Genomic DNA, 455,540 nt, shown 5'->3' with positions numbered 1-455,540 from the left:
CAACGCCGTGCTCTACACGCGCGCTGGACCCGAGATCGCGGTGGCCTCCACCAAGGCGTTCCTGGCTCAGATCACGGCGGCCTACCTGCTCGGTATTTACCTCGCGGAGCTGCGAGGAAATAAGTTCCCCGACGAGATCGCCACCTTGCTGGCGCAACTCGACGAGATCCCTGCGAAGATCCAGCGGGTGCTCGACACCTCTGCTCCCATTCGCGAGCTGGGCGCTGCGCTCGCGAACGAGCGCACCGTGCTCTTCCTGGGCCGCCACGTGGGATTCCCCGTCGCACTGGAGGGCGCGCTCAAGCTCAAGGAGCTCGCGTACATTCACGCCGAGGGATTCGCCGCTGGCGAGCTCAAGCACGGCCCCATCGCGCTCGTGGAGGAGGGTCAGCCGGTGTTCATCGTCCTGCCCAGCCCCCGCGGCCGCGAGTCGCTGCACTCCAAGGTCGTCTCCAACATCCAGGAGGTGCGCGCGCGCGGCGCCCGTACCTTCGTGATCGCGGAGGAAGGCGACACCGACGCCGAGAACTACGCGGAGCAGGTTTTCTACGTGCCCGCGGCGCCGGTGCTGATGTCGCCGTTGCTGACCGTGGTGCCCCTACAGATGTTCGCGCTGGAGTTGGCCAAGGCCAAGGGGCTCGATGTCGACCAGCCGCGCAACCTCGCCAAGTCGGTCACGGTCGAATAGCCGGCCATGGCCATCGTTGGGCTGGGGATCGACGTCGTCGAGATTGACCGCTTCGAGGCGGCTTTGGCGCGCTCCCCGGGACTCCTTGAGCGAGTGTTCACTCCGGCAGAACGCGGCCTGGGCACTCACTCGCTGGCGGCCAGGTGGGCAGCCAAGGAGGCGCTCGCCAAGGCGCTCGGCGCCCCACGGGGCCTCAGTTGGCAGGACGCGGAGGTGATCCGCGAGGAGAGCGGCCAGCCGCGGCTAGCCATCACGGGGTCCGTTGCAGCGCGGGCCGCGGAACTCGGGATCACGTCCTTTCACCTCTCGCTGTCGCACGATGCCGGGGTCGCCTCCGCCGTGGTGATAGGGGAGGCGCTGTGAGCGCCACTGGCACCCTCGACACTCATGCCGCCCTGGCGCGAAAGGATCACCCGTGAGCGCACTTAGTGTTGCCGTTGACTACGACGCCATCACCAACAACGTCGCGGCGCTGGCGGCGCTCGCGCCCACAGCCAAGGTCATGGCCGTTGTCAAGGCGGACGCGTACGGGCATGGGCTGATACCGGCGGCGCGTGCGGCACGGCGCGGCGGGGCCCACTTCCTGGGCGTCGCGCAACCGTCCGAGGCGATCGCGCTGCGCGACGCCGGTGACGAGGGAAACATCTTTACCTGGCTCTACGGCCCGGAGGTGCCCATCGATGACCTGGTCACGCGGGGCATCGACCTGTCCGTTAGTTCCCCCGATGTGCTCGGCGAGATGATTTGCGCCGCGCGCGAGGGCCGCGGCATCCCGCGCGTGCACATCTGCGTCGACACCGGGTTGGGACGCGAGGGAGTGCCGATGGCGAGCCTCGAAGCGCTACTCAGCCTGGCATCGGCCGCGCAGGACGAGGGGCTCATCCGCATCGTCGGAATGTGGTCCCATCTTGCATGGGCGGACAAGCCTGGCCACCCCACCGTCGACTCCCAGGCGACGAATTTCCGTGAGGCGCTGCTGATGGCATCGGGCATGGACGTCGACATAGAGCTCGCGCACCTGGCGAATTCCGCGTGCACGCTGACCCGCCCCGACCTCCACTTCGACATGGTTCGGCCCGGCATCGCCATCTACGGTTTGCCCCCGGTCGAGGACCCGCAGGGTCAGAACTTCGGCCTCGTCGCCGCGATGTCCGTGACGAGTTCGCTCGCCCTGGTCAAGGAACTTCCCGGCGGACACGGCGTCAGTTATGGGCACGAGTACATCACGCCGTACCCGACGTCCGTAGGCCTAGTGACGGCGGGGTACGCCGATGGCGTGTTCCGTGCAGCAGGCGGGGTCGCCGAGGTCGCGGTGCGCGGTCGCCGCTATCCGATCGCGGGCCGCGTGTGCATGGACCAGTTCGTGATCGACCTGGGCCCGGCGACCGAGGCGACGGCGGGGGACCTCGTGACTCTCATCGGCCCGGGCGGGCCAAGCGCTCGTGACTGGGCGACGGCAGCAGGCACCATCGATTACGAGATTGTGTGCCGCTTTGGTGGGCTGCGGCCCAAGACGGGGCGCTAACCGTGGCCACCGAGTTGAGACTCAGCGCGGACAGCGCCGAGCAGATGCGCTCCATCGCCACCGATGTGATCGCGCCGCACCTGCGCGCCGGAGACCTGCTGATCCTGTCCGGCGACCTGGGGGCGGGCAAGACCACGTTCACCCAGGGGCTGGGGGACGCTCTAGGCGTGCGCGGACCGGTCGCGAGCCCCACCTTCATCATCGCCAGGACGCACCCGAGCGAGGTGGGTGGGCCCGCGCTCATCCACGTGGACGCCTACCGGCTGACCTCGCTCGCCGAACTCGATGACCTGGATCTCGACACCACTCTGGACGACAGCGTGACCGTGGTCGAGTGGGGAGAGGGCATGGCGGAGGCGCTCGCGGGGGACCGGCTTCACGTGCGGATCGATCGTGAGCGCGGAGGCGAGCTAGACATGGCCAACCCCGAGGGGGGACGACGCGAGGTCACGGTGCGCGCCCACGGCGCTCGCTGGGCCGACGTGGTGCTGGCCCCGGCTACGCAGCGTGGACCGGCGACGCCGGGCGCGTCCGGTGTCGCGGGCGACCTAGGCTAGTGCCGTGATACTCGCCATCGACACGTCCTCAGCCATCTCCGTCGCAGTAGTCGATGGGGATCACACGCTGGCCGAGCGCTCTCAGTTCGCCCCTCGCGGTCACGCCGAACTGCTGTCAGGGATGATCGAAGAGGTGTTGCTCGAGGCGGGCATTCGCGAGCGCGGGCCGGACTCGATAGTGGTCGGCACCGGGCCCGCTCCATTCACCGGACTGCGGGTGGGGCTCGTCACGGCACGAACCCTCGCAATGGTCTGGGGCGTGAGCGTTCGTGGGGTGTGCTCGCTCGACGCGATGGGCGCTCAGGCGGCCGATGCGGGGCATAGCGCCGTCACCGTCGTGGGGGACGCGCGTCGCAAGGAGGTCTATTGGGCCACCTACACCGACGGCATGGCGGACGGGGAGCCACGGGTGAGCGCTCCCGGTGACGTGTCGCCCGTAGGCGCGGTCGTTGGCCGCGGAGCTCAGCTGTACCCGGACGCCTTCCCCAGCGCGACGTCAGCTGATCCCGACCCGGCGTGGCTTGCGCGGGTAGTCTCCCGCAGGCTTGCGAACGGCGAGGAATCGTTTCCAACGGAGCCGATGTACATGCGTAGGCCCGACGTGCACGGAATCCCGGGGGCGTGAGCGCACCAGCCGCGGCGGACGGCCCACCTCCAGCGCGGATCCTGCGCGACATGAGCGACGGCGACCTCGCCTGGATGGCGGAGCGGGAGCGCGAGATTTTTGGCGCGGCCGCATGGTCGCTGGACCTGATACAGGACGACTTTCGCTACGGTGGCCGGCGCTACCGGGTGCTCGAGGTCGACGACTCGCCGGCGGCCTACGCGGTCTACGGCTACGACGGTGACGCGTTCTTCCTGATGAACATCGCCGTGATGCCGAGCGCGCGCGGCACCGGGCTCGGCCGGGTCCTCATGGAGGACTTCCTGTCGGAGGCGCGCGCCGAGCGCGCACACCAGGCCTGGCTCGAGGTGGCGGTGACGAACATCCCCGCGCTGGCGCTTTACCGGTCCTACGGCTTCGAGGATGTGCGCGTGCGGCCCCGGTACTACCAGCCGGAGGACGTGGACGCGATAGTGATGCGAGTCAGCGTCCCGCGCGTCGACGTGCGGGCTGTGGGCACGACGCCCGTCGGGGTCTAACCCGTACCTCGCGCTGCGACTAGAACGAGACGACGCCGACGTTCGCGGAGACGCGGCCACGGCGTAGACCGGCGCCCGAGTCGCTTGGGGGCGGGTAGCCCACGCCGAGCAGCATGATCGAGGACCAGCTGGAGTCCGCGAACAGCGCCTCGTCTAGGCCCTCCGCGTCGAAGCCGCCGTAGGGTCGCACGGCCAACCCGGCAGCCCGGAGGCCGACGATCAGGTAGCCACCCTGCAGCCACGATCCCGTGGTGGCCAATGCAGCGCGCCGTTCGGGAGCGGCCTCGAGTCGCGCGGCCGTGGCCTCGGAGCCGGGGGAGGTGACGGAGAAGTGGTCGTGGAATCGGTTGTCCCGCGCCACGACCAGCAGCACGGGGGACTTGGCGAGCTTGGCGCGGTTGGACTGTGCGGCGTTACTTATCACGGCCGCGCGGGCATCCTCCGACCGCGCGATGGCGACGCGCATCGGGGTGGTGTTGTTGCTGGTGGGGCCCCATTTGACGAGGTCGAAGACGCTGCGAATCAATGTGTCGGGAACGTCGCGCTCGGAAAACTCTGTGTTCGACCTCGCGTCAAGGAAGAGTCGCCGTTGGGTGGTGTCGTCGATGGCCAAACCGTCGATTGGCGTTGCAAGGTGGGCGGTTTCGGCTGCGATAGTCACGTCAGGTACGACGCTTGAACGCGCCCACGTATTCCCCCGCATAGGCTTATCCCCGTGGACCCACTAGTACTAGGAATCGAAAGCACGTGCGACGAGACCGGCGTGGCGCTCGTGCGCGGCACCGAGCTGCTCGCGGACGTGGTCGCGTCGTCCATGGACGAGCACGCCAGGTTCGGCGGAATCGTCCCCGAGGTGGCCTCGCGCGCGCACCTCGAGGCGATGATCCCCACCATCGAAGAGGCGCTCAGCCGGGCCGGGCATACGCTCGCCGACGTTGACGCGGTCGCCGTCGCATCGGGGCCGGGGCTGGTGGGATCGCTCACCGTAGGAGTCTCGGCCGCCAAGGCACTCGCACTCGGACTAGGCAAGCCGCTGTACGGCGTGAATCACGTGATCGGCCACATCGCCGTCGACGAGCTGGTCCATGGCGAATTCCCCGAGCGGATCATGGCGCTGGTGGTCTCCGGCGGGCACACGTCCTTGCTGCTGGTGGAGGACATCGCCACGGACGTCACCGAGTTGGGCCACACGCTCGACGACGCGGCGGGAGAGGCCTTCGACAAGGTGGGCCGGCTGCTGGGCCTGCCGTACCCGGGCGGCCCGCACGTCGACAGGCTGGCCCGCGAGGGAAACCCCACCGCGATTGCCTTTCCCCGCGCGCTCACCAAGCCAAAGGACATGGCTAAGCACGCGTACGACTTCTCGTTCTCCGGTCTCAAGACCGCCGTCGCGCGGTGGGTGGAGGCGTGCCAGGCGCGCGGCGAGGAGGTCCCCACGGCCGATGTCGCGGCGAGTTTCGCGGCCGCCGTCGCCGATGTCCTGATCTCCAAGACGATTCAGGCCTGCCGCGAGAACGGGGTGAGCACACTGGTGATCGGCGGCGGCTTCAGCGCGAACAGCCAGCTGCGCGACGCCGCGGCCGCGAGGTGCGCGGAGGCGGGCATCGAACTACGCATCCCGCCGATTCGCTTCTGCACGGACAACGGCGCCATGATCGCGGCTCTTGGCAGCGCCGTAGCTAGGCGCGGACTGGCCCCCAGCCGGCTGAGCATCGGCGTCGATTCTTCGATGCCGCTCACCACGGTGTTGGTCTAACAGCAGGCTTCGTCTCATAACGGCCCGTTTTCCCGCCAGCGGGGGTACGGCTGTCCGCCCGGGTGACTACGGTATTGCTATGAGGAGTGGAAACTGATGGCGAGATCGTGGGGCATGAGCGTCGCCGTCGGAGCCGTCGCCGTGGCCGCGATCGGTGCGGTGATCTGGGCATCGTCCGGGCCCGGCGGAGACGCCGATACCCCCGTGCCCGGCCCGTCGGCGTCCGCGTCTCCCACCGAACTCGCCCCGTCGCCCAGCCAGTCCGCCTCTGCCAGCGCGCAGCCAACCCTCGCGCCACTCGCCTGGGGTCCCACCCAGGCAGACTGGGACGCGGCGCTCGCGACCGCCCGGTCGCTGACGTTGAAAGAAGCGGCGGGTCAGGTGGTCGTCGCCGCTTACGCGGGAACGTCGCCCGCAGACCTCACCGCCTTAATCGAGAAGTACGGGCTCGGCGGCGTGATGCTGCAGGGCGACGCGACGTCCGATCAGGACGTCGTCACGGCCCTGACTGCCGCCGCGGCGGCCACCGGAGCGGATGCCGACTGGCCGGTGATGATCGCCGTCGACCAGGAGGGCGGCGTGGTCGCACGGTTGCGCGGGATGATGCCGGACCTGCCCGGGTTCATGGCCGCGGGGGCGGCGACCGACAAATCGATGGTCCGCCAGACCTACGCGACTCAGGGCGCGTACGTCGCGGCCCTCGGATTCAACACCAATTTTGCGCCCGACGCGGACGTCACCGACGGGCTGAGCGACCCGGTGATTCGGACGCGGTCGGCGGGCTCTGACCCGCAGAATGTGGCGGCCACTGTGGACGCGGCCGTCGCCGGGTACACGGACGCCGGGCTCGTCACGACGATCAAGCACTTTCCCGGCCACGGCTCCGTCGACACCGACTCGCACGAGGGTCTACCGGTGCAGTCCGCGCCCGTAGCCGACCTGGAGAAGAGGGACCTAGTGCCGTTCGCCAGCGCGATCGACGCCGGTGCACCCGCGGTGATGATGGGCCATATCGCGCTGGCGGAGTGGGGCGGGGACGCCGCGACGCTGTCGCCAGGCGCCTACGCGTACTTACGGGATGACCTTGGCTTCACGGGGGTCGCGATGACCGACGCCATGAACATGGGTGCGATCATCGACAACCACAAGGCAGGCGCGGCTACGGTGCTCGCCCTGAAGGCCGGCGCGGACATGGTGCTCATGCCGGCCGACACCGCCGCCGCCGTCTCCGCTATTATCGCAGCGGTCGAATCGGGAGACCTGCCGCGCGAGCGCCTGGATCAGGCGGCCGGCCGCTCCATTCTGCTCATGCAGTGGCAGGCGGGCCTCGACGCGATGCCCATCCCCGCGGGCTCCGAGGATTTCGCGAGCAAGTTTGCCGCCGTTGCCGCCACAGTGGTGACTCCCACGTGCGGTGTGCCGCTGGTGGGCGACACGGTGACCGTCATCGGCGGATGGGACTACGAGCGCGCGGCGCTGGCCGGGGCGCTGGCCGACCGCGGCATCGGCGCCGGTACTGCGGGGGAGCCGGGCAGTATCGTGCAGCTCGCCAGCGACTCGAGCGAGCAACTGCGTGCCGACGTCGTCGTCGCCGTCGCGGGGCCCTGGGTTCTGGAGCGGGCGACGGCCACCACCTACATCGCGCTCTATGGCAGGTCCGCCGATGCCCTCGAGGGGCTCGCGGAGGTGCTGGTGGGGAACGCGCATTCGGGATCCTCCTGGCCGGTCAAGCTCGAGAACGTGCATGCGGCCCCCTGCTAGCGTCAGTGACCCAGTGACCCAGTGATGAGGACCTGAGGACCAACGAGCTCAGTGGCGGTCGAGGGGCTCCACGATGAGCGCCTGGTGGCGACCCGCGATGCGCGTCAGGATGACCATGGCATGGGCGTCGCCGCGCAGCTTCAGCTGTGGCCGCAGCCGCTCGGGAGTGATGTCGATCCCGCGCTTCTTGATATCGACGATGCCAACCTCGCGTGCGTGCAGCGCGGACGCCAGGCGCTTGACCGAATACGGCAGCGAGTCGAGCACCCGATAACCGCGGGCGAACGGCGTCGCCATCTCCGAGTCGCACGTGAGGTAGGCGATCGAGGGGTCGACCAGGTGCGCGCCGATCGTGGCGGCGACCTCGCCCACCAGGCCCGAGCGGATCACGGCACCGTCGGGCTCGTAGATGTACTCCGCAAGGGCGCCTTCCGGCGCGCGATCGGTCGTGCCCTCGAGGTGGTGCGCCTGGCCATCGGAAATCACCAGCGCGGTGTGCCCAATGAAGCGAGCGAGCTTGCCGCTCCACAGCGAGGCCTCGACCACGGAGCCGTCGACGCTCACCCACTGCGCCTCGACGTCCGTGGGAATCGCGTCGTGATCGATGGCGGGGCCGACCTTGACGCCGAGCTCCGGCACCATCTCGCGCAGCGCGAGGACCGCGTCGAGGGCCGGGGAGTAGTCCTTGGGATCATGGCGTCTGCCGCGCGCATTGCGCCGCGCCGGGTCCGCGAAGATGCCGTCGATGCCGAGCGCCGCGACAGCGCCCGGGGCGTTCAGCGTCTTGATCGAATCCGCATGCACCACCTGGGTTTCGGGCCAGTGCCTCAGGTTGTGGTCGGCGATGAGCGCGGTGGCCTCGTCCAACTCGAACGCGACCACGGGCAGGCCCAGAGCTGAGGCGGCCATCGCATCGGCGCCGATGCCCGCGGTCAGGTCGGCGATACGCGTGCAGCCCGCCTCCCGGAAGCGCGTGGCGTGGAGCGCGGCGACGGACAGACGCGTCGCCTGCTCGAGGCCGTCTTGCGTGAAGAGCATCCCGTCGGCGAACTCGCCGAACTTCGAGCGCGCCGCAGCCCTGAGGCGCGACTGAGTCATCGCCGCCGCGACGCTCTGGCCGTCCGCCCCTGCCTTGCGTAGCCCGGCGCCGAGCGAGAGGGCGTCAGGCTCCGAGTACGGAGGGAGCGAGTCGATCAGCGACAGTCCGTCGGCGCTAGTAACCAGCCGCGCGGTTGAGGGGTCCATGTGGTCATCGTTTCACGCTCAGCGAAGACCGTGCGAACAGTTAGCACTCGACGTATGAGAGTGCTAAATTTGGAACGTCTCGCAAGGGACGCGCGAAATGTGCCGATGGCCTGACCCCCGCGACGGCGGGTCATGGGCAGTTCGTGCTTCATACGTTCTGATTACAACTCGATGGAAGGTGAGGTCCGCTATGTCGGTCTCTATCAAGCCTCTTGAGGACAAGGTTGTGGTGAAGTCGGCAGCTGCCGAGAAGACCACCGCTTCTGGACTCGTCATCCCGGACACTGCCAAGGAGAAGCCCCAGGAGGGCGAAGTCGTGGCAGTGGGACCGGGTCGCATTGACGACAATGGCAACCGCGTTCCCGTGGATGTCACCGTTGGCGACAAGGTGATTTACAGCAAGTACGGCGGAACCGAGATCAAGTACGCCGGCGAGGACTACCTAATCCTCTCCGCGCGCGACCTGCTCGCAGTCGTTAACTAGTAACCGCACGCGGTGGGGCAGGGCCTAGGCCCTACTTCTCCGCGAGGCGACACGAAGGCCCCGGAGCATACGCTCCGGGGCCTTCGTGTTTGTCAGACAGTGCGCGGCTACGACCGCGGAAACTCTGCGGCCGGGCCGTGTCGGCTAGCTTGCTTTCTTGAGGCGCCCGGACAGAATTGCGTGACGCTCGTCCTCGCTCAGTCCGCCCCAGACCCCGAAGGGCTCGCGTGCGTCCAGCGAGCGCTCGCGGCACAGGTCCAGAACCGGGCACCTCTCGCAGTAGCGCTTCGCGGCTTCGGCGCGACGCCGACGCGCTGCGCCTCGCTCGCCTTCCGGGTGGAAAAACAGGTCCGTGTCCGCTTCCCGGCAAGCACCGTTGTACTGCCATTCCCACTGGTCCTGCGTAGGTGCCGGTAACTTTGCGACCGTATCCATCTGTGCCCCCTATGGCGTCTCTTCGGGCCGGCCCCTGGTCACCCTTGACCTGAGCACCGCGTTCGTAAACTCAACGTACTCGTACATTCAACCTAATTCGGACAAACCGACCAGTCAACCCCCTGGCCGTCAGGCGCGTGCTACCTCTCTTTCTACTCCTACCTGCTTGCCTTGGCTAGCCCCCATATTGGGGGGCACCCAGGCGCGATGTGCCGCGCTCGAGTGGATAGTGGGACGACGTGTTGGAGGGCCCGTGCCGACCCGTAGACTTGACCAATGTCGACCGAATTGCATGACCCCTTTGGCCAAACTGGACTCACCTACGACGACGTGCTCCTGCTCCCGGGGCAGAGCGATGTGATCCCCTCCCAAGTCGACACGACGACTCGGCTGACGCGAGGTATCTCGCTCCGGGTTCCGCTGCTTAGCGCGGCGATGGACACTGTGACTGAGTCGAGGATGGCAATAGCTATGGCGCGACTTGGCGGCATCGGGGTGCTGCACCGCAACCTGTCCATCGAGGACCAGGCCCACCAGGTGCAGATCGTTAAGCGGTCAGAGTCGGGCATGATTACCGACCCCGTGACCGTGGGCCCGGACGCCACTCTGCTGGAGTTGGATGAGCTGTGCAGCAAGTACCGCGTGTCGGGACTGCCCGTGGTCGACGACGCGAACACGCTCCTGGGTATCATCACCAACCGCGACCTGCGGTTCGTCAACTCGGGAGATTTCGCCTCGCTGCGTGTGCGCGAAATCATGACGCCCATGCCGTTGGTCACCGGCCCGGAGGGCATCGGCAACGATCAGGCGGCGGAGATTCTCGCCAAGCACAAGGTCGAGAAGCTGCCGCTCGTCAACGGTGAGGGACGCCTGACTGGCCTCATCACTGTCAAAGACTTCGTGAAGACCGAGAAGTACCCCAAGGCCACCAAGGATGCGGAGGGCCGACTTCGGGTCGCCGCCGCGGTCGGATTCTTCGGCGACGCGTGGGAGCGCGCCACCGCGCTCGTCGACGCCGGCGTAGACGCGCTCGTGGTGGACACCGCGCACGGCCACGCGCAGGCAATGATTGACATGATTCAGCGACTCAAGTCCGACCCGGCCACGAGCCATGTGCAGGTGATTGGTGGCAACGTCGCCACCCGCGAGGGCGCCCAGGCGCTCGTCGATGCCGGAGTTGACGCCGTCAAGGTCGGCGTTGGACCGGGCTCCATCTGCACCACGCGCGTGGTCGCCGGGGTCGGAGTCCCGCAGGTGACGGCCGTCTACGAGGCATTCAAGGCCGCTGGCCCCGCGGGAGTGCCGGTGATCGCCGATGGCGGACTCCAGTTCTCCGGCGACATCGCCAAGGCGCTCGTCGCGGGCGCGGAGTCGGTGATGCTGGGCTCGCTGTTCGCCGGCTGCGCCGAGGCGCCCGGCGACCTGGTGCTCGTCAATGGCAAGCAGTTCAAGAGTTACCGCGGGATGGGTTCGATGGGGGCGATGGCCTCGCGTGGCCGTGTCAGCTACTCAAAGGACCGCTACTTCCAGTCCGATGCTCCCAGCGACGATGACATCATCCCCGAGGGCATCGAGGGTCGCGTGCCGTTCAAGGGCTCGGTCGAGAATGTTGGCCGTCAGCTGGTCGGTGGGTTGGGCCAGTCGATGTTCTACGTCGGTGCGCGCACCATTCCCGAGCTGCGCGAGCGGGGCAAGTTTGTGCGCATCACCCCCGCCGGGCTCAAGGAGAGCCACCCCCACGACGTCCAGATCACGGTCGAGGCGCCCAACTACTCCGGCAAGTAGAAGCGACTTGCCATCATGATGAGGGAGCCGACGGGCGTATTTGAGCGGGACGACGAGACGGTCGTCGCTCTGCAGCAGTTCGGGGAGGTCTTTCCGAGCTTCATGCTGAACTATCGTTTTGCGATAAATGAGATCGAGACCAAACTCAATATCCTCAAGCAAGAGTTTGAGTATCTTCACGACTACAGCCCCATTGAGCATCTGAAGTCGCGCCTCAAGTCCGTCGATAGCATTGTCGCGAAGGCCCGGCTCAGAGGCATCGAGTACACGCCGGAGGCTATCGGGGCCTCGATGCGAGACATCGCTGGCGTCCGCGTAGTATGCAGCTTCGTTTCGGACGCGTATGCGGTGGCGGACATGTTGGCGGCACAGGCCGACATTACGGTGGTCGAGGTCAAGGATTATATTGCGCACCCGAAGCCGAACGGTTACAAGAGTCTGCACCTCGTCGTGACGGTTCCGATCTTCCTGTCCGGCTCGGTCGAGGACATGTATGTCGAGCTGCAAATTCGCACCGTCGCGATGGATTTTTGGGCGAGCCTTGAGCACAAGATTTACTACAAGTACGGGCGCGAGATTCCCGCGCACCTGCTTAAAGAACTGACGGAGGCGGCTGCGACGGCAAGCCGGCTCGACGAAAAGATGGCGCGCATCCATTCGGAAGTCCGCGCGCTAGCGCCGCCGGCGGACGATGAGTAGTGCCCGTCTGGGTGCCTCGGAGCGGCATTGGCACCGGGCATCAACTCCCGTCCGAGGCTCCTACGCGCGACCTGACGCTGCCCAGGCGCGCACCAGGTCCTGTGCCATCGCGCTCGCGACGTGGACGGGCTCTGCGTTGCGGGTCTGCTTCGCGCCCGTCACGCCGCCGTCGTAGAGCACCATCAACTGGGCCACAATCGGGTCCGTCGGATCTGACCCAATGAGGCCGCCCACGTGCTCCGCCATGGTGCGTCGGTAGTCACTAACGATCTCGCCGATCGCCGTGTCCTGGGGTCGCTCGACCATCGCGTTCGTGAACGGGCACCCGTGGAACGATCCCGCCGCGATCGCGCTCGACGGAATGGTGAACATCAGCGTGACCCGCGCGGTCGCGCTCAAGGTGGGCTCGTCGACTAACTTCGCCGCGACGTGCCAGGACTCGGACTCTCCGCGTAGGTACGCCGCGACCAGGCCGTCCTTGTTGTGAAAGTGGTGGTACATGCTGCCCTTGGTGGCGCCCGATTCGGCGATCACGGTATCGATACCGGTCGCGTTGATGCCGTTTGCGTAGAACAACTCGGTCGCCGTCGCGAGCAGCCGATCCGCGGATTTGAGGGGCGCATTCGTGTTTGCAGCGTTCATATTGACATCCTAGACGAATCTGTCTAATCTGACTAGACGGTTCCGTCTAATCCAGAGGGCGGACAGAGAAGGAGTAGTTATGTCGCAGTTCAAGGTTGCAGTTGTCATCTACGAACCCATCACCGGTGATAGCGCCCGCGTGTACCGCGCTCTCAAGACCGCGCTCGAGTTCAAGACCGCGGGTGACGACGTGGTCGTCCAGTTCGACGGCTCCGGCGCCGAGACCCTCGCCGCGATTTCCAACCCCGAGAACCCGATGAACGCCCTTGCCGTCGCCCTCGCCGACAACATCACCGGGGCTTGCGGCTTCTGCGCGAAGTCGCACAAGGTCGAGTCCGAAATCGCCGACGCAGGCTTCACGCTCCTCGCCGACGACAACGGTGAGGCCAGCACCCGCAAGCTGATGCTTGAGGGCTACCAGATCCTGACCTACTAAAACGGTCCACGCCCGCCCTGCCCTCGCATTCTCGCGGCGGGCACGGCGGGCGTTTCGCTGTCTCCGAGCCGAGTGTCCCCGGTGTGGCTGGCGGGCTGGCAGAGTAGGGCGCGTGGAACTCACCTGGCAGGCTCTGGCGGTATTGGCGCTCGTCGCGCTCGCGGCGGGGTTCCTAGACACGTTGGCCGGCGGTGGCGGGCTGCTCACGGTCCCGGCGCTGCTGCTCGCGGGCATTCCGCCGCTGCAGACGCTCGGCACCAATAAACTGCAGGGCGCCTTCGGCACCGGCATGGCCACCTATCAGGTGATACGTAAGAAGCGCGTGCATTGGCGTGACGTGCGGTGGCCGATGCTGTGGGCGTTCCTCGGGTCGGCAGCAGGTGCGATCGCGGTACAGTTCATCGACGCCGACTCGCTCCTGGTGATCATCCCCATCGTGCTCGCCCTTGTTGCCGCGTACTTCCTCTTTGTGCCGAAGTCGCACCTGCCGCCGCCCAAGCCGCGCATGTCGGACCCGGCCTACGAGGCCTCGGTGGTTCCGGCCATCGGCGCTTACGACGGAGCCTTTGGTCCGGGGACCGGATCGCTCTTCGCGCTCAGCGGCGTCGCTCTTCGCGCCAAGCCGCTCGTGCAGTCCACCGCGATCGCCAAGACGCTGAACTTCGCTACCAACGTGGCGGCGCTGCTGATCTTCGCGTTTGCTGGCCAGATGCTGTGGATCGTGGGAGGGGTCATGATCGTCGGCCAACTCATTGGCGCCTACATCGGCTCGCACGTACTGTTCAGGGTCAACCCACTGGTGCTGCGCGTGCTGATCGTCGTGGTCTCGATCGGCATGCTGATTCGCGTGCTCACGGCCTAGCGGGCACCCGGGGTCAGGGGTAGAGGCCGCGAAGTTCGTGTGCCTCGACTACTCGTTGCACCGAGAGCGCCGTGGCCGCCTGCCGGTAGGTCAGCCCGTGGGCGCCCGCGTACGCGATGACCGAGTGCCAAGCCCGCGACATTCGCTCCTCGAGGCGCTCGTTCACCTCGGACTCGCGCCACTGGTAGGCCTGGTTGGCCTGCACCCACTCGAAGTAGGACACCACCACGCCTCCCGCGTTCGCAAGGATGTCGGGAACCACGAGTATTCCGCGGTCATTGAGGATCTGGTCGGCCTCGTTCGTCGTGGGCCCGTTCGCGCCCTCGACCACGATCGCCGCCCTGATGTCGTCCGCATTGTCGGCGGTGATGACGCCCTCCAGCGCCGCGGGGATGACCAGGTCGACGTCGGCAGTCAGCACATCCTTCGGATCGAGCTCCTCAGCGCCCGCGAAGCCGCTGACACTGCCGGTCGCGTCGACGTGAGCGGAGAGTGCGGTGATGTTGATGCCGTCGGCGTTGAAGATGGCGCCGTCCACGTCGCTGATGGCCCTGACCGCGACTCCCGCCTCGGACATGAAGCGGGCCGCGTCGCGGCCGACCTTGCCGAAGCCCTGGACCGCGGCCGATGCGGCGCTGGGGTCGAGGCCGCGGCTGGCCAAAGCCAGGAGCGCGATGTGTGAGACGCCGCGCGAGGTAGCGCTGGCGCGCCCGAGCGAGCCCCCGAGGCTGATCGGCTTGCCGGTGACCACACCCGGCACGGTGTGGCCCTTGGCGGACGAGTAGGTATCCATGATCCAGGCCATGGTCTGTTCGTTGGTCCCCATGTCGGGCGCGGGGATGTCCGTCTCCGGCCCAATGATGGGCAGTATCTCGGAGGTATACCGACGTGTGACGCGCTCTAGTTCCGCCTGGCTGTGCGTGCGGGGGTCGATCGCGATGCCGCCCTTGGCGCCGCCGTAGGGCACATCCACGAGCGCGCACTTCCAGGTCATCCACATGGCGAGCGCGCGGACCTCGTCAATGTCGACCGCCGGGCTGTAGCGCAGGCCGCCCTTGGCTGGGCCGCGCGAGAAGTTGTGTTGCACGCGGTAGCCGGAATACACCGCTACGGACCCGTCGTCGCGACGCAGCGGCACGCTCACCATCAACTCCCGGCGCGGCTGCGCGAGCATCGCGTGAACTCCGCTGCTCAGGCCCAGGTGTTCGACGGTGCTCGCCAACTGCGCGAGCGCATCGGTTAGCGGGCTGGTGTATTCAAGTGGCAGTTCTTGCGCGTTCATCAGCACCTCATCGTGTTGCGTTCGGCAGGTATCCCCGTACCCCTCGACACTAACCCCTTTGTCATGCGTTGGGTGAGGTATTAGCCAGGTCTTTAGGCTGCGGTAACGGTCTCAGATTTGACGAGTCAGACCGGCCATGACGGAGAGGGAAGATCGTCGACGGTGCCCTTGGAGGTGAGCCACGCTGAGAACTCGGTGGCCCACTTACGGTGAGCCTCGACCTGCTGGTCGTGGAGATCGGTGAGGGCGACCTCGCCGAGCTTGGGGTAGCGCACGGCGATCGCCTGAATCACGTCGAGCGTCGCGAGCACGTCGGCGTCGGCCGCGTGGAGGTCGTCGGCGACCACCGGAACTCCGTAGGTCTCGCACATGTTGACGAGCTTGCGCTTGCCCCTGCGCCAACGGTCGAGGTGGCGGTCCAGGACGAGCGGGTCGACGACGGGCCGGATGTCGTCTGTCGCGAGCCGCGAGGCCAGTGACGGTAGTCCGTGGCGTGCGAGTTCCGCTTCCAGAATGGAGACGTCGAACTGGGCGTTGAACGCCACGACCGGGAAGCCGGCACTCAGGGCGCCGGCGAGGATCGACGCGATCTCCTCGAGGGCATCGGCCGGGGACTGTCCCTCCGCCTGGACCATGGCATCGGTGATGCCGTGGACGGCCGTCGCCCCGACGGGGATCGGCACTCCGGGGTTGATGAGCCAGGTGCGTGCGTCAACGGACGCGCTCGCCCCGGACCCCGTGCGGGTGATCACCGCGGCGGTCACGATGCGGTCGTTGGAGGTGGATACGCCGGTGGTTTCGGTATCGAACCCCACCATGGTCTGCTCAAGCCAAGTCATGCCTCCACTCTGCCACCCGATACTGACACCCGGCGCGAGGCGCGACGCTGGCATCGGCCGCGCATCGGCGGCCAGCGACCGGCACACGAACGAACGGCCCCGCACGACTGTCTGCCGGTGCCGGTAGGCTGTGCGGGTGAGCAACGAAATCGAAATTGGCCAAGGCAAGCGCGGGCGACGCGCGTACTCGTTCGACGACATCGCGGTGGTGCCGTCGCGACGGACCCGCGACCCCAAGGACGTGACTCTTAACTGGCAGATCGACGCGTTCCAATTCACCATTCCGGTGATTGCGGCGCCCATGGACTCGGTGATGTCTCCCGCGTCCGCGATCGCGCTGGGCAACAACGGCGGGCTCGGCGTCCTGGACCTTGAGGGTCTGTGGACGCGGTACGAGGACCCGACGTCGCTCCTGGCAGAGATCGCCCAGTTGGACGACGCCAACGTCACCGCGCGCATGCAGGAGATTTACTCGGAGCCCATTAAGGACGAGCTGATTACCGCTCGACTGCAGGAGATCCGTGCGGCCGGCGTCACCGTGGCTGGCTCGCTCAGCCCGCAGCGCACCCAGGAGCACTACGAGACCGTGCTCAAGGCGGGCGTCGACCTGTTCTTCATTCGGGGCACCACCGTGAGCGCGGAGCACGTCTCGTCGGACGCCGAGCCCCTGAACCTCAAGAAGTTTATTTACGACCTCGACGTGCCGGTGATTGTGGGCGGGGCGGCCACTTACCAGGCCGCGCTCCACCTCATGCGTACCGGCGCCGCCGGCGTACTGGTCGGCTTCGGCGGAGGAGCCGCGCACACCACGCGCACCTCGCTGGGAATTCACGCGCCGCTGGCAACCGCGGTTGCAGACGTCGCCGCCGCTCGACGGGACTACTTGGACGAGTCCGGTGGGCGCTACGTTCACGTCATCGCGGATGGCGGACTAGGACACTCGGGCGACATGGTCAAGGCGTTCGCCTGCGGGGCAGACGCCATCATGGTCGGCGCCGCCTTGGCTCGCGCCTCAGAGGCACCTGGTGGCGGCTACCACTGGGGCCCGGAGGCCCACCACTCGGAGCTGCCCCGTGGCGAGCGCGTGCACGTCGGCACCGTGGGCACCCTGCACGAGCTGCTGTTCGGCCCCGGAACGCGCGCGGACGGCACCACCAACATGATGGGCGCGCTGCGCCGGTCGATGGCCACCACCGGCTACTCGGATCTCAAGGAATTCCAGCGCGTCGACGTGGTCATCAGCCCGTATCAGGCTCAGTAGGCACGAGGGCGCTGCGGTTGGGTCTAACTGCGCGGCTATCCGCGGACTACTGATCCCTGGATCAGCGGCGACGGAGTAGCCGGGAACCCGAAACGTATCCGTCATCGCGGTGACCCTAGACTCAGCGCATGAAATGTGTAGCGCTGCGCCACGTCGAGTTCGAGGACCTTGGCCACTGGGAGGCGGAGATCCGCGCCCACGGGTACTCCGTCACGTACGTCGACGCGGGCGAGGATGACCTGTCGCCCGTGCGCGACGCCGACCTCGTCGTGGTGCTCGGCGGGCCCATCGGCGTGGGTGACGCGGACCTCTTCCCGACCATCGAGGAGGAGACGCGGCTGATCCGCGACCGCCTCGACGCGGGACTGCCGGTGCTTGGCGTGTGCCTTGGGGCACAGCTCATCGCGCATGCGCTGGGGTGGACGGTCAAGCCCGGCGAACTCGAACTCGGGTGGGGGATCATCGACGTGAACCCGGCCGGGATGTCGACGCCCCTGCGCCACATCGAGGGCGTCCCCGTCCTGCAGTGGCACGGCGACACCATCACCGCTCCTCCGGGTCAGGAGCTGCTCGCCTCGACCGACGTGACGGCGTGCCAGGCCTTCGTGGTCGGCAGTGGCTTCGGCATCCAATTCCACCCGGAGGTGGACCCCGAGCGGTTCGAACGCTGGCTGCTGGGAAACTTCGTCGAGCTGCGCGGGCTTGGCCGAGACATCAACGAGTTCCGTGCGCAGACCGCGGCTGCCGCAGACGCGGCGACGATCGCGGGAATCCTCTTCATCCGCGAATACCTGCGCTCGCTCTAGCCGCTACGTCCGCACCGTAAAACGGCCGTACCCGCGCCCGCTCACGCACGAGCGCGCGAGCGCAAGTGCGATTTACGGTGCGGACGTAGGGGTGAGCGAGCCTTGGCCTAGGTCAGCAACTCGGACAGCGCCAGCCAAGATTCCTCAAGCTTGCTCGTCTCCGCCTCGTACTCGCGGAGCTTCTTGGTCAGCGAGGTGAGTCCGTCGTAGTCCGACTGGTCGTGGGTTGCCATGTCCGTGTGGATGGTCTGCATGAGTCCGGCGAGCTTGGCCATGCGCCGCTCGACGCTGGCCAGTTCCTTGGTCGCGACGCGGTGCTCGGAGCCGCTCAACGCGGACGCGGCGGGCTTCGCCGGTACGAATGCTGCCCTGGAATGAGCCGAGTCGGCCGAGGGTGCGGGCGCGTTCGCCGAGGCGGCGTCGCCCGACCGGGTGCGCTTGCGCTCGCGATCGTCGCTCGCACTTGCGCCCGATGCCGCCGCCAGCTTCGCGTCGGCGCCGGCCAACACGTCGGGCAGGTGGGTGGTGCCCGCCTGGCCGCCGAACGAACCGACTCCGCCGGTCTTGGTGCGGCGCTCGCGCGACAGGCGCACGTACTCGTCGATCCCGCCGGGAAGGTGCTGCAGGCCGCCGTCGACTACCGCGTACTGCTGGTCAGTCACGCGCTCCATCAAGTACCGGTCGTGACTGACCACGATCAGGGTGCCGGGCCAGGCGTCGAGGAGGTCCTCCATCGCCGCGAGCATGTCAGTGTCGAGGTCGTTGGTGGGCTCGTCGAGCACCAGCACGTTGGGCGCGTCGAGCAGAATCATCAGCAGCTGCAGGCGGCGGCGCTGGCCACCCGAGAGCTTGCGCACCTGCGTCTTGAGCTGCACAGCCGTGAAGCCGAGGCGCTCGAGTAGCTGCTTGGGTGACATCTCGGTGCCGTCGGAGAGCTCAACCGCTGAGTAGCGCTTGACGACCGCGCTGACTCGTTCGTTCTCGAATTCGTCGAGCTCGGACAGCTGCTGCGAGAGTGCCTGAACCCGCACGGTGATGCCGGTCTTGACGCGGCCTCCCGTGGGCTCCATCTCGCCGGTGATGAGCTTGAGCAGCGTGGACTTGCCCGCACCGTTCTCGCCCAGGATCCCGGTGCGCTCGCCGGGACCGATGTTCCAGCTCACGTCGCGCAGGACGTCCTTGGCGCTCTCGCCCTCGCCATAGGTCACGGAGCAGCGGATCAGGTTGACGACGTCCTTGCCGAGGCGCGAAGCCGCCATGCGCGCCAGCTGTACCTTGTCGCGAATCGGGGGGACGTCGGCGATGAGCTCGTTCGCCGCGTCGATGCGGAACTTGGGCTTGGCGGTACGGGCCGGCGCCCCGCGGCGCAGCCACGCGAGCTCCTTGCGCATCAGGTTCTGACGCTTGGACTCGGTCGCATTGGAGATCCGGTCGCGCTCGACGCGCTGCAGCACGTACGCGGCGTAGCCGCCCTCGTACTGCTCCACCTCGCCGTCGTGGACCTCCCACGTGTCGGTGCAGATCTCGTCCAGGAACCAGCGGTCGTGAGTCACCACCATGAGCGCGCCCTTGGTGGAGGCCCAGCGGCGCTTGAGGTGCTCGGCGAGCCACACCACGCCCTCGACGTCCAGGTGGTTAGTGGGCTCGTCGAGGAAGATGACGTCGTGTTCGCCTACCAGCACGTGTGCCAGCGCGACGCGGCGCTGCTGGCCGCCGGACAGGTTTCCTACGATCGAGTCGCCGGGTAGGTCCGGCACCAGGCCGGCCATGATGTCTCGGATGCGCGGGTCTGAGGCCCACTCGTAGGTCTCGGCCCCGTCGCCCACGATCGCCTCGAGGACGGACAGCGAGGTGTCGACGTGGTCGGACTGGTCGAGGACGCCCACGCGCGCACCGCGCGAGATGGTGACGCGGCCGCCGTGTGGCTCGAGGCGGCCTGCAAGCAGCTTCATGAGCGAGGACTTGCCTGCGCCGTTGCTTCCCACGACGCCGATCCGGTTGCCGTCGTCGAGTCCGAGGGACACGGAGTCGAGCACGGTGCCCATGCCAAAATCAAGGTGAAGCGCTTCCGCGCCTAAGAGGTGAGCCATGGCTTAAGGGTAGTTGCGTTGGGTGGGGGTCAGAACTGCGTGCCCGGTCTAAGGATTTACATGGCCGTAACGCGACCTGCGTGAATCCGTAACAACGATCCGTGAGAATCCTTCACATGATCCACATGATCCACTTGACCCGAGAGCATGTTGATAAGGCGGCGCGCCGCGTCGGCATGCCGTTGCTCGCGGTGGCCGTCGCCCTGCTAGTCGGCGCGGTCGCGATCGCCTCACTCGGGGAGTCCCCGCTCGAAGCTGCCCGCATCGTGATCGATGCTGGTTTTAGCTGCGGACCCGAGTACTGCAACCTGGGCTCGACCCTCAGCCTGGCCTCCCCGATCATCTTCTGCGCCCTGGGCGCAGTGGTGGTGCTGCGCGCCGGGCTGTTCTCTATTGGCCAGGAGGGCCAATACGCGCTGGGCGGGCTCGCCGCGGCGGTTGTGGGCGTGTGGCTCGATGTGCCAGGCGGAATCCACCCCATCCTGGCCCTCGCCGCATCGGCGCTTGCCGGGGCGCTGTGGGGCCTTATCCCCGCTGTACTGCGCGTGTTCCTCGGCGTCAACGAGCTCATCGTGTCCATCGTGCTCAACGCCATGGCGGGCCTACTGCTGAACTTCTTGGTCAACTACCCGCTACGTGCCGAGGCCTCCTCGGTGGGCTACACCCCATCCATATCGGAGAGCGCCAGGCTGCCTGTTTGGGACACGTCAACAAAGTTTGGGCTCGGATTCGGGCTCGCGATCATTGCCTGTGCCGCAGTCTGGTTCCACCTCAACCGCACCACCGCTGGTTTTGAGCAGCGGATGAGCGGCGGGGCGAACCTCTTCGCCCGCTACTCGGGCATGGCGCCCAAGAAGGCTGTCATCCGTGCGGGACTGATTGGTGGGGCGCTCGCGGGATTGGGCGGCGGGGTCCAAGTACTCGGTGTGAACTACCGCGTGATCGAAGGGTTCAGCGACGGGACGGGCTTCATCGGCCTGACGGCCGCCATCCTCGGTGGCGTCAGCGCCATTGGTGCGGGGATCGCCGGCACCCTCTACGCAGGCATCACGGTGGGCGCCGTCAACGGACTGCAGATCCAGATGGGCGTGCCGCGGGAGATCGGCTCGACGGTGCTCGCGCTCATGATCGTTTTCGTCGCGGCGCAGCAGCCCGTCCTCACTCGCATCGAACGATGGCGGGACCGACGGCGGGCGAATCAGCTGATCGACGAGGGCCGAGCCGACGCGCTCGTGACCTGGGCGCCGCCGGATCCCAACGCTCCGCCGGACTCCACTGATCCAAACCACACCCGAACGGAGGCCCGTCGATGATGTGGTGGGCAGATTTCATGAACTCCGGGCTGCGGCTGACCGCGCCGATCCTCTTCGCGGCAGTGGCTTCGATGCTCTCCGCCCGTGTTGGCATCCTGAATCTGGCGATTGAAGCCAAGGTGCTAGGCGGGGCGTTCGTCGCCATCCTGGTGACCGCGGCGACAGGCAACATCGTCGTCGGAATCCTCGCCGCGGCGGCCTTCGGCGCAGGCATCGGCTGGGTCATGGCGATGGCGGACCGGCTGGGCGTTGACCTGGTGGTGCTGGCCATCGGCCTCAACATGCTGATGCTGCAGGCGACCGTGTTCTTCATGCGGGCCTTCCTGGACGGCGTGGGAACGTACAACCCCGATATCGAGACGCTGAGCGCGATCGAGATCCCGGTGCTGTCGAGCCTGCCGTTCATAGGCCGGGTCCTCAACGGCATGAACATTCTCGTGTACGGCGCCTTCTTCGCCTCCTTTGCGGTGGCCATGTTCCTGCGCACCCGGATGGGTCGGCACCTGATTGCGGTGGGGGATGCTCCCGCCGCGGCCGCTAGCGCGGGAATCAGCGTCAAGCGGACGCAGCTGCGGACGCTGGTGGTGGCTGGCGCGATCGCGGGCCTGGGCGGTGCCTACCTTTCCGTGGGAGACCTGGGCCTGTTCACGCGCAACATGAGCTCCGACCGAGGTTGGATCGGCATCACCGCGGCTTTGCTCGCGGTCAATGTTGCGGCGTACATCGCCCCCGCCGCGATGGTCTTCGGATTCGCGGCCTCCGCGTCGATCCGGCTCCAGGAGTTCGGCGTCCCCGGCAGCGTGACCCAGTTCATCCCGCAGGGAGCCGCGCTAGTGGCGCTAATCCTGGTCGGGGTGCGCAGCAGCTCTCGACAGTCGCTGCTCCAACTATGGCGGCGTTCCAGTCGAATCCGCTGGCGCTCCAAATCGCCTCCAGCCAAGAGCGGAGTGACCCCCTAGCAAGTCCCCGGCATTAACCCGACAAGGAGAACCATCATGAAAACATCACCAAAACTATTCGGTGCCCTCGCGGGCGCAGCGACGCTCGCCCTGGTCGCCGGCTGTTCCAGCGCTTCCGACTCCACTGAGTCGAGCCCCTCTTCAGAATCCGCATCCGTGGACTTCACCTACGCGCTGGTCACGCCCGGCGCGGCCGGCGATGGCTCGTTCATCGACTCCGCCATCACGGGTGCCACGCTGGCGGAGGCCGAACTCGGCGTCTCCGGCGCCGTCGTTGAGGCGGAATCGGTGTCGCAGCAGGAGAGCGTGCTGCGTTCGACCGTAGCCACGCAGCCCGACATCATCATCGCGCCGGGGCTCGACCCGGAGTCGCTGCTGGCGGTGGCCGCGGAGAACCCCGACCAGCTGTTCGGCGTTCCGAGCGACATCTACGTAGGCGAACTTCCTGACAACGTCCAGGCCTACTCGATCAACATGCAGGACGCGAGTTACCTGGGTGGCTACGCCGCCGGAAGCCTGACCGAGACCGGTCAGGTAGGCGCCGTGCTGGGCATCGACAACCCGGGTCTGAACCAGTTCTACTACGGCTACAAGCAGGGCGTGCTCGACGCGTGCCCCGAATGTGAGGTCACCCCGACCTACCTGAACGGCGAGTTCGGGGACCCCGCAGTGGGACAGGAGGCCGCACTCGGTCTGTTCCAGGGAGGCGCGGACATCGTCTTCGCCGTCGCGGGACTGTCCGGCCAGGGCGTGTTCAAGGCCGCGGAGGACACCGGAAACTACGCCATCGGCGTCGACCTGAACCAGGACGGGGACGCACCCGGAACGGTCATCGCCTCGGTGATGAAGCGCGTCGACGTCACGACCTACGCGCTGATCGAGTCGGCGCTCAACGACCAGTTCACGTCCGGATTCGTCCAGGCGGGCATCGACGACGGATTCTCGGGCCTGAGCTGGCTCGCGGGCTCGACGACATTCGCCGACAACGGACCCGAGGCGTTGGCCTCGCAGGTCCCCGCGCTGACCGATGAGATCACGGCACTTCAGGAGCAGATCGTCAGCGGCGAGATCCTGGTGTGCGACGCCCTGAACGATGCGTCGAGCGAGTCCTGCGTCGAGCTCGGACTGGCCGGCTAGGCAACAGGTCAGGAACGAGAGACACATCATGACAACCACCTCAGGCGAGGCGCCGCGACTCGAGTTCCGCGGCATGCGGAAGTACTTCGCGGCATCGGGAGTGCTCGCGGTCGCGGACGTCTCGCTTGAGGTGGCGCCCGGTGAAGTCGTTGCGCTGATTGGCGAGAACGGCACCGGGAAATCGACGCTCATGCACCTGCTCTTCGGCGTACACGAGCCGGATGCCGGGGAGATCTTTGTTGACGGTCAGCCCGTCAAGATACGCAGCCAACAGGACGCGATCGACGCGGGCCTGGGCATGGTTCAGCAGCACTTCGCGCTGGTCCCGGGCTTTACGGTGGCCCAAAACGTGCTGCTGGGACGGGAGCCTTCCCGCCGCGGCTTCTACGACGACGCGACCGCCGTGAAGATGGTGCAACAGCTCATCGAGGATTCGGGCATGAGGCTGGACGCTCGATCTCCGGTGAAGGATCTTCCCGTGGGCGCGCGACAGCGCGTCGAGATATTGAAGGCGCTGGCGGCCGACGCGCAGCTGCTGATCCTTGACGAACCCACGGCGGTACTTACGCCGGCGGAGGCTGAGGAACTCATCGAGATGGTGCACACGATTGCCGCCCAGGGCAGGTCCGTCGTGTTCATCTCCCACAAGCTCCCTGAGGTGCAGGCCATCGCGGACCGGATCGTAGTGATGCGGCGCGGCCGGATAGTGGGGCAGGTGCGTGCCGGAGAGGCGTCCAACGCTGAACTCGCCCGCCTGATGGTGGGTCGCGAAGTGCTCTTGGAGACCAAGCTAGCTGACAAGCCCGCAGGAGAAGTCGTGCTCGCGGTCGAGGCCGTTTCCCAGCCCGCGACCGCGCAAGGAGGATCTGGTCTAGCCGACATCGGCTTCGAGTTGCACGCCGGAGAAGTGATCGGCATCGCCGGTGTCGACGGCAACGGCCAGGACGAGCTAGTCGACGCGATAGCGGGCCTGTCCCGACCGGAGTCGGGGCGCATCAAGGTCTGCGGACGCGACACGACGGGGCGTAATCCCGGCGAGGTGCGCGCCGCGGGACTGGCGCATATCGCCTCCGACCGCATGCACGTGGGCCTCAATCTTGACGCCACCCTCGAGGAGAACGCGGTCTCTACTCACTTCAAGGACCCCGAGTACAGCCGCCGCGGCGTGATCCGGCGCGCCAACCGTCGGCGTTTCGCCAAGCGCACCATCGACGATTACGAGGTCAGAGGTGGTTCGCCAACCAACGCCGTCCGGTCACTGTCGGGAGGCAACCTCCAGAAGGTTGTCATCGGGCGGGAGTTGAGCGGGTCCCCACGCGTGGTGATCGCGAATCAACCCACCCGTGGGCTCGACGTGGGTTCCATCGAGTTTGTGCACTCGGTGCTGTCTGACGCCCGACGGGACGGCAGCGGAATCCTGCTGGTCTCCGCGGAGCTCGATGAGGTGCTCGCCCTGAGCGACCGCATCGCCGTCATGTACGACGGCCGATTGGTAGGACCCTTCGCCCGCGATGAAGTCACGAGAGAGACGATCGGCCAGATCATGGCCGGAGGAGAGGAAGCCGCATGAGCTCCATAGGACGTAACACTCAGACCCGGACCATTGTGGCCGACCATATTTGGGTGAACGACGGCGAGGGCACGGTGCTGTCCGCCGGCGCGATCGACATCCTCGACGGACGCATCGAGCAGGTCCGCGCGATCACCGGTGCGCGTCCGTCGGGCCCCGGCGTGGTGGACCTCGGCGCGGTCGTGGTGATGCCGGGGTTGGTAAACGCCCACGCCCACACCCCCATGTCGCTGATGCGCGGGGTCGCCGAGGGCACCTCGTTGCTCACGATGGCGGGATTCCTGAAGGTGCTGAGGACTCGCGAGGCGCACCTCACCCCGGAACTCGTGCCCGCATCGGTAGCCGTGTCGTGCGCGGATTACATTCGTCACGGGATCACGTCCTTCGCGGACCAATACTTTTACGCCGACGAGATCGCCCCCGTGGTGCTGGAGTCCGGGATGCGGGCGCGGTTGGCTTGGGGCATCGTGGAGCTCGGCGACGACGAGGCGCGCTCGCGAGAGCTTGCGGCGGCGGAGAAGTTCGCCGAGTCCATGGTGGGCGCGTCCGATGTGGTGCGGGGCTGGCTCGGCCCTCACGCCTTCTTCGTGGACAACCAACCCGAGGCGATGCTGACCGAGTTGGCCGTCGCGAAGAGGCTTGGCGCAGGACTGCACGCCCACTTTTCCACCACGTCCGAGGAGGACGACTGGTGTGCGGCCAACGGCGGTGGCACCGCCGTCGACCGGTTGGTCGAGATGGGGATGCTCGACGTTCCCACAATCCTTGCTCACTGCACCTCGTTGCCCGTCGAGCAACTTCCGGCGCTCGCGGGTACTCGCGCGGCGATGGCCGTCGTGCCGTCGGTGGCCATGCAGTCAGGTGTGTCCGCGGCGCCGGTCCGCGAGGCGCTCGACCACGGGGTCACGGTGGCGCTCGGCACGGACAACGTGTGCAACAACACCAATGTCGACATGTTCGAGGAGATGCGCACCCTGGGCAAGCTCGCCGCGTTCACCTCCAAGATCCCCAACCAAGTTTCGCCTCGCGAGATCCTCGAGATCGCGACCGTTGGAGGCCAGCGAGCTATCGCTGGCGACGACTCAGACGGGCGGCTGGTGGCAGGAGCGGTGGCTGACCTCATTGCGATTCCCGTGAGCGAGATTGCGCGGGGCCCGGTGGGCGCTCAGACGCTGGAGTCTGCATTGGTTTACGGCACCAGCGGATCATCCGTGAGTCATAGCATGGTGGCCGGACGTTGGCTCATGGCCGCGCGCGAGGTCCTCACCCTGGACGTCGCCAGCGCGCTGTCACGCCAGCAAGCCGACTATGACATCCTCCTTGCGCGAATCGCCGAGGAGGCGGGCGCAAGCAACGGAGCAAGGGGCCAATGATGGACGTCGACGAGCGAAGGACCCGCATCGGGCAGATCGTATCCGAGCACGGCGAGGCGGCCTTTGCCTCGCTCGCCGCCGACTTCGGAGTGTCCGAGATGACGATCCGGCGCGATGTGGAGGCCCTCGAGAAGGCGGGCCTGGTCCGGCGGATCTTCGGTGGAGTAATCGCCGGGAGTGGCATGGGCCTCGAGCCGCCGTACGGCCAGCGAGCAGGGCGCGAGGTGGGCTCCAAGGACCGCATCGGCGCCGCCATCGCGGACGCGCTCCGTCCCGGTGAGACGGTGTTCCTCGACTCCGGTTCTACGGTCGCCGCAGTAGCGCACGCGCTGCAGGGACGTGACCTGGGGCTTACCGTCCTCACCCCCTCTATCCAGGTGGCGGTAGCCCTCGCGGACGAGCCCGGCACGCGCGTGATCCTTCTTGGCGGTGAGGTCCGCGCTGGCGAGTTGAGCATCATCGGGCACGATGCCGAGCAGATGCTCGCGCGCTACAACTGTGACACCTTCGTCGCCGGCGTCGCCGGCGTCGATCCCGTGAAGGGCCTCACTGAGTACCACCCGCAAGAGGCGAGCATCAAGCGCGCCGCGGTCGCGCGCTCGGCGCGAGTGATCGTGGGTGCCGACTCGACCAAGCTCGGGCAAGTCTTCCTCGTGACGGTCGCTGCGCTGGACCAGGTCGCGATGCTCGTCACAGATTCCTCAGACCATCCCACCCTTGCCGCCGCCCGTGAGGCCGGCGCATCTGTCATCACCGTCTCCGACGGCAACCCTCCCTACTTGAATGGAAATGAACAATGACCGCCTCCAAATTCTCTGCGATCTTCCCCAACGCCGCCAAGCCGCTGATAGCCATGGCGCACGTGCCCGCGCTGCCAGGCACCCCCCTCTACGACGCTGACGGGGGAGTGCAGAAGCTCGTCGACCACGTCCAACGTGACGTCGAGCTGCTCGTCGAGGCTGGCTTCGATGCGGTGATGTTCTGCAACGAGAATGACCGCCCCTATGAGCTTAAGGCGGGGCCCGAGGCATCGGCGGTGATGGCCAGGGTCGTCACCGAGTGCCGGCCCCAGACCATTCCCTTCGGCGTGGACTTTCTCTGGGACCCGAGGATCGCGCTGGCGGCGGCAGTCGCGACGGGGGCATCGTTCATCCGCGAGGTCGTCACTGGCGTTTGGGAGTCAGACATGGGTCTATGGCAGACCGACGCGGCAGCGGTTCTGCGCGAACGCCGACGCCTCGACGCGAGCGATATCGCAATCTTCATGAATGTCACCCCCGAATTCGCCTCACCCATCGGCAAACGGACTCCCGCAGACACCGCGCGTTCGACAGTGGTCTCGTCGCTCTCGGACGCAATCCTGGTCTCCGGTCCCATGGCGGGCGAGGGGCCCGACGCCTCCACGTTGCAGTCGGTCGTTGACGCTGTAGCGGGAGCCGCCCCGGTGCTGCTCAACACCGGCGCGCGCGCTGACAGTATCGCCAAGATGCTCACGATCGCGGACGGGTGCATTGTCGGATCGTCGCTCAAGGTGGATGGTTACACCTGGAACGAGGTCGACCGCGACCGCGCCTTCCGATTCGTTGAGGCTGCCCGCGCGTGACCCCGCGACACCTAGAGGCGCGGCTATGTTGACGGGAAACTGCACCCTCGGTGTTGACGTGGGCACCACCGGGGTCAAGGTGGTGGTGTTCGACCCGAGCGAGGGAATCATTGCTCAGGGCTCGGCGCCCAATGTTCTGAGCAGCGAGAACCCCGGATGGGCTGAGGCCGATCCCCTCCAGTGGCGGGAGAATGCGCTGACACTGATGGCGGCGCTCGCCCAGGAGGTTGGCGCGAGTCGCATCGGCGCCGTGGCCGCCAGCGGGATGGTGCCCGCGGTGGTCCTGACCGATGCCGACGGCACCCCGTTGCGACGTGCAATCTTGCAGAACGATGCGCGGGCCGGGCGCGAGGTGCGGGAGATTCACGGCGAGCTCGATCCGGAGGCGACGCTGGTGACGACGGGCTCGCCTGTCACCCAGCAGTCGGTGGCCCCCACCCTGCGTTGGCTCAGTCGCCACGAGCCGGAGGCTTGGTCGCGTACTCGGCACGTCGTCGGGTCGTACGACTGGTTGCTGATGTCTCTGGGCGCGCGGCCGCACGTCGAGCTGAATTGGGCGGTGGAGTCGGGCCTCTTCACCTTGGACGGCGAGGCCTACGGGCCGGCCATCGAGGCCGCAAAGGCTGCCGGGGCGCTCGCCCCCGTGCGCCGAGCGGGAGAAGTGGTTGGGACGCTGTCGCCTGAGGCCGCCAGCCGTACCGGGCTGTCAACCGCCGTGAAACTGGTGGTGGGCGGCGCTGACCACGTCCTGTCCGCCGTGGGCGCGGGGCTGGCCAGCCCGGGAGATTGGCTGGTGAAACTCGGCGGAGCCGGGGACATTCTCGCGGTTACTAGCGAGCCCATCACCGATGCGCGGTTCTACTTGGACACGCACGCGGCCCCCGGGTTGTGGCTGCCCAACGGCTGTATGGCCGCCAGCGGTTCGCTGGTGCGGTGGGTGCAGTCCGTCGTCGGTAGCGACGACCTCGCGGCGATGGACGACGAGGCGGCCACCCGGCAGGCGGCCGAGGTCTTCGTCCTGCCTTACTTCCTGGGGGAGAAGTCCCCCGTGAACGACCCCGACCTGCGAGGCGTGGTGGCCGGCCTTCACCTTGGCCATGACCGCGTCGACATCTTCCGCGGCGCGCTAGAGGGAGTCGCGTTCGGGTTTCGCCACAACGCCGAAGTCTTCGCGGACCGCGGGATCGCCATGGAGCGAGCCTCGGTCACTAATGGCGGCGCCACCTCGCTGCTCTGGAAGCAGATCCTGGCCTCGGTTCTGGGTCAGCCGTTGCGGACCTTGCAGGGGCACCCCGGTGCGGCCTTCGGTGCCGCGTACGCTGCCGCGCTGCCGGGCGGTGGCGTCGACGGCTGGCAACGAATCGGCGACTACGTCACCGAAGGGGAGCCGGTCGACCCTGATCCGCGACTGACCGCGCGCTATGACGAGGCGTACGGGTTGTGGCGTGAACTCGGCGAGGTGAATGCCGCCGTGATGCGCGCGATGGCCCGCCGCTAGTCGACGGCGAGGACGACCTTGCCGAAGTGTTCCCCTGACGCCACGCGCGCCACGGCTTCGCGAGCCTGGGCGAGCGGCAACACGCTGTCGATCGTCGGTCGCAGGCCGGTGCGTGCCATGAAAGACAGCAGCGCCGCGAGGTCCTCGCGGGCACCCATGGTGACTCCCTGGATGCGGATCTCCTGGAAGAACACGCGGGTGAGGTTGGCGGGCTCGGGGTCACCGGTGGTGAGCCCCGCCACTGCGATGGTGCCACCGGCCTTCACGGAGGAGACCGAGTGGGCCCAGGTGGCCTTGCCTACCGACTCGATGACCGCATCGACACGCGCTGGCAGTCGCTCGCCGGGCTCAAACACGGCCGCGGCGCCCAGTGCCATTGCCCGCTCGCGCTTGTCCGCGGAGCGAGAGGTGGCGTACACCTCGAGGCCAGCGGCGGCGCCGAGCGCGATCGCGGCCGACGAGAGCCCGCCGCCCGCGCCCTGAATCAGCACGCTGTTTCCCGGGCGCAGGTCCGCGGCAACAAAAAGCATTCGGTAGGCGGTGAGCCAGGCGGTGGGGAGGCACGAGGCCTCCTCGAAGGACAGCTCGGCCGGTTTGGCCAGGAGATTCGCTGTCGGCACGCTGACGCGCTGAGCGAAGGTTCCTTGGTAGCGCTCCGAGAGCATGGAGCGCGTCTCGCGAGGCCCCACACCATGGCCGTCCGCGCCAATCACGGAGTGGATGACCACCTCGGTGCCGTCGGGGGCGACCCCAGCGGCGTCGGTGCCCAGGATTATCGGCAGGCTCTTGGCGGCAAGGCCTACGCCCTGCAGCGACCACACGTCGTGGTGATTCACGCTCGCGGCGCGAACCTCAACCGTGGTCCAGTTCTCGCGAGCCTCGGGCTCGGGGCGCTCGCCAACGTCTAGTGCGGAGGCGGGAGTTTCGGCGCTGAAGCGCGCGGCGTAGGCGGCAAGCATAATCTCAGCATACGACCGGCGAGAGGCGCCATAGGGACGCTCCTCGCCGGCCGGTTTTGCTGGGGGGTCTATTCGTTGTCGCCGCCGGTGGCGACGCTGCCGGCGAACTCGGCGTGGTCGCTTCCCTTGGCATCGGGCCATACCCAGTCGGCCACGACGGGGATGTCGCTGCCGTGCTGAAGGGCGTGGCGACGTGCCGCGAGGCGGCGGTCGAAGAGGTCCTGACGGAGGGCCGCTGCGCGGGTGCCGAGGCTTGGAACCCGGTCGATGACGTCCATGACTAGGTGGTACCGGTCGATGTCGTTCATCATCGCCATGTCGAACGGCGTGGTCGTAGTGCCCTCCTCCTTGTAGCCGCGTACGTGCAGGTTCGCGTGCCCGTTACGACGGTAGGTGAGGCGGTGGATCAGCCACGGGTAGCCGTGATAGTTGAAGATGATCGGCTTGGTGGTGGTGAAGAGCTGGTCGAACGCCCGGTCAGACATGCCGTGCGGGTGCTCCTTCTCTGGCTGCAGGCGCATCAGGTCGACGACGTTGACCATGCGCACCTTGATCTCCGGCAGCTCCTGACGGATGATGTCGATCGCGGCCAGGATCTCGATGGTGGGGACGTCGCCAGCGGCGGCCATCACCACGTCGGGCTCCTCGCCATCGGGCACGTTGGACGCGAAGTCCCAAATGCCCAGTCCACGCGTGCAGTGGTCGATCGCCTGGTCCATGGTCAACCACTGGGCCTGCGGCTGCTTGCCCGCGATCACGACGTTTACGTAGTCGCGCGAACGCAGGCAGTGGTCGTAGGTGCTGAGCAACGTGTTGGCGTCGGCGGGCAGGTAGACCCGCACCACCTCGGCGCTCTTGTTGATCACGTGGTCGATGAAGCCGGGGTCCTGGTGAGAGAACCCGTTGTGGTCCTGGCGCCAGACGTGGCTGGACAGCAAGTAGTTGAGCGAAGGCACGGGCTGGCGCCACGGAATCTCCCGCGAGACCTTGAGCCACTTGGCGTGCTGGTTGAACATCGAGTCGATGATGTGGATGAACGCCTCGTACGAGGTGAACAGGCCGTGGCGGCCGGTGAGGGTGTAGCCCTCGAGCCAGCCCTGGCACTGGTGCTCGGACAGCATCTCGATGACGCGGCCGTGGCTCGCGGTGAAGGTGTCGTCGTCAATCCGCTTGCCTTCCCAGACCTTATCGGTGACCTCCAGCACAGATTGCAGCCGGTTCGAGGCGAGCTCGTCCGGGGCAAAGATGCGGAAGTTGGTCGGGTTCTCCTCGATGACCGCCTTGAGGAACATGCCGAGCTGCTTGGTGCCCTCGTGGGGGCCGCTACCAGGTACGGGCACGTCCACCGCGAAGTCGCGGAAGTCGGGCATGCGTAGGTCCTTCGAGACCAGCCCGCCGTTGGCCTCGGGGCGGGCCGACATGCGCAGCTCGCCCTTGGGGCCGATGGCCGTGGTCGAGGGCAGCAGCGCGCCGGCCTCGTCGAACAGCTCCTCCGGCTTGTAGGACTTCAGCCAGCCCTCAAGGGTCTGCAGGTGAGCGTCGGTGTCGCGGGCGTTGGACAGCGGCACCTGGTGCGAGCGCCACGAACCCTCTGTCTTCTTGCCGTCGATCTCCGGCGGGCAGGTCCAGCCCTTGGGGGTGCGGAACACGATCATGGGCCACATCGGGCGTTCCATGTCGATGTTATCCGCGGCCTCGGCCTTGATCGCCGCGATCTCGTCCATGACATCGTCCAGCAGCACGGACATGCGACGGTGGATGTCAGCGTGTGACTCGTCGTCGAAGCCGGCCTCGAACACGAAGGGCTTGTGACCGTAACCGCGCATCAACGCGTCAAGCTCGTCGTCTCCGATGCGGGCCAGGACGGTGGGGTTGGCGATCTTGTACCCGTTGAGGTGCAGGATCGGTAGCACGACGCCGTCGGTCTTGGGGTTGATGAACTTGTTGGAGTGCCACGAGGTGGCCAGCGGGCCGGTCTCGGCCTCGCCGTCGCCCACGATCGCGGCGACCAGCAGGTCGGGGTTGTCGAACGCGGCTCCGTAGGCGTGGGACAGCGAGTAGCCGAGCTCCCCGCCCTCGTGAATCGATCCGGGGGTCTCGGGGGCGACATGGGAGGGAATGCCGCCCGGGAAGGAGAACTGCTTGAACAGGCGTTGCACGCCGCGCTCGTCCAGGCCGATGTCGGGGTAGGTCGCCGAATAGGTGCCGTCGAGGTAACTCGAGGCGACGAGGCCGGGTCCGCCGTGACCGGGGCCGATGATGTACATGGTGGGCTGCTGGCGCTCGCTGATGATGCGGTTGAGGTGCGCGTAAAGGAAGTTCAGCCCGGGGGTCGTGCCCCAGTGGCCCACGAGGCGTGGCTTGACGTGGTTCCGGGTGAGGGGCTCGCGGAGAAGCGGATTGCCGAGCAGGTAGATCTGTCCCACCGATAGGTAGTTGGTCGCCCTCCACCATCGATCGATGGCGTCGATCTGATCGTCACTCGCTGCGTCGTGTTGGCGCGCAGCCCATGGTCCGATGTTCATCGTTTCCTCCTGTGATGTGTTGACTAGTTCCATTCAACGGGGTGAGGTCGATGTGGTCCTGGGACCCAGGTCCTGGCGGCGCCATTCCACAACGCTCGTTAACTCACCGCCGCTTCCGACTGTAGGACGATCCGGGTCTCCCTGCCGGTCAGCACCACATATTCATCTAGGCCGGTCAAATTCAGAGTTTCTGAGTGGGGGGTACGTAAACTCGCAGGAAATGGCCCTCACCGTCGCGATTGCCCCAGACTCCTTCAAGGGGTCCCTGGACGCCCTCGCGGTCGCCCTCGCGATCGCCGAGGGGTGGGCGTCGGTCCGCGGCGAGGACGATTTGCGAATACTGCCGCAGGCCGATGGCGGGGAGGGCACGCTCGTAGCGCTCGCGCACTACTTCCCGGCCGCCAGGTTGGTCGACGCCGGCTGGGTCACTGGACCCGATGGGCGCCCGGTACGCGGGCGCTGGCTGCGCCTACCCGACGGCGGCGCGGTGGTCGAACTCGCCGAGGTCAGCGGGCTGTCCCTCATGCGGCGGCACGATGCGACGGGAGCCACGACGCGCGGATTGGGCGAGGTGATCGCGCACGCGGTCGAAGCGGGCGCTCCAATCTTGACAATCGCGCTAGGCGGATCGGCGTGCACTGACGCAGGTCTGGGCGCGCTGCGGGCGCTCGGCCTGGAGCTCTACGGAGCCGACGGAAGCACCATCGTGGACGGCGGCGGCGCGCTCGCGGACGTGCGCACAGTAGACACCTCCCGTCTCAAGCGGCGACCCGCTGGCGGAGTGGCGACGCTGACCGACGTCACCGCACCGCTGCTGGGACCTCGCGGTGCCGCTGCGGTGTTCGCGCCTCAGAAGGGCGCGACCCCGAAGCAGGTCGCCGAACTTGAAAATGCACTGCGTCACGTCTCGACGATGCTCGGAGGCGCGCCAGAGGCTCCGGGAGCGGGGGCCGCTGGGGGCACGGCATACGGATTCCAGGCGCTGTGGGGCGCGCGGCTGGAGTCGGGCGCACTCTACGTGCGGCGGGCGAGCGGGCTGGACGCCATGCTCCCGGAGCTCGACGTCATCGTGACCGGCGAGGGCCAGTTCGATCACCAGTCGACGCGCGGCAAGGTGGTCGGCGAGCTGCTCTCGCTGGCGGCTGCCGCGGGGGTGCGAACAGGCGTGATTGCGGGACAGATCACGATGCGTCCGCAGGGCTGGTCGGCCGCGCTGGTAGACGTCGCGGGGTCGGTCAAGGAAGCTCGGCGGGACCCTACCCGCTGGCTACGAATAGCGGGCGCTCAGGCGGCTAGCGCGCTCGCGGGCTAGGAGACTGCTGCGATGGACTGCAGTGCGATTTCGCGTTCCTCGTTGGTCGGGACGACCCATACTTGCACGGCGGATGTGTCAGTGCTGATGAGTGTGGCCTCCTTAGAGCGACGCACATTGCGATCGAGGTCGATCTCGATGCCAAGACCTGAGAGTCCCGCGAGGGAGTTCGAACGGACCCAATAGTCGTTCTCGCCGACCCCGGCCGTGAACGCGATCGCGTCTAGCGAGCCCATTTGAGCGAAGTACTGGCCAATGTAGCCCCGGATGCGCCGCGCGTAGATTTCGAGGCCCAGAATCGCGTCATGGTTGCCCTGATTCGCGGATTTGTGTGCATCCCTCATGTCTGAATATCCAGTGAGGCCGAGCATCCCAGATTGGCGGTTGAGAAGGGTATCAATCTCGTCGATTGTCATACCGGCCGTCCGGGCCAGGTGCAGCGCCACCGCTGGGTCGATGTCGCCCGAGCGCGTGCCCATCACTAACCCCTCGAGCGGGGTCAGGCCCATCGAGGTGTCGATGGAACGGCCACCCCGGACTGCGCAGGCAGACGCGCCGTTTCCTAGGTGCAACACAATGGTGTTGATGTCGCGCACGTCGCGCCCCATCAGCCGGGCCGTCTCCCGAGAAACGTACGCGTGCGACGTGCCGTGGAACCCGTAGCGGCGCACTCCGTGTTCGCGTGCGACGTGCCTATCGATGGCGTAGGTGTACGCAGCTTCAGGCAAGGTGGAGTGGAATGCGGTGTCAAAGACTGCGACGTGCGGCAGGTGGGGAAAGGCGGCGCGCGCGGCGGTGATGCCGGCAAGGTTCGCAGGATTATGTAGTGGCGCGAGCGTGGAGAGGAGCGCGATCTTGTGCTCGACCTCATCGGTCACAATAGTTGGCGCGGAGAACTCCTCCCCTCCCTGGACCACGCGGTGGCCCACTACTGTGATCGCCCCAACGTCCACTCCGGCACTCGGGTCCCCGAGCTCGCTAATGATTATCTTGATAGCGGCGGCGTGATCGGTCACCCGTTCGAGCAGGCCCGCGAAAATCGGCTCGTCGAGTGTGGTGTCCACGACCTGGTATTTGACGGAACTCGAACCGCAATTGAGGACCAGTGCAAGCCCCAGGTAGTTGACGCTCACGCTTGAATCTCCTCGGTGGGGCTCGATGCGCCGACGGCGGGTGCATCGAGTTGCTGTGCCTGGATGGCCGTGATTGCGACGGTGTTGACGATATCCTGCACCAGCGCCCCACGCGACAGGTCGTTGACGGGCTTGCGCAGGCCCTGAAGCACGGGGCCGATGGCGACGGCGCCCGCCGAGCGTTGCACCGCCTTGTACGTGTTGTTGCCGGTGTTGAGGTCCGGGAAGACCAGCACCGTAGCGCGTCCCGCCACTGCGGAATCGGGGGCCTTGGAGGCCGCGACGCTGGGCTCGACGGCCGCGTCGTACTGCATCGGGCCGTCGACCAGGAGGTCGGGGCGGCGTTCGCGGACAATCGCGGTGGCGCGCCTGACCTTGTCCACGTCGTCGCCGGAACCCGATGCGCCGGTCGAGTACGACAGCATCGCAATCCGCGGCTCGATGGTGAACTGGCGCGCTGTCTCGGCGGAGGAGATCGCAATCTCCGCGAGCTGCTCGGCGGTCGGGTCCGGATTGACCGCGCAGTCCCCGTAAACCAGTACTCGGTCCTCGAGGCACATGAAGAACACGGAGGACACGATGGACACGCCGGGCGGGGTCTTGATGACCTGGAACGCGGGGCTGATGGTGTGGGCGGTGGTGTGGGCCGCGCCGGACACCATGCCGTCCGCGAGCCCCTCGCGCACCATCATGGTGCCGAAGTAGCTCACGTCTTGGACCATGTCCCGAGCCTGCTCTAGCGTCGTCCCCTTGGCGGCGCGCAGTTCGGCGATCCTCGCGGCGAACGGTTCCACGTACTCGGGGTCGTCTGTGGAGATGATCCGGGCGCCCTCGATGTCGAGCCCCAACTCGCCGGCACGTGAGCGAATCGCGGACTCGTTGCCGAGGATAGTAAGGTCCACCACCTCGCGGGTCAGCAGCGTTGAGGCGGCACGCAGGATGCGGTCGTCGGTGCCCTCCGGGAGCACAATGTGTCGCTTGTCGGAGCGCGCGCGGTCCAGCAGGTCGTACTCGAACATGAGCGGCGTCACCACGTCGATGCGCGTGACGTCTAGCAGGCGCAGCAGGGCCTCGGTGTCGACCACTCGGTCGAACATTGACAGCGCCATGTCGACCTTGATCGCGCTGTCGCGCGAGAGTCGACCGCGCGTGGCGGAGCACCTGGTGGCGGCCTCGAACGTGCCGAGCGCGGTGCGGATGATTGGCAACGACGAGCCCAGGCCCTCAATAAGCCGCTTAATCGAGGGGGGCGTCGCAAAGCCGCCGTTAAGAATGACTCCGGACAGGGTGGGGAAGCCTTCCGCGCCGTGCGCGCTGATGACCGCCAGCAGGGTGTCGGCGCGGTCGCCCGGGACGATGATCACGCCGCCTTCCTTGAGGCGGTCCAGGAGGTGCTCGGTGTTCATGGCGCCGACAGTCAGCGCGCGTACCTCGCGCGACAGGAGTTCGGGGTCGCCGGACACCACGTGACCCTCCACCGCGTCAACGAGGGCGCTCAGCAGGGGTGCGACCAGGATGGGATCGTCGGGAAGCGCACCTACCGCGATTCCCGCTGGCAACGCGGCCATCACCTCATCGAGCTGCTCCGGGTCGCAGCGATTCGCGAAGACGGCGGATACGTGGGCGTGCGACTCCGACATCTCTAGACTGGCCTGCTCGACGACCTGGGCGATCTCGGCTGGAGTGCGGTCGATGCCGTGGACAACCAGCGCGACCGGCGCGCCGAGGTTGGCGGCGATGCGTGCGTTGAACTCGAACTCGGCGGGGCCGGAGACGTCGGTGTAATCGGTGCCAACGATCACGACGGCGTCGCACCCGCTGGCCACTTGGTGGTAGCGGGCGACGATGGTGGCGAGCGCGGCATCGGGGTCCGCGTGCACCTCGTCGTAGGTCACGCCAACGGAATCCTCGTAGGTCTGCGAGACGCCTTCGTGACCCAGCAGTAGGTCGAGGACATAGTCCGTGCCGTCGGCGACGCGGGCCACGGGCCGGAAGATGCCTACCTTGCCCACGGATCGCGTGAGGAGGTCGGTGATTCCGAGCGCGATAGTTGACTTGCCCGAGTTTCCCTCGGCGGACGCGATGTAGATGCTTCTGGCCACGGCAACAGCATTCCACGTTATGCCCATGGTTGTCACTGGACATTGGTCCCGGGTATAGAGCGAAGGCTGTGCAATTAGGAGGCGGCCGAGCCCGCGCTTTTGAGTCGCTTCCCATACACTTGCCAGGTACCTCTTGTGGAATGGCGCCCAGTACAGGTGATTCGCAAGAGGTCGATGGCGTCACGGCGCCACACAGGGAGGCCATGCCGCATGACGAGACTCGCGACGCTCGGCGCACTGCACCGAGCCTGGTCGTCTCTCAGCACGCGGGGGCTCGACGCCGCGAGCCGCACCGAGGCCCGCGCCGTGATGGGCGCCAACAACTTCTACGTGCTGACGTCGCTCGCGAACCTCCCCTGGGTGTTCGTGCTGCTGTCACACAACGGGTGGAGCTTCCTCCTGCCGGGCCTGACGCAGATCGCGATGATCGCCGTGTGGGCGGTCGGCTGGGTCGTCAGTAAGCGCGGCTACTCACCGTGGATGTCTGGTCTCGGCATCCTGGCGGCGATCGCCCAATACACCTTCCTCGCCGAGGTCTTCTCGCGGTCGGCCGGTTTCCAGTTCGCCCTGTTCGGGATGCCCGCCCTCGCGTTCGCCCTGTTCATACCGACGCACCGACTGGCGCGCACCGCCGTGATCGGTGTCGCGGTGGCAGCCGGTGTGTGGGTGTACGCCGACCCCGCCTTCGCAGACCCATGGGTCGCGGTGAGCGACGTCTGGCTGACGTGGTGCGCGGTGTTGATGCTGGTCTCGACCATGACGCTACTCATCGCGCAGTCCGCCTTCGCCGACTTCTACTTCAACCGCGAGCGTCGGCACAACGGCACCCTGCTCGAGGAGGCGCGCATCGCCTCCCATACCGATGCGCTGACCCACCTGCTCAACCGTCGCGGCGTCGCGCCGTTCCTGACGTCGGCGGCTCAAGACGGCGACTACTGCGTGGCGCTCGGCGACCTCGACCGCTTCAAGCGCGTCAACGACGCGCTCGGTCACGGTGCTGGCGACGAGGTGCTGGCGGACGCGGCCTCGACGCTGGAGGAGTCCGTCGGCGAAGCGGGCTACGTCGCGAGGTGGGGTGGAGAGGAATTCCTCATCGTGATGCCAGGCCTGACCCTGGCTGAGGCCGAGGGCCTGATGGAGGGCGCGCGCCGCGACCTCGAGGAGCACTTCCGCGGCAACGGCGCCGCGGTGACCATCTCAATAGGCGTCGTGTATGCGCGCCGATTCGCCGCGCGTGATGCGGTCCTGAGATTGACCGACTCCAACCTCTACGAGGCCAAAGCCTCGGGACGCAACGTAGTCGTATCGGCCAGCCTGGAGTCTTGAGGCGACGGTGGCACCAGTGCCACCGCGGGTCGTGGGAAACTAGGGTGTCGCCAGAGCGAGCCGTGCCTCGAACGTGCACCGGTATCGCCAGGCCAGTAGGGAGTGAGTTGCCGTGACGACCGCCGTGCCGCGCCGAAAGGTGCGCGTTCTCGCCATCGCGACCGCGACCCTCATCATTCTCGCCGCGGTGACAACGACTGCGGCGCTCGGCTGGTGGCAGTGGACTCGTTCCCACGAGCAGGCTGTCGCGGTGGTCCCCGAGCCCACGGTGCCGATCGCCGACGTCCTCGCGCCGGCATCGTCAGCCGGGATGGCCATCGGCCGTCAGGTGTCCGTCGCAGGCACGTGGGCCGATGCCGACGCCGTCATCATTCCCGGTCGCGAGGTCGAGGGAGTGGCCGCCGAACTCCTGGTGCGGCCACTGATAGTGGACGCCCATCTCACCGGCACCGGAGCCCCCGCCACGCTCGCGGTGGTCGTGGGCTGGAGGCCCGAGGGCGACGAGGTGGGCCCCGATGCGCAGCCCGGCACTGTCGCTTTAGACGGTTTCATGCGCTCCGCCGAACAATCAACGGCGAACATCGGGCTGCCGGACACGGAAATCCCGGGCGCGACGTGGAGCACGTCGATGTCGGTGGCGGAGTTCGCGCAGGTGTGGCCTAGCCCGCTGTACTCGGCAGTGCTCACCTCGTACGAGGGGTCGCCGTCGTGGGACCCGCTGCCCCCGCCGCCCGCCGTGAGCAAGCTGAACCTGCAGTACCTCGCGTACTCCGTCGAATGGTGGATCTTCGGCGCCTTCGCGTTGTTTATTGGCGTGCGGTGGATACGCGACAATGGTTTTACCTCCACTGACGATGCCGAACTCGACAGCGAGGCTGTCATCGATAACACGGCTGACTTAGCTAACACCGTGGCGGTCGGCAATGCCGACACCCGAAAGGACGATGCGTGAGCGCAACGACACAGGCACGAGCGGACAAGATCCGGGGAGCGCTGACTCGCTACCGCGTGATGGCGATCATCACGGGAACCTTCCTGATCGTGCTGACGGTAGTGACTCTCGTGAAGTACATCGGGCAGTGGGTGTTCCAGTGGGAGCACGAGGGATTCCTCGCGATCGCCCTCGGCATAGGGATCGTGCACGGGTGGATTTACGTGGTCTACCTGCTGACCTGCCTCGACCTGTGGACCAAGATGAAGTGGAAGTTTGGGCGCCTGGTCTACATGGCGCTCGGCGGCGTCGTCCCGGTGATCGGGTTGTTCCTCGAGGCCAAACTCGCCCGAGAAGTCAAGAATGGACTGAACTCATGACCGAAACCCTGCAGCAGCGACCCGTCCTGGTAGTGGACTGCGGCGCGCAGTACGCCCAGCTAATCGCGCGCCGCGTGCGCGAGGCGCGTGTGTACTCCGAGGTGGTGCCGCACTCGATGAGCGCCGCGGACATGCTCGCGAAGAACCCCGCCGCCGTGATTCTCTCCGGCGGCCCCTCGTCCGTCTACGCCGACGGCGCACCACAGATTGACCCCGCGCTCTTCGAAGCCGGCGTGCCAGTCATGGGCATCTGTTACGGCTTCCAGGCGATGGCCGCGGCGCTTGGCGGCACGGTCGCGAAGACCGGCCTGCGCGAGTACGGCCGCACCACCGCACGCGTCGCCGATGCTGGCACGGCCCTTGCGGGCAGCCCGGCGGAGCAGGAAGTCTGGATGAGCCACGGCGACTCCGTGCAGACCGCTCCGGAGGGCTTCACCGTGCTCGCGACGACCGACGGCGCGCCGGTGGCCGCCTTCGAAAACCTCGAGCGCCAGATGTGCGGCGTGCAGTGGCACCCCGAGGTCAAGCACTCGCCGCTGGGCCAGGCCGCGATCGAGAACTTCCTCTACAACGTCGCGGGCATCGCCGGTGACTGGACGGCTACGAACGTGATCGACGAGCAGGTCGCGCTGATCCGCGAGCAGGTCGGCAACGCGCGAGTCATCTGCGGGCTGTCCGGCGGAGTCGACTCCGCGGTGGCCGCCGCGATCGTCCAGAAGGCAGTCGGCGATCAGCTCACCTGTGTATTTGTCGATCACGGGCTACTGCGTCAGGGCGAGGCAGAGCAGGTCGAGCGCGACTTCGTCGAGGTCACGGGCGTCAAGCTCGTGGTGGCGGACGAGAAGCAGCGTTTCCTGGACGCGCTCGCTGACGTGACGGACCCCGAGACCAAGCGCAAGATCATCGGCCGCGAGTTCATCCGCGCCTTCGAGGCCGCCGAGCGCGATATCGTCGCCGCGGCGCCCGACGGCGAACCCGTGAAGTTCCTGGTGCAGGGCACGTTGTACCCAGACGTGGTCGAGTCCGGGGGCGGCGAGGGGGCCGCGAACATCAAGAGCCACCACAACGTCGGCGGGCTGCCGGAGGACCTCGAATTCGGACTGGTCGAGCCGCTGCGCGCGCTGTTCAAGGACGAGGTTCGCGCCGTAGGTGCCGAGCTGGGTCTGCCCGACTACATGGTGTGGCGTCAGCCGTTCCCGGGCCCCGGACTGGGCATCAGGATCATCGGCGCAGTCAACCAGGAGCGCATCGACATCCTGCAGGCGGCCGACGCGATCGCCCGCGAGGAGCTCACCAAGGCAGGCCTCGACCGCGACATCTGGCAGTGCCCCGTGGTGCTGCTCGCGGACGTCCGCTCGGTCGGCGTCCAGGGTGACGGACGCACGTACGGCCACCCCGTGGTGCTGCGCCCAGTCTCCTCCGAGGACGCGATGACGGCGGACTGGACGCGGGTGCCCTACGAGGTGCTCGCGCTGATCTCCAATCGCATCACCAATGAGGTCGAGGAGATCAACCGCGTGGTCCTCGACGTGACGTCCAAGCCGCCGGGAACCATCGAGTGGGAGTAATCTCGGCGCTCCGGTAGTTAGGTCGCTTACTTTATTTCGGACTCCTGCAGCACGGCGCGCAAAATGCCGGTCTGGCCGTCCCCGTCTTGCACGTCGTCCCAGTACTCATCGACGTCCACGTTGGTGGGGCGGGCGAGGATCCAAATGTCTCCGTGCCGCGCGAGCAGATCGTCGGCCTCGACGCCCTCATCGTTCTCGTACTCAACGCGGATGAGAGGAATGTCCCCGCCCGTGAGGGTTTCACCCTCGCCGCCCGTCGCCTCCGCGATCTGATCGGCAAAGGCGTCGGCGCTCTCCGGCACGGCGTCGCCGTACGGGGATTCTTCGCCGACCCTGTACGTCTCGACCTGCACCCAGACGGAGTCCGCGTAGGCCTGTGAGCCTGGCTCCGACAGATCGAACGGCTCTGCTGCGTCCACCAGCACGGCGTAGGGGAGAGCCCCGTCCCCGTAGGTTCCCTCGTACTGCCACTCGCCGGGCAAGGTGATCTTCACCGTGGCGACGGCGGTTCCCAGGGATGCGACGCCCTCGGCGTCCTGCGCGTCGGCACTGGGATCTGCCCCCGATTCAACATCGATGGAGGCGTCAGTCTGCGACGTGGGAGACGCGGTCGGTTGGGCGCCTGAGTCTGACTGCGTGGCGGTCACGGTGGGGGTGGGATCGCTGTCCTGCCCCGAGCAGCCAGCCACCACAAGCGTGAGGGCAAGGGGAACCGCCCAGAACGTCGTGGTGAGATTCTTGTTGCGCGCGTTGGTCATTTCGTCTCCATCCGTCAGGCGTCGTTGTCGCCCTGGTCAACGCAGCGCGGGTGGCGAATCTTCCCCAGATGCCGCTGGTACGTCCTCCGCAGCAGAGTCCTCTCGCGTGCCATCTGCCGGGACGTTGGCTTCGTCGCCAGCCGCTTCATCATCAGCTGGACTGTCGGGATGGTCGGCGGAAGTGGGCGTCCCGGGATCGCGTTGGGTGGTCCGCGACCTGGCGCCGCTCGCGAAGAGTGCGGTGAGCAGCAGCCACAGGCCAAGCCCGCACAGGGCGAGGATCACGACCAGCTGGACGTCCACAACGAAGCCGTTGAATGACGCGATCATGAGTCCGCCGCAGGCCGCGACCAGGATGCCCCAGAGCGCTCCGGAGAATCGTCCCGCGCTCGTGCGTCGTAGTTCGGTCATGGCTGGTTCTCCTCGTCAGTGACGGTCGGGTCGGGTAACGCGGTGGCAGGCGCCGCGGCTGGCGATGCGACCGCCGGGGTTTCGTGAATCTCAATGGTGTTCGCATACGCGTCGTCGTGCACCGCGAGAGTGAGCGTGGGCGAGCCGGGGTTCACGAGGGAAAGGTATGTCGCGGCGCTGGTCGTGCCCTGGTTGAGTATTCCGTCTCCCCAGAATTCGCAATAGAGTCCGCGTGATCTCCAGTCGAGCCAGGCCTGCGAGTTGTAGTCGGCCTCGATCACCAGGTTGGTGCCCTGGGGGATGGTGAGGACGGTGTGTTCCGCCGTGATGTCGACGGTCGTGTCCTCGGTGACGGCGGCGTAGGTTAAGCGCGCGTTTGACTGGTAGGTAATGCCTTCGTCGTAGACAGTGCCGTCGGCTTCCGTCCACCTGCCGGGGTGATTGAGGTCCCAGTCGTAGCAGCTGGGGGCGAACTGCACCTGCTGGAACTCGTCCGCGAAGATCGCGGTGGGGTCCTCGATCAGGGGGTCGATGTAGTCACTCTCGTCGACCGGGTTGCCGTCAGCGTCGTAGTGGGTGCCGTCCTTCCAGTAGCCGTCCGGGCCGGCCTCGTGGATTTCCAGGCTGACGGAGTCGAAGGCCTCCGCGATTTCGCCGCTGTTGACCGCCGCGAGCAGCCCCGCCATTAGCAGCGGGACGGACAGGAAGCCAAGGAAGCCGAGTTTGCGACCCGCCACGGCAATCGCTGCCAGGATGAGGCCAAAGCCCACGGTAAAGAGCGCGAGCCAGGCCAGCCCGGGGGCAACGGCGAGGCCGTCGACGCGCTGCGTGATGGCCACGATCGCGATCGAGATGAGGATCCACGCCAGGGTGATCAAGTAGAAGCGCCTGCCTGGCCCCGGGACGCGGCGCTTGGGCGGACGCGGCGGTGCGGGCGGCACGGGTGAGTAGCCCGCTCCGTCCCAGGCGGCCGATGCCGTGGCCGTCCTGGGGGCGGATGCTGCGGCAGTGCCGGCCGGTGCCGCGCTCGGCAAGACTGCGGCCTCCCACGGTTGCGGTTCGGCGGGATTGTGGGCGGCCGGGGGGACAGGCGGACGTTCCGGGACTGCCACTGGCTCGCCTGCGGCCGCTGCTGTTCCCTCAGGGGCCGCGTCGGGGTCGATGGGGTTGGTCGGGTTGGCCGCGGCGGGTCCGGCCTGCCCGGTGCGCTTGTTCCGTCGCACCAGGTAGATGATCCCGGCGATGATTCCGCCCAGGATCAGCAGGGATGCTCCCAGGGCGAACAGGCCAAAGATCCACGTGAGCGCGCCGTCGAACCGGCCGAAGCCGGACACGTCAGCTGAGTCGGCACCAATGTTGAGGCCATTTCCAACCCAGCCGGAGTCAAGGTTGAAGAAGCCGATGAGCGCGAAGATTCCGATCCCGATCAGTGCCCCAACGTTCGTGATGCCGCGCCCGAAGTTCTGGATGACGATGTTGCCGTCGCGGTCCGGAAGCAGCGCCCACGCGGCGGCGTAGGCCAAGAACACGATGCCGGTGAGCAGCAGCCCCGCGACCGCCACGATGATCCGCGCGGGGACCCGGGCGAGCCCGATCCGCTCACCCACGCCGCTGACCACGCCGCCAAAGACGCCGTCGCTACTGCGCGTGACCCCCCAGCGCCGAATAGCGGTGAAGAACTCGGCCTCGCGTTGATGCGGCGGAGGGGGGATGTCGGACACGGTGTCTCCTTGCGGGGGTGTGACTGCGGCCGTGGCCCGTCACGCTGAAAGGTGGAATGAACTCAGTCTCGCCCCAGCGTCGCCGAGACCGCTATGAGGTGACCCCCTGATCTTGACCCTGATATTCGCGCATATAGCCGTCCCGTGCCCACGCGCTGTGTGACGATTGAGCCGTGACGGAGACCAGCCGGCGGCGCATGGCGCGCCCCCTTGAGCGCAAGCGCGCAGCGAGCCAGTGGTGGCGCGCGTTGATAGGGGCTGCCCTGCTGGCCATCGCCGGGGTGCTGATTGCCAACCGCTCGGGCGCTAACGGCATCGAGGTATGGATCATCCCGTCGATTATTTTCGCGGTGGGACTCGCGCTGGTGTGGAGTCCGCTCGACCGCGCGGCCGAGGACGATGCTCGTCGGCCAAAGCTGGCGGGGCTCTTTGGCCGTGACGCCTGGCTGCGCCTGGTGCTGGGACTGGCCATGACCATCGGCGGCCTGTGGTGGTTTGCCACGTGGGAATTCACCAAGGACCCGGTTCAGCGAGCGATCGTGGTGCCGCTGGTGGTGCTGGGGGCGCTCGCCCTGGTGCTGGCGCCGTGGTGGCTGCGGCTCATTCGGCAGGTCAGCGTGGAGCGCCAGGAGCGCGTGCGGGAGTTTGAGCGAGCGGAGATCGCGGCGCACCTGCACGACTCGGTGCTGCAGACGCTCACCCTGATCCGAGCCAAGGCAAACGACCCCGACGCCGTCACGCGGCTCGCCCGCGCCCAGGAGCGCGACCTGCGCGCCTATCTTTACCAGGACCGACGCACCGAGGACGAGTCGGTCGCGACGGCGCTGGCGCTCGCGGTCAATGCGGTCGAGGACGCGCAGGGAATCGTCGTCGACGTGGTCTCGGTAGGAGACGCCCCCACCGACGTACGGCTGTGGGCGGCGGTGAAGGCGGCGCGCGAGGCGACCTCGAATGCGGCCCGCCACGGCATCGGCCCCGTGTGGGTTTACGCCGAGCTCACCACGGACACTTACCAAATATTCGTGCGCGACTCGGGCCCGGGTTTCGACCCGGGTGCGGTGCCCGCGGACCGGCTCGGCATCAAGCAGTCAATCGTCGGCCGCGTGGAGCGCCAGGGCGGGGCGGCCTCCGTGCAGTCTGCGCCGGGCGAGCGCACCGAGGTCAGCATCTCAGTTCCAAGAGAGGTCCAATAATGAGCGACAACGCGGCACCAGACACCGGCACGGCCCGAGTGACGGTGGTCATCGTCGACGACCACGATGTGATCCGGGTGGGCGTGCGGGAGTCGCTCGCGGACGACATCGAGGTGGTGGGCGAGGCCCGGGACGTGGAGAGCGCGATCGAGGCGGTGCGCGAGGCCAGGCCGCAGGTAGTGATCCTCGACGTGCACCTGCCCGGCGGGACCGGCGGAGGGGCGCTCGACGTCCTCGCGGAGATCCTGGGCGGCGCCGACGCTCCGCGCGTCCTCGCGCTGTCGGTCTCCGATGCCGCGGACGACGTCGTGGCCACGGTGAGGGCGGGTGCGCGCGGCTACGTGACAAAGTCGATCTCCGGGCCAGACCTGTCCGACGCGGTACGCAGGGTCGCGGGCGGCGACGCGGTGTTCTCCCCGCGGCTGGCGGGGTTCGTTTTGGACGCGTTCGGTGCGGCGGGTGGCGAGGTCGCCGCGAAGGACGAGGACCTCGATAAGCTCACCGCTCGCGAGCAAGAGGTGATGCGGCTGATCGCGCGCGGCTACACGTACCGCGAGGTGGCGGCCAAGCTGTTCATCTCTATCAAGACCGTGGAGACGCACGTGGGAAAGGTGCTCCACAAGCTGCAACTGTCCAACCGCAACGAGCTCGCTCACTGGGCCGCGCAGCGCCGCATCGTCTAGGGATGAGCGGCTCGCGTACCTGCCGCGCGCCGGGCGCATACCAGCAGCGGGAGTCGACCGCTAGAGACTTTCGGCACCGCACCTGCTAGAGTGGTGCCTTAGGTGAGTCGAAGTATGACTCCCTGCGTCGCAGATTGCTTCTCCTTCTCGCCCACTTTGAGTGACTCGGTCACCCGGTGAGGCTCGTAGAAATTCTCTTCGGCGAACGATTGCGGACACCTCCGCCTTCGCCACCATCGCCGGTGCCATAGAGCGTTGTCACCTGACTGCGCCGTGACCGCACATCTGTGCACGAGCATCGGCTCCTTGCCCCGAAAGGCAAAGCTTTGTCTAACACTACTTTTGGCTCGCTCGGCGTGCCCATGCCCATCACCGACGTCTTGGATCTAGAGGGTAAGACCAACGCCTTCCCGATCCAGGTCGACACCCTCCCCGACACGCTGTCGGGCCGCGACGTCCTCGGTCGCGGAAAGACCGGCTCGGGCAAGACCCTCGCCTTCTCCATCCCCATGGCCGTGCGCCTGGGATCCAAGGGCGGCAAGTCGCGTCCCGGACACCCCCGTGGACTAGTCCTGGCCCCTACCCGTGAGCTCGCCACGCAGATCGAGGCCGTCATCGCGCCGCTCGCTCGTGCCTACGGCCTCAAGACCACCACGATCTTCGGCGGCGTGAAGCAGCACCGTCAGGAGCAGGCCATGCGTGCCGGCGCCGACATTGTCGTGGCGTGCCCCGGCCGCCTCGAGGACCTGATGAAGCAGGGCCACGTGAAGCTCGACGCCGTCGAGATCACCGTGCTCGACGAGGCCGACCACATGGCGGACCTCGGCTTCCTGCCCGGCGTGACGCGCATCATGAACGCGACCCCGCAGCAGGGTCAGCGCATGCTGTTCAGCGCAACGCTCGACAACGGCGTTGACAAGCTCGTCAAGCGCTTCCTGTCCAACCAGATCATGCACTCCGTGGACGAGGCCAACAGCCCCGTCGCCGCGATGACGCACCACGTCTTCACGGTCACCGGCGCCGATGCCAAGCGCGACCTGGTTCAGACCCTCGCCTCCGGCACGGGTCGCCGCATCCTCTTTATGCGCACCAAGCACCAGGCCAAGAAGCTTGCCAAGCAGCTCACCGCCGCGGGCATCCCCGCAGTTGACCTGCACGGAAACCTGTCGCAGAACAAGCGCGACCAGAACCTGGCGCTCTTCTCCGGCGACAACTACCGCGTCCTCGTGGCAACCGATGTTGCCGCCCGTGGCGTCCACGTCGATGGCGTCGAGCTCGTCGTGCACGTCGACCCGCCCGCCGAGTCCAAGGCGTACCTGCACCGCTCCGGCCGCACGGCCCGCGCGGGTTCGGCTGGAGACGTCGTCACGGTGGTCCTGCCCGAGCAGCGTCGCGAGACCGAGCAGCTGCTTCGCCAGGCAAAGATCACCGTCCGCCCCGAGGCCGTCAACTCTCAGTCCGCTCAGGTCATCGAGCTTGTGGGCGAGGTCGCGGCCTATGTGAAGCCGGCTCCCATCCAGGAGCCGCAGCGCGGCAAGTCGCAGGGTGGCAAGTCGCAGGGCGCGAACGCCCAGCGCAAGCGCTCCAATCGCGACCAGCGCGGCCAGGGTGGACAGGGTGGCGCCAGCGCTAACTCCGACCGTCACCGTCGTCCCGAGGGTGAACACGGTCAGCACCGTCCCGCCGGCTCCGGTCGTTCCGGGGGCAGCTCCAACCGCGTCAAGGGCGAGAGCCGTGGCTACGGCACCGCCGGCTCCGGTGGATCGGGAAGCTCGAATGGCTCGAGCCAGTCGCGCTCCAACTCCAACGGCGGCCAGCGTCGCTCCGGCTCGAGCTCCAATGGTTCTGGCGGCGCCGCGGCGTTCTCCTCGAAGTCCAACGGCAGCCGCAACTCGCGCTAACGCTTTCGTCGACGCATCGTCGACCTGAAATCCGGTCAAGCCCGGCATCCCACAGCCCGCGAGGGCGCGTCGGGGTGCCGGGCTTTTTCGTGCCCAGGACGCGGTTGTCGTCGTGCCCGCGACACCACCCCCGGTCGGTGAGATGCTGACGGTTAGGACTGCAACGACGGGGAGTGTGAAGTGGGCGACCTCTACTACATCGCGAATATGTCCCTCGACGGTTACACCACCGACGCGAAAGGCAACTTCGACTTCACCGAGCCCGACGCGGAGGTTCACCAGTTCTTCAACGCCCTTGAGCGCGGCTTCGGCGTCAGCCTCCTGGGCCGCAGGATGTACGAGACGATGGTGTGTTGGGAGACGAATCCTGCGGACGCTTCGGAGTCCGCCATCGCTCAGGAGTTCGCTGAAATATGGAGATCGCAGCGCAAGATCGTGTACTCCACGACCCTCGATGCGGTCAGTTCCCAGCGCACGAGCATCGAGCGAGTCTTTGACCCGGCCGCGGTGCGCGCCATGGTGCGCGAATCGCCAACCGACGTGAGCATCGGCGGCCCGACCCTGGCCTCGGCCGCGTTGCGGGCGCGCATCGTGGACTACGTATACGTGCTGGTGGTGCCGGAACTGGTCGGCGGCGGACTCGCGGCGTTTCCGGAGGGAGTGTGCGCCTCGCTGCAGGCAATGGAGCGCCGCCAGTTCGCCAATGGAACGGTCGCAATGCTGTACGGAGTCGTCAGCAAGCGCCGCTTATCCACTGGCCCCTGACTCGTTGAGCCGGCCTGCTCCCGGTGCGCGCTGGGCGAATAGACCTTACGATGGGGTATCCCAGGCGCGGCCCGGTGGCCGCGTTAGAGGCACATCGACGGGCCTGGGGGCGGGGGGAAAATTGGCGAAGCCTGAGGGGGCCGGGACCGAGCGTTGGGACGCGCGTGATTTTGACGCACCCATTTCTACGGGCGAAATTCAGTTGACTCAAGTGCAGTCGAGCCCGCGCGTGATGTTTGCCTTCTCCTTCGCGGGCATGGCGTTCGCTTTTTTCTACGTCGGCTGGTTCATGTGGGCTTACGATCAGCCAAATTGGTTCATGGTGTTCGTGTCCATCTTCACCGCCGCGGTTTTTGCCGCCGGCATACCGATGGCCAATACGCGCTATTCGACGCACGCCGCCATCGCGATCATCACCGTGGCGAGCCTGATTCTGCTTGTCTATACGGCCGTGTTGTCCATCGCCTCCGACTCGCACCTGCTGTATCTGGCCGCCGGATTCGCGATGCTCGCGCTGGTTCCGGAGCGGCTTTGGAAAACACGGATCGGGTACGCCGCCGTTTTGGTGATGCTCGTCGTGGTGTGCGAGGCCCTCTTTCCCGCACCCGTGGGGCTGTCAGCGCAGGACGCGGCCCGGGATGCCCTGGCCGCGAGCGTGAACCGGATGTGGACGGTGATTGTGGTCGCGATGGCAATGGCGATCATGTTGTTTCGCAGTACCCGCCGCAATCGAGACTTAAGTGGTGCCGCGGAGCTGGGGGAGTACCGGGCCAATACGGATCCGATGACCGGCATCGCGAACCGGCGCCCCGTCCTCGCCCGGCTCCACCAGTACGACGACGACAGTACGGGCTACGCGATCGCGATCATCGACATCGACTCGTTCAAGCGCATCAATGACCAACTCGGCCACGAGGAGGGGGACGCGTTGATCTCCGCAATCGCCCGCCGGCTGCGTTCGCACTTCCGCCAGAGCGACCTGGTGAGCCGGTGGGGCGGCGACGAGTTCCTGGTATTGCTGCCCAACATCGAGCAGGCGGAGCTCTTCGGCGTGCTCGATCGACTACGCGCTTCGGTCGCGAGTTCGCCCTTCTCTCTTGGCGCCGACCCGATCGCCATTACGCTCTCGATAGGCGCCGCGATCACCGTGCCGGGATGCTCGTCGCGGCGCACCATTAACGCCGCCGACAGGGCGCTCTACACCGCAAAGCACACTGGGCGAAACCGCGTGGTGTTGGCCGGCAGCAACGTCGGCAAGCTCGCCTAGGGGCCGCTACCCGAGCAGGGAAACCGCGCGGGCGATGACCAGTGCCAGAAGTACGAAGCCGGCGAACGACTGCAAGCCCATGAGCCCCTTTGCGCGGTGCGACAGGGGCATGACGTCGGTCGGGCTAAACGCCATCGAGTTGGATCCCGACATGTAGAGGTAGTCGACGTAGGTAGGTCGCCAATTCGACTTGCTCGATGACCGGGCCGCGACTTCGTAAATTGCGTCATGATCCTCGTCCTGCGCGAAGCGGAAGTCCGCTCGGGGCAGGTCCGCGCGCGCGACCTTTGACCGGGTAACAGGGCCCCCGCGATCGATCTCCCAGTACAGAAGGGCGAAGACGATCACGTTGGTCGCCCACACCTGGAGTGCCGCCAAGAGCAGGCCGGGACCGGCGCCATCTGCGGGGGTCACGAGGGTGAAGATAAGCGCCACCAGGGCGGCCAGGTTGGCGACGCCTAGTAACGTCGTTTGGCCGATCGACAGCCGCCGCGACCACTCGGTCTGGCGCGTGAACCGGACCGGGTTCATGACGATCAGCGGGATGAAGAGCAGCAGCCCTATCCCGACCACGGCGTAGCGGATGCCGGGGAAGAACGAACTTGGCAGGCTCGCGTACAGCGCCAGCGCGATGACGAGCGCGGCCACGGCCGGCCACCGGTGCTCCGCCGTGGGCGCGGGGGCGTGGGGGTGCGTGTCCGTGGCGGGGTATGCCAGTTCGTTAACCGCGTCGCGGCCAGTGTTCATGTCTCTAACGATACGCGCGGGTGGGCAGGAAATGCGCCCCCGCGGCGGGCCGGGTGCTAGCCGACTGGGACGGAATAGATCTCGAGAAAGTCGTCATAGGTTTCCGGTTGCTGGTCCGGCGGGATCACAAAGATCGTGATTTCATTGATCGCACTCTGGGCCGCGCCGGTGAGGGTGTCCTCCGTCAACGCAGATATCGTGACGCCGGAGCTCACCCCGACACTGGTGCCGTCCACGTCGTACCGCGCTGCGCACGCGAGGGTGACCCCGTTCTCCCGGGGTGTCGTACACGCTGGCGCCAGGACGGTGTCCATGGGACCCATGTGCTCAGCGAATGAAGCCGTAGTCTCGGCGAAGCGCTCGGGAAGGTCATCGGCGACCTCCATCGTGAAGCACGCGGCGGGGGGCGATTCGGTGCCGTCTCCCCACGCTTCCAGCAGGTCGGCGCAGTCGACCGCGACCGCATCGGCCGGGGCTACCTGCCAAGCGGCTGCTCTCTCGGTGAGGGCCTCCACGTTGTCGTCGCCGCTCGAGGAACAACCGGCGAGGGACAGGCCTGCGACCATCGCCGCAGCCAGCGTCAGACCTGTTTTCATGCCCAGACCGTACCACCGGGGGCGCCGCCAGCGCCTAGACTCGTCGGGTCATGGATGCCCTTTTTGAGATCACCGAGCCCGCGCCCTCCGCACTGACGGAGGGCCTCAATCCACCACAGGCAGAGGCGGTGTTGCATCACGGCGGTGCGCTGCTGATCATCGCCGGAGCGGGATCCGGCAAGACCCGGGTGCTGACCCATCGCATTGCGTACCTGCTGGAGACGGGTCGCGCGCGCCCGCATGAGATCCTCGCGATCACGTTCACCAACAAGGCTGCGGGGGAGATGCGCGAGCGCGTCGCCGCGCTGGTGGGCCCGGACGCTAAGCGCATGTGGGTCAGCACCTTCCACTCGGCGTGCGTGCGCATCCTGCGCCGCGACTACGAGAAGGCCGGCCTCAAGTCCACGTTCTCGATCTACGACACGTCTGACTCGGTCAACCTCATGAAGCTCGTCATGAAGGAACTGGACCTGGACCCCAAGAAGTTCACCCCCAAGTCGATCCTGGGGCGCATCGGCACGTACAAGGACGAACTCATCGAGCCCGCGGACGCGCTGGCGGCGTCGGAGCTGGCGTCGCGCCACTCGATCGAGAACGCCGCGGGCAAGGCCTACGGCCTTTACCAGCGCCGGCTGGAGGCCGCCAACGCGGTCGACTTCGACGACATCATCGTGAAGTCGGTGCGCCTGCTGCAGAACCACCCGGAGGTGGCGCTCCAGTACCGCGAGCAGTTCCGCCACATCCTGGTGGACGAGTACCAGGACACCAACCACGCGCAGTACACGTTCATCCGCGAGTTGGTGGGCCCCGAGGACGACGCCGCGCTGCCGCCTGGCGAGCTCACCGTGGTGGGTGACGCGGACCAGTCGATCTACGCGTTCCGCGGCGCCACCATCCGCAACATCATGGAGTTCGAGAAGGACTACCCGAACGCGCACACGGTGCACCTCGAGCAGAACTATCGCTCCACTCAGAACATCCTGACGGCAGCCAACGCGGTCATCTCCAACAACACCGGTCGGCGCCCCAAGAACCTCTGGACCGATGCCGGTGCGGGCTCGCGGATCGTCGGCTACGCCGGGGACACCGAGCAGGAGGAGGCGCAGTTCATCGCGCGGGAGATCCGCCGCCTGATCAGCGAGGACGGCGTCCAGCCTTCCGATGTGGCGATCATGTACCGCGCTAACGCCCAGTCCCGCTCGATCGAGGGCCGGCTAGGCGCCGCGGACATCCCGTACAAGATTGTGGGCGGCACGCGGTTCTACGACCGCAAGGAAGTCAAGGACATGCTCGCGTACCTCGCGGCGGCCGTGAACGAGGACGACGACGTGGCTACCCGCCGCATCATCAACGTCCCCAAGCGCGGCATCGGCGACACAACTGTGGACGCCGTCGAGGGCGTGCGCCGGACGCTCAACGCGTCCGCGGGTGCGGGCGAGTCGATGAGCTTTGGCGACGCGCTGCGGCGACTGGACGACTCGGGGCTAGCGGCGCGGTCACGTGCCGCGATTGCGGGCTTCGTGCGCCTCATGGACGACATCCGCTCTCTCGCCGAGGACAACGGCCCCGCCGGAGTCCTCGACGCCATCGCGGACCGCTCCGGACTGCTGTCGACGCTGCGTAACTCCGACGATCCCCAGGACGCGAGCCGCATCGAGAACGTCATGGAGCTCGTGGCCGTGGGCCGCGAGTTCAGCGAGGAGAACCCGGACGGCTCGCTCGCGGACTTCCTCGAGAAGGTGGCGCTCGTCGCCGATGCGGACCAGATTCCGGACGCCGACGGCGGTGGCGGGGTGGTCACGCTGATGACGCTCCACACGGCCAAGGGCCTCGAGTTCCCCACCGTGTTCCTGACGGGCATGGAGGACGGCACGTTCCCGCACGTGCGGTCGATCGAGTCGGGCAGCACCAAGGACATGGAGGAGGAGCGCCGCCTCGCCTACGTGGGCCTGACCCGCGCCCGCGAGCGGCTCTATCTGACGCGCGCGGAGGTGCGAGCGAGTTGGGGCGCACCCCAGTACTTTGCGGTCTCGCGGTTCGCGGAGGAGATTCCCTCCGAGCTGGTGGAGTGGCAGCGCTCGCAGACGTCGATGGCGTCATTGCGTGCGCGGTCGGATCGCGGCACGTCTCGCGACAGCGCGTGGTCCTCGTCCTACGGCGGCTCGCAGGATCGCTCCGACGGCAACAGCTACTCGAACGCGGGCGGGGTGCCGATGCGCAACGTGCCGCCGAGCCCTCCCGGCGTTGGTGCCGGCGGCGACTTGGGCTTCGAGGTCGGCGACCGCGTGACCCACGACAAGTACGGCATGGGCAAGGTCATCGGGCTCGAGGGCTCCGGCAAGAACGCGGCCGCGAAGGTCGACTTTGGTGCCGATGGCGTGAAGCGCCTGGTGTTGCGCTTCGCTCCCATCGCCAAGCTCTAGGGGCAGCTCGACATAGAAAACGTGCCAGCTCGGCGCTGCATCCGTGGCGGGATTCCAGGGCTATGTTGCCGTGGGTCCCTACGTTGAATCGGGGCCTTTGCGCGACTGCCGGACGCACGCGTTCGCCCAGAGTGGCCCTGTCGCCGCAGTCATACTAGGTCGTGGCCGTTGTGAAGTTTGTACCTTTTGCGCACCTAAATACATTACGTTACTGTCCGGTAAGTAAGGGCTTGCCGCGATGGCGCCCTGCCTGGACTTTTCCGTCCCGGCTACCTCAATGGAGAGGAATAGCGCATGAACATACGCAGTCGGTACTCGAGTACTCGGGGGAGGGCGTTCGTGCTCTCGACCAGCGCGGCGCTCGTCGCTGCGCTCGCCCTGTCAACCCCAGCATCGGCAGGGGGAAGCCGCCATGACACCCCCGTCCCGGACTTCGGCCCGAATGTCACAATCTTCACTCCCGGCACACCACTTGAGCAGATACAGTCAACGGTGGATGCGCTGGCCGATCAGACCCGCGATGCGGAGATGTCGGATGACCGCCACGCGGTCTACTTCATGCCTGGCGACTACGGCACGGATGACACCCCGCTGCAATTCGAGGTGGGCTATTACACCGAGGTCGCCGGGCTTGGCGCGTCACCGGACGACGTCACGGTCAACGGCAAGATCGAGGTGTACAACCGCTGCCTTGAGAATGAAGGCACCTCCAATTGCATTGCACTGGTGAACTTCTGGCGGACACTTTCCAACCTTTCGCTGCAGGTCAACGGCGCTGGCCAGGATGGCTGCCGCGCGAGCGCCAACTTCTGGGCGGTCTCGCAGGCCGTGTCTCTGCGACGCGTAGACGTGTCCGGCGGTGGCTTTTCGCTCATGGACTACTGCACGGCGGGCCCACAGTATGCGTCTGGTGGGTTCATTGCGGACTCGCGCTTTTCCGGAGATGTGATCAATGGCTCCCAGCAGCAGTGGCTGACGCGCAACAGCGACGTTGGAAACTGGACCAATGGGGTGTGGAACCAGGTGTTCTCCGGAGTAGTGGGCGCTCCCGATGACGCGACCTTCCCCGACCCGACGTACACGACGGTCGACAAGACTCCGGTGAGCCGCGAGAAGCCGTACCTCTTTGTGGACGACCGCGGTGAGTTCAACGTGCGCGTACCAGCCGCCAAGACAAACACGCGCGGAGTGTCGTGGGACGACGGGACAACCGCTGGCCGCACGGTGCCGATTGACGAGTTCTACATCGCGAGGCCGGGTGACTCTGTCAAGCAGATCAACAAGGAGCTGGCGCGCGGCAAGAACCTGCTGCTCACGCCCGGTGTGTACGACATCGGCTCGAGTATTGATGTCAAACGCAAGGACACGGTAGTGCTCGGGATGGGCCACGCCACGCTCACCGCCGTCAACGGCGCTACGCCTATCAAGGTGTCCGACGTATCCGGAGTCATCATCGCCGGGGTGTCAATCGATGCCGGTTCACGGGAGTCGTCCGTGCTCCTGCAGGTGGGCAAAGAGGACAAGAGCAACGGCCATGGCAAGGAAAATGGTCAGACCAAGAAGGCCGATACCAGGAACCCCATTACTCTCAGTGACGTCTACTTCAGGGTGGGTGGACCCCACGTCGGCAAGGCGGATGTGGCGCTGGAAGTCAACGCAGACAATGTGCTCATTGACCACACTTGGGTGTGGCGTGCTGACCATGGAGTCGAAGGATTCAGCGGCGACACGGAACGTTGGAACACCAACATCGGCCGGAACGGTGTGGTGATCAACGGCGACAACGTGACGGCCACCGGACTCTTCGTAGAGCACTTCCAGGAGTACAACACCATCTGGAATGGCGAGAACGGCACGACGATTCTTTACCAGAACGAGCTGCCGTACGACCCGCCAACCCAGGCAGACTGGACCCAGCCGGACGGCACACTCGGGTGGCCGGGATACAAGGTCGCGGACGATGTTAAGAGGCACAAGTTGTACGGCGGAGGTGTCTACGTATTCAACCAGAACAACACCGACATCGTCACTGAAAACGGCTTCGAGGTGCCAGAGACCAAGGGCGTGCTCTTGCAGCACATCATGACGGTGAACCTGTCCGCGGGGACAATCGAGCACGTGGTCAATGGCGTGGGCGGCGCCGCCACGGTTGACAACACGGGCACACCGCAGTTCGTGGTGGACTACCCCTTGATTCCGTAACGGGCCACAACCTCAAAGGGGGTGTCGCCCTTGCAGGCGACACCCCCTTTGAGCGGTTTGAGACGTCTTAGACGTCGATGACCTTGCTGTCCTTGCCGAACGTGAAGGCACGGACCAGTGACACGATGCCGAGGATCACGAACATCGCACCGGTGAAGACCACCAGGAAGCCAACCGACAGCTGCGGTGCGGCGATGACGAAGATACCGGCGAGGATGCCGACGATGCCGCCGAAGTACGCGAAGCCCTTCGACTCCGCGCGCGAGGCCGTGGCCAGCGTAAGCACACCTTCGATGATCCAGCCGATGCCGATGAAGATCACGACGATGACCGCGAGCACCTCGGTCGAGGACTGCAGGTTCCTGATGACCACGATGCCGGCGATCAGGACGATCAGGCCGAGGATCAGGTTGAGTGCGCGTCCGCTGCCCGACAGTTCGCGCCCGAAGATGCCGAACGCGAGGCGGGTGATGCCGCCAATGACGAAGAAGATGGCGGTGACGCCGGCGAGCACCATCAGGGTCGCGCCGGGCCACACCATGAGGATTACTCCGAGGGCGACGCCGAAGATTCCCACGATGCCGAATGCGGTGCGGATTGCGCCCACTCCGCGGCTTGACAGCATCTCTGCGTCGATGATCAGTCCGTCGTAGACCTCGGACGGGTTGGTGGCCTTGCTCATGTTCAGATGCTCCTCAGATATGGAAAAAAGTGTGACATCGCCGTTGACGCCAGGTCTATGCTACTCAGAAGTTCCAGGCATTCAATCAGTTGCGGCTCAGGCCGCTGCGTGCAGTGGCCGCAGGCGACTACGGGTAGACCGCCGCTGGGTGGTAATCTTCTGCAGGTACGAATGTTTGATGGCAAGGGGCTATGGCGCAGTTGGTAGCGCGCCTCGTTCGCATCGAGGAGGTCAGGGGTTCGAATCCCCTTAGCTCCACTTGCTTTGAAAAGGGTCGTCCTGCGGGGCGGCCCTTTTCTATTTGGGGCTCTCCAGGGCGTTAGTACGCCTTACCTAGCCTCGGCCGGACCTGGACAACCCAAGGCGACCCCAGGCGGAGGTCGAGTGTTCCGCATCGGCTGCGTGAGCGGTGACGGTTCCTACCTGAGGGAACCGCGCCCTAACCTCGGTCTCGAAGCGGTTGGCCAGGGTGAAGGCGAAGGCTGGGCAGTGTTCGCACGCGCCGCCCATCCGCACCTCGACGTCGCCGTCCCTAATCCCGACGAGCTCCACGTTGCCACCGTGCGAGCGAATGTAGGCGCCCACGTCCCCAGCGATGACGGATTCGACAGCCATCCGGAGCACGTCGTCGCCCCCGCTGGGGCTCCGCGGCGCCCAGTCGTGGGGTTGGGACAACGCGGCGATCAGGCTCTCGCGTACCCGGGCGCCCTCGGCGCGCCACGTGCGCCCGTCTCCTAGGTAAGTAAGCACGGCCGTGGGCTCGATCTCCACTCGCGTGAGGGTGCCGTCGTCAAGCACCGCTTGCAGCACCGCGGGCATGCGCTCGACCGCGCCCACGAAGCCGAAGGTTCCCGCCGCGGTGACCCACCTGAGCGCGCTCGAATCGTCCGGGACGGCCTCGGAATGTATCGCTACGGGTTCCACGTCACACCAGCCCCCCGACGATGCGGTTGGCGGCGAACGCCGCTATCCAGGCGAGCACAAAGTAAGACGAGAAGGCGATGGCCGGCCACTTCCACGATCCCGATTCGCGTCTCAGCACGGCGATGGTCGACACGCATTGCAGCGCGAAGATGAAGAAGGCGAGCAGCGCGGCGACCACGGCGGGGGTGAACAGCGGTTGGCCCTCGCGGGGCCCGCTCATCACCGTCATCTCCTGCAAGGCGTCCGCAGGATTCTCCGGATCCTCGGCGGCCGCGACCTGCCCAAGCGTCGCGACGAAGACCTCGCGCGCCGCCAGGGAGGCAACCACCCCAATGTTGATCCGCCAGTCGAAGCCCAGCGGCTCGAAGACCGGCTCGACAAACTTGCCGACGTCGGCCGCGTAGCTGTTGTCGAGCACGTACTCCGAGGTGGCGGCCTCGTTCGTGATGTCGACCCCGGCGGCGGCAATGGTGGCGTCGCTCGGCGAGGGCAGGTTGAGCAGCAGCCAGAGCACCATGGTGGTGAGGAGGATGATCTTGCCGATTTTTTGCAGGAACGTCTTGCACGAGCCCCACACGGACGTGCCTACGCTGCGCACGGACGGCATCCGGTACGGGGGCATCTCCATGTAGAACGGCAACAGTGGTCCCGCGCGGCGGCCCACGCGGGACGCGATCCAGGCGGCCGTCATCGCGGCGACCGCTCCGGCCAGGTAGAGCCCGAACATGATGGTGCCCTGCATGCTGAAGGGTCCCCAGCCGGCCCCGGTAGGAACGAGAAGGCCGATGAGCAGGATGTAGACCGGGAGCCGCGCCGAACACGTCATGAGGGGCGCGGCCATCATGGTCGCCAGTCGGTCACGGGCGGACGGCAGGGTGCGCGTCGCCATGATGCCCGGGATCGCGCACGCGAGGGAGGACAGCAGCGCGACGAATGCTCGGCCCTCGAGCCCCGCGGTCGACATCACCCGATCCATCAGGAACGCCGCGCGCGACATGTAGCCGACGCCCTCGAGCAGCGAGATCAGCAGGAATAGCAGCGCGATCTGGGGCAGGAAGACGAGCACGCCTCCCACCCCGCCGATGATGGCGTCGCTGAGGAAACTGCTGACCCACGGGTTCGTCACGTAGGTGTCGACGAACGAGCCCAGGTAGGCGAAGAGACTCTCGATCCCGTCCTGCAGGGGCGCGGCCACCGTGAAGATGACCTGGAAGAACCCGAACATGGTCGCGAAGAAGATCAGTGAACCCCACACGGGGTGCAAGAGCACGGCGTCGACCTTGCGGGTGCGCTCGTCGACCTCGGGCACCTCGTAGCGCGAGGCTGCCAGTACCGAGCCCATCCACGCGCCGAGTTCGCGCGTCGCCGTGGGCGGGAGTACCGCCGGTACCGGCCATTCATGGGGGCTCTTGAGAAGCTCACGCAGCGCGGCGAGGTCGCTTTGCCTGCCGGCGATCACCGCGACCACTGGCACCCCGAGTGCGCGGCGCAGCGCCGCGATGTCGAGCGTGCCGTGCCGGCGCGCCAACTCGTCGGTAAAGGTAACGACCACACACGTCGGAATCTCGGCGTGGAGCACCTGCGCGAGGAGCCCGAGCGAGCGGCGCAGGACGGTCGCGTCCATCGTGACGACGAGACCGCTGGGCGGTGTGTTCGGGGCGGTCGGGGCACCCTCGTGGGTGCGGTCGGGGTCGAGGCGGTCCGCGACGATTTCCTCGTCGATGCTGATGGGGTCAAGGCTGTAGGTGCCTGGCAGGTCCTCGATGACTACCTTGGTTCCGCCGATGCGGGTGCTGCCCTCGTAGCGCGCGACCGTCACTCCGGGGTAGTTACCCGTCTTCGCGTGCATCCCCGTGAGCGCGTTGAACAGGGTCGTCTTGCCGGAGTTGGGGCTGCCGACGAGAGCGACTCGAACGGTAGCACCCAGGGTCGCGGCACCGCCGTCGGGGGTCGTCACAGCTAGACGCTGAGCGAAACTTGAATACACCTGGCCTGCGCGCGTCGCAGAGCGATCTCGTACCCGGAGACCCGGTAGACCACCGGGTCCGCCATCGGCGCCCGTCGAAGGACCTCGATAGGGCTGCCGGGAGCGAAGCCGAGGTCGAATAGGCGGCGCGCCGTGGCGGGGTCCGCCTCGTCACACACGTCGACGATCACCGCGCGCTGGCCCGGCGCGAGCGAGGACAGCGTCTTCCACCCGATGCACCCAGGATTGTCGTGGGAGTCGATAGTCCTGGTGCTGAGGTGCAACGACACTGCGGACATTCAAACTCCAAGTCGGGCGCTCGATGCGGAATATGGGAAGACTAGTGTTGTGTATTAATGGTAAGGGTACCCTTCGCGGAGGTGATCCCGAAACCCCCAGACCCGGAATCCGGGCCGGTTGCCGCGCCTAGCAGTGCGTCCGCCTGGCAATCCGCTGAGAGTCTTCGCGGTTTGGGAACCTTTCGGCGGTGCCGTAGGTTTACATGGTGCTAGCCGCGCCACGATCTGCGCTGCGGCACGCAATCCCCGCTGACTTAAAGGAGCACCTTCGCGTGAAGAAGTATTGGCTGACCGCAACCACCCTGGGCGCCGTCGCTGCGCTGAGCCTCACGGCTTGCAGCTCGAGCGACGACTCCACCGACAGTTCGCTGACGGCATCGCCGAGCGCGAGCGCGAGCGCGACCGCAACCGCAACCGGAGTGACGCAGTATGGCTCCGAGGACGACGTCGCGGTTCTGAAGACCATCACGTGGGGCGAGGCCGATGGCATCCCCAACCTTGAGTTTGAAGCGCCGCTTACGGTAACGGACTCAACGACATACGTGAGCGCGGCAGGCGACGGGGACGAGATCGCCGTTGGCGACAACGTGGAACTCGAGATCGTCGCAATCGCCGGCGTTGACGGCAGCAACCTGGGCTCGACGTACGAGACGGGCACTTCCGAGACGTACACCATGACCGACGGCGCGATCGATCCCGCACTCTACGCGGTGCTGGTGGGCAACAACGTGGGCCAGACGCTCATCTACGCCACGCCTGACACGAGCGCGACTGTCGCGGAAGGCGAAGACATTCCGGCCGTCTTCTACGCGGTGACCGTCACCGGATCGGCGACGATTCCCGACCGTGCGACCGGAGATGCCGTGGAGCCCGCAGAGGGCCTTCCCCAGGTAACGCTCGACGACGACGGTGCTCCCTCGGTGGACTTCACTGGCACCGAGATGCCTACCGAGCTCGTTTCGCAGACGCTGATCGAGGGCGACGGCGCCGAGGTGACGGCCGACCAGACCGTGACGGTGAACTACACCGGTTGGGTTTGGGACGGCGAACAGTTCGACTCCTCATGGGACGCGGGCACGCCGTTGACGATGCCGCTCACCCAGTTGGTAGAGGGCTGGCAGCAGGGTCTCGTGGGCCAGAAGGTCGGCAGCCAGGTGCTGCTGGTGATCCCGCCCGAGCTCGGCTATGGCGACCAGGAAGCTGGGTCCATCCCCGCTGGTTCGACCCTGGTGTTTGTGGTCGACATCCTGGCCGCTTCGTAAGCATCTAGCGTCGCCGCGAGGCGACGGCGCCTCAGGGGCGGGTCGGCTGAGTCAATCAGCGGGCCCGCCCCTTTTGCGTGCCAGGGGCGGCCATGGTGGCTAGTCCCCGGCTGGGACTGACGGAGTCGCCGTCTCCGGCTGCTGGGTCGACTTCTCCTTCTTGGACTTCCTCAGCCTCATGCGGCTCGGCTTGTCGGCGTCATCTTCGTCGTCCTCGGCAAGGGGTGGCGCTCCGTCGGTGACGTGGTGGGTGCCCTCCTCGGACTCCACCACGTCGTAGGTCTTGCCGGTGTTCTTGATGATCGCGGTGATCAGTGCGGCCATGGGCAGCGCCATGAACGCGCCCATCGCGCCAGCGATCGCGCCACCGGCCATGGCACCGCCGAACGCGATGGCGCCGTTGAGCTCCATGGTCTCCGACGAGAACTTGGGGCTGAGCCAGTAGTTCTCTGCCTGCTGATAGATGATGATGTACACGGTCATGATGAGCGCCGCTGCGGGGCCGATGACCGCGAGCAGGATCATGATCGGCAGCGCCGCGCCGATGTAGGTTCCGATGAACGGAATGAACTCGGACACGAAGCCCATGAAGAGCGCGAGTGGGAGAGAGTAGACCAGCGGCAGGCCGAGGACCATCATGACGAAGAAGCCGAGCCCGCCGTTGACGATCATGAGCAGCATGCGCGAGTAGAAGTAGCCGCCAGTCTGCTCGATCGACTGATCCGCGATCCACCAGAAGACGCGCTGGCGCTCGGGCGGCATGCGTCGCATGAAGGCGCGCACGATCTTGGGGAAGCCGGCCGCGATATAGAACGTGAACGCCGCGATCGTGAAGAGGTCAAAGACCAGTCCGATGCCGGAGCTGATGAGGCCCAGGACGTTGTCGCCCCACTGCGCGACGGAGTGCATCGCCGCATTGACGGCGTCCGACGAGTCCGCGGTGCTGTCGAAGGCGGGAGCGCCGAACGTATCCGCGGTCCACGTGTTGAAGTCAGTCATCCAGTCGCCGACGTTTGCGCCTACGGCGCCGGCAAAGTTGACGACGGCCGGGATTAGGATGCCGACGAGGATGCCTACCATCACCATGGCGATGAGATAGATGATGCCCACGGCGGCGCCGCGGCTAATCTGCCAGCGTCGCACGAGCGAGTTGATGCCGGGAATCATGGCGAGGGCGAAGAACGTGGAGACCACGACGAGGCCGAGCAGGTGTCGGGTCTGATAGAAAACGAACCACGCCACGCCTACCAATACCGCGGCGGCAACGACCTTCCAGATGATCGACCACACGAAGCGGTCCATCGCGGGATCCCGTCGCGCGACGCGTAACGCGCGCGCCTCCTGCTCCGCTTCGATCTCCTCCACGATGTCCTCGGGGATAGGCTCCCCGGGCTCGAATTGGGGACGCGGAAAATCGGAACTGCTGCCTGCTCGCTTAACCATGCCTGCCATCCTGCCAGGCGTGCCACTGAATCACACTATGCGCGGCGTCCCCGCGCTCGTCCGCCCGTCCGCGCGGCTCGGGTGGAGTCGCGCGGACGGGCGGACGGACTAGCGGCTGAGGCGCGCTTCCTGAGGCACTACCTGAGAGAAGAGGTCCTTGGGGTTGAGGGGATCCGCGACCAGGTCGATGTCGTCAGCGAAGCGCGTTCCCGCGGTGCTGTCTCGCACGTACCTGAGCGCTGAGAAGTCCTCGGTCGCGAAACCGACGGAGTCGAAGACGGTGATCTGCTGTTGACTCGTGCGACCGTCGCTCTGGCCGGCGAGGACAGACCACAGTTCGGTGACGGGGTGGTCAGCGGCGAGCTGCTGGATCTCGCCCTCGATGCGCGTCTGGGGCGGGTACTCGACAAAGATCTCCGAGCGGCGCAGGATGTCCGCGTCGAGCTCGGTCTTGCCGGGGCAGTCGCCGCCGATCGCGTTGAGGTGCATGCCAGGCTCGACCATGTCGTCGGTCAGGATGGTGGCGTAGGCCTTGTCGGCCGTGCAGGTGGTGACGATGTCCGAGCCAGCCGCAGCATCGGCCGCAGACGTGGCGCGCACAATGCTGAAGCCGAGCGGGGTTAGGTTCGCGACCAGCTTGTCGATCGCGGCTGGGTCCGTGTCCCACACTCGCAGGTCGGTGATGCCCAGGACGGCCTTGAAGCCGAGCGCCTGGAACTCCGACTGCGACCCGGCGCCGATGATCGCCATGACGGACGCATCGGGGCGGGCGAGGGCGCGCGCGGCGACCACGGAGGTTGCGGCGGTGCGTAGCGCGGTCAGCAGGGTCATCTCCGAGACGAGCACGGGGTAGCCGGTGGCGACGTCGGAGAGCACCCCGAACGCCGTGACCGTCTGGAAGCCGCTGGCAGGGTTGCTGGGGTGGCCGTTGACGTACTTGAAGCCGTAGAGCTCGCCGTCCGAGGTGGGCATGAGTTCGATCACGCCAACGGGTGAGTGCGACGCGATCCGCGCGGTCTTGTCGAAGCTCTGCCAGCGCAGGAAGTCCTGCTCGATGTATTGGGCGAGGTCCCGAATCCGGGCTTCTACTCCCTCGGCTGTGATCCAGTCGCGCATGTGGCGGACGTCGACAAACTGCACCATGATCGGCTCCTTACTTGTGGGGGACTTGAGTGGGCTGAGAGAAACGGAGCGCCATCGTGCAGCACTTGACTCCACCGCCGGCCTTGAGGAGTTCGCTGAGATTGACGACGGCGGGCAAGAACCCGTCTGCGCGGAGCTGCTCAGCAAAGTCGGCTGCCTGCACGGGCATGACCACGTTGAGGCCGTCAGAGACCACGTTGAGGCCGAGCACCCCCGCGTCCTGCTCCGACACGATGATCGCGTCCGGGAAGCGCTCGCGCAATACGGCGAGGCTCGCGTCGTCGAACGCGCTGGGTAGGTACGCAATTTGCTCGTGTCCACGGCGAGTATCGAGCACCGCCAAGGCTGTGTCGAGGTGGTAGTACTCCGGGCGGACCAGCGTCAGGGTGACGACCTCACGGCGGAGGACCTGCGCGGCCTCGCGGTGGCTCTCGGCGCTGCTGCGGAAGCCGGTTCCGGCCAGAATCACGTCGTCCAGAACGAGGAAGTCGCCCTCGCCCTCGTTCACGTAGTTCGACGCCACCACGCGCAGGCCGTGATCGTGAAGCCACGTCGCGTAGGCGTCGGCCTCCGGCTGGCGCTCCGGGTAGCGGAAGCTGGCGATGTAGGCGACGTCGTCGACGACGGTCGCGCCGTTCGCGGCGTAGACCATGTCGGGCAGGCCCTCGGCGGGTTCGATCTGGTGCACCACAAAGCCAAGGCTGCGGTAGGTGTCGCGAAGTTCCTGCCACTGCGCGAGCGCGAGCGCGGTGTCCGTTGGCACGGAGGGATCCATCCAGGGGTTGATCGCGTAGGTGACGTCGTAGTAGTCCGGGGGGCAGACCAGCACGGTCGTGGTGGCGGCGAATCGTGCCGGCGCGGGCGCCGTGCTCGTGGCGACCAGGGGGCTGTCAGCGGGGACTGTAGTCATGCGTACAGCATGTCTGCTTTTCGGTGCGTTTTACGCGCTTATCGCGCAAGAATCATGCAACTATGTCACGATCAATGGAAGAATCAGGCGCAACTCGACACGAATCCATCGACAAGGACGGCCGTGAAATGGCGATCGACGATCTGGACGGCAGCATCCTGGAGGCCCTCCGCGAGGACGGCCGGGCCAGCTACGCGGAGATGGGGACCCGCGTCGGGCTGTCGGCCTCCGCGGTGAAGCGTCGCGTTGACCGCATGGTCAGTAGCGGGATTATTAGGGGCTTTACGGTGCTGATTGACCCAGAACTCGACGGGCGCGGCACCGAGGCGTACGTCGAACTCTTCTGCCGAGGCAACGTCGCCCCGCTGGAACTGACGCGGATCATGTCCGCGCTGCCCGACGTCGTCGAGGCGTGGACAGTCACCGGCGCGGCCGATGCTGTGGTCAGGATTCGTGCGCGTGACACCGCGAGCCTGGAGGTTGCGCTCGAGAAGGTGCGGCTCGCGCCGCAGGTGGACTCCACGCGCAGTGCGATCGTGTTGTCCCGACTCATCGAGCGCCGGTAGCTAGAGCAGTCAGGTTGCGGTGCGACTCGCACTGCCCGGAGATGACGTGGTGGGCTACACCCAGCTCGGCAGCCACATGTGCGCCTGCCAATATGCGAACGGGATTGGCGTTCCGAGCCACAGGGGCGCGAAGAAGCCGGAGATCACCAGCACCGCCCCCACGAACGACAGCGCGACGATGGTGCCGCCGCGCGACCACCCGCCCCTAAGCCTGTCCGGCTGGGCGACGTTTTTGAGCGCCCAGATCAATGTCAGCACCAGGAACGGCGCCATCGCGATCGTGTAGAACGTGAAGATGGTGCGGTACGCGTACGGCAGCCAGGGAAGCCAAGCCGCGAAGGCGCCCAGAGAAACCGTGAGAGCGAGCATGTCGCGGTGGCGGATCATCCGGTAGATCGCGTAGCCGAGCGCGATGGACCCCGCCCACCAGATCAGCGGGTTGCCCAGCGCGTGAACCGCGCTGACGCATCGTTCCGCGCCGCAGGCCGCGTCGGGCGCGTTCTCAAAGAAGAACGCGGTGGGGCGCCACTGCAGCGGCCAGAACCAGGGGTTCGACATGTAGGTGTGCTCGGTGGTGAGGTTCTCGTGGAACTTCCACATTTGCAGGTGATAGTGCACGAGCGAGTTGAGTGAATCCGGGAGCCAGGTGGTCCCCTTGCCGGGGTTCGCCTGCGCCCAGTGGCGGCCGTAGGAGTCGTTCGACATGAACCACGGGAACCATGTCGCGGTGTACACCACGAGGGTCGAGGCTATTGCCAGCAGCCCGGCTGGGACCGCGCGCAGCAGGCCGCCCCACGCCCACCGCTGGACCCCGGCCGACCGTCGGTCAAGCAGGTCCCAAGCCACGGAGAGCAGAAGGAACGCCGCGGCGAAGTAGAACCCGGACCACTTGACGGATCCCGCCATGGCGAACATAAGAATCGCGACCCAGCGCCACCATCGAATTCCTAGGCCGGGACCCATGCCGGGAAGCTTCGCACCCGGCGCGAGATGCGCCGCCGCACGGGCATCGGCCGCGCGCTCTGCCAACTTTCTTCGAGTGACGTGCCTGTCGACCAGGAGCGCGCCAAACCCTGCCACGGCAAAGAAGGCGAGGTAGATGTCCAGAAGTCCGGTGCGCGCCAGCACGATTCCCTGACCGTCCACGGCCAGGAAGAGGCCGGCGATCATGCCCCACAGCGTGGAGCGCAAGAGGTGGCGAGCGATAAAGGCAAGCATCACGCACATGATCACGCCCAGCAGCGCCCCCATGACGCGCCAGCCGAAGGGGTTGTTGCCAAAGATTTGGATGCCGAGCGCTATGAACAGTTTTCCGACCATGGGGTGCACCACGAAGTCGCCCTCGGCCTCCAGGCCGGAGAGGTCGCCCTGGGCGAAGGCGTCATTCTCGCCCGTCCAGTTGCCCTCGTAGCCGAGCGTCGCGAGCGAGAATCCGCCGCGCACGTAGAAGACTTCGTCGAACACCAGCGCCTTGGGCCAGCCGAGCGCCGTGAACCGCAACATCGAGGCAATAATGCCGACCGAGCTCGCCATGAGGGCGACGCGCCAACGCCAAACAAAAGTCATCAGCGCGGTGTAGCGCGAGTCGGTCATCAGGGGCACAAACAGGAGCCTAGTTGGTGCGCGTCGCCAAGGACGCACTAAACGGTGTGCCACGCTTAGCCCATGACTGGACGCATCGTGCTGGCGGCGACGCCAATCGGCAACGTCGCGGACGCCTCCGCGCGACTGTGCGATTTGCTGGAGAGCGCAGACCTGATCGCCGCGGAGGACACGCGGCGCTTGCGCGATCTAGCCGCGCGCCTGGGGCTGAACATTACGGCGCAAGTGATCGCCGTGCACGACCACAACGAACGGGATAAGGCAGGGCTGTTGGTCGCGGAGGCGCTCGCGGGCAAGACGGTCCTTCTCGTGTCCGATGCCGGGATGCCGTCCGTCTCGGATCCGGGCTTTCGCGTCGTCGAGGCCGCGGCCGTGGCGGGAGTCGAGGTGACCGTCGCGCCTGGGCCGAGCGCCGTGCTGACTGCGCTTGCGCTGTCTGGGCTGCCCACTGATCGGTTTACCTTCGAGGGTTTCCCCTCCCGCAAGGCGGGCGAGCGGGCGAGTGCGCTGGCGGCACTCGCGAGCGAGGCGCGCACGATGGTGTTCTTCGAGGCCCCTCACAGACTCGACGCGACCCTCGCGGCCATGGCGGACGCCTTCGGGCCACAGCGCCGCGCCGCGGTTTCGCGGGAACTCACCAAGACGTACGAGGAGACCAAGCGCGGGGCGCTCGCCGAGCTGGCTCAGTGGGCGAGCGAGAACGATCCGCGCGGCGAGATTGTCATCACGGTGGCGGGCAGGCCGGCTGAGCAGCCGTCAATGCCCGACCTGGTCCGCGAGGTGCTGGCCAGGGTCGCGGCGGGGGAACGGGCCAAGGATGCGGTCGCCGACCTCGCCGGAGTCGCCGGCGTGCCACGACGTGAGTTGTACGCGGCGGTGCTCGAGGCCCGTAAGGAAAGCTAGTGCGCCGCGAGAAACATCGCGCTTACGGGCGGCGCGCGTGGACGACGGTCGCGGTCACCATCGCGCTCGGAGTCGCGCTGGGCCTCGCGGTCGGGAAAGCGGCCTCGGTGGTCATGGCAGGCGACGCGCAGCCGTCTCCGATCGCCGATGCCGCCGACGCCGCCGCGAGCGCTATCCCCGAAGTGAGCGCCCCGGTGGTCGCGCCCCGGGAGCCGGACGAACTGCCATCGAGCGGCTTCAACACTGAGCGGTACTCGCTGGACGACGCCGACTCCCCGTGGGTTGTCGTCAACAAGGCGCGCCCGCTCGAGCCCGAGTCTTACGTGCCCGACGACCTGGTCTCGGTCCCCGGCGTCGTCTTTACCGATGGCGGGACGATGCGCAGAGAGGCGGCCGATGCGCTGTCGGATATGTCGGACGCCGCGACGGCGCGGGGCTCGGGTTTCAGGGTGTCCAACGCGTACCGGGACTACGGTCGCCAGGGTGAGATCTACGACCACTACGCCAGCGAGAACGGCACTGAGCAGGCGGATCAGTTCTCCGCGCGGCCCGGCTTCTCGGAGCATCAGACGGGTTGGTCCGCGGACCTATACGACACCGAGGCGTGCAGACTGAAGGTGTGCTTTGGGTCCTCAGACGCCGGTAGTTGGGTCGCTGAGCACGGGGCGGATTACGGATTCATCGTTCGCTACCCGGAAGGATCCAGCGAGATCACCGGATACAAGTACGAGCCTTGGCACGTGCGCTACGTCGGCGTCGACCTCGCGACCGAGATGCGGGAGCAGGGTGTAGAGACGCTGGAGGAGTTCTTCGATCTGCCCCCAGCACCCAAGTACTAACCCCATTATTCTGCTAGGTGAGCGTTCACAGGCGCGGTAAAGTATGACTCGCGGCACGACGACGTTGCCGGGTACTTAAACGAGGAGGCACTGTGGCCGGGACGCGTAGAGGCCCGAGCATGCACGACGTCGCCGCGCTCGCTGGGGTGTCTCACCAGACAGTTTCACGGGTGATCAACGGCTCCACGAACCTGCGCCCCGAGACTCGTGACCGCGTCCTCGCGGCGATCGAGGAACTCGGCTATCACCGCAACATGGCCGCCCGAGCGCTCGTCACCGGCCGCACCCACTCCATCGGCGTACTGACGCCGGGGGAGCCTAACTTCGGAACGATGTCCTCAGTGCAGGCCGTCGAGCGGGCCACGCGCGAGTCGGGCTACTTCCCGCTGGTGACGAGTGCCTTGTCTGAATCGGAGTCGATCGCGGCGGCGCTCGAGTTCCTGCGGGATCGCTCGATCGAGGCGCTCGTCGTGGTCGCCCCGCACGACACGGTGCTCCAGCAGCTCGACTCGCTCAAATCCGACGTCCCGATCATTACGTTGCAGACCGGTGGCTACGACGGGGGCCACGCGGTGCCGATTAGCCAGGCCGACGGGGTGCGAGCGGCCATCGACTACCTCCGGTCAATGGGGCACCGCCGCATCCAGCACCTCTCCGGCCCGTCGAGTTACTTCGAGGCGCAACTGCGCCGGGTCGCCTTCGACGAGGCGGTTCAGGCTCACGGGCTCGCCGACTTCGAGACCCTCGAGGGTGACTGGGGAGCCGACTCCGGCTATGAATGCGGGTCGCGGGTGGATCCCGACGCCACGGCGGTGTTCTGCTCGAACGACCAGATGGCGTTGGGGCTGATCCACGCGCTCAGCGACGCGGGGCGACGGGTGCCCCAGGACATATCTGTGGTGGGCTTCGACGACATCCCCGAGTCTGCGCACAGCCTGCCGCCGCTCACTACGATTCACCAGGACTTCGAGGGCGTGGGACAGCGAGCCGTGGAGCTGATTCTGGCGCAGCTCAAGGGGGAAGAGGCGCCCGAGCGCGGCCCCTTCACCCCGTGGCTCGTGGTGCGCGAGTCCGTGGCCCGCGCTTAGTCTTTCGAGCCAGGTCGGCTGGAGTCGGATCCTCCACGACTCGGTATGTTAACGTTAATCTAGACTTTGGATACGACCGGCAAGGAGGCCGAGAATGACCGTTGAACATCACAAATATGTGATCGGTGTCGACTACGGAACCCTCTCGGGGCGAGCGCTAGTAGTGCGCGTCGCCGATGGGGCCGAACTCGCGAGCGCGGTGCACGAATACCCGCACGCCGTGATGGACACGACTCTGGCCGCGACCGGCGCCGCGCTGCCGCCCGAGTGGGCCCTGCAGGTGCCGCAGGACTACCGCGAGGTGCTCCAGGCGGCGGTGCCCGCGGCCGTCAAGGCGTCGGGGATCGACCCGGCGGACGTGATCGGCATCGCGACGGACTTCACCGCCTCCACTCCCATGCCGGTGATCGCTGACGGCACTCCACTCAACGAGCTGGCCGAGTACGCGGACCGCCCTCACGCTTATATCAAGTTGTGGAAGCACCACGCCGGACAGGGCCAGGCGAACCGCATCAATGAGCTCGCGGCCCAGCGCGGCGAGAAGTGGCTCGCGCGCTACGGGGGATTCATCTCCAGCGAGTGGGAGTTCGCCAAGGGCCTGCAGTTGCTCGAGGAGGACCCCGAGCTGTATCACCGCATGGATCACTGGGTGGAGGCCGCGGACTGGATCGTGTGGCAGCTGTGCGGCGAGTACGTTCGCAATGCCTGCACCGCCGGTTACAAGGGGATCCTGCAGGACGGCGAGATGCCCAGCCGCGAGTTCCTTGCGGCGCTCAACCCTGACTTCGCCGACTTTGCCACCGACAAGGTGGCACATACCATCGGCGCGCTCGGCGCATCGGCCGGCACGCTGACGGCCCAGGCCGCCGAGTGGACGGGGCTGCCCGAGGGCATTCACGTCGCGGTCGGAAACATCGACGCGCACGTGACCGCCCCCGCGGCGAAGGCCACGGAGCCGGGCCAGATGCTCGCGATCATGGGCACCAGCACGTGCCACGTCATGAACGGCGACCACCTCGCCGAGGTGCCGGGCATGTGCGGCGTCGTGGACGGCGGGATCGTCGACGGTCTGTTCGGCTACGAGGCCGGACAGTCCGGGGTGGGCGACATCTTCGCCTGGTACGTCAAGAACCAGGTGCCGCAGGCGTCGCACGATGCCGCGGCGCTGGCTGGCAAGTCAGTTCACCAGTACCTCACTGACCTTGCGTACGAGGAGCCTGTAGGCGCCCACGGGCTGGTCGCGCTCGACTGGCATAACGGCAACCGGTCGGTGCTCGTCAACACCGAGCTCAGCGGCACCATCGTGGGCCTGACGCTTGCCACCCGGCCCGAACAGGTCTACCGCGCGCTGCTGGAGGGCACCGCCTTTGGCGCCCGCACCATCGTCGAGACCTTCACCAAGGCCGGCGTGCCAGTGACCGAGTTCGTGGTCGCAGGGGGGCTGCTCAAGAACCCGCTGCTCATGCAGACGTATTGCGACGTGCTGCGCATGCCCATCTCGATCATCGACTCAGACCAGGGGCCCGCGCTGGGCTCAGCGATACACGCCGCGGTCGCCGCCGGCGCGTACCCGGACATCCGCTCGGCCGCAGAGGTGATGGGCAAGGTCATCAAGGGCGCGTACACGCCCAATGAGGCGGCCGCCGACGCCTACGACGAGCTCTACGCCGAATATAGCCAGTTACACGACTACTTTGGGCGCGGAGCGAACGACGTGATGCGCCGCCTCAAGAACCGCCGAAGGGAAGTGCTGTCATGACCAGCCCCAACGGAGTAGCACCCAACGGCGCGACGGAGGCCATCGTCTCCGTCCGCAGGCAGGTCGCGGACCTCCACAACGAGTTGGTGAAGAACGAGCTCATCACGTGGACCGGCGGCAACGTCAGCGGCCGCGTCCCCGGCTTCGACCTCTTCGTCATCAAGCCCAGCGGGGTCGTCTACGACGACCTCACGCCGGACAACATGGTCCTGTGCGACCTCGACGGCGCGGTAATAGAGGGCTCGGACGGCTCCGAGCGCCACCCGTCGAGCGACACGGCGGCGCACGCCTACGTCTACCGCCACATGGCGCACGTCGGCGGCGTGGTTCACACCCACTCCACGTACGCGACGGCCTGGGCCGCCCGCGGCGAGGCGATCCCGTGCGTGATTACGGGCATGGCCGACGAGTTCGGCGGGGATATCCCCGTGGGGCCCTTCGCGATCATCGGCGACGAGTCCATCGGCCGCGGCATCGTCGCGACCTTGGACGGGCATCGTTCGCGCGCGGTACTCATGCAGAACCACGGCGTCTTCACCATCGGCAAGGACGCGAAGGACGCCGTCAAGGCTGCCGTCATGTGCGAGGACGTCGCGCGCACCGTCCACATCGCCAAGCAGGGCGGCGACCTGATCCCCATCGAGCAGTCCGCGATCGATTCCCTCTTCGACCGCTATCAAAATGTGTACGGACAAGCACCACAAGGAGACATCAAGTGAGCACCAGCATCGTTCCCGACCTCGCCACCTACGAGGTGTGGCTCCTCACCGGCAGCCAGACGCTCTACGGCGAGGAGACCCTGCGTCAAGTGGCCGCGCAGTCACAAGACGTGGCCGCCAAGCTTCAGGCGTCCTCGGATGTGCCAGTGACGGTCGTGTGGAAGCCGGTCCTTACCGGGCGCGACGCGATCCTGGACGTCATGCTCGAGGCCAATGCGGCCAAGAACGTCATCGGCGTCATCACCTGGATGCACACGTTCAGCCCCGCGAAGATGTGGATCACCGGGCTCGACGCGCTCCAGAAGCCGCTGCTGCACTTCCACACGCAGGCCAACGTCGAGTTGCCGTGGGACACCATCGACTTCGACTTCATGAACCTCAACCAGGCGGCGCACGGCGACCGCGAGTTCGGGTACATCGAGGCCCGCATGGGGGTCGCCCGCACCACGGTGGTTGGCCACGTGTCCGACCCCGAGGTCACCAAGCGCATCGGAACGTGGACGCGTGCGGCCGCCGGTCGCGCGGCGTCGAAGAGCCTCAAACTGGCCCGATTCGGCGACAACATGCGTTATGTGGCCGTCACTGAGGGAGACAAGACCGAGGCCGAGATCGTCTTTGGCGCTGAGATCAACACGTGGGGAGTCAACGAACTCGCCGCGGCCGTCCATGCCGCATCGGACGCAGACATCGACGCCCTGGTCGCCGAGTACGTCGAGCTGTACGACGTCGCGGCGGAACTCCTCCCGGGCGCCGAGCGCCACGAGTCGTTGCGCTACGGCGCGGCTGTGGAGATGGGGCTGCGGTCGTTCCTCGAGGAGGGCGGCTTCCACGGCTTCACCACCAGCTTTGAGGACCTGGGTGATCTGCGCCAGCTCCCCGGGCTCGCGGTCCAGCGACTCATGGCCGACGGCTACGGCTTTGGCGCGGAGGGTGACTGGAAGACGGCCATTCTGGTGCGACTGTCCGCCGTGATGGGCGCGGGACTGCCCGGCGGTGCGAGCCTCATGGAGGACTACACCTACCACCTGGTGCCCGGTCAGGAACTGAGCCTGGGGGCACACATGCTCGAGGTCAGCCCGTCGCTCACCACCGCCAAGCCCAGCCTCGAGGTCCACCCGCTCGGCATCGGCGGCAAGGAGGACCCGGTACGCCTGGTCTTCACCGCGGATCCCGGTCCCGCGGTGGTCGTCGCGCTGAGCGACATGCGCGAACGCTTCCGCATGGTGGCCAACGTCGTCGAGAACGTGCCGCTGCCCGCGCCGATGCCGAACCTCCCGGTTGGGCACGCGGTGTGGAAGGCGTCGCCGGACTTCCGTACGGCCACATCCGCGTGGCTGGCAGCGGGAGCGGCGCATCACACCGTAATGTCGAACCAGCTCGACGTCGCGGTGTACCAAGACTTCGCCCAGATGACTGGGGTGGAGATGCTCACCATCGACGAGGGCACGACGCTCGTAGAATTTGAGCGTGAAATGAAGTGGAATGCTGCGTACTACCGCCTGAATCAAGGGTTCTAGTCGTACTTCTGCCGGTGAGGGCGCCCCCTGCGGGAGGCCGGGTGCCGTGGGACTGAGCCCCACGGCACCAACCCGGTAGTAGCAGGTCAGTAGAATGAGCCGCATGTCACACATCCTCTCTGCTGTTGCCTGGCCGTATGCCAACGGACCCCGACACATCGGCCACGTGGCCGGTTTCGGCGTTCCCTCGGACGTTTTCTCCCGCTACATGCGCATGGCAGGCAACGACGTGCTGATGGTTTCCGGCACCGACGAGCACGGCACGCCGATTCTGGTCCAGGCTGATCAGGAGGGCGTCAGCCCCATCGAGCTCGCCGACCGCTACAACCGCGTGATCGTCGAAGACCTCACGTCGCTCGGTCTGAGCTACGACCTCTTCACCCGCACCACCACCGGCAACCACTACGCCGTGGCCCAGGCGATGTTCAAGGCCGTGAACGCGAACGGCTATATGGTCGAGCAGACCACCCGCGGCGCCATCTCGCCCTCCACGGGACGCACGCTGCCGGACCGCTATATCGAGGGAACGTGCCCCATCTGCGGCGACGACGGCGCTCGCGGCGACCAGTGCGACAACTGCGGCAACCAGCTCGACGCGATCGACCTCAAGAACCCGCACAGCAAGATCAACGGCGAGACGCCCAAGTTCGTGGAGACGGAGCACTTCTTCCTCGACCTGCCCGCGCTGGCCGACTCGCTGTCCGAGTGGCTGGGAGCCCGCCAGGGCTGGCGCCCCAACGTCATGAACTTCTCGCGCAACCTGCTCGCCGACATGCGCCCGCGGGCCATGACGCGCGACATCGACTGGGGCATCCCCGTGCCCCTGGCTGGCTGGGAGGACAACCCCAGCAAGCGCCTGTACGTCTGGTTCGACGCCGTCATCGGCTACCTGTCCGCGTCCATCGAATGGGCGCGCCGCGAGGGCGACCCGGAGGCGTGGCGCAAGTGGTGGAACGACCCCAAGGCGGAGTCGTACTACTTCATGGGCAAGGACAACATCACCTTCCACTCGCAGATCTGGCCTGGCGAGCTGCTCGCGGCCAACGGTCGCGGCTCCAAGGGAGGCAAGCTCAGCGAGTTCGGCGACCTGCAGCTGCCCACCGAGGTGGTCTCGAGCGAGTTCCTCACCATGGAGTCAGCCAAGTTCTCCTCGTCGCGCGGTCACGTCATCTACGTGCGCGACATGCTCGCCAGGTACCAGCCCGATGCGCTGCGCTACTTCATCGCGACGGCGGGTCCCGAGACCTCCGACGCCGACTTCACGTGGTCGGAGTTCAAGCGCCGCACCAACGACGAGTTGGTCGCGGGCTGGGGCAACCTGGTCAACCGCACCGCGTCGCTACTGAACAAGAACGTGGGCGAGATTCCCGCGCTTGCTGACCTGCAGGATGTGGACCGTGCCGCCCTCGATGCGTCGCACGCGGCCTTCGAGTCCGTCGGATCGCTGGTCCGCACTCACCGCCAGCGCGCCGGCATCAACGAGGCCATGCGCGTCGTGGGCGACGCGAACCGCTACCTGGCCGAGACCGAGCCGTGGAAGCTCAAGAACGCGGACCCCGAGCGCATGAAGACCGTGCTCGGCGTGGCGGCTCAGCTGATCTCCGACGCCAACACGATGCTGTCGCCCTTCATGCCGCACAGCGCGCAGAAGGTTCACGAGGCGCTCGGCGGTACCGGAGTCTTCTCGCCGATGCCGAAGATTAACGAGGTGCAGGACCTCGACCTGCCCGACCGTCAGTACCCGGTCATCCAGGGCGACTACTCGGGTCAGGCCGGCCTGTGGTCGCGCAACCAGGTGGTGCCGGGAACCGCGGTGCCCGCGCCCAGCCCGATCTTCACCAAGCTGGACGACGACATCGTCGAGACCGAGCTTGAACGAATGAACTCGGACAGCTGAACCTGCGGATGAACGTGAGCAGTGTGAGGGAGCCGAGCCAGTGACCCGCAAGGGTGAGTGGCCACCGGCGCCCGAGGCGCTGCCCTCGCCGGTGGCGGACAACCACTGTCACCTCGAGTGGCCGGTGGGCGACGAGCCGCGCTCCGTCGAGCGCCAGCTGGCCGATGCGGCTCAGGTGGGCGTCGACCGGGTGGTGCAGATCGGGTGCGACATTGCGTCGGCGCGTTGGACGGCATCGGCCGTGGAAGAGTACCCGGCCATGCTTGGTGGGGTGGCGATCCACCCGAACGAGGCGCCCGCCCACTCCGCCGGCGAGCACGCGACCGGCCTGAGTTACGAGGACGCGTTCGCGGAGATCGCCGCGCTTGCCAGGGGCGAGCGCATCCGCGTCATCGGGGAGACGGGGCTTGACTACTTCCGCACCGGTCCCGAGGGTCACGAGGCGCAGGTGCGGTCCTTCCGCGACCACATCGCGCTGGCCAAGGAGCTAAACAAGCCGCTGCAGATCCACGATCGCGATGCGCACGGGGACGTCATCGACGTGCTCGAGCGCGATGGCGCTCCGGAGATGACCGTCTTCCACTGCTTCAGCGGCGACGCCGGGATGGCGCGACTATGCGCTGACCGCGGCTACTACCTGAGCTTCGCGGGGACGGTGACGTTCAAGAACTCCCACGGCCTGCGCGCGGCGCTCTCCGTGACCCCGCTGAGCCGGGTGCTGGTGGAGACGGACGCGCCGTTCCTCACGCCGCACCCGTACCGGGGCGCACCGAACTCGCCCTACCTGATCCCCGTCACGATGCAAACCATCGCGGATGTGACAGGTGTGACGCTGGAGACTGCGTGCGAAAGTGTGTCAGATACCTCCAATTCGCTTTATGGTCCCTGGTAATCTGCCGATAATCCGTGTGCGATTGGTCACCTCGAGGAATCTCGGCTGGCGCCGACCGTTATGAATATGAGATAAAAGATGCTGATGTGTGCGCGGAAATTGTGAGCGCACACCTGCCCTGTGTCCGTCAGGACACCACGAGAGGACTCGCTTGAGCTACCGACGCACGCACCCTGTTCCAGGGGGACGCCGTGAACGCCGCCAGCGCACCACGACGCGAAATCGCACCGTGCGCCAGATTGTTGGCACCACTGCGGTCGTCGCCTTCGCGGTTGGTTCGTTCGCGTCCGCGGGTGCCAGCACGCTCAACAGCTCCTACGATGCGTCGGCCGCTTCCCTGGATCTGGCCGCGGTGGTCAGCCCCGTAGCTGCGTCGGACTCCGAGATCGAGGTCACCACCGAGACCGTCGAGAACGAGATTGCGTATGACTCGGTCGAGAAGGACGACTCGTCAGAGATGAAGGGCACTGAGAAGGTAGTGACCGCCGGCGTCGACGGCAGCGAGGTTGTCAGCTACACCGTGAAGACGGTGGACGGCGTCGAGGTTGACCGAGACGAGTCTCTTCGTGTGCTCGTGGACGAGCCCACCGACGAGGTAGTGGCCGTAGGCACGCGCACCGCCCCCGTGATCCCCACGACCACCATGGCCGGCTCGACGCGCACGATCGGCAAGTCCCTTGCCGCAAGCATCCACGGCTGGTCGGGCGACCAGTGGGAGTGCCTCAACGCACTGTGGACCCGCGAATCCGGCTGGAGCGCTAGCGCACACAACTCATCCTCTGGCGCGCACGGCATTCCGCAGGCGCTGCCGGGCTCCAAGATGGCCACGTTCGGCGCCGACTGGGCGACCAACCCCGCGACGCAGATCAAGTGGGGACTCTCCTACGTCAAGGGGCGCTACGGCACCCCCTGCGGCGCATGGTCCGCTTTTCAGTCCAAGGGCTGGTACTAGCCAGTGGCCGACTTGCTCGGCCCCACAGATATACGAAACCTCGCCGAGTCGCTCGATACGGCTCCCACTAAGAAGTGGGGTCAGAACTTTGTGGTCGACGCCGGCACGGTGCGACGCATCGTCCGCATTGCGGGCGTGACCGCGGACGACCACGTCGTCGAGGTGGGGCCGGGGCTCGGCTCCCTGACGCTTGCGCTGCTCGAGACCGGGGCGCGCGTCACGGCGATCGAGATCGATCCCATCCTCGCGGGCGCGCTCGCGCAGACGGTCGCCGAGCGGGCGCCCGAATTCGCTGGCAATCTCACGGTGATTGGTGCGGACGCGATGAAGGTTCAGTCGCTGCCCGAGCCCCCCACCGCGCTGGTCGCGAACCTGCCGTACAACGTTTCAGTGCCCGTCATCCTGCACTTCCTCGAGACGTTCTCTTCGCTCGAGCGCATCCTGGTGATGGTGCAGTCCGAGGTGGCGGATCGCCTGGCGGCACCTCCCGGCTCGCGCACGTACGGCATCCCGTCGGCAAAGGCCGCGTGGTACTGCTCCGTGCGCCGCGCAGGCAACGTTGGGCGGGCGGTGTTCTGGCCCGTCCCGCGCGTGGACAGCGCGCTGGTGCTGATGCACAGGCGCGAGGTGCCCCAGACCGGCGTGAGCCGTGAACAGGTGTTCGCCGTGATCGACGCCGCCTTCGCGCATCGGCGCAAGGGGTTGCGCGGATCGCTGGCGGACCTCGCCGGATCCAACGCGACCGCAGAGGAAGTTCTGATTGCGCTCGGGATCGAGCCATTGACTCGCGGCGAGGCGCTCGGCATCGGGGACTTTGTCCGCATCGCCGAGGAGTTGAGCCGACGTGCGTCATCGGGATCTGCCACTCTTGAGTCATGACGCGAGAAGTGACGGTCCGCGCGCCGGGCAAACTTAACCTTCAACTTTCTGTTGGCCCCAGGCGGGACGATGGGTATCACCCGCTCGCGACCGTCTTCCAGGCGGTGGACCTCTACGAGACGGTGACGGCCACGCCGCGCGCGGATGACCGCTTCACGCTCGAGATGACGATGCTGCCAACTGTCAAGGCCGCGCCTGGCGCCGTGCCTCTCGACGAGACTAACCTCGCGATGAGGGCCGCGCGCGCGGTGGCAGCCAGGTACGGGATCACCGACGGCGTGGATTTGCGCGTGGTCAAGGGCGTGCCGGTGGCCGGCGGAATGGCCGGCGGGAGCGCGGATGCTGCGGCTACGTTGCTGGCATGCGCGGAGGCCTGGAATGTGGGCGCAACCCGCGACGAGCTCGACGAACTCGCGGCTGGACTGGGTTCCGACGTGCCCTTCGCCCTGCACGGTCACACCGCCGTGGGGCTTGGGCGAGGCGATGAACTCTCCCCCGCGATGACGCACGGCGAATTTCACTGGGTATTCGCGACTCAGGGACACGGGCTGAGTACGCCCGCGGTCTACGCGGAGTTTGACCGCCAGGTCGAGGCGGGGGAGCGCACCGCCAAGGACCCGCATCTGTCGAACGCGATCATGAGCGCCCTGATGGCGGGGGACGCGCACGCGCTCGGTGCCTCCCTGCAGAACGACCTGCAGGGTCCCGCGCTGGCGCTGGCGCCGCACCTGAAAAGGACGCTCGACCTCGCCCACGAGGCTGAGGCGCTGGGGGCCATGGTCTCCGGATCCGGTCCGACCGTGGCCGCGCTGGGCCGATCGCGCCAGCACGCGCTGGCCATAGCGGCGCATCTGTCAGCGGTAGGGGAGTCCGACGCTGTTTTCACCGTGAGCGGCCCGGCGCCAGGTGCAGTAGTCCTGAACTAGCCCGCTGGAGTGTTGTGCTCCGCAGCTCCGCAGCTCCGCAGCTCCGCTAGTTTCGCGCTATTGGTCCGATTTCGCACGTTTCTGGCACTCAGCGCGCCCAGCGGGTCTGATTCTGCACGCGGGCGATGCTGAGACGGAGATCTGCGGGATCTCACGTGCATCGCGGGTGCGTGCTGAATCGGACCAACTGGGCGCAGCGACCCTGAGAATCGTGCTGAATCGGACCCACTGGGCGCAGCGACCTTGAGAATCGTGCTGAATCGGACCCACAGGAGACCGGCGGTGTGTGGTGGGGTCCAGGGGTCCAGGGGTCCAGGGGTCCAGGAGGCCTCAGGCTGCGCCGGTGGGGCTAGCTCTGCTTTTTGAGGGAGTCGCGAATCTCGATGAGGATCTCGACCTCGGTGGGGCCGTCCTCAGCGACCGGCTCCTCCTTGGCCTTGCGGCGCGCGGCAATGGCGTTCATCGGAACGACGATGAGGAAGTAGATCGCGAACGCGATGATGAGGAAGTTGAGGATCGTGGTCAGGAAGGCGCCAAAGCTGAGGACCGCGTCATCCGCGACGTCCACTGTTCCCGCGTCGTTGAGCGTCCACACCAGCATGTTCGACATGTCGGGCTGGCCGAAGATCGCTGCGATGATCGGATTGATGACGTTGTCGACGAGCGACGTGATGACCGAGCTGAACGCCGCGCCAATGACGACCGCGACCGCGAGATCGACCACGTTTCCGCGCATGATGAATTCTTTGAAGCCCTTGATCACGGTGATGTCTCCTTGAGGTTTTAGGGACGCGCCATCGGCTTGGCTCGTCAACTCCCACGTGCGAGGTTAGCGAATGTTGGCGCGCAGGGCGAGGGGCTTCTGAAGCGGGGAGCCGGGTGGTGGGCGTGGCGAGAGCGACCGAGCACGGTCAGCACACGGCAGCGGGGTTGGGCTAGCCGTCGTGGCCAACGCGGGTGGGCTAGGCGCCGTCAGGGTCCGCGGGCGGCTTCGCCAAAGTGGGGGCCTGCTCGAAGTTAGATAGCCCGTTCCAGGCGAGGTTCACGATGTGAGCGGCGACCTCATGCTTGGAGGGCTGGCGCACCTCGGACCAGTGCTGGCCTGTGAGCGCCACCATCCCCACGAGCATCTGCGAATAAATGGGCGCGACTCCAGGGTCGAGGCCACGCTTCACGAACTGTCCGGCCAGAAGCCCCTCTACCTGGGTGGCGACGTCGCCAATCAGCGAGGAAAAGGTGCCGGTCGCCTGCGCAACTGGAGAGTCGCGAACCAGGATGCGGAAGCCGTCGGGGCTGTCCTCGATGTAGGTCAGCAGGGCGATGGTGGCGCTCTCGACGTGTTGTTTGGGGTGCTCGCGGTTCACGAGCGACCGGGTGAGCGCCCCGGTGAGCGCGGCCACCTCGCGGTCAACAATCACCGCGTAGATGCCCTCTTTGCCGCCAAAGTGCTCATAGACCACTGGCTTGGAGACGTCCGCGCGCAACGCGATCTCCTCGACGGACGTGCCGTCGAAGCCCTTTTCTGCGAACAACGACCGGGCCACAATCACCAATTGCTCACGGCGAGCGCTCGCCGTCATTCGGGCGCGGGGACTCTTCTTGGGTTCGGTGCTCACGTTCATAGTGTGCCGTGAATCCTGGCAGAATGTACGCAGCGAGGTCTCGAACACCCTCGGTCCGCCCTAGTGTAACGGCAGCATGCAGGCCTTTGGAGCCTTGCGGTACAGGTTCGAATCCTGTGGGCGGAACCCCCATTTATCGCCTTGGCGTGCCCCGATCAGCATTCGGTGCCTCGTCGCGGCAGGTACAGTGGAGTCAATCGAATCCGATGCCCCACGCGGGGTGGAGACAGGGGACCTGGTGAGCCACGCGAAACCCGCAGCCGTCATGATTTTGGCGGCAGGCGCCGGTACTCGCATGAAGTCCGCCACACCCAAGGTCTTGCATGAGATCTCGGGGCGCAGCCTTCTGCAACACGCGCTAGTCGCGGCCGCAGCACTTGAACCCGGACGCACGGTGGTGGTTGTTCGCCACGACCGTGAGCGGGTCGCTGCGCACGTCGCCCAGATCGCACCTCACGTTCTACTGGCCGACCAGGACGACGTTCCCGGAACCGGCCGCGCTGTCTTCTGCGGGATCAGTGCACTCGACGCCACGGCGATAGCCGCCCAGGTAGCCAACGGCGGAGCAGGCAACAACTCCGTTCTCGACACTCAGATCGATGGCGCGATCGTCGTCACCTCGGGCGACGTCCCGCTCGTGGACGGCGAGCTGCTGGGCAGTTTTGTGGACGCGCACAACACCGCGGGAAACGCGGTATCCGTCCTGACCGCCCGAGTGGGTGACCCCACGGGCTACGGGCGCATCGTCCGCGATGACTCGACCGGTGAAGTGCTTGCGATCGTGGAGCACAAGGACGCGAATCCGGCGGAACGCGGGATCGACGAAATTAACTCGGGCATCTATATTTTCGATGCGGCCGCGTTGCGAGCGTCGCTGGCGCGCGTCGGCACGGACAATTCGCAGGGCGAGATGTACCTCACCGACGTGATCGCGATTGCGCGCGAGGACGGCGGACGCGTGGGGGCGATGATCGCGCCCGATGCTTCAGCGGTGGAGGGCGTCAACGACCGAGTCCACCTCGCGGCCGCGGCCTCCGCTCTCAACCGGCGCATCGTCGAGGGCTGGATGCGCGAGGGCGTCACCATCCAGGATCCGGCCACCACCTGGATCGATTCCGACGTGGCGCTGTCGGCGGATGTCACCATTCTTCCGGGCACGCAACTCAAGGGCGCCACCACAGTCGCCACTGGAGCAGTCGTTGGGCCCGACACCACTTTGACCGACGTCGAGGTTGGCGCCGGCGCGACGGTTCTCCGCTCACACGGCTCGCTGGCGGTCATCGCCGCCGGAGCAGTCGTCGGCCCTTTCTCGTACCTGCGCCCGGGCACAGAGCTCGGTGTAGACGGAAAGATCGGCGCGTTCGTCGAGACCAAGAACGCGAAGATCGGCGCGGGTTCCAAGGTTCCCCACCTGAGCTACGTGGGCGACGCGACGGTGGGCGAGGGCACCAACATCGGCGCCGCGACAATCTTCGTGAACTACGACGGCGTCAACAAGCATCACGCACACGTGGGCAATCACGTGCGCATAGGCTCGGACAACACGCTTATCGCGCCCCTCACCATCGGTGACGGGGCTTACTCGGGCGCTGGCACCACAATTCGTCACGATGTCCCCGCGGGGGCACTGGCGATCAACAGTTCACCTCAGCAGAACATCGAGGGCTGGGTCCAGCGACGCAGGCCCGGATCATCATCGGCCGAAGCCGCCGCACGGGCAGCAGAGACAGATGGGCCTCTCGACGGGTTATCGTCGGGAGCACAGGAGGAGCGGGCCTCTGCGGCCGCCGACAATAAGGGAGAAGAATGACCGCTGCGATCTCGAACTCGAGGGAGCGACGTCTAGTCCTCGCCGGAGGCCGGGCACACCCCGACCTCGCCACGTCTGTCGCCGAGCACCTGGACATCGAACTTCTTCCCACCACCGCCTACACCTTCGCTAACGGCGAGCTGTACGTGCGCTTCGGCGAAAGCGTGCGCGGGGCAGACTGCTTCGTGCTGCAGTCGCACGCGGCGCCGATCAACGAGTCGATCATGGAGCAGCTCATCATGGTCGACGCCATGAAGCGTGCATCCGCCAAGGCGATCACCGTGATCATGCCGTGCTACGGCTACGCGCGTCAGGACAAGAAGCACAAGGGACGCGAGCCAATCTCTGCGCGCCTGATGGCCGACCTATTCAAGACCGCCGGCGCGGACCGCATTATGTCCGTCGACCTGCACACCTCTCAGATCCAGGGCTTCTTCGACGGCCCCGTCGACCACCTGTGGGCAATGCCGCTGCTCGCGCAGTACGTCCGCACGCGCGTCGCCTCCGATAATCTCACTATCGTGTCGCCCGATGCTGGCCGCGTCAGGCTCGCTGACCAGTGGTCGGACTACCTGGGTGCGCCGCTCGCGATCATTCACAAGCGTCGCGACCCCTCCGTCCCCAACCAGGTCAAGGTCCACGAACTCGTTGGTGAGGTCAAGGGCCGCACCTGCGTGTTGGTTGACGACATGATCGACACCGGCGGCACCATCGTTCAGGCCGCGGAGGCGCTGTTCGAGAACGGGGCCAAGGATGTCATCGTGGCGTCGACGCACGGGCTTCTTTCCGGACCGGCGGTGGCGCGACTGCGGGATTCCGGCATCTCCGAGGTAGTCGTCACGGACACGTTGCCGATCAGCGACGATAAGCAGTTCGACAAGCTCACCGTGCTGTCGATCGCTCCGCTCGTTGCGCGCGCCGTACGCGAAGTCTTCGACGACGGCTCGGTCACGAGCCTGTTCCAGGGGAACGTCTAGTCTTTAACTGAGAAGCCCCCGACCGCCTTACGGCAGTCGGGGGCTTCTCAGTCTCGTGGAGTAGTGGCGGCGGCCAATCTAGCGATCCGCGGCAACCTGAGGCTCGCTCGCGGGACGCTCGGGGGCGGTCGCGTTGCTCACCGGCTGCCGGCTCGGAAGCCAGTTCCAGGCGATGACTGCGCACGTCAAGCCAATGAGTAGACCTGCGATCACGTCCGTCGGGTGGTGCATTCCGCGATACACCCGGGATAGCGCGACCCCTAGGGCTACCAGGACGCACAGTACCTGGATGCTGACTCGCAGCCACGTGTTCTGAATCCGCGTCGCACACAGCGCCACCGCCAGGTACACGCTCGTGGTCGCGCCCGTGTGACCGCTGGGGAAGCTCGACGTTGGTGCGGCGTGGTCCAGCTGCTCAACGTCGGGGCGCTCCCGACCCACGATCAGCGACGTAGTGAGGAACACGCTCACCTGCACCGACAGCGCGATGGCGGGCACGATCGCGTACCACCACTGCCGTGATTGCCACCAGATGAAGAGGACAATCAGCGCGCACGTCGCCATCAGGACTTGGGTGTTGCCCATCGATGAGATGAACGAGGTAATCGAGTCCCATTGGTCGGTCCGCACGTCGACGAACGCCTGGCTCACCTGGTGTTCGTCGACCTGGAGGACGTCGACGAGTAGATAGCCGATACCGGCGACCGCCACCCACAGGACTACTGCTGGCACCAGCACCCGCTTGAGGAGTCCGTGACCTACGTCAGAGCGGGAGGGCGCGACTGTGCCTGGTCCTGAACCGAGCACGACCTACATCCTCGCGTATCGGGCGCGGGCGAAGGAGTACAGGCCGTACGCCGCGAAGCCGATGCCGACGAGCACGACTAGGACCGGGCCGCCGGGAGCCTTGAGGAGCGTCTCGACCGCACCGTCAAGCCCCTTGGCCTTGTCGGGGTCGGCCGTGATGGCCGCGTAGGTGAACAGCACTCCGACCACGCCGAGTGCCACGCCCTTGGCGACGTAACCTACTGTGCCCAACGTGCGCACGGCCTTCGACACCTCGCGGCCACCGGTGCTCTTGAGGTCCTCGAGGAACTTCTTGGTCACGCCCTTGTACACGTGGTAAACGGCGCCCGCCACGATCCCGATTCCCACCGCGCCCACCAGGAAGCGACCCGCGGGGGCGCCCATGAGCGTGCTCGCGAAACCCTCGGACTGGGAGTCCCCGTTGGAGTCACCCGAGCCCATCGCGATGGAGACGGTCGTGAAGGCGAGGGCCGCGTAGAGTACGGCCTTCCCCGCGGACTTCGCGCGGTCCTTGGCCTCGTTGCTGCTGTGCAGCGCATCGGCCAGTTGCCACGCGCCTAGCGCGACAAAGGCGACGGCCGCCACCCACAGGAGGATGTTCCCAAGAGGGGCGTCGCTAATACTGCTCAGTGCAGAACTTTGGTCGGCCTCGCCGCCCGAACCGAAACCGATCTTGGCGACGATGAAGCCAAGAATGATGTGCAGGACTCCGGAGACGAAGTAGCCCGCGCGGGCCGCCTTCTCCCAAGCGTCGCCGGTAGCGCCGCTGCGCGCTTGCGAACTGTGTGTTGATGTCATGTTTCCAGACATTACCCGCGCGGCACACTTCTTGCACGTATTGCCGAGGAAATAAATATGGGTAGACTTATCCAGTTCCTCGGCGAGGCTGGGCCCATGCGGTTTGGCGTTATCGACGCGGCAGATGCTTAAGTGGCCCCTGTCTCGCCCGGGCCACCATCTGACGCAACCAGGAGAATCAATATGTCTGACAAGCTAAAGCTTGCCGCGGAGTCCCGCACCCAGTTCGGCAAGGGCTTTGCCCGTCGCGCACGCGCAGCCGGCAAGATCCCCGCAGTCCTCTACGGCCACGGCGGAGCCCCCGCGCACGTGCTGCTGCCGGGTCACCAGACCATGATGGCGCTCAAGCACCAGAACGCACTCCTCACCATCACCGTTGAGGGCGAAGAGCCGGTTCTCGCGATCGCTAAGGACGTCCAGCGCGACCCCGTACAGCAGATCATCGAGCACATCGACCTGCTCCTGGTCCGCAAGGGCGAGAAGATCACGGTTGACGTTTCCGTGCACCTCGAGGGTGAGTCCTACCCCGGCACCATCCACGTGCTCGAGATCTCCTCGCTGTCGATTCTGGCCGAGGCCACGCACCTGCCCGACTCCGTCACGGTCTCGATCGAGGGCCTCGAGGATGGCGCCAAGATCACCGCAGGCGAGATCGCGCTTCCCAAGGGCAGCGAGCTCGCGGGCGACGCCGACCAGCTCATCGTCGCGATCACCGTTCCGCGCTCCGCCGCTGACGATGAGGCCGCCGATGCCGCAGTTGCCGCTGAGGCAGTTGCCGCATCCGCTGCCGAAGCAGCAGCAGCAGAGGCCGACGCGTAGTCACAATCCGTATATCGCAACGCCCGTCACCCTCGGTGGCGGGCGTTGCGCTTTCCCCCAGCGATAGTCGAGGATGAGTGACATGAGCGCGCTAGTGATCGGCCTGGGCAACCCCGGCCCCGAGTATGCCGAGACCCGCCACAACATCGGCCAGATGGTCGTCGCAGAGCTCGCGCGCCGCGCAGGCGGCTCGCTGTCTGCCAACCGTAAGGTGAACGCGCGTGTGGCTCAGGTTCGCATCGGCGGCGTCGGGCCCGCCGGGGTGTCCGCGACCGTCGCCACCCCCTCGTCCTACATGAACGTCTCCGGCGGCCCGGTGAGCGCGCTCGCGAAGTACCTGTCGATCGAGCCGACGGCCGTGGTCGTGGTGCACGACGAGCTGGACATCCCGTTCGGCACTATCAAGCTCAAGCGCGGCGGGGGATCCGGCGGCCACAACGGTCTCAAGGACATCACCAAAGCGCTGGGCACGCCGGACTACGTGCGCGTGCGCGTGGGAATCGGCCGCCCCCCGGGACGCATGGACGCGGCGGCCTACGTCCTCAAGCCCTTCGGCACGGCCGAGCGCAAGGAATTGCCGATGCTGATCAGCGACGGCGCCGATGCGGTCGAGGCCGCGGTCATCGAGGGCCTAGAGGCCGCGCAGTTGCGCTTCCACACTAAGTAGTTCGCCCCACGGCGGCGCCGGGCCGTGATCGTTAGGCGCAGCCCTCGATGTGCAGTAATTGGGGCAGGCGGCCCGAACTCACCGACGTGACCACGCCATTGGGATCCGTGTCGAACCGGATGCCATAGCCGTCTTGGTCTGTCCAGAGTCGCTCCGCGCCTGGGATGTAGACGTTGTCGTCTCGTTGAAGAGTGCCGCCGAAGACCGCCTCTACCTCAGCCTCGCTCGATCCCAGCCCCAGGCCCTCCGCGGTCCTGGGGAAGGCATCGTTGGGCGCATCGAAGGGAAAGATCGAGTACAAATCCACGACGCCAGCTGCGCCTTGGCTCGCTAGCAGAACGGAAATTGAGGTGAGTGGCTCGTTGGGTCCCAGATGCCACTGGCCACACGCATTACCGAAGTCGAGCGCCGAGTCGGCAATGTCGGCCGTGTAGTCCACGCCGGTGTACACGCTCACCTCCGCGGGGGTCATATCGATGGTGAGCGGCCCCATTCCGGTCGTGGTGATGATCCAGGTTGCGGGGTCGCTTTGGTCAACCGCGGGCTGGGTCGGCGTCGGCGTCGGCGTTGGAGTGGGAGTGGGGGTCGGCGGGGGCGTCGCGATCATCGATCGTGTCGGGGTGGCCGTGGGCGTGGTTGCCGGGGAGGGAGTCACAGTCGGGGTCGGCGTGTTCGTGCCGCACGCAGTCAGTCCGAAGATGACGAGCGCCGATGCTGCCAGGGTAGGCATCCGAGAAGTGATCACAGAGCCACGCTAGCAAAAGTGAGTCGTGTAGGCGCTCTTAGCGGTGCATGAGGCGCGCGAGGAACTCCTGCGTCTCCGGACGCTCGGGTGCGGTGAAGATCTTCTCCGGAGTGCCCGCCTCGAGGATGCGGCCGCCGTGCATGAAGACCACGCGGTCGGCCACGGTGCGCGCGAAGGACATCTCGTGCGTCGCGATGAGCATGGTCGACCCGCCCTGCTTGAGGTCGCGGACCAGGTCGAGCACCTCGCCCACGAGCATGGGGTCCAGCGCAGAGGTGATCTCGTCGAGCAGCAGGAGTTCTGGGTCGGTCATGATGGCGCGGACAATTGCCACGCGCTGCTGCTGACCGCCGGATAGCCGGTCGGAGTACTCGTCAACCTTCTCGCCCAGCCCGAACTTCTCGAGCAACGCCACGCCCTTCTCGCGGGCCTTGGCTGCGGGCCACTTGTGCACGCGCCGGGCCGCGAGGGTCACGTTGTCGATGACCGTCATGTGCGGGAACAGGTTGAATTGCTGGAACACCACGCCGATGCGCGCGCGGGCCTTGTCGACGTCGGTGCGGGGCGCCGTAATGTCGTCGCCGCTGAGGATCACCTGGCCGTCGTCGACCTGCTCGATGAGGTTGATGGTGCGCAGCAGCGTGGACTTGCCGGAGCCGGAGGCGCCGATCAGCACCACCACGTCGTGCTCCTCGAGCGTCAGGTCGACGCCCTTGAGCACCTCGACGGCGCCGAACCGCTTCCATACGTTGTGAAGCTCCAGGACGGTCATACGGTGCCTCCGGACTGTTCGCGGCTAGCCATGCGGGCGGAGATGTGGTCCGTGAGTCGGATGAAGGGGAACGACAGTGCGACAAACAGCAAGGCGGCCACCACATAGGGGGTGAAGTTGTAGGTGCTCGCAACCTCGATCTGGGCGGCGCGAATCGCGTCCACGGCGCCGAGCACCGAGATCAGGCCCACGTCCTTTTGCATGGACACGAAGTCGTTCATGAGGGCGGGGATGACCTTGCGCAGGCCCTGGGGGATTACCACGACGCGCAGCGTCTCCATGTGGCTGAGCCCGAGCGAGCGGGCCGCGATGCGCTGCGAGGGATGGACGGCCTCCATGCCGGCGCGCAGCACCTCGGCGATGTACGCGGAGTAGCACAGCGCGATCGCGACGGTCCCCCACACGGCGGCGGGCATGCGCGGGAAGATGTCCAGCGCGGGGACTCCAAAGCCCACCAGGAACAGCACAATGAGGACGGGAACCCCGCGGAAGAGGTCGGTGTAGATGGTGGCGAGGGCCCGCAGCGGGAAGAACACTGGGCCGCGCAGCGAGCGCACCATGGCCAGCAGGGTGCCGAACACGGCGACGCAGATGCTGGCGAAGAACAACACGCGGATGTTGAGCCACAGACCATCGAGGACCGCGGGGAAGCTGTCCTTGGCGATCTCGACGTTGAAAAACGTCTCCTTGACGCTCTCCCAGCCGGGGGTGTTGACGACGACCGTCGCCACCACCGCGGCGAACATCAGGGTGGAGAGCAGCGCGACGATGACGGAGCGCACCGAGGACTTGCGGCGGTGCTTCTGCCGCGCGAGCTCGAGTTCGCTGGGAGCCCAGGCCACCCGGGGCACTCCGTCAGTCACGTCTATCTCAATTCTTCTTTAGCCGGAGGCTCGTTAGTTAAGAACGGGAACGCTGATCGCGGAGCTGAGCCACTGGGCCTCGAGCGCGTCGAGCGTGCCATCCTCGCGCAGCGCGTCCACGGCTGCGGTGACGGCCGTGGTGTTGGCGGACTCGTTGGGCAGGACGAACGCGAACTCGTCGCCGCCCTCGCTCGACTCGAACTGGCCGACGATCGTGCCGTTGTCGAACTCAACCGCGGACAGGTACAGGGCCGTGGGAAGGTCGGTGACAAACGCGTCGATCTGGCCGGAGTTGAGCGCCAGGACGGTGTCCTCGGCGGAGTTGAACACGGCCAGGTTGTCAGCGCCGAGAGCCTCTGCGGCGACGGTGTAACTCGTGGTTCCGCTGGGCACGCCAACAGTGAGGTGCGAGAGGTCCTCGAGCGAGGTCACCGAGGCCGCGGGGGAGTCGGTGGTCGTGAGGATGGCCTGCGTGGTCGTGTAGTACGGGCTCGAGAAGTCGACGGCCGACTCGCGGTCCTCGGTGACCGAGAACTGCTGGACGTTGAGGTCCCAGTCCTTGGGGCCCGGCGCGATTGCGGATTCGAAAGTGCTGCGTACCCATACGACGTCGGCGGGCGCGTAGCCGAGCTCCGCGGCGACCGCGTAGGCAACGGCGGACTCGAAGCCCTCGGCGTTGGTCGGGTCGTCGTCAACCATCCACGGCTCGTACGCGGGCTCGCCGGTGGCGATGGTGAGCTTGCCGTCGGTGATGGTGGCGAGCGTGGCAGAGGCGGCGGCCGATGCGCTGGCCGTCGCGGAGGGTGCGTCCGAGGCGGACGGGGTGGCCGAGGCGTCATCAGAGGACGATGAGCAGCCGGCGAGGGTAAGTGCCGCGATTGCGGTGGTGGCCACGATGGCGCTGCGGAAGGTAGGCGTGACGGACATGAGTGCTCCTATGGAGTTGATTTGGTGATGGGAATGTCGCGGCGCCATTGCCTACGCGGGGACTAGTTTACCGGTGGCGACGCCAGCGCCCAATCCGCGAAGTCAAAGCCGGGCGAGACGACGCAACTGACCAGCGCCTCGGAGTCTCCCGAGAGCCGGGCCGCCTGCCACGTCCCCGCAGGTACGAGTACCTGCGCCAGTTGGCCGCCGGCGTGGTCGGGGCCTAGCACAAAGTCTTGGGGCTTCGACGGAGCCTCGCCGTCGCCGCCCAGGGAGATCACCAGCGGGCCCGGACCGTGCCACAGCCAGATCTCGTCGCTGGTCACCACGTGCCACGCGCTCGACTCGCCGGGAGTCAGCAGGTAGTGGATGCAGGTAGCGGCGGGACGGACCCCGGCGGGAGTCTCAACCGGGCGGTCGGAGGTCCACATGCGCTTGAACCAGCCGCCCTCCGGGTGCGGCAGCAGGTCGAATCGTTCGGCGCTGGCGGGACGGTCCGTCATAGCGCGACCACCCCGGTCTGGTTGGCGAACTCGGCAGTCGCCGCGCGCACCCGCCCCGCGATGATGGTGGCGGCGGCGCGGCCGGCGCCGGACTCGGCGAGGGTGGTCAGGGTGTCATTCACGCCGGACACGGGGGTGTCGAAGAACGCAAGGTTGGCGATCGCGCCAACCGCGAGGTAGCCGGACCGCTCGGGGCCGTCGTCCAACCCCATGGCGTGCGCGCCTCCCAGCGTCACGGCGGTGAGCAGGCGCTCCGCAAGGTCGACGTTGCCGTATCCCTGCTTGCGCGCGATCCGCATGAGCTCGGCGACGTCCGCCATCGGGTCGAGCGAGGGGGAGGAGGACAGCGAGTCGGTGCCGATCGCGATGGGGCTGCCCTCCCGCAGGTAAGCCGCCACCGGCGGGGCGTCCAGGCCGATCACCGCGTTGGAACGCGGGCACAGGGCAACGGTGGTGCCGCGCGCCCGCAGGATCGCGCGATCGCGCTCGGACATGTAGACCCCGTGCGCCACGTGGCAGTCGGGGCCGAGCACGCCGAGGTGGTCGACGTAGTCGGTGGCGGAGGTGCCGAAGCCCGCCTGGCGCAGCTCGCGCAGGCTGCTCAGCCCGGCGGTGTGCCAGGGCTCGGCGTGCTCGTGCGCGAACTCGCGCTCGATGCCGGACTCTCCCAGGTGGATGTGGATCCGGCTGCCGCGCTCGCGGACGATGTCGGGGATCTCCAGCAGCGGCACTATCTCGAGTGAGTAGGGGGCGTGAGGCGACAGGCCCGTGCCGGGGCGCGAGGGCAGGGAGTCGAGCGCGGCCTCTACGGCCACGCGCCCGCGCTTGAGCCACTCCTCGTTGGTCCAGTTCATCACCTCCCAGTACGCGATGCCGTGAAGTCCGGCGTCGTGTAGGGCGTGCGCCGCGGTGGGGTCGGTCACGACGTCGGCGGCCGCCGTGGTGCCCGCGGCGATCATCATGCGCGCGCCCGCCGCCGCGTCGGCCGCCCAGTCGCGGCCCAGGTCGTAGACCGGGTTGAAGCCCTTGGCCCAGTCGTCGAAGCCGCTGTACTGCCCGCGGCCCACCTCGGCCATGCCGGTGTACTGAAGGTGCGTGTGGGCGTTGACCAGGCCGGGCATCAGTACACCGGGCCAGTGCACGTGATGGACGTCGATGCCGCGCTCCGCGAGGGACCGCTCCACCCAGACGCGTTCGCCGACGTGCAGGATGCGCTCGCCGCGCACCGCGATCGCTCCGTCGAGAATGGGGGGCGCCGTGACCGGCAGCACCATGTCCGCCGAATACAGCGTGACGGGGAACGAGCTCATGAATTCTCCAGGTTGGGTGAAGGAGTGCGGCCGATGCTGAAGCGCAGCGAGCGCCAGTCGTCGGCTGGGGACGGGGTCCCCGACGGGTGAGGGGCGCCGGGGTCGCCGGCGCTCTGGACGGCGCCGGCCAGGACGTCCGTCTCGACCCCACGCACGCGGGCGGCGACTGCCCCGACGTGGGACACCGCGGCATCGGACAGTGGGTGGACGCCGATGCTCGGGCGGGTGGTGACGAGTTCAGCGATGGCGGCGATTTGAGTCGCGAAGGACAGGTCCATGATCTCGATGGGGTTGCCCTCAGCGGCGGTGACGTTGATGCAGCCGCCGCGGTCGAGTACCAGGGTGCCGGCGCTCGCCAGCCGCTCGACGTCGCGCGACACTGGCTCGAGCGAGTCCGCCCCGGAACCCTTCGCGTCCAGGACCTTGTCGAGTTCGATCTCGCCGGGGACGCCGCCCGCCACGGCGACAGCGGCGGCGGCTGCGATGAGTGACGCCGGGACGGTGCCCGCGACGCCGGTGGCCGACACGACGAGCGCGTCGATCCCCAGCTCAGAGGCGTGGCCCACTCGGTAGCCGTCGTGCTGGGCGAGTAGCGCACGGATCGGGTCGACCTCCGCGACGCAAACGTCGACGCCAAGCGCGGCCAGGTGCGCGGCGACTCCGTGGCCGACGGGCCCGTAGCCGATGACGAGGGCGGGCTGATCGCGCAGTCCAACGCCGGCGCCCTCCAGCAGGTCGGCAATTGCGAACACGCACGACTGGCCAGTGCCGTAGCGGTTGTCGAAGCCGGTCTTGGTCGCCGCGTCGTTCACCGCGATGACCGGGGTGGCCAGCACCCCTAGGGCGGCCATCTTCCGCAGGGGGGTGAGGCCGCTGGTGGTCTCCTCGGTCACGCCGATCCAGCGCGCGACCTCGCCGGGGGCCACGTCGTGAGCCAACCGGACCAGGTGCGAGCCGTCGTCCACGACCACGTCGTAGCCGCGGCAAAGGAACTCGCTGGCGGCCGCGACCTCGGCGTCCCCACTCAGCGTCGCGTCCGCGACGACGTGGATGCCGCGCTCGCGCAGCACCACAGCCACCTCGGCGTCGGTCTCGTCGGGGTGCGCGTAGACGGCGACCTGCGCGCCGGCCGTCGCCAGGTGCAGCGCGAGCTGCGCCGTCTTGGGCTCCAGGGTCAGGCAGATGCCGATGCGCAGGCCCGCGACGGTTCCGGCGCTCGCGAGCTCCGCCGCCAACGCGTGCGTCACGGGCATGTGGGCGTCCGCGAAGTCCAGGCGTCCGGCCGCGTCGCCGCGCGGCGGGATGGGCCGGCCGCCCAGGGAGAACTTGGCAGGGGAGGCGGTCGCGTCGATCTCGAGCAGGTCGGCGCTGTCAGCGGCGACCGGGGTCGCGACGGTCACGTCCCCGTGCTGCGCGCCGGGTCCGGACTGGGTCCCGTTAGCCGCCGCCGCACGCGCTGGAATCACGTGGGCGCCGAGCGCCCCGGCGACGGCGCGAACGGACTGGGCCAGCGCATCGGCGCCGAGGACGCGCACGGGGCGCCCGGCCACGAGCAGGTTGGTCTCCCGTGCGAAGCGTCGGATGATGCGCGAGGCCTCGTCCACCGGATCTGTCATGGCCCCAAGTCTACGGGCGCGCCACGGGTGTCCCAGCGGGGACCTACGATGGTGGGTGCCGGCATTCGCCGGTTTTTCGGCGTGCCCAGAATCACAGTTCTGCCCCTGGAGGACCCTCGTGACCACCACCCTGACTTCCCCCGTGCTTGAGCAGCTGCTCACGTCCCTGTCAGACGCCGGCGCGATGCCCGCGCTGGAGTCGGTTCCGGACGAGGCGCTGATTCAGGCCGCCACGTCTGCGGCCCCGGCGATCGTGGCGCTGGCGGTCCGGGACAAGGACCGCGTGGGCGACACCGCCCCGCTCGTGGTGGTCACCGCGACCAGCGGCGACGCGGAGACGTTCACCAACGCGCTCGGCGCGTACCTCGACCCCGCCACCGTCGCGATCTTCCCGTCGTGGGAGACACTTCCGCACGAGCGCCTCAGCCCCCGTGCCGACACCGTCGCGCGCCGCCTCGCGACGCTGCGCCGCGTGGTCCACCCCGTCGACGCCCAGCGGGAGACCGGCCTGGCGCCGCTGCGGGTGGTGGTCGCGCCCATCCGCGCGCTGCTGCAGCCGATGGTCGCCGGACTGGCGGACCTGATCCCGGTCCAGGCCAACAAGGGTGACGTCATCGACCTCACCGAGTTCATCGGCGCGCTGGGCGAGGCGGCCTACACCCGCGTGGACATGGTCGAGCGCCGCGGCGAGTTCGCGGTGCGCGGCGGCATCGTGGACGTCTTCGCCCCCACCGACCCCCACCCCGTGCGTATCGAGTTCTTCGGCGACGAGGTGGACTCGATCCGTTCGTTCTCCGTCGCCGACCAGCGCTCGCTGGTCGAGGTGGAGCGCCTGTGGGCGCCGCCGTGCCGCGAACTGCTGCTGACGGCCGCCGTCCGCAGCCGCGCCTCCGAGCTTCAGGACCGCATCCCGGCGGCGGCGGACATGCTCGGTCGCATCGCGTCCGGTGTCGCCGCCGAGGGGATGGAGAGTCTGATCCCCGCGCTCGTCGACCGCCTGGTGCCGCTGACCGAGGTGTTGCCCGTGGCCACCCGCATGGTGGTCATCGAGCCCGAGCGCATCGCGCGCCGCGCTGAGGACCTGCACCGCACCGCCGACGAGTTCCTGTCCGCGGCCTGGGTGGCGGCGACCGCCGGCGCCGACGCCCCCATCGAGGCCTCCGAGGGCTCGTTCCTGTCGCTCGACGAGGTGCGCGAGGGCGCCGTCGAGCGCGGCATCGGCTGGTGGGGAATTGGCCCGTTCGGCGCGGCCGATGCGGTGGTGACCGGGGTATCCGAGGTCGAGGATTACCGCGGGCGCCTCTCCGTTGTACTGGACGCGGTGCGCAGCCGCATCGCCGACGGCTGGAGCGTCGTGATCACGGCGGGCGGCTCCGGCAGCGCCCACCGGATCGTGGAGCAGTGCGGCGAGGCGGAGATCCCCGCGCGCTTCCAGGAGTCGCTCGAGGCCGTCGAGGGAGTGGTCTCGGTGGTGCCGCACATCACCGGCGCCGGCTTCCAGGTGGTGGAAGCGAAGCTGCTGGTACTGCACGAGTCCGACCTCACGGGGCGTCGCACGACGACCGCGGGGCCCAAGGTCCGCGTGCCCTCGCGCCGGCGCAATGCCGTCGACCCGCTGCAGTTGCGCACGGGAGACTTTGTGGTCCACGAGCAGCACGGTGTCGGCAAGTTCGTGGAGCTGACCAAGCGCACCGTGCGCGGCACCGAGCGTGAGTACCTGGTGATCGAGTACGCGCCCTCCAAGCGCGGACAGGCGGGCGACCGGTTGTCGGTGCCCACCGACCAACTCGACCAGATCACCAAGTACGTGGGCGGCGAGGCCCCGGCGGTGTCCAAGATGGGCGGCTCGGACTGGGCCAAGACCAAGGGCCGGGCGCGCAAGGCCGTCAAGGAGATCGCGGGGGAGTTGATCCGCCTCTACAGCGCCCGGATGGCCACCAAGGGGCGCGAGTTCGGGCCGGACACGCCCTGGCAACGCGAGCTCGAGGAGTCCTTCGCGTTCGTGGAGACGCCCGACCAGCTCAGCGTGACCGACGAGGTCAAGGAAGACATGGAGAAGGCGGTCCCGATGGACCGGCTGATCTGCGGCGACGTGGGCTTCGGCAAGACGGAGATCGCCGTGCGCGCCGCCTTCAAGGCCATCCAGAACGGCGCCCAGGTGGCGGTGCTGTGCCCCACCACGCTGCTGGTCAAGCAGCACGTGGACACGTTCACCGAACGGTTCGCGCAGTTCCCCGTCAAGGTCGCGTCCCTGTCGCGCTTCCAGACCGACAAGGAGGCCAAGGAGGTCATCGCCGGGCTCTCCGACGGCACCGTCGACCTGGTCATCGGCACGCACCGCCTGATCACCGGCTCGGTGCGGTTCAAGGACCTCGGGCTCATCATCATCGACGAGGAACAGCGATTCGGCGTGGAGCACAAGGAGACGCTGAAGGCGCTGCGCACCAACGTCGACGTCCTGGCGATGTCCGCGACCCCCATCCCCCGCACGCTCGAGATGGCCGTCACCGGCATCCGCGAGATGTCCACGCTGGCGACCCCTCCGGAGGAGCGCCACCCGATCCTCACGTACGTGGGACCGCAGGAGGACGCGCAGATCATTGCCGCGCTCAGGCGCGAGCTGCTGCGCGACGGCCAGGCGTTCTACATCCACAACTCGGTCAAGACCATCAACCGCGCCGCGGCCAAGATCTCCGAGTTGGTCCCCGAGGCGCGCGTCGCCGTGGCGCACGGCCAGATGGGGGAGAAGGCGCTCGAGCAGGTGATCGTGGACTACTACGAGAAACGCTACGACGTGCTCGTGTGCACCACCATCGTCGAGACCGGCCTGGACATCTCCAACGCGAACACGCTGATAGTGGAGCGTGCCGACACGTTCGGTCTCAGCCAGCTGCATCAGCTGCGCGGTCGCGTGGGACGCGCCCGCGAGAGGGCGTACGCGTACTTCCTCTACCCGCCGGACCGCACCCTGACGGAGACCGCGCACGACCGCCTGCAGACCATCGCCGCGCACACCGACCTGGGGGCCGGCATGGCCGTGGCCATGAAGGACCTCGAGATTCGCGGCGCCGGCAACATGCTGGGCGGCCAGCAGTCCGGCCACATCGAGGGAGTCGGCTTCGACCTCTACATCCGCATGGTCGGGGAGGCCGTTGCCGGCTTCCGCGGCGAGGGTGAGGAGGAGCGCGCGCCGATGACGGTCGACCTGCCGATCGACGCGCACCTGCCTACCACGTACATCGAGCACGAGCGGCTGCGCCTCGAGGCGTATCGCAAGATCGCGGACGCCGCGGACGAGGCCACGCTGGTGGCCGTCGAGGAGGAGCTCGACGACCGCTACGGCGCCATGCCGGAGCCGGTCGCCAACCTCTTCGCCATCGCGCGCCTGCGCCTTGACCTGCGGGACGCTGGAGTCACCGACGTCGTGGCGCAGGGCAAGATGGTGCGCTTCGCGCCGCTCGAGCTGCCGGACTCCGCCGCGATGCGGATCAACAGGCTGTACCCGGGCACCACCATCAAGCCGGCCGTGCGCCAGGTGCTCGTGCCGGCGCCGACGACCGCTCGAGTCGGCGGCAAACCGGTCGAGGGGCTGGCGGTCCTGGACTGGGTGCGCGAGGTCATCAAGAACACGTTGGGCCCGGCGCTAGGATGATGGCTATGAGTCACGTACGTTCACGTCTTGCTGTCGCGGCCGTTGCCGCCATCGCCCTTGCTGGTTGCGCCGTCCCTGGACAGGGAGCCTCGCCTGGCACAGCCTCCGAGTTTCAGGGAGTCACGGTCACCAACGAGCAGGTGGACGCCACCTTCGCCGCATGGGCCGTGGACACCGACGGCGCGCTGGTGGCCTCTCGCGACGAGATCATGACGATGGAGCTCCTCCACGACGACCTGCTGGCTGCCTGCGCCGAGCGCGGCACCCCGATCCACACCGCCGATGCCAAGCGTCTCGCGGAAAGCTGGTTCATGGCGATGGGAATCGCGGCTGAGCCGAGTGACGCCTTCGTGCACTCGTTCGAGTCGCAGTTCGCGATCGCGGTGCTCGCGATCGACGGCGGCGACGAGACGCTGCTGGCGATCATCGAGGACGCGGCAGCGAACGCCAACGTGAGCCCGCGCAGTGGCGAGATAGACGTCGACACCTTCCTCGCCTCCATCGAGGAGGCCAAGGCCACCGCCACCCAGCAGCAGCTCGGGGCGAACTCCTACATCCCGTTCCAGCACGTGAACGCGTTCAGCGACGCGGACTCGTCCTGGATTGCCCGTGGCTAGCGGAGTAGACCGCCTTACCCAAGTCATGGACCGCCTGCGGTCCCCCGGCGGGTGCCCATGGGACGCCGAGCAGACCCACGAGTCGCTGGTGCGTTTCGCGATCGAGGAGACCTACGAGTTCGCCGACGCGGTGGAGTCGGGTTCCCGCACCGAGATGCGCGAGGAGCTCGGCGACGTGCTCATGCAGGTGGTATTTCACTCCCGCATCGCTCAGGAGAGCGCGGACGAACCGTTCGACCTGGACGACGTCGCCAACACCTGCGCGGACAAGCTGATCGAGCGCCACCCGCACGTGTTCGGAGACACCACGGTCGCCGACGCCGCCGAGGTGCGTGAGCGGTGGGACCAGATCAAGGCCCGCACGCAGAGCCGCGAATCGACGATGGACGGCGTTCCCGTCGCGCTACCCGCGCTCGCGCGTGCGCAGAAGATGCTGAGCCGCGCCACGCGCGCCGGACTGGACGTGCGCGACCCGGCCGGCGTCGGCATCGGGCAACAGCTGTTCGCGCTCGTGGCCCGCGCGCAGGCGGAGGGCGTCGACGCCGAGACCGAATTGCGCGCGGCGACCCGCGCCTACGAGGAGGCCGCGCGCGCCGCGGAGATCCAAAGATTAGGCGAGGCGGCATCGGCCGATGCGTCCGTCACCCAAGGTTCACCCAGCTGACACGAGCCGGGACCTTGGTCGGTGCGCACGCGTCAGTTCGCGCCGATAGACTCACAAGAGAAACCAATCAGCACAATAAAAGGAGCATCATGGCCAGCATTGAGGCCGTTGGAGCCCGCGAGATTCTTGACTCGCGCGGAAACCCCACCGTTGAAGTAGAGGTCGCACTTGACGACGGCACGTTCGCACGTGCCGCAGTACCTTCAGGAGCGTCGACCGGAGCATTCGAGGCAGTAGAGCGTCGCGACGGTGGCTCGCGCTACCTGGGCAAGGGCGTCGAGCAGGCCGTCACCGCGGTCATCGACGAGATCGCCCCCGAGGTCATCGGCCTCGACGCGTCCGAGCAGCGCCTGATCGACAAGACCATGATCGACCTGGACGGCACCGACAACAAGGGCAAGCTCGGCGCTAACGCGATCCTGGGCGTCTCGCTCGCCGTCGCGAAGGCCGCAGCCGAGAGCTCCGACCTGCCGATGTTCCGCTACGTCGGCGGCCCGAACGCGCACGTGCTGCCCGTTCCCATGATGAACATCCTCAACGGAGGATCGCACGCCGACTCCAACGTCGACATCCAGGAGTTTATGATCGCTCCGGTTGGTGCTTCGACGTTCCGCGAGGCTCTGCGCATGGGCGCCGAGGTCTACCACGCACTCAAGTCCGTGCTCAAGGAGCGCGGCCTGGCCACCGGCCTTGGCGACGAGGGTGGCTTCGCGCCCAACCTCGAGTCCAACCGTGAGGCACTCGACCTGATCCTGGTCGCCATCGAGAAGGCCGGTTACAAGCCGGGCGAAGAGGTCGCACTCGCGCTCGACGTCGCTGCTTCCGAGTTCTACTCCGAGGGCCACTACAACTGGGAGGGCGGTCAGAAGACCCCCGCCGAGATGATCGAGTTCTACGAGGGCCTGGTCAACGACTACCCGCTCGTGTCCATCGAGGACCCGCTGGACGAGGACGACTGGGCCGGCTGGACCGACCTGACCGCCCGCGTTGGCCACAAGGTGCAGATCGTGGGAGACGACCTGTTCGTCACCAACCCCGTGCGCCTGGCTCGCGGCATCAAGGAGAAGGCCGCCAACTCGCTGCTGGTCAAGCTCAACCAGATCGGCACACTGTCGGAGACCTCAGACGCCGTCACCATGGCGCAGCGCGCTGGCTTCACCTGCATGGTGTCGCACCGTTCGGGCGAGACCGAGGACGTCACCATCGCGGACCTCGCGGTTGCTTACAACTCCGGTCAGATCAAGACGGGTGCCCCGGCACGCGGCGAGCGCATCGGCAAGTACAACCAGCTGCTGCGCATCGAGGAAGAACTGGATGACGCGGCGGTCTACGCCGGCAAGTCCGCCTTCCCGCGCACGTACGACGTCTAACCGAAGACGCCTGCACAACTAAATCACGCGACTCGCTGCCACGCAGCGGTCAACTGGCGCGGCGCGCCGGGACAATGGGTGCATGTCTGCCCCCAGCCGTCCCGGCGCGCCGCGTTCGTCTGCGCGGACCAGCGCGCGCCCGGGGACCACCGCGGGGCAGCGGCCGGCCGCGCGGCGTGCGACGACGCCCTCAACGGGCAGCGTCCGCACTAGCGGCGCTCGTAAGTCTCAGGCGCGCCCCGGCGGCCCGAGTGGCCCCGGACGCACTTCTGCGCAGGCAAAGCCCCGGCTCTTGCCGGCCAAGGCGCGCGGTTCATGGACCGCGATGCTGTCCTGGCGCACCGCCGTGATGGCGGGCGTGGTGATGCTCGCCTTCGCCCTCATCATGCCGTCGCTGCGCGTCTACTTTGAGCAGCAACAGCAGTTGCAGCAGCTGCGCACCGAGGCCGCCGACGCACGCGCCGAGGTGACTGACCTGAACGGGGAAGTGGCTCGTTGGCAGGACCCGGCGTTCCTCGTGGCCCAGGCGCGCGAGCGTCTCGCCTACGTCTTCCCCGGTGAGACCCCGTATCGCGTGGTGGACCCGGAGACGGTGGATACCGCGGAGGAGGAACCCGCCACGTCCGTCAGCGGCGACGGCGTAGCGGTGGGAAACACCTGGTACGGAACCCTATGGGGGTCGATTCTGGTTGCTGGAAACGGTTCCGAGGCGGACGCGGAAACGGAGCCGGACTACACCGATCCCACGCCTCATCCAAAGGTCACGCAGGACGGCAGCCCGGTCACCTCGGACACCTCAAAGGTCAACGTAGACTTCTCCGAGTGAACGACACTCCCGTCTCCGCAGCCGACATCGCGGTGCTGCGCGCGCAACTTGGCCGTGAACCCAGAGGAGTCGTGGCAGTAGCCGCGCGCTGCGCATGCGGCAATCCGACCGTGGTGCACACCGCGCCGCGGTTGCCCGACGGAACCCCGTTTCCGACGCAGTACTACTTGACTCACCCCGACGCTGTCAGCGCGGTGTCGACGCTCGAGGCCAATGGTGTGATGAAGACGATGCAGGCGCGCCTGGGCGAGGACGAGACGCTGGCGGCCGACTATCGTGCGGCGCACGAGCGCTACCTCGAGGAGCGCAACGCGCTCGGCGACGTGCCCGAGATCGACGGAATCTCCGCGGGCGGCATGCCCGACCGGGTGAAGTGCCTCCACGTGCTGGTGGGTCACGCCCTCGCCTCGGGGCCGGGAGTGAACCCCCTGGGGGATGAGGCTCTCGAGCTGATCGCGCACCAGTGGCGGCCGGACCGCTGCACCTGTGGCGTGATCCTGGACGACTCCGCTCAGACGCCGGAGGTCGACGCGTGACGCGCGTGGCCGCAGTCGACTGCGGGACCAACTCCATTCGCCTGCTGATCGCTGACGTGAGCGCCGACGGCTCGTCCTTGACCGACGTGTTGCGCACCATGACGGTGGTCCGCCTGGGCCAGGGAGTGGACAAGACCGGCGAGTTCGCGGCCGATGCGCTCGAGCGCACCTTCGCGGCCGTCGACGAGTACGAGCAAGAGTGCCGCGAACACGACGTGACCGCGATTCGTTTTGTCGCGACCTCGGCGACGCGCGACGCCCGCAATCGTGGCGACTTCATCGAGGGTGTCCAGAGCCGACTGGGCGTCACGCCCGAGGTGATCACGGGGGACGAGGAGGCCGAACTGAGCTTCCGCGGTGCGGTCAGCGTCATCGATCCCGCACGCCCCGCCCCCTACCTGGTGGTGGACCTCGGCGGCGGCTCGACCGAGATGGTGCTGGGCGAACGCTCGCCCGCCAGCGCGCACTCGATGAACGTGGGGTGCGTGCGGATGTCGGAGCGTCACCTCGTGAGCGACCCGCCCACCGACGCGGAGATCGCGGCGGCAAAGGTGGACGTCGACGTGGCGCTCGATCTTGCGATGCAGAGCGTGGACGTCTCTCAGGCCCGCTCGCTCGTGGGGCTCGCCGGCACCATCACCACCGTCACTGCCCACGCGCTGGGCCTGAGCGGCTACGACCGCGACGCGATCAACGGCGCCTCGGTGTCGATCGACGACGCGATCGAGTCCTGCGAAACGCTGCTGCACGCGACGCGCGCCGAGCGCGAAGCGATGCCGTTCATGCACCCGGGCCGGGTGGACGTGATCGGCGCTGGCGCGCTGGTGTGGAGCGCAGTGATGAAGCGCGTGAGGGAGCAGGTCGTCGCGGCGGGTGGCGAGCTCGACGCGACAGTGACGAGCGAACACGACATCCTCGACGGCATCGCGTTCTCGGCGGCCGCGCGCGGGTAAGCCCCTTGCGCCGGGGCGGCTCGGGGCCGTCGCTGGCGTGGAGTCGCGCTCCCCAGTAACCTTCACCGAGAACACTGTTGACAACGAGCCGGGCGATCCGTCGCATCGGCCTCACGCCCCCGTAGCCCAATTGGCAGAGGCAGCCGACTTAAAATCGGCACAGTGCGGGTTCAAGTCCCGCCGGGGGCACCATCACGGTACATTTCTCTAGACGAGGTGTCGCCTCGTCTAGAAGTTCCTGGTGCGGTGCTCTTAGGGGGAGATTGACATGGCTAAAAATACTCGGCGGTTCGCCGGCGCAGCGATCGCTGGCGTCGCGCTCATGTTGGCAGGTTGCGCGTCTTCATCTTCGGAGGCTCCCGACCCCGTAGGCACCTGGGGGGCGACCGCAGAGGGGATGCCGCAGCTGGTCCTCGCGAGCGACGGAACCGTCACCGGCACGGACGGTTGCAACGGGATCAACACCACGTGGGAGGAAGACGGCGGCACGATTACTTTTGGTCCCTTCGCCTCCACGATGATGGCTTGTGAGGGTGTGGACGTCTGGCTCAGCCTGGCCGCCACCGCCACGATCGACGCCGACGCAATGGACGTTCAGGATGTCTCCGGTGAGGCAATAGGCACACTGGACAAGCAGACCAGCTGACGCTGGGCAAATGCTTTATCCACGACGGCCGGGGCCACGACGCTCGACGAGAGGTCGTTGGCTCGTGGCCTCGGCTGTGGGAACGGTGCTCTAGATGACGACTTGCTCTAGTTCGGGCTCCACCGCCGCCGACCCGGTCGGGACCTGGGGAGAGACCGCCGAGGCGGCTCCTCAGTTGGTCCTCGCCGCTGACGGTACCCTCACGGGCACCGACGGGTGCAACCGGCTCATGGGGGAGTGGACGGCAGCCGGCGATGCGGTCAAGTTCGGCCCCCTCGCCTCCACTCGCATGTTCTGTGAGGGCGTCGACACGTGGCTCAGCGCCGCCGCCACCGCGACCATCGACGCAAATTCGATGGACGTCCTGGACGGTACCGGGTCCCCGATCGGCACCTTGGACAGGCAGTCCAACTAACCGCACGACCTGGTGGGAAGCCATCCCGCTCGGCGCTACACTTCTCGAAATTTTCAAAGATGTTGTCACACAAAGGAGAAGAACATGGTTAAGTCTGCTCGATGGATCGCAGCCGCGGCCGCGGGGATGGCGCTCATGCTGAGCGGCTGCTCCGAGTCAACTGAGGTTGAAGGCACCTGGGGCGCGACTGCCGAGGCGAGCCCTCAGCTGGTACTGGCCGGCGACGGCACGCTCACCGGAACCGACGGGTGCAACGTACTCAACGGCTCGTGGGAGCTCGAGGGCAACACGGTCGAGTTCGGGCCGATGCTGTCCACGCAGATGTTCTGCGACGGCGTCGACACCTGGCTCTCGTTGGCGAACACCGCGACTGTTGATGGATCCACCATGCGCGTGATGAACGTCGAGGGCACCGAGGTCGGAACGCTGGAGAAGCAGGACTCCTAGGCCCGCTCCTTCACCAGGTCACTCCAGTGAGTTGCGCCGGTTTGCGCGCAGCGCGAAAGGCTTTTGACGCGCCCGCGCGCGCCAGTATGATTGCCTGACGCTGCGCCTTACCGGTGCAACAGCCCTACAGGAGGAACTCGTGGCCAGTCCGATCTTCAAACGTGGCGCGGAGTTCCAGCCCGCCAGCGGTGCCGAGGCGCACAACGCAGCCCTCCAGGGCAATAGCGTCGCGACGCAGAACGCGAACCTCAACGCGCAGTTCAACTCGCCCTCGGCCTCCCCGGCGGACACCGGCCGCATGACCTACGAGGGCGTGATCGCCAAGACGTCGGGCATCGCGATCCTGGTGCTGCTGTTCGCGATCCCCGGCTACATGTTCCCCAACACGGTGGGAATGATCGCTGGCGCCATCGTTGGCCTGGTGCTTGGCCTGGTCATCGCGTTCCAGAAGCGGCCCAAGCCGTTCCTCATCGCGCTCTACGCGATGGCCGAGGGGTACTTCCTGGGCGCGATCACCGTGTGGGTACAGGACGTCTACGACGCGCCCGGCGCGGGGCTGCAGGCGCTGCTCGCGACCGGCATCACGTTCGGCGTATGCCTGGCGCTGTACAAGTCAGGCAAGGTTCGCTACACCCCCAAGATGCAGAAGTTCCTGATGATCGGCCTCATCTCGTACATGGCCTTCTCGCTCGTGAACGTGCTCGTCATGGTGTTTGGGCCGGAAACGGATAATAATGCTTTCGGTCTGCGTACCTCATACGAGATCTTCGGCATCCCGCTGGGAATCTTCATCGGCATCTTCGCCGTGTTCCTGGCGTGTATCTCGCTCATCGGCGACTTCGACTTCATCGAGAACGCCGTCAAGCGCGGCCTGCCCGACTGGGTCGAGTGGAAGGCCTCCTTCGGCCTGATCGTCACCCTCGTGTGGCTGTACATCGAATTCCTGCGGATCATCGCGATCATGTTCGGCCGGCGCTAGGAAAGCGCCGCAATGGCCTTTTACGACCTCCCGCTTGCCGAGCTAGAGACCTTCCGGCCTCAGGTGCGCGAACCCGCGGACTTCGACGCGTTCTGGGAACGCACCATCGCCGAGGCCCGCGCGGCCGGCGGCGACGTGGTGCTGGAGCCGATCGAGAACCCACTCGCGCACGTCGAGGTCTACGACATCACTTACCCCGGTTACGGCGGCCAGAGCGTCAAGGGATGGCTGGTGCTCCCCGCTGGCGCGGAGGGTCCATTGCCCGTGATCGCGCACTACGCGGGCTACGGCAGCGGACGCTCCCTCGCGATCGAGCACACCTTCTGGGCCTCGGCCGGGTTCGCGTACTTCGTAATGGACACCCGCGGGCAGGGCTCCGCGTGGGGCAACGGCGGCGTGACCCCGGATCCCGAGGGATCGGGGCCGTCGTACCCCGGCTTCATGACCCGCGGCATTCAGTCGCCCGACGAGTACTACTACCGTCGCGTCTTCACCGACGCGGTGCGGGCCGTCGACGCGCTGCGGACCCTGCCGATGATCGACTCGAGTCGAGTCGCCGTTCACGGAGCCTCTCAAGGTGGCGGCATCGCGCTGGCGGTGTCTGCGCTGGTCCCGGACGTCCAGGCCGCGTGCATCGACGTCGCGTTCCTCTGTCACTTCGAGCGCGCCATCTCGGTGACAGACGAGGACCCCTTCGCGGAGATACAGCACTACCTGCGCACGCACCGCGACTACGTCGAGGAGACCCTCACCACGCTGAGCTATTTTGACGGCGTGAACTTTGCCAAGCGGTCCTCCGTGCCCGCGCTGTGGTCGGTGGCCCTGATGGACACCATCGTGCCGCCGTCGACAACCTTCGCGGCCTTCAACTGGTACGGCGACGGCGCAGGCGCGGTGACGAAGTCCATGGAGGTCTACCCGTACAACGGGCACGAGGGCGGCGAGTGGCGCCAGGTGGACAAGCAGCGCACGTTCCTCGCCGAACGCCTGACCTAGCCGCGACGATGCGGGCCGGCGCGTGCCGCCAGCCGCGGGCCCGAGCTAAGGCCAGTACACGAACCTAGACCGAGTCGGTGGAGCGATACGAGCCTCGCCACGCCTGGGGGAGCACCCTCAGCGCGCTGAGGATGCCGCGCACCAGCAGCAGGACCGCGGTCGTGGCAAACATTGCCACGGCGATGTACGGGGCCCAGTACAGCCACTCCGGCCGCCCGTCGTCGAGCACCAGCGAGATCAGCGTGATGACGATGCTCAGGAGGGCCAGCCAGGCCATGTCCACGCGACGCGGCCCCATGCGATCCTCGAGGGGAAGCGGGATAGAAATGACCGCCGCGGCCAGGAGCAGCGCGGCCGCGATGACCAGGCCGGAGCTGAGGGTGGTGAACGCGGGGTAATCCGGGGCGGGGAAGAACAGCCCGTCCACGGCAGTGCCCTCGACCACGCCAACGAACATCGCGACGAGGACGGGCGCCAGCCCCAAGAGCATGACCCACAGCCTGGACCAGTAGTGCAGGGCGTAGGCCGTATCTAGACGGCCGTGCGGCCGTGTTCGCCGTTCCCACTTGGTCCGCACACTCGCCTCCTCAGGCTGATCGTCGCGCGCGAAGGTCAGCGCGGCTGGCGCCAGTCTAGTCGTGCGCCGTCCGCGCGCAGGGGCGCCCCTCGCTAGGCGCCCGCGCCGGCGTAGGCGACCTGGCAGAACCCGTGGTTGCAGTAGCCGCCGGGGTTCTTGAAGAGGTAGCCCTGGTGATAGTCCTCCGCGTAGTAGAACGTGCCGTCACCGGCATCGGCCGACGGAGCAATCTGGGTGGAAATCGGGCCGAAGCCCTTCTCCGCGAGCTGGGCCTGGTACTTGTCGCGCGAGACGAGCGCGGCGGCGAGTTGCTCGTCCGTGGTCGTGAAGATCGCGGAGCGGTACTGAGTGCCTACGTCGCCACCCTGACGGTTAGCCGTGGTGGGGTCGTGGTTCTCCCAGAACTCGCCGAACAGGGTGTCGAGGGAGACCTTCGCGGGGTCGTAAACCACCTTGACCGACTCGGTGTGACCGGTGCGCGACGTGCAGGTCTCGTCGTACGTCGGGTTGGGGGTCCAGCCGCCCGCGTAGCCGACGGCGGTCGTGTAGACGCCTTCCGTCTGCCAGAAGACCCGCTCGGAGCCCCAGAAGCAGCCCATCGCGAAGTAGATGACCTCGTGGCCGTCGGGCACAGGGCCCGAGATTGGCGTTCCCAAAACCGCGTGGGCGCCCGGCATCGTGATCGGGGACTCGCGTCCCGCCAGTGCCTCGTCCTTGGTCACCATGGTCGTGTTGTTCAGGCCAAACATTAGTGCTCCTTTGCTCGTAAAGTTGAAACGCGGGCGGACACGATTCTGTTCCGCTGTCTTGAGGCTGTACGGGCGTCTTGGCGGTTAGGCTCAGGGCATGCACGATGCACCCACGGACGACACGTCCGAAATTAGCCAAGTCCGTCGACCAAAAGACTCGGGCGACAACGCGACCATTCACGTCCCGATGCCACTGCGAATAACCGCCGCATGGTCCTGGAGAATCATCGTAATCGGCATTGTCGCGATGGCACTCTTCACCGCCTTCCTCAACCTGGCGTCGCTCATGGTGCCGCTCGTGATCGCGCTGCTGATAGCCGCGCCTCTCGAACGCCTGGTGACCCGGATGGCGCGTCACGGTATTCACCGGGGACTCGGCGCCGCGCTGACCATCCTGGCCGGCCTGATTGTGATCGGCGCGCTCGTCACGCTGGCGGGCACGTCCATCGTGTCCGGCTTCGACGATTTGCGCGTGGCCGCCATGAGCGGATTCGACACCTTCATCGACTGGCTGTCGTCGGGGCCGCTTCACATCAGCAGCGTCCAGATCGATGAGTCGGTGAAGTCCCTCACCGGCCTTCTCCAGGACAACGCCTTGGGTGTCGCCAACAGCGCGGTAGGTGTCACCAGCGCAATCGGCGGAGTCTTCGCCGGCATCATCATCGCGCTCCTCGCCCTGTTCTTCTTCCTGCGCGACGGGCGCACGCTGTGGGTGTGGGGCGTCAACCACCTGCCCGTCGAGGACAAGCTTCGAGTGGACCGCGCGGGCCTGAACGCCTGGCACACCCTCGCGAGGTACACCAAGACGTCCGCCTTCGTGGCCCTCGTGGACGCGGTCGGCATCGGCCTGGGTGCCTGGATCATCGGCGTGCCGTTGGCCCTGCCCATCGCCATCCTGGTCTTCCTGTTCTCGTTCATCCCCCTGTTCGGAGCGACCATTTCCGGGGCGGTTGCCGTCCTCGTCGCGCTGTTCGACGGCGGGTGGCAGACCGCGCTCATCATGCTGGCCATCGTCCTCTTGGTCCAGCAGATCGAGGGCAGCGTCCTCTACCCGTGGCTGTTCGGCAAGGCGGCCTCGATTCACCCGATGGTGATCCTGCTGACGGTCTCCGGCGGCGTTCTGGTCCTCGGGCTGGTCGGCGCAATCGTTGCCGTCCCGCTGCTGGCCTTCGCGACCGCGTTCGTGACGGGCTACCGCAAGGGATTCGACCCGGAGACCGAGGACCCGCCCATCAGCTCGACGATCCCGGTGATCGCGCACAAGTCCCGAGACGCCCTTCGCAGGGCGCGCGAATCCATCACTCACACCACCGAGATCCGCGTGCGCAGGCACAGCGACGGCAGCACGGAGTTGATCGACGACGACGCCAGCCCTGACGCGACCCAAGCCGCTGAGCCGGCCAAGGGTGCCGCAACTGAGCCGGGCGACGACGCGAAGTAGTCTCCCGCGGGGCCAGGCCCCAACGCGAAAGCGGCCCGGTGACGTCAATCGTCACCGGGCCGCTTTCGGCTATCTGCTTAAGGTTTAGCCGGTGAACGGCTCCGCGGCGATCACCTTGACGGTGATGTCGTTGCCGTTGGGCGCGGTGTACGAGGTCTCGTCGCCGATTTTCTTGCCCAGCAACGCGGCGCCGAGCGGCGACTGCGTGCTGAAGACGTCCAGGTCGGTGCCGTCCGCGGACTCGCGGGAACCCACAAGGAACTTCATCTCGCGACCCGCCACGTTGGCGACCACGAGCATTCCGGGTTCGACGATTCCGTCGTCGGCGGGGGCTTCGCCCACGGTCGCGTCGCGCAGAATCTGGCGCAGGCGGGCGATGCGCGCCTCTTGCTTTGCCTGTTCCTCGCGGGCGGCGTGATAGCCGCCGTTCTCTTTGAGGTCACCCTCCTGGCGACGCTCGTCGATCTCGGTGGCGATCGCCGCCCGGCCCTCGCCAGCTAGGAAGTCGTACTCCTGCTGCAGGCGGTCGTAAGCTTCCTGGGTAAGCCAGGTTCCGGTCGTGTCGGGCACGTGAGTCTCCTTCTGAGCGTGACCGGCAACCATATCAAGAGAAAGCGCGACCGTCACCTATTGAAGGTTTCCTACAGCGCGTCGCCGATGCATCGGCCGGCGTTACTCGGGCGTGGGCACGCAGTAATTGACCGTCGCGGTGGTCGCCTGCTCGGTGGTCACGATGGGTGTAGTGATGACCTGCTCGGCGCCGTCGGCGCGATCGACGTGCTGGATCGCGACGCCGACCTCGGCGAAGCTGCTGTTGAGCGCGCGCACCGTGCAATCAGCGGACGCGTCCGTGTAGAGGTAGACGTTATAGGTGGCGGACGCCTCCGTGGGAACCTCCGCGACGAAGCCGACGTCGGCCCATCGGACAGGGTCGCTGGCCATCGACAAGCCGAACCAGACCACGATGGCGATGAGCGCGGCGACGCCGATCCCGGACCAGATGAGGCCGTTGCGGCTCATGGTGGGGCGAGCGGTCCCGCCGCTGCGGCGGTCGGGTTGCTCAGTGGAGTCGGGCGTCTGCATCATGAGGCAGGATAGTACGTGAAAGAGGTGGCCAACATGATTGAATTTACCGGCGGACCAGGATTTGCGGCTTTCGTCGCGACGTTCTCCCTGGTGCTCGTGACGCTAGTGCTGATGCGGTCACTGAACAAGCAGTTGCGCAAGGTGCGTACCTCGCACCCTGACGACGCGGCCGTGATGACGCGGAACGACGACTTAGACACTGAAAAGCACGATCGTGATGGCGGCGAAGTGGCAGGCGAATCCAACGATAGTTAGCGCGTGGAAGATCTCGTGGAACCCAAAGTAGCGGGTTGAGCCGCGCGGCCACTTGGTGCCGTAGATGACGGCGCCCGCGATGTAGCACAGCCCGCCAACCGCGATCAGGGTGACGACGAGGGCGCCGGCCTCCTGGTAGAACGGGCCGAGGAACCCGACGACGACGAGTCCGAGGACGACGTACAGCGGCGTGTAGAGCCAGCGGGGCGCGTCGAGCCAGAACACGCGCAGGAGGATGCCCGCGATCGCGCCTCCCCACACCAGCGAGAGCACGAGGATCGCGGTGTCCTTGGGCAGGAGCAGCACGCACAGCGGCGTGTAGGTGCCCGCGATGATGAGATAGATGTTGGCGTGGTCCATGCGCCGCAGCACCGCTTTGGTCGTGGGCGACCAGTTTCCGCGGTGGTAGACGGCGGACGTTCCGAACATCATGACGGCCGTGATCGTGAAGATCGCGGCGGTGACGCGCCCGGACAGAGTGGGGGCGAAGGTGACGAGGGCCAGTCCTCCGAGGAAGACGAGCGGGGCCGCGCCTAGGTGGAGCCACCCGCGTAGGAGTGGCTTCTGAGGATCGGGAAGGTTCGCCGGGGCGATCTTGCGGCTCTCATTCATGAACCTACGATACCGTAGGTTACGTCGTGGCAGTACCGTGGGATTCGCGATGCAATGACCGAACGCCTGGCCGTAGAGTAGGAACGCGCGCCACCGTGCGCCGGCCACGAAAGGACGCCCATGGGCCTGCGTAACCTGTTGTACGGCACGTACGAGCGGCAGCTGGCGCGCACCCTCAAGTTGGACGGCAACACCCCGCGACACATCGGGGTCATCTTGGACGGCAACCGCCGCTGGGCCAAGCACGTGGGCGCGAGCGCGGCGGACGGACACCAGCGCGGCGCGGACAAGATCACCGAGGTGCTCGAGTGGTCGATGGACTCGCGCGTCGAGGTCGTCACCCTCTGGATGCTCTCAACCGACAACCTGGGCCGGGACGCCGCCGAACTCGATGCGCTGCTCGAGATCATCTGCACCTCCGTCGAGACCCTGGCCGAGGACGGCCGCTGGCGACTCCAGCACGTGGGCGACGCCTCCCTGCTGCCCGCCGCCGCATCGGCCCGTTTGCAGGCCGCGGCGGAGCGCACCTCCGGCGCGACCGGTCTGCACGTCAACGTCGCGGTCGGCTACGGCGGCCGCCACGAGATCGCCGAGGCGGTGCGCTCGTTCCTGCGCGCGGGCGTCGACGCGGGCCACTCGCTTGAGGACGTGGCGGATACCTTCTCCGTCGAGCACATCGCCGAGCACCTTTATACGAAGGGCCAGCCCGACCCCGACCTCGTGATCCGCACGTCGGGGGAGCAGCGTCTGAGTGGCTTCCTGATGTGGCAGAGCGCGCACACCGAGTTCTACTTCTGCGACGCGTACTGGCCCGCGTTCCGTCGCGTCGACTTCCTGCGCGCCCTGCGTGCCTTCGCGCAGCGCGAGCGCCGCCTCGGCAAGTAAGTCGCCGAACCCGGTCGTCGCCGGGCGGGCTTAGCCGACGCCGTGGCGAGGTCGCCGCGGTTTGGCCGCGCCACGCCCGAGCGCGTGTGACGAACAGATGAATCGCGGCGTGTCGGGCCCCGGGTCCCTTCCCGCGGCGTAGCGTCGGTTACGTGGTTAGCGCAAAACGTCGCACACCAAAGGTGTCGACCTAAATCAATCGCCGTAGGGCGCTTGACGCTCTGCGGCCTTAGACCGCCTGGAGCAACCGTGACCCTCTCCGCCAGCACCGCCACCGCCCACTCATCCATCGTCGACGGCGTCGTCGGCCTGCGCACCTTCGTGCTCGACACGTCCGTGCTGCTGTCGGATCCGCGTGCGATCAAACGGTTCGCCGAGCATGCGGTCGTGCTGCCGGTGGTGGTCATCACCGAACTCGAGGGCAAGCGCCATCACCCCGAGCTTGGCTACTTTGCCCGGTCAGCGCTGCGTGCGCTCGACGAGCTGCGCGTCAAGCACGGCAAGCTGGATGCGGCGGTGGCGGTCAACGAGGTTGGCGGCACGCTGCGAGTGGAGCTCAACCACACGGACCCGTCAGTGCTGCCGAGCGGCTTCCGCCTGGGGGACAACGACACCCGCATCCTGGCGGTCGCCGCCAGCCTGAGCGCCGAGGGGCACGCGGTCACCGTCGTCTCCAAGGACATGCCGATGCGTGTCAAGGCCGCGGCGCTCGGCATCGAGGCCGAGGAGTACCGCGCGGAACTGGCCGTCGACTCCGGCTGGACCGGCATGCGCGAGATTCAACTCACCGACGAGGAGATGGCGTCGCTGTGGGAGCACGAGTCGATCCCCGCACCCGGTCCGGACATGGCGGGCGAGGATTGCCGCACTCTCCCGATCCACACCGGCCTGGTCATTCATTCGGGTCGAGGCAGCGCGCTGGGACGAGTGGCGGCCGATGGCGCGGTCCGGCTGGTCCGCGGCGACCAGGAGGTATTCGGGGTCCACGGGCGCAGCGCGGAGCAACGGATTGCGATTGACCTGCTGATGGACGAGTCGATCGGCATCGTGTCGATGGGTGGACGGGCCGGGACGGGCAAGAGCGCGCTGGCACTGTGCGCGGGCCTCGAGGCGGTGTTGGAGCGCCACCAGCACAAGAAGATCATGGTGTTCCGCCCGCTCTACGCGGTGGGCGGCCAGGAGCTCGGCTACCTGCCCGGTAGTGAAGCCGAGAAGATGAACCCGTGGGCTCAGGCGGTGTTCGACACCCTGGGCGCGATGGTGAGCTCCGAGGTGGTCGAGGAGGTCATGGCCCGCGGGATGCTCGAGGTGCTTCCGCTTACGCACATTCGCGGCCGCTCGCTGCATGACGCGTTTGTGATCGTCGATGAGGCGCAGTCGCTGGAGCGCAACGTGCTGCTGACCATGCTCAGCCGCATCGGCCAGGACTCGCGGGTCATCCTCACCCACGACGTCGCCCAGCGCGACAACCTGCGCGTGGGACGCCACGACGGCATCGCCGCGGTGATCGAGGCACTCAAGGGCCACGACCTGTTCGCCCACGTCACGCTGGAGCGCTCTGAGCGTTCCGCGGTGGCGGCCCTGGTCACGGACATCCTGGAGCGCCTGGACCTCTAGCCGTCTTCCCAAGCAACCCCGGCTACGTCCGCACCGTAAATCACTGGTTGCCGGCCTCCCGCGTGCGGGAGACGCCAACAGGAACTGCGATTTACGGTGCGGACGTAGGGGGTGGGGGCGGCTATAGCCCGTGCGACACCAGGAACGGCTCGAGCTCTTCCCAGTTGGCCTCGTCCGAGCGTTCCTCGTCCCAGATGGCCTCGTACCGGTCGCGTACCTCGTCGCTCAGGGCGGCGTAAGTCGCCATCAGCTCCTCCTGATTCGACAGCCAGTAGCCCACGATGCGGTACGAGGTGTGGTGACGGCCCCAGTTGGCGCGCAGGAACTTGCGCGCGCGGCGCGTCTCCGACGTCTCGCCCGCGATCCAGACGTAGACGTCCTCGTCCGGGGTCGACGCGCGGCTCATGCACGCCTCGAGCGCGCTGGGAGAGCGCCCGTTGCCGCTCACCCGCCACACGGGGCGCACGGTCGCGGCGCTCGCGAACGTGACCTTGTCTGCCAGGTCGAGCAGCTCGATAATCACATCGAACTCCTCGTCCGCCGATGCTTCCTCGAGGATGCGCGCGACGGCGGGAAGTCCGGTGGCATCGGCGATGAGGAGGCGCTTGGTGGTGCCCTCCGGGGGGCCGTAGAAGCCCCGCGCGGTGCTGATGGCGACGTGGTCGCCCGGCTGACAGGTCTTGGCCCAGGTCGCGCCGCGCCCGTGCCCGTGGGTGACCACGTCGAGGTCGATTGTTACCGCCTCGGCGCCAGGCTCGCCGGCAATACTGTGCCGGCGGATCGTGTAGTGACGGGCGATGTCGTGGTCGTCCTCCCAGCCCTCGGCCGCATCGGCGTCGGGGATGTGGACGTGGACGTACTCATCGGGCTTGCCGGTGGCCTCCCAGCGGGCCAGGTCGCCGCCGCCCAGGTGCACGCGGCGCAGGTTGGGGGTGATCTGCGTGGTGCCGAGGACCTCGGCGAGATAAGAGTCCGTCATGGTGTCTCCAGAATTTCGGGGGCGGTGAGGCGGTGGTGGCGCGGCGCCGGTCGAGGGAGTCGACCGGCGCCGATGAAGCTAGGAGGCGTCCGAGTACGCGGGCACCTCGGTGGCGGGGTCGCCGTCGAGCGCGGCGGCCAGCTGGGGCACGAGCGCGTCGAGGCTGTACTGGATGGACGAGGGGCTGTTCGCGAAGAACGCGCCCTCGAGCACGGGCTCGGTGATCCAGACGTTGCCGCCGTTCTCGGTGACGCCGAGGCCCGGGTACAGCGGGAGCGACTCGATGGTGGCCTGTACCTCGGGCGTCGTGGCCGTCTGCCACAGCACGGTGTCGTAATCGCCCAGCAGGTCCAGCTGCTCGGCGCTCACGGTGATGTAGAACTGGTCGTTCACGTACTCGTCCAGGGAGTCCACCTCGAGGCCGAGGCTCGCGAGGAACTGATTGCGGTTATCAGTCGAGTGATACACGCCCGGGTTGCCGTCGTAGTAGAAGGCGACCACGCCGGTCTTGCCCTCGAAGTCGGGGTGCGCGGCGCGAGCATCGGCGAACTGCGCGTCGATGTCAGCCATGACCGCGTCGGCCTCGTCGGTCTTGCCGACCGCCTGGGCGATGAGGTGGAGTTCCTCGTCGAGCGGCATGCCGTACGCGGGGTAGTCCGCCGTCTGCGCGAGCGTGGGGGCGATCGCGGATAGCGCGGAGTACTGGTCCTCGGTGAGGCCCGCGTAGGTGCCCACGATCAGGTCGGGCTCGTACGAGGCGATGACCTCGTAGTTGAGCTCGCCGGTGGGGAACGTCTCCGGCTCGGCGCCGGCTGCGATGCGAGCCTCCTCGGCCCAGGGTCCGGTGCCGTTCGCGTAGCCCTGCCAGCTCTCGGGAACGGCCACCGGAGCGACGCCCAGCGAGTACAGCAGTTCGTGCTCACGCGAGCCGATGGTCACGACGCGCTGCGGCTCGGACTCGATGGTGACGTCGCCGTACATGTCGGTGACGGTCACGGGGAAGGCGGAGGCGCTCGCGTCCGCGGAGGCGGATGCGACGGGCGTGGCCGTCGCGGAGGTCGCGGCGGAGTCCTCGTCCGAGGACGAGCACGCGGCCAACGTGAGTGCGGCGACGGCCGCGGCCGCGACTGCGGCCGTGGCGAGAGTGCGGGAAGTGCGCATTGGTGGTGCCTTTCTATTGATCAAGCCGGTTGGGGGTGAGGACAGTTAGTCGTGGCGGTGGCCCATGTCGACGGGGCCGCCGCCGGGGCCCGCTGCGGGCACGATGATGGGGGTGTGGGTGACGGGGTCGTCGATGATGCGCGCGTCGAGCCGGAACACGTCTCGGAGCAGATCGGTGGTGAGGACGTCGCCGGGCTTGCCCTGAGCGGCGATGCGCCCGCGGGACATCGCGATCACGTGGTCGGCGTAGCGCGCGGCCTGGTCTAGGTCGTGCACCACCATCACGATGGTGCGCTGCTGGCGCTTGTGAAGGCGATACAGCAGATCGAGCACCTCGTACTGGTGCGCGATGTCTAGGTACGTGGTGGGCTCGTCGAGCAGCATTAGCGGGGTGTCCTGCGCGAGCGCCATCGCGATCCATGCGCGCTGCTTCTGGCCGCCGGACAGCTCGTCCACCACCGAGCCGCCGATGTCGTCCAGCGCGGTCGAGCACAGCGCGGAGAACACCACCGACTCGTCCTCGGGACTCCACGGGCGCAGCATCTTCTGGTGCGGGGTGCGTCCGCGCGCGACCAGCTCCTTGACGGTGATTCCGGCGGGTGCGATGGGGGCCTGAGGCAGCAGGCCGATGCGGGTGGCGACTTCGCGCGTGGGGATGTCGCGGATGGACTTGCCGTCCAACACCACGGTTCCCGATGCGGGGGCCATCAGCCGCGCGAGGGCCCGCAGCAGCGTGGACTTGCCGCAGCCGTTGGGGCCGATGATCGCGGTGATCTTGGCGTCGGGGATCTGCGCGCTGACCTGGTGGACTACCTCGTGGGAGCCGTAGGACAGCGTGACGTTGTGCGCTTCGAGTCTGGTCATGACTGTTCTCCTCGGGATGCGCGCCACACCAAGAACAGTAGGTAGGGAGCGCCGATCGCGGCCGTGTAGATGCCGATGGGAAGTTGCATTGCGCCGGTCGCGTGCTGCGCGGCGAAGTCTGCGGCCAGGGCCAGCGTCGCGCCCATGAGGGCCGACGGAATCAGGGTGGCGCCAGCCGAGCGGGTGAGGCGCCGGGCCAGCGCGGGGGCGACCAGCGCGATGAAGCCGACGGGCCCCACCACGGCGACCGCGCCGGCGGTGAGGAGCACGGCCACCAGCGCGATGATCAGGCGTGAGCGCTGGACGTTGACGCCCAGGGCACTTGCGGTGTCGTCGCCCATCTCGATGGTCCGCAGCGCCTTTGCCTGCAGCAGCGCGACGGGAGCTAGGACCGCGAGCACGACCAGGGCGACGGTCACATGCGTCCAGGTGCGTGCGTTGGTCGAGCCCACCAGCCACGTCAGCGCCTGGTCCGCGACGTTGATGTTGACGATGGTGAGGAAGTACTGGCTGACGGCGGTGGCCACGAAGCCGATGCCGATTCCGGTCAGGATCAACCGCAGGGGGACGATTCCCCTGCGCCAGGACAGGGCGGTGATGAGCGCGGCGGCGAACAGCGCGCCCGCGGCGGCCCCGCCCGCGAGGAAGAGGGTGGACGACGCGCCCACGAAGGCGATGACGGCGACGGCGCCAGCTCCCGCGCCCGCGCTGATGCCGATGAAGTCGGGGGAGGCGAGCGGATTGCGGCTGATGGACTGCAGCAGCGCACCTGCGAGCCCGAACATGGCCCCCATCAGCGCGGTGGTGTAGGTGCGCGGCGCGCGCAGTTGGCCCACGATGAAGTCGGCGGAGCCGCCCGTGCGGATGCCGACGGCGGCGCGCAGCGAGTCCAGGAAGCTCACGTCCGCGGGCCCGATGGTCAGGGCCATGACGGCGAGCACCACCGCGGCGGCGAGCAGCGCCCAGCCCACCATGAGAACGCGGGTGTGGGTGACAACCCCGTACGGCCCGAGCCGCACGACCCTCACAGCTCGACCACCTTCATGCGGCGCGACAGCAGCGCAAACACGAGGCCGCCGATGGCGGCGGTGGTGATGCCGACGGGGATCTCCGACGGCTGGGCGATTACGCGCCCGATCACGTCGCACGCCAGCAGCAGAATCGCGCCGCCCATCGCGCTGATGACCAGCAACCAGGGCAGCGAGGCGCCCACCAGGGCGCGCACCAGGTGGGGCACGGCGAGCCCGACGAAGACGATGGGCCCGGCGGCGGCGGTGGCGGCGCCCGCCAGCAGCGTGACGACGGCGATGACCACGACCCGCGTGAGGCCGATGCGAACCCCCAGTGCCGCGGCGGCATCGTCCCCGAGGGAGATGGCCTGGAGAGAGCGCGCGGCCAGGAAGCCGACGGCGAGCCCGACGGCAACCACCACGACCAGCACCGTGATGTCGTTGCCCTGGCGGCCGCTCAGCGAGCCGACCACCCAGAAGCGGAACTCGTTGAGCGTGGACTGCGAGACCGTCAGGATCCCGTAGGTGACGGAGCTGAGCAGCGCGGTGAGGGCGACGCCGGCCAGCGCCAGCCGCACGGGCGCCCCGGTTGAGTTGCCGCGTGCGCCGACGGCGTAGACCAGGACCGCGGCGACGGCGGCGCCGGCGAACGACAGCCAGATCTGCCCCGTGAAGCTGGAGGCTGTGCCGGTCGCGATGCCGATCACTACGGCGAGGGCGGCGCCGGCGTTGATGCCCAGCAGGCCGGGGTCGGCGAACGGGTTGCGGGTCAGCGCCTGCATGAGCGCGCCCGCGACGGCGAGCGCGGCGCCCGCGAGGATGCCGATCATGGTGCGAGACATGCGCAGCTCGCGCACTATGAGGTGGTCGGCGTTGGCGGTGTCGAATGACCACAGCGAGTCCCACACGGTTCCCGGGTCGATGGCGCGGGAGCCGACCGCGAGCGACAGCCCGATCATCACCACGAGGGCGACGGCCGCGACAATCGCAACGAGGGCGCGCTTGCGCATCGGACTCCTGAACGGGTGGGGGCGCGCTTCGCTGGCGCCTGGTGAGGTATGCCTAACCTAACCCATCCAGAAGGATTATTGCAACAAGGTCGTGTTGTTAATCAACTCGCCATTTTGTGCCTAGTTCCCGCGTGTTGCGACGGCGTGCGCTGGGCTTTGCGGTGCGCGAGTTGTGGTCGGCATAGCGCCCGTATAGCCCGACTGCCGCCATGATGAGCACGAGCGAGGTGTTCCACGGGGGTTGAGTCGTGAATATTAAGCTGAGCAGGTACTGAAAGGCCATTCCGACTGCGGCCATCACGAGCGCGGCGAGAGGCATTTGCCACAGGAGCTTGGGGTGCCACGTCATGCGTGCCGGGCCCCTACTGTGCTGCGGACGCATGGGAGGGCTGCCTGGTCCGTGGCCAGGACACATTGCGCCTTTTTGCAAGGTGCATTAGCCAGATCCCTACGCCTAGCGAGGCCCAGAAAACCCGAATGGGCCAACTCGATACGCTCTCGTCGCGCGATAGGAGAAATAGCACCAGAAGGGGCGGCATCCCGACCGCAACCCGAAAGATCGCCGCGCGCAGCCGGCTGACGGAGAGAGCGGCGTACTCCACCACCACTAAGCCCGAGATCCCGCCGACGACGACGAGCCACGCGATCGTGTTCACGCGTGCTGCCTTATCGCGCCGGCGCCGCGATGCGACGCATGACGGAGCGGGGCCCAGGGGTTCCCGTGTGAATGTCCATAGTGGCCCGGCTTTCGCTCTCCGACAAGCACGCAGTTGTGCTTCCACGAGAAACCTACGGGACGGCAGGGAGAGGCGCCACATTTAGCGCACGAAAAAATGTGGGACACCTACCATGGTGCCGGGCCTGCTGGTCTAACCGGGCCCGCTGGTCTAGAGGTGAGGCGACTCCGCGTCGATGCCCTCGGCGGGGCACGCGTCGTTGGGCACCGCCACGTCGATGCCGTAGAGCGCCTGGATCGCATCCACGTACGCCATCTCGGACCCGGCCTCGGCGTGCTGGCGGGCGCGCACGGTGGGGGTGTGCAGAAGGGTTCTGGCGAAGCGGCGTAGTGCGGCTTCGGTGGCATCGGCGTTGGCGATGGCCCCCGGATCCGCGCCCGCTCCGGGTCGGATCCGCGTGACCTCGCGCTCGAGCAGGCCGAAAACGTGCTCGCGCAGCGCGACCACCGCGGGGTCGAGGGCGCGGGCGTCCTCGCCGGCCTCGAAGCGCGCGACGGCGTGAGCCACGATGGAGCGCGCGGCCTCGACGGAGTTCAGGGACTCCTCGGGAGCGTGGGCGCCAACGGTGGTGAGGTCCACCACGTGGACGTCACGCAACTGCGCGACGCCGGGGGCGACGTCGTGGTGCAGGGCAAGGTCGATGATGGTCAGCGGCGCATTCGAGCTCGCGCGCGCCGCGGCGACCAGGGCCGGCGTCAACACGATTGACTCGCCGCCCGAGCAGGCCAGCACGATGTCCGCGGCACCCAGCGCCGCGGGCAGGTCCCTGAGCGCGACGGGTGCGACTCCGTGGGCGGCACCAAAGGTTTCGGCGCGGCCGGACGGGGAAAAGACTCCCGCGACCTCGGCGCCACGTCCGCGCAGGACGCCCACGCTGGACTCGGCGACGGCTCCGGTGCCGATGATCAGCGCGCGTGCGCCCGACCAGTTGACGGTGGCATCGGCCAGGTCGAAGGCGACGGAGACCACCGAGCGGCCGGAGGTGCCGAGGCCGGTGGAGGAGGCGACCACGCGCGAGGTGCGCAGCGCGGACTGAAAGAGGCGATCGAGGCGAGGAGTGAGGTGGCCGCCGGACTGCGCATCGGCGTGGGCGCGGCGCACTTGGCCGGAGATCTCCCGCTCCCCAACCACCATGGACTCGAGGCCGGTGGAGACGGAGAAGAGGTGCTGCACGGCGTCGTCGGAGACGAAGGAGACCAGCGCCGAGTCGACGGTTGCGGCGTCGAGCGCGGTGAGCTCGGAGAGTGTGCGCGTCACGGCGGCGCGCGCCACGACAGGATCATCTGCCTCGAGGTACACCTCGAAGCGATTGCACGTGGGGAGCACCACGGCGGCGTGCACGGAGGGCTCATTGGCCACAACCGTTGCCCCAAGCCTGTCGGAGCCGACACTCAATTGCTCCAGTACGGCGAGGTCGCGGTTGTGGTGACTGGCCACTAATGACATCAATACCACCCGACTATTCTCACACGGCTTCGGGACAAGGCAGAATTGGGGCATGACAGTTCTCGCCGGATCCCTGCCCGCCGCCCACCCCAAGGCCGCAGGACTCACTTCAGATTCCCCGCTCATCGCCGCCTATGAGGGGCGAACCCCCTCGCACAAGCCGGTGTGGTTCATGCGGCAGGCCGGGCGCTCGCTGCCCGAATACCTCGCCGCCCGCGAGGGAACCAAGATGCTCGACGCGTGCCTGACCCCCGAGCTGGCCTCGGAAATTACGCTCCAGCCGGTGCGCCGCTACGGGGTGGACGCCGCTATTTTCTTCTCCGACATCGTCGTCCCGATGAAGATTGCCGGGGTCGGGGTCCAGATCGCGCCCGGCGTAGGACCCGTTTTTGACCGACCTATCCGCACGATGGCGGACGTCGAGGCGTTGCCCGACCTGGGAGCGCCGGCCGACGGCGGCGAGTTCGACACCGGCCTCAACCTGATCCGCCAGGCCGTCGCGATGACGGTCGCGGAGCTCGGCACCACCCCGCTGATCGGATTTGCGGGCGCGCCGTTCACCCTGGCGGCCTACATGGTCGAGGGCAAGCCCAGCCGCGACCACCTCGCCGCGCGTGAGCTCATGTTCACCGCCCCAGACGTGTGGGACGCCTTGACCACCTGGACGGCGACCGCCGCCGGGCTGTTCCTGCGCGCGCAGGTGATGGCCGGGGCATCGGCCGTGCAACTGTTCGACTCGTGGGCGGGCTCGCTGTCCGTGGCGGACTACGTCGCCCACTGCGCGCCCGGCTCGGCGCTCGCGCTGAACCACGTGGCCGACCTGCCGGTGCCGCGCGTGCACTTCGCGGCGAGCGGCGGGCACCTGCTGACCGCGATGGCCGATGCCGGGGCCACGGTCCTTGGCGTCGACTACCGGACGCCGCTGGACGAGGCCAACACTGTACTGGGCGGGCGTTTCCCGCTGCAGGGCAACATCAACCCCGCGCTGCTGCCGGCGCCCGCGGACGTACTCGGGGCCCACGTGGCCGACGTGCTGCGGCGAGGCGCCGAGGCCCCAGGCCACGTGGTCAACCTTGGCCACGGAGTGCCGCCCCACACCAACCCCGACTCGCTGCAGCGCATCGTGGACCTCGTCCACGACAACGGCTGATGCCCGTCACCGGAGACAAAGAAGGTCCCGCGCCCGCTGCCGACGAGAGGCGTGGGTACTTCGGCCCGCTCCCTCGCAAGAAATGGGTGGTGGTCGGCGGAGGCATCGGCGGCCTGCTCGCGGCGCGCCACCTCGCGCTGTGCGGCGCGGAGGTCACTCTGCTGGAGGAGTCCGACTCGCTGGGCGGCCGGGTCTCGAGCCACGTAGTGGGCGGATTCGACCTGGACGCCGGGGCGGAGTCGTTCGCGACGCGCGCCGGGTCCGTCGCGACGCTGCTGGGCGAAATGGGCCTCGCCGATGCCGTGGTCTCGCCCGAGGTGGCTCCCGCCTGGGTGGTCTCGCCGCGCCGCTCGTACCCGTTGCCCAAGACCGGCTGGCTGGGAATTCCCCTACGGCCACTGAGCCGCGACGTGCGCGCGATCCTGGGATGGCGCGGGGCGATTCGCGCATCGTGCGACATCTACCGACCCATCGGCACGGTCGATCCCTACGTGACTGTGGGCAAGCTCGCCCGCGAGCGCTTGGGCGCCAAGGCCGTGAACCTGCTGATGCGGCCAGTGATCTCAGGGATTTACTCGCGCGCGTTGGAGGACCTGCCGCTCGCGGCGATCGCGCCCGGCCTGCCCGGCGACGTCGAGCGCCACGGCAGCCTGATCAAGGCCGCGCGCTCGCGCAGGGCTGTCAGCGCCGCCGGCAGCGCCGTCCAGGGAATCCACGGGGGAGTCGCGCGCCTGACCGCGGCGCTCTCCGCCGAGGTGCAGAGCCTCGGCGTGACCATCCGCGTCAACTCGCCGGCATCGGCCGTGGTGCCGTACGCCCGAGGATGGCGCGTGCACATCGATGCCAAGGGGCTGGGGGTGGCGCGGACGCTCAAGGCCGATGGCGTGACCATCGCGATCCCGGGGGCCGCCGCGCACGAACTTCAGCCGGACATGATCCGTCGCCCGGACACGGACGACAAGTTTGTCGCGCTCGTCACGCTCGTGGTCGACGCGCCCGCGCTGGACGATGCCCCGCGCGGAACCGGGGTGCTGGTAGCCGGCGGCGTGACGCGGGCCAAGGCGCTCACCCACGCGACGGCCAAGTGGGCCTGGCTGGCACGCGAGGTGCAGACGGCTGAGCACCCGCACCGACACGTGCTGCGGTTGTCCTACTCGGTCGAACAGGGCGAGAGCGTCGTCGGCCACGCGATCGAGGACGCCTCGAGGCTGCTCGGCGTAAATATCCTGGCAGACCAGGTGGTGGCCACCAGCCAGGTGGAATGGCACGATGCCGCACCCGCCAAGGTGGGTTCGCTCAACACCGCGCCTGGCCTGCACCTGGTGGCCTCGGCGGCCGGGCTCAGCGGCATCGCGGCCATCGTCGCGGCCGATGCGGTGGCCGACTACCGCTGATGGGAGCCATCGAGCCCATTGCGCTGGCGGTGAACGCGCCCGGTCGCGTTTCGCCCGGACACCGGGCAGGTGGATACTTGAGGCATGACTGATGAACCCCATGGCTTTGCACTGTTTTCCGTCCTCGACGGCCTGCTCGACGCCCCTGACGAGGCGCTCGCGGACGTGGTCGAGCACTTCGACGCGGCGGTTGCGGATCTCGCCGTGCACGACGTGACTCTGCGCGGGATCTACGACGTGTCCGGCATGCGTGCCGACGGCACCGTGATGCTGTGGCTGCACGGACCCGACCTGGCCGACCTGCAGCTCGCGCTGCGCGAACTGCGCGCCACCGAACTGCTCGCGGACACCGAGCTGACCTGGTCAGCGGCAGGCGTTCACCGCCCCGCGGAGTTCAACAAGGCGCACGTGCCAGGCTTCCTGCGCGGCGAGCACGCCCGCGACTGGTTGACGGTCTACCCGTTCGTGCGTTCGTACGACTGGTACCTGCTGCCCGAGGAGGACCGCTCGCGGATGCTGCGCGAGCACGGCATGAAGGGCGCCGCGTTCAAGGGCGTCGTCGCCAACACCATCAGCGCCTTCGCACTCGGAGACTACGAGTGGCTGCTGCCGATGGAGGCCGACAACGTGCTCGACCTGGTCGACATGATGCGTGAGCTTCGCTACACCGACGCCCGCATGCACGTGCGCGACGAACTCCCGTTCTACACCGGTCGCCGCATGGAGACCGCCGAGGCCGTGGAGGTCCTTGCGTCGTGAACCAGAACGAAGCCGCGTCGCTGAACGACGCCACCGCATCGGCCGCAAGTGAATCCTGCGCGCCGCTCGCCGCCGCTCAGCGCACCATGCCCGCGCGCGAGTACGACGCGATCCTGCTGACTGGCTTTGGCGGGCCCGAGGGCCAGGACGACGTAATTCCGTTCCTGCGCAACGTGACCGCCGGGCGCGGCATCCCCGACGAGCGGCTCGAGGAGGTGGCTCACCACTACCGCGCGTTCGGCGGCGTGAGCCCCATCAACCAGCAGAACCGCGACCTCAAGGCGGCGCTCGAGGCGGAGATCACCGCGCGCGGGCTCGGCCTGCCGGTGTACTGGGGCAACCGCAACTGGGACCCCTACCTCGCCGACGTGCTCAAGGACGCCCACGCGAACGGCCACACGCGGCTGCTCGCGCTGGTCACCGCATCGTTCAGCAGCTATTCGGGCTGCCGCCAGTACCGCGAGGACCTGGCCAAGGCCATCGCCGATGCCGGGCTCGAGGGCAAGATCGAGGTGGACAAGGTGCGTCAGTACTTTGACCACCCAGGATTTGTGAACCCCAACATCGACGCGGTGCTGGGCGGGCTGCGAGAGCTGGCCGCCGGGCGCGACGGTGCGGCTGACGGAGACGCCGCCCCGCACGTGATGTTTGCGACGCACTCGATCCCGTTGAGCGCGTCCGATGCCTCCGGTCCCCGCGAGGGACTGCCCGACGGCACTCCGGTCGCGACGGGTGAGGCAGGCGGCTGGTACGCCGAGCAGCAGCGGGCCGTGGCCCGACTGATCATGGCCGCCGTCGCGCAGGAATTTCCCGAGGCGCAGTGGTCACTGGTCTACCAGTCGCGCTCCGGTGCGCCGCACATGCCGTGGCTCGAACCCGACATCAACGACGCGATTGTGGCGCTGCCCGAGTCCGTGACCGGGCTGGTCATTTCGCCCATCGGCTTCGTGTCCGACCACATGGAAGTGAAGTGGGACCTGGACACCGAGGCGCTGGAGACCGCCGCCGAGCGCGGCCTGGCAGCGGTGCGCGTGCCGACCGTCGGCATCGACCCCGCGTTTGTCTCCGGGCTAATTGACCTGGTCGAGGAGCGTCACGCGACCGCTGATGCGCCAGACGGCGCCGAGCGCAAGTCGCTGAGCGACCTGGGCCCGTGGCAGGACGTGTGTCCGGCCGACTGCTGCCTGGGACGCGAGCTGCGCCCCGTGGTCGCGCAGGCGCAAGCGCTGGCGTAGGGACGGACAGCGGTGCGCTCATGTGCGGCCCCGACGGACTACCGGACTGGTTTCCGTCTGAGTGCACGTGGGTGCGCGCAGGCGGACAAGTCGCTAGCTTGTCCGTCCTGAATGCACCGCGAGCGTGAGTCGGGACTTGGCGGTCGCGGTCCCTCGGTCCGTCTAAACGGTCGCCAAGACGTTGCGCGACCGCATGCCGTCGCGCAACGTGAGGTAGCCGCCGTCAAGGTTGACCGCGTCGTGCCCTAGCGAGCGGAGCAGTCGCGCGGCCGTGTGGCCGCGCTGGCCCACCTGGCAGTGCACAATCACCTTCGCGCCGGCAGGAAGTTCGCTTGCTCGGTCCCGCAGCGAGTCGAGCGGGATGTTTACGGAGGCCAGGCCGCGTATCTCGACACTGCCGGCGGCGTACTCCGCGGCGGTGCGTACGTCGACCAGAATCGCGTCGCCGGGACTGTCGGTCATGGCAGCCTCAAGTTGGTGCCACTGCATTGATGGAGTGGCGCCCGTGCGGCGGTTGTCCGCGATGTAGCCGAGCATGTTGATGGGGTCCTTCGCTGACCCGTAGGCCGGTGCGTAGGCGAGCTCGAGGTCCATGAGCTCGGACGCGCGGATGCCGCCCATGATGGCGGTGGCGATGACGTCGATGCGCTTGTCCACGCCGTCCTCGCCCACGGCCTGGGCGCCCAGAATCAGGTCGGTGTCGGAGTCGACCAGCAGCTTCATGGCGAGCGGCGTCGCGCCGGGGTAGTAGCCGGCGTGCTGAGCCGGGTGGGCGTGAATTACCTCGAAGTTGCGTCCCTCGGCAATGAGGCGGCGCTCGTTGCGCCCGGTCGTCGCCGCGGTGAGGCCAAAGATCCCTACGACGGCGGTGCCGATCGACGCACGCATCGGCGCGGCATTGCCGGCGATGACGTCCGCGACGTGGCGGCCGTGGCGGTTCGCTAGGTTCGCAAGGGGGATGAGGGTGGTGGCGTCGCCGATGCCGAGGGCGTCCCGCTTCGATGCGGCGTCGCCGACCGCGTACACGCCGGGCGCGCTGGTCCGGAGGTGGTCGTCCACCAGGATGCCGCCCATGGGCGACAGCTCGAGGCCAGCGTCACGGGCCAGGCCGGTCTCGGGGCGCACGCCGATGGCCGCTACCAGCACGTCCGCGGGCACCTCGAAGTCGCCGTCGGTCGTGGTGACGGTGACCGATGCGGACGCGACCGCGGTGACCTGCGCGGAGGTGAACACTCGTATTCCGTGGTCAGTGAGTCGGTCCTGGACGCGGATGGCCATCTCCTGATCGAGAGGGGCGAGCACCTGCGGCGCAAGCTCCACGACCGTCACGTCGATGCCGCGGTGTGCGAGATTCTCGGCGACCTCCAGCCCCACGAACCCGGCGCCGATGATCACGGCGCTCTGGGCGTTGACCATAGAAGCGACGAGCGCGTCGACGTCGCTCACGTCGCGCAGGGTCAGCGCGCGGTCGATGCCGGGAACGGGCGGGACCACGGGGCTCGCTCCAGGGCTAAGAATGAGTGAGTCGAATGACTCGGTATAGGTGTCGCCGTTGGCGCCGGTGATGGTGACCTGCTTGGAGGTCGTGTCGATGGAGGTGACGCGCTGGTGGGTGCGGACATCCAGGCGGAATCGGGCGTGCAGGGACTCGGGGGTCTGCAGGAGCAGCGCGTCGCGATCCGCGATGATGCCGCCCGCGAAGTACGGGAGCCCGCAGTTCGCGTAACTGACGTGCGCGCCGGCCTCGACGACGATGATCTCCGCCTGCTCGTCCAGGCGACGAAGCCGCGTAGCTGCTGACATTCCGGCGGCGACGCCGCCCACGATGATGACCTTCATGTTCTTCCTCACATTGATTGGCTGTTGCGCTTGCCATCACTATACCCCCAGGGGTATATTTCGTCACGTCAGAACCAAAACAACTAAGGAGAAATTATGTGCAGTCCCATTGCGTGCGGCCGTTGCGGCAAGACCACCTGGACCGGATGCGGCCAACATGTCGATAGTGTGATGCGGAACGTCCCCGCGTCTCAGCGTTGCCAGGGCCACGAGGCAGAGAAGTCCGCTTCTTTTGTCTCGCGGATCTTTGGTCGATAATGTCCGGGGACGCCGTGACACGAGGGTGTGGCGGCGAGGCCGAGGGTAGGAGAAGCGGGTACATGGAACTCGACGCGGAAGCAACGCGCAAGATCAACAACCGACTGAAGCGCGCGCAGGGTCAGCTCGCTGGAGTCATCCGACGGGTTGACGAGGGTGGCGAGTGCGAGGACATCGTCATCCAGCTCGCCGCAGTGTCGAAGGCCCTCGACCGAGCTGCTTTTGCGGTGATGTCCGCGGGCATTCAGGAGTGCATGAGCGAGCCGGACGGCGAGGCTCGCACCGAGAACATGGCGCGACTCGAGAAGCTGTTCATGGCTCTCGCCTAGCCCAGGCCTCCCCGCTCGGGGGCAAGGCCCCCGAGCACGACTATCGGCCGCATCGGCTAGCTGTCCGCGGCCTCCTCGAAGGCGCGGCGCGGCTCGTGAAGGCGACCCATCGAGACCAGGTCACGGCGGAAGAAGACCGCCGTCGTCCAGTCCAGGACCACCCGCGCCTTCCTGTTAAAGGTGGGTATCTGCGACATGTGGTAGGTCCGGTGGGCGAACCAGGCGGGCCAGCCGCGCAGCTTCACGCCCATGATGTTGGCGACGCCCTCGTTGAGCCCGAGGGACGCGACCATGCCGAGGTTCTTGTGCTTGTACTCGCGTAGTGGCTTGCCGTCGATGCTGCGTGCGAGGTTGTCTCCCAGCAGCCGGGCCTGGCGCACCGCGTGCTGCGCGGTCGGCGCGCACCACGCCGGTTGCTCCTTGGTGAGGTCCGGGATCTGCGCGCAGTCGCCCGCGGCCCACACCCCGTCGAGCACCTTGCCGTCCTCGTCGGCGACCTGCAGCGTGGGCAAGGTGTTCACGTGTCCCTTGGGTCCCAGGGGCAGGTCGGAGCCGGCGAGCACCGGCGAGGGCTTCACCCCAGCGGTCCACACCAGGGTGTCCGCCTCGAACTTCTGACCGTCGGACAGCTCTATGCGACCGTCCACGCAACTCACCAGCTTGGTGCCCAGGTAGACCTCCATGCCGCGGCTGCGCAACTCTTCCAGTGCGTACTCGCCCATGCCCTCGCCCATCTCGGGCAGGATGCCGTCGAGCATCTCGACCATGACGAATCTCAGGTCAGCTGGGCTGAGGTCGGGGAAGTCGCGCAGGGCCGCCCGCGCCATGTCCTCGGTTTCGCCGAAGGCCTCGACGCCGGCGAAGCCGCCGCCCACGAACACAAAGGTGAGGAGGCGGCGGCGCAATTCAGCATCGTCCGTGGAGGCGGCGCGCGCGAGGCGTCCCAGGACGCGGTTGCGCAGGTTGATGGCCTCCTCGACGTACTTGAAGCCGATGCCGAATTCCTTCAGTCCCGGGATGGGAAGCGTGCGCGACACGGAGCCCAGCGCGAGCACTAGCTCGTCGTACTCGATCGACTTGTCGTCGCCCACGTCGGACGTCACGTGGACGCGCTTGTCGGCGCTGTTGATTTCCGTGATCTTGCCCTGAATCACCCGCACGCCCGCGAGCTCGCGCCGCAACGGCACCACGGCGTGACGAGGCTCGATCGAGCCGGCCGCGGTCTCGGGCAGGAACGGCTGATAGGTCATGTAGGCGCGGCGGTCCACCAGAATGATCCTGGTCTTGCGGTCCGCGCGTCGACGCAGCGCCAACGCCGTGTATAGGCCGACGTAACCGCCGCCGAGTATCAAAATCCTCTTGCGTGCCATGAAAATCGCCTCCGTTAGGGGCAACAGGGCGAGGGCCTGATTCCTTCCCGGCGCGAGGGGACGATGCGGTGACGAGGGGTGCGGCGAGAAGGGGTGCGTTCTCCCGGCCGCATCGGCGACCGGGACGACTGCAGTCGGCTAGCGGTTCTCGCCCACCATGGTGGTGACGTCGAGGAGCTGGTCGAGCTGCTCCTCGGAGATCTCGCCGCGCTCCACAAAGCCGAGCGCGATGGTGGCCTCGCGCACCGTCAGGCCCTCCTTGACCGCGTGCTTGGCGATCTTGGAGGCGCTCTCGTAGCCGATGACGCGGTTCAGTGGCGTGACGATGCTGGGCGATGCCTCTGCCAGGAAGCGAGCGCGCTCGACGTTTGCCGTGATGCCGTCCACCGTGCGCAGGGCGAGGACCTCGGAGGCGTTGCCGAGCAGGCGCATCGACTCGAGCACTCCCAGTGCCATCACGGGAATCTGGACGTTGAGCTCGAACGACCCGGAGGCGCCGGCCCAGGCCACGGTGGCGTCGTTGCCGATGACGCGCGCGCAGACCATCAGGACGGCCTCGGGCACCACGGGGTTGACCTTGCCGGGCATGATCGAGGACCCGGGCTGCAGGTCGGGCAGCGAGATCTCGCCCAGTCCCGTGTTGGGGCCGGAGCCCATCCAGCGCAGGTCGTTGCAAATTTTGGTCAGCGAGACCGCGATGGTCTTAAGCGCGCCGGAAAGCTCCACCAGGCCGTCGCGTGCGGACTGCGCCTCGAAGTGGTTGCGCGCCTCGGTGATGGGAAGCCCGGTGTCTTGGGCCAGCAGCTCGATCACACGCTGCGGGAAACCTGCGGGGGTGTTGATGCCGGTGCCGACCGCGGTGCCGCCCTGGGGGACCTCGGCGACGCGGGGCAGTGCCGCCTGCAGGCGCTCGATGCCGTAGCGAATCGCGGCAGCGTAGCCGCCGAACTCCTGGCCGAGCGTGACGGGGGTCGCGTCCATGAGGTGCGTGCGGCCGGACTTGTAGACCTCGGAAAACTCGACGGCCTTGGCCTCGAGCGAGGCCGCGAGGGTCTCTAGTTTGGGGGTGAGGTCGTTCACCAGCGCGGAGGTCGCCGCGACGTGCACCGAGGTGGGGAACACGTCGTTGCTCGACTGCGAGCAGTTGACGTGGTCGTTCGGGTGAACGTCCTTGCCCAGGTCTCGAGTCGCGAGCGTCGCAATGACCTCGTTGGTGTTCATATTTGACGACGTGCCCGACCCGGTTTGGAACACGTCGATCGGGAAGTGATCGTCGTAATCCCCGGCGGCCACGGCATCGGCCGCGTCGACGATCGCCGAGGCGATGTCGTGGTCAAGGACTCCCAGCTCGGCGTTGGCCCGGGCGGCGGCCTTCTTCACCCGGGCGAGGGCCTCGATGTGGCGTCGCTCAAGCGTGATCCCCGAGATCGGGAAGTTCTCCACTGCGCGCTGGGTCTGAGCGCGGTAGAGGGCGGTGGCGGGGACTTTGACCTCGCCCATGGTGTCGTGTTCGATGCGGTAGTCGTCCATGGCACCCATTGTGTCAGGCGCGGACGATGCGGGGGACGGCTAACACGCGCCCAGTTCTGGCTAGCCCTCGCCCAGTTCCCACGCGGTGGGTGGGTTGGCACCGGGACGCGAGACGGTGATTCCGGCGATGCGTGCGCAACGAGTCAGGATCTGCTCGATATCGCCGGTCTCGATCGCGGCAAGCTTGTCGCGGCGGGTGGCGCCGAGCAGCTGGAAGTACCAGAGGCCGTCGATCAGTCCCGCCATGAACGAGTCGCCTGCCCCTACCGTGTCGGCGACGGTGACCTTGGGCGCGGACACGTCGACCACGCGGCCATCGTGCGTGAAGGCGCTCGCGCCGTCTCCGCCGCGGGTGAGGACGACGAGGCTGGGGCCGCCGGAAGCAGCCCAGGCCCGGGCGCTGGAGGTCGCGTCGCGATCGGGGTAGAGCCACTCGAGGTCCTCGTCGGAGACCTTCACCACGTCGGCGAGCGCGACGGTGTCCTCGATCGCAGGACGCGCCTCGTCGGGGGTGCCCATCAGGGTGGGGCGGACGTTGGGGTCGTACGTAATTGTCGCAGCGTCGCGATTGGCTGAGATCAGGCGGCGGACGTCGGCCGCGCCGGGGGCGAGGACTGCGGCGATGGAGCCCGTGTGCACCACGAGGGGCTCCTCGCGCGGCAGCGCATCGGCGGCGATGGCCCACGTCAGATCGAAGTCGTAGGACGCGGCACCCGAGGCGTCCAGGGTCGCGGTCGCCACCGAGGTCCGCGGCGCGGACTGCGATCCCGCCACGAGGTGTGCTCCCGATGCCTCGACGTGGTCGCGGACCACCTCGCCGTTGGCGTCGGCGCCCATGAAGCACAGCAGCTCCGCGTCGCGGCCCAAGCGGCCCAGCCCGATTGCCACGTTGGCGGGCGAGCCGCCGGGGTGCGTGCTCGACGTGCCGTCCTGGCGCACCACCACGTCGACTAGGGCCTCCCCGATGATCAGCGCGTGAGTGGCGTGACGTGCGTGTGGGCTATCAGGCATGGTCTTCTTCCGTGTTGGAGGCGCTTTCCGCGCCGGCCGGCGAATCCGGGGAGACCACCGCGATGACGCCGGCATCCGCAGCATCGGCGTCGCCTCGGGCTTCGGTGATGCGGTCCCTCGCGCCGTCGAGCAGTTCCTGGCATCGGGCGGCGAGTGCCTCGCCGCGCTCCCAGAGGCCCAGCGACTCGTCCAGAGTCGCCGAGCCGGTCTCGAGCTTCGCGACGATCGTGATCAGCTCATCGCGGGCTGCTTCGTAGCTGAGCGCGGCGATGTCGTCTGTGGTGATTTTCACAGGTTCTACGCTACCGCGTCATAACTGGGCAGGTGCCCCCTCTCAATGAGCACAGGATTTTCTATTCACAACGAGGTGAAAGAACATGTTCAGCGATAACTACTCGATGCAGACAGCCAACGCCAGTTTCTCCAGCGCCGTGCCGGAGGCACTCTCCGAAGGCGAACTGGCTCAGCTTGCACGCTCTCCCGAGGCCAAGGTGCGCGCCGCCGTCGGCGCCCGCATCAACACCCCGCTCACGTCACTCCTACGGCTGCTGACGGACGAGTCCCCTGCGGTTCGCGCAGGCGTCGCCCGCAACGAGCGCCCCGACATGCCTCCGGAGATCTTCGAGGATCTGGCCGGTGACAAGGCGCACGAGGTTATTTCCGCACTCATCGCCAATCCCGCCGTCCCCGACCGCATCATCTCCAAGCTCGGGCGTCAGCGCACCAAGGACTACTCCGCATCCGCTCGCAAGCGACTGTCAGAAAGCAAGGGCAAGTCGGGCATCCTCGGCATGGTGGGCCTCGGGTCCAAGTAGCGCGACCTCCGTCGCCGGTTCAGAGCCGGCGCGCGTGTCACAACGGAGTGAGGCGCGCGTCTTCCTGGGGGAGGGCGCCTCATTTCGCCGTTCCTCGTGTGAAAGCGTCGCGTTCGTACTTCGTGCGCGTCGCGTGCGGCCAAGGAGGCGCGCCGTCGTGCCGTCGTGCCGTGGGAGGCGTCGTGCCGGGGGAGGCGTCGATCTAACTGGCTATTTAGACCCCGCGGGCGGCTTCTCGCTCGTGGCCCGCTTAGCCTTCGGTGAGGCAGCGGATGCGGCGGGCTTCTTCCGGACAGGGGACTTCTTGGCCGCCGGGCCGCCCTCCGGGCGAGCCCCTGGCAACCCGGGGGCGCTGATTGCAACGAACTCGCCCCGCGCCAGCCGCACGCTGAGCTGCTGTCCCGCTCCCACCTCGTCCGCGTCGCGGAGTACTGCGCCCTGCGCGTCGCGCACCACCGCGTAGCCACGGTCGAGGGTGGATTGCGGGCTCAGGGCTCGCATGCTGGCGGCAAGCTCTCGCGTGCGTGCCTCCGCACGGCCCAGGATGTTCACCAGTGCTCCGCCGGAGGCCTGACGTGCGCGGGCGAGGTGCTCGAGGTGTGGCGTGATCAGGGCGTGGGGGTTGCGCAGCACCGGGCGCGTCAGGAACGACTCCAGGCCGCTGGCCTCGCGGTCCAGCTTGGACTCGACGGCGGCTCGCATGAGCATGCGCGCACGGGAGATGGCGGCGAGCTCCTCCGCGGCATCGGGGACGATTCTCTTTCCCGCGTCCGTGGGCGTCGAGGCTCGGTAGTCGGCGACCAGGTCCAGTAGCGGGGAGTCCTTCTCGTGGCCGATGGCGCTGACCAGTGGGGTGCGGCACGCGGCGGCCGCGCGGATCAGTTTCTCGTCGCTAAAGGGCAGCAGGTCCTCGAGGGAACCGCCGCCGCGGGCCACCACAATCACGTCGACTCCGGGGTGAGCGTCGAGTTCGGCGATGGCGGCGCTGGTCTCGGGGACGCATCGGACGCCCTGGACGGTGACACGACGAATCTCGAACTGTACTGACGGCCAGCGGCGTTGCGCGTTCTCGATCACGTCGTGCTCGGCGTCACCCTGGTTGGCGCACACGAGCCCCACAAGGTTGGGGACGAAGGGGAGCGGAACCTTGCGGTCAGCGTCAAACAACCCTTCGCCAGCGAGCGACTCCTTGAGCATCTCGATGCGCGCGAGGAGGTCTCCCAGGCCGACGGTGCGGATCTGCTTGCCGGCCATCTGCAGGTCGCCGTTCTTGGTCCACCAGTCCGGCTTCGCGTGGATGACGACGCGGGCGCCGTCCGTGAGGTCGATGCCAAGCGCATCGACCTCCTTGGCGGGCAGGGTCGCCTTGAGGGACATGTTCTCCTGAGTGTCGCGCAGGGTGAGGAACACCATGTGCTTCCATCTCTTGACGTTGAGGACCTGGCCCTCGACCCACACGGGCGACATCTTGGCTATGTACGCCCCGATCTTGGGGCTCAGGTGGCGAACCGGCCAGGGGTTCTCGGCGCTGGTCTGCGCCGCTACCTCGGGCAATGTCGTCGCGCGCTGCGGCTCTCCAGGCGCTGCGCCCGCCGAGCCGGAGGTGGATGCGCTGCCGCCATAGGACGGGCCAACGTGGGCTCTCGATGCTTCGGTCACGCCTCCTAGCGTGCCACGTAGGATGGGTGTCATGTCCGACACCATTGAAAAGCGAGTCCTGCTAGCCGCTCCGCGCGGATACTGCGCCGGTGTTGACCGCGCGGTAATCGCGGTCGAGAAGGCCCTAGAGCTGCACGGCGCCCCCATCTACGTTCGCAAAGAGATTGTGCACAACAAGTATGTAGTCGAGACGTTGTCCGATCGCGGCGCGATCTTCGTCGAGGAGACGGACGAGGTTCCGGAAGGCGCCCGCGTCGTATTCTCCGCGCACGGTGTGTCCCCGGCGGTGCGCCAGGCGGCCGATGATCGCAACTTGCTTTCCATCGACGCCACCTGCCCGCTGGTCACCAAGGTGCACAAGGAGGCAGTGCGTTTTGCGCGCGAGGATCAGACCATCCTGCTCATCGGGCACGAGGGCCACGAAGAGGTTGAGGGCACCGCAGGCGAGGCTCCTGAGCACACCATCATCGTGAATTCGCCCGACGAGGCCGACACGGTCGAGGTTCCCGACCCGTCGAACGTGGTGTGGCTGTCGCAGACCACCCTGTCCGTTGACGAGACGATGGAGACGGTCAAGCGACTGCGCGCCCGCTTCCCCGAACTCAAGGATCCGCCCAGCGATGACATTTGCTACGCCACCCAGAACCGCCAGGTGGCCGTCAAGAAGCTTGCTCCCGATTGCGACCTGGTGATCGTGGTGGGCTCCGCCAACTCGTCCAACTCTGTGCGCCTGGTGGAGGTGGCGCTCGAATACGGCGCGCGCACCTCGTACCGCGTGGACCGAGCGACCGAGATCGAAGACGCCTGGTTCGACGGAGTGACGACCGTTGGAGTGACCTCTGGCGCCTCGGTGCCCGAGATTCTGGTGCGCGACGTGCTCGACCTGCTGGCGGGCCGAGGATACGAGACCGTCGAAGAGGTGCGGACCGCGACCGAGGACCTGATGTTCTCGCTGCCGCGCGAGATTCGTGCTGACCTGAAGGAGAAGGAAGCGGAAAACGCGATGCGGGCCTAGTCCCGCCTGTCGCAGATTCTGACTCCGCCTCTACCTCTACCTAAGTCCCGCTCCCAGCCTCACTCCCGCTCCCGACCCCCTATGGGTCCGTTTTGGCACGCTCTTTTAGCGGTTGATGCGTTGATGGTCAGATTTGACGCACTCTCCTAGTGGTCGGTGCGGTGTTGCTCCACTCTGGCGAGGCAAGAGTGGCGGCCGCACTCTATCGACCCACAGACTTCGCTACGCCTGGTCCCGAGTGCGCGACACCGGATCCATGGGGTGCGGGGAAGGCTGAGCGTGCCGAATCGGACCCATAGGGTGCGAGCGAGGCTGAGGGCGTGCCAAATCGGACCCATAGGGTGCGAGCGAGGCTGAGGGCGTACCAAATCAGACCCACAGGATGCTCGCGGGGCTGAGGGCGTGCCAAATCGGACCCACAGGGTGCGGGTGACGCTGAGAGTGTGCGAAATCAGACCCATAGGGGGATCGGCGCAGAGGTGATGCGGGTTGGTGGAACGGTGGATGTCAGCTGAACTCTGTCGGCAGCACTAGTTCCGGACGGCCCAGCCGCAACCCTGAACCCACAGGCTTGGTCGGGGCCGACTCTGACTTCTCCTGATTGTCGGGCGCCAACCCTGACTTCTCCTGGTTGGTCGGTGCCAACTCTGAATTCTCTGGCTCGCCGGTCGTCTGAGGTGCGTTGCCGTCGGCGCGTTCGGAGAACTCTGGCGCGGAGATCTGCCGCACGTCCACCTCCGCGGGCACGCTCGGAGGAATCTCCGCAGAGATCGCCTGCATCTCGCCAAACTTGCGCGCGCTGACCATGACGCGCGACTCCATCGAAGCGACGGTCGAGTTATAGGCCTTGCTCGCGCTATCGAGAGCCTTGCCCACCTTGGTGAGGTGACCGCCCATCACGGACAGCCGCTCATAGAGGTCCTTGCCGGTGGCGAGGACCTGCTGCGCGTTCTGCGCGAGGGTGTCCTCCCGCCAGGCGTGCGCGACTGTCCGTAGCATCGCCACCAGGGTCGTAGGAGTCGCGATCACCACGTTCTTGCCAAAGGCGTACTCCTGCAAAGCGGGGTCCTGTTCGAGGGCTGACTGGTAGAACGCCTCCGAGGGCAGGAACATCACGACGAACTCTGGCGCGGACGCAAACTGGTCCCAGTACTTCTTCCCGGACAAGTCGTCGACGTGCTTCTTGACGTGTCTCGCGTGAGCGAGGAGCCTGTCCGCGCGCACGGCCTCATCCTCGGTCTCGAAGGCCTCGAGTAACGCGGACAGAGCGACCTTGGAGTCGACCACGATGGTGCGCCCGCCTGCGAGCTTGACCGTCATGTCGGGACGGAGGTTCTTGCCCTCCGAGTCGCGTACGTTCTCCTGCTCCTCAAAGTCGACGTGCTGGACCATTCCTGCGAGCTCAACCACCCGACGCAGTTGCACCTCACCCCAGTTTCCGCGCACGTCAGACCTGCGCAGAGTGTTGATGAAGTCGGAGGTCCTCTTGTCGAGTTTGTCCGAGGCCGCGACCATCTGGCGGACCTGCTCGCTCAGCGTGCTCTGTCCCTCGGCCCTGGCCTTGTCCGCGTCGGTGGTCTGCCGGCGAACGTCCTCGAGAGCCTTCGCCATGGGTTCCACGAGTCGCTTGACGGACTCTTCACGCTTGGCGAGCTCGGCGTCGCTGACCTGCTGCGCCCGCTTCATGCGTTCGCTCGCGACCTCGAGGAACTGCTCGTTGTTGGACTTGAGAACGTCCCCTGCTAGCGACTTGAACTGTTCCCTAAGTACCTCCTGGTCCGCGCGGACCAGGGAGACGTACCGGGTGTGCTCGGCGCGAAGATCGGCCACGTAGCGCTCGTGCTCGGCACTCAACTGTTGTTCGCGACGATCCGCCACGGCGCGAGTCTCGGCAACGCGCTCCTCGAGGGTGTTGGCGCGTGCGCGTTCGACCGCGGCGGCCGTGCGCAATTCGGTGGCCTCTCCGCCCCCTCGCGCCGCTCGCAGCGACGCGACCAGAAACCCGACCACGACGCCGACGGACAGTGCCAGCACTCCTACTATTACTTCGCTCATGGCCATCACTCTGGCATGCGGCACCGACACGTAGCCCTATTCGGCCCGAACTCCGTCCGCTCAAGAGCGCCACCGAGTCCAAACGGACTCTTTGGGTGTGACGTTTGTCACAGTTTGGGCACGATTTGGGTGCTTGAGCGGGGTCGAAATACGTTTGTTACCTTAAGTTTCTTACCCTTGTACGTACAGCGGATAAATTTCCGTGAGAATCCCGGCCGGTCGTTCACCCCAAACCGACTGGCCAGTGACGGTCCATTCGTGGGTCAACAGGAGGAAAAATGAAGGTAAGGAAGGCAGTCCTAACGGGACTCGCTGCAACTGCAGCGGCAAGCCTTGTGCTCGCGGGTTGCTCGTCGTCAGACGACACCGACTCCAGCGCAAACCCCAGCTCATCGACGGACGCATCAGGCGACGCGATGGCGAGCGGCGGAGTAATCCGCACCAACGGCTCCGAGCCACAGAACCCGCTGATCCCCACGGCGACGAACGAGACCGGCGGCGGCAAGATCCTCGACGCCATGTTCGCTGGCCTGGTTTACTACGACGCGGAAGGCGCAGCGCACAACGACGTCGCTGAGTCGATCACGCAGATTGACCCCACCACGTACCAGATCAAGATCAAGCCCGACCTGACCTTCACCAACGGTGAGCCGGTCAACTCGGAAGCCTTCATCGGTGCATGGCAGTACGGAGCGCTGCTCAGCAACGCTCAGAACTCGAGCTACTTCTTCGAGGACATCGAGGGCTTCAGCTACGAAGAGGAGAGCCCGCTTACCGGTCTCACCGCTGTCGACGACCTGACCTTCGACGTCAAGTTGAACAAGGAGGCTTCGGACTTCCCGCAGCGCCTTGGTTACTCGGCGTTCTACCCGCTGCCTGCATCGGCCTTGGACGACATGGAGGCGTTCGGCGCCAACCCCGTCGGAAATGGCCCCTACATGCTCGCTGGCGCGGACGCATGGCAGCACAACGTTCAGATCGAACTCGTCACGAACCCTGACTACGACGGTGCGCGCAAGCCGGTCAACGATGGTCTGACCATCGTCTTCTATGGCGCGCAGGAAGCGGCTTACGCAGACCTGCTCCAGAACAACGTCGATGTGATCGACGGCATTCCGGACTCCTCGCTGCAGAGCTACCAGGCCGACCTTGGTGACCGCGCTGTGAACCAGCCCGCAGCCATCTTCCAGTCGTTCACCATCGCCCAGGACCTTCCTCACTTCGAAGGCGAAGAGGGTCAGCTACGCCGCGCGGCGCTGTCGATGGCCATCAACCGTGAGGAAATCACGAAGGTCATCTTCAACGACACCCGCACGCCGGCTAGCGACTTCACGTCGCCGGTCATCGATGGTTGGACCGACCAGCTCGACGGCGCGGAGGTTCTCGCGTACAACCCCGATGAGGCAGTCAAGCTCTGGGCCGAGGCAGACGCCATCAGCCCTTGGGATGGCACGTTCCAGATTGCCTACAACGCTGACGGAGGCCACCAGGCTTGGGTCGACGCGGTGAGCAACTCGATCAAGAACACGCTCGGCATCGAAGCGTCGGGCAACCCATACCCGACCTTCGGCGAGTTCCGTACCGACGTTCAGGACCGCACCATCCAGTCTGCCTTCCGTACCGGCTGGCAGGCGGACTACCCGGGTCTGTTCAACTTCCTGGGTCCGATCTACGCGACGGACGCTGGATCCAACGACGGCGACTACTCGAGTGCTGAGTTCGACGGGCTGCTGCAGGAGGGCAACACCTCCGCTGACGCCGCTACCGCGAACGACTTCTTCCAGCAGGCGCAGGAGGTTCTCCTGAAGGACCTTCCCGCGATTCCGCTGTGGTACTCGAACGTCAACGGTGGCTACGCCGAGGGCGTCGACAACGTGCAGTTCGGATGGAACTCCGTCCCGCTGTACTACGAGATCTCCAAGAGCTAGTTGACAAGATGGCCCGTCCCGCCCTACCGGCGGGACGGGCCGTTTTTGTTCCCCGGTAGCCTTGCCCAGCGTCAGGCACGCCCAGTGCGGGTGGCCCGGAACTTGGGACGTTTCGCGACAATTACTCCTAAACGCGGGGTAAAGTCTTTTTAGATTCACCGACCGTTAACCCGACTCAATGTAGAAACGAGGCGCGCACTTGCTGACGTACATCCTCCGTCGCGTGCTGCAGGCCATTCCAGTCTTTTTCGGCACGACCTTCCTGATCTTCTTCATGGTGTTCGCCATGCCGGCGGACCCCATTGCGGGGTTGTCGGGGGACAAGACGCTGAACCCGGCCGTGGCCGACCAACTGCGCGCGCAGTTCCACCTCGACCAGCCGTTCATCGTTCAGTACTTCCTTTACATGAAGGACTTCTTCTCGGGAAACCTGGGAGTCACCTTCTCAGGCCAATCAGTCAATGACGTCTTTGCGGCAGCTTTCCCGGTGACCTTGCAGCTGGTCGTCATGGCCGTGGTTCTCGAGTTCTTCCTCGCGGTTTTCTTCGGGCTCTTCTCGGGACTGCGCAAGGGCAAGCTCTTTGACAACATGAGCCTGGTGTTCGCGCTGGTCCTTAGCTCGATTCCGGTCTTCGTCGCGATGTTCCTCGCGCAGTTCTTCATCGCGTACAAGCTTGGCTGGGCTCCAGTGACGGTGGGGGCGAACGCGACACTGAGTTCGATGTTGTTGCCCGCCATCGTGATCGCGCTCACGGTGTACGTGACCGGAATGCGACTGATGCGAGGTTCCGTCATCGAGGCCCGTCAGGGTGACTACGTCCGGACCGCGTACGCGAAGGGACTGACCCACAAGCGGATCATTCCCGTGCACATCGCACGCAACTCGCTCATCCCGGTGATCACTAACTCGGCGGCGAGCTTTGGCGCACTCATCGCGGGAACCACCATCACCGAATCTATCTTCAACATTCCCGGCGTAGGCAACGTGCTCTTCAAAGCCATCCAGAACAGTGAAGTGCCCACCGTGGTGTCGTTCGTCACGATCCTGACGATCATCTATGTGGTCGTCAACATCCTCGTCGACCTCTTATATGCCGTCCTCGACCCAAGGATTCGCTATGTCTAACCGTGAACCCGAGCACTACGTCGCGCCAGTCGAAGACGTGACCGTCGACGTCGACGCGGTCAAGCTCAAGGAGCGCAAGAGCAACCTGTGGCTCGACGCCTGGCGCGACCTGCGTCGACGTCCACTGTTCTACGCTGCCGTGATCGTGGTGCTGATCGTCACTCTCATGGCGTTGTTCCCGAACCTATTCACCAGCGTGCCGCCGGACAAGGAATGCCTGCTTGCCAACAGCGACGGGTCGCCGACGGCCGGTCACCCGCTGGGCTTCACTCGACAGGGCTGCGACATCTACTCGCGGGTGGTGTGGGGAGCTAGGACATCCCTCTCCGTCGGAATCCTCGTGGTGCTCATCACGGCTGTGATCGGGATCCCGATGGGCGCGATTGCCGGCTTCTTTGGCGGCAAGCTCGACTCCTTCCTCTCGCGTGTGGGCGACATTTTCTTCTCGATTCCGTACTTCCTCGCGGCGATCGTCGTGATGTCGGTGCTTTCGGCTCACCGGAACGTGCTGACGATCTCACTGGCGATCGGTGGCTTTGCGTGGGCCTCGTTGTCGAGAATCCTGAGAGCGGAAATCCTGCAGGTAAAGAACAGCGACTATGTGATGGCGTCCGAATCCATTGGACGCGGCCGCATGCAGACTCTCCTCAATCACGTGTTGCCCAACTCGCTCACGCCCGTTATCGTGTCGCTGACCATCGCGCTTGGCGCGGCCATGGTGGCGGAGGCTTCGCTGAGCTTCCTCGGCATCGGCCTTCCTGCCGACGTCATGTCGTGGGGTAGAGACATCTCCGAGGCGGGTGTGTCCATTCGCACCGCACCCATGTCGCTCGTCTGGCCTTCGCTTGCATTGACCCTCACCGTGCTCGCCTTCATCGTGCTGGGCGAACTCATCCGAGACGCGCTCGACCCGAAGGCGAGGGCACGCCGATGACCGCTCAGAATCTGACCCAGGAGACCGACGTTATTTTGCAAGACGACCGCAACGTCGACCCCAACAAGCCCCTCGTCGAGATTCGCGACTTGGAAATTGGTTTCACCACCCAAGGTGGCGAGGTGAAGGCGCTCAAGGGCGTCTCGTTCGACATCTTCCCCGGCGAGACCGTAGCGATCGTGGGGGAGTCCGGTTCGGGTAAGTCCACGACCGCGCACGGCATCATCAACCTGCTTCCGGAGAACGGCAAGATCACAGGTGGCAGTGTGAAATTCGAGGGCAAGGACCTCACCACTGCCAAGAAGTCCGATTTGTACAAGGTGCGCGGCCGCGACATCGGCTTTGTGCCCCAGGACCCGATGTCCAACCTCAACCCGGTGTGGTCCGTGGGCTTCCAGGTGCGCGAGGCGATCAAGGCCAACGGCATCGCCTCCGGCAAGAAGGAAGTCAACGAACGCGCGATCCAGGTACTCAAGGAGGCCGGGCTCGGCGACGCAGAGCGGCGCATGGCCCAGTACCCGCACCAGTTCTCCGGGGGCATGCGCCAGCGCGTGCTGATCGGCATCGGCCTGGCCGCGAACCCCAAGTTGCTGATCGCCGACGAGCCCACGTCGGCTCTGGACGTGACCGTGCAGCGCGTGATCCTCGACCACCTCGAGGCTCTCACCAAGGAGCGCAACACTGCGTTGCTGCTCATCACCCACGACCTGGGTCTCGCGGCGGAACGCGCGACCAAGTTGATCGTGATGTACCAGGGCAAGATCGTTGAGGCGGGTCCGAGTCGCAAGATTCTGCAGGATCCGCAGCACCCGTACACCAAGCGCCTGATCGAGTCGGCTCCGTCGCTGGCCTCGCAGCGCATTTCCGGCGTCAAGGCCGCGCAGGAGGCAGCTTCCGATGACGCTGTCGATGTGGCCGCGATTGCCGCTAGGCACAGGGACGCTGCGGCCAGGCAGGATGCGGAGCCGGTGATCGAGGTGAAGGACCTGACGAAGGTCTACTCGATTCGCAAGGGAAACTTCAAGTCCGAGCCGCTCACGGCCGTGGACAGCATCTCGTTCAGCATCCCCAAGGGCACCACGTTGGCGCTCGTGGGCGAGTCGGGTTCGGGTAAGACCACCGCGGCCAAGATGGTGCTGGGCCTGGAGAAGCCCACCAGCGGCGAGATCATCTTGGACGGCACGAGCCTGACCAAGATCTCGTCGAAGGACCTCTTCAACATCCGCCGCAAGATGCAGCCGGTCTTCCAGGACCCCTACGGCTCACTGGACCCCCAGCGTTCCATTGGCGCGATCATCGGCGAGCCGCTCAAGGTTCACAAGGTGGGCGACAACGCCTCGCGCCGCGCCCGCATCATGGAGCTCCTCGACCAGGTTTCCATGCCGGCTGAGGTGGCGGACCGCTACCCCAACGAGTTGTCGGGCGGTCAGCGTCAGCGCGTGGCGATAGCCCGTGCTCTTGCGCTCAAGCCGGAGATCGTGGTGCTTGACGAGGCGGTATCCGCCCTGGACGTGCTCGTCCAGGCGCAGATTCTGCAGCTGCTCGCGGACCTTCAGTCGGAGCTTGGCCTGACCTACCTGTTCATCACTCACGACCTCGCCGTCGTGCGTGTGGTGGCCGACGAGATCGCGGTCATGGAGCAGGGCAAGATCGTGGAGTCAGGCACTGCGGATCAGATCTTCAGCAACGCTCAGACCCCGTACACCCAGCGACTACTCGAGGCCATTCCGGGCTCGGGCATCGATTGGGGCAACATTTAGCGGCACGCGCTAGAGGCTTAGCACCAGGAGTGCGAGCCCGGCGGTCAGCACCGCAATCGACAGCCAGTTGGGTCGGCGAGTAATCGCCTTCCCGCTGGCTGTCGCCGTTTGTGGCGCCTGGAGGTTGTCGTTCGCCGATGCCACGGCCGAGTGGTCCCCGCCGGCGGCCGATGCATCGGCCGGGGTCGCGTGGGTGGTCGTGGCTTTTTTCCACGCTTGGTAGGCGTCGTCGACGAGGTGCGCCGCCACGCCGGAGGACGTCGCGGTGGAGGTCCCTGGGCCGTCCGAGTAGATCAGCGTGGCGATCTCTGGGTCCCACTCGGCTTCGCTCTTCTTGACCGAGCGGGACTTCATGGCCCCGGGGGCGGGCGCCGCGAAAGCGGAAGACTTGGATGCATCGTCCGCGTGCAATTCGAGAGCCCAGCGGGTGCTGATCGACGCGAGGCGTGAGAAGGGCACGGTGGCGGTCGTCAGCACGTTGACGAGTTCGGCGCGGTCCTCGTAGACGTCGACGCTGGGCCGGAAGTACGCGGCGTAGGCGAGTGCCGCGAAGATGGCCATGATGCCGAAGACCGGGCGGGCCTGATACCAGCCGCCGCCAATCAGTACCACGAGCGAGATCAGGGCGCACATCCCCATGACGATGCTTGAGTAGACGATTGAAGAGCGCGCGCGAAACCGAGTCATGGGCTAATCGTGCCACGGGGCGCCGGCGTGCAACTAGACTTAACTCCCGTGGCTCTAACTATCGGAATCGTCGGACTGCCCAACGTTGGCAAGTCCACCATGTTCAATGCGCTGACCCGTGCGGGGGTGCTCGCTGCGAACTACCCCTTCGCGACTATCGAGCCCAACGTCGGAGTGGTCTCTCTTCCGGACTCGCGGCTGGCTAAACTCGCCGAAGTCTTCGGATCGCAGAAGCTGCTCCCGGCTACCGTGTCGTTCGTCGACATCGCCGGGATCGTGAAGGGCGCCTCCGTGGGCGAGGGGCTCGGTAACGCGTTCCTCGCGAACATCCGCGAGGCCGACGCGATCTGCCAGGTCACCCGCGCCTTCGCGGACCCGGACGTGGTGCACGTGGACGGCAAGGTGGACGCGGCCTCGGACATCGAGACCATCAACACCGAGCTGATCCTCGCGGACCTGCAGACCATCGAGAAGGTCATCCCGCGCATCGAGAAGGACGTCAAGATCAAGAAGGCGGAGCCCGGCTACCTCGCCGCGGTGCTCAAGGCCCAGGAGATCCTCAACGAGGGCAAGGCGCTCAGCGCCGGGGCCAAGGACGCGAAGCTCGACCTCGCGGAGATCAAGGACCTCTCCCTGCTCACCGCCAAGCCATTTATCTACGTGTTCAACACGGACGATGCGGGGCTACTGGACACCGAGATGAAGGCCGCGCTGTCGGCCCAGGTGGCGCCCGCCGAGGCGATCTTCCTCGACGCCCAGTTCGAGTCCGAGCTCGTCGACCTGACCGAGGACGAGGCAGCCGAGATGCTCGCCGACTCCGGTCAGGAAGAGGCTGGCCTGGACCAGCTCGCGCGCGTCGGATTCGACACGCTGGGCCTGCAGACGTACCTCACGGCCGGCCCCAAGGAGTCGCGCGCCTGGACCATCCACAAGGGTTGGACCGCGCCGCAGGCCGCGGGAGTCATCCACACCGACTTTGAGAAGGGCTTCATCAAGGCCGAGGTCGTGGCTTTCGATGACCTCATGGAGTTCGGCTCCATGGCCGATGCGAAGGCCGCGGGCAAGGTGCGCATCGAGGGCAAGGACTACGTGATGCACGACGGCGACGTGGTGGAGTTCCGCTTCAACGTTTAGTGCGGCTAGACCGCGAGGTTTGGCTACTGCCCTGGACGGTTAGGAATATCGGCATCCCACATCAGGTCTGCTCCCTCATTGAGGGGGAGAGCTTCGATACCAGGGTCCTGGACTAAAGCCGCTACCAGTTCGTGGCTGCCGGCGACCACTGTGGAGTCGAAGTCGATTTCGGTCACCATGACCCAGCTTCGGTCCGCCGGCCAAAGGATGCTCGGAGACTGCGGGAATTGCGGGGAACGGTGCCAAGGCACCTGATTCACCCAACTCTGCTGGCGGTAGAACTGTGGTGCAGAGTCGAAGAGGTAGTAGGTGCGACCCGGCAACTCGAGTGTTCCTCCGTTGACCATCTCAGCCGGAAGCAGGCCCGAACCAGGTTTGCTTTTTCGCCTGAAGAATCGGGAGGGGCGTTTCACTGATGTTCCGCCATCTGAAAGTGTGAGCTGGGCAAAACCATCGGAACTTGGCAATCCACCCCATCCTTCCCAGATGGCGGACACGCCCTCGTCTGGCGTGGAGGTGTGTTCACACAGCCTCGCGGCCACTGATGCCAAAATGTCTGGTGCGAGGTTGCCGGTGTCGGGTTCCGAGTATCGCCAGCCCGCGCTGTCCAATATTTCCTGCGTGTTCCGTTCCACTCCAACGAGCCGATGGAACTGGGCCAAGGGGTGCATCTCGGTACCGAATGAGCCCGCCACTTCAGACCACCCGACCGCCTGCTCGTCGAGGGGAAAGATGCCCATTCGAGGATGACCGTGCCATGTGCCGGTGTCCTGTGGGCGGTCCCGCAACACCGGATGGAAGATCCTGGCGTAGGCGGGGAAGCCCCTTGGTACGACGGAGTGCATGTCATGCCACACCGTGTCCAGCGAAGGCTTGAGCCACTCGCCGGCGGTGGCATCGGGCATCGCGTCCATGGCGACAGCCTAGCCTCTGGAGTAGGGATGAAACCTGTGTGTGCCAAACGGCGCATCTGCCGCATGGCGTCGGGCTATGTGCACCACAGCCGTGACAAGGGGGCCGCGCTGGGTGCGTGTTCCCGAGGGGAATTTGGCGTGCCGAGGTCGGCCAGCCCCGGCCGTCTCAGCGCCGACCTCATGGTTGAGGTCCTCGACGCGTTGTTGAGCATCTGACAACCAGCCAGTCCCGTCACGGTCGCTCACGCGAGCACCGCGACTAGGGATGTCGTCGGAGATGCGCGACTATGTAAAGCACTCTATCCTTTATCGCCTGTTAAGGATATGATAGTTGCCATAGGGGGTCGCAATGAGCGGTTATCGCATTGATCGCGAGATGCGTGAACTCGGAGATCACGTCAGGGGCTGGCGGATGGTGCTCAACCTGACGGCCCAGCAGGTGTGCGAACGAGCTGACATCTCGCGCCCGACGCTGCGCAAGATCGAATCTGGTGACGGGGGCGTGAGCTTCGGGTCCATGGCCCAGGTCCTCAGAGCACTGGGCCAGCTCGACGGCGTGGTAGCTGCGCTCGACCCGCTGAGCAGTGACATCGGTCGCCTCAGAGCTGAGAGTCTGACAAGGAAACGCGCCCGATGACCACGGTCGAGACGTTCGTCGACCTCGCCGGCCACACTCGCTTCGTCGGCCGTGCCGATTTCACCCGTAGCCGCGGCGCCGTGTCCACCACGTTCCGCTACGACGCTGGCTATCTCGCGGACCGCGAGACCATCAACATCGACCCTTCCCTACGCCTGGTTGAAGGTGCCCAGCACGTCACCGGATTGTTGGCAGCGTTCGCGGACACGGCACCTGATCGATGGGGCCGGAACCTCATCGACAGGGCTGAGCGTGCGGGTGCGCGCGCCGAGGGTCGCCGGCCGCGCTCTCACGACGATGTCGATTACCTTCTCGCGGTCTCGGACAACACACGTCAAGGCGCACTGCGCTTCCGCATGGCCGGTGATGCTGAGTTCGTGGGCGAACCTTCCCGTGTTCCCCAGCAAATCTCGCTGCCTCACCTATTGCATGCCAGCGACCGGCTCTCCGCTGACGCCGAAGCGACCGAGGCGGTCAAAGAACTGCTCAACACCGGCACCACGGGGCTCGGCGGTGCTCGCCCTAAGGCATCTGTGCTGCTCGAAGACGGCTCTCTCGGAATAGCGAAGTTCCCTCACGCCTCCGACGAGTGGGACGTGATCGCCTGGGAGGCCGCGGCGCTAGACCTTCTGGGTGACGCGGGGATCCGTGTCCCTCAGCATGAGCGTGTGCGGGTCGCGGACCGCAGCATCTTGCTGCTGCGACGCTTCGACCGCGACCATCACAGTGCACGCCGCGCGTATGTCTCGGCGATGACGGCCACCGGCTCTCGCGACGGCGATCGACGTGACTACGCGGACATCTTCGCCGCAATGCGCGACATGGCAGACGCCCCTCGTGACGAGTCGCGCGAGCTGTACGACCGAGTGATCGCCTCTGTGGCGCTGGGCAACACTGATGACCACTTGCGCAACCACGGCTTTGTCGCTGTGGGTCCTCGGTGGGCGCTCAGTCCCGCGTTTGACGTGAATCCCAACCCCGACCTCGCCAAGTCCCGGGCAACGTCCATCGCCGGTGCCACCGAGCACGACGACGAGATCGAAGGGCTGCTGTCCTTGGCTGACGACGCTGGTCTAACACTGGATCAGGCACGGCGGCGATTCGCCCACATGGCCGCCGTGATGAAGAACTGGCATGAGAGCGCTGCCCGCCATGGCATCCCCGCGCGTGAGGTGGCGATGATGGCCGACAGTATCGAACCCAGGCTAGAGGCGGTGGCGAAGGCTGGGTCCGCTGGGAGTTGAGGTGCCTCGCGTCTGCTCTAGCGTTGTTTGACTGGCGGCACCTATCGCTCCCGCGCAACCTCGGGATATTTGACCTAGCCGACCGCCCGCACTTGCCAAGAAGTTATTCGGTTACGGAGCGCGGTCGAGTTCCGCTTTAACGTATAGCGGTAATAACGCTCTTCGTTATGCAGTGAGCGCGATCAGATCGTTCGGCAGCAACGACACGGAACGACTGTGGCGGCGTGAGCGGGTGCCCTCTATCGATCCTCGGATCTATTCGGTGGCGTTACGCAAGCTCCGCCACGTGGGATCCGCCGGATCGCTCGATGACCTGCGAATCCCACCCGGACACCGGCTAGAAGCGCTGGAAGGCGATCGGATTGGGCAACAGAGCATCGGGATCGATGACCAGCGGCGGATCTGCTTCGTGTGGACCAGCGCGGGCGCGGCAAAAGTACTCGCCGGCCCGACGATCTTTCGCGTGCCGCGTTTGTCGCCGATGTCGTCGCCGTGATCGAGACACTCGCTCCTCGCCAGCGCGTGACGCTCGTCGGTTAGTCGATGGGTGCCGCACATCGATACCGGAGGTCCTCACCTATTCCGTCACGCCAGGCTGCTCACAAACTCCGTGAGAAGAACACCTAGCGCGCTGAGACCTTCAGTGTGTTGATGGTTCTGGTGATGCGCTCACCGTCTTTCTCGAGGAAGACGATCTCGCCGAACTCGAGATGCGACCAGTCGTCACCCTCGGTCAAGGGCTCGGAGGCGAATATGACACCGGTCGCGTCATCCTCGCCGCTCTCCTCAAAGTCATAGGTCGTTGCGTCGTGTTCGAAGTTGCGCCCCATCAGTAGGTACATCGGTTCGAGGAGCATCGAGAGCGCGAAGTCGTCGCTGTCGGGAGCTGACTTCCGCAGCTCCTTCCAGTCGCCGGCGGGGTTGGTCTCACCCTGGTGACCGAGGCCGACGTTGACACCGATGATGCGGCCGGCCGACACGAGGGCCATCTTCAGCTTGGTCAGCGCGCCGAGGTCGAGGTCCTTCATAGCCTGGGCGATCAGCTCGATGAGCTTCTCGATCGCTCGTTGGACGTCCTCGTTGCTGTCACCCTCGAGCAGCGAGAGGAGTAGCACGTAGATGAACTCGGTGTCCGTGTTCCCGCGCATCTGTTTTAGATACCGATCCTCGCAGTGCTGCAGCAGCTCGCGCTGCAGGAGCTGCCAGTTGGGCAGGTAGCCATTCTGGGCGACGATCCACGGGGTCTCCTCGAAGGAGAACGGGTGGCAGTTCTCGTCGGCCATCACGACCTTCGAGTTGTACGCCGCGGCTCGCACATGCGCCAGCATCGTGCTGGCCTGGAGGCTGGGGATGATCCGACTGGCATTGTCGTCGTAAAAGGCCGCCATAGGTCGGCGGTAGATGAAGGGTTCTTCGGGCTTCAGCAAGTGCTCGCCCCAGATCCCGAATCCCCATCCGGCCAACTGGAGCTCGGGGTGCCGTTCCGGGTCGAGTGCCTGGTTAATCAGGCTGTTCTCTGGCCTGAGTAGGAGGTTCTCCAGGGGTGTCTCAGGACCGAGGTAGGCGAGCACGCGGCACATACGTCTCCTTCGTTGGGCTCCTGCCATCCTATCCTCGTTGCAGGGAGCCGGTGCTGGTCGCGGTGGCGAATCCGCGCCGGTGGCGGTTGCGCCGAGATCGTCTGGGTGAGCGGTCGGCGAACGCCCCCGCCGACAACGGCAAGCACCGCGAGCCGTCAGTTCCGGACCTCCTCATTCCAGCGACGGTGGAGGGTTGACTGTGCTCGCTGTCGACAAGGACTTCGACTTGAACGCCGCGGCAGCCGGCCAGCCATTTGAGACATTGCAGGTCATCTCAACAGCACACTGAAGTTAGTCGGCTACGGAACGTGGTGGAGTTTAGATTTAACGTGTAGTTCTGGTCCCACTTCTGGCGACGAGAAGTTCTAGCCGGGGCGACCTCTCGCATCCACTGGCAGGGACGGCTAGGTGAGACGACGATTTTGGTGTTGTCGCTCGCGACCGTGAACTGTTAGCAGAGATGCGGAGTGTTCGTTTCGGGGGCTGTGAGAATCAGTAGCGGTAGCGGACTTGCAGGATCAGTAGGTCGTTGCCTTCGACTCTGTATACGAGGCGGTGCTCGCTGTCGATCCGCCGCGACCACGCTTCGATCTCGTAACGGAGCTTCTCAGGCTTGCCGATGCCTGTGTACGGGTCGTCGCGGCAGATATCGTCGACGAGTTTGTTGATTCGCTTGAGCATGGCGCGGTCGGCGTTCTGCCAGTGGCAGTAGTCGTCCCACGCCTGAGGGGCGAAGACGATGTTCAAGCGCGATCGAGCTCCTGCGTGACACCGCGACCGGCGCGTAGCGCGTTGTCGGCGTCGCGAAGGCGCTGTGCGTTGGTCGGAGAGCGCAGCAGGTACGCAGTCTCCTGCAGTGCCTCGTACTCGGTCAGCGACATCAAGACGGCCGAGCCACCCTTCGAGGTGATCTCCACGGGAGTCGCGTCGTCGTTGACTTGCTGAATAAGTGGGAAGAGGCTCTTGCGGGCCTCTGATGCGGTGATGGCCATCTCGGCCCCCCTCTGTTGACTGGTACCAGATATGGTACGTGCCGGGGCGGGTTAAGTCAATGGCCGTCTCGACATCTCTCTCGTTGAGGGTCCGGGCCACTCGGCGCGCCCCTGGCAGCCTCGCGGCGCATGGGGCTCGGCTACTTCCCTCAACGAGAAATTGCTTGGTAAGATCCGACTACCTAGGTGTGGAGCGCGGACCCAAAAGGGGGCGTCGAGGTGTCACGGAGAAATCGCCTTGCTGTTGCATTCGCTGTGGCACTCGTCGCATGTGGTGCCACAGCGGCAGGTCTCCACGCGGGGGCTCCGGAAACGCTGAAATGCCAGTTCGAGCAAACCGAGGTAAATGGGCCCGGGCTGGAGCGAGTGGTGTACGTAATGCCAAACTGCGGCTAATTGGTGTGCCTCGTGAACCTAGATCGTGACAGAGCAAACACACAGGCGGAAACTCTCACGCGCCAAGGCGTCGGAGCTGGGCTTCCCGTTGTTGAGAGTCATTCGGTCACGGAACGCGGTCGAGTTCCGCTTCAACGTGTAGGGAGTCCTTGGTTGAGCGTGTCAAATATCCGAGAGTTCGTAACTCGTTCCGTCGTCGACCGACTGGTGTTGATTGTGGTGCTCGCATTCGTCGCGGTGAGCGCGTTGACTGGATGCTCCCCACTTGATCCCGACGACCAACCTGGAGATACTTTTCCCATGAGCGAACTCGTTGTTGAGGTGCACGTGCCCCTTGTCCCCGGGGAGGGCGTGCCGGAGGACGAGTATCAGTACCCATGGATAGACACCGTGTACGACTTCGTCATGGAATTGGACGGCGAGCACGGCGAGATGTACGACGACGGCGAGGAACTCGGTGACGAGTATGTGTTCTTCGTATCTGGTGCCACCGAGGATGAGTTGGTCGGCCTCGCGAGGGAGATCGCAGCGCTGCCCGGCGTACCGGACGGTGTCTTTGCCGTTGTGACGGACAGTGACTCCGAAGAGATGGGCACTGGCCGCGTGGTGAAGCTGTGATCCGGACGTCGATCTAAGTGAGTGGTAGTGCCCAAGGCGGCCGCGGCCGGTGATTTCAGGCTGCGCGTTGGTGAGGTACTCGCCAATGGGCTATCCCCGGCGAAAGACTCTCTCCGGTGCGCGGGTAGTCTCGTTCGATGAGTGCTTCACCACAGTTCACAGTTGCCTTCCACGGTCGCTTCGCCCAGGAGCTTCCGGAATTGGGGACCCCCTGGGAGGCGCAAGCGGTTCGCGATCCGGAGCTGCTGGTTCTCAACGAGCCCCTGGCTGCAGTGATGGGCCTCGACCCATCGGCACTGCAAGGTACTGACGGGCTGCTCCTATTGACCGGCAACCTCCTCCCCGAGGGCGCCGCCCCGGTTGCGCAGGTCTACGCAGGACATCAGTTCGGCCATTACTCTCCTCGGCTAGGTGACGGGCGCGCGTTGCTGTTAGGTGAAATCACCGATGGCGACGGACGACTTCGGGACGTTCACCTGAAGGGATCTGGGCGAACCCCCTTCGCCCGGGGTGGCGATGGTCAAGCGGCAGTGGGGCCGATGCTGCGCGAGTACATTCTCAGCGAGGCCATGCACGCCTTGGGTGTCCCCACCACGCGGTCCCTCGCGGTGACGAGCACGGGGAGGCCCGTTTATCGTGAGACGGAACTCCCGGGAGCTGTGCTGACGCGGGTGGCTAGCAGCCATCTACGCGTTGGGACCTTCCAGTACGCGCGAGCCACAGGCGACACCGAGCTGCTGCGCAGACTCGCAGATCATGCCATCGACCGTCACTACCCAGCTGCGGCAAAGGCCGAGAATCCCTACCTCGAATTGCTCGAGGACGTCGTCACTGCTCAGGCGTCGCTGGTGTCTCAATGGATGCTGGCTGGCTTTGTCCACGGGGTGATGAACACCGACAACATGACCATCTCGGGAGAGACCATCGACTACGGGCCCTGTGCGTTCATGGACGCCTTTGATCCCTCTACGGTCTACAGCTCAATCGACCAGGCAGGGCGTTACGCCTACGGCAACCAGCCAGCCGCGGCCGAGTGGAACCTCGCCCGTCTCGCAGAGGCACTGCTGCCCCTCCTTCACGAGGATGAGCAGCAAGCGGTAGAGATTGCCACCGATGCACTCGAAGGCTTCGCGGCCGATTACGCGGCCGCTTGGTCGAGAGGCGCGAAGGCGAAGCTTGGGCTCGCTCACGACGTCGACAATGTAACCGCGTCCGTCCTCGCGCGGGAGCTGTTGGTATTGCTCGAGGAACACCACGTAGACCTCACGTTGCTCTTCCGCCACCTCGGCGCCGCCGCCTCCGGTTCAGCTGAGCAGGCACGGTCCCTTTTCGGGGACGCGGCAAGTTTCGATGACTGGATGCAGCGCTGGCTGATACTTGGGCCCGACGGCGAGTTGATGAGCCAGGTCAACCCCATCTATATCCCTCGTAACCACCTCGTCGAAGAGGCGCTCGCGTCGGCTACCGAGGGTGATCTCGCCCCCTTGCATCAGCTTCTGAACGCGGTCACCCGCCCCTACGAGGAGCGCCCGGGACTAGAGCGCTATGCCGCGCCGGCTCCCGCCGACTTTGGTGCCTACCGAACCTTCTGTGGAACCTGAAGCCCATCCTCGCAGGCATCTCCGGGGGAACTGAGCGTGGAGGTGAGGGGGCCGCATCGTCGTGGTGTCCACGCTGTGCGCTGCTCTCCGCTCCAGCGCGTGTGATCAGTGCTTAGATGACTAAAGGAAGCTCCACGCGCGGAGCCTCTGACGTTGGAGCCGTGACATGGCAGTCACGGTCAAATCGATAGGGGACACCCGCCGATGAGCATGGAGAGTTCAAACCCTCGCCGCTGGCCCTATTGGCTCGTGGGCGCAGTACTGACGCTCGTTGCGTTGGGGCTGTTCGCGAAGGGATGGTTCGCGATCTCACCGGACGACGTGGCCTATCTCGAGGCTGGAGGTTTGGGTAGCAATGTCCCCGACCCTTGGCCGTGGATCATCGCCGCAGCCGTGACCGCTTGCATGGGATTTGCCCTTCTCCTGAGGAATGAGCTCACGCGCTCCCCGGCGCGCTAGGGACTTCCAACGTGAAGCGGTGAGCGGTCGATCTCGTGGAGCCCAAATGCCGGTCGGATGTTGCAGTGGCATCGGGTGTGAATACTCCGGCACTACCAAGGAGGTAAGCATGGTTGATCGTGAGACTTTCAGTCGCAACTGGATGAAGCTGGTAGTCGGCCCCTTGCTGCTGGTGACCGGAATCGGGGTGATGATCGCATCGGGGTACCGGGCTGACAGTACTGGCGGTATTTCTGATGACGCCGCCGTCGGCGCTTGGGCGTGGTTTTTTGTTGGAGTGCTTGCCGCCGCATGGTCAGGAGTCTTGTGGTTCCAAGAGGCGCCTCGGCAACGTTCCCTGATAGTGGTAGCTGGGTACTTGGCCGCGGTACTGGGCGGGATCGGCTTGGCTCTTTTGTGGTGGGGGGTCGCTGGCTAGCGTCGCGGAGCAGGTGCGTTGACCACATGCGGTGATGAGCCGCAACGACTGGAGATGGGGGAGCGGAATTCGCGTGTCTGGAATATGTCAACTTCCCAGACGACGCGGCGCTTAGGGAAATGAGTCCGGAAACAGCCTTCGGGGTTCCTGACCGCCGAATCGGTTCTGATGGGCGGATACGTGAACTGCAGCTACGACGACAGGGGCGACGAGGCGCGGCCGTGGAACGCCGCGGCGATAGCTGAGCCCTTCGGCGACGGCGCGGCACGCTATTCGGGCTGGCAGCCGTTGCAAGCCAAACGTTGTTTCCTCGTGGCCTTGAGGCCATGTCTCGCGACTCCTGTTGCTCGATAATACGTTCTAACGTATCGTCGGTCTCATGGCTAACGATGAAGAACTACTTGACCTCAAGCGTGAGGTACATGCGCTCACGCTTAGGGTTGCCTCGTTGGAAAGCGGCGGGCCAAAGGGCAAACGGGAACCGCCTGCTTCTCCCGGGTCTGTGGCGCATCCGGGCGACGAACTTTGGGCTCTGGAAGGGCTGAGGGCGAGGTTGCCGGATCATCCTTCCACTGCGGGCGGAGCGGTGATGCTCTTGGGGGCGGTGACGCTGCCCACCGGTGCGCCCGTGGTTTGGCAGCAGTCGGCGGGCAGTGCAGGGATGTTCGAGACGGAATGGAATGATCGCGCATCGGCCCTGGCGGCGCTCGGCCACCCGGTGCGACTGGAGCTGCTTCGGCATGTCCTCTCTGGAATTGATTCCACTGCTGAACTCGCGGCACTAGAAGCGCTGGGCACCACCGGCCAGTTGCATCATCATCTGCGCCAACTGCTGTCATTGGGGTGGCTCAAGCAGGCTGGGCGCGGTAGCTACGAAGTGCCCGCCAGCCGGGTGGTGCCTCTGTTGTCTTGTCTCGTGGCGGTCGGTGGCTAATGGAACTCCTCCTTCGCTATTACCGCGTTCGCGGTGTTGTTTCCCTCGCCGCTATCGCGGCTTTGCTCATTGGCGCTGCGCGCCCACTAGTGCCTGCGGGGGCGCTGAGCGATGTTCTCGCTTTGCTTTCGTTGCTCGGGCTCGTGGTGGCGTTGTCGTTGCTTGCGACGATCCCAATAGCGGTCAGGCACCTTCCGGTACGGGATCAGATCTCAGTGACTTCCCCCGTGACCGGAAGGTGGTTGGCCCTGAATAGTCCGATCGACAAGGTGCCGAGTCACGGTGTCCGAGCCTATGGGCAGGCGTACGCAATCGACGTCGTCTACGACCCAGCAGATCAGCAACGGCCGATGTTCGGCACGGGTGGCGCGATGCGACGGCCAACGGAATACCCCGCGTTCGGTCGGCCCGTGCGGGCCATGATCGACGGCGAAGTGGTGACGGCTCTCGACGCATTGCGGGATCACCGAGCCAGGTCCACCTGGTTGGGCGTGATCTACATGATGGTCGAGGGGGCCTTTCGGGAACTTGGCGGGCCGCGATTCATCATCGGCAACCACATCACTATTCGCAGTGATGACGGCGCCTACGCTCTCGTGGCGCACCTCCAGAGAGGCTCCTCGTTGGTCTCCAAGGGGGAGAGAGTGAGGGCGGGGCAGACCATTGCCGCTTGTGGAAACTCCGGAAATACGAGCGAGCCACATGTGCACGCTCAGTTGATGGACCGCCGCTCGGCGTGGACCGGTCAAGGCGTTCCGATTGTCTTCGCCGGGGTGCAGATCGGAGAATCTAATGATCTCCAGGACGGATTGCCCAGCAACAGCGAATATCTAATCGTCGAGTAGGCACGCTCTGGCCCGCACTTCGGACTGAGCGGTGTCGAGCGGGTCCACGGGTGCGTTTCGCGGGCTCGGGCTCCCTTGGCCGGCACGTATTGACGTGGCGGAGTCCGCCGACGGATCCTGTAGGAATGAGAATTCTCGAGTTCGACGGCGTTTCATTGGCGGTAGACGAGTTCGGCGACGAAGGTTCCCCTCCGGTCTTGCTCATCGCCGGGGCCACTCAATCCATGGATTGGTGGACACCGGACTTTTGCGAACTCGTCGCGGCGGAAGGGCTCTACGTCATCCGTTACGACCAGCGGGATACTGGGCAGTCGACGTTAAGCACGCCAGGCAGTCCGGAATACACGGGCGCAGAATTGGCGAATGATCCTATTCGAATCCTTGATGCGCTCGGCGTCAACGCGGCGCACCTCGTGGGGCTGTCGATGGGTGGCGGTATCGCCCAGTACCTTGGCGCCCACTCGCCCTCACGTGTTCGAACGCTCACGCTCATCGAGTCGTCACCGATCGGAGGAGGTGCGGGTGTACTGCCACCGCCTGACTCGACCCTGGCCACAGCCGAGAGCGAGCTCCCCTCAGTCGTCGACTGGACCGACTGCGCAGCAGTCGTCGCCTACCGCGTCGAGGCGGAGCGTCCCTATAGCGGCTCGCTCGGCTTTGATGAAGACCGCGTGCGTGCCATCGCGGCTGTCGAGTTCGGTCGCACCAATAGCATGGAGTCTTCGATGCGGAATCATTTCGTTGTTGCGGACGACGTCAACGCGGAAATTTCTGCGATCACGATGCCGACCCTCGTCATCCACGGAGACTCGGACCCGCTCTTTGCTCTGCCGCACGGGGAGGCGCTCGCTCGCCTCATTCCTCGGGCTACGCTGCTGCGGGTCGGCGGAATGGGGCACGAGGCGCCGCCGCCGCAGGTGTGGGACAGCGTCGTTCCGGCGCTTGTCGACCACGTGCTGGGACATGGCTGAGGAATCTCATTGTGCACGACAGGCGACCATCTGTTAGCTGGGACGGTCGACTCGTTCCGCACTCCCTCGAGACGTGGCACTCGCAATAGGTCAGCGGGTACTGTATGGTCATCGCATGCTGACCATTAACTCTCGCATCGACGTCATGAACCGGATCGGTCGAGCCCTGGCCGATCCCTCGCGTGCACGGATTCTACTGTCACTCCTGGCCGGCCCTGGCTACACCTCTCAGTTGGCTCGGGACCTGGATCTCACGCGCAGTAACGTGTCGAACCACCTGTCCTGTTTACGGGGATGCGGAATAGTGGTCGCCGAGGCCGAGGGTAGACAGACTCGATACGAAATTGCGGATCCGCACATTGCCAAGGCACTGAATGCGCTCATCGACGTCACTCTGGCTGTTGACGAGGAGGCCTCCTGCGGCGATCCGAGTTGTTCGCTGGTGGGCTGCTGCGACACCACGGCAGCGCTGTGACGGTCACGACGGAGCACCCTGAGCGTCAGGCCGTTTTACGCCGACGCATCCGGATCGTGGTGGCAATTACGATCACCTGGAACGTCATCGAGGCCGTCATCGCCCTCGCCGCGGGCAAGGCCGCCTCGTCGGCGGCGCTGATCGGTTTCGGCCTGGACTCCATCGTGGAGGTGCTGTCGGCGGCTGCCGTGGCCTGGCAGTTCGCCGCCCCGGACCCGCAGAAGAGGGAGAAGGTCGCGCTGCGCGTCATCGCGGTGTCGTTCTTCGCGCTGGCGGCTTATGTAAGTGTGGACGCGGTCCTGTCGTTGACGGGATTGCGTGAGCCGGAGCATTCCTCGGTGGGCATCGTACTTGCCGCGCTGAGCCTGGCTGTGATGCCGTTTCTCAGTTGGTTCGAGCGACGTACTGGCCGCGAACTCGGGTCGGCCTCCGCGATTGCGGACTCGAAGCAGACACTGATCTGCGCCTATCTCAGCGCCGCGCTGCTGGTGGGGCTATTGCTGAACAGCCTGCTCGGCTGGGCATGGGCGGACTCGGTCGCGGCGCTCGTCATCGCGGTCTTCGCTGTTCGCGAGGGCCGCGAAGCCTGGCGAGGGAATGCTTGCTGCGCCACGCCTGTGGCGACGCTCACAGGTGAGGGCGTCAGCGAGCCCTGCGCGGACGACTGCTGCTCGGCCCACTGACAGCTACGGAGTCCGCCTGCGCTGCTTGGCGGGACTCCGTAGCTAGCGCGAAGCCGATGAGCCTCGACACGGTCCGGATCACGGCGTAGCGGTCGGCCACTGCAGCGCCGATGCGCTCCAGAAGTCCCGGGGGCTCTGGTCGATCGGGTCGGTAAAGCGCAGGCGACGGGCCACGAGTTGCAACGGCGCGCTGAAGTCGTCCGGCGCGACGTCCATGACGCAGGGGTAGAGCGAGTCGCCCAGAATTGGCAGCCCCAAGTTAGACATCTGCAGGCGCAGCTGATGGTTCTTGCCAGTGACGGGGGAGAGCCGGTACCGCGCGAACTGTCCGCGAACCTCCACAATTTCCACGAAAGTCTTTGCGTTGGGTTCTCCCGGCACGAGCTCGGCCTGAAGGCTGCCCCGCCGTTTCTCGATGCGACCGACGAGTGTGCGGGGGAACTCGAGCGACGGGTCGAAGGGGGCCAGAGCCTCGTAGGTCTTGAGCGCGCTGTGCGACTGGAAGACCCCGGCGTATGCGCCGCGGTACTCGCGCCGGGCGCTGAACAGGAGGACGCCGGCGGTGAGGCGGTCCAGCCGATGCGCGGGGGCCAACTCCGGCAAGTCCAACAAAAGGCGCGCCTTGACCAGCGCGGTTTCCTGCACGTGGATCCCGCGAGGGGTGGTGGCCATGAAGTGAGGCTTGTCGATCGCCACGAAGCGCTCGTTGACCTCAAGGATCTTGATGAGGAAAGGCACCGCCGTCTCCGGCTCCAGCGGCCGGTGGAACCACACGAACGTGTGGGGTCGGTACTCCTCGTCCCCCACCCAGGCGCGCCCCGCCTGGTCGACGAACTCGCCGGCGTCAAGCATCTGGGCGACGAGCGCCTTGGCGGGCAGGCGGGCCAGGAGGAAGTCACGCATCGTCGCCCACTGCGGCGCATCGTCCGCGTTAAAGTCTGGGGTGCGCAGCCACGCTGCGTCGAGTCCGTGGCGCTGGGGAAGCGGGGAGCGCGGCGGCATCAGACGGCCGCGCCGTCCAGGAAAGGGGTCACGATGAGCATCGTACGGCCGGTGCGGGCCCGGCCGACGCATCGGGCCTGCAGGCACACGGCTCGATGCGTCACGGCATTACGCCGCTACGCCGCTACGGCAGTGTCTCGCAGGCCTTGCCGTCGCCGTCGGCGTCGAGCCGCGCAAAGTCGCCGTATGCCGGGTAGTACTTGAGGAACCAGGCCTGGGCTTGGGCGTGCGTGGCGAAGTCCGCGCAGTCCCTGTCCGCAGGCAATGACGGGGTGGAGGGAGCGGAGGGCTTTGGCGGTGAGCAATTGGTCGACGTCAGCGGAGTCCCCTTGCCGGTGTCGTACCGGTAGACGAACGCGGCCATGGCTTCGCGAGTGATGGCGTCGGTCGGCTTGAACTCGCGGCATCCGTAACCCGCGTCGTATCCGGTGGTAATGCCCTCGTTCGCGAGCCAGTCGATCTCGTCGTAGAACTTCGCTGATCGCGACACGTCTGTGAACAGGACGCTATCGCCACGCCAGTTGGTGTCGCCGGCGGCACGGTTGAGGAACGCAGCCATGGCCTCGCGAGAAATGGCGATGTCCGGACGGAAAGTGCCGTCCGCCCAGCCAGTCGAGATGCCGGTCTTCGCGAGCCACACGATTTCCTTGTAGAACTTGTCGGAACTCTTGACGTCCTTGAAGGGTGACTTAGACGGGAGGCTCACCTTGGGGGATCCCTCGAGGCGGTACAGGAAAGCGGCGAAGGCCTCCCTGGTGACCGCCGACTTGGGCCGGAAGGTGCCGTCCGAGTACCCGGTCGTGATGCCCTGGGCCGAGAGCCATGAGATCTCGGTGCGGAACTGGTGTGACGACGGAACGTCGCTGAACTTCTTGCCTGCCGCGCTGGCGGGAGGCATCGCAATGAGGCTTGCCATGACGGCAAGCACGATGGCTACGAGAGCACCGCGCGCGAACTTAAGGTGTTGCGGGCGGGCGTGGGTGAGCGCAGGCATATTCATTCGATTCCCTCAGGCTGGTTGTTCTCCACCGCTCAGCTGCGGCAGCGGTGTGAGTCTAGCAGGGAGTATCGCAGGAATGCCTGGTATTCGGCCGATGCGGTGCCCGCCGCGGCGGTGCCGGGCAAGCAGCGCGTGCTGCTTGGGGGAAGCGCCGCCAAGAGGATTTGCCGGCGCAGCCGAGTCTCAGTGACTCACGCCGAAGGCGGCCCCGATGGTGGAGTCGTCGGACAGTGCTCCCAGGATGCACGCCGCCAGATCGCCCCGCGTGACGGCGCCTTGCAGTTTGCCCTCCTCGCCAACCCTCAGCGCGGTCCACGTTCCCGTGGATTCCTTGTCCGTGAGGCTGGTTGGCCGGAGAATCGTCCAGTCGAGCCGCGAGCTCATGACCGCTGACTCCTGCTCGTTGTGGTCGGCCAGGGCCTTAGCCAGCAGCAGCTTGACGACGGGGCGCGCGAGCGCAGACAGTTGAGAGTCAGAGTCTCCCGCTCCCAGCGACGATTGGATGACGAGCCTGCTGACGCCGGCCGCTTCCATGGCTTCAATGACCGTCTTGGTGACGGCCGTCCGCTGGTGCGCCGCTGCCTTTGCGCCGCCTACCGTGACGACCACGGCATCGGCTCCCGTGACGGCCTCGACGACGACGGCGGGGTGCGTGGCGTCGCCTGCGATTGCCCGCGCGCCGTCGGGGGCGCCGCCCGAACGCGAGAGCACGGTGACCTCGTGACCCGCCTCAAGGGCGAGAGTCGCGACGCGGGCTCCGGTTCCCTTTGAGCCGCCGATGATGGTGATCTTCACTGGGTCCTCCCGATGCTGCGTGGCGATGAATTGCACTGCTGGATTTCATCCTAGGCCAGCGCCTACGGGGAGATTACGGGGTGAGCGCGTGCGGGTAGACCGCCTCGCGGCCCTGGAAACTCAGGATGTCCGCATTCTTGATCACTCCGCCGTTGATCTCTATTGCGCGAGAGATGGTGGAGTCCTTCGCCCAGGCGGAGGGTCCCTCCAGGACCGTGCGTAGAAACGGAAGAATCGCCGCGCTGATCTCCCACGTGGCCGAGTTCCACAGGTACGACGGGGTGTGGTCGACGGCGTAGTAGTAGACGCCCTGGCCGACGGTGAACATCGGCTCGTCGAAGGTCGTTGGCTTGGCCCAGTCGAAGCCCATTGCCTCGTCGCACGATACGTCGACGATCAGGCTTCCCGGCGAGAACAGTTCCAGATCCTCGGTGCGCACGTAGGTGATGGGTGCGGTCACGTCCTGAAGCGTGCAGTTCACCACGATGTCGTGCGAGGCCAGGAACTCGGGGAGCAACACCTTGCCGTCCTCCGTGAGGACTTCGCTGAGGTACGCAGCGCCCCCGTCGGTGTTGAGCTGCGTGATGTTCGCAGAGTGCATCGGCGACCCGACGGCGGCGACTCCGCGTTGCGTGAGGACCTGGATGTCGTAGATCCCCTGCGCCTTGAGCGCGGTGACCGCGCCGCGAGCAGTCGCGCCAAACCCGATCACCGCAGCGCTCAGTCGTGGTCCGTAGATGCCGGTCAATCCGGTCAGACTCATGGCGTGCATCACGGAGCAGTAGCCGGCGAGCTCGTTGTTCTGGTGGAACACGTGCAGGTTAAAGTCGCCGCCGGAGGTCCAGTGATTCATCGCCTCGAAGGCGATCAGCGTGAGCCGATTGTCGATCGCCGTCTGCGTCACCGCGGGATCCTGCACGCAGTGCGGCCATCCCCAGAGGACGCGGCCGGCGGGAAGTTCGGCCACGTCGGCGGCTTGCGGCTTGGGCAGCAGCAGCACATCGGCGTCCGCGATCACCGCGGAGCGCTCCGCGACCCTACCCACGCGCGCCTCGACGTAGCCGGGCGCTAGTTGAAACTCGGCGCCGTACCCCCGCTCGACGATCATGCGCGCCCGCACATCCGCATCGATCCGGTCCAGGTGGTGGGGGTGAATGGGTAGCCGGTGCTCGTTCTCCATGGAGGAGTTCGCGAGCAGGCCCAGTGTGAGTAGGCCGCTTTCACCCGACGGAATGTCCGTCGGCGAGGTGGGAGTGGCAAAGGAAGAATGATTCGTGCCGGACATCCGGACTCCCGCTATTGGGGAACCAGAAGTAGCTCCTTCGCTGAGTGTACGCCGCGCTCACCCGGCCAGCATTTGGTCCGTATAGCGAGCGCCAGCGCGGCGCCGGCCGAGGGGGTTCCGGGAGCGAAACTACGACACATCGGCGGGGGAGATCTCTATGGTGGTGTCGGCGACAACGGAGGGCAAGGTCCCTGTGTAGTGGCCCGATTCGTCCAACCCCTTTCCCGAGACCTGGCTGAACCACACCTGGGCCACCACCATGCTCCCCAGGGTGATTGCGACGATCGCCATCGTCGCGCCAAAGAGCGCGTTCACGGCAGCGCGCTCGCGGTGGCGTCGCAGGTACGCGTAGACCAAGGCGGATATGGCGATGACCGCGACCGTGAGAAAGACCTGCGCGCTCGGGCCGAGCGTGAGGTTGACGCACATCGGCGCGGAGTCGGTAGGGGCGCCCGCGGCATCGATGTACTCGCCGCTGGCGTTGGCGCCTCCAAGGCACCAGCTTCTACTTGCCGTGGTGCCAGCCGCGTAGAACACCGTGCACATGACTGTTGCCCAGAACAGCCATCCCGCTCGTGAACGGACCAGCGGGGATGTCCGGGGTGCATTCTCGATTTCCGTGGTTCCATCTGTCATTGCGTGAATCTCCGTTCCACATGAACCGTCGCGGGTGAGGGTGACACTGCCGGGGTGGGGTTCGGTCAACTAGCGAGGCACCGCGACCGTGACGGTCTCGCCGCCGAAGCCGTTCGCCTGATCGCGACCCTCGACCACTACCTCGTCGATCTCAGCAGGAATGGTGAAGGCGCTGCTCGTGCGCGTGAAGGGCTGCTCGCTGGCGTGGTCGTGGCCCAGTTGGTGCTCGGCCAGCACCTCGCCGCTTGGCGACAGGACCCGCCACCCGTCCGCGTAGCGATCGGCGGTGTCGTACGGGGACGAGATGGTGACCGCGACGGTGAAGCCATCCCCGCTGGGGCTGAGCTCCGCCGCGAGGACATCGGGAAACTGTTGCTCGGCGGCGGTGGCGTTGTCGGGATCGGCCGTGGTGCTCGAGGAGGGTATGCCGCTGGGGGACGGCGCTGAGACCGTGCTCTGGGCCTCCGTCGAGGGCTGGGAACAGGCGGCTAATAGACCCAGGCTGAGCCCGATCACGGCCGCGGAAAACACTTGACGTCTCATGCTTCCTGACGCTACCAGCCTCCCTCGGTGACGGTCGCGGCGCATCGCTAAGCGAACCCGTGTGGGGTCGCCACCACAACTAGCGGCAGCCAACGGGCGCGATAAAACCGGGCAAGCCCAGGAGTAGATTGGTTGCTGCGCAGCCAGCGCCCCGACCTGAAAGTGACCCCATGCCTGACGCTTTGCCGCTCTGCCCCGCCTGCTCCAGTGACCTCGCCTACGAGATGGGTGCCCTGTTGGTGTGCCCGATGTGCGGGCACGAGTGGTCGCCGAGCGAGGCCGATGCTGCGGCCGCGGCCGAGCAGGAGGCGTCCGTCATCAAGGATGCGTTCGGCACGCCCCTCGCCGATGGCGACACCGTGAGCATCGTCAAGGACCTCAAGGTCAAGGGCAGCCCCACGTCGATCAAGGTCGGCACGAAGGTGCGCAACATCCGCCTCGTCGACGGCGTTGGCGACCACGACATCGACTGCAAGGTGGATGGCTTCGGTCAGATGCAGCTCAAGTCCAGCGTGGTCAAGAAGGTCTAGCCACCCGTTTTCCGACGGTGATCGTGTTGCCGATCACCGTCGGAAAGTACGGATAAACAAACAGCGGCGCGAGCACGCTACCTGCGCTGCGGTGTCCGCCGGGCCTTACGCGATCGGGCCCACCGGGATAGCGACGCTCGCTGCACCAGCGGCGTCCTTGTCCGTCAGCCCCGTAATGACGGGTTCCTTCGACTTGAACCAGTCGAGGAAGAAGAGGATCGCGCCGAACACTACGAGGTACGACAGCAGCACGATGAGCGGCTGCGTGGTGCCGTTGCCGCCAAAGTAGATGGTGTTCCTCAGCAGCAGGAAGTCGTTGCGGGGCGGCAGGTACGTACCAACCTGGTTCCAGAAGCCGGTCAGGTAGGCGGCGCCGTTTGATCCGCCCGACGAGGGGTTGCCGAACTGCAGAATGACAATCAAGGTAACGACCACCCCCAGGGGTCCCAAGACCCGTCTGAGCACCGCGGTGAAGGTCGCCACCACCAGGATGATGAGAGTCATGATCGCCCACGCGATAAGGAACGAGTTGGTGGGAATGCCCTGGAGCCAGAAGGTGACGGCCGAGGAGACCATGAGCGCGGTGACCACCGAGAATCCGATGAGCCACAGCCCGCGCCAGCGCCCGGAGGCGGAACCCACCGTGTTGGTAAGCATCGAAGCGGACATGTAGCCGGCAACGAGGAGCGCCGTCAACGTGGTGGCCAGCACCAGCGCGTACGGGTCCTTGGGGGCGAGCGCGGTCGGGGTGACCGCCTTCACGGTGATCGTTTCGCCGGACGCGGTTGCCGCGGCCTTGATCTGGTTGGCGAGGTCCAGCGGCGCGATGTCGCTCAGCGTCGGCACGACCATCAGTTCCGCGGGAGAGCTGGTGGAGATAAAAGCCCCGTAGATCTCGCCGCGGTCGATGGCGTCCGTGGCCGCCTGCTCGTCGGAATAGGTGATGACGTCGAGTGAGAGCAGTGGGCCCTGTGCGGCATCAATGATGTCGGATGAGCCGACAACTCCGAACGGCATGTTGAGGGCGATGGGCTCGTGACCCGAACTCGTGTAGTTGAGCGCGAAGAACCCGGTCAGGATGAACGCGAGCACGGCGGGAACGAGGACGACCTTGCGGTCGTAACCGCCAGACTTCGGCGCGGCCGCGGGGGCATCCGCAGCAGCGGGGGCCGAAGCGTCCGCGTCCACAGCCGTGGTGGTCACCGCGGAATCGTCGGCGTCCAAGGTCGCGCTAGCAGCAATCGCGGCAGCCGTGTCGCGGCGAGTCTTGACGAGGATGATGGCCAGGCCGAGCACCGCGTACAGGGACAGCACCGCGATGGGCAAGATGATGTTATTGCCGCCGAAGTACAGGATGTTGCGGTAGAGCTCGACCGCGTGGCGCGGCGGGAACAGGTTGCCGAGCGCCTGCCAGTAGGTGGGCAGCAGCGCGATGCCACCGCCGCCAGCCCCCGCTCCGCCGATGATGATGAAGAGCAGGGCCGCAAGAAGGGATCCGGCAGAGCCGAAGATTGCTTGCAGCGCCACCGCCGAGAAGCCGACCGCGAGGGCGACAAGGAAGAAGGCGGGAATCAGCGCAAGAGTGTCCGACACCGGAATCGCGTTGAGCACTGGGGCTGCGATCACCCAGGTCGTGACGGCGATCATCGCGGAGAAGCCAACAATGTAGGCGATACGGCGTTGGGTCGTTGCCGACTTGGTGGCCGAGTAAAGCAGCGATGCGATCAGGTAGCCAGCCATCAGGGTGGGCAGCAGAAGCAGACCGACCATGCCGCCGGTCCGGTCCGCCAGGGGTAGCGGGGCTATAGCGGTGGTGGTGAACTCCTGGCTCACGCTCTGGGCAGCCTTCTCGAACCCGGCCACCACCAGGATCTCGCCGAAGAAGCTCTTGGCGGGGACCGTGATCAAGGTGTCGGAGTCGGTACCAACGATGTAGCCGCCGTAGAGGTCGCCTCGCTCGGCGGCGGCCTTCAGATCGGACTCGCTGTCGTACGTGATGATGTCGAGGTCGTAGTCCTTCTGCACCGCTTCCACGACGGGAGAGGACTCCGTGATGCCGAAAGGCATGTCGCGCGGGAAGAGTAGTTGGACGGCGCTGACGAGGGCCACGGCGAAGATGGTGATCAGGACGGCGACGACGCCGAGCGCGATCATGGGCTTCTTAATCATTAGGTGGACCTCTCCAGTATTTTTCACGATTCTAGCGACACAGAGGGCGTTGGGGGGTGCCTCGACAATTGTCGTGGTCTCCGGGGCGGAGACTGGCCCGTACGCCCCGGCCAGGGGGTCGAGCTGCCGGTCGTTGGCGAGCGTGTGCTCGGCTTACTTGCGCCATTCGGCCGAACGGGTCGCTACGGTCAGAATGTAGACGTGTTGCGCTGCAACGAAGAACGGCGCCTTACCCCCCCCCGTCAGTGGAGGGCAAAGCGCCGTTCTCGTCTTCTTTTTACTGGTGCGTCGAGCGACGGCTCCTGATGAGCACAAAGCCGCCGGCCACCAGCGCGAACGCGATGACGGCCAGACCGCCAGTCGCGGCGCCGGTCTCGGCCAGTTCGGCGCTGCTACCGCTATCGGTCTCGGGGGTGGCCGGAGTGGGCGTCGGGGTCGGGGTCGGGGTCGGCGTCGGGGTCGGGTCGACCGCCACGGCGATGCCGAACGCCATGGTGTCGCACACGGAGTCGTCGTCTGACTCGTCCGACTCGTCGGACTCAAAGGGGAACGTGGCGCAGGCCTTGACGTTCCACGTGTCTCCATCGGCCGCGGTGGCCGCGACGTTGATGGGCGCAACCATGGTGACTTGGTCTCCCGCGGCTGCTGGAGTCCAGGTGCAGATATAGGAGGTGCCTGAGTTGTATAGCGAGCAATCGGTGAGCGTGGCGTCCACGCTAGTAGGCGCCGTCAGCGTGCCGTTGCCATCCGTGCCGTCGAGGTGGACGGTAACCCAGAACGGCCCCGTCGTCGTGGCCGTGAAGGTGGCCGTCGCCGTTGCGGTCGTGCCTGGTTCCGTGGTGGAGGGGTCAGTCTCGATTTGTGGAACGGCCCCACCGATGACGTAGAGGTATCCATCGATTTTATTGTCTTCTACCTCTGCGGAGGAAGAAGCGCGGATCCTATACTCGCCGAAGGAGTTATCCGCGGGAACGTGCAGGGTGGCAGTCATCGTCAGCATTTCGCCGGCGGCGGAGGGCGACCAGTCGCAGATTGCTGCGTCATCGCTAGGAGATGGGGCACATGCCGCAACACCAGCAGCGGCGTCCGATTGGACGTCCGTAAAGGTGATGCCGGTGGGATACGGCGTCCATCCTTCAATATAGATTTGCGTTCCGTCGGTGACATCGCCAGCGGACGCCGTAAACATCGTGGTGACCGTGATTGACTCGCCTGGAACGACAGTGCCCGAGCTGAAGGTGAGGTCGTCTGCCGTCGCGGCGGATGACGGCAGTGCGGCGAGCGGTACGAGCACAAGGCTGCCAGCGAGCGCGAGCGCCCCGATTCGTGTGATCTTCATGTTGTCCATTCTCCTTAGGGCGCGTGAAAACAGCTGCTTTGGCATCGCGGCTAGCACTACCCTAGGCGGTAACGGTCGCTTGAGTCCACTACGGGCCCGCCAGTTGGCCCGAGGCGGCACTCAGGTGCGGCCATTGTCGAACTGGTTGCCTAGCTCGCGGCTCTCTTCACGAGCGCGGTGATGGCCTTCGCCTCGGCGTCCCCGATCGCGATAATTGCGTAGCTGGTGGGCCACATCGATCCGTCGTCGATATTCGCGGCGTCCTCGAAGCCCAGCGTGCAGAAGCGCGACTTGAACTTCGCCGCGTCCTTGAAGAAGCACACCACCTTGCCGTCGGCATCGGTGTATGCGGGCATCCCGTACCAGGTCTTCGGCGACAGGTCGGGCGCGGTGGCGGTGACGATGGCGTGCACCTTTTGTGCGAGAACCCGGTCGGCGGGCTCCATGGACGCGATCTTGTCTAGGCAGGTCTGCAGGTCCGCGGCCTTCGACGCAGCGCCTTTTGCTTGCTTCGCCTCGCGACGGGCCTCGGCCGCGCGTTCCTTCATCGCGGCCTTCTCGTCGTCGGAGAAGCCGCCTTTCTTTGTGCCCGAAGTCTCCATATGGACAGTCAATCACTCGCGTAAGCGGCACGCACGATCTCCGCAGCATCGGCAGGCAGCACTGGTGGTCGCCCGATGCGGCGGCGGGTCACTCGGGCGCGCCTACGGGAGAGTCGTCGCCGGTGATGTGCCCGCGCTCATCCGAGTGGTCGATGGGCGGGTGGCGCACCAACAGGACGACAAGCGCGACGAGGACGAGCGACGTGATCGCGATGGGAATGGGTAGCACGGGGTCAAGGAGGACCAGGAGGGCGGCGGACGGCACGGCGATGTTCACCGTGCGGTCAGCGCTCTCGCGCAACGCGATCCACCAGATCGCGAGAATGAAGATGGCGATCGGCACCGCAATCACGAGCGAAGCGGCCACTTCGCTCATCGAGGTTTCGCCGGTGATGGCATCGATCTCGACCTCTACCCCGACGGACACCGTGGCTGCGGCCGCGAGCACTATGTAGTGTCCGTAGCCGTACCTGAGCGAGCGGGCCAAGGTGCCGATCTCGCGATGATGGGGTGGCCAGAAGTAGATCCACCACAGCGAGGCGGTAACGACGAGCGTCAGCACCGCGAGCGCTATCAGCTCGGTCAGAGCTTCGCCGGCATGGAGGGCTTCGATGATGGCGTTCGCGGACGCGAGCAGGCTCTCTCCCAGCACGATGATGGTGAAGAGGCCGTAGCGCTCCGTGATGTGATGCGGGTGCCAAGGTGTGGATGCCTGGCGCTCGGCCACGACTGGCACCGCGAGCTCCGCGGCAATCAACACGAGCACTACTGCAACTGACCAGGGAGACTGCGGCACAAGCAGCCAGAGCACCCACAACACCTGCGTCGCGCCGATTCCGATCGCGTAGATGAACGTGGTCTCGCGCAGTTCACCTGCGCGCCGCGACGCGCGTAGCCACAGCGCGACCATGCTGATGCGCATCACCACGTAACCCGAGACGAGCAAGGCGTAGTTCTGCTCGGAGAACGCGAGATCGATGCCGGCGGCGAGAACCAGCACCCCTCCCATTTGGATGAACGTGAGTACCCGGTAGAGCCAGTCGTCGTTCGCAAAAGAGGTGGCGAACCACGTGAAGTTCATCCATCCCCACCAGATCGCGAAGAACGCGAAGAGGTAGGTTTGCAGGCCCGAGACGCCGTGACCCTCGGCAATAGCGTGGTGCAGGTTCGACGCGGCGACGCTCACGGCGACCACAAACACCAGGTCGAAGAACAGCTCTAGTGGCGCCGCACCGCGGTTTTCCTCGTCCGCGTCGCGCGGCACCATGGCGGTGAGTCTAAAGCGCAGCGGTGGTCCATCGGCCATGCCCACATATTACGTTCCGGGTCGCCGTGGCGCTGGCCGAGAATCGTTGGTGTCGCTGCCTCAGACGGTGAAGAAGTGGGGCCGCGCGCTCGCTAGCTCACGCCTGAACTCCTGCGGCGAACGTTTGCCAGGCGATCCTGCATGAGGTGATGCTCGACGTGCAACGCTTCGGGCACGCGCGGCCCCATGCTGTCGATGTAGTTGGCGGTGTCGCGCGCCTCCGCGCGCAGTGAGTCGCCGTCCAGGGCGAAGAGTTCACCCCAGGCGCCGCGGTCGATGCCGGCGGCCTCGTAGTCGATCTGGCCGTCGCGCGGCACGGAACCGAACGGGCTCGCGTCCGCGGGCACCTCGCCGTGCGCGCGGGCGAGGATCCACTCGAGCACGCGCGAGTTCTCCGAGAATCCCGGCCACAGGAACGTTCCCTCGGCGCCCTTGCGGAACCAGTTGACCTGGAAGATCGGCGGGGGAGTGGCGGTCGCCGCGAGCGTCGCGCCCAGGTCCAGCCAGTGCTGCCAGTGGTCCGCCATGTTGAGCCCGGCGAAGGGCAGCATCGCGAAGGGATCTCGGCGGAGCTCCCCGAGGGTGCCCTCCGCGGCCGCGGTTCGCTCCGACGCCAGGGTGGCGCCGATGTAGACCCCGTGCTTCCAGTCGCGGGCCTGCGCCACGAGCGGGATGTTGGATGCGCGCCGGCCGCCAAAGATGATGGCGTCCACCACGACGCCCTCGGGCGCCTCCCAGTCGTCGGCGATCGTGGGGCACTGCGCTGCGGAGACGGCGAAGCGCGAGTTGGGGTGCGCGGCCGGCGTGGTGGACTCGGGGGTCCAGTCGGCGCCCCTCCAGTCGATCAGGTGCGCGGGCGTCTCCTGGGTGAGGCCCTCCCACCACACGTCGCCCTCGTCCGTCAGCGCCACGTTCGTGAAGATCGTGTCGTGAGTCAGGGTCTCGATCGCGATGGGGTTGGTGTCGACGCTGGTGCCGGGGGCCACTCCAAAGAACCCCGCCTCGGGGTTGATCGCGCGCAGCTGGCCCTGGGAATTGGGGGCGAGCCACGCGATGTCGTCGCCGATGGTCTCCACCTTCATACCGGCCACGCTGGGCGTCATCATCGCGAAGTTGGTTTTGCCGCACGCGCTGGGGAAGGCGGCGGCGACGTGGGAAACGGTGCCCTTGGCATCGGTCACCTTGAGGAGCAGCATGTGGGCGGCCATCCAGCCCTCGGAGCGCGACAGCGTGGACGCGATGCGCAGGGCGAACGCCTTCTTGGCGAGGATCGCATTGCCCCCGTACGAGGAGCCGTAGGACCATATTTCGCGCGTCTCGGGGAAGTGGACGATGTACTTGGTGGGGTTGCAGGGCCACGCCACGTCGGCCTCGTCGGTGGCGAGGGGTGCGCCAACCGAGTGCACGGCGGGCACCCAGGGGGTGTTCTCGGAGATGCGGGCGAGCGCGGCTGAACCCATGCGCGTCATGATGCCGGTGCTCGCCACTACATAGGGAGAGTCAGTGACCTGGACGCCGTAGCGTGCCAGGGGGCTGCCCACCGGCCCCATCGCGAACGGCACCACGTACATGGTGCGCCCGCGCATCGACCCGGCGAAGACGTCCCGCATTGTCTCGCGCATCTGCGCGGGCTCGACCCAGTTGTTGGTGGGTCCCGCGTCGGCCTCGTCTGCGGGGCAAACGAAGGTGCGTGACTCAACGCGCGCCACGTCGTCCGGGTTGGACCGCGCGAGGTAGGACCCGGGGCGCAGTTCGGGGTTCAGTTGGGTCAGCGTGCCGCTTGCGACCATGCCGTCGAGGAGTTGCTGTCGCTCCGACTGCGAGCCGTCGCACCAGTGAATGGCGTCCGGCTCGGTGAGCTCCGCGATGCGCTCGACCCAGGCCACAACGGAGGGGGTGGCGGTGCGTGGTGCGCGGTGCAACGTGAGGGCGGTGACGTCGGTGGCGGTCATGGGGACTCCTTGGCTCGCTGGGGAATTCGCTCTTATATGGAACGCTACGGCGAAATTTGCGTCGACCTATGGCAGTCTGTAACGAAAGAATGGTAATTCTTTAGATTGCGAGAAGATCATGCCCGATACGGTGATGCTAGGCCTACGGATCCGCCACTTCCGCACCCAGGCGGGCCTCACGCTCGACCAGGTGAGCGAGCGAATCGGACTGGCGCCCAGCCAGCTCTCGCTCATCGAGAACGGCAAGCGTGAGCCGCGACTGTCCGTGCTCAGCGCGCTCGCGGGCACCTTTGGGATTGCGGTGGCAGACCTTCTCGACGACAGCCCTCCCACTGAGCGTGCGGCGCTCGAGCTCGACCTGCATCGGGCGCAGACAAACTCGGCGTATCGCGAGCTGGGGCTCCCGGCCATCAAGGCGGCTAGGGGAATGAGCGACGAGACGCTGCGGGCAATAGTCGGCCTGCATCGGGAACTGGACCGCCGCGCCCGGCTCGCGATCGCGACTCCGGAGGAGGCCAGGCGGGCCAATACCAAGATGCGGTGGTGGCTGCGCGGGCAGAACAACTACCTGCCGGACATCGAGGCGCTCGCGGACGAGTCGACGGCCGCGGTCGGGCACAGCGCCGGGGCCCTCACCCACCGGACGGTGGCGGAGATGGCCGCGCGCGTTGGCCTGTCCATCATTCACGTGGACGACCTTCCCCACTCCGCGCGCTCGGTGCTGGACCTGGAGAACGGCCGCATCTACATTCCGCCGGCCTCGATTCCCGGCGGTCACGGGCTGCGTTCGCTCGCGCTCCAGGCGGTCGCGCACGTGGTGCTCGGGCACGAGGCGCCGGGCAGCTACCGCGACTTCCTGCGCCAGCGCCTTGAGGCCAGCTACTACGCCGCGGCCTGCCTGATGCCGCGCCGGGCGTCGGTTGATTTTCTGCAGCGGGCCAAGGACGAGCGCGCGATCGCGATCGAGGACTTCCGCGACGCCTTTGGGGTCACTCACGAGGCGGCCGCCCTGCGGTTCACCAACCTGGCGACCGAGCACCTCGGCATCCGCCTGCATTGCCTGCGGGTAAGCGGCGACGGCGCAGTGGTGCGGGCCTACGAGAACGACGGGCTGCCGCTGCCGCTAGACGCGACGGGTTCCACGGAGGGCGAGATCGTGTGCCGGTACTGGAGCGCGCGCCAGGCCCTGGGACGCACCACGCGCACCACCGAGCACTATCAATACACGGATACGCCGCAGGGCACATTCTTCGAGTCGACCCAGACGGGCAGGGCCACCAACGAGGAGTTCGCGATCACGCTCGGAGTGCCCTACCGGGAGTCCAAGTGGTTCCGGGGTCGCGAGTCGCCGCATCGGGTCTCGTCTCGCTGCCCGGATCTGAACTGCTGCCGTCGCCCCGACGACGACCTGTCTCAGCGATGGGCGGGTCAGGCCTGGGCCAGCGCCCGCGTCCACGCGCATATCTTTTCTCCGCTGCCGCACGGCACGTACCCAGGCGTCGACGATCGCGAGCTGTACGAGTTCCTCGAGGCTCACGCCGGTGACGACGGCGAGGTTTCGTAGCGGCCACATAGTTGCCGGCCGATGCGGGGGCCGGGCCGCAGCCGTGGCTCACTTGCCTAGGCATTTACCTGAGTGGGCGATACTGGGCTCTGGAGGCGAATATTCGTGAATGACCATGCACCGCTGCCTATCAGCGCGGTGGCCAGTCCGGACCGCGACGGCGACCTGTGCGTCGCCCGGGTTCCGTTGTTTCAGGCCCTCGATAGGCAGGCGCAATTGGAGGTCGCCCGCGTAGCTCGGCCCACGCCCATCGCCAAGGGCCAACTGCTCTATGCCGCGGGCTCAGACGCCTCGCAGATGATGGTGGTGCACACCGGGCAACTGAAACTCTCGCGCATCAACGAGGAGGGCCACGAGCAGATTGTGCGCGTGCTGGGGCCCGGGGACTTTGTGGGGGAGTCGGCTTTCTTACTTGGAGGCCAACCAGACCACTTCGCCACCGCGATCGCGGCTGGCAGCCTGTGCCTTTTTCGTCACGCGGACCTGGGCCGACTGGTGGAGCAACACCCGAGCATCGGGCTGCGGATGCTGCAAGAAGTGAGCCGGAGGCTAGGGCAAACCGAGAAGCGGTTGGCGGCCGCGATCTCTAGTGATGTGAGCTCGAGGCTGGCGCGCTACCTACTCTCGCTGCCCGGGGCGCGTCGGGAGGGGCGGCTTCACGTTGAACTCCCGCTGGCCAAGAAGGACATCGCCTCATTGCTCGACACCACCCCCGAGTCCCTGAGCAGACAACTACGCCGGCTGCAGGACTCGGGTGTTATCGATCAGGATGGCTCGGGAGACATCGTGCTGATCGATCCCGATGGCTTGATGAGGCTGGCGGGGCGGGACTGACCAGAGCCTTGTTGCTCGCGATTCTTGGCTAAGTTCGCGCCTCGGTCGCGCAACAGGCGCATCGCGTTGGCGATCACCACCAGCACGGAGAGTTCGTGGACGAGCATCCCGACCGCCATCGTGACGCCGCCGAAGAGTACGCCAGCCAGTAGCGTAACCACAGTCAGCAACGCCACGGCGATATTCTGGCGCATGTTGTTGACGGTGCGCCTTGCCAGCGCGATCGCTTGCGGGAGTTTGAGAAGATCGTCCCTCATCAGGGCGATGTCGGCTGTCTCAATCGCCACGCCGCTCCCGGCCGCTCCCATGGCCACGCCGATGTCGGCGGTGGCCAACGCTGGCGCGTCGTTGACTCCGTCGCCCACCATGGCGACGGTGTAGCCCTGACTCTGCAATTCTGCGACTGCCTCCAGCTTGCCCTCGGGGAGCAGGCCGGCCCTCACCTCGTCCACGCCCACCTGGTCGCCTACGGCGCGGGCGACGCGTTCGATGTCGCCGGTCAGCATCACTACTTTCTTGACGCCCGCTCCGTGCAGGCGCCGCACCATCTCAGCCGCATCGGCCCTGATCTCATCCGCGACCGCGACGATGCCGATGATCTGCCCGTCCCACGCGACCGCCATGGGGGTGCGGCCGGCACCCGAGAGCGCATCGACGCGCACGAGCGCCGCGTCGTAGTGAGCCCCGCTGTCGCTTTCGGAGGCCATGAGCGCCATGTTGCCCACGGCGACGCGGTGTCCGTCAACCGTTGCGACGATGCCCTTGCCCGGCATCGGCTCGGTGTGCTCGGGGAGTCCGATCGTTCCGAGCTCCGCTTGGGCGGCCGCGTCGAGGATGGGCCGCGCGAGGGGGTGTTCGGACCCCGCCTCTGCCTGAGCGGCAATGCGCAACACGTCGTCGCGATCCCACGCCGGGTCGAGCGAGAAGACGTCGGTGAGCCGCGGGTGGCCCTCGGTTAGTGTGCCGGTCTTGTCGACGCAGACGGCGTCGATCCGCGCAGAGGTTTCGAGGAACTCCCCGCCCTTGATCAGGATGCCGTCCTTGGCGCCACGGCCTATACCGGCCACGATGGACACCGGGATTGAGATGACCAGGGCGCCGGGGCAGCCGATCACGAGCAGGGTGAGGGCGAGCACTATGTCTCGGGTGGCGAGTCCCAGAATCACGGCGAGGGCGATGATGGCGGGCGTGTACCAAGCCGAGAAGCGGTCCATGAACGCTTGGGTCTTTGCCTTGGCATCCTGGGCCTCCTCGACGCGGTGGATTATTCGCGCGAGCGTGGTGTCCGCGCCTACCCCGGTCGCGCTGACCTGAAGGAATCCGCTGGTGCTGATAGTGCCCGCGAAGACGGTGTCGCCCAAGGTCTTATGGGCAGGCATGGATTCCCCGGTGATCGACGCCTCATCCAACGCGCCGGTGCCGCCGGTGACCACCCCATCCACGGGAACCTTGGCGCCGTTCTTGACCAGCACCGTCTCTCCGTTGGCGACGCTGCCCGCGGGCACCTCAACCTGTAGACCATGGCGCATCACGATGGCGATGTCAGGGGCAACCGCGACCAGTTCGGCCAGGGCCGAGCGAGTCTTGTTGAGGGTCGCGGACTCCAATGCGTGACCGACCGCGAACAGGAAGGTCACCGCAGCGGCTTCCCAATAGTTACCGATGGCGACCGCTCCGATGGCCGCGATCGAAACCAGTAGGTCGATGCCGACCACCCGTGCTGTGAGGGCGCGCGAGGCCTTCAGGATGACCGGGATCCCGGCGATGCTGGCGGCCGCAATCATGAGCGCGTCACTCCAGGGCAAGGCCACTACCGACCGCGACGTCACCAGGTGTGCCGCGGCGAACGATGCGAGGATCGCCGCCCCCGAGCCAATCGGCACGGCCCACGGGCCGCGCATCCAAGTCTTGATGTCGCTCATCTCGAGTGATTCCCCCTTCGCGCCACGGTGGTCTGCGAGCGGCTCAGAAGGCGGACGGGTGGGAGGTGAAGCCAGCCTTGGCTACGGCGGCCACGAGGTCCTCGACACTAGTTCGCGCCGCGTCATGGTCGACCTCGATGCGCGAGGAGGCGAAGTGGACCTTCACTGCTTGCACGGCGTCCAGGCGGGCCACCCGCTTCTCGATCTTGGCGGCGCAGGAAGGGCAAGAGAAGCCCTCGGCCCGCAGGATGGTCTTGGTGGTGGTCGGGGTGGTCATGATCGATCCTCTCGGTGTTGGCTAGCCCTGATGGGCCGGTAATTGCCAACCTACGTAGAGGTGATGAGCGACGCCTTGACGTGGATCAAGATCCCCAGAATCTGTTCCGGGTGGGCGTCTGGGGCCACGGCATCGGCTGCGCCGCCGACCGAATCGTCGTAGACGCGCCTGATCACAATGGCCGCGCGGTGCTATTCGTCGGCCTGGCGGGCGCGGTAGGCGGTGACCGCGGCGCGGTTGGTGCAGGTGGTGGAGCAGTACTTGCGCGAGCGGTTGCGCGACAGGTCCAGGACTATTCCGTCGCAGTCCTCCATCTCGCAGCGGTCAAAGCGGCTCATCTCGTCAGCGCGGATGACGTCCACCATGGCCATGGCCGACTCCACCAGGATCCGCTCCGCGAGCGGGCGGTCGTCGCTCGTGGCGTGGGTGTGCCAGTCCACCTCGCCGTGACGCACCAACTGAGGCAGCGCCGACTGGTCGGCGAGGACCTTGTTGACGAGGGGGACCGCCCCGTCGCGGGTCGCGGTGAATAGCGCGCGCAGCGTGGAGCGGATCGCGCGGACCTCCTCGAGGTCCGTTGCCGAGGGCCGCGAGCCCGTGTATTTGAAGCCGTCGAAGAACTCCACGAGCTCATCCATGGTGGTCAGGGTGTCGGGCTCGAGCTCGGAGTTTGAGAGCAGCACCCCGGACTCCAGCGCCTCGAGTGTGTCATTTGCAAAAGCCATGTTGACACATTACCACTCGAGCCATTACGGTAATGAGCCAAGAGCAGGTTTACTAATGACGCCACAAAGGAGGCGACCATGACTTCCCCCATCTCCACGAGTGTCGTCCGAACTCCTGGCGTCGCCCCCGCGACGGCCCCCGCGACCGGTGGCGTCGCCCCCGCGACGGCCCCCGCGACCGGTGGCGTCGCCACTCCGACGGCCCCCGCGCCCATCGGAGACGTCGCCGGCGCACTCTTCGTCGCGTCAGAGGGCGTCGCACGAGCGCGCCTCAAGTCGGGCCTACTGTTCGCGCTCGTCGCTTCGGCATCGTTCGGGCTGTCGGGCAGCCTCGCGCGCGGCCTGATGGACCTGGGCTGGACCGCAGGCGCCGCGACCATTGCGCGCGTCGCGATCGCGACCGTCGTGCTGATCGTGCCGGGCATCCTCGCTCTGCGCGGACGCTGGGGCCTGCTCAAGCGCAGCATCGGCACGGTTGTCGCGTACGGCGTCTTCGCCGTCGCCGGCGCTCAGCTCTGCTACTTCCTCGCGATCGGCTACCTCGACGTGAGCGTCGCGCTCCTCATTGAATACACCGCCCCCGTCGCGGTGGTGTTGTGGCTGTGGGTTCGCCAAGGCGCGCGTCCCTCCTCTATGACGGTGATGGGTGCGGGCGTCGCGGCGTTCGGCCTGGTGCTGCTGCTCGACGTCCTCGGCGGCGGCCGGATCTCCCTGGTCGGTGTGGGCTGGGCGCTCGGTGCGATGGTGGGCGCCGCGGTTTACTTTGTTATTTCTGGCGACGAGAGCAACGGGCTTCCGCCTATGACGCTCGCGGCAGGCGGACTGCTGGTGGCACTGGTGGTCCTCAGCGCGGCCGCGCTCATCGGCGTGCTGCCGATGGCCGTCGGCTTCGGCGACGTGCAGTTCGTCACGTTCGCCGCCCCGTGGTGGGCGGTGCTACTGGTGCTCGGAGTGATCACCGGTGCCTTGTCCTACGTGACCGGCATCGCGGCCACGCGCCGCCTGGGCTCGCGCCTGGGATCGTTCGTCGCGCTCACGGAGGTCATCGCAGCCGCCATGTTCGCGTGGTTGCTGCTCGGCCAGGCGCCCTTGCCGATGCAGATTGGTGGCGCAGCATTCGTGCTCGCCGGGGTGGTGCTGGTCAAGGTCGGCGAGAAGCCGCGCGGTAAGCGTAGGCGCGCCGTCACCGACCCGGTGGTCCCTGTCCCCGTCTAGCGGTAGGTGCGCCAGCGTAGCCAAGGAGTGGGGTGGCCCACACTCGCCGGAACCGTGGCTATCCCTTTACCCCGGATCTCATCAATCATGGATCCCATATAGCAGGGGCGCGGGCCCCTGTCCGGGCGTCTGAGAGGGATTGGACCGGGGGAACTCGAAGCGGGCTCCCCTAACTGGCACAATTCCGCTAGACTGGAGTGCTGGCCCATGAGGGTCCGGCCCCCCAATCTTTGAATCGAGTTTTCTATGCCCTTGCGCTCAGACCTGCGCAACGTTGCCATCGTGGCGCACGTTGACCACGGTAAGACGACCCTTGTTGACGCGATGCTCGTGCAGGGTGGCGCCTACGGCGACCACGCGCACGTTGAGGATCGCGCGATGGACTCCGGCGACCTCGAGCGCGAAAAGGGCATCACGATCCTCGCCAAGAACACGGCGATTCGCTACGTTGGCGCGCACTCCATCGAGGGTGGCGTCACCATCAACGTGATCGACACCCCGGGTCACGCTGACTTCGGTGGCGAGGTCGAGCGCGGCCTGTCGATGGTTGACGGCGTTGTGCTCCTCGTCGACGCATCCGAGGGTCCGCTGCCTCAGACTCGCTTTGTTCTTCGTAAGGCGCTCGCGGCCAAGCTGCCCGTCATCATCGTCGTCAACAAGGTCGACCGCCCCGACTCGCGCATCGCCGCGGTCGTCGAGGAGACCCACGACCTGCTGCTGGGTCTCGCGGGGGACCTCGAGGACGAGGTCCCCGACCTCGACATCGACACCCTGCTGGAAGTCCCCGTCGTCTACGCATCGGCCAAGGCCGGTCGCGCAAGCATCGATCAGCCCGGTGATGGCGAACTGCCCGTCGAGGAAAACCTCGAGCCGTTGTTCAAGGTCATCATGGACACCATCCCCGCGCCGTCGTACGAGGAGGGCGCGCCGCTTCAGGCCCACGTCACCAACCTCGACGCAAGCCCGTTCCTCGGTCGCCTCGCGCTGCTGCGTGTCTTCAACGGCACCATCACCAAGGGCCAGACCGTCGCCTGGGCACGTGCCGACGGCACCATGAAGAACGTCAAGATCACCGAGCTCCTCGAGACCAAGGGTCTGACCCGCGTCCCCGCGGAGTCCGCCGGCCCCGGTGACATCGTCGCCGTCGCAGGTATCGAGGGAATCACCATCGGCGAGACCCTGACCGATGTCGACGACCCCCGCCCGTTGCCGCTCATCACGGTCGACGACCCGGCCATCTCGATGACCATCGGTATCAACACGTCGCCGCTCGCCGGCCGTGTCAAGGGTGCCAAGGTCACGGCACGCCAGGTCAAGGACCGCCTCGACAAGGAGCTCGTCGGTAACGTCTCGCTCCGCGTGCTCGCGACCGAGCGCCCCGACGCCTGGGAAGTCCAGGGCCGTGGCGAGCTTGCGCTCGCGATCCTGGTCGAGCAGATGCGTCGCGAGGGCTTCGAGCTCACGGTCGGCAAGCCGCAGGTTGTCACCAAGGAGATCGACGGCAAGCGTCACGAGCCGATGGAGCACCTCACCATCGACGTACCCGAAGAGCACCTCGGCGCAGTCACTCAGCTCCTCGCAGCCCGCAAGGGTCGCATGGAAAACATGGCCAACCACGGCACCGGCTGGGTCCGCATGGAGTTCGTCGTGCCCGCCCGTGGCCTCATCGGCTTCCGCACCATCTTCCTCACCGACACGCGCGGAACCGGCATCGCATCGTCCATCGCGCACGGCTACGAGCCGTGGGCCGGCTTCATCGAGTTCCGTGTCAACGGCTCGCTGGTGGCGGACCGCTCGGGCGTCGTGACGCCGTTCGCGATGATCAACCTGCAGGAGCGTGGCTCGTTCTTCGTCGACCCCACCTCGGAGGTCTACGAGGGCATGATCGTCGGCGAGAACTCGCGCAACGAGGACATGGACGTCAACATCACGAAGGAGAAGAAGCTCACCAACATGCGTGCAGCCTCGTCTGACTCCTTCGAGAACCTGACGCCCCCGCGCCACCTGACGCTCGAGGAGTGCCTCGAGTTCGCCCGCGAGGACGAGTGCGTCGAGGTGACGCCGGAGAAGACCCGCATCCGCAAGGTCATCTTGGCGGCCAACGAGCGCGCTCGCACCGCTTCGAAGGCCAAGCGCGACAACTAGCACCTCATCACCGTCTGATAATGCGGCGGCGACTGTCACAAACGTGACAAGTCGTCGCCGCGTTGTCGTCGATAGCCACGGTTCACGCTTATCCTGGGACACATGATCCGCTCCGTCCTCGCCTACGTCGTTCTCGGGGTCGTGGGGTTGGTCGTCGCGCTCGTGGGCGCCACCGCCTACCGCTCGATTCCTCCTTTCGGCGTGGCCCTGTGCATCGTCCTGATGCTTTCCGCGACTGTTTTCGCGCGGGCGTGGAAGGACTGGAGCGGAATCGGCGTCTTCGCCGGGGTCTGGGCCGTGGCGACGTACGTGTTGTCGATGGAGGGCCCGGGTGGGTCCTTGCTCATTGCGACGGATAGCCTTGGCTACGCCTGGCTGATCGGCGGCACGACGGCGGTCATCGTCGTCTGCCTGATCCCGCGCCACGTTTTGTTTGGGAGAGTTGATGTCGCGACAGCGTGATGCGGAACGTGCCCTCGCCAAGAAGCAGGAGGAAGCGAAGCGCAAGAGTAGTGCGCATCGCTCGCTTCGCAAGCGTGCGGATAAGCGCGCCGCTACGGCCGATGCCGGGGCCGCCCAGGCGGAGGAGGTCCCTCAGATCCCGATCGATGGGGCCCCAGAGGTAGGCGACGAGTCTCCCGCGCAGACCGCTTCCGATGCGGATGCGGGTACCGATGCCGGTGCGGACGCCGACCAGGACGAATCGGCGCTTCCCGACGCCGATGCTGAGGGCGCTGAGGGCGAAGCCTCGACCGACACCGTCGTGTTCGCGCGCGTCCCGGAGTTCTTGCGAGAGACCAACGAACCAGAGGCCGACGATTCCGAGACCGCGGAGCCCGCACCCGTCGCGATCGCAGACGATTCCTCCACCGAGGAGGAGCTTGACAGCGACAGTAGGACCGCGCTTGCCGCGGCGGCCCTAGCAGGTACGCGGGACGTGGATGATGCGCCCTCGGACCAGGGCATCGGCGTAGATGGTGCCACGCCACCTGAGTCTCCTGAGGATGCGCCAGAGGCGGCACTGGAAGATTCGCCGGCTGACTCCGAGTTTGCCGAAGCAGAGTTCGCTGAGGCAGAGATCGTCGACGCGCACGCGCCCGGCGCGACGGCGGTCGACCACTCCTCCTCTGCGCAAGAGGCCACGATGGTCATGGACACTGTCCCAGACCTGGACCCGCAGCAGTACACCCCCAATGGCGAGACGTACCTTGAGGCGACCATCGTCGAGGACCTTGATGGCACAGGCAAGCGGACCAAGCGCCGCAGGTGGCCCTGGGTCGCGCTCCTGCTCGTAATCATCCTGGGCGGGGCGTACTACGCCTTCGCGGCTTACTCCAGTGGCCACGTGTCCTCCAATACAGAGGCGCTGGGCGTAGACATCGGCGGGATGGGCGTCGAAGAGGCGACCGACGCGTTGGACGACGCCGCTCTAGCCACGGTGGCCGCTCCGATCACGCTGACAACCGAGAACGGCACCACCACCCTGGTGCCGAGCGAGGCCGGTCTCAGCATTGATACCGCGGCGATGGTCGACTCGGCAGTCGGCTTCACCCTTAACCCTTCCGAGTTGTTCGCACACCTCTTTGGCACCAGCGAGCTCGCACCGGTCGTGGTGGTTGACGACGTCGCGATGGATACGGCAATTAACAGCGCTTCGGTGCAACTAGATACGGCGGACGCGAACGCGGCGGTCTCCATCGAGGGGACCACCGCGACAACCGTCGCTGGCGTGCCGTCGGTGACTGTCGACCACGACGACACCGCGGATCGCATCGTGGCGCAGTGGCCCGCGCAGTCTCAGATTGAAGCGGCCGTAGTTGTTGCCGACGCCACCGTCCCGGACCACGAGGCGGACCGGACGGTGCAGACCCTCAACCAGACGGTGCTGACCTCCGCGGTCACGCTCACGGGCCCCAACGGCGACGTGGTGCTTGAGCCGGCCGAGTTCGCGCAGTACCTATCGGTCATGCCGGATGGCTCTCGCCTCGAGATCGTGGCTGACGGTCCCGCCCTCGCGGCAACGATGATCGAGGCAGACCCGGAACTCGAAACAGATCCGGTGGACGCCACGGTCTCCTTCGATACGAACCACAAGCTCGTGACCTCGGAGGGCGAGCCGGGCGCGGCCCTGGACGGGGTGAATATGGGTCAGGCGCTCGTGGACGCGGCTATGGCCGCGGATCGTTCCGGCCCCATGGCCTACCGTGCCGTGCAGCCGGAGATTACGTCGGAGGGCCTAGGCCTGGCGGATCTGAAGGAAGTCGTGTCGTCGTTCTCGACGCCCCTCACCCCGGAGCCAGTCCGTACTAAGAACTTGGTGCGCGGAGCTGAGAAGGTCAGCGGCGTCGTGATCCTCCCCAATGACGAGTTTGACCTTACCGATGCGCTCACCCCCATCACTCTCGAAGACGGCTTTTTCCCAGCTCACGTGATCGTCGACGGGATACTCCAGGACGGCATCGGCGGGGGGCTGTCGCAGATGGCAACCACTACGTACAACGCCGGCTACTTCGCGGGCTACAAGGACATCACTCACCGCCCGCACTCGAAGTACTTCACGCGTTACCCGGCCGGTCGCGAGTCGACCATCTATACGGGCCAGATCAATATGGTCTTCGAGAACGACACTCCCTACGCCGCCGTGATGAGCAGCTACGTCAAGAACAACAGTCTCTACGTGGACATCTGGTCGACCCCGTATTACACGGTCACGACCTACGCGTCGCCACGGTCCAACGTGGTTCAGCCCACCACCGTTGAGCTCGACCGCGCGGACTGCCAGCCGAGTGGCGGCGGATCCGCGGGTTTCACCATTTCCAACACGCGCACGGTCTTCCTCAAGGGCGAACAGGTCGATAAGACCACCGACACCTGGACGTACCTGCCGGACAACAAGATCGAGTGCAAGTAGCAAGTTTCGCTGGATGATCGCCAGGCACCATGCGGCGCCAGTTCGCTTGTATGATGGCGAGTGTTCGTACTAAATCTGTAGGAGGAGCCAACGTGACCTACGTCATTGCCTTGCCCTGTGTCGACGTCAAGGACAAAGCATGCATCGACGAGTGTCCCGTGGACTGCATCTACGAGGGCGAACGTAGCCTTTACATCCACCCCGACGAGTGTGTCGACTGCGGCGCCTGCGAGCCAGTGTGCCCCGTGGAGGCCATCTACTACGAGGACGACACCCCCGACAAGTGGGCCGAGTACTACAAGGCAAACGTCGAGTTCTTCTCGGAGATCGGCTCGCCCGGTGGCGCGGCGAAGATGGGCCTGATCGAGCACGATCACGACATCATCAAGGCGCTTCCGCCCCAGAACGGCTAAGCAGCCGACTTCATGGGCTTGCACCCCGGCTCACTTCCCGACTTTCCATGGGACTCGCTGACTCCGTACATTGAGCGCGCCTCAGCGCACCCTGACGGCATCGTCAACCTGTCCGTCGGCACCCCTGTCGACCCCACGCCCGTGGTGGTTCGCGAGGCGCTGGCCGCGGCCAGCGACGCCCCGGGCTACCCGACGACGCACGGGACGCTGGCTCTTCGCGAGGCGATCGCGGCGTGGTTTGCGCGTCGGCGCTCAGTGCCAGGTATTGATCCGGCCGCGGTGTTGCCCACCATGGGTTCCAAGGAGCTGGTGGCGCTTCTGCCTGGGCTATTGGGCCTGGGGGAGGGCGACGTCGTCGTTCACCCCACCGCCGCCTACCCCACGTACGACGTCGGGGCACGTCTCGCGGGCGCTACGCCCCTCGCGGCCGATGCGGTGGCGGACTGGGCAAACAATCCGGCGGTCAAGCTCGTCTGGGTTAACTCGCCGTCAAACCCTACTGGTGCCGTGGCGAGTCGCGAGTATCTCGCCGACGTGGTGACGGCGGCGCGCGCCATCGGCGCCGTGGTGGCCTCCGACGAATGCTATGCGGAGCTGCCATGGGGCGAGGAGTACGTCCGGGACGGTGTCGCGTCGATCCTGGATCCGGCGGTGTGCGCGGGCTCGCACGACGGGCTGCTCGCCGTGTACTCGCTTTCCAAGCAATCGAACCTTGCCGGGTATCGCGCGGCGTTCACTGCCGGTGACCCGCGGGTCATCGCGGGGCTGCTGGAAACGCGCAAGCACGCAGGGATGATAGTGCCGGCGCCGGTGCAGGCGGCGATGGTCGCGGCGCTGGGTGACGACGCTCACGTCGAGGTGCAGCGAGCGATTTACGGCGCGCGACGCGAGGTCCTCCTGAAGGCGGTCTTGGCCGCAGGCTTCCGCGTGGAATCGTCCGACGCCGGGCTCTACCTATGGGCCACGCGTGACGAAAACTGCTGGCAAACACTAGATTTCCTGGCCGATCACGGAATAGTCGCGGCACCTGGCGAGTTCTACGGGGAAGCGGCCGCAAATTACGTGCGAATCGCGCTCACGGCGACCGATGAGCGGATCAACGCGGCGGCTCGTAGAATCGTCAAAGCCAGGTAAACTGGCGACAAAGCGAACGGACAATGGCGCCGGTGGCGCACGCGGAGGTTGTTAATGGCACAGGTTGTAGACGCTCGGCTGATTGTCGACGGAAATTCGCGCGAATTGGGTATTGAACGCTCGACGATTGGCAATGACGGGCTCGCAATCCCGACGCTTCTCAACGACACCGGGTTGGTCACGATGGACCCCGGCTTCATGAACACCGCTGCGTGTGAGAGTTCGATTACGTACATCGACGGCGACGCGGGGATTCTCAAGTACCGCGGCTACCCGATCGAGCAGATCGCTGGTGGCTCCAACTTCCTCGAGACCGCCTACCTGCTGATTCATGGCGAGCTCCCCACCGAGGATCAGCTCAATGCGCTGAGCAATCGTGTGGGCCGGCACATGCACGTGCACGAGGGCATCAAGTCTTTCCTCAACGCTTTCCCGCGCGACGCGCACCCCATGGCGGTCCTGTCCGGCGCGATTTCCGCGCTGTCGACGTTCTACCCCGAGTCCGTCGGTCGCTCCGAGGAACAACTCGAGCTCGCGACGGTCCTCCTCCTCGCGAAGTCCGCGACGGTCGTGGCCTACCTACAGCGCCGCGCGACGGGCGGTGAGCTCATTGAGCCTCGCCCCGGCGGCAAGTACGTCGACGAGTTCATGCGCCTGGCGTTCTCGCCGGCATCGGGCGAACTCGACATCGACCCCACCGTGCGCAAGGCGCTCGACCTCCTGCTGATGCTTCACGCGGACCACGAGCAGAACTGCTCGACGTCGACGGTGCGCATGGTCGGCTCCTCGCAGGCGAACATCTACGCCGCGGTATCCGCCGGCATCGGCGCCCTTTCCGGGCCGCTGCATGGCGGTGCGAATGAGGCCGCTCTCAAGATGTTCGACAACATCAAGGCGTCCGGCGGCTCAGTCGAGCAGTTCGTCTCCGATGTGAAGAACAAGGTTGAGGGCGCACGCCTCATGGGCTTCGGGCACCGCGTCTACAAGTCGTACGACCCCCGCGGGGCGGAGGTCAAGAAGGTGGCCGACACGGTTCTGGCTGACCTCGGTGGCAACAACGAGACCTTCGATATGGCTAAGCGCCTCGAGGAGATCGCGCTGAGCGACGAGTACTTCATCGAGCGCAAGCTGTACCCCAACGTCGACTTCTACACCGGCCTGCTTTACTCGGCGATGGGGTTCCCCACGCCGATGTTCACGCCGCTGTTCGCGCTGGGCCGCATGCCGGGCTGGATCGCTCACTACCGCGAGATGATGAACGACCCTCGCAACAAGATTGGCCGTCCCCGTCAGATTTACACGGGTGAGACCGACCGCACCTACGTTCCTATTGGAGAGCGCGGCTAGTCCGCAGACTCTCGACGCTCACGCGCCCGACGGCCCCATGGGGTTGGCGGGCGCGTTTTGCGTTGAAGGGGGCTGCGCGCGGCGACCCGCGAGCGTGGAGGCGAGGCGACGTGAGGCAGTTCGGGATGCGCAGCCATGTGGTGCGCAAGGATTTACACGACAACCGGGGGAGCGCCGTGCGCCCGAGGACTCAGCGCCCTCAGGTCAGTTGCTGGCGGTGCGGATGGTCACAACCGCGCCCTCGTACCCGGCGGCGGGGGAGCCCTCGGGGACCGTGACGGAGGTCAGGCCCTCGCCGCGCACCCAGCCCTCGCCATCGACCGAGCTCTCGATCACGGACTCGACCGACGCAACGGCGACCGCCCACTCGCGCATCGACTGTGCGGCCTGGCTGGCCGACACGGCGCCGTCGCCAGTGCCCCCGCGCAGTCCGAGCACCGTGGAGTCAGTGTTCACGTCCAGCACGTCTACCGTGTAGGCGCCCGGGCCGTAGTCGAGGTCCACCCGGTCGATGAAGTCGCGCGCGGTAGACGCAGCCGCGTCGCCCAGGTCGCAGTTCACGCGGCCGCCATTGCCGGTCAGCGCGGAGGCCCAGAGCCGAGCCTCGCCCTCGTGGTCGGCGTACGCGTTGGGGAAACCAGAGATCTGGACTGCCTGAGCCGCCTCGGTGACCGGCAGGTCCTGCCAACCGGACACCTTGACGAGCCCGTCGTAGAACTTGTTGGCCGAGTAGTACGGGTCGAGGATCTCCTCGACCTCGCCCCACCCCTGCGACGGACGCTGCTGGAACAGCCCGACGCTGTCGCGATCCCCGTAGTCGATGTTGCGCAGGCTCGACTCCTGAATGGCGGTGGCCACGCCGATAGTTGCGGCGCGAGCGGGAAGTCCCCGCTCCATGGAGACGGCCGTGATGAGGGCGGCGTTGTTGGTCTGCTCGGCGGTGAGCGTGGCGGTGTCGCCGCCAACGTCGACAGTGCACTTCGAGGAGAACACGCGGTCGCCGTATCGCTCCCAGAGGTCGGGGCCTACGAGCACGGCCGCGACGGTGACGACTCCGATGAGCCCGAGGGCTACGAGTCCGCCCCCTCGCCGACGCTTCGCCATGGTGCTCCGTCCGTGTCTTGCCGGGGCCTAGTTCGCGTGCAGGGCGGCGTTGAGTTCCACGCCTGTGCCCTGGCGCGCGACTGCCTCGATCGCGCCCGTGGTGGAGTTGCGGCGGAACAGGATGCCGTTGCGGTGCGCGAGGTCCTTGGCCTTGACCCACACGGCGTTGCCGTCGTCGTCGCTGGAGCCCACGACCAATACCTTTGAGCCAGCCGTGACGTACAGGCCCGACTCGACGATGCAGTCGTCGCCCAGCGGAATGCCCAGGCCCGAGTTGGCGCCCAGCAGGGACCGCTCGCCGATCGAGATGACTTCCTTGCCGCCGCCGGACAGGGTGCCCATGATCGATGCGCCGCCGCCAACGTCGGAGCCGTCGCCAACGACGACGCCGGCGGAGATGCGGCCCTCGACCATCGAGTGGCCGAGCGTGCCCGCATTGAAGTTCACGAAGCCCTCGTGCATGACCGTGGTGCCCTCTGCCAGGTGCGCGCCCAGGCGGACGCGGTCGGCATCGGCGATGCGCGTGCCGGACGGCACCACGTAGTCCACCATGCGCGGGAACTTGTCGACGCCAAAGACGGTGACGTGCTTGCCCGAGGCGCGCAGGCGCATGCGCGTCGCCTCGAAGCCGTCGATCGCGCACGGGCCCTCGGAGGTCCACACGACGTTCGTCAGTGCACCGAACACGCCATCGAGGTTGATCCCGTGCGGGCGGACGATGCGGTGGCTAAGCAGGTGTAGTCGCAGGTACGCGTCCGAGACGCCAGCGGGCGCGGCGTCGCAGTCGATCTGCGTGAAGACCACGGAGACGTTAACCGCTCGCAGCGCATCGAAGCGGGCGGCGCCGTCGAGCTCCGCGGGTGCGCGGTGGTCAAGCGGAGGCTCGCCCAACGTGGGCTGCGGGAACCAGGTGTCGAGCACCGTGCCGTTCGCGTCGGTGGTGGCAAGTCCGTATCCGTATGCAGTGCGAGTCATGGGCTTAAGGATACGGGTCATCTGTAGGGTGGCGGGATGACTTCTCTTGACCTGACCGCGCCGGTGGATGACCTCACTCGGCAGCTCATCGATATTCCGTCGGTCAGCGGCGGCGAGGCGGCGATCGCCGATGCCGTGGAGGCCGCGCTTTCCGAGTGCGGCCACCTGACTCTGACCAGGGACGGCGACGCGATTGTGGCGCGCACGACGCTGGGCCGCGCCGAGCGGGTCATCATCGCCGGGCACCTCGACACGGTTCCCATTAAGGGAAACGTGCCGTCCACGCCCACCGCCGACGGGCTGGGAATCGTGGGCCGCGGGTCGGTCGACATGAAGGGGGGCGTGGCGGTGATGCTGTCGCTCGCCGTCGAGTTAATCAACCCCACGCGCGACATCACCTGGGTGTTCTACGACCACGAGGAGGTCGAGGAGTCCAAGAATGGATTGGGTCGTCTCGCGCGTCGTCACCCGCAACTGCTGGCGGGGGACTTCGCCGTGCTGTGCGAGCCCACTCAGGCACAGATCGAGGGCGGCTGCAACGGCACCATCCGGGTGGACATCCAGCTTCCGGGCAAGGCCGCCCACTCCGCGCGGTCGTGGAAGGGCGTCAACGCCATCCATGCGGCGGCGCCGGTGCTGGCGGCGCTCGCGGGCTACGAGCCGCGCACCGTCGAGGTGGACGGACTCGAGTACCGCGAGGGCCTCAACGCCGTCGGGGTCACCGGCGGCATCGCGGGCAACGTGATCCCCGACCTGTGCACTGTCACCATCAACTACCGCTTCGCGCCGTCCCTGACCACGGACGATGCCGTGCAGCACGTTCGCGACGTGGTCGCCTCGTCAGGGGTGGGGGAGTTCTCCGCCGTAGTGACCGACCGCGCCGATGCGTGCCGCCCCGGTCTGGACGTCCCGCTGGCACAGAGCTTCGTTAACGCCGTGGCGAGCACCGGGGCGCCGGAGCCGCGCGCCAAGCTTGGATGGACGGACGTGGCACGCTTTGGCGCGCTCGGCATTCCCGCCGTCAATTACGGCCCCGGGGACCCGGAGCTGGCGCACGCCGACCAGGAATGGTGCGCGATTGACGAGATTCACCAGTGCCGAGCCGGACTTGCGGCCTGGCTTACCAGCTGACCCAACCCACGCATCGGGCGATGTCCTTGCCCCTAATCGCTCTCAAGGAGACTTAACCAGTGACTGACTACCGTAAGGGCCCCGTGCTGCTGCGCGGCAAGAACGTGCCGGACAGTTCCTCCTCGTCGCGCCTGCTGGACGAACATGGGGACACCGACTGGTTGCACAGCGACCCGTGGCGCGTGCTGCGGATCCAGTCCGAGTTCGTCGAGGGCTTCGGCGCGCTCGCGGAGATCGGCCCCGCGATCTCGGTGTTCGGGTCGGCGCGCACCAAGCCGGGCACCGACGACTACGCGACGGGCGAGACCATCGGCCGGCTGCTCGTCGAGGCGGGGTTCGCGGTCATCACCGGCGGCGGGCCAGGAGTCATGGAGGCCGCGAACAAGGGGGCGCATGAGGCCGGCGGCACCTCCGTCGGGCTTGGCATCGAACTGCCTCACGAGCAGGGCGTCAACCAGTACGCGAACCTCGGAATCAACTTCCGCTATTTCTTCGCCCGCAAGACCATGTTCGTCAAGTACGCGCAGGGATTCATCGTGCTGCCGGGAGGCTTCGGCACCTTCGACGAGCTATTCGAGTCGCTGACGCTGGTGCAGACCCGCACTGTCACGCGCTTCCCGATAGTCCTGGTAGGCCACCACTACTGGGACGGGCTCATCGACTGGCTGCGCGAAACCGTGCTTGCCGAGGGCACCATCTCGGAGCCCGACCTGGACCTGTTCGTCGTCACGGATGATCCTGCAGAGGCGGTCGCGATTGTGCAGGATCACGCCCAGCAGCGCGCTCAGGACCGCGCGGCCGCAGCGGCCGAGGCGGAGGGCCAGGGCATGTAGCCCGCTCCGGTGGGGCGGCGGGGGCCCCGCACTGAGAGTCCAATGCGTCACCCTGATTTTGGTAGGGTCTCGCGTCCGCGTAGAATAGTGGCCAGAGGCCGCGAATCACGCGGTCGCTCACTGCCCCAAGGAGACACACACGATGGCTGCAATGAAGCCCCGCACTGGTGACGGCCCCATGGAGGTCGTGAAAGAGGGTCGCAGCTATGTGATGCGCGTCCCGCTCGAAGGCGGCGGACGCCTGGTTGTGGAGATCACGGCCGACGAGGTCAAGGAACTCGGCGCCGCACTTAACGGTGCTATCGCCTAGCGGACCCGTCCCAACACTGTAAAAAGCCCGTGCGACTCAACGAGTTGCACGGGCTTTTGCGTATCCGCAGGTCGCCGGACTAGTCCTTGATAGCGACCAGCAGGCCGTCGCCCGAGGGCAGCAGCGTGGGGGTGAGGTTCTCGTTGTTGCGCACCGCCTTGAGCGTCTCCCGGATCGCGGTGGTGTCAGCGTCACGCTGCGCGGGGTCCGGGACCCGACCGTGCCATAGGGCGTTGTCGATGATGAGCATGCCCCCGCTGCGCAGTAGGCGCAGCGATTGCTGCAGGTAAGCGGGGTACTCGGACTTGCGGGCGTCGATGAACACCAGGTCGTAGCCGCCGTCGGTGAGGCGCGGCAGAACCTCGAGGGCCCGTCCCGTGATCATGCGAGCCCGAGTCTGGGCGAAGCCGCCCGCGGCCAGGGTCTGCTTGGCGGCCTTGTGGTGCTCGGCCTCGACATCAATGGTGGTGATCACGCCCTGCGGGTGCATGCCGCGCAGGATGTACGTGGTCGAGACGCCGGCGCCGGTGCCAATCTCGACGATCGACTTGGCGCTCATAGCGCGCGCGAGAATCTGCAGCGTGCGCCCGGTACCTGGTAGGACTGGAACGCAGCCGAGCTCGTCGGCGGCGTCACGCGCGCTCAGCAGAACGCGGTCCTCGTGGACAAAGTCCTCGGTATACGCCCAATTTGCGGCCTCGTGAGTCATGGCACACCTCCTTGGTGCATGATATCGGTCACACCCCACCAATCCCTCTTCCGCCGCGACGCGAATCATGGGAACATAGAGGTACCACCAACCGTTGAGCAGATTGTGAGGGAGGAAACCATGACTATTCAAGCCGTGCCAACAGACACCGCGTTAGCAGACACCGTGATTTCTTCCGTCACCGATGCCCCTGAGCTCCCCCCGGAGCTCACCTGGGAGCGCATCGTCGAGGAACACTCGGGTCGCGTTTACCGATTGGCGTACCACCTCACCGGCAACCAGCACGATGCTGAAGATCTCACGCAGGATGTTTTCATCCGCGTGTTCAACTCACTGTCGCAGTTCAAGCCGGGCACCTTTGAGGGTTGGCTCCACCGTATTACGACGAACCTCTTCCTCGACCGCATGCGACGCAAGAAGCGAATTCGCTTCGATTTCATGGCGGACGACGACGCGGCTGTGTCCACGTCGGACAGTTTCGACCGCCACGAGCGCTCGGGCCAGCCGGAAGACGCGTTTGAGATGTCCCACCTTGGTGACGACATTGTGGCCGCCCTCTCTGACCTGCCCCCCGAATACCGCGCGGCCATTGTGCTGAGCGACATCGAGGGCCTGTCTTACGAGGAAATTGCAGCCACGCTCGGTATCAAAATGGGTACCGTTCGTTCTCGACTGTCTCGCGCCCGCGCGAAGTTGCGCGAGTCTCTCGCGCACCGCGCTCCGGTGCGGGGTGGCGAGTGACGCAAAAGCACCTCGGAGAAAGTCTTCACGAACTGCTCGATGGCAGGATGTCTACTGCTGACGCCACCGCGGCCATGGCTCACCTCGATGAGTGCGCCGACTGCTCGGCGCGCTGGACGGAACTTCGAGACGCCCGTGAGGCCCTCAACTCATCCAGCGCGGGAATCGACATGCGCTTCGCTCAGCAGCTGCTGGACCGCGACCGTATGGCGCAGATCGCGCGCGGCGAGTCCAAGCATCGGGCAAAGGCCGCGCGCCCACGTTCGCACCGGTCTGCGAGCATCGCCTTCTCTATTCTCGTCCTCGCCGTAGCCGGTGTTGGCGCCGCGTACTACGCGGGTGGCCCAGACGAGGTCCCAGTTGAATTTGCCGCAGCGTCCGGTGACGCCGCGGATCAGAATGTCGCGTATATGGGCCCTCAGGACATGCGTTCCGGGGCCGACATGCGCGCGTGGGTCCATCCGGACTGGCAGGACAGTGGACTCGTCCCTATCGAAGCGAAGGTAGTGCGTGGCGAAAACGACGCGCGCATCCTCGTTGCCTCACTGCTCGCAGGCGTCGACCCCGTGGTCGTGACCGAGCAGCACGGCAATCTGGTACTCGAGCGCGTGGCTGAACTCCCGCGCGCCGACGTACACGGCATCGATGCCTACATCGTTCGTGTCGATCCTGCCCAGCTCGTGTGGCAAACAGGCGACATGGTGGTCTCCGTGACGTGTAATTGCGCCATGGTGACGCTAGAGACGGTGGCGGGCTACTTCCCCACTAATACCGAGCCCGGGGTCCTTGACCGGATCCAGGACGGGCTCGGCGAATTTGCCGGCACTCTCACCGGCAACTAGGCCTGAAAGGCAGTGCCCATGAATGACCCAACTTTCGCTTCCCCCACGCCCGTGGGCGGGGAGCCGGAGAAGCCAGAAACTTCCGAAGCGGCCACGCCCGACGGAGCAGTAGCGGGCGAAGCTGGGCCCGCGAGCGCCGTCGCGCCTGAGGCCCGACCGGCCCAGGCGGAAGTATTCGCGTCGGCCGAAGGTTCAAACGCGCCGCAGCCGTCGAACCAGAACGCAGGGACACAGGGGGCACCGTCTATCGACGGCGGTCACGCTGACGCCGCCGCGGTCGCGGTCGCGAGCGACGCCCCGACTGCCGAGATGACGGCCCCGCCGTTCACCTCGGACGGTCAGTGGCAGATGCCTCCTGAGGACGTTCCGCCCGCGGCTCCCAAGGCTCCGCTCGGTCGTATCCGCAAGCGCACGGTGGCGGCCATCAGCGTCGGCGCCCTTGCCCTGGGTATCCTCGGTGGCGCCGGTGGCGCCTGGGCGTACAACGAGTACGGTCCAGCCGCATCGTCAGTCGCGCTCCCGTCCGCCAACGGTATTTCCGTTGACCGGCCCGAGGGCTCGGTGCCCTCGATCGCCGCGGCCGTCATGCCGTCGGTGGTCTCGATCGAGTCCACCAGCACGGGCGAGCGCACCTCGACCGGAACCGGCTTCGTGATCCGCGAGGACGGGTACATCCTCACCAACAACCACGTGGTCGAGGGTGCAGCCGACGGCGGCGTGAAGGTTCTCAAGTCGGACGGTACTGTCCTCGACGCAGAAGTAATCGGCACGACTCCGGAATATGACCTCGCGGTGGTGAAGATCGACCAGACGGGCCTCACCCCGCTCGTGCTCGGCGACTCCGACCAGATGGTCGTCGGCGACGCCACCATCGCCGTGGGCTCGCCCCTCGGCCTCGACTCGACGGTGACGACCGGAATCATCTCCGCGCTCCACCGTCCCGTGACCGCCGGCGACGGCACGCAGGCTCCCGCGTACATCGACGCCATCCAGACGGATGCGGCGATTAACCCGGGCAACTCCGGTGGGCCCCTCATCAACTCGAGCGGCGAGGTAATCGGCATCAACTCCGCCATTGCGTCGCTCGGCGGGTCATCCACCGCGACCGCCGGCTCCGTGGGACTCGGCTTCGCGATCACGTCCAACCAGGCGCGTCGCACCGCGGAACAGCTCATCAACGACGGCGAGGCGACGTTCCCGGTCATCGGGGTGTTGCTTGACCAGACCTACACGGGCGAGGGCATCAAGGTGGTGGACGACGAGAGCGGCATCATCGCCGGCGGCCCGTCCGAGACTGCCGGCCTGCGGCCGGGAGACGTGATCACCGCGATCGACGGCCGCATCGTGACCCGGTCCGATGAGCTGGTCGTCGCCATCCGGGCACAGGCCCCGGGGGACGACGTTGAGCTTGCCGTACGACGTGGGGGCGACGACAGCATCGTCATCGTGACCCTTGGCTCAAGCGCCGATGTGGCGCTGGATAGCCAATCGGTTCCAAACCCGTCAGAATAGGTCCATGCTTTCCATCAACGGCGGGGAGATTATTGTTCTGCTCCTGATCGCAGTCATTGTGATCGGGCCGGAACGGCTCCCCGAGTACTCGCGGCAGTTGCGTTCCTGGATCGTCAAGGGACGCGACATGCTGAGTGACGGCCGGGCTACCCTCGAGCGCGAGGTTGGCGGCGACGTTGATTGGGAAAAGCTGGACCCTAGGCAGTACGACCCACGCACCATCGTGCGTGAGGCGCTGTACGAGCCGGCCTCAAAGCCCGCTCCGGCTGCGCGTCCCGCCGCGAGCACTCCGCTCGCGGCGGGCACGCCGGCCCCTTTCGATACCGAAGCCACCTAACCCGGCAGCTGAGTGTCGCGCCCGACGGTGTTGCGCCAGTGAGGAGCCGCTTGGAGGTAAGGCCCGTGTGGTGCGGAACCCGAGACCGTGACGCGTGGAGTTAAGGGCCGTTCCGCCCGGGGGTGAGGCACCCTGGACTTGGCTCGTTGCGGCGCTCCCGCGCCGGCGCGTGTAAGTGGTTTGAGAACCTGGAAGAATGGCCAGCATGACTAATCGCGTTTTCTCGGGCATGCAGCCCACCTCGGACTCACTTCAACTCGGCAACTACCTTGGTGCGCTGACGCAGTGGGTCAAGCTTCAAGACACCCACGAGGCGATCTACGCGGTAGTCGACCTGCACGCCCTCACCGTGGCGCCCGAACCCGAGGCGTTGCGCCGCCGGACGCGCGCCACCGCGGCTCAGTTCCTCGCGGCGGGCGTCGACCCCGAGAAGTCGATGGTCTTCCTGCAGTCCCACGTGCCGGAGCACGCCCAACTTGCCTGGTTGCTGAGCACCTTCACCGGGTTCGGCGAGGCCGGCCGCATGACTCAGTTCAAGGACAAGTCGGCCAAGCAAGGCGACGCCGGCACGAGCGTGGGCCTGTTCACCTATCCGGTCCTGATGGCCGCCGACATTCTGCTGTACGACACCAACGTGGTTCCCGTGGGTGAGGACCAGCGTCAGCACCTCGAGCTGTCGCGAGACCTGGCTCAGCGACTCAACTCTCGCTTTGGCGAGGGCACGGCGGTGGTGCCCGAGCCGCACATCGTCAAGGAAACCGCGAAGATCTTCGATCTCCAGGACCCCACCAAGAAGATGTCCAAGTCGTCGTCGTCCCCCAACGGGCTGATCGAGATCCTCGACGACCCCAAGGCCGTCGCAAAGCGCATCAAGTCCGCCGTCACCGACACGGACAGCGTCATCGCGTTCGACCGGGTGAACAAGCCCGGGGTGTCCAACCTCCTCACCATCTATTCGGCTCTGGACGGCCGTAGCGTCGACCAGCTGGTCGCGGACTACGAGGGCAAGATGTACGGCCACCTGAAGGTAGACCTCGCGGAGGTGGCGGTGAACTTCCTCACGCCAATTCGCGACGCGACCCTCGAGTGGATCGAGTCGCCGGACAAGCTCGACGCGGTCCTCGCGGACGGCGCGGCCAAGGCCTCGGCGATCGCCGCACCGATGCTGGCCCGTCTCTACGACCGGGTGGGGTTGCTAGCGCCCGCTCCGCACAGGTAGCCATGGCCAACAACCTGTACAGGATCGGGGCGAAGCCTGCTCACGACGATGACGCAGGAGTGATCGACAAGGGTAAGGAGGCCCTCGCCGACGCCAAGACCCTCAAGGGACGATTCGACGCGTCTCACGCGGGCCGAATGCTCGAGCGCATGAAGACCGCGAACGGCAACGTGCTAGCGGGAGGCATCGCGTACTACGCCCTTACTTCGCTGACGGCCGCCTTCGTGATCGCGATCACCATCTCCTCGTACCTCGTGCGATTCAACGAGAATTGGAATGACGCCTTCTTCTCGTATCTGGACGACACCATCCCGGGGATTGTGAAGACGGACTCGGACAGCACCGGCCTGGTAGATCCTTCCTCCATAGAGCCCGAGACGCTGACGGGCCTAGTCGGAGTGATTAGTCTCCTGGTGTTGATCAACACTGCGACGCGCTACCTGCGGGGCCTTCGCCTAGGCACGCGGGCGATGCTCGCCAACGGGTCTGCGTCGCCGGTCAAGGGCAAGCTGCGTGACTTTATCGCGTTGTTCTCCCTGGTGTTGCTGATGGTGCTGGGAATGGTGCTGCAGCTCATGGCCTCGCGTTTCGCGTCGGCTATCGGCACACTATTTGCGGATCAGCCGCTGTCCGGCTGGGCGATTCGCGGCCCCGCGTTTGCGGCTGGCGTGATCGTCGACATGGCCTTCGTCGCCCTCGTGGTCATGGTGCTGGGACACTACGTGGGCCCACGTAGGCCGTTGGTGTGGACCCTGCTCGTGACCGCGATCGCGATTGGCCTGCTGCGCCAGGGAGTGTCCTGGGTTGTGGGCAGCGCGGCAAGCAACCCCGTCCTGGGTTCGGCGACCGCGATCATCACGGTCATGATTTTCGTGTACTACGTCGCGCGAATCATCTTGTACGCCGGAGCCTGGCTGGGCACCCTGCCGCGGGACCCGCGGGCTCCCACCGACGTCGACGTGATGGAGATGGAGCCCAATCCGAGGCGAGCGCACGGTTCTGTCACTACCGCGCGGGCCACCACTCTCGACTACGGAGCGACCGCAGAGTCGCGACAGGGGAGTCTCTAGGTCTTCCTGCGCTGCCCTTGCGGGCTTGCCGCACACCCGCGGTCGTGACGCGCCCGGCGAGCTGGACTAGCTAGGCTCGAGGTGCGGCTGAACCGCTACGCGCGGGGCGCGTTGGAACGGTGCAGGAAGGCGTGGAAGTCCACCACGTCCATCGCTGAGCCGCGAAGTTCGGTCTGCTGATGGTCGGCGCGCATCCCGTCGAGGAAGATCCTCAGCTGGCGATGCATGAGGTCACGCTCGCGGTCCGTCGGAGCTCCCACCATGCCTCCCATCGAGAACATGATGAGCGCGAGGTCGCTGCCGATCACATCGGCCCGCAGGCTTCCCTCCTCCTGGGCGCGCTCCACCAAGTCCCGCAGGATGTCGGTAAGCGCGTCAGCGGGCCGGTACGTGGGATCGATGTCGTACATGCGGCGCATCACGGTGCGCATCCCTGGGAAATCTGCGAGTGCAAAAACCGCCGACTCGAGCATCGCTACCATCGAGTCCCAGGCCGTCGCCTCGGGATCCACTGGGGCGAGCGACTCGCTCAGCACCAGGACGCCGTGGTCGTAGAGGGCGCGGATCAGGTCGTCGTGAGTGGGGAAGTGTCGATACGCGGTCCCGATGCCCAGCCCCGTCTGCAGCGCGAGCTCGCGCACGGTCAGATCAGCGTCACGCTCGGCGAGAATCTCGAATCCCGCTTCGATCAGGCGGGCGCGATTCGCGACGGCGTCTTTACGTTTAACCATTCGCCGAGTCTAAGCGCGATTCGCCACGTCGGCAGAACTCCTAGATTACGCCGGTGTTGAGTGCCTTCTTTACCTCGGAGATTGCCTTGGTGACCTCGATGCCGCGGGGGCAGGCCTCGGTGCAATTGAACGCTGTGCGGCACTTCCAGACCCCGGCCTTGTCGTTCAGGATCTCGAGACGATCCCAGTCGCCGTCGTCGCGAGAGTCGAAAATGAACCGGTGCGCGCCCACGATTGCCTGGGGGCCAAAGTACTGCCCGTCAGTCCAAAACACGGGGCAGGACGTGGTGCACGCGGCGCACATGATGCACTTGGTGGTGTCGTCGAAGCGCGCACGCTCCTCGGGGCTCTGCAGACGCTCGCGCTCGGGGGTGGGGCCGGAGGCCATCAGGAACGGCATGATCTCGCGGTAGCTCGCGAAGAACGGCTCCATGTCCACGATGAGGTCCTTCTCCACCGGCAGGCCCTTGATGGGCTCGATGGTGATGGGGCGCTTGGGGTTGAGGTCCTTGAGCAGCGTCTTGCACGCGAGACGGTTCTTCGCGTTGATGCGCATGGCGTCCGAGCCGCACACCCCATGTGCGCAGGAGCGGCGGAACGCGAGCGAGCCATCCATGTCCCACTTGATCATGTGGAGCGCGTCGAGCACGCGGTCAGTGCCGTGCGCTGTGACGGTGAACTCTTCCCAGTACTCCTCGCCGGCCGGGTGGTCGGGTGTGCCGTCCGGGTCCACCCGCAGGATGCGCAGGGTGACATCGAACGACGGGATTTCGCTGGTCTTGATCGGAGCTTCGGCAGTTGCAGTCATCGGGTCCTCCGCTTAGTACTTACGTTCCATGGGCTGGTATCGCGTCACGACGACCGGCTTGGTGTCGAGGCGAATACCGTCCGCGGTCTGGTAAGCCATCGTGTGCTCCATGAAGTTCTCGTCGTCGCGAGTGGGGAAGTCCTCGCGATAGTGGCCACCGCGGCTCTCCTTGCGGCGCTCGGCGCCCAGGATCACCACCTCGGCCAGGTCCAGCAGGAAGCCCAGTTCGACAGCCTCGAGCAGGTCCGTGTTGAAACGAGCGCCACGGTCGTGGATGGCGACGTTCTTGAAGCGCTCCTTGAGCTCGATGACCAGGGCGTGTGCCTCGGCGAGCGACTCGGAGGTGCGGAACACCTGCACGTTGCGGTCCATCGTGGCCTGCAACTCGCGGCGAATATCCGCCACGCGCTCGTTGCCGTCTCCGCCTACCGTGGCGCGCAGGCGTGCCACCTGGTCCGTGACGGCGGCCGATGCATCGGCCGGGAGGTCGTGACCGGGAACCGTCAGTGCGTATTCGGCGGCGGCGATACCCGCGCGACGACCGAACACGTTGATGTCGAGCAGCGAGTTGGTGCCGAGGCGGTTGGCGCCGTGCACTGAGACGCAGGCACATTCGCCGGCCGCGTAGAGGCCCTTGATGGTGTCGTTGTTGTTGCGCAGTACCTCGGCGTTGGTCGTGGTGGGAATCCCACCCATCGCGTAGTGAGCGGTGGGAAAGACCGGTACGGGCTCGGTGTACGGCTCGACGCCCAGGTACGTGCGGGCGAACTCGGTGATGTCCGGGAGCTTCTCGTCGATGTGAGCGGGCTCGAGGTGAGTGAGGTCGAGGAGCACGTAGTCCTTATTGGGGCCACAGCCTCGTCCCTCGCGCACCTCGTTGGCCATCGCCCGCGCCACCATGTCGCGCGGTGCCAGGTCCTTGATGGTGGGCGCGTAGCGCTCCATGAAGCGCTCACCCTCCGAGTTGCGCAGGATCGCGCCCTCGCCGCGAGCCGCCTCGGACAACAGAATGCCCAGGCCCGCGAGGCCGGTTGGGTGGAACTGGAAGAACTCCATGTCCTCGAGCGGGATGCCGCGGCGTAGCGCGAGCGCCATGCCGTCCCCGGTGAGGGTGTGGGCGTTGGACGTGGTCTTGAAGACCTTGCCAGCGCCGCCGGTCGCGAAGATGACGGACTTGGCGCGGAACGTGTGGATCTGACCGGTCGACAGGTCGTACGCGACGACTCCGGACACGGCGACCTCGTCGCCCTCGGCCGACTGGGGGTCGTCGCTGAGGATCAGGTCGAGCACGTAGAACTCGTTGAAGAACTCGACCTCCTGCTTGATGCACTGCTGGTACAGGGTCTGCAGGATCATGTGACCGGTGCGGTCCGCGGCGTAGCAGGCGCGGCGCACGGCCGACTTGCCGTGGTCGCGGGTGTGGCCGCCAAAGCGACGCTGGTCGATGGTGCCGGCGGTGGTCCGGTTGAACGGCAGGCCCATGTTCTCGAGGTCGAGGACCGCTTGCACGGCCTCGTTGCAGAGGATCTCAGCGGCGTCCTGGTCGACCAGGTAGTCGCCGCCCTTGACGGTGTCGAAGATGTGCCACTCGACGGAGTCTTCCTCGACGTTGGCGAGAGCCGCAGCCATGCCGCCCTGGGCGGCGCCCGTGTGGGAGCGGGTCGGGTACAGCTTCGTGAGTACCGCGGTCTTGGCGCGCTGTGAGCTCTCGAGAGCCGCGCGCATGCCGGCGCCGCCGGCGCCGACGATCACTACGTCGTATTCGTGTTCGGTCATTACAGGTCCTCACAGAAGGTCGGGGTGCCGGGAAGGTACTGGCCCGAGGCGCCGGTGGGGCACGGGTCGAAGGTGAAAATCACGAGCGAGCCCAGCACAATGATCACGGTGACGGAGCTGGCGAGCAGCACCTTGAACGTCTTGCGCAGCCACGGGGTGCGGGCGTAGTCGTTGATGAGTAGTCGCATGCCGTTGCCGCCGTGAACCATGGCGAGCACGAGCATGACGAAGTCCCAGATCTTCCAGATCGGGGATGCCCACTTGCCCGCGACGAACGCGAAGTCGATCTGGTTGACACCGTCGCCGGTGAGCAGGTTGATGAACAGGTGCGTGAAGATCAGCACGATCAGCAGCACGCCGGAGCCGCGCATGAACAGCCACGACCACTGTTCCGCGTGGTTGCGGGAGCGGCCAGAGCGAATGGGGCGGAGGGGCTCGACCTGAGGGGTCGACGCTTCAGCGGCAGTCATCTAAGCACCTCCAAAGACGTGAGAAAGGTGTCTGGGCAGGAAGGCGAGCATCATGAGGGCGAAGATCCCCCACACGATCCACACCATGAGCCGCTGGTGCCTGAGCGCCCACGGCCAGGTGTCCACCAGGATGATCCGAATGCCGTTGAAGGCGTGCAGCACGATCGCGGCGACCAGGCCAGCTTCGACGAGGCCGTAGATGGGCGTCTTGTAGCTCTCGATCACCACGTTGTAGGCCTCGGGAGAGACACGCACGAGGGCGGTGTCGAGCACGTGCACCACTAGGAAGAAGAAGATCGCGACGCCCGTGACGCGGTGAACTACCCACATCCACATGCCTTCGCGGCCTCGATACAGCGTTGTAGCGGGTGACACAGAAACTCCTCGGTTTACTCGGAACACTATCTAGCATCCTAATGTGGTCTCCATGACTGGCTCGCACACGACTCCCAATGGCCCGGCAACTGACTCGGCGCAACCGACCTCGGCCGACGCCGACCCCGGTGTCGACGCCGAGGCCATCGCCGACTTCGTCGCGGTGATCCCCGCCGGGGGAGTGGGCTCGCGGCTGTGGCCCCTGTCGCAGCCTCACCGGCCCAAGTTTCTGCTCGACCTGATGGGCACCGGGACCACACTGATTCAGGACACGGTCGCTCGGCTTGCCCCCCTCGCGGCGCAAACGATCATCGTCACCGGGCGGCGCCACGCCGATGCGGTGGCGGCGCAGGTTCCGGGTGTCCCGGCCGCGAACATTGTGGCCGAGCCGAGCCCGCGGGACTCGATGGCCGCCATCGCCCTCGCGGCGGCGATCATCCAGCGCCGGCACGGCGACCGAATCATGGGCTCGTTCGCCGCAGATCACGTGATTGGCGAGCCCGAGGCGTTCCGAGCCGCGGTGCGCACGGCGGTGGACGCCGCCCGGACGGGCAAGGTCGTGACCATCGGGATTGCCCCAACCGAGGCATCGTCCGCATTTGGGTACATCGCGCAAGGCGACCCGCTCGCGCAGGCACCCGGCGCGTACGCGGTGCGCGAGTTCACGGAGAAGCCCGACCCGGAGACGGCGGCCTCGATGCTCGCGCGCGGCGGCTACGTGTGGAACGCGGGGATGTTCGTGGTGAGCACCTCGGTGCTGCTCAGCCACCTCGAGCGCCTCCAGCCCGGGATCTTCTCCGGGGTGACGGCGCTCGCGGCCGCCTGGGACGGCGAAAACGGGCAGGATCGCGCGGCTGCGCTCGAGCGAGTCTGGCCGTCGCTGACCAAGATCGCGATCGACCACGCCATCGCGGAACCGGTGGCAGCCGAGGGCGGCGTCGCGGTGGTTCCCGGCGCGTTCGACTGGCACGACGTGGGGGACTTCGACTCGCTCGCCGGACTGCTGACGCCTGACGAGGATGGCGTCACGCGCATCGGCCGCACGGCGCCCGTCGAGACCTTCGGCGGAACCGGCGTCGTCGTGGTGGGCGGGACGAAGGTCCTCGCGGTGGTCGGCCTCGATGACGTAGTAATAGTGGAGTCGGATGAAGCGGTCCTCATTTTGTCGCGCGCGCATGCCCAGCGCGTGAAGGAGGCGGCCGCGAAGTTCTAGCGGGAATTGTTGCGTTAGCGGGACATTTGTTGCTGATTCGTGTCCGTACCAAGGCCGGTATGGCGCTCGCGGGAAACATTTGCCGCGTAGCATTGGAATACACAAAAGCTTGGCGACCCCAGGCCCAAACAAGTGAGGAACACTCATGAAGAATGCAATTCGCATCGGCGCAGTAGTCGCAGCGTCGGCTCTCGCGCTGGCGGCATGTTCGTCGGCACCCGAGGACGACGCTTCGGCGACGCCCGCAGCAAGCGCTAGCTCGACCGAGTCCGCAATGGCCGCAGTCGACTACAAGGCCTGCATGGTCTCCGACGCTGGTGGATTCGACGACAAGTCGTTCAACCAGTCCGGCTACGAGGGCCTGACTCAGGCTGAGGGCGACCTCGGCATTGAGATCAACACCGCGGAGTCCGCTGACGAGAACGACTACAGCGGAAACATCAACGCGATGGTTTCCGACGGTTGCGACCTGATCATCACGGTTGGCTTCCTGCTCGCCGACGCGACCGCTGAGGCCGCCGCAGCAAACCCCGACGTGAACTTCGCGCTCATCGACTCGACCGTCGACCCCGCGCTCCCCAACGTTAAGCCGATCCTGTTCGAAACCGACCAGGCCGCATTCCTCGCTGGCTACGCTGCCGCGGGAACCTCCGAGTCCGGCACCATCGGAACCTTCGGTGGTCTGCCGATCCCCCCCGTCACCATCTTCATGGACGGCTACCTCGCTGGAGCTAACTACTTCAACACCGACACCGGCGCAGACGTCGCTGTCCTCGGTTGGGACGGCGAGAACGGTTCGTTCACCGACACGTTCGACGACGTGACCAAGGGTCAGACCGCAGCTCAGGGTCTCCTCGACCAGGGTGCAGACGTCATCATGCCCGTCGCAGGCCCCGTTGGCGCTGGCGCCGAGGTTGCCATCTCCGACAACGGCTCCGGCTGGTTCATCGGTGTCGACCAGGACTGGACGCTCACCACTCCCGAGTACGCGGACATCATCCTGACCTCGGTCATGAAGAACATCGGCGCAGCAGTTCACGACGTCATCCAGACCGCCGCAGTTGACGGCACGTTCGACAGCACGCCCTACGAGGGCACGCTCGAGAACGGTGGCGTTGGCCTGGCAGCACTGAACCCGGCAGTTCCTGCCGACGTCGTCAGCGCAATCGACACGATCAAGGCTGGCATCATCGACGGCTCGATCTCGGTCGCCGTTTCCTAATTCAGCATCACCCAGGCCTCTAGCCTGGGACGGAGGGTGCGCCGCCTTGGTGTGGCGCACCCTTCGTGCTTGACTGAGCAAGCAGGTGTGAAGGCAGTAGGTAAGACGCAAGAGGCAGTACGCAAGGGTAAGTAAGCAAGCATCAGGTAAGTAAGCAGTGGTAATGCGACCGGCGAAGGAGCAGGCGTGAGACTTGAGTTACGAGGGGTTACCAAGCGGTTCGGAGACTTCACCGCTAACGACAAGATTGACTTGGTTGTCGAACCCGGCACAGTCCACGCCCTGCTGGGCGAGAACGGCGCCGGCAAGTCGACACTAATGAACGTCCTGTTCGGGCTGTACGACGCGGACGAGGGCGAGATCCTGGTAGACGGCGAGCCCGCCGGATTCACAGGGCCCGGCGACGCGATGGCGGCCGGCATCGGCATGGTGCACCAGCACTTCATGCTGGTCCACCCGTTCACCGTTGCCGAGAACGTCATGCTTGGCCACGAGGAAGTCCGCGGACCCGCGAAGCTCCTCGACCTGGCTGGCGCACGCAAGCGCGTCAAGGAGATCTCCGACCAGTTCGGGTTCCACGTTGACCCCGATGCAGTGGTCGAGGACCTCTCGGTTGGCGCCCAGCAGCGCGTCGAGATTATCAAGGCGCTGTCACAGCGCGCCGAGATCCTCATCCTCGATGAGCCGACGGCAGTACTGACCCCGCAGGAGACCGATGAGCTGCTCACGATCGTGAAGCAGCTACGCGACTCCGGCACCGCGGTCGTACTCATCACTCACAAGCTTCGCGAGGTTCAGGCCGTCGCAGACACCATCACCGTGATTCGCCGCGGCAAGGTGGTCGGCACCGCCGAGCCCACCGCCACGCAGGCTGAACTCGCGTCCCTCATGGTGGGCCGCGACGTCAGCATGACGGTCGATAAGCCGGACGCTAAGCCCGGCGACGTGGTCCTCGAGGTCAAGAAGCTCACCGTACTCGACGAGGCGGGGCTAGCCCAGCTCGACGATGTGACCTTCGAGGTCCGCGCGGGAGAGATTCTCGCTGTCGCGGGAGTCCAGGGCAACGGCCAGACCGAGCTCACCGAGGCGATCCTGGGCATCGTGCCCACGGCTGCCGGAACCGTCACCCTCGACGGCGAGGTCCTGACGGGCAAGAAGATTAAGGACACTCTGCTGTCCGGGATCGGCTTTGTGCCTGAGGACCGCACCGAGGACGGGCTGGTCGCCGGCTTCAGCATCGCGAACAACCTGATCCTTGACGTCTACGACCAGGCACCGTACTCAAGAGGCGGAGCCTTGCGCCCCGGCGTGATTCGCAGCGAGGCCGAGAAGCACGTCGAGCAGTTCGACGTCCGCACCACTGGTGTCGACGCCACCGCAGGATCGCTCTCCGGCGGAAACCAGCAGAAGGTGGTCCTGGCGCGTGAACTCTCGCGTCCGCTCAAGCTGCTGATCGCTTCTCAGCCCACCCGTGGGCTCGACGTGGGCTCGATTGAGTTCGTCCACAAGCGCATCGTTCAAGAGCGCGACAACGGCGCAGCAGTCATCATCGTCAGCTCCGAGCTGGACGAGGTCATTGCGCTCGCCGACCGTATCGCCGTGATGTATCACGGCAAGATTGTGAGCATCGTTCCGCCTGACACAGACCGCGACACCCTTGGTCTGATGATGGCCGGAGCGCACGAGGAGGACTCAGCGTGAGCGACGACAAGAAGAAGCCGGCAAAGTCCGGCGCCGACGTAGACACGATCGCCGCGAGTGGCGACGGGGGCGACGATGTCACCACGGCCGTGACCGGCTCGGACGGCGAGGGACAGGAGTCTCGTTCAGACGAGGCTCGCTCGGTGATGCGCCAGATCGCGGAGAGCTCTACGCTCGTCGTGATCATGGCGATCGTCGCGTCGCTGATCCTGGGTGGACTGCTGATTGTGCTCGCCTCGGAAGAGGTCAGGTCCGCGGCTGGATACTTCTTCTCCAGGCCGGGCGACATGCTCTCCGCGGTGTGGACCTCGGTATCGAGCGCCTACTCCGCCATGTGGGAAGGCGCGTTCTTCAACGCCGGCGCGGACGACTTCTCGGGCAAGATTAGCCCGCTGATGCAGACGCTGACCATGGCCACCCCGCTGATTCTCGCGGGACTCGGCCTGGGCATCGGCTTCCGTGCTGGACTCTTCAACATCGGTGCGCAGGGACAGATCCTGATCGGCGCGACCTTGGGCGCCATGGTCGGGTTCATGTGGCACCTGCCCGTCGGCCTGCACCTCCTAGTCGCGGTGATCGGTACCGCTATCGGTGGCGCGATCTGGGGATTCATCCCCGGTATTTTGAAGGCCAGGACTGGAGCGCACGAGGTCATCACGACCATCATGCTGAATTACATCGCGCTCAACTTGGTCGCGTACCTGCTGTCGCTGGACGCTTTCCAGCGACCCGGTAGCGACAACCCGCAGAGCCCCATCGTCGACAGCTCCGCGCAGTACCCGGCGATCTTCGGCTCGCAGTTCCCGCTGCACCTGGGCTTCATCCTCGCCCTGGCCACGGCCTGGGGTGTGTGGTGGCTGATGGAACGCTCCACGCTCGGGTTCCAGTTCCGCGCCGTCGGAGCGAACCCGGCCGCATCGCGCACTGCAGGTATGAGTGTCGCCAAGTCGACCGTGCTCGTCATGGTCATCGCGGGTGGGCTCGCGGGACTCGCTGGTTCCGCGCAGATTCTAGGGACGCAGCCGTCGCTGTCGACCGGAATCGCCGCCTCGTTCGGATTCGACGCCATCACCGTCGCGCTGCTCGGCCGGTCGCGGCCGCTCGGCATCGTCTTTGCCGCCGTCCTCTTCGGAGGGCTCAAGGCGGCGGGACCTGCGCTCCAGGTGCAGGCGGGTCTTCCCATCGACATCGTGCTCGTTGTCCAGTCGCTGATCGTGCTGTTCATCGCCGCGCCGCCGCTGGTGAGGTTCCTGTTCCGATTGCCCAGTCCCAAGGTTGTTAAGGAGGTAGCGGTATGACCGCCATCGCTCCAGCGTCAACTGCGCCGCTTGAAAGCGCGCCGGTCACTGCAGCTAAGCAGTGGCGTAGCCCCATCATTCTCGGTGTGGTCGCACTTATCTCGCTCTTCATCTTCGGGTTCGGCTCGGCCTCCGGGGACACCACCTCGTTCTCCATCTCGCGCTCCACCGACTTCTTCACGGTCGACACCTTCGCGGTGCCGTCCCGCATCGCCGCGATTCTCGCGTCCCTGCTCGCGCTCGCCCTTGCCGGCTACAGCGCGTGGTGCGTGGCGCAGTCCCGCAAGCCCGGCTGGTGGCTGCCCGTAGTATTCGGCGTCGCCATCATGTTCGCCCTGCTCACTTGGGCGGGCGCGGGCCGCGGTGCGACGGACATCAAGATCACGGCGCTGCTGACCGGCGCCATCGTCCTCAGCGTGCCGCTCGTGTTCGGCGCACTTTCCGGCGTGGTGTGTGAGCGTTCCGGAATCATCAACATCGCGATCGAGGGGCAGCTGCTAGCAGGCGCCTTCCTCGCCGCGGTGGTCGCGTCTGCCACGGGTAACGCGTACATCGGACTGATCGCGGCGCCGCTTGCCGGCGCACTGGTCGGCCTGATGCTCGCCCTGTTCGCGGTCAAGTATTGGGTCAACCAGATCGTGGTTGGCGTGGTGCTGAACGTGCTGGTGATCGGTGTCACGAACTTCCTGTTCGGAACGCTGCTGCGCGACAACAAGGACCTGAACCAGAACATCGGCATGTCAGACCTGCCGATTCCGCTGCTGTCCAAGATCCCCGTCATCGGCCCCGTGCTGTTCGACCACAACCTGCTGGTGTACCTCATGTACGTCGCAGTCGCGGTGCTCAGCACGATGCTCTTCAAGTCCCGTTGGGGCCTGCGTGTGCGGGCCGTCGGCGAGCACCCGAAGGCAGCCGACACCGTGGGTATCAAGGTGAACCGCACCCGCGTGCGCAACACGATCCTCGGTGGCGCAATCGCCGGACTCGGCGGCGCGTTCTTCACCGTCGCCTCCGGACTCGCGTTCGGTAAGGAGATGACGGCGGGTAGCGGTTATATCGCCCTCGCCGCCATGATCCTGGGTCGCTGGCGTCCCAAGGGTGCGCTCGCCGCGGCAGTGCTATTTGGCTTCGCGATCGCGCTCAAGGACCAGCTGGGAATCATCGGCTCGCCCATCCCATCGCAGTTCCTTGCGATGCTCCCGTACCTCGCCACCATCTTTGCCGTGGCCGGACTCGTGGGACACGCGCGTCCCCCGGCGGCAGAGGGCATCCCCTACAAGAAGTGAGCGTCATGACGCACATCGACTGGGAGGCACTTCGCCACGCTGCGCGCGCGGTGACGGCCTCCGCCTATGTTCCCTACTCGCGGTACCCGGTTGGGGCCGCGGGGCTGACAGACGACGGCCGCGTCATTGCGGGCTGCAACGTCGAGAACGCCTCGTACGGTCTCACGCTGTGTGCGGAATGCGCCGTGGTATCCCAGTTACACTCGTCGGGCGGTGGACGCCTGGTGGCGCTGGCATGCGTGGACGGGAACGGCGAAGTGCTGACCCCGTGCGGCCGATGCCGTCAATTACTTTTCGAGCACGGCGGGCCGACCATGCTGGTCGACGCCGCGGACGGTCCAGTGACCGTCGACTTCTTACTACCCGGGGCTTTTGGCCCTGATCACCTGGAGGAATTTCATGGCTGAGCGTCACGACGCTGTTTCCGTCATCGTCACTAAGCGTGACGGTGGAACGCTGAGCGACGACCAGATCGACTGGGTGGTCGATGCCTACACTCGCGGCGTAGTGGCGGACGAGCAGATGAGCTCCCTCACCATGGCCATCCTGCAGCGCGGCATGACGCGTGCGGAGATCGCGCGATGGACCGCCGCGATGATCGCCTCCGGCGAGCGCCTGGACTTCACCGACCTGGGAATGCCTACCGCGGACAAGCACTCGACCGGCGGAGTGGGCGACAAGATCACGCTCCCGCTGGCGCCTTTGGTCGCGGTCTACGGCGTGGCTGTTCCGCAGCTGTCCGGCCGCGGACTGGGTCACACTGGCGGAACCCTCGACAAGCTGGAGTCCATCCCCGGCTGGCGCGCGGACATGTCCAATGCCCAGATGCGTCAGCAGCTGGTCGACGTCGGCGCGGTCATTTGCGCGGCGGGCACGGGTCTGGCACCCGCGGACAAGAAGCTGTATGCGCTGCGCGACGTGACGGGCACGGTCGAGTCGATCCCCATGATCTCCGCCTCCATCATGTCCAAGAAGATCGCCGAGGGAACCGGAGCACTGGTCCTCGACGTCAAGGTGGGTACGGGCGCCTTCATGAAGAACATCGAGGACGCGCGCGAGCTGGCGCGGACGATGGTCGACCTTGGCACCGACGCAGGCGTGGTGACCACCGCGCTACTGACTGACATGTCTACTCCGCTGGGCCGCGGCATCGGCAACGCGATGGAGGTGACCGAGTCGGTCGAGGTGCTCGCCGGTGGCGGGCCCGCCGACGTGGTCGAACTGACAGTGGAGTTGGCACGCGCGATGCTAGAGGGCGCCGGAATCACCGGTGTTGACCCGGCAGAGGCGCTTCGCGACGGCCGCGCCATGGACAAGTGGCGCCAGATGATTTCCGCTCAGGGCGGCGACCCCGACGCGCCTATGCCTACGGCACCGCACGTCGAGGAAGTACGCGCCGAGGCCGACGGCTACATCACCAAGTTGGACGCGATGGGCGCTGGCATGGCTGCCTGGCGCCTTGGCGCGGGCCGCGCGCGCAAGGACGAAGTGCTCGACCTGACCGCTGGCGTGTTCCTGCACAAGACGCTTGGCGACGAGGTGCGTAAGGGCGACGTCATCATGACGCTGCACGCCGCTGATGAGGGCCGGATGCCGCGTGGTTTGTCTGCGCTCGACGAGGCGTGCGGGGGCGCGGGCACGGTCGAGATTGGCTCCGCACCCGTGGAGCGCACGATCATTCTGGACCGCATCGGCGCAACGGGAGCACCAGGGACGGCTCGATAGCGTATGTCCTGGTCGCTAACCGCGTCGGGGGCCAAGATTGCTAAGTCCGTAGGACTGCGGGGGAGTTGGCGCTCACCCGCAACGGTGGCGCACGCCCAGAGCGTGGCGAGCCGCGACGTGCGGTCGGCAGGGGACACCGTCTACGCGCGGGTGTTTATCGCGCGGTCGGCGGCGTCCAGTCCCGCGGATCGCAAGGCTCTGGCGGCCTGCCGCGACCAGGTTGTCGTGGACGCCGACGTGATCGAGCGCGCGGCCGCAACGGGAGCTCCCTTGGCCGCGATAGCGGCGCTTGCCGAAGGTTGGGAGAGGCTGCCGGAAGCGGCGCGCGGGCACGTGCGCAACCCGTTGGGCAGGAGCACCCCGGGGCCGGTGGTGTGGGGCGAGACCCGTGCGGTACAGGTGGACCAGACCACGTGCGGCGCCGCGGTTATTGTCATGGGGCTGATGATGACGGATCCCTTCGTGGCGCTCTGGGTGAGCACGGGCAGGCTCCTCGCCGACTACGTCCCGTCCGAGGTCGCCGCGATCGAGGATCTGGGGAACTCTCACCGCTCGATCGAGTCTCGGTGGCAGGCGCTGCAGCGCTCCGTTCACCACGCGAGCACGCGCCGAGGCTTGCTTGGCATGCCCTGGCCACGTGCGCTTGGCACCCCACCCTGGCGCGTGGACAACGTCACCAAGGTGGCCGGGCTGAGGTTCGAGGTCGCGATGCTCGACGACTCGAGCGTCGACGACGTGAGCGCGATGATCGCCCACGCATCGGCCGCGTTGCGGGAGTCGATTCCGGTGGCGATGTATGTGGGGGGAGACGCCCGCATGGGGATTTCGGCGGTGGTGCCGCGCCATGTGGTGCTGCTGACCTCGGTGACCTCCCATGTTTTCCTGGTCTACGAGCCCTCCTCGGGGGAGCTCCGTGAGCTGCCTGCGGTGCTGTGGCTCGAGGACGGGTCGGTACGCCCTGCGCTCGGGTTCTGGAACCGCATTTGTTGCCTGGTGCTGCCGGTGCCGCGCAAGCGCGACTAGGACAGTTTCAGTGCTGCTCCAACGGCGCCGGCTCCTACACTTGAGGGATGACACTCACATCTGCGGAAATCCTCTCGCTGCCTAAGGTCCTGCTCCACGACCACCTTGATGGTGGGCTACGCCCCTCGACCCTCATTGAGCTTGCCGCCGAGGTTGGCCACGAGCTTCCGTCGACCGACCCCGACGAGCTCGCGGCGCTGTTCTCCAAGAACGCGGCATCGGGGGACTTGGTCCGCTACCTCGAGGCATTCGTCCACACCGCAGTGGTGATGCAGTCCGCTGTCAACATCCGCCGCATCGCGCGCGAGGCAGTCGTCGACCTCGCCGAGGATGGTGTCATTTACGCGGAGCTTCGTTACGCACCCGAGCAGCACCTCGAGGGTGGGCTGACGCTTCAGGAGGTCGTGGAGGCCGTCCAGGCGGGAATCGAGGAGGGCGTCGTGGAGGCCGCGGAGGCTCGCCACCCGATCCGGGTGACCGCGCTATTGGACGCGATGCGCCACCTCGACCGGTCGCTCGAGATCGCCGAGTTGGCGATCGCGAACCGTGACCGCTGCTGCGTTGGCTTCGACATCGCTGGGCCGGAGGCGGGCTTCCCGGTCTCCAACCACCGCGCGGCATTCGAGTTGCTGCGTGACAATCACATGCCCGTCACCATTCACGCGGGAGAGGCCGATGGGGCCGACAGCGTTGGCCAGGCCCTCGGACTGGGTGCGGCGCGACGAATCGGCCACGGGGTCAGGGTCCACGAGGACATCACTGGTATCGACACGGACGAGCCGACCTTTGGGGCGATCGCGCGTCACGCGCTCGACCAGCAGGTGCCGCTGGAGTGCTGCCCGACCTCCAACGTGCAGACGGGCGCGGCTCAGTCGATCGAGCACCACCCCATGCATGTGTTGCGCGACCTTGGCTTTGCGATCACGGTCAACACGGACAACCGGTTGGTGTCGGGCGTCTCGATGAGCGGGGAGTTCTCCGAGCTGGTTCGGGTCGGCTGGACCAAGGAGGACCTGCTCGAGGCGACCCTGATCGCCGCGTGGGCCGCGTTCCTGCCCTACGACGAGCGCGGGGAACTGGCCGAGTTGGTGCTCGAGGGGTTCGGCCTCGGCCTCGAGGACCTGTAGCCAGCACGGGTTTCGCCTTAACTTAGGGTTCGGTCGGCGGCCGGTGAACTCCGGTTCGCCGTCCGCCGACGGGGATTTACGCTTGCTGCGGTTCACCGTGCACCGTGCACCGTGCACCGTGCACCGTGCACCGTGCACCGTGCACCGTGCACCGTCCACCGTCCACCGTCCACCGTCCACCGTCCACCGTCCACCGTCCGCCGTCCGCCGTCAACCAGGCCGTGTCCGGGGCGTGTTGGAGTCCAACGCCGACCCACCACCGGGCGGGACGCGGGCAAGGCAGGGCTCACCTGCCATCGGAGCTACCCGGGCGAACCGCAGTGTGATGGCTGTCGGTTGGGCTGGCCCTGAGCGAAGCGCTGAGGTACGCCTGCACAGCTAATTAGTGCGCGAGCTTGAGGCCGATCACGCAGCCCACGAGCCCGAGGAGCAGCAGGAGCTTGAGCACGGAGAACGCTTCGGCGCCGCTCACCATCGCGTAGGTCGCGGTAAGTGATGCTCCGATGCCTACCCACACGGCGTATGCAGTTCCCACTGGTAGGTCGCGCATGGCGTAGGCGAGCCCCGCCATTGAGGCGGTGAGGGCGACGAGAAAGACAGTGATCGGAATGGGCTTGGTGAACCCCGCGGTCTTGCTGAGCGCGGTGGCCCAGACAGCCTCGAGGATTCCGGACAGGATGAGTACGAACCAGGACATGGGTGCCTCTCGGGCGTCGTCTTGTCGCTAGCCGGGTACGACACCACTCGTCCGGGAGCCGGTTGACGGCTCTGCCCACATTTTTGCATGGGAGCATGTGTTGGGCAAGAAATTGGGCCTCCGCCGTTGCCCCGCTGCCGCCGTCGCCCCGCTGCCACGGCGCAGTTCGGACGCTGGTCCCTTGTGAGAGGACTAGGGTCGCCATCCCCACGCGGGCGCCCAGGGGAAGCGATAGCGTCGCGGTGCTGTGGTGCTGTGGTGCGGTGGTGCGGTGGTGCGGTGGTGCGGTGGTGCGGTGGTGCGGTGGTGCGGTGGTGCGTGGTGCGTGGTGCGTGGCTGCGCGGCGGTGCTGCGCGGTGCGGATCGCGCCCGGTTCGGCGTAGGCTGAAGTGAGACGCATCGTTGGCTCCTGACTGGGGCTTGACAGGATGCCCCAACCTGGAGGAACACATGACTCTCACCCGCACTGAACTTGCTCGCTACGTCGACCACACACTGCTCAAGCCTGAGGCAACCGCCGAACAGGTAGCAGAATTGGTTGCCGAGGGTGCGGACCTCGGAGTGTTCTCGGTCTGCGTCTCTCCTTCGATGCTTCCACTCGATGTTCCTGAGGGAATGGCAATCGCGACCGTGTGTGGGTTCCCCTCGGGAAAGCACCACTCAGCCATTAAGGCGGCCGAGGCTGCTCGCTCCATTCTTGACGGAGCAGACGAGATTGACATGGTGATCGATATCGCCGCTGCGAACGCCGGAGAGTTCGCCGTCGTCGAGGCAGACATCGCGGCTGTGCGCGCTGCTGTTCCCGAGGGCAAGATTCTTAAGGTCATCATCGAGTCTGCGGCGCTAAGTGACGCGGCGATCACGGGGGCGTGCCTCGCCGCTGAGGCTGCGGGTGCGGATTTCGTCAAGACCTCGACGGGATTCCACCCCGCTGGTGGTGCTTCCAAGCACGCTATCGAGCTGATGGCGAAGGCCGTCGGCGGGCGCCTGGGCATCAAGGCCTCTGGCGGCGTGCGTACGGCCGATGACGCACTCGAGATGATCAACGCAGGCGCGACCCGACTCGGACTGTCCGGCACCCGCGCTGTCCTGGATGGACTTGACGGGACGGGCGGCGCTCACATCGTCAACCCCGGGGCTGCCGGGTACTAGACGCGCGCTTCTTCTAGTCGACCGCAAGATACTAGACGCGAGTTCTTCCTTAATGAGCGCCGGGCATTGGCCGCGTGCGTTTGCTAAAGGGGCGGGGCGCCCAATTGGGCGCTACCTTGTCTCCGCTGCGAGCTCGAGGTGCGCCCGGCCGCCGAACCTACGCTCGCGCGAGTCTGGCGTTGTGAACTGAACCTCGTCATCCACCACTTCGACTTTCCATCCGTCACGATGGACGCGATGGTGGCATCTCGTGCAAAGCAAGACCCCGTTTTTCAGATCCGTCGGACCTCCGTCGCGGCCCCACCACCGGATGTGGTGGGCTTCGCAGAACGACGGTGGTGCGTGACACCAACTACATCCCCCGTCCCTTTCTACAAGGGCGAGGCGCTGAGCTGGAGTAAAGAGACGCTTGAGTTGCCCTAGGTCGAGCGGAAGCGATTTGCCGCCCATCACCAAAGGGATGATGCCCGCGTCGACCGCCATAGACCTGAGGGTGCCCACCGAAATTGGGCCCGCGACTTGATCGCATTCGCCCAGGGCTAGGTCGTCCTCTAGGTCGCGCTCGTTGATCCGAATTATGACGGTTGTCTTGACTCCCGACTCGATTGAGGTGCAGCCCAAGCCGTGCAAAGCGAGCGACGTCATGGCATCGAGGCGGATCTGGCCGGCGTTTCGCTCGTCCTCGATTCCCACGCCACCGTCGCTGGTGTTGCGTCGCTGTTGGAACGCCCATCGAGTCTGGGCATCGACATAGGCACGAATGGGCGCGGCACTGGCAGGGTCCATCCGGGCGGTCATCATGACCATGCCCTCGGGGTCTTCGTGAAAGTACAAAGCACGGTTCTCGCGGTGGATCCGTTCCTTTGCCGCGAGGTCCTTGGGGAAGCGCCAGGCGCGTTCCCTGCCACATACTCGGCGCAGTTCCGATAGGCCGAGCGTGCGGGCCTTCTCGACGAGTCGACGCTCGAGTTCCTCGAGCTCGCGTGAATGCTCGGCTCCTGGAGTGGCGGGTACCTGTGGAGCGCCGGCTTCCAGTGCCTCGGCCGAATACGACTTAGTGATGGAGTCGAGGGTTCGGGTGAGCAGAGAAGCTGCGTCGGCCCCGATAGCGGCGCTCAGAAGGGCCGCGGCGACATGAGGGAAGCGAGGCACGCTCGTGGCCGCTTGCTCCCCGCGCGCACTTTCAACATCAGGGCCAGCCGAGGCCGCCGCGCCTGACGGTTCACGCGGAGCCAAGGCGCGACCTGCCTCGATGAGATTGCTCGCCTGTCCTGGGGTGATTCCCAGCGTCTTTCCTAGTGACTGCTGTGCGTTGGAGAAGCCGTCTTGTCGCGCAAGCCCGCCCACTCCAAGACTAGGGTTGCTCCGGCGTGCCAGTTCGTGGGCCATTGAGGCAGCGACGGCGTCGTACGCGCGCCGGACGCGCCCCATCCCATTGCGGTAGTCATCGAACTCCGCAGAGGTGAGCTCGGACTCAGTCCGCCCGTCGAGGGTTCGCAGGGCGGCGACCTCGGCGGCTAGTGAGTCCAGTGAAATGGTCATGATTCAATTCAATCACTGGCGTCTGACAAACGCGGCTTAACTCCACTAAACGTTATTAAATGTGGACAAGTCGCGGAATGCGCGGCCTGTGCACCACGGTAGGAGTGCCGTAGCGCTGCCGCAGCGTCCCCGCAACAACGGCACGGCGATGCCGCCATGCCTCCACGCTTCGACGCCGCAGCACGGCGATACAGCCATGCCGCCAAGCCGCCATGCCGCCAAGCCGCCATGCCGCCACGCTTCGACGCCGTGACACACCGCTACACAAGCACCGCTACACAAGCACCTCTACGGCGCTACAACCCCAGCGCGGCCCGCACATCGGACTCGAGTTCGTCCATCGCCGCCGAGGCCGCTGCCCGCGCGGAAAGCACGTCGCCGCCGTCCACGGACTGGATGACCTCGAGGTACGCCTTGACCTTGGGCTCCGTGCCGGAAGGCCGGATGATCACTCGCGCTCCCGATGCCGTGGCGAGGTGTAGCCCAGTAGTGCCGGGCAGCCCGTTCAGTCCCTTGGACATGTCGTCGGTCGCGGTCACGTCCGAGCCGCCCAGGGTCGCGGGAGGCGAGCTCAGCAGTCGGGTCATCGTCTCGCCAATCAGCGACACGTCAGCGAACCGAGCGGCCACCTGGCGCGTCAGATACACGCCGTAGGCCCGCGCGAGGTCATCGATGGCGTCGGACAGCGTGCGTCCGGCCGTCTTGAGCTCGGCGACGTAGTCGGCGATCAGCACAGCGGCTGAGATGCCGTCCTTGTCGCGCACCAGCGCGGGAGCGACACAGTAACCGAGCGCCTCCTCGTACCCGTAGACCAGTCCGTCTTCGCGGCCGATCCACTTGAAGCCGGTCAGTGTGCTGCGGTAGTCAAGCCCGTGCCGCGACGCGATCGCGGACAGCTGCTGCGAGGACACGATGGAGTTCGCGAGAACCCCTCCGACCTTCTGAGCGTCGCTGAGCCCGGAGGCGACACGCTCGCCCAGCAGCGACCCCACCACGTCTCCGTGCAGCATCGTCCACTTGCCGTCTATGACGGTGGCGACGGCGCAGCGGTCGGTGTCGGGGTCGTTCGCGATCACGACGTCGGCGTCGATCGAGGTAGCGAGCGCGAGGGAGAGGTCGATAGCGCCCTTCTCCTCGGGGTTGGGGAAGGCGACGGTGGGGAAGTCGGGGTCGGGCTCGGCCTGTTCCGGAACGGTATGCAGGTCGGTAAACCCAGCCTCGGACAGTGCCGACGTGACGGTCGCGCCGCCCACTCCGTGCAAAGGCGTGAGGACGATGCGAATCCCGGCGCGCTCGGGCGCGTTGCCCGACACAGGGCCCGCAAGGCCGGCCGCCAGGGAGATGTACTCCTCGACGACTGACTCCTCGATGATGGACCATCCCTCGGCTGCGCGCGCAACCGACGACACGGTCGGGACGGCGGCGATCCGCGACGCGATCTCAGCGTCGTAGGGGGGCACAATCTGGGCGCCTTGCCCGGAGTCGGTCACGACTCGTCCACCCAGGTAGACCTTATATCCGTTGTCCTGTGGCGGGTTGTGCGACGCGGTGACCATGACACCGGCATCGGCCTCGAGGGCTAGCGTCGAGTAGGCCAGAACGGGTGTGGGCAGCATGCGCGGCATGAGGAACGCCTCGTGGCCGGCGGCCACCATGACGGCGACGGTGTCGACCGCGAAGTCGTGCGAGCCGTGGCGGGCGTCGTACCCCACGACGATGCGTGCGGGGCCGTCGATGCCCAGGTCCGCCAGCGCGTCGGTCAGGTAAGTAGCCAGGCCCGATGCGGCGCGGATCACGACGGCGCGGTTCATCCGGTTGGGTCCGGCGCCGATGCGACCGCGAAGTCCGGCCGTGCCGAACTCGAGGGGGCCGCGGAACCGGTCCGCGAGGTCAACTCCAGCGGCGGAGTCTCCCGCAGTGTCCGCGTCCAAGACCGCGCGCAATTCCTCTCGCGTCGCGGCGTCGGGGTCGTCCGCGATCCAGGCCTCGGCGATTTCGTGCAGTGACCCGTTCATTACATGCCCTTCACAATCTCGGCGAGCAGCGCGGAAATGCGCGGCCCCGCGTCGCGACCTGCGTCCAGGACTTCCTGGTGGTTGAGCTCTTCGCCGCCCATGCCGGCGGCGAGGTTGGTGACCAAGGACAGGCCTAGGATCTCCATCCCGCGCTCGCGGGCTGCGATTGCCTCGAGCGCGGTGGACATTCCCACCAGGTTGGCTCCCAGCGTGACCGCCATGCGCACCTCGGCGCGAGTCTCGTACTGAGGGCCAGTGAACTGCGCGTAGATGCCGTCGGGCAGGGTGTCGTCGATCTGCCGCGCTAGTTCACGCAGGCGAGGGGAGTACACGTTCGTCATGTCGACGAAGGTCGCGCCGCGCAGCGGGGTGACTCCAGTGAGGTTGAGGTGATCCTCGAGCAGCACCACGGAGCCGGGGCCAACCTCGGGTCGGGTCGAGCCGCAACCGTTCGTCAGCACGAGCTGCTTACAGCCAGCGGCCGATGCCATGCGGACTGCGTGAGCCACGCGGACGGCGTCGAGCGTCTGGTAGTAGTGCTGGCGCGCACCGAGAACCAGCACGTGCTTGCCATTGGGAGACAGCAGCGAGCGGAAGACGGCGCTGTGGCCGAGGACGGCGTGCGTGTCGAAGCCCGAGATCTGGTCGGCGGGGACGGTCGCGACTTCCTCGCCAATGAGGTCCGCTGCCCCTCCCCAGCCGGAGCCCAATACCAGGGCGATATCGTGGCGATCGACCCCCGTAGCGGAGGCAAGTTGGGCGGCGGATTCGGAGGCGAGTTCAAAGGCAGTATCCATCTCTCGAGCGTAGCCCCTCGCGAGAGTCAACACGCCGACGGAAACACTCGGTCGCCATGTACGCAACAATGGACTCATGGCATCACGCATCGTCATTATTGGTGGAGGCCCAGGGGGCTACGAGGCGGCAATTGTCGCCAGGAAGCAAGGAGCCGAGGTCACGCTCATCGAGCGGCAGGGCCTCGGAGGCAACGCGGTCCTTACCGACGTTGTCCCGTCGAAGACCGTGATCGCGACGGCGGAGTGGCGAACAATCGCCGACCGCGCGCCGTCGCTGGGAATCCGGGCCATCGACGGCAGCGACACGGAAGAGTTTTCCGAGCATGAAGTCGACATGGCCGCCGTTAACCAGCGGATTTCAAAGCTGGTGCTCAAGCAGTCCCACGACATCGCTACCCGGATGGCTAAGAACGACGTTCAGGTGGTCGAGGGCAGCGCGCGGCTACTGAGCCCCACGCTGGTCGAGACCGAGAACGACAGGTTCGAGGCCGATGCCGTGTTGCTCGCGCTCGGTGCCCGCCCTCGCACGCTCTCGACCTGCGAGCCCGACGGCGAGCGCATCCTGACCTGGACGCAGTTGTACGACCTCAAGGAGCTTCCCGAGCACCTGATTGTGGTCGGGTCCGGTGTCACCGGAGCGGAGTTCGCGGGCGCTTACTGCATTCTCGGCAGCGAGGTCACCCTGATTTCCTCGGGTGACCGCGTGCTCGAGAATCAGGACCCTGAGGCCTCGGCGCTCATCACCGAGGTGTTCGCAGCGCGCGGCATGAACGTGATTGGCCGCTCTCGCGCCAGCGCGGCAGTCAACACCGGCAACGGCGTCGAGGTGACGCTCTCTGATGGCACCGTCATCGAGGGCTCGCACTGCCTGATGGCCGTGGGTTCCATTCCCAACACGGCCGATGCGGGGCTCGAGGAGGCCGGCGTCAACCTGAACAAGCAGGGATTCATCGAGGTGGACAGGGTCTCGCGCACCAGCGCTCGTGGGGTGTACGCGGCGGGGGACTGCACCGGCGTGTTCCCGCTGGCCTCGGTGGCCGCCACGCAGGGCCGCATCGCGATGGCCCACATCCTCGGCGACGCCGTCGCGCCGCTCGACCTCGGTAGCATCGCCGCGAACGTTTTCACCACCCCGGAGATTGCCTCCGTCGGCGCCACGGAGAAGCAGCTTCAGGAACGTGGCATCTTCTACCAGGTGTCACGACTTGACTTGGCTCGCAATCCGCGTGCCAAGATGCTCGGCATCGACCAGGGCTTCGTCAAGATCTTTGGGCACACGGTGACTGGCCAGGTGCTGGGCGCAGTGATTGTCGGCTCGCGAGCCGGCGAACACATCTTCCCGTTGTCGCTCGCGGTCTCGCAGCACCTCACCGTGGACAACATCGCCGATGCGTTCACGGTCTACCCGTCGCTGTCGGGCACCATCGCAGAGGCTGCCCGCCGCCTGCACAATATGACGGACCCTCAGCACGCTCCCACGACGTAGTAAGCCGCGGGTGTGGACTCGCCGGCGGCCCGGATCGACACGCCCCACTGGCGTTCTTCCGCGCGGCGAGTAGAGGGCGCCGCGAGCAATCAGGGCGCGCCGCCGTCGGTAGCGCCCGTGGCGCGGTGACTCCGAGGAGTCAACACGGCACTAGGCGAAGAGGCTCTGGCCCACGTAGGCCCCGTCGGTCCCACCGAGCGTAGAGCCCAGGGGAATGCCGGGCGGCACGGCGAAGAGCGCGGAGCCGGTGGTGCGCAGGTACTCCACCGTCATCAAGTCGTCGCGGGCCATCTTTTCCTGGATGGGCACGAACTGCGTGCGCGGGTCGCGGACGTAGGCCAGGAAGAACAACCCCGCGTCTAGCCGACCAAGGTCGTCGGCGCCGTCCGTGAAGTTGTAGCCGCGGCGCAGCATCGCCGCGCCGTCGTTGTGATCCGGGTGGGCGATGGCGACGTGGCTGTCGGCGGCGATGAGCGGCTTGCCGTCGTTGCCCTCGCGCTCAAAGTCGGGGTCGGTGAACTCCTGGCCGCCGGACAGTGGTGCGCCGGAGCCCTTGGTGCGACCTACGAGCGCCTCCTGTTCTCCCAGCGAGGTGCGGTCCCAGATCTCCGCGAGGATCCGGATGCGGCGCGCCACCAGGTACGAGCCGCCGGCCATCCAGGCCTGGCCGTCTTCGCTCTGCGACCACAGCCACTTATTGACCAGGTCGGACTCCTCGGCGCGCATGTTGTGCGTGCCGTCCTTGAAGCCCATGAAGTTGCGCGGCGTGACCTGGTCCGAGGTGGTGGACGAGGTGCGGCCAAAGCCCAGCTGGCTCCACTTGATAGCGGCCGCGCCAAAGGCGATGCGCGACAGGTTGCGGATCGCGTGGACGGCCACCGTCGGGTCGTCGGCGCACGCCTGGATGCAGATGTCGCCGCCCACGAAGGTCGGGTCGAGCGTGTCGCCCGCGAACTTAGGCAAGTCGATGAGCTGCTCGGGCCGCATGCTCGCGAGTCCAAAGCGATCCACGCCGTCCTTCTCGAAGAGCGTGGGGCCAAAGCCAAAGGTGATGGTGAGCTTGGAGGCGGGCAGGTCGAGCGCCTCCCCGGTGTCGTCCGGCGGGGCGGCATAGCTGCCTCCGGCGACGCCGTCTCCCAGTTCGGAGCCCGCCATCAGGGTCGCCGCTGCCTGCGACCAGCGGCGCAGCAGCGCGATCAGCTCGTCGCGCGACCCGGTGGTGACGTCGAAGGCAGCGAAGTGCATGCGGTCCTGCTGAGACGTGACGATTCCAGACTGGTGGTCGCCCAGGAATTCGTACGATGCGGTCGTGGTGGTAGGCGCGGTGGCGCGGCCGACCGCGAACCCTCCCGCACCGGCGACGGCCGCGGCGCCCGCGGCGATACCCGCGACGCCGAACACGCTGCGACGCGAGTAGCCAGAGCGTTCGCTCTCCGAATCCGCGGGGGAGTCCTCGGGTGGCGAAAGCTCTGGCTGCTCGGCATCGTTCATGTGGTTATTGTTCCAAACTGGCTGAGGCGGTGCGAACACACCGCCAGGGTGACTAGAGGACCGCTGCGGCGGTGAGCTGCGACAGGGGCTCGCCGAGCGCGTCCACGGCGCGGGCGAGTTCCTGAATCTGGGCCTCGGTGAGGTCGTCGTAGTAAGTGAAGCCGGTCTCGACGGAGCCCTGCTCGGCAAGTAGCGTCTGGACGGCGTCGAAGCGCGAGGTCAGCTCGGCTGCGAGGTCCGGGTCGGTCTGCTCGACCACTGGCTGTAGGACGCCGAACGCCACGTAGGCTCCGTCGAGGTTCGCCTGGAAGTCCCATAGGTCGGTGTGCGACCAGGCCTCCTCCTCGCCGGTGATCTTGCCCGCTGCCACCTCGTCCAGCAACTCCTTGGCGCCGTTGCCAATCTGGAAGGCGTCGATCTGGAAGTCCTCCGCGTTCACGCGGCTATTGAGCTCCGCCGTGTCCGCCACGAGCTGGTCTGCGAGGGCCTGACGCTCGTCCTGATTGAGCTCGTAGCCCTCCGCGGGCGGGAACAGGTCCTTCTCCATGTGGTGCCAGCCGGTCCACTCCTCGCCCTCTGCGAGGTCGGCCTCGCGCAGGTCCATGGACGGGTCGAGGTCACCGAACGCCTCGGCGACGGGCTCGATGCGCTCCCAGTGCACGCGGGTGTCCGCGTACATGTCCGCGGCAGCCTGGTCATCCCCCGCCAGGTAAGCGGCGACGAACGCATCGGTCTTCGTCACGAGCGACGCGACCTGGTCGCGGACGTAGAGCAGGTACTGGTCGGCGGCGGCGTCGAGCTGCTCGCCAATCTCCCCGGTGGGACCCACCTCGGCGCCGGAGTCGGTCACCGTAAAGGCGGCCTGAATGCCGTCGCCCACCATGCCCGGCTTGCACGCGGTGATGTATTCGCCCGCGGGAATCTGAGCGACGAGCTCGCGAGAGAGTCCGGGGCCGATGTTCTCAACCTCGGTGATGATGCGCAGCCCGTCGTCGGCCAGGAGGTAGAACTCGGTGACGTCGTCGCCGTTGTTGGTGACCTCAAACACGATCGAGCCGGAGGGCGCCGTAGCGGAGGCAACGTCGCAGCCGTCGGCGGTGGAAGACACCGCGATGGCGCTGTCGGCGGCGGTGTCGTTAGACACGCACCCGGACAGGGCGAGGGTTCCAACGGCGAGCATGGGCACAACAAAACGAGCGTTCATGGCTGATTCCTTGAGTGGGGGGACTAGACGGTGGTCGACGCGAGGGCTGCGTCGGTGGCCGGCGCCTCGGTCGGTGGCTGGACGGGGCGCTTGCGGGAGCCGCCGAAGGCCATGCGGACAAACAGCCACATGACGGGCACCACGTACGCGATCCAGGCGACTGCCTGCAGCACGGTGGTGGCGGCGGAGAAGTTGAAGATGCCCTTCAGCGTGGTGCCGTACCAGGAGCTGGGGGGCACCTGGGCGCTGACGTCGAAGGCAAGGTTGTTGAGGCCAGGCAGGATGCCGGCCTCCTGCAGGTCGTGGATTCCGTACGCGAGCACGCCGCCGGCGACGATCACGAGGAAGACACCAGTCCACTGGAAGAAGGCCCGCAGGTTGAGCTTCACGGCGCCGCGGTAGATCAGGTAGCCGAGCGCGATGGCGGTGGCCAGGCCGAGCACTGCGCCGGTGATGGGCCCGGAGGTGGATCCGGCGGCCTCGATTCCGGCCCAGAGGAACAGCGCGGTCTCCAGCCCCTCGCGGCCAACCGCGATGAGGGCCATTCCCACGATCGCGCCCTTGCCGACCGAGATGGCCTTCTCGAGCGCGGTCTCCAGGTTGGTCTTAAGGAACCGGGCGGTCTTGCCCATCCAGAAGATCATCCAGGTGATGAGGGCGACCGCGACGATGCTCAGGGTGCCGCCGATGGCCTCCTGCGCCTCGAAGCTGAGCCCCTGCGGGCCGAGCGTCAGGATGGCGCCGAAAGCGAACGAGACAACAATCGCGATGCCGATGCCGAGCCACACCTGCGGGAGCAGTTCGCGTCGATTGGTCTTGACCAGGTAGGCGATCAGAATTCCGATGACCAGCGCGGCCTCGAGGCCTTCGCGTAGGCCGATCAGGTAGTTCGCGAACACGGTGGTGCCTCTCGCATCGGAAGTCAAAAAGTAAGGTTCGCCTTACTTCTGACTTGAGCGTAGAGGATGGATCCGGCGGTGTCAAAGAAAAGAAACGCCGGCGTTACGTAATTGCGATGTGCGAGGGAAGAGGGGTGCCGCCTCGCACGGCGAAAGGCCCTAGGGGGGCTACGGGGCGTCCTGAATCTCGCAGATCGCCGTGCCGGCACTGACGGAAATTCCGACGGCGGCGGCAAGGCCGCTCACGACCCCGGCCTTGTGGGCCACGAGAGGCTGTTCCATCTTCATGGCCTCGAGCACAACGATCAGGTCCCCAGCGGCGACCGTCGCGCCGTCCTCGACGGACACCTTCACGATGGTTCCCTGCATGGGAGACGTCAGCGTGGTGCCCGATGCTGCGCGTCCGGCGCCTGCGGGCTTGCGGGCGCCGCGACGAGCGGGGCCGGTGCGGCGGCCGCCCGAGCGGCCCGCCTGGGCGAGTGCCGCGGGAAGGACGACCTCGAGTCGCTTGCCGCCCACCTCGACCACGACGCGCTCGGTGGCCTCGTCCTGGCTGTGGTCGTCGTCCGACGTGTTGGCCTTGCCGAGGCCGGCCACCACGTCGGCGAAGTCGGACTCGATCCAGGTGGTGAAGACGCCGAAGTTGCCGTCGGCGGCCGCGAACTCGGGTGCGTCGAGCACTGCGCGGTGGAAGGGGAGCACCGTGGGGATGCCCTCGACCACCATTTCTGACAGCGCGCGACGCGCGCGGGCAAGCGCGCGGTCGCGGGTCGCGCCGGTCACGATGACCTTGGCGATCATGGAGTCGAAGTTCCCGGAGACGGTGTCGCCCTGCACCACGCCGGCGTCGACGCGGACGCCGGGTCCCGAGGGGAAGTGAAGTCGCGAGATGCGGCCGGGGGCCGGCATGAAGCCGGCGCCCGGGTCCTCGCCGTTGATGCGGAACTCGATCGAGTGTCCCCGGGGCTGCGGGTTGAGGTTCGAGATCGGCTCGCCTGCCGCGATGCGGAACTGCTCGACTACAAGGTCGACGCCGGTGATCTCCTCGGTGACGGGGTGCTCGACCTGGAGGCGAGTGTTGACCTCAAGGAAGCTGATGGTGCCGTCGGTGCCCACAAGGAACTCGCAGGTGCCGGCACCCTGGTAGCCGGCCTCGCGCAGGATGTTCTTGCTGGCCGCGACGAGCTCCGCATTCTGAGCGTCGGTCAGGAACGGCGCGGGGGCCTCCTCCACGAGCTTCTGGTGGCGGCGCTGCAGCGAGCAGTCGCGGGTCGAGACCACGACCACGTTGCCGTGGGAGTCCGCCAGGCACTGGGTCTCGACGTGGCGGGGCTTGTCGAGGAAACGCTCGACGAAGCACTCGCCGCGGCCAAAGGCGCTGATGGCCTCGCGCGTGGCGGAGTCGAAAAGCTCGGGGATCTCCTCGCGGGTGCGGGCGACCTTGAGGCCGCGTCCACCCCCGCCGAAGGCCGCCTTGATGGCGACGGGAAGGCCGAACTCGTCGGCAAAGGCGACGATCTCATCGGCAGACTGGGCGGGATCCTTGGTGCCGGGCACCAGGGGGGCGCCGGCGCGCTGCGCGATGTGGCGCGCGCTGACCTTGTCGCCGAGGGATTCGATGGCGGCCGGGCTGGGGCCGATCCATACCAGGCCCGCGTCGATGACCGCCTGGGCGAAGCTGGCGTTCTCCGCGAGGAATCCGTACCCGGGGTGGATGGCCTCTGCGCCGGAGCGCCGCGCGACGGCGATGATCTTCTCGATGTCCAGGTACGTCTCGCGTGCGGTGACGCCGCCGAGCGAGAAGGCGTCGTCGGCTAGACGGACGTGAGGAGCCTCGCGGTCAGGCGTTGCGTAGACGGCGATGGACCTCAGTCCAACGTCGGCGCAGGCACGGATGATACGCACGGCGATCTCGCCACGATTGGCGATGAGGACTGAGGAGAAGGCATTCACCCAGCCACGGTAGCGCGCGTAAGTCTCGAAACGCACGCTGTGACGCCTGTTGTCTCCAACTTTGGACCCGGACGTGCGACGTCGCGTCATCGTTTGTGGGAATACGACAAGGAAAAATGGCGGAACGGCAGATATGGCCGATTCGGTTGTGTGCCGTCCACAAACTGGAGCGCCGTTAGGCGCGGTGGGCGGAGTTTTACAGGCTCTTCTTCATCTTGATCGAAACGGTTTGATAGCCCAGCGACTCGTAGAGACCGCGGGCGGGGGCGTTGAAGCCAAAGACGTTGAGCCCCAACGAGCTAGCTCCGTGATCGCGGGCGTACTGCTCGCCGAGCGTCATGGCGGCACGCCCGAACCCGCGGCCGCGTTGGTCCTCGCGCACGCCCACGTCCCAGACCCACCACGCGCCGGGGTCCTCCGAGGTGTCGGGGCCTATCCAGAGGTAGCCGACCTCCGCATCGTCGCCGTCGACCAGGTCGAACGCGGCGTGCCCGGCCTTGAGCTTGCCCCCGGGAAACATCTCGCTGGTGCTCTGGGCCGAGCGGCTGCGCGCGACCGCGGGGATCTCGCCGGCCGCTATCAGGTCCGCCACGTAGTCCGCGTGAGAGCTAGCGAGCCAGAGCGGGAGCCGCTCGGCGCTCATCGGAACGAGTCTGATGTTCACGGGGGAGACGCTACCGCTAGACGTTGCGCAGCTGGTGGATGGCTACGCCGAGCTCGCCGAGCAGGTCGCGCAGCAGCGGGAGGCTTACGCCGACCACTCCGTGATAGTCGCCCTCGATGGCCGTCACGTACGGCCCGCCGATGCCGTCCACCGTGAACGCGCCCGCTACCTGAAGCGGCTCGCCGGTCGCCACGTAGGCGGCGATCTCCGCGTCGGTCAGGTCCGCGAAGTGCACCACGGTTGAGGAGGTCGCGCCCAGCGTGCCGGACGAGCCGTCGTCGCGGTCGTCGATGAGCCAGTGGCCGCTGTGCAGCGTGCCGGATGAGCCGCGCATGGAGCGCCAGCGATCGCGAGCCACCTCGGGGGTCCGCGGCTTGCCCAGGATTTGTCCGCCAAACTCCAGCATCGAGTCGCAGCCCAGCACTATGGCGTCGGTGCCGTTCGCGTCGGAGACGTCCTGAGCCTTGGCGCGCGCCAAGGCGAGCACGGCATCGGCGGGGGAAATGTCTCCCAGGCCCGCGGCCTGATGTGCTGCCTGAGCGAGCGCGAGAACGGCATCCTCATCGACGTCGCTCACGATGACGCGGGGTTCGATGCCGGCGGAGCGTAGCGTGCTCAGGCGTGCGGGGGATTTGGAGGCGAGGACGAGGGGGACGGTCATGGTGGCGAGCCTATCTGCACCGGCGCATGACTCAGGAGTACTGCTGCACCTGCAACGCGTAGAGGTCCGCGTAGAGGCCGCCGAGCGCCACCAATTCGTCATGGGTGCCGGCCTCTGCGATCTTGCCGTCGCCCACCACCAGGATGGTGTCGGCCATGCGGACGGTAGAGAATCGGTGGGATACCAGGATGGTGACGGCGCCGGTGCGCTGCGCGACGCGCCTGGCCCCGAGCGCGTACTGCTCAAATAGGTTGTGTTCGGCCTGCGCGTCGAGCGCTGAGGTGGGCTCGTCCAAGAGCAGCAGGAGCGGGTTGTCTCGCATCATGGCGCGACCGAGAGCGAGTTTCTGCCACTGCCCGCCGCTGAGCTCGGTGCCGCCCTCGAGGGACTTGCCGACCGGTGTCTCGAGCCCGTCGGTAAGCCGCTTGAGTACGTCCTCCGCTCGCGCACGCGACAGCGCTGCGGTGACGGCCTCCGCATCGTCGATGTATTCCTGCGAGCCCAGTCCCACCACGTGCTGGGCGGTGAACTCGTACTTGGCAAAGTCCTGGAAGCCGGCCGAGATGCGGTCTCGCCATTCGTCGACGGGGATGCGCCTCAGGTCGGTTCCGTCGACCGTGATGCTGCCCGACGTGGGCTCGTAGAAGCGGCACAGCAGCTTCACCAGCGTGGACTTTCCCGCGCCGTTCTCGCCCACTATCGCCACGGTGGCGCCCGCCGGGATGGTGACGTTGACGTCAGCGAGCACCGGGTCGTCGGTGCCGGGGTACGCGAAATTCACGTCGGTGAAGGTAATGCCGGTGGACATCGTGTCGGGCACCGAGGCGTCCTGGGCGACGTCGGGAACCGGCGCCACCACCCCGCGAATCCAGCGGATCTCGGAGAACATCGAACTAGTGCGCTGCAGGCCAGTGAGCATGACGACTGCCATAGCGACCTGGGCGTTCACTTGCGCTGCCAGAGTGATCACCATCAGCACGTCGCCCACCGAGGCGTCGCCACGCACCGCGTCCTGCACGGTGAGGAGGGTGCCGGACACGTACGCGACGGCGAAGATCAGCTGCGCGACGGTACGCACGCCGGTGGCCTTCACCTCCGCGCGAATCTCCAACTTGGACGCGGCCGCCCAGGCTCGTGACTGGCGCTCGCGCACCTCCGTCTCCAGCCCGCATGTGCGGACCTCCTTGACGGGACCCGGATCAGCAAGCAGCCCGAACATGTGGTTAGCCTGGCGCGTGGCCGGCGCAGCGTCGGTGCGACCCTTGCGCGCAATATTCTCGCTGACCCGACCCAGCAGGAGCGGGGGAATCGCGGCGAGCGGCAGCAGTATGAGCCAGGGGCTCACGCCCGCGAGCAGGATGGCCGTAATGATGAGGGCGACGACGGTCGCCACGCTGCTGTACGCCGATTGGATGGTGCCCCATGCCGCACGGTCGGCCTCGCGGCGAATCAGCGCGATGCGGTCCGCGTACTCGGCCCTCTCGTGGTGTTCCAGCCCCACGGAGCCGTTGCTGAGCGCCGCGACGTCTCGTTCCACCATGGCGGCCATGTCTTCAGCGGTCTTGAAGAAGAAGATGTGCGCGAAGTGTTCGGCCGTGAGGGCGACGACGCCGAGTACCGCAACCAACACCGCGGCGGTGATCGCAGAGCGGGCCTCTCCGGCGAGGGAGTCGTCGATGATCGCACGCAAGCCAACGGCGGCTCCCGGTAGCGCGATCGGTTGGATCAGCAGCAGGCCGAATCCCATGAAGAAGTTGAGCTTTCCGGCTCGCCACGCGTACCGGAAGGTGTCGGCCAATCCGCGCATGAGTTCCATCAGCGGGCGCCCCCCATCGCATCCGCGTCAGCCTCGTCGTCGGCATCGAGGCCGTCGTGAAAGCGCCGGGCCTGCAGGTCGAACAGCCGCTTGTAATGCGTGTCCGCGGACAGGAGTTCCCCGTGGGTGCCGCGCTCGATCACGTGGCCGGCCTCGATCACCACGATCTGGTCCGCGCGGCGCACCGATGAGAACCGGTGTGAGATGAGAAGCGTCGTGACGCCCTCGGTGAGTTCCACGAATTGGTCGAAGAACTCCGCCTCCGCACGCACGTCGAGGGCCGCGGTCGGCTCGTCGAGGACCAGGACGCGCGCACCCTTGGAGAGGGCGTAGAGCGAGCGCGCGATCGCCACCCGCTGCCACTGGCCACCGCTGAGGTCGATGCCGTCTTTGTACGCGCGAGCCAGCGTGGTCTCGAGGCCGGCGGGTGCATCGGTGAGCGTGTCGAGCATGCCAGTAGCGGCAGCGGCCGCCTTCACCGCGTCGCGATCCTCCGGAGCGAACGCAGCGCCGAACGCAACGTTGTCGGCAGCGGAGACTTCGTAGTGAACGAAGTCCTGGAACACCACGGACAGGGTGCGCCGCCACTGCTCGAGGTCGAATTCGCGGATGTCCACGCCGTCTACGTAGATGCCGCCCGCGTCGGGCTCGTACAGCCGCGCCAGCAGTTTCATGAGGGTGGTCTTGCCTGCGCCATTGATGCCGACGATGGCCGTGGTCTTGCCGGATTCGATGGTCAGGTCGAGCCCGGAGAAGACCGGCTGGTTGGTTCCCGGGTACGCGAAGTGGAGGCCGCGAAACTCGATCGACGACTGGGGGGCGTGGCGGGGAACGTCCGTGGTCCCGCGGGGGGCGGTATCCGTGTCGCGCACCGTATCTTCGACCTCGCGGATCGCGGTGAGGGCATTCATTCCGAACTGGGTTGAGGTGTCCGACTCTGGGTAGTCGCGCGCGAGCATGAGCGACCCGATGAGCGCCTGTAGGCCGAGGGTCAGGGCAGTGAGCGACATCGCGCCGGTGGCCAGCTCACCAGGGGCGGCGCCGGTGCCGGCCGCGCGCGAGACCAGAGAGACGAGTGCCCACGTCACCGTGACGAGGGCGATCGCCGTGTACACGAGGTAGGGCTTGAAGTAAATGCGCCGGCGCTCGCGATCGACCGGGTCGGCGAACTCGTGGAACGCATCCTCGTGACGCTTGGTCATCCACGCCATCGACCCGAAGACGCGGAGTTCCTTGGCCGCCACGGATCCCATGGTGATGTCTCGCAGGTAGACGAGGCGACGCCGGAGGTGGCCGTTAGACCGCCACAGCGCCGAATAGACGCGCAGGCCGGCGCGATTGCCCACGCGCAAGGTCGCGATCGCGACGGTCATCGCGATCGCAGTGAGCGCACCGAAGATGATCCAGATGATCACCAGCAACGCGAAGAGTTGGACGTAGCGGGCGAAGAGGTACAGCATCCCCGCCACCGCGTGACCGGGGGTGTGGAAGTTATTCTCGAACCGCATCCGTGCCTCGGAGAACTTGCCGAGCACCTCGCCATCCTCCAGTGCGGAGATTCCCACGGATGAGGTGACCGATGCGACGGCCTGGTCGCGGATGCGGCCGTCCACGGTGCGCTGCACGGAGAGCCCGAGCAGCTGCTGTACCGGGGCCAGCACCTGTTGCAGGAGGAACGCGACCGCGGCTATCAGGAACAGCCGCACCAGTTCGTTCCACGCGGCGGATCCTTCGCCGCCGCCGACGGCGTCCGGAACATTGCCGATCATCGCGGAGGTGGCGAGCATGAACACGATGGGAAGCGCGCCCAGCACGAGGCCGATGACGATGAGCGCTGCCACGCGACCCCAGCCCGCGAGCGGCATGATCTGCCAGATACGCACTCGTGCGAGGAACGCGGCGTCCCAGTACTCGGCGGCGCGCTCCCTCATCGACCGGCGGGGAACGGAACGTTTCGACACAGCTCAGAACCCTTCGCGCAATGGGTGGGGCCCACAACGGGAGCGTCCTTGACCCCCTAGCAGCGCGGGCGTTCGGCGGGCGGGGTGGGTATGACCCACAAGGGGAGACGCCTTGGCCTCGACCGGTGGGTGGTGCCCCAGGGGCGGCACGAGCGTCCCGCGGGTGGCGCGAGATTGTCGTGCGCGGCGCACGAGTTAGGCTCTGGGTGGACTTATTCGACGCCGGAGGCAGGTTATGAAAAAGCGAGCGACCATCGAGCCGCGCAGCGTGCTCCGCCGCGCGGGAATCGCCGGCCTCGTCGCGGGACCCCTGCTGCTCGCGGTCGGGATTGCCGGCCTCTCGATGGCCCAGTGGACCACCACTGTTCCTGGGCAGTCGACGTCCTCGGCCTACGTGAGGGTGTTCTTTGTGGCAATCGCGGTATGCGGAGCCATCGAGTTCGCCGCCGGCGTGGTCGGGTGGCGCGCGTCATCGCGGCTCCCGGACGTCGCTCGCCTAGCCGGTGTCAACGACTTCCTGACGTTCGTCACGGCCATCGTCACGTTTATGGGCATGGTGTTCCTGACCGTGCTCGGCTACGCACCGGCGGCCCTGGTCGTGGCTATTCTCGGCGCGGGGGTGCTGTATTCCTCGGTGGTCTCCCGCAAGGCGATGGCGGCCGCCGGCCACACCGTCAACGCTCCCTAGGGTCGACTGCCCGCTGAGGCGGTCGCGACTTCGAGTTCCTTGTCGCTCCTTGTAACGGACGAGATGAGCGGGGCGGAGTCGTCCTCGGGGGCGCGGTCGCTCTCGACCGGGGCCAACCGCGGCGCGCGGCGCGGCAGGCCGATCGCCGCGACGATCGCTGCGATCAGGGCGATTCCCGCGCCCACCCACATGGCCGTCGAGTTGCCGAGCATGTAGGAGCTCTTCGCGGACTCCGCGAGGGCCGAGCCTTGCTCGCCCAGGCTGGCCGCGACCTGCAGCCCGCCCGCCAGCGATCCTGAGGCCGTCTGCGCGGCCTGGGCGGGCAGGGCAGTGCCAGCCACCACGTCCGTCATGCTGCTCTGGTATCCCGCGCTGATCATCGACCCGAGGATCGCGACGCCGAGTGCGCCGCCAACCTGACGAGTGGTGTTGCTCATCGCGGAGCCCATGCCGGAACGGTTCTTGGGCACCGACGACATCATCATCGCGGTGGCGGGGGTCATGGTCAGCGACATGCCCACGATCAGCAGCCCCATGCCCCCGAGCACCTCGAGGTAGGTGAGGTCGGTGGGCCACTGCGACATCCAGACAAAGCCCAGCGACACCAGCAGTAGCCCCGGCGCGACGGTCCAGCGGGCGCCGAGTCGCGCGGCGATGTTGGGCACGAAGGGCGTCAGGATGAGCATGGGAAGCATGATCGGGATGAAGGCGTACGCAGCGGTGAGCGGCGCGTACCCCAGCACGAGCTGGAAGATCTGGCTGTTGCCGAAGAACGCGGCCATCATGGCGAAGAAAGACAGCGTGACCGCCAAGGCGGAGACGGAGAACCGGGGGTTCTTGAACAGGTGCAGATCGAGCAGGGGGTGCGGCGCGCGCAGTTCCCACAGGATGAAGCCGAGCAGGGCGACGGCTCCTATCCCGAGCGCGGCGAGGACCTCGGCGGAGCCCAGCCCCTGCAGCGGCGTCTCCATGATCCCGAACACGATTCCAGTGAGCGCGACGGTCACGAGCAGCCCTCCCCACCAGTCGACGGGGTTGCGCGTCTCGTCGCGCGAATTGGGGACCACGACGGCGACCCCTACGAGAGATGCCGCGGCGATCACGGCGCTCATGACGAAAAGCGAGTGCCAGCTGAAGGACTCGAGGAGGAACCCGGACGCGACGGACCCGAGGATCATGCCCGCGGAGGAGATGGTGGACCAGATGGCGATGGCTTTGGCGCGTTCGGACCTGGGGAAGACCACGTTCACCGTGGAGAGGGTGTTGGGCATCACCAGGGCGGCGCCGAGCCCCATCGCAGCACGGGCGCCGATGACCTCGCCGGCCGAGCCGGCCAGCATCGCAGCGTAGGCGGCCGCCAGGGCGTAGACCGCGAGGCCGATGATCATCAGGCGGGCGCGTCCGTAACGGTCGGAGACGCCTGCCGCGACCATCAGTAAGGACGCGAAGACCAGGGTGAAGGCCTCGACGATCCAGGTGAGGTCTAGCTGGGTGGCGCCCAGGTCACGCGCCAGCGATGGCAGCGCAAGGTTGAGGCTGGAGTTGGCGAGCACGACGGTGAGTAGCGTGGCGCACAGCACGGCGAGGATCGTCCAACGGCGGCGAAAAACCTCCGGCGAAATACCCTCGGACAGGGCCTGCGCGACGGTGACGGCTTGACGGGGGGACTTGGACATGCGGCTGCTCCTGACGATGCTGGGGTGGCACGCGTCATTGCGGGGACAGTTTCAAGATACTTTGTGTTTAGTGAACTATCAACTTCGTAATGGTGAACTCGGGTCGCTATAGTTTCCTCCTAATGGTTTAGGGGGTCCCATGGAGCGCGAAGAATTACTCGACGATGTACTCGAGTCGATGGTGCAGTTTCTGCGAGCGTCCAACCCGTTGCAGGGCGACGCGGTCGCGCAGTCCAACCTCACGCCGCACCAGTTCCGGGCCTTGGTGTTCGCGCTCGTTCACGACAACGCCACCACCACGGATCTCGCGCAATACGTTGGGGTTCACCCCAGCGTCGCGACGGCGATTGTCCAGAAGCTCGTGGGGCGCGGCTACATCGCGCGTACCGAGGACACGCAGGACCGTCGTATTCGCAGGCTGTGCCTGACGGAGAGTGGCCGCGAATTCATCGAGGCCGTCGTGGGGACCGCGCGGGCCGAGCGCCGGCGCCAGCTCGACGCGCTGAGTGAGGACCAGATGCGTCAGCTCAGCGGAATCCTGGAGACGATGAGCGCCGCCCTGCCTCGCGATCCGGCCTAGCGGTAGGGAGCGGTTAGCTTCGCAGCGACCGCGACGCCCTCGATGAGCATGGCCTTCCAGGTCGCCGGCACCTCGCGAATGTAGCCCTTCAGCGTGTGTTCCCGCGGCTGGACTGGGGGGAACACCCCCGACGCAGTGAGGCCCTGCAACTGGCATAGCCACACGGCGCGCGGCAGGTGAAACTCCTGAGTGCACACGATCACGGATCTGAGTCCTAGCACCCGGCACGCGTTGACCGCCGACGCGCGCGTGTTGACGCCCACCCCGTCGCGGACGATGTCGCTCTCCGGCACCCCCAACTCAATCGCGGTGCGGACCATGGACTCGACCTCGTCGAGCCCCTCACGATTACTCTGCGCGCCGCTCATGACGATCTTGGGGACCAGCCCGCGCTCGTACAGCGTCACCCCTGCCTGAACTCGCTCGCGCAGGAACCGCGACGGGCGGCCGTCTTCCCAGACTCGTGCGCCCAGTACCAGCGCGGCATCGGCCGGCTGCAACGCGGCCGATGCGACGGGGTGCAGCCACCCCAGGGTCGCCGCGCGTGTCACGACCAGGGGCGCCATCGCGATGCTTGCGAATCCCGCGAGGCCGCGCAGGTCTGACCCGCGTGGCTTCACGAGCGTGTCCGCAGAGCGGTCGGTGCTTCTTCCGAGACGGAGCCCAGGGGAGCCTGGCCCCTAAAAATGGTGGTGGTCATCGCAGCGAGTGGCGCCACGCCGACGGCCCGCGACCCAGGGGGCCGCCGGCGTGGCGCCCGCGCATCGTGCGTACCCGATCCATCCACGCCGAGGTGGGGGAGCCGGGCTCGTCGTCGTCTGCCGCGGAGGTAAACGCCACCATGCCAGCCACGAGAGCCGCGAGCTCGGCGTCGTCGGGCGTGCCGCGGACCACCTTCATGCCCGCGGTTGAGGAGGACTTGTCGGTGGGCGTCACAGTGGGATGTTCCCGTGCTTCTTTGGGGGCATCGCCGCGCGCTTGGTGCGCAGGGCGCGCAGTGCGCGCACTACCTGCTCGCGGGTCTCGGAGGGTTCGATTACCGCGTCGACGTAGCCGCGGTCGGCGGCGTCGTACGGGTTGACGATCCGGTCCTCGTAGTCGTCGATCAGCGCCTGGCGCTCGCCCTCGACGTCGCCGCCCTGCTCCTGAACGGTGGCGAGGGTGCGTCGCTGCAGGATGTTCACTGCGCCCGCCGCGCCCATGACCGCGATCTGCGCGGTGGGCCACGCGACGTTGACGTCGGCACCGAGCTGCTTGGACGCCATGACGATGTATGCGCCGCCGTAGGCCTTGCGAGTGATCACCGTGACGAGCGGCACGGTGGCCTCCGCGTACGCGAAGATCAGCTTGGCGCCGCGACGGATGATGCCCTGGTGCTCCTGGTCCACGCCGGGCAGGAAGCCGGGGACGTCCACGAATGTGACCACGGGGATGTTGAACGCGTCGCACGTGCGCACGAATCGCGCGGCCTTCTCCGCCGCATCGATGTCGAGCGTGCCAGCCTTAGCCAGCGGCTGATTGGCGACGATGCCGACGGAGTGGCCCTCGACGTGACCGAAGCCGATCACGATGTTGGGGGCAAATAGCGGCTGAATCTCGAAGAAGTCGCCCTCGTCGAGAACTGCCTGGATCACGGTCTTCATGTCGTACGGCTGGTTGGGGCTGTCCGGGATGATCGTGTTGAGGGCCTCGTCGGCCTCCGTGAGGGTGAAGTCAGCCTCCGACTCCCATGTGGGGGCGTCGGACAGGTTGTTCTGCGGCAGGAACTGCAGCAGGTGCTGGACGTACTCGATCGCGTCCGCCTCGTCCTCGGCCAGGTAGTGCGCGACGCCCGACTTCTGGTTGTGGGTCTGGCCGCCGCCCAGCTCCTCGAAGGTGACGGACTCGCCGGTGACGGACTTGATCACGTCGGGGCCGGTGATGAACATCTGCGACGTGCCGTCGGCCATCACGATGAAGTCGGTCAGCGCGGGGGAGTACACGGCGCCTCCGGCCGACGGGCCGAGGATGATCGAGATCTGGGGGATGACGCCCGATGCGGCGACGTTGCGGCGGAAGATTTCCGCGAACTGGGTCAGCGCCGCCACACCCTCCTGGATGCGCGCGCCACCGCCGTCGGAGATGCCGATCAGCGGTACCCCGGTGCGCAGCGCGAAGTCCTGGGCCTTGGCGATCTTCTGGCCGTGCACCTCGCCGAGCGAGCCGCCAAAGACGGTGAAGTCCTGGCTATACACGCACACCTGGCGGCCGTCGATGGTCCCGTGGCCCGTGACGACTCCGTCGCCAAAGGGGCGGTTCTTGTCGAGTCCAAAGTTGCGAGAGCGGTGGCGGGTCAGCGCGTCGAGCTCGACGAACGATCCCTCGTCGAGCAGCATCTCGATGCGCTCGCGGGCGGTCTTCTTGCCGCGAGCGTGCTGCCGCTCTTGCGCGGCGGCCTCCGCCGTGGTCGATGCGGCGGCGGTCTTCTTGCGTAGCTCGGCGAGCGCACCGGCGGTGGTCTTGCTCGGGTTGTTAGTCGACACGTGTCCCCCTTGAATGAACTGCCAGTAGCCTAGCCGGGTGAGTACCCCTTCGCCTGCATCTGTCGCCCAGTCTCGCCGACCCCTGACCGCGGACGCCCTGACGGTGATCGTGGGGGAGAACCGGCCGCTGTCGCGGGTGAGCGTGGTGGCGACCTCGCCCTCTACTAATACTGCGGTGCTTGCCAAGGCTCAGGCCAAGCCGGAAGAGTGGCCGCACCTCAGCGCCCTGGTGGCAGATCACCAGACCGCTGGACGCGGGCGCGCCGGCCGCCAATGGCAGACCCCCGCATCGGCCGCCTGCACGCTTTCGGTAGTGCTGCGCCCCACCGGAATCTCCCGTGACGAGTATGGCTGGGCCCCGCTGGTGGTGGGCCTGGCGACGGTGCGCGCGCTGCGCACCCTGGGCGTGGGCGCCATGCTCAAGTGGCCCAACGACGTGGTGGTTGAGGCCGGCGTGCGCGACATTCCCGAGTGGGGCAAGTGGCGCAAGGTGGTCGGAATCCTGTGCGAGATGGTGCCCGGGCAGGACGCCATCGTCGCCGGAATCGGCATCAACGTGTCCCAAACATCGGTCGAGTTGCCGGTGCCGCACGCCGCCTCGCTCGCCACCCTGGAGGCCAGCAAGCTCGATCGCGTCGCGCTACTGCGCGTGCTGAGCGCGGAACTGAGCGACGCCGTGCGCACCTGGGAGGGTCACGACGGTCGCGGAGCAATTCGCGAGGCGGTGACCGCGGTGTGCGCGACCATCGGCTGGGAAGTGGCCGTCGACGTACCCGGCGGTACCCCCGTGACCGGGCGCGCAGTCGGGCTGAGCGCGGTGGGCGGCCTGATAGTCGAGACCGCATCGGGCGAACGCAGGGAAATCCTGGCGGGCGACGTGCGCGTACGCCGCGCCTAGCCCGCCCCTCACCCGGCCGCGTTAGGCCAGGGGAAAGGGCAAGGGCACGGGCACGGGCGGGAGAACGCGAGGCTACAGAATCGCGGCCAAGTCCGCGGAGACCTCGGCTCGCACGGCCTCCCGGGCATCGGAAGCAGTCCGTGCCGAGCGGGCCAGGTGCGCCAACCGTTGGCACTGCGCGAAGGTGTGTCGCGACAGCGCGAAGCGGACCAGGGGGACCCGGGCCGGAGCCATCGAGAGGCTACTGCAGCCAAGTCCCGCCAGCACCAGCGCCATGAGGGCGTCGCCCGCGGACTCTCCGCAGACGCCCATCGGCTTGCCGTTGATGGCGGCACCTCGGCAGGCCTCCGCGATCACGTCGAGCACGGCCGGCTGCCACGGGTCCAGCAGCTCCGCGAGCTCGCCCTGCATGCGGTCGGCGGCCATCGTGTACTGGGCCAGGTCGTTGGTGCCGAGCGAGCCGAAGTCGACCTCCGCCAGCACGTGCGTGGAACGCAGCGCAGCGGCTGGGATCTCGATCATCACGCCCACGTTGCGCAGGCCGTTCTCGCGAACCCTGCGCGCGAACCAGGCGGCCTCCTGGGCGTCGGCCACCATCGGCGCCATCACCCAGACGTCAGCGCCGGTATCCGTGGCGGCAATGGAGAGCGCCTCGAGCTGGGCGTCGAGCAGGTCCGGGCGCTCGGCGGAGAGTCGCAGTCCGCGGCGGCCCAGGGCGGGGTTCTCCTCCGCGCCAAGGTCGGCGAACGCCAGCGGCTTGTCCGCGCCGGCGTCGAGAGTGCGAACCACCACGCGTCGGCCGTCGAACGGCGCGAATACCTGGCGATACGTCTCCGTCTGCTCCTCAACGGTAGGCGCGGTCTGGGCCGACAGGAACACGAACTCCGTGCGGAAGAGGCCCACTCCCTCGACGTCGCACTTACCAGCCGCGACCGCGTCCTCGACTCCGCCAATGTTCGCGAGGAGCTTGACCTGCTTGCCGTCCAAGGTCGAGCCGGGCCCGGATAGGTGAGAGAGGGCGTCGGCACGCCGGGCGTTTCGAGCACGCCGCGCGTCGACGGTCGCCTGCTCGGGGCGCAGGTGAACCGAGCCGATGTCGCCGTCGATCATGACCAGGTCACCGTCGACAAACTCGGCCGCCTCGGCAACCTTCACCACTGCGGGAATGCCCATCTGGGCCGCCAGGATGGCGGTGTGGCTGGTGCGACCACCGGCCTCGGTGATGATGCCAAGCACCTTGGTGCGGTCCAGGGTCGCGGTCTCCGCTGGCGCGAGGTCGTACGCGACCAGCACGCACTCCTCGGCGAGAGGGGGCACGCCCGGCGCGGGCGCTCCTAAGACCGCCGCAATAGCGCGGTCGCCCACGTCCCTGAGGTCGGTCGCGCGCTCCGCGAAGTAGCCTCCGAGGGCGATGAACTGCTCCATGAACTCACGCGTGGCACCGTCGATCGCTGTCGCGGGGCCGGAGCCGGCTGCGGCGCGCGCGATGGCGCCGTCGATCAGGCTGGGGTCGCGCGCGAGCATCGCCGTGGCGCTGAGGATTGCCGCGGCCGTGTCGTCGACTGAGCCGAGGCGCGAGTCGAGGTCGAGAGCGACGCTCTCGAACGCCTCGCGAATCCTCGCCTCCGCATCGGGGGAGGTGGGCTCCGACTCGGGAGGTCGAACCCCGCGTCCCACTCGGACCACCGGGCCGAAGGCGATCCCCTCGGATACTCCTAGCCCCTGGAGGACGGTCATGACGATGGTTCCGCGTCGAGGTCCTTCGCCAGCAGCTCTGCGAGCGGCTCGAGCGCGGCGTCTGCGCCGTCTCCCTCGGCGCTGAGCTCGACGGTGTCGCCGAACTTCGCGCCCAGAGCCATGATCGCGATCATGCTGTTCGCGGGGACGGGCGCGCCGCCCTCCTTGGCGATCTTGATGGGCATCGGTGCCTCGTTCGCGGCTTTGACGAAGATCGCTGCGGGGCGCGCGTGAAGGCCAACGGTTGAGCCGATCGTGACGGTACGTGTGGACATGTCATCTCCTTTGATGTGTGCTGGCGCTCCGCGTCAGTCGCTGGTCATGCTGAGTGAGGGTAAAGGTGCGGTGGAGGTATCCACGGTGACGTGCGCGATGTCGCGCGGACCGGGTACCGAACTTCCGGGGAGTTCGACGGCAGCTGAGCCCCATCGAACGGCTTGCGCGATCGCGGCTCGGGGGTCCGCTCCTGCGGAGACGGCGTCGAGCCAGCCCGCGAGCAGGCAGTCGCCGGCGCCCACGGTGGACAACGGGATGGTGCCGCGCGAGACCGCGTGTTCGGCCCCGTCCGCGGTGACGGCAACTGCGCCGTGTGAGCCCAGGCTGACCACCACGGTTTCCACGCCGCTATTGACGACGTCGCGGGAAGCGGCGAGGACGTCCGACAGCTGCCGCAGGGGGTGTCCGACGTACTCGCCGAGCTCGTGATGATTGGGCTTGACGAGGTCGGGGCGCGCCGCGATGGCATCGCCGAGGGCGTCGCCGGAGGTGTCGATCGCGATCTTCACTCCTCGGGCACGAGCGCGTTCGACTAACTCTCGGTAGAGGGAGCCGTCCAAGCCGGGCGGAAGCGAGCCGCAGCCCACTACCCAGCTGGCACCCGTGAGCTGCGCCTCGACGGCCTCGAGCATGAGGGTCGCGTCGGCCGCGGTCGACAGGCGGCCACGTTCGTTGATCTTGGTGGTGGTGCCGTCTTCCTCGACCAGAGTGATGTTGGTGCGTACTGCTCCGGCGAGGTCGATGAGCGTGTGGGGGACTCGGGCGTCGTCAAGCAGCGAAGAGAACTGGGCCGCCATCGCGCCGCCCGCGGGAAGCACCGCGATGGTCGCAGTGCCGTTGGCCGCGAGTGCTCTGGAGACGTTGACACCCTTGCCGCCGGGATCCTCCCGCAGGCTGAGCGCCCGATGGACGCCGCCCCGCTGAAGGGTGTCGAGCGCGATGGTCCTGTCCAAGCTGGGGTTCGGAGTGAGCGTGATAATCATGTGCGCACTACCTCCACTCCTTGATCCTCGTAGTCCTGAACCGTGTCCGCGTCCAGGGAGTCGTCGCTGATGAGCAGCGAGACGTCGGTGGTGTCTGCAAATTTGTGAAGGTGCACGTGGCCGGCCTTGGAGGCGTCGGCCAGCCCAATGAGCCTGCGTGCGGAGCCCGCCATTGCCTGCTTGGCGGCTGCCTCCGCTTGATCGGGGGTGGTGAAGCCGTGCGCGACGCTGAAGCCGTTGGCGCCCAGGAACGCGACGTCCACCCAGATGTCCTTGAGCGAGGCCGTGAGCCAGTCGCCGACGGCGGCGCCCGTGGTGCTGCGCACCCGGCCGCCAAGCAGCATGAGTTCGGTCTTGTCGCGGTGGGCCAGGCGCCCAGCAATCTCCACGGAGTTGGTGATCGCGGTGATCCGTAGCGCCGGCGGCAGTGCGTCAACCGCCGCCAGCGTCGTGGTTCCCGCGTCAAACAACACGGTGTCGCCATCGCTCAGTTCCTGTACGGCCCGGGAGCCGATGCGCCGCTTGGCGTCCGCGGACTCAGAGTGACGGCTCTGGAGGTTGCGCTCGAGCGACATCCGGGTCACGGGTAGGGCGCCACCATGTACGCGCCGGACAACGCCGAGCCGCTCGAGCGCCGTCAGATCGCGGCGCACCGTCTCGACAGTCACGCCGAGGTCGTCGGCGAGCGCACCCACCTCAACACGTCCGCGTGCGCGGGCGGTTGAGAGGATGGACTGCTGGCGTTCCTGCGCGTACATGGTGTCTCCTACAGATCAGTGAAGAGTGGGTGGGGGTGAACGAGGATCAGGGCTCGATGGTGACCTTGATCGCTTCTCCACGCTTGACGATACCGAAAGCATCCAGCACATCTACCAGCGGGATGTGCGCGGTGATGAGATCCTTGACCGGCACCTCTCCGGACGCGATCATGCGCAGCGCTTCCTTGTTGTGGTGCGGCGCCGATCCGTTCGCGCCAAAGATGCGCAGCTGACGGTAGTGCACCAGGTTCGAGTCGCACTTGATGAACGGGTTGGTCTTGGGCAGGCCGCCAAAGAACGAGATCTTGCCGTTGCGGGCGGCCATCTCGATGGCCTGCTCCTGGGCGATGTTCGCGGCCGTAGCCGTGATGATGGCGTCCGCCCCGCGACCGTCGGTGAGCTCCTTGACGCGTTCGACGACGTCGACCTCCGCGCCGTTGATGACCTCGTCGGGGTGCACCGCATCGGCCGTCATCTTGAGGCGCTCGTTGTTGACGTCAATGAGGAAGACGCGCTTGGCGCCGTTGGCTCGGGCCAGGCGGATGTGCATGGCGCCGATGGGGCCGGCGCCGAATACGACCACCGTGTCGCCCTCCTCGATGCCGAGGATCCGCTGCGCGTTGATGGCGCAGGCCAGGGGCTCGGCGGCGGAGGCCTCGTCGAATCCGATGTTCTCCGGGATGCGGTTGAGCCCGTCGACCTTCATGACCTCCTTGGGGACGATCATGTACTCGGCGAATCCGCCGGAGTACTGATATCCCATGGACGTCTGGTTCTGGCAGACCTCCATCCAGCCGCGGTCGCACTCGTAGCAGTCGCCACAGGGCACAGCGGCGATGACCTGAACGCGGTCGCCGATGGCCCAGCCGTCGATGCCCTCGCCGACGGTCACGATCTCGCCGGCGATCTCGTGGCCGATGATGCGCGGCGGGGTGAGGTTCTGGTGGCCGTTATGGAAGATCTTGACGTCCGTGCCGCAGGTGGAGCAGTTACGGACGCGGATCTTCACCTCGCCGGGGCCGGCCTCGGGTTCTGGGACATCCTCGACTCGGACGTCTTCAGGGGCGTAGAAAACTAGGGCTTTCATGATGTTCTAATCCTTTGGGTTTTGGGGTGACAGCAGCGCGAGGACGGAATCGACCGACTCCGCGTCTCGCAGTGCGGCGGCCTGTGCGGGGTCCATCAGGACCTGAGCTAGGGCGGAGAGAATGTCGACGTGCTCTTCGGACTTGGAGGCGATGGGGATGCAGACCGTCACGGTCTCGCCGTCCCAGTCGACCCCGTCGGGGAACTGCAGATAGGCCAGGGCGGCCCGGTTGATGTGCTCGCGGGACTCGTTGGTGCCGTGGGGAATCGAGACGCCCTCCCCCACGAACGTGGAGATCGACTTCTCTCGCTCGTGCAGCGCCGCGGCGTACTCTTCCGTAGCCGCGCCGATCTCGACGAGGACCTCTCCGCACTGGCGCAGCGCGTCCGCCTTGTCCTTGGCTGTCAGGCCAAGGCGGACGGCGCTCGCTGCCAGCAGCGGTTGGTCAGGACTCAAGGTCGGTGCCCTTGACTATCGCGTCTTCAAGCCGAGTGAAGGCGAGGTCACCGATGAACATGACGAACGGGATGACCACCGCGTTGGGTGCGCTGGCCTGGGCCCTTGCGGCCAATCCCTGGTGGCACAGCACCACAGTCGCGTCCGCCGGGAGCTCGCTGACGGGGGTGTGAGCGACCTCGATTCCCCTCGCGCCCAACTTGGAACGCAAGTTGCTCGCAACCATCACCGAGCTACCCATCCCCGCGTCGCACGCGATGATGACCTTCTTAATGTCGGAACCGTTAATTGACGGCATCTGAATTTCCTTTCGTAGTGAGGGTGGAACCGGCAGCGGACGCTGCTGTTAGTGCGGTTAGGAGGAGACTGCTGCGGGAGTGGGCTCGGCCGGGGTGGCCGCTGCGTCGTCCGCTGCGTTCTCGTGACGTGCCTCGCGACCAAAACCCATCACGAATGCGGCGACGATGAACGACACTGCTGCCGCCAGGATGATCTGGCTAAACATCACGATGTAGTTGCCTGCGCCGGGGGGAGTGAAGGCCATCCATGAGAAGACCGATCCGGGAGAGGCCGGCGCGACAAGCCCGCCGTTGAACATGACGCCGATGAACACGCCGGTCATTCCACCAAGGATCGCGGCCAGGATCAGCTTCGGCTTGGCCAGGATGAACGGGAAGTAGATCTCGTGAATACCACCGAACACGTGGATGACGGCGGCGCCGGGGGCGGCCGACTTCAGCATGCGAGGGCCAAAGGCCATGAAGGCGACGAGGATGCCGAGTCCGGGGCCGGGGTTGCTCTCGATCATGAAGAGCAGCGACTTGCCGGTCTCCTCTGCTTCAGCGGTACCGAGCGGCGTGAACACGCCGTGGTTGATCGCGTTGTTGAGGAACAGGACCTTTGCGGGCTCCACGAGGATGGACGCGAAAGGCAGCAGGCTGTTGTCGACGAGGAAGTTCACTCCCTGGCCGGCCAATTCCACTCCCTTGGAGACCACCGGGCCAACGATGGTCATGCCCAACAGGGCCAGGAAACCACCGAGGAGTCCGAGTGAGAAGTTGTCGATGAGCATCTCGAAGCCGGGCTTGATCTTGCCTGCCCACATGGCCTCGACTCGCTTGAGGAGGTAGGCGGCCAACGGGCCGATCATCATGGCGCCCAGGAACATCGGAACGTCGGAGCCGACGACCACACCGGTCGTGGCCACTGCGCCAATTACTGCGCCGCGGGTGCCGTAGACCATGTTTCCGCCGGTGTAGCCGATGAGGAACGGCAGCAGATAGTTGATCATCGGGCCGATGATGACCGCGATACCGGCGGTCCACGTGATGACGGCCTCGTCGGGGCCGCCGTTGAAGATCTCCGCGATCTTGTTGACCCAACCATCGGGAATGAAGAGGGCGGTGATAAGTCCCCATGCGACGAACGCGCCGATGTTCGGCATGATCATCCCTGAGAGGAAGCGGCCTAGTCGCTGCACCTGGGCGCCCGCGCTGGGGCCGGTACGGTTCTTTTTCTCTTTGCTCTTTGCTTGAGCTTCATTAAAGGACATCGTCGTCCTTCCTTTCTCTGTCCGCATCGTTGCGAATCTGATCAATTATTACCCGAATTGGTCCGTTCCTGTGGAACTAAGCCTCACGTTAACCCACAGAAACGGGCACGTCAACAGATAAACGGGCACAAGTGGGCCTCGTTACGCACGAGTAACCGGGCATGGCGGGTGGTTTTTAGTGAAGTAGCAGGGCATCCGGCCACTTCGCTCCCGGGGCCTACGATGAAAATGTTCCTTTGGCGTCTTGGGGCGCAGTGGCGCGCTCCTGCGGCCGAAGACGTTTGAACTCAGACGCCCAACTAGCGGGGAGAAACACGTGACTGATCCAATGAGGGTGGCCGTCATCGGCACCGGCGGATGGGGCGAGCAACACGCCCGAATCTTCTCGCGCCGCAGCGACACGGACCTGGTGGCGGTGGTGGGCCGGGACGCCGGACGCACCGCGACCCGCGCATCGGCCTACGGGTCCGAGGGCTTTACCGACATCGATCAGATGCTCGCGGAAGCCAAGCCGGACCTCGTCACCGTGTGCCTGCCCAACGAGGGCCACTACGACGTGACCCTGCAGCTGGTGCGGGCGGGAGTCCCGCTACTCGTAGAGAAGCCGCTCGTGTTCGACCTGGACGAGGCGGACACCCTGATCGAGGAGGCGGCCGCGCGCGACCTGTTCTTCGCCATCAATCTCAATCACCGCTTTGCGGAACCCGTGCTGCGCGCCAAGGCCGCCATCGACGCGGGCGAGATTGGGCGTCCGGTGTTCGCGACGTGGCGATTTGGCGGCGAGGCGAATCACGGCACCTCAAGGCACGCCAACCTGATCGAGACCCAGTGCCACGGCTTCGACATGCTCGAGCACCTCGTGGGCCCCATCACGTCCGTCATGGCGCAGATGACTGACGTGACCTACGGGGACTGGAGCACCATCGCGATCGCGCTCGAGTTCCAGGGCGGCGCCGTGGGCACGATGCTGGGCAGCTACGACTCCTCGTACGCTTACCAGGACTCGCAGTTGGTGGAGATCAACGGCACCGAGGGGCGCCTGGTCATCAACGACACGGTGCGGGAGCTGAGCATCCAGAAGGCGGCGGACGAGACGGCCGCGGTGTGGCGAGCGGGTTACTTCAACGACGAGGCGCGGAGCTTCCACGGGACGTTCGACCGCCACGTGGACCGCGTGCTCGAGGCTCTGCGCGCGGGTGAGAAGCCCCCGGTGCACGCCACCGCTGGACGCCGGGCGCTCGCGATCGCGCACGCCGTGATCGAGTCGCACGAGAAGGGCACGCGAGTCGCGGTGCCTCCGCTGTAGCCGGCGGAGGGCTAGGTCGTGGCGGGTTTCAGCAGCTCGGCAGAGTTATTGCGCACGTTGCCCACGGCCTTGCCGATCGAGTACCAGGCGAGCTCGGGCGCAGGTGCGGCGATCACGTCGAACAGCGTGTCCTTGTCTGAGTCCGGGTCTAGCCACGCGTCGCGTTGATCGTCGGTGAGCATGACGGGCTGACGGTCGTGCAGTTCGCGCATCTCGTCGCGCGCCGCGGTGGTGACGATGGTGCAGGTGGCGAGCCAGGGCGCATCGTCCCCCGTACCCTTCTCGCGCCAGAACTCGTACAGGCCCGCGAAGGCGAGCGGCGCATCGTCCGTGGTGTGAATGTAGTGAGGCGTCTTGACGCCGCCCTCGGTGTGCCACTCGTAGTAGCCGCTCGCGGGGACCAGGCAGCGGCGCTTGGCGAAGGCGGAGCGGAACGACGGCTTCTCCGCGACGGTCTCGCCGCGCGCGTTGATCATCCGCGAGCCCACAGAGGGGTCCTTCGCCCAGGAGGGCACCAGGCCCCACTTTGCGGTCTCCGCGATGCGCTGGCTCGGGTCATCCTTGGACGCCGTCACCAGGATGACCTTCTGCGTGGGGGCGACGTTCCACGACGGGCCCAGCAGGCGCGCATCGTCCGCGATCGTGGCTATCTCAAAGGCGTCGATAAGTTCTTGCTCCGACAGGAAGTTCGCGTAGCGTCCGCACATGTTTCTAGTGTGCCGTGCCGCGAGCGGTCGCGCACGGGTGCGTGAGCCGGCGGTTCAGCCCAAAGGCCCAGTGTGGCGTGGCCGGGTGGTCACTTCGTGGCGCGTGCCTCGAGTGTCTGGCGCGCGGAGGCGGCGAGTTGAGCGCCCCAGGACCGAGCGCGTTCAAATTCGCCTTCTACCAGTGGGCCTTCAACTCCGGCGACGAAGAAGCCCTCCGGTGCGACCACGGCCTCGTAGCCGAGGTGGCTCAGGAGTTTTCCCGCCTTGCGAGCGGCCGATCCGGGCAGGCGGCGGGTCTTCGCGACCCGGGTGTCAAAGGTCGCGACTAGGACTCCGGCGTGCGTGGAGGGCAGTTCGGCGATCCATTCCCTGATTCCGGGGCTGGGAGTGGTGTTGCTCGCGCCGAGCTTGACGGCCTCGTACCGGGTGTCGGGTCGGGACATGGAGAAGGTGTGGGTGGGGCCTCCGACGACCACGAGGTCAACGTTGTACGCGGGGGAGGCCGGCGCGATACTCATCTCCAGCACTTCGACACTGGCCGAGTCGCTCAACCCGGTGGCGATAGCTTGGGCGATCTGTGCGGTGTTTCCCCACATGGATTCGTAAACGACGAGGGCTTTCATGGACTTCTCCTTTTGGTTGTCCGTGCTGATCGTGCGGGGAGCCTCGGGTGGCAATGGCCCTGTGGTTCAGCATCGAAATGAATCGTGTCGCTGGGCTGTGAGGTAGTCGAGCCCGCACTGATTCAGATCTCGCACGGCAAGAGAAGTGCGTACGTGCGCTCGACTCGCGCACCGTCGCGACCTTCACCTACTAGGGTGCGCCGGGCGCGGGCGTTTTTATGGGGACCTAAGTCCCCTTGGCGCAGTAGAACGCGGGCTTACGTTTCAAAGATGGACGTATCAATAGATATTGAAGTGTCGCGTTCGCCGGTCGATGCCGAGGCGTCCGTGGCGCTGCTCCAGGCGGTCGCGGACCCGGTCCGGTGGACAGTGCTCAGCCGCCTCGCGGTCAAGCCCGCCTGCGTGTGCGACATCCAGGACCACGTGCCCGTCGCGGGCAACCTGCTGAGCTACCACCTCAAGGTTTTGCGCGAGGCGGGCCTGGTCACCGCGACTCGCCGCGGACGCTGGATGGACTACGCCCTCGCGCCCGATGCCGAGGCCCGCCTCGCCGCGGCGTTGCCTACCGTGGTGGTGGGCGAACGGCCATGAGCCTGCTGGAACACATGCCGGTGACCCGCCGCGGCCGCGGGCTCACGCTCGTGCTGGCGGCGGGGATGTGGGCGGGGCTATATGCCTTGAATGAGCGGCTATGGGACTGGATCCTCTATGACGGGTTCGGCATGGACTCGGCGGACAGGGTGACCGAGACCGTTCATTTCTTTGTCTACGACACCGTCAAGATCGCGCTCCTGCTGGTCCTGATCATCTTTGTGGTGACCTACCTGCGCTCGTACATGAGCGTGGAGCGCACCCGCGCTCTGTTGGGCGGCAAGCGCGAGGGTGTCGGAAACGTGATGGCCGCGGGCCTCGGCGTCGTGACGCCCTTCTGCTCGTGCTCCGCGGTGCCCGCGTTCATCGGCTTCGTGTCCGCGGGCGTCCCCATCGGGGTCACGCTGAGCTTCCTGATCGCGTCGCCGATGGTCAACGAGATCGCCATCGGCATGTTGCTGACCCTGTTCGGCGTGAAGATCACCGCCATCTACGTGGGCGCCGGCCTACTGATCGCGATTGTCGCGGGCTGGATCCTAGGCCGCATGGGCGTCCAGAAGTGGGTCGAGCCGTTCGTCTTCGAGACCAAGCTGCGGGGCCAGCCCGTTGACCCCTCGCGCGCGCTGAACTTCGACGACCGCGTCACCATGGGCATCGAGGAGGTCGGCAGCGTGCTGCGCAAGATCTGGCCCTACCTGCTGGTGGGCATCGGGCTGGGAGCGCTGATCCACGGCTGGGTGCCCACCGAGTTCTTCACTACCTATGCCGGGCCGGGGTCGACGTTCGGCGTCCTCATCGCGATCGTGATCGGCATCCCGCTGTACTCGAACGCGGCCGGCATCATGCCGATGGTCCAGGCCCTGTTCGAGAAGGGTCTGCCCATGGGCACGCTGCTGGCCTTCATGATGGCCGTAGTCGCGCTGTCGCTTCCCGAGATGATCCTGCTGCGCCGCGTGCTCAAGCCGCAGCTGCTCGCCGCCTATGTCGGCGTGGTCGGCATCGGGATCGTCATGGTCGGCTACCTGTTCAACTTCCTGCTCACGTGACCCCACGCCTCGTTGCCTCACCCAACCCGCACTACCGAAGGAGAAAACCATGATCATCAAGGTCCTAGGCCCCGGCTGCGCCAACTGCAAGAACCTCGAGCGCGCGACCCGCGAAGCGATCGCGGGGCTCGGCCTCGACGCGACCATCGAGAAGGTCGAGGACTACGCGGCCATCGCTGGCTACGGGGTCATGTCGACGCCGGCGCTCGTCGTCGACGAGGAGGTGGTCGTGTACGGCCGCGTGCCCAAGGCGGCGGAGATCCGCGACCTGCTGACTCGGGGCGGCGCATAGTCCTCGTAGCTTCGCTCTCTAATAACCATATAGATAACTATTAGCCTCGTTGTTGTGCGAAGCATTGCGATGTATAGTCAAAAACATGGCTATTAAAACGGCAGTGACCGACGAGTTGGAGAGCGCCCTGGGTGCGCAGATTCGCCGCGCGCGGCTGCGCCAGGACGTCGATCAGATCACGCTGGCGCGACGCGCGAGCGTCTCGGTGGGCTCCATTCGCAACCTTGAGGCAGGCAAAGGCGCGCGGCTCACCACTCTGATGCGCGTGCTGCGCACCCTCGGGCTGGCGGACTGGATCTACTCGCTCGAGCCGGAGCCTGAGGTGGGGCCGCTCGACAAGCTGAGCGGCCTGGACCGCGTGGTCGAGCCCAAGCGAGCCACCGCCCGAAAGGCGCGGGCCGATGGCTGACTACTCGCACGTCGACGTGCTCGGCGTCCACGCCTGGGGCCGGCAGGTGGGGGCGATCACCGCATCGGCGCGTGCCCGCGGCGCCTATGTTTTTCAGTACCACCCCGACTGGATCGCGACGGGAATCGAGCTGGCACCACTCCTGATGGGGCGGGGTGCGGGCACGGGACGGGCGCGCGACACATTCGTCTTCCCTACGGATCAGTACAACGAGGTCACGTTCAAGGGCGTGCCGCCGATGCTCGCGGACTCGCTGCCCGACGCTTTTGGCAACACCCTCATCGATGCAGCTCTGCGGGAGCGCGGCATCAATGGGGAGCCGACAGCGCTCGACCGCCTCGCGTACATGGGCAAGCGCACCATGGGCGCTCTCACGTTTGAGCCCGCCGGTGATCTTCCCGCGCACTTCTCCACGGCTATTGACCTGCGCTCGCTCGTCGAGACCGCGCGCAGCGCCGTGGCGGGGGACCTCTCTAGCGAGGCCGGGGCATCGGCCGCGCTCCAGCATCTGTTGCAGGTGGGCACCTCCGCCGGTGGCGCTCGACCCAAGGCGGTGGTCGCGCTCAACCCGGTCACCGACGAGTTGCGCGCGGGCAACATCGACCTGGGGGCGGACGGGTTCGAGCAGTGGTTGCTGAAGTTCGACGGGGTGGGCAAGCGCACCTCCACCTCGACCGGGCAGCAGCTGGGCGATCCGCGCGGCTATACCCGCATCGAGTACGCGTACTGCCTCATGGCCGCTCAGGCGGGCCTCGAGATTCCCGCCACGAGGCTTATTGAAGAAAACGGCCGCGCGCACTTCATGATCAGGCGCTTCGACCGGACGGTCGAGGATGTGCGGCTGCATCAGCAGTCGCTGTGCGGACTGGCGGGCCTGGACTTCAACCTGTTGCCCGACGAGTCGGGCCGCGGCAACCGCTACGAGGACTACTTCGCCACGCTGAGGCGCATGGGACTCGACGCCGAGCTCACGCTTCAGGAGGCCTTCCGCCGGCTGGTGTTCAACGTGCTGGCATCGAACTGTGACGACCACACCAAGAACTTCGCCTTCTTGATGGATCCCGCGGGCACGTGGTCCCTGGCCCCCGCCTACGACCTCACCTTCGCCTACGACCCCTCCAGCGTGTGGGTGTCGAGGCATCTGACGTCGGTGGGGGGCAAGCGCGAGGGCATCACAGTGCGCGACATGATGGGCTTTGCCGACGCGCACGACGTTCCCGCTGCGCGCGCCATCATCGACCAGGCGGCCGATGCCGTGGCCGACTGGCGCACGCATGCCGACGCCGCAGGGGTGTCAGAGGCGAATACGGCCCGCGTGGGCGAGCGCCTGGAGGCGGTCGCGGCGTCTTGAGCCGGTAGCGAGGTTGGATTCTCGCGCCGGTGTTGCCGGGCGCCCGTCATTCGACCACGAGGGGAGCCTACGTGTGCGTTTGGGTGGGTTGAGGTAGGCGAGTGGGTGACCTCGTTGAGACCAGAGCGGCAGAGCCCACCAGCAGGAGGCAGGCGACGGCCATGGTGAGGTACGAGGCGGCCACCGAGGATTGTTGGATGAGGAACCCGGCCGCGACACTTCCCGCGGCGCCTCCCAGGTTGTGGCTCGTATTTACCCACGTCGTGGCCTGTGTTTTCTTGTCCTCTCCCCCAAAATTGCTCGCTTCAAAGTAGGCGAGGATCATGACGGGGGAGAAAAAGAGGCCCGCCAACGCAATCGTCACGCAGATGAGGATGCCGTTGCTGAAGAGGGCCGTGCTGGTCGAAAGGAGGATGAGGCCGACGGCTGCCAGGAGCAGCTGCGAGTGCACGTTCATGCGAATGCCGAGCGTGCCAAAGACGAGTCCTCCGACGGCGCTTCCGCCCGCAAAGAGGCCCAACGCGACACCGGCCGCCGCTGCCCCCTGCGCCCCGGGAAAGGCGGCGGGAATCGCGATCACGTAGTGCCCAGAGATCAGGCCCGCGACGAGGGCCGGCAGCAGTACTCCGATGAAGCGTCGATCCCGCAGCAGGGAGCCCCTCGGTGTGCGCTCGCGCGGAGACTCGTCCTCGAGACGAGAGGGCACTGCGGCGGTCCGCACGGCGGGCGTCGACACGAACATCGTCGTGCCGAAGATCACCAGAAACGCGGGGACGAGCAGTGCGGCACTGGGTGTGATGACCGCGAGGGCCAAGCCCGCGACAGCTGGTCCTGCCAGGAAGAGCAATTCCTCCGCGACCGCATCAAGGCTGAGAGCTTTCTTGAAGGAACCAGGCTCGCGCGCTAGTTCGGACCAAACGACTCGCATCGTCGGACCGATGGGCGGTGCAAGCGAGCCCGCCAAGGCGGCGAGCGTCACCATCACGGGCACCGTGGCATCGGCGAATGAGGCAAGCGCCAGCGCGGCCAAAACCAGGCCGAAGGTCGAAGACAGTGCTAACAACACGCGTCGCCTGCCGAAATTGTCGATGAGGTGGGCGCGGGCAGGGGCCAGCAACGCGGCTGTCAGGCCGTACAACCCCAAGGCGAGGCCAGCTGCGGCTACGGACCCGGTGCTGCCTTGCACGGCGAAGAAGAGAGGCAGGATCACGAGCGCGTACGCGGCTCGTCCGACTATTGCGCTGCCGAATGTCACGGGTACGTGTGGCAGTCGCCAAACGTCGATGTAGCGAATGCGCGAGTTGGCTTTCATGAGGAGACTCCTAGGCGTGCGCGCGAGGGCGCGAGGGCGCGAGAAGAGAACGGTTGTCGAGGGAATCGGACAGCGTCTAATCGCGGGGGAGGAGCATGAACGGAGCCTAGCTCACGAGTGGTCGACCATGCCGAGTTTCGTGACCTGATCCAGGGTGCGGCTCGCTGTTACCGTGGACGTATGGCATCCGGCGGATCCTCGTATCGATGGAACGTCCGCGATGCCCTGACGCTCGCTGACGCTGCGCAGTACTCGACGTGGCGTCGAGCAATCGGGGCTGAGAATAGCTTCGCGTCAGGAAGCCTCGAGGGCGTGGTCGCGTGACGAGGCGCGCTATCCTCCGGCGCTCGGGTGCAGCCGGCCTGATGCTACTGGTGCTCATGCTCAGTGGCTGTTCGCGTTCGAGCGACGGGGGCGTGCGCGAATACGTCGACGAGGCCGTCGCGGGCCTTGGCGAGGGGTACTACGCCGATTCCGACGCATGGGACAAGGCTCTCGAAGAGGAGCTTCCGGGTCTCTACGCCGAGCAGACTATCCCGGACACGTATGGCGCTTTGCGTCGTTTGACCGAAGTTGCCGGCGGCCATCACAGTTCTTTCTCAACCCCGGCGGAGATCGCCGAGTGGAACGAGCTCTATTCGCCGGGCGGTGTGCCGCTTCCAACGGTCACTTACGGCGGGGTGGTGGCGAACCTGAGCCTTCCAGCGTTCTCGAGCGAGGATCAAGATGAGATTGACGAGTATCTAGGGGCCGCCGCGAGAATCTTCGACTCGGAACGCGCCAGCGAGGCTTGCGGGTGGGTTGTCGATCTGAGTTTGAATGGCGGAGGCAACCTGTGGACGATGCTCACGGCCGTTTCCCCGTTGCTAGACGACGGCGTCGTCGAGGCATTCCGCGACCGGGAGGGCTCGACGAGCAACGTCACTGTGACCGGAAACACGGTGACGTGGGATGCCCCGGAGTGGGACAGCCTCCAGCAAGAGTGGGGAACCTTTCCAGGAGATGTGGCGAAGTTTGAGGGCCGCCCGATCGCGATCCTGCAGTCCAGCGTCACGGGGAGCGCCGCTGAGTCGGTGATTGTTGCGTTCGCTGGGCAGGAGCGGGTAAAAACTTTTGGTTTAGCGACAGCGGGATTTACGACCGTTAACGACGGTTTCGAACTCCCGGACGGCGCCTTCGTTACGCTTTCATTTGCTCTGATGGGGGACCGCGAGGGTACCTTCCACGAGGGCCCTATTGCGCCGGATCAAGAAACAAGTGGTGGGATTGTGGGGGCGACTGAGTTGGCCGAAAGTTGGTTAGACGACGAATGCAGACAGTAGTTGCCGGATCCACCATTCCCCGCAAAGCTGTGACTCTAGGCCCTAATCGTGAAAGACGTCCCGGCTTCGCAAGTAGCCGCCCAGCGGTGGTTATCCACAAAGAGGAAGGGGGGAATCCCCAACTGCTTAACTTTGAAAAGTCAGTTCCTCTGCCACTACGGCTATCGTCCGGTGACTACGTTCAAGGGGCATGGAACCTCGAATCAGGGAAGAATAACAAGAGTTATGCGAGTTGGATGGGGTCCCAGTGCAACTAACGAAAGGAGCATCCCGATGAGTACGCGCAACATGATATTGATGTGGTCCATCGTGGCGGGCCTGGCCCTCACTACCTTCTTCGTAGGTATGGTCACCGGGTACCGAGCAGACGAAGCCTCGGTTGCCGCCGACGGTGAGACAGTGTTCAACCTGGATCAATGGCGTGCAGCGCTGTGGACACTCGTAGCGGCAACGATCGTCGCCGGAGTGGTCGCACTCGCTGTAACTGTTCGGCGTGCAGCACCAGTTGATGTGAAGCGGGTACTTGCACCTGCTTCACTGATCGTTGTCGGAGTCGCTGCCGCAACGCTCATTCTGCCGCTGGCGCTGCTGAGTGTCGCAGGCGTCGTATGGCTAATCGCGGGCCTCGCTAGAGCACCCCAGAGTGTTCCGGTGGTTGCCTAACCGGGCAACTCCTTGGAACCAAACGACGGCTCCAAATGAATGGCGGGGACTGTGAGGCTCACTCCCCGCGCTATGCGTGAAAAGGAAATGGCACACGCGCAGTTTCACCATAAGAACACAGTGTTGATTTAAGGCACGCTAGTGGAGTAGGTGACGGGCCTGCCGCACTAAATCGTTACAACTTGACCTGGCCCTGTCGCAACTGGCGAGGACCAGTGCCCTGTGGGGGACTGGTTTGCACTGCAGCATTGCTATCGGTTCGACGGCAAGTACGTACCAGCGATAGCGCTCGCTACCCATAAGGTTGACCTCCATGGCCAGTTCTAAAGAGGCTCCCTTGCCTCCCCGTAGTACCGGAAGACGCGTCCTCATCGTCGTCGGTGTGGTGCTCCTCTCGGGCCTAGCGGCGACCGCCTTAGGGATCGGGTTCATTTTTTGGTCAATTTGGTCGTTCCAGGAAGCTGGGGACGCCAAGAACGTCGATAAGGTCGAAGAGTCGTTCTTGGCGAACCCCGAAGGATTCCAGTCCGCGGCGGCCTATATGGCTCAGCTTGCTGATTTGGAGCGCAGTGCAACTCGCATCTCGTGGACAAGTGTCAGCGTTTGTGTCACCGATGAAAGCGCGACAGAAACGTGTAGGGACACGACTTCTGACGAGGAGGCGTCGCAGGTGGCAATCCCAGGCGCGGATGTAGTGCTCTGGTACGCGAGGGACGAAGGGCGGGTGCTTTTTGCTTTCAAAGATGATGAGCTAGACACTGTGTTCCTGATGTTCGACCCGCAGGCACGGGATGCGGAGGCATTCGCAAAGGTCAGAGGATTATCGTGGGAGCGCAACCTAGCCGACGGGTGGAGCAACCTTGGAAGCATCAGCGACATCGAGAAGTACGAGGCGCCTTAGGCGGCAGGCAGTGTCTCGCGACGGCGAGGCCCCGAAGGGTGAAGTGGCTAGCGGGCGCCAGACTGACTAGGGTCTGCCCCAGATTTGGCTGACACGTGGGGTTATCCACAAAGAAGATGCGGGATGGTGGTAGGCGTTCTAGTGTTTTAGAGCATGAGCGCCGATGTTGCCGCGCGTATCGAGTCACAGGTGCGCGATCAGATTCGTGAACGTGGGGTGGACCCGCTTCGCGAGGCCGCGCTCGTGCGCGCGCTAGTCGACGAGGCGCTCGAAGCATGGGACGAGCGCGCACTTATCGGCGCGGTGACGGCAGTCGTTGATCGCGTGGCGACCGCCAAGTGCGTGATCGACAACGTCTCCGGCCTCGGGCCCCTCCAGCAGTACATGGATGACCCCGAGATAGAAGAAATCTGGATCAACGAACCAGGCTAGGTTAACTAGACCTGTCTTTGTTCAAGCCTAGGTTTACCAGGTGCTGATGGAACTGCTGAACGGCAAGGTGACAACCTGTCGCCGAATCGTTCAGCGGTCCCGACTTACTCATCCAGGCCTTGAAGTGCTCGTAGAGAAAACTGAAGGGCGGTAGGTTCCGGGCATAAGCATCCTCGAACTCGCACAAGAACTCTCGTACCGGGTCGTTAACTTCCTTATAGTCGTTCAGGATGCGCTTGGTGGCCTCGGGCTCGGATAACATCCCGTACTGCTCGACGATGGTCATCACGTGCTTGGCGAAGTATTGATGGACCTCGGCGCGCTGCAGGTGCTCATCCTTGATGTATCGGTGGCCACCGCACTCGAAGTGCGTGTCGAACGGGATGAACAACTGCCTGCGGTAGAAGCTCTCCGAGCGGTCGCGCACCTGGGGAAACTGATCGAGGCACTGCACCATGTGCGCCGTTGTCGGATGGCCGTGGCAAAGTCGCCACATGCATGCATGCATCGGATGCAGTTGAACTGGGCCTGCAGCTCGTACCTCGACGCGTCGCGAACAATTCGATGTGGATCGTGTTGATCCTCGCGATGTTCGGTCGCTCAGACCCGATCATGTGGTTCGTCGAGGACAAGGCGGCAGGCTTGTCGGAGTACTGGACCGAGGGGTTTGACACGGGCCGGGAGTTCGCCCGCGCCGACTCAAACTCCGTAGAAGGGCAGCGGGGTAGTTTCGCCTTAACCCGAGTTCTATGTAGCTGAGCGCGCCGGTCAGACCGCGATCTTGCTGACCGCCAGTGGCGAAATCGTGGCCTGGGTCGTCTGCGACGGTGCCCTATTGCGAGCCCGACGTCGAGTCTGGATCTCCGAACGCAAGGCCATCATCCCCCAGCTCATCGGGCTCGCCAGCGAACGCCTCGCACGTGGCGCAGAACCAGTGCTCATCTTGAGCTGAGCCACGTGCGAGACAGAAAGGGATACAGGCACGGTATCGAGAGGGACCGCGTTGCCGAACGTCGAGCCGCAGTCTTCGCGGGCGGGCAGGCACGCCCGCGGCCTAGGGGCGCCGTGGTGGTGAGTTTCGCCGATACTCACCACCACGCGCGGTGAGCGTAGCGATGAGTTGGCGATCGTAGGGATCCGCAGGCCGCGGTCGCAGAGTAGAGTTCGACGCGCGCAGCGAAAGTAGTGGCTAGCACGGGGGCCGCGCTGCTCTACTTTTGCGGTTTGACTCATAGGGATCTGGGTGCTCGTAATCAAGCCCGGCACCGCCATCTGTGTGGTCGCTCACGGCGTGGTACAAGTTCAGGGTCGTGATGGTCTCCTTGAAGTCCCGTTCAAGTTGATCGTAGACGGTGAGCGCGTCCCAGGTGCTTTGACACTTGCTCGCCTCCCAGCGCAGTTCGGCTACCGCCGTGGCCAGATTCTGCAGCCTGCCGAGCATATGAGGGCCGAGGTCCTCCCAGGTTGACTTGTGCCGTTGGGCCAAAGCCACCACGGGTATGGCAGCATCAAGCATCGATACAACAGCTCCAAAATCACTTTGAGCTTGTTCCGCGGTGGCGGGGGTACTGAATTGCCAATTGTTCGAGCTCTTGAGATAGCTTCCCTGCGCGCGCAATCTTGCTGAGGCGGAGGGTAAGTTCCGTTGATCGAAGAGCGCATGCCATCGCATTACGCCGTCGGTGACGTCGGCGCGCGCAACTAGGTGGTGAGTGCGGACGAACGCCGCCACGGCCAGAATTAGCGCGAGTAGCGCCACTGCAGTTTGTGGAATCCACATTTTCGGGTCATCTCCTTGTGCGAGGGGTGTCGTAAAGCGCCATGGCACTCGCACTCGATCGGCCGGTTGTTGCCTGGCAAGATCTTTTTCAAGTGAGCAGCGAACGTGTTTTTTAGAGGGCGCTAAGCAGGGCAATTAGTCTTTTGTGGTCCGCAGGGTGAATGTGCACCCTGCCTAAAAGATCCTAGCTCTTAATGTTGATTGTGCACGCGAGACGCCGTCATTGAGGGACGCTCTGAAACATTGCGCCACCAATATGGGTGGATCTTGGAGTGCGATAAATTTCGGATGAGCCCCGGAGTGGTGGCACGTCAAGAATCAATTGCAATCTCAGAGATCGGGGACCCGTCCCAGGTTCGCTTGGGCAGTCTTCTGCCCGGAACGAGGTCGTTTGTCTCCACCCGGTGGATCGCCGTAGTCCGAGTGGTGAAGAACAGGTCAGAAGGACCCCAGGTGACCAGGCTTCGGCGGCTTCGGCCCCAGGCTAGGTTGACTAGAGGTCTCTTCGCTATACCTGGTCGACTCAGGTCGAGACCCTCAAACTACCGGTAGATGGCGCCGATTGGGCGGCGGCGATTGTGGTCTTGGGTTGAGCGGCATTCGACCTCGCTTCCGCCGCGAGCCTCGCGTCTGCACGCAAGGCTGGGAGGGGTCGCCTCAACCTCCTGCAACGCACTACACCCCACCTGGCGAGTGCCGGACGGGCTGTGGTTGAAGAGGTGCGGCGAGTTACCCGACGGTGGTGACAGTCTCGAACTTGCCTGTCGTGGGGTTGAGCGCCTTCACGTTGTACTGGTTTGAACCAGTCTCATCCATCACCTTGACGGCGGAGATTTCACCCGTTGTCAGTGCGCGATCGCCGCCAGGCGGAGTGAAGTTGTTGTCCTGGACCCAAGCCCAGGCCTCCTCGGGAGACTCAAACATCGTCGGAACCTTCAGAACGCTACCCGAAATGCCCGAGCGAGCGAACTGAACCTCGGTATCATTCCCGCCGTTGAATTTGCTCTGCGGGTTTTCCAGGATCGAAATCATGTAGCCACCGAAACCTGGGTTTCCGGTCTCAAGGGAGTTCTGAGAGGAGTCCTTCATCCCGGAAACCACCGCGGCGTGACCGTCCGCACGATACTCATTCACGTTCGACGCGTGAATGCCGAACCCGAGGGGTAGCTTCTCTGAGCCGACATACTTGACGCCGTCCACGTACTGCGCAAGCGTTGACGGCTGATAGCCCGTCATGTCCCAGTTTGGCTCCTGCTTGGAAACCACAGCCCTCACACCGGCATCCCAGAGTTCAGGGTAGGAGTCGTGAATCCACTGCTCAGCCTCACCCTGCGGTTCGGCGGAGAAGACGTAGTCATCTTGTGTGGAAGGGAAAGCCATTCCGTCAGGCACGGTGCCATCGGTCGTCAGGACATACTCCTGCGGGGAGGTCGCTGGCGGGCTAGCTTCCAGAGACGGAGCCACAGTTGACGCCACTGTCGGCTCAGCCGATTGTGACGCCGAGGCGGGGGAGTCCGAGGCTGCCTCCGACGAGCAACTGCTCAGGATAAGAGCCGTTGTCGCGATGAGGGCGCTCACCGCCAACTTCGGCCTGTTCAAAGCGGCCATGGTGGGTTCTCCTTGAGGTTCAATGCAATAGGTCGGGCAGCGTGCAGTGCAATGTCATGCCTGACGAGTGCCGGACGGGGTGTGGCTTGAGGAAGGGCTTAGTAGTCGACGAACCCGCCGGCGCGAGAGTCATAGATGAGGGAATCGCCACTTATGCGAGAGACGAGGACGAGTCCAATCTCCCCGGGGTTGAGCGAGCGGGCCGAGTCCGCGTTGGGTGTAAAGCGACTGTCCTGCACGTACGCCCACGCCTCCTCCCAGTTCATAAAATTCTTCGGCTTCTCCCCGGAGGCGGGGGAATCCGACCCTCCGAGCAAGTCGGAAATCGTGAGCGTCGCTCCCCCAATTCCACCTTGAGGCCCAATCTCCTCAACGATGCTGACCGCGTAGCCGCCGCGGCCGAAGTTTCCCGAGTCCTCCAAGATGGTCTTGTCCTTCTTTGCGGCAAGAAACTCGTCAACCGTGTCCGAAGGGATCGTCCCTGGGTTCTCAATCTGCCCGCGGAATCCGAGAGGCATCTCCTCAGTTCCTTCGTACCGCGCACAATTGATGTACTGGATCAGCACTGACGGGATGAGCGAGTCCTCGTAGTTGTAGCCCTTTGTGGTTCCTTGGATCGAAACCGCACGAACACCGAGCGCCCACTGCTCAGGAGCGTTGTCGAAGATCCATTGCTCGGCCGCACCCTGAGGCTCATCCGAGAAGACGTAGTTGGGGTCCGTCTGCGAGGGGAATGTAATTCCCACCGGGACCGCGAGGTAGTTGTCGGTCGCGACCCACTCCTGACCGCCGGCCTGTTCCGACGGGGCCGCCGTCGGCTCAATCGACTGCCCGACCGTTGCGGACGCTGTGTCGGAGGAGTCCGTGGTCGATGAGCAGGAGCTCAGGCTCAAGGCGGCTGCCGCAATCAGTGCGCCCACCGTTAACGACTGTCGGATAAGGGCGGCCATGTCGGGTTCTCCTTGGGGTTCAAAGCAATAGGTCGGGCAGCGTGCAGTGCAATGGCATGCCTGGCGAGTGCCGGACGGGGTGTGGTTGAGGTGCGCTCTAGTTTGATGCCCCGACTACGAAGTCACCCACTCTGGGGTCGTAGACGTAAGCGACATACGGGTCACCAGCCTTCTCTCCGGCGTCGGTGGCCATAATCTGCGCAATCTCGCCAGGGTTTAGGGTTCTAGCACCCTCGGAGTTCGGGGTGAAGCCGTTCTCTTGAAGATAGGCCCACGCGGCTTCCCAGGTCGGGAAATTGCGAGGCTCCTCTCCTGCCGCCGGCGTGTCCCTTCCAGAGCGGAAGTCGCTGATATAGAGCTTCGCACCACCGGATCCACCACGGGCTCCAATCTGCTCGACAATGTCCACGATGTACCCGCCACGACCGTTATTGCCGGGGTCGGCTTCGGTCATCGAGCTGTCCTTTAGGCCCGCGAGTCTCCGGTCAACAGCGTCAGCAGGGATAGTCCCTGGGTCCTCAATCTGCCCGCGGAAGCCGAGCGGCATGGACTCGGTGCCCTCATAACGCTCACCGTTGATGTACTGGACCAGCACCGACGGGATGAGTGAATCCTCGTAGTTGTAGCCCTTTGTGGTTCCTTGGATCGAGACCGCACGCACGCCGAGAGCCCACTGCTCAGGCGCGTTGTCAAAAATCCACTGCTCAGCAGCGCCCTGCGGCTCGTCAGAGAATACGTAGTTCGGGTCCGTCTGCGACGGGAACGTGATGCCGACGGGCACCGCCAGGTAGTTGTCGGTCGCGACCCACTCCTGACCGCCGGCCTGTTCCGACGGGGCGGCCGTCGGCTCAATCGACTGCCCGACCGTTGCGGAGGGCGAGCTGGGGGAGTCCGAGTCCGCGGAGCAACCGCTCAGGACAAGAGCGGTGGTCGCAATGAGTGCGCCCACCGTTAACGACTGACGGATAAAGGCGGCCATGTCGGATTCTCCTTGGGGTTCACTGCAATACGCCGGCTGGTCGAGCTATAGCCCACCGCCGCCCGGGTTCGCGTCACGGCTGCTCGCGCTGCGTCCTGCGATGTGCTCTGGTTTCGCGTCACTCTACAGCGGAAGTCATGCATTTACTGGTCATGTCTCTAAACAGCGAGGGACTTACCAGTGAAGTAAGGGGAGTGCCTGGGTTCTGGCAAGCGGGTACTGACGCCGCAGCACGCATTGAGTCCCAGTTGCGCGACCAGACACACGATCTTGGGGTCGACCGCTGCGCGCGTACGCATCCAGGTCATGATCGGGTCGGTGTTGGTCGCCGTGGTCTGCTGGTAGAGCTCCTGCGAGTGGACCAGGCCGAGGAGTTGCCCTGAAGGGTCAGGAATCTCGTTAATTCCGACGTTAATGTTGTCGTTAATGATTGCGGTCATGATTAGGCTCCTCATTTAGACGAAAGATTGTTGGATGTTTTGGGGTTTCGGCGGCGTTGGGCTGCCTTCTGTTCCACGGACCTGCCCGCATCAGCCCCTGACTGATGCCAACCGTGAAGACGCACTGTGGCGCGTGAGGCCATCAGGCCGAAAGCGCACGTCGTTTGGAACCGGAGGCTACTTCCGTAGAAACCGGGTGGAGTAGTTTCATCAGCGCACCCGGGTCGGCCCTGCCGACTCCGCTGAGCGGTGATTCTTCAGTGAACACAGGCTCTGCGAGTGCCCGTCTAGGGAGCTAGCCCTCCCTCGAGCGCTACCAAGGCTGCTGACGCACACACTGGCCGGCTCAAGATGAATACATGTCATTGGGTCGCGGACGAACCCATCAGGGGTCGACAAGAGCCCGTCTTACTTGCCGAGGTGGTCGTCCGTCGCGAGCCCCTAGAACCGCGGGCCTCAGGGGCGCGCTGGCGGATCTCGGCGTTGACTATCGCAGAAGTGGCGGACCTTGCTTCGTAGGTGCGGTCATGAACCAGTGGTCATGTCGCTACATCGAATCGCACGGCCGAAAGGTCCGTGCACTTGATGTCCCGAGGCAGCTCTGCTGCCTTGCAATAGCCGCAGCGAAGCTGCTGCGAAGTGAAGCCGGCCGCGCGCAGGGCGGGGGCACCCTCAACGAGCCCAGCGGGCTCGTTGAGGGCAAGGAGCGAAGCGACGCAGTAAGACCCCTGACGAGCGCAGCGAGGAGGGGTCACGAACCACCGCAGCGGAGCGAGGATGGAGCGTGAGCGCGGTCGGCTCTGCCGACCCACCGAAGCGAAGCGAGGTGGCAGTGCGGCTTATGCCCTTTGATCATTGTTGGAACATCCGCCGCCTCAGCGGTGGATTGACGTCTGAATCCCTTATCTATCAGGGGAAACGAGGTCATACACATCATCTGCATACACACCGCTTTTATCTGCATACGCGCATGCGGATGCCGGCTGTGCCCCCTCGTTTACACGGGAAAGGCTCCGGTTGTGCGTATACGCAGCGCGAAGCGATGTGCCCCTCTGCATACGCACAGCATTTGGGTCTGTTTCAGCGCCTTTTCAGGGACCGTTTCGACCTATCAGCGTCCCTGGCTCATGGAGCCGTCAACGGCCGTCCAGGCGGCCGTTGTCATCGTTGCAAATAAGGGATTGTTCAGAGCCCGTTGCATCATCATCGGGAGAGCATGCCACCACAATGACACCTCTATGGAGGGGTCGAATCTCAGTGGCTGCATCAGCAGCCGAAGCAGCACCGCTGCGACACTTGGCAGCGCCTGTTGCCTCACCTGAGCATCGCCTGCTGCAGCGCGTATGCAGCACCTAGATCCGCGCGCCGCCTGGCACGGCGCCCAGGGCCGCAACGCATCTGCATGACGTCTCAGCTCAGCGGCGGGGGCTACGTCACCGCACGGCTCATACGACGTCACTGGCAGCGAGATCAGCATCGGCCGCAGGTCTTGAGTCACAGCGCCTGCCGCGGTCTCGAGACGGCTCAGGCAGCATCACTGCAGGCTTGTGCTCTGGCGTGGGATCACCGCAGCCTCAAGCGCTGAGGGGTGAGCGCTACGGCACTCATCGGCGCTGTGCAGCGCCGTCGCAGCACTGCCTCGACCTCGAGGCTCATAACGCAGCGAAGGCGTCGGGTGCTCGGTCACATGGCCGCCGCGGGTATTCAGCACAAGCCGCTGTTGAATCAGCAGAGGCTGGCATGACCAAGCAGCACGGTCTCAGCGTCACGGCCCAGGTCGGAGACCGCTCAGGCAGCATCACTGCCGGCTATCTGGTTGCCGGGCCGGCCGCCGTGGGATCCACGAATTTCGGCGCGACCTGGATCAGCGTTCTGATCAGGGGAGCCGAGTGGTTTGGAGGGGCTGGAACACCGAAAAAGCGGTCGATCCAGTGGCTATCTAGTGGCTTTTCAGCGGCACCGTAGCGGCACCGTAGCGGCACCACAACGGCACCGTGGCGGCACCGTAGTGGCATGACAACGGCACACCAACGGCATGACAGCGGCACCGTGGCGGCATGACAGCGGCACCGTAGCGGCATACCAACGGCACGCCAGCGGCATCACAGTGGCACGCTAGCGGCAGGCAAAACCGGCTTCACGGTGGCCTCCAGGACGTCGCAGTCACTGTCAGCCGTCACCGGCGGCGACGCTGCATCATCATCGGCCGCCTCGCGGTGAGCACCACAGGCTGCCGTGGCTCCCGGTTAGCTTGCGAGCCATGCCGAGCGGCTACAACACCGCAGCATCACCGGCAAGCGGATTGAGATCCGGGCGGCCCGCATCACGCTGCCGCGCGCTGCGGGCGGGAGCGCGGCCAGACGGCTGAACCAGACAGCCAGCTCGCCGGCGCGCTCGGCCGCCGGAAACGATCAGCCAGAGAAAAAATGAACCCGCTCATGAAGCAACCGAGGTTGCGACATGAGCGGGCTGAAGGGTCTTGCCGGGTTGAAGCCAGTGGTGCGATTTAAGGGGTGAGAACTTCGTGGTCCTCGTCGATCCAGGCGTCAAGGTCCGCGATTTTGTAGTAGACCCGAGCATGCAGGCGACCTTGGCGCATGTACTTGGGGCCTCGCCCCAGGTTGCGCCAGTTCGCCAGCGTCTGCGTAGCAACGCCGAGGTACAGCGCAGCGTCTGGGCCAGAGAGGCGACCGGGTTGAACGGTCCTCACTTGCGACGCTGCACTGCCAGTCCCCTTCGGCTGAAGTGGCTTCGCTCCAGTCATGCGATCGCCGTCCATAGGCCGCACAGGAATTGGTGTCGAAACGCGCGAGGGCTCACGTGCAGTCCCCGTTGATCGCCAGCGACCATATCGGGCCGTCTTCCCATGGCTCAAAACCGGCGTCGCGAATCGCACTATGCACGCGCACCAGCGCTTGGTCACTCTCGGATCCATCAGGTAGGCCACCTGTGCCGTCGGCCGACAAGGGTTCGGGCCGGATCAGAACCAAGGCGCCAGATGGTTCAACCCCCAACTCCTCGAGAGCCTTCAGGAGGATAGTGAGCGACAATCCGCGGCGACGATAGGGCTCGCTAAGCACCAGCCACTTGACGAGGACAACAACAGACACCGAGTTGTCTCTGGCGTCTGACTCGCGCTTGTCTGCAATAGCAGGTGCGACTCTCAGGTCGCTATAGGGCAAGCCCTCCTGTAAGGCGAGCAAATCGCGCCACGGGCCTCTCGCAATGTAGCCAGCCAGCGACCCGATTACTCCCTCACTGAGATCTCTGGGGGAGATGTCGAGAACCTCGCCACGGAACCCTTGAACTAGGGCAGGATCCTCCGCCCAAATCTCGTGAATCTCGACGCAAAAAAAGGATTCGTCATGCTTGCTTGTCCATGTCATAGTGCCCAGTTTGGGGCAATTTAGGCCCGAATCAAGGAAGCCCCAAAAACGGAAATCACGCTTCCCCTGATCTACCAATGGAACATTGACCTATACCGCCGGGCGTGTCCGATGCAAAGAATTGCGGTTCGCTAGTTCCATCCGTGGTGTCGGTCGTTGAGCGATGCTTTCGGCGCTGCGATTGGGGTCACGCTCGCGCTGTTTGACAGCCTCTGGCTAGCTAACGAAACCATCCACGACAGCCGTCGCAAAGAGATTCCCGGCGCCTACGAACCACTTCCACTTTGGTCGCGTTCGACCACAGGGCGGTGCACCGTGTCAGTTATGCCGTGGCGCTCGATCTCAGCCCTAATCAGGGCGTTCACGGAGGCCGAGGGATCGAACTGGGAAGCCCACCAGTCTGCGACGCTCACGTCGACGTGCGGCACTTTCAAAGCGAAACGGTGCACTTCACGCGCAGGTGGGCGGTAGGCGGCGACGTTCTGTTCGACCTCATCAGACAAAGCGCAGACCACTCCTTGGTAGTAGTAAAGCTACTCAGTTTGCGCAACTATCCTGTCACGCTTGCGTTGCCAGGTGGACCCTCGGCGCAAGAAACCCGAGGCAAAGCGAACATTGTGCGCCACTGCGTCCACCGCCTCGTTCGGCATCGTCGCTCGGTAGTGCCTCCGGGCCCGTATCAGATCGAGGACATGCGATCTGAGATAGGCAGGTTAAGCGAGAGAGACTGCTCCGCGGCTCAGATGACAAGCGCTCGATGTACCTTGGGCGGGAGTCGTACCTGGAAGCGCCCCGAGTACTGCCGGTCACCGATCCGCTGTAGCGCCGCCTCGCCGCTAGTGGCCATATCCTGGAGCACCTCTGCGACCTCTGCGACCTCTGCGCCGGTCGGGACGGCTACTGCCGGCGATGCACCGCTAGGGTTGCCGGTTCGCGCTACCAGGGGGCTCCAGCTGCGCCGCGTGCATGGCTGGCCTCGCCGTTGGTCGGGGCCGCGGATGCGAGCACCGATCTAGCGATGGCCGCACGGATTATGATTCCAGCGGGTAGGTCGTGGAAGAGGCTTCTCGAAGCCGAAGTTTTGATCAGTACGGCATGGCGACCGTCGTTCGGCACGCACACTGTCGCCGCAGATGGTCACCCTTGCCGGTCGTTGATGGAACGCTATGTTGACGATTGGATGTGCAGCAATGGTGTGCCTCACGAGTGCGAGCCAACTACGCGGCGAAGACGGCGCACAAACATGCGCTGGCCGACAAGCATGGGTTCTCACTGATCATCATCACCCCTGAGGACATGGATGACCTGCCTGGCATACTCTGCGCGTTTGCGTCAGCAAGTTAGGGGTCCACCGTGCGCAGTCCGCGGAGACTGCGCCTCCGCGCGGGTACGTTCTGTACGTCGACGTGCGCTTTGGCTGCCCTCGGACGGCTCGGTATTCTTGGACGGTTGGCCGCGGAGCCAGGCGTGTAAAAGCAGAGAGAGAGTTGTTGTGAGGATGATCTACGTGGCTGCTGCAGCCGCGAGTGCGGCGTTTGTACTAGTGGCTTGCGTACCGATCGAGCCTGAAGCTGATTCGTCCACCTCACCTGAGGTCCAGGCCCCGGCGATCACCCGTGGTGCTGCAAGCGAGTTAGACCCCGTAGGTGCAGATGCCGCGAAGGCGCAGGAGGTGAACCTGTGGATGCGGGAAATGAGCCGCTGGAGCGCGCCAGATTCGTACTGGGGCACGGTGGCGGAGCAATCAGCCGACGAGTTGCAGCGCCTCGCTGATTCCTACCCGGTTGCTGAGTCGGCGGTGCCGGCGGAGCTTAGCGCGGCAGCTGGAGCCATCACTGCAGGCAAGCTCGAACTCGGTGCACGCGACTATGAGGCTGCAGCAATCACGCTTGAGGCCGCGCCGACAGCCCTGAACGGTGTCTACGAGCAGCTGGTAATGGACGCGGAGGCGGTGGAGGCCGATACTGGCTGGCGGCTCACGCTCGGTGATGATCTGATGACGACAGGCACCGGGCAGGACAACGCCCGCGTCGAACGCTGGATCGACGGTGACACGATGGAGACAAGCACCGGGGAAATCGTTCGACTTATCGGCATCGACACCCCGGAGATGTCCCAAACATGCTCCCAGGCCGAGGAGGCTCTGGCGGCGGTGCAGGCAATGGCTCCCGAGGGCGCGACCATCACTCTGCGCAGTGCGTGGACGCATGAACCCACAGACAAGTACGGTCGATCCCTGCGTTACGTAGAACTCGCAGATGGCACCGACGTCGGATACTCTTTGCTGCTATCCGATCTTGCCGAGGCTCGGTACGACTCACGTGACGGATACCGGTGGCACCTACGAGAAAAGGCGTACCGCGACACCGGAGGAGATCCAGGCTTTGACGCAGCCTGTGCGTTCGCCGCGACGGGGCTGATTCTCCTCGAAGATGACGACCGATACAACGATGACGGACGCGAGCGCAGTGATCGCATGAGTCTGATCGAACGCACTCTCGCTCAGTCAGGTGCGGGCCTTGGCGACATGGTCGTCGACGCGCGAGCCACGCATGAGACTCGTGATCGTGAGGCGGCGCGCAAGGCTGCGAACTCCTCAGCGCCATCAGATTGGTCGTTCGATTTCCCCGACTCGCTTTGCCCCACCAGGTGGTGCTGAGACGCGATCGTGCCCACTTAGCGAAGCCTCGATAACTCTGCTACCGCGGTGGATTTAGGTAACTCAGATATCCTCCGGATCCGTATGCAACTGAACAAATGCGACGATGGCCAAGGATTACTCGATCGTTCAACGCATCGTGTGCGGACGCCTGGCCACTCGGCATTCTTTCGGATGCAAGCCACGACGCCCATACTCGCGCTTTTTGAACCGGCCGACCGGTCATACCCCAAGGATCGGCAACAGCATGCATTTCCTCACAGTGCAGGCCGAGTGCCTAGTTTGCCCGCTGCAAGGACCATGGCGATGGTAGGCCAACATGGCATAGAGCGATGCTGACCATGTGCGGAGCGTATTTAGGTCCCAGGTAGCCCGCCCTCTCCATGCATCTCTCAAGAGTTGCGTAGTCGAGTTCGCTCGGTGAATACGTTGCAATGAGATTTGCGGTGGGAAGCGACGACGATAGTGAGCCCTCGTTGGGCATGCGGGAGTCAGGTGCGATGCCCCACAAGAGCTGCATTCTCATGAGTTCGTGCAGCGCGGTAATTCGCACCACATAGGCCTGAGAGCCTGGCTCAGGCGGAATGCCTGTACCTCCAGTGTGTGAGTAGTAGTCGGGATCGATCGGAGGGGTTGTAGGACGCGAGGGGCGCTTTAGTCGCTTGAGCAACCTCCGTCGATACCCGGCGACCTCGAGAGCCACATAGGTGGCATAGTGATCCATCCATGCCTCTGACTCATCCGAAACGTAGACGGCATTACAGGGCCATAGATCGAGGTAGAAAGTCACCGAGTCGTAGGGTTCAACCCGTGCCGTGGCGTCTGTGCACCCTCCGTCAATTCGGAGAGGGGCTCCGGCAACAGCATTCTCGTCACTGGGCCGCTCTCTTGCGAACCACCGAGCTGGGCGAGCCCAGGTTCGAGCGAAGACAAACGATGGGCGCTTGACGGTGAATGGGGTGCGCCCGCCATTCTGAACTCGGACACGGAGCACTTGAAGGAACTCGTAGTCGCGGTCGAATCCTGACGTCGCTCCGAAGGCGCGCATTTCTGTCTGGTTGAGCACCAAGGTGTTCTTCTCCAGCCACACGACCTCAATCTCGAAAGTCGGAATTGCGCCACTCACGCGGTGCCCTCGAAGTGCAATCAGCGCTGCCACAATTGCGGCCACTGCTGAGAAAACCGCCGCAACTGCTGACCACAGTGCTGCGTCCCATGCACTGAAAGTAGCGCCCTTGACCACAAACCAGCTTTCAGCGATGAGAGTGATAGTCGAATTTAGATGCACTCGCCGATGATACACGCCTTCGAGGAAACAGGGCGATTCAAAAGGGTTCCATTGGAATCAATTCAAGATTGCAGAAAAAATGCAGAACTTGACTGCCCCAATACTGAAATTGGAACTGTGTCGCATCGCATTCTCAACAGGCATACATTCGACAATTCCGCCGCCCAGCCGCCACCGCCAAGTTAGTGTCATTCTTCTCAAGTCCACGCAAACTGTTGCGCGACAGAATCGCTGCAATTGTGCGCACTTCTCAACCGAGGGAAGCGCGCAGAACTCTACTCTCTCGGTGGCCACGCGTTGCTAAGCGAGCGTATTCCATGGCGCTCCTCATGCCAGTCCACGGTCACAGCGAAGTTCCTCGCAATTGGTGGTTACTGCTTCGTCAATCACCGGTGAAATGCGCGTGTCTCCAACGTGTGGACGGCCAGCCTCACAAACCCGGACTCAGCAGATCTGCCATAGAGCGAGTACCGGAATCGAGGTCACGTTCCATCTGGTCGAGCTCTTGCGCCTTCCGTACGCCAGACAAAGCCAGCAAAGCTGTGAATCCGAGTTTGACACCTGCGCGGCTTATGGCTTCATTGAGGCCAAGTAGCGCCGCCTCGCGGAGAGTCGCAACCAGACGCTCGAACTGTATTGCGCGCCAAGCTTTTTGGGGGTCAAGGCAGTGCTCGGTGTAGATCGACCTGCCCGTCCAGCCTGTCTCGCGAGTAGCCCGAAGCACGATGTCGCTGGTCATTTGCTGAAACACTGTGAAATTGAAGCCGCTGTCCTGACCGTGCTTCCCCAAAGTAAAGTCCGACATTACAAGGATGTCGTCGTCGGAGGCGCGGATCGCCGCTAGCGTTCTGTTGAGTTGCCGGCGCAGTGACTTTGGTAGACGTGCGACCACGAGCGTATCGGCGTCGATCGGCTCGTCGACTGTCCTGGATTGACCTTGTGAGTCGACGTGCCGCGCGCGGTAGCGGTATCGACCGAGGCGCCTCGCGACAAGTTCGGGTTCAAGGATGTGGATCTGAAAGGCAGTCGGGCTCGTTGCGTTCTCGTCGGTACGAAAGTATTCGATTTCGAGGTGCAATTCACCTTCGCCAAGATGCCAGAGCGCGGATTCCATGTAGTCGCGGAAGGAGTCGTCCAGCATGCCATGGCCGTAGCCGGTTGTCGGAAGCGCGTCTGCGATGAGTTGCGTAACTGCAGTGTCAGCTGGCTGTACTTCGAGTACGAAACCGCCGCCGGGGGTGCTCTGGTACGGCAATGCGTGAGTACGAAGATCTTCGAAAAACATGTGCTCTTTCCCGCGCGGTTCAGGCCGTTGAGCTCGGGAAGAAATAGGTCGTGCGGCGCTGTCTCCTTTCGGCCAATTGCGGTCGCCAAGAGAGCCAATCATCCCGTCAAAAGGGTGCTCAAACACTTCTAGACGCTCCTGTCCTGTTCGGCATCGTCCGCGCGGTATCGCGCGATCTGTGCGGCAAGGGACTTCGCCCTGTGACCGATGTCGACCCCGGGAGGGAGCTTTCCGACTAGGACTTCTGCGATGAACAGCGTGTAAAGGTCGTCGTGTAATCCGTAGTCGCCGGGAGCCAAGGCAGAAACTATTGGGCTTCGTTGCGGCCCCTTCATCTCTTCGTCCATGTCGAATCCGAACCCCCGGTTCCTACTGATGCCTCGCTCTTCGAACACGCGGTTCAGGCTAATCTGTCGACGGCTGCGCACGAGTCCTCCCGGGGTCATTGCGTAGGTGGCGTCGACGAACGTCGCAGCATCTAGTAGGAACTGTGCCAGCTCCGGCTTGCTACCGAGCAAGCGGTCCCAGATGTCCTTGATCTGCGGCCAGATTCCGTCGCCATCGAGTTCGTACATTACGAGCGCGTACCCGGCGAGGTCCATCACGGTAATGATTGGTTCGACAGCAAACGTCGTGCGTGCCCTTGCCCCCGCCTTATGCAAATCGGCCGCGATGCGGCCGCGCGCCTGATCCATCTCGAATACGCACGCGGTGTACATTTTCAGTCCACGGGCAGTATCGCCGCCGATGATCGCTTCGAAGGCTCCATTGACTACGAACTGGTACAGCTGACCATATAGATCCGGCTCTCGTGGGTCGAACTGTTTGCTCCAGAGGTCAGGCAGTAGTTCAGCGAGGCGCTCGACCATTTCGGTGTGCTCATCGGCTGCGTTGAACGGTGCCTGTGTCCGCTCGGGCCAGCCTTCGATACTTGTGTTCGGATTTCGGAACTTTCCGAGATGCTCTTCGGCTCGCCTGACGATCGGCTCGTGGTACTCGATTTTGTTGAACAATTCCAGAGATGCCATCCCGGTCACAGCAGCGAGATCCGGGCGGTTCTGCGACCTGAACAGGTCGACCTGCTGGACGGTCCTGTCTTTTACCTGTTTCAGCACGCCCGCCTCTGTCGCCAGTAGTGCTTCGGCCATGCTCCGAGCGGCGAGATGGGAGAACCACCACCTTGCGGTGATACGTTGCCCCTCAAGTTTCCTCTCGCGTTCGATTGCCAATGAGAACTTCTCCAACATCTGGCGCGTCTCCGTCGGGAGTTCGCCGCTATACAGTTTTTCCGGATTCGAGATGGCTTCTTCGAAGTCAACAGCAAGGTCTCTAGATGAGATTCTCTCGGCTGCGCGCGAGAGCCCAAGCAGCATTAGTGTGAGCGGTTGGACCAAGCTCTCGGCTGCCGCCATCTGATTCAGTCGAATTTCGTAGTCGGCGGCATCGCCACCGGCGACTTGGGGCGTTGTAGTTACTTTAGACACGACCTCATCCCACGCCGTCTCTATGGCGATGGCTTCGTCAATCTGTAGCCGCGCGGTGAGATTTCCTACTAGGTTTGCGATCGACCCGGAAACGGACAATGCGTTCGCGCCCGCCTGCGAACTGAACGCGATCGCCAGTGTCTGGCGCAGCAAATTTGCGACTTTGGACTCGAGCCACATGTAATCCGGCTGAAGTTCAGGTGGGGCGCCTACCGATGTGTGAAGCGCCATTTCAAGGCGGGTATGGTCTATTGTCAGCCAGTTCACGTGGCGAGGAACACGATCCCACCAGTTCGAGTCGGTAGGAATTCTGTATTTCACGGCCGAGTACTCGTAGACAACCTGGATCAACTGTCTCGTCAGATTTACCGGTGCAGTGGCATTTCTGAGTGGCTGGCTGGAAATCAACTCGGTCAGGTGCCTAAACGAGGCTAGCGCGCGGTAGGTGTCGAGATTCGCCTCTGACTGTCGCTGTTCGAGTGATCGCGTCTTCGGTCCGGTGGCAACGCGAATGCCATCGATGATCTGCTTGAGTAGAGGTGCGGAAAGCCGCGCAGGGTCGAAGTAGTCGAACATGTGCTTCGTCACCAACACGAGGCCGACTGCAGAAAGTGCCGTGAACGCACCTAGAGCAAAGAGTGTCAGACCAGTGACTTCATAGCCCATCGCTCGGTAGACGAGTATCGCTACGGCACCCGTTGTGGTCAGGACCAGCACTTTCAGATAGGCCTCGCTCGAACGCTCGCGAATGAACAAGTCGCGGACAACTCCCGGGACGGACCTGTAAATCGTTGAGGCGATAACGCCCACGGTTGTGTAGTAGAGACCCAGAAGTGTCGCGGCAATGGCCGCTGCCGCGCTTACGAAAGTGGAGACGGGGTCTTGCAGTCCGCCCATAGGGGGCGAGAAGATCGGTTGTGCCGCCCCCCACGATGTCTCGCGCATGACCAGGCAGACGAGTTCGACGGAGGCAAGGCCGAGAACAGCTGCGCTTATCGTCCCCAGGCTCCCGACAACGAGCGCCAAACCCGCTCTCGAGCCGCCACTAACTTTGCCAATACGTGTGCGTGCATGCGAGATGCGAGATCGCCACCGCCGCTTCAAGTCCTCTACACGCTGCCGACGCTTCCAGAACTTCGGCGTTCCGATTCGGCGCAACTGCCATGCAAGCATCTGGCTCATTAGCTCCCCCGATTCCGTGCAACTTGCCTGCTCGCTGAAGTACTCTGGCACTCATGTGTGAAGCGCTGGCTCGGGCTCGAGAGTTCTGACTTCATTGGTGGCTGACCTCCCCGCGGGCGGGGCCAAGCACTGCCGAGTCAGTGGTCGGTACAACAATGTCAGACACGACCCCTTTGCACGTGGCGACGTCTCCACTGACGTACCGCCCCGCAGGCCTGCGCCTCCCGTTGACGGTCATCGCAGTGCTCGACACAAGCATGAGGATCTGCAACAGCGTCGCGACAGGATATCGAAGGCGACATCTACGAAGGCAGATCGGCGCATGTGCCCATCCTGCCAGAACGTTCCGACACGTGCATCGCGCTGACAGGGTGATTGCTCCTGCTATTGGAGGCTCCGGCGCTCGGTCTAGATCCGATAGGTGTGCTTCGTCCGGGGCCTCCAGTGACCGCCGCAATGTCGCGACGGGTAAGACGAGGCAGCGCACTGAGCGGGCAAGTGCCACGTTCTCGCAACGGAGTGGCGTGGGAACGAAGTACATGGGAGACGGGCGTTAGCGGTCGATGGAGCGGTACGTAGGTGCAATTAGGTTTGCTGAACGGTTCGGTGACAACTTGACCTGCAATGACGAGGGTGGTTGCCGGGAGGCCTTCCCCTCTACTAAACACGAGTCGCTTCAGGACGTTCGCTAGGGCAAGGCGGCAGAGATCAGCACCCGAGTGAGGTGCGCCATCTTGCCGGTGAAGACCTGCGTGCCAGCGTGGACGCTCAGCCTTTGGTGTCAGAAAAGAATCCCGGAAACCTGACAGTAACCATGCGCGTAATCGTTAGTCGACTGATTCCCCGGCTGATCTCCGCTGAGTTGCTGGGCTCCGTTTCGTGCCGCAACCGTTGGACTATGCTGGTGTTCCCCGTGGGCGCCAGTATCGCGCCCAACGCCGAGCACTTCGGCGGCTTTCTCTCTCCGACAGTTCTCGCGTTGCAATGCAGATGCGCGGGCTCGGTCGGTTCCCAACACGCATCTCGCCGCATCGGCGAATGGCGTGAAATGACGAGCAAACGGGGATCACATGGAACCATCTGACATCGCCAAACTACGAGAACTCGCACTGCTCCTGGACCTGGCTTACCTGCACCATTTCATGGACAGCACCCGCACTGGTGCCGGCTACAAGTCCGCGGAGGCGACTGTTCGTCTCGAGTTTGGCAACTTCTGGTACCGCAAGAAGAACCCGACGGAACGGACCTTCGGGCCGGCCATAGAGCAGGTCGTCGTCTATTCGTCGGTGTTTTCGGCTGCCCGGGTGAGCTACTTCGACAGCATCGACGACGCTGTTTGTGCCGCCCAGGACTGGTACGAAGGCGCAAAGAAAATCCAGGACTAACGGTCAAAACTTCTCGTAGAGCCCAACCTTCTTGTGATCGAGCGAGGTTGGGGTCTACTACGGCCAAGCACTCAGGCCTCGCGGCGTGGGGGTTTTGTCTCTTTCAAACCGGGGATGCGTCGCCGAGTTCTTGCACAACCGCCTCGAACGCAGCTCGAGCGCTAGGGAAGCCATACGTGCCGCGGCTGAACGGCCCCCACGCTGACACAGACCACAGGTCAGGGCTGGCTGGCGATATCCAAGCGACGGTGTCGCCGGCTGGATCACGGACTGTCCATTGGCTGCCGGACAAGGTAGCGAACAGGGATTGCGAGGCCATAGTGATGCTCACTAGTGGCCAGAGTTGCTGTTGCCCGTGACCTGCGCCTTGTGGTTGGGGTCCAGCCGGTCCGCGTTCGCCTCGCAATGCGCGCACCAGTCGAGGTGATCGAGCGCAGAGCCGCACGAGGAGCAGAGCATTTGGCCAGAGTAGGTGCGGTTACTGACACGAAGACCATCCGCGTCGGTGGAGGCCACGAATCACTAGGCGTAGTCAGTGGTCAAAGCAAAGCGCCGATCCCACCGCCTCCAGTTAGAGGTGGTGGAACCGGCGCCATTGCGGAAGCTGGGACTTTAGTTGGCGGTCACGCCCACCCGGTCGAATCTAATCGCCGCCAATTGGGACGCGCGCCCAAAGACGAACCATGCTGCAGGTCCCAGAATGGGTATTAACAATATCGCTGCGAGCCAACCAAATTGAGCTAACCCTGGCGCCCGCACACTGCGGAACCAAGAAACTATTGAAGCCAAAGCAAAAATAGTTGCCGCTATCGCCGCAAACGTGAGGAAACCGTCGACGAAGTTCGGGACCAAAGGATTCACTTTTTACCTCCACCCAGAGGACGTTACCCCGTTGCCATTGCCGCGGACGAACTGAATGGCCTCTTTAGTGCTCCATGCGATTGTGCCCCATGGGGTTGGTACACCTCGCTTGACAACTACCTTACACCCGAAATCGGCAGTTCCCCCTGAAACGTACGAACCGTTCTTGGTGGTGCTGATGTCAGAGAATGGCTGATAGTTCTGAACAACTGTGCACGCATAAGTGAGCGTTTTCGTCGCGCTGCCGCCGGTGTACTCGTAGCTACCCGAAACTTTTGTCTTCGTTATCGTGACTCCGGCAAACTTGAACGTCGACGTATTTGAGATTGATTTTGATCCCGAGATCGCGGCCTTCGCCACGACCGTTGGTTCCTGCGACAGTTTGGTGGCAGTCGGGGAGAGTGTCTCCCAGGTAAAGTCGCCAACTTCGACGATTTCAGTGGACCCCTTGAGATATGAGATTTCCCGAGCGTCTGGAGATATGTCTTCAGGGCTTTCGCCAAGGAAATAAGCTGCTAAATCGCTTCGCTCGTCCGTGGAGAGATTGTCGAACTTGTAGAGGCTGTTCTTTGCCTCACTATCGCCCCGAGCCGCGTCAACGGCCAAGTCAGAGCGGAACTCCGCGAGCGAGGCCGATTCTCCAGTATCGTCCCGCTCGCTGGCGGCCGCAGGTAGCCCCGAGCCGAAAAGCAGTGAAGCTGTGGCCGCGACGGTAGCCACCCAAACTCCAGTTCGTGTCATAGTTGGTCCTTCTTCTTGTGTTTAGTCCACCACGTCGTCGTGGCTTCGTTCACTTGAGGTTCCGCACTAGCGACGACCGCAAGCTGTGTCACCAACCTATAGTTTGATTGAGTGCTTTGCCGGGTGGCGGAAGTGCAATTAGTCACGCTTGGTCGCTTACAGCAGCCCCCATATTCAATCTAAACATTGATACGGGTCTTACGATGGTCGGGGGAGTGAAACAAATGAGATCCCGGCTGGCGGCAGGCGCGATCAGCAGAACTTACTTCCCATGCTTCGCGCGATCAGCAGCGGCCTGCATCGCACGATATATCTTTGGGTCCACTGCGTTCCCGACGAGCTGTCCCTGTGGTTGCGGGTGGATGCGGCGTTGCTGCCGGAAGATCTCAGAGTGATTGAAATGTTCGACTGATCTGCTCGACAAGAGGTGCAGTTTCGACTGGCCTGTGAACTTGCCGCCTATGGATGGCAATGTCTTGTGCTGCGTAATCCAGCGGTGGCGTGAGTCAGCAATGAGCTGGTAGTCGATCGCGCGCCCACACGCCGCGGCGATCCAGTCTGCGAACTGAACATTTGCACTAAGTTGGCTGTCGACGTGCATTGGAGGCTCCACGATGAGCCTCATCTCTGGGTACTCGGCCCCGCGTCCAAGAATGTGGGCGTACATCTCGCGCAACCTCTCCTTGCGCGTCTTCTCGGTGATCTGATCGATGATGACCATCAGGTTGTCGCTGCCGTCAAGACGCTCGACATGGCGTGCGAGACGGTTCAAGGTTTCGCGCATCGCAAGGGACTCGCGCGCGACCACATCCAAGTGCGTCTGCTTCGGCGTCCCGATGGGCTTCTCGACTGCGTAATAGAACAGGTGACCGCCGAAGCCTTGGACCGTCCTTACGAGAGAGTCAAAGACGCGCAGTTGTTCGGGGTACCTGCCTGGCGTCTCGGGCCGGAAAATCTCAGACCCCTTCTTCTCCCACCTGCCGGGGTGGTCCGCGCGAGCGACGTTTGTGCTCCACAGTTGATTCTTCTCGTGCTGGAATTTGGCGCCGAAGTGTCGCGCGTTCCCATCGGGTAGGACGAAGCCTGCGTAGCCGAAGGCGGCGCTGGTGTTGTACCTCTTGTCGTCTCGGGAAACGAACGCGCCAGGTTCGCCGATCTCGTCAATGTAGGCCAGGTACATGAGTCAACTATGGCCTACTACTGAAACGCAGAAACCCACGCACTAGGCGTGGGCTTCTCGAATCGGCGCTCGGAGAACTATTTCATCTCTAGCTACCTGCTGAAAACTATACCTCAAAAAACTCTTTTCACGCTAGCGGTTTCTCTTGGGGGCAACGTTGCCCAACCCAGTGGGTTTTTCTTCGGGCTATCGATTAGCCAGAGTATCAACTAAGCGCGCTTCCGCCCTCGTGGCGGCCGCGGCGGCAACGGGTACCGCCACGTCTCGCGATCAGGTGAGCCCTCTTCGTTCCACTGCACTGTAATCGTGGAGTCACTCGTGCTCATCGAGCGCAACGCGAAGAAGGTCACCGCCTCGCCTGGGCCCAGACTTGAGACATCACCTTCGATATCACTTAACCGGTATAGCGACTCGTGACCCGTGACAATGACGTCCAGGGCGGACTTGCCGCCGATGTTCTCCAAATGGTAGGTATCGCCGGCACGATGTATCAACCGCCAAGCCACCGCGGCGACATGCGCAGGCGCGCTATCAATCCCGACTGTAAGCTCGAGCGCCTGGATGCTCGTGGCGATGCGACTCAACTGATCGATAGACAGCGCCGAGGTCGCTTCCGCTCGCTCGGCAGCCCGTTCGGCATTGGCTTGAGCGACTTCCGCTCGCTCGGCGTCCGCGCGCCGCGAGACGCTAGTGACGATCAATGCGACCACCGCTACCAGTGCCGCGAGTACCTGAGCCCAACCAACAGCAATCTCCACGCCACTCCGCTCGGTCGACAACGACGCGCGCGTCGTCAGTGTGCTTTGACGATAGCGCTTCAATCGAGTTTGAGGCTCCGCCTACGAAACGTTCCTCTCTCTTGCTACCGTCCGCATCGGCTCGCACACGAGGAGTGGGTGTTCTGTCCCGTACAACAACAGCAACCTAACTTCAGCCGGCAGTCTCCAACGTGACCGGGCTAGCATGACTGGAAGTAGACCGGGGGTGCTATGGCTTTGACCGAGATTCAGGTCTGTTCCACGGAGTCCTGCGCGCGAGCGGCTGCGTACACCACAAGAATCAGACCCGCGTGGTGCCTCGAGTGCATCGCGGATTTCTATAGAGCGGGCGGCGCCGAGCCATTGGAGCCGTGGCGCGATCACAAGACCCGAGTGCCAGCGCGCTGCTTTGAGTGTGGATACACGACCGCCTATTACTTCCAGTACGTGCTCAGCAAGACCACGGGCACCTTCACAGAACCCATTTGTCGAGTGTGCCACTGGGACAAGTGGGCGGAGCATTTGCGCGTCCACCGGTCACCACTTGAGACCGAACTCTTCAACCTCCTTGAGGCAGATCCCAACAGCGCCGAGCTCGCTCAGGCCGTCAACGACTTCCCGCAACTCGTAGAGTCAATCGCCAACATTTGGTGGCCGACGGAGCGAATCAAGCAAACACTGGAACTTGTCCACCACGACCTAGTCGCCAACACTCGCGAGCCCAACGATGGAACTCGACCAGTCATAGCCCGTTGCCAGCAATGCCAGACCGAGAGCGTTTTTCTCATGCGTCGAATGGATTCCGAACTGCAGGGCCGTTGGTGTGCGTGTCAATCGTGTGCGCAAACCAAACCGCGTGGGACATGCCCGCGTGACGTACAGATGGGTTTCGAACGCCTGGGGATGCGCGCGGTCGCCCCGCAAATCGGGACCGATGTGGAGCAAGACCTCGAGTGTTTACGATGTGGAACCCGCCGCTTCACGAGTCTGCGGCAGCTTCTGGGTGGCGTTGTCCCATGTTTTGAGTGTGACGGCGCGGCGAAGCCGTCATCCCCGCACAAGGTTTACCTTTTCCACTTCGCTCGATGGAACACGTACAAGGTTGGGATTACTGGCGCGTACAAGGACTCGCGACTTGTACTTCAAAAACAGCGTGGTGGTGAACTCGTAGACCTGCTCGAGGTTCCAAACAGAGGCACCGCTTTAGCCGTGGAGTCCAATGTGGTCCGGGCGGTGAGGCCCTGGCCGGCAACAGGGGAACCCGTAGACCAGCGCGTAGACGGGTGGACTGAAATGTGGGATGCGTCTGCCCCGATCGTGGTGCAACTCCGCACCTACCTTCCAGTCGACTACCAGGCGCCACGCGGTTCAACTGAGGTTCAGGAACCCAGGGCGAAGCCCGAAGTCGTCAATAGCTCTGGAGTCGAGATCGGAGCGGGAACTCGAATCTGTGTGACGGGCACCGCTCCAGGGGTGAGTCGTGCGGAACTAACTTCGCGGCTTCAAAGCATCGGAATCGAAGTGTCGCGTACGGTTAACGTCGATACAGACCTGTTGGTTGCGCAAGACCTCGACGTGACAACCTCCAAGATTCGACGAGCAGCCCAACTTGGTGTGCCCGTCGCTACGTATGAGTTGCTGATCGAGCAACTTAAACGCTTAGCGCCCGGGATCTAGCGCCGCATCAGCAATCAGCTCAACAGCCACCTGCCTGGGTAACTGCTCCTGCTCGATGCGCCTTGGCTGGCTGTGGCCTGGCTCGCACAGGTGCTCCAACAATGCAGCCTCGCCGGCGGTCAGGTGCGGTAGCGTCGGCGTAGCCTGCACGCGCAGCGGGGCTCCGCGGCGATCCACGCTGACGCCGCGGTCAACGTAGGTGTTGTACGCGTCCAGGTCCATCAGCAGCGTCTGTATGGCTAGCCCGCGAGCCCGGTACATGTTCACGATCGCCAAGCCATCGACGTCCATGTCGCCCCAATAGAGCAGGGCCGGCGCCTGCTGGACCCACTCGAGTTGGCTGATCAACACTGCGCCGGCGTAGCCGTCGCCCTCGAACACGATTGCTTCCGGCATTGAAGGCAACTGCTGCGCTGAGTCGACGTTCTCGCAGATCACAACGGTCTGCGGCAGGTACGCGGGCTTGTTAACGTCTCCGGCTGCTGCGACATCGAACTGCCTGCCGCCGGCCGCCAAATGATCAGTGTCGAGGTAGCGGAAGTTCGCTCGTTGTGGGCGGCCTGCGGTTAGGCCCAACTCTTGGAGACCAAGCAGCACTGCGATCTCTTTTTGCCGAGACAGGCTCAGCCACTTGGAATTCATGCCCGGCACTGGGACCTCCCGCGCGGTCATGCCGGCTGCTGGGTTGGCTTCAAACCAGGACACGGCGGCCACCAGAATGCTGAGGTCCTGCTCGCTCCAGGTGCGGATGCGATGAATAGCGCCTGCGATGTCGCTGGTCTTCACGCTAGGCACCGCGACCATTCGCAACTTGGCCATCCGGTCTCTGTCCCGGATCAGCTCTGACATCAGTCCGGCTACACGGGCAGCCGACTCGAAGCTGTCGATCACCAGCCGCGATGGCACAGTCTGCTTCAGCCCCAGTGACGAGCGCCGCGGCGCACGCTGGACGGTCAGTTCGTACTTCTCCGCGAAGGTTTCAATGCCCAGCGCCCACTCACGCACTTTGCCGAGCGACCGATCCAGGTCGTCAGCAGTGGGCTTACCCACAGTGAACGACCACGGTAGCGGTTGGCTGAGATCCTGGCCTGCGATTTCCTCGCGCCACGTCGAGCGCACTCTACTTGTGATCAGCTTGGAGACTTCAGACACCCTTCTCACTGGCTGGCACCCAGTTTCGCCTGGGCCTCTTCGTGAGTGAGTTGGTCGCAGTAGCCGCGGCCAGTGGAGTCCTTCGACATCACAAACAGCCGCTGCAGGTACGGCTCCATAGCGGAGAACTTCTCCACTGGCGCCGCGACGATGAGCTGGAAGCCGAGGGCCTCATAGGCGCGTACTGCGCGGCCGGTGAACTTGCCGTCGGCCTTGACGAAACCCTCGTCCAAAAAGACCGGCGTGTACCGGGTTCCGAGGCCGTCCGCGGATCCCAGGCGGAACCGTAGCGCCGCACCCGTGATGAACGCTGTGAGTTCCTGCGTCTCGCCGCCGGACTTCGCCGCGAACGACGAATACGTGGCGACCCGCTCTCCAGTGTCGGCCGACAACCTGTGCGCAGAGATCTTTACGTGACGCCGCACGTCGAGGATGTCGCGACGCAAAGTGTCCTCGGTGGTGCCGCGGCCCTTGTCGGCGCTGATCTTGTCGACCAATGCTTCGATGCGCTTGAAGCGCATCTCTATCTCACGGAAGCGCTTGTCCCCGTCGTCGGCGCCGTGCGCGTAGGGAACGTCGTTGGCGAGCTCGCGCAACTCCTTCTCCCAGTCCCGCACACGTGGCGGGATCCTCTTCTTCGCCTCGAGTTGCAGCCGGTCCTCCCCGGCGCCGAACGGAACCGTCACCAGGAGGTCGTTGACGTTCTTAATGCGCTGTTGAATCTCACCGCGGGCATCGCGGAACGTCAGCGCCAGCGTCAGCAGGTCATCAGCGCTCCAGGCCAGAGTCTTGGCGCACCAGTCGTCACGTACTCCGTCCAGTCCTGATCGCACCAGGTCAGCCAGAATGCCAGCGTAAAGCGAGTACTCGGCCACATCAGTCGAGTCGTTGGCTACATCGCCCCAGTTGCGGCGGTATTGGCCGAACGCGAGTCGAAGTGCGTCGCTGCACTTCACCATGGTGCTCTGCAACGGCGCGATGGACTCCAAGAGGTTGCGACGCACGCGTTCCACGGCGGATGCGAAGCCTTCCACATCGTTGGTGAGTCCAGACTTGTCTGCCATGGCGTCACACAGCGCAATATGCGCCTGCGTGAGCGTCACCTCGCCACGCTCTACGGCCGCAAGGTCGTCGTCGAGCAGTCGCAACTGGTCCTCATGCTCGCCGATCGCTTGCTTCAGCGCCTGGCGGTGATCCTCCGCACGCATTCGCGTGTCCGCGGCCTCTTTGGCCTCGGATTTGGCCGACTCAAGTTGCCCGCGCAATTCGCGGATCTTGTCGTCAGAGTTGAGGATCTGCTCAATCTGGTCGCGCAGCGACTTGGCATCGCGGTCTGCGGTAGCGACGTCAATGTCAGGCCACTGGGAGTACTGGGTCAGGGCCTTGAGCGCGTTGGAGCGCTCGTTGTGACTGGCGAACTGAGCGTGGGCGTCATCGCGCTGCTGGTCGAGCACTCGCATCTCGGCCTCAAGCGCACTGAGCCTTGACTCGTAAAGTTCGATCAGGTCTTCGTTGGAGAAGCCCAGGATGCGCCCTTTGCCACCGCCGTGCGCTCCCGAGTGCTGGTGGGAGACCTGGCCCGAGCGGGCGACGCGGGACTCATTGTCATGCGCTTCAAAGCCAGAGGCGTCTTCCACACACAGATAGCGTCCGCCCGCACGATCGATCCGGTCGATGAGCCAGTCGCTGTACTGGAACTCGAGGTTGAAGATCAGGTGCGAAATCAACCGGCGGCTGTCGCTGGTGTCAACGTGCGGTGCGCTGTCGGTCGCGAAGTCAAAATTGATACGGCGGTCGATACGCAGCGAGTCGAGGGAGCGTTGGAAATGATGACGCTGGCTGGCCGGCACTACCAGACGCGTAGCGACGCTTGCGAACACGGCCTCAGCCGCTTGACGCCAACCTTCATGCTCGGGCGGCACGTCCACGAGTTCACCGACGAACGGCAAGTCGTCTGGTGACCAGCCGACATGTGCCGCGATAGTGTTGCGGATCGCGTCGAGTTGCGCCGGAATGCGGCCTCGCCGGCCCTTCAGTGAGGTGATCTCTGCGTTGATCTCGCGGTGCTGGTCTTCAAGGCGACCACTTTGAGCGCCAAACGAGGTCAGGGTGGTCGTGAACTCCTTGCGCTGCTCGTCGATGCGCGCCGTGAGGTCGCCAAGGTTAGCCATCAGCGAAGCATGGTCATCACGAGTATTGATAGTGATACGAAGGAGCTTGATGTTCTCGTTGAAGGCCGTGCGGCGAACGCTGACGCGCTCTACGTGCAGGCGGGCTTGCTTCTCGCGCTCTTCCAGTGCGGTGAGTCCTTGGCTAGCGTCTTCGAGTGAACGCGTCAGCGCGACGACGTGGTCGTTGGCTGCCGTTTCTACGTGCTCGGCATGACGTGCAGCCGCGATTGCGTCAGGGCGTTCGCGTTCAGCCACGTCGAGCGCTGCCACTCGGCGGGACTTCTCTGCCGTAGCCGACCACATCGTGAACGGCGTGCGACCAGCGTGGTTCAGATGCAAAGAGTCCAGGTCGTCCAGACGTGCGCCAGCTTCATCAAGGTCGCGCTTGAGTCCCACGATGGGGCGCAGCACTGCCAGCTTGTCTACCGCGGATGTCATCTCCAAGTACGTCGTCTTCAACTCCGAGAAGGACTCAACGACGACGTCGGCCTGTGCGAAGGTCTCAGGCTTCTCCAGCACTACTTCAGAGAACAGTTCGTCGACGGAGCCGACGTCTTGACCCGCCTGGATGCGGCGCAGTAAGGAGACCACCTGGTCGCCGTCTTTGCCGAATCCCAAGGTGCGATACATCGCGGCATGAAAAGGACCGGGACCGTCGTAGGGCTGCAGGCCGAGGCTGCGCATCGCCGTCTTTTCGAAACGCGACTCGGCCGCCGATACCAGTTGCATGAGGTCGAAACGGCCCTCAATGGTCGCGCAACGCTGCTTGATTTCAGTGCGTTCACTGGCGCCTCGAGGAACGAAGTACGCCCGCACGATCGTGTACGTCTTGCCGGTGTTCGAGGTAAACGTCATGGCCAGGGCTCCCCAGCGCGACTCGTTGTCGACAGGGCGCAGGCAATGCGAGACGATCTCACCATCTGCTCGCTCGTAGTCGTCAATCTTGCCTGTCAGATAAGTGAGCTCGTTGCGCTGGACACCTGAGCGCGCACGCCCTCCGCCTGTGGCGTTTGACGCAGAGTTGAAGCGCACTGACGATGACTGCATGAGTGCCAATACAGCGTCGAGTACGGTGGACTTGCCCGTGCCAGACTCACCGGTCATCAGCACGGACTGACCCCCGAGTTCAACGGTCACATGGCCGCTCATGTTGCCCCAGTCGACCATCTGAATCGACTCGCCACGCCACTGCTCGTTGGGCGCTTTAGTCACGTTCGCGATCTCTATATCAAGGGTCTCAACTGTCATGGCGCGTCCCCTGGATCTCGTTCTGCATATCGGGGGCTGCGACAGGGCGCAGCCATCTGGCAAGTTCTTCGAGTTTGGAGATGGGTAGCAGGACCTCGATGACAGGGCTGACCTTCAGCCTCGTTGCATCCGGCCTACCGACCAGAACGTTCAATTTGCGTAGAGACTCCACTGCGGTGACTGCTCTGGCGCGGGCAAGGTCTGGACGGTTGTCTGCGACTGCGGGAAAGGCCATCACTGAGTCGATGATCTCTTCGACGTCGAGCCATGCTTCCAGCCGCATCTGACCGTCGTCGGTGTCACCGGTGCGCGCTCGCAGGAGCTCATCTCGCGCAATAAGCATGACGGCAGCTTCTTCGCGGGTGTACTGGCGGGGCCGAATGAGAGACGGCAGGTCGCCATCTTCCGCGGGCACCTGCCACTTCATCGCGATTTCCCGGTCGCGGTCGACTCGCAGTTCGCACATAAGGTCCGACAGCGCGCTGCGCACGTCACTCTCGTTCTCAAGTAGCGCCTGCCACAGTGCAGAGTCCGACTCGGAGGATATATACGTCTTGCCCAATAACTGCCTCAGTACGCGGCGCCCATCGTACTTCAGCGTGCCGGTGTCTCCCGGAAAGTAGCCTTGTGCTTGGTCTTCGCCGACCTCGTCAACGGTCATGGTGTGCCCCCAGCACTGTCGTTCGAAACATCGAACTCACCGCCATCGGTGAGATAGATCAACGGCACCGTGAGGCGCCTAGTCGAGCCGTCGCTGCGACGACTCAGGACGGTTTCGGTCTGACCAATTCCCATGCGCGCACCTAACGAGCGTGCCTCGGTTATCAGCCCAACGATTTCCACCGGTCGAGTTAGGTCGTCAGGTAGATGAGCGAATACTTCCCCCAGCGTGCGCGCCTCGTTGTCACGCACCTCAGACCGCATCCATTCGAGCACGACCCGCGTCTGCGGGCCACCTAACGACTTCAACTCGTCAACATTCAATCGCGCCCCTCCGACACCAGGGTCTGCGGTCGGCATCGCGGGAGCGGCGTACTGATCAGCTTCGGGCCATCTGTTGGGTAGCCGGCCAAGTTCCAGCACGCCCTCATTGAGGACATGCACATCGATGCTGTCGCGCGGCTGGGCTTGTTCCATCCAGCCCTGTAGCGATGCCATTGCTTCTTTCAGCACCCGCACCACTTCGCGATCGGCGACCGGATCAGATGCCCGCAGGTAACGCGAGAAGGTACCGGTGACGCGGCGGTGTTCGCCGCGCACGGTCTCGATGCCGGCTGCTAATTCCTGCGGCAGTCGGGACAGCCGCATCCGCTCGGTCGGAGTCAATGCCTCAGTAGCAGGATGGCTCAGCGTGATGTCGATATTGTCGGCCAGCGTTGCTACGCGGTCTTCGGATCGCAGAATCTCGGCGGCAGACGAATAGGCGCGGCCTTCTGCTGTGGCTGACAGGGCATCGTGAGATGCAAGGAACTCACGGGCGACTTCGCCTTGGGCAGCGTCGGCACCTCGTAGGCGCGATGCCACCGATTGGTGGTTGCCGCGGATCGCCTCAGCGACCTTCGTGAACTGCTCCGGCAGCGTGCTCGTCATGTCAAGCAAATGGCTGACCTGGTCGATGATCTCGTCGCGAGTGATCTCAATGAGTTCGCCGCCAGCCTCGAGGCGCTCGAGTTCGTTGGTCAACTCGGTGATCTGGTGGGCAAGTGACGCCATCCTGGCGTCTTTGGAGCCCGTCGTGCGCGCGGCAAGGTCCGCAATAGTCTCAGTGATCGCGGTCACCCGCGACTCGCCTAGTAGCGGGCGAACATTGGTTTCGTTGTCGACAAACTGCAGCACGGATTGCGCAGCGGAAGTCAAGCTCAGGATCCGCTCGCCCTCCTCGCCGTCGTCCGAGCGCAACAGCCGCTGCTGCAGCCAATCCGCTATGAGCGCGCGACCGTCTTTGTTGGGACGCTCGTCGGCCGGCGTATCCTCCAAGGCATCATCGAGCCTGACAACAGCGTGGTTGTAGTCGACCTTCAACCCAGAACCGTCGAACATGAACCGCAGCGCGGCCACTTGGAAGTCTGAGGTGCGCGAGCCGAGCAACTTCAGGACTGGCTTGTCGTAGGCCGTCCTGACTCGCTCACGCTCGACACGGATGCTTGGGCTAGAACTCATGCAGTGTCCACGGTCTCGACATCGCTATGGACGCCCACCCGTGACCAACCGTCTAAGTCGGGGGTGTGCCTCTCAAGACGGAACCGGGTCAGCGCCTCACGCAACGCGCGATCCTGTACAGGCCCAAGTTGCGCCAGCCGCACCGTCATCCGGTCGTGGTCGATGTTGTGCTTGGTAGCAAGATCAGGCTCAGCGTCTCCAGCCAGCGACGTGAGCGCGGTTGGCACAGAGTCGTCCATCTCCGAGTTGCACCCCAGGGCACTTAGGTACGCCAGCTCATTGAGTGTCCACTGGGAACGACGCAGTTCCAGCCGCAGCGCTCCGCGCCAAAGTCCCAATTCGACCTTGGCTTGTGTACCCGTGGTGACTTCTGAATTTATCCGCTCGGCGCGCTGAAGCAGCCAGAGGTTGAGCGTCGCATTTGCGGAGAAGCCGAGTAGCGGCATGATCGCCCCCTTTCAGTCGAGCCGTCATCGAGGAAACCACGGCATAGCCATATGACATTGGGAAGTCATGTGATGTTTATTCCATGACGTAGAACCTTTGTATGACCATACGATGCCTCGGTGCTGCACTGTGTTTATTTCGCGGTTGAGTTCCCGGAGTCGCCCAGAGCGAAGCCCTCGGGTCCGATCCTCAATTCGAGCTGGACCGAGCTTCAAATTTTGACTGGCGAGTGTTCCTTCCAGCAGCCTCCAGCGTTCATGTGCATCACTAAGATTGCCGTTATGACAAATGCACCTGAGCCAGGCTGGTATGACGATCCGCAGGATATAGCGTCTAGTCGCTATTGGGATGGGGTGGAATGGGCTGAGCACACGAAGCCCCGAGACCGCCCAGTTGTCTCTGCGGAACCTGTAGGTCGGGCCGCAGCGGGCTGGGAGGGTTGGCGCACGCTGGTTGCGGTCGCGATGGGTCTCGCCTTGATTGGCTTCATTGGCTGGATGGTCTACTCAGCTCAGCATGCTGGAGACACTACCCAGAGCAAGATTGACTGCATATTGGAGGGTCGGGAGAGCGACTGCTAGCTCTACTTGCACTGTTAAGGGGCGCAAGCACCAATGGGGACAAAGGAATCGCGGGAACTTGGAGCCGTTCAGCCCGAGAAGCCATCATGGTTTGCTGACCGATTCGGTGACAACTGACGCAGCGACTGGTGAGGTAGTACAGGCAAGCGCCTGCGAAATGCTCTCCGATGACTACTAATGGACTAGTTATCAGGGTTCGTGGAGTCTAGGTACGCTTGATCAACCGCAATTTCTAGTTCCTCGGGAGTGGGGAAGACGTAGTCGTCAGGCACTTCGATGCCGCAAACCCTGATGTAGAAATCCTGTGCTTCGCGCACCATTTGCGAGGTCCGGGATCGGGTACGAGCATCCGCTTCCATGGCGCGGACTTGCTCCCGTTCCGCCGTCAGTTCGGGGTAAACGTCATTCCAGTGCTCCTCTTGCTCAGCCGCCCGCTCGACGACAATCTCGTTGTATCTCGCGGAGCCGACTTCGAGATTCTCAATTTCACCTTGATTTTCTTCAACCCAGGCGCCTACGGCACGGCTGGCGTCAACGTATTCGTCGGAAACTGCGCTACTCGATGCTGCCCACACGGTGTAGTAGAGAAGCATCGAAATGTCGAAACCCTGACTACTGAGCGCATCGCCGATAGGGTCGACGTAACTCTCACATTCGCGCTGCTCTGACTCGGCGATCGCGGCTTCCAGTTCGCCACTGCCGCTATCGCTGGTCGATTTCAGTGAAAGACCGGTGCCGCCCTCCTCTGCCGAGGACACGAGTTCACCGGTAAGAAAGTCGAGTTCAGTGTTGACGGCACTAGCAGAGTTCTGCAACATCAGCCTGTCCCAGCCTGCTTGCAGGTCGAGGTCCGCTTCCCCCGAACTGCATGCGGTAAGCGTTAAGGCAGCAATGGGCAGAGCCGCCAGCGCGGCAAATCGTGTGTAGTTCCTCATGGCGGGAGCATAACAACTTCGCGAGTGACGTTCGAGGTGCGGATTTGTGCCGTCCCATATTCATGCCATGGTCGAACTCGAGCAATGCGCGTTCAGAGATCGGTCGTTGCTGAACACGGGTTTGTTGATTTCGCAAGAATTTCCGGGTTCACCTGCCCGGTGTTCAAATACCCGTTCAATAACAGGGCGCGAGGTCGATGGTTGGTGAACACCCATTCTGAACGCACGGTCGAGGTGAAATGTGAGGCATGTCCCAAGTGGCTCGCCCTCGACCTGCACGGGTCGTTGTTGGGGTGGTGCCAGTCGGCGGGCAGCGGTTACGCGGTCTTGGGTGCCGCCGCTTGGTCCGTGTTGAGCATCCATACCGCCAGCGCGCCCTTAGCCTCGGCGGCTTCCAGGCGAGCGTGCTCGCGCTCGACTCGTAGTTGCTCGATCTGCTCAGTTAGTCCTCGCGCGGTGGACTCCGCGGCGGCCTTCGCGTCCTCGAGCGCGAGGTTCAACTCGGCCAGATGCAAACGCATGGTGTCTTCAGCGGCACCTGCGATTACTGCTTCGTCGTGAGCGTTGTCGCGCTGGGCGGTGACGCTATTCAGGCGGTCGGTGTACAGCGCTTCTGTCTCCTCGACGCCAGCCTTCCGACCGCTGCTGTAGGCCTCGGCCGTGACGCCTTCGAATGTCGCGAGCATCGCGGCCTGTACGGCAGCATCGGTGGCGGTCTTGACCTGCATAGCGGCGCCGTCGATGACTGAGGTCAGATCCACGGTCCCGGCGGCGGCTTGGTCGGAGATGGCCTGTTCCCGTTCCGTTTGCAACTCCTCGAATTTGGCGTGGCGGGCCTTGATCCACGTGGTCTTGCTGCCGCCCAGTTCCAGCGCAAGGCTGCTCGCGGTGGGGATCTGACCGTGCTGGACGCAGAGCTTCTCGATCACGGCCGCCGCGCGATCAACGGCAGTGCCCAGCGTCGTGTCTTTGTAGAGCTCCCGCAGTGCGACGAGTTCGTCCTGAGGGAGGGATCGGACGTTGAGGTCGCTGCTGGCATTGGTCTCGGTCATAGTGCTCTCCTCTGGTGCGCGCTGCACCAGTACATCGTACCGCAAATTGTGTACTGAGTACAATCGTACCGGTACGACGATACCGGTACGATTGGTCTGGTATCGCTCGTGACGATGCGGGGTGCGATTCAGGCACGGCTTGTGTGGGCGTCGCGCCACCGGACGTCATGAACGGGTTGAGCTGAGGTGGGCCAGCACATGGAGGCGTCGCCGGCGCCCGTTGGCCGCGGAGCGAGTCTCTCGTCCGGCCTAGGCCGAAGGAGCCTGTCTGGTCACGGTGTGCACGGGCATGTTCCGCGAGGTCCACTTTTCGCAAGCGAGTGTGGGAGGCCGTGTTCTGCGTCCCACGTGATTCGAGTCAAAGGTTGATCGGTTCTGCGATGTACTCGACGTCAAAAGGCGAAGCCCCGTCTGTCGTGATGACAGACGGGGCCTCGAGTTGGGACCGGGTTAGCTCCGCAGTGGGGACTCCTCGTCGCCTCGCGCCACAGCGTCGAGCCTGGCCCGGACCCACTCGTCGCGACTCAGGCTATTCACCGTGTCGGCTCCTGGCCATGGCTTGGCAGCCGATGGGTCTACGCCACGTCGGGTGAGCCCGCCCTCGGCGGGCTGGGACGTACCGTCGAAGCCGGGATTCTTGCGGAGGTAGTTGTACGCGGATTCGTAAAACGCTACGAGTCGCTCATCGGGGTTTGCTTTGATGGGGGTCATATTGCTGTTCCTTTTGGTAGTTGGTTTGCTTTCTGTTTCTCTGATTTGTGATGACGAGAGGGTCCGGGGGTCGAGGCCCCGGCCTCGTTCTTGATGTGCGGATTATTGGCGGGTGTGGTCTATCTCTTTACGCGGAGACGTCGGCATCGCAACCGGAGTGGAGCCCGTGTGGCTACTGAGAGCCTGCGCTCAGCACCGTCGACAGGCGTTCCCGCTGTCTTGCGGTGAGGCGCGGAGCGTTCGCTACGTTGCGCTCGATCGCCTCGTCAATCGACTCGGCCAGGGTGCTGGCGGAGCCATCCTCTGGAGGGGCGTGATCTCGCGGAGGCGCTGAGAGTAGTCGCTCGACGCTGACGGGCGGGCGTTCTTGTGGTGCGAGCAGGCGTGAGGAGGTAGCAGTGGGCAAGGGGGCTCCGAAGGAACAGATTGTTGTCGTTCGTTCGAGTCACCTTTTCTGGTTTCCCAGAGGAGGCCACATCGTGGCCCAGTTTTCGCTCTCAGCTCTCGTCTGCGACATCTTTCAGGGAGCGATCACACCTGAGCTTCCACGCCCTCTACGGCGGGCGGACTCTGTCTACTCGTGGAATCGTCGCGACGGAGGCAAGGCGTTTGGCTCACACGCAGGCTACTTCGCATCTGTGTCACGATGCCCGACATATGAGAAAGAGCTAGGAGGGCCACGTGATTTGTACCTTCGAGGGATCAAAGACAGCCCCATTGCCGGATCCGATCGGCAGGATGGTGATTACCATCCCCATGGTCGCGATCACGCCCTTGCGAGTCGGGATCGAGGCGTTCTCCCAAGCAGTTCTGACTTCCTTTCCGGTGAACTGAGCTAAAGCGGGGGAGGGCTGCGCTGCCAAGAATCGAGCTTCTGCCTCGGCGACCTGTGGTCGAAGCTTCTGTGTGATTCTCGACAGTTGGTCGATCTCGAGGAGCCCATCGGCGTACTGGTCTGCAGCCACCGCGAGCCTCGCCTTCAGTATGTCGGCAGTCTCGCGTGCCGCGGTGGCTGCGCCCTGATCGCCTCCGAATATTTGCACTCCGTCGCGTTCTAGCACGCCGAGTATGGTTCCAGTCACGAGGTCGTCAACGTCGGCCATGTTGCGCTGCACCCTCATGCAACCCACGTGTGCGCAATAGTACGAGGCTGGGTAAACGCGCTGCCGAGACGGACCGCGGGTGCCGTCCTTACGAAGCCCGCCTTTGATGGTGTATTCGTACCCCTTCGAAGACACCATCGATTCCCCGCAGGCGCCACATCGGGCCACCGAAGTCAGCAGATAGCGGGGTTCGGTGCCACGGTTGTTCGTCTTGCGGCGTGGGTCAGTGAGGATGCTCGTGACCCGAGTCTGCCGTTCTTCTGTCACGATCGCGTCCCACTGGCCTTTGTATCGCGTCGCAGGTCCAAAGCGGGCGCCGTTCTTCATCGGCTGGTGAACGCGGATACCGATGTTCATCTCTCGGAGGAGCATGCGCCGAAGGACCTGCGTCACCCATTCGCCGCCGCGGCTCGTTTTCACGCCCTGCACATTTAGGCGTTTCGTAATTGCCCATATCGATGCGCCAGCCAGGACCTCGTCAATGCACTGGTTGAGGATCGCCGCTTCGGCCTTGTTTACAACTAGCCCAGCCGATGACCCCACTCCCACCACGTCCCACCCAAAAGGCCTGGGTCCGTTGTAGCGGCCGGCCTCGGCCAATTCGCTGTGCTTTGCACGGATTCGTGCAGAGCCACGTTCCGATTCAGCGGTGTCCATCGCGCCAAGAATGGTGAATATCTGGCGGCCATCCGGGGTGGAAATATCCAGCTCGCCAGTGGTGCACGCGTGAAGTCGCACGTCGTACTCGTTGAGTAGTGCGCTGAAGCTCAGTAGTTCCGGAACTCGGCGTGTAAGCCGGCTCGTTGAATGGGCAATGACAACGTCAATTCGCCCCATGCGCACATCATCGAGAAGTGCGTTCCACCCAGGTCTCGCGCGCTTGCTTGAGGTGCTCGCAGAGATGTCGTTGTCGCTACGGATTGCCGTGACGTCGAACCCCTTGCGGAGGGCAAGTTCGAGGCAGGCCTTCTCCTGTCGACGCACGCCTAGCGCAGTTCCTTCGTCATCGCGGCTGATTCGGGTGTAGATAGCTGCGCGGGTCATGGGGCTCCTTGTGGGTGTAGTGACAGGCTATCTCTAGTTAACCTATCCTCCTTCGCAGGTTTACGTGGCCCGTCACGGTCAAGCGGAACTCACCACCACAATGCTGACGGCGACTCAGGTGCGAGACCTGGTAGAGCAGATGCTAAAGGTCTCCGGTCGTCGACTCGACCTATCGAGCCCCTTTGTGGACGCGACCCTCCCCGGCGGCGAGCGGCTCCACGCGGTCATCCCCGATGTCACTCGTGCTCATTGGGCCGTCAACATCCGCAAGTACATCGCACGTGCACGCCACGTGCAGGACTTGGTCGAGCTCGGCTCGCTCACGCAACAGGCGGCTGACTTCCTGGTCGCGTCGGTGGTGGCGGGTCTCAACATCGTGGTGTCCGGTGCGACACAGGCCGGAAAAACTACCATGCTTAACGCATTAGCAGGCGGGATCCCACCTCGTGAACGTGTCGTGACCTGTGAGGAAGTCTTCGAATTGAAGATTTCGGTCCGCGATGTGGTGGGGCTCCAATGTCGTCAGCCCTCCCTCGAGGGCACCGGGGAGATCCCTCTGCGCCGCCTCGTCAAGGAGGCGCTGCGCATGCGCCCCAGCCGGATCATCATCGGCGAGGTGCGTGAGGCCGAGGCGTTGGACATGCTTGTCGCATTGAACGCTGGCGTACCCGGCATGTGTACCATCCACTCCAACTCGGCCCGGGACGCGGTAGTGAAGCTCTGCACGCTTCCTCTGCTCGCCGGGGAGAACGTGTCCGACCGCTTCGTCGTGCCGACCGTGGCCTCCTCCATCGATCTGGTCATCCATCTGGACCTCGATCACCGGGGGAAGCGCCGTGTACGCGAGATCGTCGCCTTGTCCGGACGAGTGGAGGACGGGGTGGTGGAGGTCTCTGACATCTTCAAGACGGAGGGAGGCGGACTCGTCAGGGCGACCGGTTTCCCGCCGCACGAGGACCGCTTCGCCCACCACGGAATAGCGCTCCTAGACCTTCTGGGTGGGCCGGGGACATGACGACTGTGTGGGGGTTGTGTCTCGGGGTCGGACTCTTTCTTGTCTGGCGATCGATGTGGGACGGCGAATCCGCGCAGCACCCGCGCTACTCCCGGTGGCGCGCCAATGTCGCCGACTCTCTAGTCCAAGCCGGCATGCCAAACGTGACCCCGGGCACTCTTGTCGCGGCATCGGCGATTGCGGCGGGACTCGTGACGGTGACCGTAGGGGGTCTCGCCGCGTCATTGCCGATCGGCTTGTGCTTTGGTGTCTTGGCCGGGCGCGCTCCCTCCGCGATTGTTGCGATGCGGGCTCGTGGGCGGCGCGAGTCGATGCGCACGGTCTGGCCAGATGTCGTCGACAACCTTGCCTCTGGCATTCGGGCGGGGCTCTCGCTCGCGGAGGCACTGTCGCAAGTCGGTGAGTCTGGGCCGGAGCAGGTTCGCCCCGCGTTCAACGCCTTCGCGCAGGACTACCGCGCCACGGGGAAGTTCTCCGACAGCCTGGACGCGCTCAAAGCGCGGCTCGCCGATCCCGTCGCAGATCGCATCGTCGAGGCCCTGCGGATCACCCGTGACGTGGGTGGCTCCGACGTGGGTCACGTCCTGCGCACGCTCGCCGAGTTTCTTCGCGAAGACGCCCGTGCAAGGGGCGAGATCGAAGCCCGCCAAAGCTGGACGGTTAATGCAGCTCGCTTGGCTGTCGCCGCGCCCTGGGTCGTGCTCGCCTTGCTGAGTAGCCAGCCCACCAACACCGCCGCCTTCAACAGCGCGGCGGGCCTCATGGTGCTTGCAATCGGCGGCGTCGTCACGGTGGTGGCGTACAGGCTGATGGTGAGGATCGGTCGCCTGCCTTCCGAAGTGCGGGTGTTGAGATGAATCCGGCGACCATGGCCTGGGGGTTGGTGCTGGGACTCGGCATCGTGCTCGTCGCCTCCTGGATGGGAGCGCGCCGCGCGACGCTCGACCAGAGGTTGTCGCCGCAACTCCGCAACCACCGCACGCCCGGAAGCAGTGGCCCTCTGCCCGCGAGATCGCTCGTTGAGCGGATGCTCGCCCCCGCGATGCGCGACGGCGTAAAGGTAGTGGCGCGTTGGGGCTCGCCGACTCAGGAGCTCGAGGTGCGGCTGCGCCGCGCCGGATCCGCCCTGAGCGTGGACCAGTTCCGCGCCGAACAGGTGGTCTGGGCGGTGGCGGGCCTCGTGGCGGGGCTCCTGGCGTCCGGGGTCCTCGTGTCCGCGCGCGGTTCGTCGCCGCTGGTATTGCTCTTCCTCACCGTCGCGCTCGGCCTGGGCGGCTTCGCCGCTCGCGACTACGCGCTGACACAAGAGGTCGCCCGCCGCGAGTCCGCGATGGTGGCAGAGTTGCCGACGATCGCCGAGCTACTGGCCCTTTCGGTCGGCGCGGGCGAGGGCGCTCTCGGTGCGCTCGAACGCGTCGTCGCCACCACCTCCGGCGAGCTCGCACGCGAGTTGTCTCAGACGCTGGCGCAGGTACGCGCAGGTGCACCCCTCAGCGAAGAGCTGCGGGGTCTCGCGCGCAGGACAGGCGCGAGTGGAGTAAGGAGGTTCGCCGATGCGACGGCCACCGCGATCGACCGAGGCACACCATTGGCAGCGGTACTGCGCGCCCAAGCCCAGGACGCTCGCGCCGAGGGCCGCCGCGAACTGATGGAGCAGGGAGGCAAGAAGGAGATCGCCATGATGGTCCCCGTCGTGTTCCTCATCCTTCCGATCACCATCGTCTTCGCCGTGTTTCCCGGCCTGGTTGCCATCAACCTGGGCGGCTAGTTCGACCACACTCACCAATGGAGGAGAGCAGATGTCCATGTTTAAGAGGTACTTGCACGATGCACGCGAGGACTCCGGTCACGCCGACCGGGGCGACGTCCCCGGTTGGGTGTTGATCACACTGATGACCGCCGGCCTCGTGGCACTCATATGGGGGTTGGCCGGACCCCGGCTTGCTGACGTCTTCAACTCGGCCATTGACTCCGTCACCGGCGGTTAGGCGACGCCAGGACGCGGGCAACGCGACGGTTGAGTTCCTACTTGTGGCGATCCTCGTGGTCGCCGTCGCGCTGGGCGTGATCCAGTTGGCACTCTCGCTTCATGTGCGCAACATATTGATTTCGAGCGCCCATGAGGGCGCGCATTACGCGGCGCTCTCGGACAGGTCGCTAGGAGACGGTGAAGCGCGAGCCCAGACCCTGGTGAGTGGGGCACTCGGGGCGATTCCGGCTGAATTCACCGCGCGGCAGATCGCTCTGGACGGAGTGCCCGCCGTCGAGCTCACGGTCGTGGCCAAGGTGCCGGTGGTCGGGATGTGGGGCGTGGGGGAGCAGCACGTCACGGCCCATGCGCTCGCGGAGGTGCCGCGTGGCTAGGTCCGGCGTACGTGGCGCAGCCGATGACGGCAGCGCGACGCTCGAGTTCATCGCGCTGACGCTAGTGCTGCTGATCCCGCTGGTGTATCTGGTCATTGCGGTGGGTCGAATCCAGGCGGGCACCTTCGCCGCGCAAGCGAGCGCTCGGGACGCGGCGCGCGGCGCGGTGGTGCAAGGGGTCGCGGCACTCGAGGGCGGTGCCAGCGACGCCGATGCGCAGGTCGCGGCAGAGAGTTTCGCTCGCGCGGCGAGCGACGTCGCCCTCGCGGACTTCGGGCTCGGTACCGCGACAAACACGGTGGAGCTCGCATGCAGCGACTTCCCGTGCTTCGCGCCCGGAAGTGAAGTCATCGCCCAGGTGACAGTGAGTGTTCCGCTTCCAGGAGTGCCGGCGTTCCTCAACGGCGCGATTCCCCTGGCGGTCACTGTCTCCGCGGACTCCGCATCGCCCGTCGCGGGGATCGCAGGAGCCAGCGGCACGGCGAACCGCGCGGGTGCCGCGCCATGACGCGAAACCCGCGGCGGGACGACGGCACGATTGGGCTGCTGACGCTGGGCATGACCGTCCTCGTCCTCGCGTTGATCCTGGTGGTGTCCGCCGCGACGACGGTCCACTCGGAGCACATGCGCCTGGCCACGATCGCTGACGAGTTAGCGCTCGACGCCGCCGATTCCGCGGACCTCGACGCCTATTACTCGGGGGCCGCAGCGGACGCGCTGGCGAATGAGTCCGGCGGGGTACTGCTGTCACAGCATCGGATGGAGACGGACGTCGCCGAACGGGTCGCATCGGCCGGCTCGCGACTGGCGGGCATCCGGGTGGTGAGGGTGGACACACCCGACGGCCAGACCGCCGTCGTCACCGTGGGACTGACCGTTCATCCGATGCTCGGCGCAGAGGGCATCCTGCCATTCCTGAGCGGGATCGACCTGACCGCCACCGGTACCGCCCGGGCGTCTTAGCCCGAGCCGATGCGACTAGGCGAGCGGCATCGCCGGGGGACTACTTTGGCGCGGTGGCAGGCGGCGCGAGCGACGCCGTCCGCTACCACTGTGGCTACGGACCGGAACCATCCGAACCCAAACGATTGAACCGGGGCGGGCAGGGCCTAAGGTCCCAGGTTTCTCCGTCCCGCCAGACGTAGCGTTGAACTATCGCGCGAGCCCAACCCGAAGGCTGGCGCAAAGGGACCTCGTCTTCATCCACAGGCGAGCGAAGGAGCGGAACCCATGACGATTGACACCCCCACCACACCCCTAGGCTCGACGGACGACAGCCAGCAGCCGGCAGGCTGGAAGAGCTTCACCCCAGGCCCGTGGTGCGACAGCATCGACGTGCGCGACTTCATTCAGCTTAACTACACGCCGTACGACGGCGACGCATCGTTCCTTGCTGAGGCCACGCCTCGCACCGCTCACGTGTGGGCAGAGATCACCAAGCTCTTTCCCGAGGAACTGGAAAAGGGCGTCTACGACGTCGACGCGGCCACGCCATCGTCGATCACCGCGCACAAGCCCGGCTACATTGACCGCGACGCCGAGGTGATTGTTGGCCTCCAGACCGACGCCCCCCTCAAGCGCGCAATCATGCCCTTCGGCGGCTGGCGCATGGTCGCCAAGGCGCTCGAGACCTATGGCTACCCGGTTGACCCGGAGCTGGAGAACATCTTCTCCAACTACCGCAAGACCCACAACGACGGCGTCTTCGACGCCTACCCGCCGGACGTGCGCGCGGCGCGCTCCAGCCACATCGTCACCGGCCTTCCCGACGCGTACGGCCGCGGCCGCATCATCGGCGACTACCGCCGCGTCGCCCTGTACGGCGTCGACGCGCTCATCGCGGGCAAGAAGAACGACCGCGTCGAGATGGACATGGAGCGCTCCACCGAGGAGATCATCCGTGACCGCGAAGAGAACTCCGAGCAGATCAAGGCGCTCAAGGAACTCAAGCAGATGGCGTCCAGCTACGGCTTCGACATCTCCGGCCCCGCGACCAACGCCAAGGAAGCCGTCCAGTGGCTGTACTTCGCGTACCTCGCGGCGGTCAAGGAGCAGAACGGCGCCGCTATGTCGCTGGGACGCACGTCCACCTTCCTGGACATCTTCATCAAGCGCGACCTCGACGCAGGCATCATCACCGAGAGCGAGTCGCAGGAGATCATCGACGACTTCGTCATCAAGCTGCGCATCGTCCGCTTCCTGCGCACCCCCGAGTACGACGCACTCTTCTCAGGCGACCCCACGTGGGTCACCGAGTCGATCGGCGGCATGGGTGCAGACGGCCGTCCGCTGGTCACCAAGAACTCGTTCCGCTTCCTGCAGACCCTGTACAACTTGGGCCCGGCACCTGAGCCCAACCTGACGGTGTTCTGGTCTCAGCACCTCCCGCAGGGCTTCAAGGACTTCTGCGCACAGGTCTCCATCGACACCTCCGCGATTCAGTACGAGTCCGACGAGCTGATCCGCTCCCAGTGCGGCGACGATGCAGCCATCGCGTGCTGCGTCTCCGCCATGGAGGTGGGCAAGCAGATGCAGTTCTTCGGAGCTCGCGTCAACCTCGCCAAGGCCATGTTGTACTCGATGAACGGCGGACGCGACGAGGTTTCCGGTAAGCAGATCACCCCGGTCGCCGCGCCCATCACCAGCGAAGTGCTGGACTTCGACGAGGTCATGGCCTCGTTCGACTCGACGCTGGAATGGCTCGCCCAGACCTACGTGGACGCGCTCAACGTCATCCACTACATGCACGACAAGTACGCCTACGAGCGCATCGAGATGGCGCTTCACGACGGCAAGATCCTGCGCACCATGGCCACCGGCATCGCCGGCCTGTCCGTCGCAGCCGACTCGCTGTCCGCCATCAAGTACGCCACGGTTCGCCCCGTGCGTGACGAGACCGGACTGATCGTGGACTACGACGTCAACGGCGAGTACCCCACCTTCGGCAACGACGACGACCGCGTCGACGAGATCGCCGTTGACCTGGTTCGCCGCTTCATGGACAAGGTCCGCAAGCAGCCCACCTACCGCAACGCGCGCCACACCCAGTCGGTGCTCACCATTACGTCGAACGTCGTCTACGGCAAGGCAACGGGAAACACTCCCGATGGCCGCCGCACCGGCGAGCCGTTCTCCCCGGGTGCCAACCCGATGAACGGACGCGACACGCACGGCGTGCTCGCCTCGGCGCTGTCGGTAGCCAAGCTCCCGTACGACGATGCTCAGGACGGCATTTCACTCACGACCACGGTGGTTCCCTCCGGACTCGGGCACGACAAGACCGAGCAGGTGAAGAACCTGGTGGGAATCCTCGACGCGTACAACGTGTCTGATGGCTTCCACCTGAACATCAACGTGCTCAACCGCGAGACGCTCGAGGACGCCATGGAGCACCCGGAGAACTACCCGCAGCTCACCATCCGTGTCTCCGGGTATGCCGTGAACTTTGTGCGACTCACCCGCGAGCAGCAGCTCGACGTGCTCTCGCGCACGTTCCACGCCGGTCTCTAGGCGCCCGTCATGAGCATCTCCCCGGATCTCGCAAACAAGATTGATACCTCCTCCGCCGACGACGATCTCAGAACGTCGCTTCGCCAACCAGGCGAGACGGGCTCCATTCACTCGTGGGAGCTCGTCACGGCGGTGGACGGGCCAGGTAGCCGTCTGACGGTCTTCCTGGCCGGCTGCCCGCTTCGGTGCCTCTACTGCCACAACCCAGACACGTGGCAGATGCGCCGGGGCGAGCGTCACACCGTCGATGAGGTCATGGCAAAGGTTCGTCGCTACGAGCCAGTGCTCAGGGCCTCCGGCGGGGGAGTGACGCTCTCCGGCGGGGAGCCGCTGCTTCAGGCCCAGTTCGTGGAGAGGATCTTTGCCGAGTGCAAGAAGCTCGGGATCCACACGGCGCTGGATACGTCGGGGTTCCTCGGCGGTCGGGCCTCCAACCAGCTGCTGAACAACACCGACCTGGTCCTCCTGGACGTGAAGTCCGGAATCGACGACGTGTACCGCAAGGCGACGGGTCGCCCGCTGCAGCCGACGCTCGACTTTGGTCGGCGCCTGGCGGCACAGAACAAGCGGGTGTGGGTGCGCTTCGTGCTCGTCCCGGACCTCACTGACGGGGTGGACAATGTCGACAGCGTCGCGGACTACGTCGCCAGCCTCGGCAACGTAGAGCGCGTCGAGGTACTGCCGTTTCACCAAATGGGCAAGGACAAGTGGGCCGAGCTAGACGAGGCCTACGAGCTCGCTGACACCAAGCCGCCTACCCCTGAGCTTCAGGCTCGCGTGCGGGCCCAGTTTGAGCGGCGCGGACTTACCGTCTTCTAGACGGTTGAGCAAAATTACGGAACCTGTGAGTCGCGCCTCCAATCGGCCCGCAGGTTTCGTTTTTTTGTTGTCCTGGCGCGTGTGCCCGCGGGAACGCGGAAACGCTCTCCCCGCGAGCGAATCCATCCCGCAGCCGCGCCGGTCAACTTTTCCCATCGCGCAACATTTTGTTGCCGATGGGGGACCAACGGCCCGAGAAAGAGTCGCGAGGCGGGGATAACTTGGACGTAGTTCATCGGTTCGATTCCCGGGCCGGTACGACCCCAAGGAGCTCATCGAAATGACCACCACGGACCCCGGCGTGACCACCACGGACGCAGCCGACGCAGGCGCGAACCCGGCTGTAGTCGAGATCGACGCCCTCGTCGCGAAGGCGCAGGCCGCCCTCAAGGTGTACGGCGCCTTCGACCAGGAGCAGATTAACCACATCGTCAAAAAGGCCTCAGTCGCCGCCCTGAACCAGCACGGCGCCCTCGCGGTGCTAGCCGTCGAGGAGACCGGCCGCGGAGTGTTCGAGGACAAGGCAGTGAAGAACATCTTCGCTTGCGAGCACGTCACCCACTCGATGGGCCCGATGAAGACCGTCGGCGTCATCCACGAGGACCCGATCCTGGGAATCACCGAGATCGCAGAGCCAGTCGGCGTCATCTGCGGCCTGACCCCGGTCACCAACCCCACCTCCACGGCGATCTTCAAGTCGCTCATCGCGATTAAGACCCGCAACCCCATCATCTTCGCGTTCCACCCGAACGCCCAGAAGTCGTCCATCGCAGCCGCTCGCGTAGTGCGCGACGCCGCCATCAAGGCCGGCGCCCCCGCCAACTGCGTTCAGTGGGTCGAGACGCCTTCTCTCGAGGCCACCGGCCTGCTCATGAACCACCCCGGAGTCGCCCTCATCCTCGCGACCGGCGGGAACGCCATGGTCAACGCCGCCTACTCGTGCGGCAAGCCCGCGCTCGGAGTGGGAGCTGGCAACGTGCCCGCCTACATCCACACCTCCGCCAAGGTTGGCCGCGCAGTCAACGACATCGTGATCTCCAAGGCCTTCGACAACGGCATGGTGTGCGCATCGGAGCAGGCGGTCATCATCGATGACGCCATCTACGACGAGGCGCTGGGACTGTTCGACCGCCTCCACGCTTACCGCGTTACCCCTGACGAGAAGGCCAAGCTAGAAGAGTTCATCTTTGGCGCAACCGCCAACGGCAAGAACTGCGCCGGAGCCAAGCTCAACCCCAACGTAGTGGGCAAGTCGCCGCAGTGGATCGCCGAACAGGCCGGCTTCACCGTGCCGATCGAGACGTCCATCATCCTTGCCGAGGTCTCCTTGGTTGGCGAAGCTGAGCCCCTTACCCGCGAAAAGCTGTGCCCCGTTCTCGCGGTGCTGCGTGCCGACTCCACCGAGCAGGGCCTGCAGTACGCGGAACAGATGGTCGAGTTCAACGGACTCGGTCACTCGGCCGCCATTCACGCGACGGACGATGCCCTGATTCAGGAATTCGGACGCCGCATGAAGGCAATCCGCATCATCTGCAACGCACCGTCAAGCCACGGCGGGATCGGCGACATCTACAACGCGTTCCTGCCGTCGCTGACGCTGGGTTGCGGCTCATACGGAAAGAACTCGGTGTCCAACAACGTCACCGCAGTCAACCTGATCAACGTCAAGCGAATTGGCCGAAGGAACAACAACATGCAGTGGTTCAAGGTTCCGTCCAAGACCTACTTCGAGCCGAACGCGATCCAGTACTTGCGTGACATGGAAGACGTCGAGCGCGTCACGATCGTCACCGACGCCACCATGACCCGCATCGGAATCGTCGACAAGGTGATCGACGTCCTGCGTCGCCGCAGCAACAACATCTCGCTCCAGATCATCGACAACGTGGAGCCCGAGCCCAGCATCAAGACGGTCAAGGCGGGCGCTGAGACCCTCCGTGCCTTCAAGCCGGACACCATCATCGCGGTCGGCGGCGGTTCGCCGATGGACGCGGCCAAGGTCATGTGGCTCCTGTACGAACACCCCGAGGTCGACTTCTCCGACCTGAAGGAAAAGTTCTTCGACGTCCGCAAGCGTGCCTTCACGTTCCCCAAGCTGGGCGAGCTGGCCAAGCTGGTCTGCATCCCCACCACGTCGGGCACCGGCGCGGAGGTCACCCCCTTCGCCGTCATCACCGACACGGAGACCGGTCGCAAGTACCCGCTCGCGGACTACGCGCTGACTCCGACCGTCGCGATCGTCGACCCGATGCTCACCGCGTCGATGCCGGCTCGCGTCGCCGCTGACTCCGGAATGGACGCCCTGACCCACGCCACCGAGGCGTACGTCTCCGTCTACGCCAACGACTTCACCGATGGACTCGCGCTGCAGGCCATCCGCCTGGTGTTCGAGAACATCGAGAAGTCGGTCACCGAGGGCGGCGAGGCAGCCAAGGCCCGCGAGAAGATGCACAACGCCGCGACCATCGCGGGTATGGCATTCGGAAACGCGTTCCTCGGCCTGGTCCACGCGATGTCACACGTCACCGGGTCCATGTTCCACGTGGCTCACGGCCGGACGAACGCCATCTACCTGCCCCACGTCATCCGGTACAACGGCAAGGTTCCCACCAAGCCCACCTCATGGCCCAAGCAGGAGACCTACGTGGCTCCCGAGCGCTTCCAGGAGATCGCCAAGGTGCTCGGTCTGGCCCACGAGACTCCGGAGATCGCAGTCGAGGCCTACGCCGTCGCCTGCGAGGAGCTGCGCGCCAAGGTCGGCATCGAGGCCTCCTTCAAGGAGGTCGGAGTCGACGAGGCGGAGTTCATGTCCAGCCTGGACACCCTTGCCATGAATGCCTACGAGGACCAGTGTGCGCCGGCCAACCCGCGCCTGCCGATGCTCGCTGACATGAAGATCATGATGGAGGCGGCCTACTACGGAATTGGCTACGAGGAAGTCCGGGACCGCGCGGTCACCGAGGCAGCTCCCGCAGCCAAGAAGGGGGCGCGCAAGGCGAAGGCCTAGCGACCCACAAGGATTCCACCGGGTCGGGGACTACCCGGTGGGACGCTTTGCCCCGGCCTCGAAGGAGAGGTCGGGGCAGAGTTGTGTCTGGGGCCCTGCGCGCCAGACGCCGACACCGCTCCGCCCCGGCCGCCTCTAGCAGGCCGGGGCGGACGCGTGTGGGGCTGACGGTTAGAGGAAGGGTTCGCGCTCCGCCAGAGCGAGGTCGTCCTTGTCGCGCACCAGCATGTGCGGCGCCCCGGTGACGAGCAGCCACGTGGGAAGGATGATGACGCACATCACTGTCAGGATCTCGATGTCGCCGCCGATCGCGACCGCGATGAACAGCGCGAGCCAGCCGTTGCGCCCCACTGCCAAAACCGCTCCCAGGACGCCGCACGCCAGCGCGATCGGAGTATCGATGGACGGGAAGAGGGACTGCGCGGTGAGCCCGATCGCGACTCCGATGAAGACCGACGGGAAGATGCGTCCGCCACGGAATCCGACCGCGGCAGCGACGGTCAGTGCCGCGATCTTGATGAGCGCGGTGGCGAGAATTTGCCAGGTGGTCATGGTGTCGGCCTGCGAGATGAGGTCGGTTGTCTGCGTGCTGCCCTTGAACAGGGTGATGGGGCCGCCGATGGCGCCCAGGAGACCCAGAACGAGCCCGCCCGCGGTGACATACAGCACCGGGTTGCGCAAGCGCCTGAACAGGCGCCACAGGCGCGGCATCGCCCACGCGCCGGCAATGCCGACGAGCGCCGCGACGAGCGCGATTGGCGTTCCGATGAGCACCTGCTCAAAGTTGGGTCCCTCGTAGACGGAGCCCAGGCCGTCGCCCATGAGTGCGACGCCGAGCGACTTGGCGACGAGCGCGCCGAACCCGGCAGCCACGACGGGGCCAAAGAGTCGGTCCCACAGCATCCCGCCGCGCTTTGCCGCCGCCACCATCTCGGTGAGCAGCAACGCCGCCGCGATGGGGGTGCCGAACATCGCGCCGAGGATGCCGGCGGCGGCCATCATGAGGATGTACGGAGTCGGGACTTTGGGGACAAAGCGCTTGGCGAGCGCGACCGACAGCGCGATGGTGAGCGCGATGATGGGGTTCTCTGGGCCCAGGCTCACGCCGCCGGCCAGCGCCAGAATCAGGACGGCCGCGACGCCGGGCACCGCGCGCATCGGCAGCACCGGGCCAATGAGTTCGACGGTGGCCGAGTCCTGGCCGCCATGCCCGGGCGAATACCTGATGACCAGGCCGACCGCGAGGCCGGTCAGGGTGAGCGTGCCGATGATCCACCACGCGCTATCCGCGGAGGCGCCGATGGCGTCGGGTAGCGAGACCCAGATCCCGTGCTCGAGGATCTCGGCTACGCCCTCGACCCCCCAGAGCAGCACTCCTGACAGCACCCCGATGACGATGGCCGGGATCGCGAGCTTCGCAAGTTGACTGGGCCTAGGCGCGACATCGATTTCTGGGGTCATACAGAGGAGCATAGTGGCGATGCCAGCGGCGCCAGCGGCGTCAGTGCCCGCCCACCAGGGGAGCCAACGCCCGTGCGGCGAGCGACGGCCGCCGGGTGAGGCGCTCCTCCGCATCGGCGACGCTCATGCCCGCGAGCCCGGCGTTCGCCCCCAGCCAGCGCAGGGGTTCGACTTCCCAGCGCGGGGAACGATGCCCCACCCAGGGCAGGCGCGTGAGCGCGGTGTCCTCACCCAGGATCAGGTCGCGCAAGGTGCGGCCCGCGAGATTTGTGGTCGTCACGCCGTCACCGACGTAGCCGCCGGCCCAGCCGATACCGGTGCCTGCGTCCAGCCCCACCGAGGCGTGCCAGTCGCGCGCGATGCCGAGCGCCCCGCCCCAGCGGTGCGTGATCCGCGCCTCGGCGAGCATGGGGAACATCTCCACGAGGCTGGCCTTCAGCTTGGCAAACACCTTTTCGTGAGTGTCGAATGCTGGCTTGGTGGCGGACCCGAAGTGATACGGCGCGCCACGGCCGCCAAAGACCATCCTGCCGTCCGCCGTCCGCTGCCCATAGACAATCAGATGCCGGTAGTCGCTGAACGTCTCGCGCTGAGCCAGACCGATGTCCCGCCACTGGGCGTCGCTCAGTGGCGCCGTCGCGATCATCAACGAGTAGACCGGCGCCACGTCGCGCTTGAACCCCGGCATCCCGGCCGTGTAGCCCTCGGTCGCGCGGATGACATGTGCGGCAGTAACCTCGCCGCCGGGCGTGACCACTCGGTGAGGGCCGATGGTCTTGGCAGGGGTGCCCTCGTACAGATCCACCCCCATGTCGGTGACGGCCGCTGCCAGCGCGCGCACCAGTCGAGCAGGCTGAATGGCAGCGCAGTCTGGCGTGTAGGTGGCGCCCAGCGTCCCCGCGGCATTGAGTCGCGTCCTCGCGGCGGTCTGGTCGAGCAGCGAGACGCGGTCTCCGAGTCCCCACTCGATAGCGTCGCGCGCCTGTGCCTGCGCGCGCCCCCATTGAACCGCTGTGCGCGCAACGACCACCGTGCCGCCCTTGGCGATGTGGGCATCGGCGGCAATATCGCCGGCCGCGGCGATCAGTTCGTCCACGGAGGCGCGCATGGCCGAGTCGAACGCGAGGGCCGAGTGGCGGCCGTGCTCCTTCGCCAGGGTCGCGAGCGAGGTGGGTAACAGGGCCGATGCCCACCCCCCGTTGCGCCCCGAGGCGCCAAAGCCCGCGAATTCTTTCTCCACGATGGCGACGCGCATGTCGGGTCGCGCCCGCTTCAGGTAGTACGCGGTCCACAACCCTGTGTACCCGGCGCCCACGATCGCGACGTCGGTGTTGATGTCCCGCGCGAGGGGCCGCGCGGTTGAAATGGGAGTGTCGAGGCCGTCCAGCCACAGTGAGGGTGGACGGACCGTCACTTCACCCCCCACGAATAGGTCTGCTTGCGCAGCTCGAGGTACATGAAGGTCTCAGTGGTGAGCACCCCCGGAATGGACCGCATGCGGGTGCTGACCAGCGTGTGCAGGTGCGCGTCGGACTCGCACACCACCTCGGCGAGAATGTCGTAAGAGCCCGCGGTAATGACGACGTAGTCGACCTCGCTCATGGCCTCCAGCGCATCGGCGATGGGCTCGGGCGGTCCCGAGACCTTGATTCCCACCATCGCCTGGCGCTCAAACCCCATCTCGACTGGGTTTGTGACGGCGATGATCTGCATCACGCCCGTGTCGATGAGGCGCTGGACGCGCCCGCGCACGGCGGCCTCGGAGAGCCCCGCGACCTTGCTGATGGCGGCGTAGGACAGCCTCCCGTCGCGCTGCAGTTGCTCGATGATGACCTTGTTCACGGGGTCGAGCGGGCTGGTGGGCTTGGCGGGCTCTGTGGAACTCATGTAATGAAGTGTGGTCGCGCGGAGGTCTCCGGTCAACCCGCCAGGCGGTAGTTGGCTACGGTTTCGTTTCAATCTTGTTAATACTTGTGCTGGATTAGTGGTCAAGTGGCTGTTTTTCTGCGCAAATGCTCGCGCGACGAGGATTTTCGTGCCACTATCAAAACAGGAATCCTGTTGACGCAGGATCCGAGCGTTCTTCGAGGGTGAGGCGTGTCTCATGGTTCGTCAACCCCGCAATTGACCACTGGGAGGTCGACGTGTCCGAATTCGCGCCGGAGGAAAGCAGTAAGAAGGGCGTTTCCCGTAGGGGAGTGCTCATCGGGGGGGCTGCGGGGGCGGCCGCTATCGCGGCCTTCGCGTTTCTCGGCGGGCGGGGCGGCGGTGGCTCCACGACCGCCGGCTGCGTGACAACCGACCTTTCCGCCACGGAGCCCACGCTCGCGGTCTCGAACTGGCCCGAGTACATCGACGTCGACGACGGCGACTACTTGTCGACCCTGACTCAGTTCCAGAAGGATTCCGGGCTGCAGGTGACCTACACCCCGGACATCAACGACAACAACGAGTTCTTCGCCAAGGTGCGTAACCAGCTCGGCGCCTGTCAGCCGACCGGGCGCGACACGTTCGTGTTGACGGACTGGATGGCAGCCCGCATGATCGAGGCCGGCTGGATCCAGCAGATCGACAAGGCCAACGTGCCGAACTTCGACAAGAACCTCATCGCGGCCCTGCGGGGGGTGGGGTGGGACCCCAACCGCGACTACTCGGCGCCGTGGCAGTCGGGCTTCACCGGCATCGCCTACAACAAGTCGCTCGTGCCCGAGGTGCGCACGATGGACGAGCTCCTCACGCGCAGCGACCTCAAGGGCAAGGTCACGCTGCTCTCGGAGATGCGCGACACCATGGGCCTCGCGATGCTCTCCGACGGCGCGAACCCCGCGGACTTCTCCGAGGCGGACTGGTCGAAGGCCCTGGACAAGGTGTCGAAGGCGCGGGCCGATGGGCAGGTGAGGGCGTTCACCGGCAACGAGTACATCAACGACCTGGCCGCGGGCAACATCGCGGCGTGCGTGGCGTGGTCGGGCGACGTGGCCGCCTCCGAGGACGAGAATCTGGTCTTTGTCGCCCCCGAGGAGGGGATGATGATCTGGTCCGACAACATGCTCGTACCGGTCCAGGGCCTGCACAAGGCGAACGCGGAGCAGTGGATCAACAACTACTACGACCCGAAGGTGGCCGCCAAGCTCGCCTCCTACGTCTGGTACGTGTGCCCGGTCGAAGGGGCCCAGCAGGAGATGGAGTCGATCGACCCGACGTTGGTCGACAACCCGCTGATCTTCCCCACGGAGGACTTCCTCGCGAAGACCCACGCGTTCATGGCACTGGACGAAGCCGCCGCCTCGGGCTACGAGAAGGACTTCTCGAGTGTCAGCGGTTAGCGAGCCCCGTCGCGACCTACGGCTCGCGGGCCTGCACAAGCGTTACCCCAACGGCTATACGGCCGTGAAGTCGCTCGACCTCGAGATTCCCCAAGGCACGTTCTTCGCGTTGCTGGGCCCCTCCGGCTGCGGCAAGACCACGACGCTGCGGATGGTCGCTGGGCTCGAGGACGTCACCTCGGGCACCATCCACATTGGCGACCAGGACATCACCCACGAGAGGGCGTACCGCCGGCCGGTCAATACGGTGTTCCAGAACTACGCCCTTTTCCCGCATCTCACGATCGCTCAGAACGTCGAGTTCGGCCCCAAGCGCCGCAATGTGAAGGACTCGGCCGCGCAGGTGAGGGGCATCCTCGAACTCACGGAGTTGACCGAGCAGGCGGGGAAGAAGCCCGCGCAACTGTCGGGCGGCCAGCAACAACGGGTGGCGCTCGCGCGCGCGCTGATCAACCGCCCCGAGGTGCTGCTGCTCGACGAACCTTTGGGCGCGCTCGACCTCAAGCTGCGCCGATCGATGCAGCTGGAGCTCAAGCGCATCCAGGAGGAAGTGGGCCTGACCTTCGTGCACGTCACGCACGACCAGGAGGAGGCCATGACCATGGCCGACCAGGTCGCCGTCATGAACCAGGGCGTGATCGAGCAACTGGGCTCGCCCTACGAGCTCTACACCAACCCCAAGACGACCTTTGTCGCCAACTTCCTCGGCCGCTCCAACCTGATCAAGGGCAACGTCGTCGGCCGCGAGGGCTCCGGCGCCGATGCGGTGGTCAAGGTCGACATGCACGGCACCGTGATCTCGATCAAGCAGGCCCGGGTGCACACCGACTCCAAGGAGGGGTGGATTGGCATTCGCCCCGAGAAGCTACTGATCCAGCCAGAGGGCACCCCGTCCGAGGACCCCGGCAACCATTTCTCCAGCGCCGTCGTCTCCAGCGCGAGTTACCTGGGCGTATCCACGGAGTACGTGCTGACGATGCCCTGGGGCCAGGAGCTGATTTGCTTCGAGCAGAACAGGGGGGTTCGCGGGGGACTCGTGTCGGTAGGCACCAAGGTCGACGTGTCCTGGCGTCAGGAGTACGTCTACCTCCTCGACTCCTCGCAGGACGTCGAGGCCGGGCGCGGGGAGGCGTAGCGTGGATGCGCTGCAGCGGGTCTTCGGCAAGAACGCCGCCTACTGGCTGATTTTGCCAGCCGCGCTGTGGCTCGGATTGTTCTTCGTGGTGCCGATGATGTCGTTGGTGTCCACCTCGCTGTCGGACCCCGCGGGCTCCCCGGTCACCGGCTACCAGTTCACCGGGCGGGTGCAGAACTACAGCGAGGTGCTCGCGGACTACTGGCCATACCTGGTGCGCTCGCTGGTCTACGCCGGCATTGCTACGGTCGGCTGCCTCATCTTGGGATACGTCCTCGCTTACGCGATCGCCTTCAAGGCCGGGCGCTGGAAGACCGTCATGCTGGTACTGGTGATTGCACCCTTCTTCACGTCCTTCCTAGTGCGCACGCTGTCCTGGAAGCTCATCCTCGCCGACAACGGTTTTGTGGTGGAGGCGCTGCAATGGCTGCATGTGTTGGGCGAAGACGGCCGGCTCCTGGCCACTCCCTTCGCGGTGATCGCGGGTCTCACCTACAACTTCCTGCCGTTCATGATCCTGCCCCTCTACGCGAGCCTGGAGAAGATTGACCCGCAGCTGCTCGAGGCCTCGAGGGATCTCTACGCGAGCCCGTGGAAGGGGTTCTGGAGCGTGACCTGGAAGTTGTCGATTCCCGGCGTGGTGGGAGGTACCTTGCTGACGTTTATCCCCGCCTCCGGCGACTACATCAACGCCTCCTTGCTCGGCAATCCGAACACCCAGATGGTGGGCAACAAAATTCAAGCCCTCTTCACCACGGTGGGCGACTACCCACAAGCCTCGGCACTCTCGGTGATCCTGATGGTGCTGATCCTGGCGATGGTCCTGGTCTATGTGCGTCGCGCGGGAACGGAGGAACTGCTGTGATCACCCGAACTGGCAACTGGATCGGCAAGCACCTGGTCCTCACCCGAACTGGCAACTGGATCGGCAAGCACCTGGTCCTCACCCTGGGCATCCTGGTGCTGATCTACATGTACATCCCCAACTTCGTGGTGGCGTTGATGTCCTTCAACGACTCGTCAGGGGCCCGGAATCTCTACCAGTTCCAGTCCTTCACCTGGGACAACTGGCTCAATCCCTGCGCGCCCAACGGCATGTGTGAATCGCTTCGCGTGAGCGTAGAGATCGCCCTGGTGGCCACGATCGTGGCGACCATCCTGGGCACCCTCGCCTCGTTCGCGCTGGTTCGCCACCGCTTTGAGGGCCGCTCGACGATGAACTTCTTCATCTTCCTGCCGATGGCGACGCCTGAGATCGTCATGGGTTCGTCACTCCTGGCCCTCTTCGTCGCCGCCGGGATGGGTGGCAAGCTGGGCTTCGCGACCATCCTTATTGCCCACATCCTGTTCTGCCTGTCGTTCGTCATCGTGACCGTGCGCACGCGCCTCGCGGGTCTCGACTCGAATCTCGAGAAGGCCGCGATGGACCTCTACGCCAACCCGTGGCACACCTTCTGGCGCGTCACGTTCCCGCTCATCTTCCCTGGCATTCTGGCTGCCTCGCTGTTGGCCTTCTCGCTGTCCTTCGACGACTTCATCATTACTAACCTGAACGCGGGTCAGACCGTCACGTTCCCCATGTTCGTCTGGGGTGCCGCCCAGCGCGGCGTGCCGATGCAGGTGAACGTCGTCGGTACCGCGATGTTCCTTATTTCGCTCGCAATCGTCGCCATCGGGGAGATCGGCGCGCGTCGCCGTGCGAAGCTGCTCGCTAGCCGCTAGCCGCTAGCCGCTTACGGCTTGCGGCTTGCGGCTTACAGCGGGCAGCAGGCCAGTGAGGCTGTGGTCGCGCGCACCCGACGAGCTCCGTTGGCGAGCGCAACGCCCACAGCCCCCGGCCGCGCGGTGCGCGAACGGGGGCCGTCTCAACGTGGTGCTCAGCGCTATAGGCGGGCGTACGCCTCGGTGAGCACTTCCCTCAGGATGCTGCCGATCTCGTCGAACTCGGCCTGGCCGATGATGAGTGGCGGGGAAAGTTGGATGACGGGGTCGCCGCGGTCGTCTGCGCGGCAGTAGAGCCCGGCCTCGAAGAGTGCGCCCGACAGGTAGCCGTGGAGGATGCGCTCGCATTCCTCGTCGTTGAAGGTCAACCTGGTCGCCTTGTCCTTGACAAGTTCGATGCCATAGAAGTAGCCGTCTCCGCGCACGTCGCCGACGATGGGCAAGTCGCGCAGCGACTCGAGCACCGCGCGGAACGCATCCTTGTTGTCGTTCACGTGCTCAAAGATCTGTTCTTCGGCAAAGATGTCCAGGTTCTTCAGCGCCACGGCAGTAGACACCGGATGCCCCCCGAACGTGTAGCCATGCAGGAACGCTGCCTTCTGCGCAGTGAACGGCTCCATGAGCTTGTCCGCGATGAGCACTGCGCCCAGCGGCGAGTATCCCGAGGTGAGGCCCTTCGCCGTGGTGATCATGTCGGGCTCGTAGTCGAAGCGCTGTGAGCCAAACATGGTGCCGAGGCGACCGTAGGCGCAGATCACCTCGTCCGACACCAGGAGCACGTCGTACTGATCGCAGATCTCGCGCACGCGCTTGAAGTATCCGGGCGGGGGCGGGAAGCAGCCACCGGCGTTTTGCACGGGCTCCAGAAAGACTGCTGCGACGGTGTCGGGACCCTCATTCTCGATCGCGATCGCGATTTGGTCCGCCGCCCATCGCCCAAAGGCCTCGGGGTCGGAGCCGTCGAGGAGCCCGCCGGTGACCTCCGCCGCCCGGTAGATGTTCGTGTTGGGCACGCGGAAGGTCGCCGGCACCAGGGGCTCGAACTGCTGCTTCAGCTCGGGGATGCCGGTGATGGAGAGCGCACCCTGCGTGGTGCCGTGGTAGGCGACGGCGCGCGAAATGACCTTGGTCTTCATGGGCTTACCCGTGAGCTTGAAGTAGTTCTTGGCCAGCTTCCACGCGGTCTCGACCGCCTCGCTGCCGCCCGTGGTGAAGAAGACGCGGTTCAGGGCTCCCGGGGCCTCGGCGGCCAGCCTCGCGGCCAACTCGATCGCGCCAGGGTGGGCGTAGGACCACAGCGGGTGAAAGGCGAGCTGCTTGGCCTGGTCGGCCGCGGCCTGCGCGAGGTCCTCGCGTCCGTGACCCAACTGGTTGACAAACAGTCCGGCCAGTCCGTCGAGGTAGCGCTTGCCCTTCGCGTCCCAGATGTAGGCGCCCTCGCCGCGCACGATGATGGGGACGTCGGTATCGGCGTAGCGGTACTGCTGAGTGAAGTGCATCCACAGGTGGCCCTTGGCGGCAGTCTGCATCTGGTTGTAGTCCATTTCACTAGTATCACCCTGCGATGCGCCATTCGCAACTGATTCTTCGCTAGTATTGCCACTAGACAACTAAATGCGCAGTCAATGCATCGCAAGACTGCGGATTTAGTTAGCACTCAGCGATTGAGGGGAAGGGGCACTCGGGTGGGTTCTACCGTCTTCGAGCGTGGCGCTCCCGGCGCGTCGGTCGTGTCGGCTGCGCTCGACAGCAGCACGCTGGGCTCCTACTGGATCGACTCCGTGACGCGGCCGCGTTACCCCGCCCTGGAGTCCGACGCTCACGCCGATTTGGCGATCGTGGGCGGTGGCTACAGCGGCCTCTGGACCGCTGTCCTGGCGAAGGAGCGCGACCCCGACCGGGACGTGATCGTGCTCGAGGGCGGGCGCATCGGCGGGGCCGCCTCCGGCCGCAACGGCGGTTTCTGCGAGCCTAGCCTGACGCACGGCCGGGCCAACGGGGAGAGCCGCTGGCCCCAAGAGGTAGACGCGTTGGACGCGCTAGGAAACGAGAACCTCGACCAGATCCAGGCAACGGTCGCCCGCTACGGCATGGATGTTGAGTTCGAGCGCACCGGCGGCATCACGGTGGCCGTGGAGGCGCACCAACTCGAGTGGCTCGGCGAGGACGCGCTCGACGCCGCCGCCGTGCGCGCCCTGGTCGACTCCCCCACGTATCTGGGAGGGGAGCTCGACGTAGCGGGCGCGCTGGTCCACCCCTACAAACTCGCGACCGAGTTGGCGCGCGTCGCCACCGACCTGGGCGTGCGCATCTTTGAGCGCACCCCCGTGCTGGAGCTGAAGGGCACCGACCTCGTGACCGCTGCCGGCACGGTGCACGCGCGCCAAGTTGCCCTGGGCACCAACGCCTTCAGGCCACTGCTCAGGCGCAACCGGCTGATGACGGTGCCGGTGTACGACTACGTGCTCGTCACCGAGCCGCTCACCGATGCGCAGATGGCCAGCATCGGGTGGCAGGGTCGCCAGGGCATCGGCGACATGGGAAACCAGTTTCACTACTACCGCCTCACCGCGGATAACCGCATCCTGTTCGGCGGCTACGACGCCATCTATCACGCGGGTGGGCGGATCCGACGCGAGTACGAGGACAGGCGCGAGAGCTTCGAGATGCTCGCGCGCCACTTCCTGATTACCTTTCCTCAACTCACCGGCGTGCGATTCACGCACCGGTGGGCCGGAGCCATCGACACGTGCAGCAGGTTCAGTGCCTTCTTTGGCGCGGCACGCGGAGGCGCGGTGGCGTACGCGCTGGGCTACACCGGCCTGGGCGTGGCCGCGACCCGCTTTGGGGCGAACGTCATGCTCGACCTCCTCGCGGGGCAGCCCACGGAGCGCACTGAGCTGGACATGGTCCGCAGCCGGCCGCTGCCGTTCCCGCCCGAGCCTCTCGCATCGGCCGGAATCAACCTGACCCGGCGCTCGCTGAACAAGGCCGATCACCGCCACGGCAGGCGCGACGTGTTGCTACGCGCCCTGGACGCCGTGGGAATGGGGTTCGACTCATGACTAGGTTTGAAACAGTAAGTGCGTGCCCAGTCGCGGCCCTCGCGGCGCCCAGTGCAAGAGGTGAGGATTAACCATGATGGAGATTCAGCATCACGTGGGCGGAGGTGCGTACGGCGAGGCCGCGCGTTCCGGCGCCGTCTTCAATCCGGCCACCGGCGAGCAGACCGCGACGGTAGCTTTCGCGTCGGCAGCAGAGGTCGACCACGCCGTGGAGGTCGCCGCCGCCGCCCAGGGCGCGTGGCAGCGGATGGGCCTGGTCAAGCGGGCGGGCGTGTTCTTCCGGATGCGCCAGTTGCTGATCGAGCACACCGATGAGATTGCAGCGGCCATCACCGCCGAGCACGGCAAGGTGCTCTCCGACGCGGCGGGCGAGATCTCGCGGGGGATCGAGAACGTCGAGTTCGCCGCCGGGCTGGTCAATCTACTCAAGGGCGAGCACTCCACCGGGGTCGCCTCGGGAGTCGACGTGCACACGCTCAAGCAGCCCATCGGTGTGGTCGCGTGCATCACCCCGTTCAACTTCCCGGCGATGGTGCCGCTGTGGATGAGCGCCTCCGCGCTCGCGACCGGCAACGCGGTGCTGCTCAAGCCCAGCGAGAAGGATCCGAGCACGGCGATGATCCTCGCGCGCCTGTGGGAGGAGGCGGGGGTCCCTCCCGGCGTCTTCAACGTGGTGCACGGGGACAAGGAGGCGGTGGACGCTCTCCTCGATTCCCCCGGAATCGGCGCGGTGAGCTTTGTTGGCTCCACGCCCATCGCGCGTCACATCTACTCCCGCGCCGCCGCCAACGGCAAGCGGGTGCAGGCGCTCGGCGGCGCCAAGAACCACATGATCGTGATGCCAGACGCGGACCTCGACTCCGCAGCGGACGCCGCCGTGAACGCCGCGTACGGTTCCGCCGGCGAGCGCTGCATGGCCATCTCTGTGCTGGTGGCCGTAGGAGAGGCGACGGCCGATGCGGTGGTGGCCAAGATCCGCGACCGCGCGCAGTCTCTGACGATCGGGGCCGGCACCGATCCGGCCTCGCAGATGGGGCCGCTCATCACCCGAGAGCACCGCGACAAGGTGGCGTCCTACTTGGCAGGTGCGCCAACGCAGGGGGCCGAGGTGGTGCTCGACGGCCGGGCCGCCGAGTTCGACTCGGAAGGATTCTTCCTCGGAGTAAGCCTCGTGGACCGCGTGACGCCGCAGATGAGTGTCTACACCGACGAGATTTTTGGCCCGGTGCTCGCGGTGGTCAGGGTCGACGACTACGACCAGGCGGTCGCGCTCATCAATGCCAACTCGTTCGCCAACGGCACGGCGATCTTCACTCGCGACGGCGCCACCGCGCGCCGCTTCTCGGAGGACATCGAGGTGGGAATGGTCGGCATCAACGTGCCGCTGCCCGTCCCCATCGGCGCGTACTCGTTTGGGGGATGGAAGGACTCGCTCTTTGGCGACTCCCACATCTACGGGCCCGAGTCGATCCACTTCTACACGCGGAGCAAGGTGATCACGACGCGCTGGCCAGAGCCCAGCGAATCCCAGATCGACCTCGGCTTCCCGAGCAACCACTAACCAGGCACCTGCGAGGAGCAACATGACTGCCAACGAGACGAACCCCGGCGCTGAGGCACTCGTCCGCGCGGACGACCGCGCACACGTCTTCCACTCGTGGAGCGCGCAGGCGCACATCGACCCGCTGCCCGTCGCGGGCGGCTCCGGCGCGCAGTTCTGGGACTACTCGGGCAACCGCTACCTCGACTTCTCGTCGCAGCTCGTCAACCTCAACCTCGGCCATCAGCATCCGGACCTGGTGGCCGCGATCCAGCAGCAGGCAGGCAAGCTAGCGACCATTCAGCCGTCGATGGCGAACGACGTGCGGGGAGAGCTCGCGCGACTGGTCACCGGGGTGGCAGGGGAGTCCTTCACCAAGGTGTTCTTCACCAACGGCGGAGCCGACGCCAACGAGAACGCGGTGCGCATGGCGCGCCTCGTGACCGGAAAACACAAAGTGCTCGCGGCGTACCGCAGCTATCACGGCAACACCACCACCGCGATGTCGCTCACGGGGGACCCGCGCCGCTGGGCAAACGAGCCCGGCGACCCGTCGGTGGTGCACTTCTTCGGCCCTTACCTGTATCGATCCGCGTTCCACGCCAGTACTGAGGCGGAGGAGGGCGCTCGGGCGCTGGAACACCTCGAGCAGACGATCATCCTGGAGGGAGCTTCCACCATCGGCGCGATCGTGCTGGAGACGATCGTGGGCACCAACGGCGTGCTCATCCCGCCGTCCGGCTACCTCGCCGGCGTCCGCGCGCTGTGCGACAAGTACAACATCGTCTTCATCGCGGACGAGGTGATGGTGGGCTTTGGCCGCGTGGGCGAGTGGTTTGCGTTCCAGTCTCAGGAAGTTTCGCAGGACGGTGCGGTCCCGGACCTGATCACGTTCGCCAAGGGCATCAATTCCGGCTACGTCCCGCTGGGTGGAGTGGTCATCAGTGACCGCATCGCCAGCGCCTTCGACGACCGCGCCTTCCCCGGTGGCCTGACCTACTCGGGTCACCCGCTGGCGTGCGCGGCCGGCGTGGCGACCTTCGAGGTCTTCGAGCGCGACGGAATCCTGGCTCACGTGAGGGACCTGGGCAAGCGGGTGGTGCGGCCGACGCTCGAGGGCTGGCTCGAGACCCACCCGTCCGTGGGTGAGGTCCGCGGCACCGGTTTGTTCTGGGCCGTCGAGCTGGTGCGTGATCGCACAACCCGCGAGCCGCTCGTCCCCTTCAACGCCGCAGGAGCCGATGCTGCGCCCATGGCCGCGTTCGCCGCCGCGGCAAAGAAGGGCGGGGTGTGGCCGTTCATCCACTTCAACAGGATGCACGTGGCGCCGCCGCTGGTGATCACCGAGGACGAGCTACGGCGGGGCCTCGACGTGCTCGACGCGGCTCTCGACGTCGCAGATAGTGCGGCATCGGCGACTACTGACTTAGGCTCGGGATCATGACAGACACAGTGACGTATCAGCAGGTTGTCGGCGGACCGGGACTTCCCCAGGAACGGCGACTAGTGACGGCCATTCCGGGCCCCAAGTCCGCCGAACTCCTCGCGCGCAAGGCCGCAGCGGTCGCGTCGGGCGTCGCCCACACCGTGCCGATTGCGGCCGTGGCCGCCGGTGGCGGCGTCGTTGTCGACGCGGACGGTAATTCGCTCATCGACCTGGGCTCGGGAATCGCGGTGACGGGTGTCGGCAACTCCAACCCGCGCGTCGTCGAGGCTGTGACGCGGCAGGTCGCCGCGTTCACCCACACGTGCTTCATGATCTCGCCGTACGAGGGCTACGTCGCAGTAGCGGAGGCGCTCAACCGACTCACCCCGGGGGATCACGCCAAGAAGTCGGCGCTGTTCAATTCGGGGGCCGAGGCGGTGGAGAACGCCGTCAAGATCGCGCGCAAGTTCACGGGCCGCCAGGCCGTCGTCGCCTTCGATCACGCGTACCACGGCCGCACGAACTTGACGATGGCGCTGACCGCGAAGTCCATGCCGTACAAGAGCGGCTTCGGGCCGTTTGCCGGCGAGGTGTACCGGGCGCCGGTGAGCTATCCGTTCCACGACGGGCTCGGCGGCGCGGAGGCCGCGGCTCGCTCGATCTCCATCATCGAAAAGCAGGTGGGGGCGGGCAACCTCGCCGCGGTCATCATCGAGCCGATCCTCGGCGAGGGCGGCTTCATCGTCCCCGCGGCGGGCTTCCTCAACGCCATCAGCGACTGGTGCACCGCCAACGGCGTGGTCTTCATCGCGGACGAGGTCCAGACCGGCTTCGCCCGCACCGGCGCGATGTTCGCGTCCGATTTGTTCGGCATCGTCCCCGACCTGATCACCACGGCCAAGGGGATTGCGGGCGGGCTGCCCCTCGCCGCAGTCACGGGCCGCGCCGAGATCATGGACGCACCCCACGTCGCTGGCCTGGGAGGCACGTACGGCGGCAACCCCATCGCGTGCGCCGCGGCGCTCGCGTCCATCGAGGCGTACGAGAATGACGGACTGGTGGAGCGCGCCAGGCAAATTGGCGCGACGCTGTTCGGTCGTCTCACGGAGATGCAGGCGGCCGATGCTCGCATCGGCGACGTCCGCGGATCCGGCGCCATGGTGGCGGTGGAGTTGGTGAAGCCGGGCACGACGGAGCCCGACGCGGCCCTGGCCGGTGCCGTGGCGAAGGCGGCCATCGCGCAGGGCGTGGTGGTGCTGACGTGCGGCACCTACGGCAACGTGATCCGCTTCCTGCCGCCGCTGTCGATCGGCGACGAGTTGCTCGGCGAGGGCCTCGACGTAGTCGCCGCGGCATTGGAGGAAATCGCATGATCACCGAAGCCGACCTGTTGGCGTCGGTCCCGAATCAGCTATTCATCGGCGGGCAGTGGGTTGATGGCGTGGCAGGAGAGACCCTCGACGTGAGCGACCCCGCCACAGGTGAAGTGCTCCGCACCATCGCCTCGGCGAGGGCCGATGATGGACTCCGCGCGCTGGCCGCCGCCGCATCGGCCGCCGACGAGTGGGCCGCGACGGCCCCCCGCGTGCGCGCCGAGCTGTTGCGCTCGGCCTTCGAGCTGGTGCGCGAACGCGCGGACGAGTTCGCGTTGCTCATGACGCTCGAGATGGGCAAGCCGCTCGCGGAGGCGCGCGGCGAGGTGGCGTACGGCAACGAGTTCCTGCGCTGGTTCTCCGAGGAGGCGGTGCGCGTCACCGGCCGCTACGGGCTCAACCCGGAAGGCACCGGCCACATGGTGGTGTCGCAACGACCCGTGGGGCCCTGCTTCCTCATCACCCCGTGGAACTTCCCGCTCGCGATGGCGACGCGCAAGATCGCCCCCGCGCTCGCGGCCGGCTGCACCGTGGTGGTCAAGCCGGCGGAGTTGACGCCGCTGACGACGCTCTACTTTGCGAAGGTGCTCCAGGAGGTGGGCGTGCCGGACGGCGTGGTCAATGTCATCACGACCCATCACTCGCGCGAGGTCTCCGCCCCCATCATCGAGGACCCGCGGCTGCGCAAGTTGAGCTTCACCGGCTCCACCGAGGTGGGCCGCACGCTCATCGCGCAGGCGTCCGAGCGCGTCCTGCGGGTGTCGATGGAGTTGGGGGGCAACGCGCCATTCGTGGTCTTCGAGGACGCGGACCTGGACGCGGCCGTCGAGGGCGCCATCGCCGCGAAGTTCCGCAACATCGGCCAGGCGTGCACGGCTGCCAACCGGTTCATCGTGCATGAGTCCGTCGCGGACGAATTCGCCGCGCGGGTCACCGAGCGAGTGGCCGCCATGACGGTGGGCAGGGGCACCGAGGATGGCGTGAACATCGGGCCGCTCATCGACGAGCGCGCCGTCGAAACGTCCGCGAGTCTCGTGGCGGACGCGGTCGCCAGGGGTGCGAGCATCCTGACCGGCGGCGAGTCCCTCGACGGCCCGGGCACGTTCTACGCGCCCACAGTGGTGACGAACGTGCAGCCAGGCAGCGAGATTCTCACCCAGGAGATCTTTGGGCCGGTGCTCGCGATCGCGACCTTCACCGACGAGGCTCACGCGGTCGCGCTCGCGAACGACACCGAGTATGGCCTCGTTTCTTACGTCTATACCAGGGACCTCGCCCGGGGACACCGCATGATCGATCTCATGGAGACCGGCATGATGGGGCTCAACGTCGGCGTGGTCTCGAACGCCGCGGCGCCCTTCGGCGGCGTCAAGCTGTCGGGGCTCGGCCGCGAGGGCGGCCTCGAGGGCATTCACGAGTATCTGTCCACCAAGTACACGCTGATCCCCACCAGCTAGCGCGGAATCAAGGAGAGTCATGAGCGGCTACGCAGTCACCAACCCGTCCACCGGCGAGGTCCACGCCGAGTACCCCACTGCGACCGATGCGGAGATCGACTCCGCCATCGCGGCTGCCGATTCCGCGTACCGCACGTGGGCGCGTCAGACCTCGCCCGAGGAGCGGGCCGCCCTGGTGCGCAGGGTGGCGGAGCTTCACCGAGAGCGCCTGGACGACCTGGCCGCGATCATCGTGCGCGAGATGGGCAAGCCGTTGTCACACGCGACCGGCGAGGTGGAGTTCGCCGCGGACATCACTGAGTACTACGCGGACAACTGGGAGAAGTTCACGGGGGACACCCCGCTGGAGATCCTGGGGGAGGGCACGGCGGTCATCAACCGCGGGCCTATCGGCCCACTGCTGGGGATCATGCCCTGGAACTTCCCGTATTACCAGCTGGCACGCTTCGCCGCCCCCAACCTCGTGCTGGGAAACCCCATCATCCTCAAGCACGCCCCTCAATGCCCGGAGTCCTCCGCCGCCATCGCGCAGATGTACGCCGACGCAGGCTTCCCCGAGGGCGCCTTCGTCAACGTGTACGCGACCAACGAGCAGGCGGCCACCATCATCTCCGACCGCCGCGTGCAGGGCGTGTCAGTGACCGGCTCCGAGCGCGCCGGCTCGGCCGTCGCCGCGCTCGCGGGCGCGAACCTCAAGAAGGTCGCGCTGGAGCTGGGCGGCTCCGACCCGTTCATTGTGCTGTCGACCGAGGACCTAGGCGCCGTCGTAGACCAGGCCGTCGAGGCCCGCCTCGACAACTCGGGACAGTCCTGCAACGCGCCCAAGCGGTTCATCGTCATCGAGGACCTGTACGACGACTTTGTAGAGAAGTTCACCGCGGCCATGAGCGCCACCACCATGGGGGACGGCTTCGACGACTGCGCGATTGGTCCTCTCTCATCCGTCCTCGCAGCGGAGCGCCTCGAGGAGCAGGTCAACGGCGCGGTGGCGCAGGGCGCCACCCTGGCTACCGGGGGCACCCGCGACGGCGCCTTCTTCACGCCCACGGTGCTCACCGACGTCACTCCCGAGATGGACGTGTATCGCCAGGAGCTGTTCGGCCCGGCATCGACCATCTACAAGGTGGCCTCCGAGCAGGAGGCGGTGGATCTAGCGAACGGGACCGACTACGGGCTTGGCAGCTACGTCTACACCACGGACCCGGCGCAGGCCGCACGGGTCGCGGAGGGCGTCGAGGCGGGCATGGTCTATATCAACTGCGTGCTCGCGGACAGCCCCGAGTTGCCCTTTGGCGGCGTGAAGCGGTCCGGTACCTCACGGGAGATGGGCCTGTTGGCCGCGGACGAATTCGTGAACAAGAAGCTCATTCGCACCGCCCCGTAGCCGGCGCCGCCCCGTGCGCGCCGGCAAGCCCCGACGACTAGACTGACCCGTTGTGGCTGCCATCGACTTTCCTGCTGAAATCTCCGCCCTGCGCGCAACGTTCGCGCAGATCGAGGCCGTCTCCAACCCCGATGCGCTGCGCGCCAAGGTGGCCGAGCTGTCCGATCAGGCCATGTCTCCGGACCTGTGGGACGACCAGGACAACGCGCAGGCCGTGACGAGTGCGCTGAGTAGCGCGCAGAACGAGCTTGAGCGCCTCGCGTCCTTCACGAGCCGCATCGACGACCTCGAGGTGCTGGTGCAGATGGGCACCGAGGGTCACGACGCCGACACCCTCGCCGAGGCGGAGGGCGAGCTCGTGACTCTGAAGGCCGACCTCACCGCGATGGAGGTTCGCACGCTGATGACGGGGGAGTGGGACGAGCGCAACGCGGTCGTCACGATCCGCTCGGGCGCGGGCGGGGTGGACGCGGCCGACTTCGCCGCGATGCTCCTGCGCATGTACCTGCGCTGGGCCGAGCGCCACGGCTACGGCACCAAGGTGATGGACACCTCCTACGCCGAGGAGGCGGGCCTCAAGTCCGCCACCTTCGAGGTGAGCGCCCCGTACGCCTACGGCAACCTCTCCGTCGAGGCCGGCACGCACCGCCTGGTGCGCATCAGCCCGTTCGACAACCAGGGCCGCAGGCAGACCAGCTTCGCCGCGGTCGAGGTGATCCCGCTGATCGAGGGCACCGACCACATCGAGATCCCCGACGGCGACATCAAGGTGGACGTGTTCCGCTCGTCTGGCCCGGGCGGCCAGTCGGTGAACACCACCGACTCCGCGGTGCGCCTGACCCACCTGCCCACCGGCACCGTGGTGTCCATGCAGGACGAGAAGAGCCAGATTCAGAACCGCGCCGCCGCGATGCGTGTGCTCCAGTCCCGCCTGCTGATCCTCAAGAAGCAGGAGGAGGCGGCGCAGAAGAAGGAACTCGCTGGCGACATCAAGGCGTCCTGGGGCGACCAGATGCGCTCCTACGTGCTGCACCCGTACCAAATGGTCAAGGACCTGCGCACGGAGCACGAGTCGGGCAACACGTCCGGGGTATTCGACGGCGAGATCGACAGCTTCATCGACGCCGGGATCCGCTGGCGCCGCGGCCTCGACAGCGCCTCCTAGCGGCCCTTCTTCTTGGCCGAGTGATAGGTCAGCGCCGCGCGCAGGTGTTCGCGCAGCTCCGGCTCGGGTAGCGGCTCGGTGCTCGAGAGCACGATCGCGCGCTTGCCGTCGTAGCGGAACCGGTCGCCGTACTCATCGCGGAAGTCGTTCACGAGCGGCGTCTGGCAGTGCGTGAACACCGCCACGTCGTCGGTTCCCCGCAGCCGGTCCACTCGGACCGTAGTGCCGCTTCCACTGGCCGTGGTCAGGAAGCTGGGCTGGCCCCACTTGAGTTGCTCGGACAGTTCCCCGACCCCGGGCGTGGCCGATGCCACGTCCAGAATGAGCCGACGCACGGCCAGAATCTTCTCGCGCACGGCGTCCGGGTAGTCGGCGAGAATCGCCTCGACCTCGCCGGGAGGGCCAGTGGGGTTGTCCATGTAAGCAACGCTACCCAATGCAGTGGCATCCCGTTCTACCGGGCTGAACGCGCATCGGCCGCGTGCAATCCAAGCGCAACGACGCCCGGACTGTGTGATCGGGCCCACACCGGCGCCCCGGCGCGCCTCACCAAGCGCCCGGAAACGCTTGCTTACGATGCCACTGGTGAGAGTCCGTCCCCTCGCGCCCGGAAACATGATTCGACTAGACAACGTAAGCAAGGTGTACTCCCGCGGAGCACGTCCCGCCCTCGACGGCGTAGACGTCGAGATCGAGCGCGGAGATTTTGTGTTCCTGGTGGGGTCCTCGGGCTCCGGCAAGTCGACCTTCCTCAAGCTGATCCTGCGCGAGGAGCGGTCCACCACCGGCGAGGTATATGTAGCGGGACGCGACCTCAACAAGCTGTCGAGCTGGCGCGTGCCGCACCTGCGCCGCGAGATTGGCGCCGTCTTCCAGGACTTCCGGCTGCTGCCGAACAAGACCGTGTTCCAGAATGTCGCCTTCGCGCTCCAGGTGATCGGCAAGAACCGTGCCACGATCAACGCCTCGGTGCCGGAAATGCTCGAACTGGTCGGCCTCGCCGGCAAGGAGAAGCGGCTGCCCCACGAACTTTCCGGCGGTGAGCAGCAGCGCGTCGCCATCGCGCGCGCCTTCGTCAACCACCCGCCCATCCTGCTGTGCGACGAGCCGACGGGAAACCTCGACCCGGGCACCTCTGTCGGCATCATGCGGCTCCTGGACCGGATCAACCGCACCGGGACCACCGTGCTGATGGCTACCCACGACGACGAGATCGTGGACCAGATGCGCAAGCGCGTGATCGAGCTCAAGGGCGGACACGTGGTGCGTGACCAGGACCGCGGCGTCTACGGATTGGAGCGCGCGTGAGGCTCCGATTCATATTCGGCGAGGTGTGGAACGGCCTCCGCCGCAACTCCACGATGGCGCTCTCCGTCATCCTGGTCACTTTCGTGTCCCTCACTTTTGTGGGCGCTGCCGCGCTGATCCAGGTGCAACTGGGCCAGCTCAAGGACGACTGGTACGGCAAGGTCGAGGTGTCGATCTTCCTGTGCCCGGAGAACGCCCGCACGGAACAGTGCGCCGCCGGCCCAGTGTCGCCGGACCAGGAGGACGCGATCCGCGGAGTGCTGGAGACCGGCGCCGTGGGTGGACTGGTCGAGACCGTCTACTACGAGTCGCGTGAAGAGGCCTACGAGAAGTTCATCGCGCAGGACACCGACGGCGTGTATTCCTCGCTGACCGCTGAGCAGATGCAGCCGATCTTCCGCGTCAAACTAGCCGACCCCGAACAGTTCCAGGTGGTCGCCGATGCGACGGCCGGGTTGACCGGCGTCGAGACGGTGCAGGATCAACGCGAGATCTTCTCCGACCTGTTTAGATTCATGGACGCGGCCACTCTGGTGACCGCCGGCCTCGCGCTGGTGATGCTGATCGCCGCCATCTTGCTCATCACCACCACTGTGAGACTCAGCGCCCTGAGTAGGCGAAGAGAAACGAATATTATGCGAATGGTGGGCTCCTCACGGAGCCTGATCCAGTTGCCGTTCATGCTCGAGGGCGCCGTGGCCGCGACCGCGGGCGCAGTGCTCGCGATAGTGAGCCTGTGGTTTGGCGTGCGGTACCTGGTCGAGGACTGGCTTAAGAGCTCGGTGTCGTGGGTCCAGTACGTGGGCGGCGACGATGTGCTCGCGGTCGCGCCCTGGCTACTGCTGATCGCAGTGGGACTCGCAGTGGTGGCCTCGCTCATCACGCTAGGAAAGTACACGAAGGCATAATGATTTCACGCAGAGTTCTGACCATCGCCGCAGCTATCGCGCTCGTCGTGATGGTGTCCGGGTTCGCCTTCTCCGCGGCTTTCGCCGCATCGGGGGACGTGAAAGCGGCCACCGACTGGGACAGCCAGATCGATGAGAAGAGCGACGAGGCGGCGCAGGCTCAGGAGCGTCAGGACGAGCTCAACTCGCAGCTCGAGGACACCGACGCGAGCATCATCGAGGCGAACGATAAGCTCACCGATTTGAACGCGCAGTTGCCGCCTCTGCAGGAGGAGCTCAAGCTCGCTCAGGACCGCTACGACTCGGCGATAGTCCAGCAGGGCATCGTCGCAGACAAGCTTGGCGCGGCTGAGGCGCAGGATGAGGCGCTGACCGCCGAGATCGAGAGCGACAACGAGAAGGTCGGCGGGCTCGAGGAGACGGTCGCGGCACTGGCCCGCGAGTCGTACAAGGGCGCCGGCCAGGAGGACAGCCTGTCGGTGGTATTCGGGGCGAAGTCCTCGGAGGAGTTCGTGGACGAGTTCACCGTGCAGCACTCGCTCTCCCGCGTGCAGTCCAACGCTCTCGGAGAGGTCGAGGAGATCGCCGCGATTAACCGCAACCGCGGTACCCGCCAGGTGGCGGTCCGCGACTACATCGGCGAGCTCAAGGTTGAGGCGGACGCGCTGGTCGTCGTGGCCGACGAGGCGCGTGTCGAGGCCCAGGAGAAGAAGGAGGCCGTAGACGCGCTCCTCGCCGAGGTGGAGGAGCAGAAGAGCCTCCTCGAGTCACAGCGGGCGTCCTTCGTGGCGCAGCAGCAGGAACAGGAACGCCTCGAGCAGAACCTACTCGACGAGATCAAGGCGCTCTCCGCGGAGAAGGTCGCCGCTGAGAAGGCCGCTCGCGAGAAGGCGGCGCGAGAGGCTGCGGCCGCCGCGAATAAGAGCAAGGCGGAGCAGGATGCGGCCGCTGCCGCCGCCGCGGAGCAGGGCGTGGTGGGCAAGGGCTTTATGAACTACCCCACCAAGGTGCCGTACATCACGTCGTCGTACGGCATGCGCTACCACCCCGTCTTCCATTACACCCGGCTGCACGCAGGCACCGACTTCCGCGCCTACTGCGGCACCGCGATCTACGCGGCTGCATCGGGCAAGGTGGAGTGGGCCAAGTACCGTTCCGGCTTCGGAAACCAGGTCATGGTCAACCACGGCATCGTCAACGGCAACTCGGTGATGTCGAGCTATAACCACTTCACCAGTTTTGCCGTCAGCAGCGGCCAGAACGTGAGCCAGGGTCAGCTGCTGGGCTACTCGGGATCCACCGGTAGCTCGACCGCGTGCCACCTGCACTTCGAGGTGTACGTCAACGGGGCGACGGTCAACCCCATGTCCATCCTCTAGACCCCGCGACCCTAATTCCCCGACTGCCGCGGCGAGGGCATACACTCGAACGTTGCAGTGCATGCCGATGCGTTGCCCAAGAAACCGAGGAGGTGCGTCATGGCTGAGGATCCCATCAAGGTGGTAGCGACCAACCGTGTCGCGCGCCACGACTACTTCATCGACCAGACTTTCGAGGCCGGCCTGATGCTGACCGGCACCGAGGTCAAGTCGTTGCGCATGGGCCGCGCGACCATCGGTGACGGCTACGTCGCCATCGCGAACGGCGAGGCGTGGCTCGAGAACGTCTACATCTCCGAGTACGCGCAGGGTACTTGGACCAACCACGCCGCCAAGCGCCGGCGCAAGTTACTGCTGCACGCGTCGCAGATCGAAGAGCTGCAAGTCAAGACCCGCGAGAAGGGCTTCTCGATCGTTCCGCTCAGGCTCTACTTTGTGAAGGGCCGCGCCAAGATCGAGATCGGCATCGGACGCGGTAAGAAGTTGCACGACAAGCGCCAGACGCTGCGTGAGAAGCAGGACGACCGCGAGGCCCAGCGCGTGATGAGCGTGCGCCGCCAGCAGCAGTAAGCACGGCATGATGGAGACATGCGAATAGTTGGCTCCATCCTGCTCGCCGCCGTTGCGGTCCTTCTTCCCACCGCGGCGCACGCCGCCTCGGAGCCCGCCCCTGGCGACTACTCCGGCCGGGCGGTGCACGCGTGGGACGCGACCTACGACCTCAACGCAGACGGATCCATGGACGTGCGCGTTGAGATCGACTTTGACTTTGGTAACGACCCCGGCCACGGCGTCATTTGGACGTACCCGACGCGCCAGCAGACGGACGACGAGAAGTACAACCGCGTCTACGACATCCAAGATGTCGCCGTCACCTCAACGTCCGGCGCCCCCGACGACCTGAGCCTGACCTCCAGTGATAACTGGCTGGAGATCAGGGTGGGGGACCCGAACATCGGCGACGTCTCGGGGACCCAGACCTACGTCCTTACCTACACGGTCGACCAGATCATGAACACGTCCGACCTGGGCGACGAGTTCTATCTGAACGCCGTGGGCGACCAGTGGGCCACGCCGATCTGGGACATGACTGTCACTGTCAACGCGCCGGTGGACTCCACCGACGCGCAGTGCTTCACGGGGGAGGTGGGCGGCGACGCCAGCTGCGAGTCCGTGACACAGGACGGCTCGACCACGGTCTTTGAGCAGGGATTTCTGAACGCATCGACACCGCTGACGGTGGACGTGCTGTACCCGGTGGGGAGCTTCGACACGACTCCGACCCTCGAGGTCGCAAATGACTTTGAGCGCGCGTTCGCGCTGACGCCGGCGACCGTGGGGGGCTCGGCGCTGTTGTTGATTGGCGGGCTGCTGGTGTTGGTGCCGATCCTGCGCCACAAGGCGGCGGACGAGCAGTTTGCTGACCTCACCCCCGGGCTGAGCCCAGGGCTCGGCGACGATGCGCAGGTGGTCAGGCGCGACAAGCGCACCCCCGTGGCGGTCCAGTTTGAGCCCCCGCCTGGGCTTCACCCCGGGCAGTTGGGGACCCTGATTGACGAGGTGGCGGACCCCCGGGACGTGACCGCGACCATCGTGGACCTCGCGGTGCGCGGCTTCCTGCGCATCGACCCCGTGGTGGACCCCGAGCGTCCCGAGCGGGACCCCGCGGACTACACGCTGGTGAAGTTGCTGCCGACGGACGGCCGCCTGGTGGCCTACGAACGCACCTTGTTCGACGCGATCTTCGAGGGCCGCGACAGCGTCACGCTGTCAGCCCTGCGGACCACCTTCGCGGCGGACATGAAGGCCGTGCAAAACCAGCTGTACGCCAACGTCACCGCCATGGGCTGGTTCCGTGGCAACCCCGCGGCCGCCCGCGCCACGTGGGGCGCGATCGGGGGAGTGCTGACAGTGATCGGCGTGGGGCTGGGGTTGCTGCTGTTCAGTGCCACGAGCTACGCGTTGCTGGCCGTTCCCCCGGTGGTCCTCGGCCTGGTGATGCTCTTCTCTACCAAGGCTGCCCCGGCTCGCAAGGCCGAGGGGACGCGAGTTCTTGCCCAGACTCAGGGATTCGAGCTTTTCCTCAGGACCGCCGACGCGAATCAGTTGCGGTACGAGGAGGGTAAAGACATCTTCAGCCGCTACTTGCCGTACGCGATCGCCTTCGGGATTGCCGACAAGTGGTCGAAGAAGTTCGAGGACCTCGCCGCACAGGGCTACGCGATGCCCGAGCCGAGTTGGTACGGCGGCTACGCGCTGGGTGGCTTCTGGCTCGCCTCCGGGGGCTTCGGACGTCAGATGGACGGGTTCGCCACTCAGGTCGACTCGGCCATCAGCGCCCCCACGCCTAGTGCCAGCGGCAGCTCCGGGTTTAGCGGCGGCGGCGGGTTCTCCGGCGGCGGCAGCTTTGGCGGAGGTGGTGGCGGTTGGTGACACGCACGCAACACGGCCGTGACGTGACGCCTCTAGCATCGGTCTCGCAGGCCCTTCACTAGCGCGCGGAACCCCGCAGCTCGGGTCCTGCACCGAGAGGTTCATGGCAGCCATGAGCAAATCAGTGACCAGCAACATCGTCGACAAGTCCCGCGAGGGGCTCAACGAGAAGCAGTATCACGTGGGACTGAAGCCGGGGGATGTTGGCACCGTTGCCCTCATGCCGGGGGACCCGTTCAGGGTGCCGTTCGTCGCCGAGTTCCTCACCGACGTCCGCGAGGTGGCTCACCAGCGCGAGCACCGGACCATGACCGGCTATTACAAGGGCAAGCTCATCACCGCGACTTCGACCGGGATGGGATGCCCCTCCACCGCGATAGCGGTCGAGGAGCTCGCGAGGGTGGGCGTGACGTCGTTCATCCGGGTGGGGTCGAGCGCCGGCCTGCAGCTGGGCGTCGAGCCCGGCGACCTGCTGATCAGCGAGGGTTCGCTGCGCAACGACGGGACCACCGCCGCTTACGCCCACCCCGGTTACCCCGCCGTGCCCGACCTGCGCATCGCCACCACCCTGTTCGAGGTCGCCCAGGAGGTGGTGGCGGGCACCGGCACGTCGGCGCACTCGGGGATCAACGCCACGGACGACGCGTTCTATGCCGAGGGCCCCGAGTGGATCAAGGAGCTATCCGACCTCGGAATCCTCAACGTAGAGATGGAGTCCTCCGCGATGTTCGTGGTCGCGCGGCTGCGCGGACTGCGCGCGGGAATGGTGTGCGCATGCTCGTCCAACCTGGTCGACGGCGCGAGCCTGTATGACAAGCGCAACGACCAACTCAAGGACGGCTGGATGCGATCCATCGAGGTGGCGCTGGAGACCGCGGTGCGGTTGGACCTCTAGCCGCTAGCCGTGGTGCTCCCGTTCCAGAGCCGCGCCCTCGACGTCGACATTGGGCAGGATCTTCTCCAGCCAGTTCGGGAGCCACCACGCCTTCTCGCCCACCAGGTGCATGAGCGCGGGTAGCAGCACCATGCGCACGATGAACGCGTCGAACAGGACGCCGATCGCCAGGCCGAAGCCCATGGGGCGAATCATCGAGATCTCGGAGAAGATGAACCCGCCGAACACCGAGGCCATGATGATGGCCGCGGCGGTGACGACCGCGCGCCCGTGGCGGCGGCCGATGACGACAGCCTCGCGGGCCTTGGCGCCGTGGACGTAGGCCTCGCGCATTCCGGTGGTGAGGAACAGCTGGTAGTCCATCGCCAGCCCGAACAGGATGCCGGTCAGCATGATGGGCAGGAAGCTCAGCACCGGGCCGGGGTCGTGGACGCCGAACAGGCTTCCGAGCCAGCCCCACTGGTAGACGGCCGTGACCGCGCCGAACGCGGCGAACAGCGACAACACAAAGCCGCCCGTCGCCATGATCGGCACCAGGAGTGAACGGAACACGATGATCAGAATGATGAGCGAGAGCCCCACGACCACCGCGAGGTAGAAGGGCAGGGCCTCGGCGAGCTTCTCCGAGACGTCGATATTGCCCGAGGCCTGGCCCGCGACGCCGATCTGCGTGCCGTCCTCCAGCGGGGACATGTCGCGCAGGTCGTGCACCAGGAGTTCGGTGCTCTCGCTCGACGGGCCCTCGGCAGGAACCACCTGGAAGGCCAGGAAGGAGTTGTCTGCGGATACCCCGGCGGGGGCGACCGCGACCACGTCGTCCTGCGCCATGAGCTGCGACTCGATGGAGACCTGCGCCGCCAGCACTTCCTCGTCCGCGAGCGAGTCGGGGAGGTCGGCAGTGACGAGCAGCGTGCCGTTCAGGCCCTCGCCAAACTCGCTGTCGATGGTCGAGTACGCCTGGTATTGCGAGGACTCCACGGGCTCCTGGGTGCCGTCGGGCAGCCCCAGGCGCATCGAGGCGGACGGAATGGCGATGATCCCGAGGACCACCACGGCGGCCACCGCAGCGAGCACCGCGCGACCGGTGCGCATCGGCTTGACTGCTGCCTCTGCGGCGTCGGGGGTGCCGATGCTGGCACGGGCCTTGCGGCCAACGGCGCGGTCGCCCATCAGGCTGAGGACGGCGGGCGTGAGCGTGACCGCGTTGACCACGGCGATGAGTACGCAGAACGCCGCGACGGTGCCCATGATGCCGAGGAACGGCACGCCGGTGACGTTCAGGGCGAGGAGCGCGATCAGTACCGTGGTGCCCGCGAAGACGACCGCGTTGCCCGAGGTTCCATTCGCGAGCCCGATGGACTCGTGAAGCGGCATCCCGGCGTGCAGCTGCTTGCGGTGGCGGTTGATGATGAACAGCGCGTAGTCGATGCCGACGGCGAGGCCCAGCATCACGCCGAGCACCGGGGTGACGGAGGACATCTCGACGGTGCCGGAGAAGGCCAGCGCCGTAGCGACGCCGACTCCTACGCCGACAGTGGAGGTCAGGATTGGCGACAGTGCGGGCAAGATTGCGCGCATCATCACGATCAGCACGATCAGTGCGAGGGCCACTCCCACGATCTCGCCGACGCCCAGAATGCCCTCGACGGAGGTGGTGAGCTCGGAGGAGAAGTAGACGTTGACGCCGTCGAGCGGCGCGGAGGAGACAGTGGCCAGGATGTCGTCCTTGACGCTCTGCTCGAGGTCGAACGCGCTGGTATCGAGGTGGACGCCGCCGAGGGCGGCCGACCCATCCGAGGAAACCGAGCTGATGTCCTGGGCGTACTGAGCGAGTTCGACGCCCAGGTCGAGCTGCTGGGTGGTGGCGTCGATGTCGCTCTGTTGCTGCGCGAACTGGTCCGCGGCCGCGTCGTAGGTGCCGTCGGACTCAGCCTGCGCTATCGCGGCGTCGAGCTCGGCCTGGCCGGACTCGACCTGCTGGCCTCCGGCGTCGATCTGCGCCATCTGCGTCTCACGCTCAGCTTCGGTAGCGAACGGGTCGAGAACCCCGGATACGTGGTCGATGCCGTCGGTGCTCGCCAGGGCGGAGGTGATCTGTGACTGCTGTGAAGCGGTCAGAGCGGAGCCGTCCTCGGTCTCGAACACCACGCCGGCGGTCGAGCCAGAGAGGTCGTCGATCTCGTCGGAGAGTTGATCGGTGACCCGCTCGGTCTCGGTGCCCGGAATGGAGAACGAGTCGGTCAGCGTGCCGCCGAAGGCCACGAAGGCGCCGCCGGCGATGCCGAGCGCGAGCAGCCACGAGACGATGACAACGATGGGGTGACGCGCGGAACCGCGTCCTAGCTTGAAAAGAAAATTGGCCACGTCTGAGCCTTTCGCAATGGGGGACTTGGGGGATGGGGGAGAGGCGACGATGCCTTCCGTCAGCGTATCCCCCTTTTTCGGGTTTTCCAACAAGTGTTGGTTAAGTTCGCTGCTGGCGTGGCACAATCAACCTATGGACGCCCGCATAGTTCGCACCCGCTCCCGCCTGCAGGAGGCATTTTTCGCGCTCGCGCAGGAGCGCGGAATCGACCAGGTTTCAGTGAGCGACATAGCGGAACGCGCGGGAGTCAACCGCAGCACCTTCTATCAGCACTATGCCGATAAGGAGACGCTGCTCGCCGACGCGCTCGACGTGGTGGCTCAGCAGGCGTACGAAAAGCTGAAGGAGGGCCTTGTCCTCACGGTGGACCCGCCAGAGGTGTTGGTCGGATTCATCGAACACATCGACCAGTACGCGGACCTGTACCGCAGCGTGTTTAGTGAACCGGGGTGGGGCGTAGTCCTGATGCGCCTGAGGCAGCACGTCCGGGACGCGATCGTCGACGTTGCGGCGCGCGACGAGACGGCGAGTCCACGCGACGTCCCCGTCGAGGTAGTGGCGGCTGGAGTGGCGGGGTCGATCATCGGCGTGCTCGGGGCGTGGCTGCTCACGGAGCCGCGTCCGCCCGCGAGCGAGGCGGCAATGTGGGTCTGGCGCGTCATCCTGGGGCCGCCGGTCCTCAACCCCTGACAGCCGCCACCACTCGGTGGGGTGTTGTTTGTCGGCCTTCCCCGTTAGACTGATGGCATAACTGCACAGGGGATGATCGGTTTCGACGTGTGTTTACTTCCCAGGGGAAGCGGGCCGAGGATGTTGGGTTATCTCGTTAACGCTCCCAGCAAACTAATAGGTGCCGATTCCAAGCGCACCGACTTCGCCCTCGCTGCCTAAGCGAGCGCTATGAAGTCCGTCAGCCCAGGGTAGATCCCGACCTGGATCCTGGCGTCATCTAGGGAACTAGCTGAATCTCTTCGTCATCGGGAGATTCGGGACTTTTTGATGACTGGGCCCATCTCATCGGCTTGCCTGATGTTGGTGAGGGGCCGAGAAATGTTCTTCAGGCTGCGCCCGGAGAAGACCTGGCTATGAACATGCGGACCCGGGTTCGATTCCCGGCATCTCCACACATACACCCCTGGTGCCTTCGGGTACCAGGGGTTTTTGCTGTCTACCAGCCTGTTTAACTCCCCGTGCGGTTTGCACTAGTTAGCATAGTAGCGCAGAACCTAGCACCCCGCTAGTATTGGAGTAGTACCAGTCCTAGGGAGTGTGCAGTGGCGGACAAGAAGAAGATGCCCCGCGGTATCGATATCCAGCCCAACGGACTGTTTCGCGCGCGAGTGTTCTACAACGGCAAACAGCACATGGTGGGCGCGTTCTTCACCCTGGGAGACGCTAAGGCCGCGATAGCGATAGCCCGCTCCGAGATGGCCCGCAAGATATTCGTTCCACCGTCAGAGCTTCGCAAGTCGCGCCAGTCCGAGGAAGTGCGCGAGCTGATCGAGGAGACGACGGTGGCCGAGTGGTCTACCGAGTGGCTGCGCCGACTCGAGGATCTCAACCGCACACCCGCGACGCTACGGTCCTACGAGTCCACGCTGCACGCGCACATCGTGCCGGCGATTGGTGCCAAGCGGCTGATAGACGTCACCCCTGACGACATAGACGCGCTACTCGCGACACTGACAGGCAAACCCGGCGCGTGGACCAATGTTGCGCGCACCATGCGCTCGATGTTCCTAGCCGCTGTTTCAGCCGGAGCCGGTGGGCTCACCGAGACGCCCTTCCACATCCCCATCGCGAGCACCCGCAAGGGAGCCAAGCGCATACTAGGCCGCGCCGACGTTGCCACCCCCGCGCAAGTGCGCGACCTCGCGAACGCAATGCCGCCAGACCTACGGGTCGCCGTCCTGCTGGCGGCCTGGTGCGCCATGCGGCTAGGGGAGGTGCTGGGGCTCCAGCGTGGCGACTTTGCCGACCTCGACAACCCGGACTTGACCACCGTTCACATCTCCCGCCAGTGGAACGCGAAGGCGACGCCAGCGGCCTACACGGACCCCAAGGCAGGGTCGGATCGAGTGGTCGCAATACCGCCCGACCTGGTCCCAGTGATCGTTCGCCACTTGGCCGCACGCGTTGCGCCCGAGCTCGACGCCCCGTTGCTGCCCAGACGGTCCAACCCGCGCTTGCCCGTGTCGCAGTCCGGTTTGGACGCCGCATGGAGGAAGGCGCGCGAGGGGACGCTGCCCGGTTTCCGGTTCCATTCACTGCGGCACACCGGCCTAACCGAGTACGCCAAGACGGGCGCAACCCTCGCGGAGATTCAATCACGCGGTGGACACACGAGCGCCGACGTCGCGATGCGGTACCAGCACGCCAGCCTAGAGCGCGACCGTGCCAGCGTCGCCCGCTTACCGGTATTGATTGGGGATGACAATGAGGGAAATTGACGGCTCTGAGGGCTACGACTTCACCGTGGACATCTGGTGCAACCACTACACCAAACCAGACCTAGAAGCTCCGCAACGGCTAATTTCTGTCGCCTTCCACAAGCCGCGACCCAACGGCGCTATAGGGTTTCTGGAGTGGCGCGCGGCCACGGTGGACGGCAAGCCAAGCGCCATGACTACTTACTGGGACGCCATACGCGCAATGACGACCGACATGCCCACAGAGCGGCGCGCTCAGATAATGAGAAGCCCTGCCGAACAGGACAAACTGCTCAGCCGAGGTCGCGGCAACACAATGTCAACTAACCGCTGGGACTTCTACTGCGAGGACTGCGCCGACGCACTCCCCGTCCGATACGAGAAGATGACCCCCATTTTGGAGCGACTCATGGCACTAGAGGGGAGTAACGCGCAGAAGATTGAGCAAGACGGCTTGACTATGCAGGGGATGCGGGTTATCTTAGAAATGTAATCCGGGCACGGCCGGGCAGATTTTTGCTGCCCAGGAGCCCACGATGGCAATTGAAGCCACACCGGATGAACACCTAACAATCAACGATGTAGGCGTCGTACTCGCCTGCTCGCCCGACACCGTGCGACGCATGATCGCACGCGGCGAACTAAAAGCCGTGCGAGTCGGTAAGCGACTCATACGCGTCCGACGCGCGGACCTCGATAGGGCCATGCGCCCCGTTACCAGAGTCGAACTCGTTACAGCGGGTGCTCGCGCATGAGCGGCCCCAGAAATAGCGAGGCCCCCGGCGTCGGAACCGGAGGCAATCGCGAGATTCAGCAGGGCCACGCTGATGCTCTCAGTTTACCGTCAACGGCGGCCATTGCGCTAGGAGCTCACGCAAGCGCCGAGGCGGTGGGCACCCATGGATAACGGAACGCCCACATTCTGCACGGCCCACAACTACGGGCGCATGCTCTGCGGCTGCCCGTACATTGAGCCGGCCATTCACCTGCCACGAGTCGCCTTTCGCGTCTGTCTAGACCTGACGCGCGACGACCTACGGATGCAGTTGCGCGAGGCGTTCGACCTGCCTCAAGCGGTGCCGCTCGAGGTATACGCACTAGACGTTGGACCCCATGAAGCCATCGCAGTTGATCGCGACGCCTGGGTGCGACTTGCGGCGACGCGACACCTCACCATTGCAACCTCGACTTCGCGTGTCATGGAATGGCGACGCGCACTCGCTGAGCTAGGTGGTGCCGCATGAGTAGCACCACAACAGCGTTACCCGGTAACGCGACGGAACCGCTCGGTAACACCGACACCAAGAGTGTTACCCGTTACCCGACCCCTACTGTGGGTAACACGGTAACGCTCTACGCCAACGTGTCATCGGTACTCGACGGCGACGAACCGCGCGGACTTAGGCCGACGTTCGGCGTGTGCTCCGACGGCATCGCAATCTTCTACCCCGGCCAAGTCAACGTGCTGTTCGGGGATCCAGAGAGCGGCAAAACGATGCTTGCCCTCGCGGTCGCGGTGGCGTTAATCAACGCCGGGTTACGGGTCGCAATCATCGACCTCGACCACAACGGCGCACCGGCAATCCTCGATCGACTCATCGACCTGGGAGCGGATGAGGACAAGCTACGCGACCTTGCGCACTTCCGTTACGTCGATCCTGACGACGGCGCTCACGTACTAGAAGTAGTGGGCGACCTCCTGGCGTGGGGCGTGGACTTTGTGCTGGTGGACTCACTAGGCGAGCTCATCCCGGCATTTGGTGGCGCGAGCAATAGCCCAGACGATTACACCCGCGTTCACGGCCTCGTTCTAAAGCCGCTTGCCAAGGGTGGTGCATGCGTCGTAGGCATTGACCACCTAGCCAAAAACACCGAATCACGGGCGATGGGAGCCACCGGCACCGCAGCGAAGAAACGAGCCGTTGGCGGCAGCATGTTGCGTGTCACGGTCGCGGACGCGTTCACACCGGGCAAAGGTGGCGCGGCCCATGTCACCATCGCCAAGGACCGCCACGGCGGTTTGCGTAAGCACCGACCCACCGGCGACAAAGAGCCACTGGCAGCAACGTTCACCATGTCCGGCGACTACGACAACCCGTGGTCGCTCATCGCACCAGCGGCAGGCGAACGCAACCCCACTGAGGCAGCACCAGAGGCCGACGTGGACGCCGTGCGAGCACTCAACCCCGCTCCCACATCGGTACGAGATGCCCGCTCGAGGCTCAAGTGGAACAACCAACGAACGGCAACAGCCTTCCGAGATTGGAAGCGTTACCGCGTTACCCACACAGGGGGTGCGGTAACGGGTAACACCTGCACCGCGTGCGGTGAAGTGATGACACTCACCCTCGACGGCGCAACCACCCACCCCACATGCGAGGAGATGCCATGAGCCGGCCAGCATCACAATTCACCATGCTCGGCGGCTGCGATGACTGCAATGCAACGCAGCTCATCATGGCGACGGCCCAAGGCGGCACGCGAGTGATCGTGCAACACGAGCCGTCGTGCCCCGCCAGTCGGACCACAAAAGCGAGCAGGCCATGACCACCGAATATCGCACCCCACTCGCCCCAACAGTGGGATTCACCGCCCATGGCGTTTACGTCCTGTGCCCTTACTGCGGTGACGAGCACCAACACCTGGTCGACATCGGGCGTGGAACTCGCGCCAGATACCACCACCGCATCGCGGTCTGTGAAGAACAGAAGCCGTTAGCGAAGGCGCGGACCTACCGCGTACTTGTTTCGGCCTACAGCCCCTTGGAAGGAAAACGACTATGACCGACAACGCCGAGCGACAGTTCGCGGCCCAGTTGTTTGGGAACGCCGCGGACGCACCACAGGCGGAACCACCACCAGCCCGAGGCGGACCTTACGTCCCGCAGCAGGGCAACCCCGTGGAGACACCGTCCAGCCCAGAGCAAGACATGCGGGTATTCACCGCGAACATGTTCGGTCGCAAGGATGCAGGCGGCGTCTACCAATGAGCCGCGGCGAACGATCTACACAACCAACCAGAAACGCAACTACAGGAGACACCATGAGCAACCCCCACGCAGTCAACGCCAACATCAGCGTCGTTGAGAACTACCTGCACCGCGCCGGCGTCGACATGCCGAGCACCTACCTCGAGGCCACCGAGCGCGCCGGCCAGCTCGCCGCAATGGCAACCCCGCCAACCCGCGCCGACGTCGCCCGAGCCGTCAGCGACGCACTCGCAGACGGCAAAGACCCCGCGAAGTCCGCAACAGTCAAGGACATGCTCACGCGCATCGACCTCGCGGCACCGGACATCGCGTCACACCTCGCAACTGAGGCGGTCGCTATCCGGCTCGAGGCGCTCACCAACAGCGCCGACGAGATCGTCGCAAGCCTGGTGCCCATCGTCGAGGACTGCGACGCGCGAATCCAGGCCGCAAGCGCGCGAGGCATTAAGGACTTCACCGAAGTCCACTCCAGCCGACCTGGAGACATGCAAGCGCTAGGCGAAGCCAAGCAAGCACTCGCCACGCTCGGAGACATCGTTACCGCCTACAAGCACCTCGCCCTGGCCACCGGACTCGCGAAGCTCAGCCCCGAGAACGATGTACTGATCCTCGCCGGCCCGCACAAGGACGAGGCTCACCCCGGTAAGCACGACGCGCTGATCCCAGCCCAGCAGGCGCGACCGTTGTCCCTCGCCACATTCGCCGAGTACACCGAGCGGCGCAAGGCACGTCTCGAGCTGCGCGACACACTCGCCAAGAAGTACGAGGCCGAGCAAGAGCGCGTCAACCGACAGGCCTACGCGTCATCGCCTGGCTCGTACCGTGCCTAGCCACTGACGTAACCAAAGTGGCCGTGTCGGTGTTGAGCAGGCACCGGCACGGCCACAACGGTTCCTTTACCAAAGATTGACCCCCCAGGGGGGAGTACCCCACCAAGAGGGCCACGCGCTCACCCCTGGCACTAAGACTTTCACACACGGAACTTTCAGAACGGCCTTGCCCTGAGAAACGTCAAGGTCGAGTAAACGCTTGGTCACAACAGAACTCGGGGTTAAGCCCCCCGAATCACACCTCAAGAGGCCTCCGCACCCCTCACATAAGGAGCAACAACATGGCTGAAGTTGGCAAGGCCGAACTCACAATTATCCCGTCCTTTAAGGGCGGTCAGAAGGCGCTCGAGAAGCAACTGTCTATCTCGAGTACGGGCGCAGTCAATGCGTCTGGCAAGCAGGCTGGTGGCGCGTTCCTTGGCGGCATGAAGTCGATCATTGGCCCAGCGGCTGCGGTGTTGAGTGCTGGTGTGGCGGTCGACTTCGCCAAGGGTGCCATCGACGAGGCGTCCAGCCTGGGCGAGTCGGTCAACGCACTCGACGTCATCTACGGCGACTTGGGCAAGACGGTCAACAGCGTCGGCGAAGATGCGGCCAGGAACCTTGGTCTATCTAACCTGGACTTCAATCAGCTCGCGGTTCAGTTCTCGGGATTCTCCAAGACCATCGCGGGCGATGGCGGCGACGTCGTTGACACGCTCGAATCGATCACGGGGCGTGCTGCTGACTTCGCGTCAGTCGTAGACCTGGACGTCGCTGAGGCCGCGCAGCTCTTCCAGTCGGCGCTTGCCGGCGAGTCTGAGCCTCTGCGTAAGTACAGCATCGACGTGTCCGCTGCTGCGGTCGATGCGTTCGCTTACGCCGAGGGCATCGCCAAGACGGGCGAGAAACTGACCGAAGCACAGAAGGTGCAGGCCCGTTACGGCGTCATCATGAAGGAGACCTCCAAGACGCAGGGCGACTTCGCGAACACGTCGGACTCGTTGGCTAACTCTCAGCGCATCCTCACCGCGGAGTGGGACAACATGCGCGCCGAGTTGGGCGAGAAGCTGCTGCCTGTCATGACGGACGTCACGGGCTGGCTGCTCGACGACGGTCTACCGGCGCTGCAGGGATTCGTTAACGACCTGGACGACCCGGCGACAACCATCGGCTCCATCGTGGAGTCGCTGACAAAGGTGGGCGAGGCGGGTGCTGGCGCGCTGACTTCCCTCTGGGATGTGGTTGGCGATGACGTTACGGGCGGAATCGCAACGGGCGCGGACTATGCAGCCGACCTGCTCGAGGGCTTAACTAACGTCCTGGACGCCGGCGAAGAGGGCGGCATGGAAGGCGCTCTCGCGCAGGCGGCGAAAGAGGGCGGGAACCTCTCTGATTGGGCGGCGTCGGGAGACAGCGCCGGCCAGAAGTTCGTCGGCGCAATCGACGCGGTATTCGCGGCTCACTTCGGCGGCAGCTTCTGGGGCGACTGGCTGGATGGCGCGCAGGGAATCCTGGGCGACTTCCAAGAGGGCAAGCCGGTCGTCACTGTCACGCCGGGCGCGCCACGGCCACCCGCAAATGACGACATCGCCCCGATCACCGCGTCTCTGCCCAATGGTGCGATTCGGCCCGATGGGTCTATCGGCCCGGTCGGTGCGGCTGGCGGCACGACTCAGGGCAGCAGCGCGGGTAACACCATCGTCAACATCGGCGTGGTGAACGCATCCGACACCAAAGACATTGTGACCAAGGCCCAAGCGACCGCCAAGACAAACTCGTGGTCGGGTTCACGCGGCATCGACCCCCGACTAACGAGGTAGGAGACGACGTGACACTTTCGAACCCCGATACCCGAACCCAAGTGAACTGGGGCAACTACCCGCCCATCTTTAGGCGGCTCATTGAGGAAGAGACGGACGCCGGCAACGTCGGCACCCTCGGCGTGTACCTCGAGACGTGGCAGCGTGCTCGGGACCGCGGCGACAAGCCTGCATTGCTCGCGTATCTCGAGGAAGCACGGGAGCTCGCGCGCGAAAATCTCGCAGCATGGGAAGGCCGACTGACGGGCTAACCGACGCCGGTAGCCGCACACAAACTTCAATGGCGTTCCTGCCCGGTGACGGCTAGGTAGGAGCGCCATTGTTGCCTTGAACACAGGAGCGCCCCCACGTAGCCATTAGGCCGCGTGGGGGCGCTTCGTGCTTTCTAGCGCGGTAGCAACTCAGACGGCTCTACGCCCAGGGCAACCGCTCGTCGGGATAGATCCGCGAGAGATAGCGTCGGTGATGCGATGTCCTGCTCGGTGATTCTGTTCATGATTCCTCCTGTTGGTTGAGCGCCGAGACCACCCCGACGCGGTTGTGCTGTTGAGACTGGTCTACGCCCCAGGACTGACACCGGGCCAACTGCAACGGCTCGGAGGGCATAGCCCAGGTTCGTCAAGACCCCTCCCCAGAGTTTGCCCACGAACCACTTCCCCGTATCGCGTCAGGCCAACGCCAGTAGACACGGCCTCAATGAGAGCGTGTCTGGCATCGGACCTCGCGCACACCCTGATCAGGAAGTACGAACGCACGAGGCGGGAGGCCGGTCACGCTCCATTTACCGGGCGTCTCGTTTGGCGGCTGAGACGTAGAGAAAGCGCCGAGGACTAGAGGCCCTGCACCGCCACCAGGCAAGCCGCCTGGGAGCGATACAGGAGCCGCTAGACGGGGCGAATCGTGAACGCGTCCGGCCCCATGCCCTTGACGTGATGGGGGACGCAGTTCACGACCATGTCGTCAACGCGTAGCGCGTCGAGCGAGGCGACCGTCCGGCGCTGGTGGGCCGCGCACATGAGGAAGTGGCACCCGCAAGTGATCGTGACGACGGCGACGGCGGGGGAATTGTCCCCACACTCGCACACGGCCTCATTGTCAAGCAGGGCTTCCATCTGTATGTCGTACAGCGGGGCGACGTTGGTCGCGGTAGATTTAGGCATTGGCGGGCTCCTGTTAGCTCGTCAGCCCGTCCGGTGCGCAAACACCGAGGCGGGCATCTTTCGTTTAACTAGGAGTTAACTAGGCGGGCAATGCTCAAACTGGGCAAATACCCTGGTAGACGGATTCTCCGAGAGATTCCCGGCATCTCCACCATTCTGTCGCTTTTGAGGACAGATCATCCCTGTTGTTACGACGAAGGCCCCGACTCATTCGAGTCGGGGCCTTCGTCGTTGCCTCCTAGTGTCTAGGAAGGCCGATGCGGCGGCGTAGCAACAGCGCGGCGCCCGTGAGCGTCAGCGCCGCGGCGATGGCGATCATCCAGTCGATGTTGTCCGCCCCGGTGGTAGCCAAGACGGCTTGGACCGTGACGTCTGTCGAAGCGGTGACCGATGCCCCCGTGACGACGATCTGGTGGGCGCCCACGGCGGTGTCCGTGGGGACCGTGACGGTCGTGGAGAAGGCTCCAGTCGCATCGGCAAGGATGGTCGCGAGAATGACTGGGTCCGAGTGAAGCTCGACGGTCAGGGCCTCGCTGGGGTCGAATCCTGTGCCGGACACGACGAACGCTACTCCGGGCGTGACAGTCGCCGGGGCGGTCACGGTGGGCACGTTTGCCGTGTACTGGGCGTACAGCGTGATGTTGGCGTCGACGGTGTCGGTGGCGAAGTCCCATTCGGTGCCGCCGGTGGCCGCGTCGAACCAGCCGGTGAAGGCGTGGCCCGTCCAGGTGGGGTCTGTCGGGGCTGTTGCGGCGCTGCCCCACGCGGCGTCCTGGGTGGTGGTGGCGTCGCCGTTGCCGGGCTCGAACGTCACGGTGTGCTGGTCGAGGGACCACTGGGCGTACAGCGTGATGTTGGCATCAACCGTGTCGGTGGCGAAGTCCCATTCGGTGCCGTCGGTGGCCGCGTCGAACCAGCCGGTGAAGGCGTGGCCCGTCCAGGTGGGGTCTGTCGGGGCTGTTGCTGCGCTGCCCCACGCTGCATCCTGGGTGGTGGTGGCGTCGCCGTTGCCGGGCTCGAACGTCACGGTGTGCTGGTCGAGGGACCACTGGGCGTACAGGGTGATGTTGGCATCAACCGTGTCGGTGGCGAAGTCCCATTCGGTGCCGTCGGTGGCTGCGTCGAACCAGCCGGAAAGGGTGTGGCCCGACCAGGCTGGGGCGGTGGGGGTGGTCGCGAGGTCGCCGTAAGCAACAGTCTGGTCGCTTGGAGCCGGGCTGCCGCTAGTGGGGTCGAACGTCATAGTCTGCGGGTCGCCGAGCCACTGCGCGGAGACCGTCGTGGCACCCGAGGTTGATGCGGGGAACGTGGAGGTAGGTGCACCGCCGGCTACTGAGTCCAACCATCCGGCGAACGTGTAGTTGGCGCGGGTGGGGTCGGAGAATGCTGACGCCGATATCGACGAGACCGGGCCGCCAAACTTGACCGAGGTCACCGCGTTTGCGGCAAAAGCACTGGCGCCGATGGCGTCAAGGCCGGTACTGGTGGCGAAGTCGAGCACACCGAGATCGTTGTCGTAGAACGCCTTAATGCCGAGGCTCTCGACGCTGGTGGGCAGCGTCAAGGACGTCACGCCGGCTCGGTTGAAAGCAGATTCATTGATGCTGGTGAGGCCCGTGTTTGCCCCGAGGTCCAGCGCGCCGAGATTGTTGCTAGCGAACGCCGAGTTGCCGATGCTTTGGATGCTGGTGGGCAGCGTGAGGGCCGTCAACCCCGCGTTTGAAAACGCCGAGCCACCAATGGTGGTGAGGCTCGTGTGTGCGCCGAGGTCCAGCACACCAAGATCGTTAAGGCCGAACGCCGATCCGCCGATGCTCTCGATGCTGGTGGGCAGTTCGAGGGCCGTCACGCCGGCATTGTTAAACGCCGCGCCACCAATGGTGGTGAGGCTCGTGTGTGCGCCGAGGTCTAGCGCGCCGACTTCGTTACTAGCGAACGCTTGAGTGCCGACGCTTTTGATGGTGGCGGGTAACTTCAGGGACGTCACGCCAGACGACAAAAATGCGGACGTCCCGATGCTCGTGAAGTTCGTGTTCGCGCTGAGGTCGAGTGCGCCGAGCTCGTTCCAGTAGAACGCCTGAGTGCCGACGCTTTCGATGCTGGCGGGCAGTTTCAAGGATGTCGTGCTGCCAAGGAAGAAAGCGAGGTCGCCGATGGTGGTGAGGTTCGTGTTTGCGCTGAGGTCGAGCTCGCCGAGCTTGGTTTGTTGGAACGCACTAGTGCCGATGCTCTCGATGGTGATCGGCAACTTCAGGGATGTCACTCCGGCGGCGTAAAAGACCTCGTCGCCGATGCTGGTGAGGTTCGTGTTTGCGCTGAGGTCGAGCGCGCCGAATCTGTTTCCTCGGAATGCCGCAGTGCCGATGCTTTCGACGCTGGGGGGCAGCTTCAGGGAGGTCAAGAAACTAGCTTTGAAGGCGCTGTCGCCGATGCTGGTGAGGTTCGTGTTCGCGCTGAGGTCGAGGTCGCCGAGATAATTGCCCTGGAACGCCGCAGTGCCGATGCTTTCGATGCTGGTGGGCAGCGTCAGGGACGTCATGAGAATGGAATTAAGCGCGAAGGCCCCTATCGCGGTGACGGGGTTGCCGTTGCCGTCAGAGGCGGGGATCTCGATAACCGGGCCGCAATTCTGAAGGCCGACCTTGCACCCCGTCACGGTGGCTTCGCCGCCACTCACCGTGAAGCTCCATACCTCGCCAGCTGCAGACGCGGCCGGGGCCACGACTAGGGCGGCGACGGCGGCGATGGTGGCGGCCGCGATGAGTCGTGACAAGCGCATGTGTTTCCTCCCAAGGGTGCCGCACGCCAGTGCGCAGCATCTGTGCAGAGACTACAGCTGCCCGAACCCCTCTGACTACCAGGAAGAACGGGCCTCAGGAGGTACTACGAACGGAAGCGGTTCACCATCGGGCAGTCGAACGGGTCGCGGGCCTGGAGGCCAACGCGGTTCAGGTAGTCGATGACGATACCGTAGGACTCGAACAGGCCGGCCTCGGTGTACTTCACGTCGTGCGCCTTGCAGTGCTCCATGGTCAGCTCGCGGGCCTTGGCCAGGTGCGGGCGCGCCATGTTGGGGAACAGGTGGTGCTCGATCTGGTAGTTCAGGCCGCCCATGAAGATGGTCATGAACCACCCGCCGCGAACGTTGCGCGACGTCAGGACCTGCTTGGAGAAGAAGTCGATCTTGGCATCGGCCGGGATGATCGCCATGCCCTTGTGGTTGGGGGCGAAAGACGCGCCCATGTAGACGCCGAAGACGGCCATCTGCACCGCGACGAAGGCGAAGGCCATGCCCACCGGCAGGAACAGGAAGAGGGGGATCAGGTAGATCGCGAAGTGCGCGACGATCAGCGACAGCTCGGTCCACTTCTGCTTGGTGGTGCCAAAGCGGAACAGCGAGTCGATGGACCTGAAGTGAAGGTTGTAGCCCTCGAACGTCAGCAGCGGGAAGAACAGGTAGCCCTGCTTGCGCGTGATCGCCGCGAGCAGTCCGGTGGCCTCGCGGGCGTCCTCGTCGACAAAGGAGATGGTGTCCTTCTCGATGTCGGGGTCCTTGCCCTGAATGTTGGGGCTCTGGTGGTGACGCGAGTGCTTGTTCATCCACCACTGGTAGCTGATGCCCACTGCGAGCGTCGAGACCCAGCGGCCCAGCACGTCGTTCTTGGGGCCCGAGTTGAGGATCACGCGGTGCGAGGCCTCGTGGCCGACGAACGCGGCCTGAGTCAGCCACAGGCCGAGCAACGCGGCCATGGCGAGCTGCCACCAGGAGTCGCCCAGCAGGACGATCCCGGTGATGATGCCGCCGAGAGTCAGCAGCAGTGCCACGGCAGTGCCAATGTAGAACGCGTAGTGCCGGCGGAGCAGACCCAGGTCGCGCACCGTCATGGCGAGCTCGGTGAACGTCGAGGTGATGTTGTTCACGGGGAACGGCCACGTCGTCACTGTCGCGGTGGGGGCAAAGTCTGCTGAAGGTGTGGCCGGTTTCGGCATGTTACTCCTGAGAGGTCGGACTACGACTTCTCAGTCGAAGACTGGGTGTGGCACCCACGGTTCAGATGGGGTGAGACACCCGCGGTTCATTTGGCCCAATCCTACGGTGCCGTAGGTTAGATATCTAGTGCCGAACGCGCGCTTTGTCAAAGTCGCCCCATTACGTGGGGTGAAACGACACGTTTCCTCATTTGCGGCGAACATTCGGCGGCCGATGCCCCGTGTGGTTACGCTCTTGCCATGACTTTAGCGATTATCGCCACCATCGGCGGGCTCGGTGTTCTCGCGTGGAGCGCGGACAAATTTGTCCTCGGGGCGTCCAACGTCGCGAGGTACCTGGGAATGGCGCCGCTGCTGATCGGCATGCTGGTGATTGGCTTCGGCACGTCAGCGCCGGAGATGGTCGTCTCAACGTTCGCGGCACTCGACGGCAGCCCTGAGCTAGCGCTGGGTAACGCGCTGGGATCCAACATCGCGAACATCGGGCTGGTTCTCGGTGTGACCGCGATCCTGTTGCCCATCCTGGTGCACCGCGGGATTCTGCGTAAGGAACTGCCCGTCTTGCTCGCGGCGACGGGCGTCGCGTGGCTGCTGATGCTAGACGGCTCCATCTCGACGGCGGACGCGGCCGTCCTGCTACTCCTGCTGGTGGTCCTGGTCGCCTGGTCCGTGGTGTCCGCACGCTCGCACAGCGAGGATCACCTGGCCCAAGAGGTCGCAATCGAGACGGATCCGGGCAAGCTCAGCAAGCGGGCGGCGTGGATCTGGCTCGCCGTAGGCTTCATCCTCCTGCTGGTGGGCTCGCGAATCCTGGTGTGGGGCGCGGTGGAGATCGCGCAGTCGCTCGGCTGGTCGGACCTGGTCATTGGGCTGACGGTGGTCGCCATCGGCACGTCCGCGCCGGAGTTGGCGGCCTCAATCGCCGCCGCGCGCAAGGGCGAGAACGAGCTGGCACTGGGCAACATCATCGGCTCCAACCTCTTCAACACGCTGGGAGTCATCGGCATCGCGGGAGTGATCGCGCCCATCACGGTGGACAGCGAGATCCTGACCCGGGACCTGCCTGCGGTCGCCATCATGACGCTGCTGCTGGTCGCGTTCGCCTGGGGGCGCAAGGGGCGCGGCCGTATCAACAGGATCGAGGGCTCCATCCTGTTGGTGTGTTGGCTTAGTTACACCGTGCTCGTTCTGGTGACTGCGGGTTAGCAACGCCGTATAACCTGGCGCAATGAGCGACGCGAGCCCCGCAGCGGCCACTAGCCAGGGCGGCCTGACGCCGGCTATCTCGCTGCGCGGCCTCACCAAACGTTTTGGCGCGACGCTCGCGGTTGACGCCATCGACCTGGACATCCCGTCGGGTTCGTTCTACGGGGTGGTGGGCCCCAACGGTGCCGGCAAGACCACCGCGCTATCGATGGCGACGGGCCTGCTGACGCCCGATGCGGGCACGGCCTTGATCCATGGCGTGGACCTGTGGGCCAGTCCCGATTCCGCTAAGCGGATGCTCGGGGTGCTCCCCGACGGGCTGCACAGCTTTGATCGCCTCACCGGCGCCGAGCTGATCTCGTACGCCGGGCTGCTGCGCGGACTCGATCGCGAGACCGTGCTGGCGCGACGGGACGACCTGCTGGCGGCGTTGGACCTCGAGGGTGCGGGGCGCACGCTCGTCACCGACTACTCAGCCGGCATGACCAAGAAGATCTCCTTGGCGTGCGCGCTGGTCCACGCGCCGCGGGTGCTAGTGCTGGACGAGCCCTTCGAGGCGGTGGACCCAGTCTCCGCCGGCGCGATCCGCCGCATCCTCACCGCCTTCGTGGAATCGGGTGGGACCGTGGTGATGTCCTCCCACGTGATGGCGCTGGTTGAGCGACTGTGCGACCGCGTAGCCGTGATCGGCTCGGGCCGCATCCTGGCCGAGGGCAGCCTCGACGAGGTGCGCGACGGGCGCGAGCTCGAGGAGCGGTTCGTCGACCTCATCGGCGACGTGGCGGACCAGCGGGACCTGGCGTGGTTGCGGCAGTCCTAGCGATCAAGTTCCGCACGCAGCGGCACGTCCTGGAGCGTGAGCGGTGGCGGATACTGATCGTCGCGAGCGGGGCAGTGTGGGCGCTCGTGTTGCTGCCGTGGGCCGTCTTTGGCGCCAATGCCCTGGCGGGACAGTCGGGAGACCTGCGCGCCAACGCGCTGGTGATCATCGCCTTCCTCAGTGCGCTCGGCTGGGTCGTAGTTCCCATCCTGGTCACGGGCCTGGACGACACGCTCGAGCCGGGCAGGTTTGCGCTGCTGGGCCTGAGCGCGCGGCGCATCATGCCGGGGCTCACCGTGGCGGCGATGCTGACCATCCCCTTCGCCTTCTTCGCGGCGATCTTCCTGATCCTGACCTCCGCCTGGCGCGACGAAGGCGCGGGGACGATGCTCGTGGCTATCGTTGGTGCGGCGCTCACCGTGGTGTCGCTGGTGTTCGGCGCCCGCGTCGCCGCCATGTGGGGCACACGCGTGCTCGCCTCCCGGCGCGCTAGGGGAGCGGCCGTGGTGATGATCGTGTTGACGCTCGCGCTGGTGGCGCCGCTGGGCTGGCTGCTCTTTAGCGAGGGCCTCGACTCCGTGCTCGAGCACGACCTGCCGGTGTTCCTGAACCAACTCGCCGTCACGCCCATCGGGGCGGGGATGGCGGCGCCGTACGCGGTCATGCTGGGGGACTGGTGGGGTGCCGCCTGGCGCTTGGGCGAGGTGGCGCTGTGGGTGGGCGTGCTGTGGGGAGCGTGGCGCGCGAATGTGGCGTACGCGCTTGTCAACCCGCGCTTTCGCGGGGCGGGCACGCGTCGCAGGGACGACACCGTCATTGCGTCGGCCCGCAGGCACGCGGTGCGCGAGGCGCGGACCCCCGCGTGGGCGCGCACCTTGCTGCCGCGACGCTCCACGGTGGCGCACGCGGTCCGCGCTCGGCTGCTGCGGTACTGGTTCTCCGATCCGCGCTACCTGGCCAACATGCTCGGCGTGCTGGCCTTCCCGGTGGTCTTCCTCGCGCTCGTTATGCCGGTGGCGGGGCTCGACGCACGCTGGTCCTTCGTGGCTCCGGTGCTGCTCGCGGCGTCCATCGGCTGGGGGCGCCACAACGACCTGGCCTACGACTCGAGCGCGCTGTGGCTCGATGTGGTCTCCGGTCGCGTCGGGGTCGCCGTGATGCGCGGGCGGATGTCCGCGGTGCTCGCCTGGGCGCTGCCCGCCACCCTGGTTGCGTGCGCGGCGGTTTTGCTGTGGAGCGGGCTGTGGGAGATTTCAGCCGCGTTGGTCGGCGCGTGTGTCGGCGTCCTCGGGCTCACGCTCGGGGTCTCCGCGCTGTCGAGCGTGGTGTTTCCCTACCGGGCGCCGGCGCCCGGGGAGAACCCCTTGGGCGCGGAGGTGGGTTCGGTGGGTGCCGCGCTGGTAGCCCAGCTGGCGTCCTCCGCCGCGACCGTGGTGCTCTTGCCGCTGGTGATACTGCCGCTGGCGCTCGCCCTGGTGGTGGATCCGCGCTGGGCCTGGCTCGCGTGCATCGCCGGCTTCGGCATCGGCCCCGCGGCGTACATTGCGGGAGTGCGCTACGCGGGCCGGATGTACGACGCCCGCGCGGGCGCGCTCCTAAGCGCGGTGACCTGACCCAGGCAGGTCCGATGCGCGCACCGCGCAGCGCTGCACCACTCGCGCTCGCCGTTCCCTTCGCGCACGTCACCACGTAATATGGTGCGCATGAGCGAGCCCATGACCCCCGCACCCCAGACCGACCTTCCCCAGGGCGGCACCGCCACCATCGAACGCACCACGACTCGCGAGTTGGCCGAGCCGGGAGACGGCGAGCGCTTCTCGCACTACGTCCGCAAGGAAAAGATCATGGAGTCCGCGATGAGCGGCGACCCCGTGATCGCGCTGTGCGGCAAGGTGTGGACGCCCGGCCGCGACCCCCAGAAGTTCCCCGTCTGCCCGCAGTGCAAGGAGATCATCGACGGTCGCTTCGGCTCCGGCGACGACGACAACTAGGGCCGCGCCCGCGACGCATCGGCTCAATGACTGGTCTGACCGCAACCTCGCCGTAGGCTTAGGGGGTGGACCCCAAGGAGCAACTCGAGCACGCGGGCAATGTGGCAACGCGCCTGGACGATGCCTGGGTCACCATCGTCTGGAACGACCCGGTGAACCTGATGAACTACGTCACTCACGTGTTCCAGTCCTACTTTGGCTTTACGCGGGCCGAGGCGGAGTCGCGCATGCATGAGGTGCACGACAACGGCAAGTCTGTGGTCTCCTCTGGCGGTCGCGAGAAGATGGAAGTGGACGTACAGGCGATGCACGGCTACGGCCTCTGGGCCACCATGCAGCGGAGCGGCGAGTGAGGGGCTTCCTCGAGCGCGACGGGGTAGCGGTTGCGGAACTCGACGAGGACGAGCGCGCCGTGGTTGCCCGCATCGTCGCAGACGTAGGACTCCTGCTGGGTGGCGAGGCCTTCGGCATGCAGGCCGAGCAGACGCGCCCGGAGCGCAGCGAGGCGGACGAGATCTTCTCGCACCTCGTGGGCCTTGAGGAGTCGCTGGCCGAGCCCTCTGACCCCGCCATACTGCGCCTGCTGCCTAACGCGGCGCCGACGGACCGCGAGGTGGCCAGCGAGTTTAGGCGGCTCACCGAGGGCGACCTGCGCGCCACGAAGGTGACGCGCCTGCGCCTGATGTGGGAGCAGCTCAGCGAGGACGGCCCGGACTGGGAGGTGCGCGAGGAGGACGCCATGGCGACCGCGGCGGCGCTCACCGACGTGCGGCTGGTGCTGGCCTCGCGACTGTCACTCGACACCGACGAGGACGCGGACAGGCTCCACACCGAGATCGAACTCGCGCAGCACGCGCTGGAAACCGACGCAGACGACGACCTCCTGGTCGACCCCGAGCGGGTCTGGCTCGGCATGCTCTACCAGGCGTTAACGTGGCTACAGGAATCGCTTATCGCGTTCGTGATGAGCATTGAGGAGCGCAAGAGCGATGAATAACGCACCCATTGGAGTGTTCGACTCGGGAGTGGGCGGGTTGACCGTCGCGCGCGCGATCATGGACATGATGCCGGCCGAGTCCATTCACTACGTGGGCGACACCGCGCACGGCCCGTACGGACCGCTGCCGATCTCCGAGGTCCGCACCCACGCGCTGGACATCATGGACGCCCTGGTCGAGGACGGCGTCAAGGTCCTCGTGATCGCGTGCAACACGGCTTCCGCTGCGGTGCTGCGCGATGCCCGCGAGCGCTTCAGCCGCGAGCGCGGAGTGCCCGTGGTCGAGGTGATTGTGCCGGCCGTGCGCCGCGCCGCCGCCCAGACCAAGTCGGGCCGCATCGGCGTCATCGGGACCACCGCGACGATCACGTCGGGGGCGTACGACGACGCGCTCGCCGCGGCGCCCGGCGTTACCGTGTACTCCCAGGCCTGCCCCGACTTTGTGCCGCTCGTCGAGAGGGGCGTCACCGGGGGCCCGGAGGTCGTGGAGGTGGCCCGCCGGTACCTGGCGCCGCTCCAGGAGGCGGACATCGACACCCTGATCCTGGGCTGCACGCACTACCCGATGCTGCAGGGCGCGATCGGCTACGTCATGGGGGAGCGGGTGACGCTGGTGGACAGCGCCACCGAGACCGCCATCGACGTGTTCCGCGCGCTGGCCGCGAACGGGCTCGAGCGGACCGCGTCGACGCCGCCCCAGCATCGGTTCTTCGCCACCGGAGAGCGCGCGGACTTCGAGGCGCACGCGCAACGGTTCCTGGGTCCAGTCGTCACCGCGGTGGAGTCGCTGGGCTCATGAGGCTGACCGTCGTGGGCTGCTCGGGCAGCGTGCCCGGACCGGCCTCGGCGGCGTCGTGCTACCTGGTCGAGGCGGACGATGCCGCGGGGCGCACCTGGAGGGTAGTGCTGGACCTGGGTTCGGGTTCGCTGGGGCCCCTGCAGCGCTACTGCGACCCGCTCGAGATAGACGCGGTGGCCATCTCCCACCTGCATCCGGACCACTGCGCGGACCTCGCTGCGCTGCACACGTATCTGTCGCATCACCCGGACGGCCCGGGGCAGACCCAGGTGTACGGGCCGTTCGGAACTGCGGCCCGGATCGACGAGTTGCGAGGCAAACGCACCCGCACCGATGCGATTATCAACGTCGCCTGGCAGGCGGGAGCTCCAGTACATGTGGGGCCCCTCACTATTACGGCCCAGCCCGTCACTCATTCGGTGCCCGCGTACGCGATGCGCATCGAGGGGCCAAGCGAGCTGCCCGCGCGAGGCAGCGCGACCATCGCCTACTCGGGCGATGCCGACGTGTGCGAGGGCCTGGCGAAGGTGGCGGCCGGGGTCGACGCGTTCCTGTGCGAGGCGAGCTTCCTTGAGGCCGACGACGCCCCCGAGGGAACGCACCTCACCGCTGCCGCGGCCGGGCGCGTGGCGCAGGCAGCCGCCTGTGACCGGCTCATCGTGACGCACCTGCCGCCGTGGACGGACCCCAACGAGACCCTGGTTGAGGTCGCGGCGCACTTCTCGGGCAGGCTCGACGTCGCGCGCCCGGGCATGCACATCGTCGTCTAGAACGGTTGGCGTCCGGCGCGGAAATCGGCGGCGCCGCGTATCGCCTAGGCTCGGGGCATGACTGAAACTCGTGCCGATGGGCGTGCCCTTGACCAACTCCGTCCCGTTTCATTTGAGCGTGGATGGCAGAGCTCAGCCGAGGGCTCGTGCCTCGTGACGTTCGGCGGCACCCGCGTGCTCTGCTCGGCGTCCTTTACCTCGGGCGTGCCGCGCTGGAAGAAGGGCTCCGGCGAGGGCTGGGTCACCGCCGAGTACGCGATGCTCCCGCGCGCCACGAACACGCGCAACGATCGCGAGTCCGTGCGCGGCAAGATCGGTGGCCGGACCATGGAGATCTCGCGACTGATTGGCCGCTCGCTGCGCGCCGTCATCGACGTGAAGGAACTCGGCGAGAACACCATCGTGCTGGACTGCGACGTGCTCGAGGCCGACGGCGGCACTCGTACTGCCGCGATCACCGGCGCCTATGTGGCGCTCGCCGACGCGATCGCGTGGGGCAAGCTCAACGGCGCCATCAAGCCGAACGCCAACCCGCTGAGCGACTCCGTCTCCGCGATCTCCGTCGGCATCATCGACGGGCGACCCATGCTCGACCTCCCGTACGTCGAGGACGTGCGCGCCGAGACCGACATGAACGTGGTGATGACCGGCACCGGCGGATTCGTCGAGGTGCAGGGAACAGCGGAGGGCAAGCCGTTCTCCAAGGCTGAGCTGGACGAGCTGCTGGCGCTCGCCACCGCCGGCAACGCGGAGCTCACGCTCATGCAGCAGGCGGCGCTCGCAACGGACCTGGGAAAGTAGTCGTGGGCGCAGCCGACGCGGTCGCGGCCCCCGCGGGCGTGCGGCTGGCCTTCGCGACGCACAACGCGCACAAGGTGGGCGAGGTCTGGGCCATCCTCGAGCCGCTGGTGCCGTCCCTGACTGGCGCCCAGATCGCCGACGCGGGCTCGCTCGGCGCGCCAGCTCCGGTGGAGGATGGCGTCACGTTCGAGGACAACGCGCTGATCAAGGCACGCGCGTTGTGCGCGCTGACGGGGTTGCCCGCGATTGCGGACGACTCGGGCATCGCAGTGGGAGTGCTGGGGGGCGCGCCGGGCGTGTTCTCCGCGCGCTGGGCCGGCTCGCACGGGGACGACGCCGCAAACCTGCAGTTGCTCCTCGACCAGTTAGCCGACGTGCCAGATGGGCATCGTGACGCTGCCTTTGTCTGCGCCGCGGCGCTCGTGACGCCTCAGGGTAGCGAGTACGTGGAGGTGGGGCGGATGCCCGGCCGCGTGACGCGCGAGCCAGCCGGCGGGGGTGGCTTCGGCTACGACCCCATCTTTGTGGCCGACGGCTTCGAGGTCACGACCGCGGAGCTCTCCCCGGAGCAGAAGAACCAGATTTCTCACCGGGGCGCCGCGTTCCGGGCGCTCGCGCAGCACCTGGCGGCAGAACTCGCCCGCTAGCGCAGGCGTCGTCGGTCTGAACGCGCCAACACACGGGGTGGGACGGCGCGCGTTGGTCGTTACGGCAGGACGCCGCAGTGGGCGAGGGCCTGCCGTAGCAGCACGTCCTGGCCGCCGGTCATCTCGCGTCCGACCTCCTCGCTCGCGGCCTCCTCGGGCGTGAGCCAGACGATGTCGAGCGAGTTCTGGCTGGGGGCGCAGTCGCCGTCCACGGGCACCACGTAGGCGAGCGCCACGGCGTGCTGACGAGTGTCGGTGAAGGGCCCTGAGCCGGGGGTGGGGAAGTACTCGGCGACCGCGAACGGCACGGGGGTGCTCGGAATTCGCGGGAGCGCCACCGAGCCGAGGTCCTTCTCAAGGTTGCGCAGCAGCGCCTCGCGGATCTTCTCGTGGTACAGCACGCGCCCGGCGACGATGGCGCGGGAGATGGCCCCGTCATCGGCGCGAAGCAGGAGTCCAACCTCGGTCAATTCGCCAAGGGCGTTGATGCGCACCGGGATCGCGTTGACGTAAAGCAGCGGCAGTTCGCCGCGCACCTGCTCGAGTTCGTTCTCGCTGAGCCATCCGGAAGGTTCTGAGGGCAGTTCGGCCATATCGGTCATAGTCCTTTTGTACCCCCTCGTGGCGTCGTCCACGCCATGCGCGCCGAGGCATGCCAACCTGGGTAGGGAATGAAGCGCAATAGCATCGCGTTACAGCGCTTAGAGGGATAGCCCCCATAAGAGAGGAACTGATGGCAACCATCGAATTGACCACTGAGACGTTTGACCAGACTGTGAGCCAGGACGGCATCGTCCTCGTCGACTTCTGGGCAGAATGGTGCGGCCCGTGCAAGCGCTTCGCGCCGATCTTCGAGCAGTCTTCCGAGTCCAAGTCCGAGATCGTTCACGCCAAGGTCGACACTGAGGCTCAGCAGGAGTTGGGCGCCAAGTTCGGCGTCACCGCGATTCCCACGCTGATGGCCTTCCGCGACGGCGTGATGGTCTTCAACCAGGCCGGCGCACTTCCCGGACCCGCGCTCCAGGAGCTCGTCACGGCAGTCGAGGCACTCGACATGGACGAGGTCCGCGCGAAGATCCAGGACCACGAGGCATCCGAGCACTAAACCCGCTCGCACAAGCGTCCTAGCCGAGAGGCTACGAAACAAGAAGGCCCCACCCGGTATCCGGGTGGGGCCTTCTTTCTTGCCTACTACTTGTTGCTCACTGTGCGCGAGGCGGGACTTGAACCCGCACGTCCGAAGACACTGGTTCCTAAGACCAGCGCGTCTGCCAATTCCGCCACTCACGCGTGCTCGGCATGCCTAGGCGTGCCGCGGCACAAGGATACGCGACGCGGGGCGCCGCTGACCAACTCCTTAGGAGTCGAGGCCCAAGTCGCGGCGCAACTTGGCCACGTGGCCGGTCGCCTTGACGTTGTACTGCGCCAGAGCGATCTTGCCGTGGGCGTCGACGACGAACGTGGAGCGGATGGAGCCGGTCACCACCTTGCCGTAGAGCTTCTTCTCTCCCCAAGCGCCGTACGCGTCCTGCACAGCCTTGTCGGGGTCGGAGACCAGCGGGAACGTGATGCCCTCCGCCTCCCGGAACTGAGCGAGCTTCTCGGGCGTGTCCTTGGAAATGCCGACCACCTCGTAGCCGGCGGCGGCGAGGGCGCTCAGCGAGTCCCTGAAGTCGCACGCCTGAGTGGTGCAGCCGGGGGTCATAGCGGCGGGGTAGAAGTACAGGATGACGTTCTTGCCGCGGTACTCGGAAAGGCTGAAGGTGCCCTCGTCGGTCGGCGCGGTGAAGTCCGGTGCATCGTCGCCGATGCTCAGTTTGTTTTGGCTCATGCCCCCACGATATCGCCCCGGTCAGGGGCCCAAAACGCGGTCGTCGGGGGCGGATTTCACGAGATGGCCTAGTGCCTGCTAAAGTTGTCACTCGCACCGCTTGACGGTGTACGCGCCATTAGCTCAATTGGCAGAGCAACTGACTCTTAATCAGTGGGTTCGGGGTTCGAGTCCCTGATGGCGCACAAACAGCCCGGTAGACACGCAAGTGTCTGCCGGGCTTTTTTGTGTCGGAGGGCACACATGGGCACAGGTGCCGACGATTCCCTAGTCTCGTCAGCGCCCAGACCGAGGCATCTCTTGGATCCTCGACAGATCCGCCCACGGTCCCCTTTGACCCGTGGGTGGGGTACTTCTCAACACCTTCGGCATTGACGAGGTGTTTGTGGTCGACCATATTTGCGCGCGCCCGCGAGGGTATGACCGTTGCGAAGTTCGAGGGGCTGTTGAGGGGTAGGTGGGCTAAGTTCAACCGTCTAGCGCCCGATTGAGAGAGCACGAGGGTAGAGCGCAGCAGTTGACCCAGTCAAGGGTGCGCTGAGCGAGTAGCTGGCCAGCCGAGCGCGAGCCGAAGAATGCCCCGCCTGTGAACTGGCTTGCGTCACGAAAGCTCCGCGGCGTCGTCTTATACGTCAGACGTACCTACACGGGTACACCCGCCATGGCGCATAGGGAGCTCAAAATGCCTGACACGATTGAACCTGAAACCGCTGACCAGATGGACCCTGAGCTTGAACCCGCCGAGCCTGAGGGGACGAGCCGCAAGAAGGCGCTCGTCCTCATTGCGGCAGCTGCGGCGGCGTTCACCTTGGGTGCGGTGCTCGCTGTGAACGTCGTGAATGCGCGGGCCGACGACGCTGACGCGGTTGCCCTGACTGATCATTCCGCTGCGACTGCGGCCACCGCGCTTGCCGAATGTGTTGCGACGGCTGAATCTTCTACGTGGGCGGCGGACACGGCTGCGTATGTGGCGATCGTCAGTGAGGTTTACGGCGCTGAATCTGAGGAGGTGGGGCTCGCGACTGCGGCCGTTCGCGTCGCTGAGGCTCATACGGCTGCCGACTGCCGCACAGTTGACATCTCGAAGCTTGGTGCTGGCGTTGATCCGTCGGACAACGCGGACTTCATCCTCGCGGCGAACACCGCGGTGGTTGTCGCCTTGTCTGACTGGACTGACGGCACTGCGGACGCGGATATGGTCGCGGCTGCGGCTTTAGCTTCCGCGCGGACGCTACCCGCGGCGCATGAAGCGTACTCGGCGGCGCTCAAGGAGTTGAACGCGACGGTGAAGTCGTCTGATGACCTGGTGGGTGGTGACCTCGCGAAAATTCCCTCGGACGAGGATGCTAAGTCCGCGACCGCTGCAAGCAAGTCCGCGACGACCGCCAAGGACGATGTGGCGTCGACGCTGGACATACTTGATGTTGCTGCCCTCGAGGCTGCCACTGAGCCACTGAGCCGCTGAGGGGACGATCCTCGCATCGACTGTAGGCGTCCACGCCTCCACGCCGGCGTCCGTGACGACAAAAGGGGTTCGTCAATCGGAAATAACCGTCCCCGCCTGCGGGGTTAGGGGGCGACGAGTCCGTCGACGAACGTCACCGTGTCGATACGTCCGGTGAGCCCGGCCGTGGTGTCGACGTAACGGAAGCCGGCCACGAAGGTGCCTTGAGTGTTGAGCGGGAACCAGAGGCTCAACGGTGTTCCCGCCAGGGTGTAAAGGTTTCCTGTCGGCACGCCGTCGATGATGGATTCAACGGTTTCACCTGCCACGCCGACCACGACTACCGCCGGGGTGGGGGAGAAGGATAGGTCAGGCTGGACGTCGGGCGCAGCCAGGGTAAACGGCCCCGCTGGTTCGGTCAGCTCGGAGCGTGAACTGTCGGCGTCCTCGATGAGAGCGACGACGGACAGCGGCTCAGTGTTCTCGACTGAGGGGATGGTGAGCGACCATGCACCGGCGGCGTCGACGGTGGTGCGCGTGAGTTCGTGAGTAGTGCCTGCCTCGAAGAGAATGAGGGTAGCGCCGGGCGTGGCGATGCCGGAGAGCTTAGGCAAATAGAAGCCGCTGTTGGCGACCGTGGTGATGACGGGTATGGCTGGCATGGGTGGGAGTTCGGGTTCGGGCTCAGGTGTCGGGGTGATGGAGGTAGGCGGGGGCGAAGCCGGCGCGGGATCCGTTCCCGGGATCGCCATCGTTGGTGGGGACTGTCCGGCCGTCGGAGCGCGACTGGAAGTGGGTTCAGCGCTTTCACCGCCCTCCTGGGTGGTGATGGGGGTGTCGACCGGAGCACTGAGTGCGGGCCGCTCGACGACCGTTGGTTCAGCACGAACGGGCGTGGCTGGATTGGCAGGTTCCACTGCGATGTTCTGTTCCGGCTGCTCGGCGGGTTGAGTCGTGCTGGGAGCGGAGGCAACAATTTCAGTGGTGATCGCGGAGTCGGCCGAACCGAACAGGCTAATGGAGGCCCCGGCTCCAACGGCCACAACGGTGAGTGCAGCGACCGCTATGCCGACCACGGCAGGGTTGAGTCTCTTCGCTGGTAGAGGGGCGTAGGAGGGGCTCGGGTTCAGGGCGGTCACGCCGGGGCCGAGCACCAGGGGCAGCAGCATGATCCCCAAACGTGAGGACGCGGTGTCGAGCTCGTCCACGAGGATGGAGCACTTCAGGCAGCTTGTGAGGTGGGTTTCCACCTGGTCGCGGGCATTGGGAGCGAGGCGGCCGCGGTTGTACGCGCCGAGGTTGTCCACGGTGCTTCGACATTCAGGGGCCGCTGCTTCCGAGTTCAGGTGCGCTTGCATCCACGCGTTTCTTAGCCCATCGCGGGCACGGACCCCCAGTGCGGAGACGGCGTTGGGAGCAATGCCCATGAAGACGGCGATCTCGCGTGGCTTCATCCCTTCCACCTCGGTGTACCAAAGCACCGTGCGCCATTCGGGCCGCAGGGCGAGGAAAGCCTTGCCGGTGAGGGTGCGGTCGATCGAACTGTCGGTGAACATCGACTCGGGGTCGATGAGGGTGTCGGCTTCGTCGAGGGTGGCGGTGGCCGCGGAAGTGTTGCTGCGCGCCCAGTCAATCGACACGGTTCGAATGGAGGCATACAGGTAGGGGCGGAACGCCTCCGTGGGTCCCTTGCCCCTGCGGATGGCGGACAGGATGCGCGCGAACGCTTCCTGGGTGAGGTCGTCGGGATCGAATCGGTCAGTGACCTGCCGCGCGACAGCGCGGCCCGCCTTGAAGTGGCGGATCCACAGCTCCGCGAACGCTTGGTCGGCAGTATCCGTGCCGTCCCGGACTTCCGTTACAAGGTCTACGTCTGGGGTGGAGTGCCCTGCTGGAAGGGTCAAGCGGTGCCTCCGAAGGTTTGGTTTGTCGTTTGGTTCCGTAGTGGAAGACGCGGGTTCGGGGGAATCGTGACGCAACCACCGTCAACTATTTGCCGCGGGCAAGGTGCCGAGATCTCGAAGCGGCGGTAGATGGTGCCGCGGTTCACCCCGAACGTGTCTGCGAATGCCCGGAGGGTCTGCCCACCGCGGTGGGTATTTGACCGAGACGTACGTTCCCCGAGGCACGGCTATGCGACAATCGGCCCATGCCCCTCTTCGGATACGCCCGCGGCATTGGCGCGCGTGCGTTGTCGCGTGGCGTCGACACGATGACCTCCACGAAAGACGTCCAAGCGCGGGCCACGGACGACGCCGAGCAGTACACCGTTCAGGAGTTCACAGACACGTTCAGGGTGTCTCGTGGCACGGTCAACCGTCACCCGAAAACCCGCGATTGCGTGGCCGCCACCTCCAGTTGACCCCCGCGCGCACTACACGCCGCTGAACATTCCAGCCGGGAATTCCGTCACGATACGAGATTCTCGGTGTCTTGCAGTAAAAGAAGCGGCAACAGATCCCCGGAGGCTCACCAGCGCCATGAATACTGCGCACGCGCGACAACAGGATTCTCTTCTCGCCATTCCTACCTCTGACATAGAGCTCGTCTCTGAAGTCCGCGGCCAGGACGGCGAGTCTGACGATGCGTACGCAGAACTCTGGCGGCGTCACTACAAAGCCGGCGTCGCGGCTGCCAAGCTGATCACTAATCGCTTCGACCCTGACGACCTGACGCAAGAAGCCTTCGCCAGAACGCTCGCTGCCATCCAGAACGGCGCCGGCCCTACCGAAGCGTTCCGCCCGTACCTGTACGCATCCATCCGCTCCGTGTCGATGAACTGGGGCCGCCACGCCGACAGTGCAACCTTGGACGAGGCCGACACGTTCGTGGACCCTGAGTCGATGTTCGCCAACGACGCTCTTGAGCGGTCCGTCACGGGCACGGCCTTTAGATCTCTACGACCGGAGTGGCGCTCGGTGCTTTGGTACGCCGAGGTAGAGGGGATGAAGCCACGCGAGGTCTCCCTGTTCATGGGCATTAGCGCGAACGCTGTCTCCGCGATGCTCGTTCGTGCGCGTGACGCTCTGCGAAGTGCATGGCTGCAGGCACACTTGAACTCGGCCGCTGCTGATCCGGAATGCCGCGAGACGGTCGAGCAGCTGGGCGCGTACAACCGCGGCAAACTCTCGGTCAGGGACCGCAACAAGGTCCAGGACCACCTGACCGCGTGTCTGAAGTGCTCCATCCTCGTAGACGAACTCGACGGCGCGTCCTCGCGCCTGGGAGTCATGCTGCTGCCTGTTGTCCTTGGGCCCGGCGTCACCGCACTTAGCGGCGGCGGCAGCGCGGCGGCAACGCGGTTGAGTCTCAAGACGGCCGCGTCTGTAGTGACAGTCATTGTGGTTGCCTCCGTTACCGCTGGCGCAGCACTCGGCATGTTCGCAGACTCGGACCCTACGATCGACGTCGCTGCAAATGACACGCACGCCTACCCAGACGACGGGGAAGTGTCAGCCACCCCTGAGGAGGCACCCGAGCCAGAGTCAAGCGAGGAGAGTGTCGTCGCTCCTGAGGTCCCTGTCAACGCCAGACCAGAGGCGACCTCCGAACCAGAGCCTGACAATGCGCCAGTCCTCGAGCCTGTTGCCGGACCCGCCCGTATCGTTGCTGAGCCCTCGCCCTCTGTCGATCCGCCCGACACTGCGGCGCCTGAGCCTTCCCCGTCGGTCGAGGCAAGCGCTGAGCCGAGCATCGAGCCCGTCCTGGTTGTTGAACTCGATATCCCAGTACTCCTCGCCGCCACAGGCGATGGCCTCTACTTGCCGACCCTCTCGGGTACCGCAACCGCAGGTTCCACACTGATTTTGCTCGATGCGGGCACCGGCGATGAGCTCGCACGCACTGTCGTCGCCAGCAACGGCGAGTGGTCGCTGCTTGTCAGCCCGCCAGATAGCGTCACGGTGCTGTCCGTGGTCGCGCGTATTGAGAACGCGGAGGGAGAGAGCTCTGCCCTCACCGCGCCGATGGGTCCGTTCGTTCTTGCCGCGCCCACCGTGACGGTCAACGCGCTCTTCGCTCCTGACCCGGCGTTGTACGTCGACGGAACTCTGGGCCAGAGTGTGGAAGCGGTCATCGACGGAGTGCCCTCGGGCAACTTGTATACCCTTCTCGGTTCAACGCTTGAGTTCTGGTTTCCCCAATACGCGAACGGATCACACGCCATCGGCTTCCGCTACGTCGACACCGCGACTGGGCAGATTGGCCGCAGTGAGACAGTGTCGTTCGTAGATGGTTTGGTGCCGTAAGCGCTCGACTCCCCGGGGTGCCCGCTCTGCAGCATGTACCGAGCCACCAGGGGTAGCGGGCTTCACTCTGCCGTGAACGGCCCCAGCGCCTCGGCGGGTGCTTCGTGGGGGTCGATGAGGGACTCAACTGACGCCAAAGAGTCGACTGCTGTTGCGTCGCCCGCTTCAGCTGGGTCGGCGGTAGTGGCTGATGCGCGCGCCAAAAAAGCCTCAGTCGCACGTTCGTTGGCCGCAGCAATAAAGTCCTCGTGATCCGAGGGGTCGGCTCCGGCGCCAAGAACGGAGATGTCCGAACTGTTGCACGCGTCAATTGCGTAGGCGGTGCCGGTGTCGCCAACGGTGGCCAAGACGACCTCATCGAAACTTGAGCCGCGGGTGTCGACGACTTCCTGCACATGCCCCACCAGGTTGGTCTCGGGCGAGTGCCCTAAGCACATTTCGTGAGCTTTGTTGGCGATGTCGATACTCAGGGTGATGCGAGTCATCGCTTCAGCATCAGCCGCATGTTCCTTTGCTGCGTGGACACCGCCGATGACCCCGCCTGACATGAACGCAGCCACCGCCGCGGCAACGAGGAACCATGCCTTCTTGCTGAATCTCCTCGCCGGTTCAGTCGTTTCATCGACAAAAAAGAGTTCGAGGATTTCAAGATTCTCGGTGTGTTCTTGGTGCTCTGTGGGCGCGCTCATATCGGTATTCCTATCTCCCGCCTCGGTGGGCGCGGGTTTATGTCGGCTTCTGTAGACCAAGACACCATGCGACCGCATTCGTGACGCAAGTCGACGAATGCTCCGCCTGTTTCTGCCCAGCCACGCAATTGCCGGATTGAGGGTGACGCGTCTAAGGGAGGCTGGGAAGGCGACTCCGGGGCCTCAATGTAGAGGTGTCACAAAAATGTCACCGGGTACTGCGTCACGAAACTGGAATTCCGCACTCCTGGTTGGAAGAGGACTAGAAGAGGGTTCAGGGCTGAGCCTGCTCGTGTCGTCTCGCGTGAGCACAGCATTCGACGTACCGCTCACGACGGCTCCACTTCCGCCAACTAGTAGCACTGAGTAAAGGAGACACAATGACGAGGACATCTTTCAAGGGGATGGCACCATCCCCCCGGCAACGAAATTCTCGGTGGGGTGCTTTCGCCGGTGCCGGCCGTCGCCGCAAGGCCGCACTGTCAGGAGCGCTCGTCGCCCTCATGGCATCCAGTGTGATGCTCCCCGCTGCCGCAGCAAGCGCTGCGCCTGAGTCCGAGGTCACCACCCGGTGGGCTGACGGCACACCCGCCTCGTCCACCGTCGGTCAGGTCGTGATCGCCGAGGTCCGCATCAACGTCAACGACGATGCGGCTGCTCCCAGCAACGATGACGTCGACAACTTCACCGCTAACTTCACCACAGTGCAGGGCATCTTTACTGAGCTGCCTGACGCCTGCCTCGTGACCGGGGTCACCCCGGCCTCGAGCATCGCAGCCGACGGCCTGTCCATGGTCTGCAACTTTGGCACCCAGGAGCAGGGCACTGCGCTTGCGCTTCAGGTCCCCATCCAAGTGGTTGGCGGCCCGGGCAACACCAGTGGTGAGCTGAGCTTCGGTGCGTCCGTCGGCTCTGTCACGGCGCCCGAGCTGACCCACGAGGTCACCGCGCCGTTCATGATGGACTTTACGCTGGCCGGTAGCTCTAGCATCACGTCACGCGTCGACAACGCGCGCCTCCTGCAGTTTGAGTGGACGCTTAACCTGGGCAAGGGATCCATCGTTGGCCCCAACTCAGTGACGTACCTACTCAACGTGAACCCCACCGTGGGCACGGTCTCCAACGTGTCTGCTTGCGGCGCGTTCACTGACCAGGTGGCCTCAGGTCACCCAAACTCAGGTGCAGGCTCCGCCACGGAACGAACTGCTCCCACCGCCACCACGTGCACGATCACTCGCGTCGGTTCGACGAATAACTTTAATCTGACGCTGACGGGTATCGACTACTCGCTTGCTCAGGTGCCGACCAAGAACTCAGGTGGCGGCTCGCTCCCCGTTGACCGTTCAGCGGTGGCCTCCGGCAAGTTCATTGTCAACATTCAGTCCGCCGCCGGCGGCAGCGTGACGGTGTCAGCGAACACTCCCACGTACACGTCCGCAGATGGCACCGCCACCTCGGTCGACGACGCGTCGAATAACGCTTCGTCGAAGGCTTTCACGAACCCTGGGTTGTGGATTTCATCCTGGAACCGGCCGTTCTCCGGCTCTGGCGGCACCTCGTTCGATGACACGTTCCGGGTGTCCCCCGGCACCCTCGTGCGTTCGTCAACCTACTTCACGTCGGCGGTCGCGGACCAAAACCTCACTGACACCCAGAACGTTGGCTTGTGCAGCATCCTCGACAACAAGTACGTCGACTATGAAAACGTTCTGCTCGTCACTCTTCCTGACATGAGCGTCGCCGACGAGGGCGTCTTCCAGTGGTATGTCGGCGGCACGCAAGCCGCCATCAACCCCGCGTCGCCAAGCTACAATCCCGGAGCCATCAACAACTGTGGTGCGCTCACTGGCGGCTCTTGGGTCAGCGTCGAGCCGACCGACAAGACGACCGTACAGGCAGTACGCATGCTTATGGCTTTCGGTGACATCAAGAACAACACCATCACCCACATGTTTGTGCAGCAGACGATCCAAGATGACACTCCTGTAGGTATGGACGTGTGGCAGTTCAGCAACAACTTCATCGGCGGCACCGGTTGGGCGCCCACTGACATCAACTTCGGAATCATCACGCCGACCCCGAACGCCCGTTATACGCACACCAACGGCTACCGTGACATTCTGCGCGTCGTGGGCGTCACGCCCAGCATCGCGAAGGCGGCGAGCAGCACCGTGCTGGCCCTTGGTCAGTCCGCGGAGTTCACGCTCACGTATTCAGCCAACGGTGCCGCGGCACCGGCAACGATTGACGGGTACGAGATCGTTGACACGATGCCGGCCGGTCTGACGTATGTCGCTGGTTCGGCAAGCCCCGAGCCCACGGTCACTGTTAGTGGTGGTCATCAGGTTCTGACCTGGAGCCTTGATGGTGTCCCCACCAACGAGGAGAACACGCTGACCTATGAGGCTGTGGCCAACGAGAACGCGACCCCTGGTCAGCGTTTGACCAACGTTGTTAAGTCCTCTGTTCAGGGGCGCACTTCGGCTGAGGCCTCCGCCTCGACCACGGTCGCCAACAGCGGTCGCACCATCATTGGTAAGTCTGCCGACCAGGCACTCATCCCCAACGTTGACGGCAACGGCAACGGTGAGGGTTCCTGGACGGTGACTCTTCGTTCAGAAGACCCCACGGCGCAGGCGTTCACTGATGTGATCGACATCCTGCCGTACAACGGTGACGGTCGCGGAACTGACTTCGATGGCACGTACTCCGTGACCGACGTGATCTCCACCGGCACCGTTTACTACACGACGGCGGCTCCGGCCACGATCAGTGACGACCCGGCTGATGCAGCCAACGGTGCGGCTGGTAACCCTGCCGGCAACACCATCGGTTGGACGACGACGGCTCCGGCTGACGCGTCCACTATCACTGCGGTGCGTGTCATCGGGGGTACGTTCCTTCCCGCCCAGACGCGGTCCTTCCAGATCGTGATTGAGACTGCAGGTGCCTCCGGTGGCGACGTGTTCGTCAACCGCTCACAGGGCCGTGCGGAGCACACCGAATTGGTGATGCGTACTTCGGCACCGACGACCGTGTCTGAGTTCTTCGCGTACGACCTGAAGAAGTACGTGCTTGGCGCCGACGGCGAATGGCACGACGCGCAGGACACCAACGACGCCGACTGGCCGCAGCTGAGCCCCGGCGCCACCGCCCAGTACAAGTTCGTGGTGACCAACACCGGTCAGGGCGACCTTGCCGACATCGTGGTCGCTGACCCGCTGCTCGGTGTGAACTGGGAGATCGACTCGTTGGACGCAGGAGATAGCGTCGAGTCGGCCACGTACGACTACGCGATCACTGACGAGACGGAAAGCCCGCTTCGCAACGAGGCGTGCGCAACGGCACCACTACCGGCTAGCTCCTCACAGGCCGAGCTCGCAGAGTCCTGTGACGAGGCGAACATCGAGATTGGTGCGTACACGGTCTCCAAGACCAGCGACCCTGTCTCAGGTTCCGAGGTCGAGACCGGTGACGTCGTCACCTACACGGTTGAGGTCAAGCACGAGGGCGACGCCGACATTTTGGCTTCGTTCGAGGACGACCTTGCGGCTGTGTTGGATGACGCCACCTACAACAACGATGTCTCTGCTTCTGCAGGAACCGCGGCTGTCTCGGGTGACTTGCTCACCTGGACGGGCGCCCTGGTGAAGGACGATGTTGTCACCGTCACGTACTCGGTCACGGTGACCAACGATGGCGACCGCACGATGACGAACGTTGTCGCCCCCACCGCCCCCAACGGCACCTGCGTTCCTGCAGATGACGAGAACGCGGACTGCACCACCACGCACACCGTGCTGGAAGACGGCTCGTACACGGTCTCCAAGACCAGCGATCCTTCCTCCGGCGCAGTGCTCGAGGTTGGCGACATTGTCACCTACACGGTTGAGGTCAAGCACGAGGGTGAAGCTGATGTTGAGGCTTCTTTCCGAGACAACCTGTTTAGTGTGCTTGAGCACTCCACCTGGAACGACGATGTGGATGCTTCTGCAGGAACCGCAACGTTCACGGGCTACCGCCTGAACTGGGAAGGCACCCTGTCCGAGGGTGACGTTGTGACGGTGACGTACTCCGTCACAGTGACTAGCGATGGTGACATCACCAACGTGGTCACGCCGGTTGCCCCCAACGGCACCTGCGTTCCTGCAGATGACGAGAACGCGGACTGCACCACCAACCACATCATCTTGGAAGAGGGCTCGTACACGATCTCCAAGACCAGCGACCCCGCTTCGGGCAGCGCAGTCGAGACCGGTGACGTTGTCACCTACACGGTTGAGGTCAAGCACGAGGGTGAAGCTGATGTGCTGGCTTCGTTCGAAGACAACCTCGCGGCTGTTCTCGATGACGCTGATTACAACGATGACGTGACTGCCTCGGCAGGTACGGCATCCGTGACCGGTGACGTACTGACCTGGGATGGCAACCTGTCCGATGGTGACATCGTGACAGTGACCTACTCGGTCACCGTTACCAATGACGGCGACCGGACGATGACGAACGTTGTCGCACCGGCCACTCCTGACGGCACCTGTGTTCCTGCAGATGACGAGAACGCTGACTGCACCACCACTCACATTGTGCTTGAGGATGGTTCGTACACGGTCTCCAAGACCAGCGACCCGGCATCGGGCAGTGCGGTCGAGATTGGTGACGTTCTCACGTACACGGTGGAAGTCAACCACTTTGGTGAAGCCGATGTTCTAGCTTCGTTCGAGGATGACCTGACGGGTGTGTTCACGCACGCCGCCTACAACGACGACGTGACCGCTTCGGCGGGCACGGCTGTGGTCTCGGGCGACGAGCTGACTTGGGCGGGCAACCTGTCCCAGGACGACGTCGTCACGGTGACGTACTCCGTCACGGTGCTCAGCGCTGGTGAAATCACGAACGTGGTCGCACCGACGTCACCGAACGGTGTCTGTGTTCCTGCAGACGACGAGAACGCGGACTGCACCACGACACACACCGCACTCGAGGATGGTTCGTACACAGTCTCCAAGACCAGCGACCCGGCAACCGCCAGCATCGTTGAAATCGGTGACGTCATCACGTACACGGTTGAGGTCAATCACTTCGGTGAGGCAGATGTTGCCGCATCGTTCGAAGACACCATGACGCAGGTGCTGGACGACGCCACCTACAACGACGACGTGACTGCTTCGGCAGGCACAGCATCCGTGAGCGGCGACGTGCTTACCTGGGCAGGCAACCTGTCCCAGGGCGACACCGTCACGGTCACGTACTCGGTCACAGTGACCGCCGCCGGTGACAGGACGCTCACGAACGTGGTCGCCCCCACCACCACCGACGGTGTTTGTGTGCCGGCGCCTGACGAGGACGCGGACTGCACCACGACGCACCGTGTCCTGGACGACGGTTCGTTCACGGTCTCCAAGACCAGCGACCCGGTTTCGGGCTCCACGGTCGAGATCGGGGACGTCATCACGTACACGGTTGAGGTCAACCACGTCGGCGAAGCAGATGTAGCCGCATCGTTCGAGGACACCCTGACTGGGGTGTTCGGTCACGCTGAGTACAACGATGATGTGTCAGCCTCGGCGGGCGCGGCAGCGCTGACAGGGGACGTGCTTACTTGGGCAGGAAGCCTGACCGAGGGTGACACGGTTGACGTCACGTACTCGGTGACAGTGCGTAGCGCTGGTGAAATCACGAACGTGGTCGCACCTACCTCCCCGAATGGCATCTGTGTTCCTGCAGATGACGAGAACGCGGACTGCACCACGACTCACTACGCGCTCGAGCTGGGTTCGTACACGGTCTCCAAGACCAGCGATCCCATCTCCGGTACCGAGGTCGAAATCGGTGACGTCGTCACCTACACGGTTGAGGTGAGCCACGTAGGAGAGGCCGCTGTTCTGGCCTCCTTCGAGGACACGCTTACTGAGGTGTTCGATGACGCTACGTTCAACGATGACGTCTCGGCTTCGGCTGGTGAGGCTACCTTGACGGGTGACTCGCTGTCCTGGTCTGGCGTCATGGTCAAGGGCGATGTCGTCACGGTGACTTACTCCGTGACGGTGACTGCCGCGGGCGACCGGGTGCTGCTGAATGTGGTTGCTCCAACGTCCACCGACGGTGTCTGCGTTCCTGCGCCTGACCAGAACGAGAACTGCACGACGACGCACGATGCGCCGGAAAACGAGCCCTCCGGGTTCGCTTTGTCGACGCTTTCGCACACAGGCGCAAGCCTGACACTTGGAGGTGTCGCCATGCTCTTGCTGATGCTGGGTGGCGCGTTCCTCGTGGTGCGACGCCGTTACGACCTGGCGTAGTCGCTAGGCCCAACTGAATGAGAAGCCCCGGTCACTCACCACGAGTGGCCGGGGCTTTTCGCGGCGGAGCACTGGCTTTGGGAGTGGCGTCTGTCGCGCTGATGGCGCACAAACAGCCCGGTAGGCACGCGAGTGTCTGCCAGGCTCTCTTGTCTGAGGGGAGCGGGGGCGAAGCGTGACTTCTAGCGAGACGCCGTGCCGCTGGAGGTCCCGTGCTCCAGCCTCACTCGCGCAATGAGGGCAGGAGCCGTGTCGAGCAGCTTCTCGAGTGGGTATCTAAAGCGAAGTGCGCTGATGCTCATCGCGCCCGAGGGCGCTCCCGAACTTTCGCCTAAGACGGGCACGGCGATGCAATTGATGCCAGGTTCATTCTCCTCGTCGTCCACGCCGTATCCACGAGCTCGAGTCGACAGAAGTTCGGCGACAAACGCGTCGGGGTCTGTGATGGTGGACGGCGTCTTGGGTTCCAACTTGTCTTCACCCAGCCACTCGAGCAGTTCAGATTTGGTGGAAATGATCTGGCTGAGAAGCATCTTGCCTACCGCGGTCCGATAGGCGGGGTTGCGTCCGCCAACCATCGAGGTCAGTTTGACCGCCCCCTGAGCCGGGTCGACCTTGGCCCGGTACACGACCTCCTTGCCGTCAAGCACCGCGTAGTGCACCGTCTCGCCGTATTCGGCCGACAGGGAATGCATGAGCGGTTCGAGGCGAACGGTATCCGGACGTGCCTCGTAATTCTGGAAGGCAAGCCGGAAAAACTCATCGCCCAGCGCGTAGAACCCGCGAGCTGGTTGCTCGGCGAGAGAGGCCTTTCGTAGCGACGCGAGTGCGCGATGCACGGTCGACTTGGGGCTGTTGAGCGTAGCCGCAAGTTCCTCAAGAGTGACGCCGTCCGGGTGATTGGCGAGCTCTATAAGCACGGCAAGGACGCGGTCGGAGCCCACGAGTTGTTCGCCTTGGTGCTTCGGGGTTGCCTGTGTCATAATTCCATATAGTACTAGTTAATTCTAATTAATGGAAAAGGTCATCGTGAGTCAACTCCGCAGTGCAGAGTGGTACGAGGGTAGCGACCGCAATGCCTACATTCACCGAGCCTGGATGAGGCGCGGTCTTCCCGACGATGCGCTTGATTCGACGAAGCCCCAGATCGCGATCGCCAATACCGCGTCCGACCTGACCCCCTGCAATATGCACCTCAATGAGGTTGCCGACAGCGTGAAGCAAGGTGTGTGGGCTGCTGGTGGCGTTCCCTATAACCTCCCTGTCGTCTCGCTCGGCGAGACGCAGGTGAAGCCCACCGCAATGCTGTGGCGCAATATGGCGGCTATGGCGATGGAGGAGATGTTCCGCGCCAATCCCATCGATGGCATCGTGCTCCTCGGTGGCTGCGACAAGACGATCCCCGCGCTTTTGATGGCGGCAGCTTCGGTGAACCTGCCCGCCATCGTGGTCCCCGGCGGACCCATGCTCACCGGTCATTTCCGCGGTGAGGCCCTGGGGTGTGGCACAGATGTGTGGCGCCTGAGCGAAGAGGTGCGCGCCGGCACGATCACCAACGATCAGTTCCAACAGTCCGAGCAGTCGACTATTCGGAGTAAGGGGCACTGCAACACCATGGGCACGGCCTCCACGATGGCCGTCGTGGCCGAGGCTCTCGGGATGAGCATTCCGGGCTTCGCCGGAACGCCGGCCCCCGACGCTCGCTTGCTGAAGATGTCGCACCAGACTGGGGGACTCATCGTCGAGATGGTGGAGCAGGGTCGCAGGCCCAGTGACATCATGACGAAGGCGGCGTTCCTTAACGCGATCGTCGCGGTCGCGGCCGTGGGCGGATCGACTAACTCCGTGGTGCACCTGCTGGCTATAGCAGGACGTCTGGGTGTCGATCTCACGCTCGACGATTTTGACTCGGCCGGGGCGGGGGTCCCGGTGTTGGCCAATCTGCAACCGAGCGGCGCGTTCCTCATGGATGACCTTCACCGCGCCGGTGGAGTCCTCGCGCTTCTCTCGCGCATCGAGGACCTCCTTAACCCCGAGCCGATTACCGTCACCGGGGTACCGCTGGTGGACTACCTTGGCGATCAACCCGTGTACGACGACACCGTCATCCTTCCCCGCGCCGCCCCGCTGATGGATGACGCGGGCATCGCGGTGCTGAGAGGCAACCTCGCTCCGCAGGGCGCGATCATCAAGCCTGCTGCAGCGACCAAGAAACTACTTCAGCACGTGGGTCCGGCCGTCGTGTTCGACAGCATCGAGGACATGCGGGCGCGTATTGACGACCCCGACCTTGCGGTGACGGCCGACTCCGTCCTTGTCCTGCGAGGGTGTGGCCCCCGCGGCTATCCGGGAATGCCCGAAGTGGGCAACATGCCGCTTCCTCGCAAGCTACTCGAGGCGGGTGTCCGCGACATGGTGCGGATCAGCGATGCTCGCATGAGCGGAACGGCGTATGGCACCGTCATTCTGCACGTCGCGCCAGAAGCGGCAGCTGGCGGACCGCTCGGCTTGGTGCGCACGGGCGACATCATCACGCTGGATGTCGAGAACCGCAGCTTAAACATGGATGTCTCTGCGGAGGAGTTGCGGGCGCGCAGCCAGTCGCCGGCGAGTGAGGCTGCCTACGCGCAGCCGGTGCGGGGCTGGGAGCGGCTCTATGTCGACCACGTCATGCAGGCTGACACCGGGGCGGATCTTGACTTCCTGGTGGGATCGAGCGGCGACAAGGTCAGCCGTGAGTCGCATTAAGTCGGCGTCCCGCGCGGACGTCACGCCGTCGGAAATCGACCTGGAGGCGGCAATCAAGGTCGCGTTCCCCCAGTCGGTGACGGTTTCGACTCGTGCCTTCGACCGCGTCATTGCGGCGGTGGACGCATCGCACTATCTCCTGACTCCCCGCGCGGTCGTCACGCCTGAGACCGCGGAAGAGGTGGCGACGCTTTTCTCCTACGCGCACGCGAGCGGCGAGCCGCTCACCTTCCGATCCGGCGGCACGAGCCTCTCCGGCCAGGCGTGCACGGCAAACATTCTTGTCGACACCCGGAAGTTTTTCCGGTCCATTGCGATCGAGGACCAGGGTCTCATCGCGCGCGTCGGTCCAGGGGCGACCCTCCGCCAGGTCAATACGCGACTCCTACGGCACGGCCGCAAGCTGGGCCCGGATCCGGCGAGCGAAATTGCCTGCACCATCGGAGGTGTTGTTGCGAACAACTCCAGCGGTATGGCGTGCGGCATCGAACAGAACACGTATCGCACATTGCGGTCGGCAAGGATTGTGCTGCCCAGCGGCACCATCGTCGACACGAGTGAGACGGATGCTGATGAAAAACTTCGGCTGGCGGAACCTTCCCTATGGCGCACACTCAATGCGCTGCGGGCAGAGGTACTAGCCGACCCGCTGCTCACCGCTGAGATCCAACGCCAGTACAGCATCAAGAACACCATGGGTTACGGACTGAATTCACTCGTCGACCACGAAACTCCCGTGCAGATACTGGCGCACCTCATCGTCGGCAGCGAGGGCACTCTCGGCTTCGTCGCCGAGGCGACATTCAACACCGTGCCGCTGCACGAGTTCGCAGCGACGGCTCTCCTCGTCTTCGATAGCCTCCGCGCCGCGACCGACGCCCTCGTCGAAATCATGTCAACGGACCCAGCCACCGTGGAACTCCTGGACGCGGCCTCCCTGCGCGCGGCGTCAGCCGATCCCGAGGCGGGGGAGGACCTCCCTCAGTTCGACATCCTCAACCATTGTGCGCTGCTGGTCGAATATCAAGCCGCCACTGCTTCGAGCCTCGATACGCTCGGTGCACGAGCCGAGGCGTTGTTCGCTGGGCTGCCGCTCACCACGTTGCCGGTCCTGACGCAGGACCCGAAGGTTCGGGCATCGCTCTGGCACATTCGTAAGGGCCTTTACGCGACGATTGCGGGCGCACGACCGTCGGGGACGACCGCCCTGCTCGAGGACATCGCCGTGCCCGTCGAGAGGCTCTCCGAAACCTGTGCAGGCCTTACCGACCTGTTCGCGACCCATGGCTACGAGGACGCCGTCATTTTTGGCCATGCCAAGGACGGCAACGTGCACTTCCTCATCAACGAGAATTTTGACGTCGAGTCGAACCTCGCTCGGTACCGCGCGTTCACCGAAGACATGGTCTCGCTCGTGCTCGGAGCCGGCGGCACGCTCAAGGCGGAGCACGGCACCGGTCGCATCATGGCGCCGTTCGTGGCACGACAGTTTGGCCCGAAGTTGTACCGAATCATGCAGGACATCAAGGGCGCGTTTGACCCGCTGGGCATTCTCAACCCAGATGTGGTGCTCACGGTCGACCCGGATCTTCACCTGCGCAACCTCAAGTCGACACCTCCCGTAGAGGCGGAGGTTGACCGCTGCGTCGAGTGCGGGTACTGCGAACCGGTGTGCCCGAGCAAGGACCTCTCCACCACTCCACGCCAACGAATCGTTGTGCAACGCGCGATCGCCGAGGCGGACCTGCGGGGCGACCACGCTCTCGCGAAGGAATTGCGCAGAGAGCGCGGATACGAAGTGGTCGAGACCTGTGCCGTCGACGGGATGTGCCAGACGGCATGCCCGGTCATGATCAACACCGGAGACCTCGTCAGGCGGCTGCGATCAGAAGCTATTGGCGCGGCGGAGGGCGCTGCGTGGAACGCGACCAGCCAGGCCTGGGAGGCGGTCACGCGCAGTGCCTCGGTTGCACTCAGCGTCGCGGCCGCCGTGCCGGCTCCGCTCGTCACCATTCCCAACTCCGCCCTCAGGGGGGTGCTGGGCAAAGACACTGTGCCGCTCTGGTCGAAGGATCTTCCGAAGGGTGGCAAGAGGCGCACGCAGGGCTCGTCCTCAAACGTCGCTCAGGTGGTCTACTTCCAGGCCTGCCTGGGCGCCATGTTTGGCCCCCCCGCTGGTGGATCGGGTGTCGCAGTCGCCTTCAGATCTCTGGCAGCGAAAGTTGGCATTGAACTCGCGTTCCCGGAGGACATCGGGAACCTGTGCTGCGGCACGCCCTGGAAGTCCAAGGGAATTCAGGATGGCTATGACGACGTGGCTGCGCGCACCGCGACCGCCCTCTGGGAGGCCTCGGACGGGGGGCGCTTGCCGGTGGTGTGCGACAACGCTTCCTGCTCCGAAGGTCTCCAGACCGCTCTCGAGGACGCCGTCGAGGAGCGCCCCGAGTATCGCTCGATGCGAATCATCGATGCGGTCGATTACGCAGCCCAATACATCCTGCCGAAACTCGACGTCGCGCCCGACGAGCTGCTAGGCAGCATCGTCGTCCATCCCACGTGCGCGAGCACCCGAGCGGGCTCGAACCAAAATCTCACGGCTCTCGCCTCCGCCGTGGCGTCCGAAGTGTCGGTCCCGGACGATTGGGGCTGCTGCGCCTTCGCGGGCGACCGCGGAATGCTGCATCCCGAACTCGCGGCAAGTGCCACGCAGCGCGAGTCCAACGAGGTGCAAGCCGACGATTTTGACGCCTACGTCTCGTGCAATCGCACCTGCGAAATTGGGATGACCCGGGCCACCGGCCACTCCTACGAGCACGTGCTTGAGGTGCTCGACAGGGTCTCTGCGGCGACGTTAAAGGGGCAACATCATGGCTAGATTCGAATCCCGTGTCGCCAATGCGGAGCGCGACGCGCCCGGACTCCGCGTGGGCCTTGAGCGACAGCTAGGCAGGCGGTCGTGAGCGACGAATACCAGAGCATTGCCGCCACCGACGCCGTGTTCGACCTCGCGGAGGGGATCGTGTGGGACGACCGCTCGAACCTGGTGCGGTGGGTCGACATCCGCAAGGGCCGCGTGCTGTCTGGCCAACTGGACGGCAGTCGGATCCTCAACATCCAGGCCATTGATCTCGGCCAGACCGCAGGGGCAGTCGCCCTGGCCGAAGACGGCGGGCTCCTTGTCGCAGCCGCGCGTGGCTTGGCAACGATCTCTCCCACGGGTGACATTGCGTTGGGACCGAACCTCTTGGGCGACCGTTCCAAGGTGAGGTTCAACGACGGATCAGCTGACCCGTATGGGGCGTTCGTGGTGGGGACCCTGTCATTGGGGGTCGAGACAGGCGAGGAGGCGCTCCTGCGGGTGTGGCCCGATGGTTCGGTCGAGACGCTGCGTGAAGAGATCCGCCTCTCGAATGGCGTCGCGTTCTCGCCGGATGGCGACACGATCTACCACGTCGATACCCTCGCGGGCACCGTTTCTCGACACTCCTACGGATCTGGTTCCTTCGATCGCGAAGAGCCGTGGGTCATTGTGCTTGATCGCCTTCCCGCGTATCCCGACGGACTCACTGTGGATTCCGAGGGGATGCTGTGGGTCGCCCAGTGGGGCGGCTCCAACGTGCTCCGATATGCGCCGTCGGGTCGGCTGCTGGGATCAGTGGACGTGAATGCCGCACAGGTTTCCTGCCCCGGCTTCGCTGGTCCCGGGCTAAAGACCCTCGTCATCGCCACGGCACAGGAAGGCCTCGAGTCTTTCGACGACCAGTCGGGAGCGATCTTCCTCGCCGATGTCGACGCAACAGGACTACCCGCCCACCGCTGGGCAGGGGACACGACCACCCCATATTGGGCATCAAACCACGACAAAGAAACGAGAATTCAATGAGGCTTGTAAGAGTGGGACCGGCCGGTTCCGAGACGCCTGGTGTGCTCGTCGATGACGACACCTTCGTCGACCTATCCGATGTCGTTGGCGACTTCAATGAGGCGTTCTTCGGTTCGGGTGCGTTGGCGACACTCGGCCAGGTAGTAGCGGAGCGGGTCGACGAGGGTAGAGGCGAACCCCTTGCAGGAAGGCGCTTCGGTGCGCCCATCGCGCGACCACACCAGATTCTCTGCATTGGCCTCAACTACAGCGACCACGCCGCAGAGACCGGGCAAGCAGTGCCCGACGAGCCGATCTTGTTCACCAAGTCGCCGAACACCCTCGTCGGTCCCGATGACGACGTGCTCGTCCCGAAGGGTTCCGAGAAGACTGACTGGGAGGTGGAACTCGGCATCGTCATCGGCAGGCACTCGCTCTATCTCGCAGATGAGGCGGAGGCCGCTGCGTCCATCGCCGGCTACGTACTCGTGAACGACGTGAGCGAACGCGCCTGGCAGATCGAGCGCAACGGCCAGTGGTCCAAGGGTAAGTCGGCTCCCACCTTCAACCCGGCGGGGCCGTACCTTGTCACGCCCGACGAAGTTGGAGACGTGCTGGATCTGGATATGACCCTAGATATTGACGGTCAGCGTCGCCAGAACGGCTCGACGTCGACGATGGTCTTTAGCCCGCATTTCATCGTGCACTATCTGAGCCAGTTCATGGCGCTCGAGCCTGGTGACCTCATCAACACGGGCACCCCGCCCGGCGTCGGGATGGGCCAGAAACCTCCGGTGTATCTCAGGGGCGGAGAGGCCATGACGTTGAGCATCACAAGGCTTGGCACCCAGACTCAGCGCGTCGTCGGTCATTCCGACACGGCCCGCTAATGCGTGCCCTCGTCGTCACGGCGCCCCGCAAGGCCCAGGTGCAGGAGGTTGCAGACCCCGTCGCCGCACCCGGTGACCTGCTCGTCGACGTGGAACGAGTCGGGATCTGTGGGACAGACGTCGAGTTGTACACCGGCGAGATGGCCTACATCGACCAGGGCTTCACCCACTTCCCTATTCGGTTAGGCCACGAATGGGTAGGACGCGTAACAGCGGTGGGCTCTACGGCGGACCAAGGCTGGCTCGGCAAGCGAGTCACCGGCGACACCATGCTGGGTTGCGGCCACTGCGAATACTGCCGGTCCGGTCACCACTGGGTCTGCCCCGAGAGGATCGAGGTCGGCATCCGGGATGGCGGCGCCGGTGCTCTTGCCGAGAAGATGCTGGTTCCCGCCAAGTTCGCCTACGTGATTCCCGAGAACGTGAGCTTGGCGGCCGCCGCGCTGGTGGAGCCTGGAGGCAACTCGCTGCGGGCCGTCCGTGCAGCGGCAATCGAGCCCGGGCAGAAGTTGCTCGTGCTCGGCTCGGGGACAATCGGCCTGCTGGCCGCCCAGTTCGCGCTCGCCGAGGGCGCGGAGGTGCACGTGGGCGGCGTGCGCGAGGGCTCTCTGGCCCTTGCTCGCTCGCTCGGAGTCCAGCACACCTGGCAGCTTTCGGACCTGGCGTCCGGCCGAGCTGACGAGTTCGACGCCGTCATCGAGGCAACAAGCACGGCGACAATGCCCGCGCTGTCGGTTCAGCTCACCAAACCAGCCGGCCGGGTGGTGTACATCGGGCTGTCGTCCACGCCGAGCCTCGTCGACTCACGCGATATTGCGCTGAAGGACATTACGGCTACCGGCATCCTGTCGGCGTCACCGGGCCTAGCGGGCGCGATCACGAGCTTCGCGAACGGCGCGGTGGTCCCAGATTCGCTCGTGAGTGAGGTTATTTCGCTGGAGGAGGTGCCTAGCCGCCTTGAAGGCCACCGCGGACAAGCTGCGAGTCCTGGGCCCAAAGTCCACGTCGATCCACGACTTCCATGAAGTCGACCCAAGCACAAAAAGGAGTACAAACCATGAGAACAGCACTGGTAACTGGCGGGGCTCGAGGCCTTGGAGCCGCAACCGCAGAGCGCCTGCGGGCGGACGGTATCCGCGTGATCACTCTCGACATCGCTGGGGACGTCGACGTCCTCGTCGACATCACCGATGAAGCAGCGTTTGCCGAGGCGTGCGTTGGCATTGGGTCGGTCGACATCCTCATCAACTCGGCCGGCATCGTCGGGCCCGGCTTGCCTCTTGTCGATACGTCTTCCGACGCGTGGCGCTCGGTGTTTGAAGTCAACGTGCTTGGCGTTGTCGCGACGATGCGGGCCTTCGTGCCGGGTATGGTCGACCGCGGCTGGGGCCGCGTCGTGAATTTCGCGAGCATGGCAGGCAAGGACGGTAATCCCAACTTGTCGATTTACTCTGCGTCGAAGGCAGCCGTCATTGCGCTCACCAAGTCATCTGGCAAGGAGCTCGCGACGACGGGAGTCCTTGTCAACGCGATCGCCCCCGCCGTCATCGCGACGCCCCTGAACGATGCGACTGCCCCCGACGTGCTCGCTCACATCACGAGCCTCATCCCGATGAAGCGCATCGGAAGGGCTGAAGAGGTCGCCGAACTCGTTGCTTGGCTATCGTCGGACTCCGTGAGCTTCTCGACCGGCGCCGTCTATGACATCAGTGGTGGTCGCGCCACGTATTAAGTGCCACGACAAGTCGCCCGCGGCGGCGAAAGCGGTCACGAAAGCGGTCGCGATGGTGGCCTCGCCGACCAGCGCGCCGGAAACGCAAAAGGGCCCGGTCCAATGGACCGGGCCCTCTTGCGTTGGTGAAGCTATTAGCCGAGCGAGCCGTCCGAGGAGAAGACGAGGCCCAGGGCAACCTGGCCCTGCTGGATCGCGGTCTTGGTCAGCGGGCCACCGGCGTCGAGCGACTGGAAGTCGTTGAACTCGAGGCCGTAGACGTCCTCAAGGCCAACCTGGCAGAACGGGCGCTCGGGGCACTCGGGCGGGCCACCCAGCGAGATCGGTCCGCAGGTCTCGGCCAGCTCGGTGAGCGTGGTGACGCCGTACTGGTCGGCGAACGCGGTGGTCACCGCGAAGGCGTTCTGGTCCTGAGCGGCGGAGGCCTCCGCGTAGCTAAGTCCCTCGGCGCCGCCGAGTTCCTTGAGTGCCTCGACGGTCACCGCAATGTCGCCATCCGCGGCCGGGGGAGCGTCCTCGCCGTTAGCGGCGACGTTGAAGTACTCCGTAGCCGTAGCCGCGTACTCGGGCACGATGTCGATCTCGCCGGAGGTAAGCGCGGGGATGTACGTCTCGCGGTTACCGATCTGGCGCACCTCGACGTCGTAGCCGGCGTCGCGCAGAATCACGCCATAGATCTCCGCGACGGTGATGTTCTCGGTGAAGTTCGCAGAACCAATCACGAGGTCGCCGGAGCCGGTGGTGGGGGCGGTGAGGGAGTTGTCCGCCACCCACTGCTCGGCCACGTCCTTTGACGTCTGGCGGTCAATGTCGACCGCCTTGTTGAGAGCAATGAGCTGGTCGGTGTCGAGCTGGGCGGAGACCACGTTGAGCGCCTCGGCCACGGCGGGCTGGTCGTCGTAGATGGCCGTGCTGATCTCGGGGATCAGGTTGTCTGAATTCTGCAACTGCTGGTCGTCGGCGAGGACCACGATCGAGTCGCCAGGAACGGGCAGGCACTCCTGGGCCATCGCCGTGCCGGTGGAAGTTGCGCTGGCGGATGCGGACGGGGCCGCTGATGACGCGTCGTCGCTAGAGTCGGATGAACAGCCGGCGAGCGCAAGAACTGCCACCGCCGATGCCGCAATCAGGCCTTGTCGGATGTACATGGGAACTCCTCGTTTTTGGGGACGGACACATTGAGAACCACGCCGCGCGGGGAATTGTTCCCCGCGACTCTCATTTCCAGCGTATTTGACGTTCGGAACCGACGGTTAACCGGATGGCTCACTGTGACCACATCGTGACAGCGGACTGATGAGTACGCCTGGTCTCACCGGGAGGGGTGCTCACGGTGGCGAACCGCTAGGCCGTGGTCTTGGCTCCTGCCGCGGCGCGCAGCTGCGCGGGAGTCACCCGCCGCTGGACCCAGCCGAGCAAGGCATCGGTCGTCAGCGCGAAGACGGCGACGATGAAGCCGCCGGCAAGCACCTGCCCGTAGCGCTGGGTGGCGATTCCGGTGTTGATGATTACGCCGAGGCCACCGCCTGCGACCAGCGCCGCCAGGGGAACGGTCGCGACGCTCTGGACCGAGGAGGTGCGCAGGCCCGCCGCGATCAGCGGGACCGCGAGGGGCAGTTCCACCTTGGTCGCGATCTGAAACCCGGTCATGCCGATGCCCTTGGCGGCGTCGCGGACGTCGGCGTCGACGTCCGCCATACCGGTGAACGCGTTGGTGAGGATGGGAGGCAAGGCGAAGATCGCGACAGCGATGATCACGGCTCGGTTCCCGAACCCAATGGCCGATGCCGCAAAAAGGGTGAGCAGGGCGAGCGTGGGCATAGCGCGGGACACGTTCGACGCGACGACGGTCGCTGCGCCGCCCTTGCGGACGTGTCCCAGGTAGATGCCTAGCGGTAGCCCGATGAGCGCGGCGATGGTGACGGCTGCTACCGACATGATGAGGTGCTCGATCCCGAGCGCCAGGATGGAGTCGTTCGACCACGTCCAGCCGCCGTCGAACGTCGGCGTCATAAGCCCGTTCGCTCCGGTCCAGTTCTCCGCCGTGGTCAGGTAGGACCATGCCGCTTCGAGGTTGCTCATGATGCGTTCTCCAGTCGTACCTGGGCGGCCTTGCGCGCCGAGCGCGATCCCTGGGCTCGGTTCCAGGGCATCGCCATGCGGCCCGCGACCATCAGCAGGACGTCAAGGACGAGCGCCAGCGCCAGGCACAGCAGCGCGCTGGTGGCAATTTGCGCGCGGTAGTCGGACTGCAGCCCCCGGAACATGAGCTGTCCGAGCCCGCCGTAGCCCACCACGACGCCCACGGTGACCAGCGCGACCGTCGAAACGGTGGCGAGGCGCAGTCCCGCGATCATGCTGGGTAGCGCGTTGGGAAGCTCGACGGAGAACAGCAGCTTGTTCTTGGTGTACCCCAGGCCCTTGGCTGCGTCCACGACGTCCGGATCCACGCCCTCCAGGCCCACCAGGATGTTGCGCACGAGGATCAGCAGCGCGTACATGACCAGGCCGATCAGCACAGTAGTGCGGCCGATGCCGGTGTACGGGGCGAGTAGCGCGAACAGGGCGAACGAGGGGATCGTGTAGAGGACTCCGGTGAACCCCATCACTGGCCCGGCCAGGCGCGGCATGCGCCGCGCGAGGATCGCGAGCGGCAACGCGATGGCGACCGCGATCAGCATCGCGAGCAGGGTGAGTTGGATGTGAATGACCAGCGCGTCGACTACTTCGCCCCAGTTTCGCTCCAGATATTGCCAAGAGAACCAGGGGTTGGCTGGGGCGTCCATAAGCAAGACGTTACCGCGCCGCGCCCGCAGACGTGTATTCGACATTCGGTGCTACCGGTTAACGTTGCTAGATGAACCAACCGGGAATCACGTTCACCGATGTTCGCAAGGAGTACCCCGACGGCACCGTCGCGGTCGGCTCGCTTGACCTCACGGTCAAGCAAGGCGAGGTGTTGACGCTGGTAGGCCCATCGGGCTGCGGCAAGTCAACGACCCTGCGCATGGTGAACCGGCTAGTGGAGCCGACGTCGGGCAGCATCACGCTGGACGGCACCGACGTCCTTAGCCAGGACCCGGTGGAACTACGCCGCAGCATCGGCTACGTGATCCAGCACGTGGGGCTGTTTCCCCACCGCACGGTCGAGCAGAATGTCTCCACCGTCCCCGGCCTGCTCGGATGGTCGAAGGCGGACACCAAGGAGCGTGTCGACGAGTTGTTGAGCCTCGTGGGCCTTCCCGTCGAGACCTACGGCACTCGCTATCCGCACGAACTCTCGGGCGGCGAGCGTCAACGAGTGGGCGTCGCACGCGCGCTCGCGGTGCGTCCGCCGGTGCTCCTGATGGACGAGCCCTTCGGCGCCGTCGACCCGCAGGGCAGGCGCCGCCTCCAGCGCGAGTTCTGCGAATTGCAGCGAACCCTGGGCACCACCGTGATGATGGTCACCCATGACATCCGCGAGGCGGTTTTGCTCGCGGACCGCATCGCCGTCTTCTCGCGCGGGGGAGTGCTCGAGCAGTTGGGTACCCCCGAGGAGATCACTGAGCACCCCGCGAACGACTTCGTCGAGGACTTCATCGCCGACTTCGACGCCACGCCTAAGGGCTAGGCCGCACCCGGGGGCTCCCGCTAACCTTCCGTTGCGCTTGCGCGCCTCACGACGCATCGTTAGGCGCCGCGAAGCGTCGCCAGGCACCGTCGCGACTCAGCCGCGGATCGCCATTGGTTGGTTGGAGTTATTCCTGGCCGGGGGCCGGCTTGTCCGGGTGGTCCGTCGGGAACTGTTCCGCGCCGCCCTCGGGCGACTCGGTGACGGAGTTCACATCGGCCCTGCCGGCGCGCGACTTGGTGACGCCCGACTTCGCTGAACGAGTCTTCGCAGCAAGCGTCGACGAACTCAGCGACTGGCGCAACTTTGACGACTTTGACGGCCCGAGGTCCTTGGGAGCCCTGGGCTCCTTCTCACGGCCCTCGCGCCAACGACGGCGCCACCAGGATCCACGCCCGGAGGCGAGCGCCTCGGCCTCACGCTCGGCGCGGCCCTCCGCCTCGAGTTCTTGACGACGGCGCCTGCGGCGGCGGCCGGTAGTCACGATGCGGTAGAACGCGAAGCCCATGAAGATGAAGACAAAGAACACCAGGACCGGGATGAAGATCGCGATCAGGGTGAGTGCGACGGCGGTGGCGTCCTCGGCGAAGGAGGCCAGGGGGGCGCCGGTGCCGCCGGTCGCCGCGTTGACGGCGGGACGCGAGGCGGCCTTGCCCGTGTGGACGGCGGCCGCGATGACCGCTCCCACCACGCCGGCGATCAGCGGATGTTCTTGCCAGAAGTTCGATTCGCCGGTGACGACCGAGGCCGCGGTCGCGGCGAAGAGCAGGCCACCGATGACGGGGCGGACGATCGACTGGAACAGGTCGTTGACGTGGTCGACGCCCGGAATCTTGTCCAGCACGATTTCCAGCGCGAGGAAGGCCAGCGAGATGATGATCGCGGGCCACGACTGGAGCCACAAGAGCTGGTCGGGCAACTCGATGAACGAGGTGAACCGAGCGAACAGCCCCACCAGCACCAGCGGAATGAAGGCATTAAGCCCCGCCGCGGACGATAGGCCCGCGCCTGTGAGTGCTGCAATCATCCGGTGTCCTCCTGTGCCCCAAGTGGTGGCGTCCGATCAACGATAGCCTGCCCGGGCACCCGGGGGCACGCCGCGAAGGTGACGCGAGCAAGTCTGATAAAACGACGAAGCCCCCGGAACCTTTAGATTCCGGGGGCTTCGTTCATGTGGGTGGCTAACGGGACTTGAACCCGCGACCCCCTCGACCACAACGAGGTGCTCTACCACCTGAGCTATAGCCACCATCGGCCGCATAAGCGAGCCAGCGAAAAGTGTACCTTGCCTACGCGGGCTCTGGTGACGCGGGCGCGTCACTCACCGCTGCGGCGCCCACTTTTGCGGCATCGGAGTCCGGCCCCGGCAGCGGCACGAACACCACTTCGCGGTAGTACCGGAGTTCTCGGATCGAGTCCTGGATGTCGCCCAATGCACGGTGGTTGCCGGTCTTTTCCGGGGCGTTGAAGAACACCCGCGGGTACCAGCGGCGGACCAGTTCCTTGATGGAGCTGACGTCCACCACGCGGTAGTGCAGGTGGTCCATCAGTTCCGGCATGTCGCGGCCGAGGAACATCTTGTCCATGCCGACGGTATTGCCGGCGAGCGGGGCCTTGCCGTGGGGCACGTGAGCCTTCACGTAGTCGAGCACCAGTTGTTGGGCCTCCGCCATGGTGGTGCCGCCCTCAAGCTCGGGGAGTAATCCGGAGTTCACATGCATGTTGGTCACGAAGTCGTTCATCTGTGCGAGCGACTCGGCCGACGGTTTGATGACCACCGAGACCCCCTCGCCGAGCACGTTGAGCTCCGCGTCCGTCACGAGACAGGCCACCTCGACCAGCGCGTCCGCCTCGATATCGAGGCCCGTCATTTCACAGTCGATCCATACCAGGGGTGCGTCAGCCATGGCTTCACTCTAACGAACCTCACCGACGCGCCGTTTGCGGTGGCGGGCGGCGGCGCGGACGTTAGCGGTTGACGATGCACAACTTGTGTGGTTAGTTGGTTGAGTAACTAACCAATGAACGGGGCAACTGTGGACGACGGACGGCCGCTATTTCAGCAGATAGCCGAGAGCCTCGAGGGGCAGATCCTCGACGGCAGCATGCCAGCCGAGTCGCAGGTTCCCTCGATCAACGAGCTGGCCACGTTCCATCGCATCAATCCGGCCACGGCACTCAAGGGAGTGAACCTCCTGGTGGATGAGGGATTGCTCTACAAGCGCAGAGGCATCGGCATGTTCGTCGCGGAGGGGGCGCGGGAGATTCTGCTCGCCCAGCGGCGCGCCGATTTTCAACGCCTTTACGTCGCGCCCCTCGCGCGACAGGCGAAGGCGTTGGGCCTCACCGCAAAGGAACTGCAGGACATGACAACAAAGGAGATGCGATGACACTCATCGTCGAGGTCGAGAGCCTCACCAAACGATTCGGCAAGGTCAGCGCGGTTGACGACGTCAGCTTCGCGCTCGAGGCGGGCGGGATACACGGCCTGCTGGGGCGCAATGGCGCGGGTAAGACCACCGTCATGCAGCTGCTCACGGGTCAAGACTTCGCGACCAGCGGGGCCGTGCGGGTGTTCGGAGAGTCACCAGTGGAGAACGCCAGCGTGCTCGGCCGCGTGTGCTTCATCAAGGAGTCGCAGGCGTACCCAGACAGCTTCAAGGGCAAGCATGTCCTCAAGTCCGCGCCGTGGTTCTTCCCCAACTGGGACCAGGCTTTCGCGGACAAGTTGGTCGCGGACTTCAAGGCACCGCTTGATCGGCCTATGAAGAAGCTCTCGAGAGGGCAGCGCAGCGCGATCGGCGTCATCGTGGGACTGGCGTCGCGTGCCGAGCTGACGTACTTCGACGAGCCGTACGCGGGACTGGACGCCGTGGCCCGTCATCGGTTCTACGATCATCTGCTCACGGACTATTCCGTGCATCCGCGCACGGTGGTGTTGTCGACTCACCTGATCGACGAGGCCTCCGACCTCCTGCAGCGTGTCCTCGTGATCGACGAGGGCAAGCTCGTGATCGACGCTGACGCGGACGAGTTGCGCGCGTCGGCGACCACGCTTGCCGGCAAGACGGCGGACGTTGAGGCCTTCGTCGCGGGACGCGAGGTGCTGGATAGGTCCCGCCTTGGCGGGCTTGCTTCGGTTACCGTCGCCGGCCTTAGCGACGCGGATCGCGGGGCCGCGGCATCGGCCGGGCTCGAACTGAGCGCCGTCTCGTTGCAGGAGCTCATAGTGCGCCGCACCGGCGGCACCGACGAATCGGAAAGGAACGTGGCATGACCACTACATCGAGTGTCGTTGACACGACGGTGGTGCCCGCAGCGCATCGCCGAGTCCGCAACGTGGTGAGGCTGCACGTGGCCAACCCGTTCTCCACATTGATCCTCCCGTGGCTCATCACCGTGGCCATCTTCGGCCTCACCATGGCCATCCAGCTCATGGTGGTCCGCGCCGCCGGTGGTGTTCAGAACCTCGATGCTGATGCGTTCCAGTACACCGGGGGGATTAGCTGGCTAGCCGTCTTCATGATGGTGGTCGCGGTACAGGCAATGAACCTGAGCTTTCGGTTCGCGCTCGGATTCTCCTCGACGCGGCGAGACTTCTATCTGGGCAGCGTGGTCTACTTCGCGATGCTGTCCGTCATTTACGCGGCGGGTGTCACCGCCCTGGCCGGCATAGAGCGCGCCACCGATGGATGGGGCATCGGCTCCGCATTCTTCGCGCCGGGGGGACTGGCAAGCGAGTCACTGGGCACGCTGTTCTTGATCTACGTGATGGTGCTGCTGCTGTTCTTCTTCCTGGGGGCCGCGATCGCTACCGTCTGGGTCAGGTGGAAGGCATACGGGATGTACGTGTTCTTCTTTGGATTGGCCGTTCTCGTAGTGGGCGGGCTGTGGCTGCTCACGGCCACCGGCTCGTGGGGCGCGGTATACACCTACATGGTCGGCCACTCGGTTCTTCAGGTAGTGGCCTGGACCCTGCCCGTCACGATCCTCTGCGGGGTGGTCGGATACCTGTTCCTGCGCCGCGCGACGCCGCGGGCGTAGGGCGCTGGCGCTGGGTAGCTAGTCGGAACTCACAAAGCACGAGGCCGCAGGCGGGCCGCCCGCGGGGAACGCATTGGCGAGGGCATTGGCGAGCCGATGCCCGCGCTCGCGATAGCCGTCACTGGTGAAGTGGATGCCGTCGTCCAGGTACCAGGAGTCCTTGACCTCGGAACGCCAGTCGTAGATTCGCAGGTTCGGGTAGCGCTCACACGCGGCGGCGAGGGCGGTCGACATCTCCGTCATCCCGTCGTCCTTCCAGGGGCCCTTGGTGCGCGTCGTCTTGACGGTGGGCCACAGGACGGGGGCGTCGCGCACCTCGCTCATGATCAGGTCGATGCGCTCGTCCAGCGGGTAGGAGCCGCCGACGGCCTGATTCGCCACCTCGTTGGTGCCCATCGCGATCACCCAGCAGCCCTCGTAGCCGTCGGCGATCTTGGCCTCGACGGCCTCCTGTGCGTTTGGCTCGCCCTCGAATCGCTCCACAATGGAGCGCGCGCCCTTGATGTCCGTCGCGACGTCGGTCACCCCCACGCGCTGGTACTGCGCCTTGACGCGGTCAGCGGCGGTTGGCAGTACCTCTTCGCTCACCAGGCCGAGCGAGGTCGAGTCGCCCACATGCACCACGGAGTTGCAGGAGGTTACCGGACCCACCGTCTGGGTGATTCCCGCCTGCGGGGCCGACTTGGCGGAGGCCCTCGCATCGGCCACGACCGGCGCAATGGTTTCCTCGGGAATGGAGGTGGGCGGCTCTGCGGACGGGGTCGGTTCGCCGGACAAGGACGGAGGCACGTTCGAGGCTTCTCCGGCCCCGGGCGTTGCGGACTCTGACGCCGCCGCCGGCGGGAGTGAGGCCCGCTGCGCCTCGGACGAGGAGGACACGACCGCGCTGCACGAGACGAGGGTGGCTCCCATGATCACCACGAGCACGCTGCCCACGGCAGCCGTCACGCGCGGTCGGGACGCCGAGGGGACAGCTCCGGCGCCGTCGCCCCGGTCCGCGTCCGAGGCGCCGGTGGTACCGGCAGGGACCGCGACGCGACGCGTTCGCCGCAGCGATGCCCGCAGTCCGTGCACGCGAATGGGATCCTCGACCAGCGTCCAGCTCGCCGCCGAGATGGCCAGAGTGAGAACGAGCGCGAAGCCCCCGCGCAACCAAGGCTGGTCGCCAAGGAACGCGACGGGCATGAGCGCGATGATGGGCATATGCCAGAGGTAGATCCCGTACGACCGTTCGCCCACCCAGCGCAAGACCCCAAAGGAAAGCCAACGGGCGACTCGCGAGCGGGGATGCGCCGCGGCTACGATCACGGCCAGGGTGGCGAGCGTCAGGGTCAGGATGCCGTACGTGTAGAGGCTGTTGTCGTACTGATTGGTCGCGACCGCTAGGTAGGCGACCGTGATCAGGCCCGCGACGCCGAGCGCGTCGAGCCACCACGGCGCCGGGCGCTCGTCCCACGCGGGCTCACCTCGCTGCTCGGATTCGATCCGCGCCGAGTGCAGGAAGATCGCAAGCGCCGCGCCGGCGAGCACCCCTCCCGCCCTGGTGTCGGTCCCCTCGTAGATGCGGGTCTGGTCGAATCCGGGTTGAGTGAGCCACCACATCAGCACGAACGATGCCGCGGCTAGTCCGCTCGTGAGGATGGCAACTCGAAAGTATTGGCCGCGTCGCAGGTGCAGGAGGGCGAGCAGGATCAGCGGCCAGATGAGGTAGAACTGCTCCTCCACCGCGAGGGACCAGAGGTGATCAAACGGTCGGGGGCCGGCGAACTGGTCGAAGTAGGAGTTGCCGCCAAAGATGTCCACCCAGTTGGTCACGTAGAACGCGGCGCCAAACGAGTCACGCAGCCTGTCTCCCAGTTGCGACGGGGCGACGACGAGCGTCGCGACGATGACGGCGGCCACCACCAGCACGAGCGCCGGCATGAGCCTGCGGGCGCGGCGTAGCCAGAAATCCCTGAGGTTGAGGTCTCCCCGGCGCTGCCATGTGGTCATCAGAATCGAGGTGATGAGGAACCCACTTAGGGTGAAGAACATGCCGACGCCCAGCAACCCGCCTGGCAGCCAGGGCGCATCAAAGTGGTAGGCGAGGACCCCGGCTACAGCGAGCGCGCGTATCCCGTCAAGACCTGGTCGGTAGCGACCGGCTGACGTGACTGGCCGCGGCATCTAGGGTCCTCAGGGAGTTGCGTCGCCCGACTTCGGGGCGACTGGTCGCTCCATTATCGGCCCTAAAGCTCTTGGGTGCATGCGACGCGGTGATCGCACGCTACGCCTCGTCGCCGCCCGCGCGGAGGATAGGTCAAATCGGGGCAGAAACTCGCGATAGGGCCTTGGTTCTACGCCGGAAAGACGTTCACTAGCATGACCACGGGCTCCCCGTCGATCTCTTGAAGCGCGACTGTCATCAGCCAATCTCCGGAGCTCGCGTCGTACAGAACCCCGCCCTCCGACTGCAGGGATTCGTCGCTCTTGGTGACCTCGAATCCCGCAGCGGAAAGCTGATCGAGGTAGGCCTGCTGGGCGGCCTCGTCGGTCACGTAGAACGTAGCCTGGCCCAGCGAGGTGCCGCCGAGTTCCTGCCAACTGGCGATGAGGACCCTTCCGTCGGGGATGGGTAGATCCGCTGGCCACTCGTCGGGGAGGCTGCCCCCGCCCAGCACCTCGGCGGCCGCGATGTTGTCGTCCACGTCGCTGTCGCCCGCCTCCGTGGCGGGTTCCGTAGCGTCTGCGGAGTCGCTCGTTGACTCGGTCGCGACACTCGAGGCGGTGGTGTCGTCGGCGCTGTCGTCGCTCCCGCCGCAACCGGCGAGCATCGTGACGGCAAGGCCGGCGACCGCGATTCCTGTGATGGCGTTCTTGGCTGTCATCGTGCTCTCCATTTTCATTGGTCCGCTGAGTTCGAGCATCGGTATTTGCCTTGGCGCACACTGGTGAATCTGAGCGGACGCCGCTTAGCTGTCGGTGGCGGCAACGGTGACTTGCAGTACGAACTCGCCGTCCAGGTCGATCAACCCGACGGTGGCCCCCATGTCGTCGCGCTGAAAAATGCGAATCTTCATGACCTCGTTGTCGAGGGACTCGCCCTCCTCGAAGCCGGCGTTCTCAAGGTTCGACGCCATCTCGTCGAACGCGTCTGTGCCGCTCACCTTGATCTGGGCCATCTGCCCGTCGTCCTGGGAGACCGCGAGCAGGATCTGGCCGTCGGGGAGCACCACGTCCGAGGGCCAGTCTGCGGGAAGGTCCGCGCCTGATCCGTCGAGGTCGATTTGAACGTCACCGCCGGTGAGTTCCTCGGCGAGTTTCTCGGTCCCGGCCTCCGCGAGGTTGTTTCCAAGCTTTTCGATGGGATTGCTGCACCCGGCGAGAAGCGCAACGGCCGCAAAGGCGGCAACCGTGGTTGCCGCGAGCCCGTGGATGGTTGTAGTGCGCATGTTGCCCCCAGCGCCGCTGCCCCGCACACCCTCGTGGTAGCGAGTTGGGCGTCTCCCATCACCTTGACACGCTGGGCCTGCGGGCACCACTTGAAACCGGACACTTTACGCAAACGTCATGTTGGGGTCGGTTTACTGCCCCCCATCTGGGTGGCACTGGATAGGCACCCCTGCGGGAGTAGGACAAGGCATGCAGGCGGCGCGTCTTGCTAACGCGGTGCGGGCCAGCGGCCACGGAGGTAGGGCGTGGGCCACTGAACGTCGACCCCCAGCTCGTGAGCGGCGCGCAGAGCGAAGTGGGGGTCGCGCAGGAACTCCCTGCCGGCCATGACCGCATCGGCCTGACCACTCGCCACGATCTCCTCTGCCTGTGCTGCGTCCGTGATCAGGCCGACGGCGCTCACCGCCACCCCCGCGTCGCGTACCTGCTTGGCAAAGGAAACCTGGTACCCGGGGCCGGCGGCGATCTTCGCATCGGCCGTCAAGCCCCCGCTGGAGATATCGGCGAGATCCGCGCCCGCGTCCTTGGCCCACGCGGCGACGGTGGCGGTCTCCGAGACCGTCCAGCCTCCCTCTACCCAGTCGGTTGCCGAGAACCGCACGAACAGCGGTACGTCCTCGCCTGCCACGCGGCGCACCTCGCGGGTGACCTCGAGTACTAGCCGGGCGCGGTTCTCGAGCGAGCCGCCGTACTCGTCTGTGCGCTTATTTGAAAGGGGCGACAGGAACTCGTGGAGGAGGTAGCCGTGGGCGGCGTGAATCTCGAGGACCTCAAAGCCTGCATCGAGCGATCGCTGTGCGGCGGTGCCGAACGAGGCGACGATCTCGCCGATCTCGTCCTTGGTAAGTTCGCGCGGGGTGTCATACCCCTGGAAAGCGAGCGCCGATGGGGCGACCGACTGCCAGCCGCCCTCCGACTCGGGCATGGTGCCCGACGCGGCGCGATAGGTCGAGGCCTTGCGGCCGGCGTGGGCCAGCTGGATGCCGGCCTTGGCGCCCTGGCCCTTGATGAACTCCACGATCCCGGCCCACGCGTCGCGCTGCTCGTCGTTCCAGATGCCGGTGTCCCAGGCGGAGATCCGGCCCTCGGGGACTACGGCGGTCGCCTCGCAGAACACGAGTCCCGCGCCGCCGCGCGCCTGCGAACCCAGGTGCACCAGGTGCCAGTCCGTGGGGACTCCGTCCAACTTTTCCACCGCGTATTGGCACATGGGGGCGACCCACAGGCGGTTGCGGAACGTCTGCGAGCGCAGGGTGAAGGGGGAAAAGAGTGCGGAGGGCATGGGTAGCTTTCTTGGGTTGCGGCGCGTTGGTCCAAATGCGTGCGGCCGATGCTCAGGGCAACGGATGGGACGTCTCTGTTATTCCGCATCGTGATGGCTCGCCGCGGCGATGAATTTTCGTTTGCCAAAAGGTAACGAATTTACCGTTTGTTCACCAAGAGTGTGATAAATGCCCTGGTTCATACCACTGTTTTGGCGGGCCAGAGTCGTTAATTTTGTGTTCACTTGGGCGTTTGGCGCGTCGCCGCGCGCTCACGTACGGTCGCCGTTGTCCACCGACGGACGCCCTCACCCCCCCATGTTCGCGCCACTTTGGCGCGGCGTCACGGCGGGCGCCCGTTGGGTCACCTTTGGAAGGAAAATCAGATGGCTTTCTCGACTCGCGCGTTGCGATCCGCTAGCGCGGTGACCGTCGCATTGACCCTGGCGGGATGGAGCGTGGCTTCTGCCGCTTCCTCGCCGGCCGCGGTAACTCTCTCGCTCACTAGCGCCGATGCGGTCGTCAGCGGCTGGGAGGCCGGGGCTGAGGACTGGCCAGTCGATTACGACAAGAGCATCGCAGGCGCAGGCGAAGAGGCTGGTGACGGTGACGAGGCTGGCAGCGACGACGAGCTAGCCGCGGCGGTACGGCTTCACTTGGCCGAGGCGTTCACGGACGATGACTTGGTGGTGCCGGTGCCTGGTGGCAGCGACGGAATCTCCGCCCTCGCCACAGTGGCAGTCGCGGGCGACAGTGCGACCGTGGTGGTAGCCAATACCGCCGTGGACCCGCGCGCCGTCACCATCGACACCTCCGCCTTGGCCGGCTTCGAGTCGGCCAAGGCGACTGCTGCCACGTCGACGGGGCCTGGTTCGATGCGCGACACCGGCCTGACTTCCGGAGTGGAGGGGCTGACCTTCACGGCCAATGCGGCGTCGGTGACCACCGTCAGGCTCGTCCCCTCTGCCGATGACACGAACGCCACCGGCGTCGATGGCGATGACAAGGCGGCGCCAGCCGTGCCGTCCGCGGAGCCTGTGGCTTCCTCGGAGCCCGGCGTACAGACGTCAGCGGCCGCCGCATCGTCCGCTAAGGCTAGGGTGGCCGACGACCTGACGGCGCAGCCGGTGGCCATGAGCGTGCCTCAGGGCTCTACCCTCAAGCGAGTGCAGATGAGCGCGCCGCTGACGGTAGAGCTTCCTGCCTCCGGGTCGGACGCGACGGTCCTTACGCCGGTGACGTGGGACTGGGCCTCCGTTGACGCTGCGGACCTTTTGACGCTCGGAACTATTGACGTAGTTTCCGACCCCTCGCACGGTTTTGTGGCCAAGCTCACCATCACGGTGGTGCCGGCGACCACGGTCAACCTGCTGGGCAACGGCATCGGCTATCACTACACGGTCCCCGTGGGAGCGATCACGGGGCTGTTGTTCGATGGCAACCGCAGCAACGCTGGCTTCAACAATCAACGCTCCGGAGGCGCCACCAATCGCGACAACCCGAGCCGCGTCAACGTGTTCTTCGACGAGCCGCAGGTGGTGACGGGGGCCGGAGTGTTCGCGCTCGCGAATACCAACCAGAACCGCAACATCGGTGCCGTCACGGTGCAGTACCGCGACATCACCGGCGGCTGGCGCGACGTCCCGACCGAGGCTGGGTGGCCGGTCGCGAATGAGGAGACGGCGCTCGACTTCGAGTTCGTGGCAAGTGAGGCCGTACTGGCGACGGCGCTACGCGTCTTCGTGAGCTACAAGACCACCAACACCTGGATGGGCCTCTCCGAACTGGAGATCTACGGCCCCCAGGCTGCCAACTAACCTTCGCGACTGACCTGAAACGAACAGGAACAACCATGTCTTTCTTCACTAACCGAATCACCCGGGCGACTGCGGGGCTCGTCGCTACGGCGGCCATGAGTGCAGCGGTCGTGGCACCCGCACTGGCCGGCGTGGACGGCAATTCGCTGTTCGCGGCACCCGCTAAAGAGCTCAAGGTCGCGGCAGAGCCCGACGGCATCTCGAGCTTCACGCTCCCGGTGATACCCGACACGCAGTTCTACTCGCGCTACAGCGCGTCGCAGTTCTACCCCAAGTACGGCACCAACCCGTTCGAGGTCCAGAACCAGTGGCTGGTGGACAACCAGGACGCGCTTAACATTCCATTCGTGACGCACGTGGGTGACGTCGTCGACCAGCAAGGGGTGGGCGCGGAGTGGTCCGCGGCTGCCAAGGCCATGCAGATACTCACCGACGGCGGGCTCCAATACTCGGTGGTCCCCGGCAACCACGACGTCGCCAGCTCGGGCTCCCGCTCCTCCGAGGCGAACTCGGGCAACTACCTGGCAAACTTTGGTACGTCCAAGCTGCAGGCGCAGGCCGGCAGCACGCTCGTGGGAACGTTCCAGAACGGGCTGTCCTCCGCGTACATATTCGAGGCCGAGGGACAGCAGTGGATGTCGCTGGCCATTGCGTGGAATGCGTCGGACGACACGTTCACGTGGGCGCAGGGGATCCTTGACCAGTACCCCAACACCCCCACCATCCTCACCTCGCACGCGATCCTCAACATCGCCCAGGATCAGGAGTCGCCGGCGTCCTGGTGGTGGGGAGACCTACTGTGGGACAGCGTGATCAAGTCGAACGACCAGATCATCATGACGGTCAACGGCCACTTCCACGGGGCCACCCAGCGGACCATGACGAACGACTTTGGCAACCCGGTGTACCAGGTGTTGACCGACTATCAGATGGCGGCGGACGGCGGCAATGGCTTCCTCACCACGCTGGAGTTTGACCTGACCAATAACAAGATCGACGTGGAGACGGTGTCCCCCTGGATCACCTTCAAGGACCCCGCGGCGCTCACGTCCAGCGACTCGCCCACCCGTGACGGCCGCTGGCAGTCCTTCTCGTTGGATCTGAACTTTCAGGACCGCTTTGGGTTCAGCGCAGACCCGGGCCTCGAGACTAAGGCGGACCTCTCCGAGAAGGCAAGGGAGATCGTCTTACAAGGCTGGGAGGGTAACGACGGCGCGGGCGAGCGTTTGGCTGCGGGTTCCGCAGAGGACTACGTCAAGGTGGACGGCACCGTGGCGCACTGGCGCTTCGGTTCGATCGCGCCCGGCGTGGTCGACGAGAGCACCGAGGTGCCCGACATCGCGGGTGGCTCGCCCATGTACCGCAACGCACCGGAAAACACCGACAACCCCGACGAACTGGGCGACGTCTATGTCTCTGACTCCAACGTGGCCTACTACGCGTCCGACCGTGGCGCGATCTGTTTTGACAATGTCTCGCGCAACGACCCGGCTGGTGAGCGCCTGGCGTTCATCAGCACGGAGTACGGCGCGCCCGCTACCTTTGCTGACCTGAACTCGACAACCGGGTACACGCTGGAGACTTTCTTGCAGCTCGATGCGGACTGGGCCGAGGGCGACCACCGGTGGGGTGCCGCCATCACCCGTGGTGGTGCGCGTCAATGGACCGGAATTAGGGACAACGCGGACGCTGGCGCCGGAGTAGCCTGGCTGGGAATTTCCAGCCTGCGCGAGTACCAGTTCAGCGCGGGCGACTCCGATACGGGCAACTCGTACACCTTGTGGTCGGGCGAGATCATCCAGAGCGCGTGGCACCACGTCGCGATCGTGAACGACCCGGTTGCCGACACCGCGATCATGTATGTGGACGGCGTCCCGGTGCTGCGCAACGCATCGGGCGTGGGTGGAATGGTCGCCGCGGACTACATGCCGTGGATCATCGGTAGCTCGACGTGGGACACGGAGATGGACCACGGCTGGGCCGGCTGCGTGGGGGAGACCCGCGTGGTCGATCACGCGCTGTCCCCGGACGAGTTCCTGTACAACCGCGTCGACCTTGACGCTGGCGGCAGCCTGACAATCGCCGATGCTCCGGAGGGTGAACTTCCCGCGGGCACCACCGTGGCAACGTTCTCCGGCACCGGTCACCCCGGCGCACAGGTTCGCGTTGACGTCGCAGGCCCTACGCAGGCGGCAGCGGCTCTGTTTACGGCGTCCGAGTCGGGTACGGCCACCACGCTAGGGCGGGCGACCGTGGGCGAGGACGGCACGTGGAGCCTCGCTCTCGACGCGCCCATCGCTGACAGCGGCGCCCACTCGCTCGCGCTCGTCCAGAGCCTGGGATCGCGCGATGGGGCGGCCGCAGCGGTGGCCTTCAGCATCGTGGGTGCGGCGACTCCCGGCGGGCCTGAGACTCCGACCGTTCCGGGTGGCGATGGTGACCCGGACGTGCCCTCCGATAACGACGGCGGAAACGGAAACGGAGACGCGGACGGTAGCGGATCCGGCTCCGAGGTAGATGAGGCAGCCGCCCAGGCCGATGGCTCCGGCTCGCTCGCCACGACGGGTGTGAACGTGGGGCTAGCAGTACTCGTGGCATTCGCGTTGGCCTGCTTGGGACTCGTTCTGGTGAGGCGCTCGCGCTCGAACCTCGAGTAAACCAACCGCAGACTGTGGGCCCGGCAGCGTTGATGCCGGGCCCACAGTCGTTTCCGGGTCGCGTCTATACGCGCGGGTTCCGGCAGTAGAACGGGATGGTGCCCATCGGTACCGGGCCCGCAGTCGGGTCGCGGTAGCCGGCAAGGCGAAGCTCGCGAGTGCCCCCGGCAGGATTCGAACCTGCAACCTACGGATTAGAAGGCCGTTGCTCTATCCCTTGAGCTACGGGGGCCTGCGCGTGGCGCCGATTGCCGCGCCACCGCACTAGATTATCGGGACGTCGGGCCACACGCGTACGGCGCGTGGTGCGAAGAGCGGTCAGCAGTGGTGAACTGTACTTAAAGCCAGGCGCGATAGCCTTGTGTCGACTTTGTGAGGAGGCATCCGGTACGCATGAGCATTCGGCCCATCAAGACGTGGGCGTACCCCGGTGCGCTCCTGGACGCCCTGGTAGACACGCGCCGCGTGGTCTCCGAGGTGGAATTGCCGCTGCCCACGGGTGACGATCAGCAGTCTGCCGAGATCATCACCAAGATGCTCGACCAGCTCGATCACCACCTCATTCCGCGTGTTCGCGAGGAGGCTTCTCCCGCCATCGTGGTGGTCGCAGGGTCTACCGGCGCCGGCAAATCCACGGTGGTCAACGCGCTCCTCGGCGAGCAGCTCACCGCCTCTGGGGTGCTGCGTCCCACCACCAAGGTGCCGCACGTCTTCCACCACCCGCTCGACGGCGCGGTCCTCAGCGACGTGGCCAAGCTCGGCAACGTCATCGCGACCGAGGCCGTCCCGCGCGGACTCGCCATCGTCGACTCCCCGGACCTGGACTCGGTGCGCGGCGAGAACCGCGAGGCAGCGCAGAAGCTGCTCGAGGCCGCCGACCTATGGGTGTTCGTCACCACGGCCGCTCGCTACGGCGACGCGGTCCCGTGGGATGCGATCCGGCAGGGCGCCGACCGGGGCGCATCAATCGCCGTAGTGCTTAACCGAGTGACGATGGACGTGGCCGCCCAGGTGCGCCGCGAACTGGTGGAGCGACTGCGCGGCGAGGGCCTCGAGACGCTGCCGCTCTTCATCATCCCCGAGGACACCGACGCGCGCGGCTCCGTGCCGCAGGACGTCGTGGGCGGACTCGGCAGGTGGCTCGACTCTGTCGCCGCCGCATCGGCCGCCACCATCGTCGAGCGCACGCTTCACGGCGCCACCGAATCCGTCAAGGAGTGGCTCGAGGCGCTCGCGGAGGCGATGGACGATCAGGCCGCGGCCGCGAAGGATGTGCGGTCCGAGGTGCGCCGATGCGCGGCTCAGGCCGAGGCCGATGGCGGCACCGACTGGTACCTGCAGATCCCGACCGGCGCGGTGAGCTCGCGCTGGGAGCAGGCCACCGCCGAGGGCGGCGCGCTGTTCCGCCTACGCAACTCGATGTGGACCAAGCGCCGCACCGCGCGGGAGGCGCGAGAGACCGCGCTGCACGAGATCGAACGCGACATCATCGAGGCTGTTGAGGCGTCGCTGACGTTCTCCGCCGCATCGGCTTCGGACGCCATGGTTGCTACTTTGACCGGCGACCAGGTCGAAGAGGGCGACGTCAACAACGCGGGCCAGTGGCTCGCGGCTCAGCGCGACCCTCGGGACGCCCGGGCCGCCCGGGAGAGGGCCGCAGCGGACGCGGCGCGCTCCTGGTTGGCGACGTGCGACGAGATTGTGAAGGAACTGCCGGGCGCCAAGGGCGGCATCTCCGTGGTCGGCGAGCCGGGGCTGAAGACCACCATGGCATCGGCCGCGCTGGGCGTAGAAGCCGCGCGCACGGCGCTGTCCCTACTGGTGGCCCCCTCCATGGCGGAGCCGCTCGAACGGGCACGCGAGGCGCTCGCCGCCGCCCGCCGTTACGCGATTAATCGCGAGGCGCTGGACATGATGAAGCCGACTGACGTCGCGTCGCTGATGCCCGATGCGTCGGCGCGGGTGCGGTTGCGCCGGGCCGAGCTGCGAGGCCTGCTGTGAGCCCCACCTTCCAACACCTCCCGCCACGCGACGAGACCTCGGCGATGCGTGACCGCGTGGACCTGCTGCGGTCCTCGATGGAGTGGGCGAAGGAGGCCATCCCCGTCGACGTGCGCACCCGTGTCAATGCGACCATCCAGCGCTGCGACGAGCGACTAGAGCTGGGCATCGACCACACGGTGGTCGCGCTCGCGGGCGGCACCGGGTCGGGTAAGTCGACACTTTTCAACGCGCTCGCGGGCGAGGATTTTGCGATTCCCGGCGTCGCGCGACCCACGACTTCGCACGCCAGTGCGGTGGTGTTCGGCCCTCCCGCCGATCCGCTGTTGGACTGGCTGGAGGTCGCCCCCAACCGTCGCCTGGCGGTCGAGACCTTCGTGGCCCCGCCCGTTCCCGTCGAAGACTCGCAGGACGCATCGGCGGACGATGCCGAGGCCGGCTTGGGTGACCACGACGACGCGGGGCAACGCGGCGCGACCGGGTACACGCGGACGTATGCCACTCACGGTGGTTCGGGTAACGCCGCGCAGAACGGGCCGCTGGGCGGCCTGATCCTGTTGGACCTGCCCGACCACGACTCGGTCGAGGCCGCCAACCGAGCGGTGGTGGACCGCATCGTGCCGATGGCTGACCTGCTGCTGTGGGTGGTCGACCCGCAAAAGTACGCGGATAACGCGCTGCACGAGGCGTACCTGCGCGCCGCGAGCGATCACGGGCGGCCGTCGCTGGTGGTGTTGAACCAGGTCGACCGACTGTCCACCGCGGACGCCTGGGCGGTCGCCAAGGATCTGCAGGGGCTGCTCGAGGAAGACGGGCTCACCCAGGTGCCGGTGATTCCCGTCAGCGCCAAGACCGGTCAGGGGATGGACGTGCTGCGTGCAGAACTCGCCGGCGCTGCGGCGCAACGAACCGTAGCCGCGGAGGCGGTGAGGGCGGACCTGGTGTCCGCCGGCCGTGGACTGGCTGGCGCGCTCGCGCGCGACGCCGACCCGCGTGTGCCAGACATCGAGGAATTCGTAGGGGCGTTGGCCCGGGCCGCGGGAGTCGACGCTCGCGCCGAGGCGTCAGCGTCCGTCGCCGCCGGTCGTGCCAAGAACGTCCCGCCGATGCGTCCAGTGCCTCTCGCCGCCGTCGAGCGCGAGCGACTGGATTGGGTTGATGAGGCCACAGCCGGGCTTCCCGTGTCCTGGCGAGTCGTGGTGGGCGAGGCCGTCGTCGGCTCGCTCAAGCTGACGGACGAGATCAACGAAACCCTCAACGCCGTGCAGTGGCCGGAGGTCGCCTACGCCGGCGGTCTACGCGGATGGCTCTCTCGCGCCACGTCTGGAGCCGCCGCATCCAAGTCCGTGCTGGCCGTTGGGCGCGAGGCCGTCCGCAGGGCCGTGACGCCGCTGGTGATCGAGCCAACCGAGATGATTCACCAGGCCTACCGCGTGCTGGACGAGCTGACCGAGCTCGAGTAGTCGGCCCGGCCGCTCGGCAGGGACTCTCCCTGCCCCCACCTTCGCTCGTCACTGATGTCCCCAGGTGGCGCCACCGCGGTGTCTGTCCACGAAGATGGGCGCACCTCGGCCAGGCTCGCAGCCACCGCGCCAGCCTTGACCTAGTCGCAGATCGCGACTGCGTCAAAGGAGGGCGCTATGAATGACCTCACCATGACCGTTTCAGGATGGGTCGCCACAGACCCCAGGCTCGTGCTCAGTGCGACGGGCGTCAACATGTGTACGTTCCGACTCGCTTCCACGTCGCGATATCTGGACCGCGACAAGGGGGAGTGGGTCGACGGAAGGACCGAATGGTTCTCCGTTCGCGTGTTCCGGGCCGCCGCGACCCTGGTGTCGCGGTCGATCGCCAAGGGCCAGCCGGTGACGGTGGCCGGCAGGTTCAAGACCAACGAGTGGGAGGCCGAGGGCGGACCTCGCACCGACCTCGTCCTCGATGCCATGAGCGTGGGGCACGACCTCACCCGCGGGGTGGCCACCTTCACGAGGGCTACGGCGGAGGACGCGGATGCGGAGCCCAGGACCACGCCGGAGGACGCCGGCAAGTCGGTCGCCGACAGCGTCGAGCTTAATGGCGACGGTGACAACCAGGATGAGGAAGAGGACGTGGTTGAGGAAGAGGACCAGACGGCGGCCTAGCTCATCAGCGAGAGCCGCGCATTGGCGCGGGGTGGGTCCGAGGCGGGTGTGTCGGAGGGTCCCGCCTCGCGCCCGCTCGCCGTGGTGACTTGCCCCGAGCGCGTAGGCTGTATGGGTATCCCACACGGGCGCTCGCGCGCCGACCCAAACCTCACGGAGTTTCAGTGGCTGAGTTTATTTACACGATGTACCAGGCGCGCAAGGCGCATGGAGACAAGGTCATCCTGGACGACGTCACGATGTCGTTCCTGCCGGGCGCCAAGATTGGCGTCGTGGGCCCTAACGGCGCAGGTAAGTCCACGATTTTGAAGATTATGGCCGGCCTTGAGCAGCCCTCGAACGGCGAGGCGCGGCTCTCTGACGGCTTCACTGTCGGCATCCTGATGCAGGAGCCCACGCTCAACGAGGAGAAGACCGTCCTGGGCAACGTCCAGGAGGGCGCCGGCGAGACCATGGCGAAGCTCCAGCGCTTCAACGCTATCTCCGAGGAGATGGCCAGCCCCGACGCGGACTTCGACCGGCTCCTCGCGGAGATGGGCGAGCTGCAGGAGTTCCTCGACCACGCCGACGCCTGGGACCTCGACTCTCAGCTCGAGCAGGCGATGGACGCGCTGCGGTGCCCGCCGCCGGACTCGCCCGTGACTCACCTCTCGGGTGGTGAGCGACGCCGCGTGGCGCTGTGCAAGCTGCTCCTAGAGAAGCCAGACCTGCTACTGCTGGATGAGCCCACTAACCACCTCGACGCCGAGTCCGTGCTGTGGCTCGAGCAGCACCTCGCCAAGTACCCGGGCGCAGTGCTCGCCGTGACTCACGACCGGTACTTCCTCGACCACGTCGCGGAGTGGATCTGTGAGGTCGACCGCGGCCGCCTGTACCCGTACGAGGGCAACTACTCGACGTACCTGGAGAAGAAGCAGGAGCGCCTGAGCGTCCAGGGCAAGAAGGACGCGAAGCTCAGCCGACGTCTCAAGGAAGAACTCGATTGGGTGCGCTCCAACGCCAAGGGTAAGCGCGTCAAGTCGAAGGCCCGCCTGGGGCGTTACGAGGAGATGGCTGCCGAGGCAGAGCGCGGCAAGAAGATGGACTTCGAAGAGATTCAGATTCCGCCGGGGCCACGTCTTGGCGACGTCGTCATCGAAGCCAAGGACATCAACAAGGGCTTCGATGGCCGCACGCTCATCGACGGGCTCAGCTTCACGCTGCCGCGCAACGGCATCGTGGGCGTCATCGGCGCCAATGGTGTGGGTAAGACCACGCTGTTCAAGACCATCGTTGGCCTCGAGCCGCTGGACGCCGGCGAGCTCAAGATCGGCGCCACCGTCAAGCTCAGCTACGTCGACCAGAGCCGCGGCGGCATCGACCCCGACAAGAACGTGTGGGAGGTCGTCTCCGACGGGCTCGACTTCATCAAGGTCGGCAACGTCGAGCTTCCGTCGCGTGCCTACATCGGCACCTTTGGTTTCAAGGGTCACGACCAGCAGAAGAAGGCCGGAGTGCTCTCCGGTGGTGAGCGCAACCGTCTCAACCTGGCGCTGACGCTGAAGCAGGGCGGCAACCTGTTGCTGCTCGATGAGCCCACTAACGACCTCGACGTGGAGACGCTCGGGTCACTGGAGAACGCGTTGCTCGACTACGCGGGCTGCGCCGTGGTGATCTCTCACGACCGGTGGTTCCTCGACAAGGTGTGCACGCACATCCTCGCCTACGAAGGCACCGAGGAGAACCCGTCCAACTGGCACTGGTTCGAGGGCAACTTCGAGTCGTATGAGGAGAACAAGGTGGAGCGCCTCGGCGCCGACGCCGCCCGTCCTCACCGCGTCACGTACCGCAAGCTCACGCGCGGCTAGTTCACGCACCACCGATCGCGCCAGTCGGGCCCCTACAGCTGAGTCTGTAGGGGCCCGACTTGTCCGCGCGATAGCGTGTGGCCATGAGCCGAATTCATGTTCCTGTGACGCTGCGCTGGTCGGACATCGATGCCTACGGGCACGTCAACAACGCCGAGATGTTGCGGCTGCTCGAGGAGGCGCGCATTCGCGCGTTCTGGGCCGACGAGGGTGCGTCGGTCGGCGACGCCCATTCCACCGCGGTCATTGCTGGTGGCCCCGGCGCCCAGACCATCACCCTGATTGCCGGCCAGCAGATCGAGTATTTAGCCCCGGCTCCCTACGGGCGCCGACCCCTCGACGTGCAACTGTGGATCGGGCGGCTTGGGGGAGCGAGCCTAGAGATCTGTTACGAGGTGCGCTCTCCTCGCGACGAGGATCCTCAGGCGGTCTACGCGCGCGCCTCGACCACGCTGGTGCTGGTTGATGCTGTCACCGAGCGGCCACGCAGGCTCACAGTTGAGGAGCGCGCGGCCTGGGCCGAGTACGTCGACGAGCCGGTGCGGTTCCGCCAGCGCTGATTCTCGCCCGGCGCTCTCCCGTGCGAGAGTGCCACGAACGGCACGGGGAAGACCGCCTGCACCGGTCAAATTGCTACACAGGGCAAACGAAAAGCGCCGGCCACCCCTTGAGGGGTGACCGGCGCTTTTGATGCGTCTAGATCAACGCGGTGTGGCGAATCGCAAGACCTTAAGCGGTCAGCGAGTCAACCCACTCCTGGTTTGCTGAAATCCAGTCGGACACGATGCCGGCCTGGTCAGCCTCGTCGGCACCGTTGAGCTGGTTCTCCAGCTCGTACAGGTGCTCTGAGTCCATCTTGAAGTTGGTCATCCACTCGGCGACCTGGGGCATGTCGTCCGCGAAGCCGGTGCGTGAGTAGGTGAAGATCTCTTCTGCCTCGCCCATAAGGCCATCGGGGTCCTCAAGGTTCTTGAGGTCGTAGGCGCCGTACGCCCAGTGTGGCTCCCACAGGGTGACGGCGATGTTCTCGCCATCCTTCTGTGCGCTGTCAAGCTCTGCGAGCATTGCGGGGGTTGAGGACGTGATGAAGTCCATTCCCTCGAGGCCGTAGGCCGGAATGGCGTTTTCGGTGGCGGCGGTGAGGCCGGCGCCGGGCTCGATGCCAACGATGCGGTTGTCGAACTCGTCCGCGCTAGCGGCGAGGTCTGCAAGCGAGTCGATCGGTGCGTCGGCGTTTACGGCAATCGTGAGCGCAGCAGCGTCGAACCATGCGCCGAGCTCGACGATGTCCTCGCCAAACGTGTCAACGTACTCGGCGTGGGTCAGTGGCAGCCATACGTCGGTGACCAAGTCGTAGTCGCCGTCGGCGACGCCCTGGAATGCGGGAGCGGCGTCAGCGTAAGCCAACTCGACGTTGTAACCCTTGTCGTTGAGGATCGACTGCCAGAGCAGCGACGTAGCCAGCGACTCGTCCCAGCCGTTGAAGACGGCCATCGTGATGTCGCCGCCCGCAGCCATCGCGGTTGCTTCGCCCGTTGCGGACGTCGAGGGCTCGGTGGTGGCGTCGTCGTCGCTCGAGGAGCAACCGGCGAGTACCAGTCCTGCAGCTGCAGTTGCCGCAACAATTGCGGTTGTGCGCTTGAACATGTATTTCCTTTCTGAGCAAGCAGAATCTCCACTTGCTATGCACCCGGTGTCGTACCTATGACACGGTGCGCGCAGCCGCTAGACGGCCGCGAAGTTTTGAGGTTTACGTGACGGGGTTCAGGTCGAACCGCAAAGAGTCCTACATCCCGCCGGAACGGCGCGGGCCCTTGTCGACGATTTCCTGAGCGTCGAGGCGAGCCTGCTCGTCGGCCGACTTGGCGTCGATCTGGCGCTTGCGAAGCTTCGAGTACAGGCCCATGTTCTGGCCGAACGATCCGGTGAAGCGGTCGAGGATGACCGCGAGTACAACGATGGACAGGCCGGCCTCGAAGCCGAATCCCACGTCCAACTTGCCAAGCGCCTTCGTGACCTCGCCACCCAGGCCGCCAGCACCGACAAGTCCGGCGATCACGACCATGGAGAGCGCCAGCATGATGATCTGGTTGATGCCGGCCATGATGGACGGCATCGCGAGGGGAAGTTGAATCTGGCGCAGGATGCGACGCGGTGAGGCGCCGAAGGCCTGGCCGGCCTCTACGACCTCCTCGTCAACACCGCGCACGCCGAGTTCGGTGAGGCGCACGCCTGGAGCCATCGCGAAGATAATCGTCGAGACGATTCCTGCTGCCACTCCTACCCCAAACAAGGCAAGTGCCGGAATCAGGTAGACGAACGCGGGCAGGGTCTGAAGAAAGTCGAGTATTGGCTTCAGGGTCTTGGACACCGTGTCGTTACGGGCGGCCCAGATCCCGAGCGGGATCGCAATGATGACGGCGAGGAACGCGGCGACGAGCACCAGCGCGACGGTGTCCATCGCGTTCTCCCACTGGTTGACGCTCAGAATAAAGAGCAATCCAACGACGACTCCGATCGCGAACTTCAGGCCCCGCGCAAACAGCGCGGCCGCGGCAATCGCGAGGATCACGACGAGCGCCGGAGGCGTCGCGAAGATCCAGAGAATTGTGTCGTTGAGCCAGACGAAGAGTGCCTTAAGAGCGTCGAAGAGCCACGCTATGTTTTCTTCGATCCAGTCGAAGAACGAGGCGATCCAAGTGCCTACGGGAAGACGGAAATCCATCAGCGGGCCTCCTTGACAAGAGTGGTCGAGCCTTCGTCGGACGCATCTAGCGCCTTAGTGACCAAGGCGGTCGGAAGCGGGTCGGGGCGTGGAGAGGCGTCGGCGTCCGCGTCGGGCGCGCCGCCCAGCGCCGCGAGCAGGGTGACCCGGGGGATCACCCCGGCGAGGCGGTTGCGTTCGTCGTGCACCGCGAGCGGCAGCGCCGCCTCGATGGACGGAATGAACAGTTCCGCGAGGGCGGTGTCGTGAGCGACTGCGCCGTGGTTGGTCTGTATAGCGGTGGACAGGTCTCGGTTACCGGCGCGGACCAGGTCGAGGACGTCGCGGTCACGCACCCAGCCGACTAGCGTACGGTCGCGCTTGACGACGTACGCCGCGGAGAGCTGCTCATCGCGCATTACGGTGAGCGCGGCGTGGGGGCCGCTGCCGTCGTGGATCACGGCGCGAGGCTTGCGCATGACCGACTCCGCGGTCAGCACGCGTGAACGGTCGACGTCCTGGACGAACTGCTCGACGTACTCGTTGGCCGGGTTGGTAAGGATGTCCTCTGGGGTGCCGATCTGCACAATGCGGCCGTCGCGCATCACAGCGATGCGGTCGCCCAGGTACATGGCCTCGTTGAGGTCGTGCGTGATGAAGACGATGGTCTTGCCGAGGTCCGACTGGAGCTCGAGCAACTGATCCTGCATCTCGCGGCGAATCAGCGGGTCGAGCGCGGAGAACGCCTCGTCCATCAGGAGCACCTCGGTGTCCGTGGCAAGTGCGCGGGCTAGGCCTACGCGCTGCTGCATGCCTCCGGACAGTTCGCTGGGGTACTTCTCTTCCCAGCCGGCGAGGCCGACGATCTGCGTGATCTTGCGGGCCCGGGCCTGACGGTCTGCCTTGTCGAGCCCCTGGATCTCGAGTCCGTACGCGACGTTGTCGATGACGGTGCGGTGGGGAAGGAGTGCGAAGTGCTGGAACACCATCGACACCTTGTGGCGTCGAATCTCGCGCAGCTGAGCGGCGGTCACGCCGGTGATGGACTCGCCGCCGATCTCCACGGTGCCGGACGTCTGGGGGTGCAGGCCGTTGAGCATGCGGATCAGCGTCGACTTGCCGGAGCCGGACAGGCCCATGACCACAAAGATCTCGCCGGTGCGGACCTCGAAGGACGCGTCGATGACGGCAGCGGTGGCGCTGCCAATCTCGTCACGGGTGGCGCCAGCTTCCAACTTGGCCACGGCATCGTCCGCGTGGCGGCCGAATACCTTGTACAAATTCTTAGCGCGCATGGCTACGTTCTCGGTCACGGTTCTTACCTCAGCTCCCGGGTCAAAATCCCGGTGGTGCTCACGGCCTCGGCTTAGCGATGGACTCGCAGCCGTCGGACGGCAATCACGGGCCCCTGGGCGCCACCATCGGGGCGGCTGCCTTCACTAGCCATGCGCGCACATCAAACATGTGGTGCAGCGCGAGGCCTGGGCTTTTCGTTGGCACCCCGATCGCGACTAACGCGGACCTCGAGGCAGCACCCACACGGTAACAAGTCTGAGCGCGATTTGGCAAATCTCAAGTCAAGAAAAGGTCACAGAATGGTAACGGTACCTGGTGCGATTGCCGTGGTTTAGCAGGGGGCTTGGAGGTTGCGCGGCTAGCTTTCGCCCGGCATCCTGATCATGCCCTCTTGGGACGCCGAGGCGATGAGCCGGCCGTCTTCTGAGAAGATCCAGGTCCCGCCGAGTCCGCGGCCGCCCTGTGCGGTAGGGGCGTCCTGGACAAAAAGTAGCCATTCGTCGGCACGCGCTGGGCGGTGCCACCACATGGCGTGGTCCAGGCTCGCAAAGCTCAGGCCCTTGGTCTGCCAGGAGGCGCCGTGGCGACGTAGGAGCGGCTCGAGCATCACCTGGTCGCACCCGAACGCGAGGAGCGCGCGGTGCATGAGGTCGGAGGCGTCGATGTTCTTGCGCAGACGCACCCAGGTGGTCTGGTACTGCTTGGGCCGCCGGTCAGGAGACATCAGGATTGAGCCCTCGACGTGCCGCAGGTCGAACGGGGTGCGCTCGAGCCAGTAGTTCGCAGTGGCGTCGCCCGCGAAGGGCGCCAGCAGGTCGACGCTCGAAGTCACGGTTTCGGGTCCCGGCACCTCGGGCATAGTCACGGCGTGCTCGGGGCCGTCCTGAGGGAGCTGGAACGAGGAGATCATCGACAGGATGGGCTTGCCACCCTGGAAGGCGTGCGTGCGCCGAGCGGAGAATGAGCGGCCGTCGCGAAGGTTCTCGACCTCGAAGCTGATCGGGCGCGAGGCGTCACCGGGGCGCAGGAAGTACCCGTGCATCGAATGCAGGTGACGCTCGTCGTCGACGGTGTGCCCGGCGGCGAGAAGCCCCTGCGCGAGTACCTGCCCGCCATAGACTCGACCGCCCGGCATCGGCAGCGAGTCGCCCTCGAATTCCATGTCGCCCAGCCGCCGCAGGTCCAGCGCGGCTAGCCCGGAGTTGACTGACTGGTCGGCCCAAATGTCCTCGACGTGTTCCATCTCAGTTTCCTTCCGTTGGCGGGGTTGGCTCGAACGTGTTGATGAGCGAGTGCGCGGAACGTTCCAGGTAGTCCATCAGCGTCACGGTGTGAATGGGGGACAGCCCGGAGGTCTCGACCGCGACGCGCATGTGGCTGAGCCAGTGGTCGCGGGCATCGGGGTTGATGTGGAAGGGCTGGTGACGCATGCGCAACCTGGGGTGGCCGCGTTCCTCGGAGTACGTGGTGGGGCCGCCCCAGAACTGCTCGAGGAACATCACGAGCCGGTGCTTCGCACCCGTGAGGTCAGTCTCCGGGTACATGGGCCGCAGCAGCGGGTCGTCGGCGACGCCCGCGTAGAACGTGTCGACGATGCGGACAAACGTGTCGTGCCCGCCCACCGCTTCGTAGAAGCTCTGCTCGGGACTGGTGGGAGGACCGTCTCCTATATTCACGCGTGGGCGCCCTTCTCCGTGGTGTCGTCGCCATCGCTGGACGCCGCCGCGCGCGTGGCGACGTCGTCTCCGATCGCCGTCGCGGCGCTGGTGTCGTACATCATCGCCTGGTCGGGCACCGCGAGGCGCAGGGCTCGACGCGCGAAGATGGCGCGCATCTGCCTGCGGATGGCGCGCTGCACGTCCCACTGGGTGGCGGGGTTGACCTGCACCATGAGACGGAGCATGAAGGCGTTGAACTCGAAGGACTCGATTCCCGGAACTTCTGGTTCGGACAGGATGGCCTCGTCGATTTCCGGGTCCGCGCGCGCCGACGCGACTGCGTCGAGCATCGCCTCGCGGGCCGCGTCGATGTCCGTGTCGTAGCTGAAGCGAATCTCGATCATCACGCGCGACCACAGGCGGGTCATGTTTCCCACGCGCTGGATCTCGCCGTTCGGCACGTACCAAACGGTGCCGTCGATGGACCTCAGGCGGGTGGCGCGAAGTCCGACCTGCTCGACGGTGCCGACGGCCTCGCCAAGGTCCACGATGTCGCCCACCCCGTACTGGTCCTCGAGCAGCATGAAGATGCCTGCTAGAACGTCCTTCACCAGGGACTGCGCTCCAAAACCGAGGGCGACACCGGCGATTCCTGCTGAGGCGATGAGCGGGCCCACGGGAACCCCGAGGACCGTGAGCAGGGAGATGGCGACGATCGCGACCGCGAGGATGGTGACCGCCGAGTTGAGGACGGTGCGAATGGTGCCCGCGCGCTGGCGGCGGCGCTCCGCCTCCAGCCTCGCGTCGGTGGTGTCAATACTGGGCATCTTGATGCGGGCCTTGGCTAGCGCCTTGCGAGCCTTACGGCTCTGCCACGGGGTGCCCTCCTCGATTGACCGCGTGATGCCCTTGATGACCCTGCGCGCGATGAACCACAGAATAAACACCACGATGAGCGTCGCGCCAAAGTTGATGGCGGCGTCAGCGGCGTCGTTCAGGAAGTTCGCGAGTGGGGTGGTGCAGTCGGGGTCCGACTGGGGGCAAGTGGTAAACGGAAGAGGTAGCACCCGTCCAATGTAACTGGCTTCTAGACGCCCCCGAAAGTCCCGCACGGACGTAGTGTCTATTGCATAAGCCCCCAGACCTGGCAGGATTGACCCGTGACCGACACGACAGCCCCTTCCCAGACGCCCTCGTGGGCACTCGTACGGCTGGCACGCAAGTGCGGTGTCTCGGTCGAATACTTCAGTTGGAACGGCGTAAGCAAGCAGTGTTCCGCCGCCGCCATCCAAGCCGCGCTGACGGCCATGGGCGTCGACGCGTCCAGCGACGAGGCCTGTGAGGCGTCCCTCGCGGCACTGGATGATCTCCCGTGGCGTCGGTTGGTCCCTCCCGTCACGGTGCTCAGAGCCGGCGAGAGCCACGACTTGCCGATCTACGTGCGTCACGGCGACCCGGCCGCGGCCTCGCTCCACCTCGAGGCGGGCGACGCGCACCAACTCGTGCAGCTGGACCGCGTGGTGGAGCCCCGCACGGTGGACGGCGTCCTAGTAGGGCAGGCGACGTTCCGCGTCCCCGCTGACCTGCCGCTCGGGTGGCACCAGGTCGAGGCGACGACGAACGGACGCAGGGGCCGCGGATACATCGTCGTCACCCCCAACCGGCTCGAGGTCCCGGCCGAGATTCGCAAGAACCGTCCCTGGGGCCTGACAACCCAGCTGTATTCGATCCGCTCGGAGCAGTCGTGGGGACTGGGCGACTTCGCCGACCTCGCGGACCTCTGCGCGCTTGGGAAGATGCGCGGAGGGGCAGACTTCGTCCTGGTCAACCCGCTTCACGCGGGCGAGCCGGTGACGCCGCTCGAGCCCTCCCCGTACCTGCCCACCTCGCGCAGATTCATCTCCCCGCTCTACATCCGGGTGGAGGACATCGCCGAGGTCGCCTACCTGCCCTCGCAGCGACGAGCGCTCATCGAGTGGGAATCCGAGCGCCCCCGCCGGGTCAACGCGACCGACGATTCCCTTGACCGCGACGCGGTGTGGCGCGCCAAGTCTGCGGCCCTGGAGCAGCTCTACATGGAACCGCGCTCGGCCGGGCGCGAGGCCCAGTTCGAGGCGTTCTGCCTGCGTGAGGGCCGCTCGCTCGAGGACTTCGCGACGTGGTGCGCGATCGCCGAGGCGCACAAGGGACTGCCTTGGCCGACCGAGTTCGCGAATCCCGCCTCGCCGGCGGTGGGCGCCTGGCGCGACGAGAACGAAGACCGGGTTCTGTACTACGCGTGGCTGCAGTGGGTGGCGGACGAGCAGCTTGCTCGCGCGCACGACGCGGCGCTCGCCGCAGGCATGAGCATCGGGGTGATGGCGGACCTCGCCGTGGGCGTTCACCCGGAGGGTGCGGACGCCTGGGCGTTCCAGCGCGTACTCGCGCAGGGCATCGGCGTGGGGGCGCCGCCCGACATGTACAACCAGCTGGGCCAGGACTGGTCGCAGCCCCCGTGGCAGCCGCGCGCGCTCGAGGCCGCGGCGTACATTCCCTTCCGCGACCTACTGCGCGCGGCGATGCGCAACGTGGGCGCGCTGCGCATCGATCACGTGCTGGGTCTGTTCCGGCAGTGGTGGGTGCCCACCGGCCACGGTGCCGCTGACGGCGTCTATGTTCGCTTCGACCACGACATCCTGGTGGGCATTCTGGCCCTCGAGGCGCATCGCGCGGGAGTCATGGTCATTGGCGAGGACCTGGGAACGGTTGAGCCGTACGTGCGCGAGGTGCTCGCCGACCGCGGCATCCTGGGCACGGCTATCGTCTGGTTCGAGCAGGAGCCGGACGGGTCGCCGCGCGCCCCCGAGGACTATCGCACCGACGTACTCGCGTCTGTCACGACGCACGACCTGCCGCCCACCGTCGCGTACCTGAACGGCGATCACGTCGCGCTGCGCGAGAAGCTGGGCCTGCTCGAGGGAGACCCCGATGACGCCCGCGCGGAGGCTAGAGAAGAGCGCGACCGCATGATCAAGCTCTTGCGCGACCGCGAGTGGGTGATCGAGGACTACAACGACGAGGACCTGGTCGCCGGGCTGAATATTCTGGCCCTGAACACGCCGGCGCTACTGACGGGAGTCGCGGTCACCGACCTAGTTGGCGAGCGACGCACGCAGAACCAGCCGGGCACTCACCGCGAGTATCCCAACTGGCAGATCCCACTTTGCGACGCCAACGGGGTTCCGGTTCTACTCGATAACCTGTTTGAACTGCCGCGCGCACAACGCCTGCTGAAGGCCGTTCGGCGGGCCCGCGACTAGTCGGCTCTGCTTGCTTGCCAGCTCGCTGAGCCTGCCTGCGCCACGCCCGCGGCACTCGTCCACTAGGGGTTCCTAGATGAGCGTGACGCGCACCTGGCGGCCTTAAGCGCAACGACACCGGAACGAGTCGGCGATCGCTGCCCCGGAGGCTTGATTTCGGTGCGCCGAAACTGTATGTTTTCGGTATGCCGAAAACTAACTCCATTGTCCGGGCCGCATCGCTTTGTGCGGTCGCCATCGTTTCCGCGTACGGGGTCGCCGGTTGCGCCCCGTCCGACGCCTCGGCGGCGAAGCATGGCGTCGACGGCGGGGAGCGCCCCGTCGTACTGACCACATTCACCGTGCTCGCGGATATTGCGCAGAACGTCGCGGGCGATCATCTCACCGTGGAATCCATCACCAAAGTGGGCGCCGAGATCCATGGGTACGAGCCCACGCCTGGAGACATCCGCAAGGCGACGGATGCCGATCTGATCCTTGATAACGGGCTCAATCTGGAACTTTGGTTCGAGCAGTTCGTGGCGCCCCTGGACGTTCCGCACGTCGTCGTTACCGAGGGTGTGGAAGTCATGGACATTACCGGCGACACCTACGCGGGAAAGCCCAATCCCCACGCGTGGATGAGTCCCCTCAACGTGCAGGTCTACGTGGACAACATGATCGACGCGTTCAGCGAGTTGGACCCCGAGCACGCGAGCGACTACGAGGCTAACGGGAAGGACTATCAGGACCAACTCCAGGTGATTCAGGACGACCTCGTCGCGGACCTTTCGCGCCTGCCAGCAGACCACCGGGCGCTCGTGACCTGCGAGGGGGCGTTCACCTACCTCGCCAGGGACGCCGGCCTCACCGAGTCCTACATTTGGGCCGTCAACGCAGAGCAGCAGGCGACTCCCCAGCAGATCATCGCCGCCATCGAGTTCGTGTCCCAGAGCGAAGTCCCGGCCGTCTTCTGCGAGTCGACCGTTTCGGACAAGCCGATGCGCCAGGTAGTGGAGGCCACGGACACCACGTTCGGAGGAACCCTCTACGTGGACTCGCTCTCCGAGGCCGACGGTCCCGTGCCCACCTACCTCGATCTGATTCGTCACGACGCGGACCTCATAGTCGCCGGTCTCGCGGGCGCCACGCAATGACCGCGGGGATATCGGTCGCCGACGTCACGGTGAAGTATGGCGACGTGCTCGCCCTCGACGGAGTTTCCCTGAACGTCGCGCCGGGCGGCATTACTGGCCTGATCGGCATGAACGGGGCGGGCAAGTCCACCCTGTTCAAGGCGATTACTGGAATGGTGAAGCCCGTCAAAGGCAGAGTCCTGATAGATGGCGAGGACCCGGCCGTGGCGCGCAAGAGTGGCTCGCTGAGCTACGTGCCCCAAAGCGAGGCGGTCGACTGGGCCTTTCCCGTGTCCGTGCGGGACGTGGTCATGATGGGAAGGTACGGGCGCCAGGGACTGACTCGTCGGCCCCGGGCAGCGGACCGGCTCGCCGTCGCAAATGCCTTGGAACGCGTTGACTTGAGTGGCTTCGCGGACCGGCAGATCGGGCAACTCTCGGGAGGCCAGAAGAAGCGGGCCTTCGTGGCGCGGGGTATCGCACAGGGCGCCAACATCATGCTGCTGGACGAACCCTTCGCAGGAGTGGACAAGCCCTCCGAGGCGACTATCATCGCCCTCTTGCGGGAACTTGCTGCCAACGGCTGCACCATCTTGGTGTCGACCCACGATCTCCACGCGCTCCCATCCCTCGCGGAGGAAGCGGTGCTGCTCCTGCACCGCGTGGTGTTCCAGGGTCCGGTGGACCAGGCCCTGCAGCCGCACATGCTCGCGCGCGCCTTCGGCTTGGACGTCGCTGGATCGGAACTGATCCAGTGAGCCTCATCGACATCTTGGTGGAGCCCTTGCAGTATGACTTCATGGTGCGGGCGATTGCGACGACCGTGTTGGCGGCCGTGGTCTGCGCGGTGTTGTCCTGTTGGCTGGTGCTGGTGGGCTGGTCCCTCATGGGAGACGCGGTCTCTCACGCAGTGCTGCCCGGAGTCGTGCTGGCGTACATCGTAGGGGCGCCTTTCGCGATCGGGGCGTTGATCTTCGGCTTCCTGGCGGTGGTGCTGATTGGCGTAGTCCGTGGCACCAGTCGAGTTAAGGAGGACGCCGCCATCGGCATTGTGTTCAGCACTCTGTTCGCGCTGGGCCTGGTGCTGATCTCGGTGACCCCGAGCCAAACTGACCTCAACCACATCATTTTTGGCAACATTCTCGGAGTCTCCACCGGCGACATGATCCAGGTCGCGGGGCTGGCGTTCCTCGCTTTTGGGGTCCTTGTCATTAAGCGCCGCGACCTCACGCTCTTCGCCTTTGACCCCACTCACGCCTTCGCGATCGGGCTGTCGCCGCGCTTCCTCAGCGGACTGCTGTTGGGGGTGCTGGCGGTGACGGCTGTGGTCGCGTTGCAGGTAGTAGGCGTGATCCTGGTGGTCGCCCTGCTGATCATCCCGGGGGCGACCGCGTACCTGCTGACGGATCGGTTCGGCCGAATGCTCATCATCGCCCCCACCATGTCTGCGGTATCGTCGATCGCGGGCATCTACCTGAGTTACTGGATTGATGCCTCGTCGGGCGGCCTCGTGGTGGTCGTGCAAGGCGCTGTCTTTGCATTGGTCTACCTGTTCAGCCCGCGCCATGGGGTGATCGGCCGCCGGATGTCGCAACGCAGAAGGGACCGGCTCGCGGTGCCTGCATGAGGGGGCTCATCATGGAAAGTCGCGTCATCGAAAACTACCTCAAGGTGGTCTTCAATTCGGGCGAGTGGTCAGACAAGCCAGTGACGACCGGCGCCCTCGCCACAAAGCTTGGCCTCGCGCCATCGTCCGTGTCCGAAGCCGTACGCAAGCTCTCGGACAGGGGATTGCTGTCACACGCGCCTTACGGCGCCATCACCCTCACAGCGCAGGGCCAGCAGCTGGCGCTCACCGTCATCCGCAAGCATCGCCTGATTGAGACCTTCTTGGTGGACTACCTGGGCTACGGCTGGGATGAGGTCCACGACGAGGCTGAGGTGCTCGAGCACGCGGTGTCGGACCTGTTCGTGGACCGGCTCGACCAGAAGCTGGGCAACCCGACCGTTGACCCGCACGGTGATCCGATTCCGCGTTCAAACGGCACGCTAGCCGAGCTCTCGCTGACGCCGCTGGGCGAGATTGAGTTGGGGACGCGCGTGCGCATCGAGCGAGTCCACGACGACGACCCCGCGCTGCTACGCAAACTCGATCAATACGGCATCACCATCGGCACCGAGGTCGTGGTCGCCGCACGGCACGCGGCCGATGTCGTGGTCGCCCTGGAACTGGGGGGCGCCAAGGCAACCCTGCCCGAGCCCGCGCCCCACGCAATCCGCGTCACCGTGGTTTAGCCGACGAGAGTGCCGCTCGACCCTCTTTACGTGATTGACGCGTTGCATAATTAGCCCTAGTATTCGGTAAGGCTTACCTAACAAAGGGGTGGGCCGTGGCCGTGGGTGCAGTCGCCTCTAGTGGCACCGCCTACCGCCGACCACAGTCTTTCTTGAATGGAGAATATCTATGCGCACTGCCCGCGTATTGGCCGCGTCGTGCGCGGTCGCCGCCATGACCATGCTCACGGCCTGCAGCGGCTCGACGGACGACTCAACGGCGACGCCCGACGCATCATCTACCTCGTCGGCCCCCACCGCCTCCGCGACGGCCACAGCCGAGGTCACCACCATTGAGCACGCCTTCGGCACCACGACCATCGAGGGTGTTCCCGAGCGCGTGGCCACGGTCAGCTGGGCCAACCAAGAGGTGCCTCTCGCGCTCGGTGTAGTGCCTGTGGGAATGCAGGCGGTGACGTTTGGTGACGACGACGGCAACGGGATGCTCCCGTGGGTGGAGGAGCGGCTCGCGGAGCTGGGCGCCGAGGCCCCTGTGCTTTTTGACGAAACAGACGGAATCGACTTCGAGGCAGTCGCGGACACCAATCCCGATGTGATCCTGGCGGCCTACTCCGGCCTGACCCAGGAGGACTACAACACCTTGAGCGAGATCGCTCCCACTGTCGCTTACCCCGAGGGCCCGTGGGTGACCTCGTGGAGCGACATGATCCTGTCCAACGCCGCAGGTATGGGCATGCTTGCCGAGGGGGAGGAGCTTGTCGCGGATCTTCAGCAAGAGATCACCGACACCGTTGCCGCTCACCCCGGCCTCGAGGGCAAGAGCACCATGTTTCTGACCCACGTCGACACCGCGGACCTGAGCACGGTGAAGTTCTACACGAGCAATGACACCCGGGCAGCCTTCCTTGGTGAACTGGGAATGAGCGAGCCAGCGAGCGTGGCCGAAGCATCGGCGACGGGTGAATTCTCCGGCAGCATCAGCGCCGAGCAGGTCGACCAGTTTGACGACGTAGACATCATCGTCACGTACGGAGACCAGGAACTCGTAGAAACGCTCAAGGCTGACCCGCTGCTCTCGCAGATGCCCGCCGTTGAGAACGATGCCGTGGTGTTCCTTAATGGCAGTGGCCCCATGGGTACGGCGGCGAACCCCACGCCGCTGTCCATCTCCTGGGTGCTCGATGACTACCTGACCCTGTTGGCTGAGGCCGCGAGCAAGTCGTAGTGACAGCAGTAACCACCAAGCCGCTGTCGGGCGTCGCCATTGTGCGGCGCCCGACGCGCGTGCGTCTGGCGTGGCTCGCCCTCGCATTCGGCGTGCTAGTCGTACTCATCCTTTTGTCGATCTCCGTTGGCGCGCGCGGGGTGTCCCTGGAGGACATGATCGCGGGACTCCAGGGCCAGGCAGACAATCTCGGCCAGGCAGCGGTCCTCAAGCGCGTACCGCGCACCTTGCTGGCCCTGATTGTGGGCGCTGCGCTCGCGGTCTCCGGCACGATGATGCAGGGGGTGACCCGCAATCCACTCGCGGACCCCGGAATCCTGGGAGTCAACGCCGGGGCATCGCTGGCGGTAGTCGTGGGCATCGCATTTTTTGGTCTGTGGACCGCGAGCGGGTTTATTTGGATAGCAATCATGGGCGCCACAGTTGCCGCCATCTTTGTGTACCTGGTGGGCGCGCTCGGCCGGGGCGGGGCTACGCCGCTGAAACTCGCGCTGGCTGGCGCCGCAACCGCGGTGGCGCTGGGAGCCTTTGTGAGCGCGATTGTACTGCCGCGCAACGACATCGCCGGTTCTGTTCGGTCCTGGCAGGTGGGCGGCGTCGGTGGCGCGAGTTTCGACACTATTGGCGCGGTCTTGCCGTTCCTTACCGTGGGACTCATCGTCAGTTGGCTCAGCGCACGCCGACTCAACAATCTGGCCCTCGGAGACGACGTCGCCACCGGGCTTGGTGAGCGAGTGGCGGTGGCGCGAGCCAGCGCAGCGGTCGGTGCGGTGTTGCTTTGTGGGGCGGCGACCGCCGTTGCCGGGCCCATTGCCTTTGTTGGCCTCGTCGTTCCTCACGTCTGCCGGTTGCTAGTGGGGGTCGATCACCGCTGGCTCGTGCCATTCGGTGCGGTTGTTGGCGCCGCGCTGGTGATTGCAGCGGACGTAGTGGGACGAGTTATCGCACGGCCGGGCGAGATCGAGGTGGGCATCATCACCGCGCTGATTGGTGCTCCGGTCTTTATCCACATCGTCCGCCGTCAAAAGGTGCGTGAACTATGAGCGTCCCCACCGGGCGCCGCGCCGCGGTAGCCGCCGGGCGTGAGCCTGGCTCTGCTCGCCGCACCGCCGCGGGCGCTGGGTTGTCCGCGGGGCGTCGCCGCCGCGGCCGCCGCCGGATCATCGTGATAGCCGCGCTGTCCGTCGCTATCGCGGCCGTGTTTGCCGCGCTACTCATGTTCGGGCACACGTTTTACGGGCCAGGTGAGGTGTGGCGAGTTGTCCTCGGTCAAGACGTTGACGGGGCCTCGTTCACCGTAGGCACCCTGCGTCTGCCGCGCGCTGTTCTCGGAGTGCTCGCTGGGCTCAGTTTTGGGATGGCCGGCGTCGCGTTTCAGACGATGCTGCGCAATCCGCTTGCCAGTCCGGACATCATTGGCATCAGCGCCGGCGCCAGTGCCGCCGCAGCGTTCGCAATCATCGTCTTGGGGCTCAGTGGCTCTCAAGTGTCGGTCTTTGCCATTGTCGCGGGGCTAGCCATCGCGATGCTGATCTACCTGCTGTCGTACAAATCTGGGGTGCTGGGTACGCGACTGATCCTGATCGGCATCGGCATCGCGGCCATGCTCGAGAGCGTCATCGCGTACCTATTGAGCCGCGCGGGCGAGTGGGACCTGCAAGAGGCGATGCGATGGCTTTCGGGAAGCCTCAACGGAGCGCGCTGGGAGGACATTTTGCCCCTCGCGATCGCGTTGTTGGTGCTGACGCCGTTGCTCCTCGGGCAGGCGCGCAATCTAGCTATCTTGCAACTTGGTGACGACGCGGCATCGGCGCTGGGCGTGAGGGTCAACCTCAGTCGGGTTGTCATCGTGGTCTCCGCCGTGGGACTGATCTCCTTCGCCACGGCGGCCGCCGGGCCAATTGCGTTCGTCGCATTCCTGTCGGGACCCATTGCCGCGCGCATGGTGGGTCCACACGGGTCGTTGCTGATTCCCGCCGCGCTTACCGGCGCGCTGCTCGTGCTGGTCGCCGACTTCTGTGGGCAGTGGCTGCTGGGCACACGCTATCCCGTCGGAGTGGTGACGGGCGCGCTAGGTGCGCCGTTCTTGCTCTACCTCATCATCAGTTCCAACCGAAAGGGCGGGTCGCTATGACGTCCTCACACACCCTAGAAGCCAACCAACTCTCGCTGGGCTACGGCGACCGGCTGGTGGTCGACAACCTCAGCCTTGAGATTCCGCCGGGCAAGATCACCGCCATCGTGGGAGCCAACGCGTGCGGTAAGTCCACCCTGCTGCGCTCCATGACGCGGCTCTTGTCCCCACGTTCTGGCCACGTTCTATTGGACGGCAAGAGTGTCCATAGAATGCCGGCCAAGGAGCTTGCTCGTGAGATGGGCTTGCTCCCGCAATCGCCTATTGCGCCCGAGGGAATCACGGTCGCGGACTTGGTGGGTCGCGGGCGGCACCCGCACCAGCGCGTCATGTCGCGGTGGACCCGGCAGGACGACGAGGCCGTGGCCGCGGCACTTGAGGCAACCGAAACCTTGGAGCTAGCTGAGCGCGCCGTCGACGAGTTGTCCGGCGGCCAGCGGCAGCGCGCCTGGATCGCGATGGCGCTCGCGCAGGAAACAGACGTGCTGCTCCTCGACGAGCCCACCACGTTTCTGGACGTGGCTCACCAGGTCGAGGTGCTCGACCTCCTCACGGATTTGAACCGCGAGCGCGGCACCACCATCGTGATGGTGCTGCACGACCTGAACCTTGCCGCGCGCTACGCGGACCACCTGGTGGCGATGGTGGATGGCGGCGTTCACGCCGTCGGAACGCCCGGGGCTGTCTTTACGGTCGACATGGTGCGGGCGGTCTTCGGTCTAGAGAGTGCCGTGATCGAGGACCCTACATCGGGCACTCCGCTGATGCTTCCCCGCGGCCGCTATCACGCAGAGCGTTGGTTGCAGGGCTGAGAAGCCGCCTTCCATTGACCGCAAACACAGTGAGCGGCCCGCGACGTATGTTCGCGGACCGCTACGTGGGCGGGGCAAGGAGCGGGGCTACGCCCGTTGCGCCGCCTCGGCCCGGAGTGCCTCGAACCGGCCCTCGGTCACAATCTTGACTAGGACCGTGGGGGCGTCTGCATTCGCGGTGAGCCAAGCATCCAGCGACTCCACGAACCCGGGCACGCGGCCGGCGGCCCAGTGCGGGAACGCGTAGGTCGCGACGCGCATCGCCATAAACGAGTCCAGCGACTCGTACGTGGCCCTCAACTGATCCAGGATCGTCTCGGCGAGCGGAGCGAGCATCGCGGGGTCGTTGACCCGCGAGATGCCCAGCGCGACCTCGTAGGCCTGCGAGTTGGGCAGCGGTGCCGCTGCGGGGGAGGCGAGTCGCTCCCACGCGCGCGTCTTGGCTTCGAGGTTCCCGATGCTCGCGCGGGCACCGGCGCCGCGACGCGCTCCGGCGGACGTCGAGTCCTGCGCCAGCCGCGCGTCAATGTCTGCGTCGTCGACGCGGCCCACGCGGGCGAGCCCGGAGACCAGCGACCACTCCAGGTCGGCGTCGATCGGCAGCTCTGCCAGGGTCTGGGTGCCGCTCAGGAGTGCCGCGAGGGTGTCCGCCTGCGCGTCCGATGCGGCCAGCGCGGCGAACAGTTCCAGCGCCTGGAGCTGCAGGTCGGATCCGGACTCGGCGTCTGACAGCACCTGCCAGACCTGGTCGGCGGTGGCGATGGCGAGCGACAGGGTGGAGTCGGGTGCCGCGTAGAGCCCTACGGCCGTGATGACGTTCGCGCAGTGCGACGCGCGCACCTGCGAGTGGTCGATCACGGGCAACGCGGCGACGACTGCGTCGATGTACTTCGCGGGCGTCAGCGCGCCGTCGCGGCACATGTGCCACAGCGAGTCGAGCACGACGGACTGGAGCATCGGGTCGTCGATGTCGCCCACCTGTTCTGAGACGGTCTCGAGCGAGGCCTGGTCCAGGTGCATTTTCGCGTAGGTGAGGTCGCGGTCGTTGACCACGAGCAGGTCGGGGCGCTGCTGGCCGATGAGCTCGGGCACCTCGGTGACCTCGCCCTCCGTGGACACCTGCACGCGGAACACGGGCATGAATTCGATGCCGCGCCACGAGTAGCCGCCCACCTCGAGCTGGTGCGGGCGCTGGGTGGGGTACTCCGCCGGGGCGTCCTCGCGCACCGCGAGGCGGGTGATGGCGCCGGCCTCGTCGGTCGCGACCTCGGCGACCAGTGTGGTCACGCCGGCCGTCTCGAGCCACGCCTGCGACCAGTCGCTTAGGTCCCTGCCCGATGCGGCCTCGAGTTCCGCGAACAGATCGCCGAGCGTGGCGTTGGCGTGGTGGTGGGCGCGGATGTACGCCGCGACGCCCGCAAAGAACGTCGAGTAGCCCAGAGTCAGAGCGAGCTGCTTGAGGGCGGAGGCGCCCTTCGCGTAGGTGATCATGTCGAACGTCCCGGCCACCGCCTCGACGCTGGCAATGTTGCCGAGCACGGGGTGCGTGCTGGGGCGCTGGTCCTGCACGTAGGCCACGGACTTGCGAGACGAGCCGAAGCCCACCCAGGCGTCGACCCACTCGGTGGTCTCGATGCACGCGTAGGTCGACACGAACTCGGCGAACGACTCGTTGAGCCACAGGTCGTCCCACCACTGCATGGTCACCAGGTTGCCGAACCACATGTGCGCGAGCTCGTGCAGCACCACGTTGGAGCGGGCCTCGTGGTCCGCGTTGGAGACCCGGGAGTGGAACAGGTACTTGTCCTCGGAGATGGTCACGCAGCCCACGTTCTCCATGGCGCCCCAGTTGTATTCGGGCACGTAGATCTGGTCGTAGCTGTCGTAGGGGTACTCGGTCTCGAAGATGTCCTCGTACAGCGTGAAGCCGCGCTGCGTGTCCGCGAAGATGTCCTCGGCGGCGAAGTGCTCGCGTAGCTGCGGGCGACCGTAGAGTCGCGCCGGGACGGGACCCTTCTTGGACTGGATGGTGGTTTCCTCGTACACGTACGGGCCGGCGTGGATGCCCGCCACGTAGCAGGGGATGGGGACGGTGGCGGCGAACTCCCAGCGCTGGACCCCGTGCTCGGTTCCCGCGACCGGGGCGGAGCCCTCGGCGGCGGTCGGCTCGGGCGCGACGGAGTTGGACAGTGCCAGCCAGTGCGCGGGGGCCAGTACGGAGGTGGTGAAGACGCCCTTGATGTCCGGCTGGTCGAACGCGGCGAACGCGCGCCGCGCGTCGTCGATGGCGAACTGCGAGTACAGGTACGCCTCGCCATCCTCGGGGTCCACGAACCGGTGGATGCCCTGCCCGGAGGTGCTGTACTTGCACTCCGCGTCAACCTCGAGCACGTTGGCCTCGAGTAGCCCGGACAGCGCGATGCGGTCGTCGCGGTGCACTGCCAGGATGTCGAGGGCCTGGCCGTTGAGCACGATGCTGTGGACGTGCGGGGACACCAGCTCTACAAAGGTGTCGGAGCCGGCCGTCGCATCGAACCGCAGCGTGGTGCGGGAGCGGAACGTGGGGCTGTGCCCCGCGCCGGTGAAGTCGAAGTCCAGCGCGTAGGTGGCGTGGGAAACTAGCTGAGCCCGGGTGCGGGCCTCGTCCTTGGTGAGCGTGATAGGCATGCGTCAATTCTCGCACCGTGGGCGGGGGTTCGTCGCCCACGGTTCTCGCGCGCCGAAGGACGGCTCCTAGGCGGGGCCGTTGCTGCCCGCCGAGGACCGCCCAAAGTCGAGCGCGAGCCCGCCCGCGAGCACCCCGACGGCTACCAGGCGAATCGCGGACACGTCGTACTGGCCCGTCGAGTAGGGGGTGACAGTAGGGGCATCGAGTCCGCCCGCCCAGCCGGGCAGGGGATGGCCGGCGTCCTCGGCCGGGTCCGGCGCGTTCTGCGCGTTGACGACCAGGGATAGCACCCCGGACTCGCCGAATAGGAAGTCAAGTGATGAGCCCAGCATCGTCACAATGCTTGCGGAGAGTGCTTGAAGGTCACTCAGGAGTCCCGTCACGATCGGGGTGGCGACCGAGTCGATCGCTGGCTGCAGTGTGCCGTAGATGGCGTCGCCCAACGGTCCGGGTAAGTCATTCACGATCGCCGTGACGAGAGCTCCGACGAGAGCGCAGGCGGAGGGGAGTAACGTGCAAACGATGCCGGCGGGGGTGAAGACGGCGGTGACCGGCGCTGAACCGTTCTCGAGCGCTTCAAGTGAGGCGTCGACGCCTAAGGAGATGCTGCCGAGGTCCGTACCGACAACCGGTACTTTGACCCCGATGTTCGTCATGAGCGTCACGTGCACCGCGGCGAGAGCCGCATCGATCGCGGCGACAACGTTGTCGACCCAGTCGGACAGCGCACTCGCGACCGCGGCTGAAAGCGCGTTGATCACGGTGTCATTCAGTAGCAATTGTGTGTTTGGGGCCTGGTTGTTGAGTCCTTCTACTGAGTCAAAAAGCGCCGCAGTGTCGATGATCGCGACGCCCGTGCCGAGGTCTAGAGTGACGATCCCGTCAGAATCTTGGATGGTGCCGACAAGTAGCTCGCGGGCGTCCGTGAGGTCCAGATCTAACATGAGGGTTGTAGAGATGGTGCCGAGTCCTACTCCGGTAGCGACACCGCCAACAACAACTCCGATGGCGCTTGACAGTGACGACAGCAAGCCGGCATCTCCAGCCAGGGCCTCGACGGTGGTCTCGAGCCCGTTCAACGCGGTGTCGCCGGTGGTGACGAGGTCGCCGATCAGCGCCGACTCGAGCTCGGTGCGCAACCCCGCGATGTAGTAGTCGCGGTCTAGAGCGGAATACACGTCGCCGCTCCAGTCGGCGGCGCAGCCGTCGAGCTCGGTGGAGGAAGCCACAGCCCCCACGTCGACGCGCACGTCCGCGAGGTTCGCGATGCCGCCGCCTAGGCCGGTACCCATCACGGAGTCCAGCACCTGCCCGAGTTCGAGCGTGGCGAACGTGGGCATTCCCGGTCCAGGGGGGATGGCCGAGAGGTCAATAGCGCCCGAGTCGTTCACCACGCCGGAGGCTCCGGCGGACGTGCCGTCTGCGCTGGCGTTCGCGTATTGATTCAGGAGCCCGACATCGGCGCCCAATGGCAGCACGAGTGCGCCGCCAAGATCCACGTTGATGGCGCCCAGCGCGGAGACGCTCAGCGGGTTTGCGTAGGTGTCGGAGCCGAGAGTGCTCGACGACGCCGGGGCGACGCTTGACGAGGTGCCGTCGTTCGTGGCGGTGACGCCGTCGAGCGCGACGATGCCGTCGAGGTCGACGCTCAACAGGTCGCCGGACAGCAGCTTGCCGGCGCCACGCGTCTCATGGGCGGCGGGGGAAGCGCAGTCGATGGTGGAGAACGCGGCGTAGTCCCACTCTTCGTCGCGCCAAGACGCGTTAGTGACCGTCACGGTGGCGAACATCGCGACGATGAGCGCTCCCACGACTGCCGCGCCGGCGGCGGCGCGGTGCGGACGCTTAATCCTAGGGAGTCTCATGGGGATTCCCCCTCAGTCACGGCCGGAGTGGAAGTACGCGAACGGCCCGCACGCAGGGTCGCGCCCAGACCGAGCGCGCCGCCTGCCAACAAGACCAGGGTGAGGGCGTCTAGTCCGGTCGACGCCAGCCCCGGAGGGCTTGCGGGCAAGGGCAAGGGCGTGGGGGAGGGCGAGGGGGTGACGGCGGGCTCACCGGGCTCAGTCGGAGTGGGCGAGGACGAGGGATCGGGGGTGGGTAGCGGCGCCGCGTCGTCGTACTCGGCGACAAACGCGAACCCAAACTCGCCGCTCTGGCCCATCAGCGAGGTGTCGTTGGTCGTGCCCGGGCCGTCGTCGATCCAGACGGTCGCAAGCACGAAGGCGAACTCGGCGTCGCTGATGCTTCCCAAGTTCAGCGGAGTCCCCGTCGTCACCGCATCGAACATCGGAGTCATCGGCCCCAGGCTGGGATCCGACGCCGGAACGGGTCCGATGACGTGAGTGAGGGTGGCGGGGCAGGTGGCGGGGGAGACAGCCGTGTCCCACTCCAGGGAGCACATCTGCACGATGATCTGGAGGGCGTCTGCGTGGGACACCAGTACGCCTTCGCGGGCAAAGTACATGGTCAACTGCGAAGAGTCCTGGGTGAGCGAGGCGCGGATCTGCCACTCGTTGACTGCGCCAGGGGTGAGGTCAAGGGACTGCATCGGGTAGGGGTCGGAGTAGAGCTCGAGCAGGCCGACCTGGCCGTTGTCGGGCACGTCGACCCAGGCCGCCCACGCGGTCTCGGCGCCGAGCGTGAGGCCCGCGCCCAGGCACAACACCGAGAACGTGCCGGCGACGGCTCGTAATAGGCGTGTGCTGCGGGCGGGCTTAGGCATCGGCGTGCACGTGCTCCTTCGACTCTTGTTTGGGTGACTTTTCTGTTTCGCGGGCGGGCCAGAATCCCCAGGTCACGATCCCTGCGAGCAGCAGGGTCGTGGCCGCCAGCATCGGCGGCTGGCGCAACTGCACGAGCGCGGTCCCGACGCCGGGAGCGGAGGCCACTACGCGCATCGCCTCCGTGACCTCGTAAGGGGCGCGGTCGTCAATGTCGTTGGCGTCGCCGCGCATCGTCACCAGGCGACCCTCGGGGTTGCCTGGATCGGGTTCAATGCCGACCACCCGGTGGGTGATGGGCAACTTGCCGTCGCCGCGGTCGACGGTGAGGACGTCGCCCACCTCGATCTGCGCCGCGCTCACGGGCACCGCTATCGCGGCGGCGCCCGTGGGCATGGAGGGAGACATGGAGCCCGTGCGAAACACGATCAGCGTGAAGCCAAAGAAGATCGACAAAGCCAGCCAGGTGATGGCGAGCAGGCCAATCACGCCGGCGATGCCCACGACGATGTCTTTCACTGTGCGGCCCATGGCGAGCGACTGGTTGCTGGTGGCTTACGGCTCGGTAGAGGTAGCGTCGAACAACCAGGCGGGGGCGACGGACAGCCCTTGGAGGTCGTTGATGCTTGGAGTCGGACCGGTCAACGTAGTCGGCATCGTGATCCGGAAGCAGTAATGCGCGACATTCGCCCCCGCGGCAAGCAGTGCCTGCGTGTTGGCGGCTGCCGGGCCGGAACTGAGCCCTGACCCGCTGAATTGACCAGTGAAGTCGTCGAATTCGTCTTCGTCGCACGCGGGTGGATTCACGCCGTCGAGGAGAACTTCGTAGCCGACTGCCAACTCGAGGTTGTCCCACAGGTAATTGTTGGGGTCAAGCGCGACCAGATCATCGGCGATAGCCGCATCGACCGCAGCGTTCAGGTGAAGCGTTCCCGCAAGGGAGTCCGCAGTGCTTCGCAGCGCCACGGGCGCGTAGACCACCTGGCTGGGAGTCATCGCCAGGGCGTCGAACCCGAGGGTGCCTCCGGGGTTGTCCTCCTGGTTGGAGAACGAGGTATCGAGGCCGTCGAAAGGGAAGGAGGTGTTCTGCTCTACCTCAAACACACTCGTGGACACGCCGGGCCCGCCCGTGCCGTCGCCCGCGAACACCCACTCGGTGTCTGTCCAGGCCGCGAGCGTGAATGCCCCGCCAACGCCCAGGATGGCGCCTCCAGCCAGTATCGCCATGACCTTGTTGCGCTTTGCCTGTTCCATGTCCGCCCCTTGAATGTCAAAGGCGACTCGTGGTCGGGTCGCCTCGTTTTAACGTAGGGCACGCGTTGCTTCAGTCAGTAGGTGGTGTTGGGTATGCCACTCGGTGTGCGGAAGAAGTTAAAGGAGAAACAAAATGCCTGGTGTTTGCCATGAACTTCGCGGCGCTGGCGCTGCGCCGGGTCGAAACGATACGGATTCCGGCCCGAGCTAGCCGTTGGACATGGTGACGAAAGCGATCCCCAGGAAGGCCACCGCGACCACGGCGACCAGGATCCACATGATCATGTTGATGCGCCGCGACCTAGCCGACTGGGGCGCCGGTTCGCTCTGCGGAGGCGTAGAGCCGTCGCCGTCGAGTTCCGCCATCAGGCGTCCTTCGCCTGTGCCTGGAGGGCGCGGCGCACTCCGTCGCGGCCCTCGATGATCATCCGCTTGAGCGCGTCGTGGGCGTCGGCGTTCTCCGCGAGCCACGTATCCGCCTTGTCCTGCAGGTCCGGCACGCGCCCGGCGAGCTGAGCCGGGTAGAGGCCCTCAATGAGGTTGGCCGCCATCTCGTTGGTCTTGTCGTTGTAAATGCGTCGGACCGAGGCGAAGTAGTCGTCGACGAAGGGCTCGAGTAGGGCCGTGTCGTGAACGTGGCCGAAGCCGCCGGTCGCGGACGACTGCAGAGCGTTGGTGAGGTCCTTCTCTGCGTTGACGAGGAGGTCCCACGCGGCACGCTTGGCTTTCGCAGTGGGGATCGCGGCGCGTGCCAGCGCACCGCGGCGCTCGCCGGACGCGGTCGCGTCCTTCGACAGCTGCAACTCGATCGCGACCTCGGCGCAACGGCCACCGGCGACGAGCGAAGTGAGGAGATCCCACGACAGATCGGAGTCGATGGGGAGCTCGTCGAGGTGCAGCTTCTCGTCCAGCAGACCCTGGACGGTGTCCAGCTGGCTCTCGGTCGAGGCGAGAGTGGCGAAGGCCTTCACGAACTGCAGCTGGTTGTCGCTGCCGGCGTCGGCGGTCAGCGCGAGGTGCCAGAGAGTGTCCGCGGCCGCGTGGGTGGCCGCCTCGGCCGCGTCCGGAGCGACGTACATCGCGAGCGCGGTCTCCAGCTGACGCAGCAACATCATCGTGATGGTGGACTGGTCCTCGGTCGCGATGTTCTTGAGCACCAGGTCGACGAACTGGCGCGCGGGGATCTCGCCATCGCGCGTCATGTCCCAAGCCGAAGCAAGGACCATCGAGCGCGGCAGGGGGTCCGTGAAGCCGTGCAGGTGCTCGACGGCGGTCGCCAGCGAGTCGTCGTCCATGCGGACCTTCGCGTACGCCAGGTCCCCGTCGTTAACCAGGATCAGGGCAGGACGGTGGACACCGATGAGCTCGGTGACGTCCGTGGAGGGGCCGTCGATGTCGATCTCGACGAACATGACGCGCTCGAGCGTTACCTCGCCGTGCTCGTCCACCTTGACGTCATAGCCGCCAATTCCCAGGCGGTGGGGGCGCTGCGTAGGCCAGTCGGCGGGGGTCTCCTGCTTGATGGTGAACGCGGCGATGTCGTCGTGGGTGTCGACCTCGATGATCGGACGCAGCGTGGTGACGCCGGCCTTCTGCAGCCAGACGTCGCTCCAGGAGTCCAGGTCGCGGCCCGACGCCTTCTCGAGTTCAACGAGCAGGTCGTTGAGCGTGGTGTTGCCGTGGTGGTGCTTGCGGAAGTACTCCGCGACACCTTCGAAGAACTTGTCCTGCCCCACCCACGCGACCATCTGACGGAGCACCGAGGCGCCCTTGGCGTAGGTGATGCCGTCGAAGTTGACCTCGACGTCCTCCAGGTCGCGGATGTTCGCCATGATGGGGTGCGTCGAGGGAAGCTGATCCTGGCGGTAGGCCCAGGACTTCTCCAGCGAGTTGAACGTGACCCAGGCGTTCGAGTTGATGGTCTCGGCCGTGGCGAGCGTCGACATGAACTCGGCGAATGACTCGTTGAGCCACAGGTCGTTCCACCACTTCATGGTGACCAGGTCGCCGAACCACATGTGCGCGAGTTCGTGCAGGATCGTCACGGTGCGGCGCTCGACGCGTGCCTGCGCGGTCTTGGACCGGAACACGTAGTCCTCGAGGAACGTGACGCAGCCCGCGTTCTCCATGGCGCCCGCGTTGAATTCGGGCACAAAGAGCTGGTCGTACTTCTCGAATGGGTAATCCATCTGGAAGGCCGACTCATAGAAGTCGAAGCCCTTCTGGGTGTCACTCAGGATCACGTCGGCGTCCAGGTACTGCGCGAGTGCCTTGCGGCAGTACACGTCTGCGCCGATGACGCCCTTGCGCGACTTCACGGTGCCCTCGACCCGGTGGTACGGGCCGGCCACAACAGCGGTCACGTAGCAGGGGATGCGCGTGGTGGGCGTGAATTCCCAGCGGGCGACGTCGTGGGACTTGTCCGCGATAGTGACGGTGGCATCGGCGACGGCAGACTTGGTGCCGGGGTTGTTGGAGATGACGTGCCAGTGCGCCGGGGCGGTCACGGTGAACTGGAAGGAGGCCTTGAGGTCGGGCTGCTCGAACACGGCGAAAACGCGACGCGTGTCGGCGACCTCGAACTGGCTGTAGAGGTAGACCTCCCCGTCCTCGGGGTCGACGAAGCGGTGCAGGCCCTCGCCGGTGTTCATGTACTCGCCGGTGGCAACCACGGTGAGTTCGTTGTCCGCCTGCAGGCCGCTCAGCGCGATGCGGCTGTCCGCGAATGCGGTGGCCGGATCCACCTGCTCGCCGTTGAGGACGATGCTGTGAACCTCGGGTGCGATGAGGTCGATGAAGGTGGCCTCGCCCGGGATGGCGGAGAAGCGCACTGTCGAGGTCGAGCGGAAGGTGTCCTCGGAGGTGGTGAGGTCCAGCTCGACCTGGTAGCTGTCGGTGGTGATGACTGCGGCGCGGGCTTCAGCCTCTACGCGCGTGAGGTTAGTTCCTGGCATGCGTCTATCTTGGCACCACCGGCTGACGTAGGAGCGCAATTGTTCGCGACTGGCGCAATAAGCCTGCCAGTCGCGCCGCATTCGCCTAGGGGCATACTGAAGTCATGGCCATGTTGGCGCGTTTCCTGAAGCAATATCCGGTGGTAACTCTCACAATCAGCATCGGATTAGTGGTCGCGGCCCTCTCGGTCGCCGGGCAGGTTGCCGCGGGTCGCTGGGTCGCCACCGTCTATGTGGTGCTGTTCATTGCGTGGACCGCGTGGGGCATGCTGCGCGACGTCCTGCGCGGGCACTTTGGCCTCGACATTTTGGCGCTCGTCGCGATGATTGCGACGCTCGCGGTGGGGGAGTACGTCGCGTCCCTCATCGTGGTGCTCATGCTGTCGGGAGGCGAGGCGCTCGAGGACATCGCCACCCGCCGCGCCCGCCGCGATCTGAGCGCGCTCCTGGATCGCTCGCCCCGGCGCGCCCACGTACTTTCCGGCGCTGACGACGGGGAAGCGGGCGGCATTCGCGACGTTCCGGTCGAACAAGTGGAGGTGGGCGACACCCTGTTGGTGAGGCCGTCGGAGATCGTGCCGGTCGACGGAGACCTCCTGTCCGACCAGGGAGACTTCGACGAGTCCTCGATCACTGGCGAGAGCATGCCCGTCATGCGATCCAGGGGCGAGGAGGTGATGTCAGGGTCGATCAACGGCGCCCGGGCCGTGCGGTTGCGCGCGTCGCGGCTCAGCGCGGACAGCCAGTTCCAGCAGATCGTCGCTTTGGTCAAGGAGGCTGAAGCCACCAAGGCGCCGATGGTGCGGCTGGCCGATCGCTACGCCGTTCCCTTTACGGCCGTGTCCCTGCTCATTGGTGGGGTGGCCTGGGCCGTGTCGGGTGACCCCGTGCGCTTCGCGGAGGTGCTGGTGCTCGCCACCCCGTGCCCGCTGCTCATCGCGGCGCCGGTGGCGTTCCTCGGTGGCATCTCCCAAGCGTCTAAAGCCGGTGTCGCGGTCAAGGGCGGAGCGGTGCTGGAGCAGCTGGCCAGGGTGGCGTCCGTGGCCTTCGACAAGACGGGGACCCTCACCCAGGGCAAGCCGCGACTGGTCGCGGTCCGCCCCGAGCCGGGGTTTGAGGAGGATGCGCTCTTAGCGTGCGCGGCATCGGCGGAGCAGTACTCCACCCACGTGCTCGCCGCGGGCATCCGCGCCGCGGCCCTGGAGCGCGGAATGAACCTCACGCCCTCCGACGAGGCGAGCGAGATCGCGACCATGGGCGTGACTGCTGTGATCGACGGGCGCTCGGTGGTGGTGGGCAAGCCCGCCTACATCGCCGAGCTGGTACCGAGCATGGAGCGCACGCCGTTGGACGCCGGGCAGGCCGCCGCGTATGTGGCGATCGACGGTCGCTTTGCTGGCGCGCTGGTGGTCGCGGATCAGGTGCGGCCCGAGTCCGCGGACGTGGTGGCGTGGCTGCGGTCCACCGGGGTGACGCGCGTCGCCATGCTCACGGGGGACGCGGCGGCCACGGCATCGGGTGTCGCTCAGTCGGTGGGGATTGCCGAGGTTCACGCGGAACTGCTTCCCGCAGACAAGGTCCGGCTCGCGGCACAAATGCAGCCGCGACCCATGTTGATGGTGGGCGATGGCGTGAACGATGCCCCGGTCCTCGCGGCCGCCGATGTGGGGGTGGCGCTGGGCGCCAAGGGCGCCACTGCTGCGGGGGAGGCCGCCGATGCGGTGGTCTTGCGAGACTCGCTGGGGGCCGTGGCCGACGCGATCAACATCGGTCGGCACACCCGCAGCGTCGCGCTCGCGGCCATCTGGATAGGGATCTCGCTGAGCGTCGCTCTCATGCTGGTCGCCACCACGGGCGTCATCCCGGCGGTGGCCGGCGCGTTGACCCAGGAGGCCGTCGACCTGGCGGCGATTCTCTACGCGCTGCGCGCGCTGAGGCCGCCGGCCCGGACGTAGGAGATACTGGAACCGTATCCCGTGGTATTCGGGTTAGGGCTCAACGACGAGCGCGTTCCATTCGTCTCGCCACCAGATCGGCTTACATGACCAACCTCAGCCCCGCACGTACTCGACTCGCACTCCTCGCGCTCGCGCTGGGCGGCTTCGGGATCGGCACTACCGAATTCGTGGCGATGGGTCTGCTGCCGGACATCGCGCGCGACCTCATGCCGGAGCTCTGGGCCACCAGCCAGGAGGAGGCTCTCGCCAAGGGCGGCCTGATCATCACCGCGTACGCCATCGGTGTCGTCGTCGGTGCGCCCACCATTGCGGCGTATTCCGCTCGTTTCCCGCGCAAGGCCCTGCTCACCTGGCTGTCGGTGGCGTTCACCGTGGGGTCTATTGCCTCCGCGTTCGCCCCCACCTTCGAGGCCGCCGTGGTCCTCCGCTTCCTCTCGGCACTCCCGCACGGGGCGTTCTTCGGGGTCGCCGCCCTGGTCGCGGCGGAGCTGATGGGTAAGGGTCAGCGCGGTCGCGCCGTCGCCTTCGTGCTGAGCGGGCTCACGCTCGCGACCGTGATCGGCGTGCCCGCCATCACGTTCCTGGGTCAGCAGACATCCTGGCGCGTCGCCTATATGAGCGTCGCATTACTTTTCGGGTTCTGCACCCTGGCGATCGTCGGCCTCGTGCCGCGGCAAAACGGCGACGCCCACGCCACGATGGGCCGCGAGCTCGGCGCCTTCAAGCGCCCGGCCGTGTGGTTCGCGCTGGCGACAGGAGCCTTCGGGTTCGGGGGGCTCTTCGCGGTCTACACCTACGTCTCGCCCATGGTCACCGAACTTACTGGCACCCCCGAGAAGTTCGTGCCCATCGCGCTGGTCATCCTGGGCATCGGCACCACGATCGGCAATATTCTTGGAGGACGGATGGCCGACCGGGGCGCGCTGCGCGCGGTGTTTATTCTCTTCGCCGCGCTGGCAGTCTCCCTGCTCGTGCTCGCACTCGTGGCGCGCACCCTGCCCGGACTCCTGACGGGGCTGTTCCTGGTGGGGCTCTCAGCAGCGGCCATCTCGCCGCCCATCCAGACCCGCCTTATGGACGTGGCGGGCGATGCCCAGACCATGGCCGCCGCCGTAAACCACTCCGCGCTCAACATCGGCAACAGCCTGGGTGCGTTCCTGGGCGGGGCGGTCATCGCCGCCGGGTACGGCTATCTCGCTCCCACCTGGGTGGGGCTTGCGCTCGTGGTGCCCGGGGTGCTCTTCGCGCTCGCGGGTTGGATGGTGACGCGCGGCGACGTGGCCCACGTGGTGGAGGACGATGCCGCCGTTGGCGAGGACGTCTCCGCTTCGCTCTAGCGACAGTCACCCGCCCGTCTGCTAGCACGGCGTACGCCCCGAGAATGCGCGAGGCCCCGTTCGCAGCAGGCTGAGGGTTGAGCGATCGGGGCCTCGGGCGTGACCCCGCAGGGCCGTGACGCGCGGCTTAGGCGCCGTCGGTCTCGAGACGTTGCCATGAGGTCTCCAGGACAGTGATCTCACTGGCCGGATCGGCAACGGTGACGCTGGGTCGCACTGAGTCGACGTCGCGCAGCTCGTTGGTGTCCGCACACGTCGTGACAGGTGCGCCGCCGGCAAGGGTGACTGTGCCGGCGAGCTGGCTGGGGACCATGAGCATGGTCCCCGCGCCCTGGGTGGTGACGCAGAAGCGGTAGATCGCGTCATCGGTGAGGTTCACGGCGAGTCCCAGGGGGAGCCAGGCGCCAACCTGCAGGGTTTGGTTCACGGCAGTGTCCTGCACCGGCGACCACGACAGCGACACGGACTGGCCGCTTTGCTGGTTGCCAGTGAAGGCGAGGGCAAGCGCGAACGCGGCCAGAATGATGCCAGCCTCAACGCGGTCGCGGCGTGAACGGCGCTTGCGGCGCCTGGTGACAACGGGCGGCGTGATCGGGGCACGTGGCGTCCGTACCTCAGCGATAACTGTGCTCATGTGGTGACCCTCATCCCTCACACTACGTTGGTTGCAGTAAGCAACGATTGCGCCTGAGTCTCTAGTAAGTCAAACGAATACGGCCGTATCGTTGTGTGACATACACAACGCGTGTGGATGGCTTCACATGGCACGCGGGCGATACCCCCAGCGAAACGATTCGAACGGGAATGTGGAATTGTCCACACACGCTGACAACGGTGTCAATGGCTGCGGCCGAGCACGCCGGTGTCTCGACCGTAGGATGCTCTGGTGCCAGATGCCGACGCCCTAGATCAGCCCGCGGGCAAGGTTCGGCAGCGCCGCCTCGTCGACTTCGCGCCGCTCAAGGCGTCTCCGGCGTTCGCGCGACTGTGGATCGGGGGAGCGGTCGCGGGCATCGGGGTCCAGATGTCGATCGTGGCCGTGGGTCTACAGATCTATGACATCACCGAGTCCACCTTCATGGTGGGGCTGGTGGGCGGATTCGCGCTGATCCCGATGGTGGTCGCGGGGCTCTGGGGCGGCATGCTCGCCGACGTGTTCGACCGGCGAACCGTCCTGATTGCGTCCTCCCTGGTCGCGTGGTCGTGCACGCTCGCGCTGGTGGCGCTCTCCTTCTGGCACGCGGCGCTCGTTGCTGACGGTGGCAGCGCTCCGGTCTGGCCCTTCTACCTGGTGACCACCCTGAACGCGGTCGCGGCCACCATCTCGATGGCGACCAGATCCGCGCTCGTGGGACGCATCCTTCCCGCGGACATGATCTCGCGCGCGGCGGCGCTCAACGGAATCGCCTTTGGCCTAACGCTCACGGTGGGCCCCGCGCTCGCGGGGCTGCTCGCCGCGAGCGTCGGCCTACCGTGGACGTTCGCGATTGACGCGGTGCTCTTCGCCGCCGGCTTCCTCGGAGTGTGGATGCTGCCAGCCTTGCCGCGACTAGGCGAGAAGGTGGTCGCCGGCTGGCCGGTGGTGCGCGAGGGGTTCTCGTTCCTCAAGCGAGCCCCGAATATCCGCATGAGCTTCATCGTGGACATCGTCGCGATGACGTTCGGCCGCCCCTACGTACTCTTCCCGGCCCTGGGCGCGACGGTGATTGGCGGCGGCGCGCTGACGGTGGGCGCCCTGACCGCCGCGGGGGCTGTCGGCACCATCCTGACGAGTTTGTTCTCCGGACCCGTGGCGCGCGTGCATCGTCACGGGGTTGCCATCGCCCGATCGATCACGGTGTTCGGGTACTGCGTCCTGGCCTTCGGTGTGGTCATCGCCGTCGTGGGCCTGGGAGGCTTCGCGGCCGCGCCCGGGTGGGGAGGGATCCACTGGGTCGCGCTTATCGCGCTGGCCGTGACCCTGGCGGGGATGGGGGCCTCGGATGAGGTCAGCGCGATCTTCCGCCAGACCATGCTGATCCGCGCCGTGCCCGACCAGATGCGCGGCCGACTGCAGGGCGTGTTCATCGTGGTGGTCACGGGCGGACCGCGCATGGGCGACATGTACGCAGGAATTCTCGCGACCGCGGTGGCGCTGTGGTGCCCGCCGCTATTCGGCGGCATCGCGATCGTGGGGCTCATCGCCCTTCTATCGCGTGTTCGATTCGGCGGCAGGGCCACGTCGTTCCGCGACTACGACGACCTGGCTCCCACGCCGTAGTCGCTCGCCTCGTTGACACGCGAGCGCATCGACTCCGCCTCTCGGGCGAAGGATTAGGGACGCTTGGTCGCCACGTAGATGGTCGCCGTGGCGTCCCGTCCCTGCAACGGGTTGGGAAACGTGATGACCTCGGCCACGACGTCAGTGAAGACCGCCTCAAGGATGGACAGGTACTCGTCCTCGGGCGGATCGTTCGACCACATCGCGTACACGCCGCCGGGGCTCAGGTGGCTGGCGACCGCGGACATGCCGTTCAACCCGTAGAAGCCCTCGCTGCCGTCCGCGAGCAGGTGGGTGGGGGAGTGGTCGATGTCGAGAAGTACCGCGTCGAACAGCCTGCCCGGCGCAGACTCGTCGTAGCCGTCGCCGTACGACATGGCGAAGAAGTCTCCCTGCTGGAAGACGCATCGGTCGTCCGTGGTGAGCGCCGCGCTCGCGGGCACCAGGTTGTCGCGGTGCCAGCCGATCAGCGGCTCCACGAGCTCGACGACGACGCAGTTTGCGACTCGGTTGTGCTCGAGCGCGGCGACCGCCGTGTAGCCCAGCCCGAGGCCGCCCACGGCGACGTCGAACGTACGCCCGGGTGTGTCATCGGCCGCCGTATTGGCGGCGAGCCGCGCGATTCCCAGCCGCGACAGCGCGATCTCCGCGGCGGTGAACTGGCTGGACATCAGCCACTCGTCGTTGAGCTTGACCTCGAAGACGTCCTGCTTGGTGACCAGGTCGTAGCGGCGGCGCAGCGTGACCTCGCCGATGGGCGTGTCCGCGTATCCGAGTTCTTCCATCCGTGCGCTCACGAGCCACTCCTTGCTGCCGATGCGGCGACGCTCGCCCCCGTCACCCTAGCCGCAGCTGCAACCCTCTGCTGGAGCCGCCCTCTGGTGTCGACTAGCCGAGGTTTGCCGCGACCGCCTCGGCGATGGCGATGGCGCCGCCACCTTGCTCGCCGTCGTACGGCCCGTTGAAGGTGACCGCCACGTAGTCGCCGTCGACCAGCATGCCCATGGTGACTCCCGTGCGTACCGTGTACGCCTCGGATGCCCCCGCAACGGAGATCGCCGTGGCGTCGTCCACTCCGTCCTCGTAGGGAATGGGATAGCCGGGTGCGATCGCAACCGCCACGAAGCTGTCCCCGTCGGACTGCGTCCACTCGCACAGCGCGGAGAAGCTGGTCTGCCGGTCAGCCTCCGCGAGGCCCTCACCCACCGCCATGCCGGTCGCTGCCTCGATCTCGGCGGGGGAGAGCAACGCGCACACGTCGGGAAGGCCGGAGGCGGCGAGGTTCTCCTCCTCCGCGGCCGGCTCGGCCGGAGTCTCGGCGGCGGCCGTCGACTCAGGCGCAGCGGCGGTCGCGGCGCCGGAAGCGGTCGATGCGGGGGCGGCCGGGTCAGCCGTATCTTCGCCACCGCTGCAGGCCGCCAACATCAGCGCCAGGGTGACCGTGGTGCCAGCGAGGGCCGTGCGGGTCAGGAGTGCCATGGTGGTGCCCTTCGTAGGAGGAGTCGCGCGTGAAAACTTCTAAGTCGCAGCCAGTACCTGCCGACGGGTGCCGAGTGCTTGATTAGCCGAGGTTTGCGACGGCCAACTCGGCGAGTGCGACGGTCTCGCCGTCGGGGTCGCCCTCCACCTTCTCGAGGTTCTGGACCGTCAACCCGTAGTCGCCCACTTGGGCCAGCACGGTCCACTCCTCTACCGAGTACGCGGAGTCGGCCCCGGCAACGGTCACGTCGACCACGTTGTCGCTCACCGTCTCGTACGTGGGCCTCTGAGAGTCGATCGAGAAGCCACGCGGCGTGGTCAGGACGATCACCAGGCCAACCACATCGGCGTCCGTGTTGAGGTACTCGCAGTAGTAGACCGGGTCCGATGACACCTCGGCGTTGACCTGGCCCTCGTCGTACGACCCGCCCGTCACGGAACTGATCTGTGCCGCCGTCAGCACGCAGGGGTCGTCCGAGTCGAGGTCGCTAGCGGAGGAATCGTTGTCCGTATTTGCGTCGGCGTCGGTGGTCGGTTCGCTGCCGGAGGTAGACAACTCCTCGGTCGAGCCGTCGCCCGTCGCGGCGGCGTCGACCACGTCCGGGTCGGCGAGAGGGTCGTCGCCGGAGGACCCGCTGCACGCGGCGAGCGGGAGCGCGAGCAGGACGGCCAGCGTGAGTGCGTACGTGCGGGGGTGCGACATTGGAGGCTCCCTACGCCGCCAGCTGTCTGCCAGCGTGCTAACAGCAACGCTAGCCCGGCTGCGCCCAAACCGCGCGGTGAACGTCGGTGCGGTGGGCGCGGCGCCCTCAGGAACCCGCGGTGAACCCGAGCTGGCGCCAGGCCTCATAGATCGCGATCGACGCGCTCGAGGTGATGTTGAGCGAGCGCCGTCCAGGCAGCATCGGGATCCGGACCTGGTCGGTGATGCGCGGGTGGGCCAGCACCGCAGGCTCGAGGCCGGTGGGCTCGGGCCCGAACAGCAGGACGTCACCGGGTTGGTACGCGACGTCGGTGTAGACCCGGGTCGCCTGCGTGGTGAACGCGAAGACCCTGGCGTCGGGCCGCGCGGCCATCAGCGCGTCGAAGTCGGCGTGCACGGTCACGGTCGCGAGGTCGTGGTAGTCCAGCCCCGCGCGCTTGAGGCGAGGCTCGTCCATCTGGAAGCCCAGGGGCTCCACCAGGTCGAGGTGAGCGCCGGTCGCGGCGGACAGGCGAATCGCGTTGCCCGTGTTCTGTGGGATGCGCGGCTCGTGGAAGGCGATCGACGGAACGGAGTTCATTGGCATAGTCTCTCGCAGGTCTCGCCCCTGGCTGTGCGCGCTCTACGTGGCGAGCGTGAACGTGACCGAGATGTTGATGACGAGGGCCACCGCGATCAGCAGGAGGACCAGACCGAGCATCCCCAGTTTGGTGTCCGCGGCGGTCTGAGACCCGAGTGCGGCGGAGGTGTGACGCTTGACGCGATCCATGGTCGACGCCGATGCAGACTCGGTGGCAGCCGCGTTAGCCGCTTCCGCTGCATCTGCTTCCGCCTTGGCCGTGGCGGCCTTCGCAGCCGCGGTCTTGGCGGCAGCCGTCTTCGCCGCTGGCGCGGGAGCAGGCTCGGCATCGGCCGGTGTGGGAACGGACTGCGTCTGCGGGCGGGACTGCAGGTACGTCACGACCACCTGGGCGGCGATGCACAGGATTCCTGCGAACAGCAGGACGATGATGACGAAGGTTTGCATGGTGTGTTCCTCGCGTGGGTGGTGACGACTGGTGAGTCCAGTGTGCTGCCTGCGCCGGCCGCGGGCAAGGAGGCCGGGGGATGAGTTTCGCGGCCTAGTGGACGATCACGCCGAGGTGGTGGGCGAATTGCGAAGACAGTAGGGCAACCTGCGTCTCGCTCAGGTGGGCGCCCTTGAGTCCGTCCATCCCGGACACGGCGCCGACGCTCGCGCCGCGCAGATCCAGATCCTTGATCTGCATGCGGTGCGCGGTCAGGACGCCGATGGTGCAGTCCACGAAGGCGGCGCGCGCCCCCTTCACGTCCATCAGATCGAGTTCGTCGAACGTGCAGCCGGTGAACAGGACGTCGGTCAGGGTCGACCCGCGCAGATTCGCGTAGGTGACCTTGCAGTCGACGAACCGCGCGGCGCGCAGGTTGGCCCCGTAGCCGTCCCAGGCGCCGATGCGCGAGGCGGCCAGTTCCGTGCCAACCCAGGACGCATCGGGCGCCTTGAGGACCGGCACGTTGATACGGGTCAGGCGCGTGTCGCCGAAGCGCGCGGCGGTCAGGTCTGCCTCGCCGAGTGCCACGTTATCGAGTTCGCACCCCACGAACGAGACGCCGCGCAGCGGGCGGTCCTCGAAGGACGTGTCGGCCCAGCGCAACGCCTCGAGGGTGGTGTCATTGTCGATGTCGTCAGGCTCCGCCTGGGCCAGGTTGGAGAGGTTGAGCGTGCGGAGCTTTGGGGGACGGAGCTTAGGGGTGACGGGCGTGTGTGTGTCGCTCACCAGGGCATCGGGGTCTTGGTGTCTCGCTCCGCGTCGGTGGGGATGGCAGCGAGTCGGTCGCCGCCCGCGCGGATGCATAGCCACTTGAGGGTGGTGGGGCTGTCCGGGGAGCAGCGCCAGGTGCGGCGAACGTGCTGGCCGACGCGCACGGTGCTGCCGGCGACCACGGGAATGACCTGGTCGTCGAGGGCCATCTCGCCCTCGCCGTCGAGGAACATGTAGAGCTCCTCGATCTCGGTGTGGGCGTGCCAGTAGCCGGCCTGGTCGCCGGGAGCCATCGCGTTAGACGTGACGCCGATGAACTGCATGTCGAGCGCGTGGTCCACCACCCGGCGGCCCTCGCGCTGGGTCTGGTCGGTGAACCCTCCAAAGTGCGCGCCCCATTCGCTCAGCGGGCCAATGTTGGTTACTTGGAAGTCGCTCATGGCGTGCCTTTCGGAAGGTGATGAATACGAGCGTAGGCGACCGGGGAGCGGGCGGCAATACCTGCGACGATGCCCCCCAAAATCCCGGTGCTAGGTGGTGGTCACCGCGCGCAGCACGGCGTCTTGCTGGAGCCAACCGACGAGCGTGCCGGCGGCGTCCAGCACAGGCAGACCGTCGCCGGCCTCCTCCTCCAGCATCGGGTCGAGCGTCTCCTCCAGGGTGGCGTCGGGGCTTAGGTACGTGCGCCACTCGATCAATTGCGCGACCGTCACCGTGGGAGCGTCGTCGTCCTGGGCCAGCGCGGAGACGGCGGCCCCCGCCCGGACCACGCCAACGAAGTCCCCCTCGGGGGTGACCACCGGCAGGCATCGGCGCCCGGTACTCAGCAGCACCTTGGCGGCCTCGTCGAGGCTGAGGTCCGTGGACAGCGTCCGCCGGGGTGGTTCCATCACTGCGCGAACAGTGGTGTTGCTCAACGCGGGCGACTTGTTCTTGGCGTTGATATCCACGCCGCGACGCAGCAGCTTCTTGGTGTAGATCGTGTCCTTGCTCATGGCGGCAGCGGCGCCGGTAGCGACCACCACCGCGAGCATCAGGGGCAGGATGATCGAATACTCGCCCGTGAGCTCGAACAGGATGATCACCGCGGTGATCGGGGCGCGTGCGGCGCCGGAGAAGACCGCTGCCATCGCCACCAGCGCGTACGCGCCTGGGTTGATCCCCAGCGAGGGGAACAGGAAGTTCATGGTCTGGCCGAATGCCGCGCCGAGCATCGCGCCCAGGAACAGGGAGGGCGCGAACACGCCGCCAGAGCCGCCGATGCCGATGGTCAACGAGGTGGCGAAGATCTTGCCGACCAGCAGGACCAGTAGGAAGGCGATCGCGTACTTACCGTTGACAGCGTTCTCCAGCACGGGGTAACCCACGCCGTACATCTGCGGCAGCGCGAGCAGGACGATGCCGAGCAGCAGCCCGCCGACGCCGGGGCGTAGCCACTCCGGACCCTTCCAGATCTTGTCCGACAGGTCCTCGATCCGGTACAGCACCTTGACGAACGCCAAGGCGACGCCCGCCGCGAGCACCCCGAGCGCCGCGTACAGGAGGTACTCGGAGTGGTTGCTGACGGAGAACTCGGGGAGCACCAGGAAGGGGTCGTCGCCGAGGAACGCGCGGCCGATCACGGAGGCGACCACGGAGGACAGCACCACCGCGCCGAACGAGCTCACCGCGAACGACCCGAGCAGCAATTCAAGCGCGAAGAAGACTCCCGCGATGGGGGCGTTGAAGGTGGCCGCGATTCCGCCCGCGGCGCCACACGCGACGAGCATCCGGACGCGTGACTCGGGCAGCCGCGCCAGCCGGGCCAGGGAGGACCCGATCGCGGCGCCGATCTGGACGATCGGCCCCTCGCGGCCCACTGAGCCGCCCGACCCGATGGTGATGGCGGAAGCGAGCCCCTTGACCAGCGCGACCTTGGCGGGGATGCGACCGCCGCGCTTGTGGATCGCGTACATGACCTCGGGGACGCCGTGGCCGCGGGCTTCCCGCGCGAAGCGGTGAACCAACGGCCCGTAGATGAGCCCGCCGACGGCGGGCGCGAGGACCACGAAGAACGGGCCGAGCCACGGGACCCAGTGGTTCGATGGGTGGCCGGTGCTTCCCGAGTAGTCGAGGGTTCCGGCAAAGATCAGGGTGGCCTGCTCGATCAGCCAGCGAAACGCGATGGCGCCGAATCCCGCGCCCACGCCGATGATGAGGGCCAAGCCGATGATCGTTGCGTACTCGGAGCGCTGGGCGTTGGGGGTGGGTCGCCACCCCAAGGTGGCGCGAAATCCCGATCGGAGGGAGGCGAACACTCGTTCTCCAGACATTTGTACTTATGCAACTATTGCATGCTAGCAGGCGATTGCGCCTAAGATGTGCGCATGCCCACTTCACGCGACGCGGCGTCGGCCGCGATCACCGCCACCGTCACGTCCTCGCGCGCGCTGCTTGGAATCGTCGCCAAGTCCATGTCGGGGGCGCTCGACGAGCTGTCGTTGGTGCAGTTCCGCTTGCTGGTGGTCCTCGACACGTCCGGGCCGCTGCGCATGGGGGACCTGGCGGAGCGCATTGGCGTGCACCCGTCCACTCTGAGCCGCACGGTCGATCGACTGGAGGCGGGCGGCTGGATCTCCCGCGAGGTGAGCCCGGAGAGCCGCCGCGAGGTCATCGTCGCGGTCTCTCAGAAGGGCAAAGCGATGGTGGCCGAGGTGACGCGCACCCGCAGGCGGGCCATAGCCGCCGTCCTGCGGGAGCTGGATCCCGCCGATCGCGAGGCGGTGCGACTGGGGATGACGCTGTTCGCCGATGCCGCGGGGGAGCCCTCGGCCCCCGACATGCTCACGCTCGGGCTGTAGTTCAAGGGTGTGGCGTCTTGACAAGCGCCTGTCGCGATGTAAACATGTTAGTTGGCTAACGAATTAAAAGCGTGGCGACGCCCGATTGGGCACCGAGCATGACTCGGCCGCGCATCTTGGCCCGTCGAGTCGCGCAAGGAGACAGAACATGAATGAAGCGAAGGTAACCGAATCGGACCCGCTCGGTGGGGGGCGCGACAACATCGTCCGCGCCATGGGTGGGACGGCGCACGCGATGCGACGCCACCTCGACCACTGCATGCACGAGGTTCCGGGGCGCACCAGCGCCTGGGCCGTCATGCGCCACCTGTCGCACATGGGGCCCACGGCCCAGGCCGATCTGGCGCGAGCCGTTGGAGTCGCGGGCTCGACGCTCACGCGCCGGCTGGAGCAGATGGAGGACGACGGGCTGATCGAGCGCACCAACGACCCCGACGATGGCAGGCGGATCATCGTCGCGCTCAGCGAGCGGGGCGAGAGCCTGCGCGCCGAGCACCGCGAACAGACCAACGCCCAGATCGATCGCCTGATGGAGGGCGCCGATCCGGCGGACGTCGAGGCGCTGTGGCGCGTCATCGCCGTGGTGCGCACCAACCTGGCCGAGCTGCACCCCGAGGGGGATGAGTTCAGCCGCGGCGGGCGCGGCGGCGGCCGCGGTCGTGGCGGGCGCGGCGGTGGCCGACGCGGCGATGACCGCGGCGAAGGCGGCGGGCGTGGGCCAGGCGCCGGAAGACGCGGGCCCAGCGGTCGCGGGGGAGTCGAGTGAGCACGCCAGCACCCGCGGGGTCGCGGCGAGCGGCCATCGGCGGTTCGCCCGGCGGCAGTCAAGGTGGCCACGGAGGACGCCGAATGGACGAGGAATCGCAGCGCCGACTGAATGCCGAGGCGCCTCAGATACCTCACCTGTGGAACCGCGTCGGCCGGCTGTTCTCGCCGTACAAGCGAGCGCTGCTCGTGACGGCGGGCTTGGTGATGTTCACCGCGGCGGCGGCCGTCATTCCGCCGCTGCTCGTGGCGCGCATCTTTGACGACGCCCTGTTCCCGACGGGCGACGCGGGCGTCAACATGCCGCTGCTGATCGAGCTCGTGATCACCATGGTGGTGATCTACATCGCGGTCGCCGGGCTAGGAGTCTGGCAGACGTTCCTCACCTCCACGGTGGGAAACCAGGTCACGGGTGACCTGCGAGTGAAGCTCTTCACGCGACTGCAGTCGATGGACCTCGCGTTCTTCACCCGGACCAAGACCGGCGTCATTCAGTCGCGCCTGCAGAACGACGTGGGCGGGGTGGCCGGGGTCCTGACCACCTTCGTCAGCTCGATCGTGGGCAACGTCGTGACCGTGGTGGCCTCGCTCATCGCGATGCTCCTGCTGGACTGGAGACTGACCCTGATAGCGGTGGTGCTGATGCCGGCGCTGGTGGTGGTGCAGCGCAAGGTCGGGCAGATCCGCGCCCGCATCGCGGCGCAGACCCAGGAGTCGCTGTCGGAGATGACCGCCATCACCCAGGAGACGCTCAGCGTGTCGGGCATCCTGCTGAGCAAGGTCTACAACCGGCAGCGGGCGGAGACGGAGCGGTACTCAGCGGAGAACCGCAACCAGATTCACCTGCAGGTCAGGCAGGCGATGAGCGGACAGTGGTTCTTTGGCCTGGTGACCGTCATCATGTCCTCCGTGCCCGCCGTGATCTACCTTTTCTCCGGCGTGCTCATCGCACGATCGGCGGACGCGGGCACCGCGAGCGCCATCAGTGCAGGTACCGTCGTCGCGTTCACCGCGATTCAGGCGCGACTGCTGTTCCCCCTCATGGCGCTCATGCGCGTGGCGCTCGAGGTGCAGACCTCCAAGGCGCTCTTCGCGCGGATCTTCGAGTACCTGGACCTGATCCCCGCCATCGAGGACGCCCCGGACGCGACGGACGTGTCGCAGGCGCCAGGGCCGGTCGGTCAGGTGGAGTTCCGGGACGTGACGTTCCGCTACCCGGACGCGCCGGAGGACTCTCGCCCCACGCTCGACGGGGTGTCGTTCACGGTTGAACCCGGCAGCACTCACGCGTTCGTCGGCCCCAGCGGGGCGGGCAAGACCACCATCGTCTACCTGGCCGCGAGGCTCCACGAGGCATCGGGCGGTGCCGTGGTGTTCGCGGGCCAGGGCGTGAGGGAGCTCACTCACGAATCCGTGGTCGAGCGCGTGGGGGTGGTGAGCCAGGAGACGTACCTGTTCCATGCGACCATCGCGGAAAACTTACGATACGCCAAGCCGGATGCCACCGACGAAGAGCTTGAGGAGGCCTGCCGGGCCGCGAGCATTCACGACGCGATTCAGAGCTTTGAGCACGGCTACGACACGATGGTGGGGGAGCGTGGATACCGCCTGTCAGGAGGCGAGAAGCAGCGCATCGCGATTGCTCGCGTGCTGCTCAAGGACCCGCCGGTCCTGCTCCTCGACGAGGCCACGTCCGCCCTGGACACCGTCTCGGAACGGGTAGTGCAGGCGGCGCTGGACCGCGCGTCCCAGGGGCGCACCACGCTGACGGTCGCCCACCGGCTGTCGACGGTAGCCGATGCTGACGTAATTCACGTCGTGGAGGCCGGCCGGATTGTGGAGACAGGCACCCACTCCGAACTGATCGCGATGGGCGGCCTATACGCGCGCCTCGCGGAGCAGCAGCGAGACTAGCCCGGACACAAAAAAGCGGCGGAACCGGGCTATTGCCCAGTTCCGCCGCCTTTCTAGAAGTGCGTGTCGACTAGCTGCAACCGCATGAATCGCCGCAGCATCCGCCGGTGTTGTCCTCGGCGGCAGGCTTCTCAGCCTTGAGGTCGATCAGGTCGATGTTCTTGATGTCAGCCATATGCGTCTCCTTCGCTCGAGGTCAGACTCTTCGAGGAGTCTGTTCACACTGTAACCCCGCGGGCCACAGGTTCAATACCGGACTAGCCGGAAAATCTTGTCACCAGATGGTGACGCGCTGCTCGGGGGCTAGGTAGAGGGCGTCATCCGCTCCCACCCCGAATGCCTCGTACCAGGCATCCATGTTGCGAACGATGCCGTTGACGCGGAACTCGCTGGGCGAGTGTGGATCCGTCGCGAGGCGGGTCTTGAGGGCCTCGTCGCGCACCTTGATCTGCTCGCACAAGGCGTAACCCAGGAAGTAGCGCTGCAATCCGGTGTACCCGTCGAGGACGGGCGCGTCGGCGATGTCGCCGCCAAGCGAGATCTGGTACGCCCGCAAGGCAATCATGACGCCCGCCAAGTCGCCGATGTTCTCCCCGATGGTCAGCGCGCCGTTCACGGTGAACGATCCGGCGGCGTCCTGGAGCTGCTTGGGCGTGTAGCCGTTGAACTGCTCGATGAGCAGGCCCGCACGTTCCATGAAGGCGTCGCGGTCAGCCTGCGTCCACCAGTCGACCAGCTTGCCGGTGCCGTCAAACTTGCTGCCCTGGTCGTCGAAGCCGTGCCCAATCTCGTGCCCGATGACCGAGCCGATCGCGCCGTAGTTCACCGCGTCGTCTGCGTCCGCGTCAAAGAAGGGCGGCTGCAGGATGGCGGCGGGGAACACGATCTCGTTCGCGGTGGGCAGGTAGTAGGCGTTGACCGTCTGCGGGGTCATCAGCCACTCGGTACGGTCCACCGGCTTGCCGATCTTTGACCAGTCCCAGTCCTCGTCGAAGGCGGCTCCCGCGCGGACGTTGCCCAGCAGGTCCGTGGCGCTTAGCTCCAGCGCCGAGTAGTCGCGCCACTTCTCCGGGTAGCCGATCTTGGGCGTGAACTGACCGATCTTGACCAGCGCCTTGGCCTTGGTCTCGTCGGTCATCCATTCGAGGCCCTCGATCGAGATGCGGTACGCCTCGACCAGGTTGGCCACGAGGATGTCCATGCGCTGCTTGTGGGACGGGGGGAAGTGCTTGGAGACGTACAGCTGACCGACCTCTTCGCCGATCAGCCCCTCGACCAGGCTCACGCCGCGCTTCCACCGTTCCCGCTGCTCGGGCGCGCCGGACAGCACCGTGCCGTAGAACTCGAAGTTAGCCTTGCTGATCTCGGCAGTCAGGTAGGCGGCTCGACTGAGCACGACGCGCCAGCGCAACCACGCCTTCAACTCGGCCAGGGGCGTGGCGGACCACAGGTCACCTAGCGACTCCAGGAAGGTCGGTTCGGAGGCGATGAGCAGGTCCTCGGCTGCGGCGGGAAGACGGATGGCGCCGGCCCACTCGCGCCAGGGGAATCCGCCCGCGGTCTCAATTAGGGTGGCGAGCGTCGTGGGGTTGTGCGTGAGGTCGGCCTCGCGAGTCTTGACGTTGTCCCAGTGGTGGCTGGCGACGGCCTTTTCCACCTCGAACACCCCCGCGCCGGTGAAGTCGGCGGAAGTCAGCTCGGCCATGCGGTCGATGTGGGCGACGTACTTGTCCCGGGTTTCAGCGTGCGCGTCCTCGCGGTAGTAGGCCTCGTCGGGCAGCGCGATTCCGCTCTGCACCAGGTAGACCACGTTCTCGTCCGGGGAGTTGGCGTCGGCGTGAACGTAGTACCCGACGGCACCACTCACTCCGACTCGCTGTAGCTCGCCCATGGCGCGCGCGAGGTCCGCGTGGTTCTGAGCAGAGTCGATCAGCGCCCAGTCCGGCGCGAGCGGCTCGACACCCAGCTCGCTCAGGCGGTGCTCGTCCATGAACGAGGCGTAAAGCGCGCCGATGCGGCTGCCCGTTGGCGCCGAGTCGATGATGGTGCGCACGTGAGCCTCGGCCTCGTCTCGAAGCTTGTAGAAGGACCCGTCCGCGCTGCGGTCAGACGGGATCTCGTGCGAGTCCTCCCACGGCCCTGTCACGTGGCGGAAGAAGTCGTCTCCGGGGCGCACGGTGGGGGAAAGGGTGGTCGCGTCAATGCCTGAAGTGGGTGCCATGCCTTTACCCTATGGTGCGCGGCTGACGCGGGGGCGAGGTTTCGCCTCTGGCAAACTGGCATGATAGGAAATATGCGCATACACATTGGATCAGACCACGCCGGATTCGAACTCAAGCAGCACCTCGTCACGCACCTGCGCGACGAGGGCAACGACGTGATCGACCACGGCGCGCTCGAGTACGACGATCAGGACGACTACCCCTCGTTCTGCATCTCCGCGGCGGAGGGCGTCATCGCTGACGCCGGCTCGCTCGGCATCGTCATCGGAGGCTCGGGCAACGGCGAGCAGATCGCGGCTAACCGCGTCTCCGGCATCCGGGCGGCCCTCGCGTGGAACGTCGAAATTGCGCAGCTCGCCCGTCAGCACAACGACGCCAACGTGGTGAGCGTAGGCGGACGTATGCACACCCAGGAGGAGGCGACCGCGATCATCGACGCGTTCCTCGCGACCCCGTTCAGCGAGGGCGAGCGCCACCAGCGCCGCATCGACCAGCTGACCGCGTACGACCAGACCAAGTAGGGGCGCGCCTGCCGCGCCCCGTGCGCCCGGTCATTTCCGAGTAGCCGAGCATTTTGCGACGCTGAGACTCTCGAAATGCCCCACGACGAGCAACGCCCCGCCGGAGGAATCCGGCGGGGCGTTGCTCGTCACGATGTGGGTGGCTAGAAGTCCCAGTTGGTCAGCGGGGCCACCGGCGACATCATCGCGATAGCTAGCTCGCGTGCCTGGCCAGGCGTGTTCTCCTTGACCAGTCCCGCGGCGCTGAGCGCCTCCAGCGAGGTCCCGCCCAGGTAGACCGTGCCGAGGTGACGGATGTCCATCTCCAGGTCGGCCGTCGCTTCGGTGGCGGCGGCCGCATCGGCCTCGCGCGTGACCGTGGCGTCTCCGTCGCGTACGACGATGCGCCACACCCCCGCGTTGTCCGGCACGTGGCGGTCGCTGAGCTTGAACGTGACGTCGCAGTCGTGGAAGTACTGGCGGGACACCAGCGCCTCGGGCACGTTCAGCAGCCGCACCCAGATGTTGTCGATCACCTTGGTGCGCGCGGCGCGCGCGTCCTTGAGCTGGAACAGCAGCGGGTCGTCGGTCGCGAGGTTTTCGGTGTGGGTGGTGCCCACCAGGTCGAAGTCCGTCAGGACCTGCCACAGACGCTGCGAGGCGGCCGCGTTGAGCGAACCGTGCTCACGCACCTGGGCGACACCGTCGTGAATTCCGACCTCCGAGTCGGGCTTGCGGCGGAAGAAGGCATACGCGACGGGCTCTCCCGCGTCCTCGATGATGCAGATGCGCCACTTCTCCATGCCGTGGCGGTTCCCCACCGGGTCCGTGAAGCGCGCGTTGCGCCCGGATCCCTCGGGGTTCAGGATGGTGCCGGGGCGCGAGAGCTTGGCCTGCAGGTCCGCGACCAGCTGGTCGTGCTGGTCGAAGTCCGCGCGCTCGAGGCGCACGTTGAGTTCATCGGAACCGTCAACGTGCCACATGCGCGGGCCGCGGGGGATCGAGGCCTTAACGGTCTGCGCGCCCATGCCGTAGCCAAACCGGGCGTAGATCTCAGACTCCATCGCGTACAGGACGCTAATGTGCTCGCCGCGCGCGATGCTGCGCGAGAAGTGATCGTGAATCATGGTGGTCATGAGGCCGCGACGACGATGCGCGGGGTGGACTCCCAACCACGAAAGGCCGGCCGTGCGGACTTGTCGGCCTCCTGGAGTGATCATGTCGGTGCCGAAACTTGCATGTACCCCGGCGAGTTCGCCGACGGTCCCGCGGCGCTCGTCGGTGACCTCCACGGCGCGCGATCGATCCACCGGAATTGCGTCGATGTAGTCCTGTCGATCTTCCTTGAGCCACTCGCCCACGAAAGCCCACTGGACTACCTGGAACAGCTCGTCGATACGTGTTTCATCGATGCTGATTGACTGATAACCCTCTGATTTCTTCACCCGCCAATCGTTTCAGGTTTACCCGTCTTTGGGAAACGCAGGGCAAAAACGGTCAGAAGTGGAAGAGCGAAGCGGGCGCGCGGGTCGAGCGCATGGCGTCCGACAGTTGGCGCACCGAGCCGGGGGAGGACTCGTCGACCAGCCCCGCGTCGGTGAGCGACTCCACGCTGACGCCTCCCAGATAGGCGGCGCTGAGGTCCTGGATGTCCATGCTGAGGTCGGCGACGCTGGCACCCGGCGCGCGCGTCACGAGAGCCACATGCCGACCGTCGTCGTCCGTGCCTTGCGTCGACACGTGCCACAGCCCATCGTTTTGCGCGATGACCGCGTCGCGTACGCCGATGACCACGTCGACCGGGGCATCGTACGTGCGGGCGGCGAGGGCGCGGGGAACATCGAGAATGCGAACCCAGAGGTCGTCTTCGACGATCGCCTGGGGTGCGCGAGGGTCGGTAGCGAGCCACGCGAGAGGGTCGTCAAGCGGGAGTGCCGTCACGGTGATCTCGCTCGTGAGATCAAGGTCGAAGAGGACACTCCAAAGCCGACGCGCGGAAGCGGCCGTGGTGGTGACAAAGTTGAAGACGAGGACCTCGCCAGACGAACTGCCATGTTGAGATGAAGGGACGCGGCGAAACACTGCGAAGGCCTGGGGAACGCCGTCTGGATTCGACACGATGATGACCCGAAGGGGCTCCTTCTCCGGTCGTTGATTGACTCCCTCGGAAAAGAGCTCGACCGTGATCTCCGCGCCCTCGCGGACGATCGATCCCGGGCGGTCGACCTGCCGTTGCAGAGTGGCCATCAGGTCGGCGTGGCGGTCCCGGTTGAGCCGCTCCAGGCGAACGGTGAGTTCCTGCGCTCCCGCGACGTCGCGGAGTCCGGCTCCGCGCGCGAACTTTGCCCGCAGTTGACGTGTGCCAAGGCCGTAGCCAAAACGTTGATAGATCTTGGGTTCCGAAGCGGTCAGGACGCTCAAGAGTTCGCCGCGTGCAAGTGAGTGCTCGAAGTGCTCCCGCATCATCGCGGAGAGGAGTCCACGGCGACGGTGACCGGGGTGAACTCCCACCCAACTCAGCCCCGCGGTCGGCACGCGGCGACCTCCCGGCACGACCATCTCGAACGGGTAACTACACCGCACCGCGACCAGGTCGCCAGGTGCCCCGTGGCGCTCATCGGCTATGGCGATCGCGTTACCGCGATCCCAGACGAAGGCCTCTTTGAAGGCCAAGCGCTCCTCGGGGAGCCACGGGTTGAGGAACGCCCACTCGTCGACGTCGACCACGTCGTCCCAGCGGTCGGGGGTCAGCTGGAGGCGAGCGTAGCCGTCGGGAGGCGTGGTGGCGGGTATCTTGCCGTCAGGATGGTCCATACGGCGATTGTGCCACCGCGACTACTGGGTGTGCGCGTCGCGCGCGGCGTCTATCTGGTTTCTCAGGCGCGCCCACTCGACCTTGATGCAGCGGTTCTGCACTCCCGTCAGACCCGCCTCGCGGGCGCGCTCGATAGCAGCGTCGTTGACTACTCCCAGCTGCAACCACAGCATGTGTGCGTCCGCGGCGATCGCGTCGTCCGCGACCGGGTCGACGTACTCGGAGCGACGGAACACGTCGACGATGTCTGGAGGAGTGGGCAGTTCGGCGATGGACTCGTAGAACGCGTGGCCGAGGATCTCGGCGCTGCCCGCCGCGGGGTTGACCAGGAATACCTCGAGCGGGGTGTTCTCGATGAGCCACACCGCGATCTGGTGACTGGTGCGGATGTCGTTGGGCGAGGCGCCCACCACTGCGATTGTTTTCGCGCCAGCGAGGGCCGCGACGAGCAGGTCGTCATCGGGGGCCTGAGCCGCGCTCGGCATCGGGCACGCCTCGGCGGCGCTGGGGGTGGACACGGAGGCAATGTTTGCAGGCATCGTCGATTCGCTCATGCAGAATGAAACCACATTTTTCGGCGCATCATTCCCCGCGGCGCAAAGTGGTCGGGCCGGGCGGGGAGTGGCCGGCCACGGCATCGGCCGCACGGGGCTTGCGAGGAATACGGCGCGGGCAGGGTTCGTTGACGCAAGGGCAACCAGCGCCATGTTGTGGCGCATCCTCAGATCCGAAGGGAAGATTCGCAATGACCGAGAACAAGCCGCACATTGGGATTGAATCCGCCGATCGCGCCGAGATTGGCGACGGTCTCTCCAACCTCCTGTCCGACACCTACGCGCTGTACGTGCAGACTCAGGGCTACCACTGGAACGTGACCGGGCCCACCTTCCCAGCGCTGCACCAGATGCTCGAGGATCAGTACCTGGAATTGCAGGCCGCCGTCGACACCATCGCGGAGCGCGTGCGGGCCGTGGGCGAGAGGTCTCCCGGCAGCTTTGCCGAGTTCCTTGAGCGCGCCACGGTTGAGGACAACAAGGGCGCCACTACGGCGGGCCAGATGGTGAAGGACCTCATCGCGGGCCACGAGACGCTGATCCGCGTCGCGCGTCCCCTCGTGGAGATCGCGGACAAGGCGGGCGACGTCGCGTCTGCCGACCTTGTCACCGAACGCATCCGCGCGCACGAGAAGACCGCCTGGATGCTGCGCGCCACCGACGCCTAGTTCCCCCGAGCGGTTCACGCACTCAAGTGCCGTGCCCCCTCATGCGTTCGAGAGCCCCCGACCGGACACCGGTCGGGGGCTCTCGCTCGTTCTAGGACGTTGCCGCGAGGCGTGGCGTCAGATGTAGTACATCGCGGGCTCGCGGATCTCGGGCGCCGCATCAAGGTCCGGGTGATGGTGGGAGTCGCCCGAGTCGATAGCGGAGGCCGCCGTGGAGGCCTCCTTGGCCGCCGGGTGAATGCGAATCTTGGCGGGGATCCCCACCGCAGTCGCGCCCTCGGGCACGTCCTTGACCACGACGGCGTTGGAGCCGATGCGGGCATCGCAGCCGATGTGCACGGCGCCGAGCACCTTCGCGCCGGCGCCAATTACTACGCGGTCGCCGACGGTGGGGTGGCGCTTGCCCGGGCTCATCGTGGTGCCGCCCAGCGTCACGCCGTGGAACAGCAGGACGTCGTTGCCCACCACGGCGGTCTCGCCGATGACCACGCCCATGCCGTGGTCGATGAAGACGCGGCGGCCCAGCGTCGCACCGGGGTGAATCTCAATCCCGGTACGACGGCGGGCGTACTGCGACCAGAGGCGACCGTAGGTCTTCATCCCATGTGTCCACAGCCAGTTGGCGGCACGGTGGTGCCACACCGCGTGTACTCCCTGGTACGACGCGACGATGACCAGCGTGGAGCGCGCCGCGGGGTCGCGGTCGTGCACCGTGCGGATGTCTTCGAGGGCGAGCGTCAGAAAGTTCATGAGGAAAAGACCGGGGTGTCCTTTGGGTAGTGGTGAGGATTAGTCCATCAAGTCGGCGTACAGCACCGAGCTGAGGTAGCGCTCGCCGAACGACGGGATGATGGTGACGATGGTCTTGCCCTTGTTCTCGGGGCGCTTGCCCACCTCGATCGCGGCGTGGATCGCTGCTCCGGAGGAGATTCCCACGAGGAGGCCCTCCTTGCGAGCCGCGGCCCGTGCCGTGGCGATGGCGGTCTCAGAGTCGACGTCGAACACCTCGTCGTAGATCTCCTGGTTGAGAACCTCAGGAATGAAGTTCGCGCCGAGTCCCTGGATCTTGTGCGGGCCGGGTGCGCCACCGTTGAGGATGGGCGACTCCTTGGGCTCCACCGCGATCACCTGGATGTTGGGGTTCTTGGCCTTGAGGACCTCGCCGACGCCGGTGATGGTGCCGCCGGTGCCAATTCCGGCAATGAAGATGTCGACCTTGCCGTCAGTGTCGGCCCAGATCTCCTCGGCCGTGGTCTTGCGGTGGATCTCCGGGTTCGCTTCGTTGGCGAACTGCCTGGCCAGGATTGCGCCGGGGCGCTCCGCGGCGATCTTCTCGGAGGCGGCGACGGCGCCGGCCATGCCCTCGGGGCCGGGGGTCAGGACGAGCTCTGCGCCGAATGCGCGCAGCAGGCCGCGGCGCTCCTTCGACATCGTCTCGGGCATAGCGAGGACCACGTTGTAGCCGCGAGCCGCGCCGACCATGGCGAGCGCGATGCCGGTGTTGCCGGACGTCGCCTCGACGATGGTGCCGCCGGGCTTGAGCTCGCCGGACGCCTCTGCAGCGTCGACGATCGCGACGCCCAGGCGGTCCTTGACGGAGCTGGCGGGGTTGTAGAACTCGAGCTTGCCCAGGATGGTCGCGTCGACGCCGTCGGCGAGCGCGTTGATCTTGACAAGGGGGGTGTTGCCGATCAGATCGGTGACGTTTTCGTAGATCTTTGCCATGGCAGGTGCTTCCTTAGGTGAGTAGTGAAGTGTGATCCGTGTTGAACAACGCAGGTGTATCCCAATTCGATACCGGGGCGAGCGCTAGCGTGCCGGGAAAGGCCCATTTGGGCCTTTGGGCGGGGTGCTGCCAGCGCTCTACTGACAGCTGCAGCCCTCGCTACACATGCAAGCGCACATGCAGGAGGAGGCCACACAGGACAGGAGGGCAGGAGCAGACGTCATGACGACGTGGCTCCGGTTGCTCATCTCGCTGCCTTTCGTGTGTGGTGATGCCAGAGTATCGCCGCCGCGCCGATGCGGCAAGCGGCAGTTGCGAGGGGATTCGGGGCAATGCCGAAGGAGGGGAGGCGGCACTATGGTGGAAAGTGCCGCAAGCGCGTCGCATGACGGGATGGGAATGCAAGGCATGGAGTGGTTTTCCCTCGACAGCGTCAATTGGCTCGCCGTGCTAGCAGCCACGATCGCGTCGTTCGTCGTGGGCTACCTCTGGTACCGACCCGCGTTGTTCGGGCGCGAGCGGATGAAGCAGTTGAGCCTGCGCGGAAAGGATGGCGGTGGCGACGGAGGATCGTGGGGGCGTCACGCCGCGGTTGGCGTTGTCATCCTCCTCACCGCGCTAGTGATGAACATGCTGATGGTGGCGCTCGGCGTCGGATCGGTGGCCGGGGGCGCGGCGTTCGGGTTGGTCCTGGGCGCGGTCTTCCGGCTGGGCACGCACCTCATCCATAACGGTTTCGCTCTGCGCGGCCACCGTGCAACGTTGATCGATGGTGCTCAGGACGTGGTCTCGCTCGGCGTGGTTGGCGCAGTGATCGCGGCGTTCCTCTAGGCGGTTCGCCGGATACGGCGGTGCCACTGAGGCAGCGGCTGCTCCGGGGGAAACGAGAAGAGCCGGGTCCCTAAGGGCCCGGCTCCTGCTGTCTCATTCACGTGCGTCGTGCCGGATGAGAAGTCCGGTCGCGCTGCTCGTGGAGCAGGTGACGGGAATCGAACCCGCGTGATCAGTTTGGAAAACTGAGGCTCTACCATTGAGCTACACCCGCATCGTCAGGCACAGGCCGTCTCCAGCGCATGTCCAACGATCACTAGAGTAGCCGAGCCTGGGCCAGGATAAAAACTCTGCGCGTAAATGACTGCTGCTACCTCCGCTGGGGCCTCAGCGGTCGCCTTCTCGGGGCGAGGCGGCGCAGGACGAGAGCAACGCGCGCCCGACGGCGAGGATCTCGCTTTTGACGATGCTGGTATCCACATCGGAAATACGGGGATCAACCGCGGGCCCGATGAGCCCAGAGAGAAACATGGCGACGCGCACCTGTCGACCCGGCGTGGGGGCGTGGCCCGCGAGCGCGCTCTCGAGCTGCGAGAAGATAGCGAGCGCACGGTCGGAGAGGCGCCCCATGGCGACGTCTCTGAGGACGATGGCGTACAGGTCATGGTGCGTGACAGCCTGTTCGGCGAGGTCGTTCAGCAGCGCGTCAAGTCGCGCGTCGGGATCGTCGATGACCGCCGCGCGACGCACGCTCGCGTCGATCTCTACGAGAACGGGTTCCATGACGGCACTAACGATTAAGTCCTTGGAACGGAAGTGGTGGTAGACCGCGGCCTTGGTCACCCCTGCCTCGTCGGCGATTTTCTGCAGCGACGTGTCAGAAACGCCGTGGCGGGCGAACAGCGACATGGCGGTCGCGACGAGGTGGTCGCGGCCCGGGCGGCGTTGCTTAGGTGTGCTCATCAGCCTCTCGTGTCGTTTCGCGTCAGGTGACCTGTCAACGATTGTACTAGCCGATCGGCTAGATTTATAGTGATACGCAACGGCGATGAAGCCGCACCTGTTTGTTCGCGCGACAGGTCACCACTAAGCGAGGAGTATTTTCCGATGCCAAAGAAGCAGATTGCGCCCGGACCCAAGGCCGCTGATATTGAGGTGGATCTCCTCATCGTGGGTTCCGGAACCGGAATGGCGGCGGCACTCGCCGCGAAGGAGCAGGGCCTGTCGAGCCTCATCATCGAGAAGACCGCCTACGTGGGCGGATCGACCGCCCGCTCGGGCGGTGCCTTCTGGGTGCCCGGCAACTCGACGCTCGAGCGCGATGGCTCGCCGGATTCCGTCGCCCGAGCGGATTCGTACCTCGAGGCGATCGTCCGTGACAGTGCCCCCGCGGACCGATGGCGCGCTTACCTCGACCACGGACGTGACGCCATCGACGCGGTTGAACGGGTCACGAAGCTGAACTTTTTCTGGGCGGAGGGCTACCCGGACTATCACCCCGAGAACCCCGGCGGCTCGGCGACGGGACGTACGTGTGAACCCAAGCCGTTCGATTTGGCCGAGCTAGGCGCTGAGCGCAGCCGTTTTCGCGCGGGGGTGATGGAGGCGCCGGTGCCGATGCCGGTGACGGGAGCGGACTACAGGTGGATGAACCTCATGACACGGAAGCCGACAAAGGCGATCCCTCGCATGATCAAGCGGTTGGCCCAGGGAGTCGGCGGCAAGGCGCTGGGGCGCACCTACACTGCCGGCGGACAGGCGCTCGCCGCAGGCCTGTTCGCAGGCGTGATCGATGCCGGAATTCCGGTGTGGACGCGGGCGTCACTGGTGGCCCTGACCCGCGACGCGGATCGAGTCACCGGCGCGACGGTTGAGCAAGACGGCAAGACGGTGACTGTCGTTGCGAAGCGAGGCGTCATCCTCGCGACCGGGGGCTTCGAGCACAACGTGCCGCTGCGGCGCACGCACGCAGCAGTAATTCATGATGTGGACTACAGCCTGGGTTCGGACGGAAACACTGGCGATGGAATCGCCGCGGGTCAAGAGGTGGGCGCGGACGTGGCCCATATGGACCAGGCCTGGTGGTTCCCGGCGGTTGCGCCAGTGGGCGATGGTCAGGTACTGCCGCTCCTCGCCGAGCGCTCGCTACCGGGGTCGCTCATCGTGAACGACGGTGGTGAGCGCTTCATCAACGAGTCTGTTGACTACATGACCTTTGGGCAGGCCATGCTGGCTTCGCGAAACGCGGGTGGGGGTGAGCGAGAGATATGGCTGATCTTTGACCAGCAGTACCGCGACTCGTACCTGCTGGCCGCGTCAGTATTCCCGCGCCAGGCCATACCGAAGGCGTGGTACGACGCAGGCATCGCGCATCGGGCCGATAACCCCCGCGCACTCGCGGAGTCCATCGGGATGCCCCAGGACGCGCTCATTTCCACGCTGCGCCGGTTCAACTCCTTGGCGGCAAATGGCAACGACGAGGACTTCCACAGGGGAGAGAGCGCGTATGACCGTTACTACGGTGACCCGACGCATGGGCCCAACTCTTGCTTGCGGCCGCTCAAGGGAGGGCTGTATGCGGTCAAACTGGTGCTGTCCGATCTCGGTACCTGTGGCGGACTGAAGGCGGACGAGCGGGCTCGAGTGCTGCGGCCCGATGGAACGGTCATCGACGGCCTCTACGCCATCGGCAACACGGCTGGAAACGCCTTTGGCGACAAGTATCCGGGAGCGGGGGCGACCATCGGCCAGGGAATTGTCTTCGGGTACATTGCCGCTCTGGACGCGGCGGGAGTGACGGGCAAAGCGTGAGTTGGGGCGTCCCGGCCCGGGCGTTGGTGCGCTCTTTTTTGAGCGCCGATGCCCGGGCGGGGTCGTGCGCATGGCCTCACACGTACTAGAGTTGCCTGGCTCACGTTTGTGGGCATCGGGGTGTAGCGCAGCTTGGTAGCGCATCTGTTTTGGGAACAGAGGGTCGCAGGTTCAAATCCTGTCACCCCGACAACAATGACAAGAGGACCGCCCGCGGGCGGTCCTCTTGTCGTTTATCCCGCTAGTTTGGGAATGCGTCTCACCCCAGGGGCGCATCGAGGAGTGAAACGTGAACCAGTCGGAACTGCAGCGCAGCGTCGCCCAGGTCAAGTCGACAACTGACGTCGCCGCCTGCGAGGCGACCATCGCGGATGTGCGTACGCGCCATGCTCCCTCCGCCTCAACCTACGACACGTTCATGAAGGTGCTGGGGTGGGCCTGGGTCGCCCTAGCCCTCGTGACTGCGCTCGTCTTCATTGCAATGGGCGCCTACGCCTGGTTCTTCGTGATCTTCATCATCTTTGGTGCGGTAATCCTTGGCGTCCTGCACATTTTGGTCTCCGTGCTGCGCGCCCAGCATCGGAACGCCTACGACAAGGCGGTAGCCGCGATGAATGACCACGTGCGTGGACTAGGGCGCCCCGTCCCCGAGTAGCAGCTGGTGGCTAGTCGTCGGTGACGGTCACCAGAACTGAGATGTTGCCGCGGGTCGCGTTGGAATACGGGCACACCAGGTGCGCCGATGTGCACGCGGGCTCCCACGGAGGGTGGTCCTGAGTCATTTTCTGCTGTCGTGTGCCGCCGGATTTGGGAGGAAGGCGTGAAGCTCCGGAAACTTGAGCATCGTTTTCTGCGAATGATGGCGCTCGCGAGGAATGCGCGGACGTCTCGGAGAGTTTGAATATCTTGACAGCGAAGTCGAGGCCATCCGGCCTCATCCGTTAACAATCCCCCTCCGGGGCGATTTAAGGGAGGCGTTCAGCGATGAAGATTGGCGGCACCACAGAGGCGCTCAACATGCGCAGCGCGATCGTCCATGGTGGCCACTTGGTCACGCCGGTGAGCCAGCTCGACCGGCTTTTTCCTGAGAGCGGAGTCCGACTCCACGCGAAGCTCGACCAGCTCCAACTGTCGGGGAGCACCAAAGAGCGAACCGCGCGTTTCTTGCTCGATGAGCTGGAGTGCAACGGGGGACTGATGCCCGGTGGCACCGTGGTGGAGTCGACCTCGGGGAACCTCGGTATGGCACTGGCACGCCAGTGCACGCAGCGCGGCTATACCTTCATCGCGGTGGTTGACGAGCGAGCCAATAGGGCGGCGACGCAAACCATGGTGGCGTTCGGCGCACGCGTGGACCAGGTGGAGACCCCCGCGGACGGAAATCGCCTGCGGGCCCGCGTGGAGCGTGTCGCGCAATTGCTAGCTCACGTGCCGGGCTCCGTGACGACTAATCAGTACGGAAATGCGGCGAACCCTGCTGCTCACGCCAACACCACGCTGCCCGAGCTCGTGGACGCCCTTGGTGGTCCGCCCGACCACCTCTACGTTGCGATGAGCACCACCGGTACTGTGCTGGGCTGCCAGCTGGCCATCGAGCGCGCGGGGTGGAAGACGCGCCTCGTGGGCGTCGATGCGGAGGGGTCGGCCCTGTTTGGCGGCGCCTTGGGCGAGCGCAAGCTGCCGGGACTGGGCGCCGGATTTGCTACGGACCTGTCCCAGCAGGCGCATCCCGATGCCGTCAGCCGGGTCAGTGAGGCAGACATGATCCTCGGCTGCCGGCTCCTTGCGCGACGCGAGGGACTGCTCGCCGGTGCGTCGACGGGTGCGATAGTCGCGGCGATCGGCCGCGATTTGCCCTCGCTGAGCCGCGGCGCGACGGTCGCGATGCTGGTCCACGACGGAGGCAGCGCCTACTTGCCGACGGTGTTCGACGACGAGTGGGTGCGTGCTGAGATCCCAGGCGGGGAGCGCGCGCTGGCCGTCAGCTCGAGCGCGAATCCGTTCGTCGAGATGGCATGAGCGAGAACCCAAGGGGCGGTGCGATGGACCTGGTGGTGGTCGGAGGGGGACCGCGCGCGCTCTATGCCCTTGCTGACCTCGACGAGGAGCTGGCGCGCAGTGCTCCCGAGGCGCAGGCGCGCCCCTTTCGCGTGACGATCCTCGAGACGGGCAGGCTCGGCGCGGGCGCGGTATGGGAACCGGGTCAGCCAGCGCACCTCATGATGAACGTCGACTCGCGAATCGTCGATGCCACCTGCCCCTCCGTCCCGCTCACGTTCCAGCAGTGGCAGGGGAGCGGCGGGGAGGTCTTCCCGTCGCGCGCGCAGGTGGGGCGCTACCTCGCCTGGAGCTTTGAGCGGCTTCGCGAGTCTGCGCGCCTTGAGGTGATCCACCGGCCCGTCCGAGCGACGGCAGTGCGGCGCGAGGGCCTCTCTTGGGTCTGCGAGACGGTCGATGCGGCGGGGAAAGGGGCCGCGTCCGAGCGCTCACCTCGAGTGATGCTCGCCACCGGCCACACGGGCGGCCCGGGCATCGACCATGCCGCGGTGGCCGATGCGTCGCGTGGCCCGTGTCCCGGCGCGCCGGTAGTAGTGCGCGGGGCGTCGCTCACGGCATTCGACGTCGTGATGGATCTCACGGCCGGGCGCGGCGGGAGCTGGGTCGCGGATGCCACCGTCGACTGGGGGCTTCGGTACGTCCCAGGGGGCTCGGAGCCCTCGTCAATCACGATGCTGTCGCGTTCTGGGGAGCCGATGCTGCCCAAGCCGGTCTCCCTCCCGGCGGCAGTCGTGGCGGCCGTGCGTGACCGGACCTCGGCGTGGTCTTCCGAGTCCAACCCGGATGACGAGTGGTGGGACGTGCTGGCGGCCGGTGCAGAGGCCGCGGCCCTCGCCTCGGGCACCCGCGTGACACGCGAAGAGCTGTGGGCCCGTTTAGATGGCGTGTTGGCGGACGGCCCTGACGCTCGCTGGGCTCGAGACGTGCGCCGCGCACTGGGCGATGTTGACAGCGATTGCGCGTGGTGGTGGGGCCGGGCGTGGGCTGCCGGATATGCCGACGTGGTGCGCTCACTAGAACGCGCACCCCGGGATCCGGCGCTGTGGTCGCGGTGGCGCGCACGGGCCGCAACGCTCGAACGGTGGGCATTTGGGCCGCCGCTCGTGACTCACCGGCGACTGCTGGCACTGAGGGAGTCGGGCATCCTGCGAGTGGTGCGGGGCTCGAGTCCGGCGCAGATGGAATCGGGCGTGGAAGTGATTGACGCCTTCACCCGCGGACCGGGCATTCGAGATGCAGTGCGAGGAAAGGGCGGGACCGCGCCGGAGGAGGGCCGCGAGCCGTGGGAAGGCCTGCTGGCCGACGGTCACGTGAGCGTGCGGCCCGGCGAACGTGGGGCGCTGACTGCCTCGGATGGCACCTGCGTTGGCCCCGGCGGTGACCTCAGCGTCGGCCTTGCGGCGCTCGGACGCCCCACGGAGGATCCCGTGATTGGGCACGACTCGCTCCAGCGACGCCTGCACGGCGACTCAAGTAGGTGGGCCCGCGCTGTCGCGACCACGTGGCTCGCCGACCGCGGTGTGGAATCGGCACAACTGACGAAGGTGGGAACAGATGACTAACCAAGCACCCGTGGCCTGCGAGGGCGTAGCCCCGCTGACGGCGCGCACGGAGCCATGGATGGAGGACGTGCTCGGCGACGCCCAGCAATGCGGCTCGCTCATCAGCGAGTTTGGCTCTCCGGTCAACGTCCTCGACTTCTCTCCACTTGCCCGCAACGCGGCCGAGTTGGTGGACGCCGCGCGTGGCGAGGGCGTGAGGCTGGGCGTCTACGTCGCGCGCAAGGCCAACAAGGCACTGGGCCTGGTCACAGCGGCGAACGATGCGGGACTGGGGCTGGATGTTGCCTCGCTCGCCGAGCTGCGCCAGTGTCTTGACCTGGGAGTCCGAGGCGAGGCCATCATCGTCACGGCGGCGGTGAAGTCGCGCGAGCTTATTCGCCTCGCGCTTGACTCGGGCGCGCTGATAAGCCTGGACAACGCCGACGAGCTCGATGACGTCGTGCTCGCGGCCTCAGGCGGCGAGCGTGTGGCGCGAGTGGCTCTGCGGCTGGCGTCCACCGACCCCTCAATTGCGCCCACCCGGTTTGGCCTCACGTCGCGGCAGTGGGACCGCGCGCTCGCCGAGGTCGACTCCGGCACACTGCGGATAGAGGGCATCCACTTTCACCTCAACGCGTATAGCGCCGCCGAGCGCGCCATTGTGTTGCGTGAGGCGCTTTCCTGGACGGATCGACTCCGCGATCAAGGCCACCGGATCGCCTTCATCGATATGGGCGGCGGCATCCCGATGAGCTACCTCGCCGACGGAGCCCAGTGGGGCGCCTTCTGGGACGGCGTGGACAAGGACGAGCACGGCACCCTGACGTGGCGCTCAGACCGCCTGGGTCTCACCGACCCGAGTGCCGCGCGACCCTCGGGATCGCTCTACCCGTACTGGCAGCGCCCGGTGCGCGGCGGATGGCTGCGGGACGTGCTGCGGGCGCCGGGGAGTGAACGGGAGAGCATCGCGGCGGAACTCGCCGCGCGCGACCTCGAATTGCGTTGCGAGCCCGGGCGTTCGGTGCTTGACGGCTGCGGGATGACCCTGGCTGAGGTCGCGTTCCGGAAGTCGACGAGCGACGACATCCCCCTGGTAGGTCTGCACATGAATCGCACTCAGGTGCGATCCACGTCGGTCGACTTCCTGCTTGACCCACGCTGGGTTCGGCCCGCCGAGGCGGGCGAACCCAGCCCCGCGTTCGACGGCTTCCTGGTGGGTGCCTACTGCGTCGAGGAGGAATTGATCCTGCGGCGCCGCCTCCGATTCAAGGATGGAGTGGCACGCGGGGACATTGCGGCGTTTATGAACACGGGTGGTTACCTGATGCACATCCTGGAAAGCGCCTCGCACCAGTTGCCGCTTGCCGTCAACGTGGTTCGCGGCGCCGACGGCGCGTGGGTGCACGACGGCATCGACAAGCCCGCTTGAACCGCGCGGCGCGGTGCCCCTTGAGGGTCCCGCGCCGCGCGAGGGCGGCCATTGCGAGCCGCGAGAAAGCTGTCAGTCGTCGGAGACGGTGACCTGAACCGAGATGTTGCCACGGGTGGCGTTGGAATACGGGCACACCAGGTGCGCCGCATCGGCGATTGCCTGAGCCTGGTCGTGGGGGAGCGAAGGGACGACTACCTCAAGCTCGACCGCGATTTCGAATCCGCCGTCGCCGTTCGCGCCGATGTGGACGCGGGCGCCCACCGACGAGTCCGTGAGATCGATCTTCTGCGCGCGGGCGACGCTCTGCATGGCGGAGTGGAAGCAGGCCGCGTAGCCGGACGCGAAGAGCTGCTCGGGATTGGCGCCCTCCCCGGATCCGCCCAGAGCGACGGGCGCCGCGAGGTCGAGGTCGATCCGACCATCGTCGCTGCGAACGTGCCCGTTGCGTCCCGCGCCGGTCGCGAGTGCCTCTGCGGTGTAGCCAATCTGCTGAATCATGGGGATGCTGCCTTTCAATAGGGATAAGTGAGGCGCAGCACCTCAAGCGTCGTCGCTACCCGGGGGGATTCGGCGGCAGTGTTTACCTGGACTCAAAGTCCATGGGGATGCCCTCGGCGCCGCCTAAGCGGCCCGGATCGGACATGCTTCAGCCGCCGAATGGTGCCGCTGCGTTGGGTACAACGCCCACGTTGAGCCTCGTCATTCCCGTTTTCTCAGATTCGGTCATTCGCCGGGGAGATCGCGGCTCGTCGCAAACGATGCCACGCGTCGGAAATGGTGCCACGCGCCGGAAGTGGTGCCGCCGCCGGGGCGCGCGACAGCGCGCCTAGACCAGCGCATCGTCCGTGAGCGGGGCGGACGCTAGACGACAGGGGTTGCGTCAGCGGCGGCGATGGCAGCATCGCCCGCCGCGCGAGCGTGTGCCGCCTTGCGGGCGCGGTCACTCGTGGATTCGAGGTCCACGACGTCCAGGATCTCGACCGCCGCGGTCAGCGTGGCCCACTGGTCGGCCGCGAGGCCGTCGAACATCGGGCCCAACGAGGAGCCGAAGTCCAGGCGCCAGTCGTCAAGCGCCTGGGCGCCCTGATCGGTCAAGGACAGGATCGCTGCGTCGGCGTCCTCCGGGTCGTTGGTCCGCTCGACCAG

At 65.8% G+C, this 455,540-nt stretch carries 417 protein-coding genes, 9 tRNA genes, 1 other RNA gene, 3 pseudogenes and 1 riboswitch (2 of these 431 only partly in view); of the genes and pseudogenes, 238 read left to right on the top strand and 192 right to left on the bottom strand.

The window, feature by feature from the left end:
- The 6 genes in view from glmS to rimI are tightly spaced (at most 52 nt apart) and all read left to right on the top strand, a layout consistent with a single transcriptional unit that may run on beyond the window.
- On the top strand, positions 1 to 688 hold the end of the coding sequence (gene glmS / locus ACQU6B_RS11470; RefSeq protein ID WP_430867683.1) for a glutamine--fructose-6-phosphate transaminase (isomerizing). 1,178 nt of this gene lie to the left of the window's left edge; 688 of the gene's 1,866 nt are visible here — the last part of the coding sequence; its start codon lies off the left edge, out of view; the stop codon is at positions 686 to 688.
- 6 nt (positions 689 to 694) lie between these two features.
- A complete protein-coding gene (locus tag ACQU6B_RS11465) occupies positions 695 to 1,051 on the top strand; it encodes a holo-ACP synthase (protein ID WP_430867682.1) in 357 nt (118 codons plus the stop codon).
- Between the two features lie 52 nt (positions 1,052 to 1,103).
- Positions 1,104 to 2,213, top strand: a complete 1,110-nt coding sequence (gene alr / locus ACQU6B_RS11460; RefSeq protein WP_430867681.1) for an alanine racemase — start codon at positions 1,104 to 1,106, stop codon at positions 2,211 to 2,213.
- Between the two features lie 2 nt (positions 2,214 to 2,215).
- Positions 2,216 to 2,770 carry a tRNA (adenosine(37)-N6)-threonylcarbamoyltransferase complex ATPase subunit type 1 TsaE gene (gene tsaE, locus ACQU6B_RS11455; protein WP_430867680.1) on the top strand — a complete coding sequence of 185 codons (555 nt, stop codon included), beginning with the start codon at positions 2,216 to 2,218 and terminating at the stop codon, positions 2,768 to 2,770.
- A gap of 4 nt (positions 2,771 to 2,774) precedes the next feature.
- Entirely contained in the window at positions 2,775 to 3,395 is a 621-nt protein-coding gene (gene tsaB / locus ACQU6B_RS11450; RefSeq protein ID WP_430867679.1) for a tRNA (adenosine(37)-N6)-threonylcarbamoyltransferase complex dimerization subunit type 1 TsaB, read from the top strand.
- The gene (gene rimI, locus ACQU6B_RS11445; protein WP_430867678.1) at positions 3,392 to 3,913 is read left to right on the top strand and encodes a ribosomal protein S18-alanine N-acetyltransferase; all 522 of its coding nucleotides are present in this window, start codon (positions 3,392 to 3,394) and stop codon (positions 3,911 to 3,913) included. The genes tsaB and rimI overlap by 4 nt, the downstream gene beginning before the upstream one ends.
- A 19-nt stretch (positions 3,914 to 3,932) precedes the next feature.
- On the opposite strand, the gene ACQU6B_RS11440 is transcribed toward rimI, so the two are convergent.
- Positions 3,933 to 4,574 carry a malonic semialdehyde reductase gene (locus tag ACQU6B_RS11440; protein WP_430867677.1) on the bottom strand — a complete coding sequence of 214 codons (642 nt, stop codon included), beginning with the start codon at positions 4,572 to 4,574 and terminating at the stop codon, positions 3,933 to 3,935.
- 54 nt (positions 4,575 to 4,628) lie between these two features.
- Here ACQU6B_RS11440 and tsaD point away from each other — a divergent pair, with 54 nt between their 5' ends.
- Together tsaD and ACQU6B_RS11430 are read left to right on the top strand one after the other, a co-directional pair.
- Entirely contained in the window at positions 4,629 to 5,669 is a 1,041-nt protein-coding gene (gene tsaD, locus ACQU6B_RS11435; protein WP_430867676.1) for a tRNA (adenosine(37)-N6)-threonylcarbamoyltransferase complex transferase subunit TsaD, read from the top strand.
- Positions 5,670 to 5,765: 96 nt separating this feature from the next.
- A complete protein-coding gene (locus ACQU6B_RS11430) occupies positions 5,766 to 7,430 on the top strand; it encodes a glycoside hydrolase family 3 N-terminal domain-containing protein (RefSeq protein WP_430867675.1) in 1,665 nt (554 codons plus the stop codon).
- Between the two features lie 48 nt (positions 7,431 to 7,478).
- Here the strand turns inward: ACQU6B_RS11430 and ACQU6B_RS11425 are convergent, their stop codons facing one another.
- Positions 7,479 to 8,675: a THUMP-like domain-containing protein gene (locus ACQU6B_RS11425; RefSeq protein ID WP_430867674.1), complete on the bottom strand. Its 1,197-nt coding sequence runs from the start codon at positions 8,673 to 8,675 to the stop codon at positions 7,479 to 7,481.
- A gap of 190 nt (positions 8,676 to 8,865) precedes the next feature.
- Between ACQU6B_RS11425 and groES the strand changes: the two genes are divergently transcribed.
- Entirely contained in the window at positions 8,866 to 9,159 is a 294-nt protein-coding gene (gene groES / locus ACQU6B_RS11420; RefSeq protein ID WP_430867673.1) for a co-chaperone GroES, read from the top strand.
- A 144-nt stretch (positions 9,160 to 9,303) separates the two neighbouring features.
- Here groES and ACQU6B_RS11415 read toward each other — a convergent pair whose 3' ends face one another.
- The gene (locus tag ACQU6B_RS11415; RefSeq protein WP_430867672.1) at positions 9,304 to 9,594 is read right to left on the bottom strand and encodes a WhiB family transcriptional regulator; all 291 of its coding nucleotides are present in this window, start codon (positions 9,592 to 9,594) and stop codon (positions 9,304 to 9,306) included.
- A gap of 276 nt (positions 9,595 to 9,870) precedes the next feature.
- Between ACQU6B_RS11415 and guaB the strand changes: the two genes are divergently transcribed.
- Together guaB and ACQU6B_RS11405 are read left to right on the top strand one after the other, a co-directional pair.
- On the top strand, positions 9,871 to 11,379 hold the full coding sequence (gene guaB, locus ACQU6B_RS11410; RefSeq protein WP_430867671.1) for an IMP dehydrogenase: 1,509 nt from the start codon (positions 9,871 to 9,873) through the stop codon (positions 11,377 to 11,379).
- Positions 11,380 to 11,394: 15 nt separating this feature from the next.
- Positions 11,395 to 12,078 (top strand): GTP pyrophosphokinase, encoded by a 684-nt coding sequence (locus tag ACQU6B_RS11405; RefSeq protein WP_430867670.1) that lies wholly within the window; start codon positions 11,395 to 11,397, stop codon positions 12,076 to 12,078.
- A gap of 60 nt (positions 12,079 to 12,138) precedes the next feature.
- Here the strand turns inward: ACQU6B_RS11405 and ACQU6B_RS11400 are convergent, their stop codons facing one another.
- On the bottom strand, positions 12,139 to 12,720 hold the full coding sequence (locus tag ACQU6B_RS11400) for a TetR/AcrR family transcriptional regulator (protein ID WP_430867669.1): 582 nt from the start codon (positions 12,718 to 12,720) through the stop codon (positions 12,139 to 12,141).
- 79 nt (positions 12,721 to 12,799) lie between these two features.
- Between ACQU6B_RS11400 and ACQU6B_RS11395 the strand changes: the two genes are divergently transcribed.
- Both ACQU6B_RS11395 and ACQU6B_RS11390 read left to right on the top strand, forming a co-directional pair.
- Positions 12,800 to 13,156 (top strand): sulfur reduction protein DsrE, encoded by a 357-nt coding sequence (locus ACQU6B_RS11395; RefSeq protein ID WP_430867668.1) that lies wholly within the window; start codon positions 12,800 to 12,802, stop codon positions 13,154 to 13,156.
- A gap of 112 nt (positions 13,157 to 13,268) precedes the next feature.
- Positions 13,269 to 14,018 (top strand): TSUP family transporter, encoded by a 750-nt coding sequence (locus tag ACQU6B_RS11390; protein WP_430867667.1) that lies wholly within the window; start codon positions 13,269 to 13,271, stop codon positions 14,016 to 14,018.
- Positions 14,019 to 14,031: 13 nt separating this feature from the next.
- Here the strand turns inward: ACQU6B_RS11390 and ACQU6B_RS11385 are convergent, their stop codons facing one another.
- The gene (locus ACQU6B_RS11385; protein WP_430867666.1) at positions 14,032 to 15,300 is read right to left on the bottom strand and encodes a Glu/Leu/Phe/Val family dehydrogenase; all 1,269 of its coding nucleotides are present in this window, start codon (positions 15,298 to 15,300) and stop codon (positions 14,032 to 14,034) included.
- A gap of 125 nt (positions 15,301 to 15,425) precedes the next feature.
- Complete coding sequence (locus ACQU6B_RS11380; RefSeq protein ID WP_430867665.1) at positions 15,426 to 16,139, bottom strand: exonuclease domain-containing protein; 714 nt, start codon at positions 16,137 to 16,139, stop codon at positions 15,426 to 15,428.
- A gap of 136 nt (positions 16,140 to 16,275) precedes the next feature.
- Here ACQU6B_RS11380 and ACQU6B_RS11375 point away from each other — a divergent pair, with 136 nt between their 5' ends.
- Together ACQU6B_RS11375 and ACQU6B_RS11370 are read left to right on the top strand one after the other, a co-directional pair.
- Positions 16,276 to 17,400, top strand: a complete 1,125-nt coding sequence (locus ACQU6B_RS11375; protein WP_430867664.1) for a GuaB3 family IMP dehydrogenase-related protein — start codon at positions 16,276 to 16,278, stop codon at positions 17,398 to 17,400.
- 128 nt (positions 17,401 to 17,528) lie between these two features.
- Positions 17,529 to 18,206 (top strand): glutamine amidotransferase-related protein, encoded by a 678-nt coding sequence (locus ACQU6B_RS11370; RefSeq protein ID WP_430867663.1) that lies wholly within the window; start codon positions 17,529 to 17,531, stop codon positions 18,204 to 18,206.
- 107 nt (positions 18,207 to 18,313) lie between these two features.
- On the opposite strand, the gene ACQU6B_RS11365 is transcribed toward ACQU6B_RS11370, so the two are convergent.
- Positions 18,314 to 20,296, bottom strand: a complete 1,983-nt coding sequence (locus ACQU6B_RS11365; protein WP_430867662.1) for an ABC-F family ATP-binding cassette domain-containing protein — start codon at positions 20,294 to 20,296, stop codon at positions 18,314 to 18,316.
- Positions 20,297 to 20,412: 116 nt separating this feature from the next.
- On the opposite strand from ACQU6B_RS11365, the gene ACQU6B_RS11360 reads away from it, so the two are divergent.
- Genes ACQU6B_RS11360 through ACQU6B_RS11325 form a run of 8 tightly spaced genes read left to right on the top strand, consistent with a single transcriptional unit; the run spans position 20,413 to position 29,749 of the window.
- Positions 20,413 to 21,609 carry an ABC transporter permease gene (locus tag ACQU6B_RS11360; RefSeq protein ID WP_430867661.1) on the top strand — a complete coding sequence of 399 codons (1,197 nt, stop codon included), beginning with the start codon at positions 20,413 to 20,415 and terminating at the stop codon, positions 21,607 to 21,609.
- Positions 21,606 to 22,568, top strand: coding sequence for an ABC transporter permease (locus tag ACQU6B_RS11355; RefSeq protein ID WP_430867660.1), 963 nt, complete (start codon positions 21,606 to 21,608; stop codon positions 22,566 to 22,568). The genes ACQU6B_RS11360 and ACQU6B_RS11355 overlap by 4 nt, the downstream gene beginning before the upstream one ends.
- 36 nt (positions 22,569 to 22,604) lie before the next feature.
- The gene (locus ACQU6B_RS11350) at positions 22,605 to 23,705 is read left to right on the top strand and encodes a BMP family ABC transporter substrate-binding protein (RefSeq protein WP_430867659.1); all 1,101 of its coding nucleotides are present in this window, start codon (positions 22,605 to 22,607) and stop codon (positions 23,703 to 23,705) included.
- 28 nt (positions 23,706 to 23,733) lie between these two features.
- Entirely contained in the window at positions 23,734 to 25,275 is a 1,542-nt protein-coding gene (locus ACQU6B_RS11345) for an ABC transporter ATP-binding protein (RefSeq protein ID WP_430867658.1), read from the top strand.
- The gene (locus ACQU6B_RS11340) at positions 25,272 to 26,648 is read left to right on the top strand and encodes an amidohydrolase family protein (protein WP_430867657.1); all 1,377 of its coding nucleotides are present in this window, start codon (positions 25,272 to 25,274) and stop codon (positions 26,646 to 26,648) included. The genes ACQU6B_RS11345 and ACQU6B_RS11340 overlap by 4 nt, the downstream gene beginning before the upstream one ends.
- A complete protein-coding gene (locus ACQU6B_RS11335) occupies positions 26,645 to 27,448 on the top strand; it encodes a DeoR/GlpR family DNA-binding transcription regulator (RefSeq protein ID WP_430867656.1) in 804 nt (267 codons plus the stop codon). The genes ACQU6B_RS11340 and ACQU6B_RS11335 overlap by 4 nt, the downstream gene beginning before the upstream one ends.
- A complete protein-coding gene (locus ACQU6B_RS11330; RefSeq protein ID WP_430867655.1) occupies positions 27,445 to 28,251 on the top strand; it encodes a BtpA/SgcQ family protein in 807 nt (268 codons plus the stop codon). Before ACQU6B_RS11335 ends, ACQU6B_RS11330 begins: the two co-directional genes overlap by 4 nt.
- 25 nt (positions 28,252 to 28,276) lie before the next feature.
- Positions 28,277 to 29,749, top strand: coding sequence for an FGGY family carbohydrate kinase (locus ACQU6B_RS11325; RefSeq protein ID WP_430867654.1), 1,473 nt, complete (start codon positions 28,277 to 28,279; stop codon positions 29,747 to 29,749).
- Here the strand turns inward: ACQU6B_RS11325 and ACQU6B_RS11320 are convergent.
- A complete protein-coding gene (locus ACQU6B_RS11320) occupies positions 29,746 to 30,708 on the bottom strand; it encodes a zinc-binding dehydrogenase (protein WP_430867653.1) in 963 nt (320 codons plus the stop codon). The genes ACQU6B_RS11325 and ACQU6B_RS11320 overlap by 4 nt on opposite strands.
- 68 nt (positions 30,709 to 30,776) lie before the next feature.
- Positions 30,777 to 33,233, bottom strand: a complete 2,457-nt coding sequence (locus ACQU6B_RS11315) for a phosphoketolase family protein (RefSeq protein ID WP_430867652.1) — start codon at positions 33,231 to 33,233, stop codon at positions 30,777 to 30,779.
- Positions 33,234 to 33,453: 220 nt separating this feature from the next.
- On the opposite strand from ACQU6B_RS11315, the gene ACQU6B_RS11310 reads away from it, so the two are divergent.
- Positions 33,454 to 34,545, top strand: coding sequence for a glycerate kinase family protein (locus tag ACQU6B_RS11310; protein ID WP_430867651.1), 1,092 nt, complete (start codon positions 33,454 to 33,456; stop codon positions 34,543 to 34,545).
- Here the strand turns inward: ACQU6B_RS11310 and ACQU6B_RS11305 are convergent.
- Together ACQU6B_RS11305 and pta are read right to left on the bottom strand one after the other, a co-directional pair.
- Positions 34,542 to 35,678, bottom strand: a complete 1,137-nt coding sequence (locus ACQU6B_RS11305) for an acetate/propionate family kinase (RefSeq protein WP_430867650.1) — start codon at positions 35,676 to 35,678, stop codon at positions 34,542 to 34,544. The two genes, ACQU6B_RS11310 and ACQU6B_RS11305, sit on opposite strands and share 4 nt — an antisense overlap.
- On the bottom strand, positions 35,675 to 37,780 hold the full coding sequence (pta, locus tag ACQU6B_RS11300; protein ID WP_430867649.1) for a phosphate acetyltransferase: 2,106 nt from the start codon (positions 37,778 to 37,780) through the stop codon (positions 35,675 to 35,677). The genes ACQU6B_RS11305 and pta overlap by 4 nt, the downstream gene beginning before the upstream one ends.
- 210 nt (positions 37,781 to 37,990) lie before the next feature.
- On the opposite strand from pta, the gene ACQU6B_RS11295 reads away from it, so the two are divergent.
- From ACQU6B_RS11295 to guaA, 4 genes are all read left to right on the top strand, one after another.
- Positions 37,991 to 39,106, top strand: coding sequence for a diguanylate cyclase domain-containing protein (locus tag ACQU6B_RS11295; RefSeq protein WP_430867648.1), 1,116 nt, complete (start codon positions 37,991 to 37,993; stop codon positions 39,104 to 39,106).
- Between the two features lie 112 nt (positions 39,107 to 39,218).
- On the top strand, positions 39,219 to 40,058 hold the full coding sequence (locus tag ACQU6B_RS11290; RefSeq protein ID WP_430867647.1) for an SURF1 family cytochrome oxidase biogenesis protein: 840 nt from the start codon (positions 39,219 to 39,221) through the stop codon (positions 40,056 to 40,058).
- Positions 40,055 to 40,417, top strand: coding sequence for a DUF3817 domain-containing protein (locus tag ACQU6B_RS11285; RefSeq protein WP_430867646.1), 363 nt, complete (start codon positions 40,055 to 40,057; stop codon positions 40,415 to 40,417). Before ACQU6B_RS11290 ends, ACQU6B_RS11285 begins: the two co-directional genes overlap by 4 nt.
- Positions 40,414 to 41,985 (top strand): glutamine-hydrolyzing GMP synthase, encoded by a 1,572-nt coding sequence (gene guaA / locus ACQU6B_RS11280; RefSeq protein ID WP_430867645.1) that lies wholly within the window; start codon positions 40,414 to 40,416, stop codon positions 41,983 to 41,985. The genes ACQU6B_RS11285 and guaA overlap by 4 nt, the downstream gene beginning before the upstream one ends.
- A 26-nt stretch (positions 41,986 to 42,011) precedes the next feature.
- Here guaA and ACQU6B_RS11275 read toward each other — a convergent pair whose 3' ends face one another.
- The 3 genes from ACQU6B_RS11275 to ACQU6B_RS11265 are packed head-to-tail and all read right to left on the bottom strand — an operon-like array spanning position 42,012 to position 44,875.
- Complete coding sequence (locus ACQU6B_RS11275; protein WP_430867644.1) at positions 42,012 to 42,743, bottom strand: hypothetical protein; 732 nt, start codon at positions 42,741 to 42,743, stop codon at positions 42,012 to 42,014.
- Between the two features lie 36 nt (positions 42,744 to 42,779).
- A complete protein-coding gene (locus ACQU6B_RS11270; RefSeq protein ID WP_430867643.1) occupies positions 42,780 to 43,154 on the bottom strand; it encodes a hypothetical protein in 375 nt (124 codons plus the stop codon).
- On the bottom strand, positions 43,151 to 44,875 hold the full coding sequence (locus tag ACQU6B_RS11265) for a PspC domain-containing protein (protein ID WP_430867642.1): 1,725 nt from the start codon (positions 44,873 to 44,875) through the stop codon (positions 43,151 to 43,153). The genes ACQU6B_RS11270 and ACQU6B_RS11265 overlap by 4 nt, the downstream gene beginning before the upstream one ends.
- A gap of 173 nt (positions 44,876 to 45,048) precedes the next feature.
- On the opposite strand from ACQU6B_RS11265, the gene ACQU6B_RS11260 reads away from it, so the two are divergent.
- From ACQU6B_RS11260 to ACQU6B_RS11240, 5 genes are all read left to right on the top strand, one after another.
- Positions 45,049 to 46,068 carry a sensor histidine kinase gene (locus tag ACQU6B_RS11260; RefSeq protein WP_430867641.1) on the top strand — a complete coding sequence of 340 codons (1,020 nt, stop codon included), beginning with the start codon at positions 45,049 to 45,051 and terminating at the stop codon, positions 46,066 to 46,068.
- Positions 46,068 to 46,751, top strand: a complete 684-nt coding sequence (locus ACQU6B_RS11255; RefSeq protein ID WP_430867640.1) for a response regulator — start codon at positions 46,068 to 46,070, stop codon at positions 46,749 to 46,751. Before ACQU6B_RS11260 ends, ACQU6B_RS11255 begins: the two co-directional genes overlap by 1 nt.
- A 326-nt stretch (positions 46,752 to 47,077) precedes the next feature.
- Positions 47,078 to 48,652 carry a DEAD/DEAH box helicase gene (locus tag ACQU6B_RS11250; RefSeq protein ID WP_430867639.1) on the top strand — a complete coding sequence of 525 codons (1,575 nt, stop codon included), beginning with the start codon at positions 47,078 to 47,080 and terminating at the stop codon, positions 48,650 to 48,652.
- Between the two features lie 180 nt (positions 48,653 to 48,832).
- Complete coding sequence (locus ACQU6B_RS11245) at positions 48,833 to 49,417, top strand: dihydrofolate reductase family protein (protein ID WP_430867638.1); 585 nt, start codon at positions 48,833 to 48,835, stop codon at positions 49,415 to 49,417.
- 232 nt (positions 49,418 to 49,649) lie between these two features.
- Positions 49,650 to 50,684 carry a diguanylate cyclase gene (locus tag ACQU6B_RS11240; RefSeq protein ID WP_430867637.1) on the top strand — a complete coding sequence of 345 codons (1,035 nt, stop codon included), beginning with the start codon at positions 49,650 to 49,652 and terminating at the stop codon, positions 50,682 to 50,684.
- 6 nt (positions 50,685 to 50,690) lie between these two features.
- On the opposite strand, the gene ACQU6B_RS11235 is transcribed toward ACQU6B_RS11240, so the two are convergent.
- Entirely contained in the window at positions 50,691 to 51,431 is a 741-nt protein-coding gene (locus ACQU6B_RS11235) for a hypothetical protein (protein WP_430867636.1), read from the bottom strand.
- Positions 51,432 to 51,487: 56 nt separating this feature from the next.
- Positions 51,488 to 52,027 carry a hypothetical protein gene (locus tag ACQU6B_RS11230; protein WP_430867635.1) on the bottom strand — a complete coding sequence of 180 codons (540 nt, stop codon included), beginning with the start codon at positions 52,025 to 52,027 and terminating at the stop codon, positions 51,488 to 51,490.
- 50 nt (positions 52,028 to 52,077) lie between these two features.
- Between ACQU6B_RS11230 and pcrA the strand changes: the two genes are divergently transcribed.
- Positions 52,078 to 54,450, top strand: a complete 2,373-nt coding sequence (pcrA, locus tag ACQU6B_RS11225; RefSeq protein ID WP_430867634.1) for a DNA helicase PcrA — start codon at positions 52,078 to 52,080, stop codon at positions 54,448 to 54,450.
- 294 nt (positions 54,451 to 54,744) lie between these two features.
- Positions 54,745 to 56,652, top strand: a complete 1,908-nt coding sequence (locus tag ACQU6B_RS11220; RefSeq protein ID WP_430867633.1) for an adenylyl cyclase — start codon at positions 54,745 to 54,747, stop codon at positions 56,650 to 56,652.
- A 67-nt stretch (positions 56,653 to 56,719) separates the two neighbouring features.
- Here ACQU6B_RS11220 and ACQU6B_RS11215 read toward each other — a convergent pair whose 3' ends face one another.
- Positions 56,720 to 57,334: an HdeD family acid-resistance protein gene (locus ACQU6B_RS11215; protein ID WP_430867632.1), complete on the bottom strand. Its 615-nt coding sequence runs from the start codon at positions 57,332 to 57,334 to the stop codon at positions 56,720 to 56,722.
- Between the two features lie 185 nt (positions 57,335 to 57,519).
- Between ACQU6B_RS11215 and ACQU6B_RS11210 the strand changes: the two genes are divergently transcribed.
- Positions 57,520 to 57,592: transfer RNA gene (locus ACQU6B_RS11210), tRNA-Ala, on the top strand.
- Between the two features lie 75 nt (positions 57,593 to 57,667).
- Here ACQU6B_RS11210 and ACQU6B_RS11205 read toward each other — a convergent pair.
- From ACQU6B_RS11205 to ACQU6B_RS11195, 3 genes are read right to left on the bottom strand one after another with little or no spacing between them, the layout of a single operon-like run.
- Entirely contained in the window at positions 57,668 to 58,258 is a 591-nt protein-coding gene (locus ACQU6B_RS11205) for a NifU family protein (RefSeq protein ID WP_430867631.1), read from the bottom strand.
- Position 58,259: 1 nt separating this feature from the next.
- Positions 58,260 to 60,215: a ferrous iron transporter B gene (gene feoB, locus ACQU6B_RS11200; RefSeq protein ID WP_430867630.1), complete on the bottom strand. Its 1,956-nt coding sequence runs from the start codon at positions 60,213 to 60,215 to the stop codon at positions 58,260 to 58,262.
- A 2-nt stretch (positions 60,216 to 60,217) separates the two neighbouring features.
- Positions 60,218 to 60,523: a FeoA family protein gene (locus ACQU6B_RS11195; protein WP_430867629.1), complete on the bottom strand. Its 306-nt coding sequence runs from the start codon at positions 60,521 to 60,523 to the stop codon at positions 60,218 to 60,220.
- Between the two features lie 272 nt (positions 60,524 to 60,795).
- On the opposite strand from ACQU6B_RS11195, the gene ACQU6B_RS11190 reads away from it, so the two are divergent.
- A complete protein-coding gene (locus tag ACQU6B_RS11190) occupies positions 60,796 to 61,785 on the top strand; it encodes an FKBP-type peptidyl-prolyl cis-trans isomerase (protein WP_430867628.1) in 990 nt (329 codons plus the stop codon).
- A gap of 99 nt (positions 61,786 to 61,884) precedes the next feature.
- Here the strand turns inward: ACQU6B_RS11190 and ACQU6B_RS11185 are convergent, their stop codons facing one another.
- The 3 genes from ACQU6B_RS11185 to ddaH form a co-directional block, all read right to left on the bottom strand.
- Complete coding sequence (locus ACQU6B_RS11185) at positions 61,885 to 63,228, bottom strand: AI-2E family transporter (protein WP_430867627.1); 1,344 nt, start codon at positions 63,226 to 63,228, stop codon at positions 61,885 to 61,887.
- 108 nt (positions 63,229 to 63,336) lie between these two features.
- On the bottom strand, positions 63,337 to 64,371 hold the full coding sequence (locus ACQU6B_RS11180; RefSeq protein ID WP_430867626.1) for an ornithine cyclodeaminase: 1,035 nt from the start codon (positions 64,369 to 64,371) through the stop codon (positions 63,337 to 63,339).
- A 10-nt stretch (positions 64,372 to 64,381) separates the two neighbouring features.
- Complete coding sequence (gene ddaH, locus ACQU6B_RS11175) at positions 64,382 to 65,281, bottom strand: dimethylargininase (protein ID WP_430867625.1); 900 nt, start codon at positions 65,279 to 65,281, stop codon at positions 64,382 to 64,384.
- A 134-nt stretch (positions 65,282 to 65,415) separates the two neighbouring features.
- Here ddaH and ACQU6B_RS11170 point away from each other — a divergent pair, with 134 nt between their 5' ends.
- Entirely contained in the window at positions 65,416 to 65,847 is a 432-nt protein-coding gene (locus ACQU6B_RS11170; RefSeq protein ID WP_430869244.1) for an Lrp/AsnC family transcriptional regulator, read from the top strand.
- A 54-nt stretch (positions 65,848 to 65,901) separates the two neighbouring features.
- On the opposite strand, the gene ACQU6B_RS11165 is transcribed toward ACQU6B_RS11170, so the two are convergent.
- The gene (locus ACQU6B_RS11165) at positions 65,902 to 67,413 is read right to left on the bottom strand and encodes a dolichyl-phosphate-mannose--protein mannosyltransferase (protein ID WP_430867624.1); all 1,512 of its coding nucleotides are present in this window, start codon (positions 67,411 to 67,413) and stop codon (positions 65,902 to 65,904) included.
- Between the two features lie 99 nt (positions 67,414 to 67,512).
- Between ACQU6B_RS11165 and rsmI the strand changes: the two genes are divergently transcribed.
- From rsmI to ACQU6B_RS11110, 11 genes are all read left to right on the top strand, one after another.
- On the top strand, positions 67,513 to 68,352 hold the full coding sequence (gene rsmI, locus ACQU6B_RS11160) for a 16S rRNA (cytidine(1402)-2'-O)-methyltransferase (protein WP_430867623.1): 840 nt from the start codon (positions 67,513 to 67,515) through the stop codon (positions 68,350 to 68,352).
- Positions 68,352 to 69,191, top strand: coding sequence for a M15 family metallopeptidase (locus ACQU6B_RS11155; RefSeq protein ID WP_430867622.1), 840 nt, complete (start codon positions 68,352 to 68,354; stop codon positions 69,189 to 69,191). Before rsmI ends, ACQU6B_RS11155 begins: the two co-directional genes overlap by 1 nt.
- Positions 69,192 to 69,310: 119 nt before the next feature.
- Positions 69,311 to 70,279, top strand: a complete 969-nt coding sequence (locus ACQU6B_RS11150; RefSeq protein ID WP_430867621.1) for a LacI family DNA-binding transcriptional regulator — start codon at positions 69,311 to 69,313, stop codon at positions 70,277 to 70,279.
- 94 nt (positions 70,280 to 70,373) lie between these two features.
- Entirely contained in the window at positions 70,374 to 72,038 is a 1,665-nt protein-coding gene (gene araB, locus ACQU6B_RS11145; RefSeq protein ID WP_430867620.1) for a ribulokinase, read from the top strand.
- Positions 72,035 to 72,757 (top strand): L-ribulose-5-phosphate 4-epimerase, encoded by a 723-nt coding sequence (locus tag ACQU6B_RS11140; RefSeq protein WP_430867619.1) that lies wholly within the window; start codon positions 72,035 to 72,037, stop codon positions 72,755 to 72,757. Before araB ends, ACQU6B_RS11140 begins: the two co-directional genes overlap by 4 nt.
- Positions 72,754 to 74,274, top strand: a complete 1,521-nt coding sequence (gene araA / locus ACQU6B_RS11135) for an L-arabinose isomerase (protein WP_430867618.1) — start codon at positions 72,754 to 72,756, stop codon at positions 74,272 to 74,274. The genes ACQU6B_RS11140 and araA overlap by 4 nt, the downstream gene beginning before the upstream one ends.
- A 103-nt stretch (positions 74,275 to 74,377) precedes the next feature.
- Positions 74,378 to 76,171: a methionine--tRNA ligase gene (gene metG, locus ACQU6B_RS11130; protein WP_430867617.1), complete on the top strand. Its 1,794-nt coding sequence runs from the start codon at positions 74,378 to 74,380 to the stop codon at positions 76,169 to 76,171.
- Positions 76,172 to 76,211: 40 nt separating this feature from the next.
- Positions 76,212 to 77,063, top strand: a complete 852-nt coding sequence (locus ACQU6B_RS11125; RefSeq protein WP_430867616.1) for a TatD family hydrolase — start codon at positions 76,212 to 76,214, stop codon at positions 77,061 to 77,063.
- A 229-nt stretch (positions 77,064 to 77,292) separates the two neighbouring features.
- The gene (locus tag ACQU6B_RS11120; RefSeq protein WP_430867615.1) at positions 77,293 to 78,015 is read left to right on the top strand and encodes a G5 domain-containing protein; all 723 of its coding nucleotides are present in this window, start codon (positions 77,293 to 77,295) and stop codon (positions 78,013 to 78,015) included.
- Between the two features lie 3 nt (positions 78,016 to 78,018).
- Positions 78,019 to 78,894, top strand: coding sequence for a 16S rRNA (adenine(1518)-N(6)/adenine(1519)-N(6))-dimethyltransferase RsmA (gene rsmA / locus ACQU6B_RS11115; protein ID WP_430867614.1), 876 nt, complete (start codon positions 78,019 to 78,021; stop codon positions 78,892 to 78,894).
- A complete protein-coding gene (locus ACQU6B_RS11110) occupies positions 78,891 to 79,820 on the top strand; it encodes a 4-(cytidine 5'-diphospho)-2-C-methyl-D-erythritol kinase (RefSeq protein WP_430867613.1) in 930 nt (309 codons plus the stop codon). Before rsmA ends, ACQU6B_RS11110 begins: the two co-directional genes overlap by 4 nt.
- Before the next feature lie 349 nt (positions 79,821 to 80,169).
- Here the strand turns inward: ACQU6B_RS11110 and mscL are convergent, their stop codons facing one another.
- Together mscL and ACQU6B_RS11100 are read right to left on the bottom strand one after the other, a co-directional pair.
- Positions 80,170 to 80,583 carry a large conductance mechanosensitive channel protein MscL gene (mscL, locus tag ACQU6B_RS11105; protein ID WP_430867612.1) on the bottom strand — a complete coding sequence of 138 codons (414 nt, stop codon included), beginning with the start codon at positions 80,581 to 80,583 and terminating at the stop codon, positions 80,170 to 80,172.
- Between the two features lie 199 nt (positions 80,584 to 80,782).
- Positions 80,783 to 81,400, bottom strand: coding sequence for a TetR/AcrR family transcriptional regulator (locus tag ACQU6B_RS11100; protein ID WP_430869243.1), 618 nt, complete (start codon positions 81,398 to 81,400; stop codon positions 80,783 to 80,785).
- Positions 81,401 to 81,496: 96 nt separating this feature from the next.
- Here ACQU6B_RS11100 and ACQU6B_RS11095 point away from each other — a divergent pair.
- The 3 genes from ACQU6B_RS11095 to ACQU6B_RS11085 all read left to right on the top strand — a co-directional run bounded on the left by ACQU6B_RS11095 (position 81,497) and on the right by ACQU6B_RS11085 (position 84,229).
- Positions 81,497 to 81,568: transfer RNA gene (locus ACQU6B_RS11095), tRNA-Gln, on the top strand.
- 112 nt (positions 81,569 to 81,680) lie between these two features.
- Positions 81,681 to 83,252 carry a bifunctional UDP-N-acetylglucosamine diphosphorylase/glucosamine-1-phosphate N-acetyltransferase GlmU gene (glmU, locus tag ACQU6B_RS11090; RefSeq protein WP_430867611.1) on the top strand — a complete coding sequence of 524 codons (1,572 nt, stop codon included), beginning with the start codon at positions 81,681 to 81,683 and terminating at the stop codon, positions 83,250 to 83,252.
- Complete coding sequence (locus ACQU6B_RS11085; protein ID WP_430867610.1) at positions 83,249 to 84,229, top strand: ribose-phosphate diphosphokinase; 981 nt, start codon at positions 83,249 to 83,251, stop codon at positions 84,227 to 84,229. Before glmU ends, ACQU6B_RS11085 begins: the two co-directional genes overlap by 4 nt.
- Before the next feature lie 78 nt (positions 84,230 to 84,307).
- Here the strand turns inward: ACQU6B_RS11085 and ACQU6B_RS11080 are convergent, their stop codons facing one another.
- Positions 84,308 to 85,036 carry a phosphatase PAP2 family protein gene (locus tag ACQU6B_RS11080; RefSeq protein WP_430867609.1) on the bottom strand — a complete coding sequence of 243 codons (729 nt, stop codon included), beginning with the start codon at positions 85,034 to 85,036 and terminating at the stop codon, positions 84,308 to 84,310.
- A gap of 3 nt (positions 85,037 to 85,039) precedes the next feature.
- Positions 85,040 to 85,834 (bottom strand): DUF1206 domain-containing protein, encoded by a 795-nt coding sequence (locus ACQU6B_RS11075; RefSeq protein ID WP_430867608.1) that lies wholly within the window; start codon positions 85,832 to 85,834, stop codon positions 85,040 to 85,042.
- 183 nt (positions 85,835 to 86,017) lie between these two features.
- On the opposite strand from ACQU6B_RS11075, the gene ACQU6B_RS11070 reads away from it, so the two are divergent.
- Together ACQU6B_RS11070 and pth are read left to right on the top strand one after the other, a co-directional pair.
- Positions 86,018 to 86,653 (top strand): 50S ribosomal protein L25/general stress protein Ctc, encoded by a 636-nt coding sequence (locus ACQU6B_RS11070; RefSeq protein ID WP_430867607.1) that lies wholly within the window; start codon positions 86,018 to 86,020, stop codon positions 86,651 to 86,653.
- A 73-nt stretch (positions 86,654 to 86,726) separates the two neighbouring features.
- Complete coding sequence (gene pth / locus ACQU6B_RS11065; protein WP_430867606.1) at positions 86,727 to 87,320, top strand: aminoacyl-tRNA hydrolase; 594 nt, start codon at positions 86,727 to 86,729, stop codon at positions 87,318 to 87,320.
- A 31-nt stretch (positions 87,321 to 87,351) separates the two neighbouring features.
- On the opposite strand, the gene ACQU6B_RS11060 is transcribed toward pth, so the two are convergent.
- From ACQU6B_RS11060 to ACQU6B_RS11030, 7 genes are all read right to left on the bottom strand, one after another.
- On the bottom strand, positions 87,352 to 88,065 hold the full coding sequence (locus ACQU6B_RS11060) for a hypothetical protein (protein WP_430867605.1): 714 nt from the start codon (positions 88,063 to 88,065) through the stop codon (positions 87,352 to 87,354).
- A 37-nt stretch (positions 88,066 to 88,102) separates the two neighbouring features.
- Positions 88,103 to 88,837 (bottom strand): amino acid ABC transporter ATP-binding protein, encoded by a 735-nt coding sequence (locus tag ACQU6B_RS11055; RefSeq protein WP_430867604.1) that lies wholly within the window; start codon positions 88,835 to 88,837, stop codon positions 88,103 to 88,105.
- Entirely contained in the window at positions 88,834 to 89,700 is an 867-nt protein-coding gene (locus ACQU6B_RS11050; RefSeq protein ID WP_430867603.1) for an amino acid ABC transporter permease, read from the bottom strand. The genes ACQU6B_RS11055 and ACQU6B_RS11050 overlap by 4 nt, the downstream gene beginning before the upstream one ends.
- 33 nt (positions 89,701 to 89,733) lie before the next feature.
- Positions 89,734 to 90,627, bottom strand: a complete 894-nt coding sequence (locus tag ACQU6B_RS11045; RefSeq protein ID WP_430867602.1) for an ABC transporter substrate-binding protein — start codon at positions 90,625 to 90,627, stop codon at positions 89,734 to 89,736.
- Positions 90,628 to 90,689: 62 nt separating this feature from the next.
- Entirely contained in the window at positions 90,690 to 91,130 is a 441-nt protein-coding gene (locus tag ACQU6B_RS11040; RefSeq protein ID WP_430867601.1) for a cupin domain-containing protein, read from the bottom strand.
- The gene (locus ACQU6B_RS11035) at positions 91,127 to 92,440 is read right to left on the bottom strand and encodes an amidohydrolase family protein (RefSeq protein WP_430867600.1); all 1,314 of its coding nucleotides are present in this window, start codon (positions 92,438 to 92,440) and stop codon (positions 91,127 to 91,129) included. Before ACQU6B_RS11035 ends, ACQU6B_RS11040 begins: the two co-directional genes overlap by 4 nt.
- Complete coding sequence (locus ACQU6B_RS11030) at positions 92,437 to 94,056, bottom strand: adenosylhomocysteinase (protein ID WP_430867599.1); 1,620 nt, start codon at positions 94,054 to 94,056, stop codon at positions 92,437 to 92,439. Before ACQU6B_RS11030 ends, ACQU6B_RS11035 begins: the two co-directional genes overlap by 4 nt.
- A gap of 184 nt (positions 94,057 to 94,240) precedes the next feature.
- Between ACQU6B_RS11030 and mfd the strand changes: the two genes are divergently transcribed.
- The 13 genes from mfd to ACQU6B_RS10965 all read left to right on the top strand — a co-directional run bounded on the left by mfd (position 94,241) and on the right by ACQU6B_RS10965 (position 106,157).
- Positions 94,241 to 97,708 (top strand): transcription-repair coupling factor, encoded by a 3,468-nt coding sequence (mfd, locus tag ACQU6B_RS11025; RefSeq protein WP_430869242.1) that lies wholly within the window; start codon positions 94,241 to 94,243, stop codon positions 97,706 to 97,708.
- 5 nt (positions 97,709 to 97,713) lie between these two features.
- A complete protein-coding gene (locus ACQU6B_RS11020; protein ID WP_430867598.1) occupies positions 97,714 to 98,325 on the top strand; it encodes a hypothetical protein in 612 nt (203 codons plus the stop codon).
- On the top strand, positions 98,318 to 98,989 hold the full coding sequence (gene mazG / locus ACQU6B_RS11015; RefSeq protein WP_430867597.1) for a nucleoside triphosphate pyrophosphohydrolase: 672 nt from the start codon (positions 98,318 to 98,320) through the stop codon (positions 98,987 to 98,989). The genes ACQU6B_RS11020 and mazG overlap by 8 nt, the downstream gene beginning before the upstream one ends.
- Positions 98,990 to 99,078: 89 nt before the next feature.
- Entirely contained in the window at positions 99,079 to 100,359 is a 1,281-nt protein-coding gene (gene eno / locus ACQU6B_RS11010) for a phosphopyruvate hydratase (RefSeq protein ID WP_430867596.1), read from the top strand.
- A gap of 82 nt (positions 100,360 to 100,441) precedes the next feature.
- Entirely contained in the window at positions 100,442 to 101,185 is a 744-nt protein-coding gene (locus tag ACQU6B_RS11005; RefSeq protein ID WP_430867595.1) for an FtsB family cell division protein, read from the top strand.
- A complete protein-coding gene (locus ACQU6B_RS11000; protein ID WP_430867594.1) occupies positions 101,182 to 101,721 on the top strand; it encodes a DUF501 domain-containing protein in 540 nt (179 codons plus the stop codon). Before ACQU6B_RS11005 ends, ACQU6B_RS11000 begins: the two co-directional genes overlap by 4 nt.
- A complete protein-coding gene (locus ACQU6B_RS10995; RefSeq protein WP_430867593.1) occupies positions 101,718 to 102,674 on the top strand; it encodes an exopolyphosphatase in 957 nt (318 codons plus the stop codon). The genes ACQU6B_RS11000 and ACQU6B_RS10995 overlap by 4 nt, the downstream gene beginning before the upstream one ends.
- 115 nt (positions 102,675 to 102,789) lie before the next feature.
- Positions 102,790 to 102,866 (top strand) — tRNA-Leu (locus tag ACQU6B_RS10990).
- A 76-nt stretch (positions 102,867 to 102,942) separates the two neighbouring features.
- Entirely contained in the window at positions 102,943 to 103,320 is a 378-nt protein-coding gene (locus ACQU6B_RS10985; RefSeq protein WP_430867592.1) for an META domain-containing protein, read from the top strand.
- Between the two features lie 94 nt (positions 103,321 to 103,414).
- Complete coding sequence (locus tag ACQU6B_RS10980) at positions 103,415 to 103,735, top strand: META domain-containing protein (protein WP_430867591.1); 321 nt, start codon at positions 103,415 to 103,417, stop codon at positions 103,733 to 103,735.
- Positions 103,736 to 103,819: 84 nt separating this feature from the next.
- The gene (locus ACQU6B_RS10975) at positions 103,820 to 104,182 is read left to right on the top strand and encodes an META domain-containing protein (protein WP_430867590.1); all 363 of its coding nucleotides are present in this window, start codon (positions 103,820 to 103,822) and stop codon (positions 104,180 to 104,182) included.
- A 139-nt stretch (positions 104,183 to 104,321) separates the two neighbouring features.
- A complete protein-coding gene (locus ACQU6B_RS10970) occupies positions 104,322 to 105,161 on the top strand; it encodes a Bax inhibitor-1/YccA family protein (protein ID WP_430867589.1) in 840 nt (279 codons plus the stop codon).
- Positions 105,162 to 105,173: 12 nt separating this feature from the next.
- The gene (locus tag ACQU6B_RS10965; protein WP_430867588.1) at positions 105,174 to 106,157 is read left to right on the top strand and encodes an acetylxylan esterase; all 984 of its coding nucleotides are present in this window, start codon (positions 105,174 to 105,176) and stop codon (positions 106,155 to 106,157) included.
- Positions 106,158 to 106,221: 64 nt separating this feature from the next.
- Here the strand turns inward: ACQU6B_RS10965 and ACQU6B_RS10960 are convergent, their stop codons facing one another.
- Positions 106,222 to 106,734, bottom strand: a complete 513-nt coding sequence (locus ACQU6B_RS10960) for a hypothetical protein (RefSeq protein ID WP_430867587.1) — start codon at positions 106,732 to 106,734, stop codon at positions 106,222 to 106,224.
- A gap of 92 nt (positions 106,735 to 106,826) precedes the next feature.
- Positions 106,827 to 107,483 carry a peptide-methionine (S)-S-oxide reductase MsrA gene (gene msrA / locus ACQU6B_RS10955; protein WP_430867586.1) on the bottom strand — a complete coding sequence of 219 codons (657 nt, stop codon included), beginning with the start codon at positions 107,481 to 107,483 and terminating at the stop codon, positions 106,827 to 106,829.
- Between the two features lie 97 nt (positions 107,484 to 107,580).
- On the opposite strand from msrA, the gene ACQU6B_RS10950 reads away from it, so the two are divergent.
- Complete coding sequence (locus ACQU6B_RS10950; RefSeq protein ID WP_430867585.1) at positions 107,581 to 108,924, top strand: AI-2E family transporter; 1,344 nt, start codon at positions 107,581 to 107,583, stop codon at positions 108,922 to 108,924.
- Between the two features lie 84 nt (positions 108,925 to 109,008).
- Here ACQU6B_RS10950 and greA read toward each other — a convergent pair whose 3' ends face one another.
- Entirely contained in the window at positions 109,009 to 109,527 is a 519-nt protein-coding gene (gene greA / locus ACQU6B_RS10945) for a transcription elongation factor GreA (protein ID WP_430869241.1), read from the bottom strand.
- Positions 109,528 to 109,596: 69 nt separating this feature from the next.
- A complete protein-coding gene (locus ACQU6B_RS10940; RefSeq protein WP_430867584.1) occupies positions 109,597 to 110,010 on the bottom strand; it encodes a DUF4307 domain-containing protein in 414 nt (137 codons plus the stop codon).
- A gap of 15 nt (positions 110,011 to 110,025) precedes the next feature.
- Here ACQU6B_RS10940 and ACQU6B_RS10935 point away from each other — a divergent pair, with 15 nt between their 5' ends.
- Entirely contained in the window at positions 110,026 to 110,265 is a 240-nt protein-coding gene (locus tag ACQU6B_RS10935) for a hypothetical protein (RefSeq protein ID WP_430867583.1), read from the top strand.
- Here the strand turns inward: ACQU6B_RS10935 and trhA are convergent.
- Positions 110,203 to 110,877, bottom strand: coding sequence for a PAQR family membrane homeostasis protein TrhA (gene trhA, locus ACQU6B_RS10930; protein WP_430867582.1), 675 nt, complete (start codon positions 110,875 to 110,877; stop codon positions 110,203 to 110,205). The genes ACQU6B_RS10935 and trhA overlap by 63 nt on opposite strands.
- A 120-nt stretch (positions 110,878 to 110,997) precedes the next feature.
- Between trhA and ACQU6B_RS10925 the strand changes: the two genes are divergently transcribed.
- Together ACQU6B_RS10925 and ACQU6B_RS10920 are read left to right on the top strand one after the other, a co-directional pair.
- The gene (locus tag ACQU6B_RS10925; RefSeq protein ID WP_430867581.1) at positions 110,998 to 111,762 is read left to right on the top strand and encodes an isoprenyl transferase; all 765 of its coding nucleotides are present in this window, start codon (positions 110,998 to 111,000) and stop codon (positions 111,760 to 111,762) included.
- Positions 111,763 to 112,050: 288 nt separating this feature from the next.
- Positions 112,051 to 113,379, top strand: coding sequence for a PhoH family protein (locus ACQU6B_RS10920; RefSeq protein ID WP_430869240.1), 1,329 nt, complete (start codon positions 112,051 to 112,053; stop codon positions 113,377 to 113,379).
- Positions 113,380 to 113,500: 121 nt separating this feature from the next.
- Here ACQU6B_RS10920 and ACQU6B_RS10915 read toward each other — a convergent pair whose 3' ends face one another.
- From ACQU6B_RS10915 to ACQU6B_RS10885, 7 genes are all read right to left on the bottom strand, one after another.
- Complete coding sequence (locus ACQU6B_RS10915) at positions 113,501 to 114,358, bottom strand: siderophore-interacting protein (RefSeq protein ID WP_430867580.1); 858 nt, start codon at positions 114,356 to 114,358, stop codon at positions 113,501 to 113,503.
- A 78-nt stretch (positions 114,359 to 114,436) separates the two neighbouring features.
- Positions 114,437 to 115,519 (bottom strand): ABC transporter substrate-binding protein, encoded by a 1,083-nt coding sequence (locus ACQU6B_RS10910; protein WP_430867579.1) that lies wholly within the window; start codon positions 115,517 to 115,519, stop codon positions 114,437 to 114,439.
- A gap of 45 nt (positions 115,520 to 115,564) precedes the next feature.
- Positions 115,565 to 116,383 (bottom strand): ABC transporter ATP-binding protein, encoded by an 819-nt coding sequence (locus tag ACQU6B_RS10905; RefSeq protein ID WP_430867578.1) that lies wholly within the window; start codon positions 116,381 to 116,383, stop codon positions 115,565 to 115,567.
- Complete coding sequence (locus tag ACQU6B_RS10900; protein WP_430867577.1) at positions 116,380 to 117,411, bottom strand: FecCD family ABC transporter permease; 1,032 nt, start codon at positions 117,409 to 117,411, stop codon at positions 116,380 to 116,382. Before ACQU6B_RS10900 ends, ACQU6B_RS10905 begins: the two co-directional genes overlap by 4 nt.
- Positions 117,408 to 118,403: a FecCD family ABC transporter permease gene (locus ACQU6B_RS10895; protein ID WP_430867576.1), complete on the bottom strand. Its 996-nt coding sequence runs from the start codon at positions 118,401 to 118,403 to the stop codon at positions 117,408 to 117,410. The genes ACQU6B_RS10900 and ACQU6B_RS10895 overlap by 4 nt, the downstream gene beginning before the upstream one ends.
- A gap of 97 nt (positions 118,404 to 118,500) precedes the next feature.
- Positions 118,501 to 118,752, bottom strand: a complete 252-nt coding sequence (locus tag ACQU6B_RS10890; RefSeq protein WP_430867575.1) for a hypothetical protein — start codon at positions 118,750 to 118,752, stop codon at positions 118,501 to 118,503.
- 538 nt (positions 118,753 to 119,290) lie between these two features.
- Complete coding sequence (locus ACQU6B_RS10885; RefSeq protein WP_430867574.1) at positions 119,291 to 120,577, bottom strand: glutamyl-tRNA reductase; 1,287 nt, start codon at positions 120,575 to 120,577, stop codon at positions 119,291 to 119,293.
- Between the two features lie 61 nt (positions 120,578 to 120,638).
- On the opposite strand from ACQU6B_RS10885, the gene hemE reads away from it, so the two are divergent.
- From hemE to ACQU6B_RS10865, 4 genes are all read left to right on the top strand, one after another.
- On the top strand, positions 120,639 to 121,736 hold the full coding sequence (gene hemE / locus ACQU6B_RS10880; RefSeq protein ID WP_430867573.1) for a uroporphyrinogen decarboxylase: 1,098 nt from the start codon (positions 120,639 to 120,641) through the stop codon (positions 121,734 to 121,736).
- Positions 121,736 to 123,130, top strand: coding sequence for a protoporphyrinogen/coproporphyrinogen oxidase (locus ACQU6B_RS10875; RefSeq protein ID WP_430867572.1), 1,395 nt, complete (start codon positions 121,736 to 121,738; stop codon positions 123,128 to 123,130). Before hemE ends, ACQU6B_RS10875 begins: the two co-directional genes overlap by 1 nt.
- A gap of 84 nt (positions 123,131 to 123,214) precedes the next feature.
- Positions 123,215 to 123,889 carry a hydrogen peroxide-dependent heme synthase gene (gene hemQ, locus ACQU6B_RS10870; protein WP_430867571.1) on the top strand — a complete coding sequence of 225 codons (675 nt, stop codon included), beginning with the start codon at positions 123,215 to 123,217 and terminating at the stop codon, positions 123,887 to 123,889.
- An 86-nt stretch (positions 123,890 to 123,975) separates the two neighbouring features.
- Complete coding sequence (locus ACQU6B_RS10865) at positions 123,976 to 125,124, top strand: ferrochelatase (RefSeq protein ID WP_430869239.1); 1,149 nt, start codon at positions 123,976 to 123,978, stop codon at positions 125,122 to 125,124.
- Between the two features lie 162 nt (positions 125,125 to 125,286).
- Here ACQU6B_RS10865 and ACQU6B_RS10860 read toward each other — a convergent pair whose 3' ends face one another.
- Positions 125,287 to 126,963 carry an FAD-dependent oxidoreductase gene (locus tag ACQU6B_RS10860; protein WP_430867570.1) on the bottom strand — a complete coding sequence of 559 codons (1,677 nt, stop codon included), beginning with the start codon at positions 126,961 to 126,963 and terminating at the stop codon, positions 125,287 to 125,289.
- Between the two features lie 320 nt (positions 126,964 to 127,283).
- Between ACQU6B_RS10860 and ACQU6B_RS10855 the strand changes: the two genes are divergently transcribed.
- On the top strand, positions 127,284 to 127,550 hold the full coding sequence (locus ACQU6B_RS10855; RefSeq protein WP_430867569.1) for a metal-sensitive transcriptional regulator: 267 nt from the start codon (positions 127,284 to 127,286) through the stop codon (positions 127,548 to 127,550).
- A gap of 56 nt (positions 127,551 to 127,606) precedes the next feature.
- On the opposite strand, the gene ACQU6B_RS10850 is transcribed toward ACQU6B_RS10855, so the two are convergent.
- From ACQU6B_RS10850 to ACQU6B_RS10835, 4 genes are all read right to left on the bottom strand, one after another.
- On the bottom strand, positions 127,607 to 128,920 hold the full coding sequence (locus ACQU6B_RS10850) for an NAD(P)/FAD-dependent oxidoreductase (RefSeq protein WP_430867568.1): 1,314 nt from the start codon (positions 128,918 to 128,920) through the stop codon (positions 127,607 to 127,609).
- A 138-nt stretch (positions 128,921 to 129,058) separates the two neighbouring features.
- Positions 129,059 to 130,450 (bottom strand): class II fumarate hydratase, encoded by a 1,392-nt coding sequence (locus ACQU6B_RS10845; RefSeq protein ID WP_430867567.1) that lies wholly within the window; start codon positions 130,448 to 130,450, stop codon positions 129,059 to 129,061.
- Between the two features lie 60 nt (positions 130,451 to 130,510).
- On the bottom strand, positions 130,511 to 131,461 hold the full coding sequence (locus ACQU6B_RS10840) for a carbohydrate kinase family protein (RefSeq protein ID WP_430867566.1): 951 nt from the start codon (positions 131,459 to 131,461) through the stop codon (positions 130,511 to 130,513).
- A complete protein-coding gene (locus tag ACQU6B_RS10835) occupies positions 131,454 to 131,753 on the bottom strand; it encodes an exodeoxyribonuclease VII small subunit (RefSeq protein WP_430867565.1) in 300 nt (99 codons plus the stop codon). The genes ACQU6B_RS10840 and ACQU6B_RS10835 overlap by 8 nt, the downstream gene beginning before the upstream one ends.
- Positions 131,754 to 131,838: 85 nt before the next feature.
- Between ACQU6B_RS10835 and ACQU6B_RS10830 the strand changes: the two genes are divergently transcribed.
- On the top strand, positions 131,839 to 132,276 hold the full coding sequence (locus ACQU6B_RS10830) for a hypothetical protein (RefSeq protein ID WP_430867564.1): 438 nt from the start codon (positions 131,839 to 131,841) through the stop codon (positions 132,274 to 132,276).
- A gap of 210 nt (positions 132,277 to 132,486) precedes the next feature.
- Here the strand turns inward: ACQU6B_RS10830 and xseA are convergent, their stop codons facing one another.
- Complete coding sequence (xseA, locus tag ACQU6B_RS10825) at positions 132,487 to 133,968, bottom strand: exodeoxyribonuclease VII large subunit (protein WP_430867563.1); 1,482 nt, start codon at positions 133,966 to 133,968, stop codon at positions 132,487 to 132,489.
- Here xseA and ACQU6B_RS10820 point away from each other — a divergent pair.
- Positions 133,967 to 134,950 (top strand): 4-hydroxy-3-methylbut-2-enyl diphosphate reductase, encoded by a 984-nt coding sequence (locus ACQU6B_RS10820; protein ID WP_430867562.1) that lies wholly within the window; start codon positions 133,967 to 133,969, stop codon positions 134,948 to 134,950. The genes xseA and ACQU6B_RS10820 overlap by 2 nt on opposite strands.
- A 507-nt stretch (positions 134,951 to 135,457) precedes the next feature.
- Here ACQU6B_RS10820 and rmuC read toward each other — a convergent pair.
- The gene (gene rmuC / locus ACQU6B_RS10815; protein WP_430867561.1) at positions 135,458 to 137,005 is read right to left on the bottom strand and encodes a DNA recombination protein RmuC; all 1,548 of its coding nucleotides are present in this window, start codon (positions 137,003 to 137,005) and stop codon (positions 135,458 to 135,460) included.
- A gap of 278 nt (positions 137,006 to 137,283) precedes the next feature.
- Between rmuC and ACQU6B_RS10810 the strand changes: the two genes are divergently transcribed.
- From ACQU6B_RS10810 to ACQU6B_RS10795, 4 genes are all read left to right on the top strand, one after another.
- Positions 137,284 to 138,933 (top strand): peptide ABC transporter substrate-binding protein, encoded by a 1,650-nt coding sequence (locus ACQU6B_RS10810; protein WP_430867560.1) that lies wholly within the window; start codon positions 137,284 to 137,286, stop codon positions 138,931 to 138,933.
- A gap of 199 nt (positions 138,934 to 139,132) precedes the next feature.
- Positions 139,133 to 140,059 (top strand): ABC transporter permease, encoded by a 927-nt coding sequence (locus ACQU6B_RS10805; RefSeq protein WP_430867559.1) that lies wholly within the window; start codon positions 139,133 to 139,135, stop codon positions 140,057 to 140,059.
- Positions 140,052 to 140,993 (top strand): ABC transporter permease, encoded by a 942-nt coding sequence (locus ACQU6B_RS10800; protein ID WP_430867558.1) that lies wholly within the window; start codon positions 140,052 to 140,054, stop codon positions 140,991 to 140,993. The genes ACQU6B_RS10805 and ACQU6B_RS10800 overlap by 8 nt, the downstream gene beginning before the upstream one ends.
- Complete coding sequence (locus ACQU6B_RS10795; protein WP_430867557.1) at positions 140,990 to 142,753, top strand: ABC transporter ATP-binding protein; 1,764 nt, start codon at positions 140,990 to 140,992, stop codon at positions 142,751 to 142,753. Before ACQU6B_RS10800 ends, ACQU6B_RS10795 begins: the two co-directional genes overlap by 4 nt.
- Positions 142,754 to 142,762: 9 nt before the next feature.
- Here the strand turns inward: ACQU6B_RS10795 and ACQU6B_RS10790 are convergent, their stop codons facing one another.
- The gene (locus ACQU6B_RS10790; RefSeq protein ID WP_430867556.1) at positions 142,763 to 143,440 is read right to left on the bottom strand and encodes a hypothetical protein; all 678 of its coding nucleotides are present in this window, start codon (positions 143,438 to 143,440) and stop codon (positions 142,763 to 142,765) included.
- Positions 143,441 to 143,488: 48 nt separating this feature from the next.
- Between ACQU6B_RS10790 and ychF the strand changes: the two genes are divergently transcribed.
- Positions 143,489 to 144,574, top strand: a complete 1,086-nt coding sequence (gene ychF / locus ACQU6B_RS10785; protein WP_430867555.1) for a redox-regulated ATPase YchF — start codon at positions 143,489 to 143,491, stop codon at positions 144,572 to 144,574.
- A 23-nt stretch (positions 144,575 to 144,597) separates the two neighbouring features.
- On the opposite strand, the gene ACQU6B_RS10780 is transcribed toward ychF, so the two are convergent.
- Positions 144,598 to 145,488, bottom strand: a complete 891-nt coding sequence (locus tag ACQU6B_RS10780; RefSeq protein WP_430867554.1) for a hypothetical protein — start codon at positions 145,486 to 145,488, stop codon at positions 144,598 to 144,600.
- 349 nt (positions 145,489 to 145,837) lie between these two features.
- Between ACQU6B_RS10780 and ACQU6B_RS10775 the strand changes: the two genes are divergently transcribed.
- The 3 genes from ACQU6B_RS10775 (at position 145,838) to ACQU6B_RS10765 (ending at position 147,865) form a co-directional block, all read left to right on the top strand.
- Positions 145,838 to 146,125, top strand: coding sequence for a helix-turn-helix domain-containing protein (locus ACQU6B_RS10775; protein WP_430867553.1), 288 nt, complete (start codon positions 145,838 to 145,840; stop codon positions 146,123 to 146,125).
- Positions 146,122 to 147,369, top strand: a complete 1,248-nt coding sequence (locus tag ACQU6B_RS10770; protein WP_430867552.1) for a type II toxin-antitoxin system HipA family toxin — start codon at positions 146,122 to 146,124, stop codon at positions 147,367 to 147,369. Before ACQU6B_RS10775 ends, ACQU6B_RS10770 begins: the two co-directional genes overlap by 4 nt.
- A 172-nt stretch (positions 147,370 to 147,541) precedes the next feature.
- Positions 147,542 to 147,865 (top strand): type II toxin-antitoxin system RelE/ParE family toxin, encoded by a 324-nt coding sequence (locus ACQU6B_RS10765; RefSeq protein WP_430867551.1) that lies wholly within the window; start codon positions 147,542 to 147,544, stop codon positions 147,863 to 147,865.
- A gap of 127 nt (positions 147,866 to 147,992) precedes the next feature.
- Here ACQU6B_RS10765 and ACQU6B_RS10760 read toward each other — a convergent pair whose 3' ends face one another.
- The 3 genes from ACQU6B_RS10760 to ACQU6B_RS10750 form a co-directional block, all read right to left on the bottom strand.
- Positions 147,993 to 148,949, bottom strand: coding sequence for a class II glutamine amidotransferase (locus ACQU6B_RS10760; protein WP_430867550.1), 957 nt, complete (start codon positions 148,947 to 148,949; stop codon positions 147,993 to 147,995).
- Between the two features lie 492 nt (positions 148,950 to 149,441).
- The gene (locus ACQU6B_RS10755) at positions 149,442 to 149,696 is read right to left on the bottom strand and encodes a Txe/YoeB family addiction module toxin (protein WP_430867549.1); all 255 of its coding nucleotides are present in this window, start codon (positions 149,694 to 149,696) and stop codon (positions 149,442 to 149,444) included.
- Positions 149,693 to 149,941: a type II toxin-antitoxin system Phd/YefM family antitoxin gene (locus tag ACQU6B_RS10750; protein ID WP_430867548.1), complete on the bottom strand. Its 249-nt coding sequence runs from the start codon at positions 149,939 to 149,941 to the stop codon at positions 149,693 to 149,695. The genes ACQU6B_RS10755 and ACQU6B_RS10750 overlap by 4 nt, the downstream gene beginning before the upstream one ends.
- A 696-nt stretch (positions 149,942 to 150,637) precedes the next feature.
- Between ACQU6B_RS10750 and ACQU6B_RS10745 the strand changes: the two genes are divergently transcribed.
- The 9 genes from ACQU6B_RS10745 to ACQU6B_RS10705 all read left to right on the top strand — a co-directional run bounded on the left by ACQU6B_RS10745 (position 150,638) and on the right by ACQU6B_RS10705 (position 157,341).
- Positions 150,638 to 150,955 carry a glutamyl-tRNA amidotransferase gene (locus tag ACQU6B_RS10745; protein ID WP_430867547.1) on the top strand — a complete coding sequence of 106 codons (318 nt, stop codon included), beginning with the start codon at positions 150,638 to 150,640 and terminating at the stop codon, positions 150,953 to 150,955.
- A gap of 137 nt (positions 150,956 to 151,092) precedes the next feature.
- Positions 151,093 to 152,556 (top strand): protein adenylyltransferase SelO, encoded by a 1,464-nt coding sequence (locus ACQU6B_RS10740; protein ID WP_430867546.1) that lies wholly within the window; start codon positions 151,093 to 151,095, stop codon positions 152,554 to 152,556.
- A gap of 204 nt (positions 152,557 to 152,760) precedes the next feature.
- Positions 152,761 to 153,015 carry a hypothetical protein gene (locus ACQU6B_RS10735; protein WP_430867545.1) on the top strand — a complete coding sequence of 85 codons (255 nt, stop codon included), beginning with the start codon at positions 152,761 to 152,763 and terminating at the stop codon, positions 153,013 to 153,015.
- 109 nt (positions 153,016 to 153,124) lie between these two features.
- Positions 153,125 to 153,433, top strand: a complete 309-nt coding sequence (locus ACQU6B_RS10730; protein WP_430867544.1) for a hypothetical protein — start codon at positions 153,125 to 153,127, stop codon at positions 153,431 to 153,433.
- Positions 153,434 to 153,812: 379 nt separating this feature from the next.
- Positions 153,813 to 154,367, top strand: coding sequence for an ArsR/SmtB family transcription factor (locus tag ACQU6B_RS10725; RefSeq protein WP_430867543.1), 555 nt, complete (start codon positions 153,813 to 153,815; stop codon positions 154,365 to 154,367).
- Positions 154,367 to 155,212, top strand: coding sequence for a M23 family metallopeptidase (locus tag ACQU6B_RS10720; protein WP_430867542.1), 846 nt, complete (start codon positions 154,367 to 154,369; stop codon positions 155,210 to 155,212). Before ACQU6B_RS10725 ends, ACQU6B_RS10720 begins: the two co-directional genes overlap by 1 nt.
- Positions 155,213 to 155,337: 125 nt before the next feature.
- Positions 155,338 to 156,183, top strand: a complete 846-nt coding sequence (locus ACQU6B_RS10715; RefSeq protein WP_430867541.1) for an alpha/beta fold hydrolase — start codon at positions 155,338 to 155,340, stop codon at positions 156,181 to 156,183.
- Between the two features lie 115 nt (positions 156,184 to 156,298).
- Entirely contained in the window at positions 156,299 to 156,658 is a 360-nt protein-coding gene (cmtR, locus tag ACQU6B_RS10710; protein ID WP_430867540.1) for a Cd(II)/Pb(II)-sensing metalloregulatory transcriptional regulator CmtR, read from the top strand.
- On the top strand, positions 156,655 to 157,341 hold the full coding sequence (locus ACQU6B_RS10705) for a cation transporter (RefSeq protein WP_430867539.1): 687 nt from the start codon (positions 156,655 to 156,657) through the stop codon (positions 157,339 to 157,341). Before cmtR ends, ACQU6B_RS10705 begins: the two co-directional genes overlap by 4 nt.
- Before the next feature lie 78 nt (positions 157,342 to 157,419).
- On the opposite strand, the gene ACQU6B_RS10700 is transcribed toward ACQU6B_RS10705, so the two are convergent.
- The 6 genes from ACQU6B_RS10700 to ACQU6B_RS10675 form a co-directional block, all read right to left on the bottom strand.
- Entirely contained in the window at positions 157,420 to 158,343 is a 924-nt protein-coding gene (locus tag ACQU6B_RS10700) for a pseudouridine synthase (RefSeq protein WP_430867538.1), read from the bottom strand.
- 124 nt (positions 158,344 to 158,467) lie between these two features.
- Positions 158,468 to 159,343: an S-layer homology domain-containing protein gene (locus ACQU6B_RS10695; protein WP_430867537.1), complete on the bottom strand. Its 876-nt coding sequence runs from the start codon at positions 159,341 to 159,343 to the stop codon at positions 158,468 to 158,470.
- A 183-nt stretch (positions 159,344 to 159,526) separates the two neighbouring features.
- Positions 159,527 to 160,174, bottom strand: a complete 648-nt coding sequence (locus tag ACQU6B_RS10690; RefSeq protein WP_430867536.1) for an NAD(P)-dependent oxidoreductase — start codon at positions 160,172 to 160,174, stop codon at positions 159,527 to 159,529.
- A gap of 37 nt (positions 160,175 to 160,211) precedes the next feature.
- Positions 160,212 to 161,423, bottom strand: coding sequence for a N(5)-(carboxyethyl)ornithine synthase (locus tag ACQU6B_RS10685; protein ID WP_430867535.1), 1,212 nt, complete (start codon positions 161,421 to 161,423; stop codon positions 160,212 to 160,214).
- 129 nt (positions 161,424 to 161,552) lie between these two features.
- Positions 161,553 to 162,059: a hypothetical protein gene (locus ACQU6B_RS10680; protein WP_430867534.1), complete on the bottom strand. Its 507-nt coding sequence runs from the start codon at positions 162,057 to 162,059 to the stop codon at positions 161,553 to 161,555.
- Positions 162,060 to 162,128: 69 nt separating this feature from the next.
- Positions 162,129 to 162,602 carry a hypothetical protein gene (locus ACQU6B_RS10675; RefSeq protein WP_430867533.1) on the bottom strand — a complete coding sequence of 158 codons (474 nt, stop codon included), beginning with the start codon at positions 162,600 to 162,602 and terminating at the stop codon, positions 162,129 to 162,131.
- A gap of 170 nt (positions 162,603 to 162,772) precedes the next feature.
- On the opposite strand from ACQU6B_RS10675, the gene ACQU6B_RS10670 reads away from it, so the two are divergent.
- The gene (locus tag ACQU6B_RS10670; protein ID WP_430867532.1) at positions 162,773 to 163,132 is read left to right on the top strand and encodes a zinc ribbon domain-containing protein YjdM; all 360 of its coding nucleotides are present in this window, start codon (positions 162,773 to 162,775) and stop codon (positions 163,130 to 163,132) included.
- A gap of 105 nt (positions 163,133 to 163,237) precedes the next feature.
- Here ACQU6B_RS10670 and ACQU6B_RS10665 read toward each other — a convergent pair whose 3' ends face one another.
- The 5 genes from ACQU6B_RS10665 to ACQU6B_RS10645 form a co-directional block, all read right to left on the bottom strand.
- Positions 163,238 to 165,301 carry a hypothetical protein gene (locus ACQU6B_RS10665; RefSeq protein ID WP_430867531.1) on the bottom strand — a complete coding sequence of 688 codons (2,064 nt, stop codon included), beginning with the start codon at positions 165,299 to 165,301 and terminating at the stop codon, positions 163,238 to 163,240.
- A 277-nt stretch (positions 165,302 to 165,578) separates the two neighbouring features.
- Entirely contained in the window at positions 165,579 to 166,640 is a 1,062-nt protein-coding gene (locus tag ACQU6B_RS10660) for a hypothetical protein (RefSeq protein ID WP_430867530.1), read from the bottom strand.
- Between the two features lie 149 nt (positions 166,641 to 166,789).
- On the bottom strand, positions 166,790 to 167,242 hold the full coding sequence (locus tag ACQU6B_RS10655; RefSeq protein ID WP_430867529.1) for an iron chaperone: 453 nt from the start codon (positions 167,240 to 167,242) through the stop codon (positions 166,790 to 166,792).
- 88 nt (positions 167,243 to 167,330) lie between these two features.
- Positions 167,331 to 168,548 (bottom strand): low temperature requirement protein A, encoded by a 1,218-nt coding sequence (locus ACQU6B_RS10650; RefSeq protein ID WP_430867528.1) that lies wholly within the window; start codon positions 168,546 to 168,548, stop codon positions 167,331 to 167,333.
- Between the two features lie 92 nt (positions 168,549 to 168,640).
- The gene (locus ACQU6B_RS10645; RefSeq protein ID WP_430867527.1) at positions 168,641 to 170,500 is read right to left on the bottom strand and encodes a phosphoenolpyruvate carboxykinase (GTP); all 1,860 of its coding nucleotides are present in this window, start codon (positions 170,498 to 170,500) and stop codon (positions 168,641 to 168,643) included.
- Positions 170,501 to 170,618: 118 nt separating this feature from the next.
- Here ACQU6B_RS10645 and ACQU6B_RS10640 point away from each other — a divergent pair, with 118 nt between their 5' ends.
- On the top strand, positions 170,619 to 172,064 hold the full coding sequence (locus ACQU6B_RS10640) for a helix-turn-helix domain-containing protein (RefSeq protein WP_430867526.1): 1,446 nt from the start codon (positions 170,619 to 170,621) through the stop codon (positions 172,062 to 172,064).
- Between the two features lie 105 nt (positions 172,065 to 172,169).
- On the top strand, positions 172,170 to 172,898 hold the full coding sequence (locus tag ACQU6B_RS10635; protein ID WP_430867525.1) for a Crp/Fnr family transcriptional regulator: 729 nt from the start codon (positions 172,170 to 172,172) through the stop codon (positions 172,896 to 172,898).
- Here the strand turns inward: ACQU6B_RS10635 and ACQU6B_RS10630 are convergent.
- From ACQU6B_RS10630 to ACQU6B_RS10615, 4 genes are read right to left on the bottom strand one after another with little or no spacing between them, the layout of a single operon-like run.
- Positions 172,829 to 174,820 (bottom strand): heavy metal translocating P-type ATPase, encoded by a 1,992-nt coding sequence (locus ACQU6B_RS10630; RefSeq protein WP_430867524.1) that lies wholly within the window; start codon positions 174,818 to 174,820, stop codon positions 172,829 to 172,831. The two genes, ACQU6B_RS10635 and ACQU6B_RS10630, sit on opposite strands and share 70 nt — an antisense overlap.
- Before the next feature lie 43 nt (positions 174,821 to 174,863).
- Positions 174,864 to 175,097 carry a heavy-metal-associated domain-containing protein gene (locus ACQU6B_RS10625; RefSeq protein WP_430867523.1) on the bottom strand — a complete coding sequence of 78 codons (234 nt, stop codon included), beginning with the start codon at positions 175,095 to 175,097 and terminating at the stop codon, positions 174,864 to 174,866.
- 50 nt (positions 175,098 to 175,147) lie between these two features.
- A complete protein-coding gene (locus ACQU6B_RS10620) occupies positions 175,148 to 175,273 on the bottom strand; it encodes a hypothetical protein (protein WP_430867522.1) in 126 nt (41 codons plus the stop codon).
- A 15-nt stretch (positions 175,274 to 175,288) separates the two neighbouring features.
- Complete coding sequence (locus ACQU6B_RS10615) at positions 175,289 to 175,822, bottom strand: CGNR zinc finger domain-containing protein (RefSeq protein WP_430867521.1); 534 nt, start codon at positions 175,820 to 175,822, stop codon at positions 175,289 to 175,291.
- Between the two features lie 78 nt (positions 175,823 to 175,900).
- On the opposite strand from ACQU6B_RS10615, the gene ACQU6B_RS10610 reads away from it, so the two are divergent.
- The 7 genes from ACQU6B_RS10610 (at position 175,901) to ACQU6B_RS10580 (ending at position 184,987) form a co-directional block, all read left to right on the top strand.
- On the top strand, positions 175,901 to 177,037 hold the full coding sequence (locus ACQU6B_RS10610; protein ID WP_430867520.1) for an EamA family transporter: 1,137 nt from the start codon (positions 175,901 to 175,903) through the stop codon (positions 177,035 to 177,037).
- 246 nt (positions 177,038 to 177,283) lie between these two features.
- Complete coding sequence (gene typA, locus ACQU6B_RS10605; protein WP_430867519.1) at positions 177,284 to 179,182, top strand: translational GTPase TypA; 1,899 nt, start codon at positions 177,284 to 177,286, stop codon at positions 179,180 to 179,182.
- Between the two features lie 102 nt (positions 179,183 to 179,284).
- Positions 179,285 to 179,644, top strand: a complete 360-nt coding sequence (locus ACQU6B_RS10600; protein WP_430867518.1) for a hypothetical protein — start codon at positions 179,285 to 179,287, stop codon at positions 179,642 to 179,644.
- A complete protein-coding gene (locus tag ACQU6B_RS10595) occupies positions 179,628 to 182,093 on the top strand; it encodes a VanW family protein (RefSeq protein WP_430867517.1) in 2,466 nt (821 codons plus the stop codon). Before ACQU6B_RS10600 ends, ACQU6B_RS10595 begins: the two co-directional genes overlap by 17 nt.
- Before the next feature lie 92 nt (positions 182,094 to 182,185).
- Positions 182,186 to 182,506, top strand: coding sequence for a ferredoxin (fdxA, locus tag ACQU6B_RS10590; protein WP_430867516.1), 321 nt, complete (start codon positions 182,186 to 182,188; stop codon positions 182,504 to 182,506).
- 12 nt (positions 182,507 to 182,518) lie between these two features.
- Positions 182,519 to 183,640 (top strand): succinyldiaminopimelate transaminase, encoded by a 1,122-nt coding sequence (dapC, locus tag ACQU6B_RS10585; protein WP_430867515.1) that lies wholly within the window; start codon positions 182,519 to 182,521, stop codon positions 183,638 to 183,640.
- A 54-nt stretch (positions 183,641 to 183,694) separates the two neighbouring features.
- Positions 183,695 to 184,987, top strand: a complete 1,293-nt coding sequence (locus ACQU6B_RS10580; RefSeq protein ID WP_430867514.1) for a citrate synthase — start codon at positions 183,695 to 183,697, stop codon at positions 184,985 to 184,987.
- A 204-nt stretch (positions 184,988 to 185,191) separates the two neighbouring features.
- Here ACQU6B_RS10580 and ACQU6B_RS10575 read toward each other — a convergent pair whose 3' ends face one another.
- On the bottom strand, positions 185,192 to 186,091 hold the full coding sequence (locus tag ACQU6B_RS10575) for a hypothetical protein (RefSeq protein WP_430867513.1): 900 nt from the start codon (positions 186,089 to 186,091) through the stop codon (positions 185,192 to 185,194).
- Between the two features lie 27 nt (positions 186,092 to 186,118).
- On the bottom strand, positions 186,119 to 187,066 hold the full coding sequence (dapD, locus tag ACQU6B_RS10570) for a 2,3,4,5-tetrahydropyridine-2,6-dicarboxylate N-succinyltransferase (protein ID WP_430867512.1): 948 nt from the start codon (positions 187,064 to 187,066) through the stop codon (positions 186,119 to 186,121).
- A 36-nt stretch (positions 187,067 to 187,102) separates the two neighbouring features.
- Between dapD and dapE the strand changes: the two genes are divergently transcribed.
- The 3 genes from dapE (at position 187,103) to ACQU6B_RS10555 (ending at position 189,340) form a co-directional block, all read left to right on the top strand.
- On the top strand, positions 187,103 to 188,197 hold the full coding sequence (gene dapE, locus ACQU6B_RS10565; RefSeq protein ID WP_430867511.1) for a succinyl-diaminopimelate desuccinylase: 1,095 nt from the start codon (positions 187,103 to 187,105) through the stop codon (positions 188,195 to 188,197).
- A gap of 59 nt (positions 188,198 to 188,256) precedes the next feature.
- Positions 188,257 to 189,030, top strand: a complete 774-nt coding sequence (locus ACQU6B_RS10560) for a TIGR00730 family Rossman fold protein (RefSeq protein WP_430867510.1) — start codon at positions 188,257 to 188,259, stop codon at positions 189,028 to 189,030.
- Positions 189,031 to 189,172: 142 nt separating this feature from the next.
- Complete coding sequence (locus ACQU6B_RS10555; RefSeq protein ID WP_084622196.1) at positions 189,173 to 189,340, top strand: DUF3117 domain-containing protein; 168 nt, start codon at positions 189,173 to 189,175, stop codon at positions 189,338 to 189,340.
- Between the two features lie 79 nt (positions 189,341 to 189,419).
- On the opposite strand, the gene ACQU6B_RS10550 is transcribed toward ACQU6B_RS10555, so the two are convergent.
- Positions 189,420 to 190,049, bottom strand: coding sequence for an O-methyltransferase (locus ACQU6B_RS10550; RefSeq protein ID WP_430867509.1), 630 nt, complete (start codon positions 190,047 to 190,049; stop codon positions 189,420 to 189,422).
- 120 nt (positions 190,050 to 190,169) lie between these two features.
- Here ACQU6B_RS10550 and sigE point away from each other — a divergent pair, with 120 nt between their 5' ends.
- The 6 genes from sigE (at position 190,170) to ACQU6B_RS10520 (ending at position 195,770) form a co-directional block, all read left to right on the top strand.
- Positions 190,170 to 190,790, top strand: coding sequence for an RNA polymerase sigma factor SigE (sigE, locus tag ACQU6B_RS10545; protein WP_430867508.1), 621 nt, complete (start codon positions 190,170 to 190,172; stop codon positions 190,788 to 190,790).
- A 47-nt stretch (positions 190,791 to 190,837) separates the two neighbouring features.
- The gene (locus tag ACQU6B_RS10540) at positions 190,838 to 191,632 is read left to right on the top strand and encodes a hypothetical protein (protein ID WP_430867507.1); all 795 of its coding nucleotides are present in this window, start codon (positions 190,838 to 190,840) and stop codon (positions 191,630 to 191,632) included.
- 18 nt (positions 191,633 to 191,650) lie between these two features.
- Complete coding sequence (locus tag ACQU6B_RS10535) at positions 191,651 to 193,144, top strand: trypsin-like peptidase domain-containing protein (RefSeq protein ID WP_430867506.1); 1,494 nt, start codon at positions 191,651 to 191,653, stop codon at positions 193,142 to 193,144.
- 4 nt (positions 193,145 to 193,148) lie between these two features.
- Positions 193,149 to 193,481, top strand: a complete 333-nt coding sequence (locus ACQU6B_RS10530) for a twin-arginine translocase TatA/TatE family subunit (RefSeq protein WP_430867505.1) — start codon at positions 193,149 to 193,151, stop codon at positions 193,479 to 193,481.
- Positions 193,482 to 193,677: 196 nt separating this feature from the next.
- The gene (gene trpS, locus ACQU6B_RS10525; protein ID WP_430867504.1) at positions 193,678 to 194,700 is read left to right on the top strand and encodes a tryptophan--tRNA ligase; all 1,023 of its coding nucleotides are present in this window, start codon (positions 193,678 to 193,680) and stop codon (positions 194,698 to 194,700) included.
- A gap of 2 nt (positions 194,701 to 194,702) precedes the next feature.
- Complete coding sequence (locus ACQU6B_RS10520) at positions 194,703 to 195,770, top strand: YihY/virulence factor BrkB family protein (protein WP_430867503.1); 1,068 nt, start codon at positions 194,703 to 194,705, stop codon at positions 195,768 to 195,770.
- A gap of 95 nt (positions 195,771 to 195,865) precedes the next feature.
- On the opposite strand, the gene ACQU6B_RS10515 is transcribed toward ACQU6B_RS10520, so the two are convergent.
- Genes ACQU6B_RS10515 through sdhC form a run of 5 tightly spaced genes read right to left on the bottom strand, consistent with a single transcriptional unit; the run spans position 195,866 to position 199,891 of the window.
- Positions 195,866 to 196,501 (bottom strand): TetR/AcrR family transcriptional regulator, encoded by a 636-nt coding sequence (locus ACQU6B_RS10515; RefSeq protein ID WP_430867502.1) that lies wholly within the window; start codon positions 196,499 to 196,501, stop codon positions 195,866 to 195,868.
- A gap of 40 nt (positions 196,502 to 196,541) precedes the next feature.
- Positions 196,542 to 197,309, bottom strand: a complete 768-nt coding sequence (locus ACQU6B_RS10510; RefSeq protein ID WP_430867501.1) for a succinate dehydrogenase iron-sulfur subunit — start codon at positions 197,307 to 197,309, stop codon at positions 196,542 to 196,544.
- 12 nt (positions 197,310 to 197,321) lie between these two features.
- Positions 197,322 to 199,085: a succinate dehydrogenase flavoprotein subunit gene (gene sdhA / locus ACQU6B_RS10505; RefSeq protein WP_430867500.1), complete on the bottom strand. Its 1,764-nt coding sequence runs from the start codon at positions 199,083 to 199,085 to the stop codon at positions 197,322 to 197,324.
- Positions 199,085 to 199,555 (bottom strand): succinate dehydrogenase hydrophobic membrane anchor subunit, encoded by a 471-nt coding sequence (locus ACQU6B_RS10500; protein WP_430867499.1) that lies wholly within the window; start codon positions 199,553 to 199,555, stop codon positions 199,085 to 199,087. The genes sdhA and ACQU6B_RS10500 overlap by 1 nt, the downstream gene beginning before the upstream one ends.
- Complete coding sequence (gene sdhC, locus ACQU6B_RS10495; protein ID WP_430869238.1) at positions 199,556 to 199,891, bottom strand: succinate dehydrogenase, cytochrome b556 subunit; 336 nt, start codon at positions 199,889 to 199,891, stop codon at positions 199,556 to 199,558.
- 91 nt (positions 199,892 to 199,982) lie between these two features.
- Here sdhC and ACQU6B_RS10490 point away from each other — a divergent pair, with 91 nt between their 5' ends.
- From ACQU6B_RS10490 to ACQU6B_RS10450, 9 genes are all read left to right on the top strand, one after another.
- Positions 199,983 to 201,143, top strand: coding sequence for a mannose-1-phosphate guanylyltransferase (locus ACQU6B_RS10490; protein WP_430869237.1), 1,161 nt, complete (start codon positions 199,983 to 199,985; stop codon positions 201,141 to 201,143).
- A 145-nt stretch (positions 201,144 to 201,288) separates the two neighbouring features.
- Entirely contained in the window at positions 201,289 to 202,365 is a 1,077-nt protein-coding gene (locus ACQU6B_RS10485; RefSeq protein ID WP_430867498.1) for a BMP family lipoprotein, read from the top strand.
- 186 nt (positions 202,366 to 202,551) lie between these two features.
- Positions 202,552 to 204,066 carry an ABC transporter ATP-binding protein gene (locus tag ACQU6B_RS10480; protein ID WP_430867497.1) on the top strand — a complete coding sequence of 505 codons (1,515 nt, stop codon included), beginning with the start codon at positions 202,552 to 202,554 and terminating at the stop codon, positions 204,064 to 204,066.
- Positions 204,063 to 205,364, top strand: coding sequence for an ABC transporter permease (locus ACQU6B_RS10475; RefSeq protein WP_430867496.1), 1,302 nt, complete (start codon positions 204,063 to 204,065; stop codon positions 205,362 to 205,364). The genes ACQU6B_RS10480 and ACQU6B_RS10475 overlap by 4 nt, the downstream gene beginning before the upstream one ends.
- A complete protein-coding gene (locus ACQU6B_RS10470; RefSeq protein ID WP_430867495.1) occupies positions 205,361 to 206,650 on the top strand; it encodes an ABC transporter permease in 1,290 nt (429 codons plus the stop codon). Before ACQU6B_RS10475 ends, ACQU6B_RS10470 begins: the two co-directional genes overlap by 4 nt.
- A 5-nt stretch (positions 206,651 to 206,655) precedes the next feature.
- Complete coding sequence (locus ACQU6B_RS10465; RefSeq protein ID WP_430867494.1) at positions 206,656 to 207,057, top strand: cytidine deaminase; 402 nt, start codon at positions 206,656 to 206,658, stop codon at positions 207,055 to 207,057.
- Entirely contained in the window at positions 207,050 to 208,375 is a 1,326-nt protein-coding gene (locus ACQU6B_RS10460) for a thymidine phosphorylase (RefSeq protein WP_430867493.1), read from the top strand. Before ACQU6B_RS10465 ends, ACQU6B_RS10460 begins: the two co-directional genes overlap by 8 nt.
- Positions 208,376 to 208,378: 3 nt before the next feature.
- Positions 208,379 to 209,398: a hypothetical protein gene (locus ACQU6B_RS10455; RefSeq protein WP_430867492.1), complete on the top strand. Its 1,020-nt coding sequence runs from the start codon at positions 208,379 to 208,381 to the stop codon at positions 209,396 to 209,398.
- A 47-nt stretch (positions 209,399 to 209,445) separates the two neighbouring features.
- Positions 209,446 to 210,525: an adenosine deaminase gene (locus ACQU6B_RS10450; RefSeq protein ID WP_430867491.1), complete on the top strand. Its 1,080-nt coding sequence runs from the start codon at positions 209,446 to 209,448 to the stop codon at positions 210,523 to 210,525.
- A gap of 382 nt (positions 210,526 to 210,907) precedes the next feature.
- Here the strand turns inward: ACQU6B_RS10450 and ACQU6B_RS10445 are convergent, their stop codons facing one another.
- A complete protein-coding gene (locus ACQU6B_RS10445; RefSeq protein ID WP_430867490.1) occupies positions 210,908 to 211,222 on the bottom strand; it encodes a DMT family transporter in 315 nt (104 codons plus the stop codon).
- Between the two features lie 10 nt (positions 211,223 to 211,232).
- A riboswitch (guanidine-III (ykkC-III) riboswitch) is annotated at positions 211,233 to 211,297 on the bottom strand.
- A 375-nt stretch (positions 211,298 to 211,672) separates the two neighbouring features.
- Between ACQU6B_RS10445 and deoC the strand changes: the two genes are divergently transcribed.
- A complete protein-coding gene (deoC, locus tag ACQU6B_RS10440) occupies positions 211,673 to 212,374 on the top strand; it encodes a deoxyribose-phosphate aldolase (protein ID WP_430867489.1) in 702 nt (233 codons plus the stop codon).
- A 111-nt stretch (positions 212,375 to 212,485) separates the two neighbouring features.
- On the opposite strand, the gene ACQU6B_RS10435 is transcribed toward deoC, so the two are convergent.
- The 3 genes from ACQU6B_RS10435 to ACQU6B_RS10425 form a co-directional block, all read right to left on the bottom strand.
- Positions 212,486 to 213,916: a DUF222 domain-containing protein gene (locus tag ACQU6B_RS10435; RefSeq protein ID WP_430867488.1), complete on the bottom strand. Its 1,431-nt coding sequence runs from the start codon at positions 213,914 to 213,916 to the stop codon at positions 212,486 to 212,488.
- Positions 213,917 to 214,212: 296 nt separating this feature from the next.
- Positions 214,213 to 215,931 carry a phospho-sugar mutase gene (locus ACQU6B_RS10430; RefSeq protein ID WP_430867487.1) on the bottom strand — a complete coding sequence of 573 codons (1,719 nt, stop codon included), beginning with the start codon at positions 215,929 to 215,931 and terminating at the stop codon, positions 214,213 to 214,215.
- Positions 215,931 to 216,728 (bottom strand): purine-nucleoside phosphorylase, encoded by a 798-nt coding sequence (locus tag ACQU6B_RS10425; protein WP_430867486.1) that lies wholly within the window; start codon positions 216,726 to 216,728, stop codon positions 215,931 to 215,933. The genes ACQU6B_RS10430 and ACQU6B_RS10425 overlap by 1 nt, the downstream gene beginning before the upstream one ends.
- 76 nt (positions 216,729 to 216,804) lie before the next feature.
- Between ACQU6B_RS10425 and ACQU6B_RS10420 the strand changes: the two genes are divergently transcribed.
- Positions 216,805 to 218,214 carry an NAD(P)H-quinone dehydrogenase gene (locus ACQU6B_RS10420; RefSeq protein ID WP_430867485.1) on the top strand — a complete coding sequence of 470 codons (1,410 nt, stop codon included), beginning with the start codon at positions 216,805 to 216,807 and terminating at the stop codon, positions 218,212 to 218,214.
- A gap of 150 nt (positions 218,215 to 218,364) precedes the next feature.
- Here the strand turns inward: ACQU6B_RS10420 and efeB are convergent, their stop codons facing one another.
- The 8 genes from efeB to ACQU6B_RS10380 form a co-directional block, all read right to left on the bottom strand.
- Complete coding sequence (gene efeB, locus ACQU6B_RS10415) at positions 218,365 to 219,705, bottom strand: iron uptake transporter deferrochelatase/peroxidase subunit (RefSeq protein WP_430867484.1); 1,341 nt, start codon at positions 219,703 to 219,705, stop codon at positions 218,365 to 218,367.
- A gap of 52 nt (positions 219,706 to 219,757) precedes the next feature.
- On the bottom strand, positions 219,758 to 220,909 hold the full coding sequence (efeO, locus tag ACQU6B_RS10410) for an iron uptake system protein EfeO (RefSeq protein ID WP_430867483.1): 1,152 nt from the start codon (positions 220,907 to 220,909) through the stop codon (positions 219,758 to 219,760).
- A gap of 23 nt (positions 220,910 to 220,932) precedes the next feature.
- Positions 220,933 to 221,808 carry an iron uptake transporter permease EfeU gene (gene efeU, locus ACQU6B_RS10405; RefSeq protein ID WP_430869236.1) on the bottom strand — a complete coding sequence of 292 codons (876 nt, stop codon included), beginning with the start codon at positions 221,806 to 221,808 and terminating at the stop codon, positions 220,933 to 220,935.
- A 168-nt stretch (positions 221,809 to 221,976) separates the two neighbouring features.
- Positions 221,977 to 223,761, bottom strand: coding sequence for an acetyl/propionyl/methylcrotonyl-CoA carboxylase subunit alpha (locus tag ACQU6B_RS10400; RefSeq protein WP_430867482.1), 1,785 nt, complete (start codon positions 223,759 to 223,761; stop codon positions 221,977 to 221,979).
- Positions 223,762 to 223,957: 196 nt separating this feature from the next.
- Entirely contained in the window at positions 223,958 to 224,425 is a 468-nt protein-coding gene (locus tag ACQU6B_RS10395) for a GNAT family N-acetyltransferase (RefSeq protein ID WP_430867481.1), read from the bottom strand.
- Positions 224,426 to 224,441: 16 nt separating this feature from the next.
- Positions 224,442 to 225,086: a Maf family protein gene (locus ACQU6B_RS10390; RefSeq protein WP_430867480.1), complete on the bottom strand. Its 645-nt coding sequence runs from the start codon at positions 225,084 to 225,086 to the stop codon at positions 224,442 to 224,444.
- A gap of 31 nt (positions 225,087 to 225,117) precedes the next feature.
- The gene (locus ACQU6B_RS10385; protein ID WP_430867479.1) at positions 225,118 to 226,902 is read right to left on the bottom strand and encodes an ABC transporter ATP-binding protein; all 1,785 of its coding nucleotides are present in this window, start codon (positions 226,900 to 226,902) and stop codon (positions 225,118 to 225,120) included.
- Complete coding sequence (locus ACQU6B_RS10380; protein WP_430867478.1) at positions 226,902 to 228,863, bottom strand: ABC transporter ATP-binding protein; 1,962 nt, start codon at positions 228,861 to 228,863, stop codon at positions 226,902 to 226,904. Before ACQU6B_RS10380 ends, ACQU6B_RS10385 begins: the two co-directional genes overlap by 1 nt.
- 235 nt (positions 228,864 to 229,098) lie before the next feature.
- Here ACQU6B_RS10380 and ACQU6B_RS10375 point away from each other — a divergent pair, with 235 nt between their 5' ends.
- Positions 229,099 to 229,551: a hypothetical protein gene (locus ACQU6B_RS10375; RefSeq protein ID WP_430867477.1), complete on the top strand. Its 453-nt coding sequence runs from the start codon at positions 229,099 to 229,101 to the stop codon at positions 229,549 to 229,551.
- On the opposite strand, the gene ACQU6B_RS10370 is transcribed toward ACQU6B_RS10375, so the two are convergent.
- Positions 229,548 to 231,227: an MFS transporter gene (locus ACQU6B_RS10370; protein ID WP_430867476.1), complete on the bottom strand. Its 1,680-nt coding sequence runs from the start codon at positions 231,225 to 231,227 to the stop codon at positions 229,548 to 229,550. The two genes, ACQU6B_RS10375 and ACQU6B_RS10370, sit on opposite strands and share 4 nt — an antisense overlap.
- 139 nt (positions 231,228 to 231,366) lie before the next feature.
- On the opposite strand from ACQU6B_RS10370, the gene ACQU6B_RS10365 reads away from it, so the two are divergent.
- On the top strand, positions 231,367 to 231,807 hold the full coding sequence (locus ACQU6B_RS10365; RefSeq protein ID WP_430867475.1) for a MarR family winged helix-turn-helix transcriptional regulator: 441 nt from the start codon (positions 231,367 to 231,369) through the stop codon (positions 231,805 to 231,807).
- Here ACQU6B_RS10365 and ACQU6B_RS10360 read toward each other — a convergent pair.
- The 3 genes from ACQU6B_RS10360 to ACQU6B_RS10350 all read right to left on the bottom strand — a co-directional run bounded on the left by ACQU6B_RS10360 (position 231,804) and on the right by ACQU6B_RS10350 (position 234,329).
- Positions 231,804 to 232,427: a SanA/YdcF family protein gene (locus ACQU6B_RS10360; protein WP_430867474.1), complete on the bottom strand. Its 624-nt coding sequence runs from the start codon at positions 232,425 to 232,427 to the stop codon at positions 231,804 to 231,806. The two genes, ACQU6B_RS10365 and ACQU6B_RS10360, sit on opposite strands and share 4 nt — an antisense overlap.
- 76 nt (positions 232,428 to 232,503) lie before the next feature.
- On the bottom strand, positions 232,504 to 232,743 hold the full coding sequence (locus ACQU6B_RS10355) for an acyl-CoA carboxylase subunit epsilon (RefSeq protein ID WP_430867473.1): 240 nt from the start codon (positions 232,741 to 232,743) through the stop codon (positions 232,504 to 232,506).
- On the bottom strand, positions 232,740 to 234,329 hold the full coding sequence (locus ACQU6B_RS10350; RefSeq protein ID WP_430867472.1) for an acyl-CoA carboxylase subunit beta: 1,590 nt from the start codon (positions 234,327 to 234,329) through the stop codon (positions 232,740 to 232,742). Before ACQU6B_RS10350 ends, ACQU6B_RS10355 begins: the two co-directional genes overlap by 4 nt.
- 37 nt (positions 234,330 to 234,366) lie before the next feature.
- On the opposite strand from ACQU6B_RS10350, the gene ACQU6B_RS10345 reads away from it, so the two are divergent.
- Positions 234,367 to 235,227, top strand: a complete 861-nt coding sequence (locus ACQU6B_RS10345; protein WP_430867471.1) for a biotin--[acetyl-CoA-carboxylase] ligase — start codon at positions 234,367 to 234,369, stop codon at positions 235,225 to 235,227.
- Between the two features lie 72 nt (positions 235,228 to 235,299).
- Here the strand turns inward: ACQU6B_RS10345 and ptsP are convergent, their stop codons facing one another.
- From ptsP to ACQU6B_RS10305, 8 genes are read right to left on the bottom strand one after another with little or no spacing between them, the layout of a single operon-like run.
- Positions 235,300 to 236,964 carry a phosphoenolpyruvate--protein phosphotransferase gene (gene ptsP, locus ACQU6B_RS10340; protein WP_430867470.1) on the bottom strand — a complete coding sequence of 555 codons (1,665 nt, stop codon included), beginning with the start codon at positions 236,962 to 236,964 and terminating at the stop codon, positions 235,300 to 235,302.
- The gene (locus ACQU6B_RS10335) at positions 236,961 to 237,239 is read right to left on the bottom strand and encodes an HPr family phosphocarrier protein (RefSeq protein WP_430867469.1); all 279 of its coding nucleotides are present in this window, start codon (positions 237,237 to 237,239) and stop codon (positions 236,961 to 236,963) included. Before ACQU6B_RS10335 ends, ptsP begins: the two co-directional genes overlap by 4 nt.
- Before the next feature lie 33 nt (positions 237,240 to 237,272).
- Positions 237,273 to 238,223, bottom strand: a complete 951-nt coding sequence (gene pfkB / locus ACQU6B_RS10330) for a 1-phosphofructokinase (RefSeq protein WP_430867468.1) — start codon at positions 238,221 to 238,223, stop codon at positions 237,273 to 237,275.
- Positions 238,220 to 238,981 (bottom strand): DeoR/GlpR family DNA-binding transcription regulator, encoded by a 762-nt coding sequence (locus tag ACQU6B_RS10325; protein WP_430867467.1) that lies wholly within the window; start codon positions 238,979 to 238,981, stop codon positions 238,220 to 238,222. Before ACQU6B_RS10325 ends, pfkB begins: the two co-directional genes overlap by 4 nt.
- 46 nt (positions 238,982 to 239,027) lie before the next feature.
- Positions 239,028 to 240,068 carry a zinc-dependent dehydrogenase gene (locus ACQU6B_RS10320; RefSeq protein WP_430867466.1) on the bottom strand — a complete coding sequence of 347 codons (1,041 nt, stop codon included), beginning with the start codon at positions 240,066 to 240,068 and terminating at the stop codon, positions 239,028 to 239,030.
- Positions 240,069 to 240,074: 6 nt separating this feature from the next.
- Positions 240,075 to 240,524 carry a PTS sugar transporter subunit IIA gene (locus ACQU6B_RS10315; RefSeq protein ID WP_430867465.1) on the bottom strand — a complete coding sequence of 150 codons (450 nt, stop codon included), beginning with the start codon at positions 240,522 to 240,524 and terminating at the stop codon, positions 240,075 to 240,077.
- Positions 240,514 to 240,822: a PTS lactose transporter subunit IIB gene (locus ACQU6B_RS10310; protein WP_430867464.1), complete on the bottom strand. Its 309-nt coding sequence runs from the start codon at positions 240,820 to 240,822 to the stop codon at positions 240,514 to 240,516. The genes ACQU6B_RS10315 and ACQU6B_RS10310 overlap by 11 nt, the downstream gene beginning before the upstream one ends.
- A gap of 57 nt (positions 240,823 to 240,879) precedes the next feature.
- A complete protein-coding gene (locus tag ACQU6B_RS10305) occupies positions 240,880 to 242,076 on the bottom strand; it encodes a PTS transporter subunit EIIC (protein ID WP_430867463.1) in 1,197 nt (398 codons plus the stop codon).
- A 316-nt stretch (positions 242,077 to 242,392) separates the two neighbouring features.
- Between ACQU6B_RS10305 and ACQU6B_RS10300 the strand changes: the two genes are divergently transcribed.
- Positions 242,393 to 243,382, top strand: coding sequence for a Gfo/Idh/MocA family protein (locus ACQU6B_RS10300; protein ID WP_430867462.1), 990 nt, complete (start codon positions 242,393 to 242,395; stop codon positions 243,380 to 243,382).
- An 11-nt stretch (positions 243,383 to 243,393) separates the two neighbouring features.
- Here the strand turns inward: ACQU6B_RS10300 and ACQU6B_RS10295 are convergent, their stop codons facing one another.
- Both ACQU6B_RS10295 and ACQU6B_RS10290 read right to left on the bottom strand, forming a co-directional pair.
- On the bottom strand, positions 243,394 to 244,089 hold the full coding sequence (locus ACQU6B_RS10295; protein ID WP_430867461.1) for an SOS response-associated peptidase: 696 nt from the start codon (positions 244,087 to 244,089) through the stop codon (positions 243,394 to 243,396).
- 89 nt (positions 244,090 to 244,178) lie between these two features.
- A complete protein-coding gene (locus ACQU6B_RS10290) occupies positions 244,179 to 244,712 on the bottom strand; it encodes a flavodoxin family protein (RefSeq protein WP_430867460.1) in 534 nt (177 codons plus the stop codon).
- A gap of 270 nt (positions 244,713 to 244,982) precedes the next feature.
- Here ACQU6B_RS10290 and ACQU6B_RS10285 point away from each other — a divergent pair, with 270 nt between their 5' ends.
- From ACQU6B_RS10285 to ACQU6B_RS10265, 5 genes are all read left to right on the top strand, one after another.
- Positions 244,983 to 245,303, top strand: a complete 321-nt coding sequence (locus tag ACQU6B_RS10285) for an ArsR/SmtB family transcription factor (protein ID WP_430867459.1) — start codon at positions 244,983 to 244,985, stop codon at positions 245,301 to 245,303.
- On the top strand, positions 245,300 to 246,349 hold the full coding sequence (locus ACQU6B_RS10280; protein ID WP_430867458.1) for a permease: 1,050 nt from the start codon (positions 245,300 to 245,302) through the stop codon (positions 246,347 to 246,349). Before ACQU6B_RS10285 ends, ACQU6B_RS10280 begins: the two co-directional genes overlap by 4 nt.
- Positions 246,350 to 246,398: 49 nt before the next feature.
- Complete coding sequence (locus ACQU6B_RS10275) at positions 246,399 to 246,641, top strand: thioredoxin family protein (RefSeq protein WP_430867457.1); 243 nt, start codon at positions 246,399 to 246,401, stop codon at positions 246,639 to 246,641.
- Positions 246,642 to 246,726: 85 nt separating this feature from the next.
- Positions 246,727 to 247,050 (top strand): helix-turn-helix domain-containing protein, encoded by a 324-nt coding sequence (locus ACQU6B_RS10270; RefSeq protein ID WP_430867456.1) that lies wholly within the window; start codon positions 246,727 to 246,729, stop codon positions 247,048 to 247,050.
- Positions 247,043 to 248,401: a type II toxin-antitoxin system HipA family toxin gene (locus tag ACQU6B_RS10265; protein ID WP_430867455.1), complete on the top strand. Its 1,359-nt coding sequence runs from the start codon at positions 247,043 to 247,045 to the stop codon at positions 248,399 to 248,401. The genes ACQU6B_RS10270 and ACQU6B_RS10265 overlap by 8 nt, the downstream gene beginning before the upstream one ends.
- A gap of 67 nt (positions 248,402 to 248,468) precedes the next feature.
- On the opposite strand, the gene ACQU6B_RS10260 is transcribed toward ACQU6B_RS10265, so the two are convergent.
- Positions 248,469 to 249,713: an MFS transporter gene (locus ACQU6B_RS10260; protein ID WP_430867454.1), complete on the bottom strand. Its 1,245-nt coding sequence runs from the start codon at positions 249,711 to 249,713 to the stop codon at positions 248,469 to 248,471.
- 180 nt (positions 249,714 to 249,893) lie between these two features.
- Between ACQU6B_RS10260 and ACQU6B_RS10255 the strand changes: the two genes are divergently transcribed.
- From ACQU6B_RS10255 to ACQU6B_RS10235, 5 genes are all read left to right on the top strand, one after another.
- Positions 249,894 to 250,037 carry a hypothetical protein gene (locus ACQU6B_RS10255; RefSeq protein ID WP_430867453.1) on the top strand — a complete coding sequence of 48 codons (144 nt, stop codon included), beginning with the start codon at positions 249,894 to 249,896 and terminating at the stop codon, positions 250,035 to 250,037.
- Positions 250,034 to 251,035: a S41 family peptidase gene (locus tag ACQU6B_RS10250; protein ID WP_430867452.1), complete on the top strand. Its 1,002-nt coding sequence runs from the start codon at positions 250,034 to 250,036 to the stop codon at positions 251,033 to 251,035. The genes ACQU6B_RS10255 and ACQU6B_RS10250 overlap by 4 nt, the downstream gene beginning before the upstream one ends.
- A 273-nt stretch (positions 251,036 to 251,308) precedes the next feature.
- The gene (locus ACQU6B_RS10245) at positions 251,309 to 251,698 is read left to right on the top strand and encodes a hypothetical protein (RefSeq protein WP_430867451.1); all 390 of its coding nucleotides are present in this window, start codon (positions 251,309 to 251,311) and stop codon (positions 251,696 to 251,698) included.
- A gap of 313 nt (positions 251,699 to 252,011) precedes the next feature.
- A complete protein-coding gene (locus ACQU6B_RS10240; RefSeq protein WP_430867450.1) occupies positions 252,012 to 252,599 on the top strand; it encodes a hypothetical protein in 588 nt (195 codons plus the stop codon).
- Between the two features lie 153 nt (positions 252,600 to 252,752).
- Positions 252,753 to 253,031: a hypothetical protein gene (locus ACQU6B_RS10235; protein WP_430867449.1), complete on the top strand. Its 279-nt coding sequence runs from the start codon at positions 252,753 to 252,755 to the stop codon at positions 253,029 to 253,031.
- A 1-nt stretch (position 253,032) separates the two neighbouring features.
- Here ACQU6B_RS10235 and ACQU6B_RS10230 read toward each other — a convergent pair whose 3' ends face one another.
- A complete protein-coding gene (locus ACQU6B_RS10230) occupies positions 253,033 to 253,527 on the bottom strand; it encodes a primase-like DNA-binding domain-containing protein (RefSeq protein ID WP_430867448.1) in 495 nt (164 codons plus the stop codon).
- A 2-nt stretch (positions 253,528 to 253,529) separates the two neighbouring features.
- On the opposite strand from ACQU6B_RS10230, the gene ACQU6B_RS10225 reads away from it, so the two are divergent.
- Positions 253,530 to 253,790 (top strand): hypothetical protein, encoded by a 261-nt coding sequence (locus ACQU6B_RS10225; RefSeq protein WP_430867447.1) that lies wholly within the window; start codon positions 253,530 to 253,532, stop codon positions 253,788 to 253,790.
- 430 nt (positions 253,791 to 254,220) lie between these two features.
- Here ACQU6B_RS10225 and ACQU6B_RS10220 read toward each other — a convergent pair whose 3' ends face one another.
- The 8 genes from ACQU6B_RS10220 to ACQU6B_RS10185 all read right to left on the bottom strand — a co-directional run bounded on the left by ACQU6B_RS10220 (position 254,221) and on the right by ACQU6B_RS10185 (position 263,021).
- A complete protein-coding gene (locus ACQU6B_RS10220; RefSeq protein ID WP_430867446.1) occupies positions 254,221 to 254,811 on the bottom strand; it encodes a hypothetical protein in 591 nt (196 codons plus the stop codon).
- Positions 254,812 to 255,540: 729 nt separating this feature from the next.
- The gene (locus ACQU6B_RS10215; protein ID WP_430867445.1) at positions 255,541 to 256,419 is read right to left on the bottom strand and encodes a hypothetical protein; all 879 of its coding nucleotides are present in this window, start codon (positions 256,417 to 256,419) and stop codon (positions 255,541 to 255,543) included.
- A 98-nt stretch (positions 256,420 to 256,517) separates the two neighbouring features.
- The gene (locus ACQU6B_RS10210; RefSeq protein WP_430867444.1) at positions 256,518 to 257,369 is read right to left on the bottom strand and encodes a hypothetical protein; all 852 of its coding nucleotides are present in this window, start codon (positions 257,367 to 257,369) and stop codon (positions 256,518 to 256,520) included.
- 97 nt (positions 257,370 to 257,466) lie between these two features.
- A complete protein-coding gene (locus ACQU6B_RS10205) occupies positions 257,467 to 258,348 on the bottom strand; it encodes a hypothetical protein (RefSeq protein ID WP_430867443.1) in 882 nt (293 codons plus the stop codon).
- A gap of 158 nt (positions 258,349 to 258,506) precedes the next feature.
- Positions 258,507 to 258,788 (bottom strand): hypothetical protein, encoded by a 282-nt coding sequence (locus ACQU6B_RS10200; protein WP_430867442.1) that lies wholly within the window; start codon positions 258,786 to 258,788, stop codon positions 258,507 to 258,509.
- Positions 258,789 to 261,294: 2,506 nt separating this feature from the next.
- Positions 261,295 to 261,498: a helix-turn-helix transcriptional regulator gene (locus tag ACQU6B_RS10195; RefSeq protein WP_430867441.1), complete on the bottom strand. Its 204-nt coding sequence runs from the start codon at positions 261,496 to 261,498 to the stop codon at positions 261,295 to 261,297.
- Between the two features lie 106 nt (positions 261,499 to 261,604).
- Positions 261,605 to 262,174, bottom strand: coding sequence for a hypothetical protein (locus ACQU6B_RS10190; RefSeq protein WP_430867440.1), 570 nt, complete (start codon positions 262,172 to 262,174; stop codon positions 261,605 to 261,607).
- A gap of 739 nt (positions 262,175 to 262,913) precedes the next feature.
- Entirely contained in the window at positions 262,914 to 263,021 is a 108-nt protein-coding gene (locus ACQU6B_RS10185; protein ID WP_430867439.1) for a toxin-antitoxin system HicB family antitoxin, read from the bottom strand.
- 660 nt (positions 263,022 to 263,681) lie between these two features.
- On the opposite strand from ACQU6B_RS10185, the gene ACQU6B_RS10180 reads away from it, so the two are divergent.
- A complete protein-coding gene (locus ACQU6B_RS10180; protein ID WP_430867438.1) occupies positions 263,682 to 264,833 on the top strand; it encodes a thermonuclease family protein in 1,152 nt (383 codons plus the stop codon).
- A 1,718-nt stretch (positions 264,834 to 266,551) separates the two neighbouring features.
- Here the strand turns inward: ACQU6B_RS10180 and ACQU6B_RS10175 are convergent.
- Positions 266,552 to 267,406 (bottom strand): hypothetical protein, encoded by an 855-nt coding sequence (locus ACQU6B_RS10175; RefSeq protein WP_430867437.1) that lies wholly within the window; start codon positions 267,404 to 267,406, stop codon positions 266,552 to 266,554.
- Positions 267,407 to 267,534: 128 nt separating this feature from the next.
- On the bottom strand, positions 267,535 to 270,072 hold the full coding sequence (locus ACQU6B_RS10170) for a hypothetical protein (RefSeq protein WP_430867436.1): 2,538 nt from the start codon (positions 270,070 to 270,072) through the stop codon (positions 267,535 to 267,537).
- Positions 270,073 to 271,142: 1,070 nt separating this feature from the next.
- Between ACQU6B_RS10170 and ACQU6B_RS10165 the strand changes: the two genes are divergently transcribed.
- Positions 271,143 to 271,457: a hypothetical protein gene (locus tag ACQU6B_RS10165; RefSeq protein ID WP_430867435.1), complete on the top strand. Its 315-nt coding sequence runs from the start codon at positions 271,143 to 271,145 to the stop codon at positions 271,455 to 271,457.
- Positions 271,458 to 272,069: 612 nt separating this feature from the next.
- Here ACQU6B_RS10165 and ACQU6B_RS10160 read toward each other — a convergent pair.
- The 4 genes from ACQU6B_RS10160 to ACQU6B_RS10145 all read right to left on the bottom strand — a co-directional run bounded on the left by ACQU6B_RS10160 (position 272,070) and on the right by ACQU6B_RS10145 (position 274,997).
- Positions 272,070 to 272,216 (bottom strand): PLDc N-terminal domain-containing protein, encoded by a 147-nt coding sequence (locus ACQU6B_RS10160; protein WP_430869235.1) that lies wholly within the window; start codon positions 272,214 to 272,216, stop codon positions 272,070 to 272,072.
- A gap of 105 nt (positions 272,217 to 272,321) precedes the next feature.
- Positions 272,322 to 273,059 carry a hypothetical protein gene (locus tag ACQU6B_RS10155; RefSeq protein ID WP_430867434.1) on the bottom strand — a complete coding sequence of 246 codons (738 nt, stop codon included), beginning with the start codon at positions 273,057 to 273,059 and terminating at the stop codon, positions 272,322 to 272,324.
- 262 nt (positions 273,060 to 273,321) lie between these two features.
- Positions 273,322 to 274,239 (bottom strand): DUF3800 domain-containing protein, encoded by a 918-nt coding sequence (locus ACQU6B_RS10150; RefSeq protein WP_430867433.1) that lies wholly within the window; start codon positions 274,237 to 274,239, stop codon positions 273,322 to 273,324.
- Between the two features lie 209 nt (positions 274,240 to 274,448).
- Positions 274,449 to 274,997 (bottom strand): hypothetical protein, encoded by a 549-nt coding sequence (locus ACQU6B_RS10145; protein WP_430867432.1) that lies wholly within the window; start codon positions 274,995 to 274,997, stop codon positions 274,449 to 274,451.
- Positions 274,998 to 275,228: 231 nt separating this feature from the next.
- Between ACQU6B_RS10145 and ACQU6B_RS10140 the strand changes: the two genes are divergently transcribed.
- Positions 275,229 to 276,674 carry a BRCT domain-containing protein gene (locus ACQU6B_RS10140; RefSeq protein WP_430867431.1) on the top strand — a complete coding sequence of 482 codons (1,446 nt, stop codon included), beginning with the start codon at positions 275,229 to 275,231 and terminating at the stop codon, positions 276,672 to 276,674.
- On the opposite strand, the gene ACQU6B_RS10135 is transcribed toward ACQU6B_RS10140, so the two are convergent.
- Genes ACQU6B_RS10135 through ACQU6B_RS10115 form a run of 5 tightly spaced genes read right to left on the bottom strand, consistent with a single transcriptional unit; the run spans position 276,657 to position 283,851 of the window.
- Positions 276,657 to 277,826, bottom strand: a complete 1,170-nt coding sequence (locus tag ACQU6B_RS10135; RefSeq protein ID WP_430867430.1) for a Wadjet anti-phage system protein JetD domain-containing protein — start codon at positions 277,824 to 277,826, stop codon at positions 276,657 to 276,659. The genes ACQU6B_RS10140 and ACQU6B_RS10135 overlap by 18 nt on opposite strands.
- A 5-nt stretch (positions 277,827 to 277,831) precedes the next feature.
- The gene (locus ACQU6B_RS10130; protein WP_430867429.1) at positions 277,832 to 281,245 is read right to left on the bottom strand and encodes an ATP-binding protein; all 3,414 of its coding nucleotides are present in this window, start codon (positions 281,243 to 281,245) and stop codon (positions 277,832 to 277,834) included.
- Positions 281,235 to 281,906, bottom strand: a complete 672-nt coding sequence (locus ACQU6B_RS10125) for a DUF4194 domain-containing protein (RefSeq protein WP_430867428.1) — start codon at positions 281,904 to 281,906, stop codon at positions 281,235 to 281,237. The genes ACQU6B_RS10130 and ACQU6B_RS10125 overlap by 11 nt, the downstream gene beginning before the upstream one ends.
- Complete coding sequence (locus tag ACQU6B_RS10120; protein ID WP_430867427.1) at positions 281,903 to 283,405, bottom strand: DUF3375 family protein; 1,503 nt, start codon at positions 283,403 to 283,405, stop codon at positions 281,903 to 281,905. The genes ACQU6B_RS10125 and ACQU6B_RS10120 overlap by 4 nt, the downstream gene beginning before the upstream one ends.
- Positions 283,402 to 283,851: a hypothetical protein gene (locus ACQU6B_RS10115; RefSeq protein WP_430867426.1), complete on the bottom strand. Its 450-nt coding sequence runs from the start codon at positions 283,849 to 283,851 to the stop codon at positions 283,402 to 283,404. Before ACQU6B_RS10115 ends, ACQU6B_RS10120 begins: the two co-directional genes overlap by 4 nt.
- A gap of 258 nt (positions 283,852 to 284,109) precedes the next feature.
- Between ACQU6B_RS10115 and ACQU6B_RS10110 the strand changes: the two genes are divergently transcribed.
- Complete coding sequence (locus ACQU6B_RS10110; protein WP_430867425.1) at positions 284,110 to 284,433, top strand: DUF2510 domain-containing protein; 324 nt, start codon at positions 284,110 to 284,112, stop codon at positions 284,431 to 284,433.
- Between the two features lie 182 nt (positions 284,434 to 284,615).
- Here ACQU6B_RS10110 and ACQU6B_RS10105 read toward each other — a convergent pair whose 3' ends face one another.
- From ACQU6B_RS10105 to ACQU6B_RS10090, 4 genes are all read right to left on the bottom strand, one after another.
- Positions 284,616 to 285,368, bottom strand: coding sequence for a hypothetical protein (locus ACQU6B_RS10105; protein WP_430867424.1), 753 nt, complete (start codon positions 285,366 to 285,368; stop codon positions 284,616 to 284,618).
- Positions 285,369 to 285,685: 317 nt separating this feature from the next.
- Positions 285,686 to 286,420, bottom strand: a complete 735-nt coding sequence (locus ACQU6B_RS10100; protein ID WP_430867423.1) for a hypothetical protein — start codon at positions 286,418 to 286,420, stop codon at positions 285,686 to 285,688.
- 450 nt (positions 286,421 to 286,870) lie between these two features.
- Positions 286,871 to 287,131: a hypothetical protein gene (locus ACQU6B_RS10095; protein WP_430867422.1), complete on the bottom strand. Its 261-nt coding sequence runs from the start codon at positions 287,129 to 287,131 to the stop codon at positions 286,871 to 286,873.
- Between the two features lie 668 nt (positions 287,132 to 287,799).
- Complete coding sequence (locus ACQU6B_RS10090; RefSeq protein ID WP_430867421.1) at positions 287,800 to 289,278, bottom strand: recombinase family protein; 1,479 nt, start codon at positions 289,276 to 289,278, stop codon at positions 287,800 to 287,802.
- A gap of 49 nt (positions 289,279 to 289,327) precedes the next feature.
- On the opposite strand from ACQU6B_RS10090, the pseudogene ACQU6B_RS10085 reads away from it, so the two are divergent.
- The 10 genes and pseudogenes from ACQU6B_RS10085 to adhE all read left to right on the top strand — a co-directional run.
- Positions 289,328 to 290,293, top strand: a pseudogene (locus ACQU6B_RS10085) (CpaF family protein); the annotation flags it as partial.
- Positions 290,294 to 290,427: 134 nt separating this feature from the next.
- Positions 290,428 to 291,150, top strand: coding sequence for a type II secretion system F family protein (locus ACQU6B_RS10080; RefSeq protein ID WP_430867420.1), 723 nt, complete (start codon positions 290,428 to 290,430; stop codon positions 291,148 to 291,150).
- On the top strand, positions 291,147 to 292,061 hold the full coding sequence (locus tag ACQU6B_RS10075) for a type II secretion system F family protein (RefSeq protein ID WP_430867419.1): 915 nt from the start codon (positions 291,147 to 291,149) through the stop codon (positions 292,059 to 292,061). The genes ACQU6B_RS10080 and ACQU6B_RS10075 overlap by 4 nt, the downstream gene beginning before the upstream one ends.
- Before the next feature lie 31 nt (positions 292,062 to 292,092).
- Positions 292,093 to 292,281 carry a hypothetical protein gene (locus ACQU6B_RS10070; protein WP_430867418.1) on the top strand — a complete coding sequence of 63 codons (189 nt, stop codon included), beginning with the start codon at positions 292,093 to 292,095 and terminating at the stop codon, positions 292,279 to 292,281.
- On the top strand, positions 292,259 to 292,657 hold the full coding sequence (locus ACQU6B_RS10065) for a TadE/TadG family type IV pilus assembly protein (RefSeq protein WP_430867417.1): 399 nt from the start codon (positions 292,259 to 292,261) through the stop codon (positions 292,655 to 292,657). Before ACQU6B_RS10070 ends, ACQU6B_RS10065 begins: the two co-directional genes overlap by 23 nt.
- Complete coding sequence (locus ACQU6B_RS10060) at positions 292,650 to 293,165, top strand: pilus assembly protein (protein ID WP_430867416.1); 516 nt, start codon at positions 292,650 to 292,652, stop codon at positions 293,163 to 293,165. Before ACQU6B_RS10065 ends, ACQU6B_RS10060 begins: the two co-directional genes overlap by 8 nt.
- Positions 293,162 to 293,620: a pilus assembly protein TadG-related protein gene (locus ACQU6B_RS10055; protein WP_430867415.1), complete on the top strand. Its 459-nt coding sequence runs from the start codon at positions 293,162 to 293,164 to the stop codon at positions 293,618 to 293,620. Before ACQU6B_RS10060 ends, ACQU6B_RS10055 begins: the two co-directional genes overlap by 4 nt.
- 267 nt (positions 293,621 to 293,887) lie before the next feature.
- Complete coding sequence (gene pflB / locus ACQU6B_RS10050) at positions 293,888 to 296,167, top strand: formate C-acetyltransferase (protein ID WP_430867414.1); 2,280 nt, start codon at positions 293,888 to 293,890, stop codon at positions 296,165 to 296,167.
- A gap of 9 nt (positions 296,168 to 296,176) precedes the next feature.
- Positions 296,177 to 296,986, top strand: coding sequence for a pyruvate formate-lyase-activating protein (pflA, locus tag ACQU6B_RS10045; protein ID WP_430867413.1), 810 nt, complete (start codon positions 296,177 to 296,179; stop codon positions 296,984 to 296,986).
- A 280-nt stretch (positions 296,987 to 297,266) separates the two neighbouring features.
- Positions 297,267 to 299,993 carry a bifunctional acetaldehyde-CoA/alcohol dehydrogenase gene (adhE, locus tag ACQU6B_RS10040; RefSeq protein ID WP_430867412.1) on the top strand — a complete coding sequence of 909 codons (2,727 nt, stop codon included), beginning with the start codon at positions 297,267 to 297,269 and terminating at the stop codon, positions 299,991 to 299,993.
- 171 nt (positions 299,994 to 300,164) lie between these two features.
- On the opposite strand, the gene ACQU6B_RS10035 is transcribed toward adhE, so the two are convergent.
- The 3 genes from ACQU6B_RS10035 to ACQU6B_RS10025 are packed head-to-tail and all read right to left on the bottom strand — an operon-like array spanning position 300,165 to position 303,341.
- Positions 300,165 to 301,454, bottom strand: a complete 1,290-nt coding sequence (locus ACQU6B_RS10035; RefSeq protein WP_430867411.1) for an ion channel protein — start codon at positions 301,452 to 301,454, stop codon at positions 300,165 to 300,167.
- Between the two features lie 40 nt (positions 301,455 to 301,494).
- Positions 301,495 to 302,868 carry an NAD(P)/FAD-dependent oxidoreductase gene (locus ACQU6B_RS10030; protein WP_430867410.1) on the bottom strand — a complete coding sequence of 458 codons (1,374 nt, stop codon included), beginning with the start codon at positions 302,866 to 302,868 and terminating at the stop codon, positions 301,495 to 301,497.
- The gene (locus ACQU6B_RS10025) at positions 302,865 to 303,341 is read right to left on the bottom strand and encodes an Lrp/AsnC family transcriptional regulator (protein ID WP_430867409.1); all 477 of its coding nucleotides are present in this window, start codon (positions 303,339 to 303,341) and stop codon (positions 302,865 to 302,867) included. The genes ACQU6B_RS10030 and ACQU6B_RS10025 overlap by 4 nt, the downstream gene beginning before the upstream one ends.
- A gap of 257 nt (positions 303,342 to 303,598) precedes the next feature.
- Between ACQU6B_RS10025 and ACQU6B_RS10020 the strand changes: the two genes are divergently transcribed.
- From ACQU6B_RS10020 to ACQU6B_RS10005, 4 genes are read left to right on the top strand one after another with little or no spacing between them, the layout of a single operon-like run.
- Positions 303,599 to 304,780, top strand: a complete 1,182-nt coding sequence (locus ACQU6B_RS10020) for a polyamine ABC transporter substrate-binding protein (protein ID WP_430867408.1) — start codon at positions 303,599 to 303,601, stop codon at positions 304,778 to 304,780.
- On the top strand, positions 304,767 to 305,915 hold the full coding sequence (locus tag ACQU6B_RS10015) for an ABC transporter ATP-binding protein (RefSeq protein WP_430867407.1): 1,149 nt from the start codon (positions 304,767 to 304,769) through the stop codon (positions 305,913 to 305,915). Before ACQU6B_RS10020 ends, ACQU6B_RS10015 begins: the two co-directional genes overlap by 14 nt.
- Before the next feature lies 1 nt (position 305,916).
- Positions 305,917 to 306,780 carry an ABC transporter permease gene (locus tag ACQU6B_RS10010; protein ID WP_430867406.1) on the top strand — a complete coding sequence of 288 codons (864 nt, stop codon included), beginning with the start codon at positions 305,917 to 305,919 and terminating at the stop codon, positions 306,778 to 306,780.
- Entirely contained in the window at positions 306,777 to 307,637 is an 861-nt protein-coding gene (locus ACQU6B_RS10005; RefSeq protein WP_430867405.1) for an ABC transporter permease, read from the top strand. Before ACQU6B_RS10010 ends, ACQU6B_RS10005 begins: the two co-directional genes overlap by 4 nt.
- 161 nt (positions 307,638 to 307,798) lie before the next feature.
- On the opposite strand, the gene ACQU6B_RS10000 is transcribed toward ACQU6B_RS10005, so the two are convergent.
- Positions 307,799 to 309,181, bottom strand: a complete 1,383-nt coding sequence (locus ACQU6B_RS10000) for an aspartate aminotransferase family protein (RefSeq protein WP_430867404.1) — start codon at positions 309,179 to 309,181, stop codon at positions 307,799 to 307,801.
- Positions 309,182 to 309,322: 141 nt separating this feature from the next.
- Between ACQU6B_RS10000 and ACQU6B_RS09995 the strand changes: the two genes are divergently transcribed.
- The 7 genes from ACQU6B_RS09995 to prfB all read left to right on the top strand — a co-directional run bounded on the left by ACQU6B_RS09995 (position 309,323) and on the right by prfB (position 319,047).
- Positions 309,323 to 310,702 carry an NAD(P)/FAD-dependent oxidoreductase gene (locus tag ACQU6B_RS09995; RefSeq protein ID WP_430867403.1) on the top strand — a complete coding sequence of 460 codons (1,380 nt, stop codon included), beginning with the start codon at positions 309,323 to 309,325 and terminating at the stop codon, positions 310,700 to 310,702.
- A gap of 73 nt (positions 310,703 to 310,775) precedes the next feature.
- Complete coding sequence (locus ACQU6B_RS09990) at positions 310,776 to 312,263, top strand: CoA-acylating methylmalonate-semialdehyde dehydrogenase (RefSeq protein WP_430867402.1); 1,488 nt, start codon at positions 310,776 to 310,778, stop codon at positions 312,261 to 312,263.
- A 22-nt stretch (positions 312,264 to 312,285) separates the two neighbouring features.
- A complete protein-coding gene (locus ACQU6B_RS09985; protein ID WP_430867401.1) occupies positions 312,286 to 313,686 on the top strand; it encodes an aspartate aminotransferase family protein in 1,401 nt (466 codons plus the stop codon).
- Positions 313,683 to 315,041 (top strand): 4-aminobutyrate--2-oxoglutarate transaminase, encoded by a 1,359-nt coding sequence (gene gabT, locus ACQU6B_RS09980; RefSeq protein ID WP_430867400.1) that lies wholly within the window; start codon positions 313,683 to 313,685, stop codon positions 315,039 to 315,041. The genes ACQU6B_RS09985 and gabT overlap by 4 nt, the downstream gene beginning before the upstream one ends.
- The gene (locus ACQU6B_RS09975; RefSeq protein ID WP_430867399.1) at positions 315,038 to 316,498 is read left to right on the top strand and encodes an NAD-dependent succinate-semialdehyde dehydrogenase; all 1,461 of its coding nucleotides are present in this window, start codon (positions 315,038 to 315,040) and stop codon (positions 316,496 to 316,498) included. The genes gabT and ACQU6B_RS09975 overlap by 4 nt, the downstream gene beginning before the upstream one ends.
- Positions 316,499 to 316,517: 19 nt before the next feature.
- Positions 316,518 to 317,882, top strand: a complete 1,365-nt coding sequence (locus ACQU6B_RS09970; protein ID WP_430867398.1) for an NAD-dependent succinate-semialdehyde dehydrogenase — start codon at positions 316,518 to 316,520, stop codon at positions 317,880 to 317,882.
- 52 nt (positions 317,883 to 317,934) lie between these two features.
- Positions 317,935 to 319,047, top strand: a complete 1,113-nt coding sequence (gene prfB, locus ACQU6B_RS09965; protein WP_430867397.1) for a peptide chain release factor 2 — start codon at positions 317,935 to 317,937, stop codon at positions 319,045 to 319,047.
- On the opposite strand, the gene ACQU6B_RS09960 is transcribed toward prfB, so the two are convergent.
- Positions 319,044 to 319,466, bottom strand: a complete 423-nt coding sequence (locus ACQU6B_RS09960; protein WP_430867396.1) for a DUF1801 domain-containing protein — start codon at positions 319,464 to 319,466, stop codon at positions 319,044 to 319,046. The two genes, prfB and ACQU6B_RS09960, sit on opposite strands and share 4 nt — an antisense overlap.
- Before the next feature lie 196 nt (positions 319,467 to 319,662).
- Here ACQU6B_RS09960 and ftsE point away from each other — a divergent pair, with 196 nt between their 5' ends.
- From ftsE to ACQU6B_RS09930, 6 genes are all read left to right on the top strand, one after another.
- A complete protein-coding gene (gene ftsE / locus ACQU6B_RS09955) occupies positions 319,663 to 320,355 on the top strand; it encodes a cell division ATP-binding protein FtsE (protein WP_430869234.1) in 693 nt (230 codons plus the stop codon).
- Positions 320,352 to 321,263 (top strand): permease-like cell division protein FtsX, encoded by a 912-nt coding sequence (gene ftsX / locus ACQU6B_RS09950; protein ID WP_430867395.1) that lies wholly within the window; start codon positions 320,352 to 320,354, stop codon positions 321,261 to 321,263. The genes ftsE and ftsX overlap by 4 nt, the downstream gene beginning before the upstream one ends.
- On the top strand, positions 321,263 to 322,642 hold the full coding sequence (locus ACQU6B_RS09945) for a peptidoglycan DD-metalloendopeptidase family protein (protein ID WP_430867394.1): 1,380 nt from the start codon (positions 321,263 to 321,265) through the stop codon (positions 322,640 to 322,642). The genes ftsX and ACQU6B_RS09945 overlap by 1 nt, the downstream gene beginning before the upstream one ends.
- 99 nt (positions 322,643 to 322,741) lie before the next feature.
- Positions 322,742 to 323,212 (top strand): SsrA-binding protein SmpB, encoded by a 471-nt coding sequence (smpB, locus tag ACQU6B_RS09940; protein ID WP_430867393.1) that lies wholly within the window; start codon positions 322,742 to 322,744, stop codon positions 323,210 to 323,212.
- An 18-nt stretch (positions 323,213 to 323,230) separates the two neighbouring features.
- Positions 323,231 to 325,075: a DUF2207 domain-containing protein gene (locus ACQU6B_RS09935; RefSeq protein ID WP_430867392.1), complete on the top strand. Its 1,845-nt coding sequence runs from the start codon at positions 323,231 to 323,233 to the stop codon at positions 325,073 to 325,075.
- Between the two features lie 112 nt (positions 325,076 to 325,187).
- Positions 325,188 to 325,970 (top strand): nucleoside phosphorylase, encoded by a 783-nt coding sequence (locus ACQU6B_RS09930; RefSeq protein WP_430867391.1) that lies wholly within the window; start codon positions 325,188 to 325,190, stop codon positions 325,968 to 325,970.
- Positions 325,971 to 325,973: 3 nt separating this feature from the next.
- Here ACQU6B_RS09930 and ACQU6B_RS09925 read toward each other — a convergent pair whose 3' ends face one another.
- Positions 325,974 to 328,334: an MMPL family transporter gene (locus tag ACQU6B_RS09925; RefSeq protein ID WP_430867390.1), complete on the bottom strand. Its 2,361-nt coding sequence runs from the start codon at positions 328,332 to 328,334 to the stop codon at positions 325,974 to 325,976.
- Positions 328,335 to 328,467: 133 nt separating this feature from the next.
- Between ACQU6B_RS09925 and ACQU6B_RS09920 the strand changes: the two genes are divergently transcribed.
- The 10 genes from ACQU6B_RS09920 to ACQU6B_RS09875 all read left to right on the top strand — a co-directional run bounded on the left by ACQU6B_RS09920 (position 328,468) and on the right by ACQU6B_RS09875 (position 336,636).
- A complete protein-coding gene (locus tag ACQU6B_RS09920; protein WP_430867389.1) occupies positions 328,468 to 329,025 on the top strand; it encodes a TetR/AcrR family transcriptional regulator in 558 nt (185 codons plus the stop codon).
- A 68-nt stretch (positions 329,026 to 329,093) separates the two neighbouring features.
- Positions 329,094 to 329,462, top strand: a transfer-messenger RNA (tmRNA) gene (gene ssrA / locus ACQU6B_RS09915).
- A gap of 147 nt (positions 329,463 to 329,609) precedes the next feature.
- Positions 329,610 to 330,785 carry a tyrosine-type recombinase/integrase gene (locus tag ACQU6B_RS09910; protein WP_430867388.1) on the top strand — a complete coding sequence of 392 codons (1,176 nt, stop codon included), beginning with the start codon at positions 329,610 to 329,612 and terminating at the stop codon, positions 330,783 to 330,785.
- Positions 330,772 to 331,257, top strand: a complete 486-nt coding sequence (locus ACQU6B_RS09905) for a hypothetical protein (RefSeq protein ID WP_430867387.1) — start codon at positions 330,772 to 330,774, stop codon at positions 331,255 to 331,257. The genes ACQU6B_RS09910 and ACQU6B_RS09905 overlap by 14 nt, the downstream gene beginning before the upstream one ends.
- A 43-nt stretch (positions 331,258 to 331,300) precedes the next feature.
- Positions 331,301 to 331,519, top strand: a complete 219-nt coding sequence (locus tag ACQU6B_RS09900; protein WP_430867386.1) for a helix-turn-helix domain-containing protein — start codon at positions 331,301 to 331,303, stop codon at positions 331,517 to 331,519.
- Between the two features lie 485 nt (positions 331,520 to 332,004).
- Entirely contained in the window at positions 332,005 to 333,156 is a 1,152-nt protein-coding gene (locus ACQU6B_RS09895) for a hypothetical protein (protein WP_430867385.1), read from the top strand.
- A gap of 387 nt (positions 333,157 to 333,543) precedes the next feature.
- Positions 333,544 to 333,753 carry a hypothetical protein gene (locus ACQU6B_RS09890; protein WP_430867384.1) on the top strand — a complete coding sequence of 70 codons (210 nt, stop codon included), beginning with the start codon at positions 333,544 to 333,546 and terminating at the stop codon, positions 333,751 to 333,753.
- 53 nt (positions 333,754 to 333,806) lie between these two features.
- Complete coding sequence (locus ACQU6B_RS09885; protein WP_430867383.1) at positions 333,807 to 334,583, top strand: hypothetical protein; 777 nt, start codon at positions 333,807 to 333,809, stop codon at positions 334,581 to 334,583.
- A 281-nt stretch (positions 334,584 to 334,864) separates the two neighbouring features.
- Positions 334,865 to 336,385, top strand: a complete 1,521-nt coding sequence (locus ACQU6B_RS09880; RefSeq protein WP_430867382.1) for a hypothetical protein — start codon at positions 334,865 to 334,867, stop codon at positions 336,383 to 336,385.
- Positions 336,386 to 336,393: 8 nt separating this feature from the next.
- Positions 336,394 to 336,636: a hypothetical protein gene (locus tag ACQU6B_RS09875; protein ID WP_430867381.1), complete on the top strand. Its 243-nt coding sequence runs from the start codon at positions 336,394 to 336,396 to the stop codon at positions 336,634 to 336,636.
- Between the two features lie 633 nt (positions 336,637 to 337,269).
- Here the strand turns inward: ACQU6B_RS09875 and ACQU6B_RS09870 are convergent.
- The 3 genes from ACQU6B_RS09870 to ACQU6B_RS09860 form a co-directional block, all read right to left on the bottom strand.
- Entirely contained in the window at positions 337,270 to 337,545 is a 276-nt protein-coding gene (locus ACQU6B_RS09870) for a hypothetical protein (protein WP_430867380.1), read from the bottom strand.
- Positions 337,546 to 337,783: 238 nt separating this feature from the next.
- The gene (locus tag ACQU6B_RS09865; RefSeq protein ID WP_430867379.1) at positions 337,784 to 340,324 is read right to left on the bottom strand and encodes a leucine-rich repeat protein; all 2,541 of its coding nucleotides are present in this window, start codon (positions 340,322 to 340,324) and stop codon (positions 337,784 to 337,786) included.
- Between the two features lie 104 nt (positions 340,325 to 340,428).
- Positions 340,429 to 341,535, bottom strand: coding sequence for a fatty acid desaturase family protein (locus ACQU6B_RS09860; protein WP_430867378.1), 1,107 nt, complete (start codon positions 341,533 to 341,535; stop codon positions 340,429 to 340,431).
- A gap of 240 nt (positions 341,536 to 341,775) precedes the next feature.
- On the opposite strand from ACQU6B_RS09860, the gene ACQU6B_RS09855 reads away from it, so the two are divergent.
- The 10 genes from ACQU6B_RS09855 to rdgB all read left to right on the top strand — a co-directional run bounded on the left by ACQU6B_RS09855 (position 341,776) and on the right by rdgB (position 349,566).
- Positions 341,776 to 342,741 carry a calcium/sodium antiporter gene (locus ACQU6B_RS09855; RefSeq protein ID WP_430867377.1) on the top strand — a complete coding sequence of 322 codons (966 nt, stop codon included), beginning with the start codon at positions 341,776 to 341,778 and terminating at the stop codon, positions 342,739 to 342,741.
- Positions 342,742 to 342,763: 22 nt separating this feature from the next.
- A complete protein-coding gene (locus ACQU6B_RS09850; protein WP_430867376.1) occupies positions 342,764 to 343,561 on the top strand; it encodes an ABC transporter ATP-binding protein in 798 nt (265 codons plus the stop codon).
- Positions 343,543 to 345,174, top strand: coding sequence for a hypothetical protein (locus tag ACQU6B_RS09845; RefSeq protein ID WP_430867375.1), 1,632 nt, complete (start codon positions 343,543 to 343,545; stop codon positions 345,172 to 345,174). Before ACQU6B_RS09850 ends, ACQU6B_RS09845 begins: the two co-directional genes overlap by 19 nt.
- 90 nt (positions 345,175 to 345,264) lie before the next feature.
- Positions 345,265 to 345,552: a DUF3039 domain-containing protein gene (locus ACQU6B_RS09840; RefSeq protein ID WP_430867374.1), complete on the top strand. Its 288-nt coding sequence runs from the start codon at positions 345,265 to 345,267 to the stop codon at positions 345,550 to 345,552.
- A 65-nt stretch (positions 345,553 to 345,617) separates the two neighbouring features.
- Positions 345,618 to 345,905 (top strand): ATP-dependent Clp protease adapter ClpS, encoded by a 288-nt coding sequence (gene clpS / locus ACQU6B_RS09835; protein WP_430867373.1) that lies wholly within the window; start codon positions 345,618 to 345,620, stop codon positions 345,903 to 345,905.
- The gene (locus tag ACQU6B_RS09830; protein ID WP_430867372.1) at positions 345,902 to 346,549 is read left to right on the top strand and encodes a DUF2017 family protein; all 648 of its coding nucleotides are present in this window, start codon (positions 345,902 to 345,904) and stop codon (positions 346,547 to 346,549) included. Before clpS ends, ACQU6B_RS09830 begins: the two co-directional genes overlap by 4 nt.
- A complete protein-coding gene (gene murI / locus ACQU6B_RS09825) occupies positions 346,542 to 347,348 on the top strand; it encodes a glutamate racemase (RefSeq protein WP_430867371.1) in 807 nt (268 codons plus the stop codon). Before ACQU6B_RS09830 ends, murI begins: the two co-directional genes overlap by 8 nt.
- On the top strand, positions 347,345 to 348,118 hold the full coding sequence (locus ACQU6B_RS09820; RefSeq protein WP_430867370.1) for an MBL fold metallo-hydrolase: 774 nt from the start codon (positions 347,345 to 347,347) through the stop codon (positions 348,116 to 348,118). Before murI ends, ACQU6B_RS09820 begins: the two co-directional genes overlap by 4 nt.
- 57 nt (positions 348,119 to 348,175) lie before the next feature.
- A complete protein-coding gene (gene rph / locus ACQU6B_RS09815) occupies positions 348,176 to 348,919 on the top strand; it encodes a ribonuclease PH (RefSeq protein ID WP_430867369.1) in 744 nt (247 codons plus the stop codon).
- Positions 348,920 to 348,921: 2 nt separating this feature from the next.
- Entirely contained in the window at positions 348,922 to 349,566 is a 645-nt protein-coding gene (gene rdgB / locus ACQU6B_RS09810; protein WP_430867368.1) for an RdgB/HAM1 family non-canonical purine NTP pyrophosphatase, read from the top strand.
- 59 nt (positions 349,567 to 349,625) lie between these two features.
- On the opposite strand, the gene ACQU6B_RS09805 is transcribed toward rdgB, so the two are convergent.
- Positions 349,626 to 350,168: an NUDIX hydrolase family protein gene (locus ACQU6B_RS09805; protein WP_430867367.1), complete on the bottom strand. Its 543-nt coding sequence runs from the start codon at positions 350,166 to 350,168 to the stop codon at positions 349,626 to 349,628.
- A gap of 131 nt (positions 350,169 to 350,299) precedes the next feature.
- Between ACQU6B_RS09805 and trxA the strand changes: the two genes are divergently transcribed.
- Positions 350,300 to 350,671 (top strand): thioredoxin, encoded by a 372-nt coding sequence (gene trxA / locus ACQU6B_RS09800; RefSeq protein WP_430867366.1) that lies wholly within the window; start codon positions 350,300 to 350,302, stop codon positions 350,669 to 350,671.
- Positions 350,672 to 350,774: 103 nt separating this feature from the next.
- Here trxA and ACQU6B_RS09795 read toward each other — a convergent pair.
- A tRNA-Leu gene (locus ACQU6B_RS09795) sits at positions 350,775 to 350,856 on the bottom strand.
- Positions 350,857 to 350,923: 67 nt separating this feature from the next.
- The gene (gene bcp, locus ACQU6B_RS09790; protein ID WP_430867365.1) at positions 350,924 to 351,397 is read right to left on the bottom strand and encodes a thioredoxin-dependent thiol peroxidase; all 474 of its coding nucleotides are present in this window, start codon (positions 351,395 to 351,397) and stop codon (positions 350,924 to 350,926) included.
- A gap of 112 nt (positions 351,398 to 351,509) precedes the next feature.
- On the opposite strand from bcp, the gene ACQU6B_RS09785 reads away from it, so the two are divergent.
- Both ACQU6B_RS09785 and ACQU6B_RS09780 read left to right on the top strand, forming a co-directional pair.
- Positions 351,510 to 351,582: transfer RNA gene (locus ACQU6B_RS09785), tRNA-Lys, on the top strand.
- A 497-nt stretch (positions 351,583 to 352,079) separates the two neighbouring features.
- A complete protein-coding gene (locus ACQU6B_RS09780) occupies positions 352,080 to 352,862 on the top strand; it encodes a hypothetical protein (RefSeq protein ID WP_430867364.1) in 783 nt (260 codons plus the stop codon).
- Between the two features lie 104 nt (positions 352,863 to 352,966).
- Here ACQU6B_RS09780 and ACQU6B_RS09775 read toward each other — a convergent pair whose 3' ends face one another.
- Positions 352,967 to 354,745, bottom strand: a complete 1,779-nt coding sequence (locus ACQU6B_RS09775; RefSeq protein ID WP_430867363.1) for a sigma-70 family RNA polymerase sigma factor — start codon at positions 354,743 to 354,745, stop codon at positions 352,967 to 352,969.
- 245 nt (positions 354,746 to 354,990) lie between these two features.
- Between ACQU6B_RS09775 and ACQU6B_RS09770 the strand changes: the two genes are divergently transcribed.
- Positions 354,991 to 355,203: a hypothetical protein gene (locus tag ACQU6B_RS09770; protein WP_430867362.1), complete on the top strand. Its 213-nt coding sequence runs from the start codon at positions 354,991 to 354,993 to the stop codon at positions 355,201 to 355,203.
- 118 nt (positions 355,204 to 355,321) lie between these two features.
- Positions 355,322 to 357,088 (top strand): sigma-70 family RNA polymerase sigma factor, encoded by a 1,767-nt coding sequence (locus tag ACQU6B_RS09765; protein ID WP_430867361.1) that lies wholly within the window; start codon positions 355,322 to 355,324, stop codon positions 357,086 to 357,088.
- A 62-nt stretch (positions 357,089 to 357,150) separates the two neighbouring features.
- Here ACQU6B_RS09765 and ACQU6B_RS09760 read toward each other — a convergent pair whose 3' ends face one another.
- Entirely contained in the window at positions 357,151 to 357,777 is a 627-nt protein-coding gene (locus ACQU6B_RS09760) for a hypothetical protein (protein WP_430867360.1), read from the bottom strand.
- A 503-nt stretch (positions 357,778 to 358,280) separates the two neighbouring features.
- Between ACQU6B_RS09760 and ACQU6B_RS09755 the strand changes: the two genes are divergently transcribed.
- The gene (locus ACQU6B_RS09755; protein WP_430867359.1) at positions 358,281 to 364,076 is read left to right on the top strand and encodes a hypothetical protein; all 5,796 of its coding nucleotides are present in this window, start codon (positions 358,281 to 358,283) and stop codon (positions 364,074 to 364,076) included.
- A gap of 182 nt (positions 364,077 to 364,258) precedes the next feature.
- On the opposite strand, the gene ACQU6B_RS09750 is transcribed toward ACQU6B_RS09755, so the two are convergent.
- Positions 364,259 to 365,059, bottom strand: coding sequence for an IclR family transcriptional regulator (locus tag ACQU6B_RS09750; RefSeq protein WP_430867358.1), 801 nt, complete (start codon positions 365,057 to 365,059; stop codon positions 364,259 to 364,261).
- Between the two features lie 31 nt (positions 365,060 to 365,090).
- Between ACQU6B_RS09750 and ACQU6B_RS09745 the strand changes: the two genes are divergently transcribed.
- The 6 genes from ACQU6B_RS09745 (at position 365,091) to ACQU6B_RS09720 (ending at position 373,308) form a co-directional block, all read left to right on the top strand.
- The gene (locus ACQU6B_RS09745) at positions 365,091 to 366,824 is read left to right on the top strand and encodes an IlvD/Edd family dehydratase (RefSeq protein ID WP_430867357.1); all 1,734 of its coding nucleotides are present in this window, start codon (positions 365,091 to 365,093) and stop codon (positions 366,822 to 366,824) included.
- Entirely contained in the window at positions 366,811 to 369,699 is a 2,889-nt protein-coding gene (locus ACQU6B_RS09740) for an FAD-binding and (Fe-S)-binding domain-containing protein (protein ID WP_430867356.1), read from the top strand. Before ACQU6B_RS09745 ends, ACQU6B_RS09740 begins: the two co-directional genes overlap by 14 nt.
- Positions 369,700 to 369,780: 81 nt before the next feature.
- Positions 369,781 to 370,707 (top strand): SMP-30/gluconolactonase/LRE family protein, encoded by a 927-nt coding sequence (locus tag ACQU6B_RS09735; RefSeq protein ID WP_430867355.1) that lies wholly within the window; start codon positions 369,781 to 369,783, stop codon positions 370,705 to 370,707.
- Positions 370,704 to 371,576 (top strand): fumarylacetoacetate hydrolase family protein, encoded by an 873-nt coding sequence (locus ACQU6B_RS09730; protein WP_430867354.1) that lies wholly within the window; start codon positions 370,704 to 370,706, stop codon positions 371,574 to 371,576. The genes ACQU6B_RS09735 and ACQU6B_RS09730 overlap by 4 nt, the downstream gene beginning before the upstream one ends.
- Complete coding sequence (locus ACQU6B_RS09725; RefSeq protein WP_430867353.1) at positions 371,576 to 372,601, top strand: zinc-dependent alcohol dehydrogenase; 1,026 nt, start codon at positions 371,576 to 371,578, stop codon at positions 372,599 to 372,601. The genes ACQU6B_RS09730 and ACQU6B_RS09725 overlap by 1 nt, the downstream gene beginning before the upstream one ends.
- Before the next feature lie 32 nt (positions 372,602 to 372,633).
- On the top strand, positions 372,634 to 373,308 hold the full coding sequence (locus ACQU6B_RS09720) for an SDR family NAD(P)-dependent oxidoreductase (RefSeq protein WP_430867352.1): 675 nt from the start codon (positions 372,634 to 372,636) through the stop codon (positions 373,306 to 373,308).
- A gap of 134 nt (positions 373,309 to 373,442) precedes the next feature.
- Here the strand turns inward: ACQU6B_RS09720 and ACQU6B_RS09715 are convergent, their stop codons facing one another.
- The 3 genes from ACQU6B_RS09715 to ACQU6B_RS09705 form a co-directional block, all read right to left on the bottom strand.
- Positions 373,443 to 374,456, bottom strand: a complete 1,014-nt coding sequence (locus ACQU6B_RS09715; protein WP_430867351.1) for a glycine betaine ABC transporter substrate-binding protein — start codon at positions 374,454 to 374,456, stop codon at positions 373,443 to 373,445.
- Positions 374,457 to 374,652: 196 nt separating this feature from the next.
- The gene (locus ACQU6B_RS09710) at positions 374,653 to 375,390 is read right to left on the bottom strand and encodes an ABC transporter permease (protein WP_430867350.1); all 738 of its coding nucleotides are present in this window, start codon (positions 375,388 to 375,390) and stop codon (positions 374,653 to 374,655) included.
- A complete protein-coding gene (locus ACQU6B_RS09705; RefSeq protein WP_430867349.1) occupies positions 375,387 to 376,094 on the bottom strand; it encodes an ABC transporter permease in 708 nt (235 codons plus the stop codon). Before ACQU6B_RS09705 ends, ACQU6B_RS09710 begins: the two co-directional genes overlap by 4 nt.
- A gap of 71 nt (positions 376,095 to 376,165) precedes the next feature.
- Between ACQU6B_RS09705 and ACQU6B_RS09700 the strand changes: the two are divergent.
- Positions 376,166 to 376,891, top strand: a pseudogene (locus ACQU6B_RS09700) (ABC transporter ATP-binding protein); the annotation flags it as partial.
- Positions 376,892 to 377,048: 157 nt separating this feature from the next.
- Here ACQU6B_RS09700 and ACQU6B_RS09695 read toward each other — a convergent pair.
- The 3 genes from ACQU6B_RS09695 to orn form a co-directional block, all read right to left on the bottom strand.
- Positions 377,049 to 377,948 carry a DUF4126 domain-containing protein gene (locus ACQU6B_RS09695; RefSeq protein ID WP_430867348.1) on the bottom strand — a complete coding sequence of 300 codons (900 nt, stop codon included), beginning with the start codon at positions 377,946 to 377,948 and terminating at the stop codon, positions 377,049 to 377,051.
- A gap of 149 nt (positions 377,949 to 378,097) precedes the next feature.
- A tRNA-His gene (locus tag ACQU6B_RS09690) sits at positions 378,098 to 378,170 on the bottom strand.
- A gap of 40 nt (positions 378,171 to 378,210) precedes the next feature.
- A complete protein-coding gene (gene orn, locus ACQU6B_RS09685; protein WP_430867347.1) occupies positions 378,211 to 378,828 on the bottom strand; it encodes an oligoribonuclease in 618 nt (205 codons plus the stop codon).
- Between the two features lie 114 nt (positions 378,829 to 378,942).
- Here orn and ACQU6B_RS09680 point away from each other — a divergent pair, with 114 nt between their 5' ends.
- Genes ACQU6B_RS09680 through ACQU6B_RS09670 form a run of 3 tightly spaced genes read left to right on the top strand, consistent with a single transcriptional unit; the run spans position 378,943 to position 380,965 of the window.
- Entirely contained in the window at positions 378,943 to 379,311 is a 369-nt protein-coding gene (locus tag ACQU6B_RS09680) for a GntR family transcriptional regulator (RefSeq protein WP_430867346.1), read from the top strand.
- The gene (locus ACQU6B_RS09675) at positions 379,308 to 380,198 is read left to right on the top strand and encodes an ABC transporter ATP-binding protein (protein ID WP_430867345.1); all 891 of its coding nucleotides are present in this window, start codon (positions 379,308 to 379,310) and stop codon (positions 380,196 to 380,198) included. Before ACQU6B_RS09680 ends, ACQU6B_RS09675 begins: the two co-directional genes overlap by 4 nt.
- Positions 380,195 to 380,965, top strand: coding sequence for an ABC transporter permease (locus tag ACQU6B_RS09670; protein ID WP_430867344.1), 771 nt, complete (start codon positions 380,195 to 380,197; stop codon positions 380,963 to 380,965). The genes ACQU6B_RS09675 and ACQU6B_RS09670 overlap by 4 nt, the downstream gene beginning before the upstream one ends.
- An 18-nt stretch (positions 380,966 to 380,983) precedes the next feature.
- On the opposite strand, the gene ACQU6B_RS09665 is transcribed toward ACQU6B_RS09670, so the two are convergent.
- From ACQU6B_RS09665 to ACQU6B_RS09650, 4 genes are all read right to left on the bottom strand, one after another.
- A complete protein-coding gene (locus ACQU6B_RS09665) occupies positions 380,984 to 383,131 on the bottom strand; it encodes an acyltransferase family protein (RefSeq protein ID WP_430867343.1) in 2,148 nt (715 codons plus the stop codon).
- A gap of 170 nt (positions 383,132 to 383,301) precedes the next feature.
- Positions 383,302 to 383,832 (bottom strand): hypothetical protein, encoded by a 531-nt coding sequence (locus ACQU6B_RS09660; RefSeq protein WP_430867342.1) that lies wholly within the window; start codon positions 383,830 to 383,832, stop codon positions 383,302 to 383,304.
- Positions 383,833 to 383,916: 84 nt separating this feature from the next.
- On the bottom strand, positions 383,917 to 384,396 hold the full coding sequence (locus tag ACQU6B_RS09655) for a hypothetical protein (protein WP_430867341.1): 480 nt from the start codon (positions 384,394 to 384,396) through the stop codon (positions 383,917 to 383,919).
- Positions 384,397 to 384,605: 209 nt separating this feature from the next.
- Positions 384,606 to 385,679 (bottom strand): NADH:flavin oxidoreductase/NADH oxidase, encoded by a 1,074-nt coding sequence (locus ACQU6B_RS09650; RefSeq protein WP_430867340.1) that lies wholly within the window; start codon positions 385,677 to 385,679, stop codon positions 384,606 to 384,608.
- A gap of 366 nt (positions 385,680 to 386,045) precedes the next feature.
- On the opposite strand from ACQU6B_RS09650, the gene ACQU6B_RS09645 reads away from it, so the two are divergent.
- On the top strand, positions 386,046 to 387,476 hold the full coding sequence (locus ACQU6B_RS09645) for a hypothetical protein (protein ID WP_430867339.1): 1,431 nt from the start codon (positions 386,046 to 386,048) through the stop codon (positions 387,474 to 387,476).
- A 35-nt stretch (positions 387,477 to 387,511) separates the two neighbouring features.
- Positions 387,512 to 390,133 carry a LamG-like jellyroll fold domain-containing protein gene (locus ACQU6B_RS09640; RefSeq protein ID WP_430867338.1) on the top strand — a complete coding sequence of 874 codons (2,622 nt, stop codon included), beginning with the start codon at positions 387,512 to 387,514 and terminating at the stop codon, positions 390,131 to 390,133.
- A gap of 159 nt (positions 390,134 to 390,292) precedes the next feature.
- Here the strand turns inward: ACQU6B_RS09640 and ACQU6B_RS09635 are convergent.
- Positions 390,293 to 390,365: transfer RNA gene (locus tag ACQU6B_RS09635), tRNA-Arg, on the bottom strand.
- A gap of 161 nt (positions 390,366 to 390,526) precedes the next feature.
- Between ACQU6B_RS09635 and ACQU6B_RS09630 the strand changes: the two genes are divergently transcribed.
- The 5 genes from ACQU6B_RS09630 (at position 390,527) to ACQU6B_RS09610 (ending at position 396,682) form a co-directional block, all read left to right on the top strand.
- Entirely contained in the window at positions 390,527 to 392,134 is a 1,608-nt protein-coding gene (locus tag ACQU6B_RS09630; protein ID WP_430867337.1) for a GTPase, read from the top strand.
- Positions 392,131 to 393,597 carry a GTPase family protein gene (locus tag ACQU6B_RS09625; RefSeq protein ID WP_430867336.1) on the top strand — a complete coding sequence of 489 codons (1,467 nt, stop codon included), beginning with the start codon at positions 392,131 to 392,133 and terminating at the stop codon, positions 393,595 to 393,597. The genes ACQU6B_RS09630 and ACQU6B_RS09625 overlap by 4 nt, the downstream gene beginning before the upstream one ends.
- Before the next feature lie 177 nt (positions 393,598 to 393,774).
- Complete coding sequence (locus ACQU6B_RS09620; RefSeq protein WP_430867335.1) at positions 393,775 to 394,275, top strand: single-stranded DNA-binding protein; 501 nt, start codon at positions 393,775 to 393,777, stop codon at positions 394,273 to 394,275.
- A 164-nt stretch (positions 394,276 to 394,439) separates the two neighbouring features.
- Positions 394,440 to 396,122, top strand: coding sequence for an energy-dependent translational throttle protein EttA (ettA, locus tag ACQU6B_RS09615; protein WP_430867334.1), 1,683 nt, complete (start codon positions 394,440 to 394,442; stop codon positions 396,120 to 396,122).
- 83 nt (positions 396,123 to 396,205) lie between these two features.
- Positions 396,206 to 396,682: an acyl-CoA thioesterase gene (locus tag ACQU6B_RS09610; RefSeq protein ID WP_430867333.1), complete on the top strand. Its 477-nt coding sequence runs from the start codon at positions 396,206 to 396,208 to the stop codon at positions 396,680 to 396,682.
- 169 nt (positions 396,683 to 396,851) lie between these two features.
- On the opposite strand, the gene ACQU6B_RS09605 is transcribed toward ACQU6B_RS09610, so the two are convergent.
- The 6 genes from ACQU6B_RS09605 to ACQU6B_RS09580 form a co-directional block, all read right to left on the bottom strand.
- Positions 396,852 to 397,769: a glycine betaine ABC transporter substrate-binding protein gene (locus ACQU6B_RS09605; RefSeq protein ID WP_430867332.1), complete on the bottom strand. Its 918-nt coding sequence runs from the start codon at positions 397,767 to 397,769 to the stop codon at positions 396,852 to 396,854.
- Between the two features lie 139 nt (positions 397,770 to 397,908).
- Positions 397,909 to 398,847, bottom strand: coding sequence for an ABC transporter permease (locus ACQU6B_RS09600; RefSeq protein WP_430867331.1), 939 nt, complete (start codon positions 398,845 to 398,847; stop codon positions 397,909 to 397,911).
- The gene (locus ACQU6B_RS09595; RefSeq protein WP_430869233.1) at positions 398,847 to 400,121 is read right to left on the bottom strand and encodes a quaternary amine ABC transporter ATP-binding protein; all 1,275 of its coding nucleotides are present in this window, start codon (positions 400,119 to 400,121) and stop codon (positions 398,847 to 398,849) included. The genes ACQU6B_RS09600 and ACQU6B_RS09595 overlap by 1 nt, the downstream gene beginning before the upstream one ends.
- Positions 400,122 to 400,480: 359 nt before the next feature.
- Entirely contained in the window at positions 400,481 to 401,365 is an 885-nt protein-coding gene (locus ACQU6B_RS09590) for an acyl-CoA thioesterase (RefSeq protein ID WP_430867330.1), read from the bottom strand.
- 1 nt (position 401,366) lies between these two features.
- Entirely contained in the window at positions 401,367 to 401,798 is a 432-nt protein-coding gene (locus ACQU6B_RS09585; RefSeq protein WP_430867329.1) for a globin, read from the bottom strand.
- A complete protein-coding gene (locus tag ACQU6B_RS09580) occupies positions 401,795 to 402,847 on the bottom strand; it encodes a mechanosensitive ion channel family protein (protein WP_430867328.1) in 1,053 nt (350 codons plus the stop codon). Before ACQU6B_RS09580 ends, ACQU6B_RS09585 begins: the two co-directional genes overlap by 4 nt.
- Before the next feature lie 93 nt (positions 402,848 to 402,940).
- On the opposite strand from ACQU6B_RS09580, the gene malQ reads away from it, so the two are divergent.
- From malQ to ACQU6B_RS09535, 9 genes are all read left to right on the top strand, one after another.
- Complete coding sequence (gene malQ, locus ACQU6B_RS09575; protein WP_430867327.1) at positions 402,941 to 405,079, top strand: 4-alpha-glucanotransferase; 2,139 nt, start codon at positions 402,941 to 402,943, stop codon at positions 405,077 to 405,079.
- Positions 405,080 to 405,264: 185 nt separating this feature from the next.
- The gene (locus tag ACQU6B_RS09570) at positions 405,265 to 406,215 is read left to right on the top strand and encodes a metal ABC transporter substrate-binding protein (RefSeq protein ID WP_430867326.1); all 951 of its coding nucleotides are present in this window, start codon (positions 405,265 to 405,267) and stop codon (positions 406,213 to 406,215) included.
- Positions 406,212 to 406,952, top strand: a complete 741-nt coding sequence (locus tag ACQU6B_RS09565) for a metal ABC transporter ATP-binding protein (RefSeq protein WP_430867325.1) — start codon at positions 406,212 to 406,214, stop codon at positions 406,950 to 406,952. Before ACQU6B_RS09570 ends, ACQU6B_RS09565 begins: the two co-directional genes overlap by 4 nt.
- On the top strand, positions 406,949 to 407,821 hold the full coding sequence (locus tag ACQU6B_RS09560) for a metal ABC transporter permease (protein WP_430867324.1): 873 nt from the start codon (positions 406,949 to 406,951) through the stop codon (positions 407,819 to 407,821). The genes ACQU6B_RS09565 and ACQU6B_RS09560 overlap by 4 nt, the downstream gene beginning before the upstream one ends.
- Positions 407,822 to 407,832: 11 nt before the next feature.
- Positions 407,833 to 408,489: a metal-dependent transcriptional regulator gene (locus ACQU6B_RS09555; RefSeq protein ID WP_430867323.1), complete on the top strand. Its 657-nt coding sequence runs from the start codon at positions 407,833 to 407,835 to the stop codon at positions 408,487 to 408,489.
- Between the two features lie 169 nt (positions 408,490 to 408,658).
- Entirely contained in the window at positions 408,659 to 409,714 is a 1,056-nt protein-coding gene (locus tag ACQU6B_RS09550; protein WP_430867322.1) for an iron-siderophore ABC transporter substrate-binding protein, read from the top strand.
- Positions 409,714 to 410,757, top strand: a complete 1,044-nt coding sequence (locus ACQU6B_RS09545; protein ID WP_430867321.1) for a FecCD family ABC transporter permease — start codon at positions 409,714 to 409,716, stop codon at positions 410,755 to 410,757. Before ACQU6B_RS09550 ends, ACQU6B_RS09545 begins: the two co-directional genes overlap by 1 nt.
- Positions 410,754 to 411,848, top strand: coding sequence for a FecCD family ABC transporter permease (locus ACQU6B_RS09540; RefSeq protein WP_430867320.1), 1,095 nt, complete (start codon positions 410,754 to 410,756; stop codon positions 411,846 to 411,848). The genes ACQU6B_RS09545 and ACQU6B_RS09540 overlap by 4 nt, the downstream gene beginning before the upstream one ends.
- The gene (locus ACQU6B_RS09535; protein ID WP_430867319.1) at positions 411,845 to 412,660 is read left to right on the top strand and encodes an ABC transporter ATP-binding protein; all 816 of its coding nucleotides are present in this window, start codon (positions 411,845 to 411,847) and stop codon (positions 412,658 to 412,660) included. The genes ACQU6B_RS09540 and ACQU6B_RS09535 overlap by 4 nt, the downstream gene beginning before the upstream one ends.
- 87 nt (positions 412,661 to 412,747) lie before the next feature.
- On the opposite strand, the gene pepN (ACQU6B_RS09530) is transcribed toward ACQU6B_RS09535, so the two are convergent.
- The 7 genes from pepN (ACQU6B_RS09530) to pepN (ACQU6B_RS09500) form a co-directional block, all read right to left on the bottom strand.
- Positions 412,748 to 415,327, bottom strand: a complete 2,580-nt coding sequence (gene pepN, locus ACQU6B_RS09530) for an aminopeptidase N (protein ID WP_430867318.1) — start codon at positions 415,325 to 415,327, stop codon at positions 412,748 to 412,750.
- A gap of 66 nt (positions 415,328 to 415,393) precedes the next feature.
- Positions 415,394 to 417,193, bottom strand: coding sequence for a choice-of-anchor G family protein (locus ACQU6B_RS09525; RefSeq protein WP_430867317.1), 1,800 nt, complete (start codon positions 417,191 to 417,193; stop codon positions 415,394 to 415,396).
- The gene (locus ACQU6B_RS09520; protein WP_430867316.1) at positions 417,190 to 418,053 is read right to left on the bottom strand and encodes a hypothetical protein; all 864 of its coding nucleotides are present in this window, start codon (positions 418,051 to 418,053) and stop codon (positions 417,190 to 417,192) included. Before ACQU6B_RS09520 ends, ACQU6B_RS09525 begins: the two co-directional genes overlap by 4 nt.
- Complete coding sequence (locus ACQU6B_RS09515; RefSeq protein ID WP_430867315.1) at positions 418,046 to 418,582, bottom strand: S26 family signal peptidase; 537 nt, start codon at positions 418,580 to 418,582, stop codon at positions 418,046 to 418,048. The genes ACQU6B_RS09520 and ACQU6B_RS09515 overlap by 8 nt, the downstream gene beginning before the upstream one ends.
- Before the next feature lie 24 nt (positions 418,583 to 418,606).
- A complete protein-coding gene (locus ACQU6B_RS09510; RefSeq protein WP_430867314.1) occupies positions 418,607 to 419,305 on the bottom strand; it encodes a SipW-dependent-type signal peptide-containing protein in 699 nt (232 codons plus the stop codon).
- Positions 419,306 to 419,512: 207 nt separating this feature from the next.
- Positions 419,513 to 419,671: a hypothetical protein gene (locus tag ACQU6B_RS09505; RefSeq protein ID WP_430867313.1), complete on the bottom strand. Its 159-nt coding sequence runs from the start codon at positions 419,669 to 419,671 to the stop codon at positions 419,513 to 419,515.
- On the bottom strand, positions 419,671 to 422,259 hold the full coding sequence (gene pepN, locus ACQU6B_RS09500; RefSeq protein ID WP_430867312.1) for an aminopeptidase N: 2,589 nt from the start codon (positions 422,257 to 422,259) through the stop codon (positions 419,671 to 419,673). Before pepN (ACQU6B_RS09500) ends, ACQU6B_RS09505 begins: the two co-directional genes overlap by 1 nt.
- 104 nt (positions 422,260 to 422,363) lie before the next feature.
- Between pepN (ACQU6B_RS09500) and ACQU6B_RS09495 the strand changes: the two genes are divergently transcribed.
- A complete protein-coding gene (locus ACQU6B_RS09495) occupies positions 422,364 to 424,214 on the top strand; it encodes a heavy metal translocating P-type ATPase (RefSeq protein ID WP_430867311.1) in 1,851 nt (616 codons plus the stop codon).
- Between the two features lie 86 nt (positions 424,215 to 424,300).
- Positions 424,301 to 425,554, top strand: a complete 1,254-nt coding sequence (locus tag ACQU6B_RS09490) for an MFS transporter (RefSeq protein WP_430867310.1) — start codon at positions 424,301 to 424,303, stop codon at positions 425,552 to 425,554.
- Between the two features lie 127 nt (positions 425,555 to 425,681).
- Here ACQU6B_RS09490 and ACQU6B_RS09485 read toward each other — a convergent pair whose 3' ends face one another.
- Entirely contained in the window at positions 425,682 to 426,188 is a 507-nt protein-coding gene (locus ACQU6B_RS09485) for a hypothetical protein (RefSeq protein ID WP_430867309.1), read from the bottom strand.
- A 252-nt stretch (positions 426,189 to 426,440) separates the two neighbouring features.
- On the opposite strand from ACQU6B_RS09485, the gene ACQU6B_RS09480 reads away from it, so the two are divergent.
- Complete coding sequence (locus tag ACQU6B_RS09480; RefSeq protein ID WP_430867308.1) at positions 426,441 to 427,814, top strand: MFS transporter; 1,374 nt, start codon at positions 426,441 to 426,443, stop codon at positions 427,812 to 427,814.
- Between the two features lie 53 nt (positions 427,815 to 427,867).
- On the opposite strand, the gene ACQU6B_RS09475 is transcribed toward ACQU6B_RS09480, so the two are convergent.
- The 8 genes from ACQU6B_RS09475 to ACQU6B_RS09440 form a co-directional block, all read right to left on the bottom strand.
- Positions 427,868 to 428,611: a spermidine synthase gene (locus tag ACQU6B_RS09475; protein WP_430867307.1), complete on the bottom strand. Its 744-nt coding sequence runs from the start codon at positions 428,609 to 428,611 to the stop codon at positions 427,868 to 427,870.
- Between the two features lie 91 nt (positions 428,612 to 428,702).
- Positions 428,703 to 429,293 (bottom strand): DUF3558 family protein, encoded by a 591-nt coding sequence (locus ACQU6B_RS09470; protein ID WP_430867306.1) that lies wholly within the window; start codon positions 429,291 to 429,293, stop codon positions 428,703 to 428,705.
- 82 nt (positions 429,294 to 429,375) lie between these two features.
- Positions 429,376 to 429,996, bottom strand: a complete 621-nt coding sequence (locus ACQU6B_RS09465) for a hypothetical protein (RefSeq protein ID WP_430867305.1) — start codon at positions 429,994 to 429,996, stop codon at positions 429,376 to 429,378.
- 106 nt (positions 429,997 to 430,102) lie between these two features.
- Positions 430,103 to 430,576 carry a tRNA (cytidine(34)-2'-O)-methyltransferase gene (locus ACQU6B_RS09460; protein ID WP_430867304.1) on the bottom strand — a complete coding sequence of 158 codons (474 nt, stop codon included), beginning with the start codon at positions 430,574 to 430,576 and terminating at the stop codon, positions 430,103 to 430,105.
- A 42-nt stretch (positions 430,577 to 430,618) separates the two neighbouring features.
- Positions 430,619 to 431,023 (bottom strand): hypothetical protein, encoded by a 405-nt coding sequence (locus tag ACQU6B_RS09455; protein WP_430867303.1) that lies wholly within the window; start codon positions 431,021 to 431,023, stop codon positions 430,619 to 430,621.
- A gap of 94 nt (positions 431,024 to 431,117) precedes the next feature.
- A complete protein-coding gene (locus tag ACQU6B_RS09450; protein ID WP_430867302.1) occupies positions 431,118 to 431,792 on the bottom strand; it encodes a pentapeptide repeat-containing protein in 675 nt (224 codons plus the stop codon).
- Positions 431,789 to 432,217, bottom strand: a complete 429-nt coding sequence (locus tag ACQU6B_RS09445; protein WP_430867301.1) for a cupin domain-containing protein — start codon at positions 432,215 to 432,217, stop codon at positions 431,789 to 431,791. The genes ACQU6B_RS09450 and ACQU6B_RS09445 overlap by 4 nt, the downstream gene beginning before the upstream one ends.
- A gap of 90 nt (positions 432,218 to 432,307) precedes the next feature.
- Positions 432,308 to 434,089: a chloride channel protein gene (locus ACQU6B_RS09440; protein WP_430867300.1), complete on the bottom strand. Its 1,782-nt coding sequence runs from the start codon at positions 434,087 to 434,089 to the stop codon at positions 432,308 to 432,310.
- A gap of 54 nt (positions 434,090 to 434,143) precedes the next feature.
- On the opposite strand from ACQU6B_RS09440, the gene ACQU6B_RS09435 reads away from it, so the two are divergent.
- From ACQU6B_RS09435 to ACQU6B_RS09425, 3 genes are all read left to right on the top strand, one after another.
- Positions 434,144 to 434,617, top strand: coding sequence for a MarR family winged helix-turn-helix transcriptional regulator (locus ACQU6B_RS09435; RefSeq protein WP_430867299.1), 474 nt, complete (start codon positions 434,144 to 434,146; stop codon positions 434,615 to 434,617).
- A gap of 148 nt (positions 434,618 to 434,765) precedes the next feature.
- Positions 434,766 to 435,383 (top strand): MarR family winged helix-turn-helix transcriptional regulator, encoded by a 618-nt coding sequence (locus tag ACQU6B_RS09430; protein WP_430867298.1) that lies wholly within the window; start codon positions 434,766 to 434,768, stop codon positions 435,381 to 435,383.
- Between the two features lie 83 nt (positions 435,384 to 435,466).
- Positions 435,467 to 437,296, top strand: coding sequence for an ABC transporter ATP-binding protein (locus tag ACQU6B_RS09425; RefSeq protein WP_430867297.1), 1,830 nt, complete (start codon positions 435,467 to 435,469; stop codon positions 437,294 to 437,296).
- A gap of 274 nt (positions 437,297 to 437,570) precedes the next feature.
- On the opposite strand, the gene ACQU6B_RS09420 is transcribed toward ACQU6B_RS09425, so the two are convergent.
- Entirely contained in the window at positions 437,571 to 439,517 is a 1,947-nt protein-coding gene (locus tag ACQU6B_RS09420; protein WP_430867296.1) for a M13 family metallopeptidase, read from the bottom strand.
- Positions 439,518 to 439,589: 72 nt separating this feature from the next.
- Between ACQU6B_RS09420 and ACQU6B_RS09415 the strand changes: the two genes are divergently transcribed.
- Entirely contained in the window at positions 439,590 to 440,039 is a 450-nt protein-coding gene (locus ACQU6B_RS09415; protein ID WP_430867295.1) for a ribose-5-phosphate isomerase, read from the top strand.
- Between the two features lie 143 nt (positions 440,040 to 440,182).
- Here the strand turns inward: ACQU6B_RS09415 and ACQU6B_RS09410 are convergent, their stop codons facing one another.
- The 3 genes from ACQU6B_RS09410 to ACQU6B_RS09400 are packed head-to-tail and all read right to left on the bottom strand — an operon-like array spanning position 440,183 to position 443,387.
- Positions 440,183 to 441,463, bottom strand: a complete 1,281-nt coding sequence (locus ACQU6B_RS09410; protein ID WP_430867294.1) for a GNAT family N-acetyltransferase — start codon at positions 441,461 to 441,463, stop codon at positions 440,183 to 440,185.
- A gap of 52 nt (positions 441,464 to 441,515) precedes the next feature.
- Positions 441,516 to 442,832, bottom strand: coding sequence for a GNAT family N-acetyltransferase (locus tag ACQU6B_RS09405; RefSeq protein WP_430867293.1), 1,317 nt, complete (start codon positions 442,830 to 442,832; stop codon positions 441,516 to 441,518).
- Between the two features lie 21 nt (positions 442,833 to 442,853).
- On the bottom strand, positions 442,854 to 443,387 hold the full coding sequence (locus tag ACQU6B_RS09400) for a CoA-binding protein (protein WP_430867292.1): 534 nt from the start codon (positions 443,385 to 443,387) through the stop codon (positions 442,854 to 442,856).
- A 191-nt stretch (positions 443,388 to 443,578) separates the two neighbouring features.
- Here ACQU6B_RS09400 and ACQU6B_RS09395 point away from each other — a divergent pair, with 191 nt between their 5' ends.
- Positions 443,579 to 444,055 carry a Dps family protein gene (locus ACQU6B_RS09395; RefSeq protein ID WP_430867291.1) on the top strand — a complete coding sequence of 159 codons (477 nt, stop codon included), beginning with the start codon at positions 443,579 to 443,581 and terminating at the stop codon, positions 444,053 to 444,055.
- Between the two features lie 117 nt (positions 444,056 to 444,172).
- On the opposite strand, the gene cysE is transcribed toward ACQU6B_RS09395, so the two are convergent.
- Entirely contained in the window at positions 444,173 to 444,805 is a 633-nt protein-coding gene (gene cysE / locus ACQU6B_RS09390) for a serine O-acetyltransferase (RefSeq protein ID WP_430867290.1), read from the bottom strand.
- A 39-nt stretch (positions 444,806 to 444,844) separates the two neighbouring features.
- Positions 444,845 to 445,780: a cysteine synthase A gene (cysK, locus tag ACQU6B_RS09385; RefSeq protein ID WP_430867289.1), complete on the bottom strand. Its 936-nt coding sequence runs from the start codon at positions 445,778 to 445,780 to the stop codon at positions 444,845 to 444,847.
- Positions 445,781 to 446,189: 409 nt separating this feature from the next.
- On the opposite strand from cysK, the gene ACQU6B_RS09380 reads away from it, so the two are divergent.
- Positions 446,190 to 446,612 carry a DUF1761 domain-containing protein gene (locus tag ACQU6B_RS09380; RefSeq protein WP_430867288.1) on the top strand — a complete coding sequence of 141 codons (423 nt, stop codon included), beginning with the start codon at positions 446,190 to 446,192 and terminating at the stop codon, positions 446,610 to 446,612.
- A 140-nt stretch (positions 446,613 to 446,752) separates the two neighbouring features.
- Here the strand turns inward: ACQU6B_RS09380 and ACQU6B_RS09375 are convergent.
- Positions 446,753 to 446,826: transfer RNA gene (locus ACQU6B_RS09375), tRNA-Gly, on the bottom strand.
- A gap of 113 nt (positions 446,827 to 446,939) precedes the next feature.
- On the bottom strand, positions 446,940 to 447,515 hold the full coding sequence (locus ACQU6B_RS09370; RefSeq protein WP_430867287.1) for a TetR/AcrR family transcriptional regulator: 576 nt from the start codon (positions 447,513 to 447,515) through the stop codon (positions 446,940 to 446,942).
- Between the two features lie 144 nt (positions 447,516 to 447,659).
- Between ACQU6B_RS09370 and ACQU6B_RS09365 the strand changes: the two genes are divergently transcribed.
- The 3 genes from ACQU6B_RS09365 (at position 447,660) to ACQU6B_RS09355 (ending at position 450,018) form a co-directional block, all read left to right on the top strand.
- Complete coding sequence (locus tag ACQU6B_RS09365; RefSeq protein WP_430867286.1) at positions 447,660 to 449,363, top strand: 3-ketosteroid-delta-1-dehydrogenase; 1,704 nt, start codon at positions 447,660 to 447,662, stop codon at positions 449,361 to 449,363.
- Between the two features lie 116 nt (positions 449,364 to 449,479).
- A tRNA-Pro gene (locus ACQU6B_RS09360) sits at positions 449,480 to 449,553 on the top strand.
- A 99-nt stretch (positions 449,554 to 449,652) separates the two neighbouring features.
- Positions 449,653 to 450,018: a hypothetical protein gene (locus ACQU6B_RS09355; protein WP_430867285.1), complete on the top strand. Its 366-nt coding sequence runs from the start codon at positions 449,653 to 449,655 to the stop codon at positions 450,016 to 450,018.
- Between the two features lie 10 nt (positions 450,019 to 450,028).
- Here ACQU6B_RS09355 and ACQU6B_RS09350 read toward each other — a convergent pair.
- Positions 450,029 to 450,103, bottom strand: a pseudogene (locus ACQU6B_RS09350) (organic hydroperoxide resistance protein); the annotation flags it as partial.
- Between the two features lie 244 nt (positions 450,104 to 450,347).
- Between ACQU6B_RS09350 and ACQU6B_RS09345 the strand changes: the two are divergent.
- From ACQU6B_RS09345 to ACQU6B_RS09335, 3 genes are read left to right on the top strand one after another with little or no spacing between them, the layout of a single operon-like run.
- Positions 450,348 to 451,382 carry a cysteine synthase family protein gene (locus ACQU6B_RS09345; RefSeq protein WP_430867284.1) on the top strand — a complete coding sequence of 345 codons (1,035 nt, stop codon included), beginning with the start codon at positions 450,348 to 450,350 and terminating at the stop codon, positions 451,380 to 451,382.
- Positions 451,379 to 452,983, top strand: a complete 1,605-nt coding sequence (locus ACQU6B_RS09340; RefSeq protein ID WP_430867283.1) for an FAD/NAD(P)-binding protein — start codon at positions 451,379 to 451,381, stop codon at positions 452,981 to 452,983. The genes ACQU6B_RS09345 and ACQU6B_RS09340 overlap by 4 nt, the downstream gene beginning before the upstream one ends.
- Positions 452,976 to 454,391: a Y4yA family PLP-dependent enzyme gene (locus ACQU6B_RS09335; protein ID WP_430867282.1), complete on the top strand. Its 1,416-nt coding sequence runs from the start codon at positions 452,976 to 452,978 to the stop codon at positions 454,389 to 454,391. The genes ACQU6B_RS09340 and ACQU6B_RS09335 overlap by 8 nt, the downstream gene beginning before the upstream one ends.
- A gap of 72 nt (positions 454,392 to 454,463) precedes the next feature.
- On the opposite strand, the gene ACQU6B_RS09330 is transcribed toward ACQU6B_RS09335, so the two are convergent.
- A complete protein-coding gene (locus ACQU6B_RS09330; protein ID WP_430867281.1) occupies positions 454,464 to 454,892 on the bottom strand; it encodes an organic hydroperoxide resistance protein in 429 nt (142 codons plus the stop codon).
- Between the two features lie 363 nt (positions 454,893 to 455,255).
- Positions 455,256 to 455,540: the 3' portion of a MarR family winged helix-turn-helix transcriptional regulator gene (locus ACQU6B_RS09325; protein WP_430867280.1), read on the bottom strand. Its footprint extends 225 nt past the window's final position; only the last 285 of its 510 coding nucleotides appear in the window; its start codon lies off the right edge, out of view; the stop codon is at positions 455,256 to 455,258.

The sequence above is a fragment of the Demequina aurantiaca genome, from assembly GCF_050598105.1.
Taxonomy (GTDB): Bacteria; Actinomycetota; Actinomycetes; order Actinomycetales; family Demequinaceae; genus Demequina; species Demequina aurantiaca_A.
This window is presented reverse-complemented; position numbering and strand designations above follow the sequence as displayed.

Coding starts and splice junctions, on each gene's coding strand:
- ACQU6B_RS11465 (WP_430867682.1), top strand. CDS start 695: ATGGCCATCGTTGGGCTGGGGATCGACGTCGTCGAGATTGACCGCTTC.
- ACQU6B_RS11430 (WP_430867675.1), top strand. CDS start 5,766: ATGGCGAGATCGTGGGGCATGAGCGTCGCCGTCGGAGCCGTCGCCGTG.
- ACQU6B_RS11425 (WP_430867674.1), bottom strand. CDS start 8,675: ATGGACCCCTCAACCGCGCGGCTGGTTACTAGCGCCGACGGACTGTCG.
- groES (WP_430867673.1), top strand. CDS start 8,866: ATGTCGGTCTCTATCAAGCCTCTTGAGGACAAGGTTGTGGTGAAGTCG.
- ACQU6B_RS11415 (WP_430867672.1), bottom strand. CDS start 9,594: ATGGATACGGTCGCAAAGTTACCGGCACCTACGCAGGACCAGTGGGAA.
- guaB (WP_430867671.1), top strand. CDS start 9,871: ATGTCGACCGAATTGCATGACCCCTTTGGCCAAACTGGACTCACCTAC.
- ACQU6B_RS11405 (WP_430867670.1), top strand. CDS start 11,395: ATGATGAGGGAGCCGACGGGCGTATTTGAGCGGGACGACGAGACGGTC.
- ACQU6B_RS11400 (WP_430867669.1), bottom strand. CDS start 12,720: ATGAACGCTGCAAACACGAATGCGCCCCTCAAATCCGCGGATCGGCTG.
- ACQU6B_RS11395 (WP_430867668.1), top strand. CDS start 12,800: ATGTCGCAGTTCAAGGTTGCAGTTGTCATCTACGAACCCATCACCGGT.
- ACQU6B_RS11385 (WP_430867666.1), bottom strand. CDS start 15,300: ATGAACGCGCAAGAACTGCCACTTGAATACACCAGCCCGCTAACCGAT.
- ACQU6B_RS11380 (WP_430867665.1), bottom strand. CDS start 16,139: ATGACTTGGCTTGAGCAGACCATGGTGGGGTTCGATACCGAAACCACC.
- ACQU6B_RS11370 (WP_430867663.1), top strand. CDS start 17,529: ATGAAATGTGTAGCGCTGCGCCACGTCGAGTTCGAGGACCTTGGCCAC.
- ACQU6B_RS11365 (WP_430867662.1), bottom strand. CDS start 20,296: ATGGCTCACCTCTTAGGCGCGGAAGCGCTTCACCTTGATTTTGGCATG.
- ACQU6B_RS11360 (WP_430867661.1), top strand. CDS start 20,413: ATGATCCACATGATCCACTTGACCCGAGAGCATGTTGATAAGGCGGCG.
- ACQU6B_RS11355 (WP_430867660.1), top strand. CDS start 21,606: ATGATGTGGTGGGCAGATTTCATGAACTCCGGGCTGCGGCTGACCGCG.
- ACQU6B_RS11350 (WP_430867659.1), top strand. CDS start 22,605: ATGAAAACATCACCAAAACTATTCGGTGCCCTCGCGGGCGCAGCGACG.
- ACQU6B_RS11345 (WP_430867658.1), top strand. CDS start 23,734: ATGACAACCACCTCAGGCGAGGCGCCGCGACTCGAGTTCCGCGGCATG.
- ACQU6B_RS11340 (WP_430867657.1), top strand. CDS start 25,272: ATGAGCTCCATAGGACGTAACACTCAGACCCGGACCATTGTGGCCGAC.
- ACQU6B_RS11335 (WP_430867656.1), top strand. CDS start 26,645: ATGATGGACGTCGACGAGCGAAGGACCCGCATCGGGCAGATCGTATCC.
- ACQU6B_RS11330 (WP_430867655.1), top strand. CDS start 27,445: ATGACCGCCTCCAAATTCTCTGCGATCTTCCCCAACGCCGCCAAGCCG.
- ACQU6B_RS11325 (WP_430867654.1), top strand. CDS start 28,277: ATGTTGACGGGAAACTGCACCCTCGGTGTTGACGTGGGCACCACCGGG.
- ACQU6B_RS11320 (WP_430867653.1), bottom strand. CDS start 30,708: ATGCTTGCCGCCTACGCCGCGCGCTTCAGCGCCGAAACTCCCGCCTCC.
- ACQU6B_RS11315 (WP_430867652.1), bottom strand. CDS start 33,233: ATGAACATCGGACCATGGGCTGCGCGCCAACACGACGCAGCGAGTGAC.
- ACQU6B_RS11310 (WP_430867651.1), top strand. CDS start 33,454: ATGGCCCTCACCGTCGCGATTGCCCCAGACTCCTTCAAGGGGTCCCTG.
- ACQU6B_RS11295 (WP_430867648.1), top strand. CDS start 37,991: ATGACGAGACTCGCGACGCTCGGCGCACTGCACCGAGCCTGGTCGTCT.
- guaA (WP_430867645.1), top strand. CDS start 40,414: ATGACCGAAACCCTGCAGCAGCGACCCGTCCTGGTAGTGGACTGCGGC.
- ACQU6B_RS11275 (WP_430867644.1), bottom strand. CDS start 42,743: ATGACCAACGCGCGCAACAAGAATCTCACCACGACGTTCTGGGCGGTT.
- ACQU6B_RS11270 (WP_430867643.1), bottom strand. CDS start 43,154: ATGACCGAACTACGACGCACGAGCGCGGGACGATTCTCCGGAGCGCTC.
- ACQU6B_RS11255 (WP_430867640.1), top strand. CDS start 46,068: ATGAGCGACAACGCGGCACCAGACACCGGCACGGCCCGAGTGACGGTG.
- ACQU6B_RS11240 (WP_430867637.1), top strand. CDS start 49,650: ATGTTTGCCTTCTCCTTCGCGGGCATGGCGTTCGCTTTTTTCTACGTC.
- ACQU6B_RS11235 (WP_430867636.1), bottom strand. CDS start 51,431: ATGAACACTGGCCGCGACGCGGTTAACGAACTGGCATACCCCGCCACG.
- ACQU6B_RS11230 (WP_430867635.1), bottom strand. CDS start 52,027: ATGAAAACAGGTCTGACGCTGGCTGCGGCGATGGTCGCAGGCCTGTCC.
- pcrA (WP_430867634.1), top strand. CDS start 52,078: ATGGATGCCCTTTTTGAGATCACCGAGCCCGCGCCCTCCGCACTGACG.
- ACQU6B_RS11220 (WP_430867633.1), top strand. CDS start 54,745: ATGAACATACGCAGTCGGTACTCGAGTACTCGGGGGAGGGCGTTCGTG.
- ACQU6B_RS11215 (WP_430867632.1), bottom strand. CDS start 57,334: ATGAGCAAGGCCACCAACCCGTCCGAGGTCTACGACGGACTGATCATC.
- ACQU6B_RS11195 (WP_430867629.1), bottom strand. CDS start 60,523: ATGTCCGCAGTGTCGTTGCACCTCAGCACCAGGACTATCGACTCCCAC.
- ACQU6B_RS11185 (WP_430867627.1), bottom strand. CDS start 63,228: ATGGTTAAGCGAGCAGGCAGCAGTTCCGATTTTCCGCGTCCCCAATTC.
- ACQU6B_RS11180 (WP_430867626.1), bottom strand. CDS start 64,371: ATGGTGCAGTTTGTCGACGTCCGCCACATGCGCGACTGGATCACAGCC.
- ddaH (WP_430867625.1), bottom strand. CDS start 65,281: ATGACTACAGTCCCCGCTGACAGCCCCCTGGTCGCCACGAGCACGGCG.
- ACQU6B_RS11165 (WP_430867624.1), bottom strand. CDS start 67,413: ATGACTTTTGTTTGGCGTTGGCGCGTCGCCCTCATGGCGAGCTCGGTC.
- rsmI (WP_430867623.1), top strand. CDS start 67,513: ATGACTGGACGCATCGTGCTGGCGGCGACGCCAATCGGCAACGTCGCG.
- ACQU6B_RS11150 (WP_430867621.1), top strand. CDS start 69,311: ATGCACGACGTCGCCGCGCTCGCTGGGGTGTCTCACCAGACAGTTTCA.
- araB (WP_430867620.1), top strand. CDS start 70,374: ATGACCGTTGAACATCACAAATATGTGATCGGTGTCGACTACGGAACC.
- ACQU6B_RS11140 (WP_430867619.1), top strand. CDS start 72,035: ATGACCAGCCCCAACGGAGTAGCACCCAACGGCGCGACGGAGGCCATC.
- metG (WP_430867617.1), top strand. CDS start 74,378: ATGTCACACATCCTCTCTGCTGTTGCCTGGCCGTATGCCAACGGACCC.
- ACQU6B_RS11110 (WP_430867613.1), top strand. CDS start 78,891: ATGACGCGAGAAGTGACGGTCCGCGCGCCGGGCAAACTTAACCTTCAA.
- ACQU6B_RS11100 (WP_430869243.1), bottom strand. CDS start 81,400: ATGACGGCGAGCGCTCGCCGTGAGCAATTGGTGATTGTGGCCCGGTCG.
- ACQU6B_RS11085 (WP_430867610.1), top strand. CDS start 83,249: ATGACCGCTGCGATCTCGAACTCGAGGGAGCGACGTCTAGTCCTCGCC.
- ACQU6B_RS11075 (WP_430867608.1), bottom strand. CDS start 85,834: ATGACATCAACACACAGTTCGCAAGCGCGCAGCGGCGCTACCGGCGAC.
- ACQU6B_RS11070 (WP_430867607.1), top strand. CDS start 86,018: ATGTCTGACAAGCTAAAGCTTGCCGCGGAGTCCCGCACCCAGTTCGGC.
- pth (WP_430867606.1), top strand. CDS start 86,727: ATGAGTGACATGAGCGCGCTAGTGATCGGCCTGGGCAACCCCGGCCCC.
- ACQU6B_RS11055 (WP_430867604.1), bottom strand. CDS start 88,837: ATGACCGTCCTGGAGCTTCACAACGTATGGAAGCGGTTCGGCGCCGTC.
- ACQU6B_RS11045 (WP_430867602.1), bottom strand. CDS start 90,627: ATGTCCGTCACGCCTACCTTCCGCAGCGCCATCGTGGCCACCACCGCA.
- ACQU6B_RS11040 (WP_430867601.1), bottom strand. CDS start 91,130: ATGACGGACCGTCCCGCCAGCGCCGAACGATTCGACCTGCTGCCGCAC.
- ACQU6B_RS11035 (WP_430867600.1), bottom strand. CDS start 92,440: ATGAGCTCGTTCCCCGTCACGCTGTATTCGGCGGACATGGTGCTGCCG.
- ACQU6B_RS11030 (WP_430867599.1), bottom strand. CDS start 94,056: ATGACAGATCCGGTGGACGAGGCCTCGCGCATCATCCGACGCTTCGCA.
- mfd (WP_430869242.1), top strand. CDS start 94,241: ATGCCCGCGCTGGAGTCGGTTCCGGACGAGGCGCTGATTCAGGCCGCC.
- ACQU6B_RS11020 (WP_430867598.1), top strand. CDS start 97,714: ATGAGTCACGTACGTTCACGTCTTGCTGTCGCGGCCGTTGCCGCCATC.
- eno (WP_430867596.1), top strand. CDS start 99,079: ATGGCCAGCATTGAGGCCGTTGGAGCCCGCGAGATTCTTGACTCGCGC.
- ACQU6B_RS11005 (WP_430867595.1), top strand. CDS start 100,442: ATGTCTGCCCCCAGCCGTCCCGGCGCGCCGCGTTCGTCTGCGCGGACC.
- ACQU6B_RS10985 (WP_430867592.1), top strand. CDS start 102,943: ATGGCTAAAAATACTCGGCGGTTCGCCGGCGCAGCGATCGCTGGCGTC.
- ACQU6B_RS10980 (WP_430867591.1), top strand. CDS start 103,415: ATGACGACTTGCTCTAGTTCGGGCTCCACCGCCGCCGACCCGGTCGGG.
- ACQU6B_RS10975 (WP_430867590.1), top strand. CDS start 103,820: ATGGTTAAGTCTGCTCGATGGATCGCAGCCGCGGCCGCGGGGATGGCG.
- ACQU6B_RS10965 (WP_430867588.1), top strand. CDS start 105,174: ATGGCCTTTTACGACCTCCCGCTTGCCGAGCTAGAGACCTTCCGGCCT.
- msrA (WP_430867586.1), bottom strand. CDS start 107,483: ATGTTTGGCCTGAACAACACGACCATGGTGACCAAGGACGAGGCACTG.
- ACQU6B_RS10950 (WP_430867585.1), top strand. CDS start 107,581: ATGCACGATGCACCCACGGACGACACGTCCGAAATTAGCCAAGTCCGT.
- greA (WP_430869241.1), bottom strand. CDS start 109,527: ATGGTTGCCGGTCACGCTCAGAAGGAGACTCACGTGCCCGACACGACC.
- ACQU6B_RS10940 (WP_430867584.1), bottom strand. CDS start 110,010: ATGATGCAGACGCCCGACTCCACTGAGCAACCCGACCGCCGCAGCGGC.
- trhA (WP_430867582.1), bottom strand. CDS start 110,877: ATGAATGAGAGCCGCAAGATCGCCCCGGCGAACCTTCCCGATCCTCAG.
- ACQU6B_RS10925 (WP_430867581.1), top strand. CDS start 110,998: ATGGGCCTGCGTAACCTGTTGTACGGCACGTACGAGCGGCAGCTGGCG.
- ACQU6B_RS10915 (WP_430867580.1), bottom strand. CDS start 114,358: ATGACGGACTCTTATCTCGCCGAGGTCCTCGGCACCACGCAGATCACC.
- ACQU6B_RS10910 (WP_430867579.1), bottom strand. CDS start 115,519: ATGCGCACTTCCCGCACTCTCGCCACGGCCGCAGTCGCGGCCGCGGCC.
- ACQU6B_RS10905 (WP_430867578.1), bottom strand. CDS start 116,383: ATGACCAGACTCGAAGCGCACAACGTCACGCTGTCCTACGGCTCCCAC.
- ACQU6B_RS10895 (WP_430867576.1), bottom strand. CDS start 118,403: ATGCGCAAGCGCGCCCTCGTTGCGATTGTCGCGGCCGTCGCCCTCGTG.
- ACQU6B_RS10890 (WP_430867575.1), bottom strand. CDS start 118,752: ATGACGTGGCACCCCAAGCTCCTGTGGCAAATGCCTCTCGCCGCGCTC.
- hemE (WP_430867573.1), top strand. CDS start 120,639: ATGACAGTTCTCGCCGGATCCCTGCCCGCCGCCCACCCCAAGGCCGCA.
- ACQU6B_RS10875 (WP_430867572.1), top strand. CDS start 121,736: ATGCCCGTCACCGGAGACAAAGAAGGTCCCGCGCCCGCTGCCGACGAG.
- hemQ (WP_430867571.1), top strand. CDS start 123,215: ATGACTGATGAACCCCATGGCTTTGCACTGTTTTCCGTCCTCGACGGC.
- ACQU6B_RS10865 (WP_430869239.1), top strand. CDS start 123,976: ATGCCCGCGCGCGAGTACGACGCGATCCTGCTGACTGGCTTTGGCGGG.
- ACQU6B_RS10860 (WP_430867570.1), bottom strand. CDS start 126,963: ATGAAGGTCATCATCGTGGGCGGCGTCGCCGCCGGAATGTCAGCAGCT.
- ACQU6B_RS10855 (WP_430867569.1), top strand. CDS start 127,284: ATGGAACTCGACGCGGAAGCAACGCGCAAGATCAACAACCGACTGAAG.
- ACQU6B_RS10850 (WP_430867568.1), bottom strand. CDS start 128,920: ATGGCACGCAAGAGGATTTTGATACTCGGCGGCGGTTACGTCGGCCTA.
- ACQU6B_RS10845 (WP_430867567.1), bottom strand. CDS start 130,450: ATGGACGACTACCGCATCGAACACGACACCATGGGCGAGGTCAAAGTC.
- ACQU6B_RS10840 (WP_430867566.1), bottom strand. CDS start 131,461: ATGCCTGATAGCCCACACGCACGTCACGCCACTCACGCGCTGATCATC.
- ACQU6B_RS10830 (WP_430867564.1), top strand. CDS start 131,839: ATGTTCAGCGATAACTACTCGATGCAGACAGCCAACGCCAGTTTCTCC.
- ACQU6B_RS10820 (WP_430867562.1), top strand. CDS start 133,967: ATGTCCGACACCATTGAAAAGCGAGTCCTGCTAGCCGCTCCGCGCGGA.
- xseA (WP_430867563.1), bottom strand. CDS start 133,968: ATGACACCCATCCTACGTGGCACGCTAGGAGGCGTGACCGAAGCATCG.
- rmuC (WP_430867561.1), bottom strand. CDS start 137,005: ATGAGCGAAGTAATAGTAGGAGTGCTGGCACTGTCCGTCGGCGTCGTG.
- ACQU6B_RS10810 (WP_430867560.1), top strand. CDS start 137,284: ATGAAGGTAAGGAAGGCAGTCCTAACGGGACTCGCTGCAACTGCAGCG.
- ACQU6B_RS10800 (WP_430867558.1), top strand. CDS start 140,052: ATGTCTAACCGTGAACCCGAGCACTACGTCGCGCCAGTCGAAGACGTG.
- ACQU6B_RS10795 (WP_430867557.1), top strand. CDS start 140,990: ATGACCGCTCAGAATCTGACCCAGGAGACCGACGTTATTTTGCAAGAC.
- ACQU6B_RS10790 (WP_430867556.1), bottom strand. CDS start 143,440: ATGACTCGGTTTCGCGCGCGCTCTTCAATCGTCTACTCAAGCATCGTC.
- ACQU6B_RS10780 (WP_430867554.1), bottom strand. CDS start 145,488: ATGGACGCGATGCCCGATGCCACCGCCGGCGAGTGGCTCAAGCCTTCG.
- ACQU6B_RS10775 (WP_430867553.1), top strand. CDS start 145,838: ATGAGCGGTTATCGCATTGATCGCGAGATGCGTGAACTCGGAGATCAC.
- ACQU6B_RS10770 (WP_430867552.1), top strand. CDS start 146,122: ATGACCACGGTCGAGACGTTCGTCGACCTCGCCGGCCACACTCGCTTC.
- ACQU6B_RS10760 (WP_430867550.1), bottom strand. CDS start 148,949: ATGTGCCGCGTGCTCGCCTACCTCGGTCCTGAGACACCCCTGGAGAAC.
- ACQU6B_RS10750 (WP_430867548.1), bottom strand. CDS start 149,941: ATGGCCATCACCGCATCAGAGGCCCGCAAGAGCCTCTTCCCACTTATT.
- ACQU6B_RS10745 (WP_430867547.1), top strand. CDS start 150,638: ATGAGCGAACTCGTTGTTGAGGTGCACGTGCCCCTTGTCCCCGGGGAG.
- ACQU6B_RS10740 (WP_430867546.1), top strand. CDS start 151,093: ATGAGTGCTTCACCACAGTTCACAGTTGCCTTCCACGGTCGCTTCGCC.
- ACQU6B_RS10735 (WP_430867545.1), top strand. CDS start 152,761: ATGAGCATGGAGAGTTCAAACCCTCGCCGCTGGCCCTATTGGCTCGTG.
- ACQU6B_RS10730 (WP_430867544.1), top strand. CDS start 153,125: ATGGTTGATCGTGAGACTTTCAGTCGCAACTGGATGAAGCTGGTAGTC.
- ACQU6B_RS10725 (WP_430867543.1), top strand. CDS start 153,813: ATGGCTAACGATGAAGAACTACTTGACCTCAAGCGTGAGGTACATGCG.
- ACQU6B_RS10720 (WP_430867542.1), top strand. CDS start 154,367: ATGGAACTCCTCCTTCGCTATTACCGCGTTCGCGGTGTTGTTTCCCTC.
- ACQU6B_RS10715 (WP_430867541.1), top strand. CDS start 155,338: ATGAGAATTCTCGAGTTCGACGGCGTTTCATTGGCGGTAGACGAGTTC.
- cmtR (WP_430867540.1), top strand. CDS start 156,299: ATGCTGACCATTAACTCTCGCATCGACGTCATGAACCGGATCGGTCGA.
- ACQU6B_RS10700 (WP_430867538.1), bottom strand. CDS start 158,343: ATGCCGCCGCGCTCCCCGCTTCCCCAGCGCCACGGACTCGACGCAGCG.
- ACQU6B_RS10695 (WP_430867537.1), bottom strand. CDS start 159,343: ATGAATATGCCTGCGCTCACCCACGCCCGCCCGCAACACCTTAAGTTC.
- ACQU6B_RS10685 (WP_430867535.1), bottom strand. CDS start 161,423: ATGTCCGGCACGAATCATTCTTCCTTTGCCACTCCCACCTCGCCGACG.
- ACQU6B_RS10680 (WP_430867534.1), bottom strand. CDS start 162,059: ATGACAGATGGAACCACGGAAATCGAGAATGCACCCCGGACATCCCCG.
- ACQU6B_RS10675 (WP_430867533.1), bottom strand. CDS start 162,602: ATGAGACGTCAAGTGTTTTCCGCGGCCGTGATCGGGCTCAGCCTGGGT.
- ACQU6B_RS10670 (WP_430867532.1), top strand. CDS start 162,773: ATGCCTGACGCTTTGCCGCTCTGCCCCGCCTGCTCCAGTGACCTCGCC.
- ACQU6B_RS10665 (WP_430867531.1), bottom strand. CDS start 165,301: ATGATTAAGAAGCCCATGATCGCGCTCGGCGTCGTCGCCGTCCTGATC.
- ACQU6B_RS10660 (WP_430867530.1), bottom strand. CDS start 166,640: ATGAAGATCACACGAATCGGGGCGCTCGCGCTCGCTGGCAGCCTTGTG.
- ACQU6B_RS10655 (WP_430867529.1), bottom strand. CDS start 167,242: ATGGAGACTTCGGGCACAAAGAAAGGCGGCTTCTCCGACGACGAGAAG.
- ACQU6B_RS10650 (WP_430867528.1), bottom strand. CDS start 168,548: ATGGCCGATGGACCACCGCTGCGCTTTAGACTCACCGCCATGGTGCCG.
- ACQU6B_RS10645 (WP_430867527.1), bottom strand. CDS start 170,500: ATGACCGCCACCGACGTCACCGCCCTCACGTTGCACCGCGCACCACGC.
- ACQU6B_RS10640 (WP_430867526.1), top strand. CDS start 170,619: ATGCCCGATACGGTGATGCTAGGCCTACGGATCCGCCACTTCCGCACC.
- ACQU6B_RS10630 (WP_430867524.1), bottom strand. CDS start 174,820: ATGAGCGACATCAAGACTTGGATGCGCGGCCCGTGGGCCGTGCCGATT.
- ACQU6B_RS10625 (WP_430867523.1), bottom strand. CDS start 175,097: ATGACCACCCCGACCACCACCAAGACCATCCTGCGGGCCGAGGGCTTC.
- ACQU6B_RS10615 (WP_430867521.1), bottom strand. CDS start 175,822: ATGGCTTTTGCAAATGACACACTCGAGGCGCTGGAGTCCGGGGTGCTG.
- ACQU6B_RS10610 (WP_430867520.1), top strand. CDS start 175,901: ATGACTTCCCCCATCTCCACGAGTGTCGTCCGAACTCCTGGCGTCGCC.
- typA (WP_430867519.1), top strand. CDS start 177,284: ATGCCCTTGCGCTCAGACCTGCGCAACGTTGCCATCGTGGCGCACGTT.
- ACQU6B_RS10600 (WP_430867518.1), top strand. CDS start 179,285: ATGATCCGCTCCGTCCTCGCCTACGTCGTTCTCGGGGTCGTGGGGTTG.
- ACQU6B_RS10595 (WP_430867517.1), top strand. CDS start 179,628: ATGTCGCGACAGCGTGATGCGGAACGTGCCCTCGCCAAGAAGCAGGAG.
- dapC (WP_430867515.1), top strand. CDS start 182,519: ATGGGCTTGCACCCCGGCTCACTTCCCGACTTTCCATGGGACTCGCTG.
- ACQU6B_RS10580 (WP_430867514.1), top strand. CDS start 183,695: ATGGCACAGGTTGTAGACGCTCGGCTGATTGTCGACGGAAATTCGCGC.
- ACQU6B_RS10575 (WP_430867513.1), bottom strand. CDS start 186,091: ATGGCGAAGCGTCGGCGAGGGGGCGGACTCGTAGCCCTCGGGCTCATC.
- dapD (WP_430867512.1), bottom strand. CDS start 187,066: ATGACTCGCACTGCATACGGATACGGACTTGCCACCACCGACGCGAAC.
- dapE (WP_430867511.1), top strand. CDS start 187,103: ATGACTTCTCTTGACCTGACCGCGCCGGTGGATGACCTCACTCGGCAG.
- ACQU6B_RS10555 (WP_084622196.1), top strand. CDS start 189,173: ATGGCTGCAATGAAGCCCCGCACTGGTGACGGCCCCATGGAGGTCGTG.
- ACQU6B_RS10550 (WP_430867509.1), bottom strand. CDS start 190,049: ATGACTCACGAGGCCGCAAATTGGGCGTATACCGAGGACTTTGTCCAC.
- sigE (WP_430867508.1), top strand. CDS start 190,170: ATGACTATTCAAGCCGTGCCAACAGACACCGCGTTAGCAGACACCGTG.
- ACQU6B_RS10540 (WP_430867507.1), top strand. CDS start 190,838: ATGTCTACTGCTGACGCCACCGCGGCCATGGCTCACCTCGATGAGTGC.
- ACQU6B_RS10535 (WP_430867506.1), top strand. CDS start 191,651: ATGAATGACCCAACTTTCGCTTCCCCCACGCCCGTGGGCGGGGAGCCG.
- ACQU6B_RS10530 (WP_430867505.1), top strand. CDS start 193,149: ATGCTTTCCATCAACGGCGGGGAGATTATTGTTCTGCTCCTGATCGCA.
- trpS (WP_430867504.1), top strand. CDS start 193,678: ATGGCCAGCATGACTAATCGCGTTTTCTCGGGCATGCAGCCCACCTCG.
- ACQU6B_RS10520 (WP_430867503.1), top strand. CDS start 194,703: ATGGCCAACAACCTGTACAGGATCGGGGCGAAGCCTGCTCACGACGAT.
- ACQU6B_RS10515 (WP_430867502.1), bottom strand. CDS start 196,501: ATGGTTAAACGTAAAGACGCCGTCGCGAATCGCGCCCGCCTGATCGAA.
- ACQU6B_RS10510 (WP_430867501.1), bottom strand. CDS start 197,309: ATGACTGCAACTGCCGAAGCTCCGATCAAGACCAGCGAAATCCCGTCG.
- sdhA (WP_430867500.1), bottom strand. CDS start 199,085: ATGACCGAACACGAATACGACGTAGTGATCGTCGGCGCCGGCGGCGCC.
- ACQU6B_RS10500 (WP_430867499.1), bottom strand. CDS start 199,555: ATGACTGCCGCTGAAGCGTCGACCCCTCAGGTCGAGCCCCTCCGCCCC.
- sdhC (WP_430869238.1), bottom strand. CDS start 199,891: ATGTGGATGTGGGTAGTTCACCGCGTCACGGGCGTCGCGATCTTCTTC.
- ACQU6B_RS10490 (WP_430869237.1), top strand. CDS start 199,983: ATGACTGGCTCGCACACGACTCCCAATGGCCCGGCAACTGACTCGGCG.
- ACQU6B_RS10485 (WP_430867498.1), top strand. CDS start 201,289: ATGAAGAATGCAATTCGCATCGGCGCAGTAGTCGCAGCGTCGGCTCTC.
- ACQU6B_RS10470 (WP_430867495.1), top strand. CDS start 205,361: ATGACCGCCATCGCTCCAGCGTCAACTGCGCCGCTTGAAAGCGCGCCG.
- ACQU6B_RS10465 (WP_430867494.1), top strand. CDS start 206,656: ATGACGCACATCGACTGGGAGGCACTTCGCCACGCTGCGCGCGCGGTG.
- ACQU6B_RS10460 (WP_430867493.1), top strand. CDS start 207,050: ATGGCTGAGCGTCACGACGCTGTTTCCGTCATCGTCACTAAGCGTGAC.
- ACQU6B_RS10455 (WP_430867492.1), top strand. CDS start 208,379: ATGTCCTGGTCGCTAACCGCGTCGGGGGCCAAGATTGCTAAGTCCGTA.
- ACQU6B_RS10450 (WP_430867491.1), top strand. CDS start 209,446: ATGACACTCACATCTGCGGAAATCCTCTCGCTGCCTAAGGTCCTGCTC.
- ACQU6B_RS10445 (WP_430867490.1), bottom strand. CDS start 211,222: ATGTCCTGGTTCGTACTCATCCTGTCCGGAATCCTCGAGGCTGTCTGG.
- deoC (WP_430867489.1), top strand. CDS start 211,673: ATGACTCTCACCCGCACTGAACTTGCTCGCTACGTCGACCACACACTG.
- ACQU6B_RS10435 (WP_430867488.1), bottom strand. CDS start 213,916: ATGACCATTTCACTGGACTCACTAGCCGCCGAGGTCGCCGCCCTGCGA.
- ACQU6B_RS10430 (WP_430867487.1), bottom strand. CDS start 215,931: ATGAACGGGTCACTGCACGAAATCGCCGAGGCCTGGATCGCGGACGAC.
- ACQU6B_RS10425 (WP_430867486.1), bottom strand. CDS start 216,728: ATGGATACTGCCTTTGAACTCGCCTCCGAATCCGCCGCCCAACTTGCC.
- ACQU6B_RS10420 (WP_430867485.1), top strand. CDS start 216,805: ATGGCATCACGCATCGTCATTATTGGTGGAGGCCCAGGGGGCTACGAG.
- efeB (WP_430867484.1), bottom strand. CDS start 219,705: ATGAACGATGCCGAGCAGCCAGAGCTTTCGCCACCCGAGGACTCCCCC.
- efeO (WP_430867483.1), bottom strand. CDS start 220,909: ATGAACGCTCGTTTTGTTGTGCCCATGCTCGCCGTTGGAACCCTCGCC.
- ACQU6B_RS10390 (WP_430867480.1), bottom strand. CDS start 225,086: ATGACCGTCCCCCTCGTCCTCGCCTCCAAATCCCCCGCACGCCTGAGC.
- ACQU6B_RS10385 (WP_430867479.1), bottom strand. CDS start 226,902: ATGGAACTCATGCGCGGATTGGCCGACACCTTCCGGTACGCGTGGCGA.
- ACQU6B_RS10375 (WP_430867477.1), top strand. CDS start 229,099: ATGAAAAAGCGAGCGACCATCGAGCCGCGCAGCGTGCTCCGCCGCGCG.
- ACQU6B_RS10370 (WP_430867476.1), bottom strand. CDS start 231,227: ATGTCCAAGTCCCCCCGTCAAGCCGTCACCGTCGCGCAGGCCCTGTCC.
- ACQU6B_RS10365 (WP_430867475.1), top strand. CDS start 231,367: ATGGAGCGCGAAGAATTACTCGACGATGTACTCGAGTCGATGGTGCAG.
- ptsP (WP_430867470.1), bottom strand. CDS start 236,964: ATGACCGTCCTCCAGGGGCTAGGAGTATCCGAGGGGATCGCCTTCGGC.
- ACQU6B_RS10335 (WP_430867469.1), bottom strand. CDS start 237,239: ATGTCCACACGTACCGTCACGATCGGCTCAACCGTTGGCCTTCACGCG.
- pfkB (WP_430867468.1), bottom strand. CDS start 238,223: ATGATTATCACGCTCACTCCGAACCCCAGCTTGGACAGGACCATCGCG.
- ACQU6B_RS10325 (WP_430867467.1), bottom strand. CDS start 238,981: ATGTACGCGCAGGAACGCCAGCAGTCCATCCTCTCAACCGCCCGCGCA.
- ACQU6B_RS10320 (WP_430867466.1), bottom strand. CDS start 240,068: ATGAAAGCCCTAGTTTTCTACGCCCCTGAAGACGTCCGAGTCGAGGAT.
- ACQU6B_RS10310 (WP_430867464.1), bottom strand. CDS start 240,822: ATGCCGTCAATTAACGGTTCCGACATTAAGAAGGTCATCATCGCGTGC.
- ACQU6B_RS10305 (WP_430867463.1), bottom strand. CDS start 242,076: ATGTCCTTTAATGAAGCTCAAGCAAAGAGCAAAGAGAAAAAGAACCGT.
- ACQU6B_RS10295 (WP_430867461.1), bottom strand. CDS start 244,089: ATGTGCGGACGCTACGCGAACTTCCTGTCGGAGCAAGAACTTATCGAC.
- ACQU6B_RS10290 (WP_430867460.1), bottom strand. CDS start 244,712: ATGAAAGCCCTCGTCGTTTACGAATCCATGTGGGGAAACACCGCACAG.
- ACQU6B_RS10285 (WP_430867459.1), top strand. CDS start 244,983: ATGGACGTATCAATAGATATTGAAGTGTCGCGTTCGCCGGTCGATGCC.
- ACQU6B_RS10280 (WP_430867458.1), top strand. CDS start 245,300: ATGAGCCTGCTGGAACACATGCCGGTGACCCGCCGCGGCCGCGGGCTC.
- ACQU6B_RS10275 (WP_430867457.1), top strand. CDS start 246,399: ATGATCATCAAGGTCCTAGGCCCCGGCTGCGCCAACTGCAAGAACCTC.
- ACQU6B_RS10270 (WP_430867456.1), top strand. CDS start 246,727: ATGGCTATTAAAACGGCAGTGACCGACGAGTTGGAGAGCGCCCTGGGT.
- ACQU6B_RS10265 (WP_430867455.1), top strand. CDS start 247,043: ATGGCTGACTACTCGCACGTCGACGTGCTCGGCGTCCACGCCTGGGGC.
- ACQU6B_RS10260 (WP_430867454.1), bottom strand. CDS start 249,713: ATGAAAGCCAACTCGCGCATTCGCTACATCGACGTTTGGCGACTGCCA.
- ACQU6B_RS10255 (WP_430867453.1), top strand. CDS start 249,894: ATGGCATCCGGCGGATCCTCGTATCGATGGAACGTCCGCGATGCCCTG.
- ACQU6B_RS10245 (WP_430867451.1), top strand. CDS start 251,309: ATGAGTACGCGCAACATGATATTGATGTGGTCCATCGTGGCGGGCCTG.
- ACQU6B_RS10240 (WP_430867450.1), top strand. CDS start 252,012: ATGGCCAGTTCTAAAGAGGCTCCCTTGCCTCCCCGTAGTACCGGAAGA.
- ACQU6B_RS10235 (WP_430867449.1), top strand. CDS start 252,753: ATGAGCGCCGATGTTGCCGCGCGTATCGAGTCACAGGTGCGCGATCAG.
- ACQU6B_RS10230 (WP_430867448.1), bottom strand. CDS start 253,527: ATGTGGCGACTTTGCCACGGCCATCCGACAACGGCGCACATGGTGCAG.
- ACQU6B_RS10225 (WP_430867447.1), top strand. CDS start 253,530: ATGCATGCATCGGATGCAGTTGAACTGGGCCTGCAGCTCGTACCTCGA.
- ACQU6B_RS10220 (WP_430867446.1), bottom strand. CDS start 254,811: ATGTGGATTCCACAAACTGCAGTGGCGCTACTCGCGCTAATTCTGGCC.
- ACQU6B_RS10215 (WP_430867445.1), bottom strand. CDS start 256,419: ATGGCCGCTTTGAACAGGCCGAAGTTGGCGGTGAGCGCCCTCATCGCG.
- ACQU6B_RS10210 (WP_430867444.1), bottom strand. CDS start 257,369: ATGGCCGCCCTTATCCGACAGTCGTTAACGGTGGGCGCACTGATTGCG.
- ACQU6B_RS10205 (WP_430867443.1), bottom strand. CDS start 258,348: ATGGCCGCCTTTATCCGTCAGTCGTTAACGGTGGGCGCACTCATTGCG.
- ACQU6B_RS10200 (WP_430867442.1), bottom strand. CDS start 258,788: ATGACCGCAATCATTAACGACAACATTAACGTCGGAATTAACGAGATT.
- ACQU6B_RS10190 (WP_430867440.1), bottom strand. CDS start 262,174: ATGACATGGACAAGCAAGCATGACGAATCCTTTTTTTGCGTCGAGATT.
- ACQU6B_RS10185 (WP_430867439.1), bottom strand. CDS start 263,021: ATGGCCACTAGCGGCGAGGCGGCGCTACAGCGGATCGGTGACCGGCAG.
- ACQU6B_RS10175 (WP_430867437.1), bottom strand. CDS start 267,406: ATGTTTTTCGAAGATCTTCGTACTCACGCATTGCCGTACCAGAGCACC.
- ACQU6B_RS10170 (WP_430867436.1), bottom strand. CDS start 270,072: ATGAGCCAGATGCTTGCATGGCAGTTGCGCCGAATCGGAACGCCGAAG.
- ACQU6B_RS10165 (WP_430867435.1), top strand. CDS start 271,143: ATGGAACCATCTGACATCGCCAAACTACGAGAACTCGCACTGCTCCTG.
- ACQU6B_RS10155 (WP_430867434.1), bottom strand. CDS start 273,059: ATGACACGAACTGGAGTTTGGGTGGCTACCGTCGCGGCCACAGCTTCA.
- ACQU6B_RS10150 (WP_430867433.1), bottom strand. CDS start 274,239: ATGTACCTGGCCTACATTGACGAGATCGGCGAACCTGGCGCGTTCGTT.
- ACQU6B_RS10140 (WP_430867431.1), top strand. CDS start 275,229: ATGGCTTTGACCGAGATTCAGGTCTGTTCCACGGAGTCCTGCGCGCGA.
- ACQU6B_RS10130 (WP_430867429.1), bottom strand. CDS start 281,245: ATGACAGTTGAGACCCTTGATATAGAGATCGCGAACGTGACTAAAGCG.
- ACQU6B_RS10125 (WP_430867428.1), bottom strand. CDS start 281,906: ATGACCGTTGACGAGGTCGGCGAAGACCAAGCACAAGGCTACTTTCCG.
- ACQU6B_RS10120 (WP_430867427.1), bottom strand. CDS start 283,405: ATGAGTTCTAGCCCAAGCATCCGTGTCGAGCGTGAGCGAGTCAGGACG.
- ACQU6B_RS10115 (WP_430867426.1), bottom strand. CDS start 283,851: ATGCCGCTACTCGGCTTCTCCGCAAATGCGACGCTCAACCTCTGGCTG.
- ACQU6B_RS10110 (WP_430867425.1), top strand. CDS start 284,110: ATGTGCATCACTAAGATTGCCGTTATGACAAATGCACCTGAGCCAGGC.
- ACQU6B_RS10105 (WP_430867424.1), bottom strand. CDS start 285,368: ATGAGGAACTACACACGATTTGCCGCGCTGGCGGCTCTGCCCATTGCT.
- ACQU6B_RS10100 (WP_430867423.1), bottom strand. CDS start 286,420: ATGACCGAGACCAATGCCAGCAGCGACCTCAACGTCCGATCCCTCCCT.
- ACQU6B_RS10095 (WP_430867422.1), bottom strand. CDS start 287,131: ATGACCCCCATCAAAGCAAACCCCGATGAGCGACTCGTAGCGTTTTAC.
- ACQU6B_RS10090 (WP_430867421.1), bottom strand. CDS start 289,278: ATGACCCGCGCAGCTATCTACACCCGAATCAGCCGCGATGACGAAGGA.
- ACQU6B_RS10080 (WP_430867420.1), top strand. CDS start 290,428: ATGCCAAACGTGACCCCGGGCACTCTTGTCGCGGCATCGGCGATTGCG.
- ACQU6B_RS10075 (WP_430867419.1), top strand. CDS start 291,147: ATGAATCCGGCGACCATGGCCTGGGGGTTGGTGCTGGGACTCGGCATC.
- ACQU6B_RS10070 (WP_430867418.1), top strand. CDS start 292,093: ATGTCCATGTTTAAGAGGTACTTGCACGATGCACGCGAGGACTCCGGT.
- ACQU6B_RS10055 (WP_430867415.1), top strand. CDS start 293,162: ATGACGCGAAACCCGCGGCGGGACGACGGCACGATTGGGCTGCTGACG.
- pflB (WP_430867414.1), top strand. CDS start 293,888: ATGACGATTGACACCCCCACCACACCCCTAGGCTCGACGGACGACAGC.
- pflA (WP_430867413.1), top strand. CDS start 296,177: ATGAGCATCTCCCCGGATCTCGCAAACAAGATTGATACCTCCTCCGCC.
- adhE (WP_430867412.1), top strand. CDS start 297,267: ATGACCACCACGGACCCCGGCGTGACCACCACGGACGCAGCCGACGCA.
- ACQU6B_RS10035 (WP_430867411.1), bottom strand. CDS start 301,454: ATGACCCCAGAAATCGATGTCGCGCCTAGGCCCAGTCAACTTGCGAAG.
- ACQU6B_RS10025 (WP_430867409.1), bottom strand. CDS start 303,341: ATGAGTTCCACAGAGCCCGCCAAGCCCACCAGCCCGCTCGACCCCGTG.
- ACQU6B_RS10000 (WP_430867404.1), bottom strand. CDS start 309,181: ATGGACTACAACCAGATGCAGACTGCCGCCAAGGGCCACCTGTGGATG.
- ACQU6B_RS09990 (WP_430867402.1), top strand. CDS start 310,776: ATGATGGAGATTCAGCATCACGTGGGCGGAGGTGCGTACGGCGAGGCC.
- ACQU6B_RS09985 (WP_430867401.1), top strand. CDS start 312,286: ATGACTGCCAACGAGACGAACCCCGGCGCTGAGGCACTCGTCCGCGCG.
- gabT (WP_430867400.1), top strand. CDS start 313,683: ATGACAGACACAGTGACGTATCAGCAGGTTGTCGGCGGACCGGGACTT.
- ACQU6B_RS09975 (WP_430867399.1), top strand. CDS start 315,038: ATGATCACCGAAGCCGACCTGTTGGCGTCGGTCCCGAATCAGCTATTC.
- ACQU6B_RS09970 (WP_430867398.1), top strand. CDS start 316,518: ATGAGCGGCTACGCAGTCACCAACCCGTCCACCGGCGAGGTCCACGCC.
- ACQU6B_RS09960 (WP_430867396.1), bottom strand. CDS start 319,466: ATGGACAACCCCACTGGCCCTCCCGGCGAGGTCGAGGCGATTCTCGCC.
- ftsE (WP_430869234.1), top strand. CDS start 319,663: ATGATTCGACTAGACAACGTAAGCAAGGTGTACTCCCGCGGAGCACGT.
- ACQU6B_RS09945 (WP_430867394.1), top strand. CDS start 321,263: ATGATTTCACGCAGAGTTCTGACCATCGCCGCAGCTATCGCGCTCGTC.
- smpB (WP_430867393.1), top strand. CDS start 322,742: ATGGCTGAGGATCCCATCAAGGTGGTAGCGACCAACCGTGTCGCGCGC.
- ACQU6B_RS09935 (WP_430867392.1), top strand. CDS start 323,231: ATGCGAATAGTTGGCTCCATCCTGCTCGCCGCCGTTGCGGTCCTTCTT.
- ACQU6B_RS09930 (WP_430867391.1), top strand. CDS start 325,188: ATGAGCAAATCAGTGACCAGCAACATCGTCGACAAGTCCCGCGAGGGG.
- ACQU6B_RS09920 (WP_430867389.1), top strand. CDS start 328,468: ATGGACGCCCGCATAGTTCGCACCCGCTCCCGCCTGCAGGAGGCATTT.
- ACQU6B_RS09905 (WP_430867387.1), top strand. CDS start 330,772: ATGAGGGAAATTGACGGCTCTGAGGGCTACGACTTCACCGTGGACATC.
- ACQU6B_RS09900 (WP_430867386.1), top strand. CDS start 331,301: ATGGCAATTGAAGCCACACCGGATGAACACCTAACAATCAACGATGTA.
- ACQU6B_RS09895 (WP_430867385.1), top strand. CDS start 332,005: ATGAGTAGCACCACAACAGCGTTACCCGGTAACGCGACGGAACCGCTC.
- ACQU6B_RS09890 (WP_430867384.1), top strand. CDS start 333,544: ATGACCGACAACGCCGAGCGACAGTTCGCGGCCCAGTTGTTTGGGAAC.
- ACQU6B_RS09885 (WP_430867383.1), top strand. CDS start 333,807: ATGAGCAACCCCCACGCAGTCAACGCCAACATCAGCGTCGTTGAGAAC.
- ACQU6B_RS09880 (WP_430867382.1), top strand. CDS start 334,865: ATGGCTGAAGTTGGCAAGGCCGAACTCACAATTATCCCGTCCTTTAAG.
- ACQU6B_RS09870 (WP_430867380.1), bottom strand. CDS start 337,545: ATGCCTAAATCTACCGCGACCAACGTCGCCCCGCTGTACGACATACAG.
- ACQU6B_RS09865 (WP_430867379.1), bottom strand. CDS start 340,324: ATGCGCTTGTCACGACTCATCGCGGCCGCCACCATCGCCGCCGTCGCC.
- ACQU6B_RS09860 (WP_430867378.1), bottom strand. CDS start 341,535: ATGCCGAAACCGGCCACACCTTCAGCAGACTTTGCCCCCACCGCGACA.
- ACQU6B_RS09855 (WP_430867377.1), top strand. CDS start 341,776: ATGACTTTAGCGATTATCGCCACCATCGGCGGGCTCGGTGTTCTCGCG.
- ACQU6B_RS09850 (WP_430867376.1), top strand. CDS start 342,764: ATGAGCGACGCGAGCCCCGCAGCGGCCACTAGCCAGGGCGGCCTGACG.
- ACQU6B_RS09840 (WP_430867374.1), top strand. CDS start 345,265: ATGAGCGAGCCCATGACCCCCGCACCCCAGACCGACCTTCCCCAGGGC.
- murI (WP_430867371.1), top strand. CDS start 346,542: ATGAATAACGCACCCATTGGAGTGTTCGACTCGGGAGTGGGCGGGTTG.
- ACQU6B_RS09820 (WP_430867370.1), top strand. CDS start 347,345: ATGAGGCTGACCGTCGTGGGCTGCTCGGGCAGCGTGCCCGGACCGGCC.
- rph (WP_430867369.1), top strand. CDS start 348,176: ATGACTGAAACTCGTGCCGATGGGCGTGCCCTTGACCAACTCCGTCCC.
- ACQU6B_RS09805 (WP_430867367.1), bottom strand. CDS start 350,168: ATGACCGATATGGCCGAACTGCCCTCAGAACCTTCCGGATGGCTCAGC.
- trxA (WP_430867366.1), top strand. CDS start 350,300: ATGGCAACCATCGAATTGACCACTGAGACGTTTGACCAGACTGTGAGC.
- bcp (WP_430867365.1), bottom strand. CDS start 351,397: ATGAGCCAAAACAAACTGAGCATCGGCGACGATGCACCGGACTTCACC.
- ACQU6B_RS09780 (WP_430867364.1), top strand. CDS start 352,080: ATGCCTGACACGATTGAACCTGAAACCGCTGACCAGATGGACCCTGAG.
- ACQU6B_RS09770 (WP_430867362.1), top strand. CDS start 354,991: ATGCCCCTCTTCGGATACGCCCGCGGCATTGGCGCGCGTGCGTTGTCG.
- ACQU6B_RS09765 (WP_430867361.1), top strand. CDS start 355,322: ATGAATACTGCGCACGCGCGACAACAGGATTCTCTTCTCGCCATTCCT.
- ACQU6B_RS09760 (WP_430867360.1), bottom strand. CDS start 357,777: ATGAGCGCGCCCACAGAGCACCAAGAACACACCGAGAATCTTGAAATC.
- ACQU6B_RS09755 (WP_430867359.1), top strand. CDS start 358,281: ATGGCATCCAGTGTGATGCTCCCCGCTGCCGCAGCAAGCGCTGCGCCT.
- ACQU6B_RS09750 (WP_430867358.1), bottom strand. CDS start 365,059: ATGACACAGGCAACCCCGAAGCACCAAGGCGAACAACTCGTGGGCTCC.
- ACQU6B_RS09745 (WP_430867357.1), top strand. CDS start 365,091: ATGGAAAAGGTCATCGTGAGTCAACTCCGCAGTGCAGAGTGGTACGAG.
- ACQU6B_RS09730 (WP_430867354.1), top strand. CDS start 370,704: ATGAGGCTTGTAAGAGTGGGACCGGCCGGTTCCGAGACGCCTGGTGTG.
- ACQU6B_RS09725 (WP_430867353.1), top strand. CDS start 371,576: ATGCGTGCCCTCGTCGTCACGGCGCCCCGCAAGGCCCAGGTGCAGGAG.
- ACQU6B_RS09720 (WP_430867352.1), top strand. CDS start 372,634: ATGAGAACAGCACTGGTAACTGGCGGGGCTCGAGGCCTTGGAGCCGCA.
- ACQU6B_RS09715 (WP_430867351.1), bottom strand. CDS start 374,456: ATGTACATCCGACAAGGCCTGATTGCGGCATCGGCGGTGGCAGTTCTT.
- ACQU6B_RS09710 (WP_430867350.1), bottom strand. CDS start 375,390: ATGAGCAACCTCGAAGCGGCATGGTCCTACCTGACCACGGCGGAGAAC.
- ACQU6B_RS09705 (WP_430867349.1), bottom strand. CDS start 376,094: ATGGACGCCCCAGCCAACCCCTGGTTCTCTTGGCAATATCTGGAGCGA.
- ACQU6B_RS09695 (WP_430867348.1), bottom strand. CDS start 377,948: ATGATTGCAGCACTCACAGGCGCGGGCCTATCGTCCGCGGCGGGGCTT.
- orn (WP_430867347.1), bottom strand. CDS start 378,828: ATGGCTGACGCACCCCTGGTATGGATCGACTGTGAAATGACGGGCCTC.
- ACQU6B_RS09680 (WP_430867346.1), top strand. CDS start 378,943: ATGAACGGGGCAACTGTGGACGACGGACGGCCGCTATTTCAGCAGATA.
- ACQU6B_RS09675 (WP_430867345.1), top strand. CDS start 379,308: ATGACACTCATCGTCGAGGTCGAGAGCCTCACCAAACGATTCGGCAAG.
- ACQU6B_RS09670 (WP_430867344.1), top strand. CDS start 380,195: ATGACCACTACATCGAGTGTCGTTGACACGACGGTGGTGCCCGCAGCG.
- ACQU6B_RS09665 (WP_430867343.1), bottom strand. CDS start 383,131: ATGCCGCGGCCAGTCACGTCAGCCGGTCGCTACCGACCAGGTCTTGAC.
- ACQU6B_RS09660 (WP_430867342.1), bottom strand. CDS start 383,832: ATGACAGCCAAGAACGCCATCACAGGAATCGCGGTCGCCGGCCTTGCC.
- ACQU6B_RS09655 (WP_430867341.1), bottom strand. CDS start 384,396: ATGCGCACTACAACCATCCACGGGCTCGCGGCAACCACGGTTGCCGCC.
- ACQU6B_RS09650 (WP_430867340.1), bottom strand. CDS start 385,679: ATGCCCTCCGCACTCTTTTCCCCCTTCACCCTGCGCTCGCAGACGTTC.
- ACQU6B_RS09645 (WP_430867339.1), top strand. CDS start 386,046: ATGGCTTTCTCGACTCGCGCGTTGCGATCCGCTAGCGCGGTGACCGTC.
- ACQU6B_RS09640 (WP_430867338.1), top strand. CDS start 387,512: ATGTCTTTCTTCACTAACCGAATCACCCGGGCGACTGCGGGGCTCGTC.
- ACQU6B_RS09630 (WP_430867337.1), top strand. CDS start 390,527: ATGAGCATTCGGCCCATCAAGACGTGGGCGTACCCCGGTGCGCTCCTG.
- ACQU6B_RS09620 (WP_430867335.1), top strand. CDS start 393,775: ATGAATGACCTCACCATGACCGTTTCAGGATGGGTCGCCACAGACCCC.
- ACQU6B_RS09610 (WP_430867333.1), top strand. CDS start 396,206: ATGAGCCGAATTCATGTTCCTGTGACGCTGCGCTGGTCGGACATCGAT.
- ACQU6B_RS09605 (WP_430867332.1), bottom strand. CDS start 397,769: ATGTTCAAGCGCACAACCGCAATTGTTGCGGCAACTGCAGCTGCAGGA.
- ACQU6B_RS09600 (WP_430867331.1), bottom strand. CDS start 398,847: ATGGATTTCCGTCTTCCCGTAGGCACTTGGATCGCCTCGTTCTTCGAC.
- ACQU6B_RS09595 (WP_430869233.1), bottom strand. CDS start 400,121: ATGCGCGCTAAGAATTTGTACAAGGTATTCGGCCGCCACGCGGACGAT.
- ACQU6B_RS09590 (WP_430867330.1), bottom strand. CDS start 401,365: ATGGAACACGTCGAGGACATTTGGGCCGACCAGTCAGTCAACTCCGGG.
- ACQU6B_RS09570 (WP_430867326.1), top strand. CDS start 405,265: ATGCCGAAAACTAACTCCATTGTCCGGGCCGCATCGCTTTGTGCGGTC.
- ACQU6B_RS09565 (WP_430867325.1), top strand. CDS start 406,212: ATGACCGCGGGGATATCGGTCGCCGACGTCACGGTGAAGTATGGCGAC.
- ACQU6B_RS09555 (WP_430867323.1), top strand. CDS start 407,833: ATGGAAAGTCGCGTCATCGAAAACTACCTCAAGGTGGTCTTCAATTCG.
- ACQU6B_RS09550 (WP_430867322.1), top strand. CDS start 408,659: ATGCGCACTGCCCGCGTATTGGCCGCGTCGTGCGCGGTCGCCGCCATG.
- ACQU6B_RS09540 (WP_430867320.1), top strand. CDS start 410,754: ATGAGCGTCCCCACCGGGCGCCGCGCCGCGGTAGCCGCCGGGCGTGAG.
- ACQU6B_RS09535 (WP_430867319.1), top strand. CDS start 411,845: ATGACGTCCTCACACACCCTAGAAGCCAACCAACTCTCGCTGGGCTAC.
- pepN (WP_430867318.1), bottom strand. CDS start 415,327: ATGCCTATCACGCTCACCAAGGACGAGGCCCGCACCCGGGCTCAGCTA.
- ACQU6B_RS09525 (WP_430867317.1), bottom strand. CDS start 417,193: ATGAGACTCCCTAGGATTAAGCGTCCGCACCGCGCCGCCGCCGGCGCG.
- ACQU6B_RS09520 (WP_430867316.1), bottom strand. CDS start 418,053: ATGCCTAAGCCCGCCCGCAGCACACGCCTATTACGAGCCGTCGCCGGC.
- ACQU6B_RS09515 (WP_430867315.1), bottom strand. CDS start 418,582: ATGGGCCGCACAGTGAAAGACATCGTCGTGGGCATCGCCGGCGTGATT.
- ACQU6B_RS09510 (WP_430867314.1), bottom strand. CDS start 419,305: ATGGAACAGGCAAAGCGCAACAAGGTCATGGCGATACTGGCTGGAGGC.
- ACQU6B_RS09505 (WP_430867313.1), bottom strand. CDS start 419,671: ATGGCGGAACTCGACGGCGACGGCTCTACGCCTCCGCAGAGCGAACCG.
- pepN (WP_430867312.1), bottom strand. CDS start 422,259: ATGCCAGGAACTAACCTCACGCGCGTAGAGGCTGAAGCCCGCGCCGCA.
- ACQU6B_RS09495 (WP_430867311.1), top strand. CDS start 422,364: ATGGCCATGTTGGCGCGTTTCCTGAAGCAATATCCGGTGGTAACTCTC.
- ACQU6B_RS09490 (WP_430867310.1), top strand. CDS start 424,301: ATGACCAACCTCAGCCCCGCACGTACTCGACTCGCACTCCTCGCGCTC.
- ACQU6B_RS09485 (WP_430867309.1), bottom strand. CDS start 426,188: ATGAGCACAGTTATCGCTGAGGTACGGACGCCACGTGCCCCGATCACG.
- ACQU6B_RS09470 (WP_430867306.1), bottom strand. CDS start 429,293: ATGGCACTCCTGACCCGCACGGCCCTCGCTGGCACCACGGTCACCCTG.
- ACQU6B_RS09465 (WP_430867305.1), bottom strand. CDS start 429,996: ATGTCGCACCCCCGCACGTACGCACTCACGCTGGCCGTCCTGCTCGCG.
- ACQU6B_RS09460 (WP_430867304.1), bottom strand. CDS start 430,576: ATGAACTCCGTTCCGTCGATCGCCTTCCACGAGCCGCGCATCCCACAG.
- ACQU6B_RS09455 (WP_430867303.1), bottom strand. CDS start 431,023: ATGCAAACCTTCGTCATCATCGTCCTGCTGTTCGCAGGAATCCTGTGC.
- ACQU6B_RS09445 (WP_430867301.1), bottom strand. CDS start 432,217: ATGAGCGACTTCCAAGTAACCAACATTGGCCCGCTGAGCGAATGGGGC.
- ACQU6B_RS09440 (WP_430867300.1), bottom strand. CDS start 434,089: ATGTCTGGAGAACGAGTGTTCGCCTCCCTCCGATCGGGATTTCGCGCC.
- ACQU6B_RS09435 (WP_430867299.1), top strand. CDS start 434,144: ATGCCCACTTCACGCGACGCGGCGTCGGCCGCGATCACCGCCACCGTC.
- ACQU6B_RS09430 (WP_430867298.1), top strand. CDS start 434,766: ATGAATGAAGCGAAGGTAACCGAATCGGACCCGCTCGGTGGGGGGCGC.
- ACQU6B_RS09425 (WP_430867297.1), top strand. CDS start 435,467: ATGGACGAGGAATCGCAGCGCCGACTGAATGCCGAGGCGCCTCAGATA.
- ACQU6B_RS09420 (WP_430867296.1), bottom strand. CDS start 439,517: ATGGCACCCACTTCAGGCATTGACGCGACCACCCTTTCCCCCACCGTG.
- ACQU6B_RS09415 (WP_430867295.1), top strand. CDS start 439,590: ATGCGCATACACATTGGATCAGACCACGCCGGATTCGAACTCAAGCAG.
- ACQU6B_RS09405 (WP_430867293.1), bottom strand. CDS start 442,832: ATGGACCATCCTGACGGCAAGATACCCGCCACCACGCCTCCCGACGGC.
- ACQU6B_RS09400 (WP_430867292.1), bottom strand. CDS start 443,387: ATGAGCGAATCGACGATGCCTGCAAACATTGCCTCCGTGTCCACCCCC.
- ACQU6B_RS09395 (WP_430867291.1), top strand. CDS start 443,579: ATGACCGAGAACAAGCCGCACATTGGGATTGAATCCGCCGATCGCGCC.
- cysE (WP_430867290.1), bottom strand. CDS start 444,805: ATGAACTTTCTGACGCTCGCCCTCGAAGACATCCGCACGGTGCACGAC.
- cysK (WP_430867289.1), bottom strand. CDS start 445,780: ATGGCAAAGATCTACGAAAACGTCACCGATCTGATCGGCAACACCCCC.
- ACQU6B_RS09380 (WP_430867288.1), top strand. CDS start 446,190: ATGGAGTGGTTTTCCCTCGACAGCGTCAATTGGCTCGCCGTGCTAGCA.
- ACQU6B_RS09370 (WP_430867287.1), bottom strand. CDS start 447,515: ATGAGCACACCTAAGCAACGCCGCCCGGGCCGCGACCACCTCGTCGCG.
- ACQU6B_RS09365 (WP_430867286.1), top strand. CDS start 447,660: ATGCCAAAGAAGCAGATTGCGCCCGGACCCAAGGCCGCTGATATTGAG.
- ACQU6B_RS09345 (WP_430867284.1), top strand. CDS start 450,348: ATGAAGATTGGCGGCACCACAGAGGCGCTCAACATGCGCAGCGCGATC.
- ACQU6B_RS09340 (WP_430867283.1), top strand. CDS start 451,379: ATGAGCGAGAACCCAAGGGGCGGTGCGATGGACCTGGTGGTGGTCGGA.
- ACQU6B_RS09335 (WP_430867282.1), top strand. CDS start 452,976: ATGACTAACCAAGCACCCGTGGCCTGCGAGGGCGTAGCCCCGCTGACG.
- ACQU6B_RS09330 (WP_430867281.1), bottom strand. CDS start 454,892: ATGATTCAGCAGATTGGCTACACCGCAGAGGCACTCGCGACCGGCGCG.